We start from the raw sequence: 461,373 nt of genomic DNA on the forward strand, positions 1-461,373 counted from the left end.
TGAAAGCTTTCCTGATTCGCAACACGTACAATACAAATCGGCAATGAAGTATGCTGTAAAGGCTGTCAGAAACAGGGAAGACGCAGAATCGCGTAAAAAAGAACTTGTATATATAGGTAGCAATCCTTTCTACGATGTGAAACGTTTGTCGAGCAGCATTCCGTATCTTGTGCCAACGGCTTCTATCTTGCTCCAAGACATAGGGCGCAACTTCTTCGACAGTCTTCAAGTAAAGAACATTCCACTTACAAAGCTATTGGTTACAAGTGTTTTACGGACGAAAGAAGATGTTGAAAAACTCAGACGTTACAACCATAATGCAACCGAAAACAGTTGCCACCTTTATGGGACAACGTTTGACATTGCCTACAATAAGTATTCGCCTATAACACGCCCTGTGCGCGACGACACGCTAAAGTGGGTTTTAAGCGAGGTGTTAAACGACTTGCGCAAACAGGGGCGTTGCCATATAAAATACGAAAAGAAGCAAGGGTGTTTTCATATAACGGTTCGATGAAACTACCTTATACTATAAAGAAATGCGCACACTTGAGTGGTTGATACTCTTGTATGCGCATTTTTTATTTGTTTTTACTTTTCTTCTTCAGGCAATTCGTCTAAGTTTATCGACGGTTTAAGCAAACCTGAACGCATTAATATACTCGATACTTCTTCATCGCCAGCACGCCTGTAAACCGTATAGGCATATCGTGGCTTTCCATTAGGGAATGCTCCCATAGGCTGAACCACCTCCATAGCCCCTTCCGATAGCGTTATAATGTCTATGTCGGCAAAGTCGTCTATTGTCAGGCGATTACTTTCTACATCGTACCTGTAAGTGTATTCGTAGCTGACAGTTTTGCCCGTAGCCGACGAAAAGAAGAATGTATGGCACTTCCCGCCTTTGAAATAATAGTTAACAGGATTAAGTCCAACCATAGAACGATAATAATCTTTCGTATCTAACTGTCCGTCTTCATTTATAATACGGGTGGAAACCCACATAAAACCGCCAAAACCCGTTAGGTCTTGAAATTCCTTTTCAGAAATCTTCTGTTTGTTCTTCACATAGCATTCTCCCTTCTTGTTAAACAAGAATTTCACGTTTGGGGTAAGATTAATAACCTGCATATCAGACTGTTGTTTAGGAGTTTTACAGGCAGAAATGCCCATTGCCAATGCAATAGAAGCAATGGCTAATGATAGTTTTTGCTGTATCGACTTTCTATTCATACTTGTTACTTATAAGTTTCTTATACTATTTTCTTCTTCAAATCAGTAGGGGAGAGGTGCATTGTTATATTTCACCATTCCCAATACATCAAGACAAGGATTTCATATACTTGCAAATATACAGTAAAAAAATGATTTAAGCAATAGAAAATAAAAATTCTCCGAAACTTTAAATATTTATCCACAGACAAAGTTAATATCTCTTAAAAGCAAATGAATATTCTGCACATATTCATAGATTTATATAGGAATTAGCTAATTTTGCTCAAGAAAAGAATTACAAATATGAAGAATATTCTAAAAAACAGCATCAGAGTTTCCATAATTCTATCTGCGTTTGTTGGCTTTGTTGCCTGCAATTCGCCAAAAGCAGCATTTGACAATGTAGATGTCAATCAGTTTGAGAAGCTAATACAGAAAGGCAATGTTCAAGTTGTCGATGTTCGCACCGAAAAAGAATACAAGGAAGGACACATAAAAGATGCACAGAATATAGACGTACTGAAAGATACGTTTGCTGCAATAGCTAAGCAGAAACTTGACAAAAGAAAGCCAGTAGCTGTTTATTGCCGTTCGGGAAGACGCTCAGCACAGGCTTGTGAAATCTTAAAAGCATCAGGCTTTAAAACTTACAACCTGTTAGGTGGCATCTTGGAGTGGAAGTCTAATGGAAAAAGTATAGAGGAATAATAACTTTAGCTAAACCAATTTCAATTGGTTTAGTTGTATGAATACTATTTATCATAACATTGATTAGTTTGCAATAATACAACTTTTAAAGCGCAGGAAACGTGTAAATATTTTTCACAAGGGTGTCTATTGTATAACTAACTGTTTATCAATGTCTTGTAAAACCTATTGTTTTGCATTCCAAAAGCGGCTGTTTTGCACGGTAAAAGCGTATGTTTTGCGTTGCAAAAGAGCCGCTTTCGCAATGTCAAAGCGCAGTTATCACTTTTTAAGGGAATTATCTTTACAAAACCGAACTATAATGAAGAGAAAATGAAATATAAAATAGTATGCTGACAGAAAACCATAATTTTTCAGTAAATTTGTAGGCACACTATAAAAAAGATATTAGAATATGGATACATTTATAAATAAAGAACGTCGTTACAACCTGCTTTTTATATGTTTAGGAAACATCTGTCGTTCTCCAGCAGCAGACGCTGTAATGCATCATCTGACTGACAGCAAAGGACTTTCCCATAACTTCACCATCGATTCTGCAGGAATTGGGAATTGGCATATAGGCGATTTGCCTGACCGCAGAATGCGTGAACACGGCGCAAAACGAGGCTACAAGATAAACCATATAGCACGACAATTCGATAGAAATAAAGACTTTGATGCGTTTGATTACATTATTGTAATGGACGATGACAATTATTCTGAGATTTGCAACCAAGCGAAAAGTGCAGACCAAAGAGCGAAAGTAGTTAAAATGAAAGACTTTTTCGCTCAATATAAAGGAGAAACATCTGTACCAGACCCATATTATGGCGGTGCAAAAGAGTTTGAATATGCCTTAGACTTAATAGAAGATGGTTGCAAAGGCTTATTGGAAACAATTATAAAAATGTAAACAATTGATAATATGCAGATTATACTCTCCTCAGCAAAATTAATGAATGCAACAACAAGCGTGCAGCTTAATGAGGTTACAGAACCTCTGTTCTCTAATGAAGCTGACAAGTTTGCACTCGAATTGGGACAACATACCGTTGAAGAACTTAAATCGGAACTAAAGTGCAGCATAAGTTTGGCACAAGCAGCTAAACTGAATTTCCTTGATTTCTTCAATGAAGAAAATAAGAAACCTGCTATTTTGGCTTATAACGGACAAGCCTATAAATGTTTAAAGGCACATACGCTTGTGTCAAGCGATATGGAATTTGGCAACAATCATTTATGGATACTAAGTTTCTTGTATGGTTTGTTGCGTCCAAACAATATGATACACCCCTATCGACTTGAAGGAAAAATAACACTTGAAGCAAGTAATGGAGAAAGTATTTTTGAATTTTGGAAACCTTTGCTGACCGATATTCTCATAGAATCGGTTAAGGCTGATGATGGCATCTTGCTGCATTTGGCAACCGAAGAATACCAACATATATTCGATTGGAAAAAGATTCTTAAAGAAGTTATTGTTATTCAGCCGTATTTTAAGGTTTTTGATGGCGACAAACTGAAGAATGTAATCGTGTATGCAAAGAGCTGTCGGGGTGCAATGACGCGATACGTTCTTCAAAACAAGATAACAGAACCTGAAGATTTACTGAACTTTGAATACGAAGGTTTTAACTTCTACCCTACTACATCATCGTTAAAAGCCCTTCCCAAAGGACTTACCGAATTGCTTTGGCGTTTAGATGTTTAAACAGCAGTTCTTGTAAAACCCATTCAGACATAAAACAAAAAAATCCTAAACTCATAAAGTTTAGGATTTTTTGCGGTGCGTACGAGACTCGAACTCGTGACCTCCTGCGTGACAGGCAGGCATTCTAACCAACTGAACTAACGCACCAAATTGCGTTGTTTCAAAATAGTAGTTGCGGTGCGTACGAGACTCGAACTCGTGACCTCCTGCGTGACAGGCAGGCATTCTAACCAACTGAACTAACGCACCAAATTGCGTCTGCTAACTACCATTTCTGTTTAGCGAGTGCAAAGATAGCAATTTTATTTATTATAGCCAAACAGAATGGCGGTTTTTTATAAAAAAAATTGCATTACATAAGCATCGTGGAAGTCGTTGGTTTCAAAAAACCAATCTTTCAGACAAGCTTTTTTCTGAAATCCAACCGTTTCCAAGCATTTTAAAGACGCCTCGTTGTTCGCATCTATGTAAGCATAAATCTGACGAAGATGAAGATATTTCCGCGCATGCTCTATTATCTTCTGAATTGCAGCATAGGCATAGCCTTTGCCTCTGAACTCTTCCAAGATTATTATTCCTAACTCCGCACGCTGATGACGGGGGTCGAAATTCACCAAATCCAATATGCCTATGTTTGTCTTGGTATCGGTTTCAATGATTAATCTGACTTGATTGTCAGCAAAAATATCGTTCTTTGCATTGGCTATATAGTCGCGAAGCACATAACGACTATATGGAACGTTGGTAGTGCTGACGTTCCATAACCTTTCGTCATTTTCTATTTTATAAAGCAAGTCTAAATCTTCAGGCTCCATTGCACGAAGACACACTTCTTTCATTTCCATTATTTCAGAATTTCTTTTTCAGTTATTATGCAGTCTGCCCGTCTATTGTATGTGCCGATATGTACGTTTTCTTGGGGCTGAACAGCAAAGATAGAAAGCACATCGCCATACGAATAAGCGTCCATATCATAAACCACATAGTTTAAAGTCTTCGCTTCTATCAGCTCTTGCTTGTCAAGATGACCGTTCGGTAACGTTTCTTTATTACCTATTATATATTTGGCTGCTACTCCCCTACTCTTTGCTATCTCCTCGCAACGCTTTATGTTATCTTCGTTTCCTATAAAGATGTAATTCGATTCTATCGCATGCGAATGAGAAATAAAGCCTAAAAGCTTTTTAGATTTTCTATATAACATTTGCAACAGCGAAGTCGTTGCCTTCAAATATATGGCAGCCTTAATGGGTATACTTAGCAAAAAGCTCATTCCGCTATAATGTTTACGGAAGAATATGAGCATTGCTGCATAAAAGACATGGACATATCGGAAACTCGAACGCTGCGTGCTTTCACCTTTATAATGTAATATTGTAGAAGGGAAAAACCAGTTTTCAAATCCTCCTTTCAAGATTCTGTAACTTAAATCAATATCTTCTCCATACATAAAGAACGCTTCGTCGAGGAGTCCAACCTTATCTAATGCAGCCCGACGCAACAGGCAAAAAGCTCCGCTAATAACCTCCATCTGTCCCGATTTATCCCAGGGCATATTGCTCATATAGTAGTGTCCGAACTTCGGGTGGTTGGGAAAGCGGTCGCAAAGTCCCATCATCTTATAGAAAGAGACCATCGGAGAAGGGAAGCCCCTGCGACTTTCTTTTGCTCGTGAGCCACTTGTTGTAAGCATTGTAACGCCTAATCCGCCCGCATTTTTATGGTTGCCCATAAAGTTTAATGCGTCAGCTATGATGTTTTCGCTAATGAAAGTATCAGGATTGAGTAATAAAACATACTCGCTATTGCTTTGTTTGATAGCAAGATTGTTCGCTCGTGCAAATCCTAAATTGTGCAAAGAGGAGATACAGGTTACCCATGGAAAACGCTGTTCGATATATTCCACAGAACCATCTTTAGAGTGATTGTCTACAACAATAACTTCAGCATCAATGTCTTCAATAGCTCGTTCAACACTTAACAAACACTGTTCAAGGTAGTATTTAACATTATAATTGACTATTACAACACTTAATTTCATGGTTTTACTTCATTATTTTGGTCTGTTTTGTCCTTTCCAAAGTTCCTTTCGTTTTCACATCTGTCTTTTGTTGGATAAATAAAGAAGATGCTAATCATTAAGATTAATGCTAAATAAAAGAATCCAACCTCTTCACCATATATATAATAGAAGAAGATGTTCAATATAATGGGAATGCAAAGAAGGCAAATACGCACACAAGCCCATAAGCGAAAGCCTTTATAGGACTGTGGGTTGGTAACACTTTTGCTAACTTGCGGAAACTTAAACAAGTAAAGGGCAAGTGGTATCAATAGCAGTGCCAAAGGCTGCATAATGAACTGCACATACGTAAGACTGCTGTCGCCAGACAGACTACCTGGCAAAACAAGAGCCAACTCATATACAGCAACAATACAGATTAATACGAACAAGAAAGTTCCCAATAATGTTAAAAGCATTTTTCGTGTTTGTTCCATAGTGTCTTTAACCTTCTATTATTGTTCTATTCAGTATGCTTCGTCCCAACGTAACCTCATCAGTATATTCCAATTCGTCACCAACCGATATGCCACGAGCTATCACTGTTAGCTTTATATCAAGCCCCTTCAGCTTGCGCGATATATAAAAGTTTGTTGTATCGCCCTCCATCGTGCTCGCTAAAGCAAGAATAACCTCATTGATTTTACCTGTTTTCACTCGCTCTACAAGCGATTCTATTTCCAAATCGTTCGGTCCGATACCATCTATTGGTGAGATTATTCCACCCAACACATGGTACAAACCATTGTATTGCTGAGTATTCTCGATGGCAAGAACATCTTGCACATTCTCTACAACACACAACGTTGAAGCGTCCCTGTGTGGGTTTGCACAAATAGAACATGTGTCAGTGTCGGAAATATTGTGGCAAATATGGCAGTATTTTATATCGTGCCGCATTGTAGAAATAGCCTCTGTAAAGCCATCTACATCATCTTTAGATTCGCGTAATAGATGCAAAACAAACCGGAGAGCAGTCTTTCGACCTACTCCCGGTAACTTAGAAAACTCTCCAACAGCCTTTTCAAGCAGTTGAGAAGGAAATTGTTGCATACTAATTGAATCAGTTATATAGGCTTAATCGTCGAAGAGATATATACCAAGACCAAGCTTTAAACCTATTGTAGAATACTTAGTATCCTTAAACGATTGGTCATAATAAATTGCTGGCTCAATTGTTACAGAACGATTTATAAAGAAAGCATAGCCTACTTCGGCACCCAACAACATATCGTTATAGTTATGATTGGCGTGCAAGAACTTACAACCGGCACCCAAGTACAAACCATTTTGAGTAATGTAGTAGCGTGCACCAGCACCGACAACGATATGATCTGCCACAGCCTTTGAACCATTATGCTCAGCACTTACACTTGCCAACAACATTATATCGTCCCATGGCAAATAGCCAACCTTTGCCTCAAGCCCGAAATTGAACTTATCGTGCCCGTTATAGTGCAAGTCAAGACCTGTCAAAGAAGCTCCAAGGTAGCCTTTACCTTCTTGAAACTGTGCATGGATACCTAATGATAATGTTAATCCTAATAAAAGGAGTGATAATTTCTTCATCATAATAATACTATTATTGTAAAATCTATTTATTGCTAAATTCCATTGACAAAGGTAGTGGAATTATTTGAATTACAAAAATTATTGCCTACCTTTGTGCTTGATTTGCAAATAAGTTCTTCGCTTTTTGCTCATAAATATGCTTTAAAACGTATGAATAAAAAGATAATTACACTAATATTACTAAGCTGTTTCACAATAAATTGCTTTGCACAAACGAACGAGATATTTATAAATTGGGACACAAAACCTTTCAAGAAGCGTGAAACCCGTGCTGTTTGGCTAACTACTTTAAACAACCTTGACTGGCCAAAGACATTTGCAAACTCGGAGGAAGGTATTGAAAGACAAAAGAAGGAACTCATTGATATTTTAGATAAATATGTCGCTGCAAACATAAATACCGTTCTGTTGCAAACGCGTGTGCGTGCAGCCACAATCTATCCGTCCAACATAGAGCCTTGGGACAAATGCTTGACAGGCAGAGAAGATGGAAATCCGAACTACGACCCATTGGCATTTGCAGTTGAAGAATGCCATAAACGTGGGTTGGAAATACATGCGTGGGTAGCTGCAATGCCTGTCGGAGCTGCTAAATCGTTAGGCTGCAAACTGATGAAAGAAAAAGGATTTAGCATTAGAAGCTTCTCGACAGGTTCTTATGTAAACCCTGAAGACCCTAAGATTGCGGGGTATTTAGGAGAAATCTGTGCAGAAATTACCAGAAACTACGATATTGATGGCATAAATTTAGATTATATAAGGTATCCTGACAGCTGGCCATACCCAACATATAGGAATGGCGACACGCCAGAAACACGTAGAGAAAACATTACCAACATTGTCAGAGAAATAAATTATAGAGTGAAGAAACTCAAACCTTGGGTGAAGATTTCTTGCTCGCCTATTGGAAAGTACGATGATTTAAGCAGATATTCATCGAAAAACTACAATGCGAAAAATCGTGTTTCGCAAGATGCGCAACTATGGGTGAAGACGCGAATAATGGACCAGCTCTACCCTATGCAATATTGGCGGGGCGACAATTATTACCCATTCAGTGCCGACTGGGTGGAAAATTCCAATGGACACGATATAGTTTCGGGACTTGGAACATACTTCCTCGACCCACGAGAAGGAAATTGGGGACTTGAAGAACTCACCCGACAAATGCACGTAAGCAGATGGTTGGGAATGGGACATGCGCATTTCCGCTCTAAATTCTTGTTAGACAACCAACAAGGTGTATATAACTTTGAGAAACGCTTTAACGCTGTGCCCGCACTTACACCTGCTCTGACATGGATAAGCCGCAGAAAGCCAAAAGCTCCTAACTACGCTCAAGGCACCTCTGTAGTAACGTTGATAGGAGCGCAAGGAGCAAAAACAATACGTTGGAAAGGAAATTCACCTTATTATAATATATACATGAGCAACAGCCACCCTGTAGACGTGAAAGACCCTCGCAATCTTGTCATGGCGAGATTTCAAGGAACATCGTTCGTACATCAAGGGGCAAAGCATCAGCATTACGCCATTACGGCAATGGACAGGTATGGAAATGAAAGCGATGCGCTGCAAAGTATATTCGAGAAAGAAGATTTTGAAAGCAGACTACTTACAAATGACAGTGAAACAGTTACCATTCCAGAAGATTTCAACGCAATGGATATAGACTATTTCACCATTGAAACGATGCAAGGCAATACAGTTATGAAGATTTACTATGTTGCTTCGCATCGCGACACCTTAAATATTTATAGCCTTAAAAATGGCACTTATCGACTTCGTGCCCATTCATCGAAACGAAAAGTGAGCCATAAAGTTGGCTATTTCTTTATCAAACGATAAGGTAAGAAAACAATTCAAGCACTTTCTACCAATGGAATAAAAGTTTGCAACAACCTTTTATCTATGGTAAGAAGTGCTTGAATTGCTATTTATAAATGTTTAATCTTCAACCGATTCAGAACAATCTCCCACAGCAAAGTCGTTGATTGGAAGTGGGCGATCTATTACTGCATTGTAAGAGATGATACTTACACTTCGAGCCAACCCCAATGCTTGGAGCTTATCGTGGATAATGTTTAAGAGATGATGATTGTTTTGAGCATAGACTTTAATGAATAAATCGTACTCGCCCGTTGTGAAATGACATTCCACAACTTCAGGAATTTTCTTCAAAGCCTCTACAACCTCATCAAAATTCTCGGGGTTCTTTAAATTCAATCCCATATAAGCACAGGTTTCATAACCTATCTTTTCTGGGTCGATAATGAATTGTGAACCTTTGAGAATACCCAAGTTTGTTAGTTTCTGAATTCTTTGGTGAATCGCTGCACCACTTACCTTACATTCACGTGCTACTTCCAAAAATGGAATACGTGCATCTTCTGCAATAAGGCTAAGAATTTTTTTGTCTAATTGATCTAAACTTCTATGTGCCATTTATCTTAAATAATTTGGGACAAAGTTACAATAAACTTCCCGATTTGCCAATTATTTTTTCATAACAAGTTATAATTCGCAACCTTTTTGCTGCGAAATCACACCTTTTAGACCTTGCTATGGAACGATAGAAATTTAGTGAAGACAGCTTGCTTGACAGACAGAAAAAGACGATAAAGCTGTAAATATTTTTCACAAGAACACCTATCGTATAACCACCTCATCATCAGCGTGTTATAAAACCTATTGTTTTGCATTCCAAAAGCGTAGGTTTTACACGGTAAAAGCGGCTGTTTTGCGTTGCAAAACAGCCGCTTTCGCAATGTCAAAACGCAGTTACCACTTTTTAACGGATTTATCTTTACAAAACCGAAGGTTTCTTTCAGAATTTGCCTTCAGCAAGAATAAGAAAACCAATTGCTTTAATAAGCATCAACGGTTTCCTTTCTCCCCTATTCGTTATCGTTTCGTGCGCTTTACTTTTCCCTTGCTTCCAACAACACAACGTTCTCTACATGGGGTGTATGTGGGAACATATCGACAGGCTGAACAGCTACAACCCGATAGTCTTTGTCTAAAAGAGCCAAGTCTCGAGCTTGTGTTGCTGGGTTGCAACTTACATAAACTATTCGTTGTGGGTGCGCACCCAGTATCACATTCACCACATCGGCGTGCATACCGGCACGAGGTGGGTCGGTAATAATTACGTCAGGGCGACCGTGCTGCTTTATAAACTCTTCGGTCAGAATGTCTTTCATATCGCCAGCATAGAACAGCGTATTGGCTATATTGTTTATCTCAGAGTTTACTTTTGCATCTTCTATCGCTTCGGGCACATATTCTATACCGATTACTTTCTTCGCTTTTTTGGCAACAAAGTTCGCAATGGTTCCCGTGCCTGTATATAAGTCGTAAACCAACTCGTTGCCTGTAAGGTTGGCAAAATTGCGTGCCACACTATATAAATGGTAGGCTTGGTCGGTATTGGTTTGATAGAAACTCTTTGCTCCAACCTTGAAACGAAGGTCTTCCATCAATTCAAATATATGGTCGTTGCCTTTAAATACGGTCAATTCCAAATCGTTGAACGTGTCGTTGCCCTTTTGGTTGTCTACATATAATAATGACGTGATTTCCTGAAATTCATCAGATATGAACTGCATCAAATTCATTGCACGTTCTTCATCGCCATCTTCATCATAATGGAACTGAACGAGTACCAACCATTCGCCAGTATTCGAGTTTCGCATCATAATGTCGCGCAACAAGCCGTGCTGCTCTCTGATGTCAAAGAAGGTAAGGTTATGCTCCAAAGCATAATTATAAATAGCATTTCTCACCTTATTGCAATAGTCGTCCATCAACACACATTTCTCGATAGGATAAATCTTATCGAATGCTCCCGTTATATGGAAGCCTATTGCACCTTGCGCCAAGCCTACGCCTTCGGGCAATGCTTCTAATTCTTCCTTGGTATACCAACGCTTGTTAGAACAAGCAAATTCTAGTTTATTACGATATTCTTCTGTTTTCTCAGAACCTAAAATGGGCAAAATTTCGGGTAGTTCTACCTTGCCGATTCGTGTCAGTTGGTCGATAACTTGCTGTTGCTTGGCAGTCAACTGCTCTTTATAAGGAAGATTTTGCCACTTGCAACCTCCGCAAATACCAAAGTGTTCGCATTTAGGGGCAATACGAATGGGACTGGGTTGTACCATTCTCACCACCGTAGCTTCGCAATAGCTATGACGTTTCTTGCGCACTTGCAAGTCTACAACATCGCCTGGCACTACAAATGGAACGAACACAACCATATCGTTTACATGTGCAACACACTTTCCTTCTGCTGCAACAGCTTCTATTTCAACCTTTTCTAATATAGGTAACGGTTTCCTTTTCCTACTCATTTTCTTATATTTGCTGCAAAGTTAGTTATTTTTTTTGGTTTGCATAGCAGCCTTGTGCTAAAACTGCTAATACAACTCTGCTATTCCAAACAACATTACTTATCAATTAAAACGAAGTTGTAAAAACCTCTAAAAGCACTATACATATTTATATATAACAAGCTTTTATGGTTGTTTTCAATAGAGTTTAATGATAAAAAGTTAAGAATTGTTTTTGTTTTCTATTAAATATTATTATCTTTGCTGCGTAAGACAGTAAACTCAGTAGAATATTTAAAAGAGATTTATGAAAAAGTTTTTCATAGTGGCAGCTATGGCATTAACAATTTCTAATGCATCTGCACAAACGGCGAAGTGGGTAAACAATGTTAAGCTATCGGGGTTTGGCATTGCACAGTATCAATTCACAGATCAAGAAAACGCAAAGGCAAATTCGTTTAATTTACGTTTAGGTCGTGTTATACTCGATGGTAAATTCTTTGACGATTGGGCTTGGAAAGCACAAATTCAAATCAATGGAAACACATCTACTTTAGGTTCATCACCACGTGTTCTTGATTTGTTCACAGAATGGCAAAAATACACTTTTTTTCGTGTGAAAATCGGTCAATTCAAAAATCCATTTACTTTTGAAAATCCAATATCTCCTACCAAACAAGGTTTTATGGGTTATTCACAAGTAATTAATAAATTATCGGGGTTTGCTGACCGAGCAGGAGGGCACGCCTCTAACGGACGCGATATAGGTGTACAGATTCAAGGCGATTTCTTGAAAAACTCTGCTGGCAGAAACTTGCTGCACTATCAGGTTGGTGTGTTTAACGGACAAGGCATCAATATGAAAGATGTAGACGAACAGAAAAATATCATCGGCGGTGTTTGGGTTATGCCAATAGAAGGTATGCGTATTGGTTGGTTCGGCTGGACAGGTTCGTATGCTCGTAAAGGTACATGGGTTGACGAAAACGGCATAACACAAAATGGCGTTCGTAAATTGCAACAACGTCGCTATGCCATTTCTGCAGAATACGTGGCAAACGATTGGACTTTCCGTTCAGAGTATATACACAGCACAGGTGAAGCATTTGCAAAATCGCTTGTAAACACAAACGATGCCGCTGCAAAAGATTGTACTCTCAGTAGCAATGGTAACAAGGCGCAAGGTGTTTATGCTCTTGTTATAGCACCTATCGTAAAGAAAAAGCTTTATGCTAAAGCACGTTACGATATGTACCAACCTTCAAAGGGAGCAGAGAAACAACGCACTTTGTGTGAAGTTGGTTTGAACTACGAATTTAATCAGAATGTGCAACTTTCAAGCGAATACGCTCACGTTCACGACCGTAGTTTGGCTAAACCAGACTATTCTTTGGTAGACGTACAGTTGATATTTAAGTTTTAAATAGATTCATAAAAAACAACATACACGAAGAAAACATTGTTTCTTAGATGTTTTCTTCGTGTATGTTGTTTATCTGCAAACAGTGAGAAAAATTCTATTACACACTATCATTTATTTCTAACCTGTGGTGTGAACCATCAAACGTAATCTGCATAACCTTGTTTTGTGCCTTTATTTCATCATAGAGCGATAAAGCCACGTGCCCCATTGTACGACGAAGATTTACTTCTACAAGGGGATGAATGGAATAACATACAGTTATAGAGTCAGATGAATATTTACTTTCAACTATCATCATATCAACACCTAAAGGCCCTTTATACTTCCCTTTGACATTCTGTTCCAACAAGCTTGTCAAGCTTTCCCTTATCGTATCTAATACTTCTATATTAATAAACTGCCCCAATAGGCTCCGCTTTTTGTCCTCATTGGCAATAATACTTCCAGTATAGGCACCGTGTAAAGATAAAAAAACCGATAGACCGCAATACTTCACGCAGCCTTCTTCCACATAGAATTCCATCGCAAAGTCCTTCACCTTATTATAATAAGGCTCTAAAATAATGCCTTGTTGTTGTGCTATAACATTTTTTGCCCAATTCAAATGGACTGTGGAAATTTCTTCATCAGTAAACCGAAGCCCTCTCCCACTGCCACTCCAAGGTGCCTTAATGACAGCCTTTCCTATATCTTTTGCCTTCGCACGTAATTCGTCAAGATTATCAAAATAATACGATTTGCCCACAATAGCATTTGCAGGTAACAATGCTTTCAAAGCAGAGAGCAAACCAACAGCAAACTTCCTATTACTTAAATCGGCTATTTTAGCCAACTGTTCGTCAGAGGGTAAAAGTCTTTGTGGTATTCCTACCCGCCGTAATTGCTCTTTGAGCATACAGTTCCAGCCCCACGGTGAAATAATTTCTATCTTGTCAGAAATACTTTCCAAAGTACTTGCATCAACAAAATGCACTTCTTTCTTTTTCAATCGAAGTTTTTCAATTGAGACACGTGCTTCTGTAATATCATTTACCAATACAGTATCACCTTCCTTTGCCCATATATAGGGCAAGAAAGCCAAATCATTACGTATTTTCAATGCAGCATGCGACGGAGTGTAGTTAGGACTATTCTGCGCTAACGACATATCGTGTTCAGGGTTGAATATATGAAGTGTCATTATGTTTTTACTATATCGTATTGCAAAGGTACAGCAAATATACAAGAAGACAAAATATAAATAACAGTAAAAAACACGTTTTTGCAATCTATAGTTTGCAAATTCGAGAAATAAATACTATCTTTGCACGTGAGAAATGCTATTATGCGCATATATGAAGAAAGTGTGTTTTGCCATTAGCATTATCTTAGTATGAAATAATTTAGCAAATAAAGATGGACGCATTTTTCCGTACTCACGCCTACTTAGTGGAGCATAACCATGCACCAGTGCGCCGTATGCTTATGGACGAAATAGATTGGAACGACCGAATGATAGGCATTAAAGGTACACGTGGTGTAGGAAAAACGACCTTCCTTCTTCAATATGCGAAAGAAAGATTTGGTGCTAACGACCGCCAGTGTCTTTATATAAATATGAACAACTTTTATTTTCAGGAAAGAGGAATTGCCGACTTTGCTGGAGATTTTTATAGAGGTGGCGGAAAGGTTCTACTCATCGACCAAGTTTTCAAGCAACCCAACTGGAGCGGCGAGTTGCGTAAATGCTACGACAACTATCCTGAATTAAAGATTGTCTTTACAGGGTCGAGCGTCATGCGCCTTAAAGAAGAAAACCCAGAGCTAAATGGTATTGTCAAGAGTTACAATCTACGGGGATTCTCGTTTAGGGAGTTCTTGAATTATATGTCAGGACATAATTTCCCTACCTACTCGCTTGACGATATTATAAAGAACCACGAACAAATCGCAATGCAAATTTTGCCAAAGGTCAGTCCGCTAAAATATTTTCAAGATTATATTCATCATGGTTATTATCCTTTCTTTTTGGAAAACAGAAATTATTCCGAAAACTTGCTGAAGACAATGAACATGATGACCGAGGTAGATATTTTGCTTATTAAACAAATAGAGTTGAAGTATCTTACAAAAATTAAGACACTTTTCTATCTGCTTGCTTTAGAAGGTCCAAAGTCACCTAATATAAGCAATTTGGCAAAAGAGATAAACACAAGTCGTGCAACTGTTATGAACTATATTAAGTATCTGTCAGATTCACGCTTGATAAACATTATCTATCCTGTTGGACAAGAATTTCCTAAAAAGCCAGCAAAGGTGATAATGAACAATTCCAACCTTATTTACGCAATATATCCAATACACGTAGAACAGCAAGATGTAATGGAAACATTCTTTGTCAACGCTCTGCTGTCTGGACATTTGGTGAACGAAGGAAGCAAACAAGGAAATTATATAATAGACGAAAATAAGAGATTCAGGATTTGCGATGCGGAGAATACGAAGATGCGTTTAAACAACGAAACCATTTACGCTCGCTATAATACAGAAGTTGGGAAAGATAATAAAATCCCACTTTGGCTATTTGGATTTCTATATTGATACTAAGACTAAAGCGCAAACACAAAATAAAACTACAAGTATAAATACAAAAAAGAGGAATTTAATAATAAACAGGCCTATACAAAACAGACCAAAAACATTATAGAAACATTTAATAAATAAAGACAATGGCGAAAGAAAAAAAGTACATTACCTGTGATGGTAATGAAGCCGCAGCTCATGTGAGCTACATGTTTTCAGAGGTAGCAGCTATCTACCCTATTACTCCGTCTTCTCCAATGGCGGAGCATGTTGATACATGGTCAGCAAAAGGACGTAAGAATCTTTTCGGTCAGACTGTAACAGTTCAGGAAATGCAATCAGAAGGTGGTGCTGCAGGTGCTATGCACGGCTCACTCCAAGCTGGTGCGCTTACAACAACATTCACCGCTTCACAAGGTTTGTTGTTGATGATTCCTAATATGTATAAGATTGCAGGTGAAATGCTTCCTTGCGTGTTCGACGTTTCAGCTCGTACAATCGCGACACACTCATTGTGTATCTTCGGCGACCACTCAGACGTTATGGCTTGTCGTCAGACAGGTTTTGCAATGTTCTGCTCTGGTTCAGTGCAAGAAGTAATGGACCTTACAGCAGTTCCACATCTTGCTTCATTGAAGACAAGCATACCATTTGTAAACTTCTTCGACGGTTTCCGTACATCTCATGAATATCAGAAGATTGAGATGATTGACCAAGACGAAGTTGCTAAACTGCTCGACCCAGAAGATGTAAAACGTTTCCGCGACCGTGCACTCTCTCCAGAACGCCCTGTAACTCGTGGTACTGCTGAGAACCCAGAAACATTCTTCACACACCGCGAGGCTTGCAACCAGTATTACGAAAATATTCCAGAAATAGTTGAAGATTACTTGGTTAAGATAAAGGATATTACTGGTCGTGAATACCACCTCTTCTCTTACTATGGTGCTGAAGATGCAGAAAATATCATTATCCTTATGGGTTCTGCTACCGAAGCAGCTCGCGAAGCTATCGACTACCAAATGAAGCAAGGCAAGAAGATTGGTATGATTTCTGTTCACCTATATCGTCCATTCTCTGTTAAGCACTTACTCGCAGCTGTTCCAAAGACTGTGAAGCGCATTGCTGTGCTCGACAGAACGAAAGAACCTGGTGCAGAAGGCGAACCATTGTACCTTGATGTTAAGAGCGCATTCTACGATGTTGAAAACAAACCTCTGATTGTTGGTGGCCGTTATGGTCTCGGTTCATCTGATACCACACCAGCTCACATCATCTCTGTATTCAACAATCTTGAACTCGTTGAACCTAAGAACCACTTCACAGTAGGTATCGTAGACGACGTTACATTCACATCTCTCCCATTGATAGATGAAATACCAATGGGTGGTGAAGGTACGTTTGAGGCTAAGTTCTATGGTTTGGGGGCTGACGGTACTGTCGGTGCAAACAAGAACTCTGTCAAGATTATCGGCGACAACACCAACAAGCACTGCCAAGCATACTTCTCTTATGACTCTAAGAAGTCTGGTGGTTTCACTTGCTCTCACCTTCGTTTCGGAGACAGCGAAATCCGTTCTACCTATCAGGTAAATACACCTAACTTCGTAGCCTGCCACGTTCAGGCATACTTACGTATGTACGACGTAATTCGTGGTTTGCAGAAGAACGGTACTTTCCTTCTGAACACCATTTTCGAAGGTGAAGAACTTGCAAACTTCATTCCTAACAAGATTAAGCGTTACTTCGCTCAAAACAATATCACCGTTTACTACATCAACGCAACAAAGATTGCACAGGAAATTGGTCTTGGCAACCGTACCAATACCATTCTTCAGAGTGCATTCTTCCGTATTACAGAAGTAATACCTGTTGATTTGGCGGTTGAGCAGATGAAGGAATTCATCGTTAAGTCTTACGGCAATAAGGGACAAGACGTGGTTGATAAGAACTATGCAGCCGTAGACCGTGGTGGCGAATATAAGACGTTGTCAGTAGATCCAGCTTGGGCTAACCTTGCAGACGATGAAGAAGATGTAAACGACAATGCTCCTGCGTATATCAAGGAAATTGTCCGTCCTATCAACGGTCAGGTAGGCGACTTGCTCAAAGTTTCTGACTTCATCAAGTACGATATGGTAGACGGTACTATGAAGAACGGTTCTTCTGCGTTTGAAAAACGTGGAGTTGAAGCCTTCCACCCAGAGTGGACTTCTGAAAATTGTATCCAATGTAACAAGTGTGCTTACGTTTGTCCTCACGCTTGTATCCGTCCATTCGTTCTCGACGACGAAGAAATAAAGGGCTTTGAAGACAAGACATTGGAAATGAAGGTGCCAAAGCCTATGGCAGGTATGCACTTCCGCATTCAGGTCAGCATTCTCGACTGTGTAGGTTGTGGTAACTGCGCTGACGTTTGCCCAGGCAACAAGCAGGGCAAGGCACTTGCAATGGTTCCATTCGAACGCGAGCAAAAGCAAATCGATAACTGGGACTACCTCGTTAAGAATGTCAAGACAAAGCAACATTTGGTAGATATCAAGAGCAACGTTAAGAACTCACAGTTTGCTCAGCCATTGTTCGAGTTCTCAGGAGCTTGTGCAGGTTGTGGCGAAACTCCTTACGTCAAGTTGATTTCTCAATTGTATGGCGACCGTGAAATGATTGCCAACGCTACGGGTTGTTCTTCTATCTATTCAGCTTCAATCCCTTCAACCCCTTACACAACCAACGAACAGGGACAAGGTCCTGCTTTCGACAACTCATTGTTCGAGGACTTCTGCGAATTTGGTCTGGGTATGGCACTTGGTAACAAGAAGATGCGTGAGCGCATTACCAAACTCTTGAACGAGGCTACAGCTGAAGAACACGTATCTGCAGAATTCAAGGCTGCTGCTCAAGCATGGATTGAGGCTAAGGACGACGCCGATGCGTCTAAGGAAGCAAGTGCAGCATTGAAGCCAATGATTGCTGCAGGTGCTGAAGCAGGTTGCCCAATCTGCAAGGAATTGAAGACTTTAGACCACTACTTGTTAAAGCGTTCACAATGGATTATCGGTGGTGACGGTGCTTCTTACGACATTGGTTACGGTGGTCTCGACCACGTTATCGCTTCTGGCGAAGATGTAAATATCCTCGTACTCGATACTGAGGTTTACTCTAATACAGGCGGTCAAAGTTCTAAGTCTACCCCACTCGGTGCCATCGCACAGTTTGCTGCACAGGGCAAGCGTATCCGTAAGAAGGACCTCGGTTTGATGGCAACCACTTACGGCTACGTATATGTTGCCCAAATCGCTATGGGTGCCGACCAAGCACAGACTCTTAAGGCTATCCGCGAGGCTGAAGCATACCCAGGTCCATCACTCATCATCGCTTACTCTCCATGTATCAACCACGGTCTGAAGGCTAAGGGTGGTATGGGCAAGAGCCAAGCAGAAGAAGGTCGCGCTGTAGAAAGCGGTTACTGGCACTTGTGGCGTTACAACCCACAGTTGGCAGAAGAAGGCAAGAACCCATTCACTCTTGACTCTAAGGAGCCAGACTGGAGCAAGTTCCAAGACTTCTTGATGGGCGAAGTACGCTATCTCTCAGTTAAGAAGGCTTATCCTAACGAAGCACAAGAGCTCTTCGATGCTGCTGAACAAATGGCGAAACTCCGCTACCAAAGCTATGTTCGCAAGAGCAAGGAGGACTGGAGCGAAAGCATCTAACAAAGATTAATACTCTAAAATAGACTTGAGGGCGTGTCAAAAATCAGTTTGACACGCCCTCTTTTATATCATGGCGATGCTGTATACCCCACTCCGCACGTTCAGTAAAATATTTTGTATGACAAATAAATATCTTTCTTTGTATTACATAATACTTGACATATTCCGACAGCTCCTTAACAGGTTCTTATGGAAAGATATATAACATATAGTTTTGGACACGTTAGTCCAACCTATTGGACTAATGTGTCCAGCGAGTTGGACTAACGTGTCCAATATCGTTGGTTCGGAAGAAATCATTAGCACTGAATATTTTTATCAAATATGGCTCTTTCTGCGATAGTCTGTCGGTGTTACACCACACACGTTCTTGAAAGCCCGCACAAAGTTGGGATAAGCATCGAAACCACATAGGTCTGCTACCTCCATAAAACTTATCTTGGGGTCTTTATCCAATATGTTGCAGGCTTTCCTGATTTTAAGTCGCTGGATATAAATTGATGGTGAATAACCTGTCAAGGCATTGATTTTGCGATAGAACTGACGGGGACTCATACACATATACGAAGCAATCACGGAAACATCTGCATCTTTGTTCTTGCTAAGCTGCATATAGACTACACTCGTTACCTTGGTGAGGAAGCGTAATTCGGCTTCCTTAGGCGGTTCGATACCTTCTTCCTCTTCTTTCTTCAGTTCTACTGACACTTTTGCGAACTTCTCTTGCAATAACTTTCGTCCTGCCAGCAGCTTCTCTACCCTTGTGCGCAGTTCTTCGGTATTGAATGGTTTTGAGAGGTAGGCATCAGCTCCTGCCTCTATGCCCTTTATGCGCTCTTCTTCAGTAATCTTGGCAGTTACCACGATGATGGGAATATGATTGATGATTTCATTTTCTCGCACCTGTCGGCATACTTCCAAACCGTCCATGCCAGGCATCATCAGGTCGGTAATGATGAGGTCGGGAATAAATTCTAAGGCTTTTTCCAACCCTTCCTTTCCATTCTTAGCATACAAAATAGCATACTGGTCGGTAAAAAGTGAACCTATGTAGGTTGCAATGTCGTGGTTGTCCTCGATGATGAGCAGGCGGCAGTCGTTGTCATTATCGATACTATCATCAGGAGCCTTCGTAATTTCGGGCAAGAATGGTGTCTTGATTTCTACATTGGGAAGAATCTGCTGTTTATAGCGGTTGCGAATAGGCATACTAACATGGAATGTCGTGCCTTTGCCCACTACACTTTCTACGGTTATCTTTCCATCAACGGCGTTCATAATCTGTTTGACAAGTGCCAACCCCACACCCGTACCAATGTTTTGTATATCGTTTTCTTCTTGATAGAATGGCTCGAAGATATGCGAAATAACTTCCTTGTCCATACCCTTTCCAGTATCGGAAACATCAACGAAGAGTTGTTGGTTCTCGCACCATGCAGAGATACTCACCTTTCCGTATTCAGGCGTGAACTTGAAAGCATTGGAAAGCAAATTGTTCATAACTTTATCTACATAGTTAGGTACAAAATCCATAATAACTTCGCCTTTGGGGAAGAATTGAAGGTCGATGTTACAACTACGAGCATAGCTATAATAGCTTTCTACAACCATGGTGAGGTATGCTATAATATTACCATTCTTCCAATCGGGATTGCCTACAGCAGATTTTATTTTCGATATATCCAAGAGTTGATTAATGAGCATGAGCAATCCGTTTCCTTGCCGTTCTATGGTTTGCGCCTTAGTCTTTACCTCTTCTTTATCAGAGGTTTGCAGTTCATGGCTCAAGCCAAGAATAACGGTAAGTGGCGTTCGGAACTCGTGGGTTATGTTGGTGAAGAAGTTCTCGCGCAAAGCAGACATTCGTTTCAACGCCCGATGATTGCGTTGGCGCAGTCGGTTGGTATAAAGCACCATTGCCAATATTCCTGCCAAACTGAACAGCACAATTCCAAGAATAATATATCCAATGTAACGTGTGGTGCGTTCCTCTTCCAATCGGTGGCGGGCTTCGTTCATCTGCCTTTCCTGCCTGTGGCGTTCTATTTTCAAACTTGCATTCTGAATACGGTTCACTTTCTCCATATCCAGCACACTATCCTGCATTGCCGTTGCTTTCTCGTACGAAGCCAATGCCGCACTGCAATCGCCCTCCTGCTTGTAGTTCTTATAATATAAGGTGTAGATTTCTGCCAAATGTTCCTTAGATTTTATTCGTTCAGCCATTTGCTTTGCTTTTCCGAGATATGCCATAGCCTTGGCATTGTTGCCCGTAGTGTGATAGATTCTGGCAAGAGCAATGAGCGAATTCAGCGCATGCCAGTCGTCTTTCGATGCCTGCATCATCTGATAGGCTGTTTCGTATTCGGTCGTCGCCTTGCCGTATTGCCCCGCTTTCTCGTAGAGCGAACCAAAATAAGTATGACAGAGCGAAATGCCGAGTTCTTTCTCAGCCTCTGTATTGAGTGCCATAGACTTGCGGTAATACACCCATGCCGAGTCAGTCTTTCCCTTGTGCTCGAAGATAGAACCAAGATTAGCATAGTTGATGGCTTGCCCCACCGTGCTGTTCAAGCTTCGTTCGCCTGCCAATGCCATACGCAATGCACTGTCGGCTCGCTCATAGTTACCCAATGCCAAGTAGACATTCCCCAGTCCATTGAGCGATACCACGCGGTTCTTCTTGGCGGTGAATGACGTATCGGTACACTCCTCGCTCAGTTTCCATGCGTTGTAATGGTATTCCTGTGCCACGTCGAGCACACCCATACGTCGGTAATCTGTACCGATGTTATTCAGTGCCTGTACCAATTCAAGCGTATCGCCGACGCTTTCTGTCTGCTGTTGCCCTTTACTGTGTACACTCAAGGCTTCCTCGAAACGACTTTCGTTGCGCAGTGCCTTGCCCCATTCTCTCAAAGCCACGATGCTGCCGAGCTTATTCCCCTCGCTTTCCATTTGCTTTTGCAATAATGCAAGCGAGTCCACGCCGTGTGTAGAACGGACGATGCTGTCTGTTGTCTTGCGCTCGGCAGGACTGAAAGTTATCGGTTTCTTCTCGCATGAAGTAAGTAGGAAAAAGGTTGAACCAGATGCTACCCACACACTTAAAAAAGAGTAGCGTCGTTTACGCCAGTTTCTAAAAGGGTTGTAACAAGGTTGTAGAGTGTTTTTTACGTTATGCTTATAATATTGCATAATATGTGATGTTTTTTGTTTGTTCATAGAATTGTTTTCATTGTATGTTCAGGCATTCGACAGTAGAAACTATACGAATGGAATTTGTGTCCTTTATGGTATGCAAAGATAGTAAAAACTTTTTAGCCTCCAATAATATTCCAACAAAACTTTCATACGGTATCATACTTTCTCACTGCACCAAAAACAACAAAAGAATGGTATAAAATCTCTTGGAAGCTTGAAAGTTTTAGCTTGTTAAAAAGATAAAAAATATCATTTGTAAAATATAATATATCAACAACTTAGCGGAACTACATGTCCGAATATGATAGGTGTGAGGAATTTAAAAAGTCCGATTATGATAGTTTTTTGTCCGATTATGATAGGTGGTTTTATGCTATTCGACCTTAAATTTGCAACATAAATCCAAAAGTTTCAAATAAACTGATAATGAGGAAAAAAGCAGATAACGAACCCTCTTTGGAGCAGATAAGGAACATGAAATTTTCGGAAGAACGTTTCCAACTGCTCGATACCATTCGCGATATGGTAAGCGACGAGTTCGACCGTCGTAAATTAATAGAAGAGGAAAGTTGTCTACATCTTAAAAATACAATTCATGAGCCCGTAGAGCTCAAGCCAACTGAGAATAAACCAGTGCATCGCATATTGTGGCAGCGACTCGTAAACATATTTAATATTGACAGTTATTCTAATATTCACAGCTTATTTCACAACAAGGACAAACAAGCCACTTAATAACCTATATAAATAAAACAACGAACATCAATTCTCTGACATAGCATTACGCTGAAAGGGGGATTCATTATAGAACAAATTTTGTAAAGCAAATAGACAGAAAATATTTAAAAGAGAGTTCTACATCTAATCGAGAAGACTATTAAAACGTCAAGCCGCCTCGGCAGAGAATGCTGGGGCGGCTTTTTATATTGTATAGTTAGTGTAAGTTCAATACTAAGAATTATGCTAGTATTGTTCTTTATAAGAAAAAATATAATTTAATATGCTTATAATTAAAGTGAAGTTTCTTCGTCAGATTCATACATCGAACTTATATTATTCATGAACAGAAAGAGGAAAATAGATGTGTAAATATTTTTCGCAAACGCCATCATTACTTAACGTTCTAACCATCAACGCTTTACAAAACCTATTGTTTTGCATTCTAAAAGCGACTCTTTTGCATGGTAAAAGCGTAGGTTTTGCAACGCAAAACAACCGCTTTCGCAACGCCAAAACGCAGTTCTCCATTTTTAACAGAATTATCTTTACAAAATTAAACCGAAAAGCTCTCACTATTTCATAAGAAAAGTTTGCCAAACAACATCTGAGAGATAGCCTGCTCGACTTGCTTTCTTATGCCAAACTTACATTATTATTAAGGGAGTCAGGAGGTTGGCTATACTTCAAACACCATTCCTTCGTTAGTAAGGAAGCTGTTGGGGAAGATGGCTTTTGCTTCGCTTAAAATAGTATCTTCGTTTGGGTAACGGGCGGAATAATGCCCTAAAAGCAGCTTGCCTGCAGCAGCGTCTCGGGCTACTGTTGCTGCTTCCTGCGATGTGCTGTGGTAGTAGGTTCTTGCTCTGTCAGTGTGTTCGCTTGTGTAGGTGCTTTCGTGGTAGAGTACGTCTACACCGCTCACCTTTTTATATAGGTGCTTCATGTATCTTGTGTCGGAGCAGTAGGCGTAGCTGCGTGGCTTGTCGGCTGGAGTAGTAAGGCGGCTGTTGGGAATGGTTTCTCCGTCGGCAGTAGTCCAGTCTGCTCCTGACTTTATGTTGCTGATTTGGCTGATAGGGATATTATAGTAGTCTATCATATCTCGGCGGATATGGGGTGCGGTGGGCTTTTCGCGAAACAGGAATCCGCAGCAGGATATGCGGTGTTCCAGCGGAATAGTTTCGACGGTCAGACTCTTGTCTTCATAGATAACAGCGGTTTTGGTTGTCTCGATGGGGTGGAACGTAACCTTGTATCCAAGTCCTTTGCAGAATAATTCCATTGAGAGGTTGAAGTATTCTTCAAATTGTTTCGGGGCATATACCTGAAGCGGTGCTGTGCGCCCCGTCATACCAAAAGTGGAAAGCATACCGAAGAGTCCGAAGCAATGGTCGCCGTGCAGATGAGAAATGAAGACGGCTTGTACCTTCGAGAAGTGAACCTTCGAACGGCGTACTTGTATCTGGGTTCCCTCTCCGCAATCTATCATAAAGAACTTGCCACGTATTTCTACTATCTGGCAAGTTGCATTATGATGGAGCGTGGGCAAGGCACTTCCACAGCCCAATATGTGTATCTTGAAAGGTATCACGCTTATTTCTTACGCCCAAATACAAATATTCCTGTCTTGTTTTCAAGCGACATCGTGTCTGCGCCGAGTTCTATTACATCGAAAGTGTCTCTCGACAGTAAGAGCTTGCCGTTATATATCTTCCACGATGTCCACGCATTGTTTTCTGCCTGAACATTCGATACAACCTCCCCACCCTCTTTTATCTCAAAGTTCTTGTCGAGGCTTGTCCAGTTTCCAAGCAGCGACGTTATGTTAATGGCACTACGCAACATCATATCGCCATACTCCTTGTAGGCTATCACGGCAAAGCGGTCGCCGCTGAGCTTGCCTCCCTTCACGACTTCGGTAGTATCGTCAGGATTCTGGATAATCTCCAATGTGTCGCCCGCATCGGTCAATAGCAATATAGAGTTCATACCGCCATCGAGCATTGTGCCGTAAATGGTTGTGTCACCTGCGTTGAGCGAGTCGATATTGTTGGCGTTTGGACTTATCACTTGGTTGGGCTTGCTGTTCTTACAACCTGCAAGAATGGCTGTTACCAGTGCAAGAACAATAATGATTTGTGACTTCTTCATACTTACAATATTGAGTAATTTACTTGTTATTTTCTATCTTCTTTGCTTCATTCCACAAGTTGTCCATTTCGTCTAAAGTCATATCCTTCAGTTCTTTACCGAGTTTCTTTGCTTGTTGCTCAACGTATGTGAAGCGTGAAATGAACTTCTGGTTGGTATGTTCGAGTGCGTTGTCGGGATTAAGCTTGTACAATCGGGCAGCATTGATGACTGAAAAGAGGAAGTCGCCCAACTCTTTCGTAGAGTTCTCCTTGTCTTCTCGTGCCAATTCGGCTTTCAGTTCGTCAAGCTCCTCGCCTACCTTATCCCACACATCTTCTTTCTTTTCCCAGTCGAAACCAACGTTTCGGGCTTTGTCCTGTATTCTGTATGCCTTTATAAGGCTGGGCAACGAGTCGGGAACTCCCGACAGCACCGTTTTGTTTCCTTCTCTTTCCTTTTGTTTCCGTTGTTCCCACGTCAATTCAACTTGCGTTGCAGTAGACGGAACGTTGCCATTTGCAGATGTGGCAGCTTGGCTCTCGGTGTTCAATTCGTCCTTGTAAACAACCTGCCCTTGCTTGTTTATCGCCATATTGTCGTTGGCAACTGCCCACCCTGTCCAATCTATGAAGTCGTGGCGGAACATCAGTTTGTCCGACTGTGCATTGCAAACGTCTGCTATATCGAAATCGTTTGTCTCGCTGCCGAGCAACGCATAGAATACAACGTGCTCCATAACGTCGCCGAGTTCTTTGCAAATGTTCTTCTTGTCGTGCTTCATCAAAGCATCAGCAAGCTCAAATGTTTCTTCTATCGTGTTGGGACGCAAACTCTCAAAGGTCTGTTTCCTATCCCACGGACATTCCTTTCTCAATCGCTCTTGTATATCGAGCAAACGCTCAAACGCTGCAAGTTTTTCTTCTTTTGTATGCAATCTTATCAAATTTAAAGTTAAAAGAAGTACTGTGTACTGCTAATTGTTATGCAAAGATACATCTTTCAACTGATTTTTTCGTAAATTTGCATCGTTTTTAAAGATAATAAAGAAATAATAATATACAACGTATGGAATTAGCAAGTAAGTACGACCCACAGAACGTGGAAGCGAAGTGGTATGAGTATTGGCTCAACAATAGACTATTCAGCTCTAAGCCTGACGGACGCGAGCCTTATACAGTGGTTATCCCACCGCCCAACGTAACGGGCGTATTGCATATGGGACATATGCTCAACAATACCATTCAGGATATTCTTGTACGCCACGCACGTATGGAAGGAAAGAACGCTTGCTGGGTTCCTGGTACTGACCACGCCAGCATTGCCACTGAAGCAAAAGTGGTAAACAAGCTCGCACAAGAAGGAATAAACAAAGCCGACCTTACAAGAGAGGAGTTCCTAAAACACGCTTGGGCGTGGACAGATGAGCACGGTGGCATTATCTTAAAGCAATTGCGCAAACTTGGCTGCTCTTGCGATTGGGAACGCACTGCCTTTACAATGGACGAGAAGCGCAGCGAAAGTGTTATCAAGGTGTTCTGCGACTTATACGACAAGGGCTTAATCTATCGTGGTGTGCGCATGGTGAACTGGGATCCAAGTGCAGAAACAGCTCTTTCCGACGAAGAAGTTATTTACAAGGACGAACATTCAAAACTCTACAACCTTAAATATTATATTGCACCCGAAGACCAAAGCAAGGTTGAACGCAAGCACGACGACAATGTGATGCACAAAGACGACAAGGGTTACTACGCTGTTGTAGCTACCACACGTCCCGAAACCATTATGGGTGATACGGCTATGTGCATCAATCCCGACGACGTGAAAAATACTTGGCTGAAAGGATTGCACGTCATTGTGCCATTGGTGGGGCGTTGCATTCCTATCATAGAAGACTCGTATGTGGACATTCAGTTTGGTACGGGCTGTCTGAAGGTTACTCCTGCCCACGACATCAACGACCACGCACTCGGTTTGAAGCACGGCTTGGAAACCATCGACATATTCAACGATAACGGAACACTGTCGGAAGCAGCAGGTTTATATATAGGTCAGGACCGTATGGAGGTGCGCAAGCAAATTGCCATCGACCTCAAAACTGCCGACTTAATGGAGAAAGTGGAAGACTACGACAACAAGGTGGGCTACTCTGAACGTACTAACGTGCCTATCGAACCAAAGCTTTCAACACAATGGTTCTTAAGTATGCAACACTTTGCAGACATTGCACTCGACCCTGTGATGAACGATGAGATAGAGTTCTATCCGAAGAAATACAAGAACACCTATCGCCATTGGTTGGAGAATATCAAGGATTGGTGCATCAGCCGCCAACTTTGGTGGGGACACCGCATTCCTGCTTACTATTTCAAAGACCAAAACGGCAAGCCTGCAACAGTTGTGGCAGAAACCGACGAAAAGGCTTTGGAACAGGCAAAGGCTATCAACCCAAATATAACAATGGCTGACTTGGAACAAGAAAGCGACTGTTTGGATACATGGTTCTCAAGTTGGTTGTGGCCAATCTCGGTATTTGACGGCATCAACAACCCTGACAACGAAGAAATAAAGTACTATTATCCAACGAGCGACTTGGTTACTGGTCCCGACATTATCTTCTTCTGGGTGGCTCGTATGATTATGGCAGGCTACGAATATCGCCAGACCTTCCCATTCAAGCACGTTTATTTCACAGGCATCGTGCGCGACAATATCGGACGCAAGATGAGCAAGAGCCTCGGCAACTCGCCCGACCCATTGGAACTAATAGAAAAGTATGGTGCTGACGGTGTGCGTATGGGTATGATGCTTTCTGCACCGGCAGGCAACGATATCTTGTTCGATGAAAGCCTTTGCGAGCAAGGACGCAACTTCAACAACAAGATATGGAATGCCTTCCGCCTTGTTCAAGGTTGGGAAACAGCAGACATAGAGCAGCCTGAAGCTAACAAGATAGCCATTAAGTGGTTCGATGCAAAGCTCAAAGAAGTAGATGCCGAAATGGAAGAACAGTTCAAGAGCTATCGCATATCAGAAGCGTTGATGACAGTTTACAAGCTTTTCTGGGACGAGTTCTCAAGTTGGTACTTGGAAATGATTAAGCCTGAATATGGCAAACCCATCGACAAGCAGACCTACGACGCAACGCTCCGCTTCTTCGACACCCTCTTGAAGATGCTCCACCCATTCATGCCGTTCATTACAGAAGAACTTTGGCAACACATCTTCGACCGCAACGAAGGCGAAAGCATTATGTTGGAGAAACTCGAATTGACACTTCCTGCCGATGAAGAAAAGACTTTGATTGCCGAAATAGAGAATATGAAGCAGATAGTGGGCGGCATTCGCACCGTTCGCAACCAAAAGAACATTGCTCCAAAAGTATTGCTTTCTTTAGAGGTTGTGGGCAAAAACAACTATGAGGCTTACAACTGCGTGATTGCGAAGATGGCTAATCTCGAAAGCATCAATGTTGTAGACGAGAAGAGTTCTGATGCTTCTGCCTTTATGGTGGGCACCGATGGTTTTGCCGTTCCGCTTGGAAACCTGATTGATGTAAAGGCTGAAATCGAGAAATTAGAAAAGGAACTTGCGCACTTGGAAGGTTTCCTGAAAGGTGTAAAAGCAAAGCTCTCAAACGAAAACTTTGTGGCGCACGCTCCCGAAGCTGTGATTACTAAGGAACGTAAGAAGCAAAGCGACTCGGAAGAGAAGATTGAAACTATCAAGGCAAATATAGAAGAACTACGCAAGAAGTAAGTTTCGTTTGCACTGAAACAATATTAACGCATACGATTTCTACAAAGTTCGTATCGTAATAAACAATAAAAACGGAGAAGCTCAAGTTTGAACTTCTCCGCTTTTTATTTATATTTGCTTGTCAATCTGCTTACATCATGCCTCCCATACCTGGGTTTGCTGGCATAGCTGGAGTTTCTTCAGGTTTATCAACAACGATACATTCAGTTGTGAGGAACATACCAGCGATTGAAGCTGCATTTTCCAAAGCTACACGAGAAACCTTAGCGGGGTCGATAACACCTGCTGCACGCAAGTCTTCGTACTGGTCGCGACGCGCGTTGTAACCGAAGTCGCCCTTGCCTTCGCGTACCTTATTGACAACTACTGCACCCTCGCCACCAGCGTTATAAACAATCTGGCGAAGTGGTTCTTCAATGGCACGGCAAACAATATTGATACCTGTCTGTTCGTCAGGATTTTCGCCTGTAAGGACTTTCAAAACCTCTTGAGCACGGATATAAGTAGTACCGCCACCTACAACAACACCTTCTTCGGTTGCTGCACGAGTCGCACAGAGTGCATCGTCTACACGGTCTTTCTTCTCTTTCATCTCTACTTCAGAGTTGGCACCCACGTAAAGCACTGCAACGCCACCAGCAAGTTTTGCCAAACGCTCTTGTAGTTTCTCTTTATCGTACTGGCTCTTTGTGTTCGCAATTTCGCTCTTGATAGCATTCACACGCTCTGCAATGCTTTCCTTAGAGCCTGCACCGTCTACGATTGTTGTGAAATCCTTAGAAACGGTAACCTTTTTAGCTGAACCCAACATTTCGAGTGTTGCCTTGTCGAGTGTCAAACCCTTATCTTCGCTGATAACAACACCACCTGTCAATACAGCAATGTCTTCGAGCATAGCCTTGCGACGGTCGCCGAAGCCTGGAGCCTTGACAGCACAAATCTTCAAGCCACCACGCAAACGGTTTACTACCAATGTGGTCAAAGCCTCTGAATCAACATCTTCTGCAATAACCAACAATGGGCGACCGCTTTCAGCAGCAGGTTGCAAGATAGGCAAGAAATCCTTTACGTTAGATATCTTCTTCTCGTAAATAAGGATATATGGGTTCTCCATAAGAACTTCCATCTTATCGGTATCTGTTACGAAATAGCTTGAAAGATAACCACGGTCGAACTGCATACCTTCAACAACGTCGATGTTGGTGTCGCGGGTCTTGCTCTCTTCGATGGTGATAACACCGTCTTTCGATACCTTGCGCATAGCGTCAGCAAGCAACTTACCAATTTCAGGGTCGTTGTTGGCACTTACGGTTGCTACCTGTTCTATCTTGTCGTAGTTGTCGCCAACAATCTCGGCACTTTCCTTAATGAAGTCTACAACTTTATTGACAGCCTTGTCGATACCACGCTTCAAGTCCATTGGATTGGCACCAGCAGCCACATTCTTCAAGCCTTCTGTAACGATAGCCTGTGTCAGAATGGTTGCAGTAGTTGTACCATCGCCTGCGTCGTCGCCAGTTTTGCTTGCCACACTCTTAACGAGCTGTGCGCCTGCGTTCTCGAAACTGTCTTCAAGTTCTATTTCCTTTGCTACCGTAACACCGTCTTTTGTGATTTGAGGAGCACCGAACTTCTTTCCGATAACTACGTTTCTCCCCTTAGGACCTAATGTAACTTTTACTGCATCAGCAAGTTGGTCTACACCGCTCTTGAGCAATTCGCGGGCGTCTTTGTTGAATTTAATATCTTTAGCCATTTTGTTTGTCTTATTTTATGTATTCTGTTTTTCTATGTTTTATTTGTTGCGATGTTCTCATATAGCCCACTCCCCTATATATAATAAGGTATAAATGCACAGAGAACGCTCACTTTTATTTTTTATTCTACAACAGCAAGAACGTCGCTTTGACGCATCATAAGATACTTCTCGCCATCGTTTTCGATTTCGGTACCAGCATACTTGCCATAGAAAACTTCGTCGCCGACCTTCAAAATCATATCTTCGTCTTTTGTACCGTTACCAACAGCAACCACCTTGCCACGCTGTGGCTTTTCTTTTGCTGTGTCGGGAATAATAATTCCACCTACTTTCTGCTCCGCTTCGACTGGGAGAATAAGCACTCTGTCTGCTAATGGTTTAATTGTCATAATTGTTTATATTTTTAATTTTAAGTCTTCAAGCATATTGAAACACGCTTTCTGCACATTCGCCAATCAATATACGAAAACCGTGCCAAAAAAGAAATAAGACGAAAATAGCAGGGCAAAAATGCAAGATATATTCTTTGACGAGGCAAAAGCGGCGTTTTCGCTTTGCAAAAGAGCCGCTTTTGGACGGTAAAACAGCCGCTTTTACCTTGCAAAACCTACGCTTTTGAAACACCCTTATAAACATCTGATTATCTGATAATTACAGAGTAGGTTTTTAAAGAAATATTGCTTTAAGCATTATACCTACATTTATACCCTATTGGAAAAACCGCAACACAGCATTAAGCCACAAAGGAGAAATGTAGAAACAAAAAGATATATCGGGCGAAAAGGATAGGATTGCATCAAAAAAAGCTACTGACAATATTGTCAGTAGCTATATGTCAGAATTGGCAGAAATACCTTCTAATGCGGAAAGGAAACTACGATTTAGTGTTTTGGTAAACGTAGCTGCCTTCCATATATATGTATTCTTCGGCAATAAGTTCTTCTAAAGTTGCACGCAATGTGTCTTGATTGGTTACAGAAGCATCGGTATCCATTCCTTTCAGTTCGGTAATATGGTGCTTCTTGCCGTCTGCCAACAAGTCGAGTATGGTTTCACGCAACGACTTTTTCAGTTGTTTGTTCTCGCCTTTATACGACAGACAAACATCGCAGCAAGCACAGTCGGTGCTTCGGTCTTCGCCAAAATAGCGCAAAAGCTGTCGGCTGCGACACGTATAGTCGTTTTGTATGTAATTTATCATCGCTACTATACGTTCCTCAAACTTTTCCTTTCGGTCTTCGTAAACAGCTTTTGAAATAACCAATTCTTCGCTATCAACACGGTCTTGAAGATACTTTATGACGGGAATATTCTTGCGCGGAATGAAGTTTATAATTCGTTTCCTACTAAGATTTTGCAGTATATGGTAGGTTTCGTTTCTATCCAAACCCACTACATCGGCTATATAGCTTTCGTCGATATAGCGATAATCCGTGAACAAACCCGAATAGTTGCGCAGCAATGCCGAAATTACTTTTTCTTCTTCGTTGCTCTGTTCGCCTAATCTGTATAGCTCATCGCGCGAAAGAATAAAGTGTATACGTGCCTTGCTGTCGGGGTCTGGTTCGTAGTCGATGTAGCCTGCACGGGTCAATATCTGCAAAGCTGCATTGACTTGGATAGGAAAATGGTGGAAATAGATGCAGAACTTGTCGATAGGAAACTCGAAAGTGGCATCTCTCCCACTCTCTACGCCTATTTGATAGAAGTACGCCAAATGTTCGTAAACAGTACGGATTTCTTCTTTTGCAGGGAAATTTTCCTTTACTCGCTTTCGTAAGTTGCGCTCATCGTTGCCCTGTGTGTGGAGCAAAATGGCATACGACCTTTTGCCATCTCTGCCTGCTCGCCCCGCTTCTTGAAAGTAAGCCTCGATGGAACTGGGTGGGTCGAGGTGTATTACCAAACGAACGTTGGCTTTGTCGATACCCATTCCAAAAGCATTTGTAGCTACAATAACACGAATTTCGTTGGCTTGCCACGCATTCTGGTGCTTGTTCTTGTCGGTGTTTTCCAATCCTGCGTGGTACCACGTTGCTGAAACACCATTCTTAAGTAAGAACTCTGCTGCTTCCTTTGTGCGCTTTCTGCTACGGCAATATACGATAGTCGAGCCGTCTACCGACTGCAGAATATGAAGCATTTCGTTGAACTTCTCTTGTGTTGTGCGCAGGACGTAAGAAAGATTCTTACGCTCGAAACTCATTCGAAATACATTCTCTTCGGCAAATCCAAGTCGGAACTGAATGTCCTTCACAACTTCTGGAGTAGCAGTTGCCGTAAGGGCAAGCACTGGAACATCGGGAAGTAGCTTCCTAATGTTCATAATTTCGAGATAGGAAGGGCGGAAATCGTAGCCCCATTGGCTGATACAGTGGGCTTCGTCTACGGTGATGAAGCTCACCTTTATGTGTTTTAGTTTCGCTTGAAACAGTTCGGAGCCAAGGCGTTCGGGCGATATATAGAGCAGCTTTATACCGCCAAAGATACAGTTTTCGAGCGTTGAGATAATCTCATCGCGCGACATACCCGAGTAGATTGCTGCTGCCTTGATGTGTCGCTGGCAAAGATTGTCTACTTGGTCTTTCATCAACGAAATTAAAGGAGTGATGACAATGCACACTCCTTCTTTTGCCAATGCAGGCACTTGAAACGTAATGGACTTTCCGCCACCCGTAGGCATCAGTCCCAACGTGTCTTTTCCTGCACCAATGCTCTCTATAACTTTGCTTTGAATACCTCGAAAATCGGGATAGCCCCAATATTTATGAAGGATTTCCTTATAAGTCATAACAAAACCGTTACGCAGCTAAACTTATTTGTCTATTCGTTTTCCGAAGGACGAATGCCTTCTATCTGAAGTTGAACGGCACCACGCTTGAACACATTATCTTCTATGGTATAAACAATATCGAACGAGCGTTTCGACTTTATATAGCGTGCCGAACGACTTTGTCCGAAAGCAATGCCATTCATAACGTTGTTCGACTTTGAATCGACAAGCTCCAACTTAATGTGCTCTTGCTCTCTGCCCACAACCTTGCTGGTACCGAAATCGAACACTTCTTTCGTACAGAACAACGGCTTTACGTTTTCTGGACCAAATGGTGCAAAACGTTTCAAGTCGTTATGAAACTTCTTGGTGATGTCTTTAAAGTCTATAACGGCATCAATATCCAAAGTTGCCTCCGTCTGATAAGGCTCGATGTGTTCATCAACATACTGTTGGAAACGGTTTCGGAACTCCTTTACATTCTCCCATTTCAGCGTTAAGCCTGCTGCATAGGTATGCCCACCAAAGTTGGTGAGCAAGTCGCTGCAACTCTCAATAGCAGAATAGAGGTCGAAACCTGCTGCAGTTCGTGCCGAGCCTGTGGCTAAATCGCCTTCTCGGGTAATGACTATGGTGGGACGATAGTAAATTTCCGTGAGGCGAGAAGCTACGATACCAATAACTCCTTTCTTCCAATGCTCATCGTAAAGTACAATGCTGTTTTGGTGTTTCTGGCTCTCAAGTCGCTCAACAATTTGGTTGGCTTCCTCTGTCATCTGCCTGTCTACATCTTTTCGCTTATCGTTGTATTTATCAATATGCTTTGCTTCTAACAGCGCAGTAGCCAAATCGCGTTCCACAAGTAGGTCTACACTTTCCTTTCCGCTCTCCATACGGCCGCTGGCATTAATGCGTGGACCTATCTTGAAGATAATATCGCTCATTGAAATTTCCCTTCCGCTGAGTCCGCAAATATCTACAATGGCTTGCAAGCCCACACTTGGATTTTGATTTAGCTGTTTTAAGCCGTGGAAAGCAAGGATACGGTTTTCGCCTACAACGGGGACAAGGTCGGCAGCGATACTCACAGCGCAGAAATCGAGTAGTGGAATAAGTCGTGAGAACGGTATATTGTTGTTCTTTGCAAAGGCTTGCATGAACTTGAAACCTACACCGCAACCACACAAATCCTTAAATGGGAAGCTGTCATCAGCACGTTTCGGATTTAATATAGCTACTGCTGGAGGCATATTATTATCAGGGACGTGGTGGTCGCAGATAATGAAATCAATGCCTTGTTCCTTTGCATAGCTAATCTCTTCGACTGCCTTTATACCACAATCGAGTATGATGATGAGTTTTACTCCACTTTCCTTTGCAAAGTCTATTCCCTTTTTGCTTACACCATACCCCTCGTCGTAACGGTCGGGAATGTAGTAATCTATATTGGAATAGAACTGCCGCAGAAATTTATACACCAATGCTACTGCCGTGCAACCGTCTACGTCGTAATCGCCGTAGACCATAATGCGTTCCTTACGCCCCATTGCATCGTTCAGTCTATCGACTGCAATATCCATATCTTGCATTAGAAACGGATTGATAAGGTCGGAAAGCTGTGGGCGAAAGAAACGTTTTGCCGCACTTTCGGTTGTTATTCCGCGCCTTATGAGCAACGAGGCTAGAATAGGACTAATACTGAGTTTCTCGCCCAATTCCTTTGCTGCATTTGTCTGTTCAGATGTAGATGGTGTGTAGTTCCATTTTAATTGCATCTTTATTGTTTTTATTTCTGCTTGTAAAGGTACAAAAAAAAGCGTAAGTCTCAAAAAGACTTACGCTTTTTTAATTCTATATTGCTATATTAAAGTCTTGACAAAACTTTAACAAGGCAAAATGGTTGGCTTTAAATTACAAACCCATTTTTGCGCGAATATCTGAAGGAATGGCATTCTTATTAACCATGTAGTCCATTGTATTTGCAGCAATGAAGTCCTTGGTCATATACCAAATGCCTTTGTACTTGCCTGTTTCGCCCCATGAGTTCTTAACCATGTAGTACTCTTTGCCGAATTGGTCTTTAGCAATACCGAAGATAAGCATACCGTGGTCATCGGTAAGTTCCCAAGTATCGTAACGCTCTTGACGCATTTCCTGTGTAGGAGTAATTTCTGGAACCTTTGCACCAAGTTCATCGATGAGGCTACGCTGCTTTGCAGGAGAAAGACCCAACCAACGTGCCATATCACTACCTTGGAGGCTCTGAACCTTATTGCCGTCTACCATGTATGCAAGACCGTCGCGTGTGAAGCCTGGTTCGCTAACGTCGCCACCCCATGCTACACAGTAACCGTTCATCACTGCGTTGTCGATAATCTTCATCATTTCGTCCATAGGTACGTTGTGAGACAATGGCAAACGCCAGTTGTCTTGTACTTCTACTGCAAATGAAGTATAGAATGGGTGGTGTGTATAAGAAGTAACGGTTACATAGTCGCTCCAATTCAAGCCGAGGCTTGCAGCAAACTGCTTCGGAGTATATGTCTTACCTTCGTATGTGAAAGACTCTGGGCACTTACCGAGGTAAGCATCGATGATGCCTTGAAGTCCCACCTTCCATTGGTTAGAGATTTTGCTTGCCTTATTTCTTGCTATTGCATTTACGTATGGTTCCATCAAAGAGAAGAACTCATTGAAGTTGAATAATGAATCACCTGTCAAAGAACCAGGGAAAGGCATTGCACCTTCTGGGCAGATACCATAGTTTTCAAGACAATAGAGAGGGTCGTAGCAAGAACCGCCTTGAGCGAATTGAGCATCACCATGCATACGAACTACCTGAATGGCACGATCCATATAAGTTTTGTTTGCAACAAAGCTCTCGCAAAGGTCGTAAGTCTTACCCGTTGCTTTCAGGATTTCTGCTTCAAAATAACTCAATGTAGAATAATCCCAACACGTACCTGAACGGTTTTGGTTCTTGATGCTTGTGATTGGATTTTTCTTAATCACTGTGAAGACAGGACTGTTGTCTACTTTCTTTGCTTCCTTCTTAGGAGTTGCGTTGGCACCAGCTGCAATAACAGCAAAAAGTGCGAGCACTAAAATTTTTTTCATAATTCTAAAATGCTTGCCAGTTTAGTTTGTACTCTGGCTCTCTTTAAAAATTTAAGTTGTTAATAATATTGATGTTATTCTCTTTATTTCTGTATTAAGCATTCATAAATGCTTCTATATCCTTTGCGTGATAAGGAATGAGTTCTTTACCGATGAAGCGGCAACCGTCGGCTGTGATAAGTATATCGTCTTCTATACGAATACCGCCAAAGTCCTTATAGGTATCAAGTTTATCAAAGTTCAAGAACTCTGCACAATGCTTCTTGGCACGCCATTCATCGATAAGAGCAGGGATAAAGTAGATGCCTGGTTCGTCAGTTACAACAAAACCTTCCTGCAAACGGCGTCCCATACGCAAGCAGTTTGTTCCGAACTGTTCGAGGTTAGGACGAGTTTCTTCGTCGAAACCTACGTGAATCTGACCAAGTGCTTCCATATCGTGAACATCGAGTCCCATCATATGTCCCAAACCGTGAGGCAAGAACATAGCGTGAGCACCTGCTGCAACAGCTGCATCGGTGTCGCCTTTTGCTAATCCAAGCTCCTTCATGCGCTCAAAGATGATACGGCAAACAGCAAAGTGCACGTCAGCATACTTAACTCCTGGTTTTGATAACTCAAGAGCTGCATCGTGTGCTTCTACTACTACATTATATATATCAAGCTGACGCTGGGTGAACTTGCCATTTATAGGGAATGTTCGTGTATTGTCAGAGCAATAGTGGCTCATTGTTTCTCCACCACAGTCGCACAATACGAGTCTGCCATCTTCCAATTCTGCCATTGAAGGATTACCGTGCATGATTTCGCCATGCTGTGAGAAGATGATAGGGAAAGACACCATTGAGCCATAAGAATTGGCAATACCTTCTATCTGACCTGCTACAAACTTCTCTGTAAGTCCTGGCTTTGTGATGCGCATTGCTGTCGTGTGCATCTTGTAACCTATGACAGCAGCACGTTCAAGCTCTTCTATTTCTTCTGCAGTCTTTACAGAACGCATCTTAACAACTGCATTGATAAGTTCAAGACTTCCTTCTTCTTTCTGCTTATTAGGATGAATGCCGAGCAAATCGCTAATCTGAATCTTAATATCAGCACGATAAGGAGGCAAGAAATGTATTTTTCTGTTAGATGCCTTTGCCTTGTCGCAGATATTCTGCAATTCGCTCATAGGTGCAGAATTGACAACTCCTACCTGAGCAGCAAGGTCGCTGACAGCATCAACACTTCCAAACCATACGATGTCTTCGATGTCAATGTCATTTCCTATCAGCATTTCTTTGTCTTCATTGACGTCGATAACGCCAACAAGACCATCACGCTGCTGACCGAAATAGTACAGGAACGATGAATCTTGGCGGAAAGGTGAATACCCATTCGCTGGTGAATTAACTGGAGACTCGTTGTTGCCAAACAAGAGAATAATGCCGTCTTTCACAAGCTTTTTAAGCTCGGCGCGGCGGGCTATGTACGTTTCTTTATTAAACATATTTGCTTTCATATATTAGTTTAGCTGCAAAGATAATAAAAATTCCCATAAATTCAGTAACTTTGCACTGTTTTTATTAAGTTTTTTAATGGAAATCGATATAAACACAGGATTAGTATTGGAAGGTGGGGGAATGCGAGGAGTATTTACCTCTGGCGTTTTGGACGCATTTATGAAACACGACCTCTACTTCAAGTATATTGTTGCAGTTTCTGCCGGAGCTGGCAACGGACTTTCGTATATGAGCCGACAACCACGCAGGGCAAGGGTTTCGAACATTGATTTGCTTGCAAAGTACGACTATATAGGCTTCCGACACCTTGTTACGCAAGGCTGTATCTTCGACCCAGAACTTCTTTACAAGCGTTTTCCCTACGAGATTATCCCTTACGACTACGACACTTATTTCGAGAAAACAAGCTTAGGCTATACGTTTGAAATGGTTACCACCAATTGCGAAACAGGCAAAAGCGAGTATTTGCAAGAGTGCAGTGGCAACAGACATAGGCTCAATGAAATTGCTCTTGCATCAAGTAGCTTGCCATACGTTACCAAAATAGTGGACATAGACGGCGTTCCTATGCTTGATGGTGGTATAGTAGATTCCATTCCGCTTATGCGTGCCATAGCAACGGGGCACAACAAGAATGTTGTTGTTTGCACACGCAACAAGGGTTGGCGCAATACGGGAACGGATTTAAAGATTCCAAAGTTTATTTACAAGAACTATCCGCGCTTGCGTGTTGCGTTAAGCCACAGAATAGAAGCCTATAATCGGCAATTGGAAATGATTGACGAATACGAAGAACGAGGCGAAATAAAAGTATTGCGCCCCGTTAAGCCTGTTGAAGTGGGAAGAATGGAGAAAGACGTAGAGAAGTTGGAAGCTTTCTACAAAGAAGGATTTGATATTGGCGAAGACTTTTGCAAGTCTATAACCTCCAATGGCTTGATTACTAAATAAAACTACTTCAACAAGTCGGGACGCAAGCGTTTTGTTCTTTCCATTGCTTGGTCGAACTCCCACTGATTGATTTTTGCTTCGTGTCCGCTCAACAATATCTCAGGCACCTCCCACCCTTTATAGTTTCGTGGACGGGTATAGATAGGTGCAGAAAGCATATTGTCTTGGAAACAATCGGACAATGCACTTTGCTCATCGCCGATTACGCCCGGTATGATACGTACCACAGCATCGGCAATAATGGCTGCCGGTAGCTCGCCACCTGTAAGCACAAAGTCGCCTATCGATATTTCTTTTGTTATCAGGTGGTCTCTTACTCGTTGGTCTACTCCTTTATAGTGTCCTGCCAGTATTATAAGATTGCCGCCCAAAGACAGGTCATTTGCCATTTTCTGGTTGAATTGCTCTCCATCGGGCGATGTAAATATCACTTCATCGTATTCCCGCTCTGCCTTCAAAGCACTGATACAACGGTCTATAGGTTCTATCTGCATAACCATTCCCGCTTGTCCGCCAAAGGGATAATCGTCTACGCGATGCCACTTGTCTTGGCTGTAGTCGCGGAGATTGTGCAATCGCACTTCTGCTAAACCTTTCTTTTCTGCTCGTGCCAAAATGCTTTCGTGAACAAAGCCTTCAAGCATTTCGGGCAATACTGTAATTATATCTATTCTCATATTGTAAGTACAAAGTTACCAATATTTCCAATAAAAGGTACAAGCATTAAGTTTTTTTTGTAACTTTGCAGGCAAATTCTAATGCAAATTTAAAATACTTATGAAAAAAATCTTTTCCCTCGCCATTACTTTTATGGCAGCTTTTACAAGTGTTCAGGCACAAAACGTGCAATTGCACTACGACCTTGGTCATAATCTTTCAGACGATTTAAAGGGTCGCCCTGCCGTTACAACCACTGTAGAAATGTTTAAACCCGACAAATGGGGTTCGACTTTCCTTTTCACCGATATTGATTATAAAAACGACGGAGTAGTTGGTGCTTATTGGGAAATTGCCCGAGAATTTGCAGTTTCTAAGAATAAGCGTTGGGCAGCCCACATAGAATATAATGGTGGAGCAACTACAGGCGAACTTCCAGTGGGCTACTATGGCAGCCGTTTCCAGCACGCTGCACTCGCTGGTGGTGCTTGGAACTGGGCGAACAAGGATTTTTCAAAGACTTTCAGCGTGCAACTGATGTATAAGTACACTTTCAAGAACAAGCACCTCGGCGCACACCCATTCAGCGGTTTCCAACTTACTGAAGTATGGGGCTTGAACTTTGCCAAGGGTTTGTGTACTTTCAGTGGTTTCTGCGACTTATGGTACGACCCCAATGTCAGCGGCAAACTCATCTTGTTGTCTGAACCACAATTTTGGTTTAACCTAAATACGCTGAAGGGTATGAACGGCGTAAACCTTTCGTTGGGTACTGAAGTAGAAATCAGCAATAATTTTGTTTGGAACAATAAAGGCAAGAACAATAAGTTCTACGCTATTCCTACTATTGCTGCAAAGTGGACATTCTAATTCCCTATTCACTTCTTCAACTATTTTCTATCTGTTAAATCTGTTTGCCTCAGATAGAATTTGGGCTGAGTTCCTTTCAAGGAACTCAGCCCTTTTAGTATTCGTTAAATAGTTATCCTATTTGCTTTCACTACTTTTTTATAAACGGAAAGTGAAGCATAAAAGTGTAAAGAATTATCGCAAACCCAACTATTATCTAACAACCTTGTTATCAACGTATTATAAAACCTATTGTTTTGCATTCCAAAAGTGGCTCTTTTGCACGGTAAAAGCGTAGGTTTTGCAGCGCAAAAGAGCCGCTTTCGCAATGCCAAAACGCAATTGCTACTTTTTAACAGAATTATCTTTACAAAAACAAAGCTGTTTTCAGCAACTTTCTTCAGCAAGGAAAAGCAAAATTGTTCCTCAAACAAATTCCTACTGAATCCAGTTTTGCAGCATTAAAAGGTCTTCTTTGGCGAACACCAATTCTTTCTGATGCAAACAAAAAAGCCGTCTTGGCACTTTCTGCCAAAACGACTTCTTTATTGTTTCCAACATTCTCCCACCCTTTCGTTTCCCCATGGTCATCACCGTTGAAACTGCTATTGGGCAAGTAGTGTTGCTGTAACTTTATTATTCCATTTGCCGCAACCTACCTTATATCACTGATACAGTAACTCCATTGCGGTAAATGGCGTTGTTTCGTTACGTGTTCTCGCTTCTTACTTCATTACTTTATGTGTTGTTCCATCGCTCATACGAACAATGTTCACACCACTTTGCAACTCTGTCAGCTTCTTGCCGTCGAGAGAGTAGATAGCTACAACTGTTGCATCGGTAGCAACACCTGTCTGAGAAATTCCAGAAACATTCTTCTTTGTGAAGTATCCTGTTTCTGGGTTTGCCATTTTAACGTCCAACTTAAATTCGTTGTATTCCACTGCGCCCTTGAGTTTAGAGCAGTAAGCAAACATATTTTCCGATTGTTCAGCTTTCCAAGTATGGTTGCAATAGATAGTAGTCATTTCCTCGCAGAAAGAGAACATTGCGCTCATATCGGTAACCTTCTCCAACTTGAAGTTTGAAAGGTCGAGCGAGGTAATGGCGTCGCAAGAGAAGAACATTGTGTTCGTATTGGTTACGTTATCGGTGTTGAAGTTTGAAAAGTCGAGTGTGGTAATCTTTCTGCAACCTGAGAACATTCCACGCATATTGGTTACCTTTTCTGTATTGAACTTAGAGATGTCGAGCGATTCTACTTTAGCACAATACTTGAACATTGCACCCATATCGGTTACGTTCGCTGTGTTGAAACCTGAAAGGTCGATTGAAGGCAATTCAGAGCAATAGAAGAACAAGAAAGACATATTGGTTACGTTCTTTGTATTGAAGTTTGGCATTTTAAGCTCATTAAGTGCTTTACAATATGCAAACATTGCGCTCATATTGGTTACGTTCTCGGTGTTGAAGTGCGAAAGATTCAATGTGGTAAGAGCCTCGCAAGAGTAGAACATTCCATACATATCGGTTACTTTTTCTGTATCGAAGTTTGAAACGTTGAGCGTGGTAAGACCTGTACAACCAGAGAACATTCCCTTCATAATAGTTACTTCTGGAGTTTTAAAGCTTGAAAGGTCAAGTGCGAGAAGAGCTTTGTCGTTTGCAAACATTCCGTACATAGTAGTAACCTTCTCTGTATTGAAATTTGAGACATCGAGTGTAACAAGCTCAGAGCAAGAAGAGAACATAGAAGCCATATCCGTTACGTTCGCTGTGTTGAACTTAGAAAGATCGAGCGAAGTAAGCGCAGAGCAGTTGGCAAACATACCGTTCATATCCGTTACGTTCGCTGTGTTGAACTTAGAAAGGTCAAGAGAAGTAAGCGCAGTACAGCTTGCAAACATACCATTCATATTGGTAACGTTCGCTGTGTTGAACTTAGAAAGGTCAAGAGACTTAAGTGCACTACAACCAGAGAACATTGCTTTCATATTGGAAACCTTCTCTGTATTGAAGTTTGGAAGTTCGAGTGAGTTAAGAGCTTTGCAATAAAAGAACATTACGCTCATATCGGTTACGTTCGCTGTATTGAAGTTAGAGATATCAAGCGAGGTAAGTCCTGTACAGCAGAAGAACATTGCGCGCATATCGGTTACTTTCGCTGTATTGAAGTTAGAGAGGTCAAGCGTGGTAAATCCAGAGCAGAAATTGAACATTGACCCCATATCGGTTACATTCTCTGTGTTGAACTTAGAAAGGTTGAGCGAAGTGAGAGCAGCACATTCAGAGAACATAGAGTTCATGTTGGTAACCTTTGCTGTATTGAAATTAGAAAGGTCGATTGAAGGAAGAGCGTCGCAATGATTAAACATATGAGACATATTGGTTACTTCAGAAGTATTAAGATTCTCCATACCCTTAATTTCCTTCAGAACCAAATAATAGTTAAACCAGTAGTCAGTAGTTGTTGGGCGATACTCCTTGAACGATGCATCGAATATAGCTGTGGTAGTCTTCTCTTCGCTCTGAGAATTTGCCGCCCACGCTGGAATTTCAATATCACTTGCCAGCGTCTGCTTTTCATTAATACCATAAACGATACCTTTTCGACTTGACTTCTCTGCATCATAATAGAAAGTAATAGTCTTGGTGTCGAGGTTCTTCTCAACATAGGCTTCTTTCGTTTGCGCCTGTGCCTGCTGTGGTAAAGCAAACATTGCGATAAACAGCGCGACAAGGGCTGCATACATCTTCTTGAATAGATTGTTTTTCATTGTTTCAAGTGTCTCTCCTTGACTCCCTTATCTCAGAGGGGGAACGCCTTACCGAGACTGGGGCGTTAGGGTTATTAATTATTAACTATGTTTTTTCAATATCTTTGGTAACTATGCAGAAAGCTCCACCTTTATCTCCATGTTGCAGAGATACTGGCAGAACCTTCAGTAGATGTTTTAGTCGGAAATAATTCCGTTGGTTCTTTCACCATTATTTATTCTTATTGGTTTGAACGATTGTTTATTATTTGGTTGCAAATATAAACCTTTTCTTTGAAAGTTGCAAGGGATTAAGCAAGAAAACTTCAATTATTGCATTTTCAATTAGAGTTTCACTTTCTTCTTCTTCCCTGTACTTTCGTTCCCCATACGGTCGAGTGCGGTTACTATATAAGTATATTTTGTATCGCCACCATTATAATTCAGCCTCAATGCGGGCTGATAAGTTATGGCTACAATCTTCGATGGGTTCTCTACATCGATATATTCGCCGGGAGCAAATCTATAAACAACATACTTATGTGCTTCGTCTTTCCAACCTTTTCCCTTAGGAGCTTTCCAATGTAATATGCACCCTTCTTCCGACCAACTTACTTTCAGAGAACGTGGTTTCTTAGGTGCTTCGTCGTCAATGAAAGGCATCAAGGGCTGCAAAGCTGGATAACGCCAATAATTGGCTTGAAGCATTTTTGCATAATTACCTGGGTTATCGACAACCGAAGCTGCATACCATAAAACCGCACCTTGTACGTTCGCTGACCTTTCGTGCAAACGATGCTTTGCAGGTAATTGATGTGAGCTTGGATTTTGTGGGTCAGCGTGCTTTACGGTTCGCAAGACGTCCTCGCCAATATATAGCGGACGATTTCCTGCATAACGGTTCCACCACGTAATTAGTTCTTCATAGTCGGCTGCTTTATTTCCTATTTCCCAATAAATCTGTGGAACGCAATAGTCCACCCAACCATTATTCACCCATTTCAATACATCGGCATAAAGGTCATCGTAGTTTTGCAGTCCGTTGGTTTTGCTACCAATGTTTGGTGCACTCTTCTCATTCCTATAAATTCCAAAGGGCGACACACCGAATTTGACCCAAGGTTTCACTCTATGAATGGTTTCGCCAAGTTGCTTTATGAACATATCGACATTGTCGCGACGCCAGTCTTGAATGCGACCAAAGCCACCTCCATAAAGGCTAAACTCCTTCAAGTCGGGAATGCGTTGTCCCGCAGCAGGATAAGGATAGAAATAATCGTCGATATGCAAACCATCTACATCATATCGTTGCAGAATATCCGTTACGATGTTGCAAATGTAATTCCTGTTTTCAGGAATACCTGGATTAAGGATTTTAAGCCCATCGTAGTCGAAAACCCGTTCAGGATGTTGAACTGCAATGTGGTTTGAAGCAAGTTGCGTGGTATTCTTTGTCTTCGCACGATAAGGGTTTATCCATGCATGGAGTTCCATTCCACGTTTATGACACTGCTCTATCATCCATTGCAAAGGGTCCCAATACGGCATTGGAGCTGTTCCTTGCTTGCCCGTCAGAAACTTACTCCACGGCTCATACTTGCTGGGATAGAGTGCATCGCACTCGGCACGAACCTGAAATATAATGGCATTGACACCCATCTGCTGCAACTTGTTGAGTTGCGAAATAAGTGTTTGCTGCATTCGTTCGGTTCCAATAGCTTGGAACTGACCATTGACACACTGAATCCATGCGCCTCTGAACTGACGCTTCTTAGGAGAGTTTGCAGAAAAAGAATAACTGCTTGTAAATAGTAAAAACAAGATTAAAGCTGCTTTTACAAATTGCAAACGATATAATTTCATTGTAAATCTTATGTATTAAATCTAAATGGATTAATGAATTTTATTATTACTATTGAATAGAATCGGCTACCTTTTCTTCGCAGCATTGCGGAAATATTTCCGATGGAAGTGTCGTTCAGCTTTCAAAACCTCACTCAGTTTCATTGCAGAAACTACATTCAACATCTTTATATGGTAGTTTTTCTCTATTTGTTTCATCTGTATGTGCAAATCGTCTATCTCCAATATAGCTTTTTTAGCACCTTTATTATTTCCAGGATTGCTACTTTGCAATTTGCGTAATTGGTCGTGAATCGCACGCTGTTTGGTCATCATCTCATCGTAAATCGGCAAAAGCTTTGCTGATTCTTGTTCGGTTAGCTTTGCTGAACTTACAATATATTGATGCAACTCTGCCTTAAACTTCTCAGGGTCGAACTTGTGTTGTGCAAACAAATTTATTGCACTAACAAAAGCTATAATAACAATTAATACTCTTTTCATTATCAGTGTTTTGCGCAAGTTAGTCCTATTAATTAATTATCAGCCAGATAAGCATACACATCGTCTTTATCAAGCATCATATATTCAACCGCTTCATCTAAGTATTCGGTATCCGCAGATTTCTCTTTAGCGGTTGTAGCGGTCGGGGTAGCTGCAATATTGTTGTTTTGTTGTAGCTGTTCATTGTCTTGAAAGAAATGCATTATTATTACGCCAATAACAATTAACCCGATAAAAGAAGCTGCTATCATCAATGGGCGCAATCGTTTGAAAGAGATTGTATTGCCTTTTTTACTAATCTGTGTTTCTTCGTTGGCTTCAGTTTCCTTTGCAGTTATTTGCGACATAATTCGCGCTTCTAAATTGTCGAAGTAGCCCTCAGGCGACTTAAATGGTCGTCTGTCTCCAAATTCTGAAAGTAATTGTTCTTCTAACTCCATTACAATTAATATTCTTTACTTTAGCTTGTTACTGATAGTTTGACACAAATACAAAGCTATGGTTTAACTTGAACTCAGAAATTTATTCGTGTTCTTTTATATATTGCGATATTTTATTTACTGCAATGTGGTAAGATGCCTTTAAAGCCCCTTCGCTCGTACCAAGAATTTCATGTATTTCCGAGTATTTCAGTTCGTCGTAATACTTCATAATAAAGACGGTACGCTGAACTTCGGGTAAAGCAGAAATAGCCTCTTGCAATACAGCCTGTCCTTTGTTTCCATCGAAATAGCTATCTGCTAAAAGCGTATTGGCAACGCCATTATCAGCATTATCAGAACTGATAGCAACTATTTCTTTCTTGTTTCTCAAGAAATCTAAAGACTCATTGATAGCAATACGATACAGCCACGTAGATATTTTCGATTTCCCTTCAAAGCTTTCTATGTTTTTCCATGCTTTTAAGAAAGTGTTTTGCAGGACATCGTCTGCATCGTTATGCAACAAAACAAAGCTTCGTATCTTCCAATACAAAGGTTTACTATATTCGTTTACCAATAGGGCAAATGCCTTATTGCGTGTTTTAGGTTCTGCTAATGCTTTTAAGAGTTCAGCTTCTTCTATTCGATGCACGACAGAGGAGGGAGATTGTCAATGATATAGTAGAGTTATCGTATTGAAATTTTACGAACCACTTTCCCTACTTTTACAATATAACAGCCTTTTGGCAGATTAAGGTTGTAGCGTTTATCTTGCCCATCTATTCTAATGCTCATAACGCATACACCCGTTACATTGTAAATCTGCAACATCTCATCGTTTGCTCCTTCAATGCGAAGGACAGAACCGTAAACAGAAATAGAAACGTTATGAACGTCTTGCTCAATCATCTCCAACGAGGTGTGAGCTTTAACTGTTGTCGGCAATGCAAAACCTAAAAGGGTTATAGCTAACAGAAAAGTATATATTTTTTTATTCATACGCATTATATCTTTGATATGCAAAGATAATAATTTTATTTCAAAAAATAGTTTTTTTAGCTAACTTAATTGGGATTTAATATTTATTAAACATCAAAAACAGAGCGCAAAACAAGATAGCAGCAGGAATCTCATTGTGGGAACGGATTTCTTTTCATTATTGGCAAGATAGTGTTCAAAACGCTCTTGTTTTGTAAAGATAATTCTGTTAAAAAGTAGCAATTGCGTTTTGGCATTGCGAAAGCGGCTCTTTTGCGCTGCAAAACCTACGCTTTTACCGTGCAAAAGAGCCGCTTTTAGAATGTAAAACAATAGGTTTTATAACACATTGATAATGAAACTATTACACAACAGAAACACTTGCAAAAAATATTTACACGCTTATCAACTGTTTTCTGCTTATAAATGGGTATTTCAAAGAAGCGAGACAGTAGTTTTAAGAAGGTTGTTTCCATTCTGAAAAGTTAAACAATAACCCTATCTAACTTGTCCTTAAAATAGCCTGTACTTAAAAAGAAAAGGCGTTGCACCAAAAGTACAACGCCTTTGTAGCAATTTCGCAATGTTACTTATATATTCTGATTATATTTCCCAACCAATTGCCGATGCGCCCAAAACGGCAGCAGCAGCATCGTCGAGCGAGCTTACAAGGAACTTCACATTGTCTCTGTAAGTAGGCAACACATACTTTGCATAAGCAGCCTTGATAGGATTCATAAGCAAGTCGCCAGCCTTTGTTAAACCGCCAAAGAATACGAAAGCCTCTGGCGAAGAGAAATTTGCAAAGTCAGCACAAGCAGCTCCAAGCATGTCGCCTGTAAAGGCAAATATATCCAATGCCATCTTGTCGCCCTTTCCTGCAGCAATCGACACATCGAGCGATGTTATTTCTTCAGGATTTATATCACGAAGCAACGATGGTTCTTTCGTCTTCTGCAAGAACTCGCGAGCCGTACGTGCTACACCCGTAGCCGAGCAATAAGCCTCCAAGCAGCCCTTTCTGCCACAACCACAAGAACGACCTTCTTCGCCACGTACCATTATAACGTGTCCGAGTTCGCCCGCAAAACCGTCAGAACCGTAAACCATTTGTCCGTTCACAACAATACCAGAACCAACGCCCGTGCCAAGAGTAATCATAATAAAGTCTTTCATACCCCTTGCTACACCATACTGCATTTCGCCTATTGCTGCAGCGTTGGCATCGTTGGTAAGACCTACAGGTATGTTTAAACGCTTTGAAAACATATCTGCCAATGGCACAACGCTATCGTGTGCCCAAACTAAGTTTGCAGCATTCTCGATAGTTCCGCGATAGAAATTGCCATTAGGCGCACCTATTCCCATTGCCTTAATCTGGCTGATTCCACCTACTTTGGCAATGATTGGCTTCAGTACTTCAATGCCTGCATCTACAAAATCCTCAACAGTTTTATAACTTTGAGTTTTTATTGATGTGGTTGCAAGTACCTGACCACGTTGGTCTACTATTCCGAAAACAGAGTTCGTGCCTCCCAAATCCAATCCTATAACGAATGATTTAAGCTCTTGTTCTTCTATCATTTTACTTGTATTATTGTTTAATTCTAAAGGCAAAGTTATGAAAAAAGCCGAATATAGCAAACTTTTAGCGAGTAAATTTGCTTATTTCATATAATTTTTGCAATTTTGCATTCAAATTATGAACATGCCTTTTCCAATCCAGTTAGATATACTTGACTTCGTCTTTAAAGGTATATTGATAGGTGTCATTGCCTCAGCGCCAATGGGACCCGTAGGTATTTTGTGTATTCAGAGAACATTGAACAAAGGGCGGTGGTACGGTTTTATAACGGGTGTTGGAGCTGCTATCAGCGATATTATCTATGCTTTGATAGTGGGCTTCGGTATGAGTTTTATTATGGAGCCACTGCAAAACCCTGCCAATCAGTTTATTTTGCAGATTTCAGGAAGTATCATTCTGCTGCTTTTCGGCGTTTACTGCTTTATGTCAGACCCTACCAAGAAGATGCATCAGAGTGGAAAAACAAAAGGAACACTGTTTCACAACGGTCTGACGGCATTCCTTGTTACTTTTTCCAATCCAATGATAATGTTCCTATTCATTGCAACCTTTGCACAATTTGCCTTTATTCAGCCCTCTCGCCCTGTTGAAATGAGCATCGGATTAGCCTCTATACCGTTAGGAGCATTGCTTTGGTGGTATGGCTTGACGTGGCTTATAAACAAAGTTCACGATATATTCAATATGAACGGAATCTTGATAATCAACAGAATCATTGGTTCGGTGGTTATTATTTTCTCGCTCATCGTGTTGATAGGTACAGTGTTTAATCTTTATCACTTGCCTTCTTATTACTAATAAAGACATATCATATATGTTTGTTGCTAAGGAATTAAGAAAGAAAAGTATTGCTGAATACTTGCTTTATATGTGGCAAATCGAAGACATTATACGTGTCTACGGTTGCTCGCTGACAAGGATTCGTAAAGAATATATAGACAAATTTGATTATACCGACGAACAGAAAGAGGAAGAAGAAGACTGGTTTGGCGACTTGGTAAGAATGATGAATCAGGAAGGTTGCCGAGAGAGTGGGCATTTACAGATAAACAAAGTCGTAATGCAGGCTCTTACAGAACTTCATACACAACTGCTTGCTTCTTCTAAATTCCCCTTCTATTCGGCTGAATATTATCGTGTTCTGCCTTTCATCGTGGAGCTTCGTGGCAAGACAAAGCAAGTTGCAGATAGAATGGCACGCAAGAACGAGGCAAACTTGAAAGAGATTGCAGCCAATCTTGGGCACAGCGAAGTGGAAACGTGCTTCGATGTCCTCTACGGTGTGATGATGCTTCGATTGCAGAAAAAAGAAATCAGCAGAGAGACCGAAACTGCCGTAAAAGAGATAACAACGCTGATTGGTATGCTTTCAGACTACTATCAAAAGGACAAAACCGAAGGATTGCAGTTTGAAGATTAAGAAAGGACAAGTACTTAAAGAAGATATGAACATATTAGTAACAGGCGCAAACGGTATGTTGGGCAACACCATTCAGTTGGTGGCAAGACAGAGCAAAGACAACTATATCTTTACAGATGTATGCGAGGGTTATCAGAAACTTGATATTACAAACCTTGAAGACATAGGTAAAACTGTGAAAGAACACAATATAGAATGTATTATAAACTGTGCCGCGTGGACAAATGTAGATGCTGCTGAAACTGCTGGCGATATTGTGGAAACCTTAAATGCTACAGCTCCCGAGAACCTTGCAAAGGCTATGAAGGAGGTAAACGGATTGTTGGTTCACGTCAGTACGGACTATGTCTTCGGCGGAGACCCTTATAACACGCCGTGCAAAGAAGACCAAAAAGGCACACCAACAGGTGTTTACGGATTGACAAAGCTACACGGAGAAGAGAAAATACAAGCTATTGGGGGCAAATATATCATTATAAGAACAGCTTGGCTTTATGGAGAATTTGGCAAAAACTTTGTAAAGACAATGATGAATCTTACTGCTACGAAGCCCGAACTAAAGGTTGTGTTCGACCAATGTGGCACGCCAACATATGCAGTAGACTTGGCTAATGCCATTTTTGATATTGTTGAGAACAGGAAGTACGAAGGCAATACAGGCATTTACCACTTTTCGAACGAGGGAGTTTGCAGCTGGTACGACTTCGCAAAGAAGATTGCAGAACTCGCTGGCAACACTGCTTGCAACATTCAGCCATGCCACAGCGACGAGTTCCCCTCGCCTGTAAAACGCCCTGCTTATTCGGTTTTCGATAAAACAAAGATTAAAGAAACGTTTGGCGCAAATGTTCCATATTGGGCAGACAGCTTGAAGAAGTGCATGGAGAACCTGATGAAAGAAGTATAAAAACGAGTTTTCGCTCGAAAAAGACAACGAACAATATTCTTATGAACGAAATAGAACGCAGAAGAACCTTTGCCATTATTTCTCACCCAGACGCTGGTAAGACGACACTTACCGAGAAGTTCCTTTTATTTGGTGGGCAAATTCAAGTGGCAGGGGCTGTTAAAAGCAACAAGATAAAGAAGACTGCAACGTCTGACTGGATGGATATTGAGAAACAACGTGGTATCTCGGTTTCCACGTCGGTTATGGAGTTCGACTATGAAGGCTATAAGGTGAACATCTTAGACACCCCTGGACACCAAGACTTTGCAGAAGATACATACCGCACACTCACTGCCGTGGACTCGGCAATCATTGTTGTAGACTCGGCAAAAGGTGTGGAAACGCAGACCCGAAAACTAATGGAGGTGTGTCGTATGCGCAATACACCAGTTATCATCTTCATCAATAAGATGGACCGTGAAGGGCGCGACCCATTTGAATTACTCGACGAATTGGAAGAAGAACTGCAAATTGGTGTGCGTCCGCTTTCGTGGCCGATTGGTCAAGGTCAGCGTTTCAAGGGCGTCTATAATATCTTCGAGCAAAACTTGAACCTATTTACACCAAACAAGCAGCGTGTTACCGAAACGGTAGAAGTGAAGCTGGACGACGAAGAACTCGCAACCCGTGTGGGCAACGACTTTGCCGAACAGCTGCGTGCCGACCTTGAATTGGTTGATGGAGTTTATCCCGAATTTGATGTTGATACATATCGTGCCGCCGAAGTAGCACCTGTATTCTTCGGTTCAGCTTTAAATAACTTTGGTGTACAAGAGCTTCTTAACTGCTTCGTTCGCATAGCACCGAGTCCGAAACCTACGATGGCAGAGGAACGAATGGTAGAACCCGAAGAAAAGAAGTTCAGTGGGTTCATCTTTAAAATTACGGCAAACATCGACCCCAACCACCGCAGTTGTATTGCTTTCTGCAAAGTTTGCTCAGGAAGATTTGAGCGCAATCAGCCCTATCTCCACGTCAGAAACGGTAAGACACTTCGGTTTTCGTCGCCAACGCAGTTTATGGCACAGCGCAAAAGCACGGTCGATGAAGCCTATCCAGGTGATATTGTAGGTTTGCCTGATACGGGAGGTGTATTTAAAATTGGCGATACGCTGACAGAAGGAGAGGATTTGCACTTCCGTGGACTACCAAGTTTCTCGCCAGAACTATTCAAATATATTGAAAACGACGACCCAATGAAGGCTAAACAATTCCAAAAAGGATTGGAACAGCTTATGAACGAAGGTGTGGCACAGCTATTTGTCAATCAGTTTAACAATCGTCGTATAGTTGGAACAGTAGGACAACTTCAGTTTGAAGTTATTCAATATCGCTTGGAACACGAATACAACGCCAAGTGCCGTTGGGAACCTGTCCATCTGCACAAAGCCTGTTGGATTGAAGCTGAAGACTCAACAGCACTTGAAAGTTTCAAAAAGCGCAAGTACCAGTATATGGCAAAAGATATTGAAGGGCGAGATGTTTTCCTTGCCGACTCTGGCTATATGCTCAGTATGGCACAGCAAGACTTTGAAGAAATTAAATTCCACTTCACCAGCGAATTTTAAAAGAACGTGAGTTTGATATAAAATAATGAAGCGTGGCAGTATGTTGAGGTATGCCTGACGGTTAAAAGAAATCATTGAAATTTATTTTTAATTTTGTAAAGATAATTCCTCTAAAAAGTGATAAATGCACTTTGGCGTTGTGAAAGCGGCTCTTTTACAACGCAAAACCTACGCTTTTACCGTGCAAAACCTACGCTTTTGCAATGCAAAACAATAGGTTTTATAACACGTTGATAAAGAACAAGTTAAACGATAGTTATTACTGCGAAAAGTTTTTACATCAGTATGGCCTTTTTTCGCCTATAAAACAAGTTATCACCACCTTGTTCTTACGGCTTCAAAAAACAGAGTGAGCGAGTGAAACTCAAAACGAACGTTAAATATTTTATAAGCAAGCTGCAATCAAGTATTTTTTTATAACTTTGCTTTATAAATTATTTGTTATAACAATTAAATAGGTACTCTTTTAAATAGGCATTCTTTGCGTCTATCATTTCTTCGTGCACAACAAGCAAGACAGAAGTTAGTGGCAAAGAATAGTATAAATACAGGTATTATGACAGAGGAAAACGGAAATAGCTTGGCACGTCCACCCCATCGTAGACGCCCACTAAGAGAAAATAAAAACAAAGTTTCAGCACTCCGCCAATGGCTCAATATCATCTTTATGGTAGGGGCTGTAATTGGTGTGATTTTATATTTTGCCTTAGCAGACCAGACAATTGGAATTATCATTATATTAATTTCAATGGTATTTAAATTCACCGAAGCAGCACTTCGATTATTCCGTCAATGAAGCGACACATATATCTGATTATAAATTTGTTAATCATCTCTTTACTTGCTAACGCACAAAGCTTTAATAGAGTTTCAAGAGATGGCACATCTACGTCTAATGGTTTTCAAGGAAACAGAAGTCTTGGAGTATCAGATTCCATACAGAGCCAACACAAAGAAATACCACGTGGCTTGAAAGTATGGACAATTGATGAGCGTTTTGGCGATAGAACAGCAGCACAGCCCGACACGGTGTCTGAACTGTTTATGAACACTTTCTTTAATACGGGCTTACGGGGAGAATATAATTCATTGGGAAATTTAGGTTCACCTCGCCAAAACCGTATTTTCATAGACAGAGCTGAACCTTCAGAATTTATCTTTCTGGCACCATACGACAAGTTTATCGTAAAACCGTCCAAGTTCCATTTCACATCTACCCTATCTCCTATAACCAACTTATCATACAGTACGGCGGGTGACAGAACAGACGGAGAAGACCAGTTCAAGGCATTGTTTGCGATTAATGCAGGCAAGAAGTGGGGATTTGGATTCAAGTTCGACTATCTTTATGGCCGTGGGTATTATAGCAATCAAAACACTTCGCACATTAATTACTCGTTTTGGGGCACTTATACAGGCGAAAAGTATCAAGCAAACTTTCTTTCTTCGCTCAACCATCAAAAGGTTTCTGAAAATGGAGGTATAGCTAACGATGCATACATCACCCACCCCGAAATATTCAACGAATCGTTTAATACAAACGAAATACCGACAATTCTTTCAAAAAACTGGAATAGAAACGACAATCAGCACATCTTTTTCAACCACAGATACAGCTTGGGCTTTTATAGAAAAGTGCCTATGACAAAGGAAGAAATAGAGGCAAAGAAGTTTGCCATAAGGTCGATGCAAAGCCAGGAAGAAGATAAGGCACGCAGGAAGGCTATGGAAGAAGCCAAGCAAAATGGTGAAGAGTTTGACGAAGAAGAATTTAACAAACGCCAAAAGGCGAAAGGTAGACCCGATAATGCAAAAGTAATCGACAAAAATCCAACTTCAAACGCTTTGGCAACGAATGGCGAACAACGCGATTCCATCAATATTGACCGCTTGGAAGAGAAGCAAATAGCTGCCAGCGATGCTGCCAATGAATGGATAAAAGACGAATATGTGCCTGTAACAAGTTTTATTCATACGGCTCGTTTCGATAATTTCAGAAGAATTTATCAAGCCTACGATACGCCAAATTCATTCTATGCAAACAACTATTACTATAACAATGCAACGGCAAGCGACTCTATTTACGACCAAACCAAACATTGGGCGTTGAAGAATACCTTTGCCATCGCACTGTTGGAAGGATTTAACAAGTGGGCAAAAACAGGATTAAAGGCGTTTGTTTCTCACGAACTGCGCCACTACGAGCTACCTATGCTGCTCACAACAACCACAACTCCAGCGGCCAATCCATTGTTTGGAGGATATGAAAAAATAAATAAAAACGATATTTCTGTGGGTGGACAGCTACTAAAAGCAAACGGAAAAACCTTACATTACAATATAAATGCTGAAGCGTGGGTAGCAGGCGACAGAGCAGGACAACTACACATAGACGGAAATGCAGACCTTAACTTCCCGCTATTGGGCGACACCGTGCAGTTTGCTGCTACGGCATTTCTTCATCGCACAGCTCCCACGTTCTATATGAACACATTCCGTTCGCGCCATTTCTGGTGGGACAACAACCTTGACCAGCAAATTCACTCTCGGTTGTTAGGTGCATTTACGTTGAAAAAGACAAGGACAAAGCTGTGTGTAGGATACGATGTATTAAAGAACTACACTTACTTTGGCTTGCAAAACGAACGTGTGGCAAACGGTAATGATTATCTTGTAAAAAACAATCAAGTAAACGTAAGGCAACATAGCGGTGCCATTAGTTTGCTTACACTTCAATTGCAGCAAGACTTTAAATTAGGAATAATGAATTGGCAAAACCTAATTACGTTCCAAAAGTCGAGCAACGAAACTGTCCTCCCTACTCCAATGCTCAACATTTACAGCAATCTGTTCATCAGATTCAAAATTGCTAAGGTGTTAGACTGCGACTTTGGTGTCGATGGCAGATACTTTACGAAGTATTATGCACCCGAATACATTCCGGGAATGGGCTCATTTGGGATACAAGAAACTGAAGCAAGCAGAACAGAGGTGGGCAACTACCCCATTATCAATGCCTATGCAAACTTTAAGTTACAGCGCACGCGCTTCTTCATAATGATGTCGCACATCAATAGTGGCGATGGTGGCAACTACTTCTTCACGCCCCACTATCCGCTCAATCAGCGAGTTTTACGATTAGGAATAAGTTGGGACTTCTTCAATTAACAAGTTGGATATATGGCGGAAAAGAAAGATATACTATCAAGAATGGAAACAGACGTCAAGGTAAATTCGCTTAACGCTTGGATTCTTGCTGCACGTCCCAAGACACTTACAGGAGCCAGTGTCCCCATTATGATAGGTATAGCTTTTGCTTTTACTGATGTTGGTTGGCAGCATTTTCAGGCTCTTCCCGCTATTCTATGTATCTTGTTTGCGTTTATTATGCAAATAGATGCCAACTTCGTAAACGATTATTTCGACTGTTTGAAAGGAAACGACGATAGCGAAACTCGCCTTGGACCTCGACGTGCTTGCAGCGAAGGTTGGATAACCCTACCTGCAATGCGAAAGGGACTTATCGTTACGACTCTTTTGGCTTGCCTTGTTGGCTTGCCGCTTATTTACTATGGCGGTTGGGAAATGATTATCATCGGACTGCTTTGCATTGCATTTTGCTTTCTTTACACAACAAAGCTATCGTATTTAGGCTTAGGCGACCTGCTCGTACTTGTTTTTTTTGGCATTATACCAGTTTGTCTAACCTATTACGTGATATTGCCCAAAGGTGTTCAAACCGTTACGTGTCAAGTATTTACTGCTTCTGTTGCCTGCGGCTTAATAATAGACACCTTACTCGTTGTGAACAATTATCGCGACCGTGATAATGATAAGCAAGCCAACAAATACACACTCATCGTGCGCATTGGCGAGAAGAAAGCCGAGCAACTCTATCTTTGGTTAGGCATACTGGGCGTATGGCTTATGGCAATAGTCTTCTTTTTTGCCAACAACACAATGAACATACTCAGCATTTCCTTGCTATTTTTCTATCTTTTACTCCACACAAGGACGTGGAAAGATATGAAAAGAATAAAGTATGGCAAAGAGTTGAACAAGGTTTTGGGGCTGACTGCTCGCAATATGTTCGTTTACGGACTCTTAACAACAATAGGAATACTTCTGACAAAGTGATTTAAAACGATGGAAAACAGAGTTGATTTAGACCTTATGGAATTTGTAGAACAACAAATTCTCCCACGATACAACGCCTTTGGAAAGTCGCATGGAATTGGGCATGTGCAGCGAGTAATCAAGAATGCACTTGCTCTTGTGCCCGCAACAGGTGCCGATTCCAATATGGTGTATGTGTCGGCAGCTTATCACGACCTTGGTATGGAAGGGCCTCGGGCTGTTCACCACATAACGAGCGGAAAGATTCTGACAGCCGACGCAAGGCTGAAAAAATGGTTTTCGCCAGAACAAATACGCATCATGAAAGAAGCCGTAGAAGACCATCGTGCCAGCAGTTCGCGTGTTCCACGCAGCATTTACGGAAAGATTGTTGCCGAAGCCGACCGAGAATTAGACCCCGAGATTGTTTTTTCGCGCACTGTTCTGTACGGATTAGAGAACTATCCAAAGAAGAACAAAGAAGAACAATGGAAGCGTTTCTACAATCACATCAGCGAAAAGTATGGCAGAATGGGCTACATACGTTTATGGATTGCAAACTCGCCCAATGCTAAAAAGTTAGAATACATACGTGAACTCTTGGGGCAACAAGCCGAACTAAGGAAGATTTTCGATAATTTATATAACGACATATTTAAAAAGTCGGAACAGAAAGAGGTATAGAAAATAATCTGACCGACCTGAATTTATAAAGAAGAAAAAAACAATGACAAACGAAGAACTAATGCGCAGAGCCATTGAGCTGTCAGAGAATAGCGTGCGAAATGGCGGCGGTCCTTTCGGAGCCGTAATTGCTAAAGACGGCAAAATTGTAGCGGAAGGAAGCAACAAAGTAACTATTGACAACGACCCTACTGCCCATGCGGAAGTTTGCACCATACGCAACGCATGCCAAAAGTTGGGCACATTCGACCTTTCTGGTTGTGTAATCTACACCTCGTGCGAACCTTGTCCAATGTGTTTCGGGGCTATTTATTGGGCGCACCTTGATAAAATCTACTACGCCAACGACCGTAAAGATGCAGGAAAAATTGGTTTCGACGACGATTTCATCTATGAAGAAATAGCCCTTGAGCCACAATATCGCAAAAAGCCTTCCGAAATATTGCTTCGCAACGAGGCCATCAACGCCTTCAAGATGTGGACTTTGAAAGACGACAAGAACGAATATTAACGAAAGAATCTGTCTTTGGCGGATAAAAACACCTAACTATAATAATCGTCAAATAGTCTGCTCACCTACTTTTTGAATATGCTTATAATCAAAAAAGATGAAGTATCTCAGGCAAATTATTACCCCGAACTAACGTTGGTTCATGGCGAAAAGAAAGCAACAAAGGTGTAAATATTTTTCACAAGAGAAACTATTACATAACTATCTATACATCAACGCATTACAAAACCTATTGTTTTGCATTCCAAAAGCGTAGGTTTTACACGATAAAAGCGGCTGTTTTGCGATGCAAAACAGCCGCTTTCGCAACGCCAAAGCACAGTTATCATTTTTTAACGGAATTATTTTTACAGATTTAAATGAAAGAACTCTCACTGTTTTATTAAAAGAGGGGCTTGCTGAAAGAACCTACAAGATTGCTTGCTCAACCTACTTTCTTGTACCGAACTAACATTAGCTGAAAGGGTTTAAGAGTCTTTTCCAATTCCCTTAAACACCTCTTTAATTATGTACATTCGTACTTACAACTACCTTTAGTATCTACAAATTATTTGTAGATAATTTCTCTGCAAGGTATTTTCCCGTTAAGCTATCCTTGTTGTTGGCTATCTCTTCAGGGGTGCCAAATGCAACGAGTTTGCCACCATTATCGCCTCCATCAGGTCCAATGTCGAGAATGTAGTCTGCACACTTTATTACATCAAGGTTGTGTTCAATAACAAGCACCGAATGTCCCTTTGCTATGAGCGCATCGAAAGCTTTCAGCAAGCGTTTTATATCGTGAAAATGTAAACCTGTCGTTGGCTCATCGAAGATGAACAGCGACGGTTCTTGCCGTTCCTTTCCTATAAAATAAGCAAGTTTTACACGTTGGTTTTCACCGCCCGAAAGTGTAGAAGAACTTTGCCCTAACTTAATATAGCCCAACCCTACATCTTCCAATGGCTGCAAACGAGTAACGATTGTTTTCTGCTTATTAGCGGTAAAGAACTGTATTGCTTCGGAAACCGTCATATCCAACACGTCGTTAATGTTCTTCCCAGCAAAGGTAACGTCAAGGATTTCTCGCTTAAAGCGTTTGCCATGGCATTCTTCACATTCCAAAACCAAGTCTGCCATAAACTGCATTTCGATGGTTATTACCCCTGCGCCTTTACATTCTTCGCACCGTCCACCATCTGCATTGAACGAGAAGAACTGGGGTGTATAGCCCATTTGCTTTGAAAGTTGCTGCTCTGAAAACAGCTTTCTGATTTCGTCGTATGCCTTCACATAAGTTGCAGGATTGGAGCGCGAACTCTTTCCAATCGGGTTTTGGTCTACAAATTCCACGTGCGCTATCTGCTCCAAATCGCCTGTAAGCGAAGCATATTCACCGGGCAAATCGGTTACTTCATCAAGGCGACGCTTCAATGCTGGATAGAATGTTCCCTTTATAAGCGACGACTTTCCGCTTCCACTGACGCCTGTTACAACTGTAAAGACGTTGAGCGGTATTTTGGCATCTAACCCTTTCAGGTTGTTCATTCGGCAACCTTTTATTTCAACAGAAAGATTCCAAGGGCGACGACTCTGCGGCACTTCAATGGTTTCTGCAGCGGTAAGATACTTTATTGTGTACGAATCGGCGTGAGCTTTCAACAAGCCTGCTTTGTTTGCATCGTTGATTTCAGGCACAACACCATTATATACTATATGCCCACCCAATCGTCCTGCATCTGGACCGACGTCAATAAGATAGTCTGCCGAGCGTATTATCTCTTCGTCGTGTTCCACCACAATTACAGTATTTCCGATGGCTTGCAACTCTTTCAAGACGTGGATAAGACGGTCGGTGTCGCGACTATGCAGCCCGATACTTGGTTCGTCCAAGATGTAAAGCGAACCTACCAACGACGAACCTAACGATGTTGTAAGATTGATGCGCTGACTTTCGCCACCACTGAGACTGTTTGATTGGCGATTCAGTGTAAGATAGCCAAGTCCGACATCTACAAGGAACTGAATACGGTTGGTTATTTCCAACATCAACCGTTTACTAATGTTTCTCTCTTGCTCCGTCAGCTCTATATTATCGAACCATTCCTTCAGGTTTATAATTGGCATTTCCACCAAATCGGTAATAGCTTTTCCAGCTATTTTCACCCAAGTCGCTTCCTTTTTCAATCGCCGTCCGTGGCAATCGGGGCAGATAGTCTTGCCTCTATATCGGCTCAAGAGGACACGATACTGTATCTTATATTGATTGTCTTTTACCATTTGGAAGAAGGAATCTATGCAAATACGGTCGGAAAGCGAATTGACGGCTTCGCTTGGCAGTCCATGCCACAGTTGGTCTTTCTCTGTTTGAGACAATTCAAAATAGGGTTTGAAGATAGGGAAATTATCCTTTGCTGCCCTTCGACAGAACTCATCGTTCCATACTTTCATCTTCTCGCCATGCCAACATTGCACACAACCCTCGTAAACAGAAAGCGAACTGTTAGATATTACCAAACGTTCGTCGATGCCCATAATACGTCCAAAGCCTTCGCAAGTAGGACAAGCTCCCAGCGGCGAATTGAACGAAAACATATTGTCGTTAGGGTCTTCAAACTTAATACCGTCAGCCTCAAAGCGCGTAGAAAAGTCGTAAGAGAGTTTAGATGGGAAGAACATCAGCCTCAACATACCATCACCTTCAAAGAAAGCAGTTTCGCAAGAGTCAGTAAGGCGCGAGATTGCTTCCTTGCTATCATCAACCGAGAGACGGTCGATAACAAGATAAATACTTTCTACCCCTTCTATGTCCTTCTCGTCGTGCGCTTCTATCCAATCTTCAATGCGCACAATCTCGCCATCTACATAAATGCGCGCATAGCCTTCCTGTACTTCCATCTCAAGCTGCGCCGTAATACTCCTACCCTCACGAACGTGCAAAGGGGCAAGAATACAGAACTTTGTACCAGCAGAATAGCTTTGCACTTTCTGTATAACATCTTCCACGGTGTGTCGTTTCACCTCTTCTCCCGTTGCAGGATTAATGGTTCTGCCTATTCGTGCATAAAGCAATCGCAGATATTCGTATATCTCCGTAGAGGTACCAACCGTAGAACGAGGATTTCGTGATATAACCTTTTGTTCTATTGCAATGGCAGGTGGAAGTCCTTTTATAAAGTCTACTTCGGGCTTTGCCATTCTGCCTAAGAACTGACGGGCGTATGCCGACAAGCTCTCAACATATCTGCGCTGCCCTTCCGCATAAAGCGTATCGAAAGCCAACGATGACTTACCAGAACCTGAAACACCAGCTATAATGACGAACTTTCCACGTGGAATCTTCACGTTTACATTCGCCAAGTTGTTTACTCTGGCACCTTTTACTTCTATATAACCGTCTTCTTGTTTATTCTTTTTATCCATCTGCTTGGGTAAGTCTATCTTTTTTGCCGTACAAAAATACAAAAAACTTTTGGTATCTTCCTTAAAATCTCGTATATTTGCACTATGTTGATTCCGAAATAAAATAACTGCGGTTATATATAATAAGGAATAAAGAGAGAACAAACGCAATGTCTGACTTACATAATGATAAGGAGAAATAGATATGAAAAAGCAGAATAACATCATACACAACTTTGCTGACCCTGTTGAAGAACGACAGATTAGACATTTCGCTTGCAAGGAAATGGGCAGACAAATACACCGTTACATTAAAGGTATGCGCGGTTCGAAAGCGCAAATGTTGCGTTTTGAAGATTCGTTGGAGAACCTCTCGTTAGAAGAAAGAGAAAAAGCCATAGCACTTTACTTGGATTTAAACCGCAAAGCACTGAAGGGACTTGACATGAAAATGGTGCTGGTGCGTTCGGTTGCCAATTACTCCGATACTTTTGAATACCTTGTTACATTGGTGAACGATAAGCGCAAGATGGTAAACTATCTGAACTTATTGAAAGAAACATACATTCAATACCACCAAGTAATCGAAAAAGACGGCAAGTTCGGTATCGTAGATTATCAAGGAAACACCATACTAAGTCCGAAATACGAGTTTGTCCGCACGTGCTACGTATACGTAGACGACTTGCGTACAATGCCGATTATAGCACAGTTAGACGGAAAACTGGGACTGGTATTACCTGACGGAAAAGAAACATTGGTTACACCTTTCAAATACGACCGCATTTCGCTCAGAGAAGAACCACCTTACTTTGAAGCCGAATACGACGGCAAGAAAATACTCTTAACAACAGATGGTGTAGAGAAATAACAAAAGCAAGCACATCAAGAACCGAGAAGTTCAAGATGTGCTTGCTTTTTTATAATAGCATTTTAAAGTAATTCAATACCTATTGATACTTTATGCTGAAAAGCATACAGTTTCACTTTTCCAAGTAGAAAGCACTCTTTAGCTCCCTACACCGTAAGCCCTCCATTCCTCATTTCAGAAACGGAAAACGAACTATAAAGCTGTAAATATTTTTCACAACAATAAGTATTACGTAATCTCCTCGTTATCAATGCATTGCAAAACCTATTGTTTTGTGTTCCAAAAGCGGCTGTTTTGCACGGCAAAAGCGTAGGTTTTGCGTTGCAAAAGAGCCGCTTTCGCAATGCCAAAGCGCAGTTATCACTTTTTAAGGGAATTATCTTTACAAAACAAAGGCGATTCTATGCGTAAATCAAAGTTGCATCGTAGGGGGTGCGATTCTTTGTGGCATCATATCCAAAATCATTTTTCTTAGGTGTTAGGAACGTGATGAATCAGGCCTTTACAGATGCTATCTACTCTTTTCTATGCCGTTTAGCAACTGCCGTAAGCAGCTAAGAAGAAAGTTGTTTCACCTATAAAATCCTATTAAAACGATAGATGTATTTAAACGTATGGTACTTTTGAGAGGTTTAAACAAAAAAAGAAGACTTGCAACCGCATATTTTCAGCGATTGCAAGTCTTTTATATTTCACCAAAAGATTTCAGCAAATATCAATTAAAAATATTGCTGTCCGGTAAAAATAAACTGAAAGCTCTGTATCTCTTTGTCCATCGGTATTGCAGCCGTTTTACTCATCCAGGGGCTTGGTTTTCAGTTTCAAACTGTAAGCATTATAAAATGCACTTATTTTGACAAGAAAAGACCTATAATAACCGATAATTCTAAGAAATAATAAGTTTAAGTCTATTTTTACTAACACAGATAGCTCCAAAAAAGTTTTACCGGACAGCAATAAATTAAAAACTATTTGATAATGCCTTGTTCCTGGAATATCTTCTTTAGAATTTCCACACCACGTTCAACCTGTTCTTTTGTATGTGTTGCCATAAGCGCAAATCTTACGAGTGTATCTTGCGGAGCGCAGGCTGGTGGAATAACAGGATTGATGAATACACCTGCATCGTAAGCCATTTTGGTAACGATAAATGTTTTATGAATATCGCGCACATAAAGTGGGATTATCGGACTTGCGGTATCACCAATCTCAAAACCTTCTTCACGGAAACGCTGCAAAGCATAGTTTGTAACTTCCCATAAGCGTTCTTGGCGTTCGGGTTCTGCTTGCATAATGTGCAATGCTTCCAATGCGGCAGCTGTAGCAGAAGGTGTGTTACTTGCAGAGAAGATATAAGTTCGGCACGTGTGGCGTAGGAAGTTGATGGTATCCTTGTCGCCTGCGATGAAACCACCAATAGAAGCAAGACTCTTTGAGAAAGTTCCCATAATAAGGTCTACATCATCGGTCAAGCCGAAATGGTCGCAAACTCCTCTACCCTGCTTGCCGAAAACACCCAATCCATGAGCCTCGTCTACCATGACAGAGCAATTATACTTATGCTTCAACCTTACTATTTCTGGAAGATTTGCAAGGTCGCCCTCCATTGAGAAAACACCATCGACTACGATGAGCTTAATGGCTTCTTGTGGCAACTTCTGCAGTACACGCTCAAGGTCTTCCATATCGTTGTGCTTGTAATGAAGCTGTGTGGCAAAGCTCAAACGTCTTCCGTCTACAATACTTGCGTGGTCGCGGTCGTCGCAGATAATATAATCACCACGTCCTACCACCGATGCCAAGACACCCGAGTTTACAGAAAACCCTGTTGAGAAACAAAGAACGTCTTCTTTGTTCATATACTCTGCGAGTTCTTTCTCCAACTGTACGTGCAAATCGAGCGTTCCATTCAGAAATCGGCTACCAGCACAACCTGAACCATATTTGTCTAAGGCTTTCTTGCCTGCCTCTATAACCCTTGGGTCGTTTGGCAAACCTGTGTAGGCATTAGAACCGAACATTAAAATATTATGTCCATCAATATCAGTAACTTCTGTGCCTTGCTTACTTGTGATTTCGCGAAAATATGGATATACTCCCATCTCCATAAATTTTTGCGGTTCACGGTAACTTTTGTACTTTTCTTGTAACTGTCCCATATATAAATTAGGTGTAGCATAAGCTACTTTTTTTTCTTTAGGCTGCAAAGATACAATTTTTTGTTGAAATATGGCATTAAATATTAATCGATTAACGAATTAAACTTTTTTCACTATAAAATAATGATAAGATACTCATAAATATGTAATTTTGTTCTTTAATTCCCTTAGGAAGTAAAGAATGATATATGAAAGCGAAGATTCTATTCATAGTAAACCCTAAATCTGGAGTTGGCAGAAAGGATTCCATTCCCGAATTAATCGACAAGTATATTGATAAAGATTTATTCGATTACCAAATAGCAAACACAGAATATGCCGGCCATGCTACAGAGTTGGCACAACAGGCAGCACAAGATAAAATCGACATTGTGGCAGCCATAGGGGGCGACGGAACCGTAAACGAAGTGGGCAAAGCACTCGTTAATACGGATACGGCTATTGCCATCATACCTACTGGGTCGGGCAATGGTTTGGCACGACATCTGGCTATTCCTGTTAATGTGAAGAAAAGCCTTCAGATATTAAACTTAGCGTGTATTCACGAATTGGACTATGGTATGATTAACGACATACCATTCTTCTGTACCTGCGGAATGGGATTCGATGCTTTCATATCAATGAAGTTTGCAAAGGCGGGCAAGCGTGGTCTTATTACATACGTTCAGAAAGTATTGGAAGAAGGATTAAAATACGAGCCGCAGACATACGATATTGAGGACAACGAAGGAATACACCATTATAAAGCATTTCTTATATCGGTTGCCAATGCCTCGCAATATGGCAACAATGCCTACATAGCCCCACAAGCTTCTATGAGCGACGGATTGTTGGATATTATCATTATGGAACCTTTCGACATACTCGAAGCACCGCAGGTAGCGATAGAAATGTTCAACAAAACGCTCGACAAGAATTCAAAGATAAAAACATTCAGAGCAAAACACATACACATTCACAGAAAGGAAGAAGGGGTAATTCATTTCGACGGCGACCCTATTATGGCTGGAACCGATGTTGATATTAAACTTGTACGCAAGGGTATCAAGGTTGTTGTAAACCCCAACAAACATAAAAAGCAACAACAACCCAATATGATACAGACATCATTTTCACAGCTATTCTCGAACATCGACCTGATACGCAGCAATATCAACAAACAAAGCAGAAAAGTTCAGGCGTTAAATAAAACCATTCTGAGAAAACTTAATATTTAAATGGGCTTTACTTTCAGGCAGTTCCATATCGAACAAGACAAGTGTGCCATGAAAGTTGGCACCGATGGAGTTTTATTAGGAAGCTGGGCAAAAGGCGGTAAACGTATTCTTGACATAGGCGCAGGAACGGGACTGATAGCTTTAATGATGGCGCAGCGGTTTCCCGATGCCAACATTGATGCCATTGAAATAGACGAAAACGCTGTTATACAGGCAACAGAAAATGTATTGCGCTCACCCTTTGCCAAACAAATAGTGGTGAAACATTGTTCGCTACAAACGTATTCAGAAACCAAAGAAAAATACGATTCCATCATTTGCAATCCCCCCTATTTCGTTGATTCATTGAAAAGCAACGATAATAACAGAACTGTTGCTCGGCACACAGATGCGTTACCTTTTAATGATTTGATAAAGTGTGCATATCAATTGCTCACACCCGATGGGCATTTTTCATTAGTACTTCCTGTTGAATCGTATCGTATTTTAGAACCTGAAGCCATTCTAAATGGCTTTTCAGTTATAAAGAAAGTACTTGTAAAAACCACTCCTTCCAAACAACCGAAGCGCATTTTAGTAGAATTAGGCAAAGTCCCAGACAAATATTTTTCAACAACAGAATACTTGCAAGACGGTGCAGGAAACAAGTCGGAATGGTACAAAGAAATAACAAAAGAGTTTTATCTTAAATAGCATAAATTCTATCAGTTAGGCATTATTAAGATTAAAGATAAAAGAAATATTGCCTATCTTATTTTTATTTAGTAATTTTGCATGCTAAATGATTTAATGAAATCTCGATGAAACAAAATAATTCGATACAAATGTTTGCCGATTACGAAGGAGATTTACCTGACTTTGATATAAAAGTTGAAGGCGAAGTTCCAGTTTTCATAACCCGCAATCTTGTTATGTTCCCAGGCGTTCTAATGCCAGTGTTGGTGGGGCGCAAGGCAACCTTGACATTGGTGAAGTATTTAGAGAAACACCCTGGAACTGTTTTTGCGGTAATCAGCCAGAAAGATGGCAATATTGACGAACCTGAAGAAAAAGATTTATATCACACTGGTATATATGCAAGACTCGTACGCGTGTTTGATATGCCAGGGGCAATGAATGGTGAGAACAGAACAGCTATTCTCCAAGGATTAGGTCGTTGTCAGCTTGACGAAATCACATCGGAAGTTCCATATATGGTAGGTAAAACACACGCCCTACCTGACGAACAAGCGGACAAGAACGACAATGAATTCGTTACGGCGGTAAACGATATGAAGATAACCGCAAAAGAATACATACAAGGTAGCGATGATATTCCTGACGACTCGCAATTTGCCCTCGACAATATAACAAACTCTGTGGTTTCAGTAAATTATGTTTGTGCAAATATGCCATTCAGTGTATCGGACAAAATGCACTTATTGGAAGAAGATTCTATAAAAGACCGCTTGTTCCGACTGATGAAGATATTGAATAGAGAAATTCAATTCCAGCATCTCCGTCAAAATATACGCTCTAAAACACGAGAAGACCTTGACGAACAGCAACGCGAATATTTCCTGCACCAACAGATAAAGAACATTCAAGAAGAGCTGGGCGATGGTGATGGTACACCTGAAAAGAAAGAGCTTATCAAAAAAGCTGCCCAAAAGAAGTGGTCGGAAGAAACAGCAAAGGTTTTCCAAAAGGAACTCGACAAACTAAATACGCTAAATCCGCAAAGTCCTGATTATAGCGTGCAGATAAACTATTTGCAAACTATGGTAAATCTTCCTTGGAACGAGTTTACCAAAGACGATTTAGACTTGAAGCGTGCCCAGAAAGTACTTGACCGCGACCATTACGGAATGGAAAAAGTAAAGGAACGTATTCTCGAATATATGGCTGTACTTAAACTAAGAGGTAGTTTGAAATCGCCTATTCTTTGCTTATATGGTCCTCCGGGAGTAGGAAAGACAAGTCTTGGAAAGAGTATAGCCGAATCTATGAAGCGCAAGTATGTCCGTATGTCATTGGGCGGTCTACACGACGAATCGGAAATACGCGGCCATCGCCGTACATATATCGGAGCTATGCCAGGGCGCATCATTAAAAATATACAAAAGGCAGGTTCGTCTAATCCTGTATTTATTCTTGATGAAATCGACAAAGTTACGCAGAATACCATCAATGGCGACCCCGCTTCAGCCTTGTTGGAAGTTCTCGACCCTGAACAAAACAATGCTTTCCACGACAACTATCTTGATATAGATTACGACCTCTCAAAGGTTCTGTTCTTGGCAACAGCTAACGACATTAACGCCATACCGAAGCCATTGCTCGACCGTATGGAGATAATTGAAGTTTCAGGCTATATTACAGAAGAGAAGATAGAAATAGCAAAACGCCATTTATTCCCTAAAGAACTTTCAAATACAGGTTTAGACATATCTAATCCGAAACTGAAGTTCAGCAAACCTGCTTTAGAAAAGATAATAGAAAGCTATACACGGGAAAGCGGAGTACGACAATTAGAGAAGCAAATCAACAAATCATTGCGTAAATTGGCATACAAACAGGCAGTAGACGACACATTGCCATACAATAAAATAACCCCTGTCGAATTAGAAGGCTTGCTTGGAAAGCCACCTTTCTATCGCGACATATATCAAGGAAACGACTATGCTGGAGTTGTTACGGGGCTGGCTTGGACAAGTGTCGGAGGCGAAATACTATTCATTGAAACATCATTGTCAAAAGGAAAGGCTGGAAAGCTGACACTGACTGGTAACCTTGGCGATGTTATGAAAGAGTCTGCAATCATTGCTCTTGAATATGTTAAGGCACATATCGAGTCACTAAAGGTAGATTATCGTATCTTCGACCAATGGAACATACATATCCACGTTCCTGAAGGAGCTACTCCTAAAGACGGTCCTTCTGCCGGTATCACCATTGCAACAAGTATAGCTTCGGCATTAACACAGCGCAAAGTTAGAAAGAATACAGCTATGACAGGCGAAATAACCCTTCGTGGCAAAGTACTTCCTGTTGGTGGTATCAAAGAAAAAATACTTGCAGCTAAGCGCGCTGGCATTACCGACATTATTATGTGCAAGGAAAACCGCAAGGATATTGAGGAAATTCCAGAAAAGTATCGCAAAGGTGTAGAATTTCACTATGTGGAAAACATACAACAGGTATGGGATTTCGCATTAACAGATGAAATGGTATCCAATCCTATTGATTTTACAATCAAGGAAGAAATAATAAAAACAACACAGAATGACATTTGAGCTTCAATGTACCGACAACGCAAGTAATGCACGAACAGGTTTAATAACTACAGACCACGGACAAATAAAGACACCCATCTTTATGCCCGTTGGTACTGCAGGCACGGTTAAAGGAGTTCATTTCTCTGAACTTGTTGAACAAGTCAAGGCGCAAATCATACTTGGCAACACCTACCATCTGTATTTGCGTCCTGGATTAGAAGTATTGAAAGCTGCTGGCGGATTGCACAAATTCAATGGTTGGAATCGTCCGATACTAACGGACTCTGGTGGCTTTCAAGTGTTTTCATTAACAGGCATTCGTAAACTTTCAGAAGAAGGCTGCCAATTTAGAAGCCATATCGACGGTTCCAAGCATATATTCACACCTGAAAACGTTATGGACACACAGCGTATTATAGGTGCTGACATTATAATGGCTTTCGACGAATGTCCTCCAGGCAATAGCGATTACGCATATTCAAAGCGTAGTCTGGGCTTAACACAACGTTGGTTAGACCGTTGTATCAAGCGTTTCAACGAAACAGAACCGTTATATGGATACAAACAAAGCCTCTTCCCTATTGTTCAAGGGTGTACTTACAAAGACTTACGAACAGAAGCTGCAAAATTTGTAGCTGACAAAGGGGCTGACGGAAATGCTATTGGCGGACTTGCAGTGGGCGAACCTACCGAGGTAATGTATGAAATGATAGAAGTTGTAAACGATATTCTACCGAAAGACAAGCCTCGCTATTTAATGGGAGTAGGTACTCCACAAAACATTCTCGAAGGAATTGAACGCGGTGTAGATATGTTCGATTGTGTCATGCCAACCAGAAATGGGCGCAATGCAATGCTTTTCACCTACGAGGGTACAATGAATATGCGCAATAAGAAATGGGAAAACGATTTCTCGTCAGTAGATGCCGATGGCTGCGACATTGATGTAATAACATCGAAAGCCTATTTACATCATCTATTTAAAGCTGGCGAGTTACTCGCAATGCAAATTGCAAGTATTCACAACATTGCCTTTTATCTTCGTCTGGTTACCGATGCACGTGCCCATATAGAAAAAGGAGACTTCACACAATGGAAATCCTCTATCATTGAAAAGTTAGGACGACGCTTATAATAGTATTAGATGAGAAATCAATTCAACAAGATAATAAACATTGCAGCCAATAAGTTGGAGAACTTAAAACATCTCCAACTTACAACAACTGCAATCAATGCTTTGAAATGGTTAAGAAATCATCTGCCTTTTCTTCACCCAAAATATCTTGTTGGCTTATTAGATTGGTACATCATCAAGAAGTTTATAGGAACTTACATATTTTCGATAATTCTCATTATCTCTATTGCAATAATATTCGACTTTAACGAGAACTTATCGAAACTTACCGAATACCAAGCTCCGTGGCGTGCCATCATCTTCGATTACTATGCAAACTTCGTTCCATACTATTCCAATCTCTTCTCTCCCCTATTTGTTTTCATCGCCGTAATATTCTTCACATCGAAGTTAGCAGGCAACTCGGAAATCATTTCCATGCTTGCAGCGGGCGTTTCGTTTAACCGTCTGATGCGTCCCTATATGATTTCGTGTGTACTGATAGCTGGTTTAACTTACTATTTAAATAGTTTTGTTATACCACACGGAACTGTAATACGCTTAAATTTCAAGTCCCTCTATCTTAATTCCAAAAAGAATACAGCTGCCGAAAATGTGCAATTAAAGGTCGCTGAGAACACTGTGGCTTACATACAGAACTATGACGACAAATACAAACGAGGCTATGGATTTTCGTTAGACAAATTCGATGGCAACAAACTTATAGACCATTTAACAGCAAGCGAGATACAATACGATACCATTGCCGATGCAAAGTATCATTGGAAAATATCGAATTGGAAAATCAGAAAGCTGAAAGGGCTGAAAGAACACATTACAACAGGGGCTGAAATGGACACCGTTATAATGATGGAACCTACCGATTTGGTTTATTCAAAAGGGCAACAAGAAACATTTACATCGCCCGAATTGCTTGACTACATTTCCAAACAAACCAGTAGAGGCTCTAAAAATGTAGTACAATACGAGGTAGAATACCACAAGCGCATAGCAATGTCGTTCTCATCGTTCGTTCTAACCATTATAGGTTTATCGCTATCATCGCGCAAACGAAAAGGTGGAATGGGAATGTATCTTGGCATTGGTCTTGCATTAAGTGTGAGTTACATTCTTTTGCAAACCGTTTCGTCCACTTTTGCCATCAACGCAAACACCCCACCTATATTGGCAGCGTGGATTCCAAATATAATTTTTGCAGCGATAGCATACTTCTGCTACCGCCACGCACCTAATTAATAAATAAAGAAATAGTTAAAGAACACCCTTTGCGAGAAGGGTAAAAACAAAATAATATGGATTTTGAAAGTTTAGATTTAAATGACGATATACTCGATGCGCTTTACGATATGCGCTTCGAGCAATGCACACCTGTTCAGGAAAAATGTATTCCAGAAATATTAAAAGGTAAAGATATTTTGGGAGTAGCGCAAACAGGAACAGGCAAAACTGCCGCATACTTGCTTCCCGTACTCTCGAAACTTGCCGATGGAGGCTATCCTGAAGATGCTATAAACTGTTTGATTATGTCGCCAACCCGCGAATTAGCCCAGCAAATAGACCAAGCTTTCCAAGGCTTTTCATACTATCTGAATGGTGTTTCGTGCGTTGCTGTTTATGGTGGAAACGACGGAAACCGCTACGATCAAGAGATTAAAAGCCTGTCGTTGGGTGCTGATGTGATTATCGCTACCCCAGGACGCTTCATCTCACACATATCTTTAGGAAATGTAGACCTTTCCAAACTCAGTTTCTTCATACTCGATGAGGCAGACAGAATGTTGGATATGGGATTCGCAGACGATATTCTAACCATTCAGAAAAAACTTCCTAAAACCTGCCAGACTATCATGTTCTCGGCAACAATGCCGCAGAAGATAGAAGAGCTTGCACAGACTTTGCTCAACAATCCTTCTGTCATTAAGCTTGCAGTCAGCAAGCCTGCCGAGAAAATATGCCAAATAGCATACGTCTGCCACGAGACCCAGAAGATGGAAATCGTGAAAGACATCTTCAAGTCGGGCAATCTTCAACGTGTCATAATCTTCTCTGGCTCAAAGCAAAAAGTAAAGCAAATAGCTTTATCGCTCAATCAGAAGAAGATAAATTGTGGCCAGATGCACTCCGATTTAGACCAAGTGCAACGCGACGAAATGATGTTCAAGTTCAAGAGCGGACAGATTGATGTGCTTGTAGCTACCGATATTTTGGCAAGAGGAATTGACATTGACGATATTACAATGGTTATCAACTACGACGTGCCACACGATGCAGAAGATTATGTACACCGAATTGGACGTACAGCACGTGCTGACCGCGACGGAGTAGCTATAACCTTCGTAAGCGAAGACGACATTTACTACTTCCAGCAAATAGAGAAATTCTTGGATAAAGAAGTAGAAAAAGTTCCATTGCCAGAGGGAATGGGCGAAGCTCCCGAGTATAAAAGTACAGGAAAACCAAGAAGAAGCACAAGTGCAAAAGCACGTCGCAGAAAAGACCGCGACCAGCAAAGCCATAAAGACAAGAAGACTCGCAACAACAAAAAGAGCAATCGCCAACAGCCTGCTAACAAGGACTTTGCAGACAAAGAGCCTAAAAACACCACTGCACAGGGCAGCGAAGAGAAAAAGCAGGATAGGGAAAAGTCAAGCAAAAACAACCGTCGCAACAGAAAGCCTTCTGCAACTGAAATAGAAGACAAACAAAACAGAGGTCAGAATAAGAAGGCGGAAGAAACCAACAAGGCTGACCAAAAGCAAAGAAACAACAGGAACGCCAAGTCTACAAGTGGCAAAAAGGAGGGAAATGAGCAGCAGCGCAAGAACGCAAATCAAACTGCCGAAGCCAAATCCACTAAGTCCAATAAAAAAAGAAATAAGAAAAAGCAACGCCCAATAGAGGAAAACAAACCTCGAAAGAGCACAAAATACGATATTAAAGACAATATGTCGGCAGCAAGAAATTCAGAAAGCGGACTTAAATCGTTAATAAAGAAACCTTTAAAATGGTTGAGCAAGTTCGGTAAAAAGTAAACAATGTTTTTGCATAATATTGTTGAAAACAAGTAAAACGCACTTACTCAAAACCTCAATATTTACCGAATAGCCTCTATTTACTTTGCAAGCAAATCGCAAAGTGAATAGAGGCATTTTTTGTATCCTCTCATTTCAACACAAAACCTTAACAAACTTTAAAGAGCCTAATTTATTGTAAGTGGGCTTTTTTTCGTATTTTTGCATCGAAATGGCGGAATTACAAGTCCGTCATACTAATTAGAAATTTACAAGAAATAAATACATTATGAGTAAACAAACAGAAAAAATCAAGGAACTCGTAGCCAAAAGAGAGCAAGCTCGCTTAGGTGGTGGCGAAAAAGCTATCGAGAAGCAACACGCTCGTGGTAAATATACTGCACGCGAGCGCATTGAGATGTTGATAGACAAAGGTAGCTTTGAAGAATACGATATGTTCAAACTTCACCGTTGCCATAACTTTGGAATGGAGAAGAAACAATACTTTGGCGATGGCGTAGTAGCTGGTTCAGCAACTATCGACAGTCGCCTTGTTTACGTTTACGCACAAGACTTTACCGTTAATGGCGGTTCTTTGTCAGAAACAATGGCACAGAAGATTTGCAAGATTATGGATATGGCTATGACAAATGGTGCTCCTGTAATCTGTATGAACGACTCTGGTGGTGCACGTATTCAGGAAGGTATCACATCTTTGGCAGGTTACGCCGAAATCTTCGAGCGCAATATTCTCGCTTCTGGTGTTATTCCACAAATTTCAAGCATTCTTGGTCCTTGTGCTGGTGGTGCTGTTTACTCTCCTGCCCTCACCGATTTCATCATTATGAAAGAGGACACAAGCTATATGTTCCTTACAGGACCGAAGGTTGTTAAGACCGTAACGGGAGAAGACATTGACGCTGAAGGACTTGGCGGTGCAAGCGTACACGCTACAAAGAGCGGTGTTACAGGTTTCACGGCAAAGACAGAAGAAGAGGCAATGGACATTATTAAGACCCTGCTTTCTTACATTCCTTCCAACAACCGTGAAGAAGCTCCACGCGTAGAATGCACCGACCCTATCGACCGCAAGGAAGATTTGTTGAACGAAATCATACCTGACGACCCTAATCAGGCATACGATATGTATAAGGTGATTAAGGCTGTAACCGACAACGGAGAGTTCTTCGAGGTGCAACCTAAGTTCGCAAAGAACATTATCACAGGTTTTGCACGCTTCAACGGTCAGAGTGTAGGTATCGTAGCCAACCAACCATCTGCCTATGCAGGTGTTCTCGATGCCAATGCCAGCCGTAAGGGCGCACGCTTCGTACGTTTCTGCGATGCTTTCAATATTCCTATCGTTTCGCTTGTAGACGTTCCGGGCTTCCTCCCAGGTACTGGTCAGGAATACAATGCTGTTATTTTACACGGTGCCCAGTTGCTTTACGCTTACGGCGAAGCTACCGTTCCAAAGATTACCATTACACTTCGCAAGAGCTATGGTGGTTCTCACATCGTTATGGGCTGCAAGCAATTGCGCTCAGACCTTAACTATGCTTGGCCAAGTTCGGAAATTGCCGTTATGGGTGCATCGGGTGCAGTTGCCGTACTTTGCGGAAAAGAAGCGAAGGAAGTCAAGGAAGCTGGTGGCGATGTTAAACAATTCCTTGCCGAGAAAGAAGAAGAATACACAGAAAAGTTTGCAAATCCATATCAGGCAGCTCAATATGGCTACATCGACGATGTAATCGAGCCACGCAACACACGTTTCCGCATCTGCCGTGGTCTTGCACAGTTAGCAAACAAGAAGCAAGACTTACCAGCCAAGAAGCATGGTTGTATGCCAATGTAATTGCAAGTTTCCTTTATAAAAAACATCTGTAAATGAACAATAATATATATGCTGCAATTGCCATGGCACTCTATGAGTATGCAGGCAATAACGTTCACGATGTAGAATCTGGCATCATCACAATAAAGCCAAAGCAGACAATGTGGAATGCCAAGTTCGAGATTATGACAAAGAAACCATAAGACAAAATGAAAGAATTTAAATATACGATTGACGGCAAAGAATATAATGTCGTTATAAACAGCATTGGCGACGACAACGTTGCTGACATCACGGTGAATGGTGAGGAATATAAGGTTCAGATGGAAGCACCTGCTGAGCCAGAAAAGAAGAAGGTAGAATTAGGCAAACCCGTTGCTGAAAGCGAGACTGAAGGCGCATCAGCACCAGCAAACTTCAATGCTTCAAATGCCATAAAGGCTCCGCTTCCAGGCACTATTACTTCAATAGAAGTTGCAGTAGGCCAAGAAGTTAAGGCAGGCGATACAGTTCTCGTGCTCGAAGCTATGAAGATGCAAAACAGCATCGAAGCTGAAAAGGACGGTAAAGTTACAGCCATCGTCGTAAAAGTTGGTCAAGCTGTACTCGAAGACGAAGCATTGGTAGTAATAGAGTAAGCCAACAAGAATATACACGCTTTCTGTTTGACAGACAGCGCATACTATAACGAAATCCATTCATAACACTTTAAAAGTGTTATGAATGGATTTTTGTTTATAAAACAGCAGCGGAGGTCAGCACAGACACATTCTTCCTTCCAAATAGAAAATACTTTTCGCTTCCCTACTCCATTTCTCTCCACATGCCTTTATTTCGATAAAAAAGCACCCGAAAAGTGTAAATATTTTTCACAAGCACGCCTGTTGTATAATTCTCTTGTTATCAACGCATTACAAAACCTATTGTTTTGCGTTCCAAAAGCGGCTGTTTTGCACGGTAAAAGCGTAGGTTTTGCATCGCAAAAGAGCCGCTTTCGCAACGCCAAAGCGCAGTTATCGCTTTTTAAAGAAATTATCTTTACAAAGCGAAGGATATTCTTATCATCTGGCACAAGTAATAAAAGAGAAAACAATTTGCCAAATAAAACATTACTGTCTCTGTATTTGTACACAAGTTTTACAGGCTTTTCACCATTATTATGAACACTTTAGGAAACTTTGTGTAAAATCCTTGCTGATAAGATATTTTTTTGTAACTTTGTTGTCAAAATAGAATATAAAATATACAAAAACGTATGCTTACATTAAAGCTCATCAGTGAGGAAACTGAACGTGTAATAAAAGGTCTTGAAAAGAAGCATTTCAATAATGCCAAAGAGACCATAGAGAAGGTATTGGAATACGACAGAATGCGTCGTGAATACCAACAAAAGCTCGATAGCAATAAGCAACAACAAAATCTTCTTTCAAAACAGATAGGTGGATTAATGAAAGAAGGCAAGAAAGACGAGGCAAACGAAATAAAGAACAAAGTAGCTGAACTGAAAGCTGCTGATAAAGATTTGCAAACCAATATGGAGAAGGCACAAGCCGATATGACCGACTTGCTGCTCACTATCCCCAATATAGCCAATGTAGATGTACCCGAAGGTAAAGACGCTAACGACAACGTTGTAGTAAAAGAAGGTGGCGAAAAGCCAACTTTCGAGAGCGAAAAGCTTTGCCACTGGGATTTATGCGAGAAGTACAACCTCGTTGATTTCGAGCTTGGTGTTAAAATCACAGGGGCAGGTTTCCCTATTTACATAGGCAAAATGGCTCGTTTCCAACGTGCCTTGGAAGCATTCTTCCTTGAAGAAGCACGCAAAAGCGGCTACTTGGAAGTGCAGCCACCCCTACTCGTTAATCAGGCATCAGGCTTGGGAACAGGTCAGTTGCCCGACAAGGAAGGACAAATGTACCATGCGCAGGCAGACGATCTCTACTTGATTCCAACAGCAGAAGTACCTGTTACAAATATCTTCCGTGATGAAATTCTTGACGAGAAGGAGCTTCCTATCAAGCGTTGCGCTTACTCTTCATGCTTCCGTCGCGAAGCAGGAAGCTACGGAAAAGACGTGCGCGGACTCAATCGTTTACACCAATTCGACAAGGTAGAGATTGTACGCATAGACACTCCGCAGCACTCTTACCAATCATTGAACGAAATGTTGGAACACGTTGAAAATCTGTTGATAAAATTAGAACTCCCCTACCGTATTCTCCGGCTATGTGGTGGCGATATGAGCTTCACCTCTGCTATCTGCTACGACTTTGAAGTATGGAGTGCAGCACAAGGGCGTTGGTTGGAGGTAAGCTCTGTTTCTAACTTTGAAAGCTATCAGGCAAACCGCTTACATTGTCGCTATCGCCGTGCTGAAGACAAGAAAATAGAGCTGTGCCATACACTGAATGGCTCGGCATTGGCTTTGCCTCGTATAGTGGCAGCCATACTGGAAAACAATCAGACCCCTGAAGGAATAAGAGTACCGAAAGTACTCGTGCCTTATTGTGGATTTGAAATGCTTGACGACCAAAACTTTTAAGCATTAAGTTTTTATAGTCGCAAATATACGCTTAGCAAAAATAGATAAGAAATCAAAAGCATTATATAGGTTTAAACGAACTTGCCGATACAGCTAAACGTAAATCCTAAATACAAAAAGAGAGTATAAAATTAGAATCTATAAATAACTTAACCTTTAAAACATGAACAAGATTATCAGCAAAGAGCAATTCTCCGAAAAGGTTTTTTGCATCGTTGTAGAAGCACCGCTCATAGCACGCAGCTGCAGGGCAGGTAACTTTATAATAGTGCGCGTAGACAAGAACAGCGAACGCGTGCCTTATACTATTGCTAAGGCTGACCCTGAAAAAGGCACTCTCACCATGGTAATACAAGAGGTGGGACTCTCTTCTACCAAATTGTGCCAGCTCGAACCAGGCGATGAAGTACTCGACATTGTTGGTCCATTGGGACAGGCATCGCACATAGAGAACTATGGTACGGTGGTTTGCGCTGGTGGCGGTATCGGTATCGCAGCCATTCTCCCTATTCTGACAGCATTCAAGAAAGCTGGCAACCGTGTCATCTCTGTATTGGCAGGTCGCACAAAAGAATTGGTGATTATGGTAGATGATGTAGCCAAATACTCTGACGAGGTTATTATTATGACCGACGACGGAAGTATGGGTAAAAAAGGTGTAATAACCGTTGGCGTTGAAGAAGTACTTCAACGTGAAAAGGTAGATAAAGTGCTGGCTATCGGCCCTCCTATAATGATGAAGTTCACATCTTTGCTGGCTAAGAAATATGGCATACCAAACGACGTTTCACTGAATACGATTATGGTGGACGGAACAGGTATGTGTGGTGCATGCCGTCTTACCATCGGTGGAAAGACGAAGTTCGTCTGCATTGATGGCCCTGAATTTAATGGCGACCTTGTTGATTGGGACGAAATGTTCAAGCGTATGGGCACCTTTAAAGGTGTAGAGCGCGAAGAAATGGAAAGGAAACAAGACCAGATAGGACATCACCATATAGAAGTAGAAACTGCTGAAAGTACGGTAAAGACAGAATTAACTCCTGCGGAAGAAACCAAACAGGCATTCTCTGAACTTGTCGACCGCAACGCTGAATGGCGTACGGAATTGCGCAAGAGTATGAAGCCGAAAGAGCGTACAGCTATTGAAAGAGTGCAAATGCCAGAACTCGATCCTGTTTACCGTGCAACTACACGTTTGGAAGAGGTGAACAAAGGTCTTACAAAAGAAATGGCAATGCGCGAAGCACAACGCTGTCTTGACTGTGCAAAGCCTACTTGCGTGGAAGGTTGCCCTGTAAACATCAACATTCCAAGTTTCATTAAGAATATTGAACGCGGACAATTCCTTAACGCTGCACGTGTATTGAAAGATACTTCTGCTCTACCAGCAGTTTGTGGTCGTGTTTGCCCACAAGAGAAACAGTGCGAAAGTCGCTGTATTCACTTAAAGATGAACGAGCCAGCTGTTGCTATCGGCTATCTTGAAAGATTTGCCGCCGACTACGAACGAGAAAGTGGCAACATTACATTACCAGAACTTGCTCCTTCTAACGGTATTAAAGTTGCTGTTATTGGTTCAGGCCCTGCAGGACTTAGCTTTGCTGGCGACATGGTTAAGCGCGGATTTGAGGTTTATGTCTTCGAAGCATTGCACGAGATTGGCGGTGTGCTTAAATACGGTATTCCAGAATTCCGTTTACCAAACAAAATCGTTGAGGTTGAAGTAGAGAGCTTAAGAAAGCAAGGAGTTCATTTCCAAACCGATACAATTGTTGGTAAAACAATTAGTGTGGAGGAATTGAAGCAAAACGATTTCAAGGGAATCTTTGTTGGTTCTGGTGCTGGTTTGCCTAATTTTATGGGTATTCCAGGCGAAAACAGCATCAATATTCTTTCAAGTAACGAGTATCTTACCCGTGTAAACTTGATGGACGCAGCGAACCCAGAGACCGATACACCAATCATTATTGGAAAGAAGGTTGTTGTTGTTGGTGGTGGTAACACTGCTATGGACTCGTGTCGTACAGCAAAGCGTCTCGGTGCTGAGGTTACACTCGTCTATCGCCGCTCATTGGAAGAAATGCCAGCGCGTGTAGAAGAAGTAAAACACGCACAGGAAGAAGACATCAACTTCCTTACGTTACACAATCCGAAAGAATATCTTGCTGACGAAAACGGACGTGTTTGTGGGGCTGTTCTCGATGTTATGGAACTGGGAGAGCCTGATGAAAGTGGACGTCGCAGACCACAGACTACTGGCAAGACCATCACTATCGAATGCGACCAAGTAGTTGTTGCAGTAGGCGTTTCGCCTAATCCGCTTGTACCAAACTCTATTGAAGGATTGGAATTAGGACGAAAGAATACAATCGCGGTAAACGATGGTATGCAAAGCTCTATTCCAGAAATCTATGCAGGTGGCGACATTGTACGTGGTGGAGCCACAGTAATCCTCGCTATGGGAGACGGAAGAAAAGCTGCCCTCAATATGGCAAACGCTTTATTAGAGAAATAAAAAACATAGATAATATAATCAAAAGGAGTTAAAGAGAACCTATTAAAGTTTCTCTTTAACTCCTTTTCTATTCTAACCAACGTATTTCTACTGCTTCAGGTACGAATCTAAGCCCTGATGCAAAGAAATAAAAAACAAGCAAATAAGTAAGTAATAAAAATAAAAAGTCAGGCATTTCTTCTTTTTTCTTTATAAAAAGGTGTATCTTTGTAGAATACAAAAAACAATTTACTAAATCTTATAAATTATGGAAGAGAATTATTTTGCTCCATCAGAGTTAATCATTAACGAAGACGGAGGTATTTTCCACCTTCATTTAAAACCACAACAACTGGCAGATAAGGTTATTCTGGTTGGCGATCCAGGGCGTGTTGCTTTAGTTGCTTCACATTTTGACGGAGTGGAATGTGAAGTTAATAATAGAGAATTTAGAACCATAACAGGTAAATTTAAAAACAAACGAATAACTGTATTGAGTACAGGTATCGGTTGTGATAACATTGATATTGTTCTCAACGAACTTGACGCATTGGCTAATATTGACTTTGAAACAAGAAAAGAAAAGACTAACTTCCGACAACTCACCTTGGTACGCATTGGTACTTGTGGAGGTCTTCAGCACAATACTCCTATCGGAACATTCATTGCATCAGAGAAAAGCATCGGTTTCGATGGCTTGCTCAACTACTATGCAAATCGTGAGAAGTTAGATATCGAGTTTGAAGAAGAATTCAAGAAGCAAGTAAAATGGCTGCCACAATTGGGCAATCCATACGTAGCAAATGCAGACAAAGAATTGTTAGAACAAATTGCACAAGACGATATGGTACACGGTGTAACTATCGCTTGCGGTGGTTTCTTCGGCCCCCAAGGTCGCCGTCTGCGTGTTCCATTGGCAGACCCACAGCTTAATGAGAAAATCGTTGAGTTTGAATACAAAGGCCATAAGGTTACAAACTTTGAGATGGAAAGCAGCGCATTGGCAGGTTTGGCACAACACATGGGACATAAAGCCCTAACTTGTTGTATGGTAATAGCTAACCGTCGCCAAAAAGAAGCTAATGTTGGCTATAAGAATACTATTGACGGATTGATTAAGAAGGTACTTGAAAGAATCTAATTTACAGTACCTCTACAAATAAAAACAAGAGAATTAAGGAGTTTTAGCATGCTGCATCAATTGAGACACAACTTGTTTCATTGCACAAGCAACAATGGCTTAACTCCTTAATTTCATTATATAACGCTTTAACTTCCCTCTATAATGCAAGCATACAACAACCTTCTCAACTCTTCTGAAACTATCTGTGCATTGGCAACACAGCCAGGTGGCGCAATAGGTGTAATCAGAGTTTCAGGCAGTAAAGCAATTGAAATCGTGGACTCCATCTTCTCACGACCGATTCTAAACGCCCCTGCCAACACCTTGCATTATGGAGAAATACTCGATAAAGACCATCAAACCATTGACGAAGTGGTGGTTTCAATCTGGCGTGCACCTCATTCCTACACTGGCGAAGACTCGGTAGAGATATCGTGCCACGGTTCAGCATACATCTTAGAGCAGGTCTTACACCGCCTAATCGAAAGTAACTGCCGCCAAGCCAAGCCTGGTGAATACACTCAACGTGCCTATCTGAACGGCAAAATGGACTTATCGCAGACCGAAGCCGTCGCCGACCTCATTGCCTCTACCAACAAGGCATCTTACAAACTGGCTCTTTCACAGCTCAAAGGGCACTTCTCATCAGAACTTTCCACACTGCGCAACCAGCTTCTCAAGATTAATTCGCTTCTCGAACTCGAACTCGACTTCTCCGACCACGAAGAATTAGAGTTTGCCGACCGCACCGAACTAATTGCCCTCTCCGAAGAAATTGACCGTAAAGTAACCACTCTCGCACGTTCGTTCAAGACTGGACAAGCCCTCAAAAACGGTATTCCTGTAGCCATTATAGGCAAAACAAACGTGGGAAAATCTACTCTTCTTAACCGTCTCCTCCGTGATAATCGCGCCATTGTAAGCAATATTCACGGAACTACCCGCGATATTATAGAAGACACCATCAGTATTAACGGTGTAGATTTCCACTTTATCGATACTGCAGGCATACGCAAAACTACCGACTATGTTGAGCAATTAGGCATTGAACGCACCCTCGCCACTCTCGAAAAAGCCCAAATCGTGCTATGGGTTGTAGACAATGAACCCACCGAAAGCGAGAAAAAAGAAATCCTCGCTCAGTGTACCGATAAGCACTTAATTCTCGTACACAACAAAGTAGACGACCTTACTGAGCCTACAAATCAACAGAACCACGCTGCAACCTCGCACGATTCAACTTATACTTATCACGAAATTGCCATATCAGGCAAATACAACTTGGGTATCAACCAACTTGAAGCCCTAATATATAAGGTAGCCGACTTGCCCGAAATAACAGAAAACACCACTATCATTACCAATGCACGACACTACGACGCCCTCACTCGTGCCCACGCTTCCCTTCTCCGAGTGCAAGAAGCAATGGCAATGAGTCTCAGCGGCGACCTTATTTCCGAAGATTTAAAAGACACTATCTCCATACTCGCCGAAATTACAGGCGACCAAATTACTCCACAGGAAACGCTGCATAACATATTTAAACATTTTTGCATCGGAAAATAACTTTATAAAATAACTATTATAACAATAGGCGTAATGGACATTTAATAGGCTGAAACCCCTCAAATGTCCATTACGTCTGTTGCCTTTAATTATTTATTTCCATTGAAAATGTTCTTTTCCGGCACCCACCTCGAAGTGATATTTTACAATACCGAGGTCAGTACCGCTCCATTTGCCATTATCGCAGCTAATGTTCACCTCATTGCTTTTGCCTGAAATCATGAATTTCTGTTTGTTCATTGCTGTAGGTGCAAGCAATGCTACTTCTACACCTTGTTTAAACCATTCTGGCATTGTTCCGTCATATTGGCAGACATCTTCGAAAGCTTTTGATTTATGAGCTACCCCTTGTAACAGACCATAACCAAGAGCGATAATACCATTTATCACAGAACCCTCAACGTCTTTGCCAACACTATTCTTGCTATAAGTACCGCCAACCCACCAAGAGTTCAGCCCAAGTGTCTGAGCATACAATGCAATATCAATACCGCAATAGCCCAATGTTTCTTCAATGTCTGTTCTCTCAGGTCCTGAAAGTACGAGATAATTCTTGAGACCTTTTGCCATAAAGAACTTCATCACTCCCCAGACAGGTACACTTTCGTTAGTTACAAGTTTGATGTTTACCTTATGTTCTTTGTTCACTTGCTCAATTCTTGCTTTCAATGCCTTTACAACAACTTCATCAAGTGGTTTGTCCTGAAATTTACGCACGGTATGGCGTGCATATATTGCTTCTTTAATATCCATATTTCAATTATTTTTATCCCATTTCCAAAATCATCTTCGTCCCAAACTGGTACCATATCATAATGTATATATTTAACCATCACTAAAGTAATGTTTATTGTTGGTTCTCTAACTTTATTGAAGACTACAAATGCAAACCTACTCTATTTTCTCGAAACGAACAATCTTTTTCAGGGAAATATGCGAAAAGCAAGAACTATTTAACATCTTGACCCAAATTCCACCCAATAGTTATTTATACTAAATTTGTAATAGAAAGCGAATTTTAGAGAATAAAAAGAAAGCAGAAAGACTTTGTATCGATAAATTATCAGTGATTATCAGAAAATATCAATAACAGCGTAAGGTATTAAAAACAATACTTTACGCTGTTCTCTTTTCCATCAATGGCAATTGATAGAAATACTTTCTATTCCACACTTTCGTCCTATCTATAAATTTACCTACTTTTATCAACATACTCTAACTTATCTTGCTTCTTGATTATGGCTATACAGCAAGGCATTCTACCTTCTATTAATTCATAAGAAACATTTGTAAATCCAAGCTTTTCAAAAAATGTCTTGTAGGTTTTCTCGCTAAATCTTCCTACAAATATTTTTGAAAACCGATTAACAAACCACACCAAAACCTGCGACAAGCCCCAAGTGTGGTTTACCAAATAAGTTGGAATAATCACTTCTCCACCCTTTTTACATACCCTCAACAATTCTCTTAACGCAATTTCGGGGTGCTCCAATAAGTGAATGACATTAGCTGCAATTACCTTGTCGAAAGTTTCATCAGCATAATTCAAGTGCAAAATGTTTCCTTTCTCAACCTTTACATTATCTAATTTTGCACATCGTTTATGCGTCTGAACAAGCATACCATCGGAAAAATCTGTGGCTGTAAGACTTCTACAGATAGCAGCAATATGAACACTTATCATACCAGTGCCACAAGCACACTCCAGCACTTCGTCATCAGAAGCTATTCTCTCAGCAACTTTCTTGCACATCTCCCGATTAACTCTTCCATTATACAATTTCTCGAAGAATGTATAATATTTAGATACTAAATCCCAAAACATTGTTTCTGTTCTTTTGTTTTGCTACAAAGTTAGGAAATAACTGTTGCAACCAAGTTGCAAAGTTCTCATTAACATCAAAATAGTCTTAGCATTTCTTTTCGTTAATTATATACAAACAGAAGCCTTGTTTGTTAAAAAATAAGCGTGAAACAATGGCAGGAAGGGCGATTTTACGAACAACAGAAATATTATTTGTAAATAAGCGCAACATTCGTGTGCAAGTATAACTATCTTAAAAACAATTTCTTATATCTGATTATGGGATATTTGTGCAACAAAACACACCGTAAATACTCGCAAAACGAACAATTAAAGCAACATAAAGAACTGAAACAACGTTGCAAGAGCGGCTATTTTGCAATGCGAAAGCGGCTGTTTTACCCGGTTAAACCTACGTTTTCACTTAGCGAAAGCGTAGGTTTGAGAAAACGGGAACGATTTTATTGAAAAATAATGGCTTTTTTATTGTTTCACGATTCTATTTCAATGATTGTATTCAAGCTTTCGCATTAAATATTTGTACATACTTTTTAACTTTTTAATTAAATGCTACACGAGATTTGCCTAGAATAAAAATAGTGGTTAACTTTGCAATGTTAGAACATAAAGAATATGAGAATAGAACACTTAGCTATTTGGGCAGACAACATAGAATTGCTCCGCAACTTTTATATGAAGTATTTCGATATGCAATCAAATGAGATGTACACCAATGAGAAAAAAGGATTTCATTCTTATTTCCTTTCATGGAAAGGTGAGAATAGTCGTATAGAAATCATGAGTCAAGCTGGCAAAATAGAATCTTTGCCTAATAAAATGAAGGGGCTGGCTCACTTCGCTATCGCACTGGGTAGTGAGGAACGAGTTCTGCAACTCACTGAACAGCTTCGAGAAGATGGCTATAAAGTATTTTCAGAACCTCGCCACACAGGTGATGGGTACTTTGAATCGGTTATTGGAGACCCTGAAGGCAACTATGTTGAACTAACTGTATAAAAAACAAGAGTATAAAAGATTTCTAAGGATATTTATTTTTCAGCAAGCTTGGTGGCTTTTGGTCATACCACCTCTTTATCAGAAACCCTACTACGGACAGAGTAAGTAATGTAATTACCATATTATAATTACAATACTACTTTTTTAACAATACTTTAACAGGGGTTAGCCACAAATGTTACCAGACCTTAATTCTTATATCGATACCTTTGCATCAGAAATTTAAATAAAAACATTATGACAGAAAATAAGATGTTTTGTTTCCAGTGTCAGGAAACTGCAAAGGGAACAGGTTGCACCATTAAGGGTGTATGCGGTAAAGAGGCAGAAACCTCAAAGTGGCAAGATTTGTTGCTCAGCGTTGTACGTGGTGTGGGAACTATCCAACATACGCTGGGGGAAAATGCGTCGAAAGAAGTTGCCGACTTCCTCGTAGATGCATTGTTCTCAACGATTACTAATGCTAACTTTGACGACCAGAGTATATTAAATAAGGTGGACACGGGCATTGCTCTGAAAAAACAATTGCTCGAAACAGCTTTAAGCAAGAACATTACTTTCCCTAATTATCAAGAAGTTCACTGGGGTGGCGAGAAGTCTGACTATTCTGCGGAAGGTGAACGCGAAGGAGTGCTTCGCAACGAGAATGCCGATCTCCGTTCGCTGAAGGAGCTCACCGTTCTTGGTCTTAAGGGTATAGCCGCCTACTATGACCATGCGGCTCGTTTAGGCGAAACAAATGAAGAGATTATTGCTTTCATATGCAAGGCTCTTGCCGCAATTACTGCTCCAAATGCAGATATGGAAACGCTTCTTGGCATCGTACTCGAAACAGGTAAATATGGTGTAGATGTAATGGCATTGCTCGATAAAGCCAACACAGAGGCATACGGTAACCCTGAACTCACAAAGGTTAATATCGGTGTTGGCAAGAAGCCTGGCATTCTCATTTCAGGACACGACCTTAAGGATATTGAAGACCTTCTTATTCAGACAGAAGGCACAGGCATCGACGTTTATACCCACGGCGAGATGTTGCCAGCGCATTATTATCCACAACTAAAGAAATACAAGCACCTTGTGGGCAACTACGGCAATGCGTGGTGGAAGCAGAAGGAAGAGTTTGCAAGTTTCAATGGTCCTATCGTATTTACTACAAACTGTATCGTACCGCCTGCAAAGAATGCAAACTATGCCGACAGAGTTTTCACCACCAACTCTACTGGTTTCCCAGGTTGGAAGCACATCGCAACAGGCGAAGATGGTAAGAAAGATTTCTCTGAAGTTATCGCATTGGCTAAGACCTGCGAGGCTCCACAGGAAATAGAAACTGGCGAGATTGTAGGCGGATTTGCACATGCTCAAGTATTTGCGCTTGCCGACCAAGTAGTAGAAGCTGTGAAGAGTGGGGCTATCCGCAAGTTTGTCGTGATGAGCGGTTGCGACGGTCGTATGAAGAGCCGCAACTATTACGAAGAGTTTGCCAAGGCTCTGCCAAAAGATGTTGTAATCCTCACCAGCGGCTGTGCGAAGTATAAATACAACAAGTTGAATCTTGGAGATATTAATGGTATTCCACGCGTTCTTGATGCTGGACAGTGCAACGACTCTTATTCTTGGGCAGTGGTGGCACTCAAACTGAAAGAGATTTTTGGTGCAAACGACATCAACGACCTGCCTATCTTTTTCAACATCGCATGGTACGAGCAGAAGGCCGTAATCGTTCTGCTTGCCCTTCTACACCTTGGCGTGAAGAATATACATATCGGTCCTACCCTTCCAGCTTTCGTTTCTGAAGGCGTACTACAAGTGTTGGTTGACAATTTCGGACTTGCAGGCAACTCTACAGTGGAAGAAGACATTCAGAAATATATTCTCTGACATACACGTCCCTCGATAAATAACTATCGGGGGATTTTCTTTTAACATACAATAAGAAAGAATAAAGTGCGTTATTTTTAAAAGCAAACAAATATGGAAGCATCAATGTACGAAATACTAACAAATAGTCCTTTCTTCAATGGATTAACCGCTAAGGAAATTAAAGAGCTATTACAAACGGTGAACTATAAAATAGTGGAATATCCTGCTAAGGAGATTTATACACTTGCTGGTATGCCTTGCAAGTATGCCGACTTTATTCTCAAAGGCGAACTGATTTCTCGTATGACTGGTTTGTCGGGCAAGCAAGTGCAGATAGACCGTCTGAAAGCTTGTGTCTTGATAGCTCCAGCGTTTATTTTTGCCAAGAACAACGCTATGCCCGTGAGTGTAGAAACCGCACAGCACACTACCATTATGCGCATGATGCCATCGGAACTTAAACATCTGATAGATACCAACGAGCGCATACGTATGAACTTCATTCAGCTTCTTTCGTCTATTGATGTCTTCCTCACCCAGAAACTTCGTATGCTATCCCTCTTCACTGTCCGCGAAAAGGTGGCTTACTTCTTGATGAAAGCAGCCAAAGAACAACAAAGCCGCACAATAAAACTCAGTAATAGCCGTCAGGAGATAGCCGACACATTCGGTATTCAGAAGTTCTCGCTATTGCGATGCCTTTCCGAATTTGAAGATAACGGTGCCATTAAAATAGATGGAAAACAGATAACTATTCTCAATTCAGATAAAATGAAATAGGAGAAACAAAAGTTATAATTGCAACGACTAAGTCGGTTTATGGTACTTGTAGCAATTACTGTCTATGACAGCTATGCTATATGCCAACGACAAATCAGTCGACTGTTTTTGAAAATCAGTCGAGTATTTTTTTAAATTAGTCGACTGTTTTCTTTCATTCTAACGATTGATTTTATACCTTTGCAGTGGTGATAAAACACAGAATGCCGACAGAGGGCATACGCTCCTAACCTCTGAAGGATTAACCTACAAGGAGCACTTAATATAAAACTATGGCAAACAGACCTTTAGCCTATATGCTTTCAGAGCGCAAGGCAAATCTCGGAAAGATGGCTGGAAAAACCGTCATTCAAGCACGTCCGACAGGGCGCAAACGTGTAGACCACCGCAGTTTCTGCGATGAGGTTGCTCACGCAACAACATTCACTGGGGCAGAAGTAGAAGCCGTTCTGCGACTTGCTGCCGACATTGCGAAAAAGCATGTTGAGAACGGTGATATTGTGGACTTTGGCGACATCGGTACATTGAGTCCATCGTTCCATAGCAAACTTGTGGAGAAAGGAAAAGAAAAGTTCAATCCCAACATACACATTACCGAGCCTATTGTACGCTTGACACCCTCAAAGAAGTATTTCACACTTACTGGTGTGAGTTACGAACGTGTAGATGCTCCTGCCAAGAAGTCGTCTGAGGAGAATCCTACACCGCATCCATAAGATGTTCTGATTCACAATAAAATATTCTTATATAAGAAAATACTGCCAATGGTATTATTGTTACCATTGGCAGTATTTAATTGTTGTCTTATTTGTTCTTTCTTTTAATAGATGGCTAATTCAATGCCTCACTTTTACTGCATATTATAAGTATGCACGCTTACGCCTTGTGCAGATGGCAGATAGTTTATACCCCACCAACACATTTGCAGGAGAGCAAAGTTGATGATAAGTATCCACATAGCCACTTCTAAGTTGCAATTCTTACGCAAACGATAATGAATATAAGTAAGATAAGCCAACCAAGTGGCAGCTGCCCAAGTTTCTTTAGGGTCCCATGCCCAATAGTGTCCCCATGCTTCTTTTGCCCAAAGAGCACCTGTGAGCATACCCAACGAGAGAAAAGCCCAACCTATATAAACGAGATTGTCTGTTATATCAAGCTCCTTGTGGGTTACTATCTTGCTTTTCTTGAAGAACAACAGATAAACAGCCATCACGAAAGCACCGCCCAAGAGCGCATAAGCAAACATATAGATGATGACGTGTGGTGCAAACCAAGGACTCTGCAAAGCAGGCATAAGGGTTTTGCTATGAATTTCTGGTTTCAGAAGATTGAAGCAAATGAAAACCAGAGAAAGCACTGTGGAAAATGACAACAGCCACTTATAATCCCAACGACTGTAAACAATGATGCCTGCTAATGGCAGGAAGAAAGAATACCACAAACGTGTTTCGCCCATGGTACGCATTGGAGGACGGTCGAGAGCTATCCACATAATGAGGATATAACTGAAAAATACCGCCAACCCGAGTATCGTAGCACTATAAGCAACTATCTTCTTATCTTTCCATGCGGCATAAGCACCTGTTGCCCAAAGCAACACAGCTGCTACAGCAAAATATATAAAGTAATTCCAAAACGCTATCATTTCTTATCTTCCTCCTTCTTATATTTATTACGACCTGCTGTGATAAACATGAGAACTGCACCTATGAGCAACAGATAGATACCCACATAAGTGGCAGGCAGCCAAGGGTCGGATACGAGTTCATACACGCTGAGGGTACTCCACTTTCCTTGCTCCTTATTGAAATCAAGCTGATAAATCTTCCACGAACCAATTGAAAATGGCTTATTCACTTCAATATGCGCCTGAAAGGCATTACCATCTTGAGTGTAGACGTTTACATCTGACGCATAGCGCAATGGTTCACGAGCCGACATTGCTATTTCAGTCTTATCGTCAAGCTTTAAACTCGACATTGGGAACATATAACTTCCCGAACTTACCCAGCCTTTCTTTACAACACTACCCTTCTGCGCCTTGATTAGAATGGCTGTGGCAGCACCTTTACCTTTATACTCAACAAATCCACCAGCATTGATGCGCATTCCCAAATCGTCCATTTTCATCATCTGCATCATCTGTGCTGGCATTCCTTTCATCATTTTGAGCATACTTGCAGGCATGGCGTCCTCAATGTATTTCTCCACTGTGATGTTCCAACCTAAAAGTTCTTCGGAAGTGAAATTTTGCTCAATAATGATATTCTGCGGTTTGTCTTTGGGCAGAACCTTGCCAGTCTTGCTATCGAATATTGCCAACTTTGGAGGATATTCGTCAATTGTGAACTTCTGCAACTCAATGGCAAGTGGCAACTCGTGTACCTCTTGATGGTCATCGATTCCACGCCATTCGGGTTTACCTTCTTCGCAATACATCTTGAGACGTTGCATATCGGCAGAACCTAATGTACCGCAAGTTACGAAGACAAACAATCCTAAGTGACTGATGAGCGAAGGAATAAATCGTTTCTGGAAGTGCATGAGCTACTGAATACCCACCTCTGCTACAATCACAATGTTCCAAAGATAGATGAGAACGAAGGGCCAAAAGCTGAGCATACGAGTAAGTCCGATAGGGTCTACAGCAGGACGGCCTTCAGGAACTTGGCGACTCAAGCCCATGATAATTGTAAGTACAGACGCAGCAGCAAGTGCTGGCACTGCCGCCTCTACTTGCGTCATAAACTTAAAAAGATATACTTTAGAGCGGAGAGCATAGAACAATCCTAATGCTACTATAAGTATTGTCAATGCAATAATATTGGCTGGCCACATAAAGACAAGCCATTCCACAGGGCCTATAGAAACTTGTAATAGGGCTCCTGTAATCAGAAGCCCTACACTTATAGCAATTCCCTCGCGGTATTTCCAAGGTTTATTCCACATACTTTAATATGTCTATGTTCAATGTTTAGAGGTTTATGCTCCACACATTACATTTCCTTTGTAATGAATCTGCCATTCTTCTTGGCTGTCTTCACCCATTGAGGAACTACATTGTCAATAAAGTTCTTCTTCTGAGCCTTGAGTTTCTTCATATCAAGACCGATGTAGCTTTGAGCTTTATCCTTAGTAGAAATGTCTGGCATTGGCACTTCCTTGCTGTAACCATGGCGAGCCAGTACACGAGCAATATCAATACGTGCTGTCTGCGCATAGTTTAGGGCTACACCAAGCAGGCGAGTAACTTCCTGTGGTGCGTGGAAGCTGGCACCATGGCTTGCCACTGCATAGTCCCAACGCCATTGGCTCTTGCGCAGTGCTGTCAATATTGGTTCCATTTCCTTTTCTGTTGCTCCCTTCTCCCAAGCAAACTTAGCCTCGATATGTGCACGAGCCAACTCTTTCTCTACACGGTTACGGATATCAAAGACTTTCTCTTGACGCTCATATACGTTCTGACGCAATGTCTCTTCGCTTTGACGGTGGCAAGTCTGACAAGTGCGGTTGATATTTGCCAATGGTGATGTGATGTGGTGACTGGTGTACTTTATACCACCTTCTTGAATGTAAGGCATGTGGCAATCAGCACAACTCAATCCGCGTTGAGCGTGGATACCCTGCTTGAAAATCTCGTAACCTGGGTGCTGAGCTTTCAGAACCTTAGCCTTAGAGAGTGGGTGTATATAATCGTAGAATCCAATAGAGTCGTAATATTCCTCAGCGGCTTCACAAGTGAGTCCCTTATCTTGTGGGAACTTGAGATAGTTACCGTTGTCCTTTTCAAAGTAATACTCAACGTGGCACTGTGCACAAACCAATGAACGCATCTCCTGATGACTTGCCTTCTTCACGTCCTTGCCAGCACGTTGCCAAGCCTCATAAAGAGCAGGACGAGCGGGTCTCAAATCCATATTGCGAGCATCATGGCAGTCTGAGCAACCTACTGAATTCATAACTTCGTTACCCCACTGGCTCCACTTAGCAGCATAGAAAGCATTCTTGCCTTTCTCACGCATCAAGCGAGGAACATCAGGACCTTTACAAGTCCAGCAAGTACCAGTCTGCATATCCTCCTGACCATCTACGCCTGGCGAACCTGTACGTAAAATCTTGCGCAAATCCTCAACTGCATGACGATGCCCACGAGGAGTATTGTACTCACGAGAGAAAGCATAACCAGCCCACAGAATAACCATTTCTGGGCGTTGTGCCAATACATCAATCTCTTGCGAAGAGTTGTACTTACTCACAAAAGAAGTGTCTTCAGTCATTGCCCAAGTCTGATATTCCTTGGGGAAATCCTCAGCAAACTTCTCATTCTGACTCACAATTGAGTCGGTCATCACTGTTCGGCGATTGTTGAACACTGAGGCAACTTCTGCACGACGCTCCAACATAGAAGAGCAAAGCATGCCCAGAATGAAGATGATAACCATTGCTCCGCCGAAGAGCAACCATCCTTGCCATTTCTTTAACTGTTTAGCCATATTGTTAGATTTTTATTTTTTTTCGAGTAAATTCTGCAACCATTGTGGTACAGGAGATGGAGGTATAGGCACTTGCGTTTCAGCATTCGGGGTTCTGCTGAGCGTATTCATTCCGCCGTGAGCAACTTCACGGTGGCAATCCCAGCAAGCCTTACCCTCGCCACGTTTTGCTTGCATATAATCAATCTTTCCTGTCTTTACGAACTCTGTATTAAGTTGTGTGTGGCAACGTATACAGTTGTCCATTATCACTTCTGAAGATGCTTCTTCAGCCATAATAGCCTGACGCTCTGAGCGGGTTACAAAGTAAGCCACATGTTTCATACCGTCCATACCTTTAAATAGGTATTTAGCAGCTATGCTTGAGTGTGGCACATGGCAATCGTTACATGTAGCATCTCTTCCATGGCTGGAGTGCGCCCATGTAGCATAATAAGGAGCCATAATGTGACAGTTTACACAAGCAGCGGGGTCGTCGCCCACAATATAAGTGTGCATACGCAGAAGATAGAAAAACAATCCTCCTAATCCCACAATGACACCCGATATAACAAGCGATACCACCTTTTGGCGATAAGTCAGTTCGGGAAACCATGATGTAAGCTTTCGCAGATTCATTGTGATATATTTTTTATTATAATAATTTCAATTATTAACCTTATGGGGGCAAAGATAGTTAAATTTATGCAAGCTGTCAATAGTTTATCCTCATTTATTAGGATTTAAATTTATAATAAATGTTTAAAATATTAATATATCACAAAAGACATGCCTATGGGCACAAATGTTACCTTTTACACCAAACTAACTAAATATTTTTGCAAGTTAAAACATAAGAAACTATTAAGTAAAATGAAGAAAATGCATCGTTGGTTCGGACTGATTCTCTGTCTGTTCCTTATCGGTTTTTGTGTATCTGGTATCATCTTGAATCACCACGAAATATTCTCCAACATCAACGTTTCCCGCTCGCTTATGCCGAGTAGCTATGCGTATAAGAACTGGAATCAGGGACTAATGCGAGGAACACTTGCAAAAGGAGACAGCGTTATTATATATGGTGAAAATGGATTTTTCCTCACCGACAGGCTTGGTGCTAAGATAAAGGACTTCAACAAAGGTATGCCGTCTGGCGTTGAGTTGCGCAATATTAAAGCCATCACCCACACCCGTTCGGGCGAAATATGGGCAGTAGGCAACTTTCAGCTATTCCATCTTGAGAACAACACTTGGCAAACAGTAGACCTTGATGGCCTTGACACTCGATTGGTAGATGTTACTTCGCGTGGCGACTCTGTGGTTGTAGCATCTCGCAACCACCTTTGGCTATCTCCCAATGTTGGCAAACCCTTTCGTCAAATACAACTTCGGGCAAGCACCGACCACGATGGCAAGGTTTCACTCCTACGCACAGTATGGCTGATACATAGCGGAGCACTTTTTGGAACAATCGGCAAACTCGTCGGCGACGCAGTGGCTATCGTCCTGATTATCCTCTGCATCTCGGGCGTATGGTTCTTCATTGCACGCAAAACACGTGCCGGCAAGTCGCAACTCAAGACACTTTATTGGGTGCATCGCCGTATTGGCAGAATCACAATTGTTCTTACACTCTTCATTACCATCACTGGTTGGTTTCTCCGCCCACCTGCAATGGTAGCCATAGTAAAAGGGCGTGTGCCTGCATTGCCTTTCACGGTACAAGACAGCAAGAACCCTTGGAACGACCTACTACGTGCCGTGCGTTACGATTCTGCCGAAAAAGACTGGCTCATCTACACCTCAAAAGGTTTCTATGCACTGCAAGACCTCCGCTCTACCCCACGTCCTATCAAGGGAACACCAAAGGTAAGCTATATGGGACTTTCTGCTTTCTACCAAGTAAACACAGGTCAATGGCTCGTAGGTTCGTTCAACGGTCTTTACCTCTGGAGCCGCAATGTGCAAGGAGGAATGCCAAAGGTTGTGCCAATCGACAAGGATATTATGATGGTGGGCTTCAGCAACGATTTCAAAGAGCCATTCCTCATCGACTATTACGAGGGAACCACCTCGCCAAAGATGCCTGCCCAGTTCCAGCAACTACCGATGTCGTTGCACATAGCAGCACTCGAAACCCACACTGGGCGCATTTTCACCTTCTTGCACGACACCAGCAACGTAGTCTATATAGCCATTATAGGGTTGGCTATTGCGTGGTGCCTTTGGACGGGCTATTATCGTCCACGTAAGAACCGCAAGAAACACGGCAAGGAAAAGGAACCTAAGAAACGTCGCCAACAGCTAAGATTAGAGAATGAAGAAAGCGAATGAATTGAAGATAAAGCGTGTTTATCTAACGCCTGAAGAAGGCGATGGGTATCGTATCCTCATAGACCGACTATGGCCAAGGGGAATTGCAAAGGAAAAAGCGTGCATCGACGAATGGAACAAAGCAATTACTCCTTCGTCCGAACTACGCAAATGGTTTGGGCACAAGGAAGAAAACTATGCTACGTTTGCCGAAAAATACCGTTCAGAACTTGACAACAATCCAGAGGCAATGCCCTTTGCCAACCATATTAAAGTACTTCTCGAATCGAGCAATGTAACCTTATTATATGGTGCAAAAAGAGAAAACTGCAACCATGCTATCATTCTTAGAGATTGGCTGATAAACAAATAAAATAGAAATGGGTTCAAGATGCTGTATCTTGAACCCATTTTTTGTATTTTCCTATTTACAAAAGGACTATCAATACTTATTATGGATAGCAATACAACTTCGCCCCTATTCATCATTTTATAAACGGAAAACCGATTATAAAACTGTAAACATTTTTCACAGATGCAATTATCGCTTAACTATCTCGTTATCAACGTATTGCAAAACCTATTGTTTTACATTCCAAAAGCGGCTCTTTTGCACGGTAAAAGCGTAGGTTTTGCATCGCAAAACAGCCACTTTCGCAATGTCAAAACGCAGTTTTCACTTTTTAAGAGAATTATTTTTACAAATTCAAACTGAAAAGTTCCTACTACGACACCTATAAGGTCACATCAAAAAGAAACGGGATTACCCATTTAAAGGTAACCCCGCAACTGTTTTATGATATAAAAGTTTTGCCAGACAGCAATAATATTTTATCCCCTTATCATCGTTATTATCATCTTAAAACGCTGTTCTGTCTTCACAGAGTGGAGTGCGCCGCTTGGGATAATGAAACTTTCGCCTGCATTGATACGATGGTCCGTACCCTCTACATTACGTGAGTTCGATATAAGAAAGTTGTTTGAAAAGTTGTAGGAGTGGAATATTTTTTATACCTTTATACTTGTAAACCAAAGAGTTACAAACAAATACCCACTCCTATGACTGATACAAATTTAATAGAAATATTCTGTATATTCGACGATTTTTGCAAGTATTTTACTCCTGAGTTGAAAAAACATACGCTTCAAGTACACGGCAAGCGGCACCGTAACCGTGCTTCCCGTATGTCGGACAGTGAAATCATGACCATTCTGGTCCTGTTCCACACTCACCGCTTCCGAGACCTCAAGTCCTTCTACTTAGGATATATCTGCCAGCATATGCGTGGAGACTTCCCACATCGGATTTCCTACAACCGCTTTGTTGAGCGGCAAGCACAGGTCGCACTGCACCTGCTGCTGTTTCTCCAGACATGTGCACTGGGCAAGTGTTCAGGCATATCCATCATTGATTCCACACCACTGGCTTCCTGCCACATCAAGCGTGAGAGGCAGCACAGGACCATGAGGGGCTGGGCGGCAAAAGGAAAGTGCACCATGGGCTGGTTCTACGGCTTCAAGCTACATCTTGTCATCAATGACAAGGGAGAGATTATCCAGTGGAAGCTCACGCCAGGCAACATAGATGACAGGGAGCCATTGAAGGATAAACGCTTCACCGACAGGTTGTTTGGAAAACTCTTTGCAGACAGGGGGTATATCAGTCAGAACCTCTTTGAGATGCTCTTTGTGGACAATATACATTTGGTGACCAAGATAAAGAAGAACATGAAGAACTCACTGATGAGCCTGTATGATAAGTTGTTGCTCAGAAAACGTTCTGTCATTGAGACAGTGAACGATGAACTGAAGAATGTGTGTCAGATAGAACACACCAGACATCGCTCTTTTGATAACTTTGCAACAAATCTGATAGCAGGACTCATTGCATACAATCTGTTGCCAAAGAAGCCAGAAATGAACATAGAAATAATTGATAAAAGCAGAATAATTACATAGAGCTTATATCGAACTCACGTTCTACATTGAGAACCATCTCGCCGTCTACCGCCTGAATAAACGCATCGAAAGGCGCAGTGTGCTGCGAAAGTCCCTGACCAGCATCAAAACTGAAGAGCGTTACGCTACCTGCATTGCTATGAACCAATTCCTTACTCACTACACCGCCTTCTGTATAGTCTACCAATTCACTTGCTACAAATACTTTTCCTTTCTCGAACTTCATAATCTATCGTTTTTAATTTTGTTACTAATGTTATCTGTAAACAATCTTACAATATTCGTACCACAGCACTCTGGTTCATTCTTTTGATAACATTTGTATATCATTTTTTATTTGTCGCACTGACAGGCAGCACATTTGTGTCCTTCTTGCTCATTATCCCAACCTGAATTTATACTATCTTTCTTAGCTTATCGCCTACGCTTCGACTTGGTCATTGCTCCAACATTTCACCTTCACACTCAATGCTCCAGAAAGGAATATTGCATTCATCGGTAAACTCTTTCATACGCCAGGCACTCTCAAATCCGCTTACCACGAAGTGCATTGGAACGAACAAGCCTACCTTGAATTGCTCTATGAATTGTCGGGCACCACGCGTATATCCGTTCCCTATTCTACCATCTATCGGAAACATCACAACATCAAAGGAGTCCGCAATCTTCTTAATGTCCTTCAACTCGCCAAGAAAACGTTTCTCATCTTGCAGTGGATTCACCTCTCCAAACTCCTCGCTGAAGATAGTACCTCCCTTATAGTCTTCTGTAAGAAAACGGGCGTACCAATTGTTGAGGTCGCCCGCATGGAAAATACGTTTACCATCAACTTCCACTATCCACGAAACACCACTGTCGTTGCTGCCAGTCGCATAAACTTTAATGTGCTTGTCGTGCCACTCAGCACCCTTTGCCAGCCACGCATCTGCATCTTCCTTGACGGCTCTTCTGTGCTTCAATATATCCTTGGAAAGAATATAGGTGAAAGAAAGCGACGGATACGCACTTCGCCACTTCAATATCTCCTTTGTAAAGTGGTCCTCATGGAAATGACTGGCGAACACATAAACAGGCTTTGCGGTAGAAAGAACCTTTGAAACAACCCCAGCAGGGTCTCTCCAACAATCGAAAATAAGTACACAAGTTTCCGTTTCGATGGCAAAACCGCTATGAAAAATATACGTCAGCTTCATTTCAGCATATCTTCAGAAATCATTTCGCAGAGCTTGTCTTCTCTTATAATCTTTGGTTTTGCCTTACCTGCCAGCACCAGTACTTTCTTTCCGTTGCGGTAAATATGCAATTGGCGAGAACGAACAACTGCCGTCAGATTGTCTTCATCTTGCATTGTCGTCCAAATATGATGATAAACGCCACCTTCATCGAACAGTTTCTGCTGCAGGTGCGAGCACATATTGGTGGTATCAATGGGCATCATACTAATCAAAAAGTTTCTTCCAAATCCATAATACCGACACTGCACCAAGCACGCAGAATACGAAATTGGTAATATAACCCTTGCCAAACAGGTTTATATCAAGCAGATGACTGATTAAAGTTCCTGCATAACTACCGATGATACCTACGATAAGATTCATGCAACATCCTTTGCCTTCGCCACTCATAATACGGTTCGCAATATAGCCGATGAGGATACCCGTAAGTATTGGCCATGCTGTGAAATCTGCAATGTGTTCAAACATAATCGTTACTGTTTATTTAAAATTCCCTTATTTAGAAATTATCATTCTATCTATTCGAGGCTGACACCTTCCTTACTTCAAAGCCTTGCCGTCTGAAAACGCATTGCCTGCGCGCTTGCCCAACTGAATATATCCCATGTGAACAGGGTCGAAGGTGATAAGATTCATCTTCTCGACATCTGGTTTGCCGTCTCCTGCAAGATACTTCTCGTCGCAAAGAATATTCACTATCTCTGCAATGATGTAGCAACCTGTCGCTGATTCTTTCTGCTTTTCCTTGATGCGACACTCCATTGTCATAGGGAAATCGGTGAAGACAGGCGCATTTACATTTTCGGAAGCTACAACCGTCCAACCCGTTTTCGCCATCTTGCCAGGGTCGTTCTTCTGACTTACAATACCTACAAAGTCGGCAGCGACCATCGTTTCTGCCGTAGCAAAAGCCACCGTGAACTCTCCTTTAAGGTTTAAATTCTCTGTTGTCTGGTGCTTTCCCATTGAAATCATAATTTCATGGTTGTCCCATTGACCTGCCCACGCTGCATTCATAGCGTTAGGCTTACCGTTTTCGTCGTATGTGCCGATAATCAGCACAGGCTGTGGAAGTATCCACGCTTTCTTACCAAAGCTTTTCATATTCTGTTTCTCTTGTTCTTTTTCCTATCTTGTTCGCTGCATTTATATTATTTCATCGCCGATGTAGCTTCTATATAATAAGGTGCGTAATTATTATGCCAAGCCTTTTAAACAGAAAGGCAATACACCTTGCTGACGATGATGTGCCACGCAGGCACAACATTTGCCATGACGCGGACATTCTTTTGGGCAGGGACACTGTATGCCTGCATTATGTTCGCACACTGAGCGAAGACGTTTCGTCTGTTCCATATTGTTCTTTTTCGTTATTCATTTTATACGTTACACTTCCATACTTGATGCTCTAAGAGAGCGAAAATAAAATTATTTCTACTTGACAAAAGTTCATAGATATAGCGTAAAGTATCTACGAGCAACACTTTACGCTATTTCTTTTCTGTCAATTATGATGACTTGAAGTTCTTTCTACCATATTGTTGATACCATAATTGCATGCTGGTAGCTTCTGACGAACCTATCATCGTATATTGACTTTATATGCCTTACCGTTAATGGCTACAATGTAGATGCCTTTCGACGGCAACTCCAATGTTAGGCATGGCGAAGAAACAAAACGTTCGGCAACTTTCTTTCCTTCTGCAGAATATACATACAGCTTTCCGCCTATGGGTGCGTTGTCGATAACAACTTTTCCGTCGGACGCCTTGACTTCAATGTTTCGGTTCGATACATTACCTATCTTGGTGGTTACGTTCACGTCAAAAGTGTTCTTGGCATTAACTACCACGTCGCCATTAGCCGAGATGACGGTTCCTTCAGGAATAGTTATGCAACAGCCTTCCTCCGGAACTTTCACGCCTCCAAAGTTGCAAGACACCACCCACTGCCCATTTTCTTCAGTCAATACTGGTGTTACCTCCTTGATAAGTGTTTGGTCTACTTTCAGCAACAGTATCTTCGGATTGGGCGAAAGCACAACAGCTTGGTTGTAGAAGAAGCGAACTTCGTCAATCACGTCGATATTATGGTTGTCAAAAAGACTGCACCATACGTAACTTATCGACTCCAATGGCTTCGTATATCCGCCGATGAAATCTACCTTTGCTTCCTCGTTGGTAATGTCCGTGCGGAACCTTGGGCTCAGACTTCCTTCGGGCAACACAAGTGAAAAGTGCACGCCTTTCTCGAAGTTCATTTCTTTTCCAAAGTCAGCATATACCTGCCCCAGATCCCAATCCCAGCCTACGTGCGCCTTAAGTGTCCTCACAGGAACGCCTTCACGATACAACGTCATGGTTGGATTTCCGATTGGCTCTGTTTCTGTTTTATAATAGAACCATATAGACCGTTCCGTTACAACCACAGAACCGTTCTCCACCGTACATTCAGCACATGTAATCTTTTCGGGAACAGTAAAGTCGAACTTCAGATTTCCTGTTTTCACAGTGGGCGTAGTCTCCAAATAGATAGTTCCCGAGGGTATTTCCAACTTATAGGATTTGCCCTTTGGAAGAACAACCTTGTCGAAAGCGATAGTCGCAATGCCCTCTTCTTTATAGGTATAAGAACCGATTACGCCAGTTGCCATTGTCTTACCGTCACACGTTATCGTTGCTTTCGCATCTTTTGCTATACCAATATGGCTTGCAAACGTAATATAAACCTCGTTTATAGGCTCATACACGAGTTTGTTTTCAATACTGCACTTTGTCGGCGTTAAGACTTCATTGCCGTCGGCATAGGTAGGTATTGCGAACATACATAGTCCGATTATACAGATGAGTAAATGCTTTTTCATATTGAACTCCTTTCTTTAAATTATTCATAGCTACATCAATACTATTATTTGTAGCAAATTTAGGCATTAAAATCCATAAATCCAAATTTATTCATACCTTCTTAACAAATCCGTATTTTTATAGGAATATCTATCAACAACAAGTGTCAAATAGGTTCATTCTTTTTGTAAAACTTTCTTTACGCTGCTTGATGAAAACACCCTAAAAGTTCTTTTATTTTGTAAAGATAATTTCATTGAAAAATGATAATTGCGTTTTGACGTTGCGAAAGCGGCTCTTTTGCGATGCAAAACCTACGCTTTTACCGTGCAAAACAGCCGCTTTTGGAATGTAAAACAATAGGTTTTGTAAAACATTGGTAACAAAGAAGTTATGCAAGAATTATCGTTTGAAAAAATATTTACAAAGCTATTTCCATTTTCTGTCGGTTTTTCTCCATCAAAAATCTGCTCCTATTGTATTTTCTTCACATATTTCGTAGGAGAATAAAACAGTTCTAAAAGAAAATAAAAATGCCCAACGCTTCGCAGCGACGGGCACTCAACCTCAATAGGTATTAGTCATTTAAGGTAAAAAGATTGTATTCAGGATAACGTGTGCAAAGATAGCTTAAATTCTATTATCTACCAAATTTTTTTTTAATTATTTTTCAAAAATATACGATGCAAGTATAAAGGTGCTTTAAGATTTACAACAAAAGAAACATTATGCAACACTTTATGGTTATCGAATTACATTATTAATAATAAAAACATATAATAAGAAGAAAAAAATAACTATCTTTGCAGAAGAAAAAATTATAGTTTATGAATACAATAGAGAGTAACACAAACGAAGAGAAGCGTAGTTTGAGCTTTGTAGAACAATTAGTTGAAGAAGATATTGCCGAAGGAAAGAACGGAAAACGCATACAAACCCGCTTTCCACCAGAGCCTAACGGCTACTTGCACATAGGGCATGCAAAAGCCATTTGTATGGATTTTGGTGTGGCAGAGAAATACAACGGTATCTGCAACCTGCGTTTCGACGATACAAACCCATCGAAGGAAAAAAACGAATATGTAGAGAACATTCTCCACGACATCAGCTGGTTGGGCTTCAAGTGGGGAGATATATACTACGCAAGCGACTATTTTGAAAAACTTTGGGACTTTGCGATATGGCTCATTAAGAAAGGATTGGCATACGTTGACGAGCAAAGCTCTGAACAGATAGCAACACAGAAAGGTACACCAACCGAACCCGGCACACCATCGCCATACAGAGACCGCCCAATAGAGGAGAACCTTGCGCTCTTTGAGAAGATGAATACACCCGAAGTAGCTGAAGGAAGTATGGTGCTGCGTGCGAAATTGGATATGGCAAACCCCAATATGCACTTCCGCGACCCTATCATATACCGTATTATACATACACCACACCATCGTACAGGCACAAAGTGGAACTGCTATCCGATGTACGACTTTGCACACGGACAAAGCGACTACTTTGAAGGAGTTACCCATTCTATCTGTACATTGGAGTTTGTGCCTCACCGTCCGCTTTACGATAAGTTCATCGACTTCTTGAAAGAATCGGACAATACAGCTGATGTGCTGAACGACAACCGCCCACGACAGATTGAGTTCAACCGTCTGAATCTGACCTACACCGTGATGTCGAAGCGAAAGCTGCACACACTTGTGGACGAGAAACTTGTGAGCGGGTGGGACGACCCTCGTATGCCTACACTCTGCGGAATGCGCCGTCGTGGTTATTCGCCAGAGTCTATCCGCGCTTTTATCGACTCTATCGGCTATACAAAGTTCGACGCTCTGAACGATATGGCATTGCTCGAAGCTGCCGTACGCAACGATTTGAACAAGAAAGCAACACGCGTAAGTGCTGTGCTCGACCCTGTGAAGTTGGTTATAACCAACTACCCTGAAGGTCAGACCGAGGAAATGGAAAGCATCAACAACCCCGAAAACGAGGCAGAAGGCGTACACACGATTACCTTCTCTAAGAATTTATGGATAGAACGTGCCGACTTTATGGAGGACGCACCTAAGAAGTTCTTCCGTATGACACCGGGGAAAGAAGTGCGTTTGAAGAGTGCATACATTGTTAAATGTACAGGCTGCACGAAGGACGAGCAAGGAAACATCGTGGAAATTCAGGCAGAATACGACCCTACAAGCAAGAGCGGATTGGAAGGTGCCAACCGTAAAGTAAAGGGAACGCTGCACTGGGTGAGCGCAGAACATTGTCTGAAAGCAGAAGTTCGTGAATACGACAGACTCTTCAACGTAGAAAATCCATCTGCCGACGAGCGCGATTTCAGAGAGCTTCTCAACCCCAACAGCTTGAAGGTTTACAACAACTGCTACGTTGAAAAATATCTTTTGGAAAAGAAACCAGGCGATTACTTGCAGTTCCAGCGCACGGGTTACTTTATACTCGACCCCGATTCTACAGCCGAAAAACTTGTTTTCAACAAGACAGTAGGGCTTAAAGACGCATGGGCTAAAACACAAAATAAAGGATAAAGCAGATTGAACGAATATTTTAAAAGCAATAAATTCAAACATATTCTTCATAAATACGAAGAACTATGTAAACAGAATGGCAGCAGTTTCCTCGACTCCGAGGAACTTGCTGATATTGCTGAATATTATCATCTAACTGGTAAGGAAGAAGAAGCAAGGGCAGCAGCAACATACGCAGTAAATGTTTTTCCGGGTGCTGCTGCCCCTCTTTGCTTTCTGGCGCGCACCGCACTGTTTGTAGACAAAGACCCTGTAAAGGCTGAACTGCTTGCAGAGGAGATTATAGACAAAACAGATTTGGACTATTATTATCTGATTGCGGAGATAATGATGATGCAGAATAAGCACGAAGAAGCCAACAAATATCTTTCGGAACACTTCGACAAGATTGCAGCAGACGAACAACAAGACTATATTTTCGATGTTGCTTCGCTCTTTTGCGACTACGGTTTAGTGGAACTTGCACAAAAATGGCTAAGCCAATATGAAGATACGGAAGCGAAAGACTACAAGGAACTGAAAGCAAAGATACTTTTATGGACGGGGAAAAGCAACGAAAGCGAAGATGTACTGAACGAGCTAATCGACAGCAACCCCTACTCTACTACTTATTGGAACGAATTGGCTGAGTGTCATTTTGTTCGTGGCGAATACAACGAATCTATCACGGCAAGCGAATATGCCTTAGCTATCAACCCCGAAGACGAAGACGCTCTCCTAAACAAAGCCAATGCCTTATACAGCATCGGCAACGGCGACGAAGCGATAAACTATTACAAACGCTTTCAGAAAGTTACTGTTGGAGCAAGGCAAAACTTCGTGAACATTACGATTGCAGATATTTATTTGAACCAAAAGAAGGTAGAAGAGGCATTTAAATATTTCACAAAAGCAATTGAAAACTCAGAAGCAAAAGAGGAAACATACATACAAATGGCTATTTCGCTGATGGGTAACGGCTACATGAGCGATGCCTATAAGTTGTTTTCTGCTAATCTGCAAAGAGTGTCAGAGGACTGGAACATAGGCTATGCGTATTATGCCCGATGCTGCTACGAACTTGGTTTGATGGACGAGTATAATAGGATTTTGGGCATTGCCATCAAGAAAAACTTGGTAGAAACGAAAGACTTACTGGCTGATTTATATCCCGAAGACAGCAAGCCAGAAGCATATCCACTGCTTACACCTACACCGAGAAAGGGAAAAGCAGACAACAACACGCTACCATTTTAAGAATAGAATAACACAAAACATTAGATATTATGGCTACAAACAGTAAATACATAGAGGAAATTGCCAATCAGCAACTGCTTACCGATGCTGAAGAGCGCGAACTCGCAGCCAAGATTAAGATTGGAGATGCAAAGGCTTTGGAGAAACTAACGAAGGCTAACCTGAAGTTTGTTGTATCGTTGGCACACCAATACAGGAACCGTGGGCTTGGTGAAGACGACCTGATAAGCGAAGGAAACATTGGCATGATGCACGCAGCGCAGAAGTTCGACGGCGCAAAAGGTACACGATTCGTCAAGTTTGCTGCTACCTACATACGCAAGGCAATGGAAGAAGCCATAAGAGAACAGCTCGATACTTATAAAGTACAGAATGCTGGAGAGGATAAACAACGTACCCGCAAAGCCCACACGCTATCTATCGACCAGCCCGTACCTGTTGGCAGCAACGGCAACTTCACCTTGCAAAGCGTCTTGGAGAACAAGAACTCGCCACAAGCCGACGAGCATTTAACACGCCAGATTATTGCTGCTGAAATTGCAAAAGGTATGGACGTGCTTGACGAAAGGCAGCAGAAAGTAATCACGCTTATCTACGGACTGCAAAATGGCGAACGTTATACTATGGAAGAGATAGCCAAAGAAATGGGAATAAAGCGTGAACGTGTGCGTCAAATACGCAACAAGGCATTGCGCAAACTACAAAAACGCCTGAAATAAAGGTATCGTTTGGAAAGCCTTAGTAGCGGAAAACGATTGTACGAAACCAATCGCGCAGTATGCCACCATACTGATTTTGACTGTCGGCACACAAGATTAGAACTTGCGAACCATCATTCAGCTTAGGTCCAAGGCACATTCCTTCGTAATTGGCGAAGTCTTGATGAAACAAGGTTAATGATGTTTTCCATTCCGCAAGTAAGTGTTTCACCATGTAAGGACTTGCGTCCGTGAGCGGTTTGTCGCTGTCTATTTGCTCCGCAGTGTTAGTATTGACACTATAAAGTTTGTTTTTTACAAACGAACCGAACTTTTTGGGCGCAACATAAAGTTCTCTTTCCAAAACAAGAAGTACACCATTGTCTAATGCAACCATATCGGCTACACCCATAGCATAGTTCTGCGCAGGCTTATTTACGGTGCCTTTGTCCATCTTGTAAGCATATTGCGCTATGGGTTGGAGGCTTTCATCGAAGGCTTGAAGACGCAAACGGTTTTCCAACAGCTGCATAGGTGCTGCCTGTTTCCCATCGGTTTCCAATGTAGATTCGGTAGTAGTCCAGAACAAATGTGTAGTGCCATTGTAGGTTAAAGACTCTAAACCATAGACATTTGAAGCAGAACGAAGGCTGGACGGAACAAGCAATTGCTTGCCAGTAAGTTTGCCCGACAGGTCGTATTCGCAGATACTATTGTCAGCTTCACGCGCTATGAATATGCTGTGTCTACCTGAATGGAAGGCAATACCTTCTTCGTCGGCATTTGGTGCAGACGAGGTAAAGAAACCATTAGACACCACTTGCTTAATATCACCTGTATTTAAGTCTATATCCAACGTGAAAATATAAAAGCCACTGTGCTCTGTTTTATCGGAAACAACCGCATAACGGTTGCCCCCTAACCACGTTATTCCACTATAATTGCCTTTCGGAACCGTTTCTTTAAAGTGGTGCTGTTCATTCAAAGCTACCAGTTTAGGATAGGTTTGTGCAAGGGTTGATGCAGAAATAAGTGCAAAGAATAAAGTGAGAAACAATTTCATTGAATTTCTATTTAATTTCTTAAGCAAGCAGTGTATAACTATAATACATTGTTCTACGAGTGAAAAGAAGGTAAGAAAGGTGTAAATATTTTTCAAAAGCATAATTATTGCTTAACCACCTAACTATCAACGCATTACAAAACCTATTGTTTTGCGTTCCAAAAGCGGCTGTTTTGCACGGTAAAAGCGTAGGTTTTGCAATGCAAAAGAGCCGCTTTCGCAATGCTAAAGCGCAGTTATCACTTTTTAACGGAATTATCTTTACAAGATTAAACCGAAAAACTCTCACTATTTCTGTTAGGCCCTTGCTAAGAAATACCTGCAAGTTTTGCCTGCTCAACCTGCTTTCTTGTACCGAACTTACGTTAATAATAGGTGGTTCTCATTTAAAAACGAAAACCACCTAATATCTTTTTATCCGTCTATTTTCTGTTTATTCGGGCATTTGTGCCTTTAGGTACAGCTTCTTAACAAACTTCATATCGTGTTCAACCATTATCTTAACCAGCTGCTCAAAGGTGGTTTTACGAGGATTCCAACCCAACTTCGTCTTTGCTTTTGTAGGGTCGCCAAGCAGTTGTTCCACTTCAGCAGGACGGAAATACTTAGGGTCTACCTCTACAATAGCTTCGCCCGTAGCTTTGTTGTATCCTTTTTCGTCGATGCCATCGCCTTTCCATTCAAGTTCTATGCCAGCTTCCTTAAACGCAGCCGTGCAGAAAGCACGCACCGTGTACATCTCTCCAGTAGCGATAACGAAGTCGTCTGGTTCGTCTTGCTGAAGTATTAGCCACATACATTCAACATAATCCTTAGCGTATCCCCAGTCGCGCTGCGCACCAAGATTGCCAAGATAAAGTTTATCCTGCATACCTTGAGCAATGCGAGAAGCTGCCAAAGTGATTTTACGGGTAACGAAATTCTCGCCACGGCGTTCACTCTCGTGGTTGAAAAGAATACCGTTGCAGCAGTACATTCCGTACGATTCGCGATAGTTTTTCATTATCCAGTAGCCATAGAGCTTTGCAACAGCATATGGAGAACGTGGATAGAAAGGTGTTGTTTCTTTCTGTGGCACTTCCTGTACCTTACCAAACAGTTCTGAAGTTGATGCTTGATAAATCTTACAAACCTTTTCCAAACCACAGATGCGCACGGCTTCCAAGAGTCGGAGTACACCTACTGCATCGGTATCGGCTGTATATTCAGGTACATCAAAGCTGACTTTAACGTGGCTTTGTGCTGCAAGGTTGTAGATTTCGGTAGGCTTTACTTCGCCAATAATACGGATTAAAGAGGACGAGTCGGTCATATCTGCCCAATGCAGATTAATCAAACGGTCTTTCTTCATATCGCGCACCCATTCGTCTAAATACAAATGCTCAATGCGTCCCGTATTAAAAGAAGAGCTACGGCGCAACAGTCCGTGCACTTCATAACCTTTTTCTATCAAAAATTCTGCCAAGTAGCTTCCGTCTTGACCAGTAATTCCTGTTATTAATGCTATATTCTTGCTCATTTATTATTCCGCTTTAATTTTTAAACGGCTATTTAATAAGTTTATTTTAATTCATCAATTGTTCTCTGAAAATTGCTTTATCCGTTGCTCCTCGTCAAGTTTGCAGATAAGCAACATACCGTCTTTTTCTGCTACGATATAGCCTTCAAGACCTTGAACCACAACCTTTTTGGCATCGGTTGCGTGGACAATGCAGTTCTTACTATCGTACATTTGTATATTATCCCCTATTACAGCATTGCCGTAAAGGTCGTGTTGCGACTGCAAGTGCAGCGAACCCCACGTACCAAGGTCGCTCCAACCAAAGTCGGCGGGGCATACAAAGATTTCCTCTGCCTTCTCCATAATAGCGTAATCGACCGATATTCCCTCGCATTCGGGGTAGACCTCATCAATGTGTTTCTGCTCGTCGGGAGTACCTAACACCTCTGAAATACGTTCGAAGATGCGTGCAATGCCAGGTTGGTATATACGGAAAGCGTTCACAATGGTAGATACATTCCAGATAAAGATACCTGCATTCCAAAAGAAGTTGTTCATACTGATATACTTCTTTGCCGTTTCTACATCGGGTTTTTCCCTGAATTGGTCTACTCGGAATATTTCCTTGTTGCGTGCAGAAGGTGCTGTCAAATCGGCTTGTATATATCCGTACCCTGTTTCAGGGCGCGAAGGCTTCATTCCCAACGTAACAATGGCATCGGTTTCGGAGGTAAACTTGAGGCAATTTGTTACAACACGGCGGAACTCATCTTGATTGGTTACGATATGGTCGCTTGGAGTTACGATGATGTTTGCTTTAGGGTCGGACTTCTTTATGCGCCAACTAACGTATGCTATGCAAGGTGCAGTGTTTCTTCTGCACGGCTCGCTCAAGATATTACCAACAGGAATGTCGGGCAACTGTTCGTGAACCAGCTCGCAATATTTCTCGTTTGTAACCACCCAAACGTTTTCTGGCTTCGTGATACCTTTCAATCGGTCGTAGGTAAGTTGCATCAACGACCTGCCAACACCCAATACGTCGATAAACTGTTTGGGCTTATCTATCGTACTCATAGGCCAGAATCGGCTGCCGACTCCCCCTGCCATTATCACAAGATGGTTGTTTGTATGTATCATAACTTCTTTAGGCTTAGCTTATTTATAAATAGAATAAGTGCAAATATACAAATAAATATTTGAAAAGACAAGCTTTGTATTTATCTTTCTATATTACTCGAACAAATTCAAACTTAGGTCGGCTTGAGGGGTAACCTCCTTTGTTTCATTCTGTTCGTCCAAGAACTTTAGCCTCAATTGTTTAACTTGTTGGTTGTCAGTATTAATGCAATAAACGCCCTTCTTTACTTTTCCCAGCATAGAGTCTGCGCGCTTGCTCATCTTTATAAGGCATTGCTGTACCTCTTGATGCACTTCCTCAACATCTAAAGGCAGAAAGAACGAATTGTGTGTATTGAATATATGGCGCGAAATCTTGCCAACTGACAATCCTTTCTCGCCAGCTTCTATCAACAACAGCAATATATCTTTCTCGTATCGCATAAAAAAAGGAGTCTATACCATAAATACAGACTCCCCCACTTAATTTCGTTTTCCTTATTAAGCCAAGACTATTTTATCGTCTTCGCTATTTATTTTTCCTTCCTTTAGAAGCCAACCTATACCCAGATAAGCCTCTTCAATGGTGATTTTTGCTGCCTTTGCAATTTCAGAAACAGTAAGTCCTTTGTTCTCTGCTGCAAGTGCATTGTACACATCGCCAGCTTTAAAACCTACATTCTCTGAGCTCAAGTCTACCTTTACCGTAGCTTTCTTTGCACAGGCCTTCTTTGTTGTTGTCCGTTTGGTTGCCGCTTTAGCAACTTCTTTCTTTTCTACCATAATTATTCATCACTTATTTAAATACTACTGAAGCAGATAATAACAAACTGCTATTACTTGCTGCAAATATACGTTAAATATCTCAATGAAACTAATTTATTGATAAAAAACTAACAACTTCAAAGCTACAACGACTCAAGAGTTGAATTTTATTGATTTACATCAACATATATTACTCTTTCAAGTCTAACTTTATCTGCAATTCATCAAGCTGTTTTGGCGCAACAACCGATGGCGCATCAAGCATCACATCACGTCCGCTGTTGTTCTTAGGGAACGCTATTACATCGCGGATTGAATCGAGTCCAGCCATAATACTTACGTATCGGTCGAGTCCGAATGCAATACCTGCGTGAGGAGGAGCACCATAACGGAAAGCATTCATCAAGAAACCGAACTGCTCTTCTGCCTGTTGCTTCGTAAATCCAAGCACTTCAAACATTCTTTCCTGCAATTCTGTATCATGAATACGAATAGAGCCACCACCAACTTCGATACCATTGCATACAAAATCGTAAGCCAATGCCCTTACTTGCTCTGGGTGTTCGTCAAGCAAATGCAAGTCGTCTGGGTTTGGCATAGTGAATGGGTGGTGGGTAGCCATAAGGCGTTGCTCCTCGTCACTCCATTCAAAGAGTGGGAAATCTACAATCCACAGGCACTTGAAAACATTCTTATCGCGCAAGCCCAAACGGTTGCCCATCTCTAAACGAAGTGAGCACAGCTGAACTCTTGTTTTATTGGCATTGTCGCCCGAAAGTATCAGAACAAGGTCGCCATTCTTTGCTCCCGTTGTTTCCTTCACCTTTTGCAACTGCTCTTGTGTAAAGAACTTATCGACAGAACTCTTCGCTTCGCCGTTCTCGTCGTACTTAATGTAAACCAAACCCTTTGCGCCTACTTGCGGACGCTTCACGAAATCGGTAAGTTCGTTCAGTTGCTTACGACTATAATCAGCACAATTTGGCACCACGATACCTCCAATGTAGTTCGCTTCGTTGAATACGGAGAACTCGCTCGTACCTTTCAAGTCGTCCATAAGTTCTACAAATTCCATTCCGAAACGCACATCAGGTTTATCAGAACCATAACGCTTCATTGCATCGTGCCACGTCATCTGTTCCAACTTAGCAGGAAGTTCCACTCCTCTAATCTCCTTGAACAGATAGCGAGCCATATCTTCAAACACCTGTAGCACGTCCTCCTGGTCTACATACGACATTTCGCAGTCGATTTGGGTAAACTCTGGCTGACGGTCGGCACGCAAGTCTTCGTCACGGAAACACTTTGCAATCTGGAAATAGCGGTCGAAACCAGCCACCATCAACAGCTGTTTCAGTGTCTGCGGACTTTGCGGAAGTGCGTAAAACTGTCCTGGGTTCATACGAGAAGGCACCACAAAGTCGCGTGCTCCCTCAGGAGTAGAACCTATAAGAATAGGTGTTTCAACTTCGATGAAGTTCAAGTTGTCGAGGAAGTTACGAATAAGAATAGTCATTCTGTGGCGCAATTCCAAGTTGCTGCGCACTACGGGGCGTCGCAAATCCAAATATCTGTATTTCATTCGGAGGTCGTCGCCACCGTCTGTATTGTCTTCTATTGTAAATGGAGGAGTGAGCGAGCTGCTCAGCACCGTCAGTTCCTTAGCAATAATCTCTATATCGCCTGTTGCTATCTTGTTATTCTTACTTTGACGCTCGCTTACAATACCTTTCACGCGAATGCAATATTCGCGTCCCAATTTGTTAGCTTCATCGCAAAGACCAGCATCTTCAGCTTCGTTAAATACAAGTTGTGTAATACCATAACGGTCGCGCAAATCAACGAAGGTCATACCACCCATCTTACGTGAGCGCTGAACCCAGCCCGCAAGTACTACTTCCTTACCTGCATCAATTAAGCGAAGTTCGCCACAAGTCTTAGTCCGATACATATCTTCTCTATATTTTTATTGTTTACTTCTGCAAAGGTACAAACTTTTAACGAGAACGAATAAAACAGAATAAGGAAAATTTTGCTTTTTCTTTCTTGATGTTTCTCAATTTCTCCTCTATACCAAGAAGCACAACACTCGGTTTATATGCGAAGTCAGACCAAATGCCTGCTGCGTTCGTACCGTATCTTGCCTATGCCCTATCTATTCATTACAACAACAAGACAAGCATCTTACGGAACGGCTTAATGGTGAGAGAAAGAGGCTATTTACGTCAAAAGAAGTCAGAATTTCTATTGTCCTAACATTATTTACACGTAAAGAATAATTTACTTACACGTAAAGAAATATTTATTTACACGTAGAAAAATATTTATTTACGTGTAAATAATTTATAGAAGTTTTGGTTTTACACCATGAAAAATACTTGAGCATACCCTATTTGCCTATCCAAGACGGAGAACCTAATAGTGAACGAGAAGGTAGATTTACCCATTTTTAGGTATTGACAGTTTATAATATTAACCCTACCTTTGCACACGAATTGTATATTTACATACAAAAGAACTTTAAATGATACCAAAAAGGAAGAGAAATAAAACTATGGGGAAATGCCCTAATAAAGAAAGTGCGCTGTCAGAATTAAAGACAGCGCACTTTATTTTTGAACAATTATGAATAATATTCGTTTTTACCACACTTCTATTATGAAAGAGACAAAAGCCAAGAAGAAGCCATCGGCAGGAGTATTAAGGAGAACTGACGTGCGGTTGCACGGCAAGAGGCTTCGCTTGGTATTGCTTTGCCTGTTGTGCACAATGACAATCTCAGCACAGAAAGCCATCGTATATGGACAGATTACCGACGACAAGACTGGCGAGCCTATTGCAGGCGCAGGGGTTTCGATAGCAAAAGATGGGAAAGGAACGATTGCTGATGCCAATGGTCGCTACATTCTGAATATTCAAGGACGGCAGCAAGTGCGGTTGAACTTTCAATATTTGGGCTATAAAACAGAAAGTAGGGAGATAACATTGCACGACAGCATATGTTGCAACATACGCTTGAAACCCGTTGACAACGTGCTGGACGAAGTAACAGTAACTACCCGAAGCGAGATGCGGAGGCTAAGAGAGTTTGCCATGCCCATATCTGTTATCGGGCAGCGGCAACTGCAAGGCACTGCCTCTAATATCAACGACGTGCTCGCTCGTACCGTAGGCGTTACGGTGCGGAACACTGGTGGCATGGGAAGTGCATCGCGCATATCGGTTCGTGGATTAGAGGGAAAGCGAATGGGTATGTACATTGACGAGACGCCTATGTCGCAACTCAGCAACTTCGTGGCACTGAACGATATTCCTACAAACATGATTGAACGCATAGAAGTATATAAAGGTATCGTCCCTTACAAGTTTGGCGGTTCGGCATTGGGCGGGGCTGTCAATGTTGTAACAAAGGAATATCCCCCCATTTACTTGGATTTTTCTTACGAAATTGGGTCGTTCAATACTCACCAAGTGTCTTCCGTACTGAAACGAACCGACCGCAAGAGCGGCTTGCAATTCGGTGTTGGCGGTGTGGTGTCGTATGCCAAGAACAACTATAAAATGACTTTGGCTAATCTTGACGGACGTATCGTTGAACGAGACCACGACCGTTTCAACAAGATAATGGGCGGAATGTCGGTAAAAGCTACCCAATGGTGGTTCGACGAGATGAAGTGGGAACTCATTCTGATGAAGACTCGACAGGAAATACAGGGCATTGACCTTAACGTACGAGAAGCTTATAACCATTCAACCAGCTATGTTACAGCATTGACACTGAAACGAAACAACTTCTTTTTAGATGGTTTGGACTTCGATTTCAATGCAGGCTACATTATCGGCAAGTATGGTTTGTGCGACAAGGCTGAACATCGCTACGACTGGGACGGCAAGGTGCTTCCGCCCGTTTCATCTTTTGGAGGCGAGCAAAACAACTTTGCATCAGACGGCAACAACCGTTCCAACGAGCTGACGGCAAAGCTCAATATGGGTTATACCATTGATATGCACCACGCATTGAACCTGAACATTTACGCAGACCACAACTCCCTACACCCTAACGACTCGCTGATGGACAAGTCGTTGGGCTTCCGTGCCAACTTCCCAAGCAAGATGAAAACGCTGACCGTAGGACTTTCGTACGACCTAACACTCTTCGACGGACGCTTTCAGAATGCTTTTACATTAAAGGATTTCCTCTTTTCATCTCACTCTCGCAGCATCGACATCTACTCTGTGAAAGAGCCTCAACCTGTGAAAACCTCCAAAAACTACATTGGATTCAGCAATGCCATGCGCTATAAATTCACAAACGACTTAATGCTGAAGGCTTCTTTCAACTCGGAAGTACGTATCCCGACAAGCGAAGAACTCATAGGCAACGGTTATTCGATACTCGCCTCGCCAGCATTGAGGCCCGAACGCACATCAGGAGTAAACCTCGGGCTTCTCTATCGCCACATAAAGGCAGATGGAGGACTTATAGAAGTAGAGCTGAATGGCTTCTACAACCAGCTGGAAGATATGATACGCTTCACTCCCGACATGATTCCAACCATGGCACGCTACCGAAACTTCGGCAGTGTACGTACGAAAGGAGTAGAGCTGGAAGCCAAGGGCGACATCTGCCCGCTACTCTATCTCTACGCAAACGGAACCTATCAAGACCTTCGCGACGTCCGAAAAACAATCCCAGGAACAGAGGTAGAGAACCCTACACGCAACAAGCGCATTCCCAACGTGCCCTATCTGCTTGCCAACTTCGGTGCCGAACTGCACAAAGAAAACCTCTTTGGTGGCAGCGGACAGAACACACGGCTGCTTTTCGACGCTTCGTATATACACCAATACTTTTACGATTTTGAGGTAAGCAAGTACCAAGAACGCAAAATTCCAACCTCAATGACAATGGACGCAGCCTTAGAACACAGCTTCTGCAACGACCGTTGGACGATTACTTTCAAGGTTAAAAACCTTACCGACCGTCGTATTGTTTCTGAATTAAACCGCCCGTTACCAGGTCGCTACATAGGAATAAAGGTGAGATACCTATTTAAATAATTAATTAATAAACATATAAAACAATGAGAAATTTAAGATTTATCCTTCCAGCCATCGCAATGATGGCATTCGTAAGCTCATGCAGCCACAACGACGAACCTACACCAAAACCCGATGAACCAACTGAAAAGGCATTCAAAGGAATTATCTTTGCCGCTGGTATCACCAACCCTGAGGGAAACAGTGGCAGCGTTTACATGCAAAATCTCCCCGATATGGTGCCAGGAAACTACGACAACAGCAATGGTATTCCTGTAGGATTCGGTACCGCTCCGATAGTTTCGAAATCGGGAAACATCTATGTTCTGCCAGACTATATGGGCAATACAAAAGCAGAAATTACACGTTATAGGATATACTCCGACAACAAATGGCACAAGAAAGGCGCACTGCAGATACCACCAAAGGCAGCTGCATGCTGCGTAACTGAACTGAACAGCGAAAAAGCATACGTCAGTTTGCAGGGTTTAGGCAGCATAATAGTATTCAATCCTACCACTATGACCCGTATTGCGGAGATTGATTTGAACGGTCTTAAGCAAGCTGACACGAATGTTTCACCTGCATCTATGGTCATAAGAGATGGTAAACTGTTCGTCGGTCTCAACCAAATGAACGCACAATATATGCCTGCACGCAACAACATAGAGCTTGCAGTAATAGACACAAAGACCGATAAGGTGGAGAAACACATCGTCAATACTTCGTTGGAAATGAGCTTTGCCACCCGCCCCATCGACCCAGGCTCTATCTTTATAGACGAAAACAACGACATCTATATTAACTGTATCGGTTCATTCGGCTTTATCCCACAATTCCATGGCGGTATTGCACGTATCAAGAACGGAACTACCGAGATAGACCCCGACTATTGCATACGCCTCGACCAAGTAGAAGTAGCAGGACTGCCAACGAAGTTTGCCGACTTCTTCTCTACATTCTACTACGCAGGTAACGGAAAGGTCTACACCTATGCCAATTCGTTTGCCCTCGACTCAAAGGGTCTTGAAAATCCTTATTTAAGCTTTACCAATATACCCGTTGTAGTTGATTTGAAACAAAAGACAATGAGTACTATCAAGGGAATGGAGATTTCCAATCCACAGGGCATCGCTATTGGCAAACACAGAAGCTTGATTGTATTCGGCAGTTCCAATAAGAAAGCTAACGGTTTCTATACCTACGACCCTGCAACAATGAAGGTAGAAGGACCAATTATGCAGGTAAAGGGAAATCCAAGTTTCTTCCATAGCTTTGCAGAATAAGACAATCAATCGTGCCTACTATTTACTAAAAGCTACTGTCTATGCAAATACAGAAAGACGAGATACGCAACCGGATACTCATCGTTGCAAGCAACGAGTTTATGAAGAACGGTGTGAAGCATACGTCCATAAAGACTATTGCCGACAAAGCTGGGGTAGCAGTAGGCAATGTATATAATTACTACAAGAGCAAGGACGACTTACTGAAGGCTGTCCTTGCTCCTCTTTTCAAGGCTTTCAAGGATTATCGCAGCAAAACTGGCGGCGAAGAATATATAACGCTCGACATATTTCACCATGAATTCTACTATGAGATGATGCGCGAACAGGTGGCATCGCTGATTGTTCCCTTTCGGAAAGAGTTGCGTTTGCTTATATTCGAAACTGCTGGCACATCGTTGGAGAACTATTTCGACCAACTATTGGAAGCGACATATACCGACGGAATAACTTATCTCGCCCGTATAAAAAGCCTGTTTCCACATATCAATTCAGACATTTCTCCACACTTCACCCGCATTCTCTGTGATTTGTGGGCAGGTGTAATTAGATATATCGTTACCCACGACAACCTAAGCGAGACTGAAATAAACCAAATCATTACCGATTATATACATTTTACCTTTGGCGGCTGGCGCGAACTGATGGGTATTGAATAAAGGTAAATGAAAACTACGGAAACCTTTTGGGCAAGTCTTAACACTCTGCTGATAGAACAACATACAAGAGAAATAAAGAAGGATAAACGCCTTTGTCTTGTAAAGATATTTCTACTAAAAAATGATAATTTCGATTTGGCGTTGCGAAAGCGGCTGTTTTGCACGGTAAAAGCGGCTGCTTTGCGTTGCAAAACAGCCGCTTTTGGAATACAAAACAATAGGTTTTCTAATACATTGATAACAAGAATGTTATGGCAAACAACCTGAACAGAAAAATATTTACATATTTTTGCTTGCAGATTTATTAGTTATACATAAGAAAAAGGTACAATACCCCCATAAGAAAACATAGCTTGCATATTAAAAAACCTATGTTCTTAAATTTCAGAACATAGGTTTTTACTTTTACGAAATGTCTACTTTGACAAGCTATTGAGCCTTGCTATATACTTGCCAAGTATGTCGAACTCGAGATTTACAACCGAGCCTACTTGTATATCGGCAAAGTTTGTATTTTCAAGCGTGTAAGGAATAATTGCCACTTTGAAAGTATTGGCAGTAGGTTCGCACACCGTCAGCGATACGCCATTGACTGTAACCGAGCCTTTATCCACTGTAAAGTAGCCTCGCTGTGCCATTTCCACATCGTCTTTGTACTCAAAGGTGAAATAGGTACTGCCATTTGCATTTTCCATAGCAACGCAACGGGCAGTTTCATCTACGTGTCCTTGAACGATATGACCGTCTAAACGACCATTCATCAGCATAGAGCGTTCCACGTTTACACGGTCGCCCACTTTCAGCAAACCAAGGTTCGACCTGTCCAAAGTTTCTTTCATAGCGGTTACGGTATAAGTTTCACCTTGCAGATGAACTACCGTGAGGCACACGCCATTGTGCGCAATGCTTTGGTCTATCTTCAATTCGCTTGTAAACGAACACTTTAAAACGAAGTCTATATTTTCTTGATAACGTTCAATGGCAACTACTTGTGCCATTTCTTCTACAATTCCAGAGAACATAATTCCTTTTTATTAAAAACTTTATTAAACTTATAGGAATGCCTTTACTTACAAAAAAGAAGGTGGAACTCCTTTGGAACTCCACCTTTTTGTAGTCCTCGTCTTGAGAGGATTTGAGAAAGCCGCATCGATGATGTGATGAAAAGTCCGAGTATCTATGATAAGAGAGCTCTCTGCTTTTGTAATCCACCGACCCTAAGGTTTAGTCGCTGAAATGCGTTTTATGTGGCCCGCCATTGTCAAGAGAAGTCTTCTCGGTTTTCAGATTTATTTGATGACTATCCCAATCGAATCGATACGACTATAGCTTTTCCTTTCTAAGTACAAAGGTAGTACTTTTTTTCAATGTACCAAATATTTGCACTAAATTATTGTTTCATAAAGCACCTCGCCAATGGTTGGGTGTATATGAATCATATCGGCAAGGTCGGCAAGTGTTGCATCGTTGTTCATAAGAACAGCTACCTCTTGCGTGATGTCGGCAGAATGGGCACCAAAGACGTGGCAACCAAGTATTTTTCCATTCTCGTCTGCCATTACCTTCACCATACCTTCGGTTTCTTCCATTGCCAATGCCTTACCATTAGAGCGGTAGAAGCCTTTCTTGACGGTGTAGCTTATGCCCTCTTTCTTACAAACATCTTCCGATAGTCCTACCGAACCTGCTTCAGGATAGGTAAATACTGCCGCTGGCATAATGTCGAAGCGTATCTTATCCTCTTTTCCAAGTATGCGATTAATAACGTGTGTGCCTTGGAAACTTGCAGCATGGGCAAGCATCTGCTTACCATTAACATCGCCAACGGCATAAACACCGGGAACATTGGTTTCGTAATGCTCGTTGGTTTCAATGCCTTGCTTAGCACAGTTAATGCCTGCTGCTTCAAGTCCGAGTCCTTCAACGTTGGCAGCACGTCCTGTTGCAACAAGCACAACATCGGCAACTACTTGCTTTTCTTGTCCCTTTTGTTCAAAAGTAACAATCGCTTGCTTCTTGTCGTCGGTGGCAACGATGCTCTTGACGCCGCTATTCATATTGAAATTAATGCCTCGTTTCTCCAATGTCTTGCGCAAACGCTTTGCAATATCAGAGTCGATAGTAGGCAAACATTCTTTTAAGAACTCAATAACTGTAACCGAACTGCCGAAGGTTTCAAAAGCAGAAGCCAATTCAAGTCCGATAACACCTGCACCAATGATTGCCATTGTTTGTGGCACATGGTCTATATCGAGCAACTCGGTAGAAGTCATAACCTTGTCTTTCAAAGGCTCACCTTCAGGGGTATCGAAAGCAGGAATAAATGGAAGCAGACGAGCGTGCGAACCTGTGGCGATAATAATATTATCGGCTGTCATCTGTGTGCCGTTCACTTCGATTACTTTCTTATCCACAAACTTTGCTTCACCTTCTATATAGGTGATGCCTGGCATTGACATCAAACCCTTTACGCCTTCACGAAGTTGAGCGATAACATTGTTCTTACGTTCTTGTATACGAGCGAAATTAACACTGCCACCACCCACGCAAGACAACAGAGGGTTACGATAGAGGTCGGCATCGTGAGCAAAGCTCTTTGTCGGTATACAACCCTCGTTCAGACACGTACCTCCTGGATTTCGTTTCTCGATGATGGTAACCTTGAGGCCATCTTTTGCCGCATGCACGGCTGTATGATAGCCTCCAGGTCCAGCACCGATTATAATTAAATCGGTCTTTTCCATAATATAAAATCTCTATAAGATTACTGTTTCATCATTGCCTGACGGTAGTTAAGGATAGGCTCTTTTGCAGCCAGCACATCATCAACACGACCGATAGGTGTATTGTGTGGTGCTTCCAAAACTTCTTGTGGAGTTTCGCGAGCTTCACGTGCGATGGTGTGCATAATATCTATGAAACCATCAAGCGTTTTCTTGCTCTCGTTTTCGGTAGGCTCAATCATCATTGCTTCGTGGAAGAGCAATGGGAAATAGATAGTTGGAGCGTGGTAGCCATAGTCGAGCAAACGTTTTGCAACGTCCATCGTGGTAACACCTGTACTCTTATCTTTGAGTCCGTCGAATACAAATTCGTGCATGCAAATGCCTTCGATTGGCAGCTCGTAGTCGTCCTTCAAGCATTCTTTAATATAGTTTGCATTGAGTGTTGCGTAAGGACCTATCATCTTCAAGTTCTCCTTGCCCAGTGTCAAGATGTAAGTATAAGCACGCAAAGACACAAGGAAGTTGCCCATAAACTGTCCAACGTGCATATTGTTAAGGTTGTATTCAGCAGTTGTTTCTGGCAAATCAAGACCGAAACCTGCATCTGTTTTCACAACGTGTGGCTTTGGCAAGAACTCTACAAGATCTGCTCTTACACCAACAGGACCGCCACCAGGACCGCCACCGCCGTGAGGAGTAGAGAAGGTCTTGTGGATATTGATGTGCATTACATCAAATCCCATATCGCCAGGACGTGCAACACCCAACAGTGGGTTAAGGTTTGCTCCATCGTAATACATCAAACCGCCACACTCGTGAACCATTTTGGCAATCTCGGGAATATTTTTTTCAAACAAACCGAGTGTGTTAGGATTGGTCATCATCATACCTGCTATATCGTCGCCGAGCAATGGCTTTAAGTCTTCAACGTCTACAAGACCGTCCACAGTGCTCTTAACTTCTACTATATCAAGACCACAAACTGCTGCCGAAGCTGGGTTTGTACCGTGTGCAGAGTCAGGAATAATAATCTTCTTACGCTTCATATCGCCACGCTTTTCGTGGTAAGAACGGATAATCATAAGACCTGTAAGCTCTCCTTGTGCACCTGCAAATGGATTTACCGTAAAGTCTGCAAGACCAGAAATGTTTGAAAGAACATTTGCCAAACCATAATTAACCTCTAATGCACCTTGCACTGTGCTGATAGGCTGCATTGGGTGAATGCCTGTAAAACCAGGCATAGCAGCTACTTCTTCATTGATGGTAGGATTGTACTTCATTGTACAAGAGCCCAACGGATAGAAACCATTGTCTACACCGAAGTTATTTCCGCTATGGTTTGTATAGTGGCGCACAACTGTGAGTTCATCGCACTCAGGAAGTTCTGCGTCTTTTTCACGTTTCAAATTGCTTGGAAGCTCGTAGCTTCCAAATTCGTTTTTAGGTAGGCTATAAGCTTTGCAACCCGGTTGAGAAAGCTCAAATATTAAATTGCCATATAATCTATTGTTCATTTCTTCAATAATTTAAGTGTTTGTAAAACTTTGCTTAAAGTTCATTAGGTTAGAGAAGTGCAACAAGTGCTTCTATCTCTTCTTTCGTACGCTTTTCTGTTACAGCAACAAGGAGTTGGTCGTCGCCAACCTTTACACCTGGAAGGATTCCTTTTTCAATTGCTTTATCATAGAAAGCATCACGATTTTCAACTTTCACCAAGAACTCATTGAAGAATGGTTGATTATAAACCAACTGTGCTTTACCCGTTGCCACCATCTTATCGCATAGATAATGAGCCGCATCAAGGCTTATCTGTGCAGCTTCCTTGACACCCTGCTTGCCCATCATAGACATATAGATGGTAACATAAAGTGCCATTAAACTTTGGTTAGAACAGATATTCGATGTTGCCTTTTGACGACGAATGTGCTGCTCGCGAGCTTGCAAAGTAAGTACAAATACACGCTGTCCGCGTGAATCTTTTGTCTGTCCGACGATACGACCAGGCATCTTACGCATCATTTTCTGCGTACAGCTCATATAACCAGCATATGGACCACCGAACGCCATAGGCAAACCAAGGCTCTGAACATCGCCTACTGCAAAGTCAGCCCCCCACTCGCCTGGAGTCTTAAGAATAGAAAGGTCAGCCGCAACACTGTTTACAATGAACAAAGCCTTATTGTCGTGGCAGATGTCGGCAAAGCCAGTGAAATCTTCAGCAATACCATAATAGTTTGGTTGCTGAACAATAACGCCTGCTACACCACCCTCTGCGATTTTCGCTTCCAAGTCTTTCTTAGATGTTACACCATTCTCATTAGCTACTGAAACAAGGTTTACGCCATTGAAGTGTGCGTATGTTCTGAGCACTTCGACAATCTGTGGGTTGATAGTTTCAGAATATAAGACAGTGTTGCGCTTGCTTGATTGAGCGGCAGCCACCATCATTGCTTCAGCGGTAGCAGTAGAACCATCGTACATAGACGCATTGGCAACGTCCATATTGGTAAGTTCTGCTATCATACTTTGGAACTCAAAGATGTAGTGTAATGTACCTTGTGAAATTTCAGCTTGGTACGGAGTGTATGAGGTAAGGTATTCTGAACGACTTACAATCTGTGGAACAGCACTTGGTGTATAGTGGTCGTACACGCCTGCACCAGCAAAACAAGTCAGCTGTTGGTTCTTATCTGCCAACTTCTTAAAGAAGTTTCTTATCTCGATTTCACTCTTTGCTTCAGGAATATCGTATTCTCCCTTAAAGCGTAATGCTTCAGGAATACCCGCAAAAAGGTCTTGAATGTTTTTCACACCAACCTTATTGAGCATTGCCTGTGTTTCCTTTTCAGTATGTGGAAAGAATTTAAAATTCATATTTTTCGTATTTAATCATTTAGCTTTCACAAAGGAAATAGCTGTTTTCTTCCGCAAAAACCTACTTTGAGAAGGAAAACAGCTATAAACTTTATAAAGAATGCTTGTTTATAAACTATTTTGCGCAGAACTCTTCGTAGCCCTTTGCGTCCATGAGGTCGTCGAGTTCAGACTTGTTTGTAAGTTCTACCTTGAGAATCCAGTTTGCGTATGGGTCTTGGTTTATAAGCTCAGGTTGGTCTTCAAGTGCCTCGTTTACCTCCAACACCTTGCAAGAAACAGGTGAGTTGAGGTCAGAAGCAGCCTTAACACTTTCTACTGCACCGAAGCCTTCTTCTGCTTCAAATTCATCATCAGCCTCTGGCATATCAACGTAAACCACATTACCAAGTGCATGCTGTGCATAGTCAGTAATACCAATGTAAGCTACATCGCCTTCAACTTTTACATACTCGTGTGACTCTGCATAGTAGAGTCCTTCAATTACTTTTGCCATTTTATGTTTATATTTTTATTAATTTTTTGTTATTATATATATAAGGTGGGAATGTACTGGCATAGCTACATTCTCACCTTGTGTTTTTTACTTAACGTAGTGTGGGTCGTAAAACTTCTTCTTACCTACTGTTGCAGGGAAGAACTTCTTGCGAATCTGTATTTCTACACGGTCTTCCATCTTAATATCAGCATCAACCAATGCCACAGCACAGCTTCTTTCAACAGAAATAAGCTTGTAGCCAGTTGTTATCTCGCCCACTTCCTTACCGTCTTTAAATACTTTATATCCGTTGCGTGGAATTGCATTATCGTCCAACCATAAGCCGCGGAGACGCTTCGTTACGCCTTCGGTCTTCTGCTTTAATAATGCTTCTTTGCCAAGGAAGTTCTCTTTGTCGAACTTCACAAACATTGACAAACCTGCCATTATTGGGTTAATCGTCTCAGAAAGTTCGTGTCCATAAAGTGGCATACCAGCTTCAAAGCGCAATGTATCACGGCAACCAAGACCGCAAGGTGTAGCACCAGCTTCCATCAGCTTATCCCACATCTTAACAATATATGCAGGCGCACCATAAAGTTCAAAGCCATCTTCGCCCGTATAACCTGTACGAGAAATGATAATGTCTTCGCCTTCGTGCTGTGCTTTCTTTACTTCGTAGAACTTCAAGTCAGAGCAAGCAATGCCAAGCTTATCCTGAATAATCTTTTCTGCTTCAGGTCCTTGAATAGCAAGCTGACCATATTTCTCGCTATCATTAATGAGTTGAATATCGAAACCTTCTGTGTGTTTCTTTATCCATTCGTAGTCTTTTTCGATGTTGGCAGCGTTTACAGTCAGGATAAATTCGTTCTCGCCAACCTTACAAATGCAGGTATCGTCTACCACACCGCCGTCTTCCATACAGAACATACCGTAAAGCACCTTGCCTACGGCTAAGCCTGTAACGTCGTTAGTGAAGATATAGTTAACGAATTTCTCTGCCTCATTGCCCGAAACGACAATTTCGCCCATGTGAGACACATCAAAAACGCCGCAATGCTTTCTTACAGCATTGTGCTCATCAATAATACTTGAATACTGAATTGGCATATCGAAACCACCAAATGGTGAAATCAATGCCCCTAATGCTACATGCTTGTCATAAAGGCATGTTCTTTTGTTCTCCATAATTGCTTTAGAATTTTATTTTTTGTGCTGCCCTTTGATTGTTTCATCATTGGTTCAGCTATTGTTTGATTTAGGTTGGGATACCTCCCAATTTTCTTGCGATGCAAATATAATAAAGTTTTTTGGAAAACACAAAAAAATCAGAAGAATTAATATCACATTTTCTTCATTGTTTATTTAAGGTGCATTCTTATGATTAACGCCTCGAGAAAGCTTTTTATGCGTAGAAAGAGTTTTCATTTTACACCCCTGTATTTCCTCACTTTAAAGGCAAAAAGAAGACTAAAAAAGTATAAATGTTTTTCATAATCATATCTGTCACGTAATCACCTTGCTACCAACGTGTTACAAAACCTATTGTTTTGCACTCTAAAAGCGGCTCTTTTGCACGGTAAAAGCGTAGGTTTTGCATCGCAAAAGAGCCGCTTTCGCGGTTCATCGCATAATTGCGTTGGTTTCATCATATAATCCGAGCAAGATTAACTCGAAGTATTTCTCATCTCTAAATCCATATGCCTTTCTCTTTATCATTTTTATCTTATTGTTTATTCCTTCGACTCTTGCATTGGATATTTGGTAATCATACCATGCTGATATTCCAGTTCTTCTGGCCATGAGTGAAGCCGCAGCCTTCTTGAAACAATAGAGCTTACTCTCTTGTGCCTGTCTGCACCAATACTCTAATTGTCTCAGAGCCTCTTCCTTGTTTTTCTGCATCCATATCTGATCTATGTCCTCATACAGGTAATATGCAGTGGCTAAGGGTTTGTTTGTTTCTAATATATTATCCAATCTCTTCTTATACTTCTTGTCTGATTTTTCAGGTTCCTTCCTCAGCAGTATCCATCTATTACCTTTTATGACCTTCCTCTGTTCCATATCAGTGGTTTGCTTATATACGGAGCGTCTGGTCTTGTCCATCGCTTGAGCTACGAGCTGTACGATATGGAACCTATCATATACATGTATCGCGTCGGGAGCATTTTGCCCTACTGAGGAAATGAATGCGGCGGAGAGGTCTGAGCTTACAACTTCTATCTTTACTTTCAATCTCTTTACTCTCCTCCAGAATTTTGCCAAGGCCTCCTTTGACCTCCCATTGCCTACATATACTATACGTCCTGTTTCGTGGTCAACGACTATTGTCTTATAAATCTGACCCTTATGGACAGCGAACTCGTCTATGCCTATGCATCTTAATCCTTTCAGATTGGGATTGCGGTAGTGTTTGTGCAGATGAGCCTTGTGGATATCTTTTACAACATGCCAGTTTATCCTCAGATGCCTTGCCACCGCACTGATTGTAAGACCAAGGCGTAAAAGGTCCAGGATATAAGCCTGAAACTTCTTTGTATAACTTGCCTCTCCGTTGGTAAACGGTATTCTGGACTGAAAGACATGGTGACATTTCTTGCATTGGTAACGCTGAAGGGTCAAATGAAGTATCGTAGGAGTTGAGCCTACTGGTAAAGCACGGATATCACGATGGACCTTTCCGTATTTGATTAGTTTACGGCTACGACAATTAGGACAATGACAAAATCCTTTGGGATTATAGAATAAGTTTAAAAATAATCGCTTATCTTTGTAGACAGAACCGCTGAAGGTATAGTCCTTGACACCCTGAAGATGGTTTAATAGGCTTGCATTCATTTCTTGATAGGTTGGTCTCTACAAAGATATGAAATGTGAGTCTATTTTATGTGATAATCTAAACAAACCAACGCAATTATGCGATGAACCGATTTAACACGTTCCTAACACCCAAGAAATTGCAATGTAGGTATAACGTGAGTTCGATATAAGAAATTTCTCCAATATATTATCTATAAGGCATTTAGAGATTTAATAAACCCAAAATAAAGAAATAATCTTATAATTCGAGTATTTATTACCACTTAAAAGAGATGCAGTGAGGTATTTTATCTAATCAAGTCCATTTTAAGAAGAATAGACAATGACTTAATATACTTATAATCAAAAAGAAACGGAATATTTTCATTTAATTCTTATATCGAACTCACGTTAGGTATAAGAAACGTACTCAATCACGCCCCTGCAATGTAACAGCGATTTGACATAAAAATCACTATGATTTTGTAAAGATAGTTTTATTAAAAAGTGGCAATTGCGTTTTGACATTGCAAAAGCGTAGGTTTTGCGATGCAAAAGAGCCGCTTTTACCGTGCAAAACCTACGCTTTTGGAACGCGAAACAATAGGTTTTACAACACCTTGATTATGAGGTGGTTAAACAACAATCACGCTTGCGAAAAATATTTACAGCATTTTCGCTTTATTTCCGCCCCCTGAATATGTTAAAACTACCCAATAAAAAAAGCACGACAAATACGAAATGTACTTGCCGTGCCTTTATTTATATTATGTGTAATATAGTTTCTTTAGAAGCGGTATCCCACTGTCAATAAGATTTGTCCTTTATTGTTATCAACCTTTGTTCCAGCTGCTTCGTTGGAATACGATGTGGTTTTACCTGTTGCAGTGTCTTTTACATCGAAGTTCATCGTAGAGAAAGGATAGAAAGTTCCCTTCTGTGCGCTGTATTGATAAGCCAAATCGATGTTGAATTTGTTCACTTGATAGCCTACACCGAATGTAAATCGATTGGTTGCTTCCCAATTAACGAAGTCGGTTGCAGACGAATAGCTACTGCCAGGAGATACAACCGTTGGGTCTTTTTGTGCGTCCTTGTTGTACTTAGGACTAATGTAGTTGTAACCTAAACGCAGTGCGAAATCGTTTGTTGGTTTAAATTCGGCACCCATCTTCAATGTACTTACCCCTTGCAAGGCTTGCTCGGTGTGCTTGTTCATACCTTTATCGGGCGATGAAGTTTCAAAATACTCGTCGTAAAGTCCATCGTAATAGCCTCCATCGTTTATGCGTGTGTTGGTTGAAGCGTGGTCTTCGTACTCGTATGTCAAGCCCAATGCAAGGTAGTTGCCCACAGTATGGCCGAGCGAAACACCAAACTTCCAAGGTGTCCACATCTTATAATCGTATTTGTTAGGCACTTCGCCCCAGTCGTTCTTGCCACCGGTGTTGGTGTTTCTGTCAATACGGGTTGTATTTTCGGTAGTCAAATCATACCAAGTAGGAGTCTTCAGGTATGCACCAAAGCGGAAAGGAGATTCCAATGCTGGGCGCACAATAATACCTGCGGTAAGGTCGAAACCTGTACCGGTAATACGACGAATGTCGCGAACCGTTACATCGCCAACTCCGTTAGACAGCTTTTCGGCGTATCTGCTTTCTGATTCGTAGTTCACGTCCTTCAATCCGAAGGTTACACCAAGGTACACTCGGTCTTCAATGCTACCACTGATATTGAAGTCATAATTACCTATATAGCCTGTATTTGCCTTATCAAAGACATACGAATCGGCAAGATAGCTCTTGAAGTCGCCCTCTTTCTTTGCGTTTGGCAACAGCGTGTTGAAGTACAAATAGTCTAATTGGCTCCACGTCCACGAAACATTGTTGCTCTTGGGGTCTACGAAACCTGTATATAGATTATTCTTCTTGCGAACGTCAAAGCCGCCATAGCTTTCCGAACCAAGCACGTGCTTCAAGTAAGACTGGTGGTTTTGCGAACCGTTTCCTAATCTGCCGCTTGCATTCAGTATATAGTCGAAGTTCTTACCCTTGCTGTAATTGAATCCAAAGTTTATATTTGAACGGTAAGACGCACGTGTTGAATATACAAAACCTATCTGGTCGAAACTTGTATTGGTCTTTTTACCGTTGGCAAACTCCTTGCCGTTGGTCTGCATAAGCAAGCCACCGCTCACCGAAAGCGTATTGCGACGGAACAAACCGACACCTGCAGGGTTGGTTCCTATGGTAGAAATATCAGCTCCTAAGGCTTCCATTGCTCCACCCATACCTACATAGCGGGCTGTACCGTGAAGGTCGTTGCCCGTCAAACGAGCGTTCTCGTATGTTTCCTGTGCTGCTGCAGGCAACGAAAACAATGTTGCTGCAAGCAAATAATGATGTATTTTCATAATTATATTTCTGTTTTTGACCTGTTAAACTAACTTTTCTATTATAAAAAGCAAGATTTATTATCTACGACCACCGAAGCCGCCGCCACCCGTATGTGAACCGCCACCACTGCGTGAACCACCGAAACTGCCACCGCCTACCGAGTGTGAAGGACCTCTTGATGGGCTCGGGTTGTAGTTACGGGGTGTTTCACGTTGGTTGCCGAACGAGTTTCTGTTATCAAATAATTCTCTTCTTGGCGATATTTCAGACTTTCTGTCGCGAGAAAGCGTGCCAAAACTGTTGCCTCTGTTGTTAGAAGAGCTATTCCTTTCAATCACAACTCGGTTTCTTGAGTTGCCAAACTGACCACTGCGTGCGTTCATATTACCGAACGAACGTGGAGAATCGACATTACGAGGTTGTCCGTTATAGACAGAGCCTCTGCTTCCAAAGCTGCCGCCGTATGCACCACCCCAATGGTTAGCCGTACCCGAGTGTCCTCCAGCGTAGTTGTATCTGATGTAAGGTCTTGCGTAACCGTAATAGTAGTAAGGGTATCCCCAACCGTAATAGCCGTACCCCCAAGGGTCATACCAGCCACTGCGGTAACGGTAATACCAAGGATCGTAATAGTCCATATACCACGGATCGTAGTAACCCCAGTACCATGGACTCCAGCTTCTGTACGAATAACGGAAGCCATAATGCGGATAGTCATAGTACCAAGGGCTGTAATAGCCGTAGAAATCGTCAAATCTACCTAACCGACGGCTATATGCGAAGTCGTCTTCGGTATTCTCAAAATAGCGGTCGAACTGATAAATCGTATCTATTCGATATACACCGTCTTGAGTTTTATACTGTACAATATCGTTTCCTAACGAGTCTTGACCTATTTTTCTATAGGCTTTATCCAACGCATTCCTACGGTTGTATTCGTTGTCCGACTTGCTTATGCCACTGTAATAAGCGTATCGGTGAGTTTTCTGAGCATCTTTATACTCACGAACCGACTCTTTCGACGGTGTGAAATACACATCGTCTTGCGCCAACAAGGCTGTTGGTAAGGCAAGAGCCATAACTGAAAGTAGAACTAACTTTTTCATATTATTACCTCCATCTCTTTCTTTAATATCTGTTTTCCTTCTGTTTTCTTTTCCATCTGATGCAAAAATACTACATCTTATTGTGCAAATATACGGATTTTCCCTAACTTAATATAGGTTTTTCCCTATTTTTTGAGTGTTTCAATACTTCTTGAAGTCATATTGTAAAGCACAAAGAGACATTTTCATTGCACGCATTTCAAACATTTTAAGTATATTTGCACAATCATAAGAAATAGACATGAAAAGAATAATTACTACATCGTTATTAGGCATTGCATTGACAACACCCATCTTTGCACAAACAAACGGCCAACAACAAGAAAGAAACAATCGGTTACTAACACCTCCAAGTGTTCCCGAAAAGTACGTTCCTACTGCTGAAAACCTTGCAGCACGCAAGAGGTTTGAAGGATTTCGCTTCGGAATATTCCTGCATTGGGGCATTTACAGCACCTTTGCACAAGGCGAATGGTACTTGAACGGCAAAATAAACAAAGACGAATACGCCAAGGCTGCATCGGCTTTCTATCCATCGTATTTCGATGCCAATGCTTGGGTAAGTGCCATTAAGGACTCTGGAGCAAAGTATATTACTTTCACATCGCGCCACCACGACAGCTTCTCAATGTTCAAAACGAAGGAAAGCAACTACAATATCGTAGACGCAACACCCTTCAAGCGTGATGTGCTGAAAGAACTTGCCGATGCCTGCCATAAGCAAGATATAGACCTGCACATATATTATTCTATTCTCGATTGGATACGCGAGGACTATCCCATCGGCAGAACAGGTCTCTACACAGGCAGAAACCTAAAGCCCAACTACGATACTTACTTCAACTTTATGAAAGGACAAGTAAGCGAATTGCTCCACAACTACGGCAAAGTGGGTGCTATTTGGTTGGACGGTTATTGGGACCACGACAGCGACAGTATTCCGTTCGATTGGCGTATGGAAGAGTTCTACCGTTACATTCACGATATTCAGCCTGCCTGCTTGATAGGCAATAACCACCACATAACGCCAATAGACGGTGAGGATTTCCAAATGTTTGAGCGCGATTTACCTGGCGAAAACAAGGCAGGACTGTCTGGTCAGGCTATCAGTCGCCTACCTCTCGAAGCCTGCCAGACGATGAATGGCATGTGGGGATACAAGGTTTCAGACATCAATTACAAATCAACCAACCAACTTATAGAACTCCTCGTGCGTTCGGCAGCTAAGGGAAGCAACCTCTTGCTCAACATCGGTCCACAGCCAAACGGCGAACTTCCTGCGCTTGCACTCGACCGTTTGCAAGGCATTGGCAAATGGTTGCAACAGTATGGAGAAACCATTTACGAAACAATGGCAGGCGATGTGGCAGAAGCCGATTGGGGTGTGAGCACATCAAAGGGCAAGAAAACCTACCTACACATATTTAAACAAGACGCTGAAACCATTTCGTGCGCATTCTCGGCAAAGCCTAAACGCGTTATCGACTTCATTTCTCGCCAGCCACTTTCGCACAGTTACGACAAAAAAACAAAAACACTTACCGTCCACATCGACAACCATAAGAACGTCGTAGATTATGTAATAGAAATAGAGAAATAACGATTATGCCGATATTAGAAGTTTGCACAGGAAGCCTGCAAAGCGTTATGAACGCCGTAAAGGGCGGAGCACAGCGCATAGAACTTTGTTCTGCCCTCTCGCTTGACGGACTGACACCATCGTTGGGACTTATAAAAACGGTGCGCACACTGTTTCCTGAACTCACCATTCACGCACTTATCAGAGTGCGTGAAGGCGATTTCTGTTACACCGAAGAGGAAGTCAAGGCAATGGAAACCGACATTAAAGCCGTGCTTCCATACGCCGATGCGATTGTTTGCGGAGCACTAACCGCAGATGGCGACATAGACATTGCAACCACACGCCGACTGATTGACGCCTGCGAAGGAAAGCCATTTACGTTTCACCGTGCTTTCGATGTTTGCAGAAACCCACTGAAAGCACTCGACGAACTTGCAGCACTACACTGCACACGTGTACTGACATCGGGACAAACCCCTACTGCCGAAGCAGGCATACCTGCATTGAAAGAATATGTAAAGCACACTGAAGGACGTATGACCATCTTGCCAGGCGGCGGCGTTACGCCTCTGAATGCTAAAAAGATACTCGCAGAAACAGGGGCTACCGAGATACACGGGTCGGCATCGGGAATAGCAGAAAACGGCAGAAAAGAAACGCTTACCGAAGTAGTGGCACAGATTCTTCAAGAAATAAAGTAGTCAAAGCAACTTAAACTATTGAATACAACACTGTTAAACAGCAGTTGTTCATCTGCGAAAAAGTGGGCATAGCCTCCTCTTCTACCACTATCAATCTACTGAAACCGCTCTGCAATGTTATTGCAGAGCGGTTTGTTGTAGTGTTGCTGATACGCCACAATAACGTTGCCAAAGCAGGTTAAGCAAGTAATCTTGTAGATATTCTTTAGCAAGCCTCCTGTTGAAATAATGAGAGCTTTTCTGTTTAACTTTGTAAAGATAATTCTGTTAAAAAGTGATAACTGCGCTTTGACATTGCGAAAGCGGCTCTTTTGCGATGCAAAACCTACGCTTTTACCGTGCAAAACAGCCGCTTTTGGAACGCAAAACAATAGGTTTTGTAATTCACTGATGTATAAAGAGTTACACAATAGATATGCTTGCGAAAAATATTTACACATCTATTACCTTCTTTTTGCTCATAAAATAACGTGAGTTTGGTGTAAGAATTAGTCGAAGATACTGCACTTCTTTTTGATTATAGGCATATTAAAGTATCTTATAAATAATATACCTGCATAATTCTTACACCAACTCACGTTCGCCACAAGGCATACGCAAAACGCCCATCTTGCTGTTGAATGGCAAGATGGGCGTTATTCTTGATAGCACTTTGGCTATTTTAGCTGTGCTTACAACTTTCCTATAACTTTCAAAATCTGCTCACCTATATTAATTGTATAGCCTTGTTGAATATATACAACACGATTGAAGCTATCGCAAATCAGGAATATTGGGAGCGACGGACTTGTTAGTTTCATTTGCTCGCGTATTTCGCTTACAATCTTCTTATCAACATCTGTGCCCCATACAACGTTAGAAGGAAGGTTGTCGAACTCCTTGAAATTGAAGCGAGACAGATGGTCGGCATCTTCAAAAAGGAAAATCATCTTGCGTCCCCACTTCTCAAACTGCGCCTTATAGGTGCTGATGTCGCGCAAGGTATGGTTGGTTGGTTCTTGGTTTGGTGCAACAATGCCCACCATATAGTAGCCTCTGCCTGCCGTAGACAACAAGCTCTTGTCGGTGTTGGTCGCCATATCGTGGTAGATGTCTTCGGCATTGAAACTGCCAATCACCTGCACAGCATCTTCGCTTTCGCGCATCGTGAACGGCAAACGTGTTTCTCCGCCAGCCTTTATCGTGAACAAATGGGTTTCAGCCAACACCTGTCCGCTTGCCATACGTGTACCCGTAATGAGCATATAGGTGCCTTCTTCTAATTCAGCACCTTTCTCAAAGTCGGCTTTCCACGTAGCATCTTCTGGATAAGTAAGAAGCTGTGCAACACCATTTTCTATTTTACTCAACGTGAAATGGCTGTAATATTTAGGGTTATCGTTATACTTTGTCGGCTTGTATGCTAACAACAACTTACCCTTTGGCACACTCTTTTCAGCCTGTTTGCCGTCAAATTCCACATCTACCCAAGCACCGTTGGCATTGTATTGCAGTTTTCCGTTGATTTCATTGATGCGTGCAGGGAAACCTAAACTGCGGGCAGCAGCTACAAAGAAGATTGCCCTACCCAACTTGTCGGTTTTCTTTTCGCGCCAAACACTCATAGGCAGCATACGCAATCGTTGTGGGTTGTGGGTCTCATCAATTACGATGTTCGACTTACACCACGCTATAAGAGCTTGCGGAGTCTTTATATTTGCCATCTTTTCTGCCAAGAAATGGCGATAAGGCGATAGCCATTCTATTTCTATACGAGGGTTCATTACGTACTTGCAATAGAGTTCCGAAGTGTTTGTTTCGGCAACTTCGTGGTCTTTCAACACCTCTAACTGCACGTCGCGAAGGTCTTTTTCCGAAATAACATCTAACAGACGCTGTGCCATTTCCTTATTCTTCGCCTCGCGCAAGAAAGTCTGAATGGTTGCATAATTGCCACGCGACTTGTCTTTCATCGTAGCTTCGTATGCCTGACGGATAGAGTCTTCGTAAGCTAAACGCTTTGTATTTTCTGCTCGTTGTGCATCGGTAACATTCGGAAGAACAGTGCTTATCGATGGTGGCGTAATGTCCCAAGTCTTTGTTTGAGGCAATCCGTTGCGCTTTAACACAAGGCGCAGTTCCTTGGTCTTGCCAAACGAAACCTTGTCAATGCCTACCTTGCCGTCTTTAGATGCCCAGACTATCATATCGCCCTTACCTGCTGTAAGCGTAGCCACACCGTTGTCGTTGGTTGTTTTCTTTGCAACAGAGTAAAATTCGGCATAGTTGTAGAGTTTAAATTCCACCTTTGCGCCTTTCACACGCTTGCCGTTTTCGTCTACAACTACTACTTTTACCTCTGCCGTAGGCGCATAATTGCTGATTACATTTATCTCCGTGTAGAGCGGAGTCTTGCTCATTACTTCTTCAGGACCATCGTAATCGCCAAACACTTTCGTGTGCATAAGCATACCACGAGAGGCACTTTCGTTGAACCAACCTAAGTTAAGAATAGGCTCAGGCTCGCACGCTCCGAGGAAATACCATTTACCGTCTGCCCACGCTTCTACCCATGCGTGATTATCGTCGGTATGCGCCCAACGTGGCGTATACACTTGTCGGGCAGGTATGCCAACCGACCTGAGAGCGGCAACGAGGAAGGTACTCTCTTCGCCACATCTGCCGTATGCCGTGCAAACCGAAGCCAACGGACTGCTTGTGCGGCCATCAGTCGGACGATAGGTAACTTTTTCGTGGCACCAATGGTTCACTTCCAAGATTGCATCTTTCATCGAAAGATGCTTCACACGGTTCTTTAGTTCTGCGTAAAACACTTTGCGGCTTTCGTCCAAGTTCTCGTTGTTCACACGAACAGGCAGCACAAAATGTTTAAACTCGCGTTCGGGAATGGTCTTTCCCCACGGCATTTCACGGCGTGCCTGCAATGTCAGCGCAATGTTTTCCTCGTAAAAAGCTTTGCTATAATCGGTTTTGTCGGGCAAAGCCATGTACTTATAAAGGAAATTCAAATAATTTGTTTCAGGTTTTACAGCCGTCTTTACATCTCCTTTCTGACGATTGCAAAGATTGCTTGCACTGCTACCACCACTCCAACAAAAGGCTAATGCCAGCAAAAATAGAATGTTTTTTCTCATTTTAGTAAAATTCAGACGAGCCTGAAATAAGCTCAAAGTGATTTAGATAATATTGTTTTAGGCAAAATTACACTTTTTTATTGAGTAAGAAAAATTATATAATATCTTTTTTCAAAAACACTTCAATTCTGTTTCTCCTACATTCTCCACCTTATATTTATAAAGGAAAAGACAACAATAAAAGTGTTAATATTTTTCGCAAGAATAGCTATCACATAACTCTCTCTGTATCAACATACTACAAAACCTATTGTTTTGCATTCCCAAAGCGTAGGTTTTGCACGGTAAAAGCGGCTCTTTTGCATCGCAAAACCTACGCTTTCGCAACGTCAAATCGAAACTATCATTTTTCTTCGGAATTATATTTACAATATGTTCGCTATATAGCCAGTTTCATAAAGCAGCGAAACAGATTAATGCATTGCCTTTTTTACCGATTTAAATATTTTATTTGTACATTTGCAATATATAAAAATAAATTGTGATGAAGTACCTACAAATAACATTTAAGGTTAGTCCAGATACCGAATTAGTGCGCGAACTCTTGGTAGCAATGGCAGGTGAAGCAGGTTGCGACTCGTTTTATGAGGAAGAAGATATGGTAAAAGGATATTGTCTTGAAGATGTTTTCGACGAACAAACATTGAAAGAAGGCATTTCCAACTTTATTCTACCCGATACAAAAATAGAATATAAGGTAGAAAAAGCCGAAGATAAGAACTGGAACGAAGAATGGGAAAAGGCAGGATTTGCTCCTATTATCATCAACGAAAGATGCGTTATTTGCAGTGTAAAGGAGGAAAATCCGCAAGCATTGATAGAGAATGCAGAAGGCAATAGCCCTTTAATTATAAGGATAGACCCTAAGCAGGCTTTTGGTTCGGGCACCCACGAAACCACACAAATGATTGTTGCACAATTGTTGGGTATGGATTTAAAAGGGAAAAACGTATTGGACTGTGGCTGCGGTACGGGAATCTTGTCGATAGTAGCAGGCAAATGCGGTGCAAGAAAGGTTTGCGGATACGACATTGATGAATGGAGTGTGAGGAACACGATAGAAAACGCTGCAACCAACAATGTAGTGCTTGAAGTAAAAGAAGGTAACAGAGAGGTTATAAACGACTTCGACGAGAAGTTCGATGTTGTTATTGCGAATATAAACCGTAACATATTGCTCGCCGATATGCCTGCTTTTGTAGAAGCAATGAAGCCCCAAGCAACCTTGATTCTAAGTGGTTTCTACGAAGAAGACGTTGCTTTGTTGGAAGAAAAAGCCGTTAGTCTTGGACTGAAAAAGAGTCAATGCCAAGCGAATCACTTATGGACGTGTTTGACATTTCATCGGAATTAGGTTCGGGAATGAGCAGTTGGGTCAGGTTATAGTAAGACCCATTAAAGATATTAAGGTCTACATAGCCTTTTATGCCTGGCAGTTTTCCGGCATCGGTATGTTGCCAAAAGAGCCATTTGCCAGGATATTCCATCTTGTCTACATAGTAGTGGGCAATCCAGTAAGGATAGTCGTCAAAGCGAGAATCGGACAAATATTGGTCTTTAAATTTATAATAGGTGTAAATAATAGGCTTTACATGGAACTTATCTTCTATGATATGCAACCATGTAAGAACGTTTTGCTGGAACTCTTCCGTACTGATGTCGGTTGGTTTTGTCTCTATATCCAGCACAGGGGGCAAGTCGCCTGGTTCTAAAGGCGTCATAGCCAAATAGAAATAAGCCTGACGACGGGGTGAAGATTTGTTGCTCCAGAAATGATAAGCACCACGAATAAGTCCTGCTTCCTTTGCATTAGCGAAGTTTGCACGGAAGTTTCTGTCTACGTGGCTGTCGCCTTCAGTAGATTTCATAAAGACAAATCGCAAAGGCGACTGCTCTATGAGCGCATTGCGAAGTCGTCCCCAATTCACATTGCCTTGGTGGTGGCTAATATCTATACCGTGTATTTCGTAGCCATCGGGATACTCGGGGTCGCCATAAATGGCTCGCCAGCGAAATCCTGACGGAGCAACCAAAAACAAATAAAGCAAAAAGCAATAAATAAAGGCAATGGATATGCCTCCAATCCACCATACCCTTTTGGGCATTTCACGCAATTTTGTGCGAAATTGGTTGATTGTCTTGAACATATCCATTGCCTTATCTTAATGCCATCGTTTCTTGTTTAAAAAACGAAGACTTCCTTACCTTGTTCCAATGCCAATGTTCGCGTTGTTTGGTCGCAAACATCTGACGGTCCCCAATACTGAACAGGACCAGGGTAAATGTAGCTTGTTTCCTTAGCCCACTTACTGCGCAACTTCACAAATTCCTTGAAAGGTGCCCCATCAAGTTCCACCAATGCTTTGCGAATAACAGGCTTCAATTCGCCATTACGGCGTTCGATGTTCATCATCATCGTAATAGGCACACCGCCAGCTATCCAGTCTTCTGCTTTTTCGGTTGTGTTCTTAATGATTGCCATATAGCCCGTTTTCCCGTTAGCAATAAGCTGAACCGCTGAAGTTCCGAGCGAATAGCAATAGTCTGCATCGAAGTTTGACGGAGCAGCACAACGACCTTCATAGCCCAAGAAGTGGTGCAATGTTGCAAAGGTGCCATTGTATTTGCCTTGTTTAGCCCACTTGTTCAACTTCATTGCCACCATATCAGAGATGAGTCTCTCGGTTTCTATGAGCGACACTTGTACGTTTCCGTGTGGGTCTCTATCAAGCGACAATTGGCGCGCAACACCTTCTGGGAGAGTTTCGAATGTAGCTTTGTTTCCTTCTGACAGATGTTCAATGATGTAAGCTCGCTGTGCATCAATGTCAAGGTCTTTATAATCGTTACCGTGTTCTGCCAACAAATCGTTCAGTTCTTCAATGAGTCTGCCGATTGAAGGAATAAACTCGATAAGTCCTTCAGGTATCAACACCACGCCATAGTTGCGCCCGTCATGGGCACGGCGTGCCACTACCGTTGCAATATCTTCTACTATATCGTTCAATGATAAATCCTTTGCTTCTATTTCCTCTGAAATCAAGCATATATTGGGTTGCGTTTGCAAAGCACATTCAAGCGCAATGTGTGAGGCAGAACGTCCCATCAACTTAATAAAGTGCCAGTACTTACGTGCTGAATTGCAGTCGCGCGCAATATTGCCAATCAGTTCAGAATAAGTCTTGGTAGCTGTATCGAAGCCAAACGATGTTTCTATTTGGTCGTTCTTCAAGTCGCCATCGATTGTTTTTGGACAACCGATAACTTGTACTCCATACTTCTTGGCTGCATAATACTCTGCGAGTACACAGGCATTCGTGTTTGAGTCGTCGCCACCTACTATGACAAGTGCCTTTATATCGAGCTCTCGAATTATCTCTAATCCTTTCTCAAATTGTTCTTCTTTCTCCAATTTGGTGCGTCCAGAACCTATCAAATCGAAGCCGCCCGTATTTCTATATTTGTTCATAAGTACGTCGGTAATCTCAATATAGTTGTGATCTACCAAACCACCAGGACCCATAAGGAAACCAAACAGACGGTTTTCAGGGTTTAACTTCTTCAGTTCATCGTACAAACCAGAAATCACATTGTGTCCGCCTGGAGCCTGTCCGCCTGACAAAATCACTCCGACATTTATTCTAAAAGATTCTTGTTTCTCAGCTGGTACGAACTCAACAAGAGGCATACCATACGTATTTGGAAATAATTTCTTTATCTCTTCGTGGTTATCTACACTTTGGGTAGGTTCTCCTTCTTTAATCTTTACAGCACCTTTAAGAGCCTTTGGTAGTTTTGGCTGATAGCTTGCGCGTTCCTTTTGCAAAGCACTTGTTTCCATACTCTAATTCTTTTTAAACGTTATTTTTGAAACAATCTATATTATAGATGCAAAAGTAATCTTTTAAAACGACAATTGGGAACAAATAATGGTAAAATAAACAAATAACGCTAATTTTCTTGATACATATTTGTTTTTGCTATTTTTTTATATTATCTTTGAATCTTCAAAGTGAGTTTACGGAAAGATAATTCTACAAAAAAATGGGAAATAAAAGAAATCTAAAGCGCACAATAAACTATATTTGTGGCGATTTATTTACAGAAGTCATAGCTGCATCGCTCTATGGCGACAATGTGAACAAAGAAAATATAGAAGCCCTTTTGACTTCTATTGTTCTTTTGCGCAATAATTACGTAGGTCGCATTTCACACGTTGAACCAGGAATGAAAGCAAAAGACTATTTCAAAGATTTGAGAGAGAAGTTCGATGCAGAAGCAAATGAAATAATTGACCAAATCTGCAACTTAGTATAATATGCTGAAAAAACTTGCTTCATGGCTTCTTTACAAGCGTATGAAATGGAAAAAGGAAGTAACTGTCGACTTCCCCGATAAGTTTATTATATGCCTTGCTCCACACACTAGCAACTGGGACTTCCTTATCGGACTGCTTTACAGCAGGGCTGAAGGCATAAAGAGCAACTTCTTAATGAAGAAAGAGTGGTTCTTTTGGCCTTTGGGAATATTGTTTAAAAGAATGGGAGGCATACCTGTTTTCAGAAGCAAGCACACCAGTATGACCGACCATTTAGCTGAACATGCGGTAAAAGCAGACTCTTTTGGATTGTGTATTACTCCTGAAGGGACACGTTCACTAAATCCCGAATGGAAGAAAGGCTTTTATTATATAGCATTAAAAGCTAATATTCCTATCTTTCTTTATGGATTGGACTACAAACAAAAGACCATTGTATGCAACCAATCTATTGTGCCAAGTGGAGATATTGAGGAGGATATGAAAACTATTAAACTGTATTTTAAAGACTTCAAAGGCAAACACCCAGAGTTGTTTACCATAGGAGAAATAAAAGAATGATGAAGAAACTTTTGACTCTCATACTGTGTACTATATTTTTTTGGAACGGATTTGCCCAAACAAATAAAACAGTATGGGGGAAATCTGAATATAAAGGAAAGCCATGGGTAGAGAATGTTTCTCGTCCAAACACTATAACAGACGGATTGAATGGCAGACATTTTTCGATTTGGTCATCGCATGGTCGTTATTACGATGCGAATAAAGGAGTCTGGAAATGGCAACGCCCTAATCTTTTCGGAACCACAGAAGACTTATACACACAAACCATTGTAATTCCCTACCTTTTCCCAATGTTGGAGAATGCAGGTGCTGTTGTTGTTTCGCCTCGTGAGCGCGATTGGCAGAAACAGGAAGTTATAGTGGATAACGACAACCCAAGAGCAAATGGTAAAGCTACTTATCAGGAAGTAAACAATAAAAAGAAATGGGGAGCTGCTATTGGTTCAGGCTTCGCATTTCATCAAGGTACATACGCAGACAGCGAAAATCCATTCGTAGCAGGCTCTGCCCGACAAATAAAATCAAGGAAACGAAACAGCAAACTCAGTCATATTTCCTATCAACCCATTATTCCCGAAGACGGAAACTATGCTGTTTATGTAAGCTACAAAACTGTTAAGAAGAGCGTAGACGACGCTGAATATATTGTTTTTCATAAAGGACAAGAAACTCGTTTCCACGTAAATCAACAAATGGGAGGCGGTACTTGGGTATATCTCGGTACGTTCGCATTCGACAAAGGTTGCAATATCTACAACCGTGTAGTACTGACCAACCGCAGCAAGCGCAGAGGTTTTGTTACCGCAGATGCTGTTCGCTTTGGTGGCGGTATGGGAAACATTGTTCGAGGAGGACAAGTCAGTGGCTTGCCCCGCATGCTTGAGGGCGCAAGATACTACACGCAATGGGCTGGTGCACCTCGCAATGTAGTCAGTAAAAGCAACGGAACCAACGATTACAACGACGATATAAACACACGTTCGCTTTATACAAACTGGCTTGCAGGCGGTTCTCCCTATATTCCTAATAAGGAAGGACTGAGGGTTCCAATAGAATTGACGTTAGGCGTGCATAGCGATGCTGGCGTGAAAGCTGACGGAACTACGGTTGGAACATTGTCTATTTGTACTACACAACAAGGAAATCCTACATTGGGGACAGGACTTTCACGCAATGCTTCTCAAGTTTTTGCCAACCAACTCGTAACAAATGCAAAGCGAGACATCGAAGGTACATTCAAGAAAGTATGGAACACGCGTGGCGTAAAAGACGCTAATTACAGCGAAACACGCTTGCCCGAAGTCCCATCGGCAATTATAGAGACACTTTCGCATCAGAATTTTGGCGATATGAGGTTAGGACAAGACCCTAATTTTAAGTTCACGCTTGCACGTTCCATTTACAAAAGCATTCTCCGCTATACGGCATCGCTTCATAAAAGACCATACATTGTTCAGCCATTAGCCCCCGACAACTTTAGAATAGAATACGTTTCAAAAGACAAGGTGCGCTTGAAGTGGAACGGAGTAAACGACCCTTTAGAGCCAACGGCAAAGCCAACATCGTACAATATATATATGGCAACAGGCACAAGCGGCTTCGACAACGGTATAAATGTTAATGGTAATTCATACGAAATAACATTAGAACCAAACGTATTGTACAACTTCAGGGTTACAGCGTGCAACCACGGAGGAGAGAGTTTCCCAACAGAAGTATTGTCGGCATACCATAAAGAAGGTGCAAAACAGACCATCTTGATAGTAAATGGTTTCCATCGCCTTTCCTCACCTGCCATTATTGACAATGATACGGAGCAAGGTTTCAACCTCGAAGCTGACCCAGGGGTAAGCTATGGCGTAACTGCGGGCTGGAATGGCAGACAAAGCAACTTCGATAGAACGCAGTTCGGCAAGGAAGGTCCTTCGGCTTTAGGCTTTGGAGGCGACGAACTTGCAGGGCTATTCATAGCAGGCAACAGCTTCGATTATGTGAGAACGCACGCCGAAGCAATTGCAACCAGTGGTAAATATAACATTGTGAGTTGTTCAAGCAAAGCAATTGAGAACGGCTATGTCAAACTTGAAAAGTATGCGCTCGTAGACTTGGCGTTGGGATTAGAGAAAAACGACGGGCACAGCCTTTACTTCTACAAGGCTCTCCGCCCTAATATGCAAACCCAAATAGCAAACTATCTAAACCGTGGTGGCAGAGTTTTTGCAAACGGTGCATACCTTGCCACCGATATGACGAGCAGCAACGAGCAGGAATGGCTTGCCAGATTCTTTAAGGTTTCAGCTGCGGGAAGCAACCAAAACAATTACAATGCGACTATCAATGGCTTAGGTTTACAATTCGATATATACAGAACTATGAACGAGCAGCACTACGGTGCTTATTCGCCCGACATACTTCAGCCTTCAGGTTCTGCATTTAGCGCAATGACGTATGCCGACAACACAAGTGCAGCAGTAGCCTATAAAGGTACCGACTTTCGCACTTTCGTTATGGCATTTCCATTCGAATGCATCAAGAACAGAGAGGTACGCAATAGGATTATGCGAGGCATCATAGCCTACTTGTTGAATTAACAAGGTGTCAATACCGAAGTTGAACATAAATAAAAACGAAGGATTATGCACAAAATTCAAGCAAATACATCTGGCACGAGAAGCATAGAGGTTAGCAACACGCACCTTGCAACCTTACAAAAATATTCGTTGTTATCCAATCTTATCGATTCTAACGGAGTGGTAGACGAAGTTGTGCTCGATAAACTGAAATTGAATGTACGCAGTTTGTTGGAGTCAGAAGCAGGGAAAGACAAAGAACTGCTCGACCTATGCTTAGATGTGATTTACCATCAGAATATGAAAGCATTGGGACTGAAGAATCTTGTAGACCTTTACAAACAATATAGCAAAGAACAGAAGTCTGAAGAACAACCCAAAGAAGGGCAAATTGAAGGAAGCGCATCATAGGGTTTTCCGCCCCACTTTTTAGGTGTTCAGAAAAATATGACGTCATTTTCAAGCAAATATGACGTCATATTTGACCAAATATGACGTCATATTTTTTATTCTGTCCTATCATATAGAAATATCGTATACATTTTAACGTGTTTTCCATAGGGCAAACAGAAATTTAAAAGAGGTAACATAATTTGAGTAACAATAGACCAACAAGAAGGCAAAACAAAGCGACACAAGTCCAAAACACAAAGCCTTCGCGAAAAGATTCAAGCACAGGAGAACAAAAGAACAAAGAGCACGAAGTTCGAACAACAACCTCACGCTTTATGCTCACCGACTTTCTGCCTACTACGAAGAAAGAGGTGGAGCTAAGGAAATGGAACGAATTAGACGTCATTCTGTTTTCTGCCGATGCCTATATAGACCACCCAGCCTTTGGTGCTGCCGTCATAGGGCGCACCTTGGAAGCCGCAGGCTACCGCGTTGCCATTGTTCCGCAACCTGATTGGCACGGCGATTTCCGAGATTTCAAGAAGTTAGGACGTCCACGTTTATACTTTGGCATTTCTGCCGGTGCAATGGACTCAATGGTAAACAAGTACACCGCCAACAAACGTTTACGCTCCGAAGATGCCTATTCACCCGACGGACGCCACGACCTGCGCCCCGAATACCCTTCCATAGTGTATTCTAAAATCCTTCGCCAACTTTATCCTGACGTGCCTATCGTATTGGGAGGCATCGAAGCATCGTTGCGCCGACTGAGCCATTACGACTATTGGAAAGACAGCCTTCGCAAGAGTGTGCTATGCGATTCGGGTGCCGACGTCATTATTTATGGTATGGGCGAAAAGCAAATCGTCAGCATTGCGCAAGAATTAGAGAGTGGCAGAAACATTAAGGACATAAAGGAAATACCACAAATAGCCTATCTTTGCAAGAAAGCAGAAATACCAGAAGGCATCAAGACTGACGACATTGTGCTGCACTCGCACGAAGAATGCCTGCACAACAAGAAGTTTCAGTCGGAAAACTTCAGACACATCGAAGAGGAATCGAACAAGAAACACGCTCAACGCATATTGCAAGAAGTAGACGGACAATACATCGTGGTGAATCCTCCCTACCCTACAATGAGTACGGCGGAGGTAGATGCGGCTTACGATTTGCCTTACACACGAGAGCCACACCCCAAATACAAGGGCAAGGTGATACCTGCTTACGAAATGATTAAGTTCAGTGTGAACATTCACCGAGGCTGTTTTGGTGGTTGCGCATTCTGCACAATATCAGCTCATCAAGGTAAATTCATAGCAAGCCGCTCAAAGGAGAGTATTCTGAAAGAAGTGAAACAGGTAATACAGATGCCCGATTTCAAAGGCTATCTGTCAGACTTAGGCGGGCCTTCTGCCAATATGTACGGTATGGCAGGAAAGAACCAAAAGGCTTGCGAACATTGCAAACGACCCAGTTGCATACACCCGGGAATATGTCCGAACCTGAATACAGACCATTCCAAACTGCTCGAAATTTACAGAGCAGTAGACGCGCTGCCTGGCATTAAGAAAAGTTTTATTGGCTCGGGAGTGCGCTACGACTTGCTGCTGCACGACAGCAAAGACGAGAAAGCCAATCAATCGGCACGTGAATATACACGCGAATTGATAAAAAAACACGTGAGCGGACGACTTAAAATTGCACCTGAGCACACGTCAGACCGTGTTCTGCAACTTATGCGCAAGCCTTCGTTCAAGCAGTTTTACCAATTCAAACGCATATTCGACAGGATAAACAAGGAAGAAAACCTGCGCCAGCAAATTATTCCTTACTTTATTTCGTCGCACCCTGGCTGCAAGGAAGAAGATATGGCAGAACTTGCAGTGATTACAAAAGACCTTGACTTTCACTTGGAACAAGTGCAAGACTTCACGCCAACGCCTATGACGGTTTCCACCGAAGCGTGGTATTCGGGCTACGACCCCTACACGCTTGAGCCCATATTCTCGGCAAAGACTCCTCACGAGAAGCTGGCACAGCGTCAATTCTTCTTTTGGTACAAACCCGAAGAGCGGAAAAACATTGAACGCGAACTGAAACGGATAGGCAGAAGCGACCTTATAGGAAAACTATACGACAACAAACCTTTCCACGGAAAGGTGAACTACGCCCCTAAAGCCATAGGAAGCAGCCCTGCCGACGACAAGAGAAGTCGCCGAAAAAAGCCGTACAAGCAAAACGATAATTGGAACAAGGGGAAGAAGAACAGAAGATAATTAAAAGAGAAATACTGTCTGTTTCACTACAAACAGGCATACTACAATAGAATACAAAGACAATGAAAGAATTTGAAACGTATGTTTTCGACTTGGACGGTACACTCCTCGAAACATTGAAAGACTTAGCTGCAAGTACCAACTACGCTTTACGAACACACAATATGCCCGAACATTCGATAGAAGATGTTAGAATGTTTGTGGGCAACGGCGTAAAAAAACTAATGGAAAGGGCAATTCCAAACGGCATCGAAAATCCACAGTTCGAAGACGTTTACGCTACATTCCGCCAACATTATCTGGAACACAACCTCGACACCACCAAACCATACGAGGGTATTCCCGAACTACTTGCCGAACTGAAGGCACGTGGAAAGAAACTCGCCATTGTGAGCAACAAGTTTTATGCTGCCACACAAGAACTTGCCCGACACTTCTTTCCCGACACCATCGAAGTGGCTATTGGCGATCGAGAAAATATAAAGAAGAAGCCAGCACCCGACACCGTGATAGAAGCCTTGCGCCAATTAGGAGCATCGAAAGAAACAGCGGTGTATATTGGCGACAGCGATGTAGACATTATGACTGCCAAAAACTGCGATATGCCTTGCGCCAGCGTGCTATGGGGATTTCGCGACAAGAAGTTCCTAACCGAGCATGGTGCTACTTTCTTCGTTGAAAAGCCGTCCCAACTACTTCCCGATTGATATAGCATTAGGAAGAATTTACTCATTCATACCCTCCTTTTTCTTATCAAAAAGGAGGGTATATTTTTTTGTTTTCTTCAATCTGCTGAATTTTCTACGTGTATGGAAGAAATTACTTACGTGTAAATAAATTCTTCCATACACGTAGAAAAATATTTATTTACACGTAAATAATTTCGCAAACATATTGTAAAACGATGCAAAGCATTCGTTTTTGAAATGTAAAACACTAACTATCAGACAACTAAAAACTTTAAGCAGAATACAAAATCTTGGACTACATAAAAGCAAAGCAAAAAGGAAACATTCATGAATCTGTATGAGCGTGAAGCGAGAGAGAAACGTATGGTTTGCCAATATACTGAAAAGGAAAAGAGGATATGTCAAAAATGAGCTTTTGGCATATCCTCTTTTCTGTGCATCGCACATCTATAAAATTTTAAAACTTAGAAATCATCATCAGTAATATCTTCCGCTTGTATGTCTAAATCTTCGGGGGTGGCATCGAAAGTAGTTCTGTAACTTTCTTCTATGAATTTATCGTCGTCGAACGAATCATCATCGTTGTCGTCGTCATTGTCTTTTGGGAAATCCTCATCATCGTCGTTATCGTCAAATTCACCCTTACTTACGACAGGTGTTTGCATATCCATATCGTCGAAATCCATATCAATATCCTCGGGTATGTCGGCTATCTCCTTTACGAAAATAGCTTCCGTCCAGCCACCTTTGTTTATTTCGAGCACCTCGTAACCTTCAGCAACCTTCTTTTCGTACAAGCCTCCGCTCTTCTTCAAACGGGCAGTTGGCAGCGTTGTCGTAGTTACTTCAAAAGCACCAAGAATAATGTCTTGAACGTTTTTGTCCAGACTCTCCCAGCCACCGCCGAAATTTCCCTCGAGCACATCTATGATTTTCCTTGCCGAAATGCGGTGTATGTTGTCCTTTGTAAGGTCAGAGATGCGGTTGATAGGCTTTTTCTTTATCGCCCATTTCACAACCGTGCTGTCGTCTAACTTAATTTGTCCAATTTTGTAGCCACGTTCTTCGTACTTGGCAATAACCTCAGGTCTGTCCACTTTCACTTCTTCGAGGGTAAAAGCACTCTTGATAACATCAAGATAATGGTTCTCATTATCCTTCAAATCAGCATCGCGCTCAGCCTGACTCCATAAGCGAAACACATCGTTCTCCTGTATATCCCAGACGGTAGACTTCGTTAAATTTTTTAATGATAGTGATTTTCCTTGTCGCTTCATATTCTTTTTATTAACAATACAATATTATAGATAGTGGTGCAAAAGTAAATACTAAAAACTGAACCTGCAAGAAAATTATAGTAAAAATAAATCTGCAATGAAAAATCGAGCAAAGTGGTTGGAATAATGAAATAGATTTCTTAACTTTGCATATACACACTTACATCGTACGGAATGGAACCATTAGCAGAAAGAATGCGCCCCCATACGCTCGACGAGTACGTCGGACAGAGCCATTTGGTGGGTAAAGGTGCCGTCTTGAGAAATATGATAGACTCAGGGCGCATTTCTTCGTTCATTCTGTGGGGACCTCCGGGAGTGGGCAAAACAACATTGGCGCAGATTATTGCCAACAAGCTCGAAACCCCATTCTACACTCTATCCGCCATAGCAAGCGGCGTGAAAGATGTGCGTAACGTGATAGAGAAAGCCAAGAACGGCAGATTTTTCAACTCGCCCTCCCCTATCTTGTTCATCGACGAGATACACCGCTTTTCCAAATCGCAACAAGATTCGCTGCTCGGAGCTGTCGAAAAAGGAATCGTTACACTCATTGGCGCAACTACCGAGAACCCCTCTTTTGAGGTCATCAGACCATTACTGTCAAGGTGTCAGGTATATGTGCTCAAGAGTTTGGATAAAGACGAGCTGCTAAAACTGCTCACCCACGCCATTACGAACGATGTATATTTAAAGGAAAGGAATATCCAGCTGAAGGAAACCGAAGCACTGTTGCGATACAGTGGCGGCGATGCAAGAAAGCTGTTGAACATTCTTGAACTTACGATAGAAGCATCGGAAAAAGGCGACGAAGTAGTTATCACAAACGAAAGCGTTGTAGCGTGCTTGCAGCAGAACCCCTTGGCATACGATAAAGACGGCGAAATGCACTACGACATCGTCTCCGCATTTATCAAATCGATTCGTGGAAGCGACCCCGATGCTGCACTCTATTGGCTGGCAAGAATGATAGAAGGAGGCGAAGACCCACAGTTCATCGCCCGCAGACTGATCATCAGCGCATCGGAAGATGTTGGATTGGCAAACCCCAACGCACTGCTTTTGGCAAATGCAGCCTTCGATACCGTAACGAAAATAGGTTGGCCAGAAGCCCGAATAGCCTTGGCAGAAGCAACGGTGTATCTTGCTGTGTCGCCAAAAAGCAATTCTGCCTATCTTGGAATAGACGCTGCATTGGCAGAAGTGCGCGCCAGTGGCAACCAACCCGTTCCGCTCCCGCTTCGCAATGCGCCAACAAAGCTAATGTCGTCGTTGGGATATAACGACGGATACAAGTATCCGCACGACTTTCCAGGACATTTTATTGAACAACAATATATGCCCGATTCGCTTACCGACAAGCGTTTTTGGCATGCACAACACTCTCCGCAAGAAGACAAACACTATCAATGGATGGTGCAATGTTGGGGAGACAGATATAAAAAATGAAAGATATGAAAATTGTAGATTTAGATGGTTATGCAGCCAACCCTGGTGATATATCATGGGACGGCGTAAAGGAATTAGGAGAGTTTGTATTCTACGACTACTCTGAAGAACATCAAATTATAGAAAGAGCTAAAGATGCTGAAATCGTTCTTGTCAATAAAATCAACATGACAAGAGAGATTATAGAGCAGCTACCCAAGCTAAAATATATCGGCGAATTGGCTACTGGCTACAACAACATCGACTTGCAGGCAGCTAAAGACCACGGTGTCATTGTAACAAACATTCCTGCTTACAGCACCGACAGCGTTACACAGTTTGTTTTCGCACACTTGCTGAATGTTGCAACCCACGCTGACCACTACGCTTGTCAAACACGCGAAGGTGTTTGGAGTGCCAAGAAGTCGTTCTGCTATTGGGACGAACCCCTCTTCGAACTTGCAGGAAAGACGCTGGGTATAGTCGGATTGGGCAACATTGGTGCAAAGGTTGCATGGGTCGGACACATGTTAGGGATGGACATTTCAGCCTATACGAGCAAAAACAGCAGCGACCTACCCGAGTGGATTCGCAAGACCACACTGGAAGGACTCTATCATACCGCCGACATTATTACGCTCCATTGCCCGCTGACAAAGGAGAATACACACATGATTAACAAAGATGTATTGGCACAAATGCGTCCGGGAACCATATTGATAAATACAGGACGTGGCGCACTTATCGACGAAGAAGCCGTAGCTTCTGCACTGAAGAAGAAGCATCTTAAAGCATATTGTGCCGATGTTATGGAGCAAGAACCTCCACACAAAGACAATCCGCTGCTGAAATTGCCAAACGCTTACATCACACCGCACATTGCGTGGGCTACATTGGAAGCACGACAGCGATTGATGGATATTTGTGTTGAAAACATCAAGGCATTTATTGAGGGCAATCCTCAAAATGTCGTAAACAAATAAACAATAGCACATCACAACATAAAACAGACTATGACATTTACAGACCCTAAGTTCGCTGAAACACTTTTAGAACTCATAGAAGGCTTGGGAACACTTGCCTTCGCCATTTCAGGTATAAGGCATGCCGCAGAAAAACATTTCGACTGGTTTGGTGGATATGTATGCGGCATTGCCGTAGCCATAGGTGGCGGAACCATTCGCGACACTATGTTAGGTGTCAGACCTTTCTGGACAACCGACATTCGCTATTTGTTGGTTACCACAGTTGCCCTGTTCCTCACAGTAATACTTCGGAAACGTATGAAGAAACTGAACAATGCTTGGTTTGTCTTCGACACCTTAGGCTTGGCATTCTTCACCATTGCAGGTATGCAAAAGACTTTGTCGTTTGGGCACCCATTTTGGGTTGCCATCATTATGGGTTGTATTACCGGAGTTGCTGGTGGCGTAATTCGCGACGTATTATTAAACAATGTGCCTGTTATCTTTCGCAAAGAGATATACGCTATTGCGACTGTTGCTGGTGGTTTGCTTTATTGGGCAATGTTGGCATTGAATTGCAGTATGACTTTTACAGTTATTGCAACTTTCTTCCTTATTGTCTTAATTCGCTTTGTTGCTGTATATTACCACATTCAACTGCCCACTTTGCACGACGAAAGCTAACTTCTTTCTAAAAAAATATTCAAAAAAATTTGGTGGTAACAACAAAAAACAGTACCTTTGCACTCGCAATTAAGGAACAACACTAAAGTTCTAAAAAGGCAACCATAAAAAGAATGGTTCCGTAGCTCAACTGAATAGAGCATCTGACTACGGATCAGAAGGTTGTGGGTTTGAATCCCGCCGGAATCACAAAAGAGTTTAGATGTAACAATCTAAACTCTTTTTTTATTTGCATTTTATGAAAATAGCTCATCTAATATAGTTGGAAGCCTATTCCAACAACATTAATATAAGTATCATAAACCTGTATATATAAGGTAAGCTCGACACAAGAGTTACGCCAACACGTTATTTATCAGATACTTAAAGAAAGAACTGATTGTGATTTGATATGCTTATCATCAGAAAGAAGTGAAGTATTTTCTTCCAATTCTTACACCAATTTCACGTTATTTTATGAACGAAAAGAAACCAATAAAGGTGTAAATATTTTTCACAAATATATCTATCACTTAACTACCTAACCATCAGCGCATTACAAAACCTATTGTTTTGCGTTCTAAAAGCGGCTGTTTTGCAAGGTAAAAGCGTAGGTTTTGTATCGCAAAAGAGCCGCTTTCGCAATGTCAAAGTGCAGTTATCACTTTTTAAGAGAATTATCTTTACAAAGTTAAGCAAAAAATCTCTCATTGTTTCATCAAAGAGATTACTAAAAAATGCCTGCGAGATTGCCTATTTAACCTACTTTCTTATACCGAACCAACGTATATATATAAGGTGTATATAAAAAGAAACAAGAGGGTGTAACATAATTTACTTTTATGTTACACCCTCATTTTATTGGAGTTTTGACAGAGTTGTTTAGCTTTCAAACTCTATTAACGATAAAGTTATACTATTATCCGAGTCGCTTCAACTGAACGGTGAAGTGGCGCATCAGCGGAGCTTCCCACTCAATGGCAACACCACGTGTAACGCTCTCACGACGGTCGAAGACATTCTTCAAGGCAGCTGCTATCACGTTCATGTGGTTATCGGTATATACGCGACGAGGGATAGCCAAGCGCAGAAGGTCGAGTCCTCCGAAGCGGTTCTCGCCTGTTTCTGGGTCGCGGTCGGCAAGCATATAGCCCACTTCTACACCACGAATACCTGCTTCGAGATAAAGTTCACAAGTCAAAGTCTGTGCAGGGAACTCCTCTTTTGGTACATGAGTGAGCACCTTGCTTGCATCTACGAAGATAGCATGGCCACCAGCAGGACGCTGATAAGGGATTCCGTATTCGTCAAGCTTCTTTGCAAGATATTCTACCTGATGGATTCGGGTCTGGAGCATATCAAATTCGGTATTCTCGTCCAATCCCTGTGCAAGCGCATTGAGGTCGCGTCCGCTCATTCCGCCGTAGGTTACGTAGCCTTCCATTGGAATACAGAACATCTTTGCACCCTCAAACCACTCTTTATTGTTGGTAGCAATGAATCCTCCCATATTCACTACACCGTCTTTCTTTGCAGACATTGTGGCTGCATCAGCCTCAGCATACATCTCGCGAACAATTTCCTTGATGCTCTTGTCAGCGTAACCTTCCTCGCGTACCTTAATAAAATAAGCGTTCTCGGCAAAGCGTGCAGAGTCCATAACGACTGGTATGCCATATTGATGGCAGAGTGCGCAGGTTTCCTTGATATTCTTCATACTAACTGGCTGACCACCCACGGTGTTGTTGGTAACGGTGAGTACCATGAAAGGCACGTTTCCTTTGTTCTCTTGCAGCACCTTCTCGAGTTTCTTCAAGCAAACGTTACCCTTGAAAGGAACTTCCTTTTGGGTGTCCTTCGCGTCGTCGGTCGTTACGTCAATGGCGTGCGCCTTACGGCTTTCGATGTGTCCCTTGGTAGTATCGAAGTGCGCATTTCCAGGAATAACGTTACCTTCTTTAACGAGATAAGAGAAGAGCACGTTTTCGGCAGCACGTCCTTGATGGGTCGGAATAATATACTTCATTCCGAGAATCTTCTGTACTGTCTCCTCGAACTTATAGAACGATGTAGCACCAGCATAGCTCTCGTCGCCCAGCATCATTGCTGCCCACTGACGGTCAGACATTGAGCCAGTTCCACTATCGGTGAGCAGGTCGATGTAAACTTGTTCTGCCTTGAGTTGGAAAACGTTGTAGTGTGCCTCCTTGAGCCACTGTTCTCTTTCTTCACGTGTACTTTTCTTGATTGGTTCAATCATCTTGATTTTCCAAGACTCTGCAAATGGTATTTCCATAATTCAAATTGTTTTTAATTAATAGTGTATAATCGTTATAAGAATATTTATTTCCATTTATGAGATGAATAGGTTTCTGCAGTTGCAAATATACGCAATTCTTTTTCATTTGTGTATATTTTTCATAAAAAAAATAGTCATTAATAGATATTTTGAATTAAGAATAGTGAATAAGAAGTGAGAAATGGCACGATTACTAATTACAAAATTCTAAACATAAGAAGCCGCCATCAAGATGGGAATTTCCTTCTTGATGGCGGCTCTTCTTATATATTGCTTTGTCTTTTCTTACAATGGAGTAGTGAAAATATACGTACGAATGATGTAATAAGAAAGAATACCTGCCAAATAACCTACAAAAGCAATCCAAGTAATCTTCTTCATATACCAACCGAATGTTATCTTTTCCAAGCCCATAACGATAACACCAGCCGCACTACCGATAATAAGCATAGAGCCACCAACACCCGCACAATAAGCAAGCAACTGCCAGAAGATTCCATCGACAGCCATATCGCCCACAGCTTGAATAGGATACATACCCATACTTCCTGCTACCAAAGGTACATTATCTACGATAGAAGAAAGCACACCAATAATACCTGTTACGGCATAGTGATTCTCGTCGAATATCGTATTCAATGATTTGCCAAGATTCATCAATACCCCAATCTCTTGCAAGCAAGCAACAGCCATCAAAATACCAAGGAAGAACAAAATGGTAGAGATGTCTATACGTGATAAAAGATTAGTTACACGCTTCGCAAAGCTCACGCCATCACCCTTTGTGCGATGCAAATGACGATAAAACAATTCGGTTACAGTCCACAATACACCCAATACAAGCATAATACCAACAAACGGTGGAAGATGGGTTATCGACTTAAAGATTGGAACAAAGCAGAGACCGCCCACACCAACAATAAAGACTGTCTTTCGCTGTTTACTTCCAAACTCGCCCAATTCCGCAGTTTCTGTTTCCGATTGAGCTGCAATAGCAAGTTCGCCTTTGAGCATATATTGCATAATAAATGCAGGAATGACCATAGAAACAACTGAAGGTATGAAGATTTCGCTGATAACTCCTGCCGCTGTAATCGTACCAGCGTTCCACAACATAATTGTTGTAACATCGCCTATTGGCGAGAATGCGCCACCCGAATTGGCTGCAATAATAACCAATGCCGCATAAACCATACGGTCTTCCTTATTGTTGATGAGCTTGCGAAGTATCATTATCATAACGATACTTGTCGTCAAGTTGTCCAAAATAGCCGACAGAATGAAGGTCATACAAGCTATACGCCATAACAGAGCGCGCTTCGACTTCGTCCTCATAACATTCTTTACCCAGTTGAAACCGCCATTTTGGTCTACTATTTCAACTATTGTCATCGCTCCCATCAAGAAGAACAGTGTTGTTGCAGTATCGCCCAAATGTTCTATAATGAGTTTATTAACAAACTCTGTAATGTTGCCTGTCCACTCTGAAGCGTTTCCAGCGTGCATCAACTGAACAAATGGCGCAGGGTCGAACATATACAATGTCCAACAAAATACAAACATCAACAAGGCAATGGCAGCCTTGTCTATTTTCACTAAGCTCTCCGTGGCTATCAATGCGTAGCCAAGAACAAAAACGATGACAATCGCGATTGTTAATATAGACATTTCTTTAATTTATTTTTTTAATTGGTAAATAAAAATTACATACTTTCTAAAACGCCCACAAAGGTATATAAAAGATATGAAGTGGAAAGTTTTTAGCACGATATTTTTACAGAAAATACTCGAATATTGGTTTATTTATAGTATATTTGTAGCAAAATACTGTGTTATGGAAAAGAAACAAATAAATGTAGTTTGTGCAGTTATCCGTAAAGGATACAGATACCTTTGCACGCAACGACTTAGAAAAGGCCCTGACTATACTGCTGAACGTTGGGAATTTCCAGGTGGAAAAGTAAAACCAAACGAAAGCGACCACGAAGCATTGCGCCGAGAAATAAAGGAAGAAATGGATTGGGACGTCTACGTTGGTGGGCAATTGGGAAGCATAACCTACGAATATCCCGACTTCATCATCACCCTTACAGCATACGACTGTATGGCACGCAACTACGATTTCAAACTCCTTGCACACATTGATGCGAAATGGTTGAAGCGAGGAGAGTTCGATTCTTTAGAATGGACGGCAGCCGACAAAGAGCTTATAAAGGAGGTATGGAAATAATAGTAAGCAACGAAATAGAAACCGTTTGTCCCAATTTTGTAGGTGCTTGCGTTGAAGCCAGAGTGAAAAACTCGCAGTACAGCCAACCGCTTTGGGACGAAATAAATACGCTTGAAGCGAAATTCAAAGCCGAACTTACCACCGAAACACTGAAAGACATATCGGGCATTGCTGCCACTCGCCGTGTTTACCGTGCCTGTGGCAAAGACCCTTCGCGCTATCGCCCTGCATCTGAAGCACTTATAAGGCGTGTGTTGCAAGGTAAAGCTCTCTATCAGATAGACACATTGGTAGACCTTATCAACCTTGCCTCTATGGCATTCGGTTACAGCATTGGTGGTTTTGACGCCGACAAGTTCGTGGGCAACACGCTCACATTGGGCATTGGCAAAGAAGGAGAACCTTACGAGGGCATCGGACGAGGTATGATAAACATTCACGGACTGCCTGTCTATCGGGACGAAATAGGCGGAGTGGGCACACCGACTTCCGACCACGAACGCACAAAGATAACCATCGACACCACCCACCTGTTGGTATTAATCAACGGATACGACGGCAACGAAGCGTCGGTAAGGCAAAATGCGGAGTTCATTCAACAGCTTTTGCAGAAGTATTGCGAAAGCGACGGTGGCACTTACCATATATATAAATAGGTAAACAGAATGCAAGAAGACAAATTAGCAACGATGAAGGAACTTGTTGATAAGCTCAACAAGGCTTCCGATACATATTACAACGGTCGGGCAGAAATGATGTCGGACCACGAATGGGACGCAGCTTTCGACCAACTGAAACGTTTGGAGGAAGAAACGGGCACTATCCTACCCGACTCACCAACAGCCAACGTTAGCGCAGACAGCATAGCGGGCGAAAAGGAAGAACACGAATACCCTGCCCTTTCGCTTGCCAAGACAAAGAGTACAGCCGAACTTGCCAAATGGGCAGAAGGCAAACCCATTTGGCTTTCGTGGAAATTAGACGGTCTTACCTTGGTTGCTACATACGACAATGGCAAGTTGTCGAAGGTAGTAACGCGTGGCAACGGGCACATCGGCACCAATATCACGCATCTTGCAAGTGCCATTGAAGGCATTTTGCCACAGATTGACAACACAGGACACATCGTTATCCGTGGCGAAGCCATCATCAGCTACACCGACTTCAACGTGTTCAATATGGAAATGGGCGAAGAATATGCCAACCCACGCAACCTTGCATCGGGCTCGCTCACGCTGAAAAACATCGAAGCCGTGAAGTCGCGACACATTCGCTGGATACCTTTCACATTGGTTCATACCGACGAGGACATTGAATCGTGGGGAAGTCAGATGGACTTCTTGGAACAATTAGGCTTCAAAACGGTAGAACACGAACAGATAACCCACCCTACGCAGGAAAGTATAGACGAGGTTATACAGAAGTGGACTGTCAAGTTGAACACCTTCGACTACCCTGTCGATGGTCTGGTTATTTCGTACGACGACACCATATATGCCACTTCGGGAAGCGTTACAGGGCACCACGCCACACGGGCAGGCTATGCTTTCAAGTGGCAGGACGAGAGTGCTGCGACCGAACTAGAACATATAGAATGGTCGTGTGCAGCCTCAACCATCTCGCCCGTTGCTGTTTTCAAACCTGTAAGTTTAGAAGGAACAACCGTAAAACGTGCAAGTCTTTGCAACATATCGGAGTGCGAACGATTGGGAATAGGCGACAAGGGCACCAAAATAGAAGTGATAAAAGCCAACAAGATTATTCCAAAGGTTATCAACGTTACAGAAACCGTCGGCACACTCGCCATTCCGCATACCTGCCCAGTGTGCAAGGCTGCCACCGAAGTGGTGGAAAGCGAAAGCAGTGCCACCAAGACGCTGCACTGCACCAACCCAGACTGCGCTGCAAAACAGCTGAAAAAGTTTGCCCGCTTTGTATCAAAAGAGGGTGTAAACATCGACGGACTTTCCGAACAAACCGTGCAGAAGTTCATCAATCTTGGTTGGGTGAAAGAATATGCCGACCTTTTTCATTTAGACGAACACGCCAACGAACTTCGCACAATGGAAGGTTTTGGAAGCAAAAGCGTTTCAAATTTGCTGAAATCGATAGAGAAAGCAAGAACCGTAGAGGCTAAGAACTTTCTGTACGCATTGTTTATTCCACTCGTAGGACAAGATGTTTGCGCACGTTTGCTTTCGGCTTATCCCCTATCAGAACTCATTTCAACTGCACAAACCACCACCGACTTGGCCGTATTCTCTACCATTTCGGGCATTGGCCCCGAGAAAAGCACAAGTTTCGTGAAGTGGTTGCAAGACGAGAAAAACAAGAACATTGTTGAACACTTGCTTGCCGAACTCGAAATCAAAGAGGCTGCACCTATCGAAAAAGGCTCTCTGTGCAACGGACTGACCTTCGTTGTTACAGGCGATGTGCACCATTACAAGAACCGAAACGAGCTGAAAGCTTACATAGAAAGCCAAGGCGGAAAGGTTACGGGCAGCGTATCGAAATCGACAAACTACCTTATCAACAACGATATAAACAGCACATCGGGCAAGAATCAAAAGGCACGACAACTTGGAATAGACATTATTTCGGAAGAAGAGTTTATCAATAAATTCACAAACAATTAAAAGTCGGGAAGCATAAAAATATCGCCATCACGGATAAAAACATATCTGTTGATGGCGGTATTTTGTTATATCTCTACTACAAAGGCATTGCAGCGACACTATAAGCTATATTTCGGAACAGAAAAATTGAGCGTGAACAACTCATTTTATGAGTGAAAAAGAGGCGAAAATGTTGTAAATATTTTTCGCAAGCATAACTATTAGCTAAACTACTCGTTATCAATACATTACAAAACCTATTGTTTTGCATTCCAAAAGCGTAGGTTTTGCACGGTAAAAGCGGCTCTTTTGCAACGCAAAACCTACGCTTTCGCAACGTCAAAACGCAGTTAGCACTTTTTAAAGAAATTATCTTTACAAAATCAACGCTGTTTCCTGCTTTTTCCAAACTGTTTTTATGCACGAGCAGTAACCTTGCCATGCGGTATGGTTTATCACGTTTATCATCTGCACTTTGCAGCTTCTTGGGTGTTAGGAACATGATAAATCACGCCCCTAAACATAGAAATCTGTGGTTTGTAACAGGCAAAGAGTAAAATCACTCCTCCAATATAATTCTACAAGACTTGTGTTTCCCCTGCTTAAATAGAGTCTTCTGGCAAGCCCGAATTAGCATCAGAAGATTTGCGTTTCGACGAAAATCCTAAGTCATCAAGCAGTTCATCAACAGCCGAACCAGCCATCTCTTTAATCTTATCAGTAGCAGGAGTTATTACATTCTCTTTCAATAGCTTTTCTGCTTCCTTTTGAAGTTCTGATTGAACATCTATTTCTGCTTTCTTGTAATACTTTTCTGTTGCCAATTTCAGCTGTTCTTTGTTCAGTGTGAACACATGATTGAGTACGCCCAACGAAACAATATAGCTTTTTCCACCAAAGTGAACCTTGCCCACCGAGCACACAAAATAGTTATCAACACTTATCAAATTGTCCATAGCAGCGTCTACGACTTTCTTCGTAAACACATCATTGACCGTCTGCAATGCCTTTGAAAAGATGTCGTTGTCAGCATCTTTAGCCACTGCAGTGGCAGCATCGTTCACCGTAGAGGTTACAACATCAGACAAAACCCGCTTATGTTCTTCAGCCGAAGGACAAGTGAAGATTAGCAGACAAACAAATGCCACAAGCGAAACCAAAATGCCTGTAAGACAGCCGTGCTGCTTTTTATGCTTTTCAGGGGTGGCTTCTTCGACATAAGCATCTGCTACGGGGCGGGCTTCTACGTGCGGAATTTCATTGACAGGCTCACCATCGACAACCGCATCACACTCTAACACATTATCTTTATTACCAGTTTGTTGAGCGTTTTCATTCAGGTTTCCCATTAATATTACTCGCAACTCTTCTATTTGCCACGCAGGCGTCCAGTCTTCCGAGCCGTCAGGCAACACCAACGTAGTAGCTTCTATACCTCGTTCAGCAAGTTCCTTTATGCTATAAGGACCCCGCTTTTCATTGTCAATATTAATATAATATTCCATTTCTTCTGACACTATTTTAAAATATTAATCATTACAGACTGCGAAATTATACATTATTTCCAAAACAAGCAAGGGTTCAGTTTAATTTTATTCGTTAATGATTTTCATCAGACTATAAAAACTATGAACAACGAAAAAAAGTTACGTTTTTTCTTGTTGTTATTTACCTTATTTATTATCTTTGCATATATTTCGAAAAAAGTACACTATAATATAATGTTTGAAAATTTAAGTGACCGTCTTGACCGCTCCTTTAAAATATTGAAGGGTGAAGGCAAGATTACGGAAATAAACGTAGCGGAAACGCTGAAAGATGTTCGTAGGGCATTGTTAGATGCCGACGTCAATTACAAAGTTGCAAAAACGTTTACCGATACCGTAAAGCAAAAGGCTTTGGGTATGAACGTATTGACAGCCGTAAAGCCTGGACAGCTTATGGTGAAAATCGTTCACGACGAGTTGGCAGAATTGATGGGCGGCGATGCCGTAGGAATAAAATTAGAAAACAAGCCTGCTATCATCTTGATGAGCGGTTTGCAAGGTTCGGGTAAGACAACCTTTTCGGGTAAGTTAGCGAACCTTCTGAAAACAAAAGAGCACAAGAAGCCACTGCTTGTAGCCTGCGACGTATATCGTCCTGCTGCTATTCAGCAACTCAATGTTGTAGGCGAATCGGTAGGCGTACCTGTATATAGCGAACCTGAAAACAAGAACGTGAATGCCATTGCAGAGAATGCTATCAAGCAAGCAAAGGCAAATGGAAACGATGTGGTTATCATCGACACCGCTGGTCGCTTGGCGGTTGATGCGGAAATGATGGACGAAATAGAAAGTCTGAAGAACCATGTAAACCCTGACGAAGTATTGTTCGTTGTGGACTCGATGACGGGTCAGGACGCAGTAAATACAGCAAAGGAATTTAACGACAGATTGAACTTCGACGGAGTTGTACTTACAAAGCTCGACGGCGATACACGCGGTGGTGCCGCACTGTCTATTCGTACAGTCGTAACAAAGCCTATCAAGTTCATCGGTACAGGCGAAAAGATGGAAGCACTCGATGTTTTCCACCCCAGCCGAATGGCAGACCGTATCTTGGGAATGGGCGATGTTGTTTCGCTTGTTGAACGTGCGCAAGAGCAATTCGACGAGGAAGAGGCGAAAAGACTGCAGAAGAAGATTCAGAAAAATAAATTCGACTTCAACGATTTCTACAACCAGATACAGCAAATCAAGAAGATGGGTAATCTGAAAGACCTTGCTGCAATGATTCCAGGTGTAGGAAAAGCCATTCGCGACGTAGATATTGACGACAATGCATTCAAGGGTATAGAGGCCATCATACAGAGTATGACACCAAAGGAAAGAACAAACCCAGAGGTGTTGAACAATTCTCGCCGTCAGCGCATTGCAAAAGGCTCAGGCACGAATATACAAGAGGTGAACAGACTTGTAAAACAATTCGAGCAAACACGCAAGATGATGAAAATGGTTACAGGTTCTAAGATGGCAGGAATGATGGGCAAGATGAAGAATATGCCTGGTATGCCAAAGATGCCGAAACTATAATACAAATAAAAACAATATTAAACCTACAGTTCAAGACCTTATGGATTACAAACTTATCGACGGAAAAGCTACCGCAACAGCTATTAAAAAGGAAATTGCGGAAGAAGTACGCAAAATCGTTGAGGCTGGTGGAAAGCAGCCACATCTCGCAGCCGTACTCGTAGGACACGACGGCGGAAGCGAAACTTACGTAAAGAACAAAGTGCTTGCCTGCGAGGCTTGCGGTTTCAAATCTTCGCTGATTCGTTTTGAAAGCGATGTTACGGAAGAAGAATTGCTCGCTTGCGTAGACAAATTGAATAACGACGATGATGTTGATGGATTTATCATGCAACTTCCATTGCCAGCACACATCGACGAACAGAAGATTATCATGGCAGTAGACTATCGCAAGGATGTCGATGGTTTCCACCCAATCAATGTTGGACGTATGTCTATTGGCTTGCCTTGCTTCATTTCTGCTACACCATTAGGTATGCTGACTTTGCTTCAACACTACAACATTCCAACTTCAGGAAAGAAGTGTGTTGTGCTCGGAAGAAGCAATATCGTAGGTAAACCAATGGCACAGCTGATGATGCAAAAGCAGTTCGGTGATGCTACTGTTACCGTATGCCACTCACGTTCAAAGACTTTGAAGGAAGAGTGCTTGGCAGCTGACATTATCATCGCAGCTATCGGTAAGCCCGAATTTGTTACAGCCGATATGGTAAAAGAAGGTGCTGTCGTACTCGACGTAGGTACTACCCGCGTTCCAGCCCCATCTCGACCAAGCGGTTTCCGCTTGACAGGCGATGTTAAGTTCGACGAGGTCGCACCAAAATGCTCTTACATTACACCAGTTCCAGGCGGTGTAGGTCCTATGACCATCTGTTCCTTGATGAAAAACACACTTGCAGCGGGCAAGAAGGAATACTATAAATAAAACGACAATAAATAAAGGTGGGGAATTTAGTTTCCCACCTAACTACAACATAAACAAACTATAAAAGGAAGGAGGAATTATGATGACCGCGGAAGAATATTTCCGAGAGGGCAACGAGTACAGAAAGAAAGGCGATTTTAAAAGTGCAATGAATTGTTATTTAGAGGCTATAGAACTCGACCCAGAGTCTCCAGCCTTGGAAGCAAAGAAAATGCTAGAAGACATTTTTAATTTTTACAACAAGGACGCTTATAATCCTTAAAAATACAAAAACAATGAGCAAGATGAAAGGAGCAATTGTCGTAAACTCCGACAGATGCAAAGGATGCCAATTGTGTATTGTTGCATGTCCAAAAGATGTAATAGACATAGCTCAGAAAAAAGTTAATAGCCACGGATACGCATATGTTGAACCTGCACATATTGACTTGTGCATAGGTTGTGCGGCATGTGCAACAGTGTGTCCGGACGGTTGTATCACAGTATACAGAAAAAGAGTGGAGGAATAAAGAATGGCAGAACAAGAAGTAACATTAATGAAAGGCAACGAAGCCATAGCGCACGCTGCCATACGTTGTGGTGCAGATGGATATTTCGGCTATCCTATTACCCCACAGAGTGAAATAATTGAAACATTCGCACTGCTGAAACCATGGGAAACAACAGGCATGGTTGTATTGCAAGCTGAAAGCGAAACATCATCAATCAATATGATTTATGGTGGTGCAGGTACTGGAAAGCGAGTACTGACGTCTTCGTCTTCACCAGGTATAGCACTGATGCAAGAAGGCATTAGCTACATGGCAGGTGCAGAATTGCCAGGCGTTTTCGTAAACGTACAGCGTGGAGGCCCGGGCTTGGGCACTATCCAGCCAAGTCAGAGCGACTATTTCCAAGCCACAAGAGGCGGTGGAAATGGCGACTACAATGTGATTGTATTGGCACCAAACTCTGTTCAAGAGATGGCAGACTTTGTAGATTTGGCTTTTGAACTGGCGTTTAAGTATCGCAATCCTGCGATGATTCTTTCAGACGGAGTTATCGGTCAGATGATGGAAAAGGTTGTATTGCCGCCGATAAAACCACGCCGCACAGAAGAAGAAATAGAAAAAGAATGCCCATGGGCAAGTATGGGACGTAAAGTAGGACGCGAACCAAACGTCATTACATCGCTTGAGCTGAAATCGGAAGTAATGGAAAAGAGAAACTTACACTTACAAGAGAAGTATAAGACCATTCGAGAAACCGAGACACGCTTTGAGACAAATCTGTGCGAAGACGCTGACTACATCATTGTAAGTTTCGGCAGTGCTTCCCGTATAGGCGAAAAAGCAGTAGAGCTTGCACGCGAACAAAGCCTGAAGGTTGGGCTATTCCGCCCTATCACTCTATGGCCATTCCCAAGTAAAGAGCTTGTAGAAATCTCAAAAGGCAAGAAAGGAATATTAGTAAGCGAGATTAATGCTGGCCAAATGGTTCAAGACGTGAAACTCGCCATCGATGGTGCCCTTCCAGTTGCACACTTTGGAAGATTGGGTGGTATCGTTCCTGACCCAGAAGAGATTGTAGAAGCACTAAAAGATAAACTTATAAAATAAGAAATCGGAGGAATTGCCCAATGGCAGCAAATAATATAATTTCACCAGAAAACTTGGTGTACGCAAAACCCAAACTAATGAACGACACGACAATGCACTATTGTCCAGGTTGTTCGCATGGTGTTGTGCATAAGCTCGTAGCAGAGGTTATTGCCGACATGGGTATGGAAGAAAAAACAATTGGAGTAAGTCCTGTCGGCTGTGCAGTATTCGCTTACCGCTATATTGACATTGATTGGCAAGAAGCAGCACACGGAAGAGCACCCGCAGTAGCCACTGGTATCAAACGTCTTTGGCCAGACCGCTTGGTATTTACATATCAAGGCGATGGCGACTTGGCTTGTATCGGAACAGCAGAGACGATACACGCTCTCAACAGAGGTGAGAACATTACAATCATCTTCATAAATAATGCAATCTATGGAATGACTGGAGGACAAATGGCACCAACTACCTTGATAGGTCAGAAAACAGCTACTTGCCCCTTCGGACGAACTCCAGACATACACGGTTATCCGCTCAACATGACCGACTTGGCAAGCCGATTAGAAGGAACTTGCTATGTTACCCGACAAAGTGTTGATACCGTTGCATCTATCAATAAAGCAAAGAAAGCCATTCGTAAGGCTTTCGAGGCAAGTATGCTGGGTAAGGGCAGCTCACTTGTTGAAATTGTAGCCACATGTAATAGTGGTTGGAAACTTTCTCCAGCACAAGCCAACGAATGGATGCGCGAGAATATGTTCCCCCATTATCAAAAGGGCGACCTTAAAGATGAAACGGGAATATAACCCAACTTAAAGCATTTACAGTATGAAGAAAGAGATTATAATTAGCGGTTTCGGAGGACAAGGCGTTCTCTCTATGGGAAAAATATTAGCCTATTCGGGACTTATGGAAGACAAAGAGGTAACATGGATGCCCGCTTACGGTCCTGAACAACGTGGCGGAACTGCAAATGTTACGGTCATTGTAAGCGACGAACGTATATCATCTCCTATTTTAAGTAAGTATGATGTTGCGATTGTGTTGAACCAACCCTCACTCGAAAAATTTGAGGAAAAGGTAAAACCGGGTGGCATACTTATATATGATGGATTTGGAATACTGAATCCACCCACTCGTACCGACATAAAAGTTTATTGCATTGATGCAATGAACAAGGCTGCTGAAATGAAAAACTCTAAAGTTTTCAATATGATAGTACTTGGCGGACTGCTCAAGGTTTGTCCTATTATAAGTATGGAAGGATTAAACAAAGCATTGTTCAAGACACTACCCGAACGCCACCATCACTTAATTCCTTTAAATATGGAAGCCGTAGAAATTGGTGGCAGCATAATAAAAGAAGTGCAAAAGTAATATTTAGTTACTTCTACATTTTACAAGAGACCCTTGGCTAAAATGCTAAAGGGTCTCTTTATTTATACCTTTTGGTAATACAAAGAACTGTTATAAAACAAATAATTAAACAGTTTTTTAAGTTATTCGTCCTGTTTTATACCTAAAAATGGACTTTTCAGCCACTTTTCAGCAAAAACATTTGGTTGTTTGCGTAATTTTTTATTACTTTGCATTGTAGTTATAGTACATTATTTTTTTAAGTATTAATAAATTTAGGAAAAATGAAAAAGTTAGGTTTATTGTTTGCTGCCGCAACATTGGCAGTATCTGCATCAGCACAGACAGTTGCAGAAAGTAAGACTTTCGACAACATTTACATCGGTATTAATGGTGGCGTTGCTACTAAGACAACTGGCCACAAGTGGTTGAGAGACCTCAACCCTAACGCTGGTCTCCGCATCGGTCGTTATTTCACTCCTGTATTCGGTTTGGCAATTGAGGGTAACGCATACTTCTCTAATAAGCCTTGGAAATCAACAGGTACAGTGGTACGCTACATCAACACACAGTTGTTGGGTACTGTAAACTTGAGCAACTGGTTCGGTGGTTACGCTGGCGAGCCACGTTGCTTTGAAGTAAGCGCAGTTTACGGTCTTGGTTGGGGACACGTATTCAACCACAGAGACGATTTGGAGCCAATCAACCGTATGACATCTAAGGCAGGTCTTGACCTTGCTTTCAACTTCGGTTCAAAGAAGCAATGGCAGATTTATATTGAGCCATCTATCAACTGGGCATTCCTCGGTCAGCATGAGGGTCGTACCAAGAATGATGGTGCAGGTCAATATGGCTACAACGCTTACTCTAACGGCGACCAACCAGTTTACAACATTCACAACTCAATGGTTCAGTTGAACGCTGGTATCGTTTACAAGTTCAAGAACTCTAACGGTGCTCACAACTTCACCATCGTAACTCCACGCGACCAAGCTGAAATCGACGCTCTCAACGCACAGATTAACGAGCTCCGCAACCGCAAGCCAGAAGTTATCACTAAGGAAGTTGAAGTTATCAAGGAAGTACCTGCAGTTAAGGAATTCACAGTTTCTGACCTTGTATTCGTAACATTCGCTCAAGGTAAGTACAACCTTACATCAGAGGCTAAGGCAGCTCTTGACAACGTTAAGGCAGGTAGCCACGTACAGGTTGTTGGTACAGCTTCTCCAGAAGGTGGTGCAGCACTCAACCAGAGATTGTCTGAAAACCGTGCTAAGGTGGTTGCTGACTACCTCAGAAGCCGTGGCGTTATCATAGACGAAGCTACTGGTAAGGGTGTTCAGGGTGTAACATCTAACCGCCTTGCAGTTGTTTACGTTAAGTAATTAGAAACGCAGAACAAGTAATTATTAAATTACATAATCAAATCCTCGGTGCGAAAGTACCGAGGATTTTTTATTATATACAAATAAAAAAAATGAGTTCAATAAGAAAATATTTGTGAGTTGATTTCACCTTTCTTATTTAAGGTAAATACAGGAAAACAAACATGGATTTGTAAAGATAATTCTCTTAAAAAGTGATAACTGCGTTTTGACATTGCGAAAGCGGCTGTTTTGCAATGCAAAACCTACGCTTTTACCGTGCAAAACAGCCGCTTTTGGAACGCAAAACAATAGGTTTTGTAACGCATTGATGATTAAGAAGTTAAGAAACAAACGCACTTAGAAAAAATATTTACAATATTATCATCTTTTTCCCGTCCATAAAATAAGTTTTTCGCCTTTCAGTTTCTACTATTCCTAAAATGGGCATAAAGTAAAATTAACGCCCATTATGCAAAGCATTTAAGAAAATAATCACTACTTTTGCATTAACAGATAACACAAAACAAATACAGAATATGAACAACTTACCAACAATAGGAAAATACCATTTTATGGCAGAACCGTTCCACTGCGACTTCACTAAGCATTTGTTTATAGGTCATTTAGGCAATAACCTTTTAAATGCAGCAGACTTTCACAGCAACGAACGGGGCTACGGAGTAAACTATCTGAACACTATAAACAAGACGTGGGTTTTAAGTCGCCTTGCCATAGAATTAGACGAAATGCCTACCATCTACGAAAAATTTACGGTGGAAACATGGGTAGATAGCGTAATGCGCTACTTCACGAACCGTAATTTCAAGATAGCAAACGAAGATGGACGTGTATATGGTTATGGAAAAAGTATCTGGGCAATGATTGATACCGAAACACGACAGCCCGTAGACATTCTGAAAGTAGATAATCAGACCATTCTAAAATATATAGAAACAAACTATGACAACCCTATCAAGAAGTCTTCAAGGGTGAAGTTGGACAACAACCTGATACTTCAGAAGTCGATTATAGCCAACTACAGCGACGTAGACATTAACGGACACGTAAACTCCATAAAGTATATAGAGCATATTTTAGACCTTTTCCCACTTGAATGGTACAAACAACACGCCATAAGAAAATTTGATATTGCCTATATAACAGAATCGCACAATGACGAAACATTGAAGTTCTATACCGATAAGAAGATAGAAATGGTCAATGACGAGGTGGCTATACAAATAACAAAATCAAACTCGGAAAGCGAAATAGAGGTATGCCGCTGTAAAATAACATTCGTTTAAAATTAGTGTAAGCTATTCCACCGCCATTCTATACACCTTTTTCATACGCACGGAGAGGATAAAAACAAACAATAACACCTCTCTTTCAATATTAATATAAAATAATGCGAAAATTCACAATTAAATAATCTTATATTTTGATTTTCCCCAATTATTCATTATATTTGCAAATAGAATAAATACATATTATTAATCTAAGTTTTATGAACAACAACAAAGTTATGAACCGCGCGGCGGACAATATCAGAATTCTCGCTGCTTCCATGGTGGAGAAAGCAAAATCAGGACACCCTGGAGGAGCAATGGGCGGCGCAGATTTCATCAATGTCCTCTTTTCCGAATACTTGGTATTCGACCCTGAACAACCCGAATGGGCAGGTCGCGACAGGTTCTTTCTGGATCCTGGACACATGTCTCCAATGTTATATTCAGCATTGGCACTTCAAGGAAAATTTACAATAGACGATTTAAAGGACTTCCGCCAATGGGGCTCTCCTACTCCTGGACACCCTGAACGTGATATTAAAAGAGGTATAGAAAACACATCTGGTCCATTAGGACAAGGACATTCTTTCGCAGCAGGTGCAGCCGTAGCCGAGAAATTCCTCGAAGCACAATTGGGCAAGGAAGTTATGCAGCATAAAATTTACGCATACATCTCAGACGGTGGCGTTCAAGAAGAAATCTCACAAGGCGTTGGCCGTATTGCTGGCAACTTAGGTTTAAACAACCTGATTATGTTCTACGACGCCAACGACATTCAGCTATCTACCGAATGTAACGAGGTAATGAACGAAGACACTGCTGCCAAATATAAGGCATGGGGGTGGAATGTGCTGACGTGCAACGGCAACGATGTAGACGAAATCCGACAAGCACTCGACGCTGCACTCACCGAGAAAGAACGCCCAACGCTTATCATTGGAAAAACCATTATGGGAAAAGGTGCGCTCAAGGAAGACGGTACAAGCTACGAGCACAGTATCAAGACACACGGCGCACCACTTGGTGGAGACGCATATATAAATACGATTAAGAACTTAGGTGGCGATATTGACGACCCATTCAAAGTATTTCCCGAAGTGGCAGAACTCTATGCCAACCGCTTGAAAGAACTGAAAGGCATTGTTGAAAAGCGTCATAATGAAGAACAAAAATGGGCAGAAGCCAACCCTGAAAAGGCAAAACTATACAAAGAATGGTTTAGTGGCGAAGCACCAAAGATAGACTGGACGGCTGTAAACCAAAAAGCCGACATAGCTACACGTGCAGCAAGTGCAGCTTGTTTGAGCGTACTCGCAGAGCAAGTTCCTAATATGATATGTTCTTCTGCCGACCTTTCTAACTCTGATAAGACTGATGGCTTCTTGAAGAAAACAAAGAATATCGTACGCAACGACTTCTCTGGTGCATTCTTCCAAGCAGGCGTCAGCGAACTGACAATGGCTTGTATGTGTATCGGTATGATGCTGCATGGTGGCGTTGTTACCGCTATGGGCACATTCTTTGTCTTCTCCGACTATATGAAACCTGCCGTTCGCCTTGCTGCATTAATGCAAGTTCCAGTGAAATTCATTTGGAGCCACGACGCATTCCGCGTAGGTGAAGACGGCCCAACCCACGAACCAGTTGAACAAGAAGCACAAATCCGCTTGATGGAAAAGCTTCAGAACCATGCAGGCAAAGACTCTGTGCGTGTCTTCCGCCCTGCCGATGCAGAGGAAACAACAATTTGTTGGCAGATGGCAATGGAGAATACAGACACACCAACAGCCTTAATACTTTCTCGCCAAAACGTTACCAACCTCCCAGAAGGCAACAACTACGAGTTGGCAAGCAAGGGTGCATACATCGTAAATGGCTCTGACGAAAACTATGATGTTATTCTCGTAGCAAGCGGTTCAGAAGTTTCAACCTGTATTGCGGGTGCTGAACTTCTTAAAGCCGATGGTTTGAAGGTTCGTATCGTAAGTGCGCCATCTGAAGGATTGTTCCGTCGCCAATCAGCAGAATACCAAGAAAGCGTTCTTCCTAAGAATGCTAAGGTCTTCGGACTGACGGCTGGCCTTCCTGTAACACTTCAAGGACTGGTCGGTGCAAACGGTACCGTATATGGTCTTAACAGCTTCGGCTTCTCAGCACCATACAAGGTACTTGACGAGAAGTTGGGCTTTACAGCTCAAAATGTTTATGAACAAGTTAAATTATTTTTAGCATAATACTAACCGAGCCTTGTAGAAAGAAACCCTGCGAGGCTCTTAACGACTTTAACGCTTATGGAAATTAAAACAGTAGGTGTTGCTTGCGACCACGCAGGCCTCCCTTTAAAGAAATTTGTCATTCAGTATCTCGAAGAACATAAACTCCCTTATAAGGACTTTGGTTGCAACAGCGATTTAAGCTGCGATTATCCTGACTACGCTCACCCACTTGCAGAAGCACTCTGCAACGGAGAGGTTTATCCTGCTATTGCTATCTGTGGAAGTGGCGAAGGTATGGCAATCACACTCAACAAGCATCAAGGTGTAAGAGCTGGTTTGGCTTGGAACAAAGATGTTGCAGAACTTATTCGTCAGCACAACGATGCTAATACACTCGTTATGCCAGGTCGTTTTGTTGATAACAAGACAGCTGAAAAGATTATGGACGCATTCTTCAAAGCTACTTTTGAAGGCGGTCGCCACGAGCGTCGCGTTCAAAAAATCGACCTTTAATCGTAAATACATCATTAAGAAATAAAATTAAAGGAGGCTTTCCGTTATGGAAAGCCTCCTTTAATTATGCCGAATTACTTTCTTTTTATATGCCCTATTGCTTTTGTTTCAAGGACTATTACAGCTTCTAAGCTTATTATTTGTCACGCATACGTGCCTTGTAAGAGTCCTCAAACACAGCACTTACGGTGTTAATCTCTAAGAAAGTAGTAACTCCACCCTTACCTAATTCGCCCGAAATATAAGCAATTTTATCGCTCGGAGCTATATACCCACGTTGGCGCAACATTCGTAAAGCAGCGGTAAAGAGTTCGTGTTTCGATTTCTTTTCTTGCTGATAAACAGGAAGCAAACCATAACTGAGGTTCAACCAACGTTGCAGTTTGTCGTGATAACAAATCGCCAATACTGGATTAGGGCCACGGAAAGCAGCCAAATTGCGTGCTGTCTTACCCGTATCGCCATCGGTTATGATTCCTTTTACACCAAGATGCTCGGTTGCCTCAATTGCACTTTTCGCCAAGAACTCACGCTGTTCCATATTATCGCTTAGCGGAATGTGTAAAAATCCCTCACGGTGCGCATCTTTCTCAGCACGCTCTGCAATGGTAGCCATCGTGCGACAAGCCTCGATAGGATACTTTCCGCTGGCAGTTTCGCCACTCAACATCAATGCGTCGGTATAGCTGTAAATGGCATTTGCAATATCAGTTACCTCTGCACGAGTAGGGCGTGGATTGTTTATCATTGTGTGCAACATCTGCGTTGCAACAATTACAGGCGCACGCTTTGATATACATTTCCTGATGATATTACGCTGAATACCTGGGATTCGTTCGATTGGCACCTCTATTCCCAAGTCGCCACGCGCAATCATAATACCATACGAAGCATCTATAATCTCGTCGATATTGTCCACTCCCTCTTGGTTTTCAATCTTCGAAATAATCTTTATATCAGAATTGTATTCGTCCAAAAGGTCTTGAACAGCCTTCACATCGGCAGCCGAACGCACAAACGAATGGGCAATAAAGTCTATATCAAGGTCGATAGCCAGCTTTATATTCGCAATATCTTTTTCGGTTAAAGCAGGCAAATCTATATGCGCACCAGGCACATTCACACTTTTTCGTGAGCCCAGCTCGCCATCGTTCATCACCTTTGCTACGAGCATCGGTCCAACGCTCTCTATAATTTCCATATCAAGAGCACCATCGTCGAACAGCAAATGGTCGCCTACTTTCACGTCGTTGGCTATGTCTTTGTAGGAAAGGTTCACAATATCGTGGGTCGATTCTATATCAGGACGTCCAAAAACCTTCACAATGTCGCCCGTCTTATACTTTATAGGTTCTGCTACGCTCGTTGTACGAATTTCAGGCCCCTTTGTATCGATAAGCAAAGCGATATGGGGCGAAACTGCACGTGTGTTTTCTACTATCTTCCTGATACCTTCTTCCGATGCGTGCGCTGTGTTCATACGCACTACATTCATACCCGAAAAGAAGAGTTTGCGTAGAAAATCGACCTCGCATCTGAAATCACTGATAGAACATACAATCTTTGTTTGCTTCATATTTCGTGTTATTTGTTTAATTAGACATTGCCGTAAAAACGACATACAATAAAGTAGACACCAATAGCATAATGGCTGCGAATACAAGGAAACCAACTATTACCTTCTTGCCAACACTGCTGATATGCGGTTTCTGCTTTCTTTCTTCTGCCTTCTTAGCCGACAACAACGGCACTGCAACAGTAGATTCCGTCCCACAGAAAGGGCAGTTACACTTCACGGTGATACCTTCTTCTGCCTGAATACTAAACTGTTGCGAACAGTTTCTGCAGCTAACTTGAAAGTAGCGTGGTGCCATAACCTTATCTTACATTATCAATTAAAAATCTGTTACCGACTTGTTTCAGCTTAACAAGCCGCTGTTCAGACTCACCATTCTGTGCCAATCGTACCTTATACCAATCTCCCTCGTAATGAGAAATTCTTAAATTACGACTCAATTCATCAGGATTATCCAAGCCAGAAAGTGTTCCAAACATTCCCCACCAAGCTGCTTGCTTGTCTAAACCAGAAGCATTTTCATTGATTCCATAGAGTATTTGTCTGCAACCTTCCGTCAGATACGGCTCATATTGCGTTACATCTGCCCCTGAAAGCACGGCATTCAAGTAGAACGAACGCAAGAATGTGTAAGCCATAGTCCGCATTTTTTCCTGCTTTTGGGCTGCCATAGCTTTTGCTTGTAGCATCTCTCGCACTTTCATCACCGAATCGCGATGATGCTGTCGTGCTATCTTGACAAGTTCTTCCTGTTGTTGGCGATACCTGCTAAACGAGAAAACACCACCAACAAGAAACGCACCGAAAAGCAAAAGAAGCACCACCTTTACAAGTCTTTTACTTCTTTTACGCTTCGCTTTCGGTTGTGTTGCCGCTTCGTTTTCGTGCGAAAGTGTATTGTTTCCGCTCTGAATACCAACGTTTTGAGGCGCAACGCTTTCCTGTGTCGATGTTGCAACCTGCTCTTTGGGTATCAGTATAGCCAACTTTTGCCCACAATGTGGACAAACAGAAGTGGTTCGCAGTATGTTGTCAACTGAAATCCGAAACTTCCCTCCGCATTTTTTGCAAGTTACCTGATAGAGCATCTTTATTTTTCTGCAAATTTAATACTTTTCTTTCGTATAATAAAATATTTTCAATGATAGCTCCAAACTTTTTATAATAAAGAAGTTAGAGCGTAGCAGAAATTCAGCCCTTACAAACATTTCATACCGTCTTTCTTCATAGAAGGAACAGTTTCACCCCTACTCTGTTTCACCTATATTCTTCATCATATAGCCCAAAAACAGATTGCAAAAGTGTAAATATTTTTCACAGCAATACCTATCGACTAACAACCTCATTGTCAGCACGTTGCAAAACCTATTGTTTTGCATTCCAAAAGCGGCTCTTTTGCACGGTAAAAGCGTAGGTTTTGCAGCGCAAAACAGCCGCTTTCGCAATGCCAAAACGCAGTTATCACTTTTTAAGAGATTTTTCTTTACAAAATCAAAGCTATTTGCAGCATTTGCCACAAGCCATTAAAAGAAAAACAATTTCTCAACCATAAACTTCTACTAACCGAAATCGGACTGTCAAAAAGCATCAAGGAAAAACACAAAATATAGGGATTGAAAGCAGAGAAACAACTCAAAAGATTTACCAAAGATTGGTTGTCTCGTTAAATTGTTGTATTTTTGCACTATAAATATTTACTTTTTAAATTACGAACGATACTGTAAAAAGATGGAGATCTACAATCGGCGGGAAGCACAGCAACGTATGAACGAGCTTGCGAAAGCAAATAAACCATTTGTTTTTGTTATCAGCTACGACCAGCAACAGGCATATATAGAAGAGGTGGAACGCATCGACACTTCGGAAATGCTCTATGCTTTTCCCACGATAAACAATATTCCGACAGGCGAAGCAGCAAGCAACACGCCCGTGGAATGGCTATTTGATGCGCCCGACCGTACTGAGTATCAGCGCAGTATCGAACACGTGAAAACCAACCAACGCAATGGCAACAGCTATTTGGCAAACTTAACGTGCAAAGTACCTATACGCACAAACCTTACGATGCGAGAAATATTTCTCCGTTCAACTGCCAAGTACCGCTGTTGGCTTAAAAACAACTTCGTTTGCTTCTCTCCCGAGATATTCGTTCGCATCGAAGGGCAGACCATACGCTCGTTTCCGATGAAAGGAACCATAGCAGCCGACACGCCCAACGCAGCAGAAACATTGATGAACAATGCGAAAGAGGCTGCCGAACACGCTACCATTGTAGACCTGATACGCAACGATTTGAGCATTGTTGCCAATCAAGTAAGCGTGGAAAAGTATCGTTACATCGACAAACTAACCACCAACAAAGGACAGATTTTGCAAACCAGCTCGGAAATAGTGGGGCAAATTCTCCCCCACTACCGCACAAACGTTGGCGACTTGCTGTTCGGTCTGCTCCCAGCAGGGTCGATTACAGGTGCGCCAAAGCCCATAACAACCCGCATTATTGCCGAAGCCGAAACCTACGAACGTGGTTTTTACACGGGCGTAATGGGGCATTGGGAGAACGGAAACCTCGACAGTGCTGTGATGATTCGTTTCATCGACACCGACGGAAAACAACTTTTCTACAAAGCTGGTGGCGGAATTACGGCGCAAAGCAACGACGACGATGAGTACAACGAAATAATGGAGAAGGTGTATGTGCCAATTTATTGAAACAATGTGTGTAGAACAAGGCAGGATTATCAATCTTGACTACCATTTGGAACGAATAAAAAACACACGAAAACACTTTTGGAACACGGAAAAAACGGTTCCTATCGACCAGCTTTCAGCCCTTGCTGCCACCCAAGACAGCAAAGCAAAGCTACGCTTCACCTACGATAAAGAAAACATATACAACCTTTCTTGCATGCCTTACAACACAAGAAAGATAGAAAGACTTAAACTATTGGCAAGCAACGATATAGAGTATAGCTATAAAAGTGTTGATAGAAGTGTGATAAACCTATTGAAGGCACAGGCGGAACCTACAGATGAGATCATCATTGTAAAACAAAATCGCCTTACCGATACATCTTATACGAACATTGTGCTATTTGATGGCTCACAATGGATAACTCCTTCCACTCCTTTATTGAAAGGAACACGACGTGCACAGCTACTCGAAGCAGGCAGACTGATAGAGCGGGAAGTGCTTGCCGCCGACCTAAAATCGTTTCAATCCATATCGCTCATAAACGCTATGATGGATTTAGAAGAACTTGTACTGTCCATTTCAAGTATAGAGAACCTGCTATAAGCCAACGATTAACGCACTTTCGGGCAGTCGTATAAAACAGGAAGCACTCCAAAAAGAATAGAAAAAGTTTGATAAAAACTTGTGGGTTCAAAATATTATGGCTACTTTTGCACCCGCTTACAAAAAGTAAGGGCGTTTAGCTCAGCTGGTTTAGAGCATCTGCCTTACAAGCAGAGGGTCGGCGGTTCGAATCCGTCAACGCCCACCAAAGGGTAGTTTCCAGAGTGGCCAAATGGGGCAGACTGTAAATCTGCTGCTTCTAGCTTCGGTGGTTCGAATCCATCACTACCCACGAAAAAAGCATCTTCGTTCTGAAGATGCTTTTTTATGACTTTATTTTTCTTCTTTGAGATGTTCCTCCAATGTTTCTATATAATCCAAAAAAACTTGTTCGCCTTTTGGTTCTATCGTACAGGACTTCCGTGGACACTTGCCAAAGAACGCACACATAGTAGTAATATAACCTTTTTGTTCCAATAGCTCTAACTGCTCGTTCATTTTTTCATCGGTAGCACCAGTTTGTTCGCACAGATAAAGAAACGCAACCTCTCTGTTTGTCATTAAGATTGACATTACCGAAAGCCTCAACTTGTTCTGGAAAAATGGGTCTAATGGCTGCTTCATACTTTCGTTCTCCTCTTTCTATAAGAAATATCAGTGCTATCAGTAAAAGAGTCGAGGAGTATAAATAGTAAAAACAAAGGAAACAAAATCTTTTCTCTTGTATCGAATTCTAAGTTACGTTGCATAAGCATATTCATTGCATAGTATGTAAAAATGATATAGCCTCCTACGCTCGTATTATTAGAACGTTTAACCATACATAGACACAAGCCTGCCAGAACAATGCCAAAGAATGCAAAACAGAACGGTATGAAATTGCTTTCAACCTTAGAGAATACTGTTAAACCAGCTGTAAGGAAAACTATCCAAGTCCATGCAGAAAGGGTTCTGCGCTCTACGATATTATAAGTAGCAAGTCGTTTCTTCTTTACAATGTATGTAAAGCCGAACGTACTCCAAGCAATTAAAGGAGCAATGCTATACAAATAAGTTATCCACGAGCCGACAAAGTAGCTCATAGCATAAAGAACGAGTGTTAGAGCAGACCAAACAGCAATGAATCGTGGTAATTTCGAGTTGATACCATCGGTGTTTTCAATTGCCTTTTTAATGGTAGCTATGCTTTCAGCTACCTCCATTTCCTTCTCTTGGGTGGTTTCATTGCTTGGTTCTTTCATCACTTTCTCTGTTTCTTCGGTTATATTTTCCATATTCATAGAATTTATTTAAGACTACAAAGATAACAATATTTAAAACATAAACCGACAAAATAAATTACAAATTCATATTATTTAAGAATTACAATCCTATGCTATTATCGTTTATTTAACAAATAAATGATTTTATTTGCAAGTATCGGGAAAATGCTGTAACTTTGCTAATCTAAACCAAAAGTTATGAAGAATAGGCTCTTATATTTTATCTTGGCATTGCTGCTAATAACATCGTGTGGTAAAGGAAAGGGGAAATCGTCAGGCGACAAGGCATCAGACGCAACTCCAACAATGGTAGAACGGATACAAAGAAGTGCTCGTTTATACACCTCAGAGTATCATATACATAAGATAATTACACACAAAGACAAGGTGAAAGCAAACGGAAAAATCCTTGGAAGCAATTTTTCAATGAACCTGCCCCTTGGCGAACGCCGTGTAGCCATACCGATGGACGCTATTGTAAAGGCTTATATCGACTTTTCAGACTTTAGCGAGAAGAACGTAAAGAAAGACGGTAAAGGTAAAATAACCGTCATACTGCCCGACCCTCGCATCGTGCTAACCAGTACAAAAATAAACCATAAGGAGATGAAACAATACGTTGCCTTCCTTCGACGTCGTTTTTCCGATGCCGAACTGACGAGTTACCAGCAACAAGGAAGACAACAAATTATAGATGCTATCGGACAAATGGGCATTATAGAGCATGCACAAGAGAATGCTGCAAAGCAACTTATACCGATGCTGACAATGTTAGGATATGCTGAAAAAGACATAACCATCAGTTTCCGAAAGCGGTTTACAATGGAAGAAATTACACGATTTATTGAAAACTCAACTACTCAGACCAATGGAAAAGATAATTAATATCATACAGGACTTCATTCGTAGCAAAGGCAAACAAATTTGGTGGTGGGCACTCGGCGCATTGCTAATCATCGTTGGTTGCATTTTATTCCTGAAATGGCTCGGCAAAGCCAACACTGTAAGTATAGGTACAGACCAACGAATAGATATTACGTCTCAACAAGTATCTTCTATTGAAAGCATAGGACAATGGGAATTTCTTGCCATTAACGATGAAGAACTCGTTGATACAATAAAGCATCGTTTCTTAGCCGACAAAGAATTGGTGCGCATTTACTACGGTACACTGCGTTTAGGAGTAGACCTTCACAAGGCAAAACCTAAATGGTTGCGCATAGAAAACGACTCTGTCGTGGTGGCAACACTACCCAACATTGACCTGTTAGACCGTAATTTCATTGACGAAGCACGCTCAGAATCGTTCTTTGAAAAGGGCAAATGGACGCCCGAAGACAGGGAAAGGCTCTACAATATAGCCTATCAAAAAATGCTGAAACGCTGTTTCACCAAAGAGAATATAGCAGCAGCAGAGAGCAATGCACAGCAACAATTCGAGAAAATGCTAAGGGCTATGGGTTACAAACATGTGCGAATAGAATTTGAAAAGACAGACAGCACAAAGATAAAGGATTAACAATAAAGAACGTTTAAGAGGTAAAAAGATGTATTCAAACTTAAGACCATACTACACACACTACAAATCGCTGACACAATTGGGCCTGCCCATCATTATCGGACAAATAGGAACAATCATTCTTGGACTTGCCGATACGCTTATGATTGGGCAGCACAGTACAACGGAATTAGGTGCAGCAGCTTTTGTAAACAATATGTTTGTATTGGTTTTGGTGTTCGGAATGGGCTTTGCCTATGGCTTGACACCTATCGTTGGTTCGCTTTTCGGACGTGAGGAAAACAACAAGATAGGCGGAATGTTCAAGCAGGCACTCCTATTGAATACGCTATTGGCAGCTTTGCTCGTAGGAATAATGTCGCTGCTCTATATAAATCTTGGCAATTTAGGGCAGCCTGAGGAGTTGTTGCCACTGATGCGACCTTACTTTATCGTAAACCTCATATCGCTACCCTTCGTTTCTTGGTTCAATACCTTCAAGCAATTGTCCGACGGAACAACCGATACGAAGACGCCAATGTGGATTATGCTGGGCGGAAACCTGCTCAACATCGTGGGCAACTACGTTTTAATATATGGCAAATTAGGCTTTCCTGAATTGGGATTGTACGGTGCAGGTATTTCAACAATGTTCTCACGAATGATGATGGCAGTGGTATTTGCCATTATTTTCTTCACATCGAAACGGTACAAAGCATACCATCACGGCTTTTCCACGCAGTCTATCAACCGTGCTGACCTTACTTTACTCTTCCGAATAGGCGTTCCTCTAAGCCTGCAAATGGGTATGGAGACAGCAGCTTTCAGCTTAAGCTCTATCATGGTGGGCTGGATTGGAACAAAAGCATTGGCAGCACATCAGGTAATGCTTTCCATTTCGCAGCTTTTCTATATGGTCTATTACGGTATGGGGGCAGCAGTAGCAATTCGTGTGAGCTACTTTACAGGACAACGCGACTACAAAGCGGTGCGTCTTTCCTCGTCGGCAGGCTTCCATCTCATTATGCTGATTGCCTTCATAGTAGCCATTCCCGTATTCATTTATCGCAACAGCATGGGTGCAATCTTCACCGATAGCGAGGAAGTTTGCAGTATGGTGGCACAGCTTATATGGCCATTGATAATTTATCAAGTAGGCGACGGCTTGCAATGTGCATACGGAAACGCCATGCGTGGGCTTTCGTACGTGAAGCCTCTCGTACCGACATCGTTTGTTTCTTTCTTCTTGATTAGCTTGCCAATAGGTTATCTGCTTGGCATTCAGTTTGGTTTCGGACTTCCCGGAATATGGTATGCCTTCCCATTCGGACTGACTGCAGCAGGTTTGCTCTATCAATACTACTTCAACAAGCAGCTAAAGAAGTTGAGCGAAAAAGAAAAATAGTTGCTAAAAACAGATTACATACCTTCTTCTTCCGCCATTTCCAATTCGGTTTTTGGCTTCTCTTGAAGTGTGCTTTCAGCAGCATCGCTTTCGGTATCAATCTGTGCAGACGATGTAATCTTCAGTGCGCCAAGATTGCTAATCGTTATATCAATCGGAATAAATTCGTCGCTATTAGGGTCGGGAGAGCCTACGCTGGCACCAAACTTTAAGTAATTGCCTTCCACCTTATCGAACATAAAGCCGATGAAAGCACCGTTTCTGCCATACTTATTATCAGTGAACTCCTTGAAATCGCTCTTTTTAAACGTTCGTTTAAAGAATTCGGTGCCATCTGCACGAGTAATCAGAACCTCTACCTTATTGTCGTAATACTTCTTTCCATCGCTATCAGTTATCATAGGCAATTCCTTGTCAGCATGGCGTTGAATGGTAATAGTGTAGAGGCTGCCCAACCATTCCACTTGTTTCTTATATTCGAAATCGGAAAGCTGCTGTGGTTTGTCCGATGGTGCTGCCTGTGGCTTTATTTTAGTTATAATATTATCTGTCTTCTTTTCCTTCTTACACGAGGTTACAGCAACTGTAAGCAACCCGCACAGCAAGATTAATGATATGTTTCTTATAGCTTTCATCTGATAATAATAAATGTATATTATGCAAAAGTACTGCTTTTTCTGAAACCAACCAAATTGCAACCAAAATAAAACACCTACAAATGAAACCGTGAAAGCTATTTTTTCGATGTTCCCCAAACAAATATAACAATGTGTAACTATTGGTTCAATAGAAAGTTATTAGAGCAGTTGTTTCTCTTTTTCTTGCTTAATGCCGTAACTGAAAATCCCTCTTACTTTGTAAAGATAATTCCCTTAAAAAAGGATAACTGCGTTTTGGCATTGCGAAAGCGTAGGTTTTGCGTTGCAAAAGAGCCGCTTTTACCGTGCAAAACCTACGCTTTTGGAATGCGAAACAACACGTTTTATAACACACTGATGTATAGACAGTTACCGAATAGTTATGCTTGTGAAAAATGTTTACACTATTACGACCTATTTTTAGCCTATATTATAAGGAACACAAGCAAAATAAAGCAGCAATGAAACGGTGCTTTCTGTTTACAGAAAGTCAAGCTACACGGTTGTTCTCATAATTATCGATTGCTCCAACTACTTTAATTCAAGCGTGATATGGTATAAACCTGCGTACACTCCTTCTAAGTGCGTGAAGGATACAACAATAGCAAATTTATCGCCCACCTTATTGTGTTCAGGGTGTTCGAGCACGAAATTACCGCTCATAATGCGATAATCGCCACCACCAAGTACCTTGTAGCCATACGAAAGAGCGTCTTCGGCAAACTGAAGCATTTCTTCTTCCGACCACGTATAGATATTTATACGCTGCATTGTGAAGCGATTGTCTATACCTACACCCAAAAATCCCATTTGACGAGGGTACTTTCCCGTTACAATATCGCTGCCAGTAGTTTCGTTGTATTGCATATTATAACTGTAAGTCAGCTCTTTCTGCGCACCATGTCCTTTTATTACCTGTGCAAGTGTCAGTCCATATTCTGCTCCAATACCGTCAAAAAAGTTCATTTCGTTGGTACGTTGGTCATCGCTAACCAATAAATCATACAGAAAAGTAAACTTAAACTCACCTTTAGGACGAGGAACTTCGGCTGTCTTAACTGTATCAGCAACAGTTGTCAGCTGTACTTCTGCAAGTTCGGGTTGCAGTTTGTGATTAATTTCTTGCGCTGTATTCTGCACCGAGTCATTAATTACAGCAAGCGATTGTTCCATAACAAGCTTTTCGTCAGCACGATGACTTTCCACAAATGCGTCCTTACCAGTAGCCTTGTCTATGTACTTATCGGTGCCTCCCATATATTCGTTCACCTTTGTTCCGTTGTTCCAAACTGTTGTATATTCCAGATTTCCATACTCTGAATAAGTGTACGATGTTCCATTCAGCACTCCTTTCGCATAGTTTAGTTTCATACCAACGTTGCCATTGGCAAAAAACGACACCGCCCTACCATCAGCTTTTCCGTTGCTATACTGCATTATCGACTCTACCCTGCCCGATTTATAGAAAGTGCGGGCTACGCCAGTAAGCACCGTCTGCTTATCATTGATTTTACTAATACTTATGTAATGCTTTTCTGCATATAGCTGACCACTGATATAATAGTCATAAAACATTTTCTGTCCGCGGTCGTCCACCGCCAACAAACGATAGTAAGCAGCTTCATTAGCATTGTTTACGCCCTTCCAATTGCGATTATAGAAGATTGCGCCTTGGGGTATATGATGCTTCGCACCCGATTGTGCCAATACCGAAAAAGGTAGCAAAAGAAGGGTGAATAAAAAGAAAAGTCGTCTCATAAATTCTTAAATTATTATGCAAACATACAAAAAAAGTCGAAACCACGATAGTTTTCGACTTCTTTTTTCATCTTCTATTTTCTGTGCTTCATTGCTTTTATATGCCCTTTGCCTTGTTCGCAACAAAAACACCGACAAGTATCATGGCACTGCCGACATACGCAATAGGGGTCATGTGTTCGTTCAACACAAGCGCACTCATTATCACTGTTGTAACAGGATTAAAGTAAATATAGTTCGATGCACGCAATGCACCTAAGCGAGATATTACCCACGCCCACGCTGCAAAGCACACAAACGAGGCTATAACGCCGAGATACAGCAAGTTAAGGCCTATTATAGGCGTAAACAACTGCTCAAACGGAAACGCCCAAGGGTGCACGGCAAAGACGGGAGTTATCGTTATCAGTCCATAAAAAAAGACCTTACGCGTGATGAAAAACGGAGAATAGTGCGACGAGAAGTTCTTCATTACCAACGAATAAATAGCCCAACTCGTGGCAGCCGCTAATGCAAGGAAGTCGCCCAAGGGGTCAAGGTGCAACACAAAATGACCGTTGAAGATAACAAGGGCAACACCCAACAATGCAAACACAGAACCTGCAACAAGGGGAAGGCTCGCTTTTACACTTTTCAAGAACAACAACGCCAAGACCGTCGTAACCAATGGAGTTGTACAAACAATGAAACTAACGTCGTTTACAACCGCTAACTTCAAGGCATAGTTCTCTGTCAGGAAGTAAAGAGAACTACCGAAGATTCCCAACAGGAATACAATAAGCTCGTCTTTCAACGAGTCGCAGAACAGTTTCTTGGGCGAAATGAACCATATACATACATAAGCCAACAACGTTCGCAGCACATATATTTCCTCTGGCGATAGCCCCTTGTCTATCAACACACGGGTATTGACGAACGTTCCGCCCCAAATCATCACCACAACCAAAGCAACGACATGACCAAGAAGCCCGTTCGACTTGATATTAGTAATCTTTCCTTCACTATTCATAGGTGCAAAGGTACACAGGTTTTACAAATATTTAAAGCATAAACATAAGAAAAAATAATCCGATATCCGTATAAAGGAAACATATACAATATTTGTTTGTACATAGGAAAGGAGGCTAATCTGCACTGTTACTTTCGTTTCAATACTATCCGCGCTGTACTTTTCGAGTTGCTTGGCTCTACTCTGACATCATCGGTTAGTTTTTTTACCCACGAATCAGCAACAAAACGAAGTTTTCGATGTCGTTGAATGAGATACAAAGCAGGTTTATCTTCAACGACAAGAGATTCAGCAGAAGAATTTTGCGGAATATCTTTATCATCTTCATCAGTTACGTTTTCATCACGAACATCGTTCGAATCAACTTTCATTACAATCGGTCCACTATAATCGTAATGCTCTCGTGCCGTTTCTATATCAGCGTCAATGCAGAGCATTTTAGCACTGTCAATACAAGCCGTACCATTTATTTGCAGGTAATTTTCTGCTGTAACCTGCGCTGTCATAGGTTGTTTCGTTGTTTTAAAACTGAACGTTGGCACCGCATAAGGTTGCCAATAAGCTTTAAGCCACGCATCAAAACCTGGGCAAAAGCTTAAAAAAACAGCCTTAACTATTTCTGTTGGTAAGTTCTTTAGTTCTTCAATAAACTCTTCTTTACTGACATTCTTATTGGGAACCTGCGACTTTAGGAAATCATAAAAGCCAAACAACAAATCTGTTTGGTTTACTAACAGCCACTGTTGTGCTTTCCATTCCACCTTTACAATAGGCTTTATGCGGTTAAAAATCTGCTGAATTTGTTCTATTAGTTGCTTGTCTGCTTCGAATGTGAAGTTATTTGGTGCTGCAATCTTTGTTATATCGAGTTCGAAAGTAGTGCTATCAGCATCTGTTTCCAGTACTTTCAAACTGAAGTTATTATGCAACTCGCCATCAAACATATTCAACGAGAACATAAACTCCACATCGCTAAACAACCAATAGGGACTATGCTGCCAGTTTAAACTGGCAGCATAGTCGTAAGAAACATATTGCCCAACAACGAATTGTGGGCAATAATGCTTTTTATCTTGCGCTGTAGATACAAGCACAATAAGTGAAAATAAGACGAAAGATAATAGCTTTCTCATCTAAAAGCTGCTAATCTTACATTATTACCATAGTCCAATTGTGCTTGTCTTCTATGGTTCCGTATTGTATTCCACGCAGTGTTTCGTACAATTTCAGAGACCATGGACCTGGCTTTTCGCCGAAGTTGTAAGTCTTTCCTTCCTCTAAATCGTCCAAACGAGAGATTGGTGAGATAACCGCAGCAGTACCGCAAGCTCCTGCTTCCTCGAAAGTTGCGAGCTCTTCTTCAGGTATTGGGCGACGTTCTACCTTCATTCCGAGGTCTTCAGCTATCTGCATCAAACTCTTATTTGTAATAGAAGGCAAGATAGAAGTAGACTCTGGTGTTACGTAAGTGTTGTTCTTGATTCCAAAGAAGTTGGCTGCTCCGCACTCATCTACATACTTCTTTTCCTTGCAATCGAGGTAAAACTCCGACGCATAGCCCTTTTCGTGGGCAATCTGGTTGGCTTTCAACGATGCTGCATAGTTACCGCCCACCTTGTAAGTACCCGTTCCCAACGGTGCCGCACGGTCGTAATCGCGCATAATTACATACGGATTTGTAGAGAAACCACCTTTGAAGTAAGGACCAACAGGGGTAACAAATATCATAAACAGATATTCCGTAGCAGGACGAACACCTACTTGCGCACCTGTACCAATAAGCAATGGGCGAAGATAAAGTGTGGCACCGCTTTCATAAGGAGGTATATATGCTTCATTCAAGCGCACAACTTTCTTCACCATTTCTATGAAAAGTTCGGTTGGAGGTTCAGCCATTACGATACCACGGCACGTGCGTTGCAGGCGGGCAGCGTTTTCTTCAGGACGGAAGACACGCACTTTACCATCAGGACAACGGTATGCTTTCAGTCCTTCAAAAGCCTCTTGTCCGTAGTGCAGACAAGTTGCTGCCATGTGTATGTTGATGTTTTCGTCTGACGAAACTTCAATTTCTCCCCATTTTCCATCGCGATAATAGCAACGAACATTGTAATCTGTCTTCTGATACCCGAATGAAAGGTTCTCCCAATCTATTTTTTTCATAATCTTAAATTTTGTGCCTTGCTTCCAATCTGTCCCATAAAGGTTAGTTTGAAGTTTGGCGGTTAGTAATTGTTTTATAGTTTATAATTCGTTGTCTAATTTGGTCTTATTTTGTTTCAAGCAGTTTCTTTATTTCCTCATCGGTGTGTGTCAGCTTGTCTTTACACACCTTTATCAATCCTTGTGCCTTCTTTAATTCGCTTGCCATAGTATCTATGTCCATGTCGCCACGTTCCATTTTTTCTACAATAGCTTCCAATTTTCCAAGTGCTTCTTCGTATTTCATACTCTATTTCGTAAATTTCTATTTCGTTACTGCCGACGTTACGCTGCCCGTTTCAAGGCGTGTCGTAATCTCATCGCCTGCTTCCAACTCATTGGCATTGCGCACTATGTGTCCATTCTTATAAGTTAAACTGTAACCTAAACGCAACATTCGTTCTGGATTTACGGCATCGACACGCTGCGCAATCAGTTGTAAGCGATGCTGTTCTGCCATCAGTTTCCGTTCAATGGCTGGGGCAATCTTACCCGAAAGCAACTCTATGTTCATTCGTTGTTGCTGCAAATGCAATCCTGTACGTTGCAAAAGAGCGTGCCAATAGTCGTCCAAGCGTGCCTCTTCCCTGTTCCGTGCCATTGAAAACAGTATGGGAATGTGGGTTGAAAGCTGTTGCAGACGCATTTTCTCGCTTTGTATTTTGCGTTCCACTGCACGGTGAATAGCCACTTGAGCCTGCTCTATGCGATGCAATGTATTTGCCAAATGCTCTATCAGAAATGCCGCTGCTGCCGTTGGTGTCTTCGCTCTTGTGTGTGCCACCATATCGAGAATGCTCTCATCGCGTTCGTGTCCGATACCTGTTATAATAGGTAAAGGAAAGTTTGCCACATTCTCTGCCAATACCAACGTGTCGAATCCACTAAGGTCGGCAGTAGCTCCACCGCCACGAATGATAACCACGCAATCGAATTCGTCTTCTCGTTCGTTTATTTCGTTCAACGCCGCAACAATGCTTTGCTCTACTTGTTCGCCCTGCATAATTGCTCCGAAGAGTTCCGTTTGAAAGCCAAATCCATACTCATTACCGTGCAACTGGTTGCAAAAGTCGCCATATCCTGCTGCCGAAGCTGAAGAAATAACGGCAATGCGTTGCGCAAACAAAGACAGGTGCAACTCTTTTTGCAAGTCGAACACGCCTTCTGCCTTCAGCTGAGCGATGATTTCGTAGCGTTTGCGTGCCATATCGCCCATTGTGTATTCGGGATTAATATCGTCTACTATCCACGAAAAACCATACTGTGCATGAAACTGGGCGTGCACTTGCACCATTACCTGCAAGCCTGCACGAAGCTGTACGCCTGCGACACGTTCGAAATGTGTTCCTATAAGCGACCACGATGTGCGCCAACACTTTGCCGACGCACGTGCAATGGGCGTATTTGTGCGTTCGTCTTTCTCTATCAGTTCCAAGTAAAGATGCCCCCTGCTCTCTCTTGCTTCCGAAACTTCTGCTTCCACCCAATACGATTGCGGCATAGCAGTATTGATAAGTTCGGCAACCAAAGAGTTGAGTTCGTATAACGTCAGGGCTTTCTCCATATCTTCACTATCCTTTCAATCGCAAAGATAAGAATAAAATCGGAATAAAGCTATAATGGGTATAAAAATTTTTTATTTTTACAATATAGCCTTTATTCTTTGATTATAGAAGTCTATGAAAGCGTTTCTATTTTATTTCAACAACTCTGCACGCTTAACAATGCTACTTCTACAAAATCAACAAAAGGGTGTGGAAACAATGTGCTTTATAAGCGAGAAAAAGACAAAAGTATTGTAAATATTTTTCGCAGACGCATCTACAACATAACCCCCTCGCTATCAATGTGTTGTAAAACCTATTGTTTTGCATTCCAAAAGCGGCTGTTTTGCACGGTAAAAGCGTAGGTTTTGCAGCGCAAAACAGCCACTTTCGCAACGCCAAAGCGCAGTTATCACTTTTTAACAATATTATCTTTACAAAATCGCAGCTTAAATGTAGGGGTTCGACTCGTTGCCTTCATCATATTTAGGCTGCTTTTTCTTTAGTGCAGGAACGTGATGAATCACGCCCTTACGTGCCAGTGTGCATTATAATTTCCCTCAACAAGCAGCAACTGCCCCACAGCTTTATTCATCGAAACCAAGCTAACGGCATTAATATTTCGCAAAGATTTGCTGGAAAAACACGATGCGAAGAAGATTGCGGGCACTGACTATGCGCTGGGCTTGCGCCTGGTAGGCAGGGCAAGCAAGCAGCTGTTCCACGTTGGCACTGTAATAGGTGCTGTCCGTAACACCCTCTTTCAGCAGGTTGTTGCCCAAGCACATATACTTCGTATTGCGGAAAGCAAAGGGTGCAAGCGTAGCCAATATGTCGTCGTGGCTTCCCCAACGATTGGTCATACTACGATGACTTTCTTTGCGGAGATAGGGTGGCAGGTAGATATAGAGCGGTACGGAACGCTCCCAACGCTTGTTTACCTGTGTGTAATCAATAATAGAGCGCACGTTGTGGTCGCCCGATATGATGACAATCGTGTTTTCGGCAGCCTTCGATTGCTTGAATTTATCGAGGAAATCGCCCAAGGTCTTGTTGGCATAACGAAAACCTGTGATGTACTTTTGCAACACCTTGTGGTTCTTTTCGGCAAAGCATACATTATTATAATAGTCGTCTGGCACTGCCTTCAGCTGCACGTCTTTGGGAAATTCAAACGGCGGGTGGTTGGTTGTAGTCATACACAGCATCATTTGCGGTTTAGCTGTATGTTGGTCTAACTGTTCTTGTATGCTTCGGAAAAGATGGTGGTCGAACACTCCGATGCTGTTATATTCGTATTCAGGGTGCTGCTCTTTCAGCGTGAACTTACCCGTAACCTTCTTGAACTGCTGGTGTTTCAGTGCTTCGGCACAGTTTTCCCACGCTACGTCCATACCCGAAATAAACTCCGTAGTGTAGCCACTTTCGTTAAAAGGCAACGCTACCGACGACGGCAAGCAATGGAAACGATAGGGCGATGAGAAGAAACGAGGAAACGGAACACAGCTCACGATATTCTCAATAGAAGCGATTGTGCCGTTGCCTACCGACTGGAAATTGCGAAAGAGCAAATCTTCTTTTAAATGGCGGCGCATTCCAAGCAGCATATCGCAGCGTGGGGTGTCTAAGTTCATCAGGTAGTTGCTCCAACTTTCCTCATAGATTATCAACACATTGGGCTGTTTGTGTGTCATCGTATCGGGCACAGTACGGAACAATGCCGTGCGCAGTGCAGCCAAAGTGTCGCCCTGCAAACGTATCGTATCCGAGTTTGTGTAAACGTTTATGGCTTCTTGCAGCGACTTGAACTTATATTCGGAGAGCAAACTCCCGATGCTACGAAAGGCAAAAGCGTTTTTCTTTTCCTTCATTGCCTTCTTCAACATATAGGCGGCATTGGGCACAAGGTCGTTAATCTGCTTACTGCTCGAGACAAACGAGTCTTCTACCTGCAAGGGGAAACGCCATACCGACCCACGAAGGCATACCACTTCGGCAACTAAAAACAGAACGATGAGGACGATAGTTTTGCGGTTTATTGCCAAACTTTCTTGCTTGTTTTCGCAGTTCAATGTACCTTTTGCAATCTTCTGGGCAAGTATGTAGATGACAAAACTTGCCAAGCATACCGCTGAAAGATAGAGTATGACGTGGTATTCTTCCCAAATGGTTTGCAGCAAACTCAACGGATTCTCATTGAAAAAGTCGAAGAAAGTAATGTTGATATGCGAATGGAAATTGCTGTAAAAGCCTATATCGACAAGCGCAAGTATGAGGAGGGCGATTTCGAGCACCACATAATAAGTACTGATGAACCTCGACAACCTGCCTGCTACACTTCTGTTGCGCACGAAAAGGCATACCAAAACAACAAGAAAAGGCAGAATGGCAACGTATGCAGCGACTTGAAGGTCGAAACGCAATGCGTTGAAAGCTGCAAAAGGCAACGACTTTGCATACGCTTCAAAAGTGGTAAAGGGCACAAGGCAGACAGCAAAAAGCAATCTGACAATGAAGAAAATGCTCACTATAACAAGCGTATGTTTTAGTATTTCAGTTAGTTTTGCAGCGAAATAATTCATCATTTATAGCTTTTAGACTTTAAAAAATCGGGTGCAAAGATATTATTTTTCTACAAAACGGAAAAGAGAATAAAACAAAAAAAGCAAATAATAAGATATAAAAACTTTGTGGATTAATGTTTATTTCTTATTTTTGCATATCAATAAAAGAACTATTCTATTTTATAAATAGGAAGACTCTGGAATTTGATTGAATTAAACTGAAAAAGCTTTTAAAGCTATAGATTTATGAATAATATCTTTCGTGGATTAGGAATAGCATTGGTAACACCATTCAAACAGAATGGGGAGATAGATTACGATGCCTTAGAAAGACTGATAGAATACCAAATAGAAAATGGTGCCGACTTCTTTACCATTTTGGCAACAACAGGCGAAAGCCCTTGCTTGTCGGCAGAAGAGAAAAACGAACTCACAAAAACTATCGTCAAGATAGTAGGCGGACGTGTGCCTATACTGAAATATTGCGGTGGCAACAACACTGCTGCCGTTGTGGAAGAGATAAGACAAACCGACTGGAAAGGCATAGACGGCATTCTCAGCATTTGCCCTTACTACAACAAACCCAGCCAAGAAGGATTGTACCAACACTTCAAAGCCATTGCAGAAGTAAGCCCACTGCCCATCGTATTATATAATGTGCCAGGACGCACAGGCGTGAATATGAAGGCGGAAACTACGGTGAGAATTGCTACCGACTTTCCAAACGTCGTGGCAATAAAGGAAGCTGCGGGCAGTTTGGAGCAGGTAGACGAAATCATAAAGAACAAACCGAAGCACTTCGAAGTGATTAGTGGCGACGACGCACTGACATTCCCAATGATTGCCAGTGGTGCAGCAGGCGTTATTTCGGTTATCGGCAATGCACTGCCCAAAGAGTTCTCGCGTATGATTAGGTTAGAGTTTAATGGCGAATACGATGCCGCACGCATCATTCACCACCAATTCACAGAACTCTACAAGCTGCTCTTCGTAGACGGGAACCCAGCAGGTTGCAAGGCTTTGCTGAACGATATGGGAATGATAGAAAACGTGTTGCGACTGCCACTTGTGCCCACACGTATCGAAACAAAACAGAAAATGAACGATATACTAAAAAAGATGAGACTTCATTAAGAAGCCTCATCTTTTTTTATCATAGTATTTTTATATTATTAAAATAAAGCTGCAGGAATGGTAATCTCGCCTGCAATGGATTTATTCATATACTTACGCACCATTTCGTGGTCGCTGTATTGCGCCTGAAGGAGCATAAGTTTGGTTAGCGCAGCTTCTACCGTTGTATCGTAACCGCTGATAACACCTGCTTCTTTCAGCTGATAGCCTGTGTCGTAACGGTTCATATCGGCTTGACCACTGATACATTGACTCACGTTTACTGTAACAACACCACGCTGAGAAGCCTCTTTGAGCAAGTTCATCAGCCAAGGAGAATGAGGAGCATTGCCGCTACCGTATGTACGCATAATGATGCCACGGAGTTCGGGTGCATCGAATACATGACGGACAATGTTCTCTTCAGCCCCTGGAAACAACGAAAGAACAAACACGTTGCTGTCCATTTCAAAATGGGGCACCATTGGTTTGGTGTAATCAGGCGTTAATATATGGTGTGTTTGGAAATTGAAACTCACACCCGCCTCGCAAAGATGAGGGAAGTTGAACGAATCGAAAGCGTTCAGTTCATCAGCATTCTGCTTTGTAGAACGGTTGCCACGCAGCAAGTGTCCGTTAAAATAAATACATACTTCGGGCACCATTGGTGTACCGTCGTGATGATGAGCAGCTGCCAATTCAAGACTTGTCATAAGGTTTTCCTTACCATCGGTGCGCAATTGTCCGATAGGAAGCTGTGAGCCAGTAAGTATAACAGGCTTCGTAAGATTTTCGAGCATAAACGACAATGCCGATGCCGTGTAAGCCATCGTGTCTGTACCGTGTAGGATAACAAATCCATCGTAGTTGTCGTACTTATCAACAATTATTCTTACAATGTCTGCCCAGTTCTTCGGAGACATATTTGAGGAGTCGATTGCAGGAACAAATTGATAGGTGTCGATGGCTGTTGGAATCAGCTTAAATTCTGGAACATTATCAGCAAGGTGGTCGAAATCCAAAGGCTCTAAAGCCCCTGTTGCAGGATTACAACCCATTCCAATGGTTCCACCAGTGTAAATCAATAAAACTTTCTCTGTTCTTTTCATGCTCGTATTATACTTTGTGGCAAAGATAGTAATTTATTTTTAGTAATTATCTATTTACTTCCTTCTTTTTTCTTGCTTGCTATTAAATCGTTACACGCTGTTTCTTTCTATAAGCAGGCAAAAGTAAACAAGTGTAGAACTTCAAGATACGACTAACAAAAAGATTACTATAAAATTGATACAAATCAATTACTTTACAGCAACATAATGATAGTAGAATAATTTTCCATTGCTACGAGGCTTTTTTCTTGCTTCCATTGCAAAAGTCAAGCATTCTTTTGCCGTTCTCAAAAAATAATAGTATTTTTGCAACATAATTACGGTGGAGGATTTATAACGAATAAAACAGACCACCTCAGCAAAAAAGAAATAACGTTATTGCACTTATTATTTTATGAAGAAATTACTTTTACCCATCATGGTGGTTACCGTGATTTTAATGATGGTAGGCTGCGGTTCAAGCAAACAAGTGGCTTACTGGCAAAACATAGACTCTATTAGCTTGGCTGCGTCTAAAGGTTTATTCGATGCGAAGATTATGCCAAAAGACGAATTAACTATTTTGGTGCAGACCACTGACCCACTTACTTCTGAACCATTCAATTTACGTTCAACAGGACAAACAACCAGCAAAAACCAAATTACAGGCTATTTGGTTGATAACGATGGTATGATAAACTTTCCTATCGTAGGCAAGATTCATGTTGCAGGACTAACAAAGACAGAATGCGAAGACTTAATCAAGAGTAAAATCCAGCCTTATTTGGCACGTACAGAGAATCCACTCGTATCGGTTCGCACAAGTAGTTACCGCATCACGGTTATCGGTGAAGTAAACAAACCTGGTGTTATTCCTGTGGCAACAGAGAAAATCAGCCTCGTTGAAGCATTGGCAGAAGCAGGCGATATGACTGTTTATGGAAAGCGCGACAACATTCTCCTTGTCAGAGAAGACAAAAGTGGAGAGAAACACAAGGTGCGCTTGAATATGAACGATGCAAATATTATAAATTCACCTTATTATTATTTGCAACAAAACGATATTGTTTATGTTGAGCCACATAAGGTAAAAGCAAGAAATACATTCTTCGGAAGCAACACAAGCATATTCTATTCTGTTATAGGTATAACAACATCGCTTGCTTCGCTACTAATTACCGTTTTAAGATAATACAGCATAGAAGAAGCAAGAGAGAGAATATAAACATTAAATAAATAGAATTAAAGAAAAGAGAAACATACAAATATGTGTGGAATTGTAGGATATTTAGGTAAAAAGAGACAAGCATACCCCGTTCTGATAAAAGGACTGAAAAGACTTGAATATAGAGGATACGATAGTTCAGGTGTTGCACTTATCAATAGCAATGGCGACTTGAGCGTATATAAAGCAAAAGGCAAAGTAAGCGAATTAGAGGCTTTCTGCGCTGAAAAAAATATTGAAGGCACTGTTGGTATAGCACACACACGATGGGCGACACACGGTGAACCTTCTTCAACTAATGCCCACCCTCACTATTCGGAATCGAAAAACTTAGCCATCATACACAATGGCATTATTGAAAATTACGCAGAAATAAAGAAGAACCTCAAAGACAAGGGTGTTCACTTTGCTTCTGATACCGACACAGAAGTGTTGGTGCAATTCGTTGAATACGTCCAAACAAAGAAAGAATTAGACTTGCTTACCGCTGTTCAGGTGGTTTTAAGTCAAGTTATTGGTGCATACGCCATAGCAATTCTTGACAAGCGACACCCCGACACAGTTATTGCAGCACGTAAGCAAAGCCCTCTCGTCGTAGGAATTGGCGATGGTGAGTTCTTCTTAGGCTCAGATGCAAGTCCTATTATCGAATATACTGACAAGGTAGTGTACCTCGAAGACGAGAATATTGCTGTAATGAAATTAGGTGAGGAACTCAAGATAGTAAACATTCAAAACGAGTCTTTAGCACCTGTAATAAAGAAGGTGGACATTGACCTTGGACAAATTGAGAAAGGTGGTTATCCACACTTTATGCTCAAAGAAATATTCGAGCAACCCGAATGCCTTATCAACTGTATGCGAGGACGCATCAATATAGATAACGACAATGTAACTTTAAGTGCCATTATCGACCATAGACAACGTTTATTAAGTGCAAAACGCATCATCATCGTAGCATGCGGAACAAGTTGGCATGCAGGTCTTATTGGCAAACAACTACTTGAAACATTCTGTCGAATACCTGTTGATGTGGAGTATGCAAGTGAGTTCCGTTACCGTAATCCTGTAGTTTCTGCTGACGATGTAGTAATAGCATTGTCGCAAAGTGGCGAAACAGCTGACACACTCGCTGCCATTGAGTTGGCAAAAGAGCATGGTGCATTCATATACGGAATATGCAATGCCATTGGTTCAAGTATTCCACGTGCTACCGACACAGGTACTTACATTCACGTAGGTCCTGAAATTGGTGTGGCTTCAACAAAAGCTTTCACAGGTCAGGTAACAGTTCTTACAATGCTTGCACTCACCTTAGCAGAAGCAAAGGGAGCTATTAAGCACGATAAATATATCGAAGTGGTAAAAGAGTTGTCGTCAATTCCCGAAAAGATAAAAGAGGTTTTGAAAACCAACGAAGCTATTGCAGACTTGGCAAGAACATTTACTTATGCACAGAATTTCCTTTATTTAGGTCGTGGATTCAGCTATCCTGTCGCACTAGAAGGTGCTCTAAAGCTGAAAGAAATTTCATACATACATGCTGAAGGCTATCCTGCTGCAGAAATGAAACACGGTCCTATTGCCTTGATAGACTCTGATATGCCTGTCGTTGTAATAGCAACACACAACTCAATGTATGAAAAGGTGCGCAGCAATATACAGGAAATTAAGGCTCGAAACGGTCGTGTAATAGCGTTAGTGTCAAAGGGCGACAAGACGGTTTCGCAGATTGCAGATGCAGTTATTGAACTTCCTGACACAATGGACTGCTTGGAACCACTCGTAGCAACCATACCGCTGCAACTATTAGCCTATCACGTGGCAGTCTGCAAAGGCAAAGATGTAGACCAACCGCGCAACTTGGCAAAGTCCGTTACAGTGGAATAAAATAGAAGAAAAAGTAACCTTGATAAATGGAGAAGAATATACATGAAGATTGCGGTGTTGCAATGATAAGATTGCTGAAACCGCTAAGCTACTTCAAAGAGAAGTATGGAACTTGGATGTACGGCTTGAATAAGATGTATCTTATGATGGAAAAGCAGCACAACCGAGGACAAGAAGGTGCTGGTATAGCAAGTGTCAAGCTTGAAACACAGCCCGGAAACGAATATATGTTCCGAGAGCGAGCCGAAGGAAAGAATGCCGTTACAGAAATTTTTGCCAATATTCACAGGCAATACAAAGACTACACCGAAGCAGAAATTGCTGACGTAGACTTCGCACAACGGCATTTACCTTTCGCAGGTGAACTTTATATGGGACATTTGCGTTACTCCACCACAGGAAAAAGTGGCTTATCGTATGTTCATCCATTTTTAAGGAGAAACAACTGGAGGGCTAAGAATCTTTCGTTTTGTGGCAATTTCAATATGACAAACCTCAGTGAGATATTCGAACATCTCACTGATTACGGTCAATGCCCACGCAAATACAGCGATACCTATTTGCTTCTTGAGTTCATGGGACACCGCTTAGACCGTGAAGTAGAGCGCAATTTCCGCGATGCGAAAGCACTTGGATTAGAGAAATTCGATATTACGCACTACATCGAAGACCATATAGAGATGAAGAATGTCTTACAAACTACAATGCAATACTTCGACGGGGGTTATGTAATATGTGGCGTTACAGGGTCTGGAGAGATGTGTGCCATGCGCGACCCTTGGGGCATTCGTCCTGCATTCTTCTACATGAACGACGAGTATATGGCATTGGCGAGCGAGCGTCCCGTACTCCAGACAACATTCGATTTAACCTGTGAAGACATAAAAGAGCTTCTACCAGGTCAAGCACTCATCGTAAACAAACGTGGTGAAAGCTCACTACACCAAATATTAGAGCCTAAAAGCGATACAGCATGCTCGTTCGAACGCATTTATTTCTCACGCGGTTCCGACCGAGATATATATAAGGAACGTAAGAAATTAGGCGAACAACTTACCGAAAAGGTATTGAAATCGATTGATAACGATACCAACCACACCGTAATTTCTTTTATTCCAAACACTGCTGAAGTAGCTTTCTACGGATTGCTGCAAGGTTTTGAGAAGTGGTTGAACACTAAAAAAGCAGAAGAAATAAAGGCTTTAGGAAGCAATGCAACCGATGTAGAGATAGAAAAAATATTAAGTCAGTCTATCCGTTCCGAGAAAGTAGCATGGAAAGACATTAAGCTACGCACCTTCATTACCGAAAGCAATTCGCGCAACGACTTAGCTTCACACGTCTACGACATAAGCTACGAGAGCATTACGCCCAACGAAGACAACCTCGTTATCATTGACGACTCCATCGTTCGTGGCACCACACTGAAAGAAAGTATCTTGCGAATACTCGACAGACTTCACCCAAAGAAGATTATTATCGTATCGAGTGCACCACAAATCCGCTATCCCGACTACTATGGCATTGACATGCCGCGCTTAGAAGAGTTTTGCGTGTTCGATGCAACCATCGAGTTGATAAAGGAACGCAATATGGAATCGCTCCTTACCGAAGTCTACGAGGCTTGTAAAAAGGAAGTTGCCAAAGGAAAAGGAGAAACCATCAACAACGCAGTCTGCAAGGTTTACGCACCATTTACAGTAGAAGAAATCAATAAAAAGATAGTGGAGATGTTGCGTCCAAAAGGCATGACCACTCCCGTAGAACTTGTTTATCAAAGCATTGAAGGTTTGCACGAAGCCATACCAAACCACAAAGGCGACTGGTATTTTACAGGAAACTTCCCTACTCCTGGCGGAATGCGCCTTGTAAACAAAGCATTCATAAACTTCTACGAACAAGTTTATCACAAGTAAATCAGCTAAATATTAAATCATCAACATACAAATTAAAATGAGGAATGTAACTTTAGTCTTAAATGACGGTACAGAATTTCATGGAAAATCATTCGGATACGACAAGCCTGTTGCGGGCGAAGTTGTATTCAACACAGCAATGATGGGATACCCCGAAAGTCTTACCGACCCTTCCTACGCAGGTCAAATGCTTGTCATGACATTCCCCTTGGTCGGCAACTACGGTGTTCCACCATTTACGATTGAGAAGAATCATATTCCTTCGTTCATGGAAAGCGACAAGATTTATGTCTCTGCACTCATCGTTTCCGATTATACGGAGGAGTACTCTCACTGGAATGCCGTTGAAAGCTTAGCATCATGGCTCAAGCGCGAAAAGGTTCCTGGAATCACAGGCATTGATACACGCGAGCTTACAAAAGTATTGCGCGAACACGGCGTAATGATGGGACAAATCATTTTTGACGACGAAGCTGACAACATTCCTACTGCCCACTATGAAGGAGTAAACTTTGTAGACCTTGTTTCTACAAAAGAAATCATTCGTTACAATGAAGGAGGCGGAAAGAAAGTGGTGTTAGTAGATTGCGGTGTAAAAGCCAACATCTTGCGCGAATTGATAAATCGCAACATCGAAGTAATTCGTGTACCTTGGAATTACGATTATACATCATTGGAATACGACGGACTTTTCCTTGCCAATGGTCCTGGCGACCCAGACATGTGCAGCGATGCGGTAGAGATTATCCGCAAGCAAATGAACCAAAGCACAAAGCCTATATGTGGCATTTGTATGGGAAACCAACTTATGGCAAAGGCTGCTGGTGCAACCATCTTCAAGCTAAAGTATGGTCATCGTGGACACAATCAGCCCGTCAGATTAGTAGGAACAAACCAATGCTACATTACTTCTCAGAACCACGGTTATGCTGTTGATGCAAAAACATTGGGCAAAGACTGGGAAGAACTCTTTGTAAACATGAACGATGGCAGTAACGAAGGAATCCGCCATAAGACAAATCCTTGGTTCAGCTCGCAGTTCCACCCTGAAGCAAGTTCGGGTCCGATAGATACAGTATTTATGTTTGATAAATTTGTAGAAGCACTGAAATAATGAAAGACGAATCAATAAAGAAAGTCCTGCTACTTGGTTCAGGCGCATTAAAGATAGGTGAAGCTGGTGAATTTGACTATTCTGGTTCGCAAGCACTAAAAGCACTGCGTGAAGAAGGTGTTTCTACCGTTCTCATCAACCCAAATATTGCAACCGTTCAAACATCGGAAGGCGTGGCAGACCAAATCTATTATCTGCCTGTTCAGCCTTATTTCGTAGAACGTGTTATCCAAAAAGAACGTCCCGATGGTATTCTTTTGGCATTCGGTGGACAAACCGCGCTGAACTGTGGCGTAGAGTTAGACCGTCTCGGCATACTCGAAAAGTACAATGTAAAGGTGCTCGGTACACCTGTAAAGGCGATTATGAACACCGAAGACCGTGAACTTTTCGTACAGCAGTTAGACGAAATCGACGTTAAAACCATTAAGAGCGAGGCTTGTGAAACTGCAGAACAAGCACGCAAGGCAGCTGCGACATTGGGCTATCCTGTTATTATCCGTGCAGCTTACGCATTGGGCGGACTTGGCAGTGGATTTGCCGATAACGAAGAAGAACTCAACAAACTTTGCGAAAAAGCCTTCTCGTTCTCACCTCAAGTTTTGGTGGAAAAGAGTTTAAAGGGCTGGAAAGAAATAGAATACGAAGTGGTACGCGACCAATACGACAACTGTATTACGGTCTGCAATATGGAGAATTTCGACCCATTAGGTATCCATACGGGCGAATCTATCGTAATTGCACCTTCGCAAACCCTTACCAACAGCGAGTATCACAAGCTCCGCAAATTAGCAATAAAGATAGTTCGCCACATCGGAATAGTGGGCGAATGTAACGTACAATACGCTTTCGACCCCAAGAGCGAAGACTACCGTGTAATTGAAGTCAATGCACGCCTCTCTCGTTCATCGGCTTTAGCAAGTAAGGCGACGGGCTATCCCCTTGCTTTCGTGGCAGCCAAATTAGGTATGGGCTATGGTTTGTTTGAATTGAAGAACTCTGTTACAAAGACTACATCGGCTTTCTTCGAGCCAGCACTCGACTATGTTGTCTGCAAGATACCACGCTGGGACTTGAGCAAGTTCCGTGGTGTAGACAAGGAATTGGGCTCAAGCATGAAGTCGGTTGGCGAAGTTATGGCTATCGGCCGCAACTTCGAGGAAGCCATACAAAAGGGATTGCGCATGATTGGGCAAGGCATGCACGGCTTTGTAGAGAACAAAGAACTTGAAATCAACGATATAGATGCCGCATTGCGCGAACCTACCGACAAGCGTATCTTCGTTATTTCAAAGGCAATGCACAAAGGTTATACCATTGACCAAATTCACGAACTTACCAAAATCGACCATTGGTTCCTGCACAAGCTAAAGCATATCATTGATGTTGATGAGCAATTAAAGACTTGCAACATCAACACACTCGATAAAAACTTGCTCCGCACAGCAAAGGTATATGGCTTCACCGATTTCCAAATCGCTCGTGCAGTAGGTTTGGAAGACGAAGTTGGCAATATGCACAAGGCTGTCTTGGTAGTTCGCCAGTTGCGTAAAAGCTATGGAATCCTCCCTGTTGTCAAGCAAATCGATACGCTTGCAGCCGAATATCCTGCACAAACCAACTATCTTTACGTTACCTACTCGGGCGTAGCTTCTGACATTAAGTTTGAAACTGACCGTAAGAGTGTCATCGTTCTTGGCTCAGGTGCTTACCGCATCGGCTCTTCTGTCGAATTCGACTGGTGTGGCGTACAGGCATTAAACACCATTCGCAAGCAGGGCTACCGCTCTATCATGATAAATTACAACCCCGAAACCGTATCGACCGACTACGATATGTGCGACCGTCTTTACTTCGACGAACTCACATTCGAACGTGTTATGGACATCATCGATATGGAAATGCCACAGGGCGTAATTGTTTCTACGGGCGGACAAATTCCTAACAACCTCGCCATACATCTTGATGCAGAGAACGTTCCCATACTCGGAACAAAGGCAAAAGACATTGACAATGCCGAAGACCGTGCCAAATTCTCTGCCATGCTCAACGATATTGGTGTGAACCAACCAGAGTGGCGTGCGCTGACAAGTATGGCAGACATTCAGGAATTTGTAGACCGTGTGGGCTTCCCCGTACTTGTTCGTCCTTCTTACGTTCTTTCCGGCGCAGCTATGAACGTTTGTTCCAACAACGACGAGTTGGAGCGTTTCCTCCAGTTGGCAGCCAACGTGAGCGAAGACCACCCAGTGGTTGTAAGCAAATTCATTGAGAATGCGAAAGAAATAGAAATGGACGCAGTGGCTCGTGATGGCGAAATCATGGCTTACGCAATATCTGAACACATCGAGTTTGCAGGTGTTCACTCAGGCGATGCCACCATTCAGTTCCCACCACAAAAGCTCTATGTAGAAACCGTACGCCGTGTTAAACGCATCAGCCGACAAATTGCCAAGGCATTGCACATTAACGGTCCGTTCAACATACAGTTTATGGCGCGCGACAACGACATACTCGTTATTGAGTGTAACCTTCGTGCCAGCCGCTCGTTCCCATTTGTGAGCAAGGTGTTGAAACTGAATTTCATCGATTTGGCTACCAAGATTATGCTTGGCATGCCAGTGGAAAAGCCAAACAAAAACCTCTTCGACCTCGATTATGTGGGTATCAAGGCTTCGCAATTCTCGTTCAACCGCTTGCAGAAAGCCGACCCTGTGTTGGGCGTAGATATGAGTTCGACGGGCGAAGTAGGCTGCATTGGCGAAGACACACACACAGCATTGCTAAAGAGTATGCTCTCTGTCGGGCAGCGAATACCTGCAAAGAACATACTTCTTTCTACTGGTGGAGCAAAGCAAAAGGCAGAAATGCTCGATGCTGCGAAGATATTAAAGGCTCATGGCTATAATCTTTTTGCAACTGGTGGTACTTCTAAATACCTCACAGAAAACGGTTTAGAAAACACATTGGTATATTGGCCATCAGACGAAGGCAAGCAACCACAAGCATTAGACCTTCTACACGAGAAGAAAATAGATATGGTGGTGAACATTCCAAAGGACCTTACACCACGCGAACTTACCAACGGTTACAAAATCCGCCGTGCGTCAATCGACCTCAACATACCATTGCTCACCAACAGCCGCCTTGCAAGTGCTTTCATTGCGGCGTTCTGCAATGTGAAGTTAGACGATATTGACATCAAGGCTTGGGGCGAATACTAAAACACCGTTCCATCTATCCAAATAAAGGCTTACACGATGCTAACAACGTGTAAGCCTTTATTTTATAACACAATAGCTTAGAAATATTTTGCTCTTCCATATATTTTGTTTAACTTTGCAACGAATAATACAAACTATTTGCATCTAAAGAAAAGATGCGTAAATGATGAATAAATTAAATATTAACTATTAAAATAATGGGCAAAAAGTCCATTACCTAATTTAACTAACAAGATTTTTATATGAAGAAACTGTTACTTTTAGCTTTTACAGCTATCTTAGGAATGAGTGTGAATGCACAGGAATTATTGCTTTCAGAGCGTCCAGACGGCGTTGTTAAAGTCTACGACCGCTCAGGTAAGGGCATCAAACTACAACAGGGAGATGGTGGCTCACTTGAAATGACCAGCCTTAATTTAGCAGATGCATCTGAATTTGAGGTTGTTTTTTTAGCCGACAACAAGACTGTTTATGTAAAGAACCCAATTGTTGCACTGCCCGAAACTTTTTCTGACGTATCAGATCGTTGGGTAAAAGGAAGCATAGAAGGTAATAAAATTACCATTCCTCACAAGTCTTTAATCCTCTCTATTAAAACAGACCAAGACCAGACCCTAAATATATATATGGGATATTATGGCATAGAAAACAATCAGGCTTCTCCTTGCAGTCCAACTGTAGATGTAACCTATACTATAAATGGCGATAAAATAACGCTCGATGCACCAGGAACCGACAAAGTTTATGTATTGTCATGTATTGCAGAAGACGATTCATGGTTTAGAATGAGCGAATACACAGGTGCTGTTTACACATTAAACCAAGAAAAAACAGCAAACGATATTACATCGGTAGAGAAAGAAAATAACGCACAAGCAATTGGCGAAACATACTACGACCTCTCTGGTCGCAAACTTTCTGAACCTACAAAGGGTGTTACTATCAAGACCATAAAATACAGCGACGGTACGCAAAAGGCTGTAAAATCTATCAGCAAGTAAATAAAAACAAATTCATAAAACAAAAACAAGCGGTGCACTTCTCTAAGTACACCGCTTAATTTTTGCCATTAATCATCGAAAGAAGTACACAGAGGTTCTGTTGTAACTTTCTCTCAACCTCCTGCAAGATACGCCGAATTTTTCATTATAAAAGTGCTATGGTAATTCCCAAAAGCTAAAGCAGGACGATGAAATTTCATAGGAACAACCTTTTCTATAAACGAAAAGTAGACAAGAAAACTGTAAATATTTTTCACAGATGCAACTATCGCATAACTTTCTGTTTTTCAACATATTATAAAACCTATTGTTTTGCATTCCAAAAGCGTAGGTTTTGCACGGTAAAAGCGGCTGTTTTGCGTTGCAAAACCTACGCTTTCGCAACGCCAAATCGAAATTATCATTTTTCTTGCGAACTATCTTTACAAAATTATAGCTTTAATGTAGGGGTGCAACTCATTGCGTTCCTCATATCCGTACTGCTTTTCTTCAGTGTCAGGAACGTGCTGAATCACGTTCCTACGTGTTAATACGAATCGTATAAACCTCATCATCAAAACCTAATGAAAAGCCATATGCACGAAAAAAAGAGTATAAAAAAACCACTGAACTCTGAGAGTTCAGCGGCTATTTCTTGATTGTGTAAGTAAATTTAATTACTTAACTGAATCAGCTGGAGCAGCTTCTGTTGTAGAATCACCCTGGAGTGAGTCGTTCTGCATGCTATCTGTCATTTCAGTTGAATCAACTTTTGCTGTGTCTGCGTCACCAGCTGGTTTGCTGTTACCACCACAAGATGCGAAAGAGATAGCTACGAAAGCTACTGCTACAAAAAATAACTTCTTCATTTTCTTTGCTTTTTAAATCTGTAAAACGATCATTAGTTTCTTAAAACGATGCAAAGGTAGGTATTTTTTTCAATAGTCGTACGTTTTTTAATACTTTTTTTTCACCCTTTCTGTAACTAATTTATATAAGACTGACTATCAGCTAATTACAAGTATAAGCAATCTGTTAAATATTGCTAACAACAATCTTTGTTTAGATTTTATGCTATTTTTATGCCTCTGAAAAACAGAACTTAACGCTAAATAAGTGCACCAAGACGTCCAAAAAAATGTCCAAATTATATATATAATAAGGTGTAAAGCGCGAAAGTAAACTTTAAACTTGCAAAATAATCTCAACAAATATACCGAAATTTGGAGGTATGCTGGAATAGCCGTACCTTTGCAAATTATGATTGATACATCTTCATTTCAAGGTAAAACGGCAAAATTCTACACCTTAGGGTGCAAGCTCAATTTCTCTGAAACAAGCACTTTCGCTCGTATGTTGCGCGAAATGGGTGTGCGAGAAGCCAAAAAAGACGAGGCTGCCGATATTTGCCTTATAAATACTTGTTCGGTAACAGAAGTAGCCGACCACAAATGCCGCCAAGCCATCAACCGTATGGCAAGGCAGAATCCTGATGCCTTTATCGTGGTAACAGGGTGCTATGCCCAGCTCGAAAGCGAGCGAGTGGCAAATATTCCAGGCGTGAACTTGGTATTAGGAAGCAACGAAAAGGCTGACTTAATACAGTATTTAAGCGATGCTTGGAACAAATTCGACGGACAAGAACAGCAAGGAACCTTCCATTCTGTAAAGACAAAAGACATTGTAAAGTTCCAACCCAGTTGTTCAAGGGGCAATCGTACACGCTATTTCCTGAAAGTACAAGACGGTTGCAACTACTTCTGCACCTACTGCACCATACCTTACGCACGAGGTTTCTCGCGCAATCCCGACATAGCATCGCTGGTAGCACAAGCCAAACAGGCTGCAGAAGAAGGTGGAAAAGAGATTGTGCTGACAGGCGTAAACATTGGCGACTTTGGCAAAACAACGGGCGAGAGCTTTCTCGACTTGGTGAAAGCCTTAGACCAAGTAGAAGGCATTGAACGTTTCCGAATAAGTTCGCTCGAGCCAGACCTTATCGACGACAAGCTCATAGAATACTGTGCGCAGTCGCGTGCCTTTATGCCTCACTTCCATATACCCCTGCAAAGCGGGTCGGACGAGGTATTGAAACTGATGCACCGACGCTACGACACAGCATTGTTTGCCCACAAAATAAACCTTATAAAAACAATTACGCCCGATGCTTTCATCGGTGTAGACGTCATGGTAGGCTGCCGTGGCGAAAAGCCGCAGTACTTTGAAGACTGCTACAACTTCATTTCGTCGTTGCCAATCACCCAACTCCACGTGTTCCCCTACTCTGAACGCCCTGGCACATCGGCACTTTCGATACCTTACGTGGTAGACGACAAGGAGAAGAAACGCCGTGCCCGCCAACTTTTACAGCTGTCTGACGAGATGACGCACAAATTCTACGCCGAGCATATAGGGCACGAAGCGGAGGTATTGTTCGAGAAAGCGGTGCGCGGAAAGGCAATGCACGGATTTACAAAAAACTATATTCGCGTAGAATTATCGCCGACACAGGTACAAGAAGTATACGACAACCAGATTATGCGGGTGCGTCTTGGCGACTTCAACTTCGATAAATCGGCACTAAAAGTAGAACTGTTATGAAAGTAGCCATTGTTATTTTAAACTGGAATGGGCGTGCTATGCTGCAGCAATACCTGCCTTCGGTGGTGCGCTACTCGCAAGCAGAAGCGGAAGTTATCGTAGCCGACAATGCTTCGACCGACGACTCTTTGCAATGGCTTGCAGAGAATTTCCCCCACATCAGAACCATTGTACTCGACAAGAACTATGGATTTGCAGGTGGCTACAATATGGCATTGAAGCAGGTGGAAAGCGATTACTACATTCTGTTGAACAGCGATGTAGAGGTAACACACCATTGGCTGACAACCCTTATTGAAGAAATGGACGCCCACGAAGAGATTGCGGCTTGCCAACCCAAGCTGCTTGCCGTTCACGACAAGGACGCTTTCGAGTATGCAGGAGCTTCGGGCGGGTTCCTCGACAAGTACGGCTACCCTTACTGTCGTGGCAGAATATTCGACAAAGTGGAAAAAGACAACGGGCAATACGATACCAATTCCGAAATATTCTGGGCTACGGGAGCTTGCCTTATGATACGTTCAAAAGACTATTGGGCGGTAGGCGGACTCGACGAACGCTTCTTTGCGCACAGCGAAGAAATAGACCTTTGCTGGCGTTTGCAGCTTGCCGGACGAAAAATATATTGCTTTCCAACCAGCTATGTCTATCACGTGGGAGGCGGAACGCTGCCCAAGTCGAACCCGAGAAAGACTTTCCTGAACTTCCGCAACAACCTTACAATGTTGTGGAAAAACCTTCCCGAGGAAGAATTAAAGTCTGTTATGCGCACAAGATGGGTGCTCGACTATCTTGCAGCCTTCGAAATGCTATTGCTGAAATTCAACTGGGGCGACTTCTTAGCAGTGATAAAAGCGAGAAGAGCTTTCAAAAAGTGGCGGAAATCGTTTGAACGGACAAAGCGACAAGGCTATGCCGACAAGCGCACCCCCTACTCTATTTTGTGGCAATATTATGCAAAGAAAAACGATACATTCGATAAATTGCAAGAAATATAAGCGCAAAAATGTTGCACACAACCACCGAATATGTGCCGAAAACAAAGAAAACAGGGCGCTGTATTTTAAGTTTTTTAGCTAATTAGTTGGCAAGTTAAATATTTTTTAGTATTTTTGCAAACGATACAGCATATTAAATAAGTCGAAGAAAAAGAAGTGAAAAGGTTCTATTACATATTGTTTGCATTGTGCATAGCTTTAACAAGCTGCCACATAAAATTGACACCCGAAGAGGAAGGTGTCAATGGCAACATCGTGGAAATAGAGCGTTACGACCGCTTAGAATACCGTTATCTTACCACGGGCGACTTTTCGGCTTTGCAACAGATGAACACGGAGTACCCAATGGAGACCCGTACGCTCATCGAAGACGTCGTTCAACTTGGCGATGCCACCGACCCCGACATTAATACAAAGTTCTTGAAGTTCTATCAGGATACCACTTTGCAGGCACTGATAGCATCGGTAGAATCGGAATATGCTAACGTCGACGACCTTAACGAACAGCTTAGTGCTGCTTTTAAATACCTGAAACACAAGCTACCCGATATGGAAGTGCCACGCTTCTATGCGCAAATATCGGCATTAGACCAAAGCATTGTGGTAGGAAACGGCACTGTGGGCATATCGCTCGATAAGTACTTAGGCGAGAACTTCCCCCTCTATCTGAAATATTACTCGCCATTGCAGCGGCAGCAGATGACACGCGAACACATCGTTCCCGACTGTCTGACGTTCTATTTAATGAGTGTTTACCAACTGAAGGATTTTGAAAGACGACCCCAAATAGAACAAGACCTCCACATTGGCAAGATAAACTGGATAGTAAATCAGGCTTTGGGACACCACGTTTTCCGAACAAAGTGTGTCATTGCAGTAGAAAACTATATGCAGGAACACCACAAGGTATCGTACGAAGAACTATTGAGAATGGCCGATTTCTCAAAGTTTAAGACGCTGTAAATAAGAATTATACCCTTCTTGTATAGTTCGTTACATCAGCATTTTTGAACTATCGGAACATTACAAACAACAGTTTGGAAGAAATTTATTGAGGAAGCGTTTTACTGTTTCTTGCTAAAGGAAAAGACAGTAAAACGCTTTAATTTTGTAAAGATTATTCTGTTAAAAAGTAGTGTCTGCGTTTTCACATTGCGAAAGCGTAGGTTTTGCGATGCAAAACAGCCGCTTTTACCATGCAAAACCTACGCTTTTGGAACGCAAAACAATAGGTTTTGTAAAACGTTGGTAATGAGCAAGTTAAACAATAGCCACTCTTGCGAAAAATGTTTACAGCTTTATCATCTGTTTTCCGCCTAAAAAACAAGGCGCATAGGCGGGGCAAGAACAGCTGAAACATTATAAAACAAAAAAAAGAGTACTTAATGAAAAGTACTCTTTTTGGTTGGTTGTTATTATTTCTTTTGAGCCTCTTGTCGGATTCGAACCAACGACCCCGAGATTACAAATCACGTGCTCTGGCCAACTGAGCTAAAGAGGCGAGGTGGGCAAGCTGTTCTTATCGCGTCGCTACAACCTTCTGCCCTTGCTACGTTCCCGTCCTGGGGGATTAAAAGGGAGCTGACCGTAAGAGACTTGCCCATATCGTCTTTTCATTTCTGAAAAGCGAGTGCAAAGATAGCAAGAATATTTGAAATAAAACAAGTTCGCAGACCTCTTTTTGCGTTTTTAACAAAAAAACATAATTTTGCGATGGCTATACCTTATATATAATATAATTTCTGTATTTTTGCAGTATGAATTACGAGGAGATAAAACAACTCCGTGCCTACGCACGATACGATGGAATATATTTAGCAATTGTATGGGCAGCAAGTTTCACTTGCTTCTTGGCATCGCCCCTGCTGGGCATTCTTGCCACATTCAGTTCTATACTCACATTGTCTACCCCATTCTTTGTAGCCTACCGACTAAAGGTTTACCGAGAGATTGGACTAAACGGCATCATTTCGTTCAAGCGTGCCTACTTCTATTGCATACGTGTCTTTATGAACGCTGCCCTGTTTTTCAGCTTGGCACAATGGCTTTATATGAACTTTTTAGACCACGGAAAAGTGGCAAGTATGGTAGCTTCGATAACGTCTTTACCCGAATACGATAGCTTTTTTGCTGCCTTAGGCATAAGCAGGGAAGAATTTACAGCAACACTGCCAGAAGCGTTCTCAGCCACGCCGATGGTGATAAACAGCCTGATGTACGAAATATTCTTTGGCGCAATCATCAGTCTTATCGTGTCAGCCCTTATGGCACGCAATAAAAAATAAAAGAAACAATACTTGAAGAAATACAATATGGACATATCTGTTATAATACCACTCTACAACGAAGACGAGAGTTTGCCTGAATTGCACGCTTGGATTTGCAGAGTAATGAACGCCAACCACTTCTCTTACGAGATTATCTTTGTGAACGATGGCTCTACCGACAACAGTTGGGAGGTTATCCAACGCCTCAGCAAAGAAAACGAAAACGTGCGTGGCATTAAGTTTCGCAGGAACTACGGAAAGAGTCCTGCGCTCTATTGCGGCTTTAAAGCAGCGCAAGGCGATGTTGTTATAACAATGGACGCTGACCTTCAAGACTCTCCCGACGAAATTCCTGCACTCTACAAGATGATTACCGAGGAGGGATACGACCTTGTAAGTGGCTACAAACAGAAACGTTACGACCCACTGACAAAGACCATTCCAACCAAGTTATTCAATGCAACAGCACGGAAAATAAGCGGTGTGAAGAATCTACACGACTTCAATTGCGGACTGAAAGCATACAAGAAGGCGGTTGTGAAGAACATTGAGGTGTACGGAGAAATGCACCGCTATATTCCATACTTGGCAAAAGAGGCTGGTTTCAAGAAGATTGGAGAGAAGGTCGTGCACCATCAAGCACGCAAATACGGCACTACAAAGTTCGGAATCAACCGCTTCTTCAATGGATATCTCGACCTTATAACACTCTGGTTCTTAACCAATTTTGGCAAGAAACCTATGCACGTGTTCGGCTTGTTGGGCAGTTTCGTATTCTTCATTGGACTTATTGCCTTCCTTTGGCTTATCGTTGAAAAGATAATCAACCTATTGAGTGGCATTTATGGCGATTTGCTCACCAACCACGCATCGTTCTTTATTGCACTAACAGCTATGATTTTAGGTACACAACTCTTCCTTGCTGGCTTCTTGGGCGACTTGATAAGCCGCAACAGCGATAGACGAAACGACTACCTTATAGAAGAAGAAATAAACTTATAAAGCAAAGAAGGGACAGGAATATGGCTTTCGCCACATTCTTCTCCCTTTTCTTCTTGCTTCTTGTTGCTCAACCGATAAACACAGATAAATCATGAATAATAAAACAAATAAAAAACTATTATGGCAGTTACCCTTCTTGGCGTTGCTCATAATAGGTTCCATTTTCATCATAAAGCAACAACGTTCCACTCCCTATCAACACAACGAAGGAGAGGTTTTTGGTACGTTTTACCACATAACATATCAAAGCGAACAGGACTTACAGAAAGAAATAGAAGCGGAATTAAAGAAAGTGGACAACTCGTTGTCTACCTTTAACAAGCAATCTGTTATCTCAAAGGTAAACAATAACGAACCTACGAAGCTCGACGAGTTGTTTGTGGAAGTTTTCGACAAGGCAAAAGCAATATCAAAAGAAACAAATGGGGCTTTCGATATTACGGTTGCACCGCTCGTAAACCTATGGGGATTTGGCTTTAAGCAAGGAAAAGAGCCATCAAAGCAAAAGATTGACAGTTTAAAGCAACTCGTTGGCTACGAAAAAGTTTCGTTAATAGGTAAAGGAATCAAAAAGACAGACAAACGCATTATGCTCGATTGCTCTGCCATTGCTAAAGGGTATGGTTCCGATATGGTGGCACGACTGTTCAGAAAGTACGACATCAAGAACTTTATGATAGAGATTGGCGGCGAAATTGTTGCAAGCGGAAACAGCGAAAGTCGTGTGCCTTGGAAGATTGGTGTGAACAAACCCGTTGAAGACAGTACCAATGCGAATACTGAAATACAGACAGTGCTCAACGTTACCAACAAGGCAATGGCAACAAGCGGCAACTATCGCAACTTCTACTATAAGGGTGGAAAGAGATTTGCACACACCATTGACCCCAAGACTGGCTATCCTGTGCAACATTCACTGCTTTCTGCAACCGTGCTGACAACCGATTGTGCCACAGCCGACGCCTATGCAACGGCATTTATGGTAATGGGAATAGAGGAAGCAAAGAAAGTTTTGGAGAACCACAAGGAACTTATGGCATACTTCATCTATGCCGACAACCAAGGCAAACTGCAAGTTTGGTACAGCCCAGAGTTGGAAAAGAAAATAGTGCAATAACGATTTGCCGATAAAGAACCCACCCCGAAAGAATGCTTCAGATATACGATAAACTCCTTGAGTTGCCCTTGTTTCTTGGTATTGGTGCTGCCGATTTAGCTGAAATCGTCAGTACTACGAAGTTTGGGTTTCTCAAACTGAAACCCAAAGAAACATTGGTAAAGGAGAACGACAGGGGTGGCAGACTCTATTTCCTTATGGACGGCAAACTATTGGTGGAAAGTTGTGCCGACAACCACAGCTATAGCGTCATAGAAGAAGTTGCTGCTCCCACAGCCATACAGCCAGAACGCGTATTCGGACTTGTACAACACTACTCCAAAACCTTCGTTGCAGAAACAAAATGCAACATCTTATACATTGATAAAAGCGAAGTCTTGAACCTTGCTAACAACTATCTCATCTTCCGTTTAAACTTTCTGAATATGCTTTCCACGCAGGCACAGCGTTGCAGTCGCCTACCTTGGCAGCAGCAACCCAAGGACATTCAGGAGAAGTTCATTCACTTTATCAGAACGCATTGCGACCACCCTGCAGGCAAAAAAACTATTAAAATAAATATGCAAACATTGGCTAACGAACTGCACGAAAGCAGGCTCAATGTTTCAAAAATGCTCAATGCTTTAAACGAAAATAATACTATTACACTGATGCGAGGCGAGATAAACATTCCTTCATTAGAAAAATTGCGTTAAATCTGTTGCGGTCTTTTGCTTTTACATAGTTTTTTCTGTAACTTTGTAGCATATTAGAGAGAAAGCAAAGCAATGACAGAAAATACAAATAAGGAGGGACAGCAACGCCTGAATCCCTTCTTTCAACCATACAATACACCACACGAAACTGTTCCATTCGACAAAATAACGCTTGCCGATTACGAAGAGGCTATGTTGGAAGGAATACGCCGTGAGGACGAGCAAATAGAGAAAACAATAAACGACCCTGAAGAACCTACTTTCGAAAACACGCTCATTCGTGAAGACGAAGTGGAAGGACGCAAGCATTATTACGACCTTCTTTCACGTGTAGAAAGTGCGTTTTTCAATATGCTTAGTGCAGAAACAAACGACGAAATGGACGCATTGGCACAGAAAATGAGTCCAATTCTCACCAAGCACGCTAACGATATCAGCCTTAATCCTAAACTTTTCGAACGCATAAAGGCTGTTCACGAGAAGCATCGAGAGCTTACTCCCGAAGAAAGCAAGCTGTTGGAAGAAAGCTACGATGGTTTTGTTCGGAGTGGTGCACTGCTCAATGAGGCTGATAAAGACAAGTTACGCAAACTTACCGAAGAAGCAAGTATGCTCGCATTGAACTTCTCTCAAAACGTATTGAAAGAGAACAAAGCATACGAACTCCACATTACCGACGAACAAAAGCTCGACGGACTGCCCGATTCCATTCGTGAAGCAGCTGCCGCAACCGCCAAAGAGAAAGGTCTTGAAGGCTGTATTTTCACATTAGATGCGCCGAGTTACGGTCCTTTCCTTATGTATAGCACGCAGCGCGACCTACGAAAAGAGCTTTATATGGCGCACAATACGCTATGTATTAAAGCTAACTCGGAAAACAATATCGAAGTTTGCAAACGCTTGGTGAACCTCCGCCGAGAGATGGCACAGCTGTTAGGATACGATACTTACGCCGATTTTGTAATGAAATATCGTATGGCAAGCAATGTGAAGAATGTCTATAAATTGCTTGACGACCTTATCAATGCTTACAAGCCAACAGCTATTAAAGAATACGACGAACTCTGTGAGATTGCCAAAAAGCAAGAAAGAGACGACTTTAAGATGATGCCATGGGACACAGCTTACTATGCGCACCAACTTAAATTAGCAAAATACGACCTCGACCCAGAGATTTTGCGTCCTTATTTTGAATTAAACAACGTTATTAAAGGCGTGTTCGGATTGGCAACTCGCCTTTATGGCATTACTTTCAAAGAGAATAAAGACATTCCTGTCTATCATTCTGACGTGAAACCGTATGAGGTTTACGACAAAGACGGCTCTTATCTTGCAGTGCTTTACGTTGATTTCTTCCCACGAAAAGGCAAGCGTGCAGGTGCGTGGATGACGGAATTTCAAGGCCAACGCATCACGAAAGAAGGCGAAAACATACGTCCACACGCATCATTGGTAATGAATTTCTCTAAGCCTACCGACGATAAGCCAGCACTATTACGCTTGGGCGAGGTTACAACCTTCCTGCACGAGTTTGGCCATTCGCTACACGGTATCTTCGCAAACAGCCGTTTTGAAAGTCAATCGGGTACAAATGTATGGTGGGATTTCGTAGAACTTCCATCGCAATTTATGGAGAACTTTGCCGTAGAAAAGGACTTCCTGCGCACCTTTGCTTTCCATTACGAAACAGGAGAACCGATGCCCGACGAACTCATCGAAAAGATTATAGCCAGCCAAAACTTCAATGCGGCAATGGCTTGCCTTCGCCAAGTGAGCTTCGGACTATTGGATATGGCTTATTACACACAGAAAGACGAGTTTAAGGAAGATATTATTCCGTTTGAAAAGAAGGCATGGGAAAAAGCCATTATTGGCGAACAAATCGACGGTACTTGTATGACGACACAGTTCTCGCACATCATGTCAGGAGGCTATGCAGCAGGATATTACAGCTACAAGTGGGCTGAAGTGCTCGATGCCGACGCTTTCAGCTTGTTCAAAAAGAACGGAATATTCGACCAAACCACTGCTCAAAGTTTCCGTGACAATGTCCTTTCCAAGGGAAGTACCGAACACCCGATGGTGCTTTACAAGCGTTTCCGCGGACAAGAACCTACCATCGATGCGCTCTTGGAACGCAATGGCATAGCAAAAACAAACTAAAGAGAAAGCAATATATATCCGCAAAAAACTATATGAAGACCGAAAAGCAAACACTTCTCGACTATCGCTACCTACGTATGGCGCGTGTTTGGGCAGAAAACTCCTACTGCAAACGTCGCCAAGTGGGCGCATTGGTGGTAAAAGACAAGATGATTATCAGCGATGGATATAACGGAACGCCCAGCGGTTTCGAGAATATTTGCGAAGACGAAAACGGTATTACCAAACCATACGTATTGCACGCCGAAGCCAATGCCATAACCAAGTTGGCTCGAAGTGGCAACAACAGCGACGGTTCAACACTCTACGTAACGGCTTCGCCCTGCATTGAGTGCGCCAAACTCATCATTCAGTCGGGCATTAAACGCGTGGTATATGGAGAAAAATACAGACTTACCGAAGGCATCGACTTGCTTGAGCGTGCCAAAATAGAGGTTGAATATTTAAATCTTGAAGACAATGAGTCAGAACAAGAATAATCGTTTCATGCCCTTGTGGCTGGCACTGTGCGTTGTTATCGGCGTGCTTGTCGGAACATTCTACGCCAATCACTTCTCGGGAAACCGCCTGAACATCATCAATAGCGGTAGCAGCAGGTTGAGCAACTTGCTGCACATCATCGACGACCAGTATGTTGATTCTGTCAATATCGACGAGTTAGTGGAGAAGGCATTGCCTCAAATCCTTGCCGAACTCGACCCCCACTCCGTTTATATCAGTGCTAAAGATGTGCAAATGGCTACCGAAGACCTGAAAGGGTCGTTCTCTGGCGTTGGCATCGAGTTCACTATTCAACAAGACACCATACACGTTCAGAATGTCATAAAGAACGGACCAGCCGAAAAGGCAGGCATTCTTGCAGGCGATAAGATAGTAAACATCGACAACAAACCTTTTGTTGGCGACAGTGTTACCAACGAAGAGGCACAGCACAGACTAAAGGGACCAAAGGGTTCCAAGGTGAAAGTGGGCGTGAAACGCTTTGGCGAGAAAGACATAAAATACTTCGTACTTACCCGAAACGATATTGCCATGAAGAGCGTTACAGCAACTTATATGCTCAACGACTCTATCGGCTATATCCGCATAAAGAACTTCGGCGAGCGCACATACGCCGAAATGCTGACCTCGCTGCAACAGCTGAACCTACAAGGAGCCGACAAATTGGTTATCGACCTGCGCGATAACTCAGGCGGATACCTTGAAAGTGCAGTGCAAATGGCAGAAGAATTCTTGCGTAAGAACCAACTTATTGTCTACACACAAGGTCGCAAGAGCCCACGACGCGAATACCGCAGCCGTGGCAAAGGCAGTTATCAGAATATTCCTTTGGTAGTACTCATCAACGAAGGGTCGGCGTCGGCTTCCGAAATCTTTGCAGGTGCCATTCAAGATAACGACCGTGGCACCATCGTAGGTCGCCGTTCGTTTGGCAAAGGCTTGGTGCAACAGCAAATACAATTCCCCAATGGCAGTATGATTCGCTTAACCGTAGCACGCTACTACTCACCTTCAGGACGCTGCATACAGAAGCCTTTCAAGCCAGGAGGCATTGCTGCATACGAGCAGGATATGCTGACACGCTACCAGCACGGAGAGTTCTTCTCACAAGACAGCATAAAGCATACAGGCCCTGCCTACCATACCAACAACGGACGCCTTGTCTATGGTGGCGGCGGCATTACGCCCGACATCTTTGTGCCTGAAGATACGAGCGACGTAACGTCTTATTACAAAGAGGCAGCTATGTGCGGACTCATTCTGCAATATGCGTTCAAATACACCGACGAGAATCGTCAGACGCTGAAGAAATATACAGAAATGAAGCCGTTGTCAGAGTACTTGACAGGCAGAAACCTTGTAAACGACTTCGCAAACTATGCGGAAAAGAACGGATTGCGACGGAGAAACAACCTTATCAACAAGTCGCACGCATTGTTAGAGAACTACATTTACAGTCGCATTATCTACAATATACTCGACGAACAAGCGTGGAATCAGTATCTGAACCGTAACGACGATATGATAAAGGCGGCAGAGAAAGTGCTCAACAGTGGAGAGGCTTTCCCGAAAGCACCTGCCAAGAAGGGACATTCGACAAAGAAACAACAAAACAGAACTACATAAACAAAATGGGGTTTATCGAGTCTGACTGACTTGATAAACCCCATTTTTCGTTTCAAACTTTTCGTACTTAACCTTATTATGATGAACAAAACAGAACTCAGAAAAGAGATACGCAACCGTAAACGCCAATATACGCAAGAGCAGCTACAAGCACTTTCTGCGCCCATCATCGACCGTTTGCGCCACCACCCCAAACTCGTTGCAGCGAAAACAGTAATGCTCTACCATTCGTTGCCCGACGAAGTGTTCACCCATACCTTTGTAGACGAAATGGTGGAAGCAGGCAAAGACGTGCTGTTGCCAGTGGTTATCAGCGAAACGGAAATGGAAATACGACGCTACACAGGTGCCAAAGATATGGCTATGAGTTCGTTTCATATCTTAGAACCTATTGGCGAACTCTTTACCGACTACGACAGCATCGAGTTTATAGCCGTCCCTGGTATGAGTTTCGATGCCGACCGAAACCGTCTTGGTCGTGGAAAAGGCTATTACGACCGCTTCTTGAAACAGACTGGACAAGCTTACAAATTAGGCATTTGCTTCGATTTCCAAAAGCTCGATAGCATTCCTACCGACGAATACGACGAGAAAGTAGACGAGGTGCTTTAAGGATAAAGTAGACGGAATTTTACCTTTATTTTGTAAAGATAATTCCGTTGAAAAACGGTAATTGCGTTTTGGCATTGCGAAAGCGTAGGTTTTGCGATGCAAAAGAGCCGCTTTTACCGTGCAAAACCTACGCTTTTGGAATGCAAAACAATAGGTTTTGCAAAGCGTTGGTAATGAAACAGTTACACAATAGACACACTTGCGAAAAATGTTTACACATTTCTCACGTTCTTTGCACTTACAAAATAAGAAATATTGCTGTATTTTAAGTTTCAGTGCAGAGCCATTGTGGCAATTCTAAATTCTACAAATCGCCCTGTTTCAGTAGATGCGGACTTCTGAAATAACAAACGAACCAACGTGCTCGTTCAGTCGTTTTACCAATTGCGTGCGCATCATCGACAGGTCTTGACGCAAGGCTGGATTGCTTATTTTCACAAATAAGGTTTGGTTGCGAATGCTCTTTTCCTGCGTATATCGTGCCACCGTAGCACCTACAACCTCGTCCCAAGCAGCTAAAATACGCTTCTGAAGCAAAGGCGACTCGAGTCCACCATCGCGCAACGCCTTGCCAAGCACCTCCGATAAAGATTTTACCTTGCGTCTAAACATTAGCTGCACTCCTTTCCGTTACTTCGCCATTTTCAACCGAAAAAAGCTTGTAGTCAAAGCTATTGTTACCCAATATCTTGTCTAAATGGTCGCGGTTGGTGTCAGTAATGAATATCTGTCCGAAGCTATCGCCCGAAACCAACTTCACTATTTGCTCAACACGGTCGGCGTCTAACTTATCGAATATATCATCAAGCAACAGCAAGGGCGTCTTGTTGCCTGCTGCACGTTTCAGGAAATTGAACTGTGCGAGCTTCAACGCCAACACAAAGGTCTTGTTCTGTCCCTGACTTCCTTCACGCTTTATGGGAAAACCACCTAACGACATAACAAGGTCGTCCTTATGAATACCATGCAACGAATAGCCCATAATGCGGTCTTTCGCCCTGTCGCGCTGTATAACCTCCAACAAATCACCACGTTCGCCGTGCGAAACATACTGCAAAGAAACCTGTTCGCGGTTTTGCGAAATGGCTTGATAGATAGATTGGAACACGGGCACAAGTTGTTCGATAAAGGCTACACGCTTCTTGTAAATCTCTGTTCCGTACTCTGCCATCTGCATTTCCAAGAGTTCCAACAGCGTACTGTCGGGTTCTTCCTCTTGTTTCAGCAAGCTATTACGTTGCTGCAAAGCCTTGTTGTAGCGCGTAAGCGATTCTATGTAAGGGCGGTCGTACTGAGAAATAACAACGTCCATAAGGCGACGACGTTCCTCGCTCCCACCTTCGATAATCGAAATGTCGGACGGCGATACGAAGATTAAGGGTATCAGACCGATGTGTTCCGACAGTTTCTTGTATTCTTTCTTGTTCCGCTTGAAATGCTTTTTCGAGCCTCGCTTCATACTGCAATACACTTGCTCTCGGTCTTCCGCATTTGTTGTATAGTCGCCTTCCAATACAAAGAAGTCGCTACTATGGCACATAACCTCCGAATCTTTCGAATTAAAGGCACTTTTACAGAACGAAAGATAATACACGGCATCGAGCAAGTTGGTCTTACCTACTCCGTTATGTCCAATAAAACAGTTCAACTTAGCCGACAAATTGAGTGTTGCCGCTTCTATGTTCTTGTAATTTATAATTGAAAGCTTGTCTAATCGCATGTAGTTTCTGCAAGTTTTGTCTAACAACTTGGGCATACAAAGATACGGAAATTAATGCTTATAATGAAAAATGTGCCCACTTTTGTTTTAAAGAACAAAAAAAGAGTTGCCTTTCGACAACTCTTTTTTCTTAACAACCACTACCGTCTATATTGCACGACGGTGCGTCGCTCCTGTTCGGTTGCAAGCCCGCATCCTCTGCATTCAGCGTTACGGTGCCGTCTTCCAACACAAAACAAGGTATGCCTGCATAGCCTTTCGCACGCGCTTCTGCAAAAACAGGGTTGTTGTCGCGCAAGCGTAAAAACTCTTTCAGAAAGCGAACGTGCTCGCCAATATCTATTACTTCGTATCGGCTGTCGCCTTTTACCTGCTCATCTACTGCCACACAGTCTGGGCAAGTTTTCATTCCATATATCTTTATCATAGCTATCGTGTTTAATGATTGCAAATCTTGCTTGCATCTACTGTAAATTCATCGCTGTTGGAAGGCATGAACTTCCCTTTTTCCTCAAGGAAATCAACAAGTTCTTCAGCCGTCATTCCTTCCACAGAACAAGTGTGGAAACGTTCCTCTGTGCCGAATTTATCAACAATTGCTTTTACTAAACTTTCCTTTGTGCTATAACTGTTGCCCTCCATCATGTGGAGAACATCGTGTCCATGTGCCATTTTCGTATCCTTTCTTTTAATTTGTTGCGTCGCATAAAGCGACTTCGTTTTTCTTAATTACTTTATAAAACACAGAACGAGGAATATCATTGCTGAAATTCCTCGTCCGCTTTGGGTGGACGGTGGGACTCGAACCCACGACATTCAGAACCACAATCTGACGCTCTAACCAACTGAACTACGCCCACCATGTTTTTGTTTGCTTTTCAAAAGCGAGTGCAAAGGTAGGAATTTTATTTATTTTACCCAAATAAAATCCGTACTTTTTTATTTCGTTTTATTACTTTGCAGGAGTTGCAGGAGTCTTAGCGGCTTCGCCTTGTGCTGCTGGAGCAGCTTGCTTTTGCTGACTTGCACCGAAGTTAGGCAAGTTGTTTGGATTGGTAGCACTACCTTCTGTTGCAGCCTTTTCAATTACACTTTGCTCTGTTACAGCCTGTGGTACAACGTAAGCAGTTGCAATGCTGACAACAACCATAAAGATTGCACAGCCCCAAGTTACTTTTTCAATAAAGTCGGTTGTCTTGCGAACGCCCATAATAGCGTTTGAAGATGAGAAGTTTGATGAAAGGCCGCCACCTTTAGACTCTTGAATTAGAACTACTCCAATCATAAGAATGGCTGCAATAACGATAAGTACTACTAAAAGCGTATACATTTCTTGTGCTATTTTTTATTATTGTTTATTATCAATTTCTCCAAAAATCGGATTTGGTCTGCAAAGTAACGATTTTTTTTCGGATATACCAAATTTAATCGCTGAATTATTTCCAATGCCTTAGAATATCTGCCTTGTTTTATGTAAATTCGTGCTAAAGTTTCGGTGAAATATCCATTTTCCTCTATTTCTACTTCTTCTGCACTGCTTTCTTCTGTGGCTTCGGGTTCGTATTCTGTATCTTCCTGCAAAACGATTTTACCGCCTTCATTATAGATAAAGTCGTCTATCAGACTTTGTCCGCGCAGTTCGGGTACTGTCTTTTCTTTCTTTTCCTGCTTTTCCGACTGCATTAGGAAGGCTACATAGTCTACTGTTGCATCGGCAGGGGTAGGCTTTCGCCCACTGTCAGCAGCCTCCTCAACATCTTTCGGAATTTGTTCGAGAAAACTGTCAATAAGCGAAACGGTTCTGTTGGCTTCTGTTTTCGGAGCCGTTTCTTCTTTCGAGGCAGTCGGTGCAGCTTCTTGGGCAACCGATGTGCGCAGCTGATAATGAGCAGACTCTACAAGGTCGAAGAGTATTCTACGGTCGGTGATGTAGATGGCAGCGCGCCGCAACTCCTCGTCGAACGTAGAATCGTGCAGCAGAAACAGGTTCTTCAGGAGCAAAACCCGTGCTGGCTGATAGAACGGATAGAGCGCAATAAGACTTCGGAGGTCGTATAACGTCTCCTTGTTCAGGTCTTCGGGGTGATTAAAATAATGTGCTATATCCATATTATTGTTTTCTTTACAATGCTGTAACGATTGTTTTTACCAATTGGCAACGGTTGCATTGAATATCTGGTCGGTAAGGTCTTTCACCATTTGCTCTACCAACTCTTCCTGCACAGAGTTCAAACTCTTTGTGGTATCGTAGCTGGCAGATGCCGTAAACTGCCTTTCAAAATCTTCGCTATGGTTGCTGTTGTTCGTGAAACGCACGTTCACGGTGATAGAAAGTTCAGTTTGAGCCGAATAGCCCTCGCTCGAAACACTCTTGTTGCGCTGCTGATACTGTGTTATTTCGCCCTCAATCTTCAAGTCGCCATTGCGTTTCACCTGCTCCAAGCGGGTATGATTGGCAAAGACATCTTTCAGTTTGTTGTTGAACATAGGTCCCATTGGTCCCCACACATAAGCAGAACGAATTGGAAAATCGGCTATCTGAATGCTGCGCACCTTGCTGTAATCGATGCTTGCGCCATTGAATTTATAGCTCACCGAACAAGCAGTAAGACACATCAGTGCCACCACTATATATATAAGGTGTATTTTTCTTGTTTTATTTACTATCCAAGCCATATTGCTTAATTCGTCTGTAAAGCGTTCTGTCGCTGATACCTAACTCCTGTGCAGCCTTCTTTCGGTTGCCGTTGTTGCGTTCTAAAGCCTTCTCAACCATCTGTCTGCCCACATCGCTGAGGTTCAAGACTTCGGGTTCTGATATTTCTTCGGCTTCTGCAAACTCTATCAAGCTGTCGGAAGCAGGGCTTTCTGCAACAGCGTGTTTGGCAGGAACGGGCATCGCCTCGTGATGTTTCTCGGGCAAAGGCTCAAATCCTCTCGCTCCGTTCAACGCACGTGTTTCTTCCAATTGCTTGCGAACTGTGTTTAAGTCGCGGCGCAGGTCGCTCACATTGCCACGCAGCTCGTAAAGTATCTGATACAGTATGTCGCGCTCGCTTTCGTAGCTATGCTTTCCACCTTTTTCAATAATGGCAAGCTGTGTGCTATCGGGGTCGCGCGGAATAAAGTCGGTCAGCATATCTGCCGTTATCTCACGCTGCTCGCTCAACACCGACATTTGCTCGGTAATGTTCTTCAGCTGTCGCACGTTTCCTGGCCATTTGTAGTGCAACATTATTTGTTTTGCATCGTCGGTCAGTGTTATTTTGGGCAAGCGATACTTCTCTGCCATTTGCATAGCAAAGAGCCTGAACAGCAAAAGAATATCTTCGCCACGGTCGCGAAGCGGCGGCATCTGGACAGGAATGGTGTTCAGACGGTAAAACAGGTCTTCACGAAACTTTCCTTCGCTCACCGCCTTGCGCATATTAACGTTGGTTGCAGCCACTATGCGCACATCGGTCTTGCGCACTTCCTGCCCTCCTACACGAATGTATTCGCCTGTTTCCAACACACGCAATAGCTTGGCTTGCGTTGCCAAAGGCAGTTCGCCCACTTCGTCGAGGAAGATTGTGCCTTTGTTTGCGGTGCCGAAATAGCCGTCGCTTTCGCCAATGGCACCCGTAAACGAGCCTTTTTCGTGTCCAAAGAGTTCGCTGTCAATCGTTCCTTCGGGTATGGAGCCGCAGTTGATGGCAAAGTATTTTTCCCGCTTTCGTGGTGAATTGTCGTGAATGACGCGGGGAATAATTTCCTTACCCACACCGCTTTCTCCAACGATAAGTACGGATAGGTCGGTTGGTGCAACCTGCAACGACACGTCTAAAGCTCGGTTCAGTGCTTTGCAGTTGCCCACTATGTTGTAACGCTGTTTTATGCGTTGAAGTTCTGTATTGTTCATTTGGCTGACAAATTTACCTATTTATTTTTAAAAGTCTGCAATTTTGGCAGAGTTTAACAAACACTAATAGTTTTCTTTTGACTTACCAGAAACCCCTACGAATATACCTGCGCTTCTCCCATAATACAGAAAAACTGACGGAAGGTTTCGCTCTGACTTTGTAAAGATAATTCCGTTAAAAAGTGATAACTGCGCTTTGACATTGCGAAAGCGTAGGTTTTGCGATGCAAAACAGCCGCTTTTACCGTGCAAAACCTACGCTTTTGGAACGCAAAACAATAGGTTTTACAAAACGTTGATAATAAAGCAGTTACGCAAAAGATATTGTTATGAAAAATATTTACATATCTTTCGCCTTTTCTCACCTATTTAATAAGGTCTTTTGCTATGCTTCAAGTTTCAGCAAACAGCAATAATTCTGAAAACATTGCTCTTTATCTAAAAACTTTTGATTAACTTTGTAGCATGAAGATAAAGGTTAATTGGAAAATGTTTTTAGTGTTCTTCGTCGTCATCGGAGGACTCTATTATATTACACAGAACTTTTGGATAACCGCAGGCATTATGGTTATCTTGTTGCTTATTGACGGCTTCTTGCGCGAGTACGACTTTAAAAAACGAGGCGAAAAACAAGCAGAGGAAATTTTAAAAGGCCTCGAAGAAGACGACAACGAAGACGATAACGACGAAAAGGAAGATACAAAGTAATGGAAAAACTCGTAGAACTATACAAGCAATGGGCAGGCAACGCTCCTGCAAACATAGAAAAAATGGCTGGTGCAGGCAGCAACCGAACCTACTATCGCTTTACTGACGACAAGGGGAAATCGGTGATTGGCGTTATCGGCACGAGTCGGGACGAGAACCACGCCTTTATTTATCTTGCCAAACACTTCGCACAACGACAACTGCCTGTACCACATATACTTGCTGTTTCTAAAGACGAAACACGCTATTTACAAACCGATTTGGGCGTAACATCGCTTTTCGATGCCATTCGGGGCGGACGCGAAGCAGGCGGTCGCTACAATCTTGCAGAGCAGGAATTGCTGCGCAAGACGATAAAAGAACTGCCCAACTTCCAACTTCGTGGTTCACGTGGGCTGGATTACAGCTATTGCTATCCGCAAGCCGAGTTCAACGAAGAAACCGTTCTCTTCGATTTGAACTACTTTAAATATTGTTTCCTGAAAGCCACAGAGCTTGACTTTCACGAGTTAAAGTTACAGGCTAACTTCCGAATGTTTGCAAAAGACCTTACATCGGAGAAGATGGACGCCTTTCTTTATCGCGATTTCCAAGCACGCAATATTATGCTCGATGCCAACGGAAAGCCACAATTCATTGATTTCCAAGGCGGACGGAAAGGTCCTTACTACTACGACCTTGCTTCGTTTCTGTGGCAGGCAAGTGCAAAATATCCGTTCAAACTGCGTCGCGAATTGGTTTTCGAGTATTATAACAGTCTGAAGCATTTTACCGAAGTGCCATCGAAACGCCATTTTGTAAACCGTCTTTCGCTGTTTGTACTCTTCCGTTTGCTGCAAGTGTTGGGCGCATACGGTTTCCGTGGCTATTTTGAACGCAAGAAACACTTTATCGATTCCATTCCGCCTGCCATTCAGAACCTCCGCGATGTATTGAGTTTGGGCGAGAAAGTGTTCCCTTATCCGTATATGCTGGATATGTTGAAAAGGCTGACACAGCTACCACAGTTCGCTCATATCGAACAACCTGCAAAGAACAGAACCGACGGTTACAAGGTTGCCGAGAAAGATGTGTACAAGGCAAACCCATTGGACGGTCCCGCAACCTTCTCTAAGTACGACGGAAAAGGCCCTTTGGTGGTGCGAGTGTTTAGCTTTTCGTTCAAAAACGGTATTCCTGAAGACACTTCGGGCAATGGCGGAGGCTATGTTTTCGACTGTCGCAGCACGCACAATCCCGGTCGTTACGAACCTTATAAAAAGATTACGGGACTCGACGAGTCGGTTATTCGCTTCTTGGAAGACGACGGCGAAATCTTGGAATTTCTTCGTCCAGTCTACAAACTCGCCGAGCATCACGTGGAACGTTATATGCAACGTGGCTTCACCGACCTTATGTTCTCGTTCGGTTGCACGGGCGGACAGCACCGTTCCGTATACAGTGCACAGCATTTAGCAGAATATTTAAACCGAAAATATGGTATCGAAGTGCGCATTACGCACCGAGAGCAAGGCATAGAACAGGTATTGGAAGCCAATCCAAAAGAAACTTAGAGGAATACATTTCCTTTCTTTGGTACTTTAAAACTACCCTCAAGGTTATATGTTTATTTCTTTGCTGTCTGAAATTTAATTAGTAAATTTGCACGCATTAAAAGCAGTAGACAATGCAATCAATGATATTTGCCGCTGGACTTGGCACACGTCTGAAACCTCTGACCGACAGAATGCCCAAAGCATTGGTTAGGGTTGGGGGCAAACCGCTTATAGAACACGTCGTCAGACAATTGGTTGCGGCGGGCAGCCAACGTGTGGTTGTGAATGTACACCACTTTGCCAATCAAATCATTGAATACTTACAGCAAAACGATTTCGGCACAGACATTCGCATTTCCAACGAATCGGAAATGCTGCTCGATACAGGAGGCGGAATAAAAAAAGCAGTATCGCTTTTCAATACCAACGAACCTGTACTCATTCACAACGTAGATATATTAAGTAATGTAGACTTACGCGCACTATACGATTACGCTTGCGAAGCAGAAACAACACAAAAGGCTGACGCCGTACTACTTGTAAGTCCACGAAAAACAAAGCGTTATCTTATCTTCGACAAAGCTATGCGCTTGGTAGGTTGGACTAACACAGATACAGGAGAAGTAAAATCGCCTTACAAAATCTTACATAATCTTACCTTCACGCAGCCTTACAACGACACCAATGCAGCCAACGAGCAACACGGTTACACGCTTTTTGCTTTCTCTGGAATACACATTGTTGGCAGAAAAGTATTTGAAACAATGAACGAATGTCCCGAGAAGTTCCCCATAATGGACTTTTATCTGAAGTATGCAAAGGACTTACACTTCGTCGGAAAGGTGAAAAACGACCTTAAACTTATGGACGTTGGCAAGTTGGATACGCTCTCCGAAGCTGACGCCTTTGCACAACAATTAGGCTATTAGGCAATAACGACAACGAAAGAACAGAAAAAACAACAACATACAGAATATGCAAAAAATCATCATCTTGGATTTCGGCTCACAGACAACCCAGCTAATTGGTCGCCGATTGCGTGAATTAGACACGTTCTGTGAAATTCTTCCATACAACAAGTTCCCTAAGGACGACCCATCGGTGATTGGCGTTATCCTTTCAGGTTCGCCCTATTCGGTTCACGACCCAGAGGCGTTCCAAGTGGATTTAAGCCAGTTTGTGGGCAAAGTTCCTGTACTTGGCATTTGCTACGGTGCACAATACATTTCGCATAAGAACGGTGGCAAGGTAGAACAAACAGGTACTCGTGAGTATGGACGTGCCAACTTGGCAACCGTTGATACAGATAATCCATTGTTCCGCGGCTTCGACAAGAACTCGCAAGTATGGATGAGCCACGGCGATACCATTACCGCCATTCCTTCCGACTGCAAGATTATTGCCTCTACAAGCGACGTTAAGTTTGCTGCTTACGCCTCAACAACACAGCCTTTGTGGGCAGTTCAGTTCCACCCAGAGGTGTTCCACAGCTTGCAAGGCAAAACTCTTTTGAAGAATTTCGTAGTAGATATTTGCGGCAGTAAGCAAGAATGGAGTCCTGCTTCGTATGTGGAAACAACCGTGAAAGAACTGAAAGAGCAGTTAGGAAACGACCGCGTGATACTCGGACTATCGGGTGGCGTTGATTCATCGGTATGTGCAACCCTGCTCAATCGTGCCATTGGTAAGAACCTTACCTGCATTTTTGTAGACCACGGCATGCTCCGCAAGAACGAGTTTACGAAGGTTATGGAGGCTTACGAGGGATTAGGACTGAACGTTATCGGCATCGATGCGTCAGAGAAGTTCTTTACCGACCTCGCAGGAGTTACCGACCCAGAGCAGAAGCGCAAGATTATCGGTCGCGATTTCGTAGAAGTTTTCAATGCCGAAGCTAAGAAAATAACCGATGCAAAGTGGTTGGCACAAGGCACAATCTACCCCGACCGCATCGAAAGTCTAAGCATTACAGGAATGGTTATCAAGAGTCACCACAACGTGGGCGGCCTTCCAGAGGAAATGGACTTGAAGCTTTGCGAGCCATTACAATGGTTGTTCAAAGACGAAGTACGCCGTGTGGGCTACGAGTTGGGTATGCCCGAACACCTCATCAAGCGTCACCCATTCCCAGGACCTGGCTTGGCAGTGCGCATTCTTGGCGATATTACCCGCGAGAAAGTGCGTATTCTCCAAGAAGCAGACGATATTTACATCGAAAATATGCACAACTATGTTTGCGAAGACGGCGAAGTGCTTTACGATAAGATATGGCAAGCAGGCACCGTACTTTTGTCTACAATCCGCAGCGTAGGCGTTATGGGCGACGAACGCACCTACGAGCACCCCGTTGCCTTGCGTGCCGTAACCAGCACCGATGCAATGTCAGCCGACTGGGCACAACTCCCTTACGACTTTATGGCAAAGGTTTCAAACGAAATCATCAATAAAGTAAAGGGCGTGAACCGCGTTTGCTACGATATTTCTTCAAAGCCACCCGCAACCATTGAGTGGGAATAAAACACAATGAAAATAAAGGTGAAGCAGTAGAAACCTCAGTGGGAATAATCCATTTTATGGACGAAAAGAAGTCCATAAAACCGTAAACAATTTTCGTAAGAGTTTCTATTGCATAACAAACTCGCTATCAATGCATTACAAAACCTATTGTTTTGCATTCCAAAAGCGGCTCTTTTGCACGGTCAAAGCGTAGGTTTTGCGTTGCAAAAGAGCCGCTTTCGCAATGCCAAAACGCAATTACCATTTTTCAACGAAATTATCTTTACAAAACCAAAGGTGTTTTCAGCATCAGTTTTAAGCAAGAAAAAGGAAATCAATGCTATCAATAATATTCTATAGAAACAATAAAGGCGCATCGAAAACGATGCGCCTTTATTGTTTCAGTTTACCCTCTCAAGAGGCTATATCCATTACTTGTTCTTCAACAAATCGCGAATTTCGCCAAGCAATTTTTCTTCGTTAGAAGGCTCTGCAGGTGCAGCTGGTTCTTCTTCCTTCTTCTTTGAAAGGCTGTTCATACCCTTAATCATTGCAAAGATACAAACTGCGATAATAAGGAAGTCGATGACATTCTGAATGAACATACCATACTTAACTTCAGCATCGCCTACCATTATGCTCACTTTGCTAAAGTCTACGCCACCTGTCAGCACACCGATAATCGGCATCATAACATCGTCTACCAACGAAGATACAATCTTTCCAAACGCGCCACCAATGATAACACCGACAGCCATGTCCATTACGTTACCACGCATGGCAAATTCCTTGAACTCTTTAATAAAAGCCATAAGATAAAATTTTAATCAATGCTGCAAGAAAACCTACAATCTTTTTCAATTAACATAAGTCAAGTTATCCTACCAACACATCTTTATTTAATAATGTTTAATACTCTTTTCGGTTGCAAATATAAGAACTTTTTTGTAACTTTGCATACGAAGAGATAAAAAATATTACTTTTCTCTTGAAATAAACTTATAGGTAATATAGTATTCACTTTAAATAAAGACAAATGATTAAAATTGGTATTAACGGATTTGGCCGTATCGGTCGTTTCGTATTCCGCGCAAGTCTTGAAGAGGCAAACGCTAAAGACGTAGTTGTAGTTGGTATTAACGACCTCTGCCCAGTTGATTATCTTGCTTACATGTTGAAGTACGACACTATGCACGGTATTTTCAATGGTACTATCGAAGCTGATGTTGAAAAGTCTCAGCTCATCGTAAACGGTAACGTTATCCGTGTAACTGCAGAGCGTAACCCTGCTGACTTGAAGTGGGACGAAATCGGTGCAGAGTACGTTGTAGAGTCTACTGGTCTCTTCCTTACAAAGGAAAAGTCTCAAGCTCACATCGAAGCTGGTGCTAAGTACGTTGTTATGTCTGCTCCTTCAAAGGACGACACCCCAATGTTCGTTTGCGGTGTAAACCACGAAAAATATGTAAAGGGAACTCAGTTCGTTTCTAACGCATCTTGCACAACAAACTGTTTGGCTCCTATCGCTAAGGTATTGAACGACAAGTTTGGTATCACAGACGGTTTGATGACTACCGTTCACTCTACAACAGCTACACAGAAAACTGTAGACGGTCCTTCTTTGAAGGATTGGCGTGGCGGTCGTGCTGCTTCAGGCAACATCATTCCTTCTTCAACAGGTGCTGCAAAGGCAGTAGGCAAGGTAATTCCTGAACTCAACGGCAAGCTCACAGGTATGTCTATGCGCGTTCCTACATTGGACGTTTCAGTAGTAGACCTTACTGTAAACTTGGCTAAACCAGCTAAGTACGAAGAGATTTGCGCTGCCATGAAGGAAGCTTCTGAAGGCGAATTGAAGGGTATTCTCGGTTACACAGAAGATGCAGTGGTTTCTTCTGACTTCCTCGGCGACCCACGTACATCTATCTTCGACGCTAAGGCAGGTATCGCTTTGACAGACACATTCGTAAAAGTTGTATCTTGGTACGACAACGAAATTGGTTACTCACACAAGGTTGTAGAGTTGATTAAGCACATGGCAAAAGTTAATGGCTAATCTTCCAATTTCATAAGAAAACATATTAAAAAGCCATTCGGTTTATTGCCGAATGGCTTTTTTTTATTATTTTTGTGCAATAAAATGGAGAAGATGCTTACGATAATAGGACCAACGGCGAGCGGGAAAACCACTTTTGCCACTGCATTAGCTGCCACAATGGGAGCAGAAATAATCAGTGCCGACAGCCGTCAGGTGTATCGTCGTATGGACATCGGTACGGGTAAAGACCTTGCCGACTATGAGGTGAACGGCATAAAAGTGCCCTATCACCTGATTGATATTGCCGAACCAGGCACAAAATACAATCTTTTCCAGTATCAGCAGGATTTCCAAACCGCCTATGCCGACATTGCCAAGCGTGGAAAACCCATTATACTATGTGGCGGAACAGGACTTTACGTCGAGGCAGTGCTGAAGGGTTACGCTCTTTCGCCAGTTCCGCAGAACGATGCTCTGCGCGCTTCGTTGGCAGGAAAGTCGCTCGCCGAACTTACCGAAATTCTTTCTGCACTGAAAGCAAAGAACCATTCGGCAATGCACAACCGCACCGATGTTGATACAACCAACCGTGCCATTCGTGCCATTGAGATAGAAACCTACGAGCTGGAACACCCTACGCCCGACCGTTCGATGCCTGCTGTCGATTCGATAATTATCGGTGTAGACATCGACCGCGACGAACGCCGTCGCAAAATAAGCCGTCGCTTGAAGGCAAGGTTGGACGAAGGTATGGTCGACGAGGTGCGGGCACTGCTCGACTCGGGCATTCCTGCCGACGACCTCATCTACTATGGCTTGGAATATAAGTTCGTTACACAATACGTTATCGGCAAATTAAGCTACGACGAAATGTACCACAACTTGGAAATAGCCATTCATCAGTTTGCCAAACGACAAATGACGTGGTTCAGAGGAATGGAGCGACGTGGGTTCTGCATTCATTGGATAGATGCTGCAACACCACTGAACGAAAAGATTGCACACGTCCAGACACTCATCGAAAAAGCATAAAAAACGGTTCAAACGAGATAATATATATGGTAGACGAAAAGAAATGGGGCATACTTTATTGCCCGAAAGGAGGATTGCTGAGCAGTCCACAAAAGCGTTGGGAACGTGTAGAGCGTTACCTTAAAGCACACAACATCGCTTTCGACATGATTCAGAGCGAAAGTTCGGCAGGTGTAGACCGTCTTATCCGTATGATGATAGGCAACGGCTACCGTACCATCGTTATCTTCGGTGGCGATTCGGCACTCAACGACACCGTCAATTGCCTGATGCAAGAGAAGAAAGAAGTGCGCGACAGCATCGTATTGGGCGTAATTCCCAATGGTGTTATGAACGACTTTGCCCATTTCTGGGGATTCGACGAAGACAATATCGAACAGACCATCGAGTGGTTGAAGGCACGCCGTGTGCGCAAAATAGACCTTGGCTGCATTCGTTACAAAAACCGAGAGGGCGAAGGCTGCCACCGCTATTTCCTTAATTGCATCAACATCGGACTTATTGCCACCATTATGAACCTTCGCCGCCGTACACGCAACCTGTTCGGTTCGCGCAGCCTTTCGTTCATATTCTCGTTCATTCTCTTGGCTTTCCAACGTTTGGACTTCCACATGCACATCAAAATAAATACAGACGAAATAAAGCGTAAGGTTATGACGGTCTGCTTAGGCAATGCCCTTGGCTACGGACAAACGCCCAACGCAGTGCCCTACAACGGACAATTAGATGTCTCGGTGGTGTACCACCCCGAAGTAACCCAACTGTTCGAAGGCATTTATCTCTTCCTGCGTGGCAAGTTCTTGAACCACAGAAGTGTGCACCCCTATCGCACACAAGAAGCCACAATACACGTAGAGCCACGCACGCTTATTGGCATAGACGGCAGACTGATGGCAAAAACGCCTGTCGGTCCATTTAAGGTAATGGTAGAAAAAGAGGTTATCAACTTCCTTATACCTGCATAGTTTATCGGTGTAGAGTCCTTGATTTTGCACTTATTGCTGTGCCATAGAACTTAAAGTACAGCAATATTTATTCATTCAATACGAGCAGAAAAAAGGCGAAAAAGGTGTAAATATTTTTCACAAGCATAATCGTTACGTAACTATCTTATTACCAACGCTTTGCAAAACCTATTGTTTTGCATTCCAAAAGCGGCTGTTTTGCACGGTAAAAGCGTAGGTTTTGCAGCGCAAAACAGCCGCTTTCGCAACGTCAAATCGAAATTATCGGTTTTTAAAGAAATTATCTTTACAAAACTGTCGCACTCATACTACCTTGCAATGGGATTTTCTTCATACAATCAAGGCGAAGATTTTCCACCCTTCCATTAGAAGATTTACCTTATAGAAAACAATGCGGGATTGCCTATTCAAAGACAATCCCGTAAATGTTTCTTGCTATATTAAAGTCTTGACAAACACCAATGCTTGCCTTCGCTCTTACTTCTTTGCAGCCTTTTTCGTTGTAGCTGCCTTTGTTTTCTTTGGTTTATCGCTCTTTTCGTATTGTTCTAACTTTGCCCGCAGCTTGTCGTTTTCATTCGCCAGCTTCTCTGCTTTGGCTTTCAACAACACTTTTTCCTTCTCTTTTGTCTCTATTTCGCTCGCCTGATTGCGTATTGCAGTCAGCAGAGCGTTCAGTTCTTCGTTGTCTATATCGGCAGGATAAAGCGCATCTACACGACTGATAAAGTCGCCCAAAATATTCATATAGTTGGTGAAAGCATCGAACGGCGTACTGTAAATGCCACGGTCTACACCCACAGGCACAGGCTTTGTGCTCATTGCACTGAAATTGTCGCTCGCCTGCAGATAGTCCCAGTCCTGATTAATACGCGAATCGTTGGCAATGCGCACTCTGTCGGCGATGCTATACAGCTTATTGAACGCCTCGCGCTGCATAGAGTTTCCAAGCCACGTACTAACGTCGCGTTCCTCGTCGCGCCAACTTAACGGATAAGGAACAGAAAGCTCTCCCACACTCTTGGCACGTTCGCAAATCTCCGTAGGGGTAGAGAAACTTATGCCACGCTGGCGGGCACATTCGGGCAAAGCCTTGAAAAACTCAAGTATATTGCTGTGCAAGGGCTGCTCAATGCCCAATGCGGTAAGGTTCATAAAGATGCCGTAGATTTGCTCTTCGTCGGGTTGCGATGCTATCTTGTTGATGTAGTCGTCGGCAAACAGTGGGTATCCCTCCCACTCCGAGTTGTTGAAGCGGAGCGATATATCGTCGCTCAGGGCTACGTCGCGCAAGATAAGCTTCAGCTGTGGTGCAAGTGCGCAATGGTAAAGATAATGAGGGCTCTTCCAACCCAATACGTGTTTTGCGCCTTCGGTTATCATTCCCTTGAACTTCATCTCGGCAGCCATTCGTCCAATCTCGTCGCTGTAAATAAGCGAAGAGTTGCGCAATACCTTCGGTGTGTAGTCGAAATACTCCTTAATCTTCTTGCTCAGTCGTTTCACTTCTGCCTTGAAGCTGTCTTCATTGCCTAATGCAGCCAAGCCGTGCGAATAGGGTTCGGCAAGAAATTCCACACAACCTGTCTTGGCAAGTTCCTGTATTTTCTCTATCACTTCGGGGGCATACTGCTCCAAACTCTCTATACCCACACCCGAAAGGCAGAGTGCTACCTTGAAGTAACCGTTGCTGTCTTTTATCATTTGCAGCAGTGTGTCGAGGGCAGGTATATAGCTGCGTTGCACAATATCGGTAATGCTGCGTTCGTTTTCGTAATCGTCGTAATAATAATGGTCTGTGCCAATATCGAAGAAACGATAACGACGCAAGTGAATAATTTGATGTATCTCGAAGTATAAGCAAATTGTTTTCATTGTTTCTTGGTTTTAAATGTTGTTGATTTTGATTGATACAGCCTTTCTCGCCTTAATGTTTCCACCCCAATGTACGGAGATAAAGTTCGCGAATCCATGCACCTACTTTCTCCCACGTTATATTGTCTACCTCTCGTTTTCCTTCTTCCGACAAGTACTCGAACATACTTTCGTTGTGGCAGATAGAGTACATGGCATCTGCCATCGCCTCTATGTCCCAGTAATCCACCTTTATGCAGTTGTTCAAAATCTCGGCACAGCCACTTTGTTTTGAAATAATGGTGGGCGTTCCGCATTGCATTGCCTCCAAAGGAGATATACCAAAAGGTTCGCTCACCGACGGCATGACGTAGACATCTGATGCCTTCAGGCACTCATAAACTTGGTCGCCTTTCATAAAACCTGGGAAGTGGAAACGGTCAGCAATACCGCGTTCGGCAGCCAAAGTTATCATTTGGTTCATCATATCGCCCGACCCTGCCATACAAAAACGAACGTTGCGTGTGCGTCGCAGCACCATATTGGCAGCCTCGACAAAATATTCTGGTCCTTTCTGCATCGTGATACGACCGAGGAAGGTTACCACTTTCTCCTTTCCTTTGTGCGAAGGTCGTGGCAGGTTTGCCACCTCTTCTCGCAACGGATATACGGCGTTGTGCACCGTGAACACCTTTTCTGGGTTCTGATGATACTGCTTGATAACGGTTTGTCGGGTAAGTTCCGACACACACATAATGCAGTCTGCATTGTCCATTCCGTCTTTCTCTATCGCATAGACCGTAGGATTTACCTTGCCTCGAGAGCGGTCGAAGTCGGTCGCATGCACGTGAATGCACAGCGGTTTTCCCGATATTTTCTTGGCGTGAATACCTGCTGGGAAGGTAAGCCAGTCGTGGGCGTGGATAATATCATAATCCATGGCACGTGCAACCACACCTGCTATAATGGAATAGTTGTTTATCTCTTCGTGCAAATTGGCAGGATAGCCACCCGCAAACTCCATCGCACCAATATCACTCACGTTCATATTGCTGAAATCGGCGTAGATATTATCGCGCAACTTGTAATATAAGTCGGTGTCCATAATGTCGCCCAATCGCCAATTCAGGTAGTCGTGATTGATGTCGCGATACACAATGGGCACGCAGTTCATCGCCACGATGTTGGCAAAAGTCTTATCTTCATCGCCAAAAGGGTGCGGCAGACAGAGCGTAGTCTCTATGTCTCCCTGTGCGTGCAAGCCCTCTGAAATACCAAAATTAGCAGTCGCCAATCCGCCAAATACATGTGGTGGGTACTCCCAACCGAACATTAATACTTTCATTTTGTGTCCTCCTAATCTTAATATTTATATTTTTCGAGTAGTGCCAACGTACGCAGCACCTCACCAACATTCATTGCAAACGATATTGCACCGCGTCCCGAATAGGGCGGATTGCCATCAAAATACTCGGGAATAGTGCCCAAGCAATGGCTCGTAACTTCGTCTTCGTAACCTATCAGCTGTCGTTCAACAAAACTCAAGCGGGTGCGCTTGTAAAGCTTCAGGCAGGCTTCGAGATAGAAACCGCCCAACCACGGCCACGCTGTGCCTTGATGATAGATACGGGTGCGGTGGTCTTGGTCGCCTACACAGACAGGCGTGTATCCCCCACTCTTTGGCGAAAGCGAGCGTAAACCTTTCGGTGTAAGCAGTTCGCGTGTACAAATGTCCACCACACTCTTCTTCTGACTCTGCTCTAACGGCGAATAATCGAGTGCAGCAGCCAATATCATGTTCGGGCGAACACTCCAGTCTACCATGTTTCCGTCTACATAATCGTACAGATAACCGTAGTTATTCAAGAACGTTGCAACAAATGCGTCCTTGCACAAGCTTGCCATTTCTTCTAAATGTGCTGCATATTCGGTTTCGGAAGTGTCGCCGAACAGCCACGCTACAAACTTTATGTCGTTATACCAAAGGGCATTAAACTCTACGATATAGCCCGAACGTGGATTTACAGGCTTGCCGTCTATCATTCCATTCATCCACGTTATGGCTTTGTTTTTGCCTTCTGCGTACAGCAAACCATTGGTATGCAAGAACAAGTTGGGGTGCTTTCCGTTTTCAATGTAGGCTATCATATCTCGCAGAAAATCGCCATAGAGTTTCAAGCAACTCTCTTTTCCAGCTTCTTTTGCATATTGCTGAATTGCCCAGATGCACCACAAAATCACATCGGGTTGCTCTATTTCCTGTATTTCTACCGTCAGCGGTTCGTTCTGCATAAATTCCCGCAAACCTCTTTCGGCGGTTTCCATAACAAGTTCAAAGTAATCTTGCTCCTCAATGCTTAGTGTAAGTCCAGGCAAGGCGATGAACTGGTCGCGTGCCCTACACTTGAACCAAGGATAGCCGGCAAGTATGTAGCGGTCGTCGTTCTTCTTTCGGTTGTGAAACTGGTGGGCAGCATTCACAAGACAATGGAAGAAGTTGTCGCGCGGAGGTCGTAAATCAACCTCTTCATCGAAGATTCGCTTTAGCGTAGATGTCTTTATCTCCGACGTTGAGCCAGAGAAAACAATGCTTTCGCCTTTCTTTATCTTCATTTCAAAATAGCCGGGAACATACAAATCCTCGTCTGAATAATAGCCTCGGGCTTGCTCCTTGGGATATTCCAAGCCACGATACCAATAGGGTTCGTAATGAAACTCGTTGTCTTTTGAGAACTGCATGAACAGTTGCGGATAGCCTTCGTAAAGGCAAGTGGCTATTCCGTTTTCAACATTGTGGTATTCACGGTTTATGGCAGCATTCTCGTGGGTAAACTCGCGCACGCTTCTAAAAGCGAGGAAAGGACGGAACTGCAACAGGGTTGTGCCCTGCCCTTCCAGCAAAGTGTAACGCACAAGTATGCGTTCTTCGTAGCATTGCAACACTACTTCCTTTTTCAGCACCGCATTACCTACCCTATATACAGTGGTAGGTACTTTATCGCAATCAAATTCACGAATGTACTTGTGTCCGTTCGGGCTATAATTTCCTCCGTGATACTTATGCAATCCGAGGTTGAAAGCTGCTCCGTGCTGTATCACTGTTGGGTCGAGCGAACTCAACAGTACGTGGTTCTCGTTGTCTAATTCGGGAACAGGCACAACCAGAAGTCCATGATACTTTCTGGTATTGCAATCTACGATTGTAGAACAAGAATATGCTCCTGACCGATTTGTGCGCAACAACTCTCTTGGCAGGGAATCTTGCAGGTTCGTCATCAAAGCTTTTTCAAATTTAAGGTATCCCATATTTCTCTCGTTTTTATGTCTATACTTAACTATCAAATACTTATATGCTTTTTGTGTGATAGGTGTAAACAACCTACATTATTGGTCAAAGGTACAAATAATATTTATAAACAAGAATTTTATTGCCACTTTTTATACATTATTATTGCTTTTACTAAATTGTAAAGATACATAGTGAGAATAGCAAAAGTTTAGTGAAAAAAACTTGTTTTATAAACGAAAAAGAGGTTATAAAACCGTAAAGATTTTTCACAAACAATTCTATCGCATAACATCTTTATTACCAACACTTTACAAAACCTATTGTTTTGCATTCCAAAAGTGGCTGTTTTGCACGGTAAAAGCGTAGGTTTTGCAGCGCAAAAGAGCCGCTTTCGCAACGCCAAATCGAAATTACCGTTTTTCTTCCGAATTATCTTTACAAAACAAAAGAAACTGCATTTAGTTGCTTCAAACAAAAAAAAGGAAATCAACTCCCCCACGCAAGGAAACAAAAAAGAGGCGAACCCTGCATAGGGAACGCCTCTTATATAAATAATGTAATACAGAATTACTTGTTCATGAACTTCTTACCATTCTGAATTACTACACCCTTGTAGTTCTTACCTACACGCTGACCAGCGAGGTTGTACATTGGAGCATTCTCGTTTTGAGTTGCCTGAACGGTGTCGATAGCATTAGGAACAACCTTTTTAATCTCAATGAGGTTGATTGATGGTACACCTTTGTAAACAGAAGCAACAATACCAACAACATCATATTCGCCTGTTGCAACGAATTGTGCCATATCGTTGAAAGCAGAAAGTTGGAAACCATTGTAAAGCTGTACCTTCTTTTCGCCGTCTACAACGTAATATCTCTTTGATTCTTCGGCTGTAATCTTAACTTTTTCCAACTTAACCAAGTCGCAAAGGTTATCTATTGCGGCAGCAGGAGCAATAACCTTTGGTTCAGCAGCAGCACCTTCAACGTGGTTGAGCTTATCGAGGTTGGTAACGCCAGCTACTTCTATCAGCTCAGGAGTAGCATTGTATTCTGTGTATTGACCCACGATTTCGCCGTTAAGGTCTTCGTTAGCCTTCAAGCCCAGTGTGTGCTTGTAGAAAAGAATTGCACCGGAGTGGTCGCGAACATAAATACTGATGCTGCCACTGCTTAATGTCCATTTGTAAAGTACCTTTGCATTAACAAGTTTCAATATAGCTTTCTTGTCTTTGCCGATAGCCTTAAATTCTGCAATTGAGTTTGCAACAGCAAGTTCTTCCTTTGTGAAAGTCTTTTCAGCAACAGAGCTTTGCTTTCCGTCCTTTACTGCAATTGCCTTTACAGTGGTTGTAGCAGTAAGTTCGAAAGGAGCACTATACAATGTAGAAGCAGTTGTAGGAGCTTCGTTGTTGGTTGTATAATAAATCTTTGTGCCTTCAGCAGCCGAAAGTGTTACGGTTGTTTTGTCCAAGAAAGGAGTAACACCTTCGATAGAAGGAGGTGCAACTGTGTTTGGGTCAGTAGCGCCAATGGTTACGACAACCTTAGTTGCACGAACCTGATACTTAGCTGCGAACTCAACAGCAGCTGCATCGCCTGTCCATGTTCCTGTCTTTTTATCTTCTGTAAAGGTATAACCTTCTACACCTTCAAAGCCATTAGCTCCATACTTACCCTCATTATTAACTTCGCAAGCAAACTCTATCTTTGTGATATTGCCAACAGTTGATGTTATGGTTGTCTTTGAATCCTGATAAAATCTGTAATGCTTGTTGCCTTTAGCATTAAAGGCCGCATTTGTAGATTCAATGGTAATACCACCTTTTTCCATTTTGTCGGGTGTTCCACTTGCACTCGTTGTTCCTTTTGTTTCACTTGGATTGAATGTTACCACTGTTTGTGCATAGGCAGCTGTGCCCACCATTGCCAACACGGCAACGAATGCATTGCGTAAAAATTTGTTCATAATTAAATTAATTTTAATTGATAATGTTGATTAAATATATTTTATTTCGTTGAGATTTCAAAAGTCTAATGCTGACAGCAGGTTTTACTTCACGAACTTCTTACCACCTTTTATATATATACCTTGTGGCAGGGCTGTGTGGTTTGTACCCACATATCGCCCGTCAAGCGTGTAGATTCTTTCGTTGGCAGGTTCGCTATCCGTAGCTATTGTGTTGATGCCTGTTGGGTCTGACTTCTCCAAATAGTTGAAAGTAACGGTTTGTTCCTTTTCATCTTCTGTAATATTATAGAATGGTTTCTTGAGAGTACTCAAATTCAACTTTATTTCTAACAGTTCCGTTATTGCCTTCTCACCAGGGAATGGGTCGCCCTTGTGGCTTTCTCTGTATCTCTTGCGTTCCTCTTTGGTCTTTGCTGTGTAGCTTGAGAACAATTCGCCGTCAGCTGGAACGACTGTCATACCAGGCTTTCCTGGCGTGTCGTTCACGTGGTCGTACATATTTACGCTGCTTTTACCATAGTTTACACGGTAAATCAACATACCGTGTCCTAACTTCGCAACGCCTGAATGCCAGTCCTTGTCTTGTATATTGTGCAGTATAATGTACTCGTCGGTGTTCTCGCTTTCTATCTTGCGTGCCTCATCAGCCTTCAGCGTAACGGTTTGCGCCTTGTCTTCGAGCGTTGTCAGCGACGTCCAGCCCATTACTTCTTTCTCCCATGGCGTGTAAGGAGTAGGAGAAAAGCCGTTGTTGGTGTATTCGCCACCGTCCATTAAGTCCCAATATTCCATACCTTGATTGTCTATCCTTGCTGCATCGGCAATAGGATAAAAGTCTGGCAAGCCCATTGTGTGTGAGAATTCGTGGCAGAATAAGCCAATACCGTTTATCATCTTCACAACCTGTCCGTCTTTTACAGGAGAGGTTCTGTTGGCATTCAGTTCGTTGCTGACACCATAGCGACCTATGGTATAACCGTCGATAACGACGCTTCCAAGTAGATACGACGACTTAGGCCATATATCGGTATCTAAGTTTCCACCCATTGATTGTGCATAACCAGCATAGACAACATAAACCAAGTCTATAATCTTGTCGTTGTTACTGTCATAGTCCTTCCAGTTTATCTGACCTTTTGCAGCCTCGCAAGCATCTTTTATCAGTTCGATAATATTCACATCGTGGCTTGAGCCAGCATCTTTACCATAGAATGCCAATGGCTTCGGCATACGGTAAGGTCCCACCAGACTAAACTGTGGCGTGAACTTTCCGTTGCTCATATCCTTGAAATACTGGCGTACACTACCATAGTTTAATTGTTCGTTTGTGCCCAACGACTTGGGTTTTCCCTCGCCGTTAAGATATTGTTCAAAGCTTGCTTTAGGGTCTTTCACCGTAAAAGGATTGTCGCTGAAGTCTACAAGAATGGTTAAAACCTTCGGGCTACCTTCGTGTGGGAAGTAAGGTATCGATGGCTGACCGATACCAATAGCACGTCGTGCAGCTGTCACCTTTTGGTTTGCACACTCGAAAAAGAGCGTTTTCTTTTGCGCTTTTGCCATCTTTGTTTCTGCCGTTGTACGGTTTTCAGCATTATGTGCCAATAAGTTTGTGGCTTCCAATACACCGTCAGAAGTAACATTTGCAACATAGTAGCCTTTGTTTTTCTTTGCTACCAATATGCCGTCGAGCGTTGAAATCCAACTGAAATGCTCGTCGCCGTGCAACACAAGCGTCAGTTGTGTGCCGTCGGGCTGCGTTACAACAAATGGTGTAGGGTCAGCTTTAGCTGCTCGTGCTACAATTGTAGCTGCAACCAAACAAAATGTAAGTAATAGTTTTTTCATATAATATCTCGTTTATTGTTTTCTTAATTTATGGTTCAGGCAGTGTGATTACACTGTTTATTCAACTTTTTCTAAACACTTAGCCATTTCTTTTGCCAAAGAAATACTGCCCCTTATGCTTAGTCCTGTTTCCATATTCAATAGCATGGTGCGGGCAATGGTGGTAGCAGGCAAAACAAGTTAAGCATTTTCCATTATTCTTCCACTTTGGTTCTTTACCCATTCCTCCGTCTATATCGCCAACGGGACATACCTTTGCACAGATGCCACATTGCACACATTTCTCGCTGTCTACTCTAAAAGGCTTGTCAGTTATAAGGAAATGAGTGAAGAATGCTCCCACAGGACCAGAGAAGAAATCGGGTATTGGACCACGTTTCAGCTGCTTCCAGCCTAATGGCAGGTCGCTTTGACGTGCTTTCTGCTCCTTCACTGTCGAAGCAAAACGAAGAATAACCTTCTCAGCATCTTCTATTTTCTTGCGTTCTTTTTCAGGTTTGTCTACGTCCATTCCTGGCAATCCGACATAAGATTCGGGCATTATCACCGACTCAACAGCATTCAAATCTAACGCTGCTCCAGACTTTACCTTTCTCATCAGCTTTACAAAACGCTCCATTGTTCGCCCAATAGAATCGCCCGTTGTCAGCAAGCAAAAGGTATAATGCCTTGTCTTACTCTGCGAATCTATCTCGAGTAGCTCAAGTGCATGCATGAATTCATCAACAATGCGTGGCACTCGCCAACCATGAACAGGGAATACAAAACCCACTATCTCATCTTTCTGCAAAGTAAATTTAGTGTTTGTCCCCACTGCATCACTTATGGAAACAATGCGTTCGCCGAGACATTGCCCTAACAGCTCTGCTGCCCAACGACTGTTTCCTATACCCGAGAAATAGAATATCATGGTGCAAAAATACTCATAAATTCTGAAACAGCAAAGTCTTAGCAACCTTTTAATCAGTTTTAGTCTTTTATTTTACATTCCGTTCATTCAATACTTAAAAGCCTAATCCTTCCAATTGTAATAGCTTTTGAAAGAAATAGAAATATCAATACAATTGTTTTGCAAATTGAACAGATTTTCAAAAAAATCACATATAAAGTATTGTGGTTTACAATTATTTGTTTAAATTTGCAACCACTGAAGAAATATAATCTCAGATTTTGATATATAAGTTTCATTTAAAATTATTACACAAACATGAAAAAATCTATGATGAGCCTTCTTCTCATGTTGTTGTTCGCACATACCTCGTGGGCAGCACCTGTGAAGTTAAGTACAGCAAGTCAGACTGCTCAGAAGTTCTTGCAGCAATACGGCAAGCAATTGAAGAGCACAAATGCTGCCTATGCTCCAAGAATGAATGCGCAAGGAGCACAAACAACTGCTCCTTACTATGTCTTTAACTCTAAAGATGGCAATGGTTTTGTAATTGTTTCTGGCGACGACCGTACCTCAGAGATTCTTGGCTACAGCACAACTGGTAGCTTCGACATTAACAAAATGTCTGCAAACATGAGAAGCTTTATGGACGGTATGGCTAAGGAAATCAGCTTACTGGACAAATACCAAGCTAATAATACGGCAAAAGCTCCTTCACAAATGAAGGCAAGAACCCCAATTGAGCCATTGGTAAAGGCCGTGTGGAATCAAGATGCTCCTTACAGTGATTTGTGTCCAGATGACCCATACAACACAAGTGTAAAGCTTCCTACAGGTTGTGTAGCTACTGCTATGGCACAAGTAATGTATAAGCACCAATGGCCAGAAACTGTAACAAATTCCATTCCTCCATATACAACCAGAGTGTATGAGAATACAAATAAGTATGGTCAAAGTAAATACAAAACGATTTCGGTAGGCGGTGTTGAAGCAGGCACCAAGATAGACTGGGCAAATATTGAGCCAACATATAATGCTGAAACACCAGCTGAAAAGAACAAAGCAATTGCAGAATTGATGATATACGTTGGCCGTTCAGTAAAAATGGGCTACGATAGAGATGTCAATGGTGGTTCTGGTGCATCTGGTTACCATATAGCTACCGCTTTGAACAAATACTTCAACTACAATGCTTCTACTATTCTTCGTACAGAATATAGCTTAGATGAATTTGAAAACAGACTTTACAATGAAATGGCAGCTGCGCGTCCAGTAGTATTCTGCGGTCAATCAGAAGGTGGTGGACACGCATTCGTTATTGATGGCTACGATGGTAAAGGCTACTTCCACGTAAACTGGGGTTGGGGCGGCGACTCTGACGGCTATTTCAAGATTGCTATTCTTAATCCAGGAAGCACAGCAGGTATTGGTGCAAGTTCTACTTCAGACGGCTATGCAATGGGGCAAATCGCAACAATAGGCATCTCTCCTAACACTTCAGGCGAGCCTGTAGCACTCTTGTTGCAGCCAGAAATTAAGAAAGCATCAAAAGCAGGAAATTCTATCACTTATACAATGTCTAACTTCAACAGAGAAAGAGTAACTGTTGAAACAGGTTTGGGTAAGATTGAAGATGATGGCAGTGTTTCTCCAGTATCAGATATATCTACTTTAGGAGTAAACCCAAATTACCTAATGAAGAAAACTGTTAGAATTACAGGCTTGACTACAGCAGGCGTATTTAAGGTTACACCTATCCAACGTCCTGTTGGTTCTACTGGAAGATGGTATTACGACCCATACATATATGCAACCGTAACAACTTCAAGCACAGGTCAAACTGTAGAATTGAGATTCGATGACTACGGCGATTTCAAAAAGTTGAAAGCTTCTAACTTTAACGTAACAACGGGTGGTGTTATTCGTAAAATGAATAATGTAAACGTAACTGTAAAGAATACAGCTGACCACGAAGTACACACCACAGTTTACTTGATTTACGAAACTACCAATAATGCAGGACAAACTACAAAGCAACTCCACTCACAAGTACCTGCAACCGTTCCTGCAAATAGCAGTATTGTATTGCCAATGAGCTTCTATGCTGATAAACTTGGCCAACATAACGTTTCTTTGTGTATAACAGAAGACTACCAAAACTTCCAAAGTCTTGGTGCTGGAAAAGTAGAAGTTGTAAGCGCACCTACCAAAGAGTCATTGTCTTACAGCTATAAATTTAAAGGCACAAACAACACAACAGTGTATGGTAACAGAATTGAAGGCACTGTAACAATCAAAAATAAAGGTAACGAGGCTTTCCACGAGAAATTAACGGTTGCCAGAGCTCATTCAACCGACAATCAAGACCAAGCATTCGGTGCATCAAAAGAAGTATCACTTAACCCTGGCGAGTCTACAACAATTGACTTTGAATTTGACAATTGTGCATACAGCAAACATATTATGGTTGTAACTTATTACAATCCTTCATCAGGAACAGGTATTAAGAAAGGTTCAGCTAAGTATGTAACTGTCAAGAACGGCTTCATTGTTTACAACGGCGACGGTTCACGTCAAGGCTATGCTCCAGCTGCTACCATTACAGTTCCAGCAGAAGCTGCAGCTGTAGACTTGCGTGGTATTGAGTTCACTACTGTTGAACCAAACAGCAATCCTAACACATTGTACTATGTAGATGCTGCCAAGGCTTCTGCAGCAGGCTTACCTGCACAGAACGTAGTTGTAAGCGAGAAGGCTACAAAGGTAGTACTTACCGATGGTAACGACTTCTACTGCCCAGCAACATTCACTGCTGACGAAATCTCTTACACACGTAAGTTCGACAAGGCTTCTGATGGTAAGACAAACTACGAAGGTCTTTACATTCCATTCACTCCAACTTCTATCATGGACGGTGCAAAGACATTGGCATGGCAGACTAAGGACGGCGAAGCTAAAGACTTCTTCTTGATGCAATATGCTGGCTCTAACGCCAACAAGCTGAACTTCGTTTACGCTGACGAAACATTCAACGGCAACATTCCTTACCTCATGGCTGTACCTCAAGCACTCGTAGGCAAGAACATTACTTTCGGTGCCAAGAATGTGAAGATTATAGACAATGCAACTCGTTTCTGCTCTGCAGACAACAATCACTTCGTCTTCACTGGTGTTTCAAGCAAGAAGACTTTGGCAGAAAACGACTATGCACTTTCTGCTGATGCTAAGTTCTTCGAGTTGAAGCCAGCAGCTACAGTTGATGCTTTCCGTGCATACATCATCGGCCACGATGGTTTGGATAAGCTCGAAATCTTGTTCAACGGCGACTTCGTTACAGGTATCAACGGCATCAACAACAACGACACTGAAGTTAAGACTGTTTACGACCTCCAAGGTCGCCGTCTCCCAGCTGAGGCAGCAACCAAGAAGGGTGTTTACATCATAAACGGCAAGAAAGTTGTTGTGAAGTAAAAGACAACGCTTCCCACATTGTTGGGACAGATAAACAAATACAAGAGGTTGTATCATACTTTTGATACAACCTCTTATTTTTTGCAGTAAACCGTGCAGTGGCATCGTTTACATAACAATTCCCCCACTCTTTCTCCTCCTTTAAAGAACTCATACCCGTAACTTCCTTCCCTTTTCATCTTCTCCAAGGAGGCAATATTTGCCCCAAAAATCTTTGTCTGCCAAATTATTTACGTGTAAAGAAATATTTATTTACACGTATGGAAATATTTACAAACACGTAGAAAAATATTTCTTTACACGTAAATAATTCTTCTGTGAACAGCTGAAGTTGGAAAACACTTTAGAAAATACAACGAAAAACAGAAGGGAACACTTCATTATCCCAAGCCACCAAGCCATCGTCCCACTGCTGTTTACACTCCTCATTTTTCGGTATTTTTCTTTATCACACTTATATAACAAAATCTTTTAGTACCTTTGCACACGTAAAAAGATAGGATATGGCAATAAAAGCAGCATTTTTCGATATAGACGGTACACTCGTTTCGTTTAAGACTCACAAAATTCCACAATCAACAATCGATGCAATAACAAGGGCAAAGCGCAAAGGTATAAAGATATTTATTGCCACAGGACGTCCCGTTGCCATTATCAACAATATTACAGACATAAAGCATCTGGTGGACGGATACATCACTTTCAACGGTGCTTACTGCTTTATGGGCAACCAAGACTTTGTACTCTCGCCTATCCCCAATGCTGATGTGCAGACGATGATAGCCGATGCCGAACGCCGCGACTACTGCGTATTGGTATGCGGAAAGCAAGAGGTGGTGATACACAACTACAAGAAGGTATTTACCGACATCTTCGTACACGACTTGGGAGTGAACAATGTAGACGAAAGCAGAACGATTGCTGACTTACAGGGTCAGCCCATCTTGCAACTTACACCTTTCTTCACGCAAGCCGACGAAGACATTATAATACCCGATATGCCCCACTGCGTTTCGGCACGCTGGCACCCTGCATTCACCGACATCACCGTAAAAGGTGCCAACAAAGGCAATGCACTGACCACAGTGGCTGCACAATTAGGCATCGACATTGCCGACTGCATAGCCTTTGGCGATGGTGGCAACGACCTTTCCATACTGAAAGCAGCAGGCATTGGCGTGGCTATGGGGAATGCCAACAACGAGGTGAAAGCGGCTGCCGACTACGTTACAACATCGGTAGACGAAGACGGCATTTGGAAAGCGATGCAACATTTCGGGGCATTGGAAGAGGAATAACAAAAAGGCAATACTCGATATCCCGACAGAACGACTTATCGTTAAATTGAAAAGGTATATCGAATATCCAACAAAAGAGAACAGACAATTTGAAAACAAAACATATAGAAACCATCAAACAAGAAAAGCGTGTGCGCTTTGTGGTGCTCTTCACTTTACTCATCATAGCGATAGAAGTGATTGTTGGCATCACTTCTCACTCTATGGCACTCTTGGCTGACGCCATTCATCTTAGTTCGCACGAACTTATATTAGGGCTGAACTGGGCTGCATACCTGTTGGTGCGCCGTCTGCAAAACAAGCAGTCGGAGAACTACGACACAAGCAAGATACTGAGCTTATCGGCTTTCACAAGTGGAATATTTCTGCTCGCAACGGCTATCTTCATTGTTATAGAAGCATTTGAACGCCTGAACGGGCACGAAGGACACATTACGAACCACAACTTTGCCATAATTACGGCGGTTGTGGGGTTAGTGGCAAACATTATCTGCGTGCGCGTAATGTACGATAAGAATGGCAAAGCCGACTACAACAGCCACGCTGTCTACCTGCATTTACTATCCGACATCTTGGCAAAGGCAGGCATCGTTATTGGCATTGTGTGCGCTATGCTGTGGGATATACTGTGGATTGATGCTGCTGTCGCCATCATCTCGGCACTCATTGCAGCCCATTGGGCAAAGAATTTGCTATGGGATACAGGTCGCACACTAACAAAGGCGTAAGCAGAAAACAAGACAAACAACAACACATACCAATGAGCATACTTCCTGAATACATAAAGAAACTGTTTGGAACAGGGCGACAAGCAACGAGCAAAAACGTTGCCTTGGTGCTCTCGGGCGGTGGCGCAAGGGGCTACTTCCATATCGGAGCTATCGAAGTATTGCAAGAACGGGGCTACAATATCGTAGCCGTGGCAGGCACATCGATGGGCGCATTGGTAGGTGCAGCATACGCCAACGGAAAGCTGAACGAACTAAAAACATTCGTTACAGGGCTGAACAAGAAACAGATAGCAAACATAATCACTCCCACTATGGGGCTTGACCATGTAGCAAGCGACAAGAACCTCATAGAAATAATGAAACCGTTATTAGGCAAAACCAAGATAGAAGACTTACCTATACCCTTCGTCTGCTGCGCATCTGACATCGTAAGCGGCACAGAACGTGTGTTTCAGAAGGGTTCGCTGCTAACAGCCGTACGCGCATCTATCTCCATTCCTTGCTTCTTCAAGCCTGTAAGCGAGAACAACCATATTAATATAGACGGCAGCATACACAATACGCTTCCGTTAGACCGTGTGGCACGACAGGCAGGCGACCTATTGGTGGCTATCAACGTGAACGGTTCCGACACCTGCCCGTACAACGCTTACCAGAAAACAGTGGAAGAAGAGAATGGCTTTTTGGCAAATATAAGAAAACGAATGCCTTTCCACAATGTACAGTTTTCGGCAAACTACCTGAATATGGCAATACGTGTGGCAAGCCTAACCATACAAACCAACACGCAACTGGCACTCAAGCTGACACCTCCCGATATATGTGCCGAACTGCCGATGAACGCTTTTTCGCTCTTCGACTTCGACAAAGCCACAGAAATAATAGCGTGTGGGCGTGCGGAAATGGAACGTAGGCTTGACGAATACGAACAAAAGACAAAGAATTAAGAAAGGAAACAGAAAATGACAGAAACAATAATCGGCTTATCAATACCACTTTTGGGAACGGTTTTAGGGTCGGGATTTGTGTTTTTTATGCGCAATGAAATGCCTGCGCGCCTACAAAAAGCATTGCTGGGCTTTGCTTCTGGCGTTATGGTGGCAGCATCTATATGGTCGCTCATCATACCGTCTATGGATATGTGGGCAGACCAAGGACGCCTGCGCATAGTGCCCGCCTTGGTTGGTTTCTTAGTGGGTATAGCCTTTTTGTTGCTCATCGACTATATCACACCCCACCTTCATATTGGCAGCAGTAAACCCGAAGGACCACGCACCAAGCTGAGCCGAACGGCTATGCTCACCTTTGCCGTTACCATTCACAATCTTCCCGAAGGTATGGCAGTAGGTGTTGTACTGGCAGGAGCCTTGCAAACAGGAAGTTACATATCAACAGCTGCAGCGATGACGATGGCGATTGGTATTGCCCTTCAGAACATTCCTGAAGGTGCCATCATCTCTATGCCGATGCGCGAAGCAGGTAACTCACGTATGAAATCGTTCATCATCGGTTCGCTTAGTGGCGTAGTAGAACCTATTGGTGGCATACTCGTAATACTGTTGGCAAGTGCCATAACGCCCGCCCTGCCCTATTTGCTGAGTTTTGCAGCAGGTGCTATGTTCTATGTGGTGGTAGAAGAACTCATACCAGAAGCATCTGAAGGCGAACATTCCAACCTTTCTACCATTGGTTTTGCCATTGGCTTTGCCCTTATGATGACCTTAGACGTGGTGTTAGGATAATTCTCGATAAGTGCTTTTATAGCTATTAGTGAACCGAAAAACACTTGTCGATAAAGAAAACTTTTTCTTTTATTCAATTTTTTATTGGCATTTAAAGTGCTAATATTTAACGATATAAACCTAAAACTCATAATTTTAGGAAGAAAATAACACAAAAAAAGTAGGGAAAATATTTGGAAGTATACAAAAAACTCACTAACTTTGCCATAGTTTTTTTTAGTGGTTAATTTAGTTTTAGTATTGGAACCTTGGTTGATGTGATATCAGTCAAGGCTTTTTTATACCTGCTATTTTTATTCGTTTTGTAAAGAACAGCAATGCCAAGCCGTTCTTACATTATCCTTTCCTTTATATCTGTACAATACACAACCTTCATAGCAAATCTATCAAAGTACAAATTAAAGCAATTGATTTATATCATAAAACAACGATAAAAGGGCTCAAAAGTTACAAAACAAACTATTCAATGCATTAAAAATAAAAAACTTTCGTATCTTTGCATCGTAAGATTAAGGATAATAACAAACAAAGCTGTCGGAATAAAACATTGCTGGCAGCTTTTTAAAAAGAAAGGATTAATTATGACAATAGCATTATTAGCAACAACAGCATTCGTAGTATCAACACTCGTGGCTGCATTCGACAATAAGTATTAAGCGCAAAACAAGGTATCGCTAAAGGGCTGTATTCCTTACAACGCAAACAGTTAAAGGCATAGCAACAAGCGATACAACGATACTAAAACGAAAGAACCCTAAAACATTCTTCGCAATAGCAAAGACCTGTTTTAGGGTTCTTTCTTATTTATATATATTGTTGAATCATTCTTTTGGTAGGCTAAAAGCGGTTGAAAACATACTTTCTTGCCCAAAAGAACTGAAGAATGCCACGGAAAGAAAGGAATATAAGGAAGGCTATCCACAAAGCATTGTTGCCCAAAGATGGCTTGGCAACATAATAGAAAGCAAAGAAGCAAGCCATTGCTATGGCAGAAGGAACAAGCATTCCCTTTGTTTCGGTCATACCGATAAATATGCCATCGTATATAAAAGCTGCAACACCTGCAAGCGGAATAAAATAAACCCAAACAAGATAAGGTATCGAAGCTCGAACAACATATTCCTCATCGGTGAGCAAACGAAGAAAATCGAGGCCGCCGAAAACGTAAACCGACGTGAACAAAACTACCATAACGCCGCCAAAAATAAACAAACGGCGCACCATTTGCAGAAATCTCGCCTTATCCTTTGCCCCATATAGCTTACCACTCAAAGCCTCACCAGCATAGGCAAAGCCGTCCATAAAGTAGGAAAAGAGGGTAAACATCGTCATCAATAGCGTATTTACCGACAGCATTAGCGCACCTTGCTTGCCACCTGCGCTTGTGAAAAAGAGATTGACAGCTACCAAACAAAGCGTGCGTAGAAATATATCGCGGTTTACAACGAAGAAGCGTTGCCAAGCCTCAACGTGGGCAAGTGTAGACTTGAAAAGCGATAAGGAAAGCTGTGCAGTAGTTGCCGATGCATAGAAAGTTTTGTTTCTAAGTCCACGGTGCACAAAGAACAATGCCATAAAGAAACCGCTCCATTGCGCTATTAGTGTGCCTGCAGCAACTCCTTCTATCTTCCAACCAAAGGCAAAGACGAACAACAACGAGGCGAAAATATTGATAATGTTTTGCACAATGGCTATCAGCATAGGTATTTTCGTATTCTGCATACCGATAAACCACCCCGTCAGCCCGTACAAACCAAGCATAGCAGGTGCTCCCCAAATAGCTATGCGAAAGTAAGCACGCACCAATGGCAAAGAAGTTTCGGGGGTATTCATTGCACGAACCATTCCCCACTCTATCGCAGACTGGCAAACAATGAACGTCATACCCATACCGACACCAATGGTTAAGGCACGAAGCAACACACGAAGCGCGTCCTCCCAATCCTCTCTGCCGTATGCCTGAGACGTCATTCCACTTGTACCCATGCGCAAAAAGCCCAATATCCAATACATAATATTGAATATCATAGAGCCGATAGCAATAGCACCAATGTAGTTTTCGTTGCCTATATGTCCTACAATCGTTAAATCGACCAAGCCCAAAAGCGGCACGGTGATGTTGCTAACGATTGACGGAATGGCAAGGTTGAGTATTTCTCTGTTTGTCTTATCCACGCTGTTTCATCGAATATAGTCTTTCGACACCAAGTCGTAGTAAAGTGCTTCGAGTTCAGCTAACGACAATCGCTCCACCGAATGTTCTATTATTCTTATGAGTTCTGCCTTTCTTGCGTCGTCTTGTATTTTGTCGAAATCCATATTTATAATCTTAATTCTAATTCGTTGATGGCCTCTTGCATATCTGCTGCAAAGGTTGTGTGGTTGCAAAGAAACTCTTTTCTGCCTTTGGCAAGGTGCGCATAGAGTTCCTTATTCATATCGTTTACATACGATGCAATGGCAAATTCGATGTCATCTCTTTGCGTTTCGCTATTGGAAAACTCGTAAACACGATATTTCTGATGCAGAAAACAGTAGGCAGATTCTATACTATCCTTGTTTATCATAGGTTATTGGCTTTGCAAAAGAATTGGAACAGTTATACAAAACCGAACAACTTCCGCTTCGTTCTTCGTAAGTTCTTTGCGTTTGCATATTGCTTTTGGTTAGTAAAGAACTATGGTTTCACTTTAAATCGCACACGAAACGACCGACTGTACTCGTCCCAATTTGTACCCAAAAGTTCAAATTTACCTATCTGTAACGTAGAACGAACGTGCTTGCCGATGCACGGACACACATCGTAATCGCCTATTCTAACGAGTCTTATCTTCTCTGAAGCATCTTCAGGAAGTCGTTCGAGCGTTACTCCTTCGGGCAATTCGGTGCGTTCCACAAGCTCGTAGGTTACAGGAAGGTCAGCTTCGATGAGCCTGTTCATTTCGTCTTCTATCGCTTTTTCGTCTTTTCGAGATGGTTTTTTCGAAAGTACGAAAGTCATTTTACTTTTCTTTCGTTCTATGTGCGCATTCTTACTGCGCTCCGTTCCGAACATTCTTACCATGAGTTGGTTAAGAAGATGCTCTGCCGTATGTGCAGGAGGAAACTCTTCCTTATTATGTTGATTGAATGTGTAATCGTCTAATTCCATAGCTTAAAATTTATAAATCCTTCCACTAAGTCCTACAACCACCATCTCGACAGGACTATCTTGCTGCAAAATAGCCGTTTGTTGGTCGCCTGAAAGCAAATCAACCATATCTTTCTTACCCTCTGTCAGCTCCATATAGTCGAACGCATGGGCAGGGATATTCACACGAACGTGAGCCTCAGCTTCGCCAAAGTTGGCAACAACAAGCAAGGTTGTATTGCCAAAACTGCGCAAAAAGGCAAACATTTTGTTGCTATCGAAGTCTTCATTCGCCTCGTTGGCATACATAAGGTCGAACGTTTTGCCCTCGCTGACGGCTTTCTCACTATTGCAAATATTCAATATTGTGTGGTAATCCTTTTCCAATTGCAGTTGTTCAGCCGACAACTCGCTACGCTCAAAGAAACCTTTGCGAATGGCATCAACGCTCCAATAGTCGAAAATAGTAGAGCGACCGTCTACGCCTGAGAAGCCTTCGCCGTCCACTCCTCGCTCGCCGAACTCCTGTCCTGCATAAATCATCACGGGATTACGCTGAAACAAGGCTGAAACAATAAGCGCAGGGATTCCTTTTTGCATATTTCCGCAAAAGAAATCGGACGCTATTCGCTGCTCGTCGTGGTTCTCAAGGAAGTACAATATATGCTCACGAATATCGTCGGTAGCCTGCCATTGCTGCGAAATATTACTTGCCGAACGGTACCCACACATCACATCGCGCAAGCAATCGTACATGCCCACCTTGTCGTACAGATAGTCGAAACCTGCTGCAACATACGTTCTATACTGATTAGGGTCGTACACTTCGCCAATGAAAACGATGTGGGGATACTGCGCTTTTACCTTTTCGGTGGCATACTTCCAAAACTCATGGGGCACCATTTCTGCCATATCGCAGCGGAAACCATCAACTCCTTTAGCCGCCCAGAACAGCAATATGTCGGTCATTTTGTGCCAAGTATCGGGTATTGGTTCAAAATGGGTGCTGCGTCCGCCCCAATCGCAATAATCAATACCGTAATTCAGCTTGACGGTTTCGTACCAATCGTTGGCTTGTGGGTGTGCATCGAACCTGTCGTTACCCGTGCAGCGTGCCACCGTCTCGGTGTATTCAGCCGCCATTTCGTTTGAATTATCAGCCTCAGTACCCTTGGGAAGCGGTATCGCTGATATATCCAAAGGTTCGTTAGGACAATAATAGAAGTTGTTATTCACATCGAAATGCTTGCCCGTATCGTCGGTTTCGCCCAAATCTTTCACGCCCTTTGGCTTGCAAATGCTCTTGTATTCGCGCGCCACATGGTTGGGAACGAAGTCGATAATCACCTTCAAGCCTTCCTTATGGGTGCGTTTTACCAAGTCTTCAAACTCGCTCATACGTTCCGCAACATTATCAGCGATGTCGGGGTCGATGTCGTAATAGTCGGTAATGGCATAGGGCGAACCAGCCTTACCCTTAACAACGCGTGGTGTCTGACGTGGAATACCGAAAGCAGAATAGTCGGTGCAAGTGGCATGACGAATGACACCAGTGTACCAAATGGTATTTACACCGAGCGACTTTATCTGCTGCAACGTTGCAACATCAAAGTCATTCATCTTTCCAACACCATTTTCTGCAAGCGTACCGTTTGGCTTTCTATTGCTGTTCTTGTTGCCAAAGGTACGTGTAAACACTTGGTAAATTACTAATTTCATAAGTTTTGGCTTATATCCGATAGAATAAAAAGGACACAACTCCCCACATTTCCTTACACCCCCTTGGGCTTTTCAAGCTAACTTTCTACGAGCCAAGCAACAGGAAATACAGGGGCTTGTGTCCCTACATGAAAATTATTGAGGTGGAAACAGCACTGCTATCTATTGCAGTTGCCGTGCTATATTATTCCACTCCGTGAGCATTCACTTCCTTATCTATCTTGCTTATCATACCTTGAAGTGCCTTTCCAGGACCACATTCAATAAATTCGGTTGCACCATCGGCAATCATGTGCTGTACGCTTTCGGTCCAACGAACGCTCGATGTAAGCTGTGCGATAAGGTTTGCCTTTATTTCTGCTGCATCGGTGTGTGGCTTAGCGTCTACATTCTGATATACAGCGCACTTAGGCGATGCTATATTGGTAGCCTCAATACCTGCCTGCAACTCGTCTTTTGCAGCCTGCATGAATGGCGAGTGGAATGCTCCGCCCACCTTCAAAGGCAACGCACGCTTGGCACCAGCTTCCTTCAACAACTCACAAGCCTCGTCGATACCTTCCTTTGAACCAGAAATTACCAACTGACCGGGGCAGTTAAAGTTGGCTGCAACAACCATTTTGCCACTCTTTGTAACTTGTTCGCAAACCTCTACCACCTTTTCGTCAGCCAAACCGATAATCGCAGCCATCGTACCAGGGTTCAACTCGCAAGCTTTCTGCATGCAGTTTGCACGCAAAGCAACGAGCTTCAAGCCGTCTTCAAACGACAATGCGCCTGCTGCTACCAATGCCGAGAACTCGCCGAGAGAGTGTCCTGCCACCATTTCAGGCTTGAAATCGTCGCCCAAGCAAAGTGCTGAAATTACACTGTGGAGGAACACTGCAGGCTGTGTTACGTTGGTTTGCTTCAACTGTTCGTCTGTTCCTGCAAACATTATATCGGTTATCTTAAAGCCAAGAATTTCGTCAGCTTTATCGAAAAGTTCTTTTGCTAAAGGGTTGTTGTCATACAGGTCCTTGCCCATACCTACAAACTGTGAGCCCTGTCCAGGGAATACAAATGCTTTCATCTTTATTTCTTTTTATTTAATCTTTTAGGGTACAAAAGTACAATAATAATATGAAACACACAAATTTCCGCCCTTTCACCTTATATATAATTAGGTGAAAAGATGATGATTATAAAGTTGCCGTTCCCTAAATCGACTGCTCATACATAAAAATAGAAATAAAACCTCTTCTTTTAAAATAGCTTTTGATGTGCCTGAGAGGCTGATTTCTGAATTATCAGAACTTTGAGAAATATTTATTTACGTGTAAAGAAATTATTATTTACGTGTAGAAAAATATTTATTTACACGTAAAGAATTTGTCAGATTAATCGTTTTACCATGCGATTACACCACTAAAAAGAGGGATACTCCACATTCCAGAGAAACAAAGCATTGCCAGGCATACTCTCGCCAGCATCGCTTCGGGTGCCGCTATCTACTATCTTGCGGAACTCATCGAGCGAAATCCGACCCCTTCCCACCTCTATCAACGTGCCGACAACGGCGCGAACCATATTGCGAAGGAAACGGTTGGCAGTAATCACGAAGCACCATTCCTCTGCTTCGGCTGCATCATCGTGAATGGATAGCTCGGTCTTGCAGCGTTCCCAGCGTGCCTCTGTCAAGTTGCAAATGGTGGTTTTGTTGTCGCCCCCAGCCTTGCAAAAGCACTTAAAGTCGCGTTCACCGACAAGATAACTTGCTGCTTCGTTCATACGTTCGTAGTCTAATGTGTAAGGCATCTCGCAAGAATAGGCTCTCAAAAATGGGTTTCGCCCATGGTGTATATAATAATGATAGGTGCGAGAGGTGGCTGAAAAGCGTGCGTGCAGTTCGCTATCGACAGCGAAAACAGCCGTTACAGCAACATCGCGGGGCAGCAAGCGGTTCAGTTTGTACGCCAGCTGCTTGCAGTCGATGCCCTCTTGTCCATCAAAATGGGCTATCATGGTGCGTGCGTGCACTCCCGCATCGGTTCGTCCAGCCCCTGTTACGCTTATCTTTGTGCGCAATAAGGTTGATAAAGCCTTTTCCAAGACCTCTTGAACCGATATTCCGTTGGGCTGAATTTGCCAACCGTGATAGTTCGTACCGTCGTATGAGAATTTTATAAAGTATCTTTGCATAAGTAGATGCAAAGATACGGAAAATTATTCCAAGTTGGTTCGTTTGCTGAAAAAACTAAATAAATACCACACACAAAACAGAAATACGTACCAAAGAAGCACTTGCAAGACATTGGGGTGCAGCCCTTCGATGCTTGCGCCCTGCAAATGGGCTACCCAATGCAAGGCTGCGTTCATCGAACCGACTACAAACAGCAATGCCTTTCCCACCAAAAGCTGCACCTGCGGTATAAAAAAGAACACAAGAAGCAGCACCGCAGCATAGAGAATGGCAGTGGCATACGGAATAACAATAAAGTTGGAAAGTAGGAAATAGCAGCTAAACCGACCGAAATAGAAGGCTACCAAGGGTGCTGTACCCAACTGCGCAGCAACGGAAACCGTAGCCAATCCCCACACCCAGCGAAGCAACCAATGGTGTTGAAGCAGCTTTGGAGAGAACAGCCCATAAAGCAAAGGTGCGAAAAGAACAATGGAAAGCACCGCCACGAACGACATCTGAAAACCTACGTCCCACAGATTCTGTGGACGAACGACCAACAAAACAATGGCTGTCAATGCCAATGTGTTGAGCGAGAACTTATCTCTGTTAAGCAATCCGACAACACTGTAAACGGTAATCATCGTAGCCGAGCGCACCACCGAAGGCGAAAAGTCTACCAACAGCGCATACAGCCATATAAGCAACAGCACGAACAGGTCGCTTAAATGGTATCGGACAAGAAGATTTAAATAAGGAATGCCCTTGCAAAGATTGAATCCGAAAAGGAAAATAGCATAGATAATGCCAAGGTGCAAGCCCGAAAGAGCCAGTACGTGGCTTGCGCCCGAAATGGAATAATCGTCTTTCACCTCCTTTGAAATAAGCTGCTTGTCGCCCAAAGTCATAGCAACCGTAACGGCAGCCGACTGCCCATTGAGCCCCACACGTGCATAAGTCTGCAACCATTGTTGCTTTGCTCGCTTCAGTTCTATAAGCGTGCGGTCTACGCTACTAAGAAACGACAGGTCTACCGAAGCCTTTTTCCAACTCCGATAGTAGATGAATGTTTCTGCATCAAAGCCGTGCAAGCGCAGCCAACGGACATAATCAAATTCAGAATCACGGAAGTTTACAGGCTCTTCCAACTGCGAAAAGGCGGTGATACCATCGCCAACATGCAGTCTTTTATAGTTTTCGGAAACCGTATCGCACAGTATCGAAGCCTTCACCTTCATTACTCCGTCGGTCGTAGGTATTGCCAAGTCTACCTTTATCACTTTTCCGTGTCGCACAGGCTCCGTCAGCAATACAGCATCGTAGCGCAATGGTTCTGCAGGAAGCAATTTCTGCATGTCCATTTCAGCATTTGCCATAAGCAAACCACCAACCGAAGCCACCGAGAAAAGCAATGCCCAACTGCCCAACAGTCGTCTTTTCCCACTTAAAAACACCACTGCCAAGCACAAAATAGCAACAGCAAACCAGCCCCATAACGGCACCACACTCAAGGCATACCGCCCAAGTGCCATACCCACAATTAAGGCTGCAGCCACTTTCACCAATGGATTCATACTAAGAGCGATACTTTGCTTCATGGCACAGATTGTTTTTATATCGCTTACAAAAGTAAGAAATATTTTTCTATTTCCAATGATTCACCTGCCTGCAACATTCCTCCAAGTTTTCATTTCAGGGGGTTATGCTCCTACTCCGTTTCGCCTATACACCTTATTACAATAGGTAGAAAAAGACAACAATGGTGTAAATATTTTTCACAACAATATCTATCGCATAACAAACTAATTATCAACGCCTTACAAAACCTATTGTTTTGCATTCCAAAAGCGGCTGTTTTGCACGGTAAAAGCGTAGGTTTTGCAATGCAAAAGAGCCGCTTTCGCAACGTCAAAGCGCAGTTATCACTTTTTAAGAGAATTATCTTTACAAAAGCAAAAGAACTATATTGTAACGGTTTTCTGTAATACAAAGAAAATAGTTTTACTAATAAAGTTCTCCTGAAGCGGTTTAATGCCACCATTTTCGTACATACTTACTCGAACAGAACGTATATAAAAATCCCTTTCGGCTAAGTGCTGAAAGGGATTTTCTGTATTTGTTGTTTTGCTGAAATTACTTGTACAAGTAACGTTTGATAGAACGCTTTGGCGTCTTTACGAACTCTTCTTCCATTATTTCAATATCTGAAAGTTTGCAATAAGCAGGATTTATTTCGTTCAACTGCTTCTTGTTTTCTTCCATTAAGTTCTTTATATCGGCATCGTTTAGCCCAAGCTCCTTTGCTTCTTCAAGGTCTGGATAAACCAATCCTACGAGCTTTTCGCCACGTTGCACTACAAGACATTCGCTTACGAGTGGCAACGAGTTGAGCTTATCTTCAATTTCCTCAGGGTAAATGTTTTGTCCGTTGCTGCCCAAAAGCATATTCTTGGAACGTCCCTTTATATAAATGTTCTGGTCGGCGTCCATTGTTCCGAGGTCGCCGGTATGGAACCAGCCGTCGGCATCGAGTACTTGGCGAGTAGCTTCTTCGTTCTTGTAGTAACCAAGCAACACGTTAGGACCCTTCGTGAGGATTTCTCCCGGCACGTTTTCTGGGTCTACACTGTCGATGCGCACTTCTTGGTGCAAGGCAGGCTTACCACATGATGTCGGCACAAACTCTTTCCAATCGCTGTAACCGATGATTGGCGCACACTCGGTAGCACCGTAACCCACCGTGAATGGGAAGTTTATGTCTTTCAAGAACATTTCTATTTCGCGGTTCAAGGCTGCTCCGCCGATGATAACCTGATAGATGTTACCACCGAAAGCTTGCATTACCTGTTCGCAAATCTTCTCTTTTACCTTCTTCTGAATTACAGGTGTGTTCAGCAACAGCTTCATGCGGTTGGTCTGAATCTTTGGGAACACACGCTTGCGAATAATCTTCTCGATAATGAGTGGTACGGCTATCATAAGCGCAGGCTTTACTTCGGCAAGTGCTTGTGCGATGATTGCAGGCGAAGGCATACGTGTCAGATAGAAGACATGGGCACCTGCAATAAACTCGAAGATAAGTTCGAAAGCCATACCGTACATGTGTGCCATTGGCAAAATACTGATAATGTGGCTGCCCGGCTTAACGGTTGCGCCCAATACGCTGCGTGCAAAGTCGGCATTGCTCCACATGGCACGATAAGGAATCATTACACCCTTCGAGTTTCCAGTAGTTCCGCTGGTGTAATTGATAAGTGCCAACTCGTCTGGACTTTGCTCACGATAGTAGTGAACATGCTCGGGGCGGAAGTACTTTGGGTACTTCTTTCCAAACATTTCGTTGAGATGCTCGCGTGCGTATGTAAGCTTTTCGGTACGGCTCAACGTGAGCGAGAGATCGGGAAGATAGATAATGCCTTCGAGTGCAGGCATCTTCGTAGCGTCAATTTCCGTAGCAACGACATCGCCCACAAAGAGTATCTTCGATTCAGAGTGGTTCACGATGTTGTGTATCTGTTCTGGCGTAAACTCGTGCAGAACGGGTACCGCCACTGCACCGTATGTAAGGGTTGCCAAGAAAGCAGCAGCCCACATTGAAGAGTTACGTCCGCAAAGAGCGATTCTATCGCCTTTTTGCACTCCACTTGCCTCAAACATGATGTGTATCTTCTCTATTTTACGAGCAACATCATGATATTGAAGCGTCTTTCCCTTATAGTCTGTCAGAGCATCTAAGTCCCAATGTTCAATGACACTCTTCTCTATTAATTCGTTAAAACTTGGAATCTGTTGCATTATAAATGTCTTAAAACAGTGCAAAGGTATTCATTTTTTTGCACATTTCAAAAATATATGTGCAGCAATTGCACTTTTTCTGTTAATTTGTGCAATTTCTTTAATGCAACAAAGTGGGCTTTCCGTTATTCGTAATGCATCGTTTTGGCAGGGTGAATGTGGCTAATCAGATAGCTTGGCGCAATGAGAACAAAGACACATATTAATAAGGTGGCAAGGTTTAAAGCCAATATAAGCAGCACGTTGAGTTCGACTGGAACGGTGCTGACATAGTATGTCTTAGGGTCGAGCGTAACAAAACCAGTGTATTTCTGCAAGAATACCAGTCCTAAGCCCACGAGATTGCCCCACAGCAAGCCTTTTCCAATGATGAAAGTAGCAAACCATAGGAAGATGTGGCGTATCTGGGCGTTCTTTGTTCCCATCGCTTTCATAATACCAATCATCTGCGTGCGCTCCAAGATAATGATGAGCAAACCCGAAATCATCGTTACTCCTGCAACCGAAACCATAAGTGCGAGGATTATCCAAACGTTCAAATCCATAAGGTCGAGCCACGAGAATATCTGCGGATTTTGCTCCATTATCGTGGCAGTCGAATAGCTGTCGCCATATCGGTCGGTCTTTCCTTTCACCTTATTCAATATGTTTAAGGCGACGGCATCGAGCTGTTCAAAGTCGTTTACCTGCACTTCTGCCCCGCTACACTGCTCTGTCTGCCAGCCATTCAGCTTGTTTGTAGTGTACAAATCGGTGAAACAAATCTGCGAATCGAACTGTTTCAAGTTGGTTTCGTAGATGCCCGAAATGGTAAAACGGCGAGTACGCACTCCCTGTTCGTTCACAAAGTAGGCATAAATCCTATCCCCCACCTTCAAATCAAGCTTCTCTGCAATGGCTTTTGAAAGCAATATTTTCTGCTGACTCTTTACATCTGAGAACGCTGGAATGCTGCCCGCAACCATATTTTGATGTATAAAGGTAGAGTCAAAATCGCTTCCCACACCTTTCAGCATTACACCAAGGAAGTCGTCATCGGTCTTCAAGATACCCTGTGTGTAGGCATAACGCTGCACGTGGCGCACACCTTGCGTTTGCATCAAGGCACGTTTCAGACTGTCGTTCACCACAATGGGGTAATTCTCGGAACGCTGAAAGGAATTGAAATTAGCCACCGTGATATGGCTGCCAAAGCCTACGACCTTATCACGGATAGTATGTTTGAAACCAAGAACAACACAAACAGACACTATCATAACGGCAAGACCGATTGCAACACCAAGCATAGCAATGCGAATGGCGGGTTTAGACACCTTTCTATCTTTGTCTTCGTTGCCGTTTATCTTTCGTGCTATAAATAAAGGAAAGTTCATTTGCTTGTATTTTATTGTTCTTTTGCTTAATAAACGAATGCAAAGATAGAACTTTTTTTCGTTTTAATGGCATTAAAAAACTATTAAGCCATATCCCGACTCCTAAAAGTTATTAATACATAGGGGCGAGTATTAAATACAGAATTGCCCAATCTGCCTGCGAAACCTACTCTTGGGATGAGAATTATTTAAAGATACAAGAACAGAATAAAACAAAAACGCAAGTCCTGTTTTCCAACAAGCCTTGCGTCATCACATCAATCAGAGGGTATAATGTAAGATGTGTATGTTTTATGGGTGCTCACTACCACCCGGAGTAGAAGGCGAGCCTGAATCGTCTGAAACCGTCTTGCCTTTCCATTCTTCCCATTCGATGTCCACGTCCGACAAACCACGGGTAGACACACGTCCCTTACCTCCGCCACGGTAGCGGGTCTCGGGTAGGAAACGCACACGCACGCCGTTGATGAGTTTGGCTGTTACTTCCTTCTCCGTAGCAACGCCGTTTTTATTGGTTGATGCCGTGAAATAGAACGAGCCGATACCATCTAACTTCACCGAGCGTCCCTGCGCCATATAGTCGCCCATCACGCCACCGAGGGCGGTCAGCACGGCGCGAACATCGGCAGGACTCACCGTCGATTCGGCTGCTAAACGCTTCGCCACTTGTTCAGTACTGATGGGTGAACCTACTAAAACGGATTTGGGATACCATTTTCCGTTCACTTTCATTTTCATTTTCTTGTAGAATGCCATGGTTTTTAAAATTATGTGCCTTTGGGTTGCGCAAATGTTAATAAGTACGAAAGTACATTTTGTACCCCACGAAAGTATATTTCGTGCCCTACAAAAGTATATTTCGTCGCTGTCTCTATCTGCGTTACTCGTCGGCTGGTTAGTATTGTGTTAATAAATTAAAATCAACTAATGGTTTCTCATTATATTAAAAGTGCCATGCCCCACCGTCTTGTACGGATTGGGGCATGGCTGAATATAGTTATTAGTCTTCCCAAGAATTGTAGCTTGACATCTCCTCATTGAAGAACCAGCCTTCCTTGGCACCTATGTCGTTCTCATCGCCGGGTTTAATACCGTGGTCGGGGTCGTTATCTATGCCGACGCTCCATATCTCCATCAGAGCTTCGCTGTTTACTTTAATCACCTCTATGAGAGGTTTCACATATACTGTCTTCTTCATATTTTGTTCTTCCCTTATTTAATGATTACCTTTTTTCCATTGTGGATATACACACCCTTTGTAGGCTTGCTTACTTGTACACCGTTCAAATTATAGTAAGGCGCATTGTCGTTGTCCTTGCCAAAATCGGTAATTCCGTCGATACCTGCAGGAACATCTTCCTCATCGTACACGATGCTGAATCCCTTGGCAGGACTTGTCGGGTTCTTTCTCAGACGGAAGTATGCCTTGAAGTAAGGAAATGTAACGTTGTCTTTAAGCTGCACGAACTTACCATACTTCTTGCTGAAAGCGTAGTATTGGAAACCGCTCTCGTTTGTTATAGTTACATCTTCCACTGCTCCAACCATACGGTTATCAGCATTTTTGTTGTAACCAACGGCTGTGAGTTTATCTTCTTTATGCAGCTGTTCTTCGTCCATCTGGCAATAAGAACTTACCGTGGCTGTCTTCTTGCTACGAATAAGCACACCAACGTATGCAGGTACATAATAGTCGTCAAGGCTGTATGCACGTACGATAGGATTAGAAACAGCGTAAGCATAAGTGTAATCAACCGGTACGTATGGCTTGATGTCCTTATCGCCTTGTCCTTCTGGATACTTCACATCGAATGGGAAGCATACAGTACCTCCGTTCTTATTGGTCTCCTGTGGTATCTCGTGCGTGATGTTCAACATATGGGGTGCAATCTGCCACTTACTCTTATAATCAGCAACCTTACTCTTCTTTACATAGATATTCTGCCCGTCCTTGAATGGATAACTATCTGGCTGTTCGTAGTTCACAGAGCCGAGTTCTCCTGGTGCATTGCCTACAAAATAGATATCCTTGATACTCGTGCCTTTGAAAGAGTTCATACCGACATAACCCATATCGGCAAGCGAAACAATAGCCTTTACCTTAGTGGCTTTTTCATAAGCGAAGTCAAGAATACTGCTTACATCGTATGTCTTCTCTGGGAAAGTTTTTCCGAAACGGTCAGGGGTAGTTACGGCATCCTCTTTCGCTGTCTTGTCGAGAATGACAGAAGTACGCTCGGTGTAGAAACTGATGGCACCCACATTTTTCATAGAAGTTGGGAAGAACTCTGTACCGCGGTCGTACCCCTTAGAACTTACGAATGAAGGGTGCACTTCCTTGAAAGTTTGATTATATTTCTTGATGGTTTCATCGTTGGTACCTGTTTCATACCACTTCTTACGCACATAAATGGTAACATTCTTTTTGTTGCCCGACTCATACATAATATCTGCATTCAATGTCGGTACGTTGTCCTCTCCCATAAAACTGAGCGATTCCAATTTATTGCAAAGAGCAATGGCACGTGATTCAATCTCTTTCACTGTTCTGGGGAATGTGATGTTGGTAACTTTATTACTACCATAGAAACAGAATTGAGCGACTTTCTCGAAATAAGGTACAAGCGTATATTTCGAATTTGCCTTACCGGCAGGAAATACTTGGAGCACTTTTTTATCGAAATCACAAAGCATGCCATCAAGTGTACTGTATTTCGTATTGCCTTTATCAACAATGAATCTCAGGAGGTTTTCACAGAAGTTGAACGCTCCTTTTTGCACTTCTTGGAGGTTCTTGGGTAACTTAATTTCTGTGAGGTTCGAGCAATGGTCAAAAGCAAAACTTTCAATCAGTTTAATACTTTCCGGCAAAGTGATATGTGTGATTCCGCAATCGGCAAACGCTCCATTACCGATTCTTGTAAGAACAGACCCTTTTTCAAACTCTACAGTTTTCAATCCCTTCGTACCCTTGAAAGCACCACTGGCTATTTCAGAAACAGTCTTAGGTATTTTAAATGTTTCTAACTTAGGACAGTTAAAGAATACGTAACTACTTATTTTCTCCAAACTGTTCGTCCCATCAAAGGAAACTGTCTTGAGATTTTTTGCATTTTGGAAGAGATTGCCTGATAATTCTTTCAGTTGGCAACCATCGGCAAAGTGTACTTCTTTGAGAGTTTCTATATCGGCAAAACCTGCTCCTTCCAGGTTCTTGACCGATGCAGGTATGGTAATGTTCTCCAACTTTGTGTTTTGAAAAGCGTGGTCTCCGATAGTCTCGAGGTTTGTAGTCCCCTGAAAATCCACCTTTTTCAGTATCTTAGCACCCTTGAAAGCGGACGGACAGATAGTCTTTACAGTTTTTGCTATTGTAACATTCTCTAAATTCTGAACATCGGAGAAAGCAAAGTCTTCAATCTTTATCGTACCTTCTGGCACAGTATAATCGTTTTTCTTTCCGCATGGGTAAAGTAAAAGGTTTTTGCCATCTTTTGTAAAGATCACACCATCTTTTGCCACATAGTTACTATTTTGTTTATCTACGACAAAAGTTTCGATGAATTGGCAGTTAGTAAATGCTCCCTGACCAATCTTATTAACATCTTTACCAATCGTTACACTTTCCAATGCACTGCACGAATTAAAAGCGTTATTACCAATTATCTTCGTTTGGTTTAAATCGAGTTGTTTAATAGAACTACCGATGGCAGCATTCTGAGACACTTCAGTAATACCATCAGGTATTTTCAATTTCTCAGTAGGTTGCTCCAATTTATCGTATTTAAAGGGAACATGTAAGAGCTTTTTTCCTTCCTTATCACATAAAAGACCATCTTTATCGCAGAAGTTATTACCGCCAAGTACTGTAAAATGAGTTCCACTAGTATTAAACGACGGATATTCGCCATTTTCTGAAATTTTAGTAACGGAAGCAGGGATAGTTATCTTTGTCATTTTTTTGCAATTAGAGAATGCCGATGGCATAATCTCTTCCACGTTATTGGGTACAGAATATTCACCAGCCTTGCCTGCTGGAACATAGACCAACTGTTTACCATTGTAAGATAGCAATGAACCGTCACTTGCTGTCTTATAATTCATATTTCCCGATTTTACCTCAAAACTCGTAAGTTTCGGACAATCGACAAAGCACCCGATACCTACTTTCTCACAAGATTTAGGTATGATTACTTTCTGTAGAGTTTGAGGCTTGCGGAACGAATTATTGGAAATTTCCTTGAACCCTTCAGAAAACTCCACTTCGGTAACGCCATCTTGCACCTTAGACTCCCAAGCTACACAGCCTACCACATTGTACCATTCCCTGTCCATTCCTTCAGGGCTTTGCACCTTTATAGGAATAGTTACCTTACCACTCCCTTTTACTGTCAGCACCAACACTTCATACTTAGATAATGCGGGATTAGGATCCACATCTTTCTTGGAAACCCTATACTCACAACCTCCATATTCGAAAACGGTTCCTACCGTTTGCGCAAAGGCTTCTGTTGCCGACAATACCATTGCCAGCAACAGCATACTAAATAGTCTTTTTTGTTTCATTTTTTATTAAACTATAATTTATTATTCTTTTTGAATATTACTTGTGGTTAAAACTTTCTAACTAATCGGTCTTATTTCATTCAAATGATAAGATGTTGCAATAGAACAAACAAATGAAAATAACTATATCTTTCTGCTTGCTTCAAACTTGAAATCTTATAACTTGGGTGCAAAGGTAAAGATAAAAAGCTTAATAAGCAAATATTTAGTGAAAGAAAACTATTGTTTTGAAAATATTGAGAATATTCTCTATAATTATTGCCATTACGAAAACTCAAAATTAATTATGATATTTTTTGAGGAGACAAAGTTGGATTAAACCAGACTTTTTAGTACTTTTGCATTCAAATTAAACATAAACGACACGGTTCATTCTTTGCGATTACGCTTTAGAGTGCCCGATAAACAACAAAAGAGACAATGAGAAGCAAAACTACTTCTTGGTTTGAGACCAAGGTGCGTTACGATAAGACCATGGAAGATGGTCAGAACAAAAAGGCTACAGAGGCTTACACCGTAGAGGCGTTGAGTTTTTCTGAAGCAGAGAGTGCCATAACAGAAGAAATGTCGCACTACATCAGCGGCGAATTTGACGTGAAAGCGATTACCCCAGCTGCTTACGGCGAGATTTTCTTCAGCGATGCCGACAGCGACGACAAATGGTTCAAGGCTCGCTTGGCATTCATTACCATTGATGAAAAGACCGAAAAGGAAAAGCGTTCCACCATTACTTACCTTGTTCAGGCTCACTCTGTCAATGGTGCAGTGAAGCATGTGGACGAGGTTATGGGCAAGACAATGATTGATTACGACATCGTTTCCATTGCCGATACAAAGATTATGGACGTGTTTGAGCACAAAGCAGCATCGAAAGCGTCTGACGCAAAGCCTGAATACGAATAACAAGAGAGCGTAGAATACCATAAAACAACCGAACCATGTATGATGTAGCAACTAACTTACACAAGGTGAAGGACGGCTTACCCGATGGCGTTCGCTTGATTGCCATCAGCAAGTTTCACCCTAACGAATACATCGAAGCTGCCTACAACGAGGGGCAACGTGTATTTGGCGAGAGCCACGAACAGGAGCTTTCTGCCAAAGCAAAGACGCTGCCAACAGACATTGAATGGCACTTCATAGGGCATTTGCAGACCAACAAGGTGAAGTACATTGCTCCTTACATCTCTATGATTGAGGCAGTGGACTCAATGAAACTGCTGAAAGAAATCAACAAACAGGCAGCAAAGCACGACCGTATCATCAATGTATTGTTGGAATTGCACATCGCCGAAGAGGTTTCCAAGTATGGATTCAGCCTTGACGACTGCCGTAATCTATTGGAAGAAGGCGAGTGGCGCGAGCTAAAACACGTGCATGTATCGGGCTTAATGATGATGGCATCGAACACAGACGATACCGAACAAATCAGAAAAGAAATGACCCAAGCTGCCGATTTCTTCGATGAAGTGAAAGCAAAGTACTTTGCCGACGACCCCGAATTTAAGGAACGGTCGTGGGGAATGAGCAGCGATTACGAGATAGCAATAGACTGTCGCAGCACGATGATTAGAGTAGGAACTGCCATTTTTGGTCCTCGCGTGTACTGATAACCGACAAGTCAAGCAACGACACCCCAACAAAACCAACCCCAACTGAATTATGATACAAGAATATCAAATACGTGTGATGCCCCAAGTGGCATATAACGAAAAGAATATAAAAGCGTTTATAGCGAAAGACAAAGGCATTGACGCACGCACCATCAACCACGTGCGCACACTGAAACGCTCTATCGATGCTCGCCACCGTGATATTTTTGTGAACCTGAAAGTAAGGGTCTACATCAACGAAGTGCCACACGATGATGCTTTTGTGAAGACAGAGTACCCCGATGTGAGCCACGCGCCTCGTGTCATCGTTGTCGGAGCAGGGCCAGGCGGACTGTTTGCTGCCTTAAGATTGGTGGAATTAGGTTTACGCCCCATTGTTCTTGAACGTGGAAAAGATGTGCGCGAGCGCAAAAAAGACCTTGCACAAATATCTCGTACCCATACCGTAGACCCTGAATCGAACTACTGTTTCGGCGAAGGAGGTGCAGGAGCTTACTCCGATGGCAAGCTTTACACACGCAGCAAGAAGCGTGGTTCGGTGGAGAAAATACTCAACGTGTTCTGCCAACACGGCGCATCTACAAGCATTCTTGCCGATGCTCACCCGCACATCGGTACCGACAAGCTGCCCAAAGTTATTGAAAATATGCGCAATACCATTCTCGCTTGTGGCGGAGAAGTGCATTTCCAAACAAAAATGGTGGCGTTGGAAACCGATGGCAACAAGGTTGTTGGCGTGAAAGCCATGTCTACTTACGGCGGCGGACAACAGGAAAAGACATTCAAGGGAGCCGTTATTCTTGCCACAGGGCACTCGGCGCGCGATGTTTATCAGCACTGCCAAGAGGCAAATATCGAAATGGAGGCGAAGGGAATTGCCGTCGGTGTGCGTTTGGAACACCCTGCGGAACTCATCGACCAGATACAATACCACAACAAAAACGGTCGTGGAAAATACCTCCCAGCAGCCGAATACGCTTTTGTAACGCAGGTAGAAGGGCGTGGTGTCTATTCTTTCTGCATGTGTCCAGGTGGTTTCGTCATTCCGTCAGCAACAGGACCGCAACAGATTGTAACCAACGGAATGAGCCCAGCCAACCGCGGAACGAAGTGGTCGAACGCAGGAATGGTGGTTCAAATCAATCCTGAAGACATCAAGGGAGACAACTTATTGCGTATGATGCACTTTCAAGAACAGTTGGAAAAAGACACTTGGCAACAAGGCAATATGCGCCAAACCGCCCCCGCACAGCGTATGGCAGACTTTGTGAACAAGCGTTTGTCGTACGACTTGCCTGCTTCGAGCTATGCACCGGGACTCATTTCCAGTCCGTTACACTTCTGGTTGCCCGACAATATCACCACTCGCCTGCAACAAGCATTCAAGAATTTCGGCAAGCAAGCACACGGTTTCCTTACCAACGAGGCTGTAATGATAGCCACGGAAACACGCACCAGTTCGCCCGTACGCATTCTCCGCGACCGCGAAACGTTCATGCACGTGCGCCTTCAAGGCTTGTTCCCTTGTGGAGAAGGTGCAGGATATGCAGGTGGAATCGTCAGTGCTGGTATCGACGGAGAGCGTTGCGCCGAAATGGCAAGTGCGTATTTGTCGAGCATTCAACAATAAAACATCTTATAAAATATGGCACGATGCGCTTGGGCTGATACACACCCATTACTTCAAAAATACCACGACGAACGTTGGGGCGTACCCGTTCACGACGACAAAACGCTCTTTATGTATCTTGTAATGGAATGTATGTCGTGCGGACTGTCGTGGTTGCTGATGCTGAAAAAACAAGAAACATTCTGTCTTTGCTTTGCCAATTTCGACTTCAAGCAGGTGGCTCGCTTCACCGCTGACGATGTTCAGCACATTCTTAACACCGAGAATATGCTGAAAAGCCAACGCAAAATAGAAGCAATGATTGCCAATGCGCAGGCCTTTCTTCGCGTTATAGAAGAGTTTGGCTCGTTCGACAAGTACATCTGGCAGTTCTCGAAAGGAAAGACAATGGTCTATCCCTCTCACCAAAAACGCCTCTGCACCCGCAACGCATTGAGCGACAAGGTCGCTAAAAACTTGAAAAAACGTGGCTTTAAGTATGTTGGTTCAGTCATTATTTACAGCTACCTGCAAGCCATAGGCATCATAAACGACCACCAAGCCGATTGCGATTGTTACAATCGGAAATAGCTTTGATTTTGTAAAGATAATTCTCTTAAAAAGTGATAACTGCGCTTTGACGTTGCGAAAGCGGCTCTTTTGCAACGCAAAACCTACGCTTTTACCGTGCAAAACAGCCGCTTTTGGAATGCAAAACAATAGGTTTTACAACGCATTGATGTACAGTTAGTTACACAATAGATACTCGTGTGAAAAATATTTACACCTTTACTATCTTTTTCCTCCTTATATTATATAGGTCTGAACCTCCACATCAGGAAGTTCAGACCTAAGTTTATAGAAGGTAAAAAGAATTTCAGCTAACAGCCATAATCCTCCTACTACATTTTATTTGTGCCGATATTCAACAGAATTTTAACCGTTTCTTTCGTCTTTCTCACTCCTTTTCGTTATCTTTGCATAAGATTATCTTACCCGAAAACAACCAACCTAATGGATATAAAGAATAAAATAGATTGCTTTGTTCCTTGCGAAAACGCACAGCAAGCACAACAATATGCAACGCAATTCATAAACGAAAACGAAGTGGCAAAAGTTTTTATGCTCACTTCCGACAGTACGAACGTTAACGAAAAAACGGCTGAAAGCATTGGCTACATACAAGTTGGAAACACTCTTTCTACGGAAACAATGTTGAAAATAGCACAAAATGCTACTGCCGACTACGTGCTTTTCTATATGAAAACTTCGCCCATAACTTTGGGCTACCACGCTTTAACACGACTTGTGCGTGTAGCTGCCGACACGAAAGCAGCCTTAGTGTATGCCGACCACTATTCTGTTGAGGCAGGAAAAGTGATGCGCCACCCTGTCATCGACTACCAAGCAGGCAGCATTCGCGACGATTTCGACTTCGGTTCGTTGGTTCTCATTGATGCAAAGTTGCTCCGTACATACGCTGAACAGGCAGAAAAGACTGACTATAAGTTTGCTGGCTGGTACGATTTACGCTTGTATCTAAGTAGAAAAGGTAAGATATTCCACTTGGACGAATACCTTTATACAGAGGAAGAAGACGACCTGCGCCGAAGCGGAGAGAAGCAATTCGACTACGTAAACCCTCGCAATCGTGAGGTACAGATAGAAATGGAACGTGCTGCAACAGCACATTTGCGCACCATAGGTGGATTGGTGGACACCAAGAAATACAGACAACCCGACTTTACAAGCGGCGACTTCAGCGTTGAAGCATCTGTCATAATCCCCGTTTTCAATCGTGAAAAGACCATTCGCGACGCTGTTACATCGGCATTGGCACAGAAAACAGATTTCAAATACAATGTTATTGTTGTAAACAATCATTCATCTGACAAGACGACAGCTATACTTTCGGACATTGCAAAGACCGATGACAGGTTGGAACACCTTGTTCCCAACCGCACCGACCTTGGTATTGGCGGCTGTTGGAACTATGCCGTGAACAGCGAACATTGCGGTAGGTTCGCCGTACAATTGGACAGCGACGACCTCTACTCTTCAGAACAGACCTTGCAAAAGATTGTAGACGCTTTCCACGAACAGCAGGCAGCAATGATAATAGGCTCGTACCGTATGTGCGATTTCGACCTTAACACACTTCCGCCAGGACTGATTGACCACGCAGAATGGACGGAAGACAACGGCTGCAACAATGCGCTTCGCATCAACGGCTTAGGTGCACCGCGTGCGTTCTACACACCTCTGGCGCGCGAAGTGCAGTTCCCGAACACCAGTTACGGCGAAGACTATGCCATGGGGTTGGCTTTCAGTCGCCAGTTCCGCATCGGACGCATTTACGAAGAGCTTTATCTATGCCGTCGTTGGGGCGGAAACAGCGATGCAGCGTTAAGCATTGACCGCATCAATGCCAACAACTTGTATAAAGACCGCTTACGAACGATAGAACTGACAGCGCGTCAGCAACTCAACAAACAAGGCGACGAGGAGGGCGCAAAGAGTTTAGAGCCTTTTTTTACAGCCAACTGAACCAGTGGGAAGACGCCAAACAGCGGTTCAGTGATTTACAATTGGTGAGGACAAAGCAATTCGACAATGGCTTAAAGGTGCAGTTCAACCCTGCAAGAATAGTGAGTGCAGGGGCTAAAACAGACAAGGCAACCATTGCAAAACGCCCTTGTTTCCTTTGCAAGGATAACCGTCCGAAGGTTCAGACCAGCGTTTCGTTCGGTGAAACGTTCGACATTCTGGTGAATCCCTTCCCTATTCTGCCCGTCCATTTCACCATTGCGGCACGCCAACACCAGTTGCAGCTTATACAAGAACATTACGCCGACTTGCACAAACTCAGCGACAAGTATCCAAAACTTATGTTCTTCTATAACGGTCCTAAATGTGGCGCAAGCGCACCCGACCATCTTCACTTCCAAGGAGGCACGAGTGGTATGCTGCCCGTGCAGGAAATGTGGAGCAAGCTCGATGCTACTGCACAGCCGTTATTAAGCATCAACGAGGCGGAGGGCATCTTTGAAATTGTCGATTTCGCCTATCCTGCCATTGCAATCAAGAGCCGTAGCGTTGAAAACGATGCACGACTGTTCGGCATTGTGTACAATTCGCTGCCTCAACAGGCTGATGAGGCAGAACCAATGATGAACATCGTCGTGTGGAAAGAGGGGTTAGACACGGTGTCTGTTGTCTTTCCACGTCGCAAACACCGCCCTGATTGCTATTCAAAGGAGGGCGACGAGCAGTATCTGATTAGTCCTGGTGCATTGGATATGGGTGGCTTGCTCATTCTTCCACGCCAAACCGACTTTGAACGAATAGACGAAAGACTGCTAATGGAGGTGATGAAAGAAGTTGTTCTTCCCACCGAAACAATGCAGGAAGTAACCGAAAAGATAAGAAACAAAGGGATATAACAACAAGAAAAGAATGGAAACGAGCAACAGAAAAGAAGAGCCAATCGTTTCGGTAGGTATCGTGAGCGCAAGCAAACTGTGTTTTTCGCTCAATGCGCCCTATACCGTTTGTGGCTCACAGCGATGTGGAAAGCAGGTTGTAGAACTGTCAGAAGGTCGTATTCTGTGGGAAAACGCATTCTACGATGAACTGCTTTTCGAGCCAACCGATGCTCAATCGTCGTTCACACTCGAAGATGTTACCATCGGAGTAAACTTCCATTGGGAGCGAAAAGAGGCACAAACATTCTTGGGAAAGTTGCGTTTCATAGTGGAAGACAACAATATCTGCGCCATCAACGAGCTGCCTGTTGAGACTTATCTTACCAGTGTTATCTCTTCGGAAATGCGTGCAACTTCATCGTTGGAACTACTAAAAGCCCACGCTGTTATATCGCGCAGTTGGCTTTTGGCACAAATGGAACAGCGAAAAGCAGAAAACAACAACGTTGAAAAACAACCCTCGTTCTTCAAAACCAATGAGGAGATTGTGCGTTGGTACGACCGCGAAGACCACAAACGGTTTGACGTGTGTGCCGACGACCATTGTCAGCGTTACCAAGGCATAACGAAAGCCGCCAACAAACACGTTGTGGAAGCCATTCAACAGACAGCAGGAGAGATACTGACAAGCCACGGAGAGATTTGCGATGCGCGATACAGCAAGTGCTGTGGTGGTGCTGTCGAAGAGTTTCAATATTGTTGGGAGAACATTAAAAAGCCTTATCTGCAAGCTCTGCCCGACACTTTGCCCGACTCAACACCCCTACCCGACCTCACCGACGAGGCAGTTGCGTATCAGTGGATACTATCATCGCCCGATGCTTTCTGCAATACGACCGACCAAAAGGTGCTGTCGCAGGTGCTGAACGACTTCGACCAAGAGACAACAGACTTCTATCGGTGGAGCCAAACCTACTCGCAAGCGGAGGTAAAACAACTCTTAGAGGAGAAGTTAGAAGTGCAGTTTGGCGATATTATCGACCTTGTTCCACTATCAAGAGGCAAGAGCGGACGCATTTACCGACTGAAAATAGTAGGCAAAGAGCGCACCCTCATCATTGGAAAAGAGCTTGAAATAAGGCGTGCACTTAGCAAAAGCCATCTATACAGTTCGGCATTCATCGTTGAAAAGGCAGATATAAAAGACGGTGTACCACAGAAATTCATCATAAAAGGGGCTGGCTGGGGACACGGCGTAGGACTTTGCCAAATCGGTGCTGCTATGATGGGCAAGCAAGGCTATCGGTACGAAGAAATATTACTGCACTATTATAAAGGTGCGGAAATAACAAAAGCCTATTAATAGTGCTTCACCAATAAGACAAGATAAAAGCTGAAAGAACCGAAATGAATACGAACGAGCAGACAAACACAAAGGTTTGGCTATGGCTACCCACCGTTTATTTCACACGAGGGTTGCCCTATGTCATTGTGTTTCTTGTTTCGTTGGTGTTCTTCAATCGTATGGGACAGTCGAATAGCACCATTACGCTGATTACATCGTGGGCTTTCGTTCCTTTCATTATGCGTCCGCTGTTAGGCAGATTCGTTACAGGCTATGCCACAAAACGGCTTTGGGTGTTGGCAATGGAACTGCTGATGGCAGTTTCGATGTTCGGTATCTCACAGTCGATTACCACTCCTTATTGGGAAATAGCGTCTATGCTGTTCATCTTTACAACAGCGTGTGCCGCCGTAATACACGATGTGGCAGTAGCAAGATTCTATAAACTCAGTATGTCGCGTAAGCTACCAAGCCTCAGCAGTGTACATTCCGTATTCTTACTGATGGCGGTTGTGGTAGGAATGGGTATTCCGCTGATGCTGGCAGGCAACTTAGAGGTGTTGAACAGAGTCGTTGAAAAGTCGTGGGTAACTACCTTTTACTTCTTGGCGATAACCTTCTTGCTGCTCTTTATCTATCATACAATCGTGTTGCCACGCCCCCAAGACAAACCGTCGATACCCATTCGCAGCGGACTGACAAGGCGATGGTGGTTGGAAACCAAAACTACCTTTATGCAATTGCCCAACTATGTGGCGTTACTTTCGTTTCTGTTGCTGTTCTTAATACCCGAAGGAATGTTCTTCCGTATAGCTCCCTTGTTCTTAATCGACCCTGGAAGCAATGGCGGATTGAGCCTTTCGCCACAAGAATTAGGGCTTGCGCAAGGCTCGGTGGGTGCCTTTGCTGCTATTGGAGGCAGCCTTTTAGGTCGCTATGCCATAGAAAAGCGAGGACTGTGGAGCAACCTTTGGCTTATGGTGTGCGCCATTACATTGCCCAAGATGCTGTATATCTACCTTAGCTACAACTTTGTTTCCACGCTTTCCATTATCAATATATGCGTGGCTATAGAGCAATTTGGCTTTGGTTTTGGCATTATACCTTATATATATGTGCTTCTTTATTGTTCACAAGGCAAATATTCCATCTTCCGATTCTCCTTGGCAAGTGCAGCAGCAGCCTTTTCGCTAATGGCGTCAGGCTGGTTTACAGGCATTCTACAAGAATATTTGGGTTATCAACGCTTCTTCGTTATCGTTGCCATCGTAAATGTTTTACCATTCATTGTGGCAGGTTTCTTAAAGCGAACGAGCGACTTGGACAAGAAAGTGGAATAAGTATGACGGCCTACAACCGTTCTTCCAATGGCCTACCTTTTAATATTAAGGGCACGCATTTGTGAGAAAATGGTTATCTTTGCAAGGAATTTGAAAAAACGCTTCGTATGGAAAAGAAATATAAAATAGCAGTTGCCGGAACAGGATATGTAGGCTTAAGCATTGCAACACTGCTGAGCCAGCATCAAAACGTGGTGGCAGTAGACGTTATAAAAGAGAAGGTAGACCTTATTAATAATAAGCAATCGCCTATTCAGGACGACTACATTGAGCAATATTTAGCAGAAAAAGAGTTGCACCTTACGGCTACCTTAGACGGGGAAGCAGCTTATCGTGATGCCGATTTCGTCGTGATTGCCACGCCAACGAACTACGACCCAGTGCGCAACTACTTTGATACGACACACGTTGAAGAGGTGATTGAACAAGTAATACGCGTAAACTCTAACGCTATTATGATTATAAAATCGACCATTCCAGTAGGTTACACCGAGAGCGTAAGACAGAAATACAACTGCGAAAACATTATTTTTGCACCCGAATTTCTGCGCGAAAGCAAGGCACTGTACGATAATCTATATCCCAGTCGCATTATTGTTGCACGCCCAGAGAACGACGAACGGTTGGACAAAGCAGCACACGAGTTTGCCGAACTCTTGAAAGAGGGTGCCATAAAAGAGGATATTCCAACGCTTTTTATGGGATTGACCGAAGCCGAAGCCGTGAAATTGTTTGCCAACACCTACTTGGCTTTGCGTGTAAGCTACTTCAACGAACTCGACACATACGCAGAAGTGAAAGGCTTAAACACAGCCAACATAATACAAGGTGTATGCCTCGACCCACGCATTGGCTCGTTCTACAACAATCCATCGTTCGGTTATGGTGGCTATTGCTTGCCAAAAGACACGAAGCAACTGTTGGCAAACTATTCAAATGTGCCTGAAAACCTGATTCAAGCCATCGTGGAAAGCAACCGTACACGCAAGGACTTCATTGCCGACCAAGTGTTGAACAAGGCTGGATATTACGATTATAACGAACAAGGGAACTACAATCCGACGGTAGAAAAGGAATGCGTGATAGGCGTCTACCGATTGACGATGAAGTCGAACAGCGATAATTTCCGTCAAAGTTCTATCCAAGGAGTTATGAAGCGCATAAAGGCGAAAGGTGCAAAGGTGCTTATTTACGAGCCAACACTCGAAAATGGAACAACCTTCTTTGGCAGTTTGGTGGTGAACGACTTGCAGAAATTCAAGACGGAATGCGACGAAATCATTGCCAACCGATACGATAGCGCATTGGACGACGTAAGAGAAAAGGTCTACACAAGGGACATTTTCCAATGCGATTAACACAATAAAGCAACGAAATAATTCGATAGAAATTGAGCGAAAGAGCAACCCTCTTTTGCTAACTCATCAAGGGCAGTACTTTTTGTAACTGCCCTTTTTTGAATGCTGGTATTAGGAATGAGGGGTGTTTTATGAGCGAAAAGAAGATAATAAAGTGTAAATATTTTTCACAAACGTAACTATTAGATAACTTACTATGTATCAACGCATTACAAAACCTATTGTTTTGCATTCCAAAAGCGGCTGTTTTGCACGGTAAAAGCGTAGGTTTTGCGTTGCAAAAGAGCCACTTTCGCAATGCCAAAGCGCAGTTATCACTTTTTAACAGAATTACCTTTACAAAGTTAAGCCAAAATCCTCTCACTCTCTCATTAGAGGGCTTGCTTAAAAACATCTGTAAGATTGCCTGCTTGACCTACTTTTTTATGCCGAGCTTACTTTATCAGTAACAAATAATCTACGCCTTATATTGTACCTTCTGCCCATACATTCTTGCGCTGTCCGCTTGTTTCGTTGCACCACTATAAACGCCTACATCACCTATAACAATCCTTAAAATACTGTTTTTTTCGCTTTTAAGGGTTTGTATGTCGTTTTTATTTCGTACTTTTACAGCTTGAAATAGCTACTAAAAGCCCTTAAAACGAAAATAAATGCCATTTACGGCGATTTTCGTTTGAAATGTAAGGGTTTGCAGAAAGCTACTACGACAGAAAATAAAAATACATATATATAATGGACGAAAATCAGACAATAGACCAGGACCGTATTTTAAAAATAAACATTGAGGAAGAGATGAAAAGCTCTTACATCGACTATTCTATGTCGGTGATTGTGGCTCGTGCGCTTCCAGATGTACGCGATGGTTTTAAACCAGTGCACCGCCGTATCCTCTACGGTATGCGCGGCATTGGTAACTTTAGTAATCAACCTTACAAGAAATGTGCACGTGTCGTTGGCGAAGTGCTTGGTAAATATCACCCACACGGCGACTCTTCTGTGTACGGCGCACTGGTGCGCATGGGACAGGAGTGGAATATGCGCTACAAACTTGTGGACGGACAAGGTAACTTTGGCTCTGTCGATGGCGACTCACCAGCAGCTATGCGTTACACAGAGTGCCGCTTGGCAAAGATGGGCGAGCACGTAATGGACGACATTGAGAAAGACACGGTAGACATGGTGAACAACTTCGACGACACGTTGAAGGAACCCGCCGTGATGCCAACCAAAATTCCGAACCTGCTTGTAAATGGCGGCAACGGTATTGCCGTGGGTATGGCGACAAACATTCCTACACACAACCTAAACGAAGTGATAGACGGTTGTTGCGCCTACATCGACAATCCCGACATTACTGTCGATGAGTTGATGCAGTATATACCTGCTCCAGACTTCCCAACAGGTGCTTATATCTACGGTTTACAAGGCGTAAAAGACGCTTACGAAACAGGTAAGGGACGCGTGGTGATGCGCGCAAAGGCTGAAATAGAAAGCGACGACCAGCACGATAAGATTGTTGTAACCGAAATTCCATACGGTGTAAACAAGCAGCAACTGATTGAATACATTGCCGACTTGGTGAAAGAAGGCAAGTTGGAAGGTATTTCAAACGTGAACGACGAAACAGGTAGGCAAGGTATGCGCATCGTAGTAGACGTAAAACGCGATGCCAATGCCAACATTATTTTGAACAAGTTGTTCAAGATGACTGCATTGCAAAGCTCGTTCTCTGTAAACTGCATTGCACTTGTAAACGGTCGTCCACGCTTGTTGAGCTTGCAAGAGTGTGTGAAATACTTTGTAGAGCACCGCCACGACGTAACCATTCGTCGTACAAAGTTCGAGTTGAACAAGGCAAAAGAGCGTGCCCACATCTTGGAAGGCTTGATTATAGCCTGCGACAATATTGACGAAGTGGTGCACATCATTCGTGCAAGTCAAACTCCAGCAGAAGCACAAACCAACTTGGAGAAGCGTTTCGAGTTAGACGAACTGCAATCGAAGGCAATTGTAGATATGCGCCTGTCGCAACTCACAGGTTTGCGTATGGACCAGTTGCACGCTGAATACGACGAATTGATGCAGACGATAAAGAACTTGCAGGAAATTCTCGATAACCCAGAACGTTGCAAGGAAGTGATGAAGGAAGAACTCCAAGAAGTGAAAGAGAAGTATGGTGATGCTCGTCGTACCGAAATCATTCCAGACGAACACGAGTTCAATGCCGAAGACTTCTATCCTAACGACCCAGTAGTTATCACCATCAGCCACCTTGGCTACATTAAGCGTACACCGCTTGCCGACTTTAAGGAGCAAGCACGTGGTGGCGTAGGCTCGAAAGGTGCGCGCACAAGAGATAAGGACTTCACGGAATTCATCTATCCAGCAACCATGCACCAGACAATGTTGTTCTTTACGAAGAAAGGACGTTGCTTCTGGATGAAGTGTTACGACATTCCTGAAGGTGACAAGACATCGAAAGGACGTGCCATTCAGAATATGTTGGCACTCGACCCAGACGATAGCGTAAACGCATTCTTGCGTATAAAAGGCTTAGACGATGAGGAATTCCTCGACTCACACTATGTAGTATTCGCTACAAAATGCGGTTTGGTGAAGAAGACATCGCTGCGCCACTACTCACGTCCACGTACCAATGGCGTGATAGCCATCAACATAAACGAAGGCGACGAGGTGGTAAATGTACGCTTGACAAACGGTCATAACGAACTCATCATAGCCAACCGCAACGGTCGTGCGTGTCGCTTCAACGAAGAGGCAGTACGCACAATGGGACGTGTGTCTACGGGTGTGCGTGGTATGCGCCTCGACGAGGACGGCGACGATGCTGTGGTAGGTATGATTGTAGTAAACGATGCTGAAACCGAAACGGTGATGGTGGTATCGGAAGAAGGCTACGGAAAACGTTCAGGTGTTGAAGACTACCGACTTACAAACCGTGGCGGTAAGGGCGTGAAGACTCTGAACATAACCGAAAAGACAGGAAAATTAGTTGCAATAAAGAATGTAACCGATGAAAACGACCTTATGATTATCAATCAGAGTGGAATCGTTATCCGTCTTTCAGTAGCTGAATGCCGTGTTATGGGACGTGCTACACAAGGTGTTCGTCTTATCAACCTTGCAAAGAAAAACGATGTGATAGCATCGGTGTGCAAAGTTATGAGTGCCGAAATGGAAGAACAAGTGGAAGAAGAAAGTCGTTCGCAGTGGAACAAAGCAAACGAAGACTTCAAGAACGGACTTGCAGGAGGCAGCGAAGACAAAGCCAACAATGGCACCGCAGACGATGAAAGCACGGAAACGGCAGCACCATCGGTAGATTTTGAATAAAATAAAGTGATAAGTTTAAACGTTATTGGAAAATCGTATATATTGAATAGAGAGAGCTTAATAACGAGTATTAATCTTTAAATTATAAACTAATATGAAAAAATTAATCATGGCAGTGATGATGTTAATAGGAACATCGGCTGCTTTTGCTGGCGACAGCGAACCATTGAAAGCAATTATGAAGGCTCAGAACTATGCTGAAGCTGCTAATCTTTTGCAATCTACTCTAGACCAACTCGCAGGTAACGACGAAAAGGCTAAGGCTTACAACCGTCTTTACGAATTGGCTATGAAGAAAGTAAACTACGAGCAAGGTATTCAGTTGGAGAATGAGACTCAGAAGCAAATGGGCAAAGAAGGCAACCGACCAGTAGACGAAAAAGGACTCTATATGGCGGCAGGTGCGGCTTTCGACTCTGGTATTGAAGCCATTAAGTACGACAATCTGCCAAATCAAAAGGGCAAGGTAAAGCCTAAATTCTCTGGTTTGGTAGAACAGGTTTACAAACTCCGTCCAACACTTATCAATGCTGGTATCTATTTCCAAGGTAAGGACGAGAAGATGGCATACAAGTATTTGGCAGAGTATGTTGAATCAGCAGACTATCCTGAATTTATCAAGTTCAAGGAACAAGACCAGAACTTGACTGAAATAGCTTACTTTGCAACGATTTATGCTTACCAAAACAACGACTTTGCAAAGGCAGAGAAGTATGTAGAGTACGCATTGAAGAACCAAGAACGTGCTAAGGAAGCACAAAACTTGAAACTTGCCATTATTGGTTCACAATTAAAGAGCCGTCAGGACTCTATTGCATACGCAGAGAAACTTGAGTCTATCTATGCGCAAGACCCATCAAACGAGGCAGTTCTTTCAACATTGGCTTCTACTTACAACGCACTTCGTATGAACGACAAGGCTATGCAGATTATTGACAATCACCTTGCTAAAGACCCTAACAGCTATAGCGCGCTTGTATTAAAAGGTCAGTTTGAAAGTGTTAAGAAGAACTACGACGGTGCTGTTGCAGCATTGAAGAAGGCTTTGCCATTGGCAAGCGATGAAAGCGCACAAATCGCTATCAACGCATCAATCGGTCAATGCCTCTTCTACAAGGCGCAGGAACGTGTAATGGCAGTGAAGAACTTGACCAAGGAAGCACGTGCACAATTCAATGTTGTTTACAACGAAGCTATTTCTTACTTGGAAAAAGCTAAAGAACTTGACACTACAAAGCAGAACAAGAACTTGTGGGCATATCCTCTTTACGGAAGCTATTATTTCGTTAAGGGTCCTCAGGCACCTGAAACAAAAGCACTCGCTGCTGACGCAGGTTATGAAGAATAATATCATATCGTTCCCCTTTTTTGGTGTGCTTGCATACCCAAAAAGGGGAAACTCTTTTATAAATCCTATTCCGACATTGTTTCATTTTTCATTTAAAATACTTTGTCAATAAGCCCCAATGGTAGAGAATAGGACATACAACTATTATGTAGGCTTATGAAGAAGTTAATAGCATTTATCTCATTTCTATCTTTTTGTTTTCTGTCGGTACAGGCGCAAGACAATAAAGCAAATGCAGCAAAACTGAATAAACAGGCTGAAGCCGCTTACAATCGAGTACAAACAAATACGAATAGGGATTCGCTCACTGTCTATCGCGCTGTGGTAGACGGCATAACATATTCGCTGAAATGCGAAGAATACGACCGAATGCCTAATCGTAAAGGAAAGATGAAGACTGAGTTTGGCGAACAAAATATGTTGCGTGTAACAACATTGTACCCGATGCTGATAGATGCAGGACAGTTTTTGCTAAAGAACAGCTACACAAAAGTAGAAGGGCAGAAGGCTTTAGAACTTTATTTAACCGCAAGAAATAACCCAATGGTGATTGATATACCCGACGAAAGTGGTATAGCGGCATACTATTTGGCTTACGACTACTTGAAATCGAGAAACTTCAGAATGGCAGAAAAATATGCCGACTTAGCTATGCAATATGAAGAAACGGCGCAAGCATCGGTGGAAGTGAAAGCCGAATGCATGGGCGAACAAATGAAAAATGCTGAAGACTCATTGCAATATCTTGCCGTATTGGCAAAGTTATACGAAACAGAACCCACTAATTCCAAATATTTCTCGTGGTTAATGAAGTTCTACCAGCACTCTACAGCACGCTTTAATATAGAGAGCTTTATTGACCAGCAGCTTGTAAACGACTCCAAATCGGCTGTTCCTTGGATATTGAAAGGCGAAATAGCTATGCAAGCAGGCAGATGGGACGAAGCCATTGAGGCATACAAACTGGCTGATGAACTTTCCCCTAACCTTATCCCAGTGGCTTTTAATATAGGTGTTTGCTTAAATATGCGAGGATTGGAAATAAGAAACGAAGTGTTGGAGAAACAGCAACAAGGAGAGCTTATATCGGAAAACGACTATATGGTATATTTTGCTGACGCACGAAACTATCTTGAACGTGTGAGAGCCAAAGACCCACGGCGCAACAAAGTGGACTGGGTGAACCCATTGTATATGGCTTATACCTTACTTGGCGATAAGATAAAAGCACAAGAATTAGAAGCATTGACGAATAAATTTAAGAAGTGAAACGGAATAATTTGAAGAAAACACTATTATACATACTGATGTTTTGTCCGTTGTTGGTATTTGCACAGAAGAAGCAAATAGCAACAGCACGTGATTTGCTGAAGGCTGGTAAGGAATTAAATAAAGCAGAAAAATCGATGCGGACATTGCTGGAAGACTTTACCAATCGCACGAATACAAAGATTTGGATAGTACTCTGCGATGTTCTGATAAAGCAATACGAGCAAGGAAACGAGAAGTTGTACTTAAAGCAAAAGTACGATACGGCAGCCTTCTTCTCTGTTACAAAGCGAATGTACGAAACAATGGCGAGCTTCGATTCTATTGATGCCCGCCTGTATACACCAACTCCAATACGTCCAAAGTATAGAGCACGCCATGCACAGCTGCTTAATTCCATTCGTCCGAACTTGTTTAATGGCGGTACATACTTTATTCATACAAAGGATTACAACACCGCTTACGACTATTTCGACAATTATATAAAGAGCGATAAGCAATCGCTTTTTGTCGGTTACGACTACGAACACAAAGATGTATTGATGCCACATGCAGCCTATTGGGCGATGTATTGTGGCTATAAACTGAAAGATACGGAGAAAACAATGCGCCATCTGCGTTTAGCTGAGCGTGATACATCAATGTTGAACTTTGTAAGACAGTATGAAGCCGATGCTTATTTAGTGCAGAAAGACACAGTAAAGTATTTAAAAGCCTTGCAAGAAGGCTTTAAGGAATACCCTAACTTTGCGTTTTTCTTCCCTCGTTTGGTAGAATACTATGTCAAAAAGGGCGATAACGAAATGGCACTCCGCATCACAGACAAAGCTTTAGAGGCAGATTCCACCAGCGTGTTATTCCGTTTTACGAAGAGTACTGCATTGCTGAACTTGGGTCGTTATAAAGAATGTATAGACATCTGCCTACAACTTATAAAAGAAAACGACAAGTTTGCCGATGCCTATTGTAACATTGGGTTAGCTTATTTCGACCAAGCCATCGAGTTGGCTAAAATGCAACAAAACCGTTCTAAAAGGGCAAAGATAAGCAAACTGTATGAAACGGCAATGCCTTATCTTGAGCAGTACAAGAAATTAGCACCGAAGGCACGAGATAAATGGTTAGCACCGCTATATACAATTTATCTGAATCTGAATATGGGAAAAGAATTTGATGAAATAGATAGACTACGGAATGAAAATAAATAAAATAATAGAAAAGTTAGGAATAGAACTGAACTCAATGCAGGAAGCTACTTCAGAAGCTATCTTGCGTTCTAATAAAGATGTGATAGTGTTGTCGCCAACGGGTTCAGGAAAGACGTACGCCTATCTATTTCCTTTGATACAGCTGTTAGATTCAACAAAAGACGAAGTGCAAGCAGTCGTTTTGGTACCAGGAAGAGAATTAGCTAAGCAGTCGGCGAATGTAATTCAAGATATTAAGGCGGGGTTAAGAGCAATGGCACTTTATGGTGGCAGACCGACAATGGACGAACATCGGGAAATGCGCAACGTAAAACCACAAATCCTTTTTGCCACTCCGGGGAGATTGAACGACCACCTTGACAAAGGAAACTTAATGGCGGAAAACATTCAATGGCTCATTATCGACGAGTTCGATAAGTGCTTGGAAATGGGTTTCCAAGATGAAATGCAGGAAATTGTTGGAAAGTTGCCAGCAGTAGAACGCCGCATATTACTTTCAGCAACCGAAGCTGAATCTATTCCGAAGTTCGTGAATATGGGGCGAAACATACGCGTAGACTACCGAGACGAAGAAGAAAAAGTCCCCAATCGTGTTCAACTACGCATCGTTCGTAGTGCAGAGAAGGACAAGTTGGAAACGCTTTCCAACCTGTTAAAGTACTTAGGCGATGAAAGCAGCATTGTTTTCTTGAATTACCGAGATGCCGTTATTCGCACCGCTACCTACTTAAAAGAAGAAGGTTTCGCTGTTTCCATGTTCCACGGAGGATTAGAACAGAAAGAACGCGAAGTTATGTTGTATCGCTTTTCGAATGGTTCGGCCAATATATTTGTAAGCACGAACTTGGGAGCAAGAGGCTTGGACATTCCTGATGTAGACAATATTATTCATTACCATCTGCCCGAAAACGAAGACGAATACGTACACAGGGTAGGTAGAACTGCCCGTTGGGACAAGCAAGGTAATGCATTCTTCGTACTTGGACCAGAGGAACAACTTCCCGAATACGTAGAACAGGAAGTGGAAACAATGGAACTTCCAGCAACGTTACCCGCTGTAAAGCCTGCCCGTATGACTACATTATATATAGGTAAGGGCAAGAAAGACAAAATGTCGAAAGGTGATATAGTCGGCTTTTTGTGCAAGAAGGCAGGGTTAAAGCAAACCGATATAGGCAGAATAGATGTAATGCCACGCTTTACTTATGTTGCCGTTCCCCGCACAAAAATATCTCAAATTCTGAAAATGACGAAAGGTGAGAAAATAAAGGGGATTAGTACCGTTGTGGAAGAGGTTCGGTAGCAGCAGTGTTATAATGTTGTGTAATTTGCAATTTGCGAGCAAAAAAGAATGATTGCACAATAAAATATAATGTGAAAATATGCTTAAATATTTGCCTATATCAAATAATTTCTTTAATTTCGCAGACGTATAACTAAACCTATACACCCCTTAGAAAAAATAATAATATAATAATAAATAAGTTCAACTAAAAAATTAATATCATCATGAAGAAGTACAATTTTGGTGCTGGTCCATGCATTCTTCCACGTGAAGTAATTGAAAAAACAGCAAGTGCTATCTTAGATTTCAACGGTATTGGTCTTTCACTTTCTGAAATCAGCCACCGTTCAAAGGATTTCCAACCAGTTATGGACGAAGCAATGGCTTTGGTAAAGGAAGTGTTAAATGTTCCTGAAGGCTATTCAGTGCTCTTCTTAGGTGGTGGTGCATCACTTGAGTTCTGCATGATTCCTTTCAACTTCTTGGTAAAGAAGGCTGGTTACTTGAACACTGGTGTTTGGGCAAAGAAGGCTATGAAGGAAGCTAAGTTGTTTGGAGAAGTTGTTGAAGTTGCATCATCAGCTAATGATAACTACACATACCTTCCAAAGAACTTCGACGTTCCTACAGATTTGGACTACTTGCACATCACTACCAATAACACAATCTATGGTACAGAGTACCACAAAGACTTGGACGTACCGGTTCGTATGATTGGTGATATGTCTTCAGACATCTTCAGCCGTCCAGTAGACGTTTCTAAGTACGACTGTATTTATGGTGGTGCACAGAAGAACCTCTCAATGGCTGGTGTAACATTCATTATCATTAAGGACGAAGTTCTCGGTCGTGTACAGCGCGAAATCCCAACAATGTTGGATTATCGTACACACATCAAGAAGGGTTCTATGTTCAATACTCCTCCAGTAGTGCCAATCTACACAGCAATGGAGAACCTCCGTTGGATTAAGGCTAATGGTGGTGTTGAAGCTATGGAGAAACTTGCTAAGGAACGTGCTGACATTGTTTACGGCGAAATCGACCGCAACAAGTTGTTCCGTGGTACAGTTAAGTGCGAGGAAGACCGTTCTTATATGAACATCTGCTTCGTTCTCAACGACGAGTATGCTGACCTCCAAGACGAGTTCTTCAAGTTTGCTACCGAAAGAGGTATGGTTGGTATCAAGGGACACCGCGATGTTGGTGGATTCCGCGCAAGCTGCTACAACGCAATGACAGTTGAAGGCTGCAAGGCTCTTGCTGCAGCAATGAAGGAATTTGAAGCTAAGCACTAATTTAAAAACAGAATATAGCAAATGCACGGATAGACCCACAAAAGGTTATATCCGTGTACTTGCGTTATAAAAATTTATTACTATGAAGGTTTTAATTGCAACAGAAAAGCCATTCGCAGCAGCAGCTGTTGAAGGCATCAGAAAAGAAGTTGAAGGTGCAGGACACGAACTCGCACTTTTAGAAAAATATACAGAAACAGCACAGTTGTTAGACGCTGTCAAGGACGCTGACGCACTTATCATTCGTTCAGACAAGGCTACCGCAGAAGTTTTCGAAGCTGCTAAGAACTTGAAGATTGTGGTTCGCGCAGGTGCTGGTTACGACAACATCGACCTCGCTGCAGCTACTGCACACAATGTTGTTGCTGAAAATACTCCAGGTCAGAACTCAAACGCAGTTGCTGAACTTGTTTTGGGTATGCTCGTTTATGGCGCACGCAACTTCTACAACGGCAAGAGCGGTTCTGAATTGATGGGCAAGAAGCTCGGTATCCTTGCATTTGGTAATGTTGGTCGCAACGTTGCTCGCATTGCTAAGGGCTTCGGTATGGAAGTTTATGCTTACGATGCATTCTGTCCAAAGGACGTTATCGAAGCTGCAGGTGTTAAGGCTGTTGATAACCAAGAGGCTTTGTTCGAAACTTGCGACATCGTTTCTCTTCACATTCCTGCAACTCCTGAAACAAAGCAGAGCATCAACTACGCTCTCGTAAACAAGATGGCTAAGGGCGGTACTCTTATCAACACTGCTCGTAAGGAAGTTATCAACGAACCAGAACTCATCAAGTTGATGGGCGAACGCGAAGACTTGAAGTTCATCACCGACATCAAGCCAGACGCTGACGCAGAATTTGCTAAGTTTGAAGGCCGTTACTTCAGCACACCTAAGAAGATGGGTGCTCAAACAGCTGAAGCTAACATCAACGCTGGTATTGCAGCAGCAAAGCAAATCAATGCTTTCTTCGCTACTGGCGATACCAAATTCCAAGTAAATAAATAATATTTAAACCCATATTGCAGATTATTAGGAACTATGCTTATACAACAGCAAAAGCCCTGATAATCTGCTTTTATTTTATATCTACAATATATTATGGCAATAGTAAAACCATTTAAAGGTGTTCGTCCTCCAAAGGAGTTCGTTGAACAAGTAGAAAGCCGTCCATACGACGTATTGAATTCAGAGGAAGCACGCGAAGAAGCTAAGGGCAACGAAAAGAGCCTTTATCATATCATTAAGCCTGAAATCGACTTCCCAGAAGGCACAAGCGAATACGACCCACGTGTTTACGAAAAGGCTGCTGAGAACTTCAAGATGTTCCAAGACAAGGGTTGGTTGGTACAAGACGACAAGGAACAATACTATATCTATGCTCAGACAATGAACGGCAAGACACAGTATGGTATCGTTGTCGGTGCTGCTTGCCAGGACTATGTAGACGGTGTTATCAAGAAGCACGAGCTTACACGTCGCGACAAGGAAGAAGACCGTATGAAGCACGTTCGTGTAAACGATGCCAACATCGAGCCTGTATTCTTCGCTTATCCTGATAACCCAGTATTGAAGGAAATCACTACTCGCTACGCAGCTACTACTCCAGAATACGACTTCATCGCTCCTATCGATGGTTTCGGTCATAAGCTTTGGGTAGTTTCTGACGATAAGGACATCAAGACCATCACTGAAGAGTTTGCAAAGATGCCAAGTCTTTACATTGCAGACGGTCACCACCGTTCAGCTGCTGCAGGTCTTGTAGGTGGCGAAAAGGCAAAGGCTAATCCAAACCACACAGGAAAGGAAGAGTACAACTACTTTATGGCTGTTTGCTTCCAAGCATCTGAACTTACCATTCTCGACTACAACCGTGTTGTTAAGGACTTGAACGGTATGACACCTGCTCAGTTCCTCGAAGCATTGAACAAGAACTTCATCGTTGAGAAGAAGGGTGCTGCTATCTATAAGCCAGCTGCTTTGCACGAGTTCTCACTCTACTTGGAAGGCGAATGGTACTCGCTCACAGCCAAGGAAGGTACATACGACAACAACGACCCAATCGGCGTACTCGACGTTGATATCTCAAGCCGTTTGATTCTCGACGAACTTCTCGACATCAAGGACTTGCGTTCAAGCGACCGCATCGACTTCGTAGGTGGTCTTCGTGGTCTCGAAGAACTCAAGAAGCGTGTAGACAGTGGCGAAATGAAGATGGCTTTGGCTCTCTACCCTGTTTCTATGCAGCAGATTATGGATATTGCCGACAGCGGCAAGATTATGCCTCCTAAGGCTACTTGGTTCGAGCCAAAACTCCGTTCAGGTCTTATCATTCACAAGCTTTCATAAGTTTACGACATCATTAATTTTGATTTCACATCAAGTTAATTAATGACAGATAAGTACAGAACAGTACATAAAAACACAATTGGCGAGGGGTTTTATTCCGAAAAGAGGAGTAAATTCCTCGCCTTTGTGCATCATATTGATTCTGCCGAAGAGGCTTTGGAGATAATAAAGCACTACAAGAAGAAATATTACGATGCACGCCACTGCTGCTATGCCTACCGTTTAGGTGCCGACGGTGCAGAATTTCGTGCCAACGACGATGGCGAGCCGTCATCAACGGCAGGGAAACCCATTCTCGGACAGCTTGTCAGCAACGACATTACCAATACTTTGATTTGCGTAATCCGATACTTCGGAGGTGTCAAACTTGGCACGAGCGGACTCATTGTTGCTTATCGTGAAGCTGCTGCCGACGGTATAGCACATTCGGAAATAGAAGAAAAGTTTGTAGAACACATTGTTCGCTACACCTTTTCTTATCCTATGATGAACGATGTTATGAAGATAGTGAAGGAAATGAATGCCAACATTGTTGAACAAAACTTCGATAACACTTGCGAAATCGTCCTTTCCATTCGTCAATCGCTTGCCGAGCAACTCGAAACACGACTGAAAAAACTATCGTTCGCCTAACAAGGTTTTGTAAAAATAATTCCGTTAAAAAGCGATAACTGCGCTTTGACGTTGCGAAAGCGGCTCTTTTGCAACGCAAAACCTACGCTTTTACCGTGCAAAACAGCCGCTTTTGGAATGCAAAACAATAGGTTTTGTAACGCATTGATAACAAGGTTGTTAAGCGTTGGATATGCTTGCGAAAAATATTTACAGCTTTATTGCTGTTTTTCGCCTATATAGCAAGTTCTCTCTGCTAAATTTCTACTGTTCCAAAAGATAAACCAATAAGACCTGCATAATACCGAAAAATTCAGTACCTTTGCCATCAGAATGTGCAAAGGCAAGTATGCCTTGTGCACTTCTACACACCTTATTATATATAAGAACTATTTAAAATAAGATAAATGGACTGGAAAAAACTGCAGAACGGCTCGGATATAAGAGGCGTGGCACTCGAAGGAATTGAAGGCGAAAGCGTAAACCTCACCAACGAAGTAACAACTGCTTTGGCACAAGCATTTGTAGCTTGGCTGGGCGAGAAGAATGGAAAGACGGCACAAACCATTGCCGTGGGTAGCGATTCTCGCATTTCCAGTCCTGCACTCCTACAAGCCTTTGCCAATGGTGCAGCTGCTGTTGGCGCAACTGTGCTTAGCTTTGGTATGGCATCTACGCCAGCAATGTTTATGGCAACGGTAGATGAGCAGCTTAATGCCGACGGTGCAGTTATGATTACAGCAAGCCATTTGCCTTGGAACAGAAACGGACTGAAGTTCTTTACAGCAAAAGGTGGATTGGAAAAGGCAGACATTGCGCGCATCTTAGAGCTTGCACCACAGTTTATGGGTGCTGAAAAGAAAGGCAATGGCGAGGTGAAAGCCGTTGATTTTATGGCTACCTACTGCGACATACTTGCCAACTATATTCGCCGTGGCGTGAACAACGGCGACCAACCGCTGAGAGGTATGCGCATCATCGTAGATGCAGGCAATGGCGCAGGCGGCTTTTTTGCCACCAAAGTGTTGAAGCCATTGGGAGCAGATACTATGGGAAGTCAGTTCCTTGAGCCTGACGGGCACTTCCCCAACCATATTCCTAACCCCGAAAACAAAGAGGCAATGGCTTCTATTTGCAAAGCCGTTGTAGACAATAAAGCTGATTTAGGCATTATCTTCGATACCGATGTAGACCGTTCTGCCATTGTCGATAGAACAGGAAAATCCATCAACCGCAACGCACTCATTGCCTTAATAGCAGCCGTAATATTGCGTGAACACCCCGAAAGCACCATCGTTACCGACTCTGTAACGTCAGATGGCTTGGCAAAGTTTATTGCCGACCGCAACGGAAAGCATCATCGTTTCCGCCGTGGATACAAGAATGTTATCAACGAGTCGCTCCGTTTGAATGAAAACGGCGAGGAATCGTGGCTTGCAATCGAAACATCGGGACACGCTGCACTGCGCGAAAACTACTTCTTGGACGATGGAGCGTATCTTGTAGCAAAGCTAATTGTAGAAGCTGCCTGCCTGCGCAAGGAAGGAAAAGAACTCCAAGACCTTATCGCCGACCTTCAGCAACCTGTCGAAAGCAAGGAAATACGCTTTAAAATCGACACCGATGACTTTAAAACCTATGGCGAACAGGTGTTGGAACACATCAAGGCGGCAGCCGAAAAAGAACACGATTGGCAGCTGGTATCGCCCAACTACGAAGGTGTGCGCATCGCTTGTACAAGTGAAAAGGAACAAGGTTGCTTCTTGCTTCGCCAATCGCTGCACGACCCAGTGCTACCTTTGAACATCGAATCGAACATTGAAGGTGGTGTCAATCGTATCACCGACCGAGTTCTTGCTTTTCTTTCCGACTTTAAAGCATTGAAGCAGTAACATACAAAATGGAGGTAAAAATAGTTTCAGCACGCCTTGAGCAGTCAGCCGTCATAGCCGAAATGATAATGGAAGCTATGAACCACGAGTGCTGCCAATGGTTTGCAGGACCGCAACATACGTTGGACGACTTTTTCAATCTTATGAAAAAGCTCGTCGAACGTACCGATTCGCAATATTCTTACCTTAACACCCTCGTTGCCACTACGCCCGAAAACAAAGTCGTTGGCGTATGTGTCAGCTACGACGGAGGCTTGCTTCGCACGCTCCGCAAGGCATTTATAGACGGTGCAAAGGTGGCTTTCGGTCGCGATTTCTCTGATATTCCCGACGAAACATCGGCAGGCGAACTTTATATAGACTCGCTTTGCGTGGCGAAAGAACATCGTGGCAACGGCATTGCCAAGCAGCTTCTGCGTGCAACGATAGCGAAGGGAAAACGCATGAACCTACCCTCGGGACTGTTGGTAGATACGAACAACCCACAGGCAGAAGTGCTTTACAAAACAGTAGGCTTTGTTTATAAAGACGATAACCAATGGGGCGGCCACGCTATGCGCCACTTGGTACATTCGCTATAACGAGTATTGAACAACAGGAGAATTATAAGAAATAAGCTAAACTCTCTTTGTTTGTCCCTTTTCTTTGTGCTATCTTTGCACGTAGGGTAACATTATAAACAGTGAAAATTAACCAACAGCATAATGAAATTATTGCCATTGACTCTACTTCTTGCCCTTGCAGTGAGCGCAAAAGCACAAACTTCACAGCAGGATTCTATCCATACGATTAAGGAAGTAGTGATTACAGCACGACTCACGCAGCAGGAAATAGTGCCCTCGCAAAGTTTGAAGGGTGCAGAACTGCAACGCCTCAACAGTCAATCCGTAGCCGATGCCTTGCGTTATTTCTCAGGCATTCAGCTAAAGGATTATGGCGGAGTGGGCGGAATCAAGACCGTGGACATTCGTAGTATGGGTACGCACCACTTGGGAATATTCTATGACGGCATAGAACTTGGCAATGCACAGAACGGACAAATAGACCTTGGACAGTTCTCGCTCGACAACATCGAGGAAATATCGCTTTACAATGGACAGAAAAGTGCCATTTTTCAGCCTGCTTCCGACTTCGGCAATGCTGGCAGTGTGTATATCCGAACACGCAAACCCCGATTTTTCAACGGCAAGAACTACAACATAAAACTGAAAGCCAAGTATGGTTCGAGCGACCTCGTGCGCCTTTCTGCCTTATGGGAACAGCACATTCTTCCTACCGTTTCGACTTCACTGAATGCAGAACACCTTACTTCGAGTGGCAAATACAAGTTCAATTACCGCCGTGTAACGCCCAATGGAGAAGTTGCTTACGACACAACGGCAATACGTCAGAACGGCGATATACGCGCCGACCGTATCGATTTCAATGTAAACGGTATCTTGGAGCGTGGCTATTGGAACACAAAAGTTTACTTCTACAATAGCCAACGTGGTATTCCCGGTGCTATTGTGAACAACGTTTGGCGCAGAGGCGAACGGCAAGGCGACCTCAATTTCTTTGTTCAAAATCGTTTTCAAAAAGATATAAGCGACCGTTTTTCAACGCAATGGTTGGCTAAATATGCTTTTTATCGCACACATTATGTAAATAAAGACACCACACAGCTGCCTGCCGATAACCGTTTCTGGCAGCAAGAGTTCTACCTTTCTACTGCCAATGCCTACGAAATACTGCCCAACTGGAGTGCTTCTGTAAGCTACGACTTCCGTTGGAACAAGCTCAATGCTGATACTTATCGCTTCGTTTTCCCCACTCGCTATTCAAACTTGATTAGTTTTGCCACCGCTTTCGAGGCTCGTTTCCTGCGTGTACAAGGTTCGGTTTTGGCATCATTCATACACGATAAGCTCCACCCCAAGACTCGTTTAATGGACGGAATGAAAGCAAGAGACAACATAACAAAGTTCACTCCCGCACTGTTCATCGACTTCCCATTGGTCGATAAGTATGCCAATGGCGCAACAACCAAGTTCTCTGTGCGCACTTTTGCTAAGCGCAGCTTCCGCATGCCTACGTTCAACGACCTTTATTACACCGATTTGGGCAACTCAAACCTAAAGCCAGAGAGTGCGACACAGTACGATTTAGGTATGGTTTTCCACAAACAGTACAACCAAGGCTTTGTTCGGAACTTGTATTTTCAAGCCGATGGCTACTATAACACCATACACGATAAAATCATAGCGTACCCCAAAGGACAGCAATTCCGATGGACGATGCTCAATCTTGGGCGTGTTCACATTACGGGAGTAGACGTTATGGGGTCGATAGCGTTACAACCGCTTAGCGATTTCTTGATTACGGCACGCTTGCAATACACTTACCAAGACGCACGCGACGTTACCGACGCTTCCGACACGTTCTTCAAGCACCAAATTCCGTATATTCCGTACAACAGCGGCTCTGCTATCGTGAACCTTGCTTACCGCAATTGGACGCTCAACTACAGCTTTATCTATTCGGGTAAACGCTATAACCAGCAAGAAAACATACCGAACAACTATATGCAACCATGGTACACGAGCGACGTAAGTCTGCAATACGACTTCAAAATCTTCGGTACAAAGTGCAGGACGATGTTGGAAATAAACAATATTCTTGACCAAAAGTACGACGTTATCCTCAATTATCCAATGCCAGGCATCAACGGCGTAGTTGGATTACAAGTAGAACTATAACAAAACGAACAGACTATGATGAAGCTAAAACATATTATTTACGGTTTACTGGTGGTTCTTTTAGTAGCTTCTTGCCGCGAAGACGATACCATTATTTACCCTTCCGAGCATAACATCGGCGAAGTAACGCACACGAAATATGCAGGTCTTTACATCTTGAACGAGGGCAATATGGGTTCCAACAAGGCAACATTAGACTTCTTGGACTTAGATTCAGGAAAGTATTATCGCAATATTTACCCTTCGCGCAACCCCAATCAAATCAAGGAACTGGGCGATGTGGGCAACGATGTTCAGATTTACGGAAACAGTTTGTGGATTGTTATCAACCAATCGAACAAGGTTGAAGTTGCCAATGCCCACACTGCGGTAAGCAGGGGGCACGTAGACATTCCCAACTGTCGCTATTTGGCATTTCAAGGAAAGTATGCCTACGTCAGCTCATATGTAGGAAAGATAAGCGAAAAGAGCGTTTTGGGTGCCGTTTATAAAGTAGACACCGCCACATTGAAGGTTGTAGACAAGTGCACGGTGGGTTATCAGCCCGAAGAACTTGTAGTGCAAGATGGCAAAATATACGTTGCCAACAGCGGAGGCTACAACGGAATGTCGTCGTTGGGCTACGACCGCACCGTGAGCGTGATTGATTTAAACACCTTCAAGGTTACGAAAACCATTGATGTAGGCGTCAATCTGTTCCGACTTCGCAGCGATAAATACGGTAAATTGTGGGTTTCGTCGCGTGGCGACTACGACCAAACACCTTCAAACCTCTATGTTATGGACAACGACAAGGTGGAAGATGTGCTGAATATAAAGATAGACGGCTTCGATATGATAGGCGATTCGCTTGTTTCTTATACCAACCAGCAGGGCAAACCCATATTCAAGGTGGTAGATATACGCACCCACAAGGTAGTGAACAGCAACTTCCTGAAGGTACCAGAGAAGACTCCGATAAAGATTGCCTACGGTTTGATAATCCACCCCATTACCGGCGACATCTATGTAATGGACGCAACCAACTATGTTTCAAGCGGAAAACTATTCTGTTTCGATAAATATGGAAATTACAAATGGCACACGCTCACGGGCGATATACCGGGGCACGGGTGCTTTTTATTAAGAAACTAAAAAGTATATACACAATGAGAAGATTTTATTTATCAATGGCATTCGTGTCATTATCGGCACTTGGATTTGCTCAGAACTCGCCTTACATAAAGGCAGTAGACGAGTATGTGCCCGCACCAGGACAATTTGTAAACGAGTTGCCTAAACTTAGTGAGAACGATACGCCCGAAACGGCAGCACAAGCCTGCACAAAAGAACTTGCAGGCGAAAAGCAAAAAGGTGTTGTTACGTTAGGTGCTTACGGTGGTTACATCACCTTTCACTTCGACCACCCTGTGATAAACGTTGAGGGTGCGCCCGATTTCGTTGTCTACGGCAATGCTTTTGACGGTAGTTCAGAGCCAGGAATAGTAATGGTAATGAAGGACGAAAACGGCAACGGAAAGCCCGACGACACGTGGTACGAACTGTCGGGAAGTGCCGATGTAGACAGTGTAGGCAAGGTGATATACAATTACGAAATCACCTATACGCCAAACCCGATGCAGCCAATACCTTGGACCGACAACCAAGGCCATAGCGGAGCAGTTCAGAGAGTGGGCGGCGACTATGGTCATTTCCAAGAATATTACCCACTTTGGATAAACAAACCGCTCACATTTAAAGGCACGTTGCTGCCCAAAAACAGTTATTTCAACAGTCAAGGTTGGTGGGTACAGAATGCTTTGCGCTATGGCTATGTAGACAATCTGCCTAACGATAAGACCGAAGGCTTTAACATAGAGAATGCAGTAGATGCCAACAGAAAGCCTGTTAAGTTAGACCAGATAGAATTCGTGCGTGTATATTGTGCCGTAAACGACCAATGCCCTAAGCCAAACTGGGTGGGAGAACTTTCTACTGAAGTAAAAGGTGCGGAAGACTTGCACCCTACTGCTGACAAGATAGATGCACCACTCAATTCAAACGAGGAAACAACCGTAATGGCTATTTACACCATTGAAGGCAAGCAAATAAAGGAATTGCAACGCGGACTGAACATCGTGAAGTTGGCAAACGGCAAAGTAAGAAAGGTTTTAGTGAAGTAAAACAAGCATAAAACAACTTATACAATGAAGAGGAAACGGCAGCTTGCCTTTCCTCTTTTTTTGTTTCTGCTTTCGTGCAAATGCGAGAATTTTCGATACCCTAAATGGTATTGATTTCCTTTCCTACTCGTACAAGAAACTGAGAAAACAGATTCAATTTTGTAAAGATAATTACCTTAAAAAATGATAACTGCGCTTTGACGTTGCGAAAGCGTAGGTTTTGCAATGCAAAACAGCCGCTTTTACCGTGCAAAACCTACGCTTTTAGAACGCAAAACAATAGGTTTTGTAATGCGCTGACAATAAATCAGTTACACAAGAGATATGCTTGTGAAAAATCTTTACAGTTATTCTAATGAAGTTCAGTTATGTTTCGTATGCAACAAAAGCCAAATTGGGTATAAACAAAAAGGAGGATTTCGTTACCGAAATCCTCCTTGTGATTCGCATGGGGCTCGAACCCATGACCCCAACATTAAAAGTGTTGTGCTCTACCAACTGAGCTAGCGAATCTTACCAAACTTTCTTTTCAAAAGCGAGTGCAAAGGTACTGTTTTTTTTCGACACAGCCAAATTATTCGCAAAATTTTTATTCATTTTTATAAGTTTGCCACTTTGCAGAACGGCTGCTACTTGCAAACAAACAAGTATCAAGGCTATGTGAAACACTGCAATACAGCTTTATCCTTGCGAACTCTCGGCACTCGTTTCTGTTTCCACCTCTTCCTCTTTTGTTACGTAGCGTTTCCAGTAAGCAATGATGAGGGTTGTTAATGGCAAGGCAATTATCAAGCCTATGAAACCTAACAGTGCTCCCCACACAGAAAGCGAAAGCAGCAAGATTGCTGGGTTGAGGTTCATAGCCTTTCCCATTATCTTTGGCGTTACTACCAAGTCGCAAAGCACTTGGATAATAGCAAAAACAAGCGTTGCAGTTCCAAACACCACCCAGAAGTTCTGCCCCGTATCGGCAGCCTTGAGCAGCGACAGGAATGCCATCGGAATAAATGCCAATGCGTGCATATAGGGGATTAAAGTCAGCACACCAATCAATATGCCCATACCAATAGCAATTGGAAAGTCGATAATGGTAAACCCGATGCAGAACAAAATGCCCATAGTGAGTGCCACCAAGCCTTGTCCACGAATGTAATTATTCAGTTCTGCTGCTACATCTTGCATCAAGTCTGTCCAGAAAGGGCGATGCTTCTGTGGGAAAATCCTAATGAAGTTCTTAACCAGAAACTCGTAGTCGAGCAATATAAAGAATAAATATAATAAGGTGATGAACGATGCTATGATGCTTATAACCACGCTTGCCGTCTGCCCCAAGAACGAGAAGAACTTGGGTATGGAGTTCTTTACAGTTTCTGTAAACTCGGTACTGTTGAGGTAACGGTGTATCTGTGGCTGATACTCTTGTATCCATTCACGAACCATATTCGTAATGCTGTTGCCACTTGTAGTACGCTGCACATATTTGTTTGCCACAACACTGAGTTTCTCTGCTTGGTCTATCATTGGCGGAACAATGGTGTAGACAACGCCAGTAATAACCGCTACCACCAGCAACATTGTGATAATGACGGCTATTGCTCGTATCTTGACTTTCAGTTTGTACTGCACGAACTTCACGACAGGGTCGAGCAGGTAGGCAAGAAACCATGCTACGAAGAATGGCAACAATACGTGGCTAAGATAATTTACAACATAAAGCACGGCAAATACCAAAACCGCTACCAAGAACCAGCGTATGAATTTGTCGAAAGTAATCTTCTCATCAAACATATTTTCTTCCTTATTAAGTTATCTGAATAAATCTTCTCAAGGGTTGGACTGCTTCCGCTGCGTCTCCTCTGCCAATGCTTTTTGGTAGCATTCCCTGCACAAGGGCTCGTATTCCATCTGTTCGCCGAGCATTACACGGTGGTCGTTGTCTACCAAGCGATGGCTCGCATAGGCGAGTGCACCGCACTTCACGCAGATGGCATGCACCTTTGTAACTTGGTCGGCAATGGCACAAAGGGAAGGAATAGGGCCAAACGGCACACCTTTAAAGTCCATATCAAGTCCTGCTACGATTACTCTGACGCCATTGTTTGCCAATTGGTTGCAAATATCAACAAGTCCTTCGTCCAAGAATTGCGCCTCATCGATGCCGACAACTTCTATATCGGAAGCCAGCAGCAATATGTTTCCCGATGAATTAATAGGCGTAGAACGAATGGCGTTTTGGTCGTGGCTCACTACATCTTCTTCCGAATAGCGCACGTCGATGGCAGGTTTGAATATCTCAACCTTCTGTTTTGCAAATTTAGCACGCTTCATTCTGCGGATTAGCTCTTCGGTTTTGCCAGAGAACATACTACCGCAAATAACTTCAATACGTCCCTGGCGGCGTCTTTCGCCATTTAAATTGTCTATTGCTACCATAATTGTTGCAAATATAGATAAATTATCCGATAAATCGATATTCGTGTTTCTGAAAGGTTGTTAAACGAAAGTTTCCAAGAATTTTACCGTTCCCGATACGTTCAATGTCTGTGTTGTAGCTGGCAAAAGCACGGTTTCGCCTGCTCGCAGTTGCGTTTCGGCATCGCCAGTGCTAAGCGTACACTCACCAGACAACGCTATCAGCACGACAAACGAGTCGAGTTCGCTGTAATCGAGCAACATTGGCTCGTCGAGGTCGTAAACCGATGTCGCGAAATGTGCACACTGTGCCAACTCCACGCCTTCGTTCTTGCGGGCTTCGTACTTTGTCCGATAATCGTTCTCAACGCTATAATCAATACATTCCGCTGCTGCTTCGGTATGCAATTGCCGATAATTTCCGTCTTTATCTTTGCGTTTAAAATCGTAAATACGATAGGTTATGTCGCTCGTTTCTTGTATTTCAGCCAAAAAAGTGCCCGCTCCTATAGAGTGAATGCGCCCTGCAGGCAGATAAAAGACATCGCCCTCGCCCACTCTATATTCGCACAGTACGTCGGTAATGGTGTCGTTTTCCACCATCGCCTTGTATTCTTCGGGCGTAATAGTACGTTTTAGTCCACTCAATAAGGTTGCATCAGGCGCACTTTCCATAATATACCACATCTCCGTCTTACCACGCTTCAGCCCTTTTGCCTTTGCTTGTTCGTCGTTGGGGTGTACTTGTATGGACAGTTGCTTGCTGGCATCTATGAACTTTATGAGCAGCGGAAACTCGTTGCCGAAACGCTCATAGTTCTCTTTTCCCACAAGGTCGCCCTTCAACAAAGCCACCAAGTCGTTGAGTTTCATACCTTCGTATTGTCCATTGGCAACAATGCTCTCGTTGTCTTTCACGCCAGAAACCTCCCAACTCTCGCCTACTTGTTCCATATCGGCGTCGAGTTGCTTGAAAGGTATTATCTTATTACCGCCCCACAAGACTTGTTTCAATATAGGGCGAAACTTTATTATTTCCATTCTTTAATAGGTTATTCTTCGTTTATCAGTAAGGTGCAAAGATACAACTTTTGCACAAAAAAATCATAATAAACGAGTAGAAACATTGTATATCAAATATTTTCAGTACCTTTGCACCGTTCAAACAGAGTGTTGTCTATTATGGCTGGCTGACAACCGATTGGGTGAACGAGTAATAATAGACAAAAGTTTGAGTGGGTTATAGCATTTAAAGTTTCTGACATTTAGGTTGAAACACATCGCTACGGTGTGTTTAGATGGCATTGTCTTTAATTGTATGGTCTGTTCAGACTTTCATAAAAAAGAAACAGTTTGAAAACATTTGAAGAATTAGGCGTTAGCGAAGAGATTCGCCGCGCTATTGAAGAGCTCGGTTTTGAACAACCGATGCCAGTTCAGGAAGCAGTTATCCCTTATTTGTTGGGCAATGGTAACGACGTAATAGCACTCGCACAGACGGGTACAGGTAAGACCGCAGCATACGGAATACCAGTCTTGCAGAAAGTAGACCCAACGCAGAAAGAAACCCAGGCACTTATTCTCAGTCCGACACGCGAACTCTGTCTGCAGATTGCCGACGACCTTTCCGATTTCTCTAAATACATCGACGGACTTCACGTTGCAGCAGTTTACGGTGGTGCATCTATCGAAATGCAAAGTCGCCAACTTCGTAAGGGAGCGCAAATCATCGTGGCTACCCCCGGTCGTCTTATCGACTTGATGAAGCGAGGCGTAGCTAAGCTCGACACTGTGAACAACGTTGTGCTCGACGAAGCTGACGAAATGCTGAATATGGGCTTCTCTGAAAGCATCAATGCCATATTCGAGGGCGTTCCGTCAGACCGCAACACGCTGTTGTTCTCTGCTACAATGAGCCGTGAAATAGAGAAGATTGCCAAAAGCTATCTACACGATTACAAGGAAATAGTAGTGGGTAGCCGCAACGAAGGAGCCGAAAAGGTGAACCATATATATTATATGGTACACGCAAAGGACAAGTATTTGGCACTGAAACGCATCGTAGACTACTACCCAAGCATATTTGCGATTATCTTCTGTCGCACGAAGGTGGAGACACAAGAGATTGCCGACAAGCTGATTCGCGACGGATACAATGCAGAAGCCTTGCACGGCGACCTCAGTCAGCAGCAGCGCGACCTGACAATGCAGAAGTTCCGCCAGCACAATGTGCAATTCCTCGTGGCTACCGACGTTGCCGCTCGTGGATTGGACGTAGACGATTTGACCCACGTCATCAACTACGGATTGCCCGACGATATTGAAAGCTACACCCACCGAAGCGGTCGTACAGGTCGTGCAGGCAAGAAGGGCACGTCTATTTCGATTATCCACACACGCGAACGCTACAAGGTAAAGGCTATCGAGAAAATCATTCAGAAGGAGTTTGTAGACGGTACGCTGCCTGCAGCAAAGGATATTTGCAGCAAACAACTCTACAAAGTGATGGACCAAATTCTGAAAGTAGACGTGAACGAAGAGGAGATTGAGCCGTTCCTAAAGGACATTTACCGCCATTTCGAGTATATCGACAAGGAAGATATTATAAAGAAAATCATCAGTATGACTTTCAATCGCTTCTTGGAATACTACGCCAATGCTCCCGAAATAGAAAAACCATCGGGCAAGCGCAGCGACCGAGAAGGCGAACGCGGCAGCCGCAGCAGTCGTGGCGAGCGCACCCGAAAAGCCCCACGCACCCCTGAAGCAGGCTACAAGCGTTTGTTCATCAACCTTGGAAAAGACGATGGGTTCTACCCTGGTGAGGTAATGCAGTTCATAAACAAGAACGTACACGGTCGTCAAGAAGTGGGACACATCGATTTGCTCGGCAAATTCTCTTACATAGAAGTTCCCGAAAAAGATGCCAACAAGGTGATGAAAGCCCTTAATGGAACCACCTACAAAAAGCGTGAAGTGCGTTGCAACGATGCCGAAGAAGGCGGACACGGCCGTGGTAGTCGCAGCAATGGCGAACGTCGAGGCAAGCGAAACGATGACGAAACCAACAACCGCCGTTCTAACAGCAACCGTAAGGAACGCAGCAGCAAGCCGAAGCGCAACGCTCGTCCACAGCAAGAAACACCTACAACAGGCGATTGGCGACAATTCTTCCAGCACGATACCAAGTTAAAAGGCGAGATTCCAGATTTCTCGGAAGAAGGTTGGGCAAGAAGAAAACCAAAGAAGAAGTAACTTTACTCCACAATAACACAAAAGACACCCCATTTGCTTGAGGTGTCTTTTTTTTATCTAAATCGTAAGGGTTCTTCGGTCTAACTTTGTAAAAATAATTCTCTTAAAAAGTGATAACTGCGCTTTGACGTTGCGAAAGCGGCTCTTTTGCGATGCAAAACCTACGCTTTTACCGTGCAAAACAGCCGCTTTTGGAGCGCAAAACAATAGGTTTTGTAATACGTTGATGTATAATGAGTTACACAATAGTCATACTTGCGAAAAATATTTACATCGTTTTCGTTCATAAAGGTGGTATATTTACCAACAAAGAGTGCTACTTCCACAATGTGAAAGCAGCACTCTCTTTTGTACTTGAAACTTGTTTTACAGCTCTGTGCTTGTTAAATCAAATTACAAGTTAGCTTGTAAAACACGTTTATTTTACCACGCATTTCTTGCCATTAATGATATATACGCCACGCTTCAGACCATTCTTGTCTTTGGCACCCGTACGTACTCTGACGCCGTTGATGTTCGTTATATCGTATGACGAAGGAGTTTCCTCGACCGAATTAACGGAAGTTGCACTGGTAGAGGCATCGTTAGAGAAGCCCGACTCATTAACCTCGCCGTCCTTAGATGTGTACACGACGGTAACATTGTACACGTGGTCGCCCGATACACGACTGTTGGTATAAGTCTGTTGGTTGCCTTTTACGCTGGCAATCTTCTTTCCGTCTCGATAGATAACGTATTCTGTTATATCATCGTCAGCACCTGTTGACACCTGTTCGTAGCTTACATCATCGACGCCGAAGATATAAGATTTGCCCTTAGGCGTGTTATGATGAATGGCAAAATACTTTGCACCTTCTGGAACCTCAACGGTAATGTATTTCCAGTTGGCACTTTCGTTGTAGGCAATGGTTCCATCTGCCTTTTCGCTCTTTATCTTAACGAAATTGGCAGTGTCGGCACCTTCTGTCGAATAAAGAATATCGAAGTGCTCAGCATAACTCGTATCGCCTGTGCGAGTGGCGATGTTCATCACATAGAACGTTACTTCCTGCTTTCTGCCAGACAATCGTGGAGAGATGAGCCAGTTGTTTTGTGCTACGAATTTACGATTTGAATCGTATCCATAAACAGCTGCAGCATATTGGTTGCCACCGTGAGGAGCCAGTCCTGGATTCACGTTTGTCATATCTTCAATCCACCAATTAGGGTTGAAAGCAGTAAAGGCGAAAGGTTCTCCCTGTCCAGGGAATGTTGAAGAGGGCTGTAATGCGCCTGCCATACCCTTATCGCCATCAACCATCGTCCAAGGCGTCATATTCTTTGCGAACGGAGCATAGCCTTCAAAACCATCGTCGATTCGTTCGGGTTCTGGCAATACAGGGCATCCCCAAGTGAGCACGACCTTGTTATCAGCAACTACCTCTGCCTTAAGGTCATTTATTCTGCCGTATGGCGAAGGTACAACCTTGACTGTTTTGGTTTCTGTTTCGTTATCGGTGAGCTGCATATCACCATCGTATATTATCATGGCTTTCACCTGTAACGATGTAGCCTGCTCGTTGATAGCAACAGGTAGCTTCAAAGATATTGTATCGGTTGCCATCGGAGAAAGCTCTTTGAGTCTGCTAACTGCATCGCACTGGTTGCCATTTATGTAGAGAAGGGCAAAGTATCTGCTTACCGTTGCAGCTCCAAGATTCTTCACAACCATTTTAACTGTTCCCTTCTTGCCTGCCACAACGCTTTCTGGTGCCTCGATGCTTACTGCTGCGAGGTTACGTTCGAGCTGGTTGATAATGTTTATATTGTCTACTCCAATAAACACTTTAGAACCTTCGGCTACTCCATCGAACTTCACAATGATGTATCGTTCTTTTGCGTAGGCACTCAAATCAACCGTCTGACGTTCCCAGCCGTTCTTTGTTGTCTTGCTAAGGTCATACTGTGCTGCTGTATGGTCTTTGCCATCGGGTGTCTGCACCAATACTTTCAGTGTGGCTTCGTTGCCTATCAAAGAGTAAAGGTCGAAGAATAATTTAGGATTTGTAGCCCCTGAAAGAGCAACCTTCGGCATATTGACCGAAGTTTCATCACCCTTTTGTATGGTAAACTCTACATCTTTTCCAGCATATTCTTCAACATAGTTTGCCCAAACGAGGCTACCGCCGTCGTTATCAGAAGCAGCATCGGGAACTACACGCCACGCAGCTGCCGTTTTACGACTGTTGTATTGTTCGTTGCCTAACAAGGAAGCAAAACCATTGTCTAACTGTCCGCCCTTCATACTCTCTTTGAAAGGTAGCGGAATGCACGGACCTACTACCACTCCACGAGCAGTAACATAGTCGCTCTGCCCACCGTCGCCGTTGGCTCTGACGGCAAACCACGCCAAGGTTTGAGTCTTTCCGTCTTCCATTGTGGTTTTGTTAGGGTCAAAAGGTATAGTTGTGCTTGTTTCGCCAGGGTTGCTTGTCGTCAGCGAGTCGCTCAACTCGTATCCGAACTCGCCCTTCTCAAGTGCAAAGAACGTTACGCTGACACCTTCTGGGTCGAAATATCCACCGTTGGCTCCCGTTGATTTAAAGGTGTCCCACACTGCTTTCAGCTTCGTTCCTTCGTCCGTAAACACAATGCCCGTAGGATTATGAGGACGGTCTAGTCCTATAAATGCCCTGCCTGCAGACTTGCGTCCGATATGCCCATCAAGGAAAGGCGCAATGGTATAGGTGTGGAAGCCACCTGCCGGAACGTCTTTGTCTGTCCATTCCACTCGTGTGCCTGGCGTTGATGCGTCAAGGCGGGCTACCTGCATTCCATCTCTGCTTACAACAAAGCTGTCTACGCGGTTCAACATCGCCCCGTTGAGGCTGACACTCGGAGTGATAAAGCTGACGGTTGCTTGTAGTACACCTTTTTGTGCAGGGGTAATTGTCAGCGATTTTACCGAATCGGGAGCCGCAGCGTATGCGGTTTTGGTAATAGTAATGCTGTCTACAGCTATCTGATACTTGTCTTTGGCACTGGTATTATCGTGGAAACCAATATAGAAGTTGCCGTTTGCATCGGGAATAATATCAGCAGTGCATACTTGCCACTGTCCGTTGGTTTCTGAAAAGTCAGGAGTGAAAGTCTTTATTAAGGTGTTTGTCAGTTGTTCAGGATTGTTTCCCTTTCCCCACTTTACCTCGAGCGTGTTTCTATGCGTGTCCATTATATTACGCACTTTAAACGCTACTGTGTAAACACGGTCTGATGTTAGATGTATAGGAGGCGTTACAAGCCAGTCGTCGCTGGCTATTGTAGCGTGCGTTTGATGGCTCATGGCACCATAACCCAACACTCCGTTACACCACCATGTGAACTTGTCGTTGTTTGCATCAATTACTTTGAACATTGACAAAGCAGACGCTCCTTCAAATCTATAACTCCAGTCAGGTTCTATAGCTGAACCTGCTACCACGGGAGCAGTGTTAGCCCAGCGGCTGCCCTTTACATCGCCACTGATTGCTCTGACCGCATATATATAGCTTGCCTGTTGCGCTGCTGAGACATCATCGGTGCATGATGTGCTGCTAATGCCTATCGCCACATTTGTGGTGTCGCGCCCTTGTATGCGTATTACATCATAGGTCAGAGTGCCAAGTGTACCATGATGAATGCCTGCCGTAGGTTCAGTCCATGTTATTGTTACCACACCATTTGCCAATGTTGCTGTAGGATTGCCTACTGTTTCTGGCTCATCAAATCCAATCCATTGCTTGACGGTAGTTGCTGGCGATGTTCCTGCAGAGTTTGATGCAATAACCACAAAGCTGTATTCGCCACTATTTGATAACTGAACAGGTTTGCTGATAGCTGCACCAGATTGAGCTGTGCCCGTAGCCAATTGAGTTCCATTGGCTGTAATAACATAATCAACATTCCCGTGCAGATTATCTCCTCCGACTGTCTTAGTGGGCAAAGTAAAACTCACAGTACCATTAAAGCTTGTTCCGTTGAATGTTACTGCCAACTGAGATACAGCAGCAGGTGCGTCACTATCGGCTGGAGCAGGAGCTATCGCCATACCATACAGCGTGATATTGGTATCGGCTATTTTTGTAACAGCACCTGTAGTCAAATCAACCGTGTAGAGAGCAGTGTTATAGTCCTTGTCTTGCGCATACCAATAAAAAGTATTATCCTTTGGATCTATTTCTCCCGTTTGGAAGTAAGGGCCTCCCCAATCGTCTGTTAGTTCAATACCAGTTGAACCAATTTTAGTTTCTACGCCATCGGTTGTAGAGATTTTATAAAGAATACCATCTGAAGCTATACCATAAAGGCGATTATCAGATGTTACGCCCATAGCCACATACTTACGCGTGGTCGTTCCAAACGCAGTACGTTTGCGTATGCGGTAGTCTACTGTACCCAACTCGTATTGTTGATTGCTGGCAGTACTGTTGTAGAATTCTCCATACACCGTACCGTCTTTTGCCTGTGCTGTTTCCAATGCCGCAAGCGAGAAATCATTATAATTCTTTCCGCTACCTTCCCACGTGGAGAGGTCGTAGGTATAAAGCGTTAGTTCTCCACTTCCCACGCCATAACGTTGGAAATCTACCGTATACAGTTTGCCGTCGGCTATCTGTACACCGTTTTTGGCAATGCGTTGGGCTTGCTTCCCCAGTTGGGTAAAGCTTATCTTGCCCCCTGTACTTTGAGGATGGAAAGAATAATAGCCCCATTCCCCGTTAATAGTAGCGTTACCCCAAAGCGTAACAGAGGGGTCGATGGCTCTCGGTGCCCCATTAGACGCCTTGCGGACGATTGATTTCCCCAATGGAGTAAGGCGCATCGGCAGCCTTTCAGACTGTGTTGGGTTTGGTTTCGTCAATCTATGGGCTTTTTGTGCCACACTGACTGTTGAAGTAAACAGACCCACTGCTGATAAAATGATAGTAGTAAGTGCTTTTTTCATATAATGTTAAAATGATAGATTTGTATTAATGCAAGAGATAAAGTACTTTCATTAAATCCTCTAAAAGAAATTTTAAGGCATACTCTAAAACTTCTCTGTTATGGAAAACCATACAAGATTATTTTAGAATATGCCTTATATAATTACCACTCGTGGCTTATCTTTGCATACCACTCGTGGAATAGAGCAATGCCTATTCGTTGATTGCGAAAGGTTTTACTTCTTCAACACTTTCTTTCCGTTTACGATGTAAACACCAGCTGGCAAGTTTTCGAACTTGGTATTGAGACGAACGCCTTGCAAGGTATAGATAACCTTAGCTGCTGTGTCTACTGTCTGAACGTTGATACCAGATGGTTTCCATGTACCGTGCAAGTGAATGCTAGCAGTAGCACCTGCTGCGAGCAATTTGTCTCTCGCTTCTTTAGCTTCTTCCTGCGACATGTTTTCCTTTATGATACATGGAGCACTCTCAACAAGCTCTTTAGCCTTTATCAAAGTTAGACCTGTGAGCTCTTTCACAATCTTGGTTACTGCAATTAAGTTGTTGCCATAAGATTCCAATACCAAGTCGTAGGTTTCTGGTGCATCGTTAGGTTGGATAGTTACCCAATCGGTTACGACCTTGCCGTTTGAACCAAAGAGAGATTGGAAAGTATAGCTACCTTTCTTGAGTTCCTTCCACTCTGTACCTTCAGGAGATACGATTTTACAGTCAGTAAATTCAGGAACATATCCTAATCTACCCATACTACCTTTGTACTCGTCCTTTTCTGTTCCATTACCCTTAACGCGCACGTTACATTTGTTGAATTTCCAACGGCCACTGGTGATACCATTCACACCACCGCTAATTTCCAAAGAACAACCGTCCACAGTAATAGTACCAGGGTTGAGAATACCATAGCAGTAGTCTTCATTACCTGACATCGCACCATTTATTGTAAGCTTGCCTGCGCCAGTGAAAGTAAGTTTTTCATAATTAACCATACCACCGCTCTTTTCTGAAGTGATGGTATTTTCACCGATGAGCTTAATTGTCAAACCTTTGACAGATGTCCAAAGACCAACGCCAGCAGCCTTCTCTGCAGTGGTGGTAATTGTAGCATTGTCGAAAGTGAGTGTATTTGTTGCAGGGTCATAAGCAGCCTTACCCTTTACACCTTCTATGGCTGTCAAATCTCCACAGTTTTCAGAAGTAATCTTCTTTCCACCAATCAGAATGTTATAGTTCTCTGGTGTAGTGTTAGGTTTGATAGTTACCCAATCGGTTACAACCTTGCCGTTTGCAAAGAGAGAGTAGTAAATATAGCCGCTCTTATCAAGCTTCTTCCATTCTGTACCTTCTGGAGTAACGATTTTACAGTCGGTAAATTCAGGAATATACGAAACTCTACCGATGCTACCCTTAAATTCGTCCTTAGTTGTGCCACCACCCTGGATACGCACGTTGCACTTATTGAACTTCCAACGACCACTGGTGATACCATTCACACCACCGCTAATTTCCAAAGTACAACCGTCTACAGTAACAGTACCTGGGTTGAGGAAGCCATAGCAATAATCTTCATTACCTGACGTTGCACCAGTTATCTTGAGCTTACCAGTACCTGTGAAAGTAAGTTTATCATAATTAACCATACCACCTCTCTTTTCTGAACTGATGGTGTTATCACCGATAAGCTTAATGGTCATATCTTTGACAGATGTCCACAGACCAGCAGCTTTATCTGCTGTAGTGGCGATAGTAGCATTTTCAAGAGTGAGTGTGTTTGTTGCTGGGTCAAAAGCAGCCTTACCTTTCACACCTTCTATGGCTGTCAAATCGCCACAGTTCTCAGAAGTTACACGCTGACCACAAATCAGAATATTATAGTTTTCTGGCGCAGCATTAGGTTTGATAGTTACCCAATCGGTTACGACCTTGCCGTTTGCAAAGAGAGATTGGAAAGTGTAACCACTCTTTTTAAGCTCTTTCCATTCTGCACCCACAGGAGCAGTGATTTTACAGTCGGTAAATTCAGGAACATATCCTAATCTACCCATACTGCCCTTGTATTCGTCCTTGGTTGTTCCGTTACCCTTAACGCGCACGTTACACTTGTTGAACTTCCAACGACCACTGGTGATACCATTCACACCACCACTGATTTCCAAAGTACAACCGTCCACAGTAACAGTACTTGGGTTAAGGATACCATAGCAATAGTCTTCATTACCCGACATTGCTCCAGTTATGGTAAGCTTGCCCTTACCTGTGAAAGTAAGTTTTTCGTAATTAACCATACCACCACTCTTCTCTGAAGTAATGGCATTCTCGCCGATGAGGACTACTTTCAAATCCTTGATAGAGTTCCAAAGACCAACGCCAGCAGCCTTCTCCGCTGTAGTGGTAATAGTAGCATTGTCGAGCGTGAGCGTGTTCGTTTCAGGGTCGTAGTTCGCCTTACCCTTCACACCGTCTATGGCTGTCAAGTCGCCACAGTTCTCAGAAGTTACTCGCTTTCCGCCAATCAGAAGATTGTAGTTTTCTGCCTGCACGTGCTGTGGCAGAACGAAAGCAGTAACGAACAGTGCGACCACAGCCGCATACATGTTCCTAAGTAAATTGTTTTTCATTGTTCTAAACGCGCCTCTCCATAATCCCTTTGCGTAAAGGGAAACGCCTTACCGAGGCAGGGGCATTTTGATTAATTAATTAATTGTTTAGCTATCTGGTTGCAAATATAACCTTTTTTTTTAATTTGTGCAAAAGTATAGGACTATTATTGAAAGAAACAACAAAAACCAATACTTTTCTTATTCTTTATTGCAGTCTGAAAAAAAGCCTAATAACACAAGAACATCTGTGGGATTATCTTTAAATGGAAAAGCCTAAATCGTCTTTAAAAAATGCTATTCCCTTAATGGAATAAAGGGGAGTTTTCGCTTTTATTTTGTAAAGATAATTCTGTTAAAAAGTGATAACTGCGTTTTGACATTGCAAAAGCGTAGGTTTTACCGACCAAAACAGCCGCTTTTACCGTGCAAAACCTACGCTTTTAGAACGCAAAACAATAGGTTTTATAATACATTGATAAACAAACAATTAGACAATAGTTATTCTTGTGAAAAATATTTACACATCTTCCGCCTTTTTTCATTAATATAAACAGCAATACATACTGCCATAACTCTTATTTTATACTACAACAATTTACCCATTTTTGAGTATTGCCCAGACCGTTGTATTTTCTTATTTTTGCAGTTTCAAATGTCAAATGCTAAATGAGGCGAACAAGATACATACTTTTTTCTATATTTGTTTTTCACGCCATTATAGGTTTTGCACAAGATATAACAGGTGGACTTGTCTTGGAAAACCTTACACACCAACCAGTTATAGGGGCTTCCATTACGCTTGCTGAAACCAAGAATGTAGTGGCAATAACCGATATGAACGGACGCTTTACGGCGAAAAACATAAATGGAAAAACTATCCGTATAAGCTATATCGGATTTAAGCCATTGGTTGCAAAAGCTACCAAAGATGCTACCTACTATTTAGTAGAAGACACAAACGCATTGGCAGAAGTGGTGGTTACGGCTCAAGAGTCGCGCGGATTGGCTTCTGCCTCTACCATTGGAAAGAAGGCTATGGAGCATTTGCAGCCTTCCACCTTCTCCGACTTGTTGGAATTGCTGCCTGGTGGACGTTCTGCCGACCCATCGCTGAATAACCCGAACAGCATTCGGCTGCGCGAAGCGGCATCGAACAGTGGTGCAAACTATGCCACTTCGTCGCTTGGAACCAGTTTCGTCATCGACGGAGCACCCGTTTCGAACAATGCCAACATGCAGTATATGAAAGGGGCTTGGGACTCGCCTGTTACCAATCGCGACTTTACCAATAAGGGCATTGATATGAGAACCATATCGACCGACGATATTGAAAAGGTGGAAATAGTGCGTGGTATTCCTTCCGTGGAATACGGCGACCTTACCACGGGACTTGTAAAGATAGAACGCCGTCGTGGTGGCAGCAATCTGAGTGCCCGTTTAAAAGCCGATATGAGCAGCAAACTCTTCTATTTGGCAAAGGGTTTCGAGTTCGGAAAGCGTTGGACACTTAACATTAGTGCCGACTATCTTGATGCCAATCGCGACCCACGCAATTCGTTGGAGCGTTACTCGCGCGTTACTTTCTCGGCTCGTAGTGGCGCAACTTGGACAAAAAACAACTATACGCTGAAGTGGACAAACAACTTCGACTATGGCGGTTCGTTCGACGGTGAGAAGTTAGACCCTGACTTGAACAAAGGAAAAATAGACACTTACAAATCGAAGTACAACCGTTTCGCCTTCAATACGGCACTCAACGTAGCATTCAAACACAAACTCTGGTTGAAGTCTGTAAACGCTACGCTCTCTTCAAGTTATCAGCACGATGTCATTTCGCGCACACGTTTGGTGCAATTATCGCAAATGACGCCTGCTGTAACTACCACTGAGGAAGGCGAATACAACGTTCCCATTCTGCCCTACACCTATTATGGCACCCAAGATGTAGACGGAAAGCCGCTCAATATATTTGCCCAGCTGAATGCAAAACTGCAGGTTCCATCTACCATCATAGCCAATACGTTGCTTGTTGGTGCATCTTGGACACTGGATAAGAACTATGGCGACGGACAGATATTCGACCCTCTGCGTCCACCTTATACAGGTATTTCCGTCCGACAGCGCAAACTTTCAACTATTCCAGCCATGAGTACGCTTGCCGTTTATGCTGAGGAGCAGCTGCGCATACCCTTTGCACGCCACACGTTTGAACTAAATGGAGGTATCAGAGCGAGCCAAATGCTTAATCTGCCCACTTCTTACACTATGCACGGACATTGGTATTTCGACCCACGAATGAATCTTGGGTGGTCGTTTCCGCAATTCAAGATAGGTAAATGGGCAACAAACGTCCGCGTACAAGGCGGTGTAGGTCAGCACACGAAGAATCCAACGATGGAGTATCTCTACCCCGACCCACGCTATTTAGACATTGTGCAGCTCAGCTACTACCACCCCAACAACGATTACAGGGTCATCAACGTGCGCACATTCGTTATCGATGCCACCAACAAGGCATTGAAACCAGCCCGCAATCTGAAGTGGGAGTTTGGCACAGACATAAATATAGCAGGCAACAACTTCTCTGTTACCTACTTCAAAGAGAATATGACGTCGGGATTCCGCAGCAACACCGTTTACCGTCCCTACACATTCAAGCAATACGACACATCAGGTATCGACCCCAACAGCATAACGGCTGCACCCGATGTTGCTACCCTACCCTATACCATGGTGCAGGAATTGTTTGGACGAAACGAATATACCAACGGCAGTCAGACGTTAAAGCGAGGCGTAGAATATACCTTCGCCACACGCCGCATACCGTCGTTGCACACCCGACTTACGGTAAACGGAGCATGGTTCAGAACCATTTACCGCAATTCGCAGGTCGTTGCCTACCGTCCTTCAGCGGTTATCGACAACAAACAGATACAGTATGTTGGCTTATACCGCGACAACGACGGTGTGAAAAACGAAATGGCAAATACCAATTTCACGTTCGACACCGACATTCCAAAGCTCCGTTTGGGCTTTTCGCTATCGGCTCAGTGCCTTTGGTTCAGCTCTACACAGCGACTTCCGTTAAGCAACGAACCCGACCAATATATCTCGCCCGACGGCACGATACACGATTGGCAAAAGGAATATGCAAACGACACGTATCTGCGCTTTCTCGTTCGCAACCACTCGGCAGTTGAATACAAAAAATATATCGTACCTTTTTCTATGAATTTGAACTTAAAGGTAACGAAGAAGTTGCTCAACGACCGCCTCAACATTGCGATGTTCTGCAACAGAATCTTAGACTACACCCCTGATTACGAACAAAACGGCATCAAGATAAGACGCAGCGTGCGCCCTTATTTTGGCTTGGAAATCAATGCAAAATTATGAAACAGGTACTTCAGATAATATTTCTTGCACTCATCGGCACAGCTTTAACAGCCTGCCACAATAGCACCGACGACTATATGGCTTCGGTTACCATCGTTATCAACGGTGGCGATACTTTGCGAATAGACCGTGTTCAGGCAACCGCCACCATAAGAAACCTCAACACAAAGCAGGTTATCACTTCCACAAACTTCAATGGCAACACCCTTAAACAGCAGTTGCTGCGTGGTGCTTATCAGGTTAGTGTAGACGGCAGCATACAATACACCAACCAAAAGCAGCAAACCCGCATACGTTCGTTTCTCAGTCAGACCGATTTTATTGCCTTTGGCGACAGCGACGACTACACTCTTGAAATGAAACCCATATTTACAGATTAAATGAGAATACTCCGACTGCTATATATTATAATAGGTGTAGCATCTGGCAACCTTGCCTTCGCGCAAGATTCGGCACGCTATGAGAGGGCAACCATTGCGAATCTGCCTTGTCGAACAGCTTGGCAGAACCCTGCTGTCTACGGTACTGCCTTTCGGTTTACACAAAACGAACTTATGCTGACAGCCTGTTACTCGCACGCATCAGCCCCTTTGCTGCTTGAAAAAGGCGACGGACATTCGGCAGCAGAAGCCAAAACCACAGCCTATATTCGCCTTTCCAACCATACAACAGTGTGGGGTAAAGCAGCATATACAACCAAAAGAACGTCCAACATACGGTGGAACTCCACTTCCGACTACGATTTGCTTGCTCCATACGTACTTGCCGATACCGTAGGAGGCAACACACAGGGCGAAAGATACACCTTTTCGGGAGGCTACGCCACAGCTATTGGCAAATGGAACGTAGGTGCCGAGATGCTGTTCCGTGCCGAACAAGAATGGAGAAACCGCGACCCGCGTATGCGTGGCATTGTTTCCGACCTTACAATAAAAGTTGGTGCAGCCTATCAGACCGCAGGCAACTACCAGCTGGGGGCATCTCTTTCGGGCAATATATACAAACAATCGAACGATGTAGACCTATACAACGAACAGGGAGGAGCAGCCCAATACGTGATGACGGGGTTGGGAACGCACTACAAACGCTTCTCTGGCTTTGCTTCCGATGTAAACTATACGGGTAGTGGAAGTACACTTCTGCTTTCGGCGCAACCGCTTACGCAACGTGGCTTCTATGGCGATATAACATTAGAGAGCAGCCGTTATAAACGTATCAGCAACGAATACAACTCGTTACCGCTCACAACGTTATACAACAACAATGCAGCTATAACCGCAGGCTACAGAAACAAGGGCGCAAAAAGCCAATGGGCAACATTCGCGCACTACGCTTTCGACTGCAAGCACGGCGACGAACACGTTGCAGGCGATGCCGTTGCAGGTGTTTATCCTGTATTGGCAGACCTCACAATGTACAAGCATTACCGCACTACGGCATACGCAGGCGCCATGTTTACTGCTCTTTCAAGAAGTCAATGGACTATCGGAGCAAAACTGGGCTACATTTCCAACCGCTCAAAATATGTTTATCCGAGCAGAAAAATAAACTTTTCGCACATTTTCACCGAAGCTACCACACAGTTGTTGTCGCACATTGGCAAACGTTGGCTTACCGATTGCCAACTAACGGCTACTTATTTTGCAAAGGCAAATGCAACCATTGATATGCCATACACCGATATGGAGCCCTTCTTTGTGCAGATGGTAAACTACAATTATATACAGCAGCGTGCCAGCTATGGGCATATCAACGCCCGATTTCGCACCGACTACAAGCTCAACAACCCACGTTATGGTATGTTTGCCGAACTACAAGGCGCAACAACCTTCACGTCAGAACATAAAAAACAAACGACGATGAGCCTTACAATGGGGCTTACGTTCTAAATAAATTATTCAGTAATCAATTAAATAGAAAGAAAATGACAAAGAAAATTTTAATGAGCACAATGCTGCTCTTAGTTATGTGTCTTGATTTTGTGTCTTGTTCAGACGACAAGGACCAGCCAACAGCAACCTCTTCGGTGGTTATCAATCTTGAAATGCCGCTTACAATCCAAGGCGGAGAGCTCACCGATGCACAGATTGTACTTATCAACAAGAAGTCTGCACAACCCTATACAACACAGCAGATTAAGAAAACAGACAACGGTTACACAGCAACCATAGAGAATGTACCCGTAGGTTCGTACTCGGTAGTGGCTGTTGGAACTGCCAAATTTACGGCAGACGGCAATCAAACCACCACCCAGGTGAAAGCTACGAACGAGAATGTAGAGATTGTTGATAACCAATCAGGCAACACCGTTAAGCTCTTGTTCAACGTTTTCACAGGTAAAGAAGGCTTTGTAATCTCTGAAATATTCTTCCGTGGCTCACCAAGAGACGGCGGTGCTCCATACAACAGAGACCAATACTTTAAGATTACCAACAACAGCGACCAGATTTTGTATGCCGACAGCATTATTATCATGGAGTCAGCTTTCAGAAACGACAATCCACAGAAGTATCTGAAGGACTTGCGTAACGAAGGTTTTGCCGCACAAGCCATTTATATGATACCTGGAAGCGGAAAAGATGTTCCTGTAAAGCCAGGCGAAAGCCTTTTGATAGCACTGAATGCAAAAGACCATAAATCAGTAAACGGTGCCTCTTTCGACCTCAGCAAGGCTGACTTTGAGTTCTACGATGAGTCTAAGGTAAGCGTAAAGGACGAGGACAACCCATCTGTCAAGAACCTCGACAAGTGGTATTGCTATACCCAGTCTTTCTTCGTTCTCAACATGCACGGCAACAATGCCTATGCAATAGCTAAGATTCGTAGCACAAAAGACGACTTCCTAAAGAACAATACGTACGATGCAGAATACTACGCTACCAACGGTAAGCTGATGACAACCAAAGCCTACTTCGTTCCAAATGCGTGGATTATTGATGCTGTAAACCTCTCTTACAAGGACAACGACCACCAATGGCGCGTAATGTCTATATTGCTCGACAAGGGCTATACTTATTGTTCAGACAACAAAAACGACAAGAGCGGTATTGGAACAGCCGTAGTACGCAAAGTGGCAAACGGCAAATATGCCGATACCAACAACTCGACCGAAGACTTCACACCGAAGGCTACACCAACCGTCAAGTAAATTTCTCTAAGCTGTTGGAGGCGCGAAAAGCGTTCTCCAACAGCTTTTTTTCATTATAAAAACATTATGAACAAACTTTTTTCACAGCTGTTTGTCGCACTCCTCCTGCCGCTTTCGCTATCGGCACAGACGATGGAGACGGACAAGTCGTACAGAATGGGTAAGCTGGAAAACGGACTTACCTATTATATTCGCCACAATTCTAAAGAACCAAACCTTGCTGATTTCTACATCGCACAGCGTGTTGGGTCTATTCTGGAAGAGCCTCGCCAGCGTGGTTTGGCACATTTCTTGGAACACATGGCGTTCAATGGCACAAAGAACTTTCAAGGAAAAGGCAGCTCATTGGGCGTTGTGCCTTGGTGCGAAAGCATCGGTGTGAAGTTCGGAACAAACCTAAACGCCTACACCAGCGTAGAACAAACCGTCTACAATGTATCTGCCGTTCCTGTAAAACGTGAGGGGATTGTAGATTCTACTTTGCTTATTCTGCACGACTGGAGCCACTTCCTGTTGCTCAACGACGACGAAATAGACAAAGAACGTGGTGTTATCCACGAGGAATGGCGCACACGTCGGGCTGGAATGGCTGTGCAACGTATGATGGAACGTGTGCTTCCCGTAGTCTACAAAGGCACGAAATACGAGGATTGCCTGCCTATTGGCTCGATGGATATTGTAGACAACTTCCCTTATAAAGACCTGCGCGACTACTATCAGAAATGGTATCGCCCCGACTTGCAAGCCATTATCGTGGTGGGCGACATTGATGTGGACAAGATGGAACAGAAAATCCGCCGCACATTTGCCGACGTTCCGAAGCCCACAAACCCTGTCGAAAGAGTTTACTATCCCGTTGCCAACAACGACAAAATGATAGTTGCCATCGACAAAGACACCGAGCAACCCATTATGCTCGTAAATCTCTACATGAAACAGGAAGCCACTCCCGACAGCGAAAAGAACCTTGTGGCAACTGCTCGTAAGAGTTATGTAACAGAACTCGTTACCTCTATGATAAACAGTCGCCTTGCCGACATTAAGAGACAAGCCACACCACCTTTCCACAGTGCATCGGTGGGCGCAGGACAATTCCTTATTTCAAAAACGAAAGATGCCTTTTCGCTTTCGTTCGGCTGCCTGCAAGAGAACGTGAAAGGTTCGTTCCAAGCTGCCATTGCCGAAACACAGCGTGCCCGACAGCACGGTTTCACGGAAAGCGAATTGCAGCGTGCAAAGGCAGGATTCCTGAAAGCAGCCGAACGCAGATACACCGAACGCAACGACCGTCGCAACCGTTACTTTGTAAAGGCAGCACTGCAAAACTTCTTGGCAAGCGAACCGATAACGACAGCCGAATACGATTACAGGCTGATGCAGCAGTTCGACAAGGAAGTTACGCTGACCGACGTGAACAAGGAGGTTGCCGAGCTTGTTTCAAACAAGAACCAAGTGCTTACGATATATGCGCCCGACAAACCCAACTTCCCCATTGCCGACGCACAAACCTTTGAGAAATATGTGCTCGATGCGCAAGCAAAGAAGTACGAACCTTACAAGGAGGAGTCTGCAGGAAAAGAACTCATAGACAAACTGCCGAAGAAAGGCAAGATAAAGAGCGAGCAGAACTGGGGCAAGTTCGGTGCAAAGAAACTTGTATTGAGCAACGGCGTAGAGGTCTATGTGAAGCCTACGGACTATGCAAAAGACCAAATCAGCATGCGTTTCTTCGGCGAAGGCGGCACATCGCTCTACCCCGACACCGATGCGCTGAATTTCCACATGCTTACAAGTGCCATTACCGATGCAGGAGTGGGCAAGTTCGACAACATCCAGCTTAGCCGAATGCTCAGCGGAAAATCGGTTCGCATAAGTCCAAGTATCGGCTACGAAACGCAAGCCATCAACGGCAACTCCTCAGTAAAGGACTTGCAGACACTCTTGGAACTCACTTACCTTTACTTTACTGCCCCTCGCAAAGATGCAGAAAAGTTCAAAGGCAGCATTGCCACTATGCGCTCGTTCCTCAAAAACCGCGAAGCCAACCCACAAGTGGCTTACAACGACTCGGTTTCGGCTATTCTTTACGGCAACCACCCACGTTTGCAATCCATTAAGACAAGCAACATCGACCGTGTGTCGTACGACCGCATTTGGCAAATCTACAATGAACGCTTCAGCGATGCGTCAGGCTTTAAAATGGTCTTGGTAGGCAACATCGATATGGAAAAGCTACGCCCACTGCTCTGTCAGTATGTTGCAACACTGCCGTCAAAGGGGAAACGTGATACAGTAAAAGACACTTACCCTGCGGTGCGCGACGCAAACGAAACGCATACCTTCAAGAAGAAGATGAACACACCTTCTACCTTGGTGAGCGTTTTCTATACTTTCGACGAACCTTACACGGCAAAGGCTGACCTCGCACTCGATGTTTTCAAACGTGTACTGACCATTGCTTACACCGATTCGATACGCGAGGAGAAAGGTGGAACGTATGGCGTAAGCGTGCAGAGCGAACTCGACAGGAACTCAAAGCCTACTACCTTGATAAAGATAGGCTTCCGCACCGACCCTGCAAAATACGAAATGCTGATGCCCATCGTTTACAGGCAGATAGAGAACATTGCCAACAATGGACCGTTGGCAGAGAGTATGGCGAAAGTAAAGACATACCTGCTGAAAGCATACCAACAGAATGCTATCACGAACAACTATTGGGACTATGTTATTTACAACTATCTGCGACACGGCGTAGACTTCCACACAGGTTATGAAGACCTTCTGAACGGAATTACTGCGCAAGACATACAGCAGATTGCAAAAGATATGCTGAAGTCCAACCGCCGCATCGAAATAACAATGATGCCAGAGTAAGACTGAACAGGGCTGCTTTTCACGAAACCGAAAGGCAGCCCTATTATTTTCATTCACAGCGATTTACGCTACAAAAACATTTCTCTGCCAATTTCTTTACACGTAAATAAATATTTATTTACGTGTAAAGAAATATTTACTTACACGTAGAAAAAGAATTATTTACGTGTAAATAATTTGCCGATGTGCAGCAAGAACAGCATAGAATCTTGGTATTGACAAGGAGAAAATAGCTGTAAAACGTGCATTGAACCAACATATTGAAAACAAAAAGAGAGTATACCAAAAGTTTGTTTCGGCATACTCTCTTTTTCGTACAGTAACTATGCAGGAACAGAAACATTCGCCGAATAGTTCCATTTTTCGACATATTATTCGTTTTTATTTATTAACTTTGCGGTCTAAAGGCTTTTGTAGGAAGAACAAGAAATTTCAGAAGACTTTCAAAGATTTAAGCAACAAGAGAAAGAAATGGACTTTTCGGAAGTTATAGGACAAGAAGAGGCAAAGCAACGACTGCTGAAAATGGCAGCGGACAAACACGTTCCGCACGCCCTACTCTTTTGTGGCCCTTATGGTTCGGGCAAGATGGCTCTGGCAATGGCATTTGCAAGCTACCTGCTCGAAACGTCTTCAGCATCGCCTGAAAGCACAAAGGCTATGCTGAAGAAGTGGGAACACCCCGACCTACACTTCACCTACCCTACCATAAAGTTGCCAAACACGAGTTCGGAATACCAACCCATAAGCAGCGACTTTGCCAAGGAATGGCACAAAATGATAATGGAAGGAACCTATTTCAACATTCGCAAATGGATGAACGAAATGGGAGCAACCACACAGCAAGCCATTATAACGGGGGCGGAAAGCGACAACATTTCAAGACAACTTGCGCTAAAGTCGAGCCAAGGAGGGTATAAAGTTTCGATAATATGGCTGCCCGAACGAATGAACCAGACATCGGCAAACAAGATTTTGAAGCTCTTGGAAGAGCCAACCGAAGGAACGGTGTTCCTAATGGTGAGCGAAGAGCCCGAAAAACTGTTGGAAACGATTGTCAGCCGAACACAGCGCATTGATGTAAAACGCATAGACGACGCTGATATAGAAAAAGCATTGATTGCACAACGCGGTCTGGACGCCGACGTAGCCCACCGCATAGCAAGAAGAGCGAGAGGCAGTTGGCTGAATGCGATAGAGGAACTGAGCAGCGACAACGAGGCAAAAGAGTTTCTGACACTGTTTCAGCAACTTATGCGTTCGTGCTATATGCGGGACATAAAGGCATTGAAACGCTGGAGCGAAGTAGTGGCGGCATTTGGCAGAGAGAAAGAAAGGCGTATGCTGGTGTACTTCCAACAGCAGGTAAGAGAAAACTTTATGTTCAACTTCCGCAATCCCGAACTGGTTTATATGTCGCTGGAAGAAGAGGAGTTTGCCAAGAACTTCGCACGCTTCATAAACGAAAAAAACATTATAGAGATAAACGAACTGTTTGGAAAATGCCACAGAGACATCGGACAAAATGCCAATGGCAAAATAGTATTCTACGATATGGCATTGAAAATGATAGTTCTGCTTTTAAGAAAATAATATTTGCACATTTCAAACAATATATATACCCTTGCGGAAACAACAGAAAAAGGCGTTCCGAAAAGCAAGGTCTCAAAGTTAAACAATGGATTATAAAGATATGAAATTTAAGATGTGGACAGGCTGCGACCGCGGTTTGTGCCATCAAGCGTGTGGACGCTCGGACAAACAGCTGAATACTTTCGACTGGTTGGAAGATGTTCCGGGCAACACAGATACAACCGACCTTGTGGAAGTGCAATTCAAAAACACTCGCAAGGGATACTACCACAACGTGAACAACCTTGATTTGCACAAGGGAGACATTGTTGCGGTAGAGGCAAACCCTGGCCACGACATTGGCGTAGTTACACTTACGGGCAGATTGGTGAAGTTACAACTCAAGAAAGCCAACTGTACGAAATCGCCTGACGATATTAAACGTGTGTATAGAATTGCAAGAGAGGTGGATATGGAGAAATACAAGGAAGCCAAAGCAAGAGAACACAGCACGATGATAGAAAGCAGGCAAATAGCAAAAGCGTTGAACCTGCAAATGAAAATAGGCGATGTGGAATATCAGGGCGATGGCAACAAAGCCATTTTCTACTACATTGCCGACGAGCGTGTAGACTTCCGACAGCTCATTAAAGACCTTGCTGCAGCCTTCCACGTGCGCATCGAGATGAAGCAGATAGGTGCTCGGCAAGAAGCAGGACGCATTGGCGGAACAGGTCCGTGCGGCAGAGAGCTTTGCTGTGCTACGTGGATGAAAAACTTTTCGAGCGTTTCCACCAATGCAGCGCGCTGTCAGGACATTTCGTTAAACCCAACAAAGCTGGCAGGAATGTGCGCCAAACTGAAGTGCTGCCTCAACTACGAGGTAGACGACTATATGGAATCAAGTAGGAAACTACCTGCAAAAGACATTCATCTGTACACAATGGACACTGAGTATTTCTTGTTTAAGACAGACATTTTGAACGGTCTTTGCACGTACTCTACCGATAAGAACTTGGCAGTAAATCTTGAAACGATTTCTACAGCACGCGCAAAGGAAATCATAGAAATGAACCGTCAGGGCGAAAAACCACTTTCGCTGCTGAACAACGGCCAAGCCAAGCCTGCGAAGAAGCCTATCGACCTGTTGGCAGAAGCTGACCTCAGCCGCTTCGACAAGGACAAGACAGGCAGAAAGAACAATCGCCGAAACAACAGAAAGAACGGTCAGCCACGGAACCAAGAGCGCAGTCAGCAGAGGGCAAACCCACAAGAGCAGAACGGACAACCGCGCCAACGCCGAAACGGAAAGCCCAACAAGCGACCGACGCAGCAAGGCAACCAGCAACCGAGAACACCAAACAACAACGATAATGAATAGGAAAGGGCATTCCTTTTCGCACATCATAGCACTTGCAATCGCTGCCATAACAGCGATTGCGTGCAAAGATGCCCGCACCTACGACAGCTATAAAGCCTTGCCAATCAATGGGTGGGAGCGCAACGACACGGCTGTCTTCTACATTCCACGCCAATGGGAAGGAATGTATAGTATGGACTTGGGCGTAAGGGCATCGCAAAGCTATCCATACAAGAATATTACGTTCATCGTCGAACGCACCGTAATACACAAGAAAAGAAAGAAACTAACAAGTCGCAGCTACCAAGATACCGTAACTTGCAACATCATAAACGACGATGGAAGATTGGCAGGAAAGCGCGGAATTACAACAAGCGAGATACAACAACGCATTGCCATTTTTCCACTAAAACGCAACGATTCGCTCCGCATTTCAGTGCGCCACATCATGAGCAAGGAACTGCTTCAGGGCATAAGCGATGTAGGAATACGAATCATAAAACGCAGATAAACAAATAATAAAGGGTAGATAAACTAAAAGAAACAGGGCATCTAAACAGCTGAGACTTTCCTTTCAATAAGACCGTATCTCCCTTTCAAAGAAGCCAATTCTCCTTTTTCAAATGGCAGAACGGCTGACAAAACTCTTCTAAAAAGGCGTAAAAAAACATATATTATTCTGTATTTCCTTGCTCAACTCACTGTTTTTGTGTACATTTGTCCAATCTTAATATCAATCCACGATACAGATGAGACAACTGAAAATCACCCAGTCGATTACAAATCGAGAAAGCACAGCACTCGAAAAATACCTTCAAGACATAAGCCGCGAAGACCTCGTGAGCTTAGATGAAGAAGTTGAGTTAGCACAAAAGATAAGGCAAGGCGATGTAAAAGCCCTCGAAAGGCTTACAAAAGCCAATCTACGATTTGTCGTCTCGGTAGCAAAGCAATATCAAAATCAAGGTTTATCGCTTCCAGACCTTATCAACGAAGGCAATTTGGGGCTGATAAAAGCAGCTAAGAAATACGACGAAACTCGGGGATTTAAGTTCATTTCGTATGCTGTATGGTGGATTCGGCAAAGCATAATGCAAGCCATTTCGGAGCAAAGCAGGCTCGTACGTGTGCCAATGAACCAAATGGGCTCGATAAACAAGGTACGCAAGGTTATCCATCAGTTTGAACAAGAACACCAACGCTTGCCCAGCATCGACGAAATAATGGACGAAGTAGACTTACCGAAAGACAAAATAGCGGAAGTAATGTCTATGATCACAAAGAAAGTATCGATGGACGCTCCTATTTCAAGCGGTGATGACGGCAGCTTACTCGATGTATTGCCCAATAAGAACTCCCCTTCTGCCGACGAACAACTGCTGGAAGAAGGATTGAAGAAAGAGATTGAGCGGGCATTGGTAACACTTTCAGAGCGCGAACAAACCATCTTGAGAGGATATTTTGGCATCAATCAGCGAGAAATGTCGCTCGAAGAAATAGGCGAACAGACTGGTCTGACACGCGAACGCGTTAGGCAACTCAAGGAAAAAGCCATAAAACGCCTGCGCCACAACGTAAAAAGCGATTCATTAAAAGGATACTTAGGAGAATAGGAATAAAGACAAGGGCGACTCTTAAAAAGAAGATTTAGGAAAATAAAAATAAGGATATGAGATACTACAAATTTGTTTTAATAGCAGTAATGCTATTCGGTCTGACGACTACCATAACTGCAAAAGACGCTTACAAAGCCGTAAAGGTTTATATGTTCGGCTTTTCGGCATCGTTCAACGACTCTACCGTGAACTTCACCGATATACAAGCCGTAGACGCTTACGTTGAAAACAACCACACACACTTCTTGGTAAACCGCGACGAATATTCGTATCAGCTGCGTTATTATATGGAAAGCATACAGCCAGACAGCAACCCAACCTGTCTTGTTGTCTATGCCTTGACCCAAAAGAACGCTATAAAAAAGTACTTGAAACTACAAGAGCAGTACACCAAGAAAGCAAAAATAAAGTATATTGTCAATGCCATTCCGACATCGAAATTCAGCTTTAAAACGGTGTTGCCAGACGAATTGCAACAACAACTGATACAAGAAAGAGCCGCAAACCGCAAGGAAGAGTAAAGAAAACCATAAACAATGCAAGCACACAACTTTAAAATAGCAGAGCTAAATGTTCGCATTGTCTTTGCCGGCAGCGAGAAAAACAGCATAAAACTTCTACCGTCGTTTGCTCCGTTCAGCACGGAAGCATTCAAGGAAGACTTGTTTTTCCAGCTCACAGTGGACGACCAACTACGCCCAGTGCCCAAGGAAGAACGGAAACACATACGCAATTTCGACACGGGAAACGGCGATACGATAGTCGATAAATTGGAAGACGGCGGCTACCAATACATTATAAAAGATATAAAAGGGGCTGACTGCTGCTTGCTGATAACCAACAAGGACTTCTCCGACTGCCGTTGTGCACTCAACGGAAACTACAATATGCGCAGCTTCGGACTGAATAACGCCCTCATGTTGATATTTGCTTTCGCTGGTGCGCACAAGCAAACGCTGCTGATACACGCATCGCTGGTGCGCAACAACAATTTCGGCTATGCGTTCATTGCAAAGAGTGGCACGGGAAAATCCACTCAAGTAAGTATGTGGCTAAGGCATATAGCAGGGTCAGACCTTATGAACGACGACAATCCCATTATTCGATGCATCGACAACGAGTTTTGGATTTTCGGCAGTCCGTGGAGCGGAAAGACGCCGTGTTATAGGAATATAAAAGCCCGACTTGGTGCCATCACGCGCATAGACCGCGCCACCACCAACTCCGTAGACAAACTTCCGCCTATTCAGGCATTTGCTTCGTTGCTGCCATCGTGTTCAAGTATGAAGTGGGATTCTGATATTTACAATGCCATCTGCGATACTATAACAAAGATAGTGGAAACAACAGGCATCTACACGCTGCACTGCCTGCCCAACAAAGAGGCGGCTGAAGTGTGTTACAAGGCAATAAGCAAAGTACAATAATGCCGATAAACAGCACAGAAACAACGAAGGTTCAGTTTGAAAATGCAGTCTTCCTGCCCGAAATAGTGAAGATGCTGAACGAAGGGCACACCGTTACGCTCACGTTGCGAGGCAACTCTATGCGACCGTTTTTAGAGGATTGCCGCGACAAAGCCCTATTCGTAAAGCCCACAACCATCGCCGTTGGCGACCCTGTTTTGGCAGAAATAGCCCCTAAACACTTTGTGTTGCACCGCATTGTAGCCATCAATGGCGAAGCCGTTACACTGTTAGGCGACGGCAATCTATCAACAGAACACTGCCAAAAGAAAGATATTGTGGGGGCTGTAATCGGCTTTTACAGAAAAGGACGAAACACTTTAGACCGCACCAATGGCTGGAAATGGCGTTGCTACAGCTATGTATGGACAGGCTTGCGCCCCATACGACGCTATCTGTTAGGTATTTACCGCAGGATATGGATTCCACTTTTCGGAGTCATTTAAATAGAATAATTCAATAAAAACGACAATAAATGAAAACAAAAATAGGTTTCAACCTGCGCCAAGTATGTGGCGAAAACATTATAGTAGCCGAAGGCGAAGAGAACATAGACTTCAGTAACATCATCTCAATGAACGAGAGTTCGGCTTTTCTTTGGAAAGAAGCGCAGCAATTGGAAAGCTTTACCATAGCCGACTTGGTGCGCATTCTCACTGCCGAATACGAGGTAGACGAAGCCACTGCCACCGAAGACGTTACGAAACTGACGGCTCAATGGGGAGCAGCAGGCATTCTTGAAGGCGACGATATACCCGTTCTTCCAACACAAGAAACTACCGAAAAGCTTTCTGCTACACCCTCTGCACCTGCCGAAGAAGCAGAGAAGAAAGAAAAGAAAGGATTCTTTAAAAAACTATTTGGATAAAGAAAACAAAAACTCCTAACTGCAACAGTTAGGAGTTTTTTATTTTATCGAGAATTAAGAACTTACATATTAAGATACTGCTGATATTGCTTATCGTTTAAAATCTTCTTCAGCTCAGCAAGATAAGCTGTGCGTCTTGCTTTCATATTCTTTACGTGCTGTGAACCCTCAGCCATCTTTTGCTTGTCGCACTGAGCACCTTTACCTTTGCATTCAGCGTTACCTTGCTTGCTACATTTTGCATTTTCGCCCTTGCAGTCAGCGTTAGCCTCCTTGCTGCAGTTAGCATTGCCACCCTTGCATTCAGCATTACCTTGCTTATCACAACGTTTTCCTTCGCCTTTGCATTCAGTATTGCCTTGTTTATCGCATTTCTTAGCTTCGCCTTTTTTGCAATCACCTGCACCCATCTTGCAATCACCGTCGGTCTTCTTGCATTCTCTGTTACCTTTATTGCAATCACCTGCAGCTTGCTTACAATCGCTTCCAGCCTTCTTGCAATCGCCTCCAGCTTGCTTACAGTTACCTTCAGCTTGCTTACAGTTACCTTCAGCCTTCTTACAATTTCTCTTAGCATGTGGGCAATCAGCAACATCTGCATAGTCCGTATTAAGCTTCAAGAGAGCCTTAGCCTGTTTCTTGTCGAGCTTCAATTCCTTTACAAGCTTATCGGTAAATGCCTGTGGGTCTACCTTCTTTACTCCTTCAGGACAGTTTGCTACTACTATGTTGTTGTTAGATGCTACCGAAGTTGCAGGTGCAATGGCCAACATTCCCATTGCAAATAAACCTAAAATTAATCTTTTCATTTTTTGTTGAATCTTTATTATTTTAATTTATTGATACAATCTAAATTCTTTTCTGTTATCTATCAGTACTTTTTACACCGATATTTTAATCGATTACAAAGATACACTTTCTATTTCAATATTGTTTGTAATAAGTTCAATATTTATTTTTTATTCACAATTTAAGGCAAAACAGATATTAAAATAAGGTATAACAAGCTGTTAAGGTGTACTTGAAGAGTGAGCGAAAGCCATCAGAATTTCTCTTGAATACAGCTTCGATGTAAGTCTGCCTATACTTAACGCACAAATTCTGCCTATCGCCCTGCATCTTTCCGTCTTAAAAACTGTATAAAAGTGTTTAGTGTAAAAATTCGATTTGAACAAGCAAAATAGAGCTGTGAAACACCCAAATAAGCAGTTAATCGTCCAAGAAAAATGTTTTCAGATTCTAAAAGAGCCGCTTTCGCTATGCGAAAGCGGCTCTTTTACACGGTAAAAGCTACTCTTTTGCAACGCAAGACATACGCTTTTACAAGCCAATTCTACTCTGTACATCATATTTATTGATTGTTTTGCGAACACAATCTTTCCATTTCATTGCACAAACATCACACACACAAACATAAACAGCTAATAATTAAGCCATTAAACTTGCACACAAATGCTGCAATTATTTGCAAATAATTCTTCTTTCACGCAAAAAAGCCGCCTTCTCGCCGTTGTTTCACGCTTGTTTTTTAACAACTTACTATTCTTATTTTATCTAAATTAACAAATTACATAAACCTCTTATCCATTAATTTCTACCACCAAAAATTCGCAAAATGATAATTTACACCCCATATTTTGGCAACAAAAAAGCTGCGCACCAATACCTTTATTGATGCACAGCTTATATTTTGATAATGCGTAAGGTCTTTAAATGCTCTTATTTCCCTTTAGAAACCTTGATGAGCAGCAGACCTATGGCTGTCCAAATAAGTTCTCGAAGACGAACGATAAGGGCTACAAAGATGCCTGCATTGGCTGTAAGTCCTAAGCCAGAGACCGACATTAAGAAGCCGCCTTCGCGCCCACCAAGTTGCAACGGCATGAAAAACAGCATGTTGGCAAACAGCGTTGTAAAGGAGATAATGAGAATACAGTTCAGATAATTCACGCTTGGAAACAACACAAGCAATATGAAAAACACTTCAAGGGCACTGCAAATACGGCACAAAAGTTCGATAAACACCACCGAAAAGAACGTTTTTTTGTCTTGATTGTGCAATGCTGCTATCTGATGGTCGATGTTTTCCAATCGTTCCCGATTCTCTTCCACATACCTACACGCCCATTTCTTGACGAAAGGAATATACCGCAAGAAGTTCATAACGCGGACAGCAAGTCCTTTCTTATAGCCCGAGATGAAGAACCAGATAGCTGTAAGGCAGAAAACACAGCCCACAGAAAGCATAATAGCCATAAAAACACTGACTTGCTGCGTAAGTATGAAGAGCGGAATGGAAAGCAACCAAAACCAAAAATGGCTGAAAATGTGCGTCATAACAAACAAAAGCACCGACGAGGTTGCACGTTCTACGCCAATATGGGGCGACAATTCCATAATGCGATAAGGCTCGCCACCCATCAGTCCACCCGGTGTGGCATAGTTCAAAGCAAACCCTGACACACTGAGTTTATAGAGATACCAAAACGGAACCATACGTTTGTCGTCGCCTTTGGTTTGGCTTTTAATGATAATATACCAAGAAGAAGTATTGAAAACATAAAGAAAAGCCCACAATACAACCACTGCAAAGAACCAATAGCCTGCGTGTTGCAGTCCGCGCCATACTTCGGCAAAGTCCAATTGTGTTACCATTATCACCAAGACCACAATACCGAAGAGGAAAAAACCGTTTTGATATTTCTTTTTCATAGGCTTCTTTCTTTTATAGAAAATAGAAAACGAGGTAACTCCGTCCGTACAAAGCAGCACCGAAACTCCGAGTTACCCACGCAACTATCTATCATTTCAATTATTCTTCCTTTCGTTTTGGCACGGCAAAGCGCACCTTCTCGCTGTCGTCGCGACGTTCTTTGTAGAGTTTTGCCAACGGATTGCCCAACGGTTCATCATATTCTTTGCGATGACGGAAGATGTCTATGGCAAGGAAAATGGCGTGTCGCATAGGCATAGCATCGGCAACGCCCTTGCCTGCAATACTGAAATTGGCAGGCGTTTCGGGTGCAGTGCGTACCAATGGCAGCCCTGCAAGATAGTTTACGCCCCCTTCTACCGTGAGCGAACGGAAAGGAGTGAGTCCCTGTTCATAATACATAGCAAGCACACCGTCGAACTGTTCCCAATCGCTACCACCGAAAAACTTATCCGCAGCGTATGGTCCGAAAGCCTGTATGCCCTCTTTTTCGAGTGCAGCAATGGCAGGTTCAATCACCTCTTGTTCCTCTGAACCGAGCAAACCATTATCGCCTGCCTTCGGATTGAGTGCCAAAAGGGCGATGCGCGGATTAGAAATGCGGAAGTCGCGGCGTATGCTATGGTGCAGCAAACGTCCGTTTTCGGTAAGTCCTTCAGTAGAAATAGACTCTGCAACTTGCTTCAACGGCAGGTTGCGAGTAGCCAAGGCAATGCGTAGTTTCTCGCTTACAAGCATCGAGAGTGTTGGCTCTTCAGCTGGCAGATGGTCTTCAATGTATCGGCTTTGCCCACTGAAATGGAACTGCTCGCTGTTTTCTATCGGTGCAGTAACCAAGACATCGAAGCCCCCTGCACGGTAATCAGCCAATGCACGGTCGATTGCGAGCAAGCCTGCGTTGCCCGATTCCTCGGTAGGAACACCGAGTTCCACCTTTATTTCCTCGTCGAAAACAGGTATAAAGTTTATTCTATTGTCTTGAACTTCGCTTATATCATTGATGATTGTGAAGGTTGCTTCTATCTCCAAGGCATTGCGATGATACGTAGCAACCTTTGGAGAGCCATATATAATAGGTGTGCAAAGCTCCAACATCGTTGGTTCTTCAAAGGCTTTGAATATCAGCTCATATCCTATTCCGTTCGTATCGCCGTGCGTAATGGCTACTCGGACTTTTCTATTGTTGTTCATAACTTATTCTGTATATATGTGTTTCTTGTTTTTATTCTTGCTTGTTTCTTGTGTAGAGGGCAGCCTCCAATCGGCGCACAAGGTTCCGTTTCTTGGTTTCGGGCGCATATACAAAGGCTTCTGCCACTACTATGCGACTGCCTTCGGGCTGCCAATAGGCTACGAAAGCACCACCCATGGCGTCGTTTTTCATTTCCCAAAGTCCCCGTACCGTTACGGAGTTGCCCCGTTCGTGTGTTACCGAAGCAATGGAAGCGGTTCGCATATACATTCCTTTCTGCTCTCCGAGAATGTTTCTTCGCATCACACTGTCGCGCTGTTGGCGGAAATCGCCCTTACCAATGCTGTACAGACAGATATTAACCATACCTGACGGTGCGTTGTTCGACAGCCAAAGGAAGTCCTTCCCAACTCTGCTGGCAGTTAAATCGGCAGGTATCTGCATAGCAATGCCAAACATCTTGTGTATCGTTGCTTCTGCCTTTGCATTCCGTTGCTTCGCTATATCCGCCTGCGTGCGGTGCAGTTCTACTTTCGTAAGGTAGTTTCGCAAGGTTTGTCCCTCTTTTTCCAAGAACGCTTTCAGCTTTGGCAACGACGGAGCAGCAACAGTTACGATAACCTGTGGCTGCGCATACACGTTCTGCCTACTGCTTATGCTCACGCCTTTTTGACGTTGATTGATGGACAGCACAACTATGTTGCGCACCATTTTGCTATCGCCCTGCAACTTATCGGACGCAATTTCCACCACGTCGAACGACGGTTCTGCCTGCGGTAGCCCCACTATCGGTGCCGAAAGCACGTTGTACAGAAGGCTGTCGCTATCGCCCACCACCACAACTTCGTAGGCTCCGCCGTAGCTTGCAGGGCGAAACATGCCGTTCTTACAACTCGTCAGCAACAGCATTGCCACGAATGCAACGAGCGAAAGCAGCCTACGCACGTTCATCAGCTATCTTCTTTGCCGTGGAAAGCAAGCCGCAAGCCGCAAAAATATCTTGCCCACGACTGGCACGTATGGTTGTAAACACGCCATGTTGGGTGAGGTAATTGCGGAACTCCTCCATCTTCTTATCGTCTACGCCGTGCAGCGGAACGTTGGGAATGGTGTGGAAGCGAATCAGGTTAATCCTGCAATCCAACCCCTTCAGCAACTTTATGATTTCCTTTGCGTGGCGTTCCGAATCGTTCACACCCTTGAAAACGATATACTCGAACGACAAGCGGCGTTGGTGCGAGAAGTCGTAATTGCGCAGCAACTCTACGATGTCGGCAATCGACATACCACGCTCGCCTGGCATAATCTCTGCCCGCTCGGCAGGAATGGGCGAGTGCATGCTTATTGCAACGTGGCAGTCGCTCTCTTCAAGAAACCGTTTCAGCTTGGTCTTCACACCGATTGAACTCACCGTAATGCGCTTTGGCGACCACGCATAGCCATAGTCGGCAGTCATTATCTGCGTTGTTCGCAACACGTTCTCGTAGTTGTCCATCGGTTCGCCCTGCCCCATAAACACGATATTGGTTAGCTTTTCGCGCTCGGGCAGCGAGTATATTTGGTTCAATATGTCGGTAGCAGAGAGGTTACCCTCGAAGCCTTGCTTGCCTGTCTGACAGAAAAGACAGTTCATTTTGCAGCCCACTTGCGACGAAACGCAGAGCGTGGCACGGTCTTCATCAGGTATATACACCGACTCAACAAACTTTCCGTCGTCCGTTGGAAACAGATACTTAATGGTTCCGTCCTTGGAATACTGTGCGTCGATGTGCTTCTTGCAACCTATGGTGTAAACCGCTTTCAGCTTTTCGCGATTGGCTTTCGACAGGTTTGTCATCTCGTCAATCGACGTTATATGCTGCGTATAGAGCCACTTTGCCATTTGTCCGCCCGTAAAGGCAGGCATACCGAGTTCCTTTGCAACCGTTTTCAGTTCCAAAAGGTTCATTCCCATAAGTGGTTTCTTTGCGACTTCCATATCTTGTTCTCTATATATAATGGTGCAAAGATAACGAAAAAATAAGGAATAACCACGTTTTTCTGTCGAATAATAGACGAATTACCGACAAGAAAACGTGGTTATTCCTTAGCGAAAGCAATGTTTTCTAAATCGAAGGCTTCGAAGTGCCGCGCTTGAAAAGCATAGATTCGTTGCCTGTACCGAAATATTTCAATACCAATTCATTCTGATTTACATATTCTAAACAGTGAAGTTGCACTACACTGTGTCCTTTACCGTCTTCCTCTGATGTAGAAAGATACATCTCGCCATACTCTTCTTTCCAGCCTAAGCCCCATTTTCCTTTTATTATGGTGTCGGTTTTTACTTCCCAATCGCTATATGTTGCCGTTGCTCCACCGTTTATTCGCTTTCGCACAGCCACCTTCTCATGGGTTTCCAACTGTCCCTTTGGTTTGAAATTATAGGCTACATAGTAGTAAGTTGTCTCACCTTGCTCTTCGTAAAACCATTGTCCCAACACTCGTTCATAATAGAGTTTGCGCACAGCAATGGTCTTTTCTTGCTCTGGAGTCAGCTCTGCCTCCTTGTGGCACGACATCAGCGACATTGCTATAGCGCAGCAAACCATAAATAAAAATACTACTTTCTTCATAGTTAAATTTCTTTTTATCATTTTTATATAGCTTATAACGAAAGCATAAATGCTTTATTGTGAAGCCCGAACAAGAAAAATACACACTTTTAGGTATTGCCAAAACGCTGTGTTCTTTCTACTTTTGCCTTATCGTAACAAACTAAAAACAAACAGAACTATGGAAACAAAACAACTTTCGAGCATACCTGAAACGATGCTGATAACGCTTTGGGCAAAGGCAACCGAAACGGAAGAGGGCAACGGACTGCTCCACGACGAAATAGCAAGACAGATTATCAGCAACATCGACTACGATTTCACGAAGTTCAAACACGGCAAACTCTCGCAAATAGGTTGCTGCATTCGTGCCAATCTGATAGACGAAGAGGCGAGAAACTTCCTCAACAAGCACCCCGACGCCATAGTTATACAGCTTGGTGCAGGTCTTGACGCACGCTACCAGCGTATGGGCTGCCCGCAAGTTACGCAGTGGTTCGACCTCGACCTTGAGGAAGTAATCAACATAAGAGCGCATTTTATGCCCGAAACCGAAAAGAACAGCTACTTGAAAATGTCGATGTTCGACAGCCAATGGATAGAAAAGGTGAAGGCTTACCACAAGCCTGTGCTGATAATAATAGAAGGTGTGCTGATGTATTTTAAGCCCGAACAGGTTAAAAGTTTCTTCCAAATGGTTTGCGAACAGTTGGGTGAGGCTACCGTCTTGTTCGATATGCTTGCCTTCTTCGCACTCAAACACAGCAAGCAGCACGAAACCGTGAAGAAGATAAACGGCAACGTACAGTTCCTGTGGTCGGAACTGAACACGAAAGCAATGGAAACGTGGCACGACAAGCTGCACGTTGCCCACGAATACTATATGAGCGACTACGACCAAGGGCGTATGCCGCTCGTCTTGCGCTTACTTTACAAGTTGCCTTTCTTTTACAAACGTTTCAATCAGCGCATTGTGCGAATAGAAATAAAGTAGCGTCTGTCTATCCAGCACGACTGCGAAAAACGTGTCTACCGAATCGGTTTGGGCATTCATTTTCGCAATCAGACGAATTATTTACACGTAAAGAAATATTTATTTACGTGTAGAGAAATATTTACTTACACGTAGAGAAATTATTATTTACACGTAAATAATTTGAGCGACAAGAATTTTTGCACGCCAAAAGCACAGGTATTACAACGAAAGAGCGTATGTTTTGTTGTCCAAAACATAGGCTCTTGTATTATTGTGCTGCATCGGCAGCAAGTCTTCAGTAAGGGTTTACAGTGACAATTACATTACGCCGTCTTCGCGAAGCTTCTGTTGCCACTTCCACGCTGAGGCGAGCACGTCCTCCAATGGCGTATCGGCTTTCCAGCCCAACACCGTGTTGGCTTTGGTGCAATCGCCCCAAATCTTTTCAATATCGCCTTCGCGACGAGGTCCGAACTTCCAATTCACCTTCACACCCGTGGCCTTTTCAAAGGTAGTTACTATCTCGAGGGTAGAGTTTCCACTACCTGTGCCAATGTTGAAGTATTCTATCTTGTCGGTTTCCTTGTCCAATACGCGTGCCATAGCCGCTACGTGGGCTTTCGCAAGGTCTACCACATAGATGTAGTCGCGTATGCAAGTGCCGTCTTCGGTGCTGTAATCGTTGCCGAAAATGGTGAGTTGCTCACGTATTCCCATTGCTGTCTGCGTAACGAAAGGAATAAGGTTGTTGGGCACACCATTGGGCAATTCGCCAATATGTGCCGTTGGGTGTGCGCCAATCGGGTTGAAATAGCGAAGCACAATGCTCTTAATGGCAGCACCGCTGTGTATGTAATCGTAAATGATTTGTTCGTTTATCTCCTTCGTATTGCCGTAGGGCGATGTGGCTTTCTGGTGTGGAGCGTCTTCTGTAACGGGCAGATTTTCTTGGTTTGGCTGTCCGTAGACCGTGCAGGAACTTGAGAAAATAATGCCCTTGACGTTGTATTTAGGCATCATTTCCAACAGGTTGATGAGCGAAACAACATTGTTACGATAGTACATCAATGGCTTTTCAACGCTTTCGCCCACAGCTTTCGATGCGGCAAAATGGATAATGCCTTCTATGTTGGGGTATTTTTGGAATACACGTTCAGTAGCTTCCTTGTCTTCGAGGTTCACTTCTTCAAAGGCAGGTCGTATGCCCGTAATCTTCTCGATACCGTCGAGTACTTCTATTTTAGAGTTTGAAAGATTGTCTACTATTACCACATCGTAGCCTGCTTCTTGCAGTTCTACGGTTGTATGCGAACCTATAAAGCCTGTACCACCTGTAACTAAAATTGTTTGTTTCATACCTTTTTATAAATATTTTGCAAGTAACTTGTTCTCGTTTCTTACGGTAAGAACGAGAGAGTTTTCTGTTTTTATGCCTGCAAAGATACTGAGAAATTGGCGGTTAAGACCATAAAAGTGGCATAATTTCTTAAAAAAGGTGCGATTGTACTGCTATAAATAAAAAGTTTTACTAACTTTGCCATAGTTTAAACAGCATTCAAAAGTTCTTTAAATGTTTTTTATTATGGAACAGACCAAGCAACAAATTGAACGCTTTCTGAAAAAGATTGCGCAGAAATTTCCTACAACGGAAGCACCGACAACGATGACCGACATTCATTTAAGAGTGTCGCAATTCAGTGGCGACCTTATGGCTTTCAACGATGAAGGGGAAGAAATAACACGCTGTGTTGTTGAAGAATGGATTGAAAACAACGACGATAACTTCAACGAAAACGTTACTGCGCTGCTCCGTGCAGAAACGCTGAACCTGAAAGACGTTGTAGACGGCTTTGGCATTATGAAGCCTTACAGCTTGGTTTTGGAAGACGAGGAGGGAGAAGACATTGCCGAACTCTATGTGGCAGACGACGATACGATTATCGCTGGCGACGAGTTGTTGCCGGGTTTAGAGGAAGACCTCGACGAGTTTTTGAAGAAACTGTTATCTTAAAGGAAAGGATATATGCGTATGAGAAAGGGCAGAAACACTGTCTTGCTTCTATTGTCGTTCCTGTTTTCGATGGCTGCCGTAGCGCAACGCCACGAAATACTGAACGAAAACATACGGTCGTTGCAGGTTGTAGCGAACAAAGACTGGCTCGCCATGCCCATTATGGAATTGGGAAACGGCGTGTTGGACATTCATTTCGACGACCTTACACACGAATATCATCGCTATTCCTACAAGTTGGAACATTGCGAAGCCGATTGGAAACCAACAACTTCGCTCTTTGACAGCGACTATGTGGAAGGCTTTGCGAACGGCAACACGATAGACAACGTAGAGCAGTCACTGCTTACAAATACCATTTACACGCACTATCATCTCAGCATTCCGAACGAAGTATGCCGTCCGAAGATTTCTGGAAACTATCTGCTTACGATTTACGATGACAACGGAAACGATGCCATAAAGGTTTGCTTTATGGTGAAAGAGCCTTTCACGCAGTCGATGGGCATAGGTTTGAACGTCGTAACCAATACTGATGCCACCATAAACACGGCACACCAGCAGGTGGAAATGGAACTGAAGTACAACAGTTACAACGTAACGAACCCGCAGACACAAATAAAGACGGTGCTGTTGCAGAACAAACGGTGGGACAATGCACGGTGGAATGCAAAGCCGCAATATGTTATGAGCGACGGTTTGCGCTGGAGCCACAATGCCAACTACATATTTTGGGCAGGCAACGAATACAGGAAGTTCGAGATTTTGTCTACCGATGTAGCCTCAACAGGCATCGAACGCATACGTTGGGACGGCGCAGACTTCCACGCTTATCCCTTTATCGCATTGCCAAGGCCAAACTATCTGTACGACGAAGATGCGAACGGAGCGTTCTTGATACGCAATTCGAACAACTACCACATAAATACGGAAAGCGACTATATGCAGGTTCACTTCCAGTTAAGCTGTCCGCAACCTGTCAAAGGCGATGTTTACGTGAATGGCGATTGGACTTACGACAGGTTTCTACCGCAGTATAAATTGGCTTACGATGAAGAATCGAAAAGCTATCAGACTGTTATTCCACTGAAATTGGGCTATTACAGCTATCAATACATTGTACTGAACGAGAACGGCAGAACCGAAATCATGCCTACGGAAGGCAGCTACTATCAAACCGAAAACACTTATCAGGCATTGGTTTACTATCGTGAGCAAGGTGGAAGAACCGACAAATTAGTGGGCTACACGTCGTTTAAGTTTAAAGCAAGATAGGCTTTAACATCGTTATTGGCACTTTTCCGCAGCACGTTTTAACAACAAATATATATGAAAAGAGTTTTATTTGCATTTATGGCATTAGCATTAAGCAGTTTTGGAGCAATGGCTCAGAACAAGGATATAACAATAACATTGGTAGAAACATCGGACGTTCACGGTTCGTTCTTCCCATACGACTTCATCACGCGCAAGCCAAAAGCAGGGTCAATGGCAAGGGTTGCTACCTTTGTAAAGGATTTACGACAGAAGCAAGGCGCAGAGAATGTGTATCTTTTAGATAACGGCGACATTCTGCAAGGGCAACCAATAAGTTATTACTACAACTACATTCAGACACAAAAGGAAAACATTGCTGCCAGCGTATTGAACTTTATGAAGTACGATGCATCGAGTGTTGGCAACCACGATATAGAGACTGGGCACACCGTTTACGACAAATGGATACGCAAACTGAACTGTCCGGTGGTGGGAGCAAACATCATTGACACGAAAACACAAAAGCCATACGTGTTGCCTTACACCATTATCAAGAAGAAAAACGGCGTGAAAGTGGCTGTTGTAGGTATGCTTACACCTGCCATTCCCAATTGGTTGGAAGAGGGTTTGTGGAAAGGTTTGCACTTTGCCGAGATGGTTTCGTCGGCAAAAAAGACCGTTGCAGCATTGCAGGCAAACGAGCAACCCGATGTTATCGTAGGACTTTTCCACTCTGGTTGGGACGGTGGAATAACGACACCCAACTATGTTGAGGACGCTTCAAAGAAGGTTGCGGAAGAGGTAGACGGCTTCGACGTGGTGTTTTTCGGGCACGACCACAAGCCACGCAATATAACTGTAACCAACAAGAGCGGCAAGGAAGTGTTGTGTCTCGACCCTGCCAACAATGCACAAAAGGTAGCAGTGGCAACCATAACCTTATCGCCTGCAAAGAAAAAAGCGAAGAATGGCAAGCGTTTCAACGTTATCAAGAAGTCGGGAGAGGTAGTCAATGTAACTGATTTGGCAATAGACGAGCCATTTATGGCACATTTTGAGAACGAAATAAACGAAGTAAAGAGTTGGGCAAACACCGAAATCGGACGCTTTGAAAACACCATCAGCACGAAAGACTGCTTCTTTGGCAACTCTGCCTTCAACGATTTAATCCTTAATTTAGAGCTTCAAATCACGAAAGCAGATATTGCTTTCAATGCTCCTTTGGGCTTCAACTCGTCCATTAAAGCCGGTGCAATAACCGTAGGCGATATGTTCAGCCTTTACAAATACGAGAACCAGCTCTACATTATGAAGCTGACAGGCAAGGAAATCAAGGACTATTTGGAGATGAGCTATAACCTTTGGGTGAACACAATGAAGTCGGCTGACGACCATTTGCTATTGCTTTCGGAAGACACAAGGGACGATTCGCAACGCTTAGGCTTTAAAAACTTCTCGTTCAACTTCGACTCTGCTGCAGGAATTGACTATGAAGTGGACGTAACAAAGCCTTATGGGCAGAAGGTAAACATACTAAGAATGAGCAACGGACAGCCTTTCGACGAAACAAAATACTATAAGGTAGCCGTAAACAGCTATCGTGGCAATGGCGGAGGAGAGCTCCTTACCAAGGGCGCAGGCATTCCGCAAGAGCAGTTGAAAAGCCGCATTGTATGGCGAAGCGAGCGCGACCAACGCCATTATCTTATGGAAGAGATTAAGAAAGCGGGGACATTGAACCCACAACCCAATAATAACTGGAAATTCGTACCTACGGAATGGACCGACAAGGCTGCTGCCCGCGACCGTAAAATACTGTTCGGCGAATAAGCCTGAAGCATCGGAAAAAGAGGAAAGGATACGAAAATGAAGTGTTATTGGTTTGTATTCTGCAAGACCGACATTGTATTGGAAAAGACCGCCGACGGTTATACAATCCCCTTATCAGAGCACTGTCCTACCCCACTGAAAGCGTGGTCGCAGGTATTGGATACAGACCCTATGCCCGACGGAACAAGCGTAAAGGCTGTAAGCATAGATACGCCGCTGACCGACAACCCAGCGTTCGAGATGTGCGGACTACGCAACAGCTATTACAAACTTGCACAAGCGTTTTACCTGAAAGCAGGAAAATGCTACGAACTGCTATACTGGAACCAGAACACGCGCTTCTGTGGCGTTTGCGGAGCACCGATGAAACTGAACAGCGAAATATCCAAACGCTGCACAAACTGTGGCAAAGAGGTTTGGCCACAGGTTTCAACAGCCGTCATTGTATTGGTACATCGTGGCGAAGAAGTGCTTTTGGTGCGTGCCAAAAACTTTAAAGACAACCACTACGGCTTAGTTGCAGGCTTCGTGGAAACGGGCGAAACCTTCGAAGAAGCCGTACACAGAGAGGTAATGGAAGAAACTGGAATACAGATAAACAACCTCCGATACTTCGGTTCGCAGCCGTGGCCGTACCCTTGCGGCATAATGGTGGGCTACAATGCCGACTACGTTGGAGGCGAGATACAATTGCAATGGAGCGAGCTTTGCAAGGGCAGTTGGTTCGGAAAAGACAACCTGCCCAACCTGCCGGAGAAGTTATCAATCGCCCGAATGTTGATAGACGATTGGCTTGAAAACACGAAAAACAACAAATAATAATCAAAATACAAACTAAAAAACGTATGAACTTTTTAGAAAAAACATTGGGCTTCGACCCTAAAACTATGAAGTTGCGCACCGAACTGATAGCAGGCGTAACAACATTCCTCACTATGAGCTACATTCTGGCAGTGAACCCAGCAATCCTTATGTCTACGGGTATGGACCAAGGTGCACTCTTTACTGCCACGGCATTGGCGTCGGCGATAGCCACACTCTTATTGGCGTTTATGGCAAAGTTGCCTTTTGCGCAAGCACCGTCAATGGGTCTCAACGCATTCTTTGCCTATACACTTTGTCAGGCAATGGGCTATTCGTGGCAGAACTCGCTCGCCATTCTGCTCATCGAGGGTATCGTGTTCATCTTGATAACGTTCTTCAACGTGCGTGAAATGATATTCAATGCCATTCCGAACAATCTACGCTATGCCATTTCTGCAGGTATCGGTATGTTCATTGCCTTCATCGGTCTTAAAAATGCAGAGATTATCGTATCGAAAGAGGGCACTTTCGTAGGCTTAGGTGCTTTCACCGCACCCTGTCTGCTGGGTATTTTCGCCACCTTACTTAGCGGTGTGCTTATGGCACGCAACGTTAAGGGTGCGCTATTTTGGGGCATTATTGCCACAACCTTGATAGGAATACCATTGGGCGTTACCGTTTTCCCAGACCATTGGTTGCCAGTTTCTGCGCCTCAAGATATTTCGCCAATCTTCTGCCAGTTCGATTTTTCAGGTTTATTAAACCTTAAAACAGTTCTTGTTGTCTTCTCATTGCTAATCGTCAATATCTTCGATACCATCGGAACACTGATGGGTTTGGCTGAAAAAACGGGCATTGTACGCGAAGACGGAAGCATTCCACGTGTCAGCGAAGCGATGATGAGCGATGCCATTGGTACTACTTGCGGAGCCATGCTCGGTAGTTCTACCATCTCTACCTATATAGAAAGCGCAAGCGGAATAGCCGAAGGAGGTCACTCAGGTGTAACATCGTTGGTTGTAGGTGCTATGTTCATTTTTGCTTTGTTCCTTTCTCCTATCTTCCTGCTTATTCCGAGTGCTGCTACAAGTGGTGCCCTCATTATGGTAGGTGTGCTGATGCTCGACTCTGTAAAGAAGATAAACCTACAAGATATGACCGAGGCTTTCCCTGCTTTCATAACAATGATAACGATGGTATTGTGCTATTCTATCGCTGATGGCATTTGTCTGGGCATTCTGTCGTTCGTTATTATGAAGCTTTGCACACACCGTTGGAAAGACTTGAACTGGACGCTTTGCATTCTTTCTATCCTTTTCGTTCTCAACTTTGCATTAGGATAAAAGCGATATTTATAAACGAAAAGCGAGCAATAAAAGTGTAAATATTTTTCGCAAACATAACTTTTACTTAACTATCTCGCTATCAACACTTTGCAAAACCTATTGTTTTGCATTCCAAAAGCGGCTCTTTTGCACGGTAAAAGCGTAGGTTTTGCGTTGCAAAAGAGCCGCTTTCGCAGTGTCAAATCGAAATTACCGTTTTCCGTTGGAATTATCTTTACAAAACCAAGGCGTATTATTCAAGAAACAAAACAGAAAAGGCCGCAGCCCCGAAAGGTTGCGACCTTTTATTTTCAGTATGTATATTGATTATCCTAAGAGGTGCAACTCGCCCACGACGAACAAGAGACCATAACCCAATACGATGGAAATGATACCACAGGTAATACCTGTCTTCAACATATCTTTCTGTTCTACCAAACCTGTTGAGTAAGCAATGGCATTTGGAGGAGTAGAGATAGGCAAACACATAGCAGTAGAAGCGGCTATCGCCACACCGAGAAGCACGGTGCTGGTGCCACCGATAACATCGAGCTTGTCGCCCATAGCACGGCAAACTACAGCCAAAATAGGCATCAGAAGGGCTGCCGTAGCGGTGTTGGAAATAAAGTTCGACAAGAAGTAACAGATAAGTCCAGACACGATGAGAATAACAATAGGACTCCAACTGCCGAACGGTATGCTTTCAATGGCAACATCAGCCAATCCGGAACCGTTCATACCAAGACCGAGTGCAAAACCTCCAGCTACCATCCAGATAACACTCCAGTCGATTTGCTGCAAGTCTTTCGCATTGATAACGCCTGTTATGGCGAAGATTCCCATCGGTATCATCGACACGGTGTTTGTGTTTATGCCCGTAATTTCTTTCGGAATAATCCAAAGCAAAATCGTTATGATGAAAGTGGCAATTACTACGTACATACGCCAACCACGGTGTATTTCGCCTTTAATCTCCAATTCGATGGTTTTCTTGCTGAATGGGAAGAAGTAAAGAATCACGCGCCAGCAGATAAGAAGCAAGATAACGACAAGCGGACCCATAATAAGCATCCACTGACCGAAGCTGATTCCTAAGTTCAAACCATCAGGGTCGTTCAGGAATTTCATTGCAATCATGTTCGGAGGAGTACCGATAGGCGTGCCGATACCGCCCAAGTTGGCAGCCAGCGGAATAGACATTGTGAGTGCGATACGCCCCTTTCCGTTTGCAGGCAACGATGCAAACACAGGTGCCAAGAACGTCAGCATAAGGGCAGCAGTCGCTGTATTCGAGATAAACATCGAGAAAATACCTGTTATGAATAGGAAACCGAGCAGCACATTCTCGCTCTTGTTTCCGAAAGGACGTATCATATTCTTAGCCAACAGCGTGTCAAGACCCGACTTCGACGCAGCAATGGCAAGAATAAAACCAGCCAAGAACAACATAATAATAGGGTCGGCAAACGATGCCATAATCTCTTTCGATTTCAACAGTTCCCCTATTCCATCGCCTTTGAAGAATTGGAACGAGTTTTCCGACACTGATACACACATTATAGTCATAATAGCCAACGACGTTGCCCACGCGGGAATACACTCGGTTAGCCAAGAAAGCGTTGCAAAAACAAAAATGGCAATGATGCGTTGCTGCACAACGGTGAGTCCATCAATATCGAACACTGAGATGGGAAGGTTCCAAACTACGGCTGTTATCAGCACAATTCCCAATAGCTGCCACACTTTCTTCATCTCAATGTGAGCAGACAGTGTGTTTAAATTATTCTCTAACATGGTAAAAATTTAATTAGTTAAAAATGATTGTTTATATAGTTACTTAAATTGGCTACTAAATTACGAAAAAGTTTGTATTCTTACAAAAATCGAAACATTTTTTGTACTTTTGTCGAAAATATTCTTTCACTATGCGAAAATCATTGATTCTATACCTCTTATTATTAAGTCTGTGCTTCGGTTGTAGCAACAACAAAGCCAAAATGGCGAATACCAACGCTCCAACAGACAGCACATTGTTATTTAAATATGCCGAGAATATAAAAATGGAACGTACCTCCGACGGCATCAAGGTAACCCTTTCCAACCCTTGGAAAAAGGGTAAGACACTGCACACCTACTATTTGGTGGAAGATGCAAGCAAGGCTGAGAAGCCTGCGGACGGCACTCTTGTGCAAGTGCCGATGAAGCGTGGGGTGTTCTTTACAACCGCACACGCCAACCTAATGGAAATGTTGGGTGCGCAAAATGCCATTGCAGGTGTTGCCGATACGAAATACATGCTGATACCCGACGTACAAAAACGACTTCAAACAAAGACGATTACCGATTGTGGCGATGGTATGAAGCCCGACATAGAGAAGATTATCGACATTAAGCCCGACGGTTTGCTGCTCTCACCGTTCGAGAACAGCGGTGGCTACGGCAAGTTAGACGAGATTAAAATCCCTATTATCGAATGTGCGGAATATATGGAAACCTCTGCGTTGGGGCGTGCCGAATGGATTAAATTCTATGGTATTCTGTTCGGTTGTCAGCAGTCTGCCGACTCATTATTCAAAGTTGTGGAAAGCAACTACCTTGCTTTGAAAGCCAAGGCAAAGAGTTCCAAGCAAACGCTTTCGGTGCTACCCGACCGCAAAACAGGCAGCGTGTGGTATATGCCGGGCGGCGAAAGCAGCGTGGGCTTGCTCTATAAAGATGCCAACGGCAAGTATGCGTTTGCCGACAACAACAAGAGCGGAAGTCTTGCGCTGCCTTTTGAAACCGTGTTGGACAAAGCTGGACAGGCTGATTTTTGGGTTTTCAGCTACTATGGTGGCTTCAACAAGCAGCAACTCTTAGCTGAATACCAAGGCTACACGGCATTAAAACCCTTCAAGACAGGCGAAATCTACGGCTGTCAGGTAGACAAAACGCCCTATTTCGAGGAAGTTAGCTGGCGTCCAGACTGGCTTTTGTCAGACCTTATCCAACTCTTCCACCCCGATTTAAGGACTGGTTCGATGCGTTATTACCACCGTTTATAAAATCGGCAGAAACCTTTCAGGCAATGAAAAAGAATACTTGGGCATTTGTTCTGCTGCCACTTGGCATCGTTATTCTGTTCTTACTGAACCTCTATATTGGTTCAGTACGCATTCCGTTTAACGACATTGTGGATATTTTCTTAGGACGATTTGATGGCAAGGAGAGTTGGCGTTTCATCGTTTTAGAGAACCGTTTGCCGCAAGCAATTACGGCTATGTTCTGCGGTGGAGCACTTGCAGTAAGCGGTTTGATGCTGCAAACCGCCTTCCGAAACCCATTGGCAGGTCCCGACGTGTTCGGTATCAATGCAGGAGCGGGCTTGGGTGTGGCACTCGTAATGCTGCTTTTGGGTGGCAATGTGTCTACGGTTTTGTTCTCGGTATCGGGCTTTATGGCGGTGTTGGTTGCAGCTTTCGTAGGTGCAATGGCAGTAACGGCACTGATATTCTTCTTCTCGCTCATCATCAGAAACAGCGTCTTGCTGCTCATCATCGGCATTATGGTAGGCTATATGTCGTCGTCCGTGGTGTCGTTGCTCAACTTCTTTGCCACCGAAGAAGGCGTAAAAAGCTACATGATATGGGGTATGGGCAATTTCGGAGGCGTGTCTATGGAACACATTCCTGTGTTTATGGCGATTGTCAGCATAGGCATTTTCTGTTCGCTGCTACTGATGAAGCCGCTCAACGCCTTGCTGCTTGGAGCGCAGTATGCCGAGAGTTTGGGCATCAACACACGCCGAACACGCAACTATCTGCTCGTTGTTACAGGGTTGCTGGCAGCCATTACCACTGCTTTCTGCGGTCCAATAGGTTTCATTGGCTTGGCTGTTCCCCACATTGCGCGCCTCTTGCTGACCACCGAAAACCATCGTCTGCTACTGCCTTCTACCATTCTCAGCGGTGCGTTGATAGCTCTTTTCTGCAACCTTATTTGCTATTTACCCAGCGAAGGTGGCATTATTCCGCTCAATGCGGTAACGCCTTTAATCGGTGCACCCGTAGTAATTTATGTACTTATGAAGTCGAAAGGTTAGCAAAACCCACAGAAAAATAATCCAATAGCTTTTAGCAGTTGGATTATTTTTTGTAGCTTTGCAAACAAAATCGGTAGTGGAAGCTATGCGGTTAATCTAATTTAATAACAATGAACACAACTAATTTATCACCATTCAGACGAACAGTAGTAGGCGTACAATTCCTTTTCGTGGCTTTTGGCGCAACTGTCCTCGTTCCGTTGCTCGTTGGGCTCGACCCCGCCACTGCCCTTTTCACGGCAGGTATCGGAACTTTCATTTTCCATTTAACCACAAAAGGCAAGGTGCCCATCTTTCTCGGGTCGTCGTTTGCTTTCATTGCACCAATCATTTCGGCGTCGAAACAATGGGGAATGCCTGGCACATTGGCAGGTATCATTGGCGTTTCGCTGGTCTATTTCCTTATGTCGGCACTCATTAAATGGCAAGGCAGGAAGCTGCTAAACAGACTTTTTCCACCTGTCGTGATAGGTCCTGTCATCATCTTGATTGGTCTTTCGCTCTCGAGTTCGGCAGTAGATATGGCTAAGAACAACTGGCTTTTGGCTGGCATCTCGCTCACAGTGGCTATCTTGGTGCTTACTTTGGGAAAAGGACTCATCAAGCTCGTGCCCGTAGTTTGTGGCATTGTAGTGGGCTATATTGCAGCAGTTTGTATGGGAGAAGTAGACTTCACGAACGTGGCAGCTGCACCTTGGTTTGCATTACCACCCGCATTGGCAGACTTCCACCTACCACAATTTGCTTGGGAACCCTTCCTTTTCATGATTCCAGTAGCCATTGCACCCGTTATCGAGCATATCGGCGACGTTTACGTGGTAGGAGCCGTGGCGCAGAAAGACTTCGTAAAAGACCCCGGACTGCACCGAACAATGCTCGGCGACGGCTTGGCTTGCCTTGCAGCAAGCTTCTTCGGCGGCCCTCCTGTTACGACTTACAGCGAAGTTACAGGTGCTATGAGCATCACAAAAATCACTCAACCACAGGTTATTCGCATTTCGGCAGCCACTGCCATCGTCTTTTCTGTAATCGGAAAGCTCAGTGCCTTGCTGCAAAGCATACCTGCAGCCGTGCTCGGTGGCATTATGTTGCTGCTCTTTGGTACCATCGCTTCGGTGGGCATACAGAACCTTATACAGCACAAAGTGAACTTGAACCACACCCGAAACACCATCATTATTTCGGTAACGCTGACCATTGGTATTGGCGGAGCTATCCTTACTTATGGCAATTTCGCCATGAGTGGCATCGGTCTGTCGGCTATTGTAGGTGTACTTCTTAACCTTGTGTTGCCACACCCAAAGGAGGAAGAGACGGAAGAATAATACTTTTGTAACACACAACCTACTATAATCCAATATAAAACTGCGGGGACAACAATGCTTTTATGCTGTTGTCCCCGCTTTTTGTTGGATATATTGACGAGCGTAAATGCTGGCTTTTTTAGATATTCTAGTATTCTTAGATTTTATAGAATCTTTAGACTAACAGATAGGAAATCGCTCTTGTTTTGTAAATATAATTCTGAAGGAAAACGATAATTTCGATTTGACGTTGCGAAAGCGGCTCTTTTGCGATGCAAAACCTACGCTTTTACCGTGCAAAACAGCCGCTTTTGGAACGCAAAACAATAGGTTTTGCAATGCATTGACAGCAAACAAGTTACACGACAGATATGCTTGTTAAAAATATTTACATACTTTTCGTCTTCTTTCTGCTTATTAAAAAAGAAATATTGCTGTGTTTTCGGTTTGGTCGAACGGCAATTATCTACTTCTGTTGTGGGTACATTGTTACGACGTTTGCGCCTTTTATGTGGCGTTCGAAGTGCGAAATAAGTGCTTCTGAATATTGTTTGTGCTTCACGTCCATAGGTTCGCCGTCCAACTGAACAGCGTCTATGCCCATATATTTCTTCATAAAGTCGGCAGCAGAACGCTGACTTATATAGTCGGATTCCTCAACGGTGATGGGCACAACTTGGTGGAACTGAATGGTGCGGCCGCCTATATTGGCAAACACTTCGTTGGGTACATCGGGCAGCGGACACAGCATCAGCACGGCAAAGAAGTCGGTGGAAGCATCGAACGAGAGTTCTTCGCTGTCGCTGTCATTGTAGCTCAGCGTGTCGCCCAGCTGAAACTGGAAGTTGTAATAGGTGTATTGCACCACATCGCGCAGCAAGCGGAGATACCAATAGTTGCTGTCTTTGCTTAAATCGGCATCGGTTACGTTCCAGTCGGGCGGCAGATACATAACGTATTCAAAGTGTTCCACCACAAAGCCATCGGTGTATTTGGTTTCGTCGAAAGTTGTTTCGCCATTGTCCGACCGCTTGTAATACTCCTCGTTGGGCACACGAATGGCTCCTGCGCCGACAGTGCAGAGCGTCCAGTAGTTGTGCTGCTTGGTGGGAGGAATGCTGACAATGTCGATGGGAAAGCCTTCGCCGTCGGTATCGTGCAGCACAGCATCAATCTTTCCGAAGCGTTCTTCCACGAATTTCCGTAGGTCTGCGCGCTCTTCTGCACTATAACGGGGTAAGGGTTTGTCCTCGTCGGTTTTCTTTTCCAACTGCATATACGATACGATATTGCCCAAAATGCGTTCGGGTTCGTCGGAAAAAAGGTAGACAACGCCTATATCTGTCTTGTCTTCCGTCTCGATATAAATGTATTTCTGCGCCAACCATATATCCTTAATCAACGAGAACGGCGTGGTAAGATAGCGTGCCTGAATGCCATCGACTGTGGTTACCGACACCGATATGCCTTCTTCGTCGATGCGATAAGTATTGAGCTTTAATGTTTTGTGTATCTTTCCGTAAATATAAACATAGTAGGCAAGAATGCAAAACAAGACGATGAACACACCGAGTACGGCAAGTTCGACGCTTCGCAGACTAAAGAACAAAGGGGATACGAGCAGAATAAGCCAAGAAACAAGCATTTTGCGGGTATGCTGCGCCCACAGTCCGCCAACGGCACGAGGTATGAACCACCACATAGACTTGTCGCAACGGCTCGCAACTGGCTCGGGATTATCGTGTATCAGCAACTTTAAGGCTTCGTCTCTTGTAATATGCCTCATCGTGAAAGCAACAAAATAGGGTTGTTATTAAACGTATAAAAGAACGCCCCCGATGCGAAAGCGTTCTTTTACTATGCTGTTATTTACTTCTTTATAGCGGGGTATTTCCTGAACCAACCGTCCATTCTTAAACGCATCACACCAAAGAAGGCTTCCGAGAATATGCCTCCGCTCATCTTGCTTGTGCCTTCTCGGCGGTTTACGAAGATAACGGGCACTTCCTTTATCTTGAACCCTATCTTGTGCGCCGTGTACTTCATTTCTATCTGGAAGGCATAGCCCTTGAAGCGTACTTCGTCGAGCGGAATGGTTTCGAGCACCTTGCGGCGATAGCAGACAAAGCCTGCCGTGGTGTCGTGAACGTGAAATCCGGTTACGAAACGTACATACTTGCTGGCAAAATAGCTCATCAGGACACGTCCGATGGGCCAGTTCACAACGTTTACGCCGCTGACATAGCGTGAGCCAACAGCCACATCGAAACCCTCGTCGTGCGTAGCTGCATACAGGCGGGGCAGGTCGTTAGGGTCGTGGCTGAAGTCGGCATCCATCTCGAAAATGTAGTCGTAGCCGTGTTCCAAAGCCCAATGGAAGCCACGTATATAGGCTGTTCCAAGTCCTAACTTGCCCGAACGCTCAATGATGAACAAACGGTCGGCAAATTCTTCCTTGATTAATCGGTGAACAATCTGCGCCGTTCCGTCAGGGCTTCCGTCGTCGATGACTAAGATATGGAAACACTTTTCCAAACCGAAAACGGCTCGGATAATCTTCTCCATATTCTCTTTTTCGTTGTATGTAGGGATTATTACTATGCTGTCGCTTGTCATACGTAAATATTTTCTTTACTGCAAAAGTAAGACAAATATCCGAATATCCCAAATGTTAGAAACGGTTTGCGCCTAAAAGGTTGTTAAAAGAGAACGCGGAAACCTATTGTACGGGAAAGGCATCGTGGGGTTTTCTGGCTCTGTTTTCAGATGTATAGTCAGGTATGATGTCATATTTAAACGGATATGATATCATCTTCTGAGAAATATGACGTCATATTCGGACAAATATGACGTCATTTCCGAGCAAATATGACGTCATATTTTTCACCACATCATATCATATTGAAACACAGCATATTACAGATGCGCTTTTTCTACATGGAATATAGCCCGACAACGGCGTTGAAACTAGGGTGAAATTACCCCTAAAAACGAAGAGCCGACACGCTGTACGGCATGTCGGCTCTTGCTCTTTTTATATGTTTTGCAAATGCAAAAATGTTCTTTCTGTCTATTCTTCTTCGTCCTTAACCTCTGCTTCGTGTTCAGCAATGAGGGTCTGCTGGAGTTCGTTAGGCACGAGTTCGTAGCTTGAGAACTTGGTGGTGAAACTTGCACGGCCACCTGTCAGCGAACTCAGAGAAATGCTGTAGCTTGCCAATTCCTTCAACGGAATCTTGGCTTGCAGCTTCTGGTAACCCGCTTCGCTGTCCATTCCCATTATCATGGCACGGCGTCCTTGCAAGTCGCTCATTACGTCGCCCATGTAATCGCCCGGCACATACACTTCCAAATCGTAGATTGGCTCGAGAATTTTCGGTCCTGCAATCTTGAAAGCATCAGAGAATGCGTGGCGCGCAGCAAGCGTAAACGAAAGTTCATTAGAGTCTACAGGGTGCATCTTACCGTCGTAAACAACCACTCGCACGTCGCGGGCGTAGCTTCCGGTCAATGGTCCACGCTCCATACAGTCCATGATACCTTTCAGAATGGCTGGCATAAAGCGCGTGTCGATGGCTCCGCCGACAACAGAATTGATGAATACGAGCTTGCCGCCCCAAGGCATTGTCTTCTCTTCCTTGCCCTTTATGTTCATCTTAAATTCCTGTCCGTTGAACTTATACATTGTTGGGTCGGGCATTCCTTCTGCGTATGGCTCTACGATGAGGTGCACTTCGCCGAACTGTCCTGCGCCACCGCTCTGCTTCTTGTGGCGATATTCAGCCTTTGCCTGCTTGGTAATGGTTTCACGGTAAGGTATGCGTGCTTCCTTGAATACGGTTTGAAGTTTCTCGTTGTTCTCCAAACGCCACTTCAAAGTGCGCAAGTGGAACTCGCCTTGTCCCTTCACGATGGTCTGGCGCAACTCTTTACTTTGCTCGATAATCCACGTTGGGTCTTCTTGGCGCATCTTCAGCAAGGCCGCCATGAGCTTTTCGGTTTCCTGAGAGTTCACCGCCTCGATGGCACGCATATATTTCGGGTTGGGATACTTGATGAAATCGAAGTGCTGCTCTACACCCTTACCGTTCAATGTATTGCCTGTCTTGACGTCTTTCAGCTTCACCGTACAGCCAATATCGCCTGCATTGAGTTGCTCGACGGGGATACGATTGGCTCCCGCACAAGCAAACAGCTGGCCAATGCGTTCCTTTGAGCCTCTGTCTGCGTTGGTCAAGTCGTCGCCAACCTTGATAGAGCCACTCATTACCTTGAAGTAGCTTACCTCACCGATATGCGGTTCAACGGCAGTCTTGAAGAAATAAACCGATTCCGCGCCGTTTGGGTCGGGCGTAACTTCCTCGCCGCGTGTGTTGTGTATCTTGTCCATTTCGCTGACGAAAGGCACAACATTGCCCAAGAACTCCATCAAGCGGCGCACACCCATATCTTTTCCGGCACAAACGCAGAACACTGGGAAGATGCTGCGTGCCACAAGACCCTTGCGAATGCCCTCGCGCATTTCGTCTTCGGTAAGTGCTTCGGTCTCGAAGAACTTCTCCATCAGCGTTTCGTCGTTCTCGGCAGCAGCCTCTACCAACGCTTTGTGCAGCTCCATCGCCTTGTCCATTTCCTCGGCAGGTATCTCTTCGATGATAGGAGCACCGCCTTCGGGTTTCCAACTGTATTTCTTCATCAGCAAGACATCAATGATGCTGTTGAAGCCTGCACCCGTTGCGGTTGGATATTGTATCTGCACACACTTTGAGCCATAGATTTCCTTCATGCTGTTCATCACGTTGTCGAAGTCGCATTTATCAGAATCTAATTGATTGACTAAGAAGATTACAGGTTTCTTCAACTTCTCTGTATAGCGGAAGTTGTTTTGTGTTCCTACTTCAGGGCCGTACTGTCCGTTTATAAGTATAACGGCTTGGTCGGTAACGTTCAGTGCCGTTATCGCTCCCCCCACGAAGTCGTCGCTTCCCGGACAATCAATTATGTTCAACTTCTTATTGTTCCACTCAACATGAAAAACAGTAGAGAATACTGAGTAGCCATATTCTTGTTCTACTGGAAAATAGTCGCAAACTGTGTTTTTAGCTTCCACTGTGCCACGGCGTTTGATAATACCCGCGCCAAATAACATACTTTCGGCAAGAGTAGTCTTGCCGCTACCCGCACTGCCAAGCAATGCAATGTTCTTGATTTCGTTTGTCTGATATACTCTCATAACCACGATAGATTAAAAAAAGGTTGTTTCTAAAAGGTCTACACGCAGGCAGCAATCTATTATAGATTTTGGTTTTAGAAGCCCACCTTTAGGTTGTTAGTATTATGTTCTGTGTCGAGCGATAAGCAACACTTACCGCTACCGCCGTCTAAGTTAGGTATTTTCTTTCATACCACCAAAACTATTTACAACATTTTAGCAAAGTATTAAAAGATATTACTACTTTTGCAAGCAAGTAATTATCATTCAGACATAATACATTATATTATATAATAAATGGCAGGGCTCTATATCCATATTCCCTTTTGTGCAAGCCGCTGCATCTATTGTGGCTTCTACTCCACCCTGACGCCACATGCAGAGAAAGCAGCAGTCGTAGACTTGTATGTAGACGCACTATGCAAGGAAGCAGCAACACAAAGGCATTACATCTTCGGAGAGAAGTCTGACCCTGTCGAACGACTTGAAACCATCTACTTCGGAGGAGGCACACCATCGCAGCTGCATGCCCACCACATCGAGAAAATATTTCGCTGCATTGCCGAAAACTATGCCGACAGAATGGAAAACTACGCCGATATGGAAATAACCCTTGAGTGCAACCCCGACGATATAACCACCGAATATGCCGAAAACCTTAGGCACCTGCCCATCAATCGCATATCAATGGGCGCACAGACTTTCTCGGACGAACGCCTGAAGTTTCTCCGCCGACGCCACAAAGCTGCCGATGTGCAGACCGCCATCGACCACCTGCACCGTGCAGGCATAGAAAACATTTCCATCGACCTTATGTTTGGCTTCCCAAACGAAACCATAGAGGAATGGCAACTCGACATTGACAAAGCCATTGCCTTAGACGTTGAACACCTTTCGGCTTACAGTTTGATGTACGAAGAGGGCACTCCGCTTTACCAACTTCTGCAAAAAGGCAAAGTGAAAGATATGGACGAGGAACTCTATCGCACGATGTACGACACACTTATCGACCGCCTTGCCCTCGCCAACTACGAGCAATACGAAATCAGCAACTTCGCCAAGCTCGACCATACCACCGTTTCTCCTTTCCGTTCGCGCCACAACAGTGCCTATTGGGCAAACAAACCCTATCTCGGCATAGGCGCATCGGCACACAGCTACAACCTTTCCACACGCCGTTGGAACATAGACAACCTGCAAGAATACATCGACGGCATTACAAACAATCGCCCCATCTACGAGGTGGAAACCATCGACGACGATACACACTACGACGATATGGTAACAACAGCCTTGCGGACGAAGAGCGGTATCGACCTTTCCGCACTGCCGTCGCCTTACAAAGAGCACATTGCAAAAGCCTCTGCCCCGCTCATCTCGCAAGGTCTGCTCGCCATAACCGACAACCATCTGCACCTTACACGCCACGGAATTTACGTCAGCGATTTCGTTATGAGCGAATTAATGTACGTTTAAAACAGCAGCAAACCATTTTTTTCATTACCTTTGCACGCAGAACAAACAGAAACTTACATTTATGACAGAACAGGAATTTGAACAACTTTGGCAAGCCAACCGCCAACAACTGCTCGCAAACGACGAAGAATACCAACGCATAAGCAAAAGCTACACATCGTCGAGTTGGCTCGATTACCTTGTTTCTATTGGCGGATTCGTTATCTGCGAAAAGTTTATACAGGGCTTTAACCTTGGCAACGTATGGACATTCCTCCTTGCAGCACTCGGAATGGTCATCGTCTGGTACGGCTTCCGTTTCATAAAAAGCAGACTAAGCAGCAACAAAACCCTCGAAGAAGTGGAACAACGCATAAAAGAACAATACAAATCTACCTTGCATTAACACCCACATAACAATATTAAATTAGGTTTAAGGCAGCTTCTAAAAATCCAATAAAGGTACTTTTTAGAAACTGCCTTAATTTCGTTTTCATACGTGTCTGCAAACTGGCACAAGCCCCAATAGCTCATTTTTGACGCAGACAATGAAATTATCAACACGTTGAGAAATATTTTTCTACACGTAAATAAATTTTTACTTACACGTAAATAAATATTTCTTTACGTGTAAGTAATTCGGCAGAACGACTTAACAACAGCTTTATAATATCACAACGCATTGATTATAATCAAGTTAAGAAAGCGCATTCCCAGCCCCGAAAAACGAAGAAAATGGGGCGTGGAAAACGCATTTTCTGCACATTTGTAGTGGCTTAGAAACGATTACGCTCGCTCTGTCCTGCTCCTGTTCCTTTATATTTACTACGTGCTGTATTGAATTTATAGCGCAAAGTAACATAGAAATCTCGGCTATCGAATTCTTGTTTTATTTCTATGCTTAAGTTATTCGTATAAAGCAACGATTGATTGGCAGAGCGATTGAAGAGGTCGTTTACGCCTACAGTAACAGAAAGGCGGTCGTTCAAGAATGCTTTTCGTACCGAGAAGTTGAATGCGGAGGTGCTTCTGATAAGTTCAGTGTTCTCTGTTATACCTTTTGAATTGATTTGCAAGAATGCTTCTGCTGTCCAATCGTGCCTGAATTCAAACGAATTATTCCACTTTATTCCCCATATTGGCTTGTTTAAATCGAACTTGCTGCCCAAACGTTCTATGTCGAACCATTGCTTTTGGCAGAATAATGTAAGTTGAGGCGACCATATACCAATTGTTGGTGCAGCGGTAAGGCTCAGTGTTAAGGCAGGAAACCTTTTGAAATTGCGGTAACGTAGGTTGGTTATATTTTCATCAGTGCTTTCTTGTTCGTTCCAATACATAATTTTGTTGTGTGTCTGTGTGTAGTTGGCCACAAAAGTAAGCCAGTTCCAACTACTCACAAGCGTAATGTTGTGTAGTGTTTCTGGCTTCAGCGTAGGGTTACCACTCTGACGCGTAAAGCGGTTTATGTACAACACGTCTGTACCCAACTGATTGTAAGAAGGGCGCGATGTCTTTACCGAATAAGAGAGTTGCAAGCCTACTTTCTTTATTTGTGTTGCGAAAGTAAGCGACGGAAACCATTGGTTGTAGGTGCGGCTGTGTTCCGTGCTGTACACTCCTTGGTCGTAATAATCGGAATTTACGTGCTCGTAACGCAGTCCTGCCATAAGCTGTCCGATAGGTGTGAGACGGCTATACTCGAAGAAGAAAGCGTTGTTGCGCTCCTTAATGGTCGATGCAGCATTGGCTACAATGCCTTCTTGGTTAGTGTAACTCTGTTCGTGATTGGTAAAAGTGTTCTCGTTTCCAACCGATAAGCTGCCGCCAAACAGTGGGTGAGAGAGCACCAGCTTGGTTGCAAAGAACTTGTTTGCGTGCGTTCCTGCAGATGTTACTGTGCGATTATCGTAGTTGGCACTTTGCTCTGTCGTTGTGCGAAGTTCGGTCTCTTCTCCATAATAGTAATCGGTATTGAAGTCGATGTTCAGTTTTCCCACCTTTCCAACGTAGTAAGCAGAAAGGCTTTTATTAGGAATAGCAGTGCTTCTGTTTTGTATTTGCGATTCTATATGGTCGTAGAGCACATTGTTTTTAATTACATCAGTAGAGAATTTACCGTGTTCGTAATTTGCCCCAACAAGCAAATTGGAGAAGAAACGTGCACCAATGGCATGGTTAGTATTAAACTCATAAGCTGCCGTAAGCATGTAGTTATTATATGTATTGCGAGAACTAAAATCGCTTATCCATTTGTTTGTCCACAAATTGGTTGTCTGCACCTCGTTGGTAGTGGCTAGCCTAGTTAAGTTATTGCTAAGATTATAAGCCGAACCAGCCGTCAGCTCCAAACCATTGCGGCGATAATACATATTGAGCTGATTGTAAGTGTCCCAGTTTTCCCAATAATAAGCCGACGTGCGTGCATCGAAACCAAAGCCGTCGCCTACCTTTCGCACCGTGTGAATGCGGATAACGGCACTCACCGTGGCATCGTAGCGAGCCCCTGGATTAGTTATCACCTCGACGTCCTTAATGTCCGACGAGTTAAGACGCTCTATTTCGGTTGCGTCGGTTATCTTTCTGTTGTTTATATAGATAACTGCTACACCACGTCCGACGACCGAATAGCTGCCTTCCTTGCCCGTCAGCAACGGAATACGCTTGAGAACGTCGTTGCCCGAGCCTGCTTTTGCCAGCGACGAACCAACAATCGTCGTAACAAGAGCGTCATTTCGTATCGCCATCTTGGGGCGTTGCGCCGTAACGGTTACGCCTTCCATTGCTTTTGCCTCAGCTTTCAGCTGCAAAGTATCAGCAGCGAGGGGCAAAGAAACGTTGCGCCGTTCGTAGCCTACACCCAAAACGCGCAGAAACACCTGTGCGTCGGCAGACACAGAGAGCTGAAACGCTCCTGCCTTATCGGTTACTGCGCCCGTAACGAGCGAAGAGTCGCGCACGGAAAGCGCAATAACATTGGCATACTCGATAGGCAAACGCTGCTCGTCGGCTATCCACCCACGAATGGTCTGCTGCGCCTTTGCAACGGTAGAAAACAATACCAAGGCTGTAACGATGGCATACAATTTCTTCATAACTGATATTATCTTATTGTTTAAATATTTCGTTGTTATTGTCTGCAAAGGTAAGAAAAGAACAATTATTTATAAAAAAAAGCGAATAAACTTTTCTTTTCACTGCGCCTTTTAACCTTTTGGGAATAATAAGTAGGTGTTCCAAGTAATTATATAAACACGTTACAAGCACACCCCATATATCGATTCCGTTGCAAAAGAAACGTTACCAATGCCCCATCTAAGCACTCGAAATAAGAAAAAGCACGGTTTAGAAACTAATTATGTCCGTGAAAATTAAATTATCTAAGCTTAGAGAAATAATTATCTAACCTTTGATAAGTATTTATTTAAGCTTAAAGAAAATTTTATCAAAGCTTTGATAATTAAAAAATGTAAGTCAGAAATCGCATTATATACGGCTTCCCGTGAACGTGGAACCTATTAACAATAACATTGGAACCATTGCAAGCACACATATCAGCGTCGAAAGCAAGAATACAACTTACTGATTAGCAATCTAACACAGGAATAGTTTTGCCAAAATCTCTATTATATAAGATATGTATAAGGACAAATATTAACAAAAAATGTAGGAGCAAAACTTTGGCATTTGGCATATTTACGTTATCTTTGCAATCTAAGGCAGTACTTCGGCACTGTCGCTGGTGTTGCAAGACACGAGAGGAAAGTCCGGGCAGCAAAGAGTATCCTGCTTCCGAAAATGAAAGCTATTGGCAACAGTAGATGTAGGCAGAAGAAAACAACCGCCTTGGCAACGAGGCAAGGGTGAGAAGGTAGTGTAAGAGACTACCAGCACGTAGGCGACTGCGTGGCTGTGCCGTTCAGGAGCTGCAAGTTCATGTAAACCGTTGTTTGAGGGTTACTCGCCCAAGCCATACACGGCACAACGGAGGGTAGAACGCTAAAACGCACGGGGCGACCCTGCGGTTAGACAGATGACAGGCGTCCTTACTTGTCGAAAGACGGTAAGGAAACAAGACCCGGCTTATAGAAGTACTGTTTTACACATACTCGCTGCCTCCCCCATCGTGGGGAGGGAGTTGAAGTATGAGAAAGGTGCTGAACCACACTTAAAGGTTTCAAAACAGCATCGCAGAACAAACAGATTGTAGAACCATTCCTTGTTTTTTATGGAAGAATTTCAAGATTACAGATACGTATTAGACGATTTTCAGCATCAGGTTGAAAACAAGATAAGAAATCATAAGAACGACCCTGGTTTCCCACAAATGGACGGAAAGCTGGACGAAGAGGAATTGGGCAACTATCTTTTCGACCACCAAGCCGCACTCGACAGCGAGGGAACGGAACGCACGCAATACACCGTTGCAGGCGTACTGATAACATTGCCCATCATAGTGCTGTCGGCTTTTCAGGAAGAATCGTTGCCCGTGAAAGGCTATCAAGCGGTGCTTCTCGGTGTTGCCATCGGCTTGCTGCTCTACGTTATCTACCGAGTAGTGATGAAAGCCATTGTGCGTAAGAAGGTGAAACGTGCAAAAGAAGACCACCCAGAAGCTAGCGCATACGTGGAAAAGGTGATGCGTTTCTAACCCATCGGGCAACAATGCCTTCGGCATAAACCTCTAACAACAAAGAAGAAATATGGAAATTCCAGATTTAAGCAAATACAAAGAGAAGTTCACAAAGAACGAATTTATTGAGAAAATACAACGCATAGCCAAACGAGCAGGAGCAAAATTGGTTTATGCTGCATTGATATTGTACTACTCTGTTGAAAGCGACAAGGTGTCAATCAAGGACAAAGCCATCATCATCGGGGCACTGGGCTACCTCATAGCACCGCTCGACCTTGTTCCCGATGCCATTCCGCTCGCTGGATTGGGCGACGACCTCACCGTACTTGTATATGTGTTGCAAAAAATATGGGGCAACATAGACGATGATGTGAAGCAGAAAGCGAAGGACAAACTGTCGCAATGGTTCGACGAAGACGAAATGAAGGCTACCGAGAACCTGTTTTCCGACAAGGCGGAAGACCAGCCCGTGTAAAAGAAAGGAGGACGTATGGTACAGTACATCATCGTTGGCATTGTTTTAGCATTGGCGGTAGCTTACGTTGTCCGTATGCTAATCAGAACCATAAAAGTATCGAGAAACGCCTGCGGAGGGTGCAAAGGCTGCGCCATTCGTGAGCAAATGATGCGTAAAAACAACATACGAACACAAGGGAAAGTAAATTCTTATTGCAATAGTTGATAAAAAATTTGGTTAAACAAATATTTCTTATTACTTTTGCACTCGCAATTAGGGGGTATTACTTTAGTTGTATCGACAAATTGTTATGGTGCCTGGGCCGGTCGGTTAGGTAACGGTCTGCAAAACCGTGTAGAGCAGTTCGATTCTGCTAGGCACCTCAAAGCCCGAAAGAACAATTCTTTCGGGCTTTTTTATTATTCATCATTGAACCACCTTACATTAATAGAAAGAGCGGAGTTGTAACGTTTCGATAGAAACCTATTGAAGGAAACGTTGTCCGCTTTACTGCCCCTTGTTCTGTAAAGATAATTCTAAAGAAAAACGGTAATTTCGATTTGACACTGCGAAAGCGGCTCTTTTGCGATGCAAAACCTACGCTTTTACCGTGCAAAACAGCCGCTTTTGGAACGCAAAACAATAGGTTTTGCAACACATTGATAACTAAGTTATTACGCAACAGATACGCTTACGAAAAATATTTACACAATTATCCACTGCTTTCCGCCTATAAAACGAGAAGTACAGGCGAAATTGCATAGCAAATAGAAAGGCACTTTCTATTGGGAAAGGCGAAACGAAACAAAAAACAACAAGCAGTCCGCCTGTTTCTCATAAATTAATAGTACCTTTGCAAAAGAACAAAACAGTAAAACAATAATAATGGAAAATAAAACACATAAATTCATTTCTGCAAGCTACGAATTGTATAGCATTGAATACGGAAACGAAGTTTTGATAGAAAAAACAGAAGAAAACAGACCCTTGACGTTCTACACAGGCTGCGAAATGGCATTGCCAGAGTTTGAGAAAATAGCAATGGAAACCGCTGCAGGCAACGACTTTGCTTTCGATTTGGCAAAGGGACAGGCTTACGGCGACTACAAGGAAGAAAACGTTTTAGACCTTGAAAAGGCTGTATTCTCGCACGAAGGAGAGTTCGACAGCAGCAACGTGTACGTTGGCGCAATGATTCCTTTACAGAACCAAGAGGGACAACGCTTTATGGCACGCGTTATCGACATAACGGAAGACAAGGTGAAAGTAGACCTCAACCACCCATTGGCAGGCAAGGAACTCAAGTTTAAAGGACACATAATAGAAAACCGTGAAGCAAGCGAAGAGGAAGTAAAAGAATTCTTTGAAAAGCTTAACAGCCACCACTGTGGCGGAAATTGCGGTTGCCACGGTGATGGCGAAGGAAATGGAGAGGGTCATTGCGGTTGCCACGGAGAAGGTGAAGGGCACGGAGAAGGACACTGCGGCTGCCACGGAGAAGGCGAAGGACACGGAGGCGGACACTGCGGTTGCCACAACAAGGACTAACAAAACCGATTCCCCCGAGGGCTGTTTGCACGCGTGAAACCTATTCTGCAGCAATACAGCCCACCCAAAGCAGCTGTCCACAAGCGTTTGTAACGAAAAGTAAAAAGGAAAGGGAAACAATATGCCCAACGCAATTGGCACACTCTATACACTGACCACCTTTGGCGAAAGCCATGGCGCAGCGATAGGCGGCATAGTTGATGGTATGCCGTCGGGCATAGATATTGACCTCGATTTTATTCAGAACGAACTGAACAGACGCCGACCGGGACAAAGCAAAATTACCACCGACAGGAAAGAAACCGACGAGGTGGAACTGCTGAGTGGAGTGTTTGAAGGCAAATCGACAGGTACGCCGATAGGCTTCATCGTAAGAAACAAGAACCAGCAAACAAAGGATTACGACGATATTCGCAACCTTTTCAGACCATCGCACGCCGACTACACCTATTATAAGAAATACGGCATACGCGACTATCGCGGAGGCGGAAGGTCTTCGGCACGCATCACGCTTGCAAGAGTAGTGGCAGGTGCATTGGCAAAACTTGTGCTGCGAAAACACAACATAAGCATTCAAGCCTACACATCGCAGGTGGGCAATATTGCCGTAGACAAGGATTACAGGAAGTACGACTTATCGCAGGCAGAGAACAACGCCGTGAGATGCCCCGACGAAGCGAAGGCAAAGGAAATGGAAAGCCTGATTGCAGAAGTGAAAAGTGAGGGCGACACCATTGGCGGAGTGATAACCTGCGTGGTGAAAGGGTGTCCCGTAGGATTGGGCGAGCCCGAGTTTGGCAAGTTACACGCACTATTGGGTGCGGCAATGCTAAGTATAAATGCGGCAAAAGGCTTTGAATACGGCGAAGGTTTCGACGGAAGCACGTGGCGGGGAAGTGAGCAAAACGACGGTTTTGCAACGGCAGCAGAAAACGAAAACGACGATATTGCAATACGAACCAACCACAGCGGAGGAATACAAGGTGGAATAAGCAACGGCGAAGATATATACTTCAGAGTTGCATTCAAGCCAGTAGCAACCTTACTGATGGAACAGAAAACAGTGGATATTGCTGGAAATGAACAGACAATAGACCCACGCGGAAGACACGACCCTTGCGTTCTGCCACGGGCAGTGCCCATCGTAGAATCGATGGCAGCAATGACAATATTGGACGCATTATTAGTCTATAATTCCAAAAGAATGTAACATTTTTCTGAAAAAAGAGAAAATACAGCATAAAAGTACGATTTTATAATTATTTTATCGTATCTTTGCGCTATGTTTCGTTACTGTTTGAGATAAATAGAGCGAAAACTTTTAGTTAAGTCTAGTTTAGTTTTTGTGTTGGTTGAGAGCGTTCGGTTGAACGCTCTCAAATTTTTTATAGCTGATAAAACTTAAACCAAGCCTCCTTTTCAATGAATCAATTGTGAAAAAGTGGGGCATATAATGCTTGTGCTTGGAACTTTAAATAAAGTATCGAACGTATTATTCTACACAGCCGATGATTTCGTTTACCGACTTGTAGCCGTGGCTGTCTAACCATTCGTTGATACCGTTGCGCACCTTCAACGTAACTTGTGGGTCGATGAAATTGGCAGTACCAATCTGTATTGCCGTTGCACCTGCCATCAAAAACTCTATGGCATCGGCAGCCGTAGATATGCCGCCAAGTCCGACAACAGGGATTTTCACGGCGTGGGCAACATCGTAAACCATACGAAGGGCTACGGGTTTAACGGCTGGACCGCTAAGTCCGCCAGTGCGAATGCTAAGACGATGGGCGCGTTTCTCGATGTCAATAGACATGCCCATGAGGGTGTTGATGAGCGAAACCGCATCAGCACCTTCTTCTTCGCACGAACGAGCAATGCTTGCAATGTCGGTAACGTTGGGCGAAAGCTTGACAATAAGTGTTTTATGGTAACGTTTGCGAACCTCACGAAGTACAGCAGAAGCCCCCGAACAGGTTACACCGAACGCCATACCGCCCTCTTTCACATTCGGACACGATATATTCAGCTCGATAGCAGGAATGTGGTCGAGGTCGTTTAGCTTTTCAGCCGTCTCTGCATAGCTCTCTGGAGAGTTGCCACTGACGTTTACAATGATGTTTGTACCTATCTTGCTGACTTCAGGGTAAATATGTTCGATGAAATAATCGACACCCTTATTCTGGAGTCCCACGCAATTAAGCATACCCATAGCCGTTTCTACCATTCGTGGGTAATCGTTTCCCTCACGAGGATTAAGGGTGGTTCCCTTCACGATAATACCGCCAAGCTGGTCTAACGAAACGAAATCTTGGAACTCAATGCCGTAGCCAAAGGTTCCACTAGCGGTCATCACAGGGTTCTTTAGTTGTAGGTTGCCTATATTTACACTTAAATCTGCCATCGCTTTTATTTATTTTTTAATTCGCTATTATATAATATGTGAACATCAATAAACTACTATTAAAGACACAACTACCACAGCAATTGGTTTACATCGAACACTGGTCCTTCGGTGCAAACGCAAAGATTGCCTTCCGTAGTCTTCTCAACGCAGCAAAGACAAGCCCCCACTCCGCACGCCATAAGGTTCTCTAAAGAAGCCTCGCAGCGTATGTTGGCTGTTCGTGCATACTTCGCCACCGACACCATCATAGGCTTAGGGCCACAGGTAGAAATCTGATTGAAGTGGCGTTCGTGCAATATGGAATGATTGGTAACATAGCCCTTTTCGCCCATAGAGCCGTCTTCGGTGGTAACAAAGACATCGCCATACTTCTTAAACTCGTCTAATTCCAGTAAATCAGAAGCAGTACGAGCACCCAACAAGAAAGTTACTGCAATGCCACGTTCCTTGCAAAGCATACCAAAATAGAGCAAAGGGGCAACACCAACGCCACCTCCTATAAGCAAAAGGCTATCGGAAGACGAAGCTGGATAGGTAAAACCGTTGCCCAACGGAAGCACACAGTTGAGCATGTCGCCAGGCTTTACAGCTGCAATAGTGCGTGTGCCATCTCCAACTTCAGCCACAAGCAGCCACAATTCGTTGCGCTCCTTATCAACAAAATTAATGGAAATAGGGCGGCGAAGATAGGTTGAAGCCGAACCATCAACCCTTACTTCGACAAACTGACCAGGCTTCATATCAGGCAATTCAGCATCGTGAGTGAGCTTTATCAGCACGTTCTTCTCATTCAAACGTTCTACAGACACTACCTTTAGGTCGAGAATAAACTTCTGTTTCATGATGATATAATAGAAAAATCTTGATGCAAACTTACATAAAATTATCGAATTATACGCCAGTTGGATAAAGAAAACCACATTTTCTTTATAGGAAAGAGATACAAGAAAAGTACAACAAGCCACTATTCTTACCACTTTTACCAAACAATACAGCAACTACAATAGTGAAAAGCACATAACAAAGCCAAGTTAAAAGGACATTATTACAATGCTTTTCTTCTAAAATGGCAATGCTATTATATAATAATGTAAAAGAAAAAGTAATGAGTGAAGATAATTTTGCATTACTATACATAATAAAAATACATATTTATGCTCATACTTGCGGATATGATATAGAAGGTTTAGACAAATCAAGCGAATTCTAATGGTAAAGAAATTCCATTTTAAGGCAATAAAGACAATAAAGCCTCCAAGTGATTTTGAAATCATCAAGGAGGCATTACGGTGTCGCAATAACAGTATATAGTAAAAATGAAATGTTAATTTTTAGAAGCTAAAATCATTTCTTAGGGACAAATGTTTCCCATGTTTGGTCGTCAAAAAAGATACGAATTTCAGTGATATTACGCTGTGGTTTGTCAATATATTTCACCTCTGTTTTGACTATATCTTTAGACATTGAAGGAGCATTACGCTCTGTTTTGGGTTCATCTACCGAAAAGGAGAGGGGAGCTGGAGGTACTTCATCGAAGAGATTTAAGTTGGCGGGTAGTGCCCCCGATGTATTCTCATTTTGCGATTCAGCCATCTGTTCTTTGAACATAGGTTCCACTCCATACATTATCCAATCGAGACTGATAGTCGGAAATTTTCCCTTTATCGCCTCAACGGTATTTAATGTGGGTTTTGTTCTTCCATTGAAGATACTACTAAGCGAAGCAGACGAAATTCCAATGAAGTCTGCGAAGGTTTGTTGAGTCATATGCTGACTCTCCATCAAGCGTTTTATTCTATCTTTCATAACCAATCAGAGCCAATTAATGCCTATTCAGGCGTATTTCAATGATTTTACAAAGGTAAAACAAATAATTCATAAAACCAAACAAAGAAAAGATTATTTTGTTTTCAAAACTTTTGATTTTAATATTTAAAAACATAAAACCAAACACCCGCGCTGTGTGCAATTGCAATTTGCATACACAAATATAAATCTACAAACCTATATGTACTTAAAGCTAAAAGACAACCTTTTTATGTATAATACTGGTTGTTAATAGTACTTTACAGCTAAGTTATAAGGTTTATGCAGAATATTCTTTGTTTTATCGTAGATATTTCCTCTTTTTGTCGCAGATAGGTTAATATAATATTATAAATTGCTGGTTATTAGTCAATTAAACTCTTATAAAACACGATGAATATTTAAACATTTACAAGTAAGTAATCTTTAATTTGGCTTTGTAATTGCAAATATAAAACAAAGTGTGCACTTTTTAATATTCAAAACATGGGTATTCAAATATAAAAACAAGGTCTTTCGTTTTCAAAAGTAAATATATTGTTTAACATACTAAACGTTAATATAAGATAACGCTAAATCTATTGCTTTGAAAAAGGACTAAAAATGGCGTAATTTTAGTATTTCGGAGCAAAGTAAAGGTTGATTTCAAATAAGCTAACCACAGAGGAGATAAAACTGTGTAAGTTACCTATTATTAAGCAATTAAGCGAAAAAAGCAGATAAAATGAGCTGCTTCTTTTAACTCTAAAAAGTACGAAAAAACGGCATTTTTTGGCATTTTATCCACTAAAAACGTCCATTTTGAGGTATTGGAAGCCTCAAAATGGACGTTTTTCGTTTTATTTCTGACACTAAATCTATGCTTTTTTCAATGCAAAATGAAAAAGATTAATTCTTTCATTAAATCCCCTGCCCCAGTGCTTGGATTATCCAATCCTTTGCTTTTTGCATCTACTTCTCTAATTTTAGCTATGATGTCCATCGTCTTTCGAGCGGTGTAATTTCTCATTCCTGTATGGTAATCTTTCGCTCCCCAACTGCTTCTTAATTCCAATGCCTGGGCTATGTCGTTTTCCGATTTATTGTTTGGTGAATAGAAAACTATCATTAAATTTTGGAAATAAGAGAAGAGTAAAGGCAAGAAAGAATAGAGCGAACCTGCCTTCGGATTCTTATCAAAATAGTTTACAATTTGATTCGCCTTGAAAACGTTGCGATTTACGATTGAATCGCGCAATTCGAAAGTGTTAAAATCTTTACTTACTCCAACTTCTCTTTCAACGATTTCCGGTGTAATTCTTTTATCGTTTTCGGGCAAGGAGAGTGCAACCTTATCGAGTTCCGACGTCAGACGGTTCAAGTCGGTTCCGATATGGTCGGCTATCATCTGTGATGCTTTTGGCTCAATTGTTATTTTTTTCGTTGCCAAATAATTTTGCATAAAACCTGCAAGTTGGTATTCTCGTATTTTTTTACTTTCGAACACCACCCCGTTAGCTTCTGCCAAACCTATCACTTTCTTCCTCGCATCAATCTTTCCATTTTTATGACACCAAACAAGAATTGTGGTTTTAGCAGGATTTTTTAAATATTTCTCCAATGCATCGAGCGAGCGAATATTCTGCGCTTCCTTCACAATGACAACTTGATATTCTGCCATCATTGGGAAACGCTTCGCCATATCGGTTATCTGCACTGCCGAAACATCTGACCCGAAACACACATTCAAATTAAAATCCTGTTCAGCTGGCGTCAGCACATTCTCTGCAATATAATTTGTTATTTGGTCAATATAATAAGATTCCTCGCCCATCAATATATAAATAGGTGAGAATTTTCGTGCTTTCAGGTCTTTCATTATCTCCTGAAATGTTGTTCCTTGTTTTGCCGACATCTATTTCTTTATTGCTATTTCCGCTGCATTTACCGCTTATTTTCTATATAAATAGGCGCGAACTTTCGGAAAATTTGTCTATATTTGTATTGAATTTACCCACAGAAAGTTGCTACAGGCAACTTCGGGGCAATATTCTATCGCCTGCAAAGTTAATTGATAAATAAGAGAAAACAAAATATTGCGAGGCTTTAAATGCCCTTTGCAAACAGAAAAAAGACAGATAACAATGCTGCAATTGAACCTCCCACCCTATAATATAAAGGTGAAAGAAGAGAATGGGCGACGCAAAATCTTCGATATTTTGCGTCGGAAATACCTTGTAATTACGCCCGAAGAGTGGGTCAGACAGCATTTTATTCACTACCTTATCGACCACAAAAACTACCCAATGAGCCTGCTTGCCAACGAAGTTTCGCTTCCCGTTGGCGACAAAGTTATCCGTGCCGACAGCGTTTTGTACGACAACCGCCTACGCCCACGCATGATAATAGAATACAAAGCCCCCCACGTTCAGCTCACGCAAAAGGTTTTCGACCAGATTTCTGTTTACAATCTCCTACTCCACGTCGATTATCTCATCGTGTCGAACGGCATAGACACCTACATTTGCAAGATGGATTACGAGCATCAAACCTATGCTTTCTTACCCTCAATACCCAATTACAAGGAACTATAAAGCGGCTCTTAACTGCCAGATTATTCCTTCTACATACCTCGTTCTATAAGCAAAAGCTGGTAAAAGAAATGTAAACATTTTTCACAAGTGTAAATACCGTCTAACCATCTAATTATCAATACTCTACAAAACCTATTGTTTTGCGTTCCAAAAGCGTAGGTTTTGCACGATAAAAGCGGCTGTTTTGCGATGCAAAACAGCCGCTTTCGCAATGCCAAAGCGCAGTTATCATTTTTTAAGAAAACTATCTTTACAAAATAGGGGTGTTTTTCACCTTCGTCATCAAGTAGCAAATAGATAATTTCTCTGCTGTTTTTCTACTGTGGCAACCTCTCCCTTGTCTGTTCCGACAACTTATTGCAAGTGCAGAAATATACATTACACAAAGAAACTCCATCGGTATTGCTCTTTTACAATACCAATGGAGTTTCTCGTTTCTATATATAATATAATAAGGTGTCGCGACTTTATTCAGCCGTTTCCTCTTTCTTTTTGCGAGTTGTGCGCTTCTTCTTAGGCTTTTCCTCTGCTGCCTGAAGTTTTACGCCCGCCAATTCAGGGTCGATAAGGATACGACCACAGTATTCGCACACGATAATTTTCTTGTGCATCTTTATATCCAGCTGACGCTGAGGTGGAATTTTGTTGAAGCAACCGCCGCACGCATCGCGCTGCACATACACAATACCGAGTCCGTTGCGCGCACCTTTGCGAATGCGTTTGAAGCTGCGGAGCAAACCTGTCTCTATCTTTGTTTCAAGTTCGCCAGCCTTTTCTTTCAGGTCATCTTCCTCGTCGCGCGTTTCTTGCATAATTTCATCGAGTTCTGCACGCTTCTCTTCGAGTGCCTTGTGGCGGTCGTCCAGAACAGCTTCGGTATTGGCAAGATTGTCTTGACGTTCTTGTATCTTAGCCTGCGCCTCGTCCATCTTCTTCTTGCAAAGTTCTATTTCCAATGTCTGGAATTCGATTTCCTTTGTCAGCATATCGTATTCGCGGTTATTAGCCACCTGTTCCAACTGCTGATTGTAGCGTTCCAAGCTCGATTTTGCGCGTTCTATATCGCCTTTGCGCTGCACGATAGCGTGCTGAAAATCGTCAATTTCATATCGTATTTTGTCGATACGTGTGTTCAAACCTGCAATTTCGTCCTCCAAGTCGCGAACTTCGAGAGGCAATTCGCCACGCAATGCGCGCTTTTCGTCGATTGCCGAAAGTGTAGTTTGCAACTGAAAAAGATGCTTCAACTTGTCTTCTACTGATAAGTCTTTAGGGTCTTTCTTTGCCATTGTTGTATTTCTATTTTTGCGTTTATTTTTCTGTCTTGTTTCATTTTCCACCTTATTATATATATATAATAGGGTTGGTGTTTATCTGCGTAATGTGGCACTTCACGCCTGCGCACTGCTTTTCTATGATGTTCTTAAACACCTCAGTCGTAAATTGTTCGCTCTGATAGTGCCCGATTGAGCATATCTGTATCTGCTGTTCGTGCCCGAAAAAGTCGTGATAGTGCATCTCACCTGTAACGAAAGCGTCAGCCCCCTCGCCTATTGCATCGTTCAAGAGGAAAGCACCAGCCCCTCCACAGAGTGCCACTCGCTTAATTGGGCGACGCAACAACTGATTGGCTTGCACACATTCCACGCCGAACTGCTGTTTCAAGAGCAATATAAAATCATCGGCAGCCAACGGTTCTGCAAACTCGCCAACTACTCCCGAACCTCCAAGGACTTCGCCGTCGTCGGTCGGAACCGATTGCGTCTTGCCGAAAAAGCGAACGTTTTGCAGTTCCATTCTTTCTGCAATCTTGAAGTTTACACCTCCTGTTGCAGCGTCTATGTTGGTGTGCATTGCTACGACTACAATGTCGTTCTTAATCGCTTTGATTACAGTGCGTTGCACATAGTTCGTGTCCGATATTTGCGACAGCTTACCGAAGATGAGCGGGTGGTGTGCCACTATCAGGTTGCAGCCGAGCTTTATCGCTTCGTCTACAATCTGTTCGGTTACGTCAAGGCACAATAAAGCCCCTGACACTTCCGCCCCTGTCAATCCAACTTGCAAGCCAGCATTGTCGTAGCTTTCCTGCAAGGGCAGAGGCGCAAACTTCTCAAGGGCATCAATAACTTCCTTAATTTTCACGCTACGCATAAATTTAGATTGCAAAGATACGAAATTAAACTTAAACAGCAATGTATCAAGGCTTAATTCTTCATAATTTGGAACGATTTTCTCCGTATTTTTTGCACGCACACTACTTTTATTTAGCAAAACATAGAAAAAGTATAACAATTATAAAAAAGCACCTTGCAAGTTTTGATATAAATCAGTTTTTAGCTATCTTTGCAACTAATAGATTAGTAAACATAAAATAAAACATGGAAATAGCAGAAAGATTTATTAACTATACCAAGTTTGACACACAGTCGGCAGACGAATCTGAAACTGTGCCCAGCACTGCGAAACAGCTTGTTTTCGCTAAGTATTTGAAAGAAGAACTTGAGCGTGAAGGACTAAAAGAAGTAGAAATGGACGAAAAAGGCTACATCTATGCCACGCTTCCAGCTACTACTACAAAGAAAGTACCTACCATTGGCTTCATTGCACACTACGATACAGCACTCGACGCAAGTGGTGCCAACATCAAGGCACGCATCGTAAAGAACTATGATGGTAGTGACATACAGCTCAACGAGAATATGGTTTCATCGCCAAAGCAGTTCCCAGAACTCCTCGAACACAAGGGCGAGGACCTCATTGTTACCGATGGCACCACCCTACTCGGTGCCGACGACAAGGCAGGCATTGCCGAAATAGTACAGGCAATGTGCTATCTGCGCGACCACCCAGAGATAGAACACGGCAAAATCCGCGTAGGTTTCAACCCCGATGAGGAGATTGGACGCGGCGCACACCACTTCGACGTGGAGAAATTCGGCTGCGAATGGGCTTACACGATGGACGGTGGCGACATCGGACAGTTGGAATACGAGAACTTCAACGCTGCTGGCGCAAAGGTTTACATCAAGGGTTTGAGCGTTCACCCAGGCTATGCAAAGGGCAGAATGGTTAATGCAAGCCGCTTGGCAATTGAGTTTAGCGAGATGTTGCCGCAAGACGAGACTCCTGAAAACACCGAAGGCTACGAAGGATTCTACCATTTAATCGGTATTGAAAGTCGTTGCGAAGAAGCTAAGCTTAACTATATCATTCGCGACCACGATAGAGATAAGTTCGAAAATCGCAAGAAAGTAATGGAGAATTGCGTAAAGGCGATGAACGAAAAGTATGGCGAAGGTACGGTCGAAATGAAGATGGACGACCAATATTACAACATGAAAGAGAAGATAGACCCAAATATCCACGTCATCGACCTTGTTGTAAAAGCCATGCAGGAAGCCGAAGTTACACCATTGGTACAACCTATTCGTGGCGGTACGGACGGTGCACAGCTCAGCTTCAAGGGACTTCCATGCCCTAATATCTTTGCTGGCGGTGTGAATTTTCACGGACCTTACGAGTTTGTATCTATCCAAGTGATGGAGAAAGCCATGCAGGTTATCATCAATATCAGTCGCCTCACAGCTGGCTACAACGATTAATCAGAAGTAATTCCGTCGGCTTTCGGCGGTTTATAAATACGAAGAGGAACACTACAAAGTCTGCTCTCACCGCATTTCAGTGCTGCTATCAGCTCGGAAAACGGAGAGAACAGTTTGTGGTGTTCGTATTTTCAGCGGGGGCAATGCGCCTCCACCTTATTATATTAGCACATCGGCGAACTATATACAAGCACATCAGCATACTATATTTTCCGCATTGACGAATCATGCTAACACATCAATAAACTATTCAAACATTTACAACGCTGCTTATGTCAGAACTTCCTGTACTCGTAAAAGACCTTGCTTTAATTCTCGTAGTAGCAGGTTTCGTAACGCTGCTATTCAAGAAACTCAAGCAACCGCTTGTGTTAGGCTACATCGTAGCTGGCTTTTTGGTATCACCACATATGCCTTACATTATGAGCGTGGTAGACGAAGCCGACATTAAAACGTGGGCAGACATTGGCGTTATCTTCCTTTTGTTCTCGTTAGGATTAGACTTCTCGGTCAAGAAAATATTGAAAATGGGAGCCTCGCCCATTATTGCTGCCTGCACAATCGTATTCTGTATGATGGCTTTGGGCATTAGCGTGGGGCACGCTTTCGGCTGGCAGCAAATGGACTGCATCTTCCTTGGCGGTATGTTGGCTATGAGTTCCACTGCCATCATATATAAAGCGTTTGCCGACATGGGACTTCTGCAGCAAACGTTTGCAACTACGGTGATGAGCGTGCTTATCCTTGAAGACATTCTCGCTATCGTCATGATGGTTATGCTGAGTGCCGTAGCGAGCGGAAACAGCCCCGACGGCGGTCAATTAATAGAGAGTGTGCTTATGATTGGCTTCTTTCTCATCTTGTGGTTTGTCATCGGCTTGTTTGCCATACCTTCGCTCTTGCGCAAGGTGCGTGGCATTCTGAACAGCGAAACCCTCCTCATTGTATCGTTAGGACTTTGTTTCCTTATGGCAGTAATATCCACAAAGGTAGGCTTCAGTGCTGCTTTCGGCTCGTTTGTAATGGGTAGCATCTTGGCAGAAACCATCGAAGCAGAGAAGATTATAAAGGTTGTGGAACCCATAAAGAACCTCTTTGGTGCTGTCTTCTTCGTATCGGTGGGTATGTTGGTAGACCCGCAAATTCTCGTAACCTACGCTGTGCCAATCCTTATACTTGTCGTTACCATTCTTGTTGGGCAGGCTGTGTTCGGCACAATGGGCTACATGTTCGGCGGACAATCGCTTAAAAATGCCATTCGCTGCGGTTTCTCAATGGCGCAAGTAGGCGAATTTGCTTTCATCATTGCCACTTTAGGACTTTCGTTGGGCGTTATCAGCAAGTTTCTGTACCCTGTCGTGGTAGCCGTTTCGGTCATTACGACTTTCCTAACCCCTTATATGATACGTGGAGCAGAGCCTACTTACGAATTCATATTGCGCCGTTTGCCGAAGCAATGGGCACGTCGCATTACGCATATCGACGTAGGAACACCGCAAAACCTATCGTCCGACAATCTCTGGCGCGCACTTATCAAGGCGATGGTTGCGAATACACTCATCTACGGCATTCTCTCGGCTGCTACCATCACCATTATGTTCTCGCTTGTTCTGCCCATTATGCGCCGATTCTCGGTGGAATTGACAGGCAACCACTGGGCTGGGAACGTTGTTTGCGGACTCCTCACCATCTTGTTCATAGCTCCTTTCCTGCGCGCTTTCGTAATGAAGAAGAACCATTCCGAAGAGTTTAAGACCCTCTGGACACGCAACCGTATGAACCGCCTGCCGCTTGTGTTTACCATTCTCGTCAGAATGGTGGTGGCACTTGCGTTCATTTTCTACATCTGCAACTATCTTACACGCTTCACCAATGCGCTCATGATAGTCATTGCAATAGGTATGCTGACGCTGATGATACTGTCTCGCGGTATGAAACAGCGCAGCATTCGCTTGGAACGCCTCTTTATACAAAACCTTCGTAGCCGCGAAATAGCAGCACAAGTACGTGGCAGACGGAAACCGCTCTTCGAAGGGCACCTATTAGATAGGAACATTCACATCGGCGAGTTCGATATTCCTGAAGATTCGGCGTGGACGGGCAAGACGCTCCATCAGCTAAAGCTCCGCAATCGCTTTGGTACGCATGTCAGTAGCATTCTCCGTGGCTCGCACCGCCTGAACATTCCACGTGGTAACACCATTGTTTTCCCTGGCGACAAGATACAAGTCATCGGTAACGACCAACAGTTAGCAGCTATCTCGACAGCCATTCGAAACGAAATTCGCCCCGAAGACAACGACATAGAGAAGCGCGAAATGGTTCTGCGCCAAATTGTTTTGTCGGCAAGCAATCCGTTTATTGGCAAATCATTGAGAGAAAGTGGCATACGCGAGGAATACAATTGTATGGTGGTAGGTGTAGACGAGGGGCAAACCCACATTACGCTCATCAATCCTTCGCGCTGCTTAGAGGAAGGCGACATACTGTGGGTGGTAGGCGAAAAAGAGAATATAAAGCAAATTCAAGCCGCTAACGAATAGGGCTGAAGGCTATTTTAAAAACGTAATAAAATTAATATTAAACATATATGTTATTGAATATTATCTTCATTATCGCAGGCATTGCCATCGTGTTGTGGGGCGCAGACCGCCTCACCGAAGGGGCGGTGGCTGTTGCAGAACGTATGAAAATTCCGCAAATCGTTATCGGGCTTACCATCGTTGCCATGGGAACGAGTATGCCCGAATTTTGTGTCAGCCTGATTTCGGCACTCAAAGGCACACCCGACTTGGCAGTGGGCAACGTCGTAGGCTCTAATATCTTCAACACTTTGCTCATCGTCGGACTCTCTGGAGCTATTGCTCCGATGGTTATCTTGCGTTCTACGGTGTTGAAAGACATACCGTTTGCCCTTGTTGCATCGGTTATTCTGATGATGATGTGCTTCGATGGAAAGATAGGACGCATAGACGCTGCCGTGCTTTTTGTTTTCTTCCTTGTCTTCATGTATATGACCGTAACAGGGGCGAAAATAGAGAAAAAGGATTTGGAAGTGGAGAACAAACTTGCTGAAACAGCATTGGAAATCGTACCTAAGATGAGCACAATCATGTCGGCGATATGGATTATCGTAGGTTTGGGCTGCCTTATTGGCGGCAGTACGCTGTTTGTGGAAGGTGCTACCCAACTGGCAACCTCGTTAGGTGTGTCGGAAGCCATTGTCGGTCTTACGGTTGTAGCTAGCGGAACATCGCTGCCCGAACTTGCCACGAGCGTTGTTTCAGCACGAAAGGGCAACAGCGGCATTGCCATAGGCAACGTTCTTGGCTCTAACGTGTTCAACATTCTCGCCATATTAGGTCTTACAGGACTTGTTTGTCCGATGCAGTTACAAGGCATTACCACCACCGACTTGTCGATATTGGTAATATCTATGATTATGATTTGGTTCTTCTCATTCACCAAATACGTTCTTGAGCGTTGGGAAGGACTCGTGCTCACTGCCACCTTCATAGGCTATATGGCTTATCTTATCAGCAACGCATAAGACTGACGGAAGCACAAAAACGGCACTAAAGAGCCGTTGATATTCAGCAAAAAGCCTCTGCACCGAACGTGCAGAGGCTTTTTGTTAAGATTGCAACAGTACGAAGTGGCAATAGAAACTTAATGCGGACAAATACATCACTTCACCTTTCCAACCAGAAAACGCTATTCTTTTCGCCATACAATTTCGCCTATATACTTTATTGTATAGGTGAAAAACAGGCAAGAAAAGTGTAAATATTTTTCATAACAATAACTTTCACCTAACAATCTCATCATCAGCGCATTACAAAACCTATTGTTTTGCATTCCAAAAGCGTAGGTTTTGCAAGGCAAAAGAGCCGCTTTTGGACGGTAAAACCTACGCTTTCGCAGTGCCAAATCGAAATTATCATTTTTCGTCGGAATTATCTTTACAAAATAAGAACGATTTTCATTCTATACCCTTTCACATTCCGTATTGTAAAACAACTGTAGTTTTGCTATACAACGGAGGAAGCAAATGGGTGTTCACGATAAACTGCTACTATATATTCAGTGCTGTTTTCTCCGCCAAACACCTGCTTAATACCACTGAACGGCTTGTGTAAAACCACTGCGCTTATCGTATTTAAGGGCATCGGTAAGCGTTGAGGCGTTGCAACGGAAAGTGAAGTTGTACGACGTGTAGGGCGCAAGCACAATGGAAGCACTCATATTGAAGCAATGCAAATCGCGTGAAAGACTTGCCGTCGTCATACTCATAGCGTGGTTGTCGAAGTCGTAACCACTTGAGAAATTAATATTCCAACCGTCGCTGATGCGTATGTTTCCGCTTACATTCAGCGTCTGCGAGAACTTGTAAGGGTAGCGCATACGTTTCTTGTTGAACTCTCCCTTCTGGTTTTCGCGCATTGTAATACCATAACCAAAGGTCAGCGACCACGGAATATTGAAGCGCATATAGCCGTCTTCGTCGGTTTCGGCAATGTTGCTTCCACGCTTTTTGGCTGCGTGCTTGCCTCGTTCCATAGTGTCGTCCATATTCGATTCCACGTTGGGGTCGGGTCCTTCATCGTCGGGACGGGCGTTGTCATCGTCCTTATCCTTACCTCCACCAAACCATTTCTTTATCTTGTCGGGGGTAAGGGTGAACGAGAAGTTTTGCGACATACCCTGAAAACGCGGCAAACGACCGTATCCCCACTCGGTGTGATTGCCTACAAAGGGCTTTCCGCTTGCATCTAACTCGTAGGCGTATGTAGCAAACTGGGCGTTCATTGAGAAGGTATAATTCTTCCACCACTTCAGTCGGAGGCGCACACTGAGGTCGCTCCATCGGTGGAAATCGGCAGCGGCATTGTACGACATCGCTGCTCCAAGTTCATCGATGATGCTGAGTTTCTTGTATCCCGTAGAGTCTTTGTCGCTTCGCACCTTCATTTCGATGTTGTTGCTAACGTCCCACGATATCATCTCAGTCTTGCTTTTGCCCGGCACGCCGTACATAGCGTCTTGGAAGGGAGAATATTCCACTAGTTTTACGTTGCCGCTTGCGTCGGTGTACTGGTAGCTGTCGTAGTATCCGTAGCGGCGTGCGCCGAAGTTAGGAGAGTACGACAGGCTCACTTGCGGGGTGATAACGTGGCGAATGGCTTGTATCTTATTGCCGAATAGCTTCTTGTTCGGAATCCAGAAACCATAAATTTTCGTGCTTGCGCTGAGGTTCAGCGACCAGTTGTAGATATTATAGAAACCTGTCAAGGTATCGCGCCGCTCCTCCGACTTTGCATTATCCCAACTGCGTGCAACCTTATTGGTGTACATACGGTCGGTGAAGTTGAACGACGGACTAAGGTTTATATAATTGAACAGCGTGAAGTTGCCCTGCACAGGAATGTTGTGCTGGAAGCCATGCTTCCACTCTTTGGCGAAGTTAGACTTTAAAATGCGGTCTTCTTTCCCATAAATAGAATTCGACAACTGACCCGTATAGCTCATGGAAATCTTTTCGTACCAACGTGCTTTGCCCACAGCCTTCTTGCGTTTGAACGGATACAGACGACTCAAACTGATGTTCAGGTCGGGCAAAGTAAGATTGATGGTAGAGTCGCGCATACTCTGTGCAAGGTTGGCAGTGGTGCTGATAGAAAGCCCAATGTTCGGAAACTGCTTCGACCAGCTTACCGATGATGTACGTGTAGACTGGGTTCGGGTCTGCGGATTGTACATACTGTTCAAGTTGTTGCGCTCGTAACTCGAAGTAGCAAAGTTCACACTGGCAGACAAAGAGCTGTTTGGATTGGCTTTAGGGTCTTGCCGATGATTCCATTGCAGCTTGAAACTCTTTTGCTCAAGATAGTCTGGCAGTCCTTTATCGCCCGTCTTTGTGTTCTGATAACTGAAGAGGAACGAACCCGAATACCTGTATCGCTTGCGGTAATTACTGGCTGCACTGATTCCCCACGAGCCACGTGTGTATATTTCGCCCAACAGTTTCAAGTCCCATTTGTCGCTGATGGCGAAGTAGTAACCACCATCTCGAAGATAGAAACCACGCTCGCTTTCCTCGCCATAGCTTGGCATAATAAGTCCGCTGGAGTATTTTTTAGAGAATGGGAAGAAGCCGTAAGGAATGGCTAACGGCAGCGGTACGTCGGCAACAACAAGGTAGGCAGGACCGAAAACCACATCTTTGCCAGGACGAACCTTTGCACGCGAAAGGGCAATATAGAAGTCGGGGTGTGGCTTGTCGCAAGTAGTGTATCTGCCGTGCTGTATGTAGACAACGCCCGACGAGTCGCGTTTGGCTTTCGCACCTGTAAGGTAGCCTTCTTCCTGTTGGGTGTAAACACCCTTAATCATTCCTTTCTTCGACTTGAAATTGAAAGCCATAGAGTCGCTGCTGTACGCTTGTCCACCGAGAGAGAACTCTGGTTTACCCTTGATACCGCCCTCTGCTGTAGAATCGGAAGTACCGTTGGCACGCACAAGATTGCTGTCCAAGTTCATGGAAACGTTGTCGCTGTTGAGCTTCATATTCTGATAGTCCATCTTTGCCGAACCATACAGATGCGCAACGCGTGTCTTTGCATTGTAAACGAGGGAGTCTTCAGCCGAATAAGTTACAGGCGATTCGATGCCATTCGACTTCGATTTCATTATACTATCAACTCGAATGGAGTCATCAACCGCCTTATTGTGCTTGTAAATGGCAAGTTGCAAAGAGTCCATCTGCGTGGTATCTACCACCGTTTTTACAGTATCTCCACCTCTTTTCGCTGGCTTTTTCGGCTGCACAGTGGCGATATTGGCATCGCTGGCAGCACTGACGAAAGGCGAAAAAAGAACAGACACGAAAGGAGATGCCATTGCAAATGCGATGACAAACGTAAAAACGAATATGAGAAACTTTGCTTTCATTGCCTAATAACTTGCAAAATTAAGCAAATAATGGGATAAATTGGAGTTATTTCTCTATTTTAACGTTTTGCAGGTTCGAAGCGTTCGTGCCACGCCGTAAACCTTTCTACACCGTCGTTGCCAAACTTTTGCAGGCTTTTTACGGCTTGCTCGAAAGTCTTTTCTGCATCTAAATGGGTCTTGGAAAAGAACTTGTCGGCATAGCAAATCAACAATTCCTCTTCTGTTTCGGGCAGAAAGTCTTGCGGAGGCAAAGGTATCCCCTGCTCTACTATCTCTTTTTGTGTAAGTCCTGCACCCGTATGGCGTTCGCAAACACGTGCGTGGCGGGGGTAACCCTCGCTTCTTAACAGTTCGGCACCTATGCGTCCGTGTCGCACATAGGGTTCTTCGCCAAAGCACTGAATGCTCGGAGCGTTGCACTTGAATATGCCAATATCGTGCAGCATAGCCGCTTCTTCCACGAATTGCCTATCGAGTTGCAGTTCAGGGTGTAGGTCTACAAGTGCCAATGCCTTGTCGGCAACACTCCGACTGTGTACCAACAATATCTTTTTAAGTTCGTTTTCTTCGGGATAATACTTATCTATGATGGCTTGATAGTTCATTGTGATTTATGTTTTTTCTTGTTCTTTGCTATCATTTGCAACACTTTTGTCCGTGCACACTTCAGTCCTGGCGACAAGGGCACACCATCGTAAGAATGCAATATCGCTTCCAATTCTTGCAAAAGCTCTGGGAAAAACCTACATTGCTGGAAAGACAGATAGATGCTGAGCGACTTTATGGCTACTGTTTGGACAGAACTTGTAATGTTATCAAGACAGAAATCGAGGAAAGGGGTTGTTATTTCCTCTTCCGAAAAGGGCTGTCTTAAAATAATCGTAAGCAACAAACGCAGTTTCGTAGCATTGGAAGTGCGCATTGCTTCTGCCATAATGAGTTGTTTTCTGCTATTCAGCCGTTCCCGTCCTGCTTTGTTAAAATGACTCATTATCAAAGCTACATTCTCTGCAACTCTTGCTTCTTCATCGTATAAGAGCTGGAAGAACTCGCCAAATTCACGGTCGTCGAAAGAAGACTGAGCCATAGAAGCAAAGTATTTAACCTTTTCTCCATATATTCTTTTTGCTAACCGACTGCGTAAATCCATACTCTTAAAACAACAATGGCATAAAACTTGGCTTCCAATAAACTTGTATTCGTTCCTGTCTACAATGCTATTCCCCTGCTCGTATAAAAAGAAAAACGATTCATTCACAGACCATCAAAGCGTTTAGGCTTTATAATTCGTGAATGAATCGTAGTTATCTTATTTAACTAAAACTCTTACTTTTCGTCTCTTTGAATGTATGCAATCACGTCGCCCTTGTTGATTTTAGAGCCTTGTTTTGCATTTATTTCTACCAATTTACCACCCAATGCAGCAGGAATTTCTACAAATTCGCCCCATGGAGCAAGGATATAGCAGAACTTTTCGCCTTCTTTGTATTCCTTGCCAATGAACGGTTCTACTGCAGGAGCAGCTTCGCCATCGCCTTGGAATTCCCAGAACACTTGTCCCTTGACAGGAGAAACGATAGCATCGGCCTTTGCGTGCTTGAACGCAGTAGCCTCTTCTATGCTTACCTTATCGCCGAGTTTAGCGTCTTTCGCCTTCTGCAAGTCAGCCAAGAAGTTCTTTTTAGCCTGACCGCTCTTATAGTTGCGATACTGCTCTGGGTGCATGGCAAGTTCGAAGAGCTCTTCGTCGTCCTGTCCATAGTCCCAACCGTTCTCGTCCATTTCCTTACGGAAGTCGTCCAATGCGTTAGGCAACAAAGTATGTGGGTCGGCGTCTGTAAACTCAAGACCTTTCTGCTTGGCAAGCTCAACAATCTCGTCGTCAATCTTGCCTGGCACCTTACCACTCTTTCCAAGTATCATACCCCACATAGAATCGTCCATCATAACGAAACGACCCTTGCCTTGCTCAATGGTGAGAAGGTTCATCAAGGCGATATTCTTGGTATATTGAGAGAATGGAGTTACCAATGGAGGATAACCTACACGTGGCCAAACGTAAGCAACTTCGTCGAACAGCTTCACCAACATATCGTCCAGCGAAAGTTCTGGTTCGCCTTTCTTCTTGCGAAGGTTGTTGATAGTGGCATGGATACCGCCGAGGTCTGCCATCATAGAACCCATCATACCGCCAGGAAGACCGCAACCGAGGAGCAGAGAACTGCTGATTTTATTCTTCGGATTGATAAAGTAGCCCAACCATTCGTCGATAAATTCCTGTGTCATGGCACGCGCCTTCATGTATGCGTCCATATTTATTTCGGGCACATCGAAGCCTGCGTTCTTCAACATACTTTGCACTGAGATGAGGTCTGGGTGCACCATACCCCACGATAGTGGCTCAATGGCAACGTCAAGAATATCGGCACCGTTCTTTGCAACTTCGAGCATAGACGCCATTGACAAGCCCGGACCTGAATGACCGTGATATTCGATGATGATTTCTGGGTGTTTGTCCTTAATCATCTTTGTAAGTTTGCCAAGGAAAGCGGGCTGTCCGATACCTGCCATGTCCTTCAAACAGATTTCTTCAGCACCTGCTTCAATTTCCTTATCGGCGAGTTCGCAGTAGTATTCCAAAGTATGGACAGGCGAAGTCGTAATGCAGAGTGCCGCCTGTGGTATCATACCTGCCTCTTTTGCCCACTTTATAGAAGGCGCAATGTTGCGAATATCGTTCAAACCATCGAAGATACGAGGAATGTCTACACCTTGTGCGTGCTTCACCTTATACATCAAAGCACGTACATCGTCGGGCACAGGATACATACGCAATGCGTTCAGACCGCGGTCGAGCATGTGTGTCTGTATGCCGGCGTCGTGTAATATCTTAGTATATGCGCGGACTGATTCGTTTGGGTTCTCTCCTGCAAGCAGATTAACTTGCTCGAATGCACCACCATTGGTTTCCACACGAGCAAAACAACCCATTTCGACGAATATTGGAGCTATGCGCACCAACTGGTCTTTGCGTGGCTGGAACTTTCCAGAGCTCTGCCACATATCTCTATAAATGAGACTAAACTGAATTTTCTTTGCCATATCTATTTTTAATACCTTTCTTTTTTTCTTGTTCACAGATATAATGCGCAGGGGCATTACAGTGTGCAAATTTAGACAAAAAATATTATACAGCCGTATAATAGCACATTTTTTTTCAAATATTGGCTAACTTATGGCAACTTAAAACCATAAAGACAGACGAACAATAGATACAGAATAAAACTCCATTCCATAGGCTACACGCAGCCTTATTGGACAATACGCCGTACACCATCGTTGCTTTGCAAAACCGCAACTACACTTTTCACGTTGATTTAAAAAGATTTACGCATACAAAAACGCTTATTAAACAAATTATTTACACGTAAAGAAATATTTACTTACGTGTAAATAAATTATTACTTACGTGTAGAAAAATATTTATTTACACGTAAATAATTTGGCAGGCTTGTTTTTGAAACACAGATGCAAGGGCGTGATTCATCACGTTCCTATAAAGATAAGAGAGAAAAAGAAGGAAAACAATGCGCTGAAAAAGAAAAAAGGGCATGTCGAAATAAACTTTCGGCACACCCTTTACTACGCATTATAACTTTAAAAACAATTCACTTTTTAAATTCCACAGCAGAAAAGAATTATCAGCTGTGCTGTAAGTATTCTAAGGAACATACTCAACGGATAAACCGTAGAATAGCCCAAAGCTGGTGCTTCAGCGTTGCAAACAGAGTTTGCGTATGCCAATGCAGGAGGGTCGGTATAAGAACCTGCTATCGCACCCATAATGGTGAAATAGTTGAACTTGTATTTCATTCGTGCAATTGTTCCAACAATGAGGATTGGAATAATCGTAATCAAGAAGCCTGTGTAAACATACTTCAAGCCATCGCCCTGTACTACGGTTTCCCAGAAGCCTGCTCCAGCCTTGATACCAACCGATGCCAAGAACAATGCCAAACCTATTTCGCGCAGCATCATATTAGCCGACGTTGTGGTATAGGTAACAAGTTTCATGTGATAACCGAAACGACCGAGAAGAATGGCGATGATTAACGGACCACCTGCCAAACCTAACTTCAAAGGAACAGGCATTCCAGGGATAGCCAAAGGCAGACTTCCGAAAAGAATACCGACCACGATACCAATGAAGATGGTAGCAATATTCGGTGCATTCAAACGTTTTTCAGAGTTACCCATCAACTCCGCAACACGCTGTACGTTCTCTTCAAAACCTACAACCATAATTCTATCGCCAACCTGGAAGTGGTGGTTGTTGCTTGCGAACAAGTCCATACCCTGACGGCTGATACGTGTTACGTTCACGCCATATATTGAGCGGAACTGCAACTTACTCAAGGTCTTACCGTTTATAGAGCTGTTTGTAACAACAATACGACGGCTGACCATCTGCTGTGGTTGGTTTTCTTCGTGCCATTCAGCCTTTATTTCTGGACCGACAAATGCGGTAACGGCTTCAGCATCTGCTTCTGCGCACACTACAAGTATCTCGTCGTTAAGGTGCAACACTGTGTCTTTAGAAGGAAGCGATACTACGCCGTCGTGCATCAAGCGCGTACAAACAATGTCGCGATTCAAGAAATCGATAACTTCCTGCAAAGTACGGCCACCGATATATGAGTTCTCAATGCGAAGATACATAATGTGTGGCTTTGCATTTGGGTTCTCTGCCTCTGTATCGGTCAAGAGTGCGTTCTCTGCGTCCATATCTACCTTGCAGATAAAGCGTATTGCCAACGTTGCACCGATAATACCAACGACACCCAAGGGGTAGGCACAAGCGTAGCCTGAAGCGATATCGAAGTCCATTCCGTTAGCGAATACACTGTGTACAGCTTCTTTTGCAGCACCAAGACCTGGGGTATTGGTTACCGCTCCATACATCGTGCCCACCATCATAGGCAGGTTCTTTGAGTCGGTAGTGTCAAAGAAGATGTAGTAACAAGCAAACATTACCACGATGTTCAGCAGAATTGCGAAGCAAGCAAGCATGTTCAGCTTCAGTCCGCCCTTGCCAAAGCTCTCGAAGAAGCCCGGTCCGACTTGCAAACCAATCATAAAGACGAACAGAATAAGACCGAAGTCTTGCAGGAATGTCAGCGTTGGTGTTGGGCCAGTGAAACCAATGTGTCCTGCCAAAATACCAACAAAGAGAATGAAAGTTACGCCGAGGGAGATTCCACCTATCTTTATTTTACCAAGATAGACGCCCAGCGAGATGACCAAAGAGTAGAGCAACACGATGTGTGCCACACTGTCTTCCGTAGTGAATAATTTAATTAACCAATCCATAAGTGTAAATTTATTGGTGCAAAGGTACTTATTTAGTTAGAATAAAAAAATTATATTGAAGCAATTTTACACTTACAGAAGCCTATAAACACTGTCATTTCGGCACTTTTCAGTGTCAAAAGGAACGTTTTTAGATAAGTGTTGCAGATAAACGTCAGTGGTTTTCACAACACAGATTAACATTTTGTAACCATAAACACATACAAGCAAGCAAGAAGTTAAAGGTTAAAAAAAGCACCAAAACCATTCACCGACAGAAGAAAATAAGCGAAACAGCAGCATCTTGGTTGCAATAAAACAATATATTCGGCACAATACAGCAAACCTTATCAAGGGTTTTCTTTCGCAAATGGAAGTTTTTTTATAATTTTGCGCCATTATGATATATAAGATAAGGTGCAACAAATGCAGTGATATATTCCAAGCAGAAACAGAGCGTCAAGGCTTGCAGAAAGTGCGCTGTCCCTACTGTGGCAGTGTGCTGAATTGTCAATTGGGCGACGGAAAGCCTTTCCGAACAAGAGCCAGAGCGGTTCTGCCATTCTCGGAAACAAGAGAGGTGGACACACAAACTGAAGAAACGCAGCCAACAGCAAAGGTAAAGTTCCTTAAAATGGCTACTACTGATATGCTGGAAGCTGCAAAAGCAAAGCTGAACAGCCAATCTCAGCAGGTTTCGGCATTGGCTGCGAGTACGACAGCTGCCACTTCCGAATATATTGCAAAGTCGTCTTCAAGGCTAAAAGCCTTTCAAGAGAAATACAAAAATGGCGATTTGTGGATATTCTTCATAGGCAGTTTCACTTTCATCTTGCTTGTTTACATTGGCTTATATCTGCTTTCGGTACTCACGAACTTTGTTTACGACAGCCACACATGGCTGTTCAAGCAATACATAGAGCTAAAGAATTCAATAGGTTTTTAGAAAGTTAGCACGCTTTTGGCATTATTATAGACAAACGAACAAAACAAAAACATGGCAATAGGAAAATGGATTGGCGGCGCACTCGGTTGGATGTTGGCAGGTGGCAGCGTATTGGGCGCAATAGCAGGATACTGTGTTGGAAGTATGTTGGACGATGCTTTTAACGCTTCTGACGAAGGAAAGGGTTTCGGCGAAGGCGGAAAGACATTCCGAAACGACTATTCAGACACGCATTTCAATCAACGACCATTCGAGGAAGACCGCAACTCGTTCCTCTTTTCAATGCTTGTACTCTCATCTTACATTATAAAAGCCGATGGCAAAATCATGCATTCGGAAATGGAATATGTAAGAAACTTCCTTCGCAACAACTTTGGCGAGCAAGCTGTTCGGCAGGGCGAAGACATTCTACTAAAGCTTTTTGAAATGCAGAAGCAACAAGGTGCCACCGCTTTCAAAGAGATGATACGCAAGAGTTGCGTTGAAATTTCGTTCCATATGAACACAGGGCAACGGCTACAACTGCTCAACTACCTTATTATAATAGCGAAGGTAGACGCCGTAGTAAGCCCCGAAGAAGTGTCAGCACTCAAGGAAGTGGCAGGCTATCTTGGACTTTCGGCGCAAGACGTAGACTCTATGCTCAACATGGGTGCAACATCTAACCGGCAAGGAGGACTTGACGAGGCTTACAAAGTGTTGGGCATATCGCCCAATGCCACCGACGACGAAGTGAAAGCTGCCTACCGCAAAATGGCATTAAAGCATCACCCCGACCGTGTAAGCACATTGGGCGACGACGTTCGCAAAGCTGCTGAGAAGAAATTCCAAGAGATAAACAACGCAAAAGAACGCATTCTCAAAGCAAGGGGCATTTAAATGCCAACACACGTATATATTAAGAAAGAAGAAAGAGTATAGATAAAGCAAACAGATAATATAGGTTAAGCAAAGAAAGAATATAAATTAAATAAAGAGAAAATATAGTTTTAAAAAAGAGAGAATATAGATAAAACAAAGAAACCGCATCAAGATTGCTACTTGATGCGGTTTCTTTTTAATGCTAAAATCGACTTACTTATAGATTTCAGCCAACTTCTTTTGCAAGTCTTCGCCACGCAAATCGCTTGCTACAATTTTGCCTTGTGGGTCTAACAAAATATTTGAAGGGATAGAGCGAATGCCATAAATCTTGGCTGCTGCACACTGCCAACCTTTCAAGTCAGACATCTGTGGCCACTCCATACCGAGTTTTTTCACCATTGATACCCACGCTTCTTTCTTCTGGTCGAAGCTAACGCCAATGATTTCCAAACCTTTTGAATGATATTTGTTGTAAGCTTCAACTACATTTGGCATTTCAGCACGGCATGGACCACACCAACTTGCCCAGAAATCTACAAACACGTAGTTGCCCTTACCTGCGTATTGGCTCAACTTAATTTCCTTGTCGTTCATATCTTTCATTACCAAATCGGTGTACATAAGACCAGGACGACGAAGTTCCAATGTTGCAAAGTATTCCTTGGCAGGCTCCAATGCTTCTTCCTTATAATAGCCACTTGTAGGGTCTAAAGCATCTTTCAGCTGGTCGTAAGTGAAACCTGAATATGCATCAGCTATGTACTTTGCAGGGTATTTCGTATTCTTGAAGTTCTTGACTATCTCGAGTGTAAGCGCAGTATGTTGCTCTGAAAGCGATTCGCCCTTAGCCATAATGCCCTCAACTTTTTGCTTGTCAGCATCGGTAAAGGTCTTTGGGTCTTTCTGACGCATTGCTGCATACTCCTTATCCAAAGCTTCAAACTCAGCGTAGATTTTGTTCATCTTCTCTTCATAAGGCTTAAAGTCCTGCGATTGCGCAAAACCTGTCAGCACCTGTGCAGCCATAATTGCTGCTAAAAACATTTTCTTCATACTTTTTTATTATTTAATGGTTTGCAAACTACCCTCTATTTAAATGGGGTATTTGGGTGATTGGAATGCAAAAATAAATAAATGTATTGATAAAACCACTATTATTTAAGTTTTTTTTGTACCTTTGCCACACTTTTTACGAACAGGGGTACTTGCTAAACCCCCTTTAACAAAACAAGACAATGACAAAGACAAAACAACAAGTGAGCGTGCTGTTCATGTTATTCAGCATTCTCTTCTGTGTTTGCCTCATTGCGGCAAACATTCTCGAGACCAAGCAAATCTCAGTATTAGGTATCAGCCTGACAGGTGGCTTAATCGTGTTTCCAATCTCTTACATCATCAACGACTGTGTATGTGAGGTGTGGGGATTTCAGAAAGCACGACTGCTTATCTGGACGGGCTTCGCCATGAACTTCTTTTTCGTAAGCGTTGGTGCGCTCTGCGATTGGATTCCGGGTGCTCCTTATTGGACAAACCAAGAGGGTTTCCACGCCATTTTCGGTCTTGCACCGCGTGTGGCAGCCGCCTCTTTCGTGGCTTTCATCATCGGCTCGTTTGCCAATGCCTACGTTATGAGCAAGATGAAGATTCGCGACGGTGGCAAACGCTTCTCGCTCCGTGCAGTGCTCAGCACCATTGCAGGCGAAACTTGCGACTCAATCATCTTCTTCCCGCTGGCTCTCGGCGGAGTTGTTCCTACCGAAGAACTGCCGAAACTGATGCTCTGGCAAGTGCTGCTGAAGACCCTATACGAGGTTATTGCACTGCCTTTAACCATTCGTATCGTGAAGAAACTGAAAGAACACGAGAGTGAAGACGCTTACGACAATGGCGTGAATTACAGCATCTGGAAGATTTTCAGCTTGAGTTAAGAGTGTAAAAGAGGAATTTTATTCCCCCAAAACAAACATTAAGGAAATGGAAAGAAACAACGAAGGACTAACCCAACTGGGCGCAAAAACCACTTACAGTATGGACTATGCACCCGAAGTGTTGGAGTCGTTTGAGAACAAACATCAAGGAAACGACTATTGGGTGCGTTTCAACTGCCCCGAATTTACAAGCCTTTGCCCCATAACTGGGCAACCCGATTTTGCCGAAATCCGCATTTCGTACGTGCCTGACGTGCGTATGGTGGAAAGCAAAAGCCTGAAACTGTATCTCTTCAGCTTTCGCAACCACGGCGATTTCCACGAAGACTGCGTAAATACGATAATGAAAGACCTCATTAAACTAATGGATCCAAAGTATATTGAGATAACGGGCATCTTCACACCGCGTGGCGGCATCAGCATCTATCCGTATGCAAACTACGGCAGACCTGGTACGAAGTACGAACAAATGGCAGAGACTCGCTTTGCCAACCATCAGTAAAACAAAGGTAAAACGATAAAAACAGGAAAACTAAAATCCCCGAATGCTCACGCATTCGGGGATTTTCCTATTACTAACAATTACACTTTATAACATAATTAACTCACCTTTCATTATAGCAATTCTCTACTTTTCTACTAAATTACACCATTCTTAAAGATTTGAAGCGATAGTCGGCAATGCGACGTGAAGGGGCTTTAGCCCACCTCAATCTGTCGTGCCACCTTCTGAACGCTCTTGTTGAGTTTCGGAAGAGTAATGTTCAAAACACCGTCAGACATTTTTGCGCCCACCTTGTCCTTATCCACATCGTCTGGCAAGATAAGGGTTTGCTCATACTTGCTGTATGCAAACTCCCTGCGCAGATAGTGCGCCTTCTCGTCTTTCACTTCGTTTTTCTTCTCCATCTTGATAACCAAGTCGCCATCGTTATTGATGCTGATGTCGAAGTCCTCCTTTCTCAAACCCGGTGCAGCCAACTCTACAGTGTATTCGGTTTCGTTTTCTAACACGTTGATAGCTGGAGCAGTTGCATTTGTTTTTGGCATATTGTTGTTGTAAAAGAAGTCGTTGAACACTTCTGGCAACCACGAATTTTTGTACATCATAATCTTTTCCTCCTATTAATTTATATGTTTGTATTGTTTACACCAAGTATATTGCAATACCCATACCAACGCGAACATACCGCCATAATGACACACAAATATGACAATATGTCTTATCTTACAACATAAAGCCTACTCTATCGTTTTGTGCAGACTGCTCTGCAAGATTGTAAAAACTCAATGTAAACAAACACATCGTTTCATTTTCCCGAATAGAAAGCATCTTTCTATCTTCTTTATCGCTGCCCTTGTATTCTTTATTTTATAGGCAGAAAACAGACAAAGAAAGTGTAAATATTTTTTCAAAGATTATCTATTGGGTAACTCATTATCTATCAACGCTTTACAAAACCTATTGTTTTGCGTTCCAAAAGCGGCTCTTTTGCACGGCAAAAGCGTAGGTTTTGCATCGCAAAACAGCCGCTTTCGCAATGCCAAATCGAAATTACCGTTTTTCCTATGAATTATCTTTACAGAATGGAGGTGATTTTAAACACTTTCTTGACAACCGCCCGTCCTAAAGCAAAACGCTTCTACACATTTTGTGCAGAAGCGTTGTTGTAATGGGTTTGCTATAAGAAAGCCTTTATTTTTCTTCTTCCTTATTCTCCTGACTTTCGTCAGTTTCTTCCTCGCCTGCAGGCTTTAAGATTTCTTCAAAGTTGGAAATACCTGCGTTAATCAGAATGTCGTACCACTGCAATAACTTCTTTATATCGCTATTGTGCACACGGTCGCGGTCGAAATTGGGAAGCACTTCGGCAAAATAGTCCTGCAACTGCTTTGCAGAAGCCTTGCGCCAATCTAAAGAAGCAACCTTGCCTTCTTCTTTCTCGCGCACCTTTACAAGCACTTCGTACAAAGGCACATCTTCGCCTTCAGTGAACATTGAGATGTCTGAAAGGCTCGTTACACGGTCGGTAGCGAAAGTTGGCATTCGCTTTTTCTTCTCGTCGATAGTTTCAACTATTAAGTTCATTTTCGCACGGCTTACCAATTTGTAAAGTCCTGGTTTGCCTGCAATGGAAAGAATTGTTTCTAACATTGTTTCTTTATTTAATATATTATTTATTCGTTTCTGATATTTCCTCTATAATTTCTTGTATCTGTGCGTCTACATCGCACTTTCCATCGTTTACTATTTCATAATGGCTACGCTTCAACACTTCGTCCTGTGGCATCTGGCGGTCTATCCACTCCTGTGCTTTCGTAGGTGTTATGTGGTCGCGATGAACAATGCGTTGCACTCTTTCGGCAAGGGGTGCCGTTACACAAACCACCTTATCTATATGTACACGGTCGATAAAACCGCTGTCGAAGAGTATGGCACACTCCATATAGTCGTAGCCCGAACGTTCAAAATCGGCAGCCACAGCGGGGTGGACAATATCGTTGATGGCTTGTGCGTTGTGCTTACTCTGCAAAAGAAAGGTTGCCAAGACTGCTTTTTGCAGTTTTCCGTCGGCAAAAACCTCCGTTCCTATCAAATCGGAAAGTCGCTTCTGAATATCGACCGAAGTCCGCATCAGGCGTTTTGCAGCCTCATCGCAATCGTAAACCGCAATTCCGAATTTGCGCAATCGCTCACAGACGAACGATTTCCCGCTACCGATACCGCCCGTTATTGCAACTTTCATTTCTGTTCGATGAGATAATCTACTACGTTTACAACAGGACGGGCGTTTCGAATACCGTTCGGCGCAGCCTGAAGATACACGTGGCACTTCTCTGCATTGCGGTCGGCTACTTCATTGTAGTCTACAACAAGCTTGAAGCCATCGGGCAACAACTCTCTTGTCTCAATGTTCTTAGGCATCGAACGCAGGCGTTGCGACCCCACTGCAAACTTCACTTTCACCTTTCCTGGGAAGATACGCATTGTCTTGTCCGCAGGAACGTTGATGGCGTGGATAGGCACTTCCACATCTTCTTCGGTGAGAATATCAGGATAGAGTTGCATCTTGACTTGGTAAGGCACTGGCTTTGCATTCTTTATTTTTGCTATCCGAACTTCCTGCACCTTCGGTTCGGTGAAGTTCAACACTTCCACTCGTTCGGTAGAAACATACTGAATGCTGTCCAATAACTTTTTTGACGCATAGATTGTTACACTGTCTGGCACGAACTGCACGCGCGAAAGATAGTATCCTTCGGCAGGAGTTACCACTCCTTGCAAACGCACTGGCACCTTCTTGCGTCTGCCGTGGTTGTAGGTAAATACAAGATTGTTCGCCTTTACGCTTATTATCTTTGAGCTTGAATACATTTGCTGAGAGAGCATTCGCTGTATATCGGCAACAGTAATCTCGCCCGAATTGTTTGAATGGGTGCAATTTTCAAAATCGAAGAACAGCGGTCGGAAGGCACCCTCGAAGAGATAGCCGCCTATAACATATCCTTTGTCGCGTACAACAACCTTGACAACAGAATCTACTTCACCCGTCAAGACAACGTTCTTGGGTATTCCCGCCAAACGTAAGTCTACCGTAAACTCTTTTTCGTAGTAGTCGTCGAGTACATTTGTAAGCCAAAAGAGCCCGCTTAATAGGAGAAAGAATAAAAAAACCAGAAACTCCTTGTTGATTAGTTTCGACAAGAAGTTTCTGATTATATCTATTATATGTGGTCTCCTACCTACCATCTATGAAATCTGTTTCAACGCTTTTGCAAGTGATTACTTATTCTGGCTCATGCGCATAGCCTCTGCATCGGCAAACACGTAACCCTTATCAACAGTGATGACAACACCGCGTGCAACTTCAACTTCAATCTTGTTAGAAGCCATATCAATGCGTTTCACTGTGCCAAAGATACCACCGCCCGTAACAACAGAGTCGCCTTCTTTAAGCGCATTCTGGAAAGCACGGATTTGTTTCTGCTTCTTTTGTTGTGGACGAATCATAAAAAGCCACATGATTGCAAAGACAGCAACCATCATAATAATCATAGGCATTGCGCCACCTGATTGTCCTGCAGCCTGTGCAGCAAGTAAAATAGCTGTATTCATTTCTTATTCTGTTTGTTTAAAAATCTTCGTTCGTATTTCCTTCAAGTCCGTCCTGCGGCACGTTTCCTTCTGGATAGTCGTTTTGCAAGTTGGCTTCGTTTCTCGAATAGTTGTTGTTTCTATTCCATCGCTCGTTATTATTGCGTGGCTGTCTGCGCTCTGGCATTTGCTTGAACATCTTGCCTGTGTCAATAAGATAGCGTGCAATGGCATCGAGCATACCGTTGATGTAACCGCCACTTCGTGGAGTGCTGTAAAGCTTTGCAAGCTCTACATACTCGTTTATAGTAACGGAAACAGGTATGTTGGGGAAGGTTAGCATCTCGGCAATGGCGATTTGCATAACAACAACGTCCATATAAGCCAGACGAGAGAAGTCCCAGTTTCTGCTTGTTTCGCTCATATAACGTTGATAAGTGTCAGCATTCAATATGGTAGAGCGGAAGAGCTTCACTGCGAAGTCGCGGTCTTCTTCGTCTTTGAACTCGGGCAACAGCTCTTGGTCTGCCTTGTTCGCGGGGTCGAAACGCTTGATGGTTTTAATTACAAACGTATCAACAATTTCCTTATCATCGTTCCAATATAAGCTCTTTTCTTCGAGAATAGCATCTAAGTCTTCATTCTCTTGGATAAGTGTACGATAGATTTTTCGCCATATTTCGCGGTCGGCATCGTAAGAATCGTCATCGCTTGCCATATATTCTTGGTAAATGACGCTCTGCTCTATTTGGTCGCAGAGTTTTCTTACCGCTTCCATATCATCTTCCCAACGATATTGTTGCCCTTCGAGGAATAAGTTCAGCTGCTTGTTTTCTTCAAGTTGTACAGCAAACTTGTTGTAGACAAAGCGTTCAGAAGGAACATCGGTACCTTCTCTTTTCGCTCTGTTTGTCAATACTTCAACGCGGCGGCGCTCCTCCTGCGTGATTGAAACAATGAGAGACAAAAGGTAGTTGTAGAGTCCATACGCTTTCGACAAACTGAAAAGAAGTTCTTTCTCAGCCTTATCAATATTATGATTTCCGTTCTGATAGTAAGCGTAGGTTAACTGAACGACCTTTATTCTTATTAAATCTCTATTTATCATTGCCAGTATAAAAGTTGTGTTTTGTGAGAATCCTATTATGTTTTGCAAATGTAAAAAAAATCCTTGTTCCTTGCAAGAGAATAGCATTATTTTCTTGTTTTTTATCATTATATTTGTTCATTCCACTAAAAAGACGTAACTTTGCACCGCTTTTTGCAAATTGAGAACGGCAAACGGAACAGGCAATAAACCTACCGCAAGTGCAGTATCAGTGTGTGATGGCGAATTAAATGATTAATTAATTTAGAGTAACACAAACAAAAATGAAACAAATTCAGATTTCAGGTAAGAAGCGTGAGACCACAGGCAAAAAAGCCTCTAAGGAACTCCGCAAGGAAGGAATGATTCCATGTAACCTCTACGGTGAAGCTAAAGCTGACGGAAAGCCAGTAGCTTTCTCTTTCGTAGCTCCAATGTCAGAGCTCCGCAAGTTGATTTACACTCCACATATCTATCTTGTTGAGTTGAATATCGACGGTGTAAACCACGCAGCAATCATGAAGGAAATTCAGTTCCACCCAACAACTGACGCTGTTCTCCACATTGACTTCTACGAAGTAAACGAAAGCAAGCCTATCGTAATGGGCGTTCCTGTTAAGCACATTGGTCTTGCACAGGGTGTTCGCGATGGTGGTCGTATGAACAAATCAATCCGTAAGATTAACGTTAGAGCACCTTACGCTCAGATTCCAGAAACTCTTGACATCGACGTTACTAAGCTTCGCATTGGCAAGAGCATCAAGGTTGGCGATTTGAGCTTCGAAGGTCTTGAACTCATAACATCAAAAGACGTTGTCGTTTGCTCTATCAAGAACACTCGTAACGCTGTTGCTTCTTCAGAAAGCGAGGAAGAAGGAAGTGAAGAAAGCGCAGCCGAATAAAGTTGTAGGAAGCCTGAACGACTAACAAAGAAACTATCCGAAACAGATAAGAAGTATCTGTGCAACGGATAAAAACAGACAAATAATATTGGACAAATATCTAATATGTGGCTTGGGAAACCCTGGGCGTGAGTACGAGAGGACTCGCCACAACACAGGATTTATGGTATTGGACGCCTTTGCAAAGGCGTCCAATATTGTTTTTGAGGATAAACGTTATGGCTTTGTAGCTGAAACAACTCTTAAAGGGAGAAAGATAATATTGCTGAAACCAACTACGTTTATGAACTTATCGGGCAATGCCGTGCGCTATTGGCTCAACAACGAGAAGATAGACGAAAGCCGTTTGCTTGTTATTTCCGACGAACTGGCACTGCCGTTAGGTGCTTTCCGCCTGAAAGCAAATGGTTCCAACGGCGGGCATAACGGCTTGGGGCATATCCAACAGCTTATCGGACAGAACTATGCGCGCCTCCGTATGGGCATCGGAAACGAATATCAGAAAGGCGGACAGGTAGATTGGGTGTTGGGAAAATACACCGAAGACGATATGAAAGTTCTGCAACCGAGTATCGACCTCGCTGTGGACATCATTAAAAGCTTCGTTCTCGCTGGTATCAACATCACAATGAACCAATACAACAAGTTAGGAAAGAAATAATGGCAGATATAGCAAGAATAGATAAATGGCTTTGGGCAGCACGCATTTTCAAGACAAGAAGCATCGCTGCAGATGCCTGCAAGAACGGTCGTGTTACGATTAAGGGCATCAACGTAAAACCTTCGCACACTATAAAAGCAGGCGAAGTGATAAGCGTAAAGAAACCTCCCATTACCTATTCTTTCGAGGTCTTGCAAACCATTGAGAAGCGCGTTGGCGCAAAACTGGTGCCCGAAGTCTACAAAAACGTTACCGATGCCAAGCAATACGAGCTTTTGGAAATGAGCAGGATTAGCGGTTTCGTAGACCGTGCACGTGGTACAGGTCGCCCAACAAAGAAAGACCGTCGCCAACTTGATGCCTTTGTAGACCCCACACTCTTTGGCTTCGACGATTTTGACGACGATGAAGAGTAAACAAACACATTATATATAATATGGTGAACATTGCAATTTTTGTATCGGGCAGCGGTAGTAACTGCGAGAACATAATACGTTATTTCCAAACCAACGAGCAAGTAAACATTGCTTTAGTCGTAAGCAATCGTGCCGATGCGTACGCACTTACAAGGGCAAAGAACCTGAATGTGCCTTCGGTAGTATTGCCAAAAGCCGACTTCAACAACGAAGAGAAGGTCTTAAAACTTATGGCTGACCACCGCATCGACTTCATTGTGCTCGCTGGTTTCCTACTTATGATACCCGATTGGCTCATAGCTGCCTACCAACGCCGTATGATAAACCTGCACCCTGCCCTACTTCCAAAGTTCGGCGGCATCGGTATGTATGGGCACCACGTACACGAAGCCGTGCGCAAAGCCAATGAGACAGAAACAGGAATGACCGTTCACTGGGTCAGCAATGTATGCGACGGTGGCGAAATCATTGCACAATTCCGCACCCCTATCACACCAGACGACACGCCCGACGATATTGCCGACAAGGAACATATATTGGAAATGGAGCACTTCCCACAGGTTATCGAAGCGGTGCTGAAGCAAGAAGGACTTATAAAATAGCAGCCAACACATTTTTAAAGTAATGAACAGAACTTTCAATCATCGTGTGATGGTATTAGAATGGTGCGCCATTTTGCTTTTCATAATGGGCACCCTCTATGGTTTTTGGCACAGAGACAATGTGGCATTGGTGGTGCTTGGCGCATTGTTTCTGATACTTACGACCGTCGCTTTAGACCGTGCGTTGCATACAAGCTACGTTATAGCCGACGGAAAGCTCACCATAAAGCAAGGCAGAATGGCGAAAACAAAGTGTATTGACATTGCAGAAATTGCCGAAATACGCGAACTCCCATTGGCTTTCCGCCTCGGCAGCTACGTGCTGATAGAACTTAAAAGCGGAAAGATGCTAAGTCTGCAACCCGATAACAGCAAGGCTTTCATCTCCACAATACAGAAATTATTATGAAACTACGATACTTACAACTCCTGATACTTGCTGCATTGCTGGCTTTTCCTGTTCATGCGCAAGTAAAACTGGACAGTGCCGAAGTGGCACGCATACTGCAAGGAGCACCAGAAAAGATAGTTCCCCCCACGGAAGAACTATCGCCCGACAACGACGAAGAGGGCGAATCTACTATCCTTCCTTTCCAAAACGACAGTCATTTATCGTGGCAAGAGAACGTTAAAGCGCATTTAGACGGTATTCTGCAAACAGACATTGCCACCACAATGCAGATAGGTGTAATGGTCTGGGACTTATCTGACGACAAACAAATCTACGGTTTCAACGAACGCACACAACTACGCCCTGCCTCTACAATGAAGTGCGTAACGGCAATAGTGGCACTCCACCGATTGGGCAGCAACTACAACTACCGCACAGGAATCTACTACACAGGCACCATCGACGACTCTACGAGGGTGCTGAATGGCGACATTTATTGCGTCGGCGGTATGGATCCAATGATTTCCAACAGCGACATAACCGCCATAGCACAGGCAATTAAAGACTTAGACATCAGCAGGATAAACGGCAGCATCTATGCCGACCTTTCGTTTAAAGATAAAGACGAGCTGGGCAGCGGCTGGTGTTGGGACGACAAGAATCCAAGACTGCGTCCGCTATTGTTGGGCAAAAGCGACAGCTTCATAGGCACACTAATTCGCCGTCTACGCGAGCAGGGCATTGAACCTAACGGAATAATAGGCGAGCGCACACTTCCTGCCGATGCTACCCTCATTACAATGCGCACCCACAGCATTGGCGAGGTAATGCAAGATATGATGAAGAAAAGCGACAACCTTTATGCCGAGTCGATGTTCTACCAACTGGCAGCTGCCAATGGGGGCAAATGGAACTCGTCAAAGCAGGCAAGCAACGAGGTGAACGCACTGATACGACAACTCGGACTGTCGCCTTCCAACTACCGTATTGCCGACGGCTCGGGGCTCTCGCTCTACAATTACGTCAGTGCCGAACTCGAAGTACAGCTGCTTCGCTATGCCTACACCCAACCGAACATCTACAACACGCTCTTGCCCACCCTTCCCATTGCGGGTGTAGACGGCACGCTGAAGAAGCGTATGCGCAACACACCCGCTGAAGGAAACGTGCGTGCAAAGACTGGAACCCTGTTCGGTGTAAGCTCGCTCGCAGGTTATCTCACTGCATCGAATGGGCACCGACTCTGTTTCGCCATCATTGTGAACGGCGGTATGAGCCAAGGACCAATGCGAAACCTGCAAAACAAAATATGCGTGGCATTGAGCCAATAGTACAAACACAAAACAAATAAAAAACAATATGGAAATTATTATCACTTTCATCGAGAACCTTCTCCTTTCCTTAGGGCTTGAAGGCACCACCGTTGCCATTGTGCGCTACGTATTGATGATAGTCGTCGCCTTTCTTCTGGCAGGACTTTCAGGCTACATCTGTCGAAAGTTCATAGTGCCGTTGATAATCAAGCTTACTTCAAAAACAAACATAGAATGGGACGATATACTGTTCGACCGCACCGTATTATATACAGCCTGCAACATCGTTCCTGCTGTTGTAATCTGGGAACTTCTGCCAAAAGTATTCTTCCAATATCCTTTAGCAGAAGACATATTGCTACGTCTGACAGCCATTTATATAGCCATCAATGCCACACGCCTTGTTTTACAGATTGTAGACCGACTTCGTTTCCTTCGTAAACAACAAGGAAATGCGAGTAGCCAATATCTCCGTTCATTCCTCGGCGTACTGAAAATCATTGTTGTTTTCATTACTGCCATCATCGTGGTAAGCATTCTTTTCAAGAAAAACCCAATGACACTGTTAGCTGGTTTAGGTGCTACCTCTGCCATCTTGATGTTGGTTTTCAAAGACACCATAGAAGGCTTGGTGGCTGGCATACGCCTTACAAGCAACGAAATGGTGCACGTGGGCGACTGGATAACCGTACCTGGCACACCTGTTGATGGCAACGTGGTAGACATTACCCTTACGACTGTGAAGGTGCGACAGTTCGACAACACTTACACAACCGTATCGCCACTCACCTTAGTAAATGGTTCGTTCAAGAACTGGAAAGGTATGCAAGACAGCGGTATGCGCCAAGTAAGCAAGAAAATATACTTCGACGTGCGCAGCATCCGACTTCTTAACGACGAGACAAGGCAGAACCTGACAAGCAAGAATATGGTCTCGCCGAAAGAAATGGAAGGCGAAGTAGTGAACATCGGACTTTTCCGCCACTACATAGACACCTATCTAAGGAAGCGCGACGACGTAAACAAGTCGGCAACGCTTATGGTTCGTCAGTTGGAAGCCACGCAAAACGGTCTGCCCATAGAGCTCTACTTCTTCCTCAATACTACAGAGTGGGTGAACTACGAGCAGAAAACGTCCGACATTCTCGAGCACATATATGCCTATGCCAACGAGTTCGGGCTACAGATATACGAGGGTTTTGCAGCCATAAACAAATAAAACTATACAAAATAAAGCAAACACAACGACAAGGGCAACGAAACATTCGTTTCGTTGCCCTTAATTCTTTGATTATATGTTTCTATACTCTATTTCTTTACCAAACGATGTTTGAGTTTTCTCTTTCATCTTCACTTTTAATCACAATCTTAGTTGGGAAACTGTCGTCGTTAAAGGTCCAATCGAAAGTAGTCTTATCGTTGTCCTTATCCATATTGTATATTGGCAGATGCTTGGTAGCCTTTCCCAACATTCCTGCAAAGTAGGCATACTGCAAATGGTCCAAATCTACACCCAAAACTCCGTCGAAAGCCATTAAGCAACCTTTATTCGCGATAGGCAAAGTTATCTTTTTAGAAGTATAGTAAATCTTGTAATGGTCTGTTTCCTGACCGTCCTTTTCCGATATAGTTACTGTTTCTACGGCGTTGCCGCTATTGTAAGTAATGATAGACGATGTCTTAGTTCCACCTTTTGTCTGCACTGCCTTAACGAGCTGTCCATCAGAATTGTACTCAAAATTCCATGCTGTTGTTTTAGGATTATCTATTTTGTATTCGATTTCGTCGCAGTATTTCACATATCCATCTTTGTTCAAGAACAACTTATACACTGTTCTGTTGTCGCTATCGGATACCGTCATCACTACGTTAGGTACATCTGTGGTTCCTAAAGTATTGTTATTGTAATCGAATGTAACTGAACTTTTCTCCTTTTTGTTGTACATAGAAGACAACCGACCTTTGAAATCTCGAGTAAAAACGTAGCCGTCTATGACTTTAGGCATACCATTGACAAAGACCTTTTCAGGGTTTACCTCTACTTTACCCTTTTCTACATCTGGATTGTCTTTGTCATCACCACATGAAACAAATGTAATAGTAGCGGTTAAGGCTATTGCCAAAAGCCATACAAAGTTAAATAATCTTTTCATTGTTTTTATATTCTTGTTATTAATTAATTTAGCAACAAAGGTATGAAAAAACACTTATAAAGATTAACTTTCTTCTTTAAAAAGTCTAAAACAATTTCTCTCTTGCCCTTATACTTACGCTTATAAAACAAAAGAGATTATACTGTTTTCACGCAATAAGGGCAACGAAGCGTTAGTTTCGTTGCCCTTGATTCTTTTTTATATGTTTCTATATTCTATACCTTTACCAAACAAAAAGAATTTGGTCTACATCCTCTTCGTCTTTAATAACGACTTTGGTTGGGAAACCGCCTTTATTGATGGTCCACTCGAAGCTTATTTTGTCGTTGTTTTTATCCAAATTATAAATAGGCAGATGCTTGGTAGCCTTTCCTAACATTCCTGCATAGTAGGCATATTCCAAATCGTCCAACTCTATACCTAAACCTCCACCAAAGAACATAATGCAACCTTTATTCACAATAGGCGAAGTTACCTTACTAGAAGTATAGAAAATCTGGTAGCGGTTTGTTTCCTTACCTTCCTTTTGCGATACAGTTGATGATTCTATAGCGTCGCCATTCTTGTAAGTAAGGGTATATGTTGTTTGGAATCCACTTTCCGACTGTACCGCCTTAACAAGTCGATTGTCAGAGTTGTATTCCAAATTCCATGTTTTTGACTTAGCAATTTCATTTTTTTCGTACTCATATTCGTCGCAGTACTTCACATATCCAGCTTCATTTAAGAGTAGCTTATATACAGTTTTGCTGTCATCGTCAGTTACTGTCATCACTACATTAGGCACATCTGTGGTACCTAAAACATCGCTTTTATATTCGAATGTAACTTTTATTTTCTCTTCTTTGTTGACTATAGAAGATACACGACCTTCGGCATCTAAAGTAAAAACAGAACCAGCCGCTTCTTTAAGCATACCATTGACAAAAACTTTTGCTGGGTTTACTTTTACTTTATTCTTATCAACAGGATCGTCTTTGTCCTTACCACATGAAGTAAATGTAATAGTAGCAGTTAAGGCTATCGCCAAAAGCCACACAAAATTAGATAATTTTTTCATTGTTCTTATATTTTTGTTATTAATTAGTTTACACGTTTATACACTATATCGGTACCACACTGATTGAGTGTTTGCTTTTCCTTGTTCAGTTCAAAAGTGTCGGTAAGTTCCATCTTTTCACCATCGAAAACACTTGTTCCGTGAATGGCAATAGTGCTGTCGTTCACCTTTTGCCAACGGTCGTAAGGTAAAGTCGGCATATTGATAGAGGCTGCTACGCCGTTTTCCTTCAGCTCGATGCCTACTTCTGCCGTAGAATCGGTGGGAACAATGGTTGTCCAGCGTCCCAAAAGGCTAACAGTATCTGCTTTTTCTACATTGCTTTTCTTCGATGCGTTTCCACAACTCGTAAAGATTACGGAAGTGGCGAATATGGCAAAACAAAGAAATACATTTCTTTTCATATTCTAATTATTCTAAATAATTCAGCAGCAAAGATATAAATAATTGCCTATACTATTAAACTTTCTTCTTTAAAAAGTCTAAAACTATCTTTCTTATCCTTACATTTTATTTATAAAATAAAGAGATTGTATTTCTTTTTAACATCGACAAGGGCAACGAAGATTTAGTTTCGTTGCCCTTGATTCTTTGTTTATATATTCGTATTTTGTGTTTTCTTACCAAGAAATTCTCTTCGTATCGTCGCCCTCTGAAAGACTCGTTGGGTAACCGTTCGCATTGAACTTCCATCTGAATGTTGTTACTTCGTTCTCTTCATCAATAGAACGTACAGGCAGATGCTTTGTAGCCTTTCCTAACAAGCCTGCATAGTAAGCAAATTGCAATTCCTCTACGTCGATGTCAAACGTTGTATCGAAGAACATCATATTACCTTTGTTCAAGATAGGCGAAGCCACAGTATTTGAAGTATAGTAAATATCGTGTCTGTCTTTTTCTCTTCCTCGCGATACAACCGACGTTCTAACGATGTTGCCACCCTTATAGGTAATGTGGGTTGTTTCGTATCCGTCTTCCGAACTTACCACCTTGACGAGCTGTCCGTCAGCATTGTATTCAAAGTCCCATGTTTCTGACTTAGGAGCCTTGCCTCTTTCGTACTCGGTTTCATCGCAGTGCTGCACATATCCGTCTTTGTTCAAAAACAGGTTATATACCTTTCTGTCATCGTCGTCGGTTACTGTCATCACCACATCAGGAGCATTTGTATTGCCCGAATTGGCAGCTTTGTATTCAAATTCAACTTTATCTCTACCCCAAGATTTCTTCATGAGATATACCTGTCCTTGAGCATTTCTTGAAATAGAATAGCCACCTACAGCTTTAGGCATACCACCTGTGAAAACCTGAGTCAGGCTTTCTGATACATTAGCAGAGCTAATGTTCTCATGTTGCACATCATTATTATTATCTCCACACGCTGTTAATGTTGTGGCACTTAACATTGCTGCCAAGAGCCACGCAAAATTAGATAATTTTTTCATCGTTCTTATACTTTTGTTATTAATTAATTAACTTGCACGTCTATACATTAATATAGGCGCCGTGCTGATTTTATGTTTGTCTCTTTATGTTTAGTTCAAGATGTTGGTAAATTTCATTTCTCTCACCACTGTTTTTCTTCGACGTGCTTTCAAAACCCGTAAAGATAACAGAAGCAGCAATATGCTAACAAATTGAAACTTTTTCTTTTATATTCTATTCACCTATAAATTATTCAATGCAAAGATATGAACATTTGCATATATACTTGAAATTTATTCTTTAAAAATTCTAAACCATTCTTGCTTATCCGTGCGTTTTTATTTACAAAATAAGACTTTTGTAGCTTTTCTTCAAACAACCTTAAATTCTTTACACGTAAATAAATATTTCTCTACACGTAAATAAATATTTACTTACACGTAAAGAAATATTTATTTACGTGTAAAGAATTTGAGAGAAAAACGCATCGCAAGCATAACCCCTTGTAAACGAGAATGAAAGATGGGATTATTGCGTTGAAAAAAAGAGGCAGCTAAGCATAATCGCTTAGCTGCCTTCACTTAATTTAACTTTAAAAAAACTATCTATTCTTACTGAACAGCTTCTTCTGCCACTGTTTTGAAATATTTGAGTTCCTTACAGTCGAATGCCTTAATATAAGCCACACTGCCTGCAACTTCTTCTTCGGTCATACGGACAAACACGTTTGCCGACTTCTCGAACAGTTCTGGTGCCTTGCTTGCATCTTCAATAAGGAGCAACGACTCTATGATGCCAGCGGTCATATTGTACAGACGGCGTGCGAGGAAGTCTATCGTGTCTTGGCATTCGCTTGCCTTCACCTTTTCCAAAGCCTCTTCGTAAAGTGCAACAAGGCGTTCTACACGAGCCTTCAAGTCCTTCATACAGTCGCAAACTTCGTTTTCCAACATTTCCTTCATTATGTTGAGGTAGGTTCCGTTGGTGATATAGCGCACCGCAGCCACTACCTGCAACTGTGTTGTACCTTCGTAGATAGAGAAGATACGTGCATCGCGGTAAAGACGCTGGCACTTGTATTCCATAATGAAACCTGAACCGCCGTGAATAGAAATTGAGTCGTAAGCGTTCTGGTTCGCATATTCGGAGTTGATACCCTTTGCCAATGGCGTGAACGCATCGGCGAGGCGGGTGTATTGCTTCATCTCCTGGCGTTCCTCAGCCGTTAGTTTCTGGTCGCGTGCAATGTCTTCCAACGCCTTGTAGATATCTACATATCGTGCTGTTTGATAGAGCAGCGAACGACCTGCATCTAACTTCGCCTTCATACGAGAAAGCATATCGTAGACAGCAGGGAAAGTTATGATTTTCTTTCCAAACTGTGCACGTTCCTTCGCATAGTTCAAACCTTCTTTATAAGCTTCGCTCGAAAGTCCCACGCTCTGTGCTGCAATGCCAAGACGAGCACCGTTCATGAGTGCCATGACGTACTTGATGAGTCCCATACGGGTGTTTCCGCAGAGTTCGGCTTTCGCATTCTTGTAGACCAATTCGCAGGTTGGCGAGCCGTGAATACCGAGTTTGTGCTCTATGTGGCGCACGTCTACACCGCCATTGCGCTTGTCGTAGATGAACATAGAAAGTCCGCGACCGTCGTGTGTGCCTTCTTCCGAACGGGCAAGCACCAAGTGAAGGTCGGAATCGCCGTTGGTTATGAAACGCTTCACACCGTTCAGTCGCCAGCAATTCTCCTTCTCGTCGAATGTCGCCTTGAGCATTACGCGCTGCAAGTCGGAACCTGCATCAGGCTCAGTCAGGTCCATCGACATGGTTTCGCCGTTGCAGATACGAGGTATATACTTCGCACGCTGCTCGTCGTTGCCAAATTCGTAGAGCGTGTCGATGCACGACTGCAACGACCAGATGTTCTGGAAGCCGCCGTCGGCAGACGAAATCATCTCTGAAAGCATAGAGAACACCACGTTGGGGAGGTTCAAGCCACCGTATTGACGAGGCATGCTGACACCCCAAAGTCCTGCCTTGCGGGTAGCATCAAGATTCTCGTAAGTCTTGCTTGCATAGTGCATGCGGTTGTTGATGAGGTGTGGACCTTCCAAATCCACCGATTCTGAGTTTGGCTCGATGATGTTTGCCGCCACCTCGCCCGTAATATCGAGTATGCGCTTATAGTTTTCTATGGCGTCCTCATAGTTTACAGGAGCCTCGTCGTACTTGTCCTTATCAGCGTAATTGCGTTCTTTCAGCTCAACAATTCGCTTCATCAGAGGGTGTTCCAAGTGGAACGCAATCTCTGGTTGGTCTGTATAATAATTTGCCATGTTTGTTTCTCCTCTTCTGTTACTTACTGTTTTGCTTGTAATACTTAATCATTTTTGGCAGCACTTCGCCTACATCGCCGTTGATAACATAGTCGGCAATTTGGTTGATGGGGGCATCTGGGTCGTTGTTGATGGAAATAATGATGCCCGAATCCTGCATACCTGCAATGTGTTGTATCTGCCCTGAAATGCCACAGGCGATATATACTTTCGGGTGAACCGTAACACCAGTCTGTCCTACCTGTCGGTCGGTTGGTATCCAGCCAGCATCTACTGCTGCGCGCGATGCGCCTACTTCTGCGTGCAGTACGTCGGCGAGTTGGAAAAGCGTTTCAAAGTTTTCTTTTGAGCCTACGCCGTAGCCTCCAGCCACAACGATTGGTGCACCCTTCAGGTTGTTTTGCGCTGCTTCGACGTGGCGTTCAATCACCTTTACGGCGTATGCAGCCTCATCAACATACTTGCTTACTTCTGGATAAACCACTTCTTGCCTTGCCGTTCCTTCGTAAATGGCTTTCTGCATAACGCCTGAACGGACTGTCGCCATTTGTGGACGGTGGTCTGGATTTACAATTGTAGCCACGATATTGCCACCGAAGGCAGGGCGAATTTGGTACAAGATGTTGTCGTAGTGCTTTCCAGCCTTCTTGTCGTCGTATTCACCGATTTCAAGTTGTGTACAATCGGCGGTCAGACCCGATGTCAATGATGATGACACACGAGGACCCAAGTCGCGTCCGATAACGGTTGCGCCCATGAGCGCAATCTGTGGTTGCTCCTCTTTAAATAGGTTTACGAGTATGTCGGTATGGGGTGCTGACGTGTAAGGGAACAAGCCTTTGCCGTCGAATACAAAGAGTTTATCAACTCCGTAGGGCAGTATCTGGTCTTCCACCTTACCTTTTATATCGGTTCCAGCCACGATGGCATGGAGTTCTACGCCTAATTGGTTGGCAAGTTTACGTCCTTTTGTGAGCAATTCCTGCGATACTTCCTGCACCGTTGTCTGCTCTATTTCGCAATATACAAATACGTTATTCATAGCTTATCCTATTATCTTCTCGTCCAACAATTCTTTTATCAAGCCGTCAATGTCTTCGTCCGAGCCACTGATGGTTTTGCTTTCTTTTGCTTGGAACACAATGTTCTGCACGGTCTTCACCTTTGTTGGCGAACCAGAGAGTCCGCATTGCTCTTCATCGCCATCAACATCGGCTACCGACCACTGATTTAACGTAAGGTAAGGACGCTGCTCGAAGAGTTCTGCCCAAGGCTCCTTGCCTGTGCGCTCCATAGGACAGGTTGCATATTTGTACTTCATCACGAGCTTTGCATTGCACGGACGTGCTGGCGCAGCGGTGCCATTCACGGTTATAACTACGGGTAAGGGGGCTTCAACCGTTTCTACACCGCCGTCAATCATACGGCGAATGGTTGCCTTACCGTCTTCTATCTTCTGAATTTCTTCAGCGTAAGTAACCTGATTTAGCCCTAACTTCTGTGCTACCTGCGGTCCAACCTGTGCTGTATCGCCATCAATGGCTTGTCGTCCACCAATTACAAGGTCTACATCGCCTATCTTCTGAATGGCTGTAGCCAAGGCATAAGAAGTTGCAAGCGTATCGGCACCGGCAAATTTGCGGTCGGTCAGCAACCAGCCAGTATCGGCACCACGGTACAAACCTTGACGGATTATCTCGCCAGCGCGGGGAGGTCCCATTGTAAGGATACCCACTGTTGAACCGGGATATTGTTCTTTCAATCGCAATGCTTGTTCAAGTGCATTCAAGTCTTCAGGGTTAAAGATTGCGGGCAATGCGGCACGGTTTACCGTTCCTTCTGCTGTCATAGCATCTTTACCCACATTTCGTGTGTCAGGTACCTGCTTTGCAAGTACAACAATTTTCAAACTCATATTATATAATGTGTTGTTTAGATACTCGTTGTTTAATTAAATTCGTGTAGCAAAAGTACGATTTTTTTATAAATCAAACAAATTTAATGCACAAAAACCGACAAAACGTGCACAAACAAGGGTATTTGCGCAATGATAAAAGCTATATTATATGAGTTGTTTTCTTTGCTGCAACCTGTTTATATCATTGGTTGCAGCAGGTCATCAGTTGTTCCCAGCTATTGGAAAAGTCGCTGACTGTATCGAAAAGAATGTTTGCGCCCTCGCTGAGAAGGGCTGTATCGGGCAGCGGACCGCTGTTGATAGCGACCGTGAAGCACCCTGCGGCTACGCCTGCACGCACTCCCAAGGGCGCATTCTCTACGACAATGCCTTCGTGCGGTGCGAAATTGCCTGCTTTTTGCAAGCCTATAAGGTAAGGGTCGGGGTTCGGTTTGCCACGTTTTACATCGAAAGCGGTGGTTATTTGTGTCTCGTTGATAAAGTCTTTGAAATCAGAAAGTAATCTGTTAATAAGCTGTCGCTGTCCGCTTCCCGTTACAATGCCAATCCTTAACCCACTGTCCTGTATCTTTTGCATTAAGTCTTTCACACCATCAAAGATATCTGTTGTAGGCATTTCGTGAAAGTAACGCGCCTTCAGTTGGTACATTTCTTCTGCTTCATCTTCAGTTAGTTCCTTTCCTAACTGCACCTTTGCATACTTTCGCACCGTATCTACGCCGCGCGCGCCCTCCGTTGCGTATGCGTCTTCGGCAGTGAAATTTATTCCAAATTCAGCCATTGCCCTTTGCCAAGCCTTTGCGTGGTTGGGCATAGAGTTGTAGAGTACACCGTCCATATCAAAAAGAACAACCTTCGGTGCAAAAGGTTGTTCTGCCTGTTTGTTGTATTGTGCGATTGCTTTTTCGAACATTTTTGCTTGTAAAACTAAAAAGCCCACTCCATTTAAGCAATGGACTGGGCTTCTTTTATGTTTATAATCGTTTTCTGATTGCTTTGCTTTCTTCCTCGTAACCCGGTTTGTCGAGCAGGGCAAACATATTCTTCTTGTATGCCTCCACACCCGGTTGATTGAACGGATTTACCTGTTGTACCAAGCCACTGATACCGCAAGCCTTCTCGAAGAAGTAGATAAGCTGTCCGATATAGTACTCGTTTAGCTTCGGAATACTGATGCGAATGTTTGGAACACCGCCATCTACGTGTGCAAGGCGTGTGCCTAATTCAGCCATTTTGTTTACTTCGTCCACGCGTTTACCTTCGAGGAAGTTCAGTCCGTCAAGGTTTTCATCGTCGTGTGGGAACAGTAATGACTTGTTAGGTTCTTCGACAGAGAGTACCGTTTCAAAGATTGAACGTTCGCCTTCCTGTATCCATTGTCCCATAGAATGAAGGTCGGTGGTGAAGTCGCACGCTGCAGGGAAGATGCCTTTTTGCTCCTTTCCTTCGCTTTCGCCGTAGAGTTGCTTCCACCATTCTGCCATAAAATGGAGTTTTGGTTGGAAGTTTGCCATTATCTCTATCTTCTTTCCAACCTCTGAATAGAGTGCTTGGCGAATGGCAGCATAGCGTGCTGCAATGTTCTGAGCAAACGGAACATCTGCGCCCGTTGCTTTTTCCATATCCTGTGCACCCTTTACAAGCTGCAGAATATCGAAGCCTGCCACTGCGATAGGCAACAAACCAACAGGTGTAAGCACTGAGAAACGACCGCCAACGTTGTCTGGAATAACGAAAGTCTTGTAACCTTCGCGTGTTGCTGCCGTGCGTGCTGCACCCTTTACAGCATCGGTAATGGCTACAATAACGTCTTTTGCCTCTTCCTTTCCACGCTGATTTTCGCATTGTTTCTTCAACAAACGGAAAGCAAGAGCTGTTTCTGTGGTCGTTCCAGACTTAGATATGTTGATGACACCAAAGCGTTTATCCTTCAAGAACTCGGTGAGTTCGTACAAATAATCTTCGCTGATGTTGTTACCAGCATAAAGAATGGTAGGATTCTTCTTGTCGTTCAAGAGCCATGCAAAGCTGTTGTCCAAGGCTTCAATGATAGCACGAGCACCAAGATAAGAGCCTCCGATACCTGCCACCACTACAAAATCGCACTTTTCGCGCAAGGTGTTGGCAACACCATTTACCTCGTTTATAAACTCATCTGTGATGCTTGTAGGCAGATGCAACCAACCTAAGAAGTCGTTGCCGAGGCAAGTTCCCTTCTCCAATGCTTCTTGTGCTGCTGCCACCTGTGGTGCATACGATTCCATTGTGCCCGGGTTCAGCACCTGAGCTGCTTTTGAAATGTCTAATTTTATACTTTCCATTTGTGTATTACCTGAATGAATCTGTTAATAATTTAATCTCTACTTTGGGGCTTATACCTTCGTACAGCATGTTGTAAACGGCATCAAGGATAGGCATATTCACGTGCAAATGTCGGTTTATTTCCTTCATACACTTCGTTCCGAAATAGCCTTCGGCAATCATTTCCATTTCCATTTGTGCCGATTTAACGCTGTATCCCTTTCCTATCATCATACCGAAGGTGCGGTTTCGACTGAAGTTGCTGTATCCCGTAACGAGCTGGTCGCCAAGATAAACACTGTCTACCATACTGCGTTGCAAGGGGTTGATGCTGGTAAGCAGTCGCTCCATTTCCTGCATTGCATTTGAAATAATCACTGCTTGAAAGTTGTCGCCGTACTGCAAACCCGAGCAAATGCCCGACGCAATAGCATAAACATTCTTCAGAACCGAAGCGTATTCTATGCCAAGGACATCGCGCGACACCTTTGTTTTAACGTAATTGGAAACCAAGACTTCGGTCAAGGCGTGTGCTTTCTCCGTGTCGGTACAACCTACGGTAAGATATGTAAGGCGTTCCATAGCCACTTCTTCGGCATGCGATGGTCCTCCTATTACCGCTAAGTTTTCTTCTGGCACCTTCATAACCTTGCGGAAATACTCCGAGCAAACCAAGTTCTCGTCGGGTACAATGCCTTTAATGGCTGTTACGATGAACTTATCGTGCAACTTGTGCTTCACCTTCTTCAATATACCCTTCAAGTAAGGCGATGGCGTTACGAAGATAAGCGTATCGTAATCCTGCACCAAACGATTGATGTCTGACGACAAACGAATTTCGTTGGTGTCGAAATGAGCACTTGTCAGATAGGTGGGATTGTGCCCCAACTTGCGAAATTGCTCTATTGTTTCGTCGCGTCGAAAGTACCAACCTATGTGGTGCGTGTGTTCCACCACTATCTTGGCGATGGCTGTAGCCCAGCTTCCGCTTCCGATGATTGCTATGTTTCCTACGTCGTACATATCTTGTTCACAAGGAAAGGCAGTGCCTTTCCTTTCTCTTGTTATTGTGCTTTGTCAATCCATTGTTGAATTTCATCAACCGATGGCTTGTCGTATCCTAACTTGTATTTCTTATTTATCTCGCCAAGTTTCTGCTGCAAGCCTTGCGCTTTCTCCTCTTTAATATTCTGTATGAGGTTGAAACCACACTTGCGCAACACATAAACCCAATCTTCGGGTACGCCTATCTCAGCCCATTCCTTTATGCTGCTTTGCGGCATTTTGGCTTCTGGCTTCATCTGTGGGAAGAGCAGAACCTCTTGAATGTACTCCTGCCCAGTCATCAACATCACCAAACGGTCGATACCGATGCCGATACCCGATGTTGGCGGCATACCATATTGCAGGGCACGCAGGAAGTCTTGGTCGATAACCATTGCTTCGTCGTCTCCATTGTCTGCCAATCGCATTTGCTCCTTGAAGCGTTCTTCTTGGTCGATAGGGTCGTTCAACTCCGAGTAAGCGTTGGCAATTTCCTTACCGTTCGCAAACAATTCGAAGCGTTCGGTAAGTCCTGGCTTAGAGCGGTGCATCTTTGAAAGTGGCGACATCTCAACCGGATAGTCGATAATGAAGGTCGGCTGTATGAACGTACCCTCGCAGAACTCGCCGAAGATTTCGTCGATGAGCTTGCCTTTACCAAAGCTGCTGTCGATGCCTTCGAGCTTCAACTCGTTCACAGCGATGTTGCGTATTTCCTCTTCCGACTTTCCGTAAAGGTCGAAACCTGTTTTTTCCTTGATGGCATCGAGGATTGGAAGGCGGCGGAACGGTGCCTTGAAGCTGATTAGGTTGTCGCCCACTTGTATTTCGGGCTTTCCGTTCACCTCTGTGCAAATCTTTTCTATCAGCTTTTCAGTAAAGTTCATCATCCAGTTATAGTCCTTGTATTGCACGTAAAGTTCCATACAAGTAAACTCTGGGTTGTGGAAACGGTCCATACCTTCGTTGCGGAAGTTCTTACCAATTTCGTAAACACCTTCAAAGCCACCCACGATTAATCGTTTCAGATAAAGCTCGGTAGCAATGCGCATATACATTTCCGTGTTCAGCGCATTGAAGTGTGTGATGAACGGACGCGCACTTGCACCGCCCGCAATAGTCTGCAGCGTAGGTGTTTCCACTTCGGTGTAACCTGCATCGTCGAAGAAACGGCGCATCGTTCTCAACACTGTGGCACGCTTTTCAAATGTTTCCTTCACACCATCGTTCACCACCAAGTCTATATATCTGCGGCGGTAGCGAAGTTCAGGGTCGTCGAACTTGTCGTAAGCCACACCGTCTTTATACTTCACAACGGGCAGTGGCTTCAAGCTCTTTGAAAGTACGGAGAGCTCTTCGGCGTGTACCGAAATCTCGCCCATCTGCGTTTTAAACACATAGCCCCTGATTCCGATGAAGTCGCCAATGTCGAGCAACTTCTTGAAAACAACATTGTAAATGTCTTTATTCTCGGTTGGGCAAAGCTCATCACGGGTAATGTAAACCTGTATTCTGCCCTTGCTGTCCTGTATTTCTGCAAACGAAGCCTTGCCCATTACACGGCGTCCCATAAGGCGACCTGCAATTACGACTTCGCGTTTCTCGTCTTCGTTAAATTCAGCCTTTATATCCGTAGAGTAAGCGTTGGTTGGAAACTCTGCTGCTGGGTATGGGTCGATACCCATATTGCGCAATTCCTGCAAACTCTGACGGCGTACAATCTCCTGTTCTGATAATTCTAAAACGTTCATTTTCTCTATTAATCGAATTATAATCTTTATGATTTGCAAATTTAATAAATTATTTGCAATTACTTGTTGTTTTTGCCTTTTTTATACCTTTATATATGGGTTACGTTTGCATTGCTGCATAAGAATAATGTGAAACAAAGTTAAACAGCACGCCTTAAAAGTTAAACTAAAAATCGTGAAACACGCTGAGAAGGGCAGTTTTCTGCACAAAGATAAAATCGTTTTCAAATAAGCCCACTTTTTACGTGCAACGATAAGCCTACTGAACATCAATAAGTTCATCGCTTAGTGGGTAGCACTGTGCAATTAAAGCGCAGCGTTTACCACGCAAACGGAACTAAAAAGGTAATAGAAAGAATAACTTTCGCCTTATAAAACATACACTTTCGCCCTGCAAAAGAGCCACTATTGCCTTGTAAAAGCATAACTTTTGGTCGTCAAGAGTGCCGCTTTTGAAAAATCAAAACTGTTTTTTAAGTTTCTCAACCCTTTTCTTAATGTTTCACGGTTCTATTTTACTGCTTTTTAAATGTTAAACCGTTCTTCTTTTATTAGCTATTTTTAACTACACTTTTGAGAAACAACGAACTTTTCATTACCTTTGCAAAAGCAAATAAAAAATCTATGAAATACCAAACAAGCAGAAACTTTAAAATCACAATGGCATTGGCTTTAATTGCTGGTTATCTTTTTACAACAATGCTTTGTTACTACCTTTTTCGTTCAAGCGACTTCGATTTCTTCGCTGTCTTTTGGTTTTTAGGTACAATAGCAATCTATATCGCCTACTATTACCGCATGACGATAAAGATAGAAGGCAACTTGCTGACGTACAAAACAACGAACGAAGTGAAGACACGCACGCTGCCCTTAAACGAAATAGCAGCTGTAAGCATTCGGAAGAAACGGTTCTACTCTGTACTAACCATCACAACGAAACAGCAAACCAAAATACATCTCTACCCCGAACAGCCCGAACGATTGGAGAAAGCGTTAATAACAAACAAATAAAAGATGTATATCATAACTCATTTTAATGGCATAATCAGTCATTAAGAATTAAGGGAAATAGGGGGAAACGCAAGGAATGTAACTATTTGGAATATCATCATTTAGCATTTTCTTACTATTTTGAGGCTAAGCAAGAACGAGCATTAAACGGCAGGAGTTCCGTTACCAAATCGTAACCCATCAGGGAAAAAGCAAAAAGGGGTTACGAATTGAAGGTAAACAACTGTGTCATAGGTTTTTATTCTTCATCTTTCATTTTTCTGCATCGCTCAGGAATACTTGTTCATCTGTACCTTTGCAAGCAAAGGAAATTTAGAAAAAACGACAGAAAAATGAAAGAAAACAAACTCAAAGTATCGTTCTTCGTTCAGGCGAAACGAACCGACAAGAGAGGACTTGTGCCTGTCATCGGGCGAATCTCCGTTGGCAGAACCCATTCGGGCTTCTCCACCAAGTGTAAGACTCCGATTGCTCTTTGGGACAGCCGCAAGCAACGGCTCATCGGTAAGAGCAGCATGGCTGTGTCCGTCAATCAGAAACTCGGTGAATGCACCGCACTCATCCACGCACGCTTTCATGAACTCTGTGAAAGAGAAGATTCTTTTACCGCCACAGACGTGAGGGATGCCTATCAGGGGCAAATCCACCGTCAGGCCTTGCTCTTGGAGAGTTTTGGGGAGTATCTCACACAGACAAAGGAACGTGTCGGTATCGACCGAGCCTTAAAGACGTTCAAACTCCGTACCTACCAACTCTCCCTGCTTCGTGAGTATGTGCAGAAGAAGCACAGGGTAAGCGACGTTCCCCTTTCACAGTTGGACAAAGCCTTTATCGAGGGCTTCGAGTATTATCTCACTATTGACCGCAAACTGAAACGCAGCAGCATATCGAGTACCTTGTCTACTTTGCAGACCATCGTCCGCATGGCGGTGAAGAAAGGTGTGCTGGACTTCTATCCGTTCTTGGGCTACAGTTACGAGCGACCAAAAGGCGAACCAAGAAGCATTACGTAGGAAGAACTTGAGCGCATCATCGAGTTGAAGATTGAATGGGAGAACTATCGTATTGTCCGTGATTTGTTCGTCTTCTCCTGCTTTTCAGGGCTTGCCATCTCCGATGTCCGCAATCTGAGAGAGGAAAACATTGTCTTGGAAGAAGGCGAACTCTGCATCAAGGGCAGACGAATGAAGACCAAGACCCCGTATCGTGTACAAGTACTTCCCCCTGCTTGGGCGATAATGGAGCGGTACAGGGGAAAGCGTGCAGGCTTTGTCTTTGACGTGCCGACCACCGACATTATCCTCAATGGCATGCACCACATACAGCGAAATATCGGTATGGAAACTCCGCTGACCTTTCACATGGCAAGACACACCTTTGCATCGCTTATCACGCTTTCGGCAGGTGTACCTATTGAAACGGTGAGCCGTATGCTCGGACACACCAACCTGAGAACAACACAGGTATATGCAGCTGTTTCCTCCGAAAGAATACATAGGGATATGCAGATAGTGCAGCAGCGAATACAAGATACATTCACCCTAAAACTTTGACATCATGGCACGAAGTACATTCAAGACACTCTTTTATATTAATCGCTCCAAAGAGAAAAAGAACGGCAAATGCCCGATTATGGGGCGCATCACCATAGACGGAGAACAGGTACAATACAGCACGGGAAAGGAAATCGCTCCCGAACTTTGGGACAGTCGTAAGGGACGGTGCAAAGGTATAGGCGAAGAAACAAAGGAAATCAACCGCTACTTGCAAACCAAAGAGGAACAAGCCAAAGGCAAATACCAAGAATTGGTTTGGCAACGTGGCTATATCACCGCCGAGTTACTGAAGCGTGAACTCATGGAAGAAGACAAGCCCAAAGGTTTTCTTTTGGAGGAAGCCCAACTATTTATTGAGGAAAAGCGTCCTTGTGTGGGAATAACGGTAGCCAAACCGACCTTTGCCAACTACATCTATGCCACACAACTCATTGAGGCTTATTTGCGTGAACGCTTGGGGCTGGAGGATATTCGCTACTCATCGCTTGACTATGGTTTTATCGAAGGGATGGACTTCTACCTTAAATCAGAGCGCAACCTTTCTCTTGCCACTATTCAGGTAGCGGTCATCTTCCTTAGAAAACTCATCGGCATAGGTCAGCAGAAGAAGTATATCCGCATCGATCCGTTTGCAGACTACAAAGCAGAACTTCCACACCGCACAAGGCGTTATCTCACTACAGAGGAGCTGCAACGAGTATTACAAACGCCCATCATTGACAGGCAATTTGAGCGAGCAAGGCAACTATTCCTTTTCTGTGCCTTCACCGGTTTGGCTCGTGTGGACATGCAACGGCTCAAACCGAAGCATATCATCTATAATGCTGACGGCACAGAGGAAATCCGCATCAAAAGGCAGAAAACAGACGTGGAAGCCATCATTCCACTCCTGCCCATTGCCAAGCAAATCCTTTCGCTTTATATCAAGGATAAGAAAGCGGACGACTTGATATTCCCCAATCTCACAATAAGGAAAGCATCCTTTGCATGTGTGAACATCGGGCAGATATGCCAGATAGATAAGGGCTTGACCTTTCACATGGCTCGCCACACATTCTCAACCACGATATGCCTATCCAACGGCATATCAATGGAAACGCTCAGCAAAATGCTCGGACACAGCAATATCGGCACGACACAAATCTACGGAAAGATAACCGACCACAAGATACAGGAGGATATGACTGCACTCACTGACAGGGAGCATTCTGTATTTGAGGGTTATTGTGAGTCGATAGCACGGCAGAACGTTCCATTGCAACAAGCATAAAAAGGAAGTAATTACCAAACATTTATTATTCACGATTGAAAACCAAACGATTATGAAAGAGAACAACAAACAGGAACTTTCCTACTTTCGGTTGAAATTAAGAAGTTATATGAGTGAGCATCACCCCGAAAGATTGCACGACACGGAGTTTATCACCGCTCGGGCTGATATGGCTCTTACCACCTACTGCGATGCTGTAGTGCAGGGATTCACGCACCCCGAAGCGGAGAGCATAGCAAGTGAGGTATTGTGTCAAGGTTTGCACTTTTCCAAGTACGACACGCTTGTTTCTGTCTTGGAGAACGAGTTTGAGAGGGAACTGCCTGCACCACTCCCTGAGAAGCTTGCACCCATATTGTTGTCGAACAAGGCTGTTCAAGCCACATTCGACAAGTTCGGTTTGACGGACACATTTGCCGCAAGCGGACAATACGACCGTCTTTACACCGAACTCACAGGCACGATAGTGCTGCTCATTGAGAGCAATAATCTGCCAACGGTCAGACTGACGGAGGAAGCAAGTCCGAAGGCGTTGTAAGCAAAGGCACACTCAAAGCCCCTGAAGCCGTTTCTTATCGTGCAAAGGTACAACGGTAGCCTATCTGCCCTGACAAGGTCGAGTCCTGCGGATGGAGAGAAGAATCTCCACCGCAGGATTTTTCTTTTTTATGGCTGTATCGCTATTCCCAATATCCGTGCGGTCGTATTCATCTCTCCCAACCTTGCAGGGCTGGGCTGCCGTAGAGAGTATAGGCACGACAAGAATACGGCATACTCAGGCTCTTTGGACGCAAGGCGTAACAACCAACAACAGATAGGACTGACGATAATACGGACAATCTGTTGTTTGTACAATTTGTTGTCATGACTATCTGTTGTCAAAACTATATATCGTCAAAATAATCTATCGATAAAACTATATATCGACACTTCGATATCTCGATTTGTCGAACTATCGAATTATCGATAAAACAACAAAATAATAAAAGGAACGAACCGGCACCTCATCTCATTACCGCAATAACACAGACGGATCTCCTTTGGTCTTTTCTCTTGTTTTCTCTCTATTTCCCTGCTTATCCTCATTTCTTGCAGCGGTGCTTCCGAGGGTTTACTTTTGCACCCGAGAAGTACGGCAATGGGCTGCATAACAGTTTGTTTGCCGAGCAACAACAAAGTAATCAAAACAAAATTAAGGCAATGAAACTCATTATCATCGACCGCAAAGTGTGGGAGCGACACCACTCCGAATTTGCAGACTTTATCCACAGTATCGAACAACTCATCGGCAATCCGCCCGAAACGGACGAATGGCTCGACAACGAAGCTGTATGTCGCAGACTCGGTATCAGCAAGCGTACCCTGCAATCATACAGAGATACGGGGAAAATCCCTTTCTCAATGATTGGACACAAGTGCTATTACAAGGAGAGTGACATCATGGAGATACTGAACTCAAAAAATGAATAAACTATGGCAGAGAACGAAATCATTACACAGCAAGCCCCTCAGATGCAGATGTTTGCACAACTGATGGAGGGCATCTTAAAGAAACTGGAGCGTTATTGCGCTACCGCCCGTCCGATGCTGGGCGGTGAAGTTTACCTTTCGGGTGAGGAGGTTTGCAGCCAATTACGGCTCAGCACACGCACGCTCCAAGAGTACAGAAACTTAGGAACGCTTCCTTTCTACAAAATCGGAGGGAAGATACTATACAAGCAGAGCGACATACAGACAATGCTTGAAAGGCATTATAATCCAATACCGCAAACAGGTAAGTTATGAGTTAAGTTAAGACATCAGTCGCGACTTAAGTCAAATGGTCAGTTGTGACTTTGGTCAAGAAATTAGTTTCGACCTAAGTTAAAATTAACTTTAGTCAAAAATATGTCAGCTCATAAAGTCAGTAAGTCAAGAAATTAGTCTAAACTTATCTCTTGACTTACTTCTTGAACTTTGAACTCTCGTCTATTAAAAGCACCCCAGAAAGGTTACTTTATGGAACATAACAAACTATCTCTTTCTCTATACTGGCAAGGTGTGTCTTTGTACCACAAATTGACATTTGTACCACAAAGCCCCTTGCCCCAAAAGGGGGATTAAATCACTCCAAAGTCGTGATTAGATAGCAAACAAAACAACTAAGATTATGCCCAAATTAGAAATAGCCAATAACAACCGTTACGGACACCGAAATACCGTAGAAGTGCCACGCTGGGACAGATGGGACACCCGTATGCCAGATGTGAAAGACCAACTGCGAGCCATCGACCTGTACAACAAGTCGGGGGCAGCGAGCAAGTCCGATTTTGTTCGTGCCCGAATACTCGGGGAAAGTTTCAAAGTAATCACAGTAGACAAGTCCGCCGTGGAGTACCACCGCAAGCTCTCCGAACTCACAGCCCAAGTACATAGGGTTGGGACAAACTATAATCAAGTAGTACGTCTGATGCACCTTTATACGGCTGAGAAAAGCGTAAAGGCATTGTTACATGAACTTATCCTACTGACAAAAGAACTCACCATCTTACAAGAGCAGACGGTGAGTTTGACAATTGACTATCGCAAAAAAATGTAGAATAGCATTACTTCCTGAGGTATTTAAGCATCTGCGTAATACAACGCTTCTTCTGTTCCATATTGGGATGGACATAGAGGTTGAGAGTTGTAGTGATGTTCGCATGCCCGAGCAACACACTAACCGTCTTATAGTCACAGTTACTTTCAATGCAGCGTGTGGCGAAACTGTGGCGCAGCCCGTGATACTTCAGCCGGGGAATGTCCAAAAGCTTCATTAACCGATGATAATAGTTTCGATAGGTTCGTGGCTCAGTAGGCTTTTCTTCGTTGGTCAGCACATAGAAATTAACATTTACTACTTTTTTCAGTGGTTTCACCATAGCCAAGAGTTCTTTGGTCATTGGTATCTCACGACAAGAGTTCTTGGTCTTTGGGCTGTTGATGACTAATTCTGTGTGCCTGCGCTCACCTTCTACGATGTAGATACGCTCAATGGTACGGTTTACGGTGATTATACCGCTGTCCGTATTGATGTCCGACCATTTCAAGCCGCATATTTCACCAATCCGCAAGCCTGTGGTTAGACTAATGTAGATGCCAAGGTTGCGAAATGTAAAGTTCTGCCTGATGAAATCGAGAATCTTTTTATGGTGTGCTATTGTCAGCACCTCCATTTCTTTATTGATTCCTGTAGTTGGATACTTGATGTCCCATTCGCAATAGTTCATCCAACCGTTCTTTACTCCGAATTTCATCACCATTTTCAAGACAATGAGAATATCCTTCACCGTTTTAATGCTGAGACCAGCATTAAGTTTTTGTAGCACAAATTCTTGTACAAGTTTTTCACTAAGACTATCACAATCACCAAACGATGAAAGTATGTGATTTTCCAAAACTAACACATAAGCAGCGTATGTGGACTGCTTAACGTAGCGTTGCTTTTCACTTTTCCAAGCCAACGCAATTTCTCTAATTGTTTTTGCTTTCATATTTAATCCTTAATATAGAAAAGTACATAATAATTAGAGAAACGTATTAACTAATGTCCCAAATCTAAGATTTCCGGAGTTTGAGGGGAGTGGGAGAACTGTAAGGTTTCGGAGTTATTGGACTTCTATTCAACAAACTCACTTAGTTGGGATAAATTAGAATATGGCACGAATGCTATTCTAAATCTACATTATGGTTTGATACATGTAGGATTGCCAACAATGGTTGACCTTGATAATGACAAATTGCCTAATATTGTGAGTGGCAACACTCCAAAAACTATGAGCTTTGTCAAGAAGGGATATTGCTTTTGCTGATGCTTCGGAAGATACGAACGAAGTTGCTAAAGCTGTTGAGTTCTATAATCTTAGCGGTAAGAATGTGATTTGTGGATTGCATACTATTCATGGAAGAGACAACCAGCATAAAACCATTGTCGGATATAAAGGGTATGCCTTTTCTTCTAAGGCATTTCATCAACAGATTAGAAGAATTGCACAGGGCACAAAGATATATTCAATTAACAGCAAGAACTTTTCTGAATGTTATATTGGTATTCCTTCAAAAGGAGAACAGAAGAAAATTGCCACGTTGCTTCGGTTAATAGACGAGCGTATTTCTACCCAAAACAAAATCATTGAGGACTTGAAAAACTAAGGTCTACAATTAGTAAGCAGGTATTTGTGCAAATACCTAATGAGTGGAATAGATTAGACACTTTGTTCTCAAAAGGTAAGGCTGGAGGCACTCCAACTTCTACAAATAAAGATTACTATAATGGAGATATACCATTCTTGAGTATTAACGATATAACAAAGCAAGGTAAATATATTAAATACACAGAAAATCATTTGAGTCAAAGCGGATTAGAAAACTCTTCGGCATGGATAATTCCAAAGTATAGTTTAATAATGTCAATGTATGCATCGGTTGGCTTGGTAACTATAAATGAAATACCTATTGCTACAAGTCAAGCAATGTTTGCGATGCAGCTCAAAGACACAAATTTATTGGATTATCTGTATTACTACTTGTCACATTTTAAGTATCGCCACCTTTACAAGTATCTAGAAACAGGGACACAGAGCAATATCAACGCTGATACTGTTCGCAGAATAATGATTCCAAATTATGGACATTCTCGCAATATAGAAATTGCGTCAACATTGAGAAGCATTGATGCAAAATCGACAATGAGTTATCAATATTAGAATTACTCAACAGCCAAAAGCAATATTTGCTCCGTCAGATGTTCATATGAACATCTGACGGAGCAAATATTGCTTTTGTGAATTGTAAGTTTTATAAGTAAATTAGCATTCTCTAATTGAGATTTCAATAAAGAGATAACATGACCTATTTCTTGTTGCTTATTAAGTGAGGGTATTTTGAATACTAACTGTTCAAAAGCTTCATAATTTAAATTTCTTCTAACAATACTTGCCCTTGTTCAGATACCAGCATGTAGTTGTATAAGGCATGATGCGTCTTTAGTAAAGCAGCAACATATTTTTTGTCAAAACCATCTGCTATCGAAAAGACCTTATAGGAGGGTGAAACAATTCCTATATCGAATTTGTCATTGAAATTGATATTTCCCATCCATAAATTTTGGGGCTAAGTACTATATCATGGAGATGAATAATCTTGTACCCTACATTATTATCACTTGCTATATCTTTAGAGAAATAGTCTCGTTGTGAAAATATTCCATTCACAGTAGAACTTAAAATCTCATATTGATTATTTTCTTTGTTCTTTCCGAGCGTTCTATTAACATCTCTTCAATCCGAATAGACATACTATTATCAGCATAGAGTAGTCTATTACTTATTCCTTGATTAGGGATTGCAACTTGTCAATGATTTTGTTTTGGGTAGAGATGCGGTCGTCAAGGAGGGATAGTAACTTGGCAATTTTGTTTTCTTCCTGTATTGATGTTGTAAAAACTGGGAAAGAGGAATATTCTTGCGAGTTGATACCTGGTTGTCCAGAACGTGCAGACATGATAGATACCCATCTCCAATATCTATGTGTATGTAATTGGGAAAACACAAAATAAGGATTGTGCGTTGTTACATTTGCCCTAATCAGGAAACCAGCATAATACAATTTTCCATCGGATTTTCTATAAAGATAAGTTTTACCAGTGCTTGCTCCTGTTCTTGCCAATAGAATGTCTCGCTCCTTTACTAGATAGTTATCCGACAACGTTCCATCTGGTGAAACAATATCTTTGTCATCATAAGTTGATGATGATTCGTCAATATCTGTGATACGAATATATTTGTTTTCCCCATCATAGGATTTCGCAGCAGCGTTCATACCATAATCGAGCCCTGTTGCAATATTCCCAAATGTTGTTTTTTCCCACTCCCCTTGAAACTCGGGAATCTCAGATTTGGGACATTGAGGACTTTTTTATCTTTATTTTCTGCCATAGTCATTATTCTTTAATTTTCTTGATGAGTTCAGTTGCTGCAATGTCATGCATGAGAGTAAAGCCGAACCACTTTTTACCCAAGTCCTTGATAGAAGCTCCAATATGAGGTCGCAATTTGCGACCGATTCAGTTGATTGTCGTTTTGTATTTTCCTTATCTTTCGCCATAACTTCTTATTTTGAAATTATAAATTGAGACCCAATATTTTACATTATTCCCAATTCTTTCAAATAACCTTCAATTTCTTTGTCAAGGTCGGCACGCTTGGCTTCCAGATCCTTGATTTCCTTCATTACGGCATGGATGTCAATAGGTTCTTCCTCCTCGAAAGTATCAACATAACGAGGAATGTTGAGGTTGTAGTTGTTTTCGGCTATCTCCTCCAAAGTGGCAAGGTGGCTGTATTTCTCAATCTCCTTGCGATCACGGTAGGTGTCAACAATCTTCTGTATATGCTGTGGGCGCAGCTTGTTCTGTGTCTTTATCTTCTCAAAATCCTTGCTGGCATCAATGAAGAGAATACTGTCGTCTTCCTTACGGCATTTCTTAAATACCAGAATACAGGTAGGGATGCTTGTGCCATAGAAGATGTTGGCAGGCAGGCCGATGATAGCATCCACATAGTTTTTCTTCTCAATGAGGAAGCGGCGGATTACACCCTCAGCATTTCCACGGAAGAGAACACCATGAGGAGCAACGCAAGCCATAGTTCCACCCTCGTTTAAGTGATAAAGCATGTGGAGTATGAACGCATAATCAGCTGTCTTGCGTGGAGCAAGCCGTCCTGCCTTGCTGAAACGGTCATCATTGTTGAACTTATCAGCAGCACTCCACTCTGCAGAGAACGGAGGGTTGGCAACAACGGCATCAAACTGAGAGTCACCAAAAGCATCAGCTTCGAGTGTGTCGCCATTCTCAATACGGAAGTTGCTGAATTTGATGCCATGAAGGAGCATATTCATGCGGGCAAGATTGTAGGTCGTGGGATTCTTCTCCTGTCCGAATATCTCATTAGCATGTCCTATACTTGCTGCACGGAGCAGTAAAGAGCCGCTACCGCAGGTTGGATCATAAACATTGCGAAGGCGTGCATGGCCGAGGGTTACAATTTCAGCCAAGATACGGCTAACTTCCTGCGGAGTGTAAAACTCACCGGCTTTCTTTCCTGCACCGGCGGCAAACTGGCTGATCATATACTCATAGGCATCGCCAAGAATATCAATCTCTTGTGAAGCCTCCACACCAAAGTCAATATCATCAAGAGCAAGAAGAACGTTGCTTACCAATGTATTCTTGTCATCGGCTGTTTTGCCCAACTTAGGTGAAGCAAGGTCTATGTCAGAAAAGAGTCCACCAAAATCCTCTTCGCTATCCTGTCCAAGCGTGCTGTCCTCTATACGCTTCAATGAACGCTCAAGTATCGGCAGAATATTTTTTTTCTTTTTAATACTCTCAATAACGGATGAGAATAAGAAGCTGGGTTCTATGAAATAGCCAATGTTTTCGATACATTCGGTCTTTACGCTCTCCTGTAGCTCTTCTATATCAGCATCTTTCTCCATTGCCCATAATTCCTTGAACGTGACCTCATCATCCACCAATGCATCATTGGCGTGTTTCTCTATCTTCTCCGACAAATACTTGTAGAAGATAAAGCCAAGGGTGAAATACATGAAGTCACTTGCCGACATATTGCCACGCAGTTTGTTAGCAACTTCCCAAAGTTGGTCACGGAGTTTCTGTTGTAATTCTTCGCTCATATCGTTATTTCTTTTTTTCGATTTTTATGGCATCAGCCAATGTAACTTTATTGACGTTTCCATTTGCCGTGAAATATGAATCACGGTATTTCGTATTTGAATGTTCATCAATAGAAATGACAGCATTCCAATAAGAAACTGGGGTAATGTCACTTCCTGGGTCTAAACAAAAGATTTTTTTTATTTTGTCATTTCGGGTTTCATATCCTATTGCTAACAAAGCGTGTCCGTCAACTTTATTATAATCAACCCCTATCATTAACGGTTTGTTGTCATCAATGCATCTTTTTAATGTTTCTATTGTTTCTTGTCGGCTTGCAATATAATTGCAATCGACAATACTTTTTGCAGCAAATTGCAGTCCGTCTTTTATATCATCGGCAAAACCAAGCCCTTTTCTGATAAGTCCATCTTGCCTTTCAAGAAAATTTCTAATAATACGTCCCTTTGAAGTGGAACGCTTAATATTATTTCCTTCTGTCACCTGTTTGTATGTAAATATGCGCAATATAATCAAATACATCATTAGAGAATATACTGCACAAGCACCATCAAGTTCACCTTGTCGCAGATGAACTTTTGAGGTGCCTCCTAATCTTACACCATCAGGCGTAAGTTCTAATGTATCTATTATTTTAATCATTCTATTCCCAACTAAATGTTCTTATAATAGAACGCAATTTATCGAGTATTCTTGTTAATACCTTGCGTCTTTTTATCAGTCCCAAGTGTTTATCTTTCAATGCCTCTTGTATGATTTCTGGTTGTTCTTTTTGCAAGTAATCATATTCAGACAGGTAATGATTGAGAACCGTTACATCCAAGCCCTCTTCTTTTGCAAGTTTATCTACAGCATTGTTCCGCTCAGTCGTGATATAGTTGTTCAATCGTTCTTCAAGGTCGCTTGTACCATCAGACTGTTGTTTGCGTGCCATAAAGTTGTCTCGGTCATCATCCACATTCTGCTGTATAAAGCCATCAATCAGTTTTGCCTTGTTGCGTAACTCGGCATCTTTAATCATCGTATCAATAATATATGTACGTTTTTCCTTATAATCCACGCTATAAGGATTGAGATCAGCAATCAGTTCAAGTATGTAAGTTACATTGATAATATCACTATGCAACAATTCCAGACAGAAATCAATATCATCAATACCTGACTCTGTTGAAGTTTCCGTGGGCTCTGCATCTTCGTCGGGCATCTGATTCTCTTCTGAAGGACTGCTACCCCCAGCAAATGTATCGTAAATATCAAGGTATTTGCTTCGGAAGTCCATAAACTGCTGCTCTGTCATACCAAGATCTGCAGCATCTTCTTCAAATTCATCGTAAACCTGAATCTCTGCATGTTTCTTAATGACATCACGGAATGCAAGGATAAACAGCTTTTTATCTTTCTCGCTCTGCAGCAAATCTATGCTACTGGGAGTTGGGTATTGTTCTAAGAAGTTTGTCGTAAGTTCCTGATAATTCTTCTTGACTTCATTAAAAGGCGGACGGACAATATCTTCAAGGTTATTGCTGTTGCTGAAAAGCTTGATAGAAGCATCCACATTGCTTTTCAAATCACGGAAGCAAACAATCTTTCCAAAGCGTTTCTTTTCATTCAATACACGGTTTGTACGGCTGAATGCTTGTAACAATCCATGATAATCCATGTTCTTGTCCACATAGAGTGTGTTGAGTTTCTTGCTGTCAAAGCCCGTTAGGAACATACCGACTACCAGACAAAGGTCAAGCGACTTCATGTCTGCTTTCTTTTTCTTCATACGAAGATTGATGTCATCATAATATGCTCGGAAATTCTCTGTTGTAAAACTTGTACCGAACATATCATTGTAATCATCCATAATAGCCTGTAGCTCATCTGCTTCGCCCGTGCTTTCACTCACATAGCTACCAGTGTTCATACCTGTAAGAGCGTCGTCCTGACTGCTGTTGGATGCGTATGTAAACACGGCTCCGATTCTAATTTTGGGATCAAGGCTCTTGAATATTTTATAATATCGAATAAGCGTTGGCACAGACTGCACGGCAAACAAAGCATCAAACTCACCGTCAAATGTTGACTTATTGAAATTATTAAGGATGAACTTGGCAATTTCCGTCATACGATTTTGGTCGGCGTTATCTACATCTGCATTGCCATGATAATATTCTACGAGGAAACCAAGTACATTTTCATCAGCAATAGCATCCTTTATCAGATACTTATGAAGGCAGTTGCCGAAGATTTCCTTTGTGGTGTGCCCATCCACAGCATTCTCAACAAAGATTGGTGTACCTGTAAATCCGAAGATTTGTGTATTGTCGAAAAACCTGACAATATTCTTATGGCAATCTCCGAAATGACTGCGATGACACTCATCAAAAATCATCACAATACGAGAATGACGGATTTCTTCAATCCGATTGCTATACCACTGCTTACTGACAGCAGCATTGAGCTTCTGGATGGTGGTGATGATAATTTTAGAATTTCCATGGAGACGCTTCACAAGTTCATCTGTGTTATCGGTACTGTCAACAGCACCCGGCTCAAATGCCTCATATTCGGATTGCGTCTGTGTATCAAGGTCGTGCCTGTCAACCACAAACATGACTTTATCCACATCGTCCGATTCGGCTACAAGCTGGGCAGCCTTAAATGAAGTAAGCGTTTTTCCGGCACCAGTTGTATGCCATATATAGCCATTGCTATTGGAGTTCTTCACACGGTCAAGTATCTTCTCAACGGCATAAAACTGGTAAGGACGCAACACCATCAGGCATTTATCTCCTTCGTGCAGTACGATATACTTGCCTATTATCTTGCCTAACGTGCATTTATCAAAGAAGTTGGTGGCAAACTTTTCCAGTTCATTGAAAGGGAGATTAGCCGCGTCTGTCCAATTGAACGTGAATTTGTAGCCACTATTCGGGTTGTTAGCAAAATAGCGAGTATTAACGCCATTGGATATGACGAACAACTGGATGTAATCAAACAGACCGTGGAAAGAAGTCTTGTGGTAACGTTGTATCTGGTTGTATGCCTGTTTCAACTCTACCCCCCTACGCTTCAGCTCTATCTGAACCAAAGGTAAACCGTTTATCAGTATCGTCACGTCATAACGACACTTCTTTCTCCCTTCAACTGTAATCTGATGGGAAACCTGAAACTCGTTCTGACACCAGTGGCTGCGGTTCAGGAATTCCACCCACAGGCGTTCTCCGCCATCCAGTTCAAGCGGAAAGAGGTCACGAAGTTTCTTTGCCTTTTCAAAACGTGTGCCACCCTCAAGATAAATCAGGATTTTCTCAAATTCGGCTTCGGTAAACTCGGTGCGTCCGGTTTCTTCCAGTCTCTTCCTGTTATGTTTCTCAAGTTGACTTTTGAAATTTGTCCGGAGATTTTTCTCTTCTTCAATCTGTACATATTCATAGTTCATTTGCTGAAGAGTAGCAATAAGTCCGTCCTCTAGAGCAGCTTCACTTTGTACTGGCATATTTATTATTCTTTAGTTATTATTTGTTTGACATATAAGGTTATTCTTTGGTTGACCTAAGTAATTCTCTCACATCAACCTTTAGCACCTTGGCGATTTCAAGAAGGTTCTCAAGGGACGGCTGCACTTTATTGGAACACCACCGAGAAACGGTATTCTCTGTACGACCTATTTCATTCGCCAGCCATTTGCCAGACAATTGTTTTTCTGCTAAAACAGCTTTAATCCTATTTATCGCCTTTTTCTGTTGATTTATCATTGTATATTGCAGAATACGTAAGTACAAAGATACACTTTTAAGGTTATTTTTCCAAACATAATTAAAAGTAATTGATTTTTCCGTATAAAATTCTTGCTTTAGAATTGTATTTCAGCGGAAAATAATTATCTTTGCACTATAAGATTAAGTGGTCTTTGAAGTAATGCAGAATAAAGAATTGGAAAGAAACGCACTCGTTTCCAAGTCGTAACCCTTTTATCCTTTATTATTTCTTATTCTATTGATTATCTGATAGATACAATATTTTTGAATCTTTTGCGAGCATATTGTCTACATACATAAATGAATAACACCTTCTTAGTCTAACTTCGATAATGGTATAATCTTACATTTCTACTACTTTTATCGGCCTGCTTATTCTTAAAAAATACAAAAAGAGCATAATACAATAAGGAGTTTCCTGAGAAATTTAGTTATATTTGTGCCTCCATTAACAAAATTAAGTAATAATACAATTTATATCAAATGAAAAAAATCTTATTCTCAATGCTTTTGTCGGTAACATTTACACTTCCGACACTTGCAATTCGTCCATTACAAAAGGTATGGACTGTTAAACAAAGCGACAGCACCAGCATCAAGATTCTTGTACATGGTGAAGGTGGTCGTACAGTGTTTTTCACATCACTCGATGGTAAAATCATCGTAAAAGGTGCTGACAACAATTTCTATCACGCAATTATACGCGATGGAGAACTTCACCCTTCAACTTACCTCGCGCACGAAGCGGGCGACCGTACAGCAGAAGAAAAGGCATTCTTGGCCGAAACCAGAACCGAGAAGAATATGCACTTGCTAAAGCCTGTATCTGCACACGCTTCACACAAGGCACCACACAAGGCTATCAGCGCTTCTACTGAAGACGGTTTAGGCGCATTCAACAAGTCGGGTGTGGGCGGTATCAAGAGTATCGGAAAACCTCTCGTGCCTGCCATCATGGTAGAGTTTACAAACAAGAAGTTTCTACAAACGACGACTCCAGAGAAGATGACACGCTATTGCAACGAACCTGGCTACAACGAAGAAAAACTCTGCGTGGGTTCTGTAAAAGACTTCTTCGAATCTCAGAGCCGTGGTATGTTTGTACCAACCTTCGAGATAATAGGCCCTATCAAGGTAGACCACGCCTATTCATACTATGGCAAAAACGAGAACGTTGCACAGTTGCTGAGAGACGTTGTGAAGAAAGCCACAGAACAAGGCATCAGTTTCGACAAGTTCAAAGACCCCACTTCAGGCAAGGTAGAGCTTATCTGCTTGTTCTATGCAGGTCGCGGACAGGCTACCGAAGACCCAAACGACCCTCTTTACGAGAACTATATCTGGCCACAAGAGCAGGACATTGAAGAAAATATAGAAGGCACACACTTCAATTCTTTCTTTGTTGGAAACGAGCTTGACCATTATGGAAAGCTCATGGGTATGGGTATCTTCTGCCACGAATTGGGGCATGCATTGGGCTTGCCAGACTTCTACAACACCAATCCATACGTTACGCTACCTCGCAACCCATTCGGTTTCTGGTCTATCATGGACGCTGGTCCTTACGTGAACCGTGCAAACGCACCAATCGGTTACACAGCTTACGAACGTTCTTACTTAGGCTGGTTGAAGATAAAAGAACTCACAGAACCAGAGACTGTCAAGCTCGACCCAGTGTCAAACAAGGAAGGACAGTTGGCAGCAATCGTACGTTCACCCAACAGTCGTTTGGAGTATTTCATTCTTGAAAACAGAACTTCAGACACTTGGTATCCAAAAGAATACAAAGAAAACAGAGGCGGTGGTTACGAAACATTCACCTTCGGCGATGGCTTGATGTTGAGCCACTATGCTTACGACAAATATACTTGGGCAAGCAACAACGTGAACACCAATGCACAGAAGATGCGTGCATATATGATTCCTGCCGATGGCGAAAAGCTTAACTATAGCGCACACAGAGAAAACCTCTATGGTGTGAACAAGATGAACATCGATAAGCTGACGTTCTACGACAAGACTTCGATTGAAAACGCTGTGCAAGACATCAAGGTTCACGAAGATGGAACCATTACTTTCGGTTACAGACAGCAGCCAAACAGCATTGAAAACATAACCGACAAGACAAAAGAGAGCGTGGGCGACGGCTACTACTACGACTTACAAGGACGCAGAGTGCTGAACCCAACACGCGGTATCTATATCCACAATGGCAAGAAAATCGTGGTGAAGTAAACACCATTAATCTGTAAACACCAAAATCCTCCCTGTCCGATAAACATCGAGCAGGGAGGTTTTTTATTATTGTTACTCTGCAACCTGCTTATGCACGCACTAAAAACAAGGCTGAATTATAACATTGAAATTCAGCCTTTTATCGGCTTTAAAAGCAAGCTGTCGAATTATCTACACGTTGAGAAATATTTACTTACATGTAAATAAATTCTTACTTACACGTAGAAAAATATTTATTTACACGTAAATAATTTGCCGTACTGCCGAAAAACGGCGAACGACAAGCGGTTTAAAGGCTATTTTACAGATGTTTCGGTAAGCTCAAAGTTTTACCGAACGGCAATAGAATTTCATATATTAGTTTCGTTATCTGATAGTTTATTGCTAACTTTGCAGTAGTTAGCTGCTATCAGCTATGAAGTATTAGTCATTAAACACATCTATTTATACATAAAAAAGTAATGAACGTAGACAAGTACAGTGCCCGTTTAGAGAACGAAGAGGGGTTGAGCCGCACCTTGGGTATGCGCTTCATATCAACTCCTGAGCCCGATACACTGATGGCAAAAATGGCTGTTGATGATAGAAACAAGCAGACATTCGGATTCCTTTCGGGTGGTGCCACGTTGGCATTGGCAGAGAATGTGGCAGGCGTAGGGTCTATGGCACTTTGCGACGGCAAAATGGCTTTGGGCATAAACGTAAGCGGAAACCACGTTCAGGCTATGCCCTATGGCGGTACGGTTACGGCTTATGCACGCATTCTGCACCAAGGGCATAAGTTGCACGTATGGCACATAGACGTAAAGAACGATGAAGGAGAACTCATTTCGTCGGTGCAGGTTACGAACTATATCGTTCATTCACAAAAGAAAGAGGAGTAAAGAAGAGTCTTGACTATGCGTTCGTTTGCTATTTACCGATTGCCTTTTGCCGAAGAATGTACAATGTTGGTGCAGCATTCCGCACCTTCAGAGTTGTCGTCGCTTACCGAATTAGACGGCAAGGAAGGCTTTGTAATTGCACCGTTCAGTCCGTCAGCCGATTGTCCCATACTACTTTTGCAGCCCGACGAAGTGCGTACGATGCCTGTAAAGGAGGTGCAGTCTTTAGCAAAAAAGGAAGAAGAAGTAAACGAAAAAGAAGCAGACAGAACCAAATATCACAGAGATTTTGCTGCCTTTCATAAAGAATTAGCAAACAACAAGTTTGCTAAAATAGTGCTCTCGCGTTGTGTGCAGGAGCAAATTTCCCACGATTTACAACCCGAAGAGGTGTTTTGGCAGGCTTGCAAGAAGTATCCACGCCAGTTTGTAGCCCTCTTTTCCACCCCACAATCGGGCATTTGGCTGATGGCAACGCCCGAAATACTGCTCGATGGCAATGGTAAGGAATGGCGGACTATGGCTTTGGCAGGCACAATGCCTTACAATGAGAACGGAGTAGAATGGTCGGCAAAGAACAAGGCAGAGCAACAGTACGTTTCTCTCTATATAAAAAGGTGCTTGGAACGCTGTGCCGATGAGATAAAGGAAGAAGGAGCATACACCACGCAGGCTGCCGATTTGGTGCATCTGCGCACCGACTTCAGTTTCAAGCTACGCCCCGATGCAGCCATAGGACAACTTCTGTCCGACCTTCACCCAACACCTGCGGTTTGCGGAATGCCCAAAGACGAAACAAAGGCATTCATTCTTGCCAACGAATCGAACAAAAGACTTTATTACAGTGGCTTTGCAGGACCGCTAAACCTACAAGGCAACACGCACATTTATGTATCGTTGCGCTGTATGCAGATGCAAACAGGGGTATGCAACCTGTATGCCGGTGGCGGGATACTGAAAGAAAGCACGGAAGAAAGCGAATGGAAAGAAACCGAAGCCAAGCTATCGACAATGCGACAACTACTTCGTTAAAACGCAAAAATAAAGATGTTCAGTAACAAAGAAAACGTAAATATCCTGACGGCGTTGCTCGTTCAGCACGGCATAACGCAGGCTGTGGTGTGCCCTGGTTCGAGAAACTCGCCGCTTGTGCACAATCTTTGTGAATGCAAAGAGATAAAATGCTATCCTGTAACCGATGAGCGTTCGGCAGCATTCTTTGCTTTAGGCGTCGCTATGAGTACCCATTCGCCCGTTGTTATTTGCGTTACGTCGGGGTCGGCACTGCTGAATGTTGCGCCTGCCGTGGCAGAAGCGTATTACCAAAACCTACCTTTGATAGTTGTTTCAGCCGACCGCCCCCAGCAATGGATAGGGCAATCGGACGGACAAACCATGCCACAAGCCAACGCACTCGCTCCGTTTGTACGCAAGAGCGTCCACCTTATCGAACCCAAAACGAAGGAAGAACATTGGTATTGCGACCGTTTGGTAAACGAAGCTCTCATAGAATGCAAGCGATTTGCGTATGCCCCAGTGCATATCAACGTACCAATAAGCGAGCCGTTATTCGATTACAATATGGCAACCTTGCCCACAGAACGACATATTTCTGCAACATCTGTCTGCAACGACAATGCAGCCGTAGCCGATATTGTAACAATGGTGCGACAGGCGCAACGCCCTTTGCTCATCATCGGGCAGGAAGCGTGGGCTGATATGGCAGAAGTGAAGGCGGAATTAGTAAGGTTGCGCCAACGAATCGTGGTGATACAAGACAAGCTTTCCGATGTTACTGACACCGCACCGCAGCTTGTCGATGCGGCAATAGCTATTGCAGAAGACACGGAAGCATTGCGCCCAGACCTTATTATATATATAGGCGGCACGTTGGTGAGCAAGCTGTGCAAACAGTTCTTGCGGAGTTGCACCCCAACAGATTCTATTTTGATAGACCCACGTGGCGATATTCGCGACACATTCACCAACCTTACCGCCATAGTGCAGTGCCAGAGCAATGCTTTCATCAAGGCGTTGGCAAACGGTTTGGAAGATTTTGCCACTTCAAAATTCTATCACGGTTGGCAAAAGGCTTTAAACGATGCCACAACCAGTGCGCAAATGTACGTTCCAGCCTATTCGCAGATGTTGGCAGTGAAGCGTTTTCACACGCTGTTGCAACAGAACAACGATGCCAAAGCATTGGTTTACGGGAACAGTTCGGCAGTTCGCTTGGGCAATTTCTGCTCGTCCGACTATATATTCGTAAACCGTGGGGTAAACGGAATAGAAGGAACGCTCTCCACTGCAGTAGGTATGGCAGCGGCAAACAAAAACAAACGTGTGTTCTGCGTTATAGGCGACTTGAGCTTTTTCTACGACCAGAACGCCTTGTGGAACAGCAATTTGGGCGACAATCTATCCATATTGCTGCTCAACAACAGTGGTGGCGGCATCTTTCGGCAGCTGTCAGGATTGGAAAAATCGGCACACCGAGCTGCGATAATGGGTGCTGGTGCAAGCGTTACCGCCGAAGGTGTATGCCAGACACATAACATAGGCTACCTTTCGGCAACCAATTCGGAAGAGTTGGAAAGTAGTTTGACAGCGTTTCTCAACATCAGAAACACTTCCGTACTATTGGAAGTGTTCACCGATTCCGAAGAAGATGCCAAGGCGTGGAGCACATTTTACAAGCAATTAGAAAAGAAACAATAAATAAAAACAATCATAATATGGCTAACAGAGAATGGAAAACCATCGAAGGTTTCGACTTTAAGGAAATCCTTTTTGAGGAATACAACCACATAGCAAAGATAACAATCAATCGCCCACGCTATCGAAATGCGTTCACACCGCTAACGGTTTGGGAGATTTCGCAGGCGTTTTCGTACTGTCGTGAGGCTTTAAACATTCGTGTAGTGCTACTTACAGGTGCGGGCGACAAGGCCTTTTGCGCAGGTGGCGATATGAATGTGAAGGGTCGTGGCGGCTATGTCGGTGGCGACGGAGTACCCCGTCTGAATGTGTTAGATGTACAAATGCAAATCCGCCGCTTACCCAAGCCAGTCATTGCTATGGTAAACGGCTTCGCAATCGGTGGCGGACACGTGCTCCACGTTATGTGCGACCTAAGCATTGCATCAGAAAATGCAATCTTTGGGCAGACTGGACCAAAGGTAGGTTCGTTCGATGCAGGCTTCGGAGCATCGTATCTTGCACGCATAGTAGGACAGAAGAAGGCACGCGAAATATGGTTCTTGTGCCGTCAATACTCTGCGGCTGAGGCTGAACGTATGGGTTTGGTAAACAAGGTGGTACCTTTCGAAAAGCTCGAAGATGAGTGCGTGGAGTGGGCAGAAACCATGATGGAGCGTTCGCCGTTGGCTTTGCGTATGATAAAAGCAGGACTGAATGCCGAGTTAGACGGTCAGGCGGGCATTCAGGAACTTGCTGGCGATGCCACAATGCTTTATTATACAATGGACGAAGCGCAAGAAGGAGGACGTGCTTTCTTGGAAAAACGCAAGCCAGACTTCGACAAATACCCTCAATTTCCATAAGCAGCAATGCGCAAAATAACGATTACTTCCAAGCTGTTGCACTTTCTTCAGCCTGCAGGAACATCGCGTGGAGTATATAATACACGTCTTAGTTTCTACTTGAAACTTACTTCTGACGAGCAACCCGATGTAGTCGGAGTGGGCGAATGTGCCACGCTGCCCGACCTTTCTTGCGATGCGATGCCACTAAACGAATACGAACGCAAGCTGAGAACGTTCTGCGATGAGTACGAACGCACAGGAGTAATCGATTATGAAGCAATGCGCGCCTATCCATCTATGCTCTTTGGGCTTGAAACGGCAGTGGCGCAGCTCAACGCTAAAGGCAGTTTAAACTTCTTCGATACACCTTTCGGACGTGGCGAAGAAGGCATTCCAATCAATGGTTTGGTATGGATGGGAACGTTCGAGAAAATGTTTGAACGTTTGGAAGCCAAGCTAAAAGCAGGCTTCCGCTGCATAAAGATAAAGATTGGAGCGATTGATTTCGACCGAGAACTGCAACTCATACGCCACATTCGTTCCACTTTCAGCCGCAAAAACGTCGAGTTGAGGGTGGACGCAAATGGCGGTTTCACACCCGAAGAGGCACTTTCGCGAATGGAAGCGTTGGTTCAATACGACATTCATTCCATTGAGCAACCCATAAAGCAGCACCAATGGACGGAAATGGCACGCCTTTGCGCTGCGACACCTTTACCAATAGGGCTCGACGAAGAACTGATTGGGGTGAACGAAAGGCAGAAAAAGATTGAATTATTAGACACTATCCGTCCTCAATACATTATTTTGAAACCCAGTTTGCACGGCGGAATGGCTGGAACGGAGGAGTGGATACAACTCGCTCGTGAAAGAAACATCGGCTCTTGGATTACTTCTGCCCTCGAAAGCAACGTTGGTCTTAACGCCATAGCGCAACTAACAGCAAGCATTTACGGCACAAACATACGCCACGCTCAAGGTTTAGGCACGGGACAACTGTTCGCCGACAACATAGAAATGCCTTTAAAAGTTCTCGGCGACAAGCTTTGGATAGTGCAATAACCGCATAATTGAGCATAAACAGATAAGAAAGAAGGGCTTGACAGTGGGACTTTAAAACAAGAAAACAGCAATGACTTTAGAGCAATTTCTTAGCGAATGGCACAGCGAAGACCCCACTTTGCTTGTTCATACGAGTGGTTCGACAGGGCAGCCGAAGCCGTTGCGTGTCGAAAAAGCACGTATGCTGAACTCTGCACGCATCACTTGCGACTTTCTCAAGCTACGCCCCAACGATACAGCCTTGCTGTGTATGCCACTTGATTACATTGCTGGGAAGATGGTTGTGGTACGTAGCATAGAGCGAAAGCTGCGTCTGCTGAGCGTGAAACCATCAGGAAACCCACTTTCCGATGCTTCGCTTGCTCAGCTTTCAAACCCCGATGAGCCTATTACCTTTGCAGCAATGGTGCCTTTGCAGGTATTCAACACACTGCAAAACAGCAAGGAACGCAAACGATTGCAGCGCATTCGCCATTTAATAATAGGTGGTGGAAGCATCGACAATGAACTTTCTGCACAGCTAAAAGACTTCCCAAACGCGGTATGGAGCACTTACGGTATGACGGAAACACTATCGCACATTGCCCTTCGTCGCTTAAACGGAAGCGAACGTAGCGATTGGTACATGCCATTCGACGGCGTGGAGGTGTCGCTGAACGACGATGGCTGTCTCGTAATTAATGCGCCAGCCGTCTGTTCACAACATTTGGAGACCAACGACATAGCCGAATTGCGCCTGACAGAGGCAGGACGAACCGAGTTCCGTATATTAGGACGCAAAGACAACACTATCAATACGGGCGGAATAAAGGTGCAAATGGAGGAAGTGGAACAGGCATTGCGCCCTCATCTCGCTGTTCCATTCGTGATAACGAAGCGTAAAAACAAGAAGTTTGGTGAAGAAATAGTACTCCTGACCGAAGCTAATGACTTGGAAGAAGTACGTGCCGCCTGTGTGAAAGCATTGCCACGATACTGGCAACCTGCGCATTATCAGCACACAGAACAACTTCCAACCACCGAAACAGGTAAGATTGCCCGTGCAAAAGCCTTGCAAATGGTAGACCAACCCAGCGATATGGAATAACCCCACTTGGGCAAAAGCGTTGCAAGCAACCTACAACCCAATCTCCAAAGCCCAGCTCTACCCCTCTCTTAAAAAGTCTAAGGCTTCTTTTATCTCGTCTTCTGTCGCTGTCTGATTGATGGAAATCCTGCCCAAATCTTGCAATAAAGTAAAGTTAATCGTGCTGCTCACATTCTTTTTATCATGCTTCATAAGGTCGATTAACGCATCGTAGTCGTTACAGGAAATAGCAAATTCTCCATAATTAGCTTTGATAAAATTAACCGTTTTCCGCATTATATCAGTCGGAAAACCTTGTTTTACAACCGAAAGATAAAGCTCGCAGACAATTCCGTATGCCACTACATAGCCGTGAAGAATAGGTTCTCGCGTCATTGCCCACGCTTCAAAGCTATGCCCAAACGTATGTCCGAAGTTCAAAGCCTTCCTTATATGCTTCTCGTGGGGGTCTTGTTCCACTATCTTTTCTTTTATTCCGACACTCTCTTTCAGCATTTCGGCAAGCTGTCGTAAGTCGAACGTATCGATGTCGAAAGCCAATAGCATTGCCAATGCTCCCTTTTCGGCTATCAATGCGTGCTTCAGCATTTCGGCATAACCGCTCAACAGATTTTCACGGTCGAGCGTTTGCAGCCACATCGTGTCGATAATAACAGATTCAGCCTGGCAGAACACCCCTATTTCGTTCTTCAAACCACCGAAGTTAATGCCTGTCTTGCCACCCACACTCGCATCTACCATAGCCAACAGCGTGGTGGGCACGTTGATGAAACAGATGCCACGCTTAAACGTAGCAGCTGCAAAGCCACCAAGGTCGGTTACCATTCCACCGCCAAGATTGATAAGCAGCGAGTGGCGAGTGGCTTTCTCTGCCTGCAAAATCGTCCAAACGTGGGTGAGCGAAGCAAAGTCTTTGTTGGCATCGGAACTCGGAATAGTAATCAGCTGCGCACCTTTAAGACAATCAAAGTCTTTAATTCTGTTGTAACACACACGGGCAGTGGTGTCGTCGGCAAGGACAAACACCTTGTCGGGATTGCATTTTGCAATGGCTTCTGAAAGACTTTGCTCGAACTGATGAGTAAAAACAACTTGCTGCTCCATAGTTTTTCTTGTTCTAAGTGCTTACAAATATAGTGTTTTTCTTTTTATCTGCGATGGTTTTAAACCGATTTTTAGCACGCTACCCTGCATAAACTAAATGGGAAACAATGTTCCTTTCGGTTCATTGTTTCCCATTTTTATTTCTTTTCCTATCAGGATTGATTATCTAACCAACTTCAAATCGTAGTTGAGTTCCTTTGTTACGCTCTCTTCCAACTCTTCGTTTACCATACGGAGAGTAGAGTCGTTTGCTTGGAGGAAGTAAACTGCGCCGTCCTTACCAGTAGCAAACTTATAAGCTACTTTCTTTGCACCGTTTACGTCTTTCTCTATTTTCTCTGCGTTACCGCTGTAGTTGCTCACCTTGTCCTTGCCGTTTTCAGCTTCAAGATAGGTTTCCTTCATACTGAAACCATTGGTGCTGTCAGCTGCCAATGCTATTTCGTAACGAATGCCAGGACCGTCAGCTGCTGCTACTACACCTTCGTAGTGCATAGTGTCTGCTGCTACTTCTGTCTGTGCTGTATCACCTGCCTTTGCTTCGGCATCTGCTTTCCCTTTTTGCTGGCATGCTACCATTGTGGCGCAAGCTGCCATTAAAACGAATACTTTCTTCATTTTTTACCTTTTTATAAATTAACGATGCAAAGATAAGCGATAACTTTTTATATCGTCAAAGTATTTGTGTTAAATTCTTCTAATCTTATAAAAGTTATAGCAAACAACCGCCAATACAGCCGATATGCCTGGTCACTACACAATATTTATATATGGCTTACTTGTTGCGATTGGCACGTTGCTGACGGTATTTCGCCTTCTGCTTGGCACTGCCAGAGCCGTGTGCCCCCGTTATATACTTCTTTTTCTTGGCTTTGGTCTTCACTTTTCCGTCGTCTACCTTTGGTTTTGGCGCACCTCGGAAAACCATTCCGCTTTCAATTATCTCGTCTATTTCGCTCATATCGTTTGCTTTTAGGTTGGTTCAGAACATTCTTTCATCAATGGTGGAACAAGCGTACGCCTGTAAATGCCATTGCTATGCCATACTTGTCGCAGGTGTCTATAACGTGGTCGTCGCGTATGCTGCCGCCTGCTTGCGCAATATACTCCACCCCACTCTTATGCGCACGTTCTATATTGTCGCCGAAAGGGAAGAATGCGTCAGAGCCCAATGCCACCTTCGTGTTCTGCGAAAGCCACGCCTTGCGCTCGTCTGTGGTCAGCGGTTCGGGCTTTTCGGTAAAGAACAGTTGCCACGTGCCTTCCTGCAAGAGGTCTTCGTATTCGTCGGAAATATAGATGTTGATAGAGTTGTCGCGGTCGGCACGGCGTATTCCTTCCTTGAAAGGCAGGTTCATCACCTTGGGACACTGTCGCAACCACCACTCATCAGCCTTGCTTCCTGCCAGTCGTGTGCAGTGAATGCGGCTCTGCTGCCCTGCCCCGATGCCGATAGCCTGTCCGTCTTTCACGTAGCATACAGAGTTGCTCTGTGTATATTTCAATGTTATGAGCGCAATAATGAGGTCGCGTTTCGCCTCTTCGGTAAAGGTCTTATTCTTAGTTGGCATATTCTCGAACAGCTTTGGGTCGTCGAGTTTTATCTCGTTGCGCCCCTGTTCGAAGGTTATGCCAAACACCTGCTTGCGTTCTATCGGCGCAGGCTGATAGTTTGGGTCTATCTTGATAACGTTATAATTGCCTTTGCGCTTCGTTCTGAATATTTCGAGGGCCTCTGGTGTGTAGTCGGGAGCTATCACGCCGTCGCTCACCTCGCGGTTGATGAGTCGGGCAGTAGCCTCGTCGCAAGTGTCGCTCAAAGCGCAGAAGTCGCCATACGAACACATACGGTCGGCACCTCTCGCACGAGCGTAAGCCGAAGCAAGGGGCGTAAGTTCAAAGTCAATATCGTCTACGAAGTAAATCTTCTTCAGCGTGTCGCTAAGTGGCAAACCTACGGCTGCACCAGCAGGGCTGACGTGCTTGAACGATGCTGCGGCAGGCAAGCCCGTAGCGGCTTTCAGTTCCTTGACAAGTTGCCAACTGTTGAGTGCATCGAGGAAGTTGATGTAGCCTGGGCGACCGTTCAGCACTTCGATAGGCAGTTCTCCTTCGTCCATAAAAATGCGCGAAGGTTTCTGATTGGGATTGCAACCATACTTGAGTTCCAATTCTTTCATATTGCTTATGGTGTATGTGTGTGTATAGACTTTTATTACAGCTGCAAAGATAGACAAATAAAATGAGATTTTAAGCTATCGTTCTATATTTTTCGACCTCGTTCTTTTAATATTCAGAAGTCTGATTGCCAACAGAATAAAACTTGCAATAATCGGCAACCACAGTGTCCAAGCGTCATCTACGTGTAAATTCGGCAATGTTTCCCCTATGCGTTTTCCTGCTCTTTTCCAATGTTTTACGTTGTTTTTACAACAACACGACAAATTATTTACGTGTAAATAAATATTTTTCTACACGTAAATAATAATTTCCATACACGTAAATAAATATTTCTTTACGTGTAAGTAATTCGGCTGACAACAATTTTTGTGGGTATAAGCCTATATGAACGCAAGAAAAAGGGTACGACAGCAAGCAGGCAATTATATTCTGCTGAAAGGGGCAACGGCAACTAAGAAACAGCAAAGAATATTGAAATAATTATAAAATATAGTGGTAAGGTCTGAAATTATGCTTATCTTTGCAGAAGATATACATTGAATAAAAAACGCTAATATGAAAAAATATTTTAAGATTGGTATGTTGTTGGTGGGCTTTTTGTTTGTCCAATCGACAATTGCGTCTGCACAATGCCCTATAAAAGAACAGATTATGGGCAGCGGCGACGAAGACAGTGGCTCGGAACAAGCAAGCCACACATTGATAATTTATTACGACAAGGCGAAAGGCGACAAGGCTTTGATGAAGGCGATTGAAAAGAAGGACTGTGTGATACTGAACGAACACAAGAACTTGAACAGAGTTACGATTAAGACTCCGCAAGGCTGGGACATCGAGAAAGCGGTGGCTTACTTCAACAAAGTAAAAGGCGTTACGGCAGTAAACAGAAATGGTATAAGTTTGCTGAACAGATAAACTGCGGTTACAACATAAATAATAAAAGTCAGACAACAACGCTTTTTCGCATTGTTGCCTGACTTTTGCTTATTGGTTTACCACCACATTGTTACGTTGCAATGGCACGCTGCCACGCACATCGTGCGAAGGTGTTCATCATTTTAGGGAAATTCCCCTTCTTTGGTAGGGATTTTATCTTTTTGCATTCGCTGTTTTGTTCTATCTTTGCATTATCAAACAAAAGATAAGATATGAAGAAGATAGTAGTATTAGGAGTTGCTACAACTCTCTTGTTAAGCAGTTGCGATACTTATATGCGCCACACCTATGCAGGCGCATCGTTGGGTGGCGTGCTCGGCAGTGCGGTAGGCGGCATAGCAGGAGGCGCACGTGGCTCTGATATAGGTACAATTATCGGAATGGTAGGCGGTGCAGCCGTAGGGTCAGCAATGGACGCCAATGAACAGAAAAAGACCGAAGAGGCTGTTCGCGAGCATTACGAACGGGTGCAACGAAACAAAGCAAGGGGGCACAATCCTTACAGACAGCAGGATTTTGAAGCACAAACGGGAGATGAAAGTGGCTTTGACGGTACGAATTCGGGCGACGACCGACTCTACGATTTGCAAATGGGGGCTGGCGATTATCCTACCGAAATGGAGGCGAACCCCATGGAATTTAGCAACGAAGCAAGCGTTGAACGGCTCACACAGATTACAAAAGAAATGCCGAATATAGAAGTAGGCAACTTGGTATTTACGGATAACAATGGAAACAATATACTGTCGCGTGGCGAAGTGGGACAGATTGCTTTTGAAATACACAACAGAGGCACTCAACCGATTAGCAATTTGTACCCAACAATAACCGAAGCAACAAACTCAAACCGCTTCAGAATAAGTCCGACAACACGCATCGACGTGCTGATGCCAGGCGAAACGGTAAGATACACAGCTACGATAGTGGCAGACAGGAAGGTAAAAACAGGAGAATATAGCTTTGCCATTGCAATATTGAAGGATAACAGAAGCATAGCAAGAGTAACAGAACTACGTCTGAAGACGCAAAAATAGGAAGAAACAATATACGATAATTGGAAAAAGAGAAAAGGATAAAAAGGTCGGAAGACGCAAAATAAGAAAAGGCAAAATACCACTACAACCGACTAAATAACTCAAGGTAGGCGCATCGGAAACGGTGCGTCTTTTTTCGTTTCTGCGCTTTATTATGTTTATGAAAGACTTTATTCGGTATGGGTTGGAGGGCTGCAGACGGTTTATAATGGCAATTTAGTAAATCTGTAATACTGCTTTGGTAAATCTACAAAGCTGCTTTACTGAATCCATAATGTTGCTTTGGCAAATCAACAATACCGATTTGCTGAAGCTATCATAACATCTTAATAAATCGACAGCAACGCTTTGTTGAATCTATAACATCACTTTAGTAAACCGATAACAACGCTTTGCCGATTCTATAATCCCTCATCTCGCTGAATAAAGAAAACTTATGCTATCGGCAAACAGTCGCTTTTGGTGCATTGAGCGATACACATTGGCATTATTCAAACAAGCTGGTTATGCCCTTCTTTACGTTTTTAAAGAAGTTCGTCCAACTCTTTGAATTTGTTTTTTGTTGTGTCGGACGTTTGTTCTCGACAGGCTTCTGTGCTGGTTTAGTGTTGTTGTTCGCCTTTGTCGGTGGCGTTACAGTGTGCGTATTCTTCTTTGGTTGCAACGAAGTTTTTACCTTTCGTTCTATCGTCTTCGGCTTATCGTCCTTGCCTTGCGCCTCCCATTCAGGTATAAACTCGTAGCAAACACCAGCAAAACCATACTCCACCTCTGGCATCTTCAAGCTATTCTCCTCCGCTGCATAAGGTATTTCGGTTTCTTTTGGCAGCACTTCCACTTTAATATAAGCCACCCCACTGGCTATCATACCTATTTCTCGGGCTGCTGCATACGATAAATCGACGATTCTGCCATGCGAATAAGGGCCTCGGTCGGTAACTCGTACCTCTACTTCTTTACCATTCTTGGTATTCGTAACCCTTAGTCGAGTGCCGAAAGGCAATGTTCGATGCGCACACGTAAAGTCGTTTCGGTCGTATCGTTCGCCATTGCTCATTTTCCGACCATGCAGGTCGTTACTATAATAAGAGGCTTTACCACTCGACTGTGCTGAACACTCTGTCGAGGCGGTAAAGCCCATTATTGTTGTTATTAAAAGGAGATTTCCGATTTTATTCATATAAATATGCGTTTGTATTCGTCCTCCCCTTCCGTAAATATCTATTTCCCTTTTCCCACAAACAGCGTGGAAAAAGGGAAAGGAGAAAACTTTTATTAGATTACACCCTGTTCAAGCATAGCCTGAGCTACCTTCATGAAACCAGCGATGTTAGCACCCTTAACGTAGTCTACTGTACCGTCTGGCTTTTCACCAAACTTCACGCACTGCTCGTGAATGCTTTCCATAATCCACTGCAACTTCTCGTTTACTTCAGCGGGTGCCCAGTTCAAGTGAGCAGCATTCTGTGTCATTTCAAGACCAGAGGTAGCAACACCACCAGCATTTACTGCCTTACCTGGTGCAAAGAGGATACCGTTGTTCTGGAAATAGTGGATAGCGCCTGGTTGGCAACCCATGTTAGAAACTTCGCAGCAGCACCAGCAGCCGTTAGCTACCAATTCCTTAGCGTCGTCTTCGCTGAGTTCGTTCTGGAATGCACATGGAAGAGCGATGTCTACAGGAATGCTCCATGCCTTCTTACCTGCTGTAAACTTAGCCTTACCTGGGAACTTGGTAGCCATATCTTCTACCTTGTTGCGGTTAGAGTTACGCATTTCGAGCATGTAATCAATCATTTCAGATGTGATACCGTCAGGAATTTCGCAAACACCGTCAGGACCAGAGATTGCAACAACCTTACCACCGAGTTCGGTAGCCTTTGTAGCAGCACCCCAAGCTACGTTACCGAAACCTGAGAGAGAAATCTTCTTGCCCTTAATGTCCTTGCCTGCTTTCTTCAAAAGGTGCATTGTGAAGTAGAGTGCACCAAAACCTGTTGCTTCAGGACGGAAGAATGAACCACCCCAAGTCAAGCCCTTACCTGTGAGAACACCTGTGTGGTACTGGCGTGTGAGCTTTTGGTACATACCATTCATATAGCCAATTTCACGACCGCCTACACCTACGTCGCCTGCAGGAATATCTTGGTCTGGGCCGATATTGTGACGGAGCTCGAGCATAAATGCTTGGCAGAAACGCATGATTTCAGCGTCTGACTTGCCAACTGGGTCGAAGTCTGAACCACCCTTACCTCCACCCATAGGCAAAGTTGTAAGTGCGTTCTTGAATGTCTGCTCGAAACCGAGGAACTTCAACATTGAAGGTGTAACCGCCTTGTGGAAACGGAGACCGCCTTTGTAAGGACCGATTGCGCTGTTGAACTGCACGCGGTAGCCGAGGTTTGTCTGAACCTTGCCACTGTCATCAATCCATGTTACACGGAACGTAAAGATACGTTCTGGCTCAACCATTCTTTCGATAATCTGAGCTTTCTCAAACTCAGGGTGTTGGTTGTAAACTTCCTCGATAGACTCGAGAACTTCTTCTACTGCCTGCAAGTACTCAGACTCTCCTGGGTGCTTCTGCTCCAGGCTCTGCATAATTTTTTTGACTTCCATAGTAATTTTGATAAAACGTTTATGTTAGTGTCTTTGTTTTTAAATTCTACCGCAAATGTATTCATTTTATATTAGAATGCCAAATAAAACTATGTCTTTTTATTTACTTACTAACAAATTTTAAAGTCTCAAAGTTTTTATTTCCCCCAAACACGTTGCAAAATAGCCCATTAATGCTTGCTTTTTGCTACTTTAAGAGTAGTAAGACATATATATTATAATACTTTTGTCATTTTTCGGGTTTTATACTTATACATTTGCTTATTTGCCCAATATTAATCTTTTTAACTTATAAATCCAATTCAAAGATGAATTTATTGCGGTTAAGATTATTTTGTCTATCTTTGCAACATGAATGAAAACTTGAACAAATTATATAAGGAGCAAATTGCCGCCTTGGCGCAAAGCATTGGCAGTTTGCGTGCGAAAAGTCGTGCATTTGTAATGGCAGAAGTGCTGTCGTTTGCCGTTTCCATTGGTTTCGTGGTGCTTTTCACGGTTCTCAACGATGCTTCGTGGACTTTGGGCGTGGCACTATGCGTGCTATTCCTTTATTTCTATATTCGGAATTTAGACATAAAGAACGACAGAAAGATTACCGACGCATTGGCTTTGAAGCTTGTTTACGAAAAGGAAGTAGCCTACCAGACGGGCGACTACACGAAATTCGATGCTGGCGAACGCCACCTTCAGCCTACACACCCGTTTACTTTCGACCTTGACGTCTTCGGGCAAGGCTCGCTGTTCCAACGCATCAACCGCACCATATCTTCGGGAGGAAGCGACTATTTAGCCGAAAGCCTGTCGGGAAAGTGGGAATCCTTGCCTACTACGGAACTCCTAAAGCACATAGAACAACGTGTGGAAGCCATCGCCGAAATCGCCAAGAACGAGCCATTCCTGTCGCAGTTCAAGGCACAGGGAGCGGAAAAGCCGATAGATACCGCTGCCGTGAAAGAAGCTTTTGGAAGCATTCACGCATTGCAGATACCTTCCTACTTCGGCAATCCTACCTTCCGAATACTTCTCTACGCCAATCTTGTGGGCTTTTACCTCAGCATTTTCCTCTCTATCGGCAACTTTGTGCCTGCGTTTCTTCCGCTTTGGTGGGGCATTTTCAACTTTTTCCTTGCCACATTCTGCACCCACAAGTACATAAAATTGGTGAACGAAGCCATCTCTAAACTGAAAGACCAAGTGCGCGGCTACGTGAATATGGCGTCGCTGATAGAAAAACAATCGTTTACAGCTGCTCATTTATGCGAGCTGAAAGCCAATTTGTCGGGCGCAATGGCATCGTTCGGACAATTAGAGCGCATTCTTCAGAAGATAGACAATCGGAGCAACGAAATAGGTATCGTACTTTTCAACTGCTTCGGGCTGTTAGACATAACCATCATTCGCCATTTCCTGCGTTGGCAACGCACCTACGAGCCAATTACCGACCAATGGATTGGCGCATCGAGCGTGTTCGACGCACTTGTGTCGATGGCGACTTTCCGCCTCAATGAAGACAAGGCGGAAGAGGCTACGGTGGTCGGCGACAACGAAGTGAGCTACAAGGCACGCAGTATTTACCACCCTTTCTTGGGCGAAAAGGCTGTGCGCAACAACTTCGACATACAAAACCACGAGTACTACATTATAACGGGAGCGAACATGGCAGGCAAGAGCACCTTCCTGCGAACGCTGGGCGTGAACTACATTCTTGCCATGAACGGACTGCCCGTGTTTGCCGAAGAGATGCGCGTTTCGGTATTCCGCCTTTTCACCAATATGCGCACAACCGACGACCTTACACACGGCATAAGCTACTTCAATGCCGAACTGCTCCGACTAAAACAACTCATTGCGAGTTTAGACCCCAATGTTCCGAGCCTAATCATACTCGACGAGATACTGAAAGGTACAAACTCGCTGGACAAGCTCAACGGTTCGCGCCTGTTCTTGGAGTATATTTCCGAACGAAACGTTACGGGCGTCATTGCCACACACGACTTAGAACTGTCTAAACTCGAAGACGAGAACCCGCAACGCTTCCACAACTATTCGTTTGAAATAGAACTTGGCACCGATGTTACCTATACATATAAGATAGGTAGAGGCGTGGCACGAAACCAAAATGCCACCTTCCTGCTGAAGCAGATACTCGTCTGACGCCTTCTTCAACCCTACTTTCCCAAGAAGTAAAAAGCGGAACAAGCCCCTTGAAAACGCCATAACCCTTTGACGCAGAGCCATTATATTGTAATTAAAACGCTTGTCGGACAAATTATTTACACGTAAAGAAATATTTATTTACGTGTAAGTAAATTATTATTTACGTGTAGAAAAATATTTATTTACACGTAAATAATTTGCCAGACTTATACTAAGCCACCTTTTCCCGATTAGAACAAACACCTTTTACCTTCATTGGCTAACTCAGTAGACACATCTTTTATACTCATACGAGATAGACAGATGTAAGCCTAAAAAGTTGCGCCGACGAAGCAAATGCTTGGTCTGACATTCAGCACACAGCACTTTGGTTTGACAAAGGCGCACAAAACGGATTGCGCCCGACAATCTATTTTTTCAGAAATAACAAATAAAAACGAATTAAAAATTTGGTGGTTAAATAATTTATGTTTACCTTTGCACTCGCTTACGAAAAGTAAGGGCGTTTAGCTCAGCTGGTTTAGAGCATCTGCCTTACAAGCAGAGGGTCGGCGGTTCGAATCCGTCAACGCCCACAGGGGTGTTTCCCTGTAACCTTTCGGGGTTGCGGGGAGTTTTTTAGAGGGCGTTTAGCTCAGCTGGTTTAGAGCATCTGCCTTACAAGCAGAGGGTCGGCGGTTCGAATCCGTCAACGCCCACAAGAAGACGAGGATAGCCTTGCAACGTTGAGTTGTGAGGTGTTTTTGTTTTTATAAGCAACCTTTAACCTTTAAAATACAAAGATTATAGCAAAACTTTGCTTACATATCGATTTAAAACACTAAATTTGCAATTGAATAAATAAAAAACTATGGTTCTTGATGTTTTAACCGCCGTATCGCCAGTAGATGGCCGTTATAGAGGCAAAACCGAAAAACTCGCAAATTATTTCTCCGAATTTGCTCTCATAAAGTACAGAGTGCGTGTGGAGATTGAATACTTCATATCGCTGTGCGAGCTGCCTTTGCCACAGTTGGCATCGTTCGACAAACAGCTGTTCGGAAAGTTACGCAATATCTACGATAACTTTACGGAAGAAGATGCGGCAAGAGTGAAAGAGATAGAAAGCATCACAAACCACGATGTAAAAGCCGTAGAATACTTCATTAAGGAACAATTCGACAAGATTGGCGGCTTGGACGCCTACAAGGAATTCATACACTTCGGGCTTACATCGCAAGACATCAACAACACCAGTGTGCCCCTGTCTATACTGGAAGCACTGAAAGATGTATATTATCCACAAGTTGAAGAACTTATCGCACAGCTCCAGCAATATGCCGACGAATGGAAAGACGTTCCGATGTTGGCTAAAACGCACGGACAACCTGCCTCGCCAACTCGTTTGGGCAAGGAGATAGAAGTGTTCGTATATCGTTTGCAGGAGCAATTGGAAAGTTTGAAGGCTTGCAAACTTACAGCAAAGTTTGGTGGCGCAACGGGTAACTTCAACGCACACCACGTGGCTTACCCTGAATACGACTGGAAAGCATTCGGCAACAAGTTCGTAAACGAACATCTCGGATTGCAGCGCGAGCAATGGACAACGCAGATTAGCAACTACGACCATCTCGGCAGCATATTCGATGCAATGCGCCGAATCAACACCATCATCATCGACTTGGACCGCGATTTCTGGTTGTACATCTCTATGGAATACTTCAAACAGAAGATTAAGGCGGGCGAAGTTGGGTCGAGTGCAATGCCCCACAAGGTGAATCCTATCGACTTTGAAAACAGCGAGGGCAACCTTGGCATTGCAAACGCCGTATTGCAGTTCCTTGCACAGAAACTTCCCGTGAGCCGTTTGCAGCGCGACCTTACCGACTCTACCGTATTGCGCAACATCGGTGTGCCATTCGGACACGGTGTCATCTCTATTCAGAGTACGCTGAAGGGGCTCCGTAAGCTCATCTTGAATCAAGAAAGACTGAATGCCGACTTGGAAAATACGTGGGCAGTAGTGGCAGAAGCCATTCAGACCATACTCCGTCGCGAGGCATACCCACACCCATACGAAGCATTGAAAGCGCTGACGCGTACCAATACGCAAATGACCGCTGAGAGCATTCACGACTTTATACAGACATTGAACGTGAGCGAGGAAGTGAAAGCCGAACTTATGGCTATCACACCGCTCAACTACACAGGAATATAATATAAGGCGAAACGACAACATATCACACCTTATTATATATATAAGAGAAGTATAAACAAAACATAAATATAAGTATAGTTAAGTTTCGACCGTGAGGTTAAGTATTATTTTAAAAGGATTAAAATTATGACAGAAGAACTCGAGAACAAAGAAAATCAGTCTGGACAGACTGAGAATAGCCGAGAAGGCTACTCAACTGCCGGACAAGGAAGTTATTACGAAAGAAGCTATCACAGCACAGGACGCCCACAACGTCCCCGCATTCAAGCACAACGTGCCTACGGAACTGACCGTGAAAACAATAATGAAGAAGGAGGATTTCGTCCTGAGGGCTTCGGTTCTAATCTACAAGGAGGTGGCTCAGCCGAACGCAAGACAGGCTATCGCCCACGTACCAGCAGCTATGGCAACAGCTATCAGAACCGCCAACAGCAAGGCGGCTATCGCCCACGCTACAACAACGGCGGCGAAGAAGGTGGCTACCAAAGTCGTGGCGGCTACCAGAACAGACAAAACAATTACAACAACCGTGGTGGCTACCGTCCTCACTACAATACGAACGAGGGCGAAGAAGGAGGCTACCAGAATCGCCAACAGCAAGGCGGTTATCGCCCACGCTACAACAACAATGGCGAAGAAGGTGGTTACCAGAGCCGTGGCGGATATCAGAACAACCGTCAAGGCGGTTATCAGAGCCGTGGCGGATACAACAACAACCGCCAAGGTGGCTATCAGAGCCGTGGCGGATACAACAACCGTGGCTATCAGAACAACCGTCAGGGTGGCTACAACAACCGCCAAGGTGGTTACGGACAGCAAGGTGGCTATCGCCCACACAATGCCAACTACGACCCAAATGCAAAATATTCGCTCAAGAAGCGCATAGAATATAAGGAGGAGAACATCGACCCGAACGAACCATTGCGTTTGAACAAATACCTCGCAAATGCAGGTGTTTGCTCACGTCGTGAGGCTGATGAGTTTATCCAAGCAGGTGCAGTAACTGTGAATGGTGAAGTAGTAACAGAACTCGGAACAAAGATTTTGCGTGCCGACGAAGTGAAATTCAAAGACCAACCAGTTTCTCTCGAAAAGAAGGTATATGTTCTTTTGAACAAGCCAAAGGACTATGTTACCACAAGCGACGACCCACAACAGCGTAAAACCGTCATGGACCTCGTGAAAGGTATCTGCCCAGAGCGCATCTACCCAGTAGGACGCCTCGACCGCAATACTACGGGTGTGCTGCTGCTTACCAACGATGGCGACCTTGCAAGCAAGCTTACTCACCCTAAGTTCTTGAAGAAGAAGGTTTACCACGTATTCCTCGACAAGCCTGTAACACCACAGACGCTTCAGCAAATATCTGACGGTATTGAACTTGAAGATGGAGAAATCAAGGCTGATGCGATTGAATACGCCGACGAACGCGACCAAAGTCAGGTGGGAATCGAAATCCACAGTGGCAAGAACCGCATTGTTCGCCGCATCTTCGAGAGCCTCGGCTACCGCGTTGTAAAGCTCGACCGCGTACAGTTTGCAGGTCTTACAAAGAAGAATCTCCGTCGTGGCGATTGGCGTTACCTCACCGAACAAGAGGTAGATATGCTTCGTATGGGAGCTTTTGAATAATAAAAAACTAAACTCCTCGCACATAGTTGTAGCGTAAAGCCGTGGCTATGTATGAGGAGTTTATCAATAAACAAGCAATAATGAAAAGAACAAAAGTCGTCGATGCTTTAAGTTGCACCGACTTTGGAAAAGATATAAACGTTAGAGGATGGGTACGTTCTCATCGTAGCAGTAAAGCTGTCGATTTCATTGCGTTGAACGACGGTTCTACCATTAATAACATTCAGGTGGTTGTAGATCCAGCTTCTGTGGACGCCGAAATACTAAAAAGCATAACAACAGGTGCTTGTATCAGCGCAACAGGTGTGCTCGTAGAGAGCCAAGGTAAGGGACAGACTTCTGAAATTCAGTGTAAGGAAATAGAAGTATATGGTCTTTGCCCAAGCGACTACCCTATGCAGAAGAAGGGACAGAGCTTCGAATATATGCGTAAATATGGGCACATGCGCCTTCGCACCAATACTTTCGGTGCCGTATTCCGCATTCGCCACCACATGGCAATAGCCATTCACCAGTACTTCCACGAACACGGATTCTACTATTTCCACACACCGCTCATCACAGGTAGCGATGCTGAAGGTGCAGGAAATATGTTCCAAGTAACCACACTCGACTTAGACCGTGTGGCAAAATCGGACGAAGTGGATTACAGTGCTGACTTCTTTGGCAAGAAAACCCATCTTACCGTATCGGGACAGTTGGAAGGCGAACTCGGTGCAACAGCACTCGGAGCTATCTATACGTTCGGTCCTACGTTCCGTGCAGAAAACTCTAATACGCCAAGACACTTGGCAGAGTTCTGGATGATAGAACCCGAAGTGGCTTTTATCGACCAGCAAGAATTGATGGACTTGGAAGAAGACTTCATTAAATATTGCGTTCGTTGGGCATTGGAGAATTGTAAGGACGACCTTGAGTTCCTCAACCAAATGATTGACAAGGAACTTATTGCCCGCCTCGAAGGTGTTTTGAAAGATACTTTCGTGCGCCTTACCTACACAGAAGGCTTCGAAATATTGAAGAAAGCACAAGAAGATGGTGTTAAATTCGAGTTTCCAGTAGCTGAATGGGGAATGGACTTAAGCAGCGAACACGAACGCTACTTGGTGGAAGAACACTTCAAACGCCCAGTAATTATGACCGACTACCCAAGTCAGATTAAGTCTTTCTATATGAAGAAGAACGAAGACGGAAAGACTATGCAGGGCACCGACGTACTCTTCCCACGCATTGGCGAAATCATTGGTGGTTCTGTTCGTGAGGAAAGCTACGAAAAGCTGCTCGAAGAAATCCACAATCGCGGTATGAAGGAAGAAGTTTACGATTGGTATCTTGACACCCGCAAGTATGGAACATGCCCTCACGGCGGTTTCGGACTTGGTTTCGAGCGTCTCATTCTCTTCGTAACGGGTATGCAGAACATTCGCGACGTTATTCCATTTGCACGCACACCAAAGAACGCAGAGTTCTAATCAAAGGTTAGAGAAGGTCTGATTAGGAATTGAAAAGCTCTAATCGGGATTAGCAAACAAAAGGAAACAACAGATAAATTTCAGCCTGCAAGAAATCTTTTCTTGCAGGCTGTCTATTTCTATGCCATAATCTGACATCTTATGAACTTCTATATAGCCAATGCGGGGCAGCAAATTATTCTTGCTGCCCCGCATCTTTCGCATTCTTTCTGTCTTTTACTTCACCAATACTACACGGAAGCCAGCATCGTCCAAGCGGCTGCTGGGTTCGATGCCACCACGATAAGCACTGCGGCACTGCATAGCACGAGTGGTCCAACTGCCACCACGCAATATGCGATATGTACCGTTATCGGGACCTTTCGGGTCGGTAACGACTTCGTCTGCTGCACTATATTCAGCGTACCAATCGGAACACCATTCTTGTATGTTGCCATGCATATCACAGAGCCCCCAAGCGTTGGGCTTACCTAACGTTCCAACAGGCACAGTTTTCTTACGATAAGTTCCTTTCTCATTATTGTTGTAAGGATAATTGCCATCGTAGTTGGCTTCGTCTGTTGTCAGGTTGTCGCCAGTATTAAACGGAGTAGTTGTTCCTGCCTTGCAGGCATATTCCCATTCGGCTTCGGTCGGTAAGCGGCAGCCAATCCATTCGCAAAAGGCTACGGCATCGTCCCAACTTACGTCGATAACAGGGCGGTTCTCGCGTCCCCAAGTGTAATCGTCAGGCTTTTGGCGACCTGTCGCCTCGCAGAACTTATCATACTGTTTGAAAGTAATGGGGTATTTGCTCATATAAAAATCCTTGCTCAGCTCAACCCTATGCTGTATTTCGCCAGATTCGCGTTGCGGTTCTTCCAGAGGACTACCCATTAGGAAAGAGCCTGCTGGTATTTTCACAAATTCAATGCCCAATTCTTTTGGGTCTGGAGTTCCCGAGTTGCCTTTGAAAAACGTTACCTCTTTAACCTTTTCTACGGCGATTGTGTCGAACGTGTTGTCGGTGTGCGCTACAACCATTTTCCATTCCTGAGCGCAAACATTTGCAACGAGAGCAAAAGCAGCCATCGTGCAGAGTAAGAGTCTCTTTTTCATAATTCAGATGTTTTAAGAACCCAGTGGCGGAATTAAATCAGTATGTATTCAATTCTACTGATGGGTTTGTTGTTAATATTATTGGGATTTAGATTTAGTTATTAGTTCTTCAACCACTTAAAGGAACGTTTCCCTACGTTGATGATATAAATTCCAGCTGGTTGCTCGCGCATATCAAGCTGCGCACAGCCTTCTTTGTCTGTTACGACGGTAGCTACTCGGTGTCCTTCGCTCGTAAAGACTGTAATTCGACAGCCTGCCGGATAGTTTCTAAAGATAACAAGACTTTGCGAGAAGTTGGTTTGCCCCTGCTGCACGCCCTGTTCTTTTATCTGACCAATTCCCGTTGGTTCACGCTCTTCGAAGTGATAATCCTTGAGGTCTTCCAACGCGAAATTCAATTGCTGGTCGTGATAAACAACCGCCAAACTGTCGGCAAAATACGATAACTTGGGCTTTTCTCCCAAAAAGAAGATACTTTCGCCCCCTGCCTGCAACTTAACGACAAGACAAAGCGACTTTTCATACTCGTCCTGCGACTTATTTTGAGCAACTGACGCATTGACTACGCTTAGCGCACCGCTCCACAAGCCGAGCACTAAAGTAAATAAGAGTTTTGTTTTAACTTTCATGTAACTAAAGATTTATAATAATACAATAAGTTTGATATTAGTAGTTGATTGCTTCTTTCTATTTACAAATATATACATTATAGTTCTAACAAACAAGCAAACTCTTCTGATTTTATTGTTTTTAACACTCCTTTCTTCTTCAAGCCAGTACGGTAAAACATCTTCCTCATAGAGCGTCAGCCGTCATAAAAGGTGCTATGCGACTGCATTTCTACAAGAGGTCATTATCCATTCCTATAATACTTATAATATTGGACACGTTTGTCCAATAAGTTGGATTCATTTGTCCAACTAATTAGACTCGTCTGTCCAATAGATTGGACAAGTGTGTCCAATTAACTATACTCGTTTGTCCAATTAGTTACACGCATTTGTATTATACAGCCTATTAAAGTTTCCAAAAGCTCAATATGTATCTTTTTGTCGGAAAAATCATCATTTTTAGCTATTGCAGTATTATAAGAATTGTTGTATCTTTGCACCCAACTAAAATTAAAACGTAAAAACAGGGTGTCCTATTCTACAACGAGTGACTTCCTGATTAGCTAAAAAAATATTATATCAATTCATTAAAATTATGGAATACATTATTATTACATTCATTTTTTTCTTTGCTTTGCGATTAGTTTCCCTTTCGTTTTCTATTCGTAACGAAAAACTCCTGCAAAAAAAGGGAGCAAAACAATATGGTAAATTCAACTCGCTTCTGCTGACATTGGCACATATAGCCTATTATTTTGGCGCACTCTACGAAGCGCATACAAAAGGAACCGATTTCAATACTGTTTCGATTACAGGAGTAAGCATCATGGCATTTGCCTATGGAATGCTGTTCTATGTCATCTATAAATTGAGAGACGTATGGACGGTAAAACTTTATATTGTTCCCAACCAACGCATCGAGCGGAGCTTCCTGTTCAGGACAGTACGCCACCCCAACTACTTTTTGAACATCATGCCTGAACTTGTCGGCGTGGCACTACTCTGCAACGCATGGATAACCCTTTGTATAGGATTTCCATTGTATTTGTGCCTGCTCATTGTTCGCATCAGACAAGAGGAAGATGCGATGAAAGAACTTTGGAGCACAGCAGATTAGAGAATTACCCTCAAATTCTTTTCGTAGAAACAATACCTTAACTTATAACAGAACTCCCCTTGCAAGCTGAATAAAACTTGCAAGGGGAGTATTTCGTTAAATCAGAAAAATATAAATCAACTCTGCGTCTTCGTTCTAAACACTTCATCGGGTGAGGCTAAGCTTCAGGCTGACACCGAAGTCGTGGGTCGTTGTAGGATAGCTGCTCGAAGAAAGCAACGGCGTATTGATTTGAATGTCGTAATAAATGCTTGCCGTGATAAGGCGGCTCAACGTGTAATCACCAACGAAGGAAGCCTTGAAAGCAGTGTTTCCACTTGATGCAGCTGATGTAATCGTTGCAATGTCGCGGGTGATAGAGGCTTGTTTGCGATAGCTTAAATCGAGGCGAAGGTTCAGGTCGCGGTTGATACCGCCGCTGTTCTTGCTGCTCACGCTCTGCGTGTTGCTATTCTGTTGGTCTTGCTGATTGCCTTTCTTCTTCGTGTTCTTGACCAATCGTGAGTTGCGACCGCCAAACAAATTCACGTTATTGATGCGATAGCCGAAGCCGACAACCCAGTCTTTCGACATTGCTTCGTTTACCTGAACACTCGTCATAGAGAGCGACAGAACACGCGTCTGGCGATATTCCAAACGAGCCGTAAGATTGTTCTGCAAGGTAACATCAATACCGAGCAACGGCGAGAACGCCTCGTTTATGCTCACTTGCGAAATGTTATACATCGAACTTGGTATGGGTGCGCCCGATGTAGCATCTTTCACAAATCCCAAACCGTTCATATATTCCTGCCACGTGCTGAAACTTTGATAAGAGCCAATGGCAAAAATGCTCTTGTAAGAGTGGTTGATATTGACGCTCTTGAAGATATTCTGGAAGAACGGCAAGCGTGAAAGTCCGCTGTAACGAATGGTCCAGTTAGGCAGCAAGCTCTTCAGTTTAGGGAAAATGTTCAGTCCGTTGCCGCTCATACTTGTATAAGAGTTCAGGAAAGCGGGTATCATTACATCGGAACTATACTTATTTACCGTTCCCACACGTGGGTCGAACTTGCCTCCACCCATTGACATCGGATAGTTGGCACCGATGTAACGAGCCTCTACACGGCTGCGATAATCATCGAGCGACTTGGCAAACTTCTCGAAAGTAGCACTGTGATAGCCGTTGTTGGCATTGCCCTGACTCTCGAAAGCCGTACCGATTGAGATTGTTGTCATCGTCAGCGTACCGCTTTGCGTGGTAGGATTGCCTGCATACATATATTGCACACTCTTTGAAACCGTTTCCATACGGCTTGCGTTGAGGTCTATCTTCAAGTCGCGGATAGGCTCGAGCGTTGCACGAAGCTGCAAGTCTTCCGTCTTGTTTGTCGATGCGGGCGTGGCAATACTGTCTGAAACAAGTAGCCAACCTCTCTCTCTTGCACGTTCGATATAGCTGTCGTCGATAGCACCAAAAGCAAAATTCAGACCCGGAGACATCACTCCGCTTCGGCGAGTCTGTCCGAACGCATCGCCAATCATCGGCATGAAGCCCGGCAACGACATAGAGTACTGGTTGCGATAAGATATGCTGGCAGTGCGCACCATCATCAAAGCACGCGCCACGCATTGCGCTGTCTTGTACCAACCCTTGTTGTCAAGCGGTTCCTTCGGTGTAACGGTGAGTTTCAAACGCATGATAGAATCGGTCTTGTTGTACAATTTCAGTCTATTTTCGTCCATCTTCTTCCACTTCAATTTCACCGAATGTCCGTCAGCATCTTTCAACGAAACAACAATACGCTTGGTCTTCTTCGAGTGCGAAACAACAATCGTCGTATCGGCAGGAATCGTTACTTCTTGCTCGAAACTCTTTGCGTTCTTAGGCAAAGCCTTCTTCTTTTCAGTTTCACTGTCTTTCTTTTTCTTGGTATCTCCTCCCAGTTCCTTGTTCAGCTGCTCGGCTAAGTTGCCAGTATCAATGCGACCTCGCCCTTCAAGCGAGCCACTCTTGTTAATGCTCGGACGCGACTTGTTAAACCTTTCATTGGTCTTTTTCAAGAAAGGAATATGGTTGTAGAGTCGCTCCAAGTTGAGCGTACCGTTTATATTCAATGTGCGATTGGTCGTAATCGTGTTGCCCAACGATGTACCGTTCTCCTGTTTTGCACCACGCACCCAAGTGTAGGCAGAATTGTAATTCGCATCGGCGTTCACCCAATCGAATATAGGCAGCATATTAAGCGGCAACTGATAAGAAAGCGTGAAGTTCTGTTGGTAGTCTAACGGCGTACCAAAATTCTTCAAGCTCGTCCATACCGAATCCTTCCACGCCTCGTAACGGTCTGGATAAAGGTCTTTATTGATTGGTGTGTAAGGCTCTTCTATCTCTGCGTGTGTAGCACTCTGGAAGTTTAAGTGCAGGTTGCGTGTCAAATCCCAACGCACGGCAAAGTCGCGGTTCCACAAGAACTGCTCGCTAAACGTTAGCGGCAACATATTCTTCTCAGCCGAATCCATATCGCGTTGTTGCAACTCGTAGTAGTTACGGGTAATTTCCGTATTGAAAGCAACATTCTGTGGCAACCAATTCATCTCGAAACGCTTTACTATGTCGAACCATTTCGATTTGCTCTTGATGAGTTTCTTGAAAGGACTCAATGACTTGTAGACTGGCGTCCAGTTGTAGTTCATCGCACCACGCCAGTTGTCTTCATTCTCGTACACGGTTGTTTCGCCCGTCGTATGTGCGTGCGAATGACTGTAAGAGAACGAGAAGTTGGCAGGGTCGTAAGGCATTGGGTGGCGTTTGTTCTGTATTCCCACACGCGCATTCGACAGCGAGAAGTTGGTCGTTGTACGTTTCGTAACGGCGATAGACTCTATCGAGTCGCGCTCGTGTTGGTTCGCAGCACCATCAAGCGCAGCGTCTAACTGCATATCCGTATCGAGCGGATTGTACTTCGGACGGCTTTCGTTCTTCGTTACACTATAATATAAAGGTGCGGTAACCTTCGCCTTGTCGGGGAAGAACTTACCCAACTCAAGGCTTGTAGTAACCGTAACATCGGTATTGGTTTCCTTCTTGCGTGCATTTACACCTTGTTCAAGACCGCCAAAGCCGTCGGTGCTGTGGCTGGCATTGATGTCTACCGTACCGAAATCCGACAGTTGAATGTTGAGTTGCCCACGTGCAGCCCAACCACCTTCATTGTTGAACTCGAGCAAACGCATTTCGTTCACCCACACTTCACCGCTCTTCTCGCTGTTCGAGAGGTTGCGTACACCGATTATCATCGTCTTTATCTCACCCAATGTTGGATTACCCATCACGCTGACACGGTTGGCAGGGCGTTTATCGTCGTACACAGAGAACTCCTTATTATAGCTTGCCGTGCCGTTTCCGCGTCCCTCGTTGCGTTTCTTCTTCACATCTGTGAACACCGAAATAGGCACATCGAGCATATTTTCTATTGGCCAAACCGCCTCACAATCCTGTCGCGAATACTTGTCGTACTGCTTTTCGGGCGTCAGTTTCAACGGTATTTCGTATTCATAGTAGTTGTTCTTGTAGTCGGAACCCAAACGAACAAACACCGCCAACTGATTGTCGGCAAGATTAGTAACGTTCGGTTTGAGCGCATTGGCGTGCACAAACATCTGCAAACGCTTGTATTGGCGAATGTCGAGCGTAGTGTTTTTATAAACCGCTTTCGATTCCTTGTTGCCCAAATTGTGTACCGTCATTGCCAACGCCTGCTCGTTGCTCTGCACAAGTTGTGGCTGTGAAGGGTCTTGCTCGCGCGAAATACCCGGAGGAAGCACATAGTTTACAGGCGTTTTGTCGTTGTTTTCCTCAATGCTCACCGCACCAACAGACATTGTTCCTGATGTTGAAGCAGAGTTGGTAAGGTTTTGCTGATACTGACGCCACTCTCCACGCACGAGGTCGAGCGTTGCAAAGCGCATCACGATAGGCTTCTCAAAGTTTGTAAGGAACATACGCATAAAGCGAATGCTCGTGAAATCGTTGATGCCACCTACACGTTTCTGATATTCTCGCACAGGAATGCGGAACTGATACCACGTAACAGGTGCGCTTCCGCCTTTGCGCAGCGGTGCGACAGTTTCTCTCTTATCAACGATATAGTTTTGTCCTACCACCAAATCTTCCGGTCGAATGCTTATCTTATACTGATAGTACTTTTCGTATTCGTTGAGCGTATAGTCTTGATTTATATCTTCAACATCGGGTCCTGCCTTGTACGATGTGTCGTAACGTTCGTTGCGGCTGTCGCTATCGGGCGAGTTTCCTTGCGGATTGTTGATATACTTGTAGCGTTGAAGTATGGGTGCTTGTATTCTATCCCAGTCTGATCCACGGAAATAATGGTAGTTGTCGTTGGCAGGGTCAGCCCAGATAGAGTCGAACACAGCCTGATTGGTGTGGCTGCGAGCGTATGTCAGGAACGCCTGATAAGAAGGGAAGTTACGTTCTTCCTCGTCGTTGAGTCCGTTGAAACCAACATCTTGCAAAGCACGACTGCCACTTGTTGTCGCAAAAGCGTATGTTACAGTCGTCTGTGTCGGTATCTTACCCCATTGAGTGGTTGTCCACGCCTGACTGCCATCTACTGGCATACCGCTTTCATAGAACTTCTTGCCGTCGCGCAGCACATCTTCCGAAACCTCACCAAGGTTTATGTAGAAGTCGCCACCGTAGAGATTGCCATCAGCCTGTTTGCTTGAATAGATGAATGGGTCGAGCAACCAGAACTCAATGTATTCGATATTCGCCATCTCAAAGTCATTCGTATCGAGCTTGCGCATCATACCACCCCACTTCTGGCGTGGGTTTGGCAAGCGTCCGTTGATGTCGAGCGTCGGACTGAAGTTGTAAGGACCACGCTCTGTCGGATAGTAAGCAAGGTTAAGAACAGACAACGTAGATGTTGAACCGTTGTAATTGCTTTGTTCGCGGTTAGGGAACAACTCACGCGTGTAAACCTCTCGGACGTAGAAGTTCGACAATTGTTCAAGGTCGCTCTTGATATGGGCAGGCGTCAGCGAACTGCTGATACGTGTAAACAGTGGGTCGATGTTGTACCACGCCAACAAACTGCGGTTGAAACCACTGCGAAGTGTTGCCTTATCGGTAGATTCAGGGAAGTCGGAAGGCACGCTCGATATAATCCAAGTAGTAGGTTGGCTTACATCGATTGTATTCTTTGCATTCTCGAAGTCGTCCAAATACGACGCCCTGTCTTGTGTTCCGCTGCTCTGTCCTGCTATCAACTGTGCAAATTCGGCAGAGAACGAGATATGAGAAGGTTGCGTAAGATGCAGGAAAGGAATCTTGTCGAGCATATTCGTGAGCCACTGGCTTTCCTTCTTCCAACTCATATTGAGTCCCCAAATAGTGTTGTTGAGCGGTTCGGCACCCATATTCACCTTTGTCGTCAGTGCCTGTTCAGACAGGTGCATAAACGTACCGCCAATCATAAAGTTCTTCGAGAAGTCGTATTCCCAGTTCAAACCGAACATCGTTTTGCGCTGTTGCCCATAATCGCTTTGGCTTTCCAACGAAACGTTTACCGATGTACCCGCATCTATAATGCTCTGATTCAATATCGTAACCTCGCCCGCATTGTAATCGACGCTATAATCCGAGCCTTCCGTCAGACGTACACCGCCTGCCGTTACCACCACCGAACCTTGCGGAACGTTGTATGCACCCAGCGAAATAACGTTGGCACTTGTTCCCCGATACTGTCCCACAAGCTGGTATTTGTCTTTCTCTGCAATTTGCTTTGCTATGGTTTTGGTCGAATCGTACAGCTCTGTGAAGGCATACTTGCTTGCCTTTTCAGCTGCAACACCTTTTGAAACCAAGTAGTTATACATATATTCGCCAAAAGGTTCGGCTGCTGGAAAGAACACACGACCGTTAGAAATCGTGTAGCCTTCTACATAGTCGAAGTATCCGTTCGGGTGTGGATTGTTGTTGTTATCCAAGCGGTCTGCCCCTAATACCTTTATCAAAGTCTGGCTTTTCACCTGTGGTTCGGGGATATAAGGAAGGTAAACGCCTGCCGTATCGCTCTGAAACTTAACGTCCAAGCGGAACTTGTCGCGTTCAACCGTTGAGGCAAGATAATAAACGTTCTTCATCATCAAGTCCCAGTTGGCTTGCTTTGGATTGTTGCTTGTGTTCTTCAACGACTTCACAAACAACGCTTCCGAAACATCGGTGCGGTCGCTTGAAAACTCTCCGACTTGGTAGGTTACGCCTCCAGAGGTGTATTCGTAGGCGATGGCAAGCACTTGGTCGGTCTGCAATCCTGTACGCAAAGACACATAGCCCAATGCCTGATTGACGGTGTATTCTGAACTGTTGAGCAAACGGGCACTCGATAACTTCTCGTAGTCGGTACCACCCACAAGTCCTAAACCGTCGAGCACGGTAGACGTTTGGTCTATGTTGCGGGCTTGCGGGTGCCCCTGTGCAATGGTGCTGTATTCGCTGTTGGCATTGTTCGATGGCACGTTGCCACTTCCGACGCCCCACAAATCGGTACGGCTCACCTTTGCATTCTCTCCCAAATCGCTCAGTGCCACGATGTTTCGGGTATTGCTGCTTACGCCTGTCTTATTGGTTACCCATATCTCCACACGGTTTATGGTGATGCCAGTGGTTAGGTTGGGCAGGGTTTTCATTGCGTCGTCGTAACGCGAGCGGAACGTATGAGCCAAAAAGAAGTGTCGGTTTTCCTCGTAGTCGGCAGCTGAAATCTCGAACGGTGTGAGCTGCTTACCGCCTTTCGAGCTTACGCTCTTGTTGGAAGACTTCTTCTGCGACAACACCGTTTGCAGCTTCAGCTTGCCAAACTGCATATCGGTTCTGATACCAAAGAGCGACGATGCGCCCTGTACCAACGAGTTGTTCGACGGAAACGACACGTTACCGCCTTCCACAAGTTTTATTATTTCGTCTTCCTTGCCTTCGTAACGCAGCTTGAAGTTTTGCGCATCAAAGTCGAATGTAGCGTCGGTGTTGTAGTTAAGGTTCATATTCACCTTGTCGCCAACCTTTCCGTTCACATTCAAATTTATCTTTTCGTCGAAGTTCATCGTTGTCATCTTGCGGTTTCTGATGGGCAACGATGGGTTGTCGATGTTTTTCAGCGTAGCACCAAAGCGCAGTTCGGCTGTTCCCTGCGTTCTTACACGCACGCCACCGGGACCGAATATCTTCTCTGCAGGACCGAGTGCGAAGTGCATATCCGTAAAGTCGAACTTCTCTTTTCCTTTCTTTTCTAATATCTCCTTGTTCTTCTGGCGATAGTAATCGGCAAAACTGCGCTTCTCGCTCCACGCCCTGTACTCTTCGGGCGTCATCATAATAGGTGTTGTAATATAGGTGTCGCCTATCTTGTTGCCTATTATATACATGTTGAGCGTGTCGTTGTATTCCACGCTCTGCTTCAGATTTTCGGGACGAGCGAGGTCGTAAGAGCCTTGCTCTAAGTCGTCGTGGGTTATGGGTGTGGTGCGTTGCACCTTCCAACGTGGGTGCAGCAGCGAGTCGGGAATGTCCTCGTTCTCCAATTCAACGTCCAATACATTTGCCTTCTTCGTTGTGTCGGGTGGCGCAACCATCGTCTGCAATGCGCTTACAAATGGCAACACATTCGCAAACGAGCGTCCCAAAGCCAACAGACTGATGCCTGCAAGCAACATAAGAATGGATAATATGTATTTTCTTTGTTTCATTGATGAAAACTTTGCCCGCCGCTTTTTCTTTCCGAAAATCTTTCAACGATGAAAAAACGAACGCGCAACGGTTTGTCTATTTTATTTGCTTCAACGCTAATTTCACCACCTGTTCCACTGGTAAATCGGGCTGTTCGGTCAAGATAGCTACCACAACCTTTGCCGATGGTGCAGGCGAGAAGCCCAACATCGTGAGTGCTCCCACTGCTTCGTCTTTTACAGCATTGTTTACGTTCGCCGTGACTGGTTGGCTGCTGACGTGCAATTCTTCGGCTATACCGCTTTGCACTATCTTGTCTTTTAAGTCTACGATGATGCGTTGTGCCGTCTTCAGACCGATGCCCTTTACGGTTTTCAGCATCTTGTCGTCGCCGTTGGCTATCACGTTGCACAGTTCGGCAGGCGTGAGCGACGACAGTATCATACGTGCGGTGTTCGCTCCCACCCCCGACACGGTGATGAGCAGTCGGTAGAGCGAACGTTCCTGCTTTGTGGCAAAGCCGTAAAGCGTATAGTTATCGTCGCGTCCGCCCGTCATAATGGCTTCGTGTACAAACAACTTTACGCTTTGCTTGCCCTGGATTACACTGTAAGTATTCAGCGAAATGTTCAGTCCGTAGCCCACGCCATGCGCTTCTACGACTGCCAATGCCGGCGAAAGCTCGACAAGTTCACCCTTTATATATTCTATCATAAAAACTTTTCTTTGTCTTTGCCTGCTCAAGCAGGGCTTTGTATATACATCTTTATAAACGATGTGCCCTGCCTTTTATTGCATTCGAGCCGTAAAAAGCTGTGTTTCGCTGCAATACGCTTACTTCTTTCCTCTTGTATAGAGCTTTCTGTATCGCGTACCCACGCTGCGAAGCTTACCCTCTGCTTCCAAGCGGGCAGACAGTTGATAGGCATACGATTGGGAAAGACCGAGCTTTTGGCGCAGGTCGGCAACGGTGATGATAGGGTTTTCGGTGAACAACTCGTCGATTGCGGAATCGACAACTTCGGTTGTGGGAACCGACGAGGTGCCAAAACGGTAGGTCATATTCTCGAACTGGGTGTCGTCGAGCGACTCAAGAAACTCCGTATCGGGGCGGAACTTCACCGTTCTCACCTTCGGATTGTTCAATCTACGGTGGTGTGTGTGCGGGTCTTCGTAGATGTCGCCTTTCACAGCGAGCGAAAAGTAGCCCAATCCCGGCAGATGGACATTGTTGCCCATCTTCAATTCCGCTGCCATTTCGTCTTTCAAGGCACTTACAGCTGCAACCACGTCGCTTGGCGTAAGCGATGTAGCCTCCTGTATGCGTTGAGCAAGGTGTTTCACTCCTACGGTTTCGTTCTCTACCGCAACAACTCTGTACTCTGCATTCTTTGGCAAAGCACCGTGTGTCTTTATCAACTTATAAAATACTGCCATAGTTTTTCTCCTGATTTTAAGGGGTTTATACTTATATTTTCTTTTGTCTGCCAAATTACTTACACGTAGAGAAATATTTACTTACGCGTAAAGAAATATTTATTTACGTGTAGAGAAATTCTTATTTACGTGTAGAGAAATTCTTATTTACGTGTAGAGAAATTCTTATTTACGTGTAGAGAAATTCTTATTTACGTGTAAAAAAATTACAGTTGTAGTGCAAAGATAATAAATTCTCTTAGCAAATGCAAGAGAAAACAGAAAGAAAAACGCTCTCAAAACCGTTGGAATAAGTTTTGAGAGCGTTTGCTGTAACTGCTGTTTTCTATAAGAAACAAGCGTTTGTGTGGGGTTTGGATAAACATGAACGACGGCTATCGGAAGATAGAGAAGTTCACGCTGCCATAGCTGCGGTGCTCTTTAAAGCGTGGGTGAGCCGAGAAATTGTTGTGCTTACCGTGCTCAAAGACGAACACACCATCGGCTGCGAGCAGGTCGTGCTCGAATACGAGGTCGGGAAGGGTGTCGAGTTCGGGCAGCGCATACGGCGGGTCGGCAAAGATGAGGTCGAACTTCTGGTGGCAAGACTTGAGAAAACGGAACACGTCGCCACGTATGAGAATGTCGTTTTCGGCATTTATCTTCTTCATACACTCGGCTATGAAGCGTGCGTGGTCGCGGTCTTTCTCTACGCTCACCACTTCTTTGCAGCCTCTTGAGACAAGTTCCAAACTGATGCTTCCCGTGCCTGCAAAGAGGTCGAGTGCGGTAATGCCGTCGAAGTCGATATATCCGTTGAGCACGTTGAAGATGTTTTCCTTTGCGAAATCGGTGGTCGGACGTGCCTTGAAGGTACGTGGAATGTCGAAATGTCTGCCTTTGAACTGTCCTGTTATTATGCGCATAGGGTGTTCTTTATCGTTTCTTTTAATCCAAATACAACGCTTTCAGGTCGTAGGGTATATCGTTTCGCTTTGCCATTTCAGCATTGTTGAAATCGGTTTCTATGTTCATGATGTAGTTCCGACTGATGAATTGCTGCAACTCGCCACGCATTTCGTCGCGGTTGGGAACGTTGCCCACCATATAGAGTTCGTTGTCGCCACGGTCCATTCCCATCAGTTTCCACACGTAAAGCAGGAAATAGAGAATGTCGCTCGTACCTGTTGCCTCATACGAATTGCTGAATTCGAACCTGTTGCGCTGAAATCTCATCACCTCCATACGCTTGTCGTGGAAGTAGGCAAAGAGCTTTTGGCGGGTGCCCGTGAACGCACGTCGATACAAATGTGTCCATACCGCCTGCATCAGGGGTTGCACGCGTATGTCGGCGAAGTGGTCGTCTACCACCATCTTCAGGTCTTTGTTCACCGCAAACACCGCTACGGCATTCAGCTCGGGCAGTATGCTCGTTACAATGTCCTCGCTGCGCTGCCATTTAAAAGTGTGCTTGTAGAGCGTTTCCACGTCTTGTTCACGATATTCGTCTAACGGAACAAGCATTGCGGGCGTGTCTACCACCAACAATACACGCTTATAGCCACTCTGCAAGAGTTCCGATTTCTTGAAAGCCTCGCGCAGATTGGCGGCTATGGATATGCTGTTGTTCAGCTCGTAAGGCTCAAACACGATGTTGTCATCGGCTTGTGGGTCGCCAACGGCGAACATCATACTGCCCTCGCCAATGCGTATGGTGAGGCGTATGCGTTTATCGGATATGTTGTTGTCTATCTGAACCATCGTTTATAAGTGCTGCAAACTTACGCATTTTTTTCCGATTATGCTGCCTTTCGCATTATAAATATTGTATATAAGGAGTGCTTCGGGAGTAATTTCCTGCACAAATGGAAAGCTGCCGAATAAAAAATGGCTAACTTTGCACGGCGAGAAATAAGCACATCAAAGAATGATACAAGACGAATTGGTTTACCAAATACTGCAAGACTTCGGCTTTGAACCCACGCAAGACCAACGGAACGCCTTGCACATCTTTGCCCGTTTTATGACCGACAGAAGCGAAAACGCAGCGATGATACTGCGTGGAAGCGCGGGTACGGGCAAGACTTCGCTTGCCGGAGCCATTGTAAGAGCCGTGAACCGACTACGCATTAAGGTGTCGTTGCTGGCACCTACGGGCAGGGCGGCAAAGGTTTTCTCGCTCAATGCTGGCTTGGCAGCCTCCACCATTCACCGCAAAATCTATCGGGAGAAGGCTTTCAACGGTGCCGATGGGCAGTTTCAGCTGAACAACAATATGTTCCGCGATATGCTGTTTATGGTAGACGAGGCATCGATGATTAGCCTTTCGCAAAGCAACACCACCTTTGGCAGTGGCAGATTGCTCGACGATTTGGTGCAATATGTCTACAGCAGCGGGGCTAACTGCCGTCTGTTGCTCATCGGCGACAAGGCTCAGCTACCCCCAGTGGGCGAACAGGAAAGCCCTGCACTGCGTGCCGACGTGTTGAAAGCTTACGGCTTGCAAGTCTACGAATGCGATTTAGACGAGGTGTTGCGGCAAAGTCAGCATTCGGGAATACTGTGGAATGCCACCGCCATTCGCGAAATGATAACCTACAACACGGCGACACAGCTGCCCCAAATACACCTAAAAGGGTTTGCCGACATCTCTATCGTACAGGGCAACGAGCTGATTGAGAGTCTTGCATCGAGCTATTCGGCAGTGGGAATGGACGAAACAATGGTGATAACACGGTCGAACAAGCGGGCAAACATCTTCAATCAAGGTATTCGCAACACCATTCTCGGACGCGAGGAAGAGCTTACGACGGGCGATTTGGTAATGGTAGTGAAGAACAAATACTTGGAAAAAGACCGCAGCACCGATATTTCGTTTATTGCAAATGGCGACCACGCCGTGGTGCGGCGCGTGCGCAACATTCGCGAACTGTATGGTTTCCGCTTTGCCGATGTCGCTTTGGAGTTTCCCGACTACAACAATACCGAACTGGATACGGTTGTTGTGCTCGACACGCTCACGACGGAAGCCCCTGCACTGACACACGAACAGAACGACAAACTGTTTCAAAGCGTAATGGAAGACTATGCCGACGTGCCCCGAAAAGCCGACCGCATGAAGCAATTGCGCGAAGACGAATACTTCAACGCCATGCAAATAAAGTTCGGCTATGCCGTTACGTGCCACAAAGCGCAGGGCGGACAGTGGGCGCACATCTATCTCGACCAAGGCTATATGACTGACGAAATGCTCACACCCGACTATATTCACTGGCTCTACACCGCCTTCACACGTGCCACCGAGCACCTTTACTTGGTGAATTGGAGTCAGAAACAAACCGCAGAATAATGGAAATTACAGTAGCGTATCTTCAGGAAGCCTTCAGAAAATACAACGAAGAGATTTTCGGAAACGCCCTTCCTATGCCCAACTTGAGGGTGTCGAACGCCAAGCGGAGATTGGGTTCGATGCACTGTCGCATACAAAAAACATGGGGAAAGACGCACCGCAGTTTCACCATCGTGGTGTCGAACTATTACGATGTGCCACTATCGCTTATCGAAGACACCCTTATTCACGAAATGGTACACTACGAAATTGCATACAAAAAGCTGAAAGACACATCGGCACACGGCACGTTGTTCCGCCAAAGAATGGACGAAATAAACCGAAAATACCATCGCAACATTACCATAAGCAAACGAATGACAGACTATGCGCCACGCAAGAACGACCCAACGGAAACCTATTTGGTGTTGGCAATAGAGATGAACGATGGCTCACACCTGCTTAGTTCCGTAGCCCGCACAGTATTGGCAGACTTGGAAAGGCAAATAAAAAGAGTGGAAAAGATAAGCAACTTCTGCTGGTATGTTACGCAAAATGCCTATTTCCGCAACTTCCCGAAGGTGCGAACCCTCCGTGCCCGCTCGGTTTCCACAGAGGTTTTTACCAACCTTACTGCGCAAATGACACCTGTAAGAGATAAAAATGGGTGGGTTGAAATGCTGTAAATATTTTTCATAAAAATAACTATCACTTAACTCTCTTTCTATCAACGCATTACAAAACCTATTGTTTTGCATTGCAAAAGCGGCTGTTTTGCACGGTAAAAGCGTAGGTTTTGCGTTGCAAAAGAGCCACTTTCGCAACGTCAAATCGAAATTATCATTTTCCCTCAGAATTATCTTTACAAAATGAAGCCTATGTTTTTGCGGTATTGAAGATGCTTTCAGTAACTGCCTTAATCGGGAAGAAGAAAAACAAATCCTTATCGTATAGCTTTTGACTGCACCTGTTGCGCGCGTACATTATAAATATAAAAGCCCCTGCTCGATGATACGAGCAAGGGCAAGTATGATAGAATTTGAAGTAAAAAGGAGAGCACTCATACAGGCAGATGCCCTACCCTCCTTTATCGGAATTATTTTAATTGTCCTCTTGGAACAATGGGTCGTCATGCGTAAGCATAATAGGCTTTTGGTCGTATGCCTTCAATATGTTTTCTGGGACATACTTCTTGTCTATCACAAGACGGAAGGTG

General features: G+C 43.3%; 381 protein-coding genes, 11 tRNA genes, 2 other RNA genes and 4 pseudogenes (2 of these 398 cut by a window edge). 215 read left to right on the forward strand and 183 right to left on the reverse strand.

What is annotated here, in order from left to right; translation table 11 throughout:
• Positions 1–517 carry the 3' portion of a DUF5715 family protein gene (locus tag BWX39_RS05870; protein ID WP_028906231.1) on the forward strand. 302 nt of this gene lie to the left of the window's left edge, so 517 of the gene's 819 nt are visible here — the last part of the coding sequence; its start codon lies beyond the left edge, outside the window; its stop codon occupies positions 515–517.
• A 74-nt stretch (positions 518–591) separates the two neighbouring features.
• Here BWX39_RS05870 and BWX39_RS05875 read toward each other — a convergent pair whose 3' ends face one another.
• Positions 592–1,233 (reverse strand): hypothetical protein, encoded by a 642-nt coding sequence (locus tag BWX39_RS05875; RefSeq protein WP_028906232.1) that lies wholly within the window; start codon positions 1,231–1,233, stop codon positions 592–594.
• A 285-nt stretch (positions 1,234–1,518) separates the two neighbouring features.
• On the opposite strand from BWX39_RS05875, the gene BWX39_RS05880 reads away from it, so the two are divergent.
• The 3 genes from BWX39_RS05880 to BWX39_RS05890 all read left to right on the forward strand — a co-directional run bounded on the left by BWX39_RS05880 (position 1,519) and on the right by BWX39_RS05890 (position 3,616).
• Positions 1,519–1,923, forward strand: a complete 405-nt coding sequence (locus tag BWX39_RS05880; protein WP_028906233.1) for a rhodanese-like domain-containing protein — start codon at positions 1,519–1,521, stop codon at positions 1,921–1,923.
• Positions 1,924–2,317: 394 nt separating this feature from the next.
• On the forward strand, positions 2,318–2,818 hold the full coding sequence (locus BWX39_RS05885) for a low molecular weight protein-tyrosine-phosphatase (protein ID WP_028906234.1): 501 nt from the start codon (positions 2,318–2,320) through the stop codon (positions 2,816–2,818).
• Between the two features lie 12 nt (positions 2,819–2,830).
• On the forward strand, positions 2,831–3,616 hold the full coding sequence (locus tag BWX39_RS05890; RefSeq protein ID WP_028906235.1) for a YaaA family protein: 786 nt from the start codon (positions 2,831–2,833) through the stop codon (positions 3,614–3,616).
• A gap of 73 nt (positions 3,617–3,689) precedes the next feature.
• Here the strand turns inward: BWX39_RS05890 and BWX39_RS05895 are convergent.
• From BWX39_RS05895 to BWX39_RS05925, 7 genes are all read right to left on the reverse strand, one after another.
• Positions 3,690–3,763 (reverse strand) — tRNA-Asp (locus BWX39_RS05895).
• Between the two features lie 28 nt (positions 3,764–3,791).
• Positions 3,792–3,865, reverse strand: a tRNA-Asp gene (locus BWX39_RS05900).
• Positions 3,866–3,951: 86 nt separating this feature from the next.
• Positions 3,952–4,461 (reverse strand): GNAT family N-acetyltransferase, encoded by a 510-nt coding sequence (locus tag BWX39_RS05905; RefSeq protein WP_028906236.1) that lies wholly within the window; start codon positions 4,459–4,461, stop codon positions 3,952–3,954.
• Complete coding sequence (locus tag BWX39_RS05910; RefSeq protein ID WP_028906237.1) at positions 4,461–5,657, reverse strand: glycosyltransferase family 2 protein; 1,197 nt, start codon at positions 5,655–5,657, stop codon at positions 4,461–4,463. The genes BWX39_RS05905 and BWX39_RS05910 overlap by 1 nt, the downstream gene beginning before the upstream one ends.
• On the reverse strand, positions 5,654–6,115 hold the full coding sequence (locus tag BWX39_RS05915) for a hypothetical protein (RefSeq protein ID WP_028906238.1): 462 nt from the start codon (positions 6,113–6,115) through the stop codon (positions 5,654–5,656). The genes BWX39_RS05910 and BWX39_RS05915 overlap by 4 nt, the downstream gene beginning before the upstream one ends.
• Positions 6,116–6,122: 7 nt before the next feature.
• On the reverse strand, positions 6,123–6,731 hold the full coding sequence (recR, locus tag BWX39_RS05920; protein WP_028906239.1) for a recombination mediator RecR: 609 nt from the start codon (positions 6,729–6,731) through the stop codon (positions 6,123–6,125).
• A 24-nt stretch (positions 6,732–6,755) separates the two neighbouring features.
• Entirely contained in the window at positions 6,756–7,250 is a 495-nt protein-coding gene (locus tag BWX39_RS05925; RefSeq protein ID WP_028906240.1) for a hypothetical protein, read from the reverse strand.
• Positions 7,251–7,400: 150 nt separating this feature from the next.
• Between BWX39_RS05925 and BWX39_RS05930 the strand changes: the two genes are divergently transcribed.
• A complete protein-coding gene (locus tag BWX39_RS05930; protein ID WP_028906241.1) occupies positions 7,401–9,098 on the forward strand; it encodes a glycoside hydrolase family 10 protein in 1,698 nt (565 codons plus the stop codon).
• A 99-nt stretch (positions 9,099–9,197) separates the two neighbouring features.
• Here BWX39_RS05930 and BWX39_RS05935 read toward each other — a convergent pair whose 3' ends face one another.
• Entirely contained in the window at positions 9,198–9,695 is a 498-nt protein-coding gene (locus tag BWX39_RS05935; protein ID WP_028906242.1) for an Lrp/AsnC family transcriptional regulator, read from the reverse strand.
• Positions 9,696–10,171: 476 nt separating this feature from the next.
• Entirely contained in the window at positions 10,172–11,602 is a 1,431-nt protein-coding gene (gene rlmD / locus BWX39_RS05945) for a 23S rRNA (uracil(1939)-C(5))-methyltransferase RlmD (RefSeq protein ID WP_028906243.1), read from the reverse strand.
• A 286-nt stretch (positions 11,603–11,888) separates the two neighbouring features.
• On the opposite strand from rlmD, the gene BWX39_RS05950 reads away from it, so the two are divergent.
• Positions 11,889–13,004: a porin gene (locus BWX39_RS05950; protein ID WP_028906244.1), complete on the forward strand. Its 1,116-nt coding sequence runs from the start codon at positions 11,889–11,891 to the stop codon at positions 13,002–13,004.
• Between the two features lie 97 nt (positions 13,005–13,101).
• On the opposite strand, the gene BWX39_RS05955 is transcribed toward BWX39_RS05950, so the two are convergent.
• Positions 13,102–14,184 (reverse strand): ATP-grasp domain-containing protein, encoded by a 1,083-nt coding sequence (locus BWX39_RS05955; RefSeq protein WP_028906245.1) that lies wholly within the window; start codon positions 14,182–14,184, stop codon positions 13,102–13,104.
• A 215-nt stretch (positions 14,185–14,399) separates the two neighbouring features.
• Between BWX39_RS05955 and BWX39_RS05960 the strand changes: the two genes are divergently transcribed.
• A complete protein-coding gene (locus BWX39_RS05960; RefSeq protein WP_028906246.1) occupies positions 14,400–15,584 on the forward strand; it encodes an ATP-binding protein in 1,185 nt (394 codons plus the stop codon).
• A gap of 128 nt (positions 15,585–15,712) precedes the next feature.
• Positions 15,713–19,279 carry a pyruvate:ferredoxin (flavodoxin) oxidoreductase gene (nifJ, locus tag BWX39_RS05965; RefSeq protein ID WP_028906247.1) on the forward strand — a complete coding sequence of 1,189 codons (3,567 nt, stop codon included), beginning with the start codon at positions 15,713–15,715 and terminating at the stop codon, positions 19,277–19,279.
• Positions 19,280–19,597: 318 nt separating this feature from the next.
• Here nifJ and BWX39_RS05970 read toward each other — a convergent pair whose 3' ends face one another.
• Positions 19,598–22,477: a hybrid sensor histidine kinase/response regulator transcription factor gene (locus BWX39_RS05970; protein WP_028906248.1), complete on the reverse strand. Its 2,880-nt coding sequence runs from the start codon at positions 22,475–22,477 to the stop codon at positions 19,598–19,600.
• A 432-nt stretch (positions 22,478–22,909) separates the two neighbouring features.
• Between BWX39_RS05970 and BWX39_RS05975 the strand changes: the two genes are divergently transcribed.
• The gene (locus tag BWX39_RS05975) at positions 22,910–23,218 is read left to right on the forward strand and encodes a hypothetical protein (RefSeq protein ID WP_051129520.1); all 309 of its coding nucleotides are present in this window, start codon (positions 22,910–22,912) and stop codon (positions 23,216–23,218) included.
• A gap of 661 nt (positions 23,219–23,879) precedes the next feature.
• Here BWX39_RS05975 and BWX39_RS05985 read toward each other — a convergent pair.
• Genes BWX39_RS05985 through mazG form a run of 3 tightly spaced genes read right to left on the reverse strand, consistent with a single transcriptional unit; the run spans position 23,880 to position 26,270 of the window.
• Complete coding sequence (locus BWX39_RS05985; protein WP_028906249.1) at positions 23,880–24,794, reverse strand: ribonuclease Z; 915 nt, start codon at positions 24,792–24,794, stop codon at positions 23,880–23,882.
• Between the two features lie 2 nt (positions 24,795–24,796).
• Entirely contained in the window at positions 24,797–25,354 is a 558-nt protein-coding gene (locus BWX39_RS05990) for a lipocalin-like domain-containing protein (RefSeq protein ID WP_028906250.1), read from the reverse strand.
• A 19-nt stretch (positions 25,355–25,373) separates the two neighbouring features.
• A complete protein-coding gene (gene mazG, locus BWX39_RS05995) occupies positions 25,374–26,270 on the reverse strand; it encodes a nucleoside triphosphate pyrophosphohydrolase (RefSeq protein WP_028906251.1) in 897 nt (298 codons plus the stop codon).
• A 131-nt stretch (positions 26,271–26,401) separates the two neighbouring features.
• Between mazG and BWX39_RS06000 the strand changes: the two genes are divergently transcribed.
• Entirely contained in the window at positions 26,402–29,095 is a 2,694-nt protein-coding gene (locus BWX39_RS06000) for a valine--tRNA ligase (RefSeq protein ID WP_028906252.1), read from the forward strand.
• A gap of 130 nt (positions 29,096–29,225) precedes the next feature.
• Here BWX39_RS06000 and groL read toward each other — a convergent pair whose 3' ends face one another.
• The 6 genes from groL to BWX39_RS06030 all read right to left on the reverse strand — a co-directional run bounded on the left by groL (position 29,226) and on the right by BWX39_RS06030 (position 38,236).
• A complete protein-coding gene (groL, locus tag BWX39_RS06005; protein WP_028906253.1) occupies positions 29,226–30,851 on the reverse strand; it encodes a chaperonin GroEL in 1,626 nt (541 codons plus the stop codon).
• A gap of 122 nt (positions 30,852–30,973) precedes the next feature.
• Complete coding sequence (locus BWX39_RS06010; RefSeq protein WP_028906254.1) at positions 30,974–31,243, reverse strand: co-chaperone GroES; 270 nt, start codon at positions 31,241–31,243, stop codon at positions 30,974–30,976.
• 485 nt (positions 31,244–31,728) lie between these two features.
• Positions 31,729–33,645, reverse strand: a complete 1,917-nt coding sequence (locus BWX39_RS06015) for a RecQ family ATP-dependent DNA helicase (protein WP_028906255.1) — start codon at positions 33,643–33,645, stop codon at positions 31,729–31,731.
• Between the two features lie 32 nt (positions 33,646–33,677).
• Positions 33,678–35,402, reverse strand: coding sequence for a single-stranded-DNA-specific exonuclease RecJ (gene recJ / locus BWX39_RS06020; protein ID WP_028906256.1), 1,725 nt, complete (start codon positions 35,400–35,402; stop codon positions 33,678–33,680).
• 136 nt (positions 35,403–35,538) lie between these two features.
• Positions 35,539–36,744, reverse strand: coding sequence for a C1 family peptidase (locus tag BWX39_RS06025; RefSeq protein ID WP_028906257.1), 1,206 nt, complete (start codon positions 36,742–36,744; stop codon positions 35,539–35,541).
• 94 nt (positions 36,745–36,838) lie between these two features.
• Positions 36,839–38,236: an aminopeptidase P family protein gene (locus tag BWX39_RS06030; RefSeq protein WP_028906258.1), complete on the reverse strand. Its 1,398-nt coding sequence runs from the start codon at positions 38,234–38,236 to the stop codon at positions 36,839–36,841.
• Between the two features lie 88 nt (positions 38,237–38,324).
• Between BWX39_RS06030 and BWX39_RS06035 the strand changes: the two genes are divergently transcribed.
• Positions 38,325–39,200: a patatin-like phospholipase family protein gene (locus tag BWX39_RS06035; RefSeq protein ID WP_028906259.1), complete on the forward strand. Its 876-nt coding sequence runs from the start codon at positions 38,325–38,327 to the stop codon at positions 39,198–39,200.
• Between the two features lie 2 nt (positions 39,201–39,202).
• On the opposite strand, the gene trmD is transcribed toward BWX39_RS06035, so the two are convergent.
• The gene (trmD, locus tag BWX39_RS06040) at positions 39,203–39,877 is read right to left on the reverse strand and encodes a tRNA (guanosine(37)-N1)-methyltransferase TrmD (RefSeq protein WP_014710165.1); all 675 of its coding nucleotides are present in this window, start codon (positions 39,875–39,877) and stop codon (positions 39,203–39,205) included.
• Between the two features lie 100 nt (positions 39,878–39,977).
• Between trmD and BWX39_RS06045 the strand changes: the two genes are divergently transcribed.
• Positions 39,978–40,727 carry a nucleoside-specific channel-forming Tsx family protein gene (locus tag BWX39_RS06045; RefSeq protein ID WP_028906260.1) on the forward strand — a complete coding sequence of 250 codons (750 nt, stop codon included), beginning with the start codon at positions 39,978–39,980 and terminating at the stop codon, positions 40,725–40,727.
• 704 nt (positions 40,728–41,431) lie between these two features.
• On the opposite strand, the gene BWX39_RS06060 is transcribed toward BWX39_RS06045, so the two are convergent.
• The 7 genes from BWX39_RS06060 to BWX39_RS06100 all read right to left on the reverse strand — a co-directional run bounded on the left by BWX39_RS06060 (position 41,432) and on the right by BWX39_RS06100 (position 48,792).
• On the reverse strand, positions 41,432–43,483 hold the full coding sequence (locus BWX39_RS06060) for a BspA family leucine-rich repeat surface protein (RefSeq protein ID WP_028906261.1): 2,052 nt from the start codon (positions 43,481–43,483) through the stop codon (positions 41,432–41,434).
• A gap of 324 nt (positions 43,484–43,807) precedes the next feature.
• On the reverse strand, positions 43,808–45,325 hold the full coding sequence (locus tag BWX39_RS06065) for a glycoside hydrolase family 10 protein (RefSeq protein ID WP_028906262.1): 1,518 nt from the start codon (positions 45,323–45,325) through the stop codon (positions 43,808–43,810).
• A gap of 66 nt (positions 45,326–45,391) precedes the next feature.
• On the reverse strand, positions 45,392–45,808 hold the full coding sequence (locus tag BWX39_RS06070; protein WP_028906263.1) for a hypothetical protein: 417 nt from the start codon (positions 45,806–45,808) through the stop codon (positions 45,392–45,394).
• A 32-nt stretch (positions 45,809–45,840) separates the two neighbouring features.
• Positions 45,841–46,248, reverse strand: a complete 408-nt coding sequence (locus BWX39_RS06075) for a hypothetical protein (protein ID WP_036860851.1) — start codon at positions 46,246–46,248, stop codon at positions 45,841–45,843.
• Positions 46,249–46,330: 82 nt separating this feature from the next.
• Positions 46,331–46,882: an RNA polymerase sigma factor gene (locus BWX39_RS06080; RefSeq protein ID WP_028906265.1), complete on the reverse strand. Its 552-nt coding sequence runs from the start codon at positions 46,880–46,882 to the stop codon at positions 46,331–46,333.
• Positions 46,883–46,917: 35 nt separating this feature from the next.
• On the reverse strand, positions 46,918–47,229 hold the full coding sequence (locus BWX39_RS06085; protein ID WP_024998247.1) for a T9SS type A sorting domain-containing protein: 312 nt from the start codon (positions 47,227–47,229) through the stop codon (positions 46,918–46,920).
• A 582-nt stretch (positions 47,230–47,811) separates the two neighbouring features.
• Positions 47,812–48,792 (reverse strand): ROK family protein, encoded by a 981-nt coding sequence (locus BWX39_RS06100; protein ID WP_172460529.1) that lies wholly within the window; start codon positions 48,790–48,792, stop codon positions 47,812–47,814.
• A gap of 118 nt (positions 48,793–48,910) precedes the next feature.
• Between BWX39_RS06100 and BWX39_RS06105 the strand changes: the two genes are divergently transcribed.
• The 9 genes from BWX39_RS06105 (at position 48,911) to BWX39_RS06150 (ending at position 58,041) form a co-directional block, all read left to right on the forward strand.
• Positions 48,911–49,591: a LysE family translocator gene (locus tag BWX39_RS06105; RefSeq protein WP_036860853.1), complete on the forward strand. Its 681-nt coding sequence runs from the start codon at positions 48,911–48,913 to the stop codon at positions 49,589–49,591.
• 16 nt (positions 49,592–49,607) lie between these two features.
• The gene (locus BWX39_RS06110) at positions 49,608–50,213 is read left to right on the forward strand and encodes a DUF4924 family protein (protein ID WP_028906268.1); all 606 of its coding nucleotides are present in this window, start codon (positions 49,608–49,610) and stop codon (positions 50,211–50,213) included.
• Between the two features lie 25 nt (positions 50,214–50,238).
• Positions 50,239–51,120 carry a dTDP-4-dehydrorhamnose reductase gene (rfbD, locus tag BWX39_RS06115; RefSeq protein ID WP_028906269.1) on the forward strand — a complete coding sequence of 294 codons (882 nt, stop codon included), beginning with the start codon at positions 50,239–50,241 and terminating at the stop codon, positions 51,118–51,120.
• Between the two features lie 41 nt (positions 51,121–51,161).
• Entirely contained in the window at positions 51,162–52,730 is a 1,569-nt protein-coding gene (locus BWX39_RS06120) for a peptide chain release factor 3 (protein WP_028906270.1), read from the forward strand.
• A gap of 556 nt (positions 52,731–53,286) precedes the next feature.
• The gene (locus BWX39_RS06130) at positions 53,287–53,526 is read left to right on the forward strand and encodes a hypothetical protein (protein WP_028906271.1); all 240 of its coding nucleotides are present in this window, start codon (positions 53,287–53,289) and stop codon (positions 53,524–53,526) included.
• On the forward strand, positions 53,523–55,898 hold the full coding sequence (locus BWX39_RS06135) for a putative porin (protein WP_028906272.1): 2,376 nt from the start codon (positions 53,523–53,525) through the stop codon (positions 55,896–55,898). The genes BWX39_RS06130 and BWX39_RS06135 overlap by 4 nt, the downstream gene beginning before the upstream one ends.
• Positions 55,899–55,910: 12 nt before the next feature.
• Positions 55,911–56,867, forward strand: a complete 957-nt coding sequence (gene menA / locus BWX39_RS06140; protein WP_028906273.1) for a 1,4-dihydroxy-2-naphthoate octaprenyltransferase — start codon at positions 55,911–55,913, stop codon at positions 56,865–56,867.
• Positions 56,868–56,876: 9 nt separating this feature from the next.
• Positions 56,877–57,530, forward strand: coding sequence for an HD domain-containing protein (locus tag BWX39_RS06145; RefSeq protein ID WP_028906274.1), 654 nt, complete (start codon positions 56,877–56,879; stop codon positions 57,528–57,530).
• Positions 57,531–57,573: 43 nt separating this feature from the next.
• On the forward strand, positions 57,574–58,041 hold the full coding sequence (locus BWX39_RS06150; protein WP_028906275.1) for a nucleoside deaminase: 468 nt from the start codon (positions 57,574–57,576) through the stop codon (positions 58,039–58,041).
• Between the two features lie 540 nt (positions 58,042–58,581).
• Here the strand turns inward: BWX39_RS06150 and uvrA are convergent.
• Positions 58,582–61,443: an excinuclease ABC subunit UvrA gene (uvrA, locus tag BWX39_RS06155; RefSeq protein WP_028906276.1), complete on the reverse strand. Its 2,862-nt coding sequence runs from the start codon at positions 61,441–61,443 to the stop codon at positions 58,582–58,584.
• Between the two features lie 184 nt (positions 61,444–61,627).
• Between uvrA and BWX39_RS06160 the strand changes: the two genes are divergently transcribed.
• On the forward strand, positions 61,628–62,293 hold the full coding sequence (locus BWX39_RS06160) for a hypothetical protein (RefSeq protein WP_014710002.1): 666 nt from the start codon (positions 61,628–61,630) through the stop codon (positions 62,291–62,293).
• Between the two features lie 968 nt (positions 62,294–63,261).
• On the opposite strand, the gene spt is transcribed toward BWX39_RS06160, so the two are convergent.
• Positions 63,262–64,452 carry a serine palmitoyltransferase gene (spt, locus tag BWX39_RS06165; RefSeq protein WP_028906277.1) on the reverse strand — a complete coding sequence of 397 codons (1,191 nt, stop codon included), beginning with the start codon at positions 64,450–64,452 and terminating at the stop codon, positions 63,262–63,264.
• Between the two features lie 188 nt (positions 64,453–64,640).
• Here spt and BWX39_RS06170 point away from each other — a divergent pair, with 188 nt between their 5' ends.
• From BWX39_RS06170 to mnmE, 14 genes are all read left to right on the forward strand, one after another.
• The gene (locus BWX39_RS06170) at positions 64,641–65,669 is read left to right on the forward strand and encodes a diacylglycerol/lipid kinase family protein (protein WP_028906278.1); all 1,029 of its coding nucleotides are present in this window, start codon (positions 64,641–64,643) and stop codon (positions 65,667–65,669) included.
• A complete protein-coding gene (locus tag BWX39_RS06175; RefSeq protein WP_028906279.1) occupies positions 65,670–66,362 on the forward strand; it encodes a tRNA1(Val) (adenine(37)-N6)-methyltransferase in 693 nt (230 codons plus the stop codon).
• A gap of 107 nt (positions 66,363–66,469) precedes the next feature.
• Positions 66,470–68,944, forward strand: a complete 2,475-nt coding sequence (lon, locus tag BWX39_RS06180; RefSeq protein ID WP_028906280.1) for an endopeptidase La — start codon at positions 66,470–66,472, stop codon at positions 68,942–68,944.
• Positions 68,934–70,061 (forward strand): tRNA guanosine(34) transglycosylase Tgt, encoded by a 1,128-nt coding sequence (tgt, locus tag BWX39_RS06185; RefSeq protein ID WP_028906281.1) that lies wholly within the window; start codon positions 68,934–68,936, stop codon positions 70,059–70,061. The genes lon and tgt overlap by 11 nt, the downstream gene beginning before the upstream one ends.
• A gap of 9 nt (positions 70,062–70,070) precedes the next feature.
• On the forward strand, positions 70,071–71,297 hold the full coding sequence (locus BWX39_RS06190; RefSeq protein ID WP_028906282.1) for an LptF/LptG family permease: 1,227 nt from the start codon (positions 70,071–70,073) through the stop codon (positions 71,295–71,297).
• A gap of 56 nt (positions 71,298–71,353) precedes the next feature.
• Entirely contained in the window at positions 71,354–73,093 is a 1,740-nt protein-coding gene (locus BWX39_RS06195) for a DEAD/DEAH box helicase (RefSeq protein ID WP_028906283.1), read from the forward strand.
• 268 nt (positions 73,094–73,361) lie between these two features.
• Positions 73,362–74,927 (forward strand): acyl-CoA carboxylase subunit beta, encoded by a 1,566-nt coding sequence (locus BWX39_RS06200; protein WP_028906284.1) that lies wholly within the window; start codon positions 73,362–73,364, stop codon positions 74,925–74,927.
• 32 nt (positions 74,928–74,959) lie between these two features.
• The gene (locus tag BWX39_RS12240; RefSeq protein WP_014709992.1) at positions 74,960–75,109 is read left to right on the forward strand and encodes a hypothetical protein; all 150 of its coding nucleotides are present in this window, start codon (positions 74,960–74,962) and stop codon (positions 75,107–75,109) included.
• 6 nt (positions 75,110–75,115) lie between these two features.
• Complete coding sequence (locus BWX39_RS06205; protein ID WP_028906285.1) at positions 75,116–75,544, forward strand: biotin/lipoyl-containing protein; 429 nt, start codon at positions 75,116–75,118, stop codon at positions 75,542–75,544.
• Positions 75,545–75,625: 81 nt separating this feature from the next.
• Positions 75,626–76,069 (forward strand): hypothetical protein, encoded by a 444-nt coding sequence (locus tag BWX39_RS12460; RefSeq protein WP_244271461.1) that lies wholly within the window; start codon positions 75,626–75,628, stop codon positions 76,067–76,069.
• A 92-nt stretch (positions 76,070–76,161) separates the two neighbouring features.
• Positions 76,162–77,451 (forward strand): serine--tRNA ligase, encoded by a 1,290-nt coding sequence (gene serS, locus BWX39_RS06215; protein WP_028906286.1) that lies wholly within the window; start codon positions 76,162–76,164, stop codon positions 77,449–77,451.
• A 163-nt stretch (positions 77,452–77,614) separates the two neighbouring features.
• The gene (locus BWX39_RS06220) at positions 77,615–79,969 is read left to right on the forward strand and encodes a bifunctional dihydroorotate dehydrogenase B NAD binding subunit/NADPH-dependent glutamate synthase (RefSeq protein WP_028906287.1); all 2,355 of its coding nucleotides are present in this window, start codon (positions 77,615–77,617) and stop codon (positions 79,967–79,969) included.
• Between the two features lie 247 nt (positions 79,970–80,216).
• On the forward strand, positions 80,217–81,089 hold the full coding sequence (locus BWX39_RS06225) for a nucleoside phosphorylase (protein WP_028906288.1): 873 nt from the start codon (positions 80,217–80,219) through the stop codon (positions 81,087–81,089).
• Positions 81,090–81,233: 144 nt separating this feature from the next.
• On the forward strand, positions 81,234–82,637 hold the full coding sequence (gene mnmE, locus BWX39_RS06230; protein WP_028906289.1) for a tRNA uridine-5-carboxymethylaminomethyl(34) synthesis GTPase MnmE: 1,404 nt from the start codon (positions 81,234–81,236) through the stop codon (positions 82,635–82,637).
• Between the two features lie 93 nt (positions 82,638–82,730).
• On the opposite strand, the gene BWX39_RS06235 is transcribed toward mnmE, so the two are convergent.
• Both BWX39_RS06235 and BWX39_RS06240 read right to left on the reverse strand, forming a co-directional pair.
• Complete coding sequence (locus BWX39_RS06235; RefSeq protein WP_028906290.1) at positions 82,731–83,390, reverse strand: nitroreductase family protein; 660 nt, start codon at positions 83,388–83,390, stop codon at positions 82,731–82,733.
• Between the two features lie 439 nt (positions 83,391–83,829).
• Complete coding sequence (locus tag BWX39_RS06240) at positions 83,830–84,462, reverse strand: class I SAM-dependent methyltransferase (protein ID WP_028906291.1); 633 nt, start codon at positions 84,460–84,462, stop codon at positions 83,830–83,832.
• A gap of 612 nt (positions 84,463–85,074) precedes the next feature.
• Here BWX39_RS06240 and BWX39_RS06245 point away from each other — a divergent pair.
• The 4 genes from BWX39_RS06245 to BWX39_RS06260 all read left to right on the forward strand — a co-directional run bounded on the left by BWX39_RS06245 (position 85,075) and on the right by BWX39_RS06260 (position 88,817).
• A complete protein-coding gene (locus BWX39_RS06245; protein ID WP_028906292.1) occupies positions 85,075–85,458 on the forward strand; it encodes a VOC family protein in 384 nt (127 codons plus the stop codon).
• A 237-nt stretch (positions 85,459–85,695) separates the two neighbouring features.
• Positions 85,696–87,339 (forward strand): hydroxylamine reductase, encoded by a 1,644-nt coding sequence (gene hcp, locus BWX39_RS06250; RefSeq protein ID WP_028906293.1) that lies wholly within the window; start codon positions 85,696–85,698, stop codon positions 87,337–87,339.
• Between the two features lie 93 nt (positions 87,340–87,432).
• The gene (locus tag BWX39_RS06255) at positions 87,433–88,101 is read left to right on the forward strand and encodes a Crp/Fnr family transcriptional regulator (RefSeq protein ID WP_028906294.1); all 669 of its coding nucleotides are present in this window, start codon (positions 87,433–87,435) and stop codon (positions 88,099–88,101) included.
• Between the two features lie 272 nt (positions 88,102–88,373).
• Positions 88,374–88,817, forward strand: coding sequence for an HU family DNA-binding protein (locus BWX39_RS06260; protein ID WP_028906295.1), 444 nt, complete (start codon positions 88,374–88,376; stop codon positions 88,815–88,817).
• A gap of 134 nt (positions 88,818–88,951) precedes the next feature.
• Here the strand turns inward: BWX39_RS06260 and ccsA are convergent, their stop codons facing one another.
• The 4 genes and pseudogenes from ccsA to nrfH form a co-directional block, all read right to left on the reverse strand.
• Positions 88,952–89,749 (reverse strand): cytochrome c biogenesis protein CcsA, encoded by a 798-nt coding sequence (gene ccsA / locus BWX39_RS06265; RefSeq protein WP_014709979.1) that lies wholly within the window; start codon positions 89,747–89,749, stop codon positions 88,952–88,954.
• Positions 89,746–91,053 (reverse strand): annotated as a pseudogene (locus BWX39_RS06270) (cytochrome c biogenesis protein ResB). The gene ccsA and the pseudogene BWX39_RS06270 overlap by 4 nt, the downstream one beginning before the upstream one ends.
• Positions 91,054–91,100: 47 nt before the next feature.
• On the reverse strand, positions 91,101–92,597 hold the full coding sequence (gene nrfA / locus BWX39_RS06275) for an ammonia-forming cytochrome c nitrite reductase (RefSeq protein ID WP_028906296.1): 1,497 nt from the start codon (positions 92,595–92,597) through the stop codon (positions 91,101–91,103).
• A gap of 12 nt (positions 92,598–92,609) precedes the next feature.
• Positions 92,610–93,215: a cytochrome c nitrite reductase small subunit gene (nrfH, locus tag BWX39_RS06280; protein WP_004356540.1), complete on the reverse strand. Its 606-nt coding sequence runs from the start codon at positions 93,213–93,215 to the stop codon at positions 92,610–92,612.
• Between the two features lie 234 nt (positions 93,216–93,449).
• Between nrfH and BWX39_RS06285 the strand changes: the two genes are divergently transcribed.
• The 3 genes from BWX39_RS06285 (at position 93,450) to BWX39_RS12465 (ending at position 95,604) form a co-directional block, all read left to right on the forward strand.
• Positions 93,450–94,910: a PepSY domain-containing protein gene (locus tag BWX39_RS06285; protein WP_028906297.1), complete on the forward strand. Its 1,461-nt coding sequence runs from the start codon at positions 93,450–93,452 to the stop codon at positions 94,908–94,910.
• Entirely contained in the window at positions 94,894–95,262 is a 369-nt protein-coding gene (locus BWX39_RS06290; protein WP_028906298.1) for a DUF488 domain-containing protein, read from the forward strand. The genes BWX39_RS06285 and BWX39_RS06290 overlap by 17 nt, the downstream gene beginning before the upstream one ends.
• A 162-nt stretch (positions 95,263–95,424) precedes the next feature.
• The gene (locus BWX39_RS12465; protein WP_036860856.1) at positions 95,425–95,604 is read left to right on the forward strand and encodes a hypothetical protein; all 180 of its coding nucleotides are present in this window, start codon (positions 95,425–95,427) and stop codon (positions 95,602–95,604) included.
• A gap of 116 nt (positions 95,605–95,720) precedes the next feature.
• Here the strand turns inward: BWX39_RS12465 and BWX39_RS12470 are convergent.
• A pseudogene (locus tag BWX39_RS12470) lies at positions 95,721–95,840 on the reverse strand (cupin domain-containing protein); the annotation flags it as partial.
• Between the two features lie 108 nt (positions 95,841–95,948).
• On the opposite strand from BWX39_RS12470, the gene BWX39_RS06305 reads away from it, so the two are divergent.
• On the forward strand, positions 95,949–96,848 hold the full coding sequence (locus BWX39_RS06305; RefSeq protein WP_076123275.1) for an IS982 family transposase: 900 nt from the start codon (positions 95,949–95,951) through the stop codon (positions 96,846–96,848).
• 19 nt (positions 96,849–96,867) lie between these two features.
• On the opposite strand, the pseudogene BWX39_RS06310 reads toward BWX39_RS06305, so the two are convergent.
• The 7 genes and pseudogenes from BWX39_RS06310 to BWX39_RS06335 form a co-directional block, all read right to left on the reverse strand.
• Positions 96,868–97,077, reverse strand: a pseudogene (locus tag BWX39_RS06310) (cupin domain-containing protein); the annotation flags it as partial.
• 208 nt (positions 97,078–97,285) lie between these two features.
• Positions 97,286–98,041 carry an MBL fold metallo-hydrolase gene (locus BWX39_RS06315; protein ID WP_028906083.1) on the reverse strand — a complete coding sequence of 252 codons (756 nt, stop codon included), beginning with the start codon at positions 98,039–98,041 and terminating at the stop codon, positions 97,286–97,288.
• On the reverse strand, positions 98,038–98,283 hold the full coding sequence (locus BWX39_RS06320; protein WP_028906084.1) for a hypothetical protein: 246 nt from the start codon (positions 98,281–98,283) through the stop codon (positions 98,038–98,040). Before BWX39_RS06320 ends, BWX39_RS06315 begins: the two co-directional genes overlap by 4 nt.
• A 4-nt stretch (positions 98,284–98,287) precedes the next feature.
• Positions 98,288–98,551, reverse strand: coding sequence for a GlsB/YeaQ/YmgE family stress response membrane protein (locus tag BWX39_RS06325; RefSeq protein WP_028906085.1), 264 nt, complete (start codon positions 98,549–98,551; stop codon positions 98,288–98,290).
• Between the two features lie 72 nt (positions 98,552–98,623).
• Positions 98,624–99,187 carry a flavin reductase family protein gene (locus BWX39_RS06330; RefSeq protein ID WP_028906086.1) on the reverse strand — a complete coding sequence of 188 codons (564 nt, stop codon included), beginning with the start codon at positions 99,185–99,187 and terminating at the stop codon, positions 98,624–98,626.
• 93 nt (positions 99,188–99,280) lie between these two features.
• Positions 99,281–99,439 (reverse strand): hypothetical protein, encoded by a 159-nt coding sequence (locus BWX39_RS12245; RefSeq protein ID WP_167653647.1) that lies wholly within the window; start codon positions 99,437–99,439, stop codon positions 99,281–99,283.
• A 226-nt stretch (positions 99,440–99,665) separates the two neighbouring features.
• Positions 99,666–100,946, reverse strand: coding sequence for a DUF6383 domain-containing protein (locus BWX39_RS06335; RefSeq protein WP_028906087.1), 1,281 nt, complete (start codon positions 100,944–100,946; stop codon positions 99,666–99,668).
• An 807-nt stretch (positions 100,947–101,753) separates the two neighbouring features.
• Between BWX39_RS06335 and BWX39_RS06340 the strand changes: the two genes are divergently transcribed.
• The 3 genes from BWX39_RS06340 to BWX39_RS06350 are packed head-to-tail and all read left to right on the forward strand — an operon-like array spanning position 101,754 to position 105,430.
• The gene (locus tag BWX39_RS06340) at positions 101,754–103,475 is read left to right on the forward strand and encodes a glutamine--tRNA ligase/YqeY domain fusion protein (protein ID WP_028906088.1); all 1,722 of its coding nucleotides are present in this window, start codon (positions 101,754–101,756) and stop codon (positions 103,473–103,475) included.
• A 6-nt stretch (positions 103,476–103,481) separates the two neighbouring features.
• Complete coding sequence (locus tag BWX39_RS06345; protein ID WP_028906089.1) at positions 103,482–104,711, forward strand: tetratricopeptide repeat protein; 1,230 nt, start codon at positions 103,482–103,484, stop codon at positions 104,709–104,711.
• Positions 104,712–104,740: 29 nt separating this feature from the next.
• Entirely contained in the window at positions 104,741–105,430 is a 690-nt protein-coding gene (locus BWX39_RS06350) for a sigma-70 family RNA polymerase sigma factor (protein ID WP_028906090.1), read from the forward strand.
• A 19-nt stretch (positions 105,431–105,449) separates the two neighbouring features.
• Here the strand turns inward: BWX39_RS06350 and BWX39_RS06355 are convergent, their stop codons facing one another.
• The 6 genes from BWX39_RS06355 to aspS form a co-directional block, all read right to left on the reverse strand.
• Complete coding sequence (locus tag BWX39_RS06355) at positions 105,450–106,472, reverse strand: esterase-like activity of phytase family protein (RefSeq protein ID WP_036860796.1); 1,023 nt, start codon at positions 106,470–106,472, stop codon at positions 105,450–105,452.
• A 433-nt stretch (positions 106,473–106,905) separates the two neighbouring features.
• A complete protein-coding gene (gmd, locus tag BWX39_RS06365; RefSeq protein WP_028906092.1) occupies positions 106,906–107,991 on the reverse strand; it encodes a GDP-mannose 4,6-dehydratase in 1,086 nt (361 codons plus the stop codon).
• Between the two features lie 54 nt (positions 107,992–108,045).
• On the reverse strand, positions 108,046–109,113 hold the full coding sequence (locus tag BWX39_RS06370; RefSeq protein ID WP_028906093.1) for a mannose-1-phosphate guanylyltransferase: 1,068 nt from the start codon (positions 109,111–109,113) through the stop codon (positions 108,046–108,048).
• Between the two features lie 93 nt (positions 109,114–109,206).
• A complete protein-coding gene (locus BWX39_RS06375; RefSeq protein WP_028906094.1) occupies positions 109,207–109,536 on the reverse strand; it encodes a hypothetical protein in 330 nt (109 codons plus the stop codon).
• A gap of 57 nt (positions 109,537–109,593) precedes the next feature.
• Positions 109,594–109,875, reverse strand: a complete 282-nt coding sequence (locus tag BWX39_RS06380) for a winged helix-turn-helix domain-containing protein (RefSeq protein WP_028906095.1) — start codon at positions 109,873–109,875, stop codon at positions 109,594–109,596.
• Positions 109,876–110,047: 172 nt separating this feature from the next.
• Positions 110,048–111,808, reverse strand: a complete 1,761-nt coding sequence (gene aspS / locus BWX39_RS06385; RefSeq protein ID WP_028906096.1) for an aspartate--tRNA ligase — start codon at positions 111,806–111,808, stop codon at positions 110,048–110,050.
• A 707-nt stretch (positions 111,809–112,515) separates the two neighbouring features.
• Between aspS and BWX39_RS06395 the strand changes: the two genes are divergently transcribed.
• Genes BWX39_RS06395 through BWX39_RS06405 form a run of 3 tightly spaced genes read left to right on the forward strand, consistent with a single transcriptional unit; the run spans position 112,516 to position 116,842 of the window.
• Entirely contained in the window at positions 112,516–114,918 is a 2,403-nt protein-coding gene (locus BWX39_RS06395; RefSeq protein ID WP_036860798.1) for a TonB-dependent receptor, read from the forward strand.
• 23 nt (positions 114,919–114,941) lie between these two features.
• Positions 114,942–116,183 (forward strand): YncE family protein, encoded by a 1,242-nt coding sequence (locus BWX39_RS06400; RefSeq protein WP_028906098.1) that lies wholly within the window; start codon positions 114,942–114,944, stop codon positions 116,181–116,183.
• Positions 116,184–116,224: 41 nt separating this feature from the next.
• Entirely contained in the window at positions 116,225–116,842 is a 618-nt protein-coding gene (locus tag BWX39_RS06405) for a TetR/AcrR family transcriptional regulator (RefSeq protein ID WP_028906099.1), read from the forward strand.
• Between the two features lie 416 nt (positions 116,843–117,258).
• Here the strand turns inward: BWX39_RS06405 and BWX39_RS06415 are convergent, their stop codons facing one another.
• The 9 genes from BWX39_RS06415 to BWX39_RS06455 form a co-directional block, all read right to left on the reverse strand.
• Positions 117,259–117,864, reverse strand: a complete 606-nt coding sequence (locus BWX39_RS06415) for a riboflavin synthase (protein WP_028906100.1) — start codon at positions 117,862–117,864, stop codon at positions 117,259–117,261.
• Positions 117,865–118,227: 363 nt separating this feature from the next.
• Positions 118,228–119,586, reverse strand: coding sequence for a dihydrolipoyl dehydrogenase (gene lpdA / locus BWX39_RS06420; protein ID WP_028906101.1), 1,359 nt, complete (start codon positions 119,584–119,586; stop codon positions 118,228–118,230).
• Between the two features lie 20 nt (positions 119,587–119,606).
• The gene (gcvPB, locus tag BWX39_RS06425) at positions 119,607–121,085 is read right to left on the reverse strand and encodes an aminomethyl-transferring glycine dehydrogenase subunit GcvPB (RefSeq protein ID WP_028906102.1); all 1,479 of its coding nucleotides are present in this window, start codon (positions 121,083–121,085) and stop codon (positions 119,607–119,609) included.
• 49 nt (positions 121,086–121,134) lie between these two features.
• Positions 121,135–122,445 (reverse strand): aminomethyl-transferring glycine dehydrogenase subunit GcvPA, encoded by a 1,311-nt coding sequence (gcvPA, locus tag BWX39_RS06430; RefSeq protein ID WP_028906103.1) that lies wholly within the window; start codon positions 122,443–122,445, stop codon positions 121,135–121,137.
• A 115-nt stretch (positions 122,446–122,560) separates the two neighbouring features.
• Positions 122,561–122,941: a glycine cleavage system protein GcvH gene (gene gcvH, locus BWX39_RS06435; RefSeq protein WP_014709948.1), complete on the reverse strand. Its 381-nt coding sequence runs from the start codon at positions 122,939–122,941 to the stop codon at positions 122,561–122,563.
• Between the two features lie 87 nt (positions 122,942–123,028).
• Entirely contained in the window at positions 123,029–124,114 is a 1,086-nt protein-coding gene (gene gcvT, locus BWX39_RS06440) for a glycine cleavage system aminomethyltransferase GcvT (protein WP_028906104.1), read from the reverse strand.
• 435 nt (positions 124,115–124,549) lie between these two features.
• Positions 124,550–125,767, reverse strand: a complete 1,218-nt coding sequence (locus tag BWX39_RS06445) for an ISL3 family transposase (protein WP_076123280.1) — start codon at positions 125,765–125,767, stop codon at positions 124,550–124,552.
• Positions 125,768–126,515: 748 nt separating this feature from the next.
• The gene (locus BWX39_RS06450) at positions 126,516–128,141 is read right to left on the reverse strand and encodes a PorV/PorQ family protein (RefSeq protein WP_028904971.1); all 1,626 of its coding nucleotides are present in this window, start codon (positions 128,139–128,141) and stop codon (positions 126,516–126,518) included.
• A 60-nt stretch (positions 128,142–128,201) separates the two neighbouring features.
• Positions 128,202–129,230: a hypothetical protein gene (locus BWX39_RS06455; protein WP_028904972.1), complete on the reverse strand. Its 1,029-nt coding sequence runs from the start codon at positions 129,228–129,230 to the stop codon at positions 128,202–128,204.
• 241 nt (positions 129,231–129,471) lie between these two features.
• Here BWX39_RS06455 and BWX39_RS06460 point away from each other — a divergent pair, with 241 nt between their 5' ends.
• From BWX39_RS06460 to BWX39_RS12120, 3 genes are read left to right on the forward strand one after another with little or no spacing between them, the layout of a single operon-like run.
• Positions 129,472–130,830, forward strand: a complete 1,359-nt coding sequence (locus BWX39_RS06460) for an alpha-L-fucosidase (RefSeq protein ID WP_028904973.1) — start codon at positions 129,472–129,474, stop codon at positions 130,828–130,830.
• A gap of 5 nt (positions 130,831–130,835) precedes the next feature.
• Positions 130,836–131,513 carry a copper homeostasis protein CutC gene (locus tag BWX39_RS06465; RefSeq protein WP_028904974.1) on the forward strand — a complete coding sequence of 226 codons (678 nt, stop codon included), beginning with the start codon at positions 130,836–130,838 and terminating at the stop codon, positions 131,511–131,513.
• Between the two features lie 44 nt (positions 131,514–131,557).
• Positions 131,558–131,695 carry a hypothetical protein gene (locus tag BWX39_RS12120; protein WP_154650382.1) on the forward strand — a complete coding sequence of 46 codons (138 nt, stop codon included), beginning with the start codon at positions 131,558–131,560 and terminating at the stop codon, positions 131,693–131,695.
• 489 nt (positions 131,696–132,184) lie between these two features.
• On the opposite strand, the gene BWX39_RS06475 is transcribed toward BWX39_RS12120, so the two are convergent.
• A complete protein-coding gene (locus BWX39_RS06475; protein WP_370446765.1) occupies positions 132,185–134,500 on the reverse strand; it encodes a transglutaminase domain-containing protein in 2,316 nt (771 codons plus the stop codon).
• A 631-nt stretch (positions 134,501–135,131) separates the two neighbouring features.
• On the opposite strand from BWX39_RS06475, the gene prmA reads away from it, so the two are divergent.
• A complete protein-coding gene (gene prmA / locus BWX39_RS06480; RefSeq protein WP_028904976.1) occupies positions 135,132–136,001 on the forward strand; it encodes a 50S ribosomal protein L11 methyltransferase in 870 nt (289 codons plus the stop codon).
• Here the strand turns inward: prmA and BWX39_RS06485 are convergent.
• Entirely contained in the window at positions 135,928–136,800 is an 873-nt protein-coding gene (locus tag BWX39_RS06485) for a glycoside hydrolase family 25 protein (protein WP_028904977.1), read from the reverse strand. The genes prmA and BWX39_RS06485 overlap by 74 nt on opposite strands.
• Positions 136,801–136,829: 29 nt before the next feature.
• On the reverse strand, positions 136,830–138,488 hold the full coding sequence (locus tag BWX39_RS06490; RefSeq protein WP_028904978.1) for a diphosphate--fructose-6-phosphate 1-phosphotransferase: 1,659 nt from the start codon (positions 138,486–138,488) through the stop codon (positions 136,830–136,832).
• A 203-nt stretch (positions 138,489–138,691) separates the two neighbouring features.
• Here BWX39_RS06490 and BWX39_RS06495 point away from each other — a divergent pair, with 203 nt between their 5' ends.
• From BWX39_RS06495 to BWX39_RS06520, 6 genes are all read left to right on the forward strand, one after another.
• The gene (locus BWX39_RS06495; RefSeq protein ID WP_014709912.1) at positions 138,692–138,964 is read left to right on the forward strand and encodes a hypothetical protein; all 273 of its coding nucleotides are present in this window, start codon (positions 138,692–138,694) and stop codon (positions 138,962–138,964) included.
• A 1-nt stretch (position 138,965) separates the two neighbouring features.
• Positions 138,966–139,526 carry a 1-acyl-sn-glycerol-3-phosphate acyltransferase gene (locus BWX39_RS06500; RefSeq protein ID WP_028904979.1) on the forward strand — a complete coding sequence of 187 codons (561 nt, stop codon included), beginning with the start codon at positions 138,966–138,968 and terminating at the stop codon, positions 139,524–139,526.
• Positions 139,523–142,120, forward strand: a complete 2,598-nt coding sequence (locus BWX39_RS06505) for a golvesin C-terminal-like domain-containing protein (RefSeq protein ID WP_028904980.1) — start codon at positions 139,523–139,525, stop codon at positions 142,118–142,120. The genes BWX39_RS06500 and BWX39_RS06505 overlap by 4 nt, the downstream gene beginning before the upstream one ends.
• Before the next feature lie 45 nt (positions 142,121–142,165).
• Positions 142,166–142,510, forward strand: a complete 345-nt coding sequence (locus BWX39_RS06510; protein WP_014709909.1) for a hypothetical protein — start codon at positions 142,166–142,168, stop codon at positions 142,508–142,510.
• 182 nt (positions 142,511–142,692) lie between these two features.
• A complete protein-coding gene (locus tag BWX39_RS06515; protein WP_028904981.1) occupies positions 142,693–144,774 on the forward strand; it encodes a YgiQ family radical SAM protein in 2,082 nt (693 codons plus the stop codon).
• A 62-nt stretch (positions 144,775–144,836) separates the two neighbouring features.
• Entirely contained in the window at positions 144,837–145,481 is a 645-nt protein-coding gene (locus BWX39_RS06520; RefSeq protein WP_028904982.1) for an HAD family hydrolase, read from the forward strand.
• 446 nt (positions 145,482–145,927) lie between these two features.
• On the opposite strand, the gene BWX39_RS06525 is transcribed toward BWX39_RS06520, so the two are convergent.
• Entirely contained in the window at positions 145,928–146,740 is an 813-nt protein-coding gene (locus BWX39_RS06525; protein ID WP_028904983.1) for a hypothetical protein, read from the reverse strand.
• Positions 146,741–146,914: 174 nt separating this feature from the next.
• On the opposite strand from BWX39_RS06525, the gene BWX39_RS06530 reads away from it, so the two are divergent.
• The 4 genes from BWX39_RS06530 (at position 146,915) to BWX39_RS06545 (ending at position 150,006) form a co-directional block, all read left to right on the forward strand.
• The gene (locus BWX39_RS06530) at positions 146,915–148,189 is read left to right on the forward strand and encodes a replication-associated recombination protein A (protein ID WP_028904984.1); all 1,275 of its coding nucleotides are present in this window, start codon (positions 146,915–146,917) and stop codon (positions 148,187–148,189) included.
• Between the two features lie 5 nt (positions 148,190–148,194).
• Positions 148,195–149,151, forward strand: coding sequence for a D-2-hydroxyacid dehydrogenase (locus BWX39_RS06535; RefSeq protein WP_028904985.1), 957 nt, complete (start codon positions 148,195–148,197; stop codon positions 149,149–149,151).
• Positions 149,152–149,181: 30 nt separating this feature from the next.
• Positions 149,182–149,817, forward strand: coding sequence for a trimeric intracellular cation channel family protein (locus BWX39_RS06540; RefSeq protein ID WP_028904986.1), 636 nt, complete (start codon positions 149,182–149,184; stop codon positions 149,815–149,817).
• Between the two features lie 115 nt (positions 149,818–149,932).
• A tRNA-Arg gene (locus tag BWX39_RS06545) sits at positions 149,933–150,006 on the forward strand.
• A gap of 709 nt (positions 150,007–150,715) precedes the next feature.
• On the opposite strand, the gene BWX39_RS06555 is transcribed toward BWX39_RS06545, so the two are convergent.
• Positions 150,716–152,092 (reverse strand): tryptophanase, encoded by a 1,377-nt coding sequence (locus BWX39_RS06555; RefSeq protein WP_014709902.1) that lies wholly within the window; start codon positions 152,090–152,092, stop codon positions 150,716–150,718.
• Positions 152,093–152,380: 288 nt separating this feature from the next.
• On the reverse strand, positions 152,381–153,763 hold the full coding sequence (gene nhaD / locus BWX39_RS06560) for a sodium:proton antiporter NhaD (RefSeq protein ID WP_028904987.1): 1,383 nt from the start codon (positions 153,761–153,763) through the stop codon (positions 152,381–152,383).
• A gap of 166 nt (positions 153,764–153,929) precedes the next feature.
• Here nhaD and BWX39_RS06565 point away from each other — a divergent pair, with 166 nt between their 5' ends.
• Genes BWX39_RS06565 through ligA form a run of 3 tightly spaced genes read left to right on the forward strand, consistent with a single transcriptional unit; the run spans position 153,930 to position 156,964 of the window.
• Positions 153,930–154,325: a (deoxy)nucleoside triphosphate pyrophosphohydrolase gene (locus tag BWX39_RS06565; RefSeq protein ID WP_028904988.1), complete on the forward strand. Its 396-nt coding sequence runs from the start codon at positions 153,930–153,932 to the stop codon at positions 154,323–154,325.
• Entirely contained in the window at positions 154,316–154,981 is a 666-nt protein-coding gene (locus tag BWX39_RS06570; protein WP_028904989.1) for a B3/B4 domain-containing protein, read from the forward strand. Before BWX39_RS06565 ends, BWX39_RS06570 begins: the two co-directional genes overlap by 10 nt.
• 9 nt (positions 154,982–154,990) lie before the next feature.
• A complete protein-coding gene (gene ligA, locus BWX39_RS06575; protein ID WP_028904990.1) occupies positions 154,991–156,964 on the forward strand; it encodes an NAD-dependent DNA ligase LigA in 1,974 nt (657 codons plus the stop codon).
• A 581-nt stretch (positions 156,965–157,545) separates the two neighbouring features.
• Here the strand turns inward: ligA and BWX39_RS06585 are convergent.
• Positions 157,546–158,448, reverse strand: a complete 903-nt coding sequence (locus BWX39_RS06585; protein WP_028904991.1) for a DUF4339 domain-containing protein — start codon at positions 158,446–158,448, stop codon at positions 157,546–157,548.
• A gap of 216 nt (positions 158,449–158,664) precedes the next feature.
• Here BWX39_RS06585 and ffh point away from each other — a divergent pair, with 216 nt between their 5' ends.
• From ffh to BWX39_RS06625, 8 genes are all read left to right on the forward strand, one after another.
• Positions 158,665–160,017, forward strand: coding sequence for a signal recognition particle protein (gene ffh / locus BWX39_RS06590; protein WP_028904992.1), 1,353 nt, complete (start codon positions 158,665–158,667; stop codon positions 160,015–160,017).
• Between the two features lie 40 nt (positions 160,018–160,057).
• On the forward strand, positions 160,058–160,942 hold the full coding sequence (gene folD / locus BWX39_RS06595) for a bifunctional methylenetetrahydrofolate dehydrogenase/methenyltetrahydrofolate cyclohydrolase FolD (protein WP_028904993.1): 885 nt from the start codon (positions 160,058–160,060) through the stop codon (positions 160,940–160,942).
• 82 nt (positions 160,943–161,024) lie between these two features.
• Positions 161,025–161,204 (forward strand): tetratricopeptide repeat protein, encoded by a 180-nt coding sequence (locus BWX39_RS06600; protein WP_028904994.1) that lies wholly within the window; start codon positions 161,025–161,027, stop codon positions 161,202–161,204.
• Between the two features lie 13 nt (positions 161,205–161,217).
• A complete protein-coding gene (locus BWX39_RS06605) occupies positions 161,218–161,451 on the forward strand; it encodes a 4Fe-4S dicluster domain-containing protein (RefSeq protein ID WP_076123288.1) in 234 nt (77 codons plus the stop codon).
• A gap of 3 nt (positions 161,452–161,454) precedes the next feature.
• Complete coding sequence (locus BWX39_RS06610) at positions 161,455–162,540, forward strand: 3-methyl-2-oxobutanoate dehydrogenase subunit VorB (protein WP_028904995.1); 1,086 nt, start codon at positions 161,455–161,457, stop codon at positions 162,538–162,540.
• Positions 162,541–162,560: 20 nt separating this feature from the next.
• Positions 162,561–163,331: a thiamine pyrophosphate-dependent enzyme gene (locus tag BWX39_RS06615; RefSeq protein ID WP_028904996.1), complete on the forward strand. Its 771-nt coding sequence runs from the start codon at positions 162,561–162,563 to the stop codon at positions 163,329–163,331.
• A gap of 22 nt (positions 163,332–163,353) precedes the next feature.
• Positions 163,354–163,902 carry a 2-oxoacid:acceptor oxidoreductase family protein gene (locus tag BWX39_RS06620; RefSeq protein ID WP_028904997.1) on the forward strand — a complete coding sequence of 183 codons (549 nt, stop codon included), beginning with the start codon at positions 163,354–163,356 and terminating at the stop codon, positions 163,900–163,902.
• Between the two features lie 263 nt (positions 163,903–164,165).
• Positions 164,166–165,266 carry an OmpA family protein gene (locus BWX39_RS06625; protein WP_028904998.1) on the forward strand — a complete coding sequence of 367 codons (1,101 nt, stop codon included), beginning with the start codon at positions 164,166–164,168 and terminating at the stop codon, positions 165,264–165,266.
• Between the two features lie 135 nt (positions 165,267–165,401).
• Here the strand turns inward: BWX39_RS06625 and BWX39_RS12475 are convergent, their stop codons facing one another.
• A complete protein-coding gene (locus BWX39_RS12475; RefSeq protein WP_076123290.1) occupies positions 165,402–165,599 on the reverse strand; it encodes a hypothetical protein in 198 nt (65 codons plus the stop codon).
• 185 nt (positions 165,600–165,784) lie between these two features.
• Between BWX39_RS12475 and BWX39_RS06635 the strand changes: the two genes are divergently transcribed.
• From BWX39_RS06635 to BWX39_RS06645, 3 genes are all read left to right on the forward strand, one after another.
• A complete protein-coding gene (locus BWX39_RS06635; protein ID WP_028904999.1) occupies positions 165,785–166,552 on the forward strand; it encodes an acyl-[acyl-carrier-protein] thioesterase in 768 nt (255 codons plus the stop codon).
• 203 nt (positions 166,553–166,755) lie between these two features.
• A complete protein-coding gene (locus BWX39_RS06640) occupies positions 166,756–168,771 on the forward strand; it encodes a transketolase family protein (RefSeq protein ID WP_028905000.1) in 2,016 nt (671 codons plus the stop codon).
• 57 nt (positions 168,772–168,828) lie between these two features.
• The gene (locus BWX39_RS06645) at positions 168,829–169,266 is read left to right on the forward strand and encodes an RpiB/LacA/LacB family sugar-phosphate isomerase (RefSeq protein ID WP_028905001.1); all 438 of its coding nucleotides are present in this window, start codon (positions 168,829–168,831) and stop codon (positions 169,264–169,266) included.
• A 136-nt stretch (positions 169,267–169,402) separates the two neighbouring features.
• Here the strand turns inward: BWX39_RS06645 and pyk are convergent, their stop codons facing one another.
• Genes pyk through BWX39_RS06660 form a run of 3 tightly spaced genes read right to left on the reverse strand, consistent with a single transcriptional unit; the run spans position 169,403 to position 171,930 of the window.
• The gene (pyk, locus tag BWX39_RS06650; protein WP_028905002.1) at positions 169,403–170,842 is read right to left on the reverse strand and encodes a pyruvate kinase; all 1,440 of its coding nucleotides are present in this window, start codon (positions 170,840–170,842) and stop codon (positions 169,403–169,405) included.
• Between the two features lie 16 nt (positions 170,843–170,858).
• Positions 170,859–171,140, reverse strand: coding sequence for a hypothetical protein (locus BWX39_RS06655; protein WP_028905003.1), 282 nt, complete (start codon positions 171,138–171,140; stop codon positions 170,859–170,861).
• A 4-nt stretch (positions 171,141–171,144) separates the two neighbouring features.
• Entirely contained in the window at positions 171,145–171,930 is a 786-nt protein-coding gene (locus tag BWX39_RS06660) for a zinc-ribbon domain-containing protein (RefSeq protein WP_028905004.1), read from the reverse strand.
• Positions 171,931–172,570: 640 nt separating this feature from the next.
• Here BWX39_RS06660 and BWX39_RS06670 point away from each other — a divergent pair.
• The 4 genes from BWX39_RS06670 to BWX39_RS06685 all read left to right on the forward strand — a co-directional run bounded on the left by BWX39_RS06670 (position 172,571) and on the right by BWX39_RS06685 (position 174,432).
• Positions 172,571–173,554, forward strand: a complete 984-nt coding sequence (locus tag BWX39_RS06670; RefSeq protein ID WP_028905005.1) for an aminodeoxychorismate synthase component I — start codon at positions 172,571–172,573, stop codon at positions 173,552–173,554.
• A 4-nt stretch (positions 173,555–173,558) separates the two neighbouring features.
• The gene (locus BWX39_RS06675) at positions 173,559–174,140 is read left to right on the forward strand and encodes an aminotransferase class IV (protein WP_244271464.1); all 582 of its coding nucleotides are present in this window, start codon (positions 173,559–173,561) and stop codon (positions 174,138–174,140) included.
• 130 nt (positions 174,141–174,270) lie between these two features.
• Positions 174,271–174,348 (forward strand) — tRNA-Val (locus tag BWX39_RS06680).
• 2 nt (positions 174,349–174,350) lie between these two features.
• Positions 174,351–174,432: transfer RNA gene (locus tag BWX39_RS06685), tRNA-Tyr, on the forward strand.
• A gap of 41 nt (positions 174,433–174,473) precedes the next feature.
• Here BWX39_RS06685 and BWX39_RS06690 read toward each other — a convergent pair.
• The gene (locus BWX39_RS06690; RefSeq protein ID WP_028905007.1) at positions 174,474–174,764 is read right to left on the reverse strand and encodes a transcriptional regulator; all 291 of its coding nucleotides are present in this window, start codon (positions 174,762–174,764) and stop codon (positions 174,474–174,476) included.
• A complete protein-coding gene (locus tag BWX39_RS06695; RefSeq protein WP_244271465.1) occupies positions 174,761–175,414 on the reverse strand; it encodes a hypothetical protein in 654 nt (217 codons plus the stop codon). Before BWX39_RS06695 ends, BWX39_RS06690 begins: the two co-directional genes overlap by 4 nt.
• A 186-nt stretch (positions 175,415–175,600) precedes the next feature.
• Here BWX39_RS06695 and BWX39_RS06700 point away from each other — a divergent pair, with 186 nt between their 5' ends.
• From BWX39_RS06700 to BWX39_RS06710, 3 genes are read left to right on the forward strand one after another with little or no spacing between them, the layout of a single operon-like run.
• Positions 175,601–176,287, forward strand: coding sequence for a DUF4230 domain-containing protein (locus BWX39_RS06700; protein ID WP_028905009.1), 687 nt, complete (start codon positions 175,601–175,603; stop codon positions 176,285–176,287).
• Positions 176,271–176,921: a DUF4230 domain-containing protein gene (locus BWX39_RS06705; RefSeq protein ID WP_028905010.1), complete on the forward strand. Its 651-nt coding sequence runs from the start codon at positions 176,271–176,273 to the stop codon at positions 176,919–176,921. Before BWX39_RS06700 ends, BWX39_RS06705 begins: the two co-directional genes overlap by 17 nt.
• Before the next feature lie 28 nt (positions 176,922–176,949).
• Positions 176,950–178,305: an MATE family efflux transporter gene (locus tag BWX39_RS06710; RefSeq protein WP_028905011.1), complete on the forward strand. Its 1,356-nt coding sequence runs from the start codon at positions 176,950–176,952 to the stop codon at positions 178,303–178,305.
• Positions 178,306–178,319: 14 nt separating this feature from the next.
• On the opposite strand, the gene BWX39_RS06715 is transcribed toward BWX39_RS06710, so the two are convergent.
• From BWX39_RS06715 to BWX39_RS06755, 8 genes are all read right to left on the reverse strand, one after another.
• On the reverse strand, positions 178,320–178,940 hold the full coding sequence (locus tag BWX39_RS06715) for a DUF4738 domain-containing protein (protein ID WP_028905012.1): 621 nt from the start codon (positions 178,938–178,940) through the stop codon (positions 178,320–178,322).
• Between the two features lie 534 nt (positions 178,941–179,474).
• Positions 179,475–180,701, reverse strand: a complete 1,227-nt coding sequence (locus BWX39_RS06720; protein WP_028905013.1) for a toxin-antitoxin system YwqK family antitoxin — start codon at positions 180,699–180,701, stop codon at positions 179,475–179,477.
• A 97-nt stretch (positions 180,702–180,798) separates the two neighbouring features.
• Complete coding sequence (locus tag BWX39_RS06725; RefSeq protein ID WP_028905014.1) at positions 180,799–181,710, reverse strand: DMT family transporter; 912 nt, start codon at positions 181,708–181,710, stop codon at positions 180,799–180,801.
• A 128-nt stretch (positions 181,711–181,838) separates the two neighbouring features.
• Complete coding sequence (locus BWX39_RS06730; RefSeq protein WP_028905015.1) at positions 181,839–182,843, reverse strand: hypothetical protein; 1,005 nt, start codon at positions 182,841–182,843, stop codon at positions 181,839–181,841.
• A 16-nt stretch (positions 182,844–182,859) separates the two neighbouring features.
• Positions 182,860–183,873, reverse strand: a complete 1,014-nt coding sequence (locus BWX39_RS06735) for a branched-chain amino acid aminotransferase (RefSeq protein WP_028905016.1) — start codon at positions 183,871–183,873, stop codon at positions 182,860–182,862.
• A 106-nt stretch (positions 183,874–183,979) separates the two neighbouring features.
• A complete protein-coding gene (gene xseB / locus BWX39_RS06740; RefSeq protein WP_028905017.1) occupies positions 183,980–184,159 on the reverse strand; it encodes an exodeoxyribonuclease VII small subunit in 180 nt (59 codons plus the stop codon).
• 18 nt (positions 184,160–184,177) lie between these two features.
• On the reverse strand, positions 184,178–185,476 hold the full coding sequence (gene xseA / locus BWX39_RS06745) for an exodeoxyribonuclease VII large subunit (RefSeq protein WP_028905018.1): 1,299 nt from the start codon (positions 185,474–185,476) through the stop codon (positions 184,178–184,180).
• A gap of 594 nt (positions 185,477–186,070) precedes the next feature.
• Complete coding sequence (locus tag BWX39_RS06755; protein WP_028905019.1) at positions 186,071–188,041, reverse strand: LTA synthase family protein; 1,971 nt, start codon at positions 188,039–188,041, stop codon at positions 186,071–186,073.
• 225 nt (positions 188,042–188,266) lie between these two features.
• Here BWX39_RS06755 and dapA point away from each other — a divergent pair, with 225 nt between their 5' ends.
• Positions 188,267–189,154: a 4-hydroxy-tetrahydrodipicolinate synthase gene (dapA, locus tag BWX39_RS06760; RefSeq protein WP_028905020.1), complete on the forward strand. Its 888-nt coding sequence runs from the start codon at positions 188,267–188,269 to the stop codon at positions 189,152–189,154.
• Positions 189,155–189,192: 38 nt separating this feature from the next.
• Here dapA and BWX39_RS06765 read toward each other — a convergent pair whose 3' ends face one another.
• Positions 189,193–190,242, reverse strand: coding sequence for an asparaginase (locus BWX39_RS06765; protein ID WP_028905021.1), 1,050 nt, complete (start codon positions 190,240–190,242; stop codon positions 189,193–189,195).
• A gap of 394 nt (positions 190,243–190,636) precedes the next feature.
• On the opposite strand from BWX39_RS06765, the gene BWX39_RS06770 reads away from it, so the two are divergent.
• From BWX39_RS06770 to BWX39_RS06795, 6 genes are all read left to right on the forward strand, one after another.
• The gene (locus BWX39_RS06770; RefSeq protein ID WP_028905022.1) at positions 190,637–191,413 is read left to right on the forward strand and encodes a polysaccharide biosynthesis/export family protein; all 777 of its coding nucleotides are present in this window, start codon (positions 190,637–190,639) and stop codon (positions 191,411–191,413) included.
• Between the two features lie 75 nt (positions 191,414–191,488).
• A complete protein-coding gene (gene glmS / locus BWX39_RS06775) occupies positions 191,489–193,336 on the forward strand; it encodes a glutamine--fructose-6-phosphate transaminase (isomerizing) (protein WP_028905023.1) in 1,848 nt (615 codons plus the stop codon).
• Between the two features lie 26 nt (positions 193,337–193,362).
• Positions 193,363–195,252, forward strand: coding sequence for an amidophosphoribosyltransferase (locus tag BWX39_RS06780; RefSeq protein ID WP_028905024.1), 1,890 nt, complete (start codon positions 193,363–193,365; stop codon positions 195,250–195,252).
• Between the two features lie 37 nt (positions 195,253–195,289).
• On the forward strand, positions 195,290–196,366 hold the full coding sequence (gene carA / locus BWX39_RS06785) for a glutamine-hydrolyzing carbamoyl-phosphate synthase small subunit (protein ID WP_014709855.1): 1,077 nt from the start codon (positions 195,290–195,292) through the stop codon (positions 196,364–196,366).
• A complete protein-coding gene (carB, locus tag BWX39_RS06790; protein ID WP_028905025.1) occupies positions 196,366–199,590 on the forward strand; it encodes a carbamoyl-phosphate synthase (glutamine-hydrolyzing) large subunit in 3,225 nt (1,074 codons plus the stop codon). Before carA ends, carB begins: the two co-directional genes overlap by 1 nt.
• A gap of 242 nt (positions 199,591–199,832) precedes the next feature.
• Positions 199,833–200,591 carry a hypothetical protein gene (locus tag BWX39_RS06795; RefSeq protein ID WP_028905026.1) on the forward strand — a complete coding sequence of 253 codons (759 nt, stop codon included), beginning with the start codon at positions 199,833–199,835 and terminating at the stop codon, positions 200,589–200,591.
• 656 nt (positions 200,592–201,247) lie between these two features.
• Here the strand turns inward: BWX39_RS06795 and BWX39_RS06800 are convergent.
• Positions 201,248–201,439 carry a hypothetical protein gene (locus BWX39_RS06800; protein WP_028905027.1) on the reverse strand — a complete coding sequence of 64 codons (192 nt, stop codon included), beginning with the start codon at positions 201,437–201,439 and terminating at the stop codon, positions 201,248–201,250.
• A gap of 391 nt (positions 201,440–201,830) precedes the next feature.
• Between BWX39_RS06800 and mtaB the strand changes: the two genes are divergently transcribed.
• The 3 genes from mtaB (at position 201,831) to BWX39_RS06815 (ending at position 205,132) form a co-directional block, all read left to right on the forward strand.
• Positions 201,831–203,171, forward strand: coding sequence for a tRNA (N(6)-L-threonylcarbamoyladenosine(37)-C(2))-methylthiotransferase MtaB (mtaB, locus tag BWX39_RS06805; RefSeq protein WP_028905028.1), 1,341 nt, complete (start codon positions 201,831–201,833; stop codon positions 203,169–203,171).
• On the forward strand, positions 203,168–204,169 hold the full coding sequence (locus tag BWX39_RS06810; RefSeq protein WP_028905029.1) for a glycosyltransferase family 2 protein: 1,002 nt from the start codon (positions 203,168–203,170) through the stop codon (positions 204,167–204,169). Before mtaB ends, BWX39_RS06810 begins: the two co-directional genes overlap by 4 nt.
• A gap of 156 nt (positions 204,170–204,325) precedes the next feature.
• Positions 204,326–205,132 (forward strand): gliding motility protein GldB-related protein, encoded by an 807-nt coding sequence (locus tag BWX39_RS06815; RefSeq protein WP_028905030.1) that lies wholly within the window; start codon positions 204,326–204,328, stop codon positions 205,130–205,132.
• A 464-nt stretch (positions 205,133–205,596) separates the two neighbouring features.
• On the opposite strand, the gene BWX39_RS06825 is transcribed toward BWX39_RS06815, so the two are convergent.
• Both BWX39_RS06825 and ffs read right to left on the reverse strand, forming a co-directional pair.
• A tRNA-Thr gene (locus tag BWX39_RS06825) sits at positions 205,597–205,670 on the reverse strand.
• Between the two features lie 2 nt (positions 205,671–205,672).
• Positions 205,673–205,771: signal recognition particle sRNA small type (gene ffs / locus BWX39_RS06830), an RNA gene on the reverse strand.
• Positions 205,772–205,926: 155 nt separating this feature from the next.
• On the opposite strand from ffs, the gene BWX39_RS06835 reads away from it, so the two are divergent.
• The 8 genes from BWX39_RS06835 to BWX39_RS06870 all read left to right on the forward strand — a co-directional run bounded on the left by BWX39_RS06835 (position 205,927) and on the right by BWX39_RS06870 (position 214,152).
• On the forward strand, positions 205,927–206,454 hold the full coding sequence (locus tag BWX39_RS06835) for a DUF4199 domain-containing protein (RefSeq protein WP_028905031.1): 528 nt from the start codon (positions 205,927–205,929) through the stop codon (positions 206,452–206,454).
• 27 nt (positions 206,455–206,481) lie between these two features.
• Complete coding sequence (locus tag BWX39_RS06840) at positions 206,482–207,438, forward strand: glycosyltransferase family 2 protein (RefSeq protein ID WP_028905032.1); 957 nt, start codon at positions 206,482–206,484, stop codon at positions 207,436–207,438.
• Between the two features lie 91 nt (positions 207,439–207,529).
• Positions 207,530–208,555 carry an FAD:protein FMN transferase gene (locus BWX39_RS06845; RefSeq protein ID WP_028905033.1) on the forward strand — a complete coding sequence of 342 codons (1,026 nt, stop codon included), beginning with the start codon at positions 207,530–207,532 and terminating at the stop codon, positions 208,553–208,555.
• 32 nt (positions 208,556–208,587) lie between these two features.
• Positions 208,588–209,250, forward strand: coding sequence for a Crp/Fnr family transcriptional regulator (locus BWX39_RS06850; RefSeq protein ID WP_028905034.1), 663 nt, complete (start codon positions 208,588–208,590; stop codon positions 209,248–209,250).
• Between the two features lie 72 nt (positions 209,251–209,322).
• Positions 209,323–211,413, forward strand: coding sequence for a M3 family metallopeptidase (locus BWX39_RS06855; protein WP_028905035.1), 2,091 nt, complete (start codon positions 209,323–209,325; stop codon positions 211,411–211,413).
• A gap of 32 nt (positions 211,414–211,445) precedes the next feature.
• On the forward strand, positions 211,446–211,892 hold the full coding sequence (locus tag BWX39_RS06860; protein ID WP_028905036.1) for a deoxycytidylate deaminase: 447 nt from the start codon (positions 211,446–211,448) through the stop codon (positions 211,890–211,892).
• Entirely contained in the window at positions 211,873–213,540 is a 1,668-nt protein-coding gene (locus BWX39_RS06865; RefSeq protein ID WP_028905037.1) for a S41 family peptidase, read from the forward strand. Before BWX39_RS06860 ends, BWX39_RS06865 begins: the two co-directional genes overlap by 20 nt.
• Before the next feature lie 78 nt (positions 213,541–213,618).
• Positions 213,619–214,152 carry a 5-formyltetrahydrofolate cyclo-ligase gene (locus BWX39_RS06870; RefSeq protein WP_028905038.1) on the forward strand — a complete coding sequence of 178 codons (534 nt, stop codon included), beginning with the start codon at positions 213,619–213,621 and terminating at the stop codon, positions 214,150–214,152.
• A gap of 321 nt (positions 214,153–214,473) precedes the next feature.
• Here the strand turns inward: BWX39_RS06870 and BWX39_RS06875 are convergent, their stop codons facing one another.
• From BWX39_RS06875 to BWX39_RS06915, 9 genes are all read right to left on the reverse strand, one after another.
• Entirely contained in the window at positions 214,474–214,764 is a 291-nt protein-coding gene (locus BWX39_RS06875) for a DciA family protein (protein WP_028905039.1), read from the reverse strand.
• Complete coding sequence (gene recF / locus BWX39_RS06880; RefSeq protein ID WP_028905040.1) at positions 214,757–215,872, reverse strand: DNA replication/repair protein RecF; 1,116 nt, start codon at positions 215,870–215,872, stop codon at positions 214,757–214,759. Before recF ends, BWX39_RS06875 begins: the two co-directional genes overlap by 8 nt.
• Before the next feature lie 130 nt (positions 215,873–216,002).
• Positions 216,003–216,299 carry a hypothetical protein gene (locus BWX39_RS06885; protein WP_028905041.1) on the reverse strand — a complete coding sequence of 99 codons (297 nt, stop codon included), beginning with the start codon at positions 216,297–216,299 and terminating at the stop codon, positions 216,003–216,005.
• A gap of 11 nt (positions 216,300–216,310) precedes the next feature.
• Positions 216,311–216,544, reverse strand: coding sequence for a YecH family metal-binding protein (locus BWX39_RS06890; RefSeq protein WP_014709835.1), 234 nt, complete (start codon positions 216,542–216,544; stop codon positions 216,311–216,313).
• Positions 216,545–216,658: 114 nt separating this feature from the next.
• A tRNA-His gene (locus tag BWX39_RS06895) sits at positions 216,659–216,732 on the reverse strand.
• Positions 216,733–216,824: 92 nt separating this feature from the next.
• Positions 216,825–217,202, reverse strand: coding sequence for a preprotein translocase subunit SecG (gene secG / locus BWX39_RS06900; RefSeq protein ID WP_028905042.1), 378 nt, complete (start codon positions 217,200–217,202; stop codon positions 216,825–216,827).
• A gap of 8 nt (positions 217,203–217,210) precedes the next feature.
• Complete coding sequence (locus BWX39_RS06905) at positions 217,211–217,981, reverse strand: hypothetical protein (protein WP_028905043.1); 771 nt, start codon at positions 217,979–217,981, stop codon at positions 217,211–217,213.
• 36 nt (positions 217,982–218,017) lie between these two features.
• The gene (locus BWX39_RS06910) at positions 218,018–218,548 is read right to left on the reverse strand and encodes an LptE family protein (protein ID WP_014709832.1); all 531 of its coding nucleotides are present in this window, start codon (positions 218,546–218,548) and stop codon (positions 218,018–218,020) included.
• Positions 218,529–219,773, reverse strand: coding sequence for a sigma-54 interaction domain-containing protein (locus BWX39_RS06915; RefSeq protein ID WP_028905044.1), 1,245 nt, complete (start codon positions 219,771–219,773; stop codon positions 218,529–218,531). The genes BWX39_RS06910 and BWX39_RS06915 overlap by 20 nt, the downstream gene beginning before the upstream one ends.
• 465 nt (positions 219,774–220,238) lie before the next feature.
• Between BWX39_RS06915 and BWX39_RS06925 the strand changes: the two genes are divergently transcribed.
• The 5 genes from BWX39_RS06925 to BWX39_RS12490 all read left to right on the forward strand — a co-directional run bounded on the left by BWX39_RS06925 (position 220,239) and on the right by BWX39_RS12490 (position 224,872).
• Positions 220,239–220,481: a hypothetical protein gene (locus BWX39_RS06925; protein ID WP_028905045.1), complete on the forward strand. Its 243-nt coding sequence runs from the start codon at positions 220,239–220,241 to the stop codon at positions 220,479–220,481.
• Entirely contained in the window at positions 220,481–222,034 is a 1,554-nt protein-coding gene (locus tag BWX39_RS06930; RefSeq protein ID WP_028905046.1) for a RapZ C-terminal domain-containing protein, read from the forward strand. Before BWX39_RS06925 ends, BWX39_RS06930 begins: the two co-directional genes overlap by 1 nt.
• A gap of 113 nt (positions 222,035–222,147) precedes the next feature.
• Positions 222,148–222,945 (forward strand): nucleotidyltransferase family protein, encoded by a 798-nt coding sequence (locus BWX39_RS06935; protein ID WP_028905047.1) that lies wholly within the window; start codon positions 222,148–222,150, stop codon positions 222,943–222,945.
• A gap of 46 nt (positions 222,946–222,991) precedes the next feature.
• Positions 222,992–224,533 carry a glutamine-hydrolyzing GMP synthase gene (gene guaA / locus BWX39_RS06940; protein WP_028905048.1) on the forward strand — a complete coding sequence of 514 codons (1,542 nt, stop codon included), beginning with the start codon at positions 222,992–222,994 and terminating at the stop codon, positions 224,531–224,533.
• A 108-nt stretch (positions 224,534–224,641) separates the two neighbouring features.
• Complete coding sequence (locus BWX39_RS12490; RefSeq protein ID WP_076123297.1) at positions 224,642–224,872, forward strand: hypothetical protein; 231 nt, start codon at positions 224,642–224,644, stop codon at positions 224,870–224,872.
• Between the two features lie 71 nt (positions 224,873–224,943).
• Here the strand turns inward: BWX39_RS12490 and mscL are convergent, their stop codons facing one another.
• Positions 224,944–225,324, reverse strand: coding sequence for a large-conductance mechanosensitive channel protein MscL (mscL, locus tag BWX39_RS06950; protein ID WP_028905049.1), 381 nt, complete (start codon positions 225,322–225,324; stop codon positions 224,944–224,946).
• 224 nt (positions 225,325–225,548) lie between these two features.
• Here mscL and gap point away from each other — a divergent pair, with 224 nt between their 5' ends.
• From gap to BWX39_RS12825, 4 genes are all read left to right on the forward strand, one after another.
• Positions 225,549–226,568 carry a type I glyceraldehyde-3-phosphate dehydrogenase gene (gene gap / locus BWX39_RS06955; RefSeq protein WP_028905050.1) on the forward strand — a complete coding sequence of 340 codons (1,020 nt, stop codon included), beginning with the start codon at positions 225,549–225,551 and terminating at the stop codon, positions 226,566–226,568.
• Positions 226,569–226,652: 84 nt separating this feature from the next.
• On the forward strand, positions 226,653–227,582 hold the full coding sequence (gene miaA / locus BWX39_RS06960; RefSeq protein WP_028905051.1) for a tRNA (adenosine(37)-N6)-dimethylallyltransferase MiaA: 930 nt from the start codon (positions 226,653–226,655) through the stop codon (positions 227,580–227,582).
• A gap of 26 nt (positions 227,583–227,608) precedes the next feature.
• The gene (locus BWX39_RS06965; RefSeq protein ID WP_028905052.1) at positions 227,609–228,547 is read left to right on the forward strand and encodes a diacylglycerol/lipid kinase family protein; all 939 of its coding nucleotides are present in this window, start codon (positions 227,609–227,611) and stop codon (positions 228,545–228,547) included.
• 147 nt (positions 228,548–228,694) lie between these two features.
• Entirely contained in the window at positions 228,695–228,916 is a 222-nt protein-coding gene (locus BWX39_RS12825) for a hypothetical protein (protein ID WP_076123306.1), read from the forward strand.
• 108 nt (positions 228,917–229,024) lie between these two features.
• Here BWX39_RS12825 and BWX39_RS06975 read toward each other — a convergent pair whose 3' ends face one another.
• The 6 genes from BWX39_RS06975 to BWX39_RS07005 form a co-directional block, all read right to left on the reverse strand.
• Complete coding sequence (locus tag BWX39_RS06975; RefSeq protein WP_028905053.1) at positions 229,025–230,422, reverse strand: glycoside hydrolase family 57 protein; 1,398 nt, start codon at positions 230,420–230,422, stop codon at positions 229,025–229,027.
• 52 nt (positions 230,423–230,474) lie between these two features.
• Positions 230,475–231,746 carry a glycosyltransferase family 4 protein gene (locus BWX39_RS06980; RefSeq protein WP_028905054.1) on the reverse strand — a complete coding sequence of 424 codons (1,272 nt, stop codon included), beginning with the start codon at positions 231,744–231,746 and terminating at the stop codon, positions 230,475–230,477.
• Positions 231,747–231,763: 17 nt separating this feature from the next.
• The gene (locus tag BWX39_RS06985) at positions 231,764–233,707 is read right to left on the reverse strand and encodes a glycogen debranching enzyme N-terminal domain-containing protein (protein WP_028905055.1); all 1,944 of its coding nucleotides are present in this window, start codon (positions 233,705–233,707) and stop codon (positions 231,764–231,766) included.
• Between the two features lie 550 nt (positions 233,708–234,257).
• Positions 234,258–235,658: a chitobiase/beta-hexosaminidase C-terminal domain-containing protein gene (locus BWX39_RS06995; RefSeq protein WP_028905056.1), complete on the reverse strand. Its 1,401-nt coding sequence runs from the start codon at positions 235,656–235,658 to the stop codon at positions 234,258–234,260.
• Positions 235,659–235,742: 84 nt separating this feature from the next.
• Positions 235,743–237,509, reverse strand: coding sequence for a M6 family metalloprotease domain-containing protein (locus BWX39_RS07000; RefSeq protein ID WP_028905057.1), 1,767 nt, complete (start codon positions 237,507–237,509; stop codon positions 235,743–235,745).
• 79 nt (positions 237,510–237,588) lie between these two features.
• Positions 237,589–238,419, reverse strand: a complete 831-nt coding sequence (locus tag BWX39_RS07005; RefSeq protein WP_028905058.1) for an EFR1 family ferrodoxin — start codon at positions 238,417–238,419, stop codon at positions 237,589–237,591.
• A 309-nt stretch (positions 238,420–238,728) separates the two neighbouring features.
• Between BWX39_RS07005 and BWX39_RS07010 the strand changes: the two genes are divergently transcribed.
• From BWX39_RS07010 to BWX39_RS07030, 5 genes are all read left to right on the forward strand, one after another.
• On the forward strand, positions 238,729–241,869 hold the full coding sequence (locus BWX39_RS07010) for a C10 family peptidase (protein WP_244271466.1): 3,141 nt from the start codon (positions 238,729–238,731) through the stop codon (positions 241,867–241,869).
• A gap of 503 nt (positions 241,870–242,372) precedes the next feature.
• Positions 242,373–243,167, forward strand: coding sequence for a Cof-type HAD-IIB family hydrolase (locus BWX39_RS07015; protein ID WP_028905060.1), 795 nt, complete (start codon positions 242,373–242,375; stop codon positions 243,165–243,167).
• Positions 243,168–243,256: 89 nt separating this feature from the next.
• Positions 243,257–243,895 (forward strand): cation diffusion facilitator family transporter, encoded by a 639-nt coding sequence (locus tag BWX39_RS07020; RefSeq protein ID WP_028905061.1) that lies wholly within the window; start codon positions 243,257–243,259, stop codon positions 243,893–243,895.
• A gap of 32 nt (positions 243,896–243,927) precedes the next feature.
• Positions 243,928–244,845 (forward strand): patatin-like phospholipase family protein, encoded by a 918-nt coding sequence (locus BWX39_RS07025; protein WP_028905062.1) that lies wholly within the window; start codon positions 243,928–243,930, stop codon positions 244,843–244,845.
• A 15-nt stretch (positions 244,846–244,860) separates the two neighbouring features.
• Positions 244,861–245,640, forward strand: coding sequence for a ZIP family metal transporter (locus tag BWX39_RS07030; RefSeq protein WP_028905063.1), 780 nt, complete (start codon positions 244,861–244,863; stop codon positions 245,638–245,640).
• A gap of 837 nt (positions 245,641–246,477) precedes the next feature.
• On the opposite strand, the gene BWX39_RS07035 is transcribed toward BWX39_RS07030, so the two are convergent.
• From BWX39_RS07035 to BWX39_RS07065, 8 genes are all read right to left on the reverse strand, one after another.
• On the reverse strand, positions 246,478–247,815 hold the full coding sequence (locus tag BWX39_RS07035; RefSeq protein WP_028905064.1) for an MATE family efflux transporter: 1,338 nt from the start codon (positions 247,813–247,815) through the stop codon (positions 246,478–246,480).
• 6 nt (positions 247,816–247,821) lie between these two features.
• Positions 247,822–247,959, reverse strand: coding sequence for a hypothetical protein (locus tag BWX39_RS12250; protein ID WP_167653648.1), 138 nt, complete (start codon positions 247,957–247,959; stop codon positions 247,822–247,824).
• A 2-nt stretch (positions 247,960–247,961) separates the two neighbouring features.
• Positions 247,962–248,207, reverse strand: a complete 246-nt coding sequence (locus BWX39_RS07040) for a hypothetical protein (RefSeq protein ID WP_014709805.1) — start codon at positions 248,205–248,207, stop codon at positions 247,962–247,964.
• A 110-nt stretch (positions 248,208–248,317) separates the two neighbouring features.
• A complete protein-coding gene (locus BWX39_RS12500; RefSeq protein ID WP_028905065.1) occupies positions 248,318–248,791 on the reverse strand; it encodes an alanyl-tRNA editing protein in 474 nt (157 codons plus the stop codon).
• 3 nt (positions 248,792–248,794) lie between these two features.
• Positions 248,795–250,489, reverse strand: a complete 1,695-nt coding sequence (locus BWX39_RS07050; protein ID WP_028905066.1) for an alpha-amylase family protein — start codon at positions 250,487–250,489, stop codon at positions 248,795–248,797.
• Positions 250,490–250,673: 184 nt separating this feature from the next.
• Positions 250,674–251,561 (reverse strand): ACP S-malonyltransferase, encoded by an 888-nt coding sequence (gene fabD / locus BWX39_RS07055; RefSeq protein ID WP_014709802.1) that lies wholly within the window; start codon positions 251,559–251,561, stop codon positions 250,674–250,676.
• Between the two features lie 335 nt (positions 251,562–251,896).
• Complete coding sequence (truA, locus tag BWX39_RS07060) at positions 251,897–252,670, reverse strand: tRNA pseudouridine(38-40) synthase TruA (protein WP_028905067.1); 774 nt, start codon at positions 252,668–252,670, stop codon at positions 251,897–251,899.
• A 24-nt stretch (positions 252,671–252,694) separates the two neighbouring features.
• A complete protein-coding gene (locus BWX39_RS07065) occupies positions 252,695–254,248 on the reverse strand; it encodes a ComEC/Rec2 family competence protein (protein ID WP_028905068.1) in 1,554 nt (517 codons plus the stop codon).
• A 207-nt stretch (positions 254,249–254,455) separates the two neighbouring features.
• Here BWX39_RS07065 and BWX39_RS12505 point away from each other — a divergent pair, with 207 nt between their 5' ends.
• On the forward strand, positions 254,456–254,635 hold the full coding sequence (locus BWX39_RS12505) for a hypothetical protein (RefSeq protein ID WP_076123360.1): 180 nt from the start codon (positions 254,456–254,458) through the stop codon (positions 254,633–254,635).
• Positions 254,636–254,783: 148 nt separating this feature from the next.
• Here the strand turns inward: BWX39_RS12505 and BWX39_RS07075 are convergent, their stop codons facing one another.
• The 5 genes from BWX39_RS07075 to BWX39_RS07095 form a co-directional block, all read right to left on the reverse strand.
• A complete protein-coding gene (locus BWX39_RS07075) occupies positions 254,784–256,445 on the reverse strand; it encodes an AMP-binding protein (protein ID WP_028905069.1) in 1,662 nt (553 codons plus the stop codon).
• Between the two features lie 125 nt (positions 256,446–256,570).
• A complete protein-coding gene (locus tag BWX39_RS07080) occupies positions 256,571–257,818 on the reverse strand; it encodes an ABC transporter permease (protein ID WP_028905070.1) in 1,248 nt (415 codons plus the stop codon).
• Between the two features lie 291 nt (positions 257,819–258,109).
• Entirely contained in the window at positions 258,110–258,574 is a 465-nt protein-coding gene (locus tag BWX39_RS07085) for an HU family DNA-binding protein (protein WP_023926399.1), read from the reverse strand.
• A gap of 244 nt (positions 258,575–258,818) precedes the next feature.
• Positions 258,819–259,016, reverse strand: a complete 198-nt coding sequence (locus BWX39_RS07090; RefSeq protein WP_028905072.1) for a hypothetical protein — start codon at positions 259,014–259,016, stop codon at positions 258,819–258,821.
• Positions 259,017–259,030: 14 nt separating this feature from the next.
• Complete coding sequence (locus tag BWX39_RS07095; RefSeq protein WP_028905073.1) at positions 259,031–262,384, reverse strand: leucine-rich repeat domain-containing protein; 3,354 nt, start codon at positions 262,382–262,384, stop codon at positions 259,031–259,033.
• A 420-nt stretch (positions 262,385–262,804) separates the two neighbouring features.
• On the opposite strand from BWX39_RS07095, the gene BWX39_RS07100 reads away from it, so the two are divergent.
• From BWX39_RS07100 to BWX39_RS07220, 23 genes are all read left to right on the forward strand, one after another.
• Positions 262,805–263,287 carry a DUF4494 domain-containing protein gene (locus BWX39_RS07100; protein WP_028905074.1) on the forward strand — a complete coding sequence of 161 codons (483 nt, stop codon included), beginning with the start codon at positions 262,805–262,807 and terminating at the stop codon, positions 263,285–263,287.
• 35 nt (positions 263,288–263,322) lie between these two features.
• On the forward strand, positions 263,323–263,994 hold the full coding sequence (locus BWX39_RS07105) for a YggS family pyridoxal phosphate-dependent enzyme (RefSeq protein WP_028905075.1): 672 nt from the start codon (positions 263,323–263,325) through the stop codon (positions 263,992–263,994).
• A gap of 52 nt (positions 263,995–264,046) precedes the next feature.
• Positions 264,047–265,627: an NAD(P)/FAD-dependent oxidoreductase gene (locus BWX39_RS07110; protein WP_028905076.1), complete on the forward strand. Its 1,581-nt coding sequence runs from the start codon at positions 264,047–264,049 to the stop codon at positions 265,625–265,627.
• 15 nt (positions 265,628–265,642) lie between these two features.
• On the forward strand, positions 265,643–266,197 hold the full coding sequence (locus BWX39_RS07115) for a DNA-3-methyladenine glycosylase I (protein WP_028905077.1): 555 nt from the start codon (positions 265,643–265,645) through the stop codon (positions 266,195–266,197).
• A 423-nt stretch (positions 266,198–266,620) separates the two neighbouring features.
• Positions 266,621–268,153, forward strand: a complete 1,533-nt coding sequence (locus tag BWX39_RS12770) for a glycosyltransferase family 2 protein (RefSeq protein ID WP_028905078.1) — start codon at positions 266,621–266,623, stop codon at positions 268,151–268,153.
• 41 nt (positions 268,154–268,194) lie between these two features.
• Positions 268,195–269,049, forward strand: a complete 855-nt coding sequence (locus BWX39_RS12775) for a DUF4922 domain-containing protein (RefSeq protein ID WP_317041798.1) — start codon at positions 268,195–268,197, stop codon at positions 269,047–269,049.
• 13 nt (positions 269,050–269,062) lie between these two features.
• The gene (locus tag BWX39_RS12780; RefSeq protein ID WP_028905080.1) at positions 269,063–270,394 is read left to right on the forward strand and encodes a SpoIID/LytB domain-containing protein; all 1,332 of its coding nucleotides are present in this window, start codon (positions 269,063–269,065) and stop codon (positions 270,392–270,394) included.
• Positions 270,395–270,438: 44 nt separating this feature from the next.
• Positions 270,439–271,716, forward strand: a complete 1,278-nt coding sequence (locus BWX39_RS07140) for an MFS transporter (protein ID WP_028905081.1) — start codon at positions 270,439–270,441, stop codon at positions 271,714–271,716.
• Between the two features lie 107 nt (positions 271,717–271,823).
• A complete protein-coding gene (locus BWX39_RS07145; protein ID WP_028905082.1) occupies positions 271,824–273,074 on the forward strand; it encodes a nucleotide sugar dehydrogenase in 1,251 nt (416 codons plus the stop codon).
• A 735-nt stretch (positions 273,075–273,809) separates the two neighbouring features.
• Entirely contained in the window at positions 273,810–276,431 is a 2,622-nt protein-coding gene (gene gyrA / locus BWX39_RS07155; RefSeq protein ID WP_028905083.1) for a DNA gyrase subunit A, read from the forward strand.
• Between the two features lie 94 nt (positions 276,432–276,525).
• A complete protein-coding gene (locus BWX39_RS07160) occupies positions 276,526–277,779 on the forward strand; it encodes a tetratricopeptide repeat protein (RefSeq protein WP_028905084.1) in 1,254 nt (417 codons plus the stop codon).
• A gap of 156 nt (positions 277,780–277,935) precedes the next feature.
• Positions 277,936–279,048 carry a tetratricopeptide repeat protein gene (locus tag BWX39_RS07165; protein ID WP_028905085.1) on the forward strand — a complete coding sequence of 371 codons (1,113 nt, stop codon included), beginning with the start codon at positions 277,936–277,938 and terminating at the stop codon, positions 279,046–279,048.
• 38 nt (positions 279,049–279,086) lie between these two features.
• Positions 279,087–280,256, forward strand: coding sequence for a tetratricopeptide repeat protein (locus BWX39_RS07170; RefSeq protein ID WP_172460532.1), 1,170 nt, complete (start codon positions 279,087–279,089; stop codon positions 280,254–280,256).
• A complete protein-coding gene (locus tag BWX39_RS07175; RefSeq protein ID WP_028905087.1) occupies positions 280,243–281,559 on the forward strand; it encodes a DEAD/DEAH box helicase in 1,317 nt (438 codons plus the stop codon). The genes BWX39_RS07170 and BWX39_RS07175 overlap by 14 nt, the downstream gene beginning before the upstream one ends.
• Before the next feature lie 206 nt (positions 281,560–281,765).
• Positions 281,766–282,836, forward strand: a complete 1,071-nt coding sequence (gene serC, locus BWX39_RS07180) for a 3-phosphoserine/phosphohydroxythreonine transaminase (protein WP_028905088.1) — start codon at positions 281,766–281,768, stop codon at positions 282,834–282,836.
• An 82-nt stretch (positions 282,837–282,918) separates the two neighbouring features.
• On the forward strand, positions 282,919–283,836 hold the full coding sequence (locus BWX39_RS07185) for an NAD(P)-dependent oxidoreductase (protein WP_014709783.1): 918 nt from the start codon (positions 282,919–282,921) through the stop codon (positions 283,834–283,836).
• Positions 283,837–283,929: 93 nt separating this feature from the next.
• Positions 283,930–285,177 (forward strand): DUF1015 domain-containing protein, encoded by a 1,248-nt coding sequence (locus BWX39_RS07190; RefSeq protein WP_028905089.1) that lies wholly within the window; start codon positions 283,930–283,932, stop codon positions 285,175–285,177.
• Between the two features lie 42 nt (positions 285,178–285,219).
• Positions 285,220–285,810, forward strand: a complete 591-nt coding sequence (locus BWX39_RS07195; RefSeq protein WP_028905090.1) for an IMPACT family protein — start codon at positions 285,220–285,222, stop codon at positions 285,808–285,810.
• Positions 285,811–286,196: 386 nt separating this feature from the next.
• Positions 286,197–287,681, forward strand: a complete 1,485-nt coding sequence (locus BWX39_RS07200) for a phosphohexomutase domain-containing protein (RefSeq protein WP_028905091.1) — start codon at positions 286,197–286,199, stop codon at positions 287,679–287,681.
• An 8-nt stretch (positions 287,682–287,689) separates the two neighbouring features.
• On the forward strand, positions 287,690–288,262 hold the full coding sequence (locus tag BWX39_RS07205) for a GNAT family N-acetyltransferase (protein WP_028905092.1): 573 nt from the start codon (positions 287,690–287,692) through the stop codon (positions 288,260–288,262).
• A gap of 123 nt (positions 288,263–288,385) precedes the next feature.
• Positions 288,386–290,419 (forward strand): TonB-dependent receptor, encoded by a 2,034-nt coding sequence (locus BWX39_RS07210; RefSeq protein ID WP_028905093.1) that lies wholly within the window; start codon positions 288,386–288,388, stop codon positions 290,417–290,419.
• 18 nt (positions 290,420–290,437) lie between these two features.
• Entirely contained in the window at positions 290,438–291,553 is a 1,116-nt protein-coding gene (locus BWX39_RS07215) for a YncE family protein (protein WP_036860368.1), read from the forward strand.
• Between the two features lie 14 nt (positions 291,554–291,567).
• Positions 291,568–292,581: a hypothetical protein gene (locus tag BWX39_RS07220; protein ID WP_028905095.1), complete on the forward strand. Its 1,014-nt coding sequence runs from the start codon at positions 291,568–291,570 to the stop codon at positions 292,579–292,581.
• Between the two features lie 440 nt (positions 292,582–293,021).
• On the opposite strand, the gene BWX39_RS07225 is transcribed toward BWX39_RS07220, so the two are convergent.
• The 4 genes from BWX39_RS07225 to BWX39_RS07240 all read right to left on the reverse strand — a co-directional run bounded on the left by BWX39_RS07225 (position 293,022) and on the right by BWX39_RS07240 (position 296,034).
• Positions 293,022–293,094, reverse strand: a tRNA-Lys gene (locus BWX39_RS07225).
• A 168-nt stretch (positions 293,095–293,262) separates the two neighbouring features.
• On the reverse strand, positions 293,263–294,369 hold the full coding sequence (locus BWX39_RS07230) for an AI-2E family transporter (protein WP_028905096.1): 1,107 nt from the start codon (positions 294,367–294,369) through the stop codon (positions 293,263–293,265).
• A 36-nt stretch (positions 294,370–294,405) separates the two neighbouring features.
• Positions 294,406–295,014 carry a thymidine kinase gene (locus tag BWX39_RS07235; RefSeq protein ID WP_028905097.1) on the reverse strand — a complete coding sequence of 203 codons (609 nt, stop codon included), beginning with the start codon at positions 295,012–295,014 and terminating at the stop codon, positions 294,406–294,408.
• A 60-nt stretch (positions 295,015–295,074) separates the two neighbouring features.
• On the reverse strand, positions 295,075–296,034 hold the full coding sequence (locus tag BWX39_RS07240) for a type I phosphomannose isomerase catalytic subunit (RefSeq protein ID WP_028905098.1): 960 nt from the start codon (positions 296,032–296,034) through the stop codon (positions 295,075–295,077).
• Positions 296,035–296,346: 312 nt separating this feature from the next.
• Here BWX39_RS07240 and BWX39_RS07245 point away from each other — a divergent pair, with 312 nt between their 5' ends.
• Entirely contained in the window at positions 296,347–298,248 is a 1,902-nt protein-coding gene (locus BWX39_RS07245; protein WP_028905099.1) for a DEAD/DEAH box helicase, read from the forward strand.
• 57 nt (positions 298,249–298,305) lie between these two features.
• Here the strand turns inward: BWX39_RS07245 and BWX39_RS12515 are convergent, their stop codons facing one another.
• The 3 genes from BWX39_RS12515 to BWX39_RS07260 all read right to left on the reverse strand — a co-directional run bounded on the left by BWX39_RS12515 (position 298,306) and on the right by BWX39_RS07260 (position 305,830).
• Entirely contained in the window at positions 298,306–298,494 is a 189-nt protein-coding gene (locus tag BWX39_RS12515; RefSeq protein WP_076123310.1) for a hypothetical protein, read from the reverse strand.
• 172 nt (positions 298,495–298,666) lie between these two features.
• On the reverse strand, positions 298,667–303,211 hold the full coding sequence (locus BWX39_RS07255; RefSeq protein WP_028905100.1) for a choice-of-anchor J domain-containing protein: 4,545 nt from the start codon (positions 303,209–303,211) through the stop codon (positions 298,667–298,669).
• 216 nt (positions 303,212–303,427) lie between these two features.
• Positions 303,428–305,830, reverse strand: coding sequence for a ribosomal protein bL12 (locus BWX39_RS07260; protein WP_244271467.1), 2,403 nt, complete (start codon positions 305,828–305,830; stop codon positions 303,428–303,430).
• A gap of 648 nt (positions 305,831–306,478) precedes the next feature.
• Between BWX39_RS07260 and BWX39_RS07265 the strand changes: the two genes are divergently transcribed.
• From BWX39_RS07265 to BWX39_RS07325, 13 genes are all read left to right on the forward strand, one after another.
• Entirely contained in the window at positions 306,479–309,208 is a 2,730-nt protein-coding gene (locus BWX39_RS07265) for a TonB-dependent receptor (RefSeq protein ID WP_028905101.1), read from the forward strand.
• Positions 309,205–309,588 carry a hypothetical protein gene (locus BWX39_RS07270; RefSeq protein ID WP_028905102.1) on the forward strand — a complete coding sequence of 128 codons (384 nt, stop codon included), beginning with the start codon at positions 309,205–309,207 and terminating at the stop codon, positions 309,586–309,588. Before BWX39_RS07265 ends, BWX39_RS07270 begins: the two co-directional genes overlap by 4 nt.
• Positions 309,589–311,097 (forward strand): DUF6850 family outer membrane beta-barrel protein, encoded by a 1,509-nt coding sequence (locus tag BWX39_RS07275; RefSeq protein WP_028905103.1) that lies wholly within the window; start codon positions 309,589–309,591, stop codon positions 311,095–311,097. It abuts the gene before it with no gap.
• A 35-nt stretch (positions 311,098–311,132) separates the two neighbouring features.
• The gene (locus BWX39_RS07280) at positions 311,133–312,356 is read left to right on the forward strand and encodes a DUF4876 domain-containing protein (RefSeq protein WP_028905104.1); all 1,224 of its coding nucleotides are present in this window, start codon (positions 311,133–311,135) and stop codon (positions 312,354–312,356) included.
• A gap of 66 nt (positions 312,357–312,422) precedes the next feature.
• On the forward strand, positions 312,423–315,233 hold the full coding sequence (locus tag BWX39_RS07285; protein WP_028905105.1) for a M16 family metallopeptidase: 2,811 nt from the start codon (positions 312,423–312,425) through the stop codon (positions 315,231–315,233).
• A 471-nt stretch (positions 315,234–315,704) separates the two neighbouring features.
• On the forward strand, positions 315,705–316,826 hold the full coding sequence (locus tag BWX39_RS07290; protein WP_028905106.1) for a DNA polymerase III subunit: 1,122 nt from the start codon (positions 315,705–315,707) through the stop codon (positions 316,824–316,826).
• A gap of 85 nt (positions 316,827–316,911) precedes the next feature.
• On the forward strand, positions 316,912–318,186 hold the full coding sequence (locus BWX39_RS07295; protein WP_028905107.1) for a PSP1 domain-containing protein: 1,275 nt from the start codon (positions 316,912–316,914) through the stop codon (positions 318,184–318,186).
• On the forward strand, positions 318,179–318,676 hold the full coding sequence (locus tag BWX39_RS07300) for a gliding motility lipoprotein GldH (protein ID WP_028905108.1): 498 nt from the start codon (positions 318,179–318,181) through the stop codon (positions 318,674–318,676). The genes BWX39_RS07295 and BWX39_RS07300 overlap by 8 nt, the downstream gene beginning before the upstream one ends.
• 238 nt (positions 318,677–318,914) lie before the next feature.
• Positions 318,915–319,778: a sigma-70 family RNA polymerase sigma factor gene (locus tag BWX39_RS07305; RefSeq protein WP_028905109.1), complete on the forward strand. Its 864-nt coding sequence runs from the start codon at positions 318,915–318,917 to the stop codon at positions 319,776–319,778.
• A gap of 56 nt (positions 319,779–319,834) precedes the next feature.
• Positions 319,835–320,302 (forward strand): hypothetical protein, encoded by a 468-nt coding sequence (locus BWX39_RS07310; RefSeq protein WP_028905110.1) that lies wholly within the window; start codon positions 319,835–319,837, stop codon positions 320,300–320,302.
• Positions 320,303–320,317: 15 nt separating this feature from the next.
• Positions 320,318–321,208 carry a hypothetical protein gene (locus tag BWX39_RS07315; RefSeq protein WP_014709743.1) on the forward strand — a complete coding sequence of 297 codons (891 nt, stop codon included), beginning with the start codon at positions 320,318–320,320 and terminating at the stop codon, positions 321,206–321,208.
• A complete protein-coding gene (locus tag BWX39_RS07320) occupies positions 321,208–321,693 on the forward strand; it encodes a S24/S26 family peptidase (protein ID WP_028905111.1) in 486 nt (161 codons plus the stop codon). Before BWX39_RS07315 ends, BWX39_RS07320 begins: the two co-directional genes overlap by 1 nt.
• Before the next feature lie 29 nt (positions 321,694–321,722).
• Positions 321,723–322,115 carry a PqqD family protein gene (locus BWX39_RS07325; protein WP_014709741.1) on the forward strand — a complete coding sequence of 131 codons (393 nt, stop codon included), beginning with the start codon at positions 321,723–321,725 and terminating at the stop codon, positions 322,113–322,115.
• A 62-nt stretch (positions 322,116–322,177) separates the two neighbouring features.
• Here the strand turns inward: BWX39_RS07325 and BWX39_RS07330 are convergent, their stop codons facing one another.
• The 6 genes from BWX39_RS07330 to BWX39_RS07355 form a co-directional block, all read right to left on the reverse strand.
• Complete coding sequence (locus BWX39_RS07330; protein ID WP_028905112.1) at positions 322,178–322,924, reverse strand: hypothetical protein; 747 nt, start codon at positions 322,922–322,924, stop codon at positions 322,178–322,180.
• A gap of 910 nt (positions 322,925–323,834) precedes the next feature.
• On the reverse strand, positions 323,835–324,827 hold the full coding sequence (locus tag BWX39_RS07335) for a lysylphosphatidylglycerol synthase transmembrane domain-containing protein (protein ID WP_028905113.1): 993 nt from the start codon (positions 324,825–324,827) through the stop codon (positions 323,835–323,837).
• Positions 324,828–324,927: 100 nt separating this feature from the next.
• Positions 324,928–326,019: a PdxA family dehydrogenase gene (locus BWX39_RS07340; protein WP_028905114.1), complete on the reverse strand. Its 1,092-nt coding sequence runs from the start codon at positions 326,017–326,019 to the stop codon at positions 324,928–324,930.
• A gap of 31 nt (positions 326,020–326,050) precedes the next feature.
• Positions 326,051–326,971 (reverse strand): DUF4837 family protein, encoded by a 921-nt coding sequence (locus BWX39_RS07345; protein WP_028905115.1) that lies wholly within the window; start codon positions 326,969–326,971, stop codon positions 326,051–326,053.
• On the reverse strand, positions 326,958–327,998 hold the full coding sequence (rlmN, locus tag BWX39_RS07350) for a 23S rRNA (adenine(2503)-C(2))-methyltransferase RlmN (RefSeq protein ID WP_028905116.1): 1,041 nt from the start codon (positions 327,996–327,998) through the stop codon (positions 326,958–326,960). Before rlmN ends, BWX39_RS07345 begins: the two co-directional genes overlap by 14 nt.
• 127 nt (positions 327,999–328,125) lie before the next feature.
• The gene (locus tag BWX39_RS07355; protein ID WP_028905117.1) at positions 328,126–328,635 is read right to left on the reverse strand and encodes a hypothetical protein; all 510 of its coding nucleotides are present in this window, start codon (positions 328,633–328,635) and stop codon (positions 328,126–328,128) included.
• Positions 328,636–328,795: 160 nt separating this feature from the next.
• On the opposite strand from BWX39_RS07355, the gene BWX39_RS07360 reads away from it, so the two are divergent.
• A complete protein-coding gene (locus tag BWX39_RS07360) occupies positions 328,796–329,608 on the forward strand; it encodes a class I SAM-dependent methyltransferase (RefSeq protein WP_028905118.1) in 813 nt (270 codons plus the stop codon).
• Between the two features lie 300 nt (positions 329,609–329,908).
• On the opposite strand, the gene galE is transcribed toward BWX39_RS07360, so the two are convergent.
• Positions 329,909–330,946 carry a UDP-glucose 4-epimerase GalE gene (gene galE / locus BWX39_RS07365; RefSeq protein ID WP_028905119.1) on the reverse strand — a complete coding sequence of 346 codons (1,038 nt, stop codon included), beginning with the start codon at positions 330,944–330,946 and terminating at the stop codon, positions 329,909–329,911.
• Between the two features lie 226 nt (positions 330,947–331,172).
• Here galE and BWX39_RS07370 point away from each other — a divergent pair, with 226 nt between their 5' ends.
• Genes BWX39_RS07370 through BWX39_RS07390 form a run of 5 tightly spaced genes read left to right on the forward strand, consistent with a single transcriptional unit; the run spans position 331,173 to position 336,835 of the window.
• Complete coding sequence (locus BWX39_RS07370) at positions 331,173–331,601, forward strand: hypothetical protein (RefSeq protein WP_028905120.1); 429 nt, start codon at positions 331,173–331,175, stop codon at positions 331,599–331,601.
• An 18-nt stretch (positions 331,602–331,619) separates the two neighbouring features.
• Entirely contained in the window at positions 331,620–332,876 is a 1,257-nt protein-coding gene (locus tag BWX39_RS07375; protein ID WP_028905121.1) for a type IX secretion system plug protein, read from the forward strand.
• Between the two features lie 54 nt (positions 332,877–332,930).
• On the forward strand, positions 332,931–334,688 hold the full coding sequence (locus BWX39_RS07380; protein WP_028905122.1) for a bifunctional metallophosphatase/5'-nucleotidase: 1,758 nt from the start codon (positions 332,931–332,933) through the stop codon (positions 334,686–334,688).
• Positions 334,689–334,724: 36 nt separating this feature from the next.
• Complete coding sequence (gene nudC / locus BWX39_RS07385; protein ID WP_028905123.1) at positions 334,725–335,507, forward strand: NAD(+) diphosphatase; 783 nt, start codon at positions 334,725–334,727, stop codon at positions 335,505–335,507.
• Positions 335,508–335,533: 26 nt separating this feature from the next.
• Positions 335,534–336,835, forward strand: a complete 1,302-nt coding sequence (locus BWX39_RS07390; RefSeq protein WP_028905124.1) for an NCS2 family permease — start codon at positions 335,534–335,536, stop codon at positions 336,833–336,835.
• Between the two features lie 309 nt (positions 336,836–337,144).
• Here the strand turns inward: BWX39_RS07390 and BWX39_RS07400 are convergent, their stop codons facing one another.
• Positions 337,145–338,611, reverse strand: coding sequence for an SLC13 family permease (locus tag BWX39_RS07400; RefSeq protein WP_028905125.1), 1,467 nt, complete (start codon positions 338,609–338,611; stop codon positions 337,145–337,147).
• A 131-nt stretch (positions 338,612–338,742) separates the two neighbouring features.
• On the opposite strand from BWX39_RS07400, the gene BWX39_RS07405 reads away from it, so the two are divergent.
• From BWX39_RS07405 to BWX39_RS07415, 3 genes are all read left to right on the forward strand, one after another.
• On the forward strand, positions 338,743–339,861 hold the full coding sequence (locus BWX39_RS07405; RefSeq protein ID WP_028905126.1) for an ABC transporter substrate-binding protein: 1,119 nt from the start codon (positions 338,743–338,745) through the stop codon (positions 339,859–339,861).
• Positions 339,862–339,884: 23 nt separating this feature from the next.
• Entirely contained in the window at positions 339,885–340,898 is a 1,014-nt protein-coding gene (locus tag BWX39_RS07410; RefSeq protein ID WP_028905127.1) for an iron ABC transporter permease, read from the forward strand.
• A 110-nt stretch (positions 340,899–341,008) separates the two neighbouring features.
• On the forward strand, positions 341,009–342,223 hold the full coding sequence (locus tag BWX39_RS07415) for a uracil-xanthine permease family protein (protein WP_028905128.1): 1,215 nt from the start codon (positions 341,009–341,011) through the stop codon (positions 342,221–342,223).
• Between the two features lie 159 nt (positions 342,224–342,382).
• Here BWX39_RS07415 and BWX39_RS12830 read toward each other — a convergent pair whose 3' ends face one another.
• The 4 genes from BWX39_RS12830 to BWX39_RS07435 form a co-directional block, all read right to left on the reverse strand.
• Positions 342,383–342,571, reverse strand: coding sequence for a hypothetical protein (locus BWX39_RS12830; protein ID WP_076123314.1), 189 nt, complete (start codon positions 342,569–342,571; stop codon positions 342,383–342,385).
• Between the two features lie 97 nt (positions 342,572–342,668).
• Complete coding sequence (locus tag BWX39_RS07425) at positions 342,669–343,988, reverse strand: suppressor of fused domain protein (RefSeq protein WP_028905129.1); 1,320 nt, start codon at positions 343,986–343,988, stop codon at positions 342,669–342,671.
• A gap of 83 nt (positions 343,989–344,071) precedes the next feature.
• A complete protein-coding gene (locus tag BWX39_RS07430) occupies positions 344,072–344,818 on the reverse strand; it encodes a polyprenol monophosphomannose synthase (RefSeq protein ID WP_004364673.1) in 747 nt (248 codons plus the stop codon).
• Between the two features lie 454 nt (positions 344,819–345,272).
• The gene (locus BWX39_RS07435; protein WP_028905130.1) at positions 345,273–347,435 is read right to left on the reverse strand and encodes an elongation factor G; all 2,163 of its coding nucleotides are present in this window, start codon (positions 347,433–347,435) and stop codon (positions 345,273–345,275) included.
• Between the two features lie 276 nt (positions 347,436–347,711).
• On the opposite strand from BWX39_RS07435, the gene hemW reads away from it, so the two are divergent.
• The gene (gene hemW / locus BWX39_RS07440) at positions 347,712–348,890 is read left to right on the forward strand and encodes a radical SAM family heme chaperone HemW (protein WP_028905131.1); all 1,179 of its coding nucleotides are present in this window, start codon (positions 347,712–347,714) and stop codon (positions 348,888–348,890) included.
• A gap of 61 nt (positions 348,891–348,951) precedes the next feature.
• Complete coding sequence (locus BWX39_RS07445) at positions 348,952–349,275, forward strand: positive regulator of sigma(E), RseC/MucC domain protein (protein WP_028905132.1); 324 nt, start codon at positions 348,952–348,954, stop codon at positions 349,273–349,275.
• 370 nt (positions 349,276–349,645) lie between these two features.
• Here the strand turns inward: BWX39_RS07445 and BWX39_RS07450 are convergent, their stop codons facing one another.
• Positions 349,646–351,964, reverse strand: coding sequence for an outer membrane beta-barrel family protein (locus BWX39_RS07450; RefSeq protein WP_028905133.1), 2,319 nt, complete (start codon positions 351,962–351,964; stop codon positions 349,646–349,648).
• Between the two features lie 624 nt (positions 351,965–352,588).
• Between BWX39_RS07450 and rnpB the strand changes: the two genes are divergently transcribed.
• The 7 genes from rnpB (at position 352,589) to aroC (ending at position 356,720) form a co-directional block, all read left to right on the forward strand.
• Positions 352,589–352,971: RNase P RNA component class A (gene rnpB / locus BWX39_RS07455), an RNA gene on the forward strand.
• Between the two features lie 126 nt (positions 352,972–353,097).
• Positions 353,098–353,520, forward strand: coding sequence for a hypothetical protein (locus tag BWX39_RS07460; RefSeq protein WP_028905134.1), 423 nt, complete (start codon positions 353,098–353,100; stop codon positions 353,518–353,520).
• Between the two features lie 52 nt (positions 353,521–353,572).
• A complete protein-coding gene (locus BWX39_RS07465) occupies positions 353,573–353,980 on the forward strand; it encodes a YkvA family protein (protein WP_028905135.1) in 408 nt (135 codons plus the stop codon).
• Between the two features lie 15 nt (positions 353,981–353,995).
• The gene (locus BWX39_RS07470; protein ID WP_076123315.1) at positions 353,996–354,187 is read left to right on the forward strand and encodes a FeoB-associated Cys-rich membrane protein; all 192 of its coding nucleotides are present in this window, start codon (positions 353,996–353,998) and stop codon (positions 354,185–354,187) included.
• An 87-nt stretch (positions 354,188–354,274) separates the two neighbouring features.
• A tRNA-Cys gene (locus tag BWX39_RS12130) sits at positions 354,275–354,345 on the forward strand.
• Positions 354,346–354,847: 502 nt separating this feature from the next.
• The gene (locus BWX39_RS07480) at positions 354,848–355,510 is read left to right on the forward strand and encodes an FKBP-type peptidyl-prolyl cis-trans isomerase (protein ID WP_036860358.1); all 663 of its coding nucleotides are present in this window, start codon (positions 354,848–354,850) and stop codon (positions 355,508–355,510) included.
• A gap of 121 nt (positions 355,511–355,631) precedes the next feature.
• Complete coding sequence (gene aroC / locus BWX39_RS07485) at positions 355,632–356,720, forward strand: chorismate synthase (protein ID WP_028905136.1); 1,089 nt, start codon at positions 355,632–355,634, stop codon at positions 356,718–356,720.
• A gap of 282 nt (positions 356,721–357,002) precedes the next feature.
• Here the strand turns inward: aroC and BWX39_RS07490 are convergent, their stop codons facing one another.
• The 4 genes from BWX39_RS07490 to holA all read right to left on the reverse strand — a co-directional run bounded on the left by BWX39_RS07490 (position 357,003) and on the right by holA (position 361,614).
• Positions 357,003–357,911, reverse strand: coding sequence for a dihydroorotate dehydrogenase (locus BWX39_RS07490; protein ID WP_028905137.1), 909 nt, complete (start codon positions 357,909–357,911; stop codon positions 357,003–357,005).
• A gap of 71 nt (positions 357,912–357,982) precedes the next feature.
• Positions 357,983–358,756, reverse strand: a complete 774-nt coding sequence (locus BWX39_RS07495; RefSeq protein ID WP_028905138.1) for a dihydroorotate dehydrogenase electron transfer subunit — start codon at positions 358,754–358,756, stop codon at positions 357,983–357,985.
• Between the two features lie 502 nt (positions 358,757–359,258).
• Complete coding sequence (locus BWX39_RS07500; RefSeq protein WP_028905139.1) at positions 359,259–359,720, reverse strand: helix-turn-helix domain-containing protein; 462 nt, start codon at positions 359,718–359,720, stop codon at positions 359,259–359,261.
• A gap of 868 nt (positions 359,721–360,588) precedes the next feature.
• On the reverse strand, positions 360,589–361,614 hold the full coding sequence (gene holA, locus BWX39_RS07505; protein ID WP_028905140.1) for a DNA polymerase III subunit delta: 1,026 nt from the start codon (positions 361,612–361,614) through the stop codon (positions 360,589–360,591).
• Positions 361,615–361,843: 229 nt separating this feature from the next.
• Between holA and BWX39_RS07510 the strand changes: the two genes are divergently transcribed.
• On the forward strand, positions 361,844–362,293 hold the full coding sequence (locus tag BWX39_RS07510; RefSeq protein ID WP_028905141.1) for a type I restriction enzyme HsdR N-terminal domain-containing protein: 450 nt from the start codon (positions 361,844–361,846) through the stop codon (positions 362,291–362,293).
• A gap of 467 nt (positions 362,294–362,760) precedes the next feature.
• On the opposite strand, the gene BWX39_RS07520 is transcribed toward BWX39_RS07510, so the two are convergent.
• Together BWX39_RS07520 and BWX39_RS07525 are read right to left on the reverse strand one after the other, a co-directional pair.
• Positions 362,761–363,582, reverse strand: coding sequence for a zinc ribbon domain-containing protein (locus BWX39_RS07520; RefSeq protein WP_028905142.1), 822 nt, complete (start codon positions 363,580–363,582; stop codon positions 362,761–362,763).
• Positions 363,583–363,637: 55 nt separating this feature from the next.
• Complete coding sequence (locus tag BWX39_RS07525) at positions 363,638–364,447, reverse strand: Nif3-like dinuclear metal center hexameric protein (RefSeq protein WP_028905143.1); 810 nt, start codon at positions 364,445–364,447, stop codon at positions 363,638–363,640.
• A gap of 227 nt (positions 364,448–364,674) precedes the next feature.
• On the opposite strand from BWX39_RS07525, the gene pepT reads away from it, so the two are divergent.
• From pepT to BWX39_RS07540, 3 genes are all read left to right on the forward strand, one after another.
• Complete coding sequence (pepT, locus tag BWX39_RS07530) at positions 364,675–365,898, forward strand: peptidase T (RefSeq protein ID WP_028905144.1); 1,224 nt, start codon at positions 364,675–364,677, stop codon at positions 365,896–365,898.
• Positions 365,899–366,170: 272 nt separating this feature from the next.
• Complete coding sequence (locus BWX39_RS07535) at positions 366,171–368,441, forward strand: cation:proton antiporter (RefSeq protein ID WP_028905145.1); 2,271 nt, start codon at positions 366,171–366,173, stop codon at positions 368,439–368,441.
• Between the two features lie 47 nt (positions 368,442–368,488).
• Complete coding sequence (locus tag BWX39_RS07540) at positions 368,489–369,448, forward strand: calcium/sodium antiporter (RefSeq protein WP_028905146.1); 960 nt, start codon at positions 368,489–368,491, stop codon at positions 369,446–369,448.
• A 563-nt stretch (positions 369,449–370,011) separates the two neighbouring features.
• On the opposite strand, the gene BWX39_RS07550 is transcribed toward BWX39_RS07540, so the two are convergent.
• The 5 genes from BWX39_RS07550 to BWX39_RS07570 all read right to left on the reverse strand — a co-directional run bounded on the left by BWX39_RS07550 (position 370,012) and on the right by BWX39_RS07570 (position 378,222).
• Positions 370,012–372,849 (reverse strand): putative LPS assembly protein LptD, encoded by a 2,838-nt coding sequence (locus BWX39_RS07550; RefSeq protein WP_028905147.1) that lies wholly within the window; start codon positions 372,847–372,849, stop codon positions 370,012–370,014.
• Between the two features lie 59 nt (positions 372,850–372,908).
• Entirely contained in the window at positions 372,909–373,457 is a 549-nt protein-coding gene (locus tag BWX39_RS07555; protein ID WP_028905148.1) for an HDIG domain-containing metalloprotein, read from the reverse strand.
• Positions 373,454–374,002: a hypothetical protein gene (locus BWX39_RS07560; protein ID WP_028905149.1), complete on the reverse strand. Its 549-nt coding sequence runs from the start codon at positions 374,000–374,002 to the stop codon at positions 373,454–373,456. The genes BWX39_RS07555 and BWX39_RS07560 overlap by 4 nt, the downstream gene beginning before the upstream one ends.
• A 176-nt stretch (positions 374,003–374,178) precedes the next feature.
• Positions 374,179–375,954: a biotin/lipoyl-binding protein gene (locus tag BWX39_RS07565; protein ID WP_028905150.1), complete on the reverse strand. Its 1,776-nt coding sequence runs from the start codon at positions 375,952–375,954 to the stop codon at positions 374,179–374,181.
• A gap of 573 nt (positions 375,955–376,527) precedes the next feature.
• On the reverse strand, positions 376,528–378,222 hold the full coding sequence (locus tag BWX39_RS07570; RefSeq protein ID WP_028905151.1) for a putative transporter: 1,695 nt from the start codon (positions 378,220–378,222) through the stop codon (positions 376,528–376,530).
• A gap of 379 nt (positions 378,223–378,601) precedes the next feature.
• Between BWX39_RS07570 and BWX39_RS07575 the strand changes: the two genes are divergently transcribed.
• Positions 378,602–379,147: a TFIIB-type zinc ribbon-containing protein gene (locus BWX39_RS07575; RefSeq protein WP_028905152.1), complete on the forward strand. Its 546-nt coding sequence runs from the start codon at positions 378,602–378,604 to the stop codon at positions 379,145–379,147.
• Between the two features lie 51 nt (positions 379,148–379,198).
• Positions 379,199–380,026: a DnaJ domain-containing protein gene (locus BWX39_RS07580; protein WP_028905153.1), complete on the forward strand. Its 828-nt coding sequence runs from the start codon at positions 379,199–379,201 to the stop codon at positions 380,024–380,026.
• Positions 380,027–380,221: 195 nt separating this feature from the next.
• Here the strand turns inward: BWX39_RS07580 and BWX39_RS07585 are convergent, their stop codons facing one another.
• Positions 380,222–381,064 (reverse strand): TlpA family protein disulfide reductase, encoded by an 843-nt coding sequence (locus BWX39_RS07585; protein WP_028905154.1) that lies wholly within the window; start codon positions 381,062–381,064, stop codon positions 380,222–380,224.
• 182 nt (positions 381,065–381,246) lie between these two features.
• Between BWX39_RS07585 and BWX39_RS07590 the strand changes: the two genes are divergently transcribed.
• Both BWX39_RS07590 and queF read left to right on the forward strand, forming a co-directional pair.
• Positions 381,247–381,939: a queuosine precursor transporter gene (locus BWX39_RS07590; RefSeq protein WP_028905155.1), complete on the forward strand. Its 693-nt coding sequence runs from the start codon at positions 381,247–381,249 to the stop codon at positions 381,937–381,939.
• Between the two features lie 46 nt (positions 381,940–381,985).
• On the forward strand, positions 381,986–382,441 hold the full coding sequence (gene queF, locus BWX39_RS07595; RefSeq protein ID WP_028905156.1) for a preQ(1) synthase: 456 nt from the start codon (positions 381,986–381,988) through the stop codon (positions 382,439–382,441).
• A gap of 197 nt (positions 382,442–382,638) precedes the next feature.
• On the opposite strand, the gene BWX39_RS07600 is transcribed toward queF, so the two are convergent.
• The 6 genes from BWX39_RS07600 to nusB form a co-directional block, all read right to left on the reverse strand.
• Positions 382,639–383,046 (reverse strand): Hsp20/alpha crystallin family protein, encoded by a 408-nt coding sequence (locus tag BWX39_RS07600; RefSeq protein WP_028905157.1) that lies wholly within the window; start codon positions 383,044–383,046, stop codon positions 382,639–382,641.
• 589 nt (positions 383,047–383,635) lie between these two features.
• Positions 383,636–384,094 (reverse strand): DUF5606 family protein, encoded by a 459-nt coding sequence (locus BWX39_RS07605; protein ID WP_028905158.1) that lies wholly within the window; start codon positions 384,092–384,094, stop codon positions 383,636–383,638.
• A gap of 19 nt (positions 384,095–384,113) precedes the next feature.
• The gene (gene coaE / locus BWX39_RS07610) at positions 384,114–384,686 is read right to left on the reverse strand and encodes a dephospho-CoA kinase (protein ID WP_028905159.1); all 573 of its coding nucleotides are present in this window, start codon (positions 384,684–384,686) and stop codon (positions 384,114–384,116) included.
• Complete coding sequence (locus tag BWX39_RS07615) at positions 384,683–385,690, reverse strand: CdaR family protein (RefSeq protein WP_028905160.1); 1,008 nt, start codon at positions 385,688–385,690, stop codon at positions 384,683–384,685. Before BWX39_RS07615 ends, coaE begins: the two co-directional genes overlap by 4 nt.
• Positions 385,691–385,723: 33 nt before the next feature.
• Positions 385,724–386,056, reverse strand: coding sequence for a preprotein translocase subunit YajC (gene yajC / locus BWX39_RS07620; RefSeq protein WP_028905161.1), 333 nt, complete (start codon positions 386,054–386,056; stop codon positions 385,724–385,726).
• A 16-nt stretch (positions 386,057–386,072) separates the two neighbouring features.
• Entirely contained in the window at positions 386,073–387,143 is a 1,071-nt protein-coding gene (gene nusB / locus BWX39_RS07625) for a transcription antitermination factor NusB (RefSeq protein WP_028905181.1), read from the reverse strand.
• Between the two features lie 263 nt (positions 387,144–387,406).
• Between nusB and BWX39_RS07630 the strand changes: the two genes are divergently transcribed.
• From BWX39_RS07630 to BWX39_RS07660, 7 genes are all read left to right on the forward strand, one after another.
• On the forward strand, positions 387,407–388,024 hold the full coding sequence (locus BWX39_RS07630; protein WP_014709673.1) for a 50S ribosomal protein L25/general stress protein Ctc: 618 nt from the start codon (positions 387,407–387,409) through the stop codon (positions 388,022–388,024).
• Between the two features lie 88 nt (positions 388,025–388,112).
• A complete protein-coding gene (pth, locus tag BWX39_RS07635) occupies positions 388,113–388,685 on the forward strand; it encodes an aminoacyl-tRNA hydrolase (protein WP_028905162.1) in 573 nt (190 codons plus the stop codon).
• Positions 388,685–389,101 carry an RNA-binding S4 domain-containing protein gene (locus BWX39_RS07640; RefSeq protein WP_028905163.1) on the forward strand — a complete coding sequence of 139 codons (417 nt, stop codon included), beginning with the start codon at positions 388,685–388,687 and terminating at the stop codon, positions 389,099–389,101. Before pth ends, BWX39_RS07640 begins: the two co-directional genes overlap by 1 nt.
• Before the next feature lie 20 nt (positions 389,102–389,121).
• Complete coding sequence (gene purN / locus BWX39_RS07645; protein ID WP_028905164.1) at positions 389,122–389,703, forward strand: phosphoribosylglycinamide formyltransferase; 582 nt, start codon at positions 389,122–389,124, stop codon at positions 389,701–389,703.
• A 22-nt stretch (positions 389,704–389,725) separates the two neighbouring features.
• Positions 389,726–390,112, forward strand: coding sequence for a PH domain-containing protein (locus BWX39_RS07650; protein ID WP_036860362.1), 387 nt, complete (start codon positions 389,726–389,728; stop codon positions 390,110–390,112).
• Positions 390,109–391,425, forward strand: a complete 1,317-nt coding sequence (gene dacB, locus BWX39_RS07655; protein ID WP_028905166.1) for a D-alanyl-D-alanine carboxypeptidase/D-alanyl-D-alanine endopeptidase — start codon at positions 390,109–390,111, stop codon at positions 391,423–391,425. The genes BWX39_RS07650 and dacB overlap by 4 nt, the downstream gene beginning before the upstream one ends.
• A 28-nt stretch (positions 391,426–391,453) precedes the next feature.
• On the forward strand, positions 391,454–392,626 hold the full coding sequence (locus tag BWX39_RS07660; protein ID WP_028905167.1) for a mechanosensitive ion channel family protein: 1,173 nt from the start codon (positions 391,454–391,456) through the stop codon (positions 392,624–392,626).
• A 97-nt stretch (positions 392,627–392,723) separates the two neighbouring features.
• On the opposite strand, the gene BWX39_RS07665 is transcribed toward BWX39_RS07660, so the two are convergent.
• From BWX39_RS07665 to lysS, 11 genes are all read right to left on the reverse strand, one after another.
• The gene (locus BWX39_RS07665) at positions 392,724–393,560 is read right to left on the reverse strand and encodes a DUF4595 domain-containing protein (protein ID WP_028905168.1); all 837 of its coding nucleotides are present in this window, start codon (positions 393,558–393,560) and stop codon (positions 392,724–392,726) included.
• Between the two features lie 223 nt (positions 393,561–393,783).
• Entirely contained in the window at positions 393,784–394,620 is an 837-nt protein-coding gene (locus BWX39_RS07670; RefSeq protein ID WP_028905169.1) for a DUF4595 domain-containing protein, read from the reverse strand.
• Positions 394,621–394,643: 23 nt separating this feature from the next.
• Entirely contained in the window at positions 394,644–395,024 is a 381-nt protein-coding gene (locus BWX39_RS07675; RefSeq protein ID WP_028905170.1) for a lipocalin family protein, read from the reverse strand.
• 216 nt (positions 395,025–395,240) lie between these two features.
• Positions 395,241–396,065 (reverse strand): DUF4595 domain-containing protein, encoded by an 825-nt coding sequence (locus tag BWX39_RS07680; protein WP_028905171.1) that lies wholly within the window; start codon positions 396,063–396,065, stop codon positions 395,241–395,243.
• Positions 396,066–396,656: 591 nt separating this feature from the next.
• Positions 396,657–398,384: an acyl-CoA dehydrogenase family protein gene (locus BWX39_RS07685; RefSeq protein ID WP_028905172.1), complete on the reverse strand. Its 1,728-nt coding sequence runs from the start codon at positions 398,382–398,384 to the stop codon at positions 396,657–396,659.
• 19 nt (positions 398,385–398,403) lie between these two features.
• Positions 398,404–399,426: an electron transfer flavoprotein subunit alpha/FixB family protein gene (locus BWX39_RS07690; RefSeq protein WP_028905173.1), complete on the reverse strand. Its 1,023-nt coding sequence runs from the start codon at positions 399,424–399,426 to the stop codon at positions 398,404–398,406.
• A gap of 3 nt (positions 399,427–399,429) precedes the next feature.
• Positions 399,430–400,299 carry an electron transfer flavoprotein subunit beta/FixA family protein gene (locus tag BWX39_RS07695; RefSeq protein ID WP_028905174.1) on the reverse strand — a complete coding sequence of 290 codons (870 nt, stop codon included), beginning with the start codon at positions 400,297–400,299 and terminating at the stop codon, positions 399,430–399,432.
• Between the two features lie 184 nt (positions 400,300–400,483).
• Positions 400,484–401,215 (reverse strand): HAD family hydrolase, encoded by a 732-nt coding sequence (locus BWX39_RS07700; RefSeq protein ID WP_028905175.1) that lies wholly within the window; start codon positions 401,213–401,215, stop codon positions 400,484–400,486.
• 61 nt (positions 401,216–401,276) lie between these two features.
• Positions 401,277–402,623 (reverse strand): glucose-6-phosphate isomerase, encoded by a 1,347-nt coding sequence (locus BWX39_RS07705; protein WP_028905176.1) that lies wholly within the window; start codon positions 402,621–402,623, stop codon positions 401,277–401,279.
• A 7-nt stretch (positions 402,624–402,630) separates the two neighbouring features.
• Positions 402,631–403,626, reverse strand: coding sequence for an NAD(P)H-dependent glycerol-3-phosphate dehydrogenase (locus BWX39_RS07710; RefSeq protein WP_028905177.1), 996 nt, complete (start codon positions 403,624–403,626; stop codon positions 402,631–402,633).
• A gap of 41 nt (positions 403,627–403,667) precedes the next feature.
• Positions 403,668–405,398 carry a lysine--tRNA ligase gene (gene lysS, locus BWX39_RS07715; protein ID WP_028905178.1) on the reverse strand — a complete coding sequence of 577 codons (1,731 nt, stop codon included), beginning with the start codon at positions 405,396–405,398 and terminating at the stop codon, positions 403,668–403,670.
• Positions 405,399–406,022: 624 nt separating this feature from the next.
• Between lysS and BWX39_RS07720 the strand changes: the two genes are divergently transcribed.
• The 7 genes and pseudogenes from BWX39_RS07720 to BWX39_RS07755 all read left to right on the forward strand — a co-directional run bounded on the left by BWX39_RS07720 (position 406,023) and on the right by BWX39_RS07755 (position 411,813).
• Positions 406,023–406,409: a hypothetical protein gene (locus BWX39_RS07720; RefSeq protein ID WP_051129485.1), complete on the forward strand. Its 387-nt coding sequence runs from the start codon at positions 406,023–406,025 to the stop codon at positions 406,407–406,409.
• Positions 406,410–406,741: 332 nt separating this feature from the next.
• Positions 406,742–407,962 (forward strand): annotated as a pseudogene (locus BWX39_RS07725) (tyrosine-type recombinase/integrase).
• A 4-nt stretch (positions 407,963–407,966) separates the two neighbouring features.
• Positions 407,967–409,235 (forward strand): site-specific integrase, encoded by a 1,269-nt coding sequence (locus BWX39_RS07730; RefSeq protein WP_023925217.1) that lies wholly within the window; start codon positions 407,967–407,969, stop codon positions 409,233–409,235.
• A gap of 52 nt (positions 409,236–409,287) precedes the next feature.
• A complete protein-coding gene (locus BWX39_RS07735; RefSeq protein ID WP_028905472.1) occupies positions 409,288–409,773 on the forward strand; it encodes a DUF1896 domain-containing protein in 486 nt (161 codons plus the stop codon).
• Between the two features lie 662 nt (positions 409,774–410,435).
• The gene (locus tag BWX39_RS07745) at positions 410,436–410,705 is read left to right on the forward strand and encodes a helix-turn-helix domain-containing protein (RefSeq protein WP_028910938.1); all 270 of its coding nucleotides are present in this window, start codon (positions 410,436–410,438) and stop codon (positions 410,703–410,705) included.
• Between the two features lie 3 nt (positions 410,706–410,708).
• Positions 410,709–411,020: a helix-turn-helix domain-containing protein gene (locus tag BWX39_RS07750; RefSeq protein WP_028905470.1), complete on the forward strand. Its 312-nt coding sequence runs from the start codon at positions 410,709–410,711 to the stop codon at positions 411,018–411,020.
• 364 nt (positions 411,021–411,384) lie between these two features.
• Entirely contained in the window at positions 411,385–411,813 is a 429-nt protein-coding gene (locus BWX39_RS07755; protein ID WP_028905469.1) for a plasmid mobilization protein, read from the forward strand.
• A 7-nt stretch (positions 411,814–411,820) separates the two neighbouring features.
• Here the strand turns inward: BWX39_RS07755 and BWX39_RS07760 are convergent, their stop codons facing one another.
• Complete coding sequence (locus BWX39_RS07760; RefSeq protein ID WP_028905468.1) at positions 411,821–412,747, reverse strand: tyrosine-type recombinase/integrase; 927 nt, start codon at positions 412,745–412,747, stop codon at positions 411,821–411,823.
• A gap of 289 nt (positions 412,748–413,036) precedes the next feature.
• Between BWX39_RS07760 and BWX39_RS07765 the strand changes: the two genes are divergently transcribed.
• Together BWX39_RS07765 and BWX39_RS07770 are read left to right on the forward strand one after the other, a co-directional pair.
• A complete protein-coding gene (locus BWX39_RS07765) occupies positions 413,037–413,405 on the forward strand; it encodes a restriction endonuclease subunit S (RefSeq protein WP_244271469.1) in 369 nt (122 codons plus the stop codon).
• A gap of 26 nt (positions 413,406–413,431) precedes the next feature.
• A complete protein-coding gene (locus BWX39_RS07770) occupies positions 413,432–413,959 on the forward strand; it encodes a restriction endonuclease subunit S (protein ID WP_244271470.1) in 528 nt (175 codons plus the stop codon).
• A 619-nt stretch (positions 413,960–414,578) separates the two neighbouring features.
• On the opposite strand, the gene BWX39_RS07780 is transcribed toward BWX39_RS07770, so the two are convergent.
• The 5 genes from BWX39_RS07780 to BWX39_RS07805 all read right to left on the reverse strand — a co-directional run bounded on the left by BWX39_RS07780 (position 414,579) and on the right by BWX39_RS07805 (position 420,698).
• Entirely contained in the window at positions 414,579–415,073 is a 495-nt protein-coding gene (locus BWX39_RS07780) for a restriction endonuclease subunit S (RefSeq protein ID WP_244271471.1), read from the reverse strand.
• Positions 415,074–415,397: 324 nt separating this feature from the next.
• Positions 415,398–416,951, reverse strand: coding sequence for a type I restriction-modification system subunit M (locus BWX39_RS07790; protein ID WP_028905466.1), 1,554 nt, complete (start codon positions 416,949–416,951; stop codon positions 415,398–415,400).
• Positions 416,952–416,955: 4 nt separating this feature from the next.
• Positions 416,956–417,594: a hypothetical protein gene (locus tag BWX39_RS07795; RefSeq protein WP_028905465.1), complete on the reverse strand. Its 639-nt coding sequence runs from the start codon at positions 417,592–417,594 to the stop codon at positions 416,956–416,958.
• 1 nt (position 417,595) lies between these two features.
• Complete coding sequence (locus BWX39_RS07800; RefSeq protein WP_028905464.1) at positions 417,596–420,439, reverse strand: type I restriction endonuclease subunit R; 2,844 nt, start codon at positions 420,437–420,439, stop codon at positions 417,596–417,598.
• A gap of 40 nt (positions 420,440–420,479) precedes the next feature.
• Positions 420,480–420,698 carry a helix-turn-helix domain-containing protein gene (locus BWX39_RS07805; RefSeq protein WP_028905463.1) on the reverse strand — a complete coding sequence of 73 codons (219 nt, stop codon included), beginning with the start codon at positions 420,696–420,698 and terminating at the stop codon, positions 420,480–420,482.
• Between the two features lie 486 nt (positions 420,699–421,184).
• Here BWX39_RS07805 and BWX39_RS07810 point away from each other — a divergent pair, with 486 nt between their 5' ends.
• From BWX39_RS07810 to BWX39_RS07840, 7 genes are all read left to right on the forward strand, one after another.
• Positions 421,185–422,936, forward strand: coding sequence for a M6 family metalloprotease domain-containing protein (locus tag BWX39_RS07810; protein ID WP_028905462.1), 1,752 nt, complete (start codon positions 421,185–421,187; stop codon positions 422,934–422,936).
• Between the two features lie 461 nt (positions 422,937–423,397).
• A complete protein-coding gene (locus BWX39_RS07815) occupies positions 423,398–423,820 on the forward strand; it encodes a PaaI family thioesterase (protein ID WP_014709653.1) in 423 nt (140 codons plus the stop codon).
• A gap of 15 nt (positions 423,821–423,835) precedes the next feature.
• Positions 423,836–424,852 (forward strand): isochorismate synthase, encoded by a 1,017-nt coding sequence (locus BWX39_RS07820; RefSeq protein WP_028905461.1) that lies wholly within the window; start codon positions 423,836–423,838, stop codon positions 424,850–424,852.
• 15 nt (positions 424,853–424,867) lie between these two features.
• Positions 424,868–426,538, forward strand: a complete 1,671-nt coding sequence (menD, locus tag BWX39_RS07825; protein WP_028905460.1) for a 2-succinyl-5-enolpyruvyl-6-hydroxy-3-cyclohexene-1-carboxylic-acid synthase — start codon at positions 424,868–424,870, stop codon at positions 426,536–426,538.
• A 17-nt stretch (positions 426,539–426,555) separates the two neighbouring features.
• Positions 426,556–427,383, forward strand: coding sequence for a 1,4-dihydroxy-2-naphthoyl-CoA synthase (gene menB, locus BWX39_RS07830; RefSeq protein ID WP_028905459.1), 828 nt, complete (start codon positions 426,556–426,558; stop codon positions 427,381–427,383).
• Between the two features lie 6 nt (positions 427,384–427,389).
• Positions 427,390–428,427, forward strand: a complete 1,038-nt coding sequence (locus tag BWX39_RS07835; RefSeq protein ID WP_028905458.1) for an o-succinylbenzoate synthase — start codon at positions 427,390–427,392, stop codon at positions 428,425–428,427.
• Between the two features lie 70 nt (positions 428,428–428,497).
• Positions 428,498–429,514 (forward strand): AMP-binding protein, encoded by a 1,017-nt coding sequence (locus BWX39_RS07840; RefSeq protein WP_028905457.1) that lies wholly within the window; start codon positions 428,498–428,500, stop codon positions 429,512–429,514.
• A gap of 57 nt (positions 429,515–429,571) precedes the next feature.
• Here BWX39_RS07840 and aroB read toward each other — a convergent pair whose 3' ends face one another.
• The 4 genes from aroB to BWX39_RS07860 form a co-directional block, all read right to left on the reverse strand.
• Positions 429,572–430,618: a 3-dehydroquinate synthase gene (aroB, locus tag BWX39_RS07845; protein WP_028905456.1), complete on the reverse strand. Its 1,047-nt coding sequence runs from the start codon at positions 430,616–430,618 to the stop codon at positions 429,572–429,574.
• A 162-nt stretch (positions 430,619–430,780) separates the two neighbouring features.
• The gene (locus BWX39_RS07850; protein ID WP_014709646.1) at positions 430,781–431,236 is read right to left on the reverse strand and encodes a copper resistance protein NlpE N-terminal domain-containing protein; all 456 of its coding nucleotides are present in this window, start codon (positions 431,234–431,236) and stop codon (positions 430,781–430,783) included.
• A gap of 157 nt (positions 431,237–431,393) precedes the next feature.
• Positions 431,394–431,579 carry a hypothetical protein gene (locus BWX39_RS07855; RefSeq protein ID WP_014709645.1) on the reverse strand — a complete coding sequence of 62 codons (186 nt, stop codon included), beginning with the start codon at positions 431,577–431,579 and terminating at the stop codon, positions 431,394–431,396.
• A 37-nt stretch (positions 431,580–431,616) separates the two neighbouring features.
• Positions 431,617–432,798: a phosphoribosylaminoimidazolecarboxamide formyltransferase gene (locus tag BWX39_RS07860; protein WP_028905455.1), complete on the reverse strand. Its 1,182-nt coding sequence runs from the start codon at positions 432,796–432,798 to the stop codon at positions 431,617–431,619.
• Positions 432,799–433,354: 556 nt separating this feature from the next.
• Here BWX39_RS07860 and BWX39_RS07865 point away from each other — a divergent pair.
• Entirely contained in the window at positions 433,355–433,714 is a 360-nt protein-coding gene (locus BWX39_RS07865; RefSeq protein ID WP_028905454.1) for a hypothetical protein, read from the forward strand.
• A gap of 233 nt (positions 433,715–433,947) precedes the next feature.
• Positions 433,948–434,769, forward strand: a complete 822-nt coding sequence (locus BWX39_RS07870) for a hypothetical protein (RefSeq protein ID WP_028905453.1) — start codon at positions 433,948–433,950, stop codon at positions 434,767–434,769.
• Positions 434,770–435,256: 487 nt separating this feature from the next.
• Here BWX39_RS07870 and BWX39_RS07875 read toward each other — a convergent pair whose 3' ends face one another.
• Positions 435,257–435,949: a septal ring lytic transglycosylase RlpA family protein gene (locus BWX39_RS07875; protein WP_028905452.1), complete on the reverse strand. Its 693-nt coding sequence runs from the start codon at positions 435,947–435,949 to the stop codon at positions 435,257–435,259.
• Between the two features lie 95 nt (positions 435,950–436,044).
• Positions 436,045–437,388, reverse strand: coding sequence for an NADP-specific glutamate dehydrogenase (gdhA, locus tag BWX39_RS07880; RefSeq protein WP_028905451.1), 1,344 nt, complete (start codon positions 437,386–437,388; stop codon positions 436,045–436,047).
• Between the two features lie 351 nt (positions 437,389–437,739).
• Between gdhA and BWX39_RS07885 the strand changes: the two genes are divergently transcribed.
• From BWX39_RS07885 to asnS, 6 genes are all read left to right on the forward strand, one after another.
• Complete coding sequence (locus BWX39_RS07885) at positions 437,740–439,545, forward strand: MutS-related protein (RefSeq protein WP_028905450.1); 1,806 nt, start codon at positions 437,740–437,742, stop codon at positions 439,543–439,545.
• Between the two features lie 503 nt (positions 439,546–440,048).
• Positions 440,049–440,123: transfer RNA gene (locus tag BWX39_RS07890), tRNA-Val, on the forward strand.
• Between the two features lie 48 nt (positions 440,124–440,171).
• Positions 440,172–440,246: transfer RNA gene (locus BWX39_RS07895), tRNA-Val, on the forward strand.
• A gap of 152 nt (positions 440,247–440,398) precedes the next feature.
• Positions 440,399–441,745 carry an adenylosuccinate lyase gene (gene purB, locus BWX39_RS07900; protein WP_028905449.1) on the forward strand — a complete coding sequence of 449 codons (1,347 nt, stop codon included), beginning with the start codon at positions 440,399–440,401 and terminating at the stop codon, positions 441,743–441,745.
• Between the two features lie 126 nt (positions 441,746–441,871).
• Complete coding sequence (locus BWX39_RS07905) at positions 441,872–443,377, forward strand: pseudouridine synthase (protein ID WP_028905448.1); 1,506 nt, start codon at positions 441,872–441,874, stop codon at positions 443,375–443,377.
• 80 nt (positions 443,378–443,457) lie between these two features.
• Complete coding sequence (gene asnS, locus BWX39_RS07910; RefSeq protein WP_028905447.1) at positions 443,458–444,849, forward strand: asparagine--tRNA ligase; 1,392 nt, start codon at positions 443,458–443,460, stop codon at positions 444,847–444,849.
• 216 nt (positions 444,850–445,065) lie between these two features.
• Here the strand turns inward: asnS and BWX39_RS07915 are convergent, their stop codons facing one another.
• On the reverse strand, positions 445,066–445,947 hold the full coding sequence (locus BWX39_RS07915) for a formylglycine-generating enzyme family protein (RefSeq protein WP_028905446.1): 882 nt from the start codon (positions 445,945–445,947) through the stop codon (positions 445,066–445,068).
• Positions 445,948–446,048: 101 nt separating this feature from the next.
• Entirely contained in the window at positions 446,049–446,579 is a 531-nt protein-coding gene (locus BWX39_RS07920) for a hypothetical protein (RefSeq protein ID WP_028905445.1), read from the reverse strand.
• A gap of 577 nt (positions 446,580–447,156) precedes the next feature.
• On the opposite strand from BWX39_RS07920, the gene BWX39_RS07925 reads away from it, so the two are divergent.
• Positions 447,157–447,678 carry an isoprenylcysteine carboxyl methyltransferase family protein gene (locus BWX39_RS07925; RefSeq protein WP_028905444.1) on the forward strand — a complete coding sequence of 174 codons (522 nt, stop codon included), beginning with the start codon at positions 447,157–447,159 and terminating at the stop codon, positions 447,676–447,678.
• A gap of 144 nt (positions 447,679–447,822) precedes the next feature.
• Here the strand turns inward: BWX39_RS07925 and sov are convergent, their stop codons facing one another.
• From sov to BWX39_RS07950, 5 genes are all read right to left on the reverse strand, one after another.
• Complete coding sequence (gene sov / locus BWX39_RS07930) at positions 447,823–455,433, reverse strand: T9SS outer membrane translocon Sov/SprA (RefSeq protein WP_028905443.1); 7,611 nt, start codon at positions 455,431–455,433, stop codon at positions 447,823–447,825.
• A gap of 76 nt (positions 455,434–455,509) precedes the next feature.
• A complete protein-coding gene (ruvA, locus tag BWX39_RS07935; protein WP_028905442.1) occupies positions 455,510–456,127 on the reverse strand; it encodes a Holliday junction branch migration protein RuvA in 618 nt (205 codons plus the stop codon).
• A 120-nt stretch (positions 456,128–456,247) separates the two neighbouring features.
• A complete protein-coding gene (locus BWX39_RS07940) occupies positions 456,248–456,850 on the reverse strand; it encodes an HU family DNA-binding protein (protein WP_014709630.1) in 603 nt (200 codons plus the stop codon).
• A gap of 374 nt (positions 456,851–457,224) precedes the next feature.
• Positions 457,225–457,755 carry an RsmD family RNA methyltransferase gene (locus BWX39_RS07945; protein WP_028905441.1) on the reverse strand — a complete coding sequence of 177 codons (531 nt, stop codon included), beginning with the start codon at positions 457,753–457,755 and terminating at the stop codon, positions 457,225–457,227.
• A 22-nt stretch (positions 457,756–457,777) separates the two neighbouring features.
• Entirely contained in the window at positions 457,778–458,590 is an 813-nt protein-coding gene (locus tag BWX39_RS07950; RefSeq protein ID WP_028905440.1) for a DUF3822 family protein, read from the reverse strand.
• A 166-nt stretch (positions 458,591–458,756) separates the two neighbouring features.
• On the opposite strand from BWX39_RS07950, the gene BWX39_RS07955 reads away from it, so the two are divergent.
• Both BWX39_RS07955 and BWX39_RS07960 read left to right on the forward strand, forming a co-directional pair.
• Positions 458,757–460,178 (forward strand): ATP-dependent DNA helicase, encoded by a 1,422-nt coding sequence (locus BWX39_RS07955; RefSeq protein ID WP_014709627.1) that lies wholly within the window; start codon positions 458,757–458,759, stop codon positions 460,176–460,178.
• Positions 460,178–460,843: a SprT-like domain-containing protein gene (locus tag BWX39_RS07960; RefSeq protein ID WP_028905439.1), complete on the forward strand. Its 666-nt coding sequence runs from the start codon at positions 460,178–460,180 to the stop codon at positions 460,841–460,843. Before BWX39_RS07955 ends, BWX39_RS07960 begins: the two co-directional genes overlap by 1 nt.
• 415 nt (positions 460,844–461,258) lie before the next feature.
• Here BWX39_RS07960 and BWX39_RS07965 read toward each other — a convergent pair whose 3' ends face one another.
• A protein-coding gene (locus tag BWX39_RS07965; RefSeq protein ID WP_028905438.1) for a C1 family peptidase crosses the window boundary here: on the reverse strand, positions 461,259–461,373 show its 3' end. 1,289 nt of this gene lie beyond the right edge of the window; only the last 115 of its 1,404 coding nucleotides appear in the window; its start codon lies off the right edge, out of view; the stop codon is at positions 461,259–461,261.

This window comes from Prevotella intermedia ATCC 25611 = DSM 20706 (genome assembly GCF_001953955.1).
Classification (GTDB): Bacteria; Bacteroidota; Bacteroidia; order Bacteroidales; family Bacteroidaceae; genus Prevotella; species Prevotella intermedia.

Coding starts and splice junctions, on each gene's coding strand:
- BWX39_RS05875 (WP_028906232.1), bottom strand. CDS start 1,233: ATGAATAGAAAGTCGATACAGCAAAAACTATCATTAGCCATTGCTTCT.
- BWX39_RS05880 (WP_028906233.1), top strand. CDS start 1,519: ATGAAGAATATTCTAAAAAACAGCATCAGAGTTTCCATAATTCTATCT.
- BWX39_RS05885 (WP_028906234.1), top strand. CDS start 2,318: ATGGATACATTTATAAATAAAGAACGTCGTTACAACCTGCTTTTTATA.
- BWX39_RS05890 (WP_028906235.1), top strand. CDS start 2,831: ATGCAGATTATACTCTCCTCAGCAAAATTAATGAATGCAACAACAAGC.
- BWX39_RS05905 (WP_028906236.1), bottom strand. CDS start 4,461: ATGGAAATGAAAGAAGTGTGTCTTCGTGCAATGGAGCCTGAAGATTTA.
- BWX39_RS05910 (WP_028906237.1), bottom strand. CDS start 5,657: ATGAAATTAAGTGTTGTAATAGTCAATTATAATGTTAAATACTACCTT.
- BWX39_RS05915 (WP_028906238.1), bottom strand. CDS start 6,115: ATGGAACAAACACGAAAAATGCTTTTAACATTATTGGGAACTTTCTTG.
- recR (WP_028906239.1), bottom strand. CDS start 6,731: ATGCAACAATTTCCTTCTCAACTGCTTGAAAAGGCTGTTGGAGAGTTT.
- BWX39_RS05925 (WP_028906240.1), bottom strand. CDS start 7,250: ATGATGAAGAAATTATCACTCCTTTTATTAGGATTAACATTATCATTA.
- BWX39_RS05930 (WP_028906241.1), top strand. CDS start 7,401: ATGAATAAAAAGATAATTACACTAATATTACTAAGCTGTTTCACAATA.
- BWX39_RS05935 (WP_028906242.1), bottom strand. CDS start 9,695: ATGGCACATAGAAGTTTAGATCAATTAGACAAAAAAATTCTTAGCCTT.
- rlmD (WP_028906243.1), bottom strand. CDS start 11,602: ATGAGTAGGAAAAGGAAACCGTTACCTATATTAGAAAAGGTTGAAATA.
- BWX39_RS05950 (WP_028906244.1), top strand. CDS start 11,889: ATGAAAAAGTTTTTCATAGTGGCAGCTATGGCATTAACAATTTCTAAT.
- BWX39_RS05955 (WP_028906245.1), bottom strand. CDS start 14,184: ATGACACTTCATATATTCAACCCTGAACACGATATGTCGTTAGCGCAG.
- BWX39_RS05960 (WP_028906246.1), top strand. CDS start 14,400: ATGGACGCATTTTTCCGTACTCACGCCTACTTAGTGGAGCATAACCAT.
- nifJ (WP_028906247.1), top strand. CDS start 15,713: ATGGCGAAAGAAAAAAAGTACATTACCTGTGATGGTAATGAAGCCGCA.
- BWX39_RS05970 (WP_028906248.1), bottom strand. CDS start 22,477: ATGCAATATTATAAGCATAACGTAAAAAACACTCTACAACCTTGTTAC.
- BWX39_RS05975 (WP_051129520.1), top strand. CDS start 22,910: ATGAGGAAAAAAGCAGATAACGAACCCTCTTTGGAGCAGATAAGGAAC.
- BWX39_RS05990 (WP_028906250.1), bottom strand. CDS start 25,354: ATGAAGAAGTCACAAATCATTATTGTTCTTGCACTGGTAACAGCCATT.
- BWX39_RS06000 (WP_028906252.1), top strand. CDS start 26,402: ATGGAATTAGCAAGTAAGTACGACCCACAGAACGTGGAAGCGAAGTGG.
- groL (WP_028906253.1), bottom strand. CDS start 30,851: ATGGCTAAAGATATTAAATTCAACAAAGACGCCCGCGAATTGCTCAAG.
- BWX39_RS06010 (WP_028906254.1), bottom strand. CDS start 31,243: ATGACAATTAAACCATTAGCAGACAGAGTGCTTATTCTCCCAGTCGAA.
- BWX39_RS06015 (WP_028906255.1), bottom strand. CDS start 33,645: ATGACTTATAAGGAAATCCTTCATAAATATTGGGGCTATCCCGATTTT.
- recJ (WP_028906256.1), bottom strand. CDS start 35,402: ATGCAATTAAAATGGAACTACACACCATCTACATCTGAACAGACAAAT.
- BWX39_RS06025 (WP_028906257.1), bottom strand. CDS start 36,744: ATGAAAAAAATTTTAGTGCTCGCACTTTTTGCTGTTATTGCAGCTGGT.
- BWX39_RS06030 (WP_028906258.1), bottom strand. CDS start 38,236: ATGTTTAATAAAGAAACGTACATAGCCCGCCGCGCCGAGCTTAAAAAG.
- BWX39_RS06035 (WP_028906259.1), top strand. CDS start 38,325: ATGGAAATCGATATAAACACAGGATTAGTATTGGAAGGTGGGGGAATG.
- trmD (WP_014710165.1), bottom strand. CDS start 39,877: ATGAGAATAGATATAATTACAGTATTGCCCGAAATGCTTGAAGGCTTT.
- BWX39_RS06045 (WP_028906260.1), top strand. CDS start 39,978: ATGAAAAAAATCTTTTCCCTCGCCATTACTTTTATGGCAGCTTTTACA.
- BWX39_RS06060 (WP_028906261.1), bottom strand. CDS start 43,483: ATGAAAAACAATCTATTCAAGAAGATGTATGCAGCCCTTGTCGCGCTG.
- BWX39_RS06065 (WP_028906262.1), bottom strand. CDS start 45,325: ATGAAATTATATCGTTTGCAATTTGTAAAAGCAGCTTTAATCTTGTTT.
- BWX39_RS06070 (WP_028906263.1), bottom strand. CDS start 45,808: ATGAAAAGAGTATTAATTGTTATTATAGCTTTTGTTAGTGCAATAAAT.
- BWX39_RS06075 (WP_036860851.1), bottom strand. CDS start 46,248: ATGGAGTTAGAAGAACAATTACTTTCAGAATTTGGAGACAGACGACCA.
- BWX39_RS06085 (WP_024998247.1), bottom strand. CDS start 47,229: ATGAATAAAAAAATATATACTTTTCTGTTAGCTATAACCCTTTTAGGT.
- BWX39_RS06100 (WP_172460529.1), bottom strand. CDS start 48,792: ATGATAGAAGAACAAGAGCTTAAATCATTCGTTATAGGATTGGATTTG.
- BWX39_RS06105 (WP_036860853.1), top strand. CDS start 48,911: ATGAACATGCCTTTTCCAATCCAGTTAGATATACTTGACTTCGTCTTT.
- BWX39_RS06110 (WP_028906268.1), top strand. CDS start 49,608: ATGTTTGTTGCTAAGGAATTAAGAAAGAAAAGTATTGCTGAATACTTG.
- rfbD (WP_028906269.1), top strand. CDS start 50,239: ATGAACATATTAGTAACAGGCGCAAACGGTATGTTGGGCAACACCATT.
- BWX39_RS06120 (WP_028906270.1), top strand. CDS start 51,162: ATGAACGAAATAGAACGCAGAAGAACCTTTGCCATTATTTCTCACCCA.
- BWX39_RS06130 (WP_028906271.1), top strand. CDS start 53,287: ATGACAGAGGAAAACGGAAATAGCTTGGCACGTCCACCCCATCGTAGA.
- BWX39_RS06135 (WP_028906272.1), top strand. CDS start 53,523: ATGAAGCGACACATATATCTGATTATAAATTTGTTAATCATCTCTTTA.
- menA (WP_028906273.1), top strand. CDS start 55,911: ATGGCGGAAAAGAAAGATATACTATCAAGAATGGAAACAGACGTCAAG.
- BWX39_RS06145 (WP_028906274.1), top strand. CDS start 56,877: ATGGAAAACAGAGTTGATTTAGACCTTATGGAATTTGTAGAACAACAA.
- BWX39_RS06150 (WP_028906275.1), top strand. CDS start 57,574: ATGACAAACGAAGAACTAATGCGCAGAGCCATTGAGCTGTCAGAGAAT.
- uvrA (WP_028906276.1), bottom strand. CDS start 61,443: ATGGATAAAAAGAATAAACAAGAAGACGGTTATATAGAAGTAAAAGGT.
- BWX39_RS06160 (WP_014710002.1), top strand. CDS start 61,628: ATGAAAAAGCAGAATAACATCATACACAACTTTGCTGACCCTGTTGAA.
- spt (WP_028906277.1), bottom strand. CDS start 64,452: ATGGGACAGTTACAAGAAAAGTACAAAAGTTACCGTGAACCGCAAAAA.
- BWX39_RS06170 (WP_028906278.1), top strand. CDS start 64,641: ATGAAAGCGAAGATTCTATTCATAGTAAACCCTAAATCTGGAGTTGGC.
- BWX39_RS06175 (WP_028906279.1), top strand. CDS start 65,670: ATGGGCTTTACTTTCAGGCAGTTCCATATCGAACAAGACAAGTGTGCC.
- lon (WP_028906280.1), top strand. CDS start 66,470: ATGAAACAAAATAATTCGATACAAATGTTTGCCGATTACGAAGGAGAT.
- tgt (WP_028906281.1), top strand. CDS start 68,934: ATGACATTTGAGCTTCAATGTACCGACAACGCAAGTAATGCACGAACA.
- BWX39_RS06190 (WP_028906282.1), top strand. CDS start 70,071: ATGAGAAATCAATTCAACAAGATAATAAACATTGCAGCCAATAAGTTG.
- BWX39_RS06195 (WP_028906283.1), top strand. CDS start 71,354: ATGGATTTTGAAAGTTTAGATTTAAATGACGATATACTCGATGCGCTT.
- BWX39_RS06200 (WP_028906284.1), top strand. CDS start 73,362: ATGAGTAAACAAACAGAAAAAATCAAGGAACTCGTAGCCAAAAGAGAG.
- BWX39_RS12240 (WP_014709992.1), top strand. CDS start 74,960: ATGAACAATAATATATATGCTGCAATTGCCATGGCACTCTATGAGTAT.
- BWX39_RS06205 (WP_028906285.1), top strand. CDS start 75,116: ATGAAAGAATTTAAATATACGATTGACGGCAAAGAATATAATGTCGTT.
- BWX39_RS12460 (WP_244271461.1), top strand. CDS start 75,626: ATGAATGGATTTTTGTTTATAAAACAGCAGCGGAGGTCAGCACAGACA.
- serS (WP_028906286.1), top strand. CDS start 76,162: ATGCTTACATTAAAGCTCATCAGTGAGGAAACTGAACGTGTAATAAAA.
- BWX39_RS06220 (WP_028906287.1), top strand. CDS start 77,615: ATGAACAAGATTATCAGCAAAGAGCAATTCTCCGAAAAGGTTTTTTGC.
- BWX39_RS06225 (WP_028906288.1), top strand. CDS start 80,217: ATGGAAGAGAATTATTTTGCTCCATCAGAGTTAATCATTAACGAAGAC.
- mnmE (WP_028906289.1), top strand. CDS start 81,234: ATGCAAGCATACAACAACCTTCTCAACTCTTCTGAAACTATCTGTGCA.
- BWX39_RS06235 (WP_028906290.1), bottom strand. CDS start 83,390: ATGGATATTAAAGAAGCAATATATGCACGCCATACCGTGCGTAAATTT.
- BWX39_RS06240 (WP_028906291.1), bottom strand. CDS start 84,462: ATGTTTTGGGATTTAGTATCTAAATATTATACATTCTTCGAGAAATTG.
- BWX39_RS06245 (WP_028906292.1), top strand. CDS start 85,075: ATGAGAATAGAACACTTAGCTATTTGGGCAGACAACATAGAATTGCTC.
- hcp (WP_028906293.1), top strand. CDS start 85,696: ATGACAGAAAATAAGATGTTTTGTTTCCAGTGTCAGGAAACTGCAAAG.
- BWX39_RS06255 (WP_028906294.1), top strand. CDS start 87,433: ATGGAAGCATCAATGTACGAAATACTAACAAATAGTCCTTTCTTCAAT.
- BWX39_RS06260 (WP_028906295.1), top strand. CDS start 88,374: ATGGCAAACAGACCTTTAGCCTATATGCTTTCAGAGCGCAAGGCAAAT.
- ccsA (WP_014709979.1), bottom strand. CDS start 89,749: ATGATAGCGTTTTGGAATTACTTTATATATTTTGCTGTAGCAGCTGTG.
- nrfA (WP_028906296.1), bottom strand. CDS start 92,597: ATGGCTAAACAGTTAAAGAAATGGCAAGGATGGTTGCTCTTCGGCGGA.
- nrfH (WP_004356540.1), bottom strand. CDS start 93,215: ATGAATCTGCGAAAGCTTACATCATGGTTTCCCGAACTGACTTATCGC.
- BWX39_RS06285 (WP_028906297.1), top strand. CDS start 93,450: ATGAAGAAAATGCATCGTTGGTTCGGACTGATTCTCTGTCTGTTCCTT.
- BWX39_RS06290 (WP_028906298.1), top strand. CDS start 94,894: ATGAAGAAAGCGAATGAATTGAAGATAAAGCGTGTTTATCTAACGCCT.
- BWX39_RS12465 (WP_036860856.1), top strand. CDS start 95,425: ATGCAATTATCGCTTAACTATCTCGTTATCAACGTATTGCAAAACCTA.
- BWX39_RS06305 (WP_076123275.1), top strand. CDS start 95,949: ATGACTGATACAAATTTAATAGAAATATTCTGTATATTCGACGATTTT.
- BWX39_RS06315 (WP_028906083.1), bottom strand. CDS start 98,041: ATGAAGCTGACGTATATTTTTCATAGCGGTTTTGCCATCGAAACGGAA.
- BWX39_RS06320 (WP_028906084.1), bottom strand. CDS start 98,283: ATGCCCATTGATACCACCAATATGTGCTCGCACCTGCAGCAGAAACTG.
- BWX39_RS06325 (WP_028906085.1), bottom strand. CDS start 98,551: ATGTTTGAACACATTGCAGATTTCACAGCATGGCCAATACTTACGGGT.
- BWX39_RS06330 (WP_028906086.1), bottom strand. CDS start 99,187: ATGAAAAGCTTTGGTAAGAAAGCGTGGATACTTCCACAGCCTGTGCTG.
- BWX39_RS12245 (WP_167653647.1), bottom strand. CDS start 99,439: ATGGAACAGACGAAACGTCTTCGCTCAGTGTGCGAACATAATGCAGGC.
- BWX39_RS06335 (WP_028906087.1), bottom strand. CDS start 100,946: ATGAAAAAGCATTTACTCATCTGTATAATCGGACTATGTATGTTCGCA.
- BWX39_RS06340 (WP_028906088.1), top strand. CDS start 101,754: ATGAATACAATAGAGAGTAACACAAACGAAGAGAAGCGTAGTTTGAGC.
- BWX39_RS06350 (WP_028906090.1), top strand. CDS start 104,741: ATGGCTACAAACAGTAAATACATAGAGGAAATTGCCAATCAGCAACTG.
- BWX39_RS06355 (WP_036860796.1), bottom strand. CDS start 106,472: ATGAAATTGTTTCTCACTTTATTCTTTGCACTTATTTCTGCATCAACC.
- gmd (WP_028906092.1), bottom strand. CDS start 107,991: ATGAGCAAGAATATAGCATTAATAACAGGAATTACTGGTCAAGACGGA.
- BWX39_RS06370 (WP_028906093.1), bottom strand. CDS start 109,113: ATGATACATACAAACAACCATCTTGTGATAATGGCAGGGGGAGTCGGC.
- BWX39_RS06375 (WP_028906094.1), bottom strand. CDS start 109,536: ATGCGATACGAGAAAGATATATTGCTGTTGTTGATAGAAGCTGGCGAG.
- BWX39_RS06380 (WP_028906095.1), bottom strand. CDS start 109,875: ATGGTAGAAAAGAAAGAAGTTGCTAAAGCGGCAACCAAACGGACAACA.
- aspS (WP_028906096.1), bottom strand. CDS start 111,808: ATGTATCGGACTAAGACTTGTGGCGAACTTCGCTTAATTGATGCAGGT.
- BWX39_RS06395 (WP_036860798.1), top strand. CDS start 112,516: ATGAAAGAGACAAAAGCCAAGAAGAAGCCATCGGCAGGAGTATTAAGG.
- BWX39_RS06400 (WP_028906098.1), top strand. CDS start 114,942: ATGAGAAATTTAAGATTTATCCTTCCAGCCATCGCAATGATGGCATTC.
- BWX39_RS06405 (WP_028906099.1), top strand. CDS start 116,225: ATGCAAATACAGAAAGACGAGATACGCAACCGGATACTCATCGTTGCA.
- BWX39_RS06415 (WP_028906100.1), bottom strand. CDS start 117,864: ATGTTCTCTGGAATTGTAGAAGAAATGGCACAAGTAGTTGCCATTGAA.
- lpdA (WP_028906101.1), bottom strand. CDS start 119,586: ATGGAAAAGACCGATTTAATTATAATCGGTGCTGGACCTGGAGGCTAT.
- gcvPB (WP_028906102.1), bottom strand. CDS start 121,085: ATGAACAATAGATTATATGGCAATTTAATATTTGAGCTTTCTCAACCG.
- gcvPA (WP_028906103.1), bottom strand. CDS start 122,445: ATGAATTTTAAATTCTTTCCACATACTGAAAAGGAAACACAGGCAATG.
- gcvH (WP_014709948.1), bottom strand. CDS start 122,941: ATGGCAAAAGTAATTGAAGGACTCTACTATGCAGAGTCACACGAGTAT.
- gcvT (WP_028906104.1), bottom strand. CDS start 124,114: ATGGAGAACAAAAGAACATGCCTTTATGACAAGCATGTAGCATTAGGG.
- BWX39_RS06445 (WP_076123280.1), bottom strand. CDS start 125,767: ATGAATGCAAGCCTATTAAACCATCTTCAGGGTGTCAAGGACTATACC.
- BWX39_RS06450 (WP_028904971.1), bottom strand. CDS start 128,141: ATGAAAATACATCATTATTTGCTTGCAGCAACATTGTTTTCGTTGCCT.
- BWX39_RS06455 (WP_028904972.1), bottom strand. CDS start 129,230: ATGAAAAAGTTAGTTCTACTTTCAGTTATGGCTCTTGCCTTACCAACA.
- BWX39_RS06460 (WP_028904973.1), top strand. CDS start 129,472: ATGAAAAGAATAATTACTACATCGTTATTAGGCATTGCATTGACAACA.
- BWX39_RS06465 (WP_028904974.1), top strand. CDS start 130,836: ATGCCGATATTAGAAGTTTGCACAGGAAGCCTGCAAAGCGTTATGAAC.
- BWX39_RS06475 (WP_370446765.1), bottom strand. CDS start 134,500: ATGGCTTTGCCCGACAAAACCGATTATAGCAAAGCTTTTTACGAGGAA.
- prmA (WP_028904976.1), top strand. CDS start 135,132: ATGAAGTACCTACAAATAACATTTAAGGTTAGTCCAGATACCGAATTA.
- BWX39_RS06485 (WP_028904977.1), bottom strand. CDS start 136,800: ATGGATATGTTCAAGACAATCAACCAATTTCGCACAAAATTGCGTGAA.
- BWX39_RS06490 (WP_028904978.1), bottom strand. CDS start 138,488: ATGGAAACAAGTGCTTTGCAAAAGGAACGCGCAAGCTATCAGCCAAAA.
- BWX39_RS06495 (WP_014709912.1), top strand. CDS start 138,692: ATGGGAAATAAAAGAAATCTAAAGCGCACAATAAACTATATTTGTGGC.
- BWX39_RS06500 (WP_028904979.1), top strand. CDS start 138,966: ATGCTGAAAAAACTTGCTTCATGGCTTCTTTACAAGCGTATGAAATGG.
- BWX39_RS06505 (WP_028904980.1), top strand. CDS start 139,523: ATGATGAAGAAACTTTTGACTCTCATACTGTGTACTATATTTTTTTGG.
- BWX39_RS06510 (WP_014709909.1), top strand. CDS start 142,166: ATGCACAAAATTCAAGCAAATACATCTGGCACGAGAAGCATAGAGGTT.
- BWX39_RS06520 (WP_028904982.1), top strand. CDS start 144,837: ATGAAAGAATTTGAAACGTATGTTTTCGACTTGGACGGTACACTCCTC.
- BWX39_RS06525 (WP_028904983.1), bottom strand. CDS start 146,740: ATGAAGCGACAAGGAAAATCACTATCATTAAAAAATTTAACGAAGTCT.
- BWX39_RS06530 (WP_028904984.1), top strand. CDS start 146,915: ATGGAACCATTAGCAGAAAGAATGCGCCCCCATACGCTCGACGAGTAC.
- BWX39_RS06535 (WP_028904985.1), top strand. CDS start 148,195: ATGAAAATTGTAGATTTAGATGGTTATGCAGCCAACCCTGGTGATATA.
- BWX39_RS06540 (WP_028904986.1), top strand. CDS start 149,182: ATGACATTTACAGACCCTAAGTTCGCTGAAACACTTTTAGAACTCATA.
- BWX39_RS06555 (WP_014709902.1), bottom strand. CDS start 152,092: ATGGAAATACCATTTGCAGAGTCTTGGAAAATCAAGATGATTGAACCA.
- nhaD (WP_028904987.1), bottom strand. CDS start 153,763: ATGTCTATATTAACAATCGCGATTGTCATCGTTTTTGTTCTTGGCTAC.
- BWX39_RS06565 (WP_028904988.1), top strand. CDS start 153,930: ATGGAAAAGAAACAAATAAATGTAGTTTGTGCAGTTATCCGTAAAGGA.
- BWX39_RS06570 (WP_028904989.1), top strand. CDS start 154,316: ATGGAAATAATAGTAAGCAACGAAATAGAAACCGTTTGTCCCAATTTT.
- ligA (WP_028904990.1), top strand. CDS start 154,991: ATGCAAGAAGACAAATTAGCAACGATGAAGGAACTTGTTGATAAGCTC.
- BWX39_RS06585 (WP_028904991.1), bottom strand. CDS start 158,448: ATGGAATATTATATTAATATTGACAATGAAAAGCGGGGTCCTTATAGC.
- ffh (WP_028904992.1), top strand. CDS start 158,665: ATGTTTGAAAATTTAAGTGACCGTCTTGACCGCTCCTTTAAAATATTG.
- folD (WP_028904993.1), top strand. CDS start 160,058: ATGGATTACAAACTTATCGACGGAAAAGCTACCGCAACAGCTATTAAA.
- BWX39_RS06600 (WP_028904994.1), top strand. CDS start 161,025: ATGACCGCGGAAGAATATTTCCGAGAGGGCAACGAGTACAGAAAGAAA.
- BWX39_RS06605 (WP_076123288.1), top strand. CDS start 161,218: ATGAGCAAGATGAAAGGAGCAATTGTCGTAAACTCCGACAGATGCAAA.
- BWX39_RS06610 (WP_028904995.1), top strand. CDS start 161,455: ATGGCAGAACAAGAAGTAACATTAATGAAAGGCAACGAAGCCATAGCG.
- BWX39_RS06615 (WP_028904996.1), top strand. CDS start 162,561: ATGGCAGCAAATAATATAATTTCACCAGAAAACTTGGTGTACGCAAAA.
- BWX39_RS06620 (WP_028904997.1), top strand. CDS start 163,354: ATGAAGAAAGAGATTATAATTAGCGGTTTCGGAGGACAAGGCGTTCTC.
- BWX39_RS06625 (WP_028904998.1), top strand. CDS start 164,166: ATGAAAAAGTTAGGTTTATTGTTTGCTGCCGCAACATTGGCAGTATCT.
- BWX39_RS06635 (WP_028904999.1), top strand. CDS start 165,785: ATGAACAACTTACCAACAATAGGAAAATACCATTTTATGGCAGAACCG.
- BWX39_RS06640 (WP_028905000.1), top strand. CDS start 166,756: ATGAACAACAACAAAGTTATGAACCGCGCGGCGGACAATATCAGAATT.
- BWX39_RS06645 (WP_028905001.1), top strand. CDS start 168,829: ATGGAAATTAAAACAGTAGGTGTTGCTTGCGACCACGCAGGCCTCCCT.
- pyk (WP_028905002.1), bottom strand. CDS start 170,842: ATGAAGCAAACAAAGATTGTATGTTCTATCAGTGATTTCAGATGCGAG.
- BWX39_RS06655 (WP_028905003.1), bottom strand. CDS start 171,140: ATGGCACCACGCTACTTTCAAGTTAGCTGCAGAAACTGTTCGCAACAG.
- BWX39_RS06660 (WP_028905004.1), bottom strand. CDS start 171,930: ATGCTCTATCAGGTAACTTGCAAAAAATGCGGAGGGAAGTTTCGGATT.
- BWX39_RS06670 (WP_028905005.1), top strand. CDS start 172,571: ATGGAGATCTACAATCGGCGGGAAGCACAGCAACGTATGAACGAGCTT.
- BWX39_RS06675 (WP_244271464.1), top strand. CDS start 173,559: ATGTGTGTAGAACAAGGCAGGATTATCAATCTTGACTACCATTTGGAA.
- BWX39_RS06690 (WP_028905007.1), bottom strand. CDS start 174,764: ATGAAGCAGCCATTAGACCCATTTTTCCAGAACAAGTTGAGGCTTTCG.
- BWX39_RS06695 (WP_244271465.1), bottom strand. CDS start 175,414: ATGGAAAATATAACCGAAGAAACAGAGAAAGTGATGAAAGAACCAAGC.
- BWX39_RS06700 (WP_028905009.1), top strand. CDS start 175,601: ATGAAGAATAGGCTCTTATATTTTATCTTGGCATTGCTGCTAATAACA.
- BWX39_RS06705 (WP_028905010.1), top strand. CDS start 176,271: ATGGAAAAGATAATTAATATCATACAGGACTTCATTCGTAGCAAAGGC.
- BWX39_RS06710 (WP_028905011.1), top strand. CDS start 176,950: ATGTATTCAAACTTAAGACCATACTACACACACTACAAATCGCTGACA.
- BWX39_RS06715 (WP_028905012.1), bottom strand. CDS start 178,940: ATGAAAGCTATAAGAAACATATCATTAATCTTGCTGTGCGGGTTGCTT.
- BWX39_RS06720 (WP_028905013.1), bottom strand. CDS start 180,701: ATGAGACGACTTTTCTTTTTATTCACCCTTCTTTTGCTACCTTTTTCG.
- BWX39_RS06725 (WP_028905014.1), bottom strand. CDS start 181,710: ATGAATAGTGAAGGAAAGATTACTAATATCAAGTCGAACGGGCTTCTT.
- BWX39_RS06730 (WP_028905015.1), bottom strand. CDS start 182,843: ATGAGAAAGCTATTATCTTTCGTCTTATTTTCACTTATTGTGCTTGTA.
- BWX39_RS06735 (WP_028905016.1), bottom strand. CDS start 183,873: ATGAAAAAAATAGATTGGGAGAACCTTTCATTCGGGTATCAGAAGACA.
- xseB (WP_028905017.1), bottom strand. CDS start 184,159: ATGAAATACGAAGAAGCACTTGGAAAATTGGAAGCTATTGTAGAAAAA.
- xseA (WP_028905018.1), bottom strand. CDS start 185,476: ATGGAGAAAGCCCTGACGTTATACGAACTCAACTCTTTGGTTGCCGAA.
- BWX39_RS06755 (WP_028905019.1), bottom strand. CDS start 188,041: ATGATGAATTATTTCGCTGCAAAACTAACTGAAATACTAAAACATACG.
- dapA (WP_028905020.1), top strand. CDS start 188,267: ATGAATAATATCTTTCGTGGATTAGGAATAGCATTGGTAACACCATTC.
- BWX39_RS06765 (WP_028905021.1), bottom strand. CDS start 190,242: ATGAAAAGAACAGAGAAAGTTTTATTGATTTACACTGGTGGAACCATT.
- BWX39_RS06770 (WP_028905022.1), top strand. CDS start 190,637: ATGAAGAAATTACTTTTACCCATCATGGTGGTTACCGTGATTTTAATG.
- glmS (WP_028905023.1), top strand. CDS start 191,489: ATGTGTGGAATTGTAGGATATTTAGGTAAAAAGAGACAAGCATACCCC.
- BWX39_RS06780 (WP_028905024.1), top strand. CDS start 193,363: ATGGAGAAGAATATACATGAAGATTGCGGTGTTGCAATGATAAGATTG.
- carA (WP_014709855.1), top strand. CDS start 195,290: ATGAGGAATGTAACTTTAGTCTTAAATGACGGTACAGAATTTCATGGA.
- carB (WP_028905025.1), top strand. CDS start 196,366: ATGAAAGACGAATCAATAAAGAAAGTCCTGCTACTTGGTTCAGGCGCA.
- BWX39_RS06795 (WP_028905026.1), top strand. CDS start 199,833: ATGAAGAAACTGTTACTTTTAGCTTTTACAGCTATCTTAGGAATGAGT.
- BWX39_RS06800 (WP_028905027.1), bottom strand. CDS start 201,439: ATGAAGAAGTTATTTTTTGTAGCAGTAGCTTTCGTAGCTATCTCTTTC.
- mtaB (WP_028905028.1), top strand. CDS start 201,831: ATGATTGATACATCTTCATTTCAAGGTAAAACGGCAAAATTCTACACC.
- BWX39_RS06810 (WP_028905029.1), top strand. CDS start 203,168: ATGAAAGTAGCCATTGTTATTTTAAACTGGAATGGGCGTGCTATGCTG.
- BWX39_RS06835 (WP_028905031.1), top strand. CDS start 205,927: ATGAATTACGAGGAGATAAAACAACTCCGTGCCTACGCACGATACGAT.
- BWX39_RS06840 (WP_028905032.1), top strand. CDS start 206,482: ATGGACATATCTGTTATAATACCACTCTACAACGAAGACGAGAGTTTG.
- BWX39_RS06845 (WP_028905033.1), top strand. CDS start 207,530: ATGAATAATAAAACAAATAAAAAACTATTATGGCAGTTACCCTTCTTG.
- BWX39_RS06850 (WP_028905034.1), top strand. CDS start 208,588: ATGCTTCAGATATACGATAAACTCCTTGAGTTGCCCTTGTTTCTTGGT.
- BWX39_RS06855 (WP_028905035.1), top strand. CDS start 209,323: ATGACAGAAAATACAAATAAGGAGGGACAGCAACGCCTGAATCCCTTC.
- BWX39_RS06860 (WP_028905036.1), top strand. CDS start 211,446: ATGAAGACCGAAAAGCAAACACTTCTCGACTATCGCTACCTACGTATG.
- BWX39_RS06865 (WP_028905037.1), top strand. CDS start 211,873: ATGAGTCAGAACAAGAATAATCGTTTCATGCCCTTGTGGCTGGCACTG.
- BWX39_RS06870 (WP_028905038.1), top strand. CDS start 213,619: ATGATGAACAAAACAGAACTCAGAAAAGAGATACGCAACCGTAAACGC.
- BWX39_RS06875 (WP_028905039.1), bottom strand. CDS start 214,764: ATGTTTAGACGCAAGGTAAAATCTTTATCGGAGGTGCTTGGCAAGGCG.
- recF (WP_028905040.1), bottom strand. CDS start 215,872: ATGCGATTAGACAAGCTTTCAATTATAAATTACAAGAACATAGAAGCG.
- BWX39_RS06885 (WP_028905041.1), bottom strand. CDS start 216,299: ATGATAAAGATATATGGAATGAAAACTTGCCCAGACTGTGTGGCAGTA.
- BWX39_RS06890 (WP_014709835.1), bottom strand. CDS start 216,544: ATGGCACATGGACACGATGTTCTCCACATGATGGAGGGCAACAGTTAT.
- secG (WP_028905042.1), bottom strand. CDS start 217,202: ATGTATACGCTTTTAGTAGTACTTATCGTTATTGCAGCCATTCTTATG.
- BWX39_RS06905 (WP_028905043.1), bottom strand. CDS start 217,981: ATGGATATAGCACATTATTTTAATCACCCCGAAGACCTGAACAAGGAG.
- BWX39_RS06910 (WP_014709832.1), bottom strand. CDS start 218,548: ATGGCTTGGATAGTAAATAAAACAAGAAAAATACACCTTATATATATA.
- BWX39_RS06915 (WP_028905044.1), bottom strand. CDS start 219,773: ATGAACAATACAGAACTTCAACGCATAAAACAGCGTTACAACATAGTG.
- BWX39_RS06925 (WP_028905045.1), top strand. CDS start 220,239: ATGAAGATAAAGGTTAATTGGAAAATGTTTTTAGTGTTCTTCGTCGTC.
- BWX39_RS06930 (WP_028905046.1), top strand. CDS start 220,481: ATGGAAAAACTCGTAGAACTATACAAGCAATGGGCAGGCAACGCTCCT.
- BWX39_RS06935 (WP_028905047.1), top strand. CDS start 222,148: ATGCAATCAATGATATTTGCCGCTGGACTTGGCACACGTCTGAAACCT.
- guaA (WP_028905048.1), top strand. CDS start 222,992: ATGCAAAAAATCATCATCTTGGATTTCGGCTCACAGACAACCCAGCTA.
- mscL (WP_028905049.1), bottom strand. CDS start 225,324: ATGGCTTTTATTAAAGAGTTCAAGGAATTTGCCATGCGTGGTAACGTA.
- gap (WP_028905050.1), top strand. CDS start 225,549: ATGATTAAAATTGGTATTAACGGATTTGGCCGTATCGGTCGTTTCGTA.
- miaA (WP_028905051.1), top strand. CDS start 226,653: ATGGAGAAGATGCTTACGATAATAGGACCAACGGCGAGCGGGAAAACC.
- BWX39_RS06965 (WP_028905052.1), top strand. CDS start 227,609: ATGGTAGACGAAAAGAAATGGGGCATACTTTATTGCCCGAAAGGAGGA.
- BWX39_RS06975 (WP_028905053.1), bottom strand. CDS start 230,422: ATGAAAACAATTTGCTTATACTTCGAGATACATCAAATTATTCACTTG.
- BWX39_RS06980 (WP_028905054.1), bottom strand. CDS start 231,746: ATGAAAGTATTAATGTTCGGTTGGGAGTACCCACCACATGTATTTGGC.
- BWX39_RS06985 (WP_028905055.1), bottom strand. CDS start 233,707: ATGGGATACCTTAAATTTGAAAAAGCTTTGATGACGAACCTGCAAGAT.
- BWX39_RS06995 (WP_028905056.1), bottom strand. CDS start 235,658: ATGAACAAATTTTTACGCAATGCATTCGTTGCCGTGTTGGCAATGGTG.
- BWX39_RS07000 (WP_028905057.1), bottom strand. CDS start 237,509: ATGAAAAAACTATTACTTACATTTTGTTTGGTTGCAGCTACAATTGTA.
- BWX39_RS07005 (WP_028905058.1), bottom strand. CDS start 238,419: ATGATATTCTATTTCTCGGGTATAGGAAACAGTCGTTGGGCAGCAGAG.
- BWX39_RS07010 (WP_244271466.1), top strand. CDS start 238,729: ATGATGAGCCTTCTTCTCATGTTGTTGTTCGCACATACCTCGTGGGCA.
- BWX39_RS07015 (WP_028905060.1), top strand. CDS start 242,373: ATGGCAATAAAAGCAGCATTTTTCGATATAGACGGTACACTCGTTTCG.
- BWX39_RS07025 (WP_028905062.1), top strand. CDS start 243,928: ATGAGCATACTTCCTGAATACATAAAGAAACTGTTTGGAACAGGGCGA.
- BWX39_RS07030 (WP_028905063.1), top strand. CDS start 244,861: ATGACAGAAACAATAATCGGCTTATCAATACCACTTTTGGGAACGGTT.
- BWX39_RS12250 (WP_167653648.1), bottom strand. CDS start 247,959: ATGGATTTCGACAAAATACAAGACGACGCAAGAAAGGCAGAACTCATA.
- BWX39_RS07040 (WP_014709805.1), bottom strand. CDS start 248,207: ATGATAAACAAGGATAGTATAGAATCTGCCTACTGTTTTCTGCATCAG.
- BWX39_RS12500 (WP_028905065.1), bottom strand. CDS start 248,791: ATGGAATTAGACGATTACACATTCAATCAACATAATAAGGAAGAGTTT.
- BWX39_RS07050 (WP_028905066.1), bottom strand. CDS start 250,489: ATGAAATTAGTAATTTACCAAGTGTTTACACGTACCTTTGGCAACAAG.
- fabD (WP_014709802.1), bottom strand. CDS start 251,561: ATGAAAGCATTTGTATTCCCTGGACAGGGCTCACAGTTTGTAGGTATG.
- truA (WP_028905067.1), bottom strand. CDS start 252,670: ATGCAAAGATACTTTATAAAATTCTCATACGACGGTACGAACTATCAC.
- BWX39_RS07065 (WP_028905068.1), bottom strand. CDS start 254,248: ATGAAGCAAAGTATCGCTCTTAGTATGAATCCATTGGTGAAAGTGGCT.
- BWX39_RS07075 (WP_028905069.1), bottom strand. CDS start 256,445: ATGCAACAGATTCCAAGTTTTAACGAATTAATAGAGAAGAGTGTCATT.
- BWX39_RS07080 (WP_028905070.1), bottom strand. CDS start 257,818: ATGAACTTTCCTTTATTTATAGCACGAAAGATAAACGGCAACGAAGAC.
- BWX39_RS07085 (WP_023926399.1), bottom strand. CDS start 258,574: ATGGCATTCTACAAGAAAATGAAAATGAAAGTGAACGGAAAATGGTAT.
- BWX39_RS07090 (WP_028905072.1), bottom strand. CDS start 259,016: ATGAAGAAGACAGTATATGTGAAACCTCTCATAGAGGTGATTAAAGTA.
- BWX39_RS07095 (WP_028905073.1), bottom strand. CDS start 262,384: ATGAAACAAAAAAGACTATTTAGTATGCTGTTGCTGGCAATGGTATTG.
- BWX39_RS07100 (WP_028905074.1), top strand. CDS start 262,805: ATGAGAAGCAAAACTACTTCTTGGTTTGAGACCAAGGTGCGTTACGAT.
- BWX39_RS07105 (WP_028905075.1), top strand. CDS start 263,323: ATGTATGATGTAGCAACTAACTTACACAAGGTGAAGGACGGCTTACCC.
- BWX39_RS07110 (WP_028905076.1), top strand. CDS start 264,047: ATGATACAAGAATATCAAATACGTGTGATGCCCCAAGTGGCATATAAC.
- BWX39_RS07115 (WP_028905077.1), top strand. CDS start 265,643: ATGGCACGATGCGCTTGGGCTGATACACACCCATTACTTCAAAAATAC.
- BWX39_RS12770 (WP_028905078.1), top strand. CDS start 266,621: ATGGATATAAAGAATAAAATAGATTGCTTTGTTCCTTGCGAAAACGCA.
- BWX39_RS12780 (WP_028905080.1), top strand. CDS start 269,063: ATGGAAACGAGCAACAGAAAAGAAGAGCCAATCGTTTCGGTAGGTATC.
- BWX39_RS07140 (WP_028905081.1), top strand. CDS start 270,439: ATGAATACGAACGAGCAGACAAACACAAAGGTTTGGCTATGGCTACCC.
- BWX39_RS07145 (WP_028905082.1), top strand. CDS start 271,824: ATGGAAAAGAAATATAAAATAGCAGTTGCCGGAACAGGATATGTAGGC.
- gyrA (WP_028905083.1), top strand. CDS start 273,810: ATGGACGAAAATCAGACAATAGACCAGGACCGTATTTTAAAAATAAAC.
- BWX39_RS07160 (WP_028905084.1), top strand. CDS start 276,526: ATGAAAAAATTAATCATGGCAGTGATGATGTTAATAGGAACATCGGCT.
- BWX39_RS07165 (WP_028905085.1), top strand. CDS start 277,936: ATGAAGAAGTTAATAGCATTTATCTCATTTCTATCTTTTTGTTTTCTG.
- BWX39_RS07170 (WP_172460532.1), top strand. CDS start 279,087: ATGTTTTGTCCGTTGTTGGTATTTGCACAGAAGAAGCAAATAGCAACA.
- BWX39_RS07175 (WP_028905087.1), top strand. CDS start 280,243: ATGAAAATAAATAAAATAATAGAAAAGTTAGGAATAGAACTGAACTCA.
- serC (WP_028905088.1), top strand. CDS start 281,766: ATGAAGAAGTACAATTTTGGTGCTGGTCCATGCATTCTTCCACGTGAA.
- BWX39_RS07185 (WP_014709783.1), top strand. CDS start 282,919: ATGAAGGTTTTAATTGCAACAGAAAAGCCATTCGCAGCAGCAGCTGTT.
- BWX39_RS07190 (WP_028905089.1), top strand. CDS start 283,930: ATGGCAATAGTAAAACCATTTAAAGGTGTTCGTCCTCCAAAGGAGTTC.
- BWX39_RS07195 (WP_028905090.1), top strand. CDS start 285,220: ATGACAGATAAGTACAGAACAGTACATAAAAACACAATTGGCGAGGGG.
- BWX39_RS07200 (WP_028905091.1), top strand. CDS start 286,197: ATGGACTGGAAAAAACTGCAGAACGGCTCGGATATAAGAGGCGTGGCA.
- BWX39_RS07205 (WP_028905092.1), top strand. CDS start 287,690: ATGGAGGTAAAAATAGTTTCAGCACGCCTTGAGCAGTCAGCCGTCATA.
- BWX39_RS07210 (WP_028905093.1), top strand. CDS start 288,386: ATGAAATTATTGCCATTGACTCTACTTCTTGCCCTTGCAGTGAGCGCA.
- BWX39_RS07215 (WP_036860368.1), top strand. CDS start 290,438: ATGAAGCTAAAACATATTATTTACGGTTTACTGGTGGTTCTTTTAGTA.
- BWX39_RS07220 (WP_028905095.1), top strand. CDS start 291,568: ATGAGAAGATTTTATTTATCAATGGCATTCGTGTCATTATCGGCACTT.
- BWX39_RS07230 (WP_028905096.1), bottom strand. CDS start 294,369: ATGTTTGATGAGAAGATTACTTTCGACAAATTCATACGCTGGTTCTTG.
- BWX39_RS07235 (WP_028905097.1), bottom strand. CDS start 295,014: ATGGTAGCAATAGACAATTTAAATGGCGAAAGACGCCGCCAGGGACGT.
- BWX39_RS07240 (WP_028905098.1), bottom strand. CDS start 296,034: ATGGAAATAATAAAGTTTCGCCCTATATTGAAACAAGTCTTGTGGGGC.
- BWX39_RS07255 (WP_028905100.1), bottom strand. CDS start 303,211: ATGAAAAAAGCACTTACTACTATCATTTTATCAGCAGTGGGTCTGTTT.
- BWX39_RS07260 (WP_244271467.1), bottom strand. CDS start 305,830: ATGAAAAACAATTTACTTAGGAACATGTATGCGGCTGTGGTCGCACTG.
- BWX39_RS07265 (WP_028905101.1), top strand. CDS start 306,479: ATGAGGCGAACAAGATACATACTTTTTTCTATATTTGTTTTTCACGCC.
- BWX39_RS07270 (WP_028905102.1), top strand. CDS start 309,205: ATGAAACAGGTACTTCAGATAATATTTCTTGCACTCATCGGCACAGCT.
- BWX39_RS07275 (WP_028905103.1), top strand. CDS start 309,589: ATGAGAATACTCCGACTGCTATATATTATAATAGGTGTAGCATCTGGC.
- BWX39_RS07280 (WP_028905104.1), top strand. CDS start 311,133: ATGACAAAGAAAATTTTAATGAGCACAATGCTGCTCTTAGTTATGTGT.
- BWX39_RS07285 (WP_028905105.1), top strand. CDS start 312,423: ATGAACAAACTTTTTTCACAGCTGTTTGTCGCACTCCTCCTGCCGCTT.
- BWX39_RS07290 (WP_028905106.1), top strand. CDS start 315,705: ATGGACTTTTCGGAAGTTATAGGACAAGAAGAGGCAAAGCAACGACTG.
- BWX39_RS07295 (WP_028905107.1), top strand. CDS start 316,912: ATGGATTATAAAGATATGAAATTTAAGATGTGGACAGGCTGCGACCGC.
- BWX39_RS07300 (WP_028905108.1), top strand. CDS start 318,179: ATGAATAGGAAAGGGCATTCCTTTTCGCACATCATAGCACTTGCAATC.
- BWX39_RS07305 (WP_028905109.1), top strand. CDS start 318,915: ATGAGACAACTGAAAATCACCCAGTCGATTACAAATCGAGAAAGCACA.
- BWX39_RS07310 (WP_028905110.1), top strand. CDS start 319,835: ATGAGATACTACAAATTTGTTTTAATAGCAGTAATGCTATTCGGTCTG.
- BWX39_RS07315 (WP_014709743.1), top strand. CDS start 320,318: ATGCAAGCACACAACTTTAAAATAGCAGAGCTAAATGTTCGCATTGTC.
- BWX39_RS07320 (WP_028905111.1), top strand. CDS start 321,208: ATGCCGATAAACAGCACAGAAACAACGAAGGTTCAGTTTGAAAATGCA.
- BWX39_RS07325 (WP_014709741.1), top strand. CDS start 321,723: ATGAAAACAAAAATAGGTTTCAACCTGCGCCAAGTATGTGGCGAAAAC.
- BWX39_RS07330 (WP_028905112.1), bottom strand. CDS start 322,924: ATGAAAAGATTAATTTTAGGTTTATTTGCAATGGGAATGTTGGCCATT.
- BWX39_RS07335 (WP_028905113.1), bottom strand. CDS start 324,827: ATGAAAAAGAAATATCAAAACGGTTTTTTCCTCTTCGGTATTGTGGTC.
- BWX39_RS07340 (WP_028905114.1), bottom strand. CDS start 326,019: ATGAACAACAATAGAAAAGTCCGAGTAGCCATTACGCACGGCGATACG.
- BWX39_RS07345 (WP_028905115.1), bottom strand. CDS start 326,971: ATGAACGTGCGTAGGCTGCTTTCGCTCGTTGCATTCGTGGCAATGCTG.
- rlmN (WP_028905116.1), bottom strand. CDS start 327,998: ATGGAAGTCGCAAAGAAACCACTTATGGGAATGAACCTTTTGGAACTG.
- BWX39_RS07355 (WP_028905117.1), bottom strand. CDS start 328,635: ATGAAGAAAGTAGTATTTTTATTTATGGTTTGCTGCGCTATAGCAATG.
- BWX39_RS07360 (WP_028905118.1), top strand. CDS start 328,796: ATGGAAACAAAACAACTTTCGAGCATACCTGAAACGATGCTGATAACG.
- galE (WP_028905119.1), bottom strand. CDS start 330,946: ATGAAACAAACAATTTTAGTTACAGGTGGTACAGGCTTTATAGGTTCG.
- BWX39_RS07370 (WP_028905120.1), top strand. CDS start 331,173: ATGGAACAGACCAAGCAACAAATTGAACGCTTTCTGAAAAAGATTGCG.
- BWX39_RS07375 (WP_028905121.1), top strand. CDS start 331,620: ATGAGAAAGGGCAGAAACACTGTCTTGCTTCTATTGTCGTTCCTGTTT.
- BWX39_RS07380 (WP_028905122.1), top strand. CDS start 332,931: ATGAAAAGAGTTTTATTTGCATTTATGGCATTAGCATTAAGCAGTTTT.
- nudC (WP_028905123.1), top strand. CDS start 334,725: ATGAAGTGTTATTGGTTTGTATTCTGCAAGACCGACATTGTATTGGAA.
- BWX39_RS07390 (WP_028905124.1), top strand. CDS start 335,534: ATGAACTTTTTAGAAAAAACATTGGGCTTCGACCCTAAAACTATGAAG.
- BWX39_RS07400 (WP_028905125.1), bottom strand. CDS start 338,611: ATGTTAGAGAATAATTTAAACACACTGTCTGCTCACATTGAGATGAAG.
- BWX39_RS07405 (WP_028905126.1), top strand. CDS start 338,743: ATGCGAAAATCATTGATTCTATACCTCTTATTATTAAGTCTGTGCTTC.
- BWX39_RS07410 (WP_028905127.1), top strand. CDS start 339,885: ATGAAAAAGAATACTTGGGCATTTGTTCTGCTGCCACTTGGCATCGTT.
- BWX39_RS07415 (WP_028905128.1), top strand. CDS start 341,009: ATGAACACAACTAATTTATCACCATTCAGACGAACAGTAGTAGGCGTA.
- BWX39_RS07425 (WP_028905129.1), bottom strand. CDS start 343,988: ATGAGGCATATTACAAGAGACGAAGCCTTAAAGTTGCTGATACACGAT.
- BWX39_RS07430 (WP_004364673.1), bottom strand. CDS start 344,818: ATGACAAGCGACAGCATAGTAATAATCCCTACATACAACGAAAAAGAG.
- BWX39_RS07435 (WP_028905130.1), bottom strand. CDS start 347,435: ATGAGAGTATATCAGACAAACGAAATCAAGAACATTGCATTGCTTGGC.
- hemW (WP_028905131.1), top strand. CDS start 347,712: ATGGCAGGGCTCTATATCCATATTCCCTTTTGTGCAAGCCGCTGCATC.
- BWX39_RS07445 (WP_028905132.1), top strand. CDS start 348,952: ATGACAGAACAGGAATTTGAACAACTTTGGCAAGCCAACCGCCAACAA.
- BWX39_RS07450 (WP_028905133.1), bottom strand. CDS start 351,964: ATGAAGAAATTGTATGCCATCGTTACAGCCTTGGTATTGTTTTCTACC.
- BWX39_RS07460 (WP_028905134.1), top strand. CDS start 353,098: ATGGAAGAATTTCAAGATTACAGATACGTATTAGACGATTTTCAGCAT.
- BWX39_RS07465 (WP_028905135.1), top strand. CDS start 353,573: ATGGAAATTCCAGATTTAAGCAAATACAAAGAGAAGTTCACAAAGAAC.
- BWX39_RS07470 (WP_076123315.1), top strand. CDS start 353,996: ATGGTACAGTACATCATCGTTGGCATTGTTTTAGCATTGGCGGTAGCT.
- BWX39_RS07480 (WP_036860358.1), top strand. CDS start 354,848: ATGGAAAATAAAACACATAAATTCATTTCTGCAAGCTACGAATTGTAT.
- aroC (WP_028905136.1), top strand. CDS start 355,632: ATGCCCAACGCAATTGGCACACTCTATACACTGACCACCTTTGGCGAA.
- BWX39_RS07490 (WP_028905137.1), bottom strand. CDS start 357,911: ATGGCAGATTTAAGTGTAAATATAGGCAACCTACAACTAAAGAACCCT.
- BWX39_RS07495 (WP_028905138.1), bottom strand. CDS start 358,756: ATGAAACAGAAGTTTATTCTCGACCTAAAGGTAGTGTCTGTAGAACGT.
- BWX39_RS07500 (WP_028905139.1), bottom strand. CDS start 359,720: ATGAAAGATAGAATAAAACGCTTGATGGAGAGTCAGCATATGACTCAA.
- holA (WP_028905140.1), bottom strand. CDS start 361,614: ATGTCGGCAAAACAAGGAACAACATTTCAGGAGATAATGAAAGACCTG.
- BWX39_RS07510 (WP_028905141.1), top strand. CDS start 361,844: ATGCTGCAATTGAACCTCCCACCCTATAATATAAAGGTGAAAGAAGAG.
- BWX39_RS07520 (WP_028905142.1), bottom strand. CDS start 363,582: ATGGCAAAGAAAGACCCTAAAGACTTATCAGTAGAAGACAAGTTGAAG.
- BWX39_RS07525 (WP_028905143.1), bottom strand. CDS start 364,447: ATGCGTAGCGTGAAAATTAAGGAAGTTATTGATGCCCTTGAGAAGTTT.
- pepT (WP_028905144.1), top strand. CDS start 364,675: ATGGAAATAGCAGAAAGATTTATTAACTATACCAAGTTTGACACACAG.
- BWX39_RS07535 (WP_028905145.1), top strand. CDS start 366,171: ATGTCAGAACTTCCTGTACTCGTAAAAGACCTTGCTTTAATTCTCGTA.
- BWX39_RS07540 (WP_028905146.1), top strand. CDS start 368,489: ATGTTATTGAATATTATCTTCATTATCGCAGGCATTGCCATCGTGTTG.
- BWX39_RS07550 (WP_028905147.1), bottom strand. CDS start 372,849: ATGAAAGCAAAGTTTCTCATATTCGTTTTTACGTTTGTCATCGCATTT.
- BWX39_RS07555 (WP_028905148.1), bottom strand. CDS start 373,457: ATGAACTATCAAGCCATCATAGATAAGTATTATCCCGAAGAAAACGAA.
- BWX39_RS07560 (WP_028905149.1), bottom strand. CDS start 374,002: ATGGATTTACGCAGTCGGTTAGCAAAAAGAATATATGGAGAAAAGGTT.
- BWX39_RS07565 (WP_028905150.1), bottom strand. CDS start 375,954: ATGGCAAAGAAAATTCAGTTTAGTCTCATTTATAGAGATATGTGGCAG.
- BWX39_RS07570 (WP_028905151.1), bottom strand. CDS start 378,222: ATGGATTGGTTAATTAAATTATTCACTACGGAAGACAGTGTGGCACAC.
- BWX39_RS07575 (WP_028905152.1), top strand. CDS start 378,602: ATGATATATAAGATAAGGTGCAACAAATGCAGTGATATATTCCAAGCA.
- BWX39_RS07580 (WP_028905153.1), top strand. CDS start 379,199: ATGGCAATAGGAAAATGGATTGGCGGCGCACTCGGTTGGATGTTGGCA.
- BWX39_RS07585 (WP_028905154.1), bottom strand. CDS start 381,064: ATGAAGAAAATGTTTTTAGCAGCAATTATGGCTGCACAGGTGCTGACA.
- BWX39_RS07590 (WP_028905155.1), top strand. CDS start 381,247: ATGACAAAGACAAAACAACAAGTGAGCGTGCTGTTCATGTTATTCAGC.
- queF (WP_028905156.1), top strand. CDS start 381,986: ATGGAAAGAAACAACGAAGGACTAACCCAACTGGGCGCAAAAACCACT.
- BWX39_RS07600 (WP_028905157.1), bottom strand. CDS start 383,046: ATGTACAAAAATTCGTGGTTGCCAGAAGTGTTCAACGACTTCTTTTAC.
- BWX39_RS07605 (WP_028905158.1), bottom strand. CDS start 384,094: ATGTTAGAAACAATTCTTTCCATTGCAGGCAAACCAGGACTTTACAAA.
- coaE (WP_028905159.1), bottom strand. CDS start 384,686: ATGAAAGTTGCAATAACGGGCGGTATCGGTAGCGGGAAATCGTTCGTC.
- BWX39_RS07615 (WP_028905160.1), bottom strand. CDS start 385,690: ATGGTAGGTAGGAGACCACATATAATAGATATAATCAGAAACTTCTTG.
- yajC (WP_028905161.1), bottom strand. CDS start 386,056: ATGAATACAGCTATTTTACTTGCTGCACAGGCTGCAGGACAATCAGGT.
- nusB (WP_028905181.1), bottom strand. CDS start 387,143: ATGATAAATAGAGATTTAATAAGAATAAAGGTCGTTCAGTTAACCTAC.
- BWX39_RS07630 (WP_014709673.1), top strand. CDS start 387,407: ATGAAACAAATTCAGATTTCAGGTAAGAAGCGTGAGACCACAGGCAAA.
- BWX39_RS07640 (WP_028905163.1), top strand. CDS start 388,685: ATGGCAGATATAGCAAGAATAGATAAATGGCTTTGGGCAGCACGCATT.
- purN (WP_028905164.1), top strand. CDS start 389,122: ATGGTGAACATTGCAATTTTTGTATCGGGCAGCGGTAGTAACTGCGAG.
- BWX39_RS07650 (WP_036860362.1), top strand. CDS start 389,726: ATGAACAGAACTTTCAATCATCGTGTGATGGTATTAGAATGGTGCGCC.
- dacB (WP_028905166.1), top strand. CDS start 390,109: ATGAAACTACGATACTTACAACTCCTGATACTTGCTGCATTGCTGGCT.
- BWX39_RS07660 (WP_028905167.1), top strand. CDS start 391,454: ATGGAAATTATTATCACTTTCATCGAGAACCTTCTCCTTTCCTTAGGG.
- BWX39_RS07665 (WP_028905168.1), bottom strand. CDS start 393,560: ATGAAAAGATTATTTAACTTTGTATGGCTTTTGGCAATAGCCTTAACC.
- BWX39_RS07670 (WP_028905169.1), bottom strand. CDS start 394,620: ATGAAAAAATTATCTAATTTTGTGTGGCTTTTGGCGATAGCCTTAACT.
- BWX39_RS07675 (WP_028905170.1), bottom strand. CDS start 395,024: ATGAAAAGAAATGTATTTCTTTGTTTTGCCATATTCGCCACTTCCGTA.
- BWX39_RS07680 (WP_028905171.1), bottom strand. CDS start 396,065: ATGAAAAAATTATCTAATTTTGCGTGGCTCTTGGCAGCAATGTTAAGT.
- BWX39_RS07685 (WP_028905172.1), bottom strand. CDS start 398,384: ATGGCAAATTATTATACAGACCAACCAGAGATTGCGTTCCACTTGGAA.
- BWX39_RS07690 (WP_028905173.1), bottom strand. CDS start 399,426: ATGAATAACGTATTTGTATATTGCGAAATAGAGCAGACAACGGTGCAG.
- BWX39_RS07695 (WP_028905174.1), bottom strand. CDS start 400,299: ATGAGTTTGAAAATTGTTGTACTTGCAAAGCAGGTACCTGACACACGA.
- BWX39_RS07700 (WP_028905175.1), bottom strand. CDS start 401,215: ATGTTCGAAAAAGCAATCGCACAATACAACAAACAGGCAGAACAACCT.
- BWX39_RS07705 (WP_028905176.1), bottom strand. CDS start 402,623: ATGGAAAGTATAAAATTAGACATTTCAAAAGCAGCTCAGGTGCTGAAC.
- BWX39_RS07710 (WP_028905177.1), bottom strand. CDS start 403,626: ATGTACGACGTAGGAAACATAGCAATCATCGGAAGCGGAAGCTGGGCT.
- lysS (WP_028905178.1), bottom strand. CDS start 405,398: ATGAACGTTTTAGAATTATCAGAACAGGAGATTGTACGCCGTCAGAGT.
- BWX39_RS07720 (WP_051129485.1), top strand. CDS start 406,023: ATGAAATACCAAACAAGCAGAAACTTTAAAATCACAATGGCATTGGCT.
- BWX39_RS07730 (WP_023925217.1), top strand. CDS start 407,967: ATGGCACGAAGTACATTCAAGACACTCTTTTATATTAATCGCTCCAAA.
- BWX39_RS07735 (WP_028905472.1), top strand. CDS start 409,288: ATGAAAGAGAACAACAAACAGGAACTTTCCTACTTTCGGTTGAAATTA.
- BWX39_RS07745 (WP_028910938.1), top strand. CDS start 410,436: ATGAAACTCATTATCATCGACCGCAAAGTGTGGGAGCGACACCACTCC.
- BWX39_RS07750 (WP_028905470.1), top strand. CDS start 410,709: ATGGCAGAGAACGAAATCATTACACAGCAAGCCCCTCAGATGCAGATG.
- BWX39_RS07755 (WP_028905469.1), top strand. CDS start 411,385: ATGCCCAAATTAGAAATAGCCAATAACAACCGTTACGGACACCGAAAT.
- BWX39_RS07760 (WP_028905468.1), bottom strand. CDS start 412,747: ATGAAAGCAAAAACAATTAGAGAAATTGCGTTGGCTTGGAAAAGTGAA.
- BWX39_RS07780 (WP_244271471.1), bottom strand. CDS start 415,073: ATGAACGCTGCTGCGAAATCCTATGATGGGGAAAACAAATATATTCGT.
- BWX39_RS07790 (WP_028905466.1), bottom strand. CDS start 416,951: ATGAGCGAAGAATTACAACAGAAACTCCGTGACCAACTTTGGGAAGTT.
- BWX39_RS07795 (WP_028905465.1), bottom strand. CDS start 417,594: ATGATTAAAATAATAGATACATTAGAACTTACGCCTGATGGTGTAAGA.
- BWX39_RS07800 (WP_028905464.1), bottom strand. CDS start 420,439: ATGCCAGTACAAAGTGAAGCTGCTCTAGAGGACGGACTTATTGCTACT.
- BWX39_RS07805 (WP_028905463.1), bottom strand. CDS start 420,698: ATGATAAATCAACAGAAAAAGGCGATAAATAGGATTAAAGCTGTTTTA.
- BWX39_RS07810 (WP_028905462.1), top strand. CDS start 421,185: ATGAAAAAAATCTTATTCTCAATGCTTTTGTCGGTAACATTTACACTT.
- BWX39_RS07815 (WP_014709653.1), top strand. CDS start 423,398: ATGAACGTAGACAAGTACAGTGCCCGTTTAGAGAACGAAGAGGGGTTG.
- BWX39_RS07820 (WP_028905461.1), top strand. CDS start 423,836: ATGCGTTCGTTTGCTATTTACCGATTGCCTTTTGCCGAAGAATGTACA.
- menD (WP_028905460.1), top strand. CDS start 424,868: ATGTTCAGTAACAAAGAAAACGTAAATATCCTGACGGCGTTGCTCGTT.
- menB (WP_028905459.1), top strand. CDS start 426,556: ATGGCTAACAGAGAATGGAAAACCATCGAAGGTTTCGACTTTAAGGAA.
- BWX39_RS07835 (WP_028905458.1), top strand. CDS start 427,390: ATGCGCAAAATAACGATTACTTCCAAGCTGTTGCACTTTCTTCAGCCT.
- BWX39_RS07840 (WP_028905457.1), top strand. CDS start 428,498: ATGACTTTAGAGCAATTTCTTAGCGAATGGCACAGCGAAGACCCCACT.
- aroB (WP_028905456.1), bottom strand. CDS start 430,618: ATGGAGCAGCAAGTTGTTTTTACTCATCAGTTCGAGCAAAGTCTTTCA.
- BWX39_RS07850 (WP_014709646.1), bottom strand. CDS start 431,236: ATGAAGAAAGTATTCGTTTTAATGGCAGCTTGCGCCACAATGGTAGCA.
- BWX39_RS07855 (WP_014709645.1), bottom strand. CDS start 431,579: ATGAGCGAAATAGACGAGATAATTGAAAGCGGAATGGTTTTCCGAGGT.
- BWX39_RS07860 (WP_028905455.1), bottom strand. CDS start 432,798: ATGAAAGAATTGGAACTCAAGTATGGTTGCAATCCCAATCAGAAACCT.
- BWX39_RS07865 (WP_028905454.1), top strand. CDS start 433,355: ATGAAAAAATATTTTAAGATTGGTATGTTGTTGGTGGGCTTTTTGTTT.
- BWX39_RS07870 (WP_028905453.1), top strand. CDS start 433,948: ATGAAGAAGATAGTAGTATTAGGAGTTGCTACAACTCTCTTGTTAAGC.
- BWX39_RS07875 (WP_028905452.1), bottom strand. CDS start 435,949: ATGAATAAAATCGGAAATCTCCTTTTAATAACAACAATAATGGGCTTT.
- gdhA (WP_028905451.1), bottom strand. CDS start 437,388: ATGGAAGTCAAAAAAATTATGCAGAGCCTGGAGCAGAAGCACCCAGGA.
- BWX39_RS07885 (WP_028905450.1), top strand. CDS start 437,740: ATGAATGAAAACTTGAACAAATTATATAAGGAGCAAATTGCCGCCTTG.
- purB (WP_028905449.1), top strand. CDS start 440,399: ATGGTTCTTGATGTTTTAACCGCCGTATCGCCAGTAGATGGCCGTTAT.
- BWX39_RS07905 (WP_028905448.1), top strand. CDS start 441,872: ATGACAGAAGAACTCGAGAACAAAGAAAATCAGTCTGGACAGACTGAG.
- asnS (WP_028905447.1), top strand. CDS start 443,458: ATGAAAAGAACAAAAGTCGTCGATGCTTTAAGTTGCACCGACTTTGGA.
- BWX39_RS07915 (WP_028905446.1), bottom strand. CDS start 445,947: ATGAAAAAGAGACTCTTACTCTGCACGATGGCTGCTTTTGCTCTCGTT.
- BWX39_RS07920 (WP_028905445.1), bottom strand. CDS start 446,579: ATGAAAGTTAAAACAAAACTCTTATTTACTTTAGTGCTCGGCTTGTGG.
- BWX39_RS07925 (WP_028905444.1), top strand. CDS start 447,157: ATGGAATACATTATTATTACATTCATTTTTTTCTTTGCTTTGCGATTA.
- sov (WP_028905443.1), bottom strand. CDS start 455,433: ATGAAACAAAGAAAATACATATTATCCATTCTTATGTTGCTTGCAGGC.
- ruvA (WP_028905442.1), bottom strand. CDS start 456,127: ATGATAGAATATATAAAGGGTGAACTTGTCGAGCTTTCGCCGGCATTG.
- BWX39_RS07940 (WP_014709630.1), bottom strand. CDS start 456,850: ATGGCAGTATTTTATAAGTTGATAAAGACACACGGTGCTTTGCCAAAG.
- BWX39_RS07945 (WP_028905441.1), bottom strand. CDS start 457,755: ATGCGCATAATAACAGGACAGTTCAAAGGCAGACATTTCGACATTCCA.
- BWX39_RS07950 (WP_028905440.1), bottom strand. CDS start 458,590: ATGGTTCAGATAGACAACAACATATCCGATAAACGCATACGCCTCACC.
- BWX39_RS07955 (WP_014709627.1), top strand. CDS start 458,757: ATGATACAAGACGAATTGGTTTACCAAATACTGCAAGACTTCGGCTTT.
- BWX39_RS07960 (WP_028905439.1), top strand. CDS start 460,178: ATGGAAATTACAGTAGCGTATCTTCAGGAAGCCTTCAGAAAATACAAC.